This is a genomic window from Microbacterium sp. W4I4 (assembly GCF_030816235.1).
Lineage (GTDB): Bacteria > Actinomycetota > Actinomycetes > Actinomycetales > Microbacteriaceae > Microbacterium.
Genome location: NZ_JAUSXT010000001.1, coordinates 1,021,680 through 1,474,040 on the forward strand (window position 1 = coordinate 1,021,680; position 452,361 = coordinate 1,474,040).

Consider the following 452,361-nt stretch of genomic DNA (forward strand, 5'->3'; position numbering starts at 1 on the left):
GTGCTGACACGGACACCAACCCGATGGTGAAATTAACTGCGCTGATCCTCAATGCATCGATCAGTGCCGTCGGCCCGTTCAACAGGGGCATTCGACGGTACAGATTCATGAGTCGGAGCGCTTGGGCCCAGTGGTCGCGCGGGGATCGCCTGACCTGGCGCGCGAGTACACGGATACCCCTGCGAAGCGGCAGCGACAACGAAGCGACCGCCGCCGACTGCCCGATGAGCCCTCCGCCGACAAGGCCGACTGCGCCTACCGCGGTGAGGCCAAGGCCGACCTGTCCCCCGGCGGTTCCAATCATCATCGTCACGCGTCCCCCGCTGATGCGGCCGTATCGCCCTCGCCTGTTGAACCAGAACGAGAAGATCGAAACGAGCGCGAGCAGGAAACCGCCGAGCGCAGCGAACGGAAGAAGCCATCTGAGGTCGGCTGCTCCGGTCGCCTCCGCGATTCCTGGTGCGATCACCAGGAGGATCAGTGCAGCGATGACGCTGATGATCAGCGCGATCGCGCAAGAGAGCAGTCCCAGCAGCCTGGCGTCGGAGTCCTTCTCGGGCAGCACGATGGCAACGTCGTACCGGAGCGCGACGACGACTGCCAGGACTCCCGCGACGGACGAGTATATCGTGAACGCCCCGAACTGCTCGGCCGTGAAGAGTCGCGCCAGGATGGGCATGGCCATAAGCATCGCGAGCTGCCCGATGGCGGTGCCGCTGATCAGCGTCACCGCATTGCGGACGACCTCAGCGCGCGCGAGATTCGTGATGATCCGTCGCATCGCGCCCGTTCACCACGCGATCGTCTGACCGGTACGCGCCGACTCGAGCGCCGCCTCGACGACCACCAGCGTGCGCTGGCCCTGTTCCATGGTGACGACGTCGGTCGGCTTGCCGAGGACGGCGTCGCGGAAGGCTTCGTGTTCGACACGGAGGGGTTCGCGTTTCGCGAACGCGTACCGGGTGACGTCGCCCTCGGACACGCCGCGGAACGAGGACACGGATTCCCATTCCAACGGGATGGTGCCGTTGGCGTAGAAGGTGAGATCGCCCGTGGACGTGTCCGCCACGAAGGCGCCCTTCTCGCCCGTGACGACCGTGAGACGCTCCTTCATCGGAGAGAGCCAGTTGACGATGTTGTTCACGATCACCCCGGACTTGGTGCGCCCGGTGATGGTGATCATGTCCTCGAACTCACGCCCGGACTTGAACGCCGTCTGCGCGAACACGACGTCGTAATCGGACTGCACCACCCACGCGGTCAGATCCACATCATGCGAGGCGAGATCCTTCGCGACACCGACATCCGCGATCCGCGACGGGAACGGGCCCTGCCTGCGGGTGACGACCTGATACACCGCACCCAGATCTCCCGCCTCGATCCGCCGCCGCAGCTCCTGCAACGCCGGGTTGAAACGCTCGATGTGCCCGACAGCACCCACCAGCCCCGCATCCCGGAACGCGTCGACCATCCGCTCGCCGGCTTCCAGGGTGTGCGCGATCGGCTTCTCGACCAGGGTGTGCACCCCGGCGGCTGCGAGCTTGAGCGCCGCGTCCTCATGGAACCGGGTCGGGACCGCGACGACAGCGATGTCGATGCCGGCGGCGATCAGCGCCTCGATGTCCGGCAGGACCTGCAGGTTCCCGGCGACCCCGTGCGGGTCCCCACCGGGGTCGGCGATCGCGACGAGTTCCACCCCGTCGAGTTCGCGCAGCACCCTGGCATGATGGCGACCCATCATGCCCACACCCAGCAGACCCGCCCGCAACACGTCGGCCATCAGGCGCCCGCCCCGGCCACCGCGTTCACTGCGGTCACGATCCGCTCCAGATCATCCTGCGACAGCGACGGGTGCACCGGCAGGGACACCACCTCACCGGCCGCACGCTCCGTCTCCGGCAACTCCAGACCCGGCGCGAACGGCGCCAGCGACGGCAGCCGGTGGTTCGGGATCGGGTAATACACGCCCGCGCCGACCTGATGCTCGTCCTTGAGCGCCCGCACGAACCCGTCCCGGTCCTCCGTGATACGCACCGTGTACTGGTGATACACGTGCACCGCACCCTCCGCGACCGGCGGCACGACCACACCGCGCAGGTTCGCATCCAGGAACGCCGCATTCGCCTGGCGTGTCTTCGTCCACGCGTCGACCTTCGTGAGCTGGACGCGGCCGATCGCGGCGTGAATGTCGGTCATCCGGGCGTTGAACCCGATCACCTCGTTCTCGTACTGCCGCTCCATACCCTGATTGCGCAGCAACTTCACCCGACGGGCGATCTCCGCCGTCGCCGTGGTCACCATGCCACCCTCACCACTGGTCATGTTCTTCGTCGGATACAGGCTGAACATCGCGAACTCACCGAACGAACCCACCGGACGCCCATCCAACGACGCCCCATGCGCCTGCGCCGCATCCTCATACAACGCCACACCACGCTCCGCGGCCAGCGCCGAAAGCTCCCGCATCCGCGCCGGGTGCCCATACAAGTGCACCGGCAGGATGCCCTTCGTCCGCGGCGTGATCGCCGCAGCGACCGCCGCAGGATCCAACGAGAACGTCTCGGGCTCGATATCCACGAACACCGGCGTCGCACCCGTCAACGCCACCGAATTCCCCGTCGCCGCGAACGTGAACGACGGCACGATGACCTCATCACCCGCACCCACACCCACCGCAAGCAGACCCAGATGCAGACCCGCAGTCCCGGAATTCACAGCCACCGCAGGACGACCGGGCACGAAATGCTCGGCGAACTCCTCCTCGAACGCCGCCACCTCCGGCCCCTGCGCCACCATGCCGCTACGCATCACACGATCAACCGCCGCACGCTCCTCATCACCGATGATCGGCTTCGCCGGGGGAATGAACTCGCTCACGCGGCCTCCTTGGTCAGGGTTCCATTGGTTTCGAAGTAGCGACTGCCCGTTAAAGGGCAGACCCAGACGTCGGCATGGTCGCCGGCGACCAAGGGCACACCTGACTCGCCCACCCAGCCGATCCGCTTCGCGGGCACGCCTGCCATGAGTGCATATGCGGGAACATCCTTCACGACGACCGCGCCCGCGGCGACGGTGGCCCACGCGCCGATGGTCACGGGAGCGACACACGTGGCGCGCGCGCCGATCGCCGCACCCGTCTCGATGGTCACCCCGACAGGCTCCCAGTCATGGGCGCTCTTGAGCGTGCCGTCAGCATTGATCGCGCGAGGGTACGTGTCGTTGGTCAGGACGACGGCGGGGCCGATAAACACGCCATCGGCGAGCTTCGCAGGCTCGTAGACGAGCGCGTAGTTCTGCACCTTGCAGTTGTCGCCCATCTCGACGCCGGTGCCGATGTACGCACCACGGCCGACGATGCAGTTCTCCCCCATGCGGACGCCTTCGCGCACCTGAGCCAGGTGCCAGATCGAGGAACCGTCTCCGATGGAAGCGTCGGGCGAGACATCAGCGGAGCCGACGATCCGCACGCGTTCAGAATGACTCACTTTTCGAGTCTACTCGGCGCAGACATGGTCTCCTGAAGCACGTTGAGGGTGGCATCGGCTGCGCGCTCGCCCGCAGCGACCAGTGAGACGTTGTCGGCCGCCCATCGACCGCGCGTCATCCTCAGTTGCTCGGTCAAGCCACTCCTGCGTTGATCCAGCAGTTCGCGCATTGCGTCCGCGATCGCCGTTGCGGTGAAGTCGACGCCGAGGCCCAGGCGGTTCTCCCGGACGAGCGCGCCACCGGTCGAGGCGCCAGCGAACAGCACAGGAGTGCCACAGGCTGCAGCCGCGTACGTCTTGGTCGGTCGCGCGAAGTCGTAACCGATTCCGGGCACGATGGAGACGAGAGCCCCGACCGCTCCCCGGATCCACCGTGCTGATTCGGCGGGACTCACCACGCCACCGAAGACGATACGTCCCGGTACGAGTTCCTCAGCTAGCTGTTTTGTGCGTTCCAGCAGCGCTCCTTGTCCGTAGAAGCGAATACCGACGGTCGGCTCGTCGTCCGCGATTAGCGCGAGCGCTTCGACGAAGCGCTCGGGCCGCTGCCACTCGGAAAGCGTTCCGGTATAGACGAAGTAATCCTCGGTGGACGCCCCGTCGACATCCGGACGGAACACCTCCGTATCGATTCCATTACCGATGGTGGAGATACGATCCGACGCGGCATCCAGGAGTTCCAATCGCTGGGTCACTTCGTCTGAGACGGACAGTATCCGCGCCGCTCTACGAAGGACCGACCGCTCCAGCCAGCGCATGACCGCGACGACCGGTTTGGGAGCACCCATGGAGATCACCCCATCCGTCCAGACATCAGCCGCGTAGTACACGAAAGGACGCCGTTTGAGTGCACACACGGCGGCTACCACCATCCCGGTCGTGGGAGGCGACTCGGCGATGGCCAGATCGAACCGGCGCCGTAACAGGCGGAAGAAGAGAGGCACATCAAAACTCATGTACTGGATGTACCCGCGCACATTTCCGCCGGGATCACGAAGCACGCGCGCCCGAGAGATCGAAATCGCCGACGGATCCGGGGTCTGCGGCGCGTGCGCTGGCGGAATGGAGGTGACGACCTCGACATCAGCAGTGCTGGAGAGCGCGAGCGACAACGACCGGAGTCGGAACGCGGCGGCGCTCACCTCCGGCGAGAAGAGTCGGCTCGCAAGAACCACATGAGGTCTCGCGACCTTCTTCATTCGTCCTCCTTCAGTTCATCGACCCGTGAGGCGTCTCGTTCCTCGAGTGCTCTGATGCGCTCCTCATGGAACGCACTCTGTTCCGCCAGAGTTCTCATCCGCTCCTCAGTACGCGTGAGTTCGGCGCCGTACTGCAGGCTCACCAGGAACAGAAGCGCGATGGCTACGAAGAAGACGAGATTGAGAGGAATTGCGATCCCCAGAACCGAGGCGGCCCAGATCAGAGTCTGCGGGAACACGGCGATGACTAGAGCCAGCACACCGCCGATGAGCCACCAGATCGCGTGGCGCTCTCGAAGTGTGGACCTTCGCATCAGCTCCACGATCGCGACGAACGCAAGAACTGCCGCGACGATGCCGATGACATACGGACCCAGGGGCATCATCCCTGTCCCCCTGTGAACATCTCGTTTCGCGGTCTGAGCAGAGCCAAGAGCATAGCCATCCCCGCACGGAACAGGTACACCGCCGCCTTCATGGGGTTGTGGGACGGCTCGCCGGCCTGTCGTACACGCATCTCTACCGGCTCCTGTCCCAGACGGAGCCCAGCGCGGGCGGCGATGACCAAGGCCTCCAGCGTGTCGCCCAGATACTCTGCTGGGAACGTATGCGCGAACAGGCGCACCGCCCTCGGCCCCGCGACTTTGAATCCGCTCGTGACATCGGTCAAGTGCACGCCCGACAGATGGCTGATCACGCTCGCGAAGGTCTTCATCGCCCACCGCCGAGGACCGCTCACCGAATAGTCTCCGACGCCGGCGAATCGGGCACCGATGACGAGATCGCACTCGGCGAGACGGTCGAGCATACGGGGGACGAACGCCGGGTCATGCTGTCCATCGGCATCCACCTGAACGACGACGTCGAAGCCGTTGCTCTCCGCATACCGGAAACCGGCTCTCATAGCACCGCCGACACCCAGGTTATAAGGGAGAGCGAGCGTGGTGGCACCAGCGGCTCGTGCGCGCTCGACCGTCCTATCGGTTGAGCCGTCGCTGACGACCAGCACTTCGGCCGTCGGATTCGTTCTGCGCACATCGTCTACGACATCGTGCACCGAAGCTTCCTCGTTCAACGCGGGGATTACGATCAGGACTCTCAGTTCATCCTTCATCTGCACTCCGTGATCCTCCACAACGATGCGTCTCCGGATCGCGCCACCAGCTCGAAACCGCTACTGTTCTCGAAGCCTGACAGGCCCGGCATGAGCCACCTTCCTGGCGTCTGATCTCCGGGGCCGAAGTCGAGGACATAGTCGTATCCTCGATCCGCGACGATCCTACAGGCGCGCGAATCCGTCGACAGGTCTTTCAGGTGCTCCGCCAAGTAGAGGAAGTCCGAATCGTCGGGGCGTGACCACGTACGCGGATAGGCATCCAAGCCTGTCAGCCCATATGTGAACGCCCCGCCCGTGGACGGGTTGACGAGAATCTGCTCGTCCGCGGAGACCTCTGCCGGCAACGCGTCGATGACCTCCATCTCGTCTTCGGAGAGGTACGACGAGTCCGTGGTCGCGTAGCCCTGCGCACGTGAAGGCGACGCTGCCGCTACAAAGCCCTGCGCCACGGCGGCGAGAACCAGGGCCGTCGCCGCGATGCCTCCGCCGACGCGCCTAAGCCTCGGGCCGCCCAGACTTGTCAAACTGCTGGCGCCGACCGCTGCCAGCGGGATTGTCGCCACGGGCAGCAGCGCCCCGAACCGAGGTATGTCACCATAGAACGCACCTAAGAGCAGGCTGCGCAGGAACGGGTTATGGACGGATGCCGCCACGACAAACAGCAGCACGAGGACGGCCCAGAAGGCGACCAGCCATCGGTGCCCGCGGATCAGACAGAAGACGACACCGACGAGCGCCAAGATGCTAACGGCGATCGAGGGCGCGAGACCGATGGGTGCGTTAAATAACGCGTTAAGTGCAGCATCGAGCAAGGACCGATTTGGGGCCCACTGCACGCCCGAAGTCGCTCGCGAGAGCAGCAGCCACCCGAGAGCGGAAGCGATCACTGCGCCGCCCACACCGATCACCAGCGACATGCGCCGCGCACCGGAAGAGTTCCAGCGGGAGGCCAGAACGGCGAGACCCGCCAGCGCGACGCCCGCCAGCACGATCTGGATCGTGGCGGGCTGTGCCAGCCCGATGCCGATGATGCCGACCAGCCCCAGGGTGCTACCTGCGAGATAAAGTCCTGGGCTGCCTGTCCGACCCGAAAGCGCGCGCGCCAGGATCACGATGACCGCCAGCAGCGTCGGCAGCAGCGCCACCGAAAGCGCGTACGGGAACAGGACGCCCCACTGAAGCGGCAAATATGGGAAGGCCAGCATCAACGGGGCCAGTGTTGCGGCGAAGGCCACCGATCGTGCATGCCACGAGCTCACTGCCCCCGTGAAGGCGACGACTCCGACGGTCCACACCGGCCCGGCGATCAAGACCGACATCGCATTCGTCGCAAACGTCAGCGGTGCTCCGCTTGTCGTAGAAAGGGACACGATCGCGTGCCATCCGGCCGGATAGAACTGATGCGCCCCGAGCATCCCAGCGACCTCGAGAGACGACGCGGAGCCGGTCTCATCGATGAAGCGGAGCGCGTTCAGATGGAACACCGCGTCATTGGACTGCGAGATCGCGGAGGGATCGCCGATACTCGCGGCCATCGCCATTCCTCCGATGATGGCGCCGAGGACGACAGCCCAGAGCGCGTATCGCGGTAATCGTGGGCGTGCGGCCTCGATGGGAGGAACGAATCGGCGAACCACGGCGGCGCCACCCAGCATCACAAGAATGCACAGCGCCGCTGATGCGAGACTCCAGCGCAGTCCGATGAATCCGAGGATGATCGCAGCGGTTCCTCCGAGGGCAACACTCGCAATCGGCGCGCACGCGAGAAGCAGCACTCCCTTGAGACGCAGGATCGCCCCGAATGCCAGACCGGGAAGGTACAGAATCGCGGCGACGAAAGCGAGGACACCGACGAAGATCAACCAGTCGGTCATTCAGTGAGCCTTTCCAGGGCTGCATCGATCACTCCGTCGAAGACGACGTTCCCGCGGTTGAGGACTACTCCACGCGTGCAAAGCTCACGGACCATCGCTGCGTCATGGCTCACGACGACCAGGGTCTTTCCAGCGTCAATCAGCTCTTCAAACTTGCCCCGGCACTTCTCTCGGAACGGAGCGTCGCCAACAGAGAGAATCTCATCGACGAGGAGCACATCGAGCTCGACATGGATCGCCACCGAGAAGGCAAGTCGCATAAACATTCCGGAGGAGTAGTGCTTGACCTCTTGGTCGATGAACTCCTCAATCTCGCTGAACGCGACGATCTCGTCGTATCGCGCTTCGATCTCGTGACGTTTCATACCCAGGATCGCCGCGTTGAGGAAGACGTTCTCACGGCCGGACAGGTCAGGGTGAAAACCAGCGCCGACCTCGATGAGTCCTGCGACGCGCCCCCGAGTGAGTACCTCTCCGGTGTCAGGTTGCATCACTCCTGAGATGAGCTTCAACAGCGTCGACTTGCCGGATCCGTTCAGCCCGAGCAGAGCCACCGACTCGCCCTTATTGATCACGATGTCGACGTCCTTCAACGCTTCGAATGTGGAGCTCGTCTTGCGACGACGAATCCAGGAGACGACGGTGTCCTTGAACGAGAAGGCGTGATTGAGCGTGAACATCTTATGAACGCCTGAAACGATGACGCTCGGTGCGAGGACTGTGGCATTCATAGGTACTGCGCGAACTTTCCTTCGAGACGACGGAACACCAACTGTCCCAACAGCAGGGTGACCACTGCGATCAGAAACGCCCAAAGCGTGTTCCACCCCAGTGCGGGTGGAACACGGATCATCCCATCGAGCCCGAGGGACACCGGACGCCAGAACGCATAGTGGAACAGTTCGACGGCCTGAGTGATTGGATTGAGCATGTAAATCTCGACGAGCCAGGCCGGCCAGCGCAGCTTGTCCGTTGCCGCGGTCTCGACCATAGTCCACGCATACAGCACCGGAGATGCCCAGGTAGCAAGCAGAATCATCAGCTCAACGATGTTCTCAGCGTCCCGGAAGCGGACATTGATCGCGCCGAAGAACAGTCCCAGTCCCAACGCGAACAACATGATGATCAGCAACCCGGCCAGGACGGCTCCGAGCGTGAGGAGCGAGATGTGAGCACCCCATCCCATCAGGAGGCACACGAGGAGGAGCAGAGCGATCTGTGGCAGGAAATGCACGAACGCGACCATGACCGCGGAGACGGCGAACAGCTGGCGTGGAAGGAACACCTTCCGTACGAGCGGCGCGTTCCCCACGATCGAGGTGGTCGCATTCTTAAATGCTTCCGAGAAGAGATTGATCACCACGATGCCGGAGAACAGATACACGGCATAGTTCGGTATGCCCTTGTTCATATTCAGGAACAGCCCAAGGACCACCCAGAAGACGAGGAACTGGGTCGCAGGTCGAACGTACGACCATGTCCACCCGAGCACCGAATTTCGGTATCGCGTCGTGACACCAGTGCGCACCAGTAGCTGAAGCAGGTAGCGCCAACGGATAACGTCTTGCAAGCCGCGGCTCTGCCCTGGACGCGTGAACGCGGCACGGGGGACTGCCTGGAATATATTTCGTGTGTCGATCACTGCCTACTCGTTTCGCGGGCGCCACGACACGACGCACGACGTCAACATCCTACGCGGGAGTTGCTGAAAAACTGGGTCACAGGGTCCGCGTCACGGGTCAGCGGATCGTGACCGTCCCAGTGACTGTGTTCAAAACGATCTGTCCGCCCTCGAATCGCTGACTGCGCAGTCCGTTGCTTGTCACTGCCTCCGCAATCGGGTAACCGAGGGTACTTGATGTGCCGCCCCGCTTCATCCATTCAATCAAGATCGCACCGGATGGAATGAGGTGCGACGCCGTCCCCGACGAATAGGCGACCACTCCGGTCTGAAAAGCCATCGTGCATCCGCCGTTGGCCAGTCGGCAAGTCGCCTCTCCCGCGGGCCAACCCCACCGTCCCGCTGCACCGCCTGACGCCACGTAGTTCGTGCGATACGGCCCGAAACCCATGGCAAACGCGCCCGCCGACGAGGACCACACCGTTCCCGCAGTGAACTCCTGCACAAAACCGCCACCATTCGCCGAAACAGACGACTGCGCCTTCGCCGGATACCCGAGGACCCCGGCACCGCCAAAGGCGGTCCAGGCCTTGGCGACCTCCGCTGACACAAGATCGGAACCCGTGGACGGCGAATAGAGCGCTACACCCTTCTGGAACGACATCGAGCATCCACGCCCGGCGAGAGTGCAGTCCGCATCCCCAGTCGGCCAACCCCACCGACCCGCTGCACCGCCTGACGCCACGTAGTTCGTGCGATACGGCCCGAAACCCATGGCAAACGCGCCCGCCGACGAGGACCACACCGTTCCCGCAGTGAACTCCTGCACAAAACCGCCACCATTCGCCGAAACAGACGACTGCGCCTTCGCCGGATACCCGAGGACCCCGGCACCGCCAAAGGCGGTCCAGGCCTTGGCGACCTCCGCTGACACAAGATCGGAACCCGTGGACGGCGAATAGAGCGCTACACCCTTCTGGAACGACATCGAGCATCCACGCCCGGCGAGAGTGCAGTCCGCATCCCCAGTCGGCCAACCCCACCGACCCGCTGCACCGCCTGACGCCACGTAGTTCGTGCGATACGGCCCGAAACCCATGGCAAACGCGCCCGCCGACGACGACCACACCGTTCCCGCAGTGAACTCCTGCACAAAACCGCCACCATTCGCCAAAACAGATTTCATCGCGGTCATCGGATACCCATAACGGCTGTTCACGCCACCAGCCGCTCGCCACGTGGCGAGCGTGTCGCCTGACACTTCTACCAACCGCGTGGCCGGCGAGTACGCGATGGTTCCACCCTGAAAATCCTGAACGTAACCCTGTGACGGACCTGCGACTGCAACCGTCTTCGGATACCCGAATCGGCTCCGCTCAGAACCTAAGAGCTCATACAGTTCATCGAAGCCCCGAGGGACGAGATTCGATGCGACCTCGGGCGAGTAGAAGCCAGTTCCGTTTTGGAATGGCATCTTGCAGCCGCCGTCCCGCAGCCGACACTCGGCTTCACCGATCGGCCAGCCCCACGCTCCCGATTCCGCACCTGCAGCGCGGTAGTTCGTCAGATAGGGTCCGAGCCCCATCGAGTACGCCCGAGTCGCTGAGGACGGCTTCCAGATCACACCCGCTTTGAACTGTTGCACGTAGCCTCCACCGTTCGCTGCGACGTACACAGCCGTCGCAGTCGGAAGCCCATAGGACCCCGACTCGCCACCGTTGCGCTGCCATTCGGTCGCGATAGCCCCGGTGACTGCAGGTGACGTCGACGCAGGCACCTGCGTCGACCCGAACCAGTCGGTGAAGTAGTTGTAGAAGTTCCTGTTGCCGTAGCTCGAGCAGGAGTCGCCCGTGCCGTACCCGGCCCTCAGCGCAGCCGCATTGGGCTGGTACGGGGTGTAGTAGTAAAGCGCCGAGGTCGCCTTGTTGGCGACGTAGACGGGCGCGGTTCCGCAGGCCTTGTTCGGGTGGTACTGGATGTTCCAGGTCTTGCCCGGCGCGTACCAGGTGAAGTACCTGCCCTTCCATATAGGTCTGCATCTGCCGCGCTGCACCGTAGATCTGGTAGAAGAACCCGACGTACTTCGGATTGCACCCGGCATCGTCAGGGCATCCCTGTCCCAGGGCCTTGTCGTACCGCCAGGCGCTGGGCCAGGTGTGGGTGACCAGGCTCTGCTCCTTCTGGAGCATGACGATCAGCACCTGCGGGTTGATGTTGCAGGACTGCGAGACGCGGTAGATGATGCGCGCAGCGCTCTCGCCAGTGGCGCCGGTGTATCCCTTGCAGTAGGTATCCGCCGGTCGGTTCACCGTGTCGGTCTTGTAGTCCTTCAGGCAGACGATCGGCCGACCGTCCTCGTCGATGCCCCCACGGCACGTCTTCACCTTCGAGTTGAAGAACGTCTGGATCTGCGCCTCGGTCATGGTCAGCTCGTTCGTGAACACGGCGTCGCTGATGATGTTTCCGGCGTTGAATCCGGCGAGCGAGGTCTTGACCGGACCACCCGCCACGGTCTGAGCAGTGGCGGGGACAGCCGGCGCAGAGGCCGCGAAAGACGGTGCCGCCGTGCCGAAGATCAGGGCGAGGACCGCCACGAGTGTCGTCGTCCAACGCGTCGTTCGAGACGCTCCCAAAGCCCGGGTGCCACGTGAATGCATGTGAATAGTGTGACTGAAGTTGACGGATGATGCCAGTGGGGCGGAATATCGGCTGATTCCGCGCGGCGTTTCGCGATCCTCGAAGCGGACTTTCAGAGTTCCGCGTGCAGCGCCCACACCCGCTCGGCGCTGCTCGCCCAGGAGAATGCCCTGGCGCGGTCGGATGCCAGCACGCGCAGACGCTTCTCCCCCGCGCCGAGGGCGTCGCCGACCGCATCCGACACCTCCGCGGCGTCCACCACGGCTCCCCCATCGGCGATCACGTCACGGTGCACACCAGAGTCGACGGCGACCACCGGAACCGACAGCGCCATGGCCTCGATGGCGCGCCAGGGCCATGCGGACCGCTCCGAGGTCGCGACCAGAGCAGCAGCACCGCCGATCACCGCCGCCCGATCCGCGTCATCCAGGTGTCCACGGATGTGCGCCCGCCCCTCCGGCAGCCCGGCCGCCGCCGCGGCATCCGCCAGAGCGGGCTCGCTGCCGTCCACAGCATCCAGCACCACGGCATCCACTCCCGCCCGAGCCGCAGCGCGGAACCCCGCGGTCAGCGAGTCGCCTTCTCCGGAGATCACGATGTACTGCCCGGCGATCTGCAGGGCCTCACGTCGCGACCGGGCGTTCTCCGGCACCCGGAAGCCATCGGGAACCGCTCCCGCGATGACCCGGATCCGATCGCCCAACCGGGCGATCTCGCCGAGTCTCTGACCTATGGAGTGCGCGGGAACCACCACCGCATCGGCATGCTTCACCGCGCGCTTGAGCATCGCGCGCTGCCAGACCACCTGCGTCTTCGACAGCGACTCCGGCGCCTCCCAAGCGCACAGATCCCACAGTGTGACCGTGATCTGGTCGTTGTCGTGCGCGCGGTCGTGCTTCACCAAAGGCGCCATCAGGCTCGGTGCGTGGATCAGGCCCCCGCCGACACCGGGAGCGAATCCCATCTGCCAGGTGGTCGCCAGTTCTGCCCGAGCAAGACCCAGCGTCCGCACGTTCTGCACGCCGCTGACCGACACGTCCGCGCCCCTCGGAAGGAGCGCCGAGACGACGCATCCACGCGGTGCTGTGGCGACCAGTCCTGCCGTCAGCGACAGCGCCGCGCGAGCCTGATCGGCATCCACGACCTGAGACGCCTGATCCAGCACGACCCGCAACTGCACACTCATGAAAACAGCCTAGGCGCGTCGTGCAGGTATGCCCCGAGGCGTGGCCGTCACACGACGCGAATCAGCGCCCCAGCATCCCCATCAGCTCGCCGGCGTCTCCGTCTTCGGCGGATGCAGCGCCTCCTTCACCATCTCTCGGATCAGGGCATACTCGGGGTTCTTCTCCGCGATGCCGTTCGCCGGGGTGAGCTCGATGCGGGTCACCGGCTGCTTCTTGGCCTTCATCATCAGGTCGAAGAACTCCGGCAGCTTGTCCTGCGGCAGATCGGTCGACGCGAGATCCGCACCGGCATCAGCGACCGAACTGAACCGCGAGAGCACGTTCTGCGGCGTGGACTGCGCGAGGATCGCCTCCTGCAGCTCGCGTTGCCGCCTCATCCGGTCGTAGTCGCTCGTCGTATACCGCGAGCGCGCGTACCACTGCGCGGTGTCACCGTTCATATGCTGCTGGCCGGCTTCGATCCAGCCGGTCGCCCAGTCCTTCGCGGGCTCATCCTTGTAACTCGGGCCGCCGCCCTTCGGCAGACGCTTCTTGACGTTGATGTCCACCCCTCCCAGCGCATCCACGAGCGCCGCGAAGCCGTTCATGTCGAGGAAGACGTAGTAGGGGATCTCGATGCCCAGCACGCCCTCCGCGGCATCCTTGGTGGCCTCGATCCCGGGCGCGGAGCCGTGGGCCTTCGCATCGGGATACAGCGCCTTGCCCTGGTCCTCGCGGCAGACCTCGGCTGCGTTGCGGATCTGGTTCATCCACGGGTTCCATCCGCACGTGGAGTCGCTGTGCCCCTCGAAGCCCTCGGGGTACAGCTCGTGCATCGGGCTGTCCTCGCTGAACGGCGGGTGCGGCAGTTCGCGCGGGATGCCGGTGATCGTCATCGCACCGGTGTCGGCGTTCACCGACACCACCGAGATGCTGTCGAATCGCAGCGAGTCGCGTCCGTCGCCGCTGTCCGCACCCAGCAGCAGGATGTTGTAGTAGCCGTCGCTGGGCGGCAGGCTGGGGCCGCTGTTTCCGAAGACCGCGCTGATCGCTCCGCGGCCGGAGGCGACGGCGTTCGACGCGTACACGGCGCCGGAGGCGGCCAGCGCGAACACCAGCACGGATGCGATGGGCGCCGCCCACCGGGTGATCGTCGGCACCTTCACCAGGCGAACCAGCCGCAGCGTGTCGATCGTGAGGATCAGCCACAGCACCACGTAGCCGATCAGCAGCACCTGCGCCAGCGTGAGCACGAACCAGGAGAGCGGGCCCGTGGCGAACCAGATCATCACCCCCTGAGCGAACAGGGCGAGACCTGCGGCGATCACCAGCAGGAACCAGCCGAGCAGGGTCGCACCGAGACCGAAGCGGCCCAGTCGCCGACTTCCGGCGAGCGCCTGCGCGGAACCGGGCACGAGCACGTTCATCACGATGAGCCACCAGGCCCGCCGCCCCATACCCGCAGCATCCTGCGTGTCGGGATACCGGAGCGGCTGGGACTCGATCAGCGGCCGCGCGCCTCGTTCCGAGGAGCGCGGAGCCGCAAGAGTCACAGCGAGTCCTTCAACCGCTGATTCTTCTGCTCGACCTGACCCTCGAGGTCGCGCGCGTACGCCTCGACGCGGTCGGCGAGATCGGCATCCGCTGTTCCGAGGATGCGTGCGGCGAGGATGCCGGCGTTGCGTGCACCGCCGATCGAGACCGTGGCGACGGGGATGCCGGCGGGCATCTGCACGATCGAGAGAAGCGAGTCCATGCCGTCGAGATAGGCGAGTGGCACGGGCACGCCGATCACCGGCAGCGCGGTCATGGATGCGAGCATGCCCGGCAGGTGGGCTGCTCCCCCGGCTCCGGCGATGATCACGCGGACGCCGCGACCGCGGGCCTCGCGGGCATAGCTCATCAGCTTGTCCGGCGTGCGGTGCGCCGAGACCACTTCGACCTCGTGGGCGACGCCGAAGTCGGTGAGCGCCTGAGAGGCGTCGCTCATCACGCGCCAGTCGGAGTCGGAACCCATCACGACGCCGACCAGGGGCGAACTCGAGGAATGCAGCGGCTCAGTCACCATGACAGGCTACGGGGCGCCCCTGTGAGATTCTCGCAACGGCACGCGCGCGGCCCAGACGGAACCGGCTCAGGAAGAGCGGCCCAGACGGAACCGGCTCAGAGGAAATGCGCGGCCGCGGCCCGGGCGACGTACGCGACGTCGTCGAGGTCGTCGCCCGTGACGTTCACGTGTCCCACCTTGCGGCCGGGGCGCGGAGCCTTGCCGTACGTGTGGATCTTGGCCTCGGGATGCTCGTTCATCGCCTGTGCGAAGCGGTCCTCGAGCGCTCCCTCCGCGGGTCCGCCGAGGATGTTCACCATGACGGTCCATGGCGAGCGCGGCTCGGGGCGCCCGAGAGGGAGGTCGGCGACCGCCCGCAGGTGCTGTTCGAACTGGCCGGTCACGGCGCCGTCCTGGCTCCAATGCCCGCTGTTGTGCGGACGCATGGCGAGTTCGTTCACGAGGATCCGCTCATCGTCGGTCTCGAACAGCTCGACCGCGAGCATGCCGGTCACGCCGACGCCCTCGGCGATCGTGCGGCCGATCTGCTCGGCGACCTCGACGAGCCGCGCGCCCGCCTCCGGCGCCGGTGCGATGACCTCGGCGCACACGCCATCGCGCTGCACGGTCTCCACCACGGGGTAGGCGACGATCTCGCCACTGGGGCGTCGGGCGACCTGCTGCGCCAGCTCACGGGTGAAGGAGACCAGCTCTTCGACGAGCAGCGCGTCGCCCTCGTCGAGGCCGGCGAACCAGTCCTCGGCCTCGACGCCGGCGTGGACCACGCGCACGCCCTTGCCGTCGTAGCCGCCGCGTGGGGTCTTCACGACCGCGCCGCCGCCGTGGTCGTCGATGAAGCGCTGCAGCTCGTCGATGCCGCGCACGGCCGCCCAGTCCGGTTGCGGCACGCCGAGTTCGGTCAGACGCGCGCGCATGACCAGCTTGTCCTGTGCGAACTGCAGCGCATCCGGTCCCGGGTGCACCTGCACGCCGTCGGCGACGAGTGCGCGCAGCACCTCCTGGGGGACGTGCTCATGATCGAAGGTGACGACGTCGACGTCCTTCACGAAGGCCCGCACGGTCTCCAGGTCGCGATAGTCCCCGACCGCGGTGGCCGCGAGCTGCGCGGACATGCCCTCGGCCTCGGCGAGGACGCGCAGATCGATCCCGAGCTCCACCGCCGGCGCGATCATCATCCTCGCCAGCTGTCCCCCGCCGATCACTCCCACGCGCACAGTCATCCGCGAATCCTCTCGTCAGGGACCATTCTTCCGCATCCGATGACGTCGAAGTCACCAGCATCGAGGTCGCCGGCGTCGAGGTCGCCGGCGTCGACGCTCAGCCGTCGGAGAGCGGGCCCGGGTACGAACCGGACTGGGCGTCACGATGCGCGAGGATCTGATTGACCTCGACCTGGTCGGCCAGAACCTCGTGCACGAGGTTGACGCTGGGCACGTTCACGAGCCGCAGCGGGGCGTCCACGCCATTGCTCAGGGTGATGGTGCCCGCACCCCACATGCGCTGGATGAGCCCTCGTCGCACGGCGATCGAGTATCCGCGCGCGTGCGAGAGTTCGCGACGGTTGCGTGCCCCGATTCCGCTCTGCACGATGACCCGTCGGGTGGTGATCGTGTACGAGGTGGCGAACCAGACCAGGAACGGCACGAGCACGAGCAGCACGACCGCTGCGGCGGCCACGGCCGGCACCATCCAGGTCTCGAACCCGGACGGGACGTTTCCGTAGAAGTAGACGCCGGCACCGCACACCGCGATCAGCACCAGAGCGGACCAGAACAGCCGCCGCGCATGGCCGCGGAATCGCGCGACGACCAGCTCTTCGGCGGGTGCGCCGGGCGGCGGCATCATCGGCCGTCCTCCGAGAGTCACGGGCTGGGTCACCCCTCCATTGTGCCTTCGACCGGGGACAATGGAGGATGCCGCGCCGGGCCCGTCCTCCGGCCCCGGCTCCGGCCCCTGGACGGGCTGTCGATGCCCGCGCGTGTCAGGCGAGCCGCACGTGCACGACGTCGCCGGAGAGCACCTCGTGCTCCGCGGATCCGTCATCGATGACCAGTCGGCCGTCAGCGGCCAATCGGGTGGCCACACCGTTCAGCGTGCTGCCGTCCGGCATCGACACGTCCACGGTCTGCCCGAGGGTGAGGCAGCGCGCGGTGACCTCGGCGTGCAGGCCCACCGCATCCCCGGACCGACTCAACCCGGAGATCGCGGCGTCGAGCCCGACGAGATAGTCCGCGACGAGCCTGTCGGCGTCCACGTCGACGCCCAGCGCTGCGAACGACGTCGCCGTGGGCACGGGCAGCTGCTCCGCACTCATCGCCGTGTTGATCCCCGTCCCGACGATCACGGCCCCACCGGAGACCTCGGCGAGGATCCCGCAGATCTTGCGCCCGTCGACGAGCACGTCATTGGGCCACTTGAGCCCGACCCGGTGCCCCGGCAGCTGGGCGGCGACGGCATCCGTCATCGCGACCCCCGCGGCCAGCGGGATCCAGCCCCAGGCTGCCGCGTCGGCGGGCAGGTCTCGCAGCAGCACCGATACGGCCAGCGCCGAACCTGGCGGAGTGCTCCAGGTGCGATCCAGCCGGCCGCGGCCGGCGGTCTGCGAATCGGTGAGAAGCACCGACAGGTGCGGCCAGGCCGCGGCATCCGCAGCCCGCTCGCGCAACTCGGCATTGGTCGATGCGCACTCCGGCAGCACCACGAGCGACGAGGCGACGTGAGATGAGCGGGTCAGGTCCATTCAGTCCTCGTCGTCGTCATCGTCATCGTCTTCGTCGTCCGGTGCGGTCGCCGTGGCATCGAGCGCGTGCCACTGGTCCCACTTCTGCATGAGCTGCTCGATCGCACCGTGGAACTTCGCGGTCGCCGCTCCCGGCGTCGTGTCGCCGAAGTAGTGCTGCACCCAGGTGTGCAGCCGGGCGACGGCATCCTGATCGGCGCTGACCCGATCTACCTCCGAGACGATGTCTCGGGCACCGGCGACGCTCAGCCACTCGCAGTCCGACAGGTATCCGGTGGTGTCGATGGATGCGCGCTCGTCGGCAGGACGCGTGATCAGCAGCGGCTTGCCCGCGGCGAGACGGTCGTAGACCATCGCCGAGATGTCGACGATCGCGACGTCGGCCGCGGCGAGCTGCCAGCCCAGGTCCGGGCCGTTGTCATAGACGTGGTGCGCGGCGGGGTCGGCGGCGTTGGCATCGGAGATCGCGGAGAGGATGCGGCGGTGCGCGGAACCGTACTCCTCGTCCACCACCCCGCTGCGCGGATGCGGCCGGTAGACGACGCGGTGGCGAGGGCTGGCCAGCAGCTCGCGCATGAGCGCCTCGCCGTGCGTGGCGATCGACCCGTAGTGCGCGGAGGGGCGGTCGCCCTCCCACGTCGGCGCGTACAGCACCACCATCCGATCGTCGGGGGTGTACGGCAGGATGCCGGAGTAGTGATCGGCCTGGGGTCGGCCGATCTCGATCGCCCGGCGGTCGATGTCGTAGTCCCACAGCGTGCGCGTCAGCCGGTCGCGAGCGGCCTGACCGGCGATGAAGGCGTAGTCGTAGGCCTTGTACTGGTTCGTGGTCATGTACATCTTGTCGGACTCGCCGTGGTTGATGAACACGTGCCAGCGGCGCCCGTAGCGGAACATCTGGAAGTTGCGCGTGTTCTGGTTCACGTAGAGCACGATGCGGATGTCCTGCTTGGCGAGGAACCGCTCCAGGTTGCGCACCGTCGGCACGAACGCGACCGGCGGAGCATCCTCCTGGATCAGCAGCTCGGCTCCACCCGCGCTGCGCGAGAGGACCACGACCGGCCACAGCTTCGCGAGCTCCTCGAGCGGGCGGTACCACTGACGCATCTGATACATGTTCACCGCGCCGTCGGCGAAGTACACCGCAACCTTGTACCGGTTCTCGGGGTGCGGTCCCTGCGCCTTCAGCGCACGGCGCACCCGCTGCACGGCGCTGCGGGACGCGAGCGCCTTGCGCAGAAGCCGATACGCCTTCTTTCCGTCTCTGACCACGCCCATCGTTCCAGAATACGGGGTGCCGCCGCACCGACCCGGGCGTGTGGCGGTTCGCGGACGCCAACCTCCGAGTATCCCGCGTATGTCGACGAAACCGCATGACATGATCGACGGGTGCACGAGAACGAACGGAACACGGCGGAGGGCGTCTCCTTCGTCATGCCCGTGCTGAACGAGATCGACTACCTCGAGCACGCGGTGCGCTCTGTTCTCGAGCAGGACGTCGACGGTCCGACCGAGCTCGTGCTCGCCCTGGGGCCGTCATCCGACGGAACCACGCCCCTCGCCGAGCGCCTCGCGGCCGAGGACGACCGCATCCGCCTCGTCCCGAACCCGCAGGCCGACATCCCCGTCGGGCTGAACGCCGCGATCCGCGCCAGCCGGCACCCGACGGTGATCCGCGTCGACGCGCACTCGGAGCTCTCGCCCGGATACGCCCGGCGTGCACTGCAGACACTGCAGCGCACCGGTGCCGCCAACGTCGGCGGCGTCATGCGCGCCGACGGCCGCACGCCGTTCCAGCGTGCGGTGGCGCGCCTGTACAACTCCCCCGTGGGCCTCGGAGGCGGCGCTTATCACGGCGGTGCGCGCGAGGGCGAGGCGGAGTCCGCCTACCTCGGCGTGATGCGTCGCGCGGTGCTCGACGAGGTCGGACTGTTCGATGAGACCATCCGCCGGGGCGAGGACTGGGAGCTGAACCTGCGCATCCGCCAGGCCGGTCACCTCGTCTGGTTCGATCCCGAGCTGTCGGTCACGTACTGGCCCCGGGAGAGCTGGTCGCGCCTGGCGCGTCAGTTCCGCGCGACCGGCGCGTGGCGCGGAGAGCTGGTTCGCCGCTACGGCCGCCGCAACGGGCTGCGCTTCTTCGCCCCGCCCGCGCTGGTGATCATCACCGTGTTCGCGGTGATCACCGGCATCCTGCAGCTGACCGGTGTGCTGCGCGGGATCGGCGCCCTGCTGGCATCCGTGATCTACCTGCCGATCGCGGCCTACGCGCTGCTCGTGATCGCCGTCGGGCTGTTCGGCATGGGCATCGAACGCGCCCCGCGGAGCCTGCGAGAGCGGCTGTGGACCGTGATGGTGCTGCCGACCATGCACATCTCCTGGGGGCTCGGATTCCTCGCCGGAGTGCTGCGCGGGGCGCGCGACACGGTCGACGCGTCGCGCCTCGGGTCGCGCAACACCCCCCTCCCCTGACAGAGCCCGTCTATGTGGCGCATTCCGCCCTGTTTCGCACGAATCGGGGGCGGTTTGCGCCATATAGACGGGCTCTGAGCGTCAGGCGGTCAGCCAGCCCTGGTCGAGGATGCGGGAGACGACGCGATCGGCGGCCCCGCCGTCGTCGAGGCGGTTGAACTGCGTCTTCCAGGCCTCGTAGCGGTCGGCGTACGCGGTGGCGCCATCGGCATCCGCCAGTGCCTGCACAAGCTCGTCCTGACTGCGCACGAGCGGACCAGGGGCGCGTTCGGCGAGGTCGAAGTAGAAGCCGCGCAGCTCACCCCGGTAGTGCTCGAGGTCCGGCACGAGGAAGTACATCGGGCGGCCCGTGACGCTGAAGTCGAACATGACCGAGGAGTAGTCGGTGATCAGCGCGTCGGCGATCAGCAGCAGCCGTGCCGTCTCCGGATATCCGGTCACGTCGATGACGCGCGCGCCGGATCGGTCGCGACCGGAGCTGAGCGTTCGCGAGTGCCCGCGCACCAGCACGACCGAGTCGGTGCGCGTGGCCAGGTCTTCCGGGTCGACGAAGTCGACCATCTCGGAGCGATCATCGCGCCACGTGGGCGCATACAGCAGCACGCGCTCCTCGGGTCCGATGCCGAGGGCCTCGCGGATGGGGGCGGGGTCGCCCTGCGCGAACAGGTCGTTGCGCGGGTAGCCGTCCACCCAGATCGGCTTGCCGAAGAACGCGTAGGCCTTCTTCAGCACGCGTGCGGCGTACACGTTCTGCGCGAGCAGCGCGTCCCAGCGTCGGGACTCCTTGACCACGGCGGCCATCCGGCGCGGGTCGAAGCCGGGCCGGTGCAGCGCGAGGCGCTTGAGGGGCGTGCCGTGCCAGGTCTGCAGCACACGCTGGCCGGGTTTGCGCACGAATCGTCGTCGCAGCCAGTCGTTGACGATCAGCATCCGCGACTCGGCCCGCGCACGCCACCACTCCGGGCTGCTCTCGACCACAGCGATCGCGCCCTCGGGCACCTCCACGGAGAGATCCGACACGGCCCAGTAGCGCTTCACCGAGGGAGCGCGCTCGGCGAGCACCCGGTCGATCGCACGAGGATTGCAGCCCGAGGTCTGCCCGTAGAAGCTCTCGAAGAACACGGCGTTCTCGCCGGCGCCCACCTGCGACACGTAGCGCTCCTCGAGCGTGCTCTGCCCTTCGGCGGTCTCGTAGACCGGATCGAGCGGGGCCGCGACCTGCACCTGCGGCCCGTGCGCCTCGATGCGCAGGATGGGCAGCAGTGTCGACGCGAGCTCGAGGTCCGAGAGATCGGCATCCGGGATGTCGAGCACGTACTCCCCCGCGGGCAGCGGCAGCTTCGCCCCGCCCCACCGCGACACACGCAGCGGGAAGGTCGCCTTCCATGTCTTCCCCCCGCCGGTGATCTTCCCGGCCACGCGCGCACGCGCACCGGACAGGACCGCGGATGCCGGTCGGGTTCCGGTCCCCGCGATGATCAGCGTCTGCGCCTGCTCATCGATCCGGGCAGTCGTCATCGTGCTCCCTTCGGCGCGGGAATCCCCCGCGCGCGGATGGCCTGGTACACGCGTCGGGCGTTGTGCCCGTCACGGAACGCGTGCATGTTCGCGCTGAGCGCGCCCGATCGCGCCGCCCGCTCGGCGCGCACGGCGTCGTCGGAGAGGACCTCGTCGATCTGCTCGATCGCGCCGTCCCAGTCGCTCGCGTAGTCGTCGCCCGCGATGTCCTCGTAGCGGCCGTAGAAGCCGCGCTCACGGCCGTAGTCGGCCACGTCCGGCGCCAGGTACACGACCGGCATCGACAGCAGCCCCACGTCGTAGGCCATCGACGAGTAGTCGGTGATCAGCGCGTCGATGCGCGCCAGCGCAGGCGTGACATCCGCGAGCAGCTCCGAGTTCAGCATCCGCACCCGACCGCTGGACCACGGCGGCGAGTACGAGCCCTCGCCCAGCGGGTGCGAGCGGATGAACAGGATCGCGTCGCGCTGCTCCAGCATCCGCACGATCCGCACCCACTGCTCCGCGTCAGGGACCGCGGGGTCAGCCGCCCCGTCGCGCCAGGTCGGCGCGTACAGCAGGGCGCGCTGATGCGTCAGCAGCGGACCTGTGCGGGTGAGCAGAGCGGATGCCGCGGCCCGCCGCTCCTGGTCGGTGCCGGCGGAGAGCACATCGACACGCGGCTCGCCGGTGACCACCACCCGATCCTCGCCGAGCCCGAATGCCGATTCGAGCCGCCCGCGGGAGCGATGCGACGCAGCGGGCAGCACGCGGATGCGCTGTGCTGCGCTGCGGTAGCCGACCGTCAGCAGGCGGCGCAGTGCGCGTGCACCGGGCAGGCGCGCGGGGACCTGCACGGTGACCGGAGAGTCCAGACCGATGCGCTTGAGCGGGATGCCGTGCCAGAGCTGCACGACGAAGCCGTCCGTGCTCCCGTAGCGGTTGACGTCGCCGAGCCCGTGGGTGACGACCAGCACACCGGCGCGCGCCGTCGCCCACCAGCCGCGCACCCCGTCACGACGACGGGTGCGGATGCCGAGTGCCTTCGCCTCCGCGTCCTCCTGCGCCGACCTGGTGAGCCAGAGCGTGCGATGTCCGGCCGACTGCGCCTCGCGCTGCATGGCAAGCGCACCGTCGCCGATGCCGGCTCCGCAGCCGAACACCCAGACGTCGCCCCGAGGGACGAGAAGCGTGCCTATGCGTCCAGCGGCATACATCGGCAGACGGAGCAGCTTGGCCGCGTTGCCGGTTCCGAAGGAGAAGGACGCCACCCCGCGAGCCTATCGCGGGGTGGCGTCCTTCTCCTGACCATCAGGGGCTGTCAGAGCTTGAGGGTTCCCAGCGTCGCCTCGGCCGTGTACGTCTTGCCGGAGCGGACGTAGACGACCTTCGCGGTGCTGCCTGCCGCGGCCGCGCGCACCTGCGCGGTGAGGTCGTTGGCGCTCGCGATCGGCACGCCGTTGAACTCGGTGACGATGTCGCCCTGCTGCAGGCCCGCCTTCGCAGCTCCACCACCGGGGGTCGGCGTCTCGATGACCGCACCGGCGACGGTCGCATCCTGCAGCGAGGAGGCGTCGCGCACCGTGGCACCGAGCAGACCGTGCGTGGCGGATCCGTCCTGCATGATCTCCTTCGCGACGCGCTGGGCGATGTCGGAGGGGATCGCGAAGCCGACGCCGATGGAGCCGGGCTCGCCGGAGGACGACGAGGACTGTCCGGCCGTCGCGATCGCGACGTTGACACCGATCAGGCCGCCCTTGCTGTCGACCAGTGCACCACCGGAGTTTCCGGGGTTGATGGCGGCATCCGTCTGGATCACGGCGATCGAGATGGACTGCTTGGCCTGCTGGGCGCCCATGCCGGGGATGTCGAACTGGAACGGACCGCCCTCCCCGTTGCCCTGCTCGTCGGGCTGGTCCTGCTGGGTGCTGTTGTCCGGAAGCGCCGACGAGGCGACCTGAATGCTGCGGTTCAGTGCACTGACGATGCCGGTGGTGACCGAGTTGGACAGGCCCAGCGGGGCGCCGACGGCCACCGCGGTGTCGCCGACGTTGAGCTTGGACGAGTCCGCGAACGTCATCGGCGTCAGGTTCGTCGCATCCTTGAGCTTGATGACGGCGAGGTCGTAGATCGGGTCAGTGCCGACGACGGTCGCCGAGTAGATGTGGCCGTCGGAGGTGGTGACGCGGATCGTCGGGTCTGCGACGGCGCCGCCGAGGGTCGCCACGTGCGTGTTGGTGAGGACGTAGCCCTCCTTGTTGAGCACGATTCCGGAGCCGCTGCCCGACGCCTGACTGCCGGCGACCTCGATCGTCACGACCGAGGGCAGCACCTTCGAAGCGATCGCAGTGGTCTCGTTGACGGAGCCGGGATTGTTGACCGTGACCGTCTGCGGTCCGTCGGCCGACTGCGAGGTGGGCTGGTCGAACACTACGCCGCCCAGTGCGCTGCCGCCGAAGCCGGCGACACCGCCCACGAGGGCTGCGGCGAGGAGGAGACCGGCGACCTTCGTCGTCGTGCCGCTGCCCTTGCGCGGCGAGTTCGTGTTCTCGGCGCCCGCCGGAGCGGTGAGCAGCGCGGGGTCGAGCGGCAGGGTCTGGGACTGCTGCGCCGTCTGAGGCTGCTGGGCTGCGGCACCGAACGCCGTGCCGGTGACGTGCGGAGCATTGTGCGCGTACGCGGGGGCACCGTACCCGGCGGGCTGCTGGGGTGCGCCCTGTGCGGGGCCGGGCTGGGCCTGCTGGGGCTGGCTCTGCTGGGGCTGAGCAGGTGCGCCGTACGGCGGCTGCCACGTCTGCTGGGGCGCTCCGTACGAGCCGGGAGCGCTCTGGGTGCCCTGGGCGGGTGCCGCTGCGGCACCGGGCACAGGAGCCTGAGGCGTCGTCGGCGTGGAACCGGCGCTCGGAACCTCGGGGGTGGTGGGGGTCTCACCGTGGGTGTTGTCGTCATTCATGATCTGCTCCTTCCAGGCGCACCATCAGACTGACAAGTGAGTCTGTGCTTTTCATATGGTGGGGATGGATGTCCCCTATGGTCTTAGCCTGTTCTGCATGGATGTCATTCCCGGCGCGTGGCGCCGCACCGCCGCAGGAGCCGGACTTCTCTCCCCGCAGGGCGATGTCGCGCCCACCATTTTCGCAGAGATGTCGGCCGCAGCGGTACGATTCGACGCGATCAATCTCGGGCAGGGCTTTCCCGACGAGGACGGTCCCGCCGAAGTCCTGGAGGCGGCTCGGGATGCCATCGCGCAGGGCGCGAACCAGTACCCGCCCGGACGCGGCATCCCGGATCTTCGTCAGGCGATCAGCGAGCATCAGCGTCGCTTCTACGACCTGACCGTCGATCCCGACACCGAGGTGCTCGTCACCGCCGGCGCGACCGAGGCGCTGACCGCGACTCTGCTGGCCCTGATCGACTCCCCCGACGACGAGGTCGTCGTCTTCGAGCCGTACTACGACTCCTATGCAGCCGTGGTCGCGCTCGCGGGCGCGCGCCTGCGCACGGTGCGACTGCGCCGCCCGGACTTCCAGCCCGACCTGGATGAGCTCGCGGATGTCGTGAACGATCGCACACGCATCATCCTCGTGAACGACCCGCACAACCCCACCGGCGCGGTGTTCTCCTCTGAGGTGCAGTCCGTGCTCGTACGCCTGGCGCAGAAGCACGACGCCGTGATCGTCACCGACGAGGTGTACGAGCACCTGTCCTTCGACTCGCCGCACGTGCCGATCGCGACCCTGCCGGGAGCCGCGGAGCGCACGCTGACGATCTCCTCCGCCGGCAAGACGTTCTCGGCGACGGGCTGGAAGATCGGCTGGGTGCACGGGCCGGCAGAGCTCATCACCGCTGTGCTGACGGTGAAGCAGTTCCTCACCTACGTGAACGGATCGCCCTTCCAGCCCGCGATCGCTGTGGGCCTCCGGCTTCCTGACGCGTACTTCGACGACGCGCGCGCAGCGCTGCAGCACAAGCACGTACTGCTCGGCGATGCGCTGCGCACGGCCGGGTTCGAGGTGCACGCCCCGCAGGGCGGCTACTTCACCGTCGCGGACGCCACGGCCCTCGGCGGCGCGGATGCTGCCGCATTCTGCCGTGCGCTGCCCGAGCGGGCGGGCGTCGTGGCGATCCCGATCACGGCGTTCGTCGCTCCGGAGCACCACGACGAGTTCGCAGGATTGGTGCGGTTCGCGGCGTGCAAGCGCGTCGAGGTGCTCGAAGAAGCCGCCCGCCGGCTTGCCGGGCTGCGCTGAGCGCGGTTCGCGGGGCGCGACACGCCGCATCCGCGCCGCTGATGCGACCACCTGCGCCCTGCGAAACGGCGCTCAGGCCTCGGGGATCACCCGGTAGCGGCGCAGCCGCAGCACCGGGTTGACCTCGCGCGTGCGTGCGATGAGTGCGGCGTCGAGGGATGCCACGGCGACGCCCTCCCCCGAGCTGACACCGGCGACGACGACACCCTGTGGGTCGATCACCTGCGACAGGCCGATCCCGATCGGCGCCGGATGGTCGGCCGCGATCACGTATGTGGTGTTCTCGATCGCCCGGGCGGTGAGCAGGGTGCTCCAGTGGTGCTCCTTGAGCGGGCCGCGCACCCATTCGGCGGGTACCACCAACGCATCCGCTCCGGCATCCACCAGCGTGCGGGCCACCTCGGGGAAGCGCAGGTCGTAGCAGGTCATGAGTCCGAAGCGGATGCCGTCGACGTCGAACACTGCGCTCTGCCCGAGTTCTCCGGCCGCGATCCAGTCGGACTCGGTCTGCCCGAATGCGTCGTACAGGTGCTGCTTGCGATAGACGGCCTGCACTCCGGCATCCGTGACCGCGACCAGGGTGTTGTGCACTCGACCGGCATCCGCCTGCTCGACCATGCCCGCGATGATCGCCGCGCCGTGCGTGCGCGCCAGCTCCTGCAGGGCGCGCACGAAGTCGCCGTCCAGCGTCTCCGCGTTCGCTGCGAGGGATTCGTCCATCGGGTCGGTGAAGAAACTGCTGTACTCCGGGAGCACCATGACCCGTGCGCCGCGGGCGGTCGCCTCGGCGACGAGTTCCGCGACACGGGCGCGGTTCGACTCCCGGGATGCCGTGGGGGCGAACTGGCAGACGGCGACGAGCGGAGCGGATGCGGCCATGCATCCATCCTGGCACTCGCACGGGTGACATGCAGAAGGCCCGGAATCCGTGAGGATTCCGGGCCTTCTTGTGTCGCATTCTCGTTGCGGGGACAGGATTTGAACCTGCGACCTCCGGGTTATGAGCCCGGCGAGCTACCGAACTGCTCCACCCCGCGGCACGTCTTAAAGCCTAACACGGCTCCAGGGAGAGGGCGAATCGAGGGCCCCTTTGCGCCGATTCAGGGACTCCCGGGCGTGTCGTCGCGGTGCTCGACCTCGCAGTCGACCCCGGGGAAGATCAGAGATTCATGCCCGTCCTCGAACTTCACCAGATAGGGCGGTCCGTCGCCCTCACCATGCGTCTCGAGCACCGTTCCATGACGCTCCGCGCTGCCGACCCGCGCTCCGTGGATCACGATCCGCGATCCTGCTGCGATCTGCATGCCGTCCACCTCCAGCTCAGAAGCCGATGAGACCATCATCCGCGCTGCGCGCCCTCTGCACCAGAGCCCCTTCATCGGATGCGCCGAGGGCCGGACCTGGTCGAACCAGGGCCGGCCCTCGGCGTCTCGACGACGACGACTCACTCGGAGGCAGCATCCTCCAGCGCGAGCAGCTTCTCGATCGCAGCGGTGAGCTTCTTGTCCTGCACCGCGAACTCGGACAGGTCACCCGACTTCAGGGCTGCTTCGCGAGCGGTGAGGGCGTCCTTGGCATCCGACAGCGCCTGAGCGACCGCATCCGACGGCGGCGTGGTGCCGCCCTGGTCGGGAGGAGTGCTTCCCTCATCCGGCGGTGTCGTCCCCGGGTCCGTGGGCGTCACGCCCTCGTCACCGCCGACTGCACCGGCGTCGCCGCCGAACAGCGTGTCCAGCGCCAGGGTGAGAGTGTCCTCGAACGCGACCCGATCACCGAAGGCGACAAGGATCTTGCGCAGGTTGGGCAGCTTGGTGCCCTCGGAGGACTGCACGAACACGGGCTGCACGTACAGCAGGCCGCCACCGACCGGCAGGGTCAGCAGGTTGCCATACTTCACCTCGGACTTGCCGATAGTCAGCACGTTGAGCTTCTCGGCGACCGTGGCATCCGAGTCGAATGTGTTCTGCACCTGACCGGGACCGGGCACCGTGGTGGCGGTGTCGATCTCCAGCATCCGCAGCTTGCCGTAGTCCGGAGACTTCACGCCCTTCTTCGACCCGGCATCCGAATCGACCGCCAGGTAGCCCATCAGCACCTCGCGGCTCTCACCCTGGGCATCCGCGGGGATGAAGGTCGAGAACATCGAGAAGCGCGGCTCGTCCTGGCCCGGCATCTTCATCGACAGGTAGTACGGCGGCTGCAGCTCGGTCTTCACGCGAGGGTCGGCCGGCGTCTGCCAGCGGTTGTCCTCCTGCGCGAAGGAGCCGGCGTCATCGATGTGGTAGACCCCGAGCATCGCCCGCTGCACCTTGAACAGGTCAGTCGGGTAGCGCACGTGACTCATCAGGTCGCTGGACATGTCGCTGATCGGCTTGACCGTCGACGGGTAGATCTTCTGCCACGCCTTCAGGATCGGGTCCTCCTCGTCCCAGGCATACAGCTTCACTGAGCCGTCGTAGGCGTCGACCGTGGCCTTGACCGAGTTGCGGATGTAGTTGATGTTGTCGAACGCGACGGCCGAGGCCGGAGTGTTCGCATCGGCGATGGCGTCCCGCATGCTCACCGTCTTGGAGTACGGGTAGCTCGCGCTGGTGGTGAAGCCGTCGACGATCCAGACGATCCGGCCGTCCACGACGCTCGGGTACGGGTCGTGGTCCAGCGTCAGGTACGGCGCCACCTTCTTGATGCGGTCCAGCGGCTTGCGGTCGTACAGGATCTGGGAGTCGGAGTTGACCAGGTTCGAGAACAGGATCTGCTCGGACTGGAACTTCAGCGCATACAGCAGCTTGGTGAAGGTGTTCCCGATGCGGGGCCCGCCGTTTCCGGTGAACGTCGTCTTCGTGTCGCTGGTCTCGCTGTCCTGACCGCGCGGGTAGTCGATCTCGACCGGATTCGTGCCCTCGGGCGCGCCGACGATCGAGTACTCCGGCGAGGACTCGCCGAAGTAGACCCGGGGCTCGAACTTCTCGCTTTCGCTGAGGAAGCCCGCGGTGGGGATGCCCTGCTCGAGGAACACCGGCTCGCCGTCGGAGGTGCGCTCGTTGCCGGCCAGGGCGACGAGCCCGTAGCCGTGCGTGTACACCGCGGTGCGGTTGTTCCAGCTGTCGCCGCCGCCGAGCTTGCCCATGTCGAGGTCGCGGACCGAGACGACGGTGTCCTGCGACTCGCCGTCGATCGTGTAGCGGTCCACGTCCAGCTCATCGGCGAACTGGTAGTACGAGCGGTACTGCTGCAGCTGGCGCACGGTCGGTCCGATGACGGCGGGGTCCATGATGCGCACGGACGCCGTGGTGGCGGCATCCGCCCGCAGCTGGCCCGCCTCGGTGTCGGTCGTCGCCTTGAAGGGCGTGACCTCCATGTCGGCGACGCCGAACGCCTCCTTGGTGGCGGCGATGTTGCGGTCGTAGAACTGCGCCTGGTAGTCGTTCTCGTTCGGCTTCACCTGGAAGGTGGTGACCACCCAGGGGTAGCCGATCCCGACGACGAGCGAGGCGACGATCAGAAGCGCGGTGGCCGCGAGGGGGAAGCGCCAGCGGCCGATCACGGCGGTCACGAGGAACAGCACGGCGACCACCGCGGCGATGATCGAGAGGATCGCGAGGCCCGGGATGGTGGCGTTGACGCCGGTGTAGCCGGCACCGGTGATGCGGCCCTCCGGCTGCACGAGGGTGAGGTAGCGATCCAGCCACAGGCTCACTGCCTGCACGGCGATGTAGAGGCCGGCGAGGATCGCCAGCTGGATGCGCGCGGGCTTGGAGATGCGCAGCTCGCGCTGGCCGATCCGCACGGAGCCGTACAGGTACGACACCAGCGCCGTGATCAGCAGGCTCAGCAGCAGCACGGCCGAGACGAACGCCAGCAGCATCGAGTAGAACGGCATGGCGAACAGGTAGAAGCCGGTGTCGAGGCCGAACTCGGGGTCGAGCGTGCCGGTGGTGACGCCATTGGCCCACAGCAGGACGGTCTTCCAGTTGCCTGCGGCGGCGAAGCCCGCGAAGAGGCCGAAGAACACCGGCATCCCCCACATGGCCAGGCGGCGCAGCGGCTCGATGACCTCCTGATAGCGGTCGAGCTGCGAGCTCAACCGCACGTAGACCGGCCGAAGCCGGTAGGCGAGCTGGATGCACAGGAAGATCGGCAGCGCCATGCCCAGGAAGCCGATCGCGAACATCGACACCGTCGCGATCCACTGGGTGGTCAGCACGGTGGTGAAGTCGAGCTGATCGAACCAGAGATATTCGGTGAAGAGCGACGCGAAGATGAAGAACGCGGCGATCAGGGCGGCGATGATCCCCACCGAGACGGCGAGGATACGACGGGAGGCGCTGGGTGTGGCCGGCGGACGGGCTGAGGTGGTGGTCACCGTCCCATACTATGCAGGCGACCTATGCTCCGGCCCCGGGTTCCGCTCTGCGCGGACTCGGCGAGGATGCCGCCGCCGGATTCAGGATCAGGCCGTCACTTCGCGGATGCCGTGCAGACCGGCAGCTTCGAAGTGTCGCCGTGCGTCGAGATGACGTCGAGGATGTGCAGGGAATCCTCCAGCGTCGCGGTGCGGAACACGTCCAGGCCGTCCGGCACGTGTCCCACGACCTCGTCGCAGTTGCTGGCCGGGGCGAGGAAGACCGTCGCACCGGCATCCCGTGCGCCGTACAGCTTCTGCCGGATGCCGCCGATCGGCCCGACCGTGCCCGCGGCGTCGATCGTGCCCGTGCCGGCGATCTTCTCGCCGCCGTTGAGCTCGCCGGGGGTGAGCGTGTCGATGATCCCGAGGGCGAACATCATGCCTGCGCTGGGGCCTCCGACGTTGTCGAGCTGCAGCTTCACGTCGATCGGGAAGTCGTAGTCCGTGGTCAGGGTGATGCCGATCAGCCAGACCGTCTCGCCGGCGGCGTCCGTGGTCTTCTCCGGGGTGATCGATACGGTCGTGCGCTCGCTCCCCCGCAGTACGGTCAGCTCGATCTCGGATCCCTTCGCCTTCTGGATCCTGTCGCGCAGCAGCGTCGCGGATTCGACCTCGACGCCGTCGATCGCGAGGATCCGGTCGCCGTCCTTCAGGTGTCCCTGCGCGGCCGAGCCGTCGACCACGCTGACGACCTCGACCTGCGCGCCGACGTCGTAGCCGAGTTCGGTGAGCGCCGCGGCCGTCGCCTCGTGCTGCGAGTCGACCATGAGGGCGGCGTTGCGCTCGTCGCGCTGCTCGCTGGTGACGCCCTCGGGGAACACCGTGTCGATGGGCACGACTGCGCGCGTGCGGTCGAACCAGGCCAGCGCCAGCTCGAACCAGCTGGGCGTGCGATCCCGGTTGCCCACCACCTGCACGGTGGTGAGATCGAGGTTCCCGCCCGTGGGATAGGTCTTCGCATCCGGCACCTCGATCAGCGGCACCTCGGTGCCGTCGGTGCCGCGCGCGGTGCCCAGAGTGTCGAACACCGGGCCCGGACGCTGGATCACGTACTGGGTGGGGACGAAGGTCAGTGCGACCAGGGCCACGAGCGAGACGCTCAGCGCGATCACCCCTGCGACCGTGCCGTTGATGCGGCGTGATGACACGTGTCCTCCGGGGCGTTCGCGAGCGGCGTACAAGGATCCGGGGCAGGCAGGGCACGAGCACAGGATCGTGTGACTAGCGTAGAGCGCACACGCTACGGGCATGCTGAGAGGGCGATTCGCATGGCAGACGACGAACAGGATCCTTCCGACTTCGAGGAGATGCTGCGACGCATGATGTCCGGTGGTCAGATCGACCCCGAGGCCCTGCGCGACGCGCTCTCGAACATGGACGAGGGATCATTCGACCCCAGCCGGATGTCGGGACTGATGGCGCAGATGCAGGGCATGTTCGCCCAGGATCCGTGGCAGAACGCAGAGCGTCAGGCGCTGCACATCGCCAATCGCGACGGACTGGGTATCACCGCAGGCTCCCAGACCTCCCTGGTGGATGCGTTCGGGCTGGCGAACCTGTGGCTGAGCGAGGCCACCACCATCTCGGAGCTGGCGACCGCACCGCAGGCGATGACTCGCGGCGACTGGGTGCAGAAGACCCTGCCGGTGTGGAAGGAGATCGCCTCGCCGGTCTCGACGTCCATCGCGGACGCCCTGACCGGTGCACTCGAGGGCCAGGTGCCCGAGGAGATGCAGGGGATGGTGCAGGGTGCGGGTGAACTGATGCGGGGCCTGGGCGGATCCCTCTTCGCCGCGCAGTTCGGCCAGGTGCTCGGTCGGCTCTCGCTCGAGGTCGTCTCCGGCGGCGACGTCGGCATTCCCGTGCTGCCCGCAGGGACGGCCGCCGTCATCCCGCAGAACATCGCCGCCTTCGGCGAGGGTCTGGAGATCCCCGAGGATCAGATCGCCCTGTACCTGGCGGTCCGCGAGCTCGCCTACGCGCGGCTGTACCGTCACGCCAAGTGGCTGCATCTGCACGTGCTCTCCCAGATCACCGACTTCGCCCGCGGCGTGACCGTGGACATCGAAGCGCTCGAGGATCTGGCATCACGCCTTGACCCGAGCGACCCCGAGGAGCTCCGCGCCGCCATCGAGGGCGGCGCGCTGCTGCCGACGCAGACGGATGCGCAGCGCGAGGCGCTGACCCGACTGGAGAACCTGATCGCCACGATCGACGGCTGGGTCGACGTCGTCACCGGTCAGGCCATCGCACGCCTGCCCGACGGCGCACGGCTGGCAGAGGCGGCCCGGCGCCGCCGTGCGGTCGGCGGTCCCGCCGAGGATGCGCTCGGCGCCCTGGTCGGGCTGAAGCTGCGTCCGCGACGACTGCGCGAGGCCTCGGCGATGTGGCAGGCGGTCACGGATGCCGTCGGCGTCGCCGCCCGCGATGCGCTGTGGGACTACCCCGATCTCATGCCGGGTCCGGCCGACATCGACGACCCCTCCGCTCTGATCGCCCGCCTGCAGGCCACGCAGCGCGGTGAGGCTCCTGCCGCCGACGAGTTCGACGAGGCGCTGACCCGCCTGCTGGACGGCGAGGACTTCGGCGACGCACCCGGCGAGGACGGCACGGACGCCTCGGCTGACGGCGACTCGGATGCCTCCGGCGAGAACGACTCGGATGCCCCTGGCGATGACCGTCCGGAAGGCGATCGCCCCGTCTGATCGATTGTCCCTGCACAGGCAGGGGCTTCCGAGAAGTTGTCCACGGATCGTGCATGCGCTCCCCGCGCCCGACGGGGAGCGCCCACAATCGGGGGCATGAGCCCTCGGACCGCCACGACGATCACCCGCCTCGACCCGCGGTATCCGCTGCTGTGGCGCGATGAGCACACGGTGCAGTTCGGGCTGGAGGCGGCGGCGTCCCTCGACGTCTCCGAACCGTGGGTCGAGCCGCTGCTGCGACGGCTGCGCGGCGGCATCCGACTCAGCACGTTCGATGTCGTCGCGCACGGCGTGGGCGCACCGCGGGAGGCGGCTCGAGAACTGCTCGCCCGGCTGAAGCCCCTGCTCGTCGGGGAGCAGCCCGCCGCCCCACCGGTCTGGGTCGACGGCGTGAACGTGGCGAACGGCCGCGCCCAGGAGCGGATGCGGCAGGCGCTCGCCGACGAGGGCATCGCGGATGCCGGGGACAGGGAGCCCGGCTCCGTCGCCGTCGTCGTCGTGGAGGGAGCCGCCGCCGCACTGCAGTTCGCCCCTTACCTTCGCGATGACCTGCCGCATCTTCCGGTCGCCTTCGAGCGTCAGGCCGCGGTGATCGGCCCGCTGGTCTTCCCGGGGCGCACGCCCTGCCTGTCCTGCCGCGACGCGCACGAGCAGCAGCGCGATCCCGCCTGGCCGATGCTGCACGCGCAGCTGGTGGCGCGCCCGATCGAGATCACCTCGGCGCGGATCGCGCACGCGGCGGGCCTGGCCGCACGCGTGCTGCGCACGCCGGCCCGGACGACCGGCGTGATGGTGCGGGTCAGCCCTGACGGACGGATCGCCTGGCGCTCGGTGCCGCATCACGAAGGATGCCCGTGCCTCGAGCTGTCGTCCCGATCTCAGCCAGGAATCTTGAGGGACTCCGCTCCCCTCGCCCCGCGCTTCGAGACCACGAGATCGCCAGCGTACGCGCGGCCCGCGTGACTCCCACGTATGCCAGCCGCCGCTCCTCGTCGATCTGGGTGAAGGTCGACGCGTAGGAGATGGGCAGCGCGCCCTCGGCCCAGCCCGCCAGCAGCACGTGCGGCCATTCCAGGCCCTTCGCCGCGTGCAGGGTCGACAGTGTGACCGTGCGCAGCGTGGGCTCGTGCTGGTCCTTGGCGCGTGCCATCAGGTCATCCGCGAACACCCGCAGGGTCGTCCCGTCCGGCGCCTCCTCGGCCAGACGCAGGATCGCGCGGCGCGCCTCCCAGCCGTCGCGCTGCGCCCCTCCGGCCTCGGGCGGCTCGTCGGTGAGCCCGAGACTGCGCAGCACGTCGCGCACCGTGGGCAGGAAGCCGACGACCGACGGTGCGACGGCGGCGCCGCGCAGACCGAGCACCGCCTGTCGCACCTCGGGCATGTCGAAGAACCGCGTGCCGCCGAGCACACTGGTCGCGATCCCGCGAGCGGCCAGCGCCTGCTGCAGCACGGCCGATTGCGCATGGGCCCGGTACAGCACGGCGATGTCCGACGGCGACTCCCCCGCGCCGATGCGGGCGGCGATGGATGCGGCGATGCCGTCGGCCTCTTCGCGCTCGCTGTCGTAGGCGGTGACCGTCGGAGCCTCCGCGTCGGCATCCGGGTGCGCGGGCACGAGCGCCAGTGCCCCCGGCCGGCCCTTCATGAGGGCGTTGGCGACCGTGAGGATGGGCGCCTGCGAACGGTAGTTGGCCTCCAGGCGCACCACGGTGGCGTCGGCGTAGCGCTTCTCGAACTCCAGCAGGTAGCGCTGCTGGGCACCGGCGAAGGAGTAGATGGTCTGGCTGGCGTCGCCGACCACGCAGAGGTCGCGACGGTCTCCGAGCCAGAGCTCCAGCAGCCGGTTCTGCAGCGGAGACACGTCCTGGTACTCGTCGACGGTGAAGTGCCGGTACTGCTCGTGCACGGATGCGGCCACCCGGCTCTCGGTCTCGATCATGCCTGCGCAGGCGAGCAGCACGTCCTCGAAGTCCAGCTGGCGCCGCTCGTCCTTCAGCGCCTCGTAGGCGATCTGCAGTTCGATGAGTTGCTCGGGGCGGATGCCGCTGATCGGGCGGCCCTGCTCGGCGTACTGCTCGATGGACAGCATCGAGACCTTGCGCCATTCGATCTCGGAGGCGATGTCGCGCAGGGTGGCGGTGCTGGGCCGAAGGCGCATGCCGTCGGCGGCCTGCCCCAGCATCCGCACCTTGTTGTCGATGATCTTCGGCGCGGTGTCGCCCGCGAGGGTGGGCCAGAAGAAGTTCAGCTGGGCGAGCGCCGCGCTGTGGAACGTGCGCGCGGAGACGCCGCCGACGCCCAGTGCGCGCAGGCGCCCGCGCAGCTCCCCCGCGGCCTTGGCCGTGAAGGTGACGGCCATCACCCGAGACGGCGAGTACGCCCCGGTGTCCACCCCGTGCGCGATGCGATGGGTGATCACCCGTGTCTTTCCCGTGCCGGCACCGGCCAGTACCGCGACCGGTCCGCGGAGCACGGATGCCGCCTCGCGCTGGCGCTCGTCCAGGGCGTCGAGCGCGCTCACCTCGACTCGCTCCGCTCGCTCAGCACAGGCACTTCCGCTCGCTCACTGACCATCCCGGTACCACTGCTCGATGAGCCGACGCGCGATGGACGCCGGGCCGGGCAGCCCGACCGGGCCCTCGCCCGCCAGCGACGTGCCGATCTCGGCGCGCGTCAGCCAGCGCACCTCGATGATCTCCTCGCCGTCGGCTCGGGTCTGCTCGTCGACGGTCACCGCCTGGAAACCCAGCATCAGCGAACGGGGGTACGGCCACGCCTGGGAGGCGACGTAGCGGATGTCGCGCACCCGCACCCCCGCCTCTTCGAAGAGCTCGCGGTGCACGGTGTCCTCGAGGGACTCGCCGGCCTCGACGAACCCGGCGAAACAGGAGAACATCCGTCCTCGCCAGTTCGCGTTCGCGCCCAGCAGCAGCCGCTCGCCGTCCGGACTCACGACCGCGACGATGACGGCCGGATCGGTGCGCGGGAAGTGCTCGGCGTCGCAATTCGCACAATGCCGCGACCATCCGGCGTTCTGCACCTCCAGTGCGGAACCGCACACCGAGCAGTAGCGGGCATCCCGCAGCCAGGCTGCGAGCGCGATCGCGGTGACGAACAGATCGGTCTCGTGCTCGTCGAGCCGCCCGCCGACATCCCGCAGTCCCAGCCAGGTCTCCTCCGGGGCGCTGTCGATGCTGTCCGTCGGTGCGGGGACGGCTGCCAGCAGCAGGGCGGCTCCGTCCCGATCGCGTCCCAACAGCGCCCACTCGGCCTCGCCCGCCGTGTCGACGTCGGCCCGCAGCAGCGCGTCGTCGGTCACCCGGAGACGACCTTCGCGGACGAGGATCGCCCGTGTGCTCGGGTCGGCGCGCAGGCGCTCGAGAAGGCCGGGCTCGGTACGCGTGTCCGCGGCCCGATCGAGGATGTCCGGCGATGAGGTCATGTGCTCCTCCTGATCTCGTGTCATGTGCTCACCTGCTCCGCACGATCGTAAACGGGAGCAAGGGCGTGGCGTGGGCGCACCGGCCGGGGTGCGCACCTAACCTGGAGGACATGGCACGCTCACCTTTCACTCTAGTGGCGGCGGTCACGGCCGCACTGCCCGGGGCTGAGGTCGTCGGCGCTCGCGCCCTGACCTCGGATGGAGACGGGAGGTTCGACTCCGCGATCGCCACGCTCGCCGACGGACGCGAACTCGTCATCCGCGTGGCGGAGGACGATGCTGCCGAGCGCGAACTGGCCGAGGAGTCGTTCGCGCTGCGCGCGCTCACGCCCGGCGCCAGGGAGATGCTGCCGTTCCAGGTGCCGACCTGCGTCGGCGAGACCCGCGTGGGCGAGGCGAGGGCGCTGGTCACCGACCTCATGCCCGGCTTCCAGATCGAGGCCACCCACGTGCCGGGAGGGCGAGGGGCGGCGACATCGATCGGCGAGGCGATCGCCGCCGTGCACGCTCTGCCCGCCTCGGTGGTGCGGGCTGCGGGCCTGACGATCCGGGATGCCGCGGGCGTGCGCTCCGAGATCCAGCAGCTCGTCGACCGTGCGGCGTCCACCGGACGCGTGCCGGCCAGACTCACTGCGCGCTGGCGCGATGCCACCGGAGACGGTGACCTGTGGCGGTTCGAGACCGCGGTCACACTGGCCGGGTTGCAGGCGCAGTCGTTCCTCTTCGAGGACGACCCCCAGGACGGCCCGCAGGTGATCGGCGTGCTCGGCTGGCGCGGACTGAACGTCGGCGATCCCGCCGAAGACCTCGGTTGGCTGTCGGGGGCACCGGATGCCGCCGAGGACGTGCACGCCGCCTATGTGGCCGCTTCGTCCCGCGCCACCGACGATGCCCTGCGCGTGCGTGCCCGTCTGCACGCCGAGCTCGAGTTCGCACGCTGGCTGGTGCACGGCGATGAGCAGCGGCGGCCCGACATCGTCGACGACGCCGCCGCGCTGCTGGAATCGCTCGCCGACGGTCTGCGCAGCGACGACCTGCGCGTCATCGCCGCCTACACGGGCGGCGTCGATTCCGCGCTGGACGTGCTGGATCGCACGCCGGACACGGCCGCGACGGTCGTGGACACCTCGATGCAGACCGATGCTTATCGCCGTGAGGATCTCTGGCACGACGACGCGGACGCGGAGACGCCCGAGCAGCCGGCCGACGGTGCGGACGCCGATTCCGATGACGCGCCCGACCCCGGTGACACGCACGAGGCACTCGGCGCGCGCGACTCGTCCGGCGTCGTCGGCGACGATCGCGCGGAGGGCTCGTCTGAGGAGGTCACGCAGGATCTGACCGGGATCAGCGGCGTGCGCGGTTCGGACCATGACGGCGCCGACCGGCAGGACGCTCCGGCTCCCGAGCATCAGCCCAGTGACATCGACTCGGCCGAAGAGGCTCAGCGCGCAGCCCGTGCGGCGCTCCAGCGCTGGACCAACTCCTCCTCCGAGTAGACCCGGTCTCCGCGGATGACGAGATCGTCCGCCACGTAGAACAGCACGACGTCGATCTGCTCGAGCGGCACGCCGAACCGGCGGTGGTAGGCCACCCGGTAGAGGGCGAGCTGCAGCATCCGCTCCTCCCGCTCCTGCGCGGTGCGCGGTGCGCGGCCGGTCTTCCAGTCGACGATCTCGATTCGGCCGTCGTGGTCCTCACGTCGGTAGACAGCGTCGAGCTTGCAGATCACGATGTGCCCGTCGGCGGCGTTTCCGGCCGTGCTGTCCGATGACCCGAAGGCGAAGTCGATCTCGATCTCCACCGCGATCGGCTGCAGATCCGCCCATTCACTGCGCTCGAAGATCGCGCGCAGCCCGGCGAGCGCCTGCTCGTCGTCACCGGTCGTGGGAGCCATCGCGCCGGCATCCGGCGTGTCCTCGTCGAGCTCCCACAGGGCGCTCTCGGCGGACGGCCCTGCACCGACTAGTCCGGAGCGGTGCTCGACCCAGGCATGGAACAGCGTGCCGATCCGGGTCTGCGTGTACGGGCGCTCGGGCATGGGGCGGCCGAGATCGCGGAGCGTGCCGCGGTAGTCGGTCACCCAGTCCTTGAACCGTGAGGCGGGTACGCGGGTGGGGGCCTCTCCCCCCGTGCCGCGCAGACGCTCGGCACGCTCGGCGAGCAGCCGCTCCAGCTGCACGGTCGGCGCAGGGGCTTCGTCGGCGGCCATCGCCGTGCGCACGTGCTCAACGGCGGTCGTCACCACGGCGCGGCGCGCGCCGAGCGGGTCCATCGGCCAGGAGGTGGTCAGCCCCGGTCCTGCGTATGGATTCTCGTCGGGGTCGACCTCGCCGATCGGGTCCAGACCGAGCACGTCGATGGCATCGAGCAGGAAGGGGCTCGCCTTGCGGGGCTTGACCTGTCCCGCCCAGTGCGCGCCGGACAGCAGCAGGTCACGGCGTGCACGGGTGACGGCCACGTAGGCCAGTCGGCGCTCCTCCTGCTGCTGGTAGTCGCGGTAGGCGTTCTTGAAGCGGCGCAGTGCTCCCCCGTGCGGGAACGCCTTGGTCACCCCGGCCGCGAGGGCGTCCAGCGCGGCCTTGTGCCGCTTCGCGGGGTCGTCGCCCACGGCATCCTTCTCGGACTGCGGGTCCCAGCGAAACACGGGCAGGGCGTCGCGGTCGCCACGCAGGGCGAACGGGACGACCCCGAAGCCGAACCAGCCGGACGTGTCGCTGACGCGGCCGGGCAGCTCGTCCTCGACGAGACGCACGACGGCGACGGCATCCCACTCCAGCCCCTTCGAGCCGTGGATCGTGAGCAGCTGAACGACCCCGGGCTCGGGCGGCTCGGGACGAGGCATCAGCTCGTCGGTGCTCTCGGCCTTGTCCAGCCAGGCCAGCAGGCTCGAGATCGTTCCGCGGTCGTCGGCGGTGAGGAAGGCGCGCACCTCGTCGACGAACGCGCGCAGCTGCGTCGCCGCGACGCGGGCCGGTCCGCGGGACTCGTTGGCCGCGAGTTCGATGTCCAGGCGCAGTTCCAGCTCGATCAGGCGGATGAGCTCGGGGATCGGGAGCCCGACCGAACGGCGCAGCCGCTCGAGGATCTCTCCGGCGCTCCGAAGTCGACTGCGTCCCTCAGGCGTGATCGCCTGGATCAGCCGGTAGTCGTCGGGCGCCGCACGCAGGAAGTCGACGGCGTCGATGATCGAGACGGCCTCGTCGGCGCCGCGGGAGGAGCGCAGTCGCTCCCGCACCTCGTCGGACAGCGGCGCCAGCGACGCGTCGCGTCGAGCGAGAGCGGATGCCAGGTCGTACAGCGCCGCCATGTCGGCCACCCCGATCGCGAACCGGGGGCCCACCAGCAGCCGGATCAGCGCGGAGCCGGCGGTGGGGTCGTGGATCACGCGGAGCATCGAGACCACGTCGACGACCTCGGGGGTGGACAGCAGTCCGCCCAGGCCCAGGATGCGGTGCGGGATGCCGCGGCGCGCCAGCACCCCGGCGAAGGTCTGCATGTGCCGTTTGGAGCGGAACAGGATCGCCCCTGTGTGCGCCCCGCGCTCGGCATCCGACGCATGTTCCGCGCGGCGCTGCTCGAACCATTCCGCGACGGCCTCGGCCTCGTCATCGACCGTGTGCGGGAACGACACCTGGACGTCGCCGAGGCCCGCGCCGGGGCGCGGCTCGAGCGCCGGCACCTCGAGACCGGGCCGCTTGAGCGGTTCGAGCACGCGGTTGGCGACGTCGAGGATGCTGCTGTCATTGCGCCAGCTGGTCATCAGGCTGTACGTGCGCGCGGGCTGCTCGTCGGCGAACGAGCGACCGAAGGCGTAGAGGTTGTCGGCGCTCGCGCCGCGCCAGCCGTAGATCGACTGGTGCGGGTCGCCGACCGCCATCACCGCGCTGTCACGGAACAGCGCGGCGAGGAAGCGCGTCTGGATGACGGAGGTGTCCTGGTACTCGTCCAGCAGCACGACCCGGTGCTGCTCGCGCAGCTCGGTGCGCACATCGGGTGCGGTCTCGACGATGTCGAACGCCCCGCCGACCTGGTCGGCGAAGTCGAGCACCCCTCGTCGCTCCTTCTCGGCGATGTACTCGCGCACGAGCCCGGCCAGCACCGGCATGCTCAGCAGGTTCAACGCGGCGGTGTCGACGTCGCGGTTGGTGCGGTACGGGCCGAAGGCCGCGGCCTGCTCGGCGGCGATGCGCTCGGCGGCATCGAGGTCGACCCGGTGATCCAGCGCCTCGCCGGCCAGCTTCTGCACCGCGTCGATGACGGTGCCAAGTGCGCGGTCGATGTCCTCCAGCCCCGGCAGGTCGGCGCGCAGCACCACCGCACGGGCGATCAGCCAGGAGGCCGACTGGCTCAGCATGGCCGCCTCGGGATCACGGCCGATGCGGGCGGCGTGCTCGCGGACGATCCCGTCGGCGAAGGCGTTGTAGGTGGAGACCCGAGGGCGGATCAGCAGGTCATCGGCCGAGCGCGGCGTGCGCGGATCCCAGCCCGTGCCGAGCCGCTCGGCAAGCGCATCCAGCACCTGGATGCGCACGACCTCGCGCTGGGCACCCGGTGCCGCGTCGTGCACCCGACGCAGAGCGTCCTCGGCGACGAGCTCGGGCAGATGCGGCAGCAGGCCGCGGCGCCCGAAGTGCCCGATGGTCTCCAGCCGGGTGCCGATGCGCTCGGCGAGCTCGCCGGCGGCCTTGCGAGTGAAGGTGAGCCCGAGCACCTCGTCGGGACGCACGTGCCCGTTGGCGACGAGCCAGACCACTCGGCCCGCCATGGTCTCGGTCTTGCCGCTGCCCGCACCGGCGACGACGAGTGCCGGAGTGGGCGGAGCCTGGATGACGGCCTGCTGCGCCTGCGTGGGCACGGGCAGTCCGAGAGCGAGTGCGATGATCTCTGCGGAGATCGTCGAGGGGGTCGTCCAGTCGGCTGAGGTCGTGGGGATCACGCACTCACCGCCGGTACCGTGTGGATGCGGCACGGGGTCACGCGCACCTGGGTGTCGGCGCAGTGCGATTCGACCTGGGCGGTGAAGCTGCTGGCCGCCATCCCCCGGCCCGCCTCGGTGATGCGGTGCAGGAAGGCCGTGCGCGCCTCGCCGTCGAGGGTGTGCTGGTGGGCGACGCGGTACTCCGCCTTGCCGACCGTCTTGGAGACGATCAGCAGGCGCGCGCCGGTGAGCGCCGCCGCGGGGGCGCCCTCGACGAGCCCCTCCTGCACGGCGATCTGGTACGCAGCGAGCTGGGCGTGCTCGCGCACGTTGGCCTCGGTGTCGGGCTCGTACTTGCCGGTCTTCAGATCCACGACGACGACCCGCTCTCCACCATCGCCTTCGCTCATCCGCTCCCACTTCTGGCCGCGGGCGGCCGCGTGTTCACCGGCTCCGGCCGGGTACACCTCCACCCGGTCGATCACACCGCCCACCACCGCACGCGGCGTGATCACGGCATCCGATTCGGCGTCCTCCGGCGTCGCCGGCAGCACGTGCTCATCGGCCAGGTCCACGGCGAAGCGGAACGCGGCCTCGGCACCGACCACACGCCCGCCGTCGGCGGCGCTCGCACCGATGTAGGAGTGCAGTCGCTCCACGTACAGCTCGGCGCGTCGGCGCTCCTTGCGTCCGATCCACTCGGTCTCGAAGTCCAGCTCGGGCCAGTGCTCGTCGACGATCGCGCGCATCGCATCCAGATCCCCGTCCGGGACCTTCTCCATGGCCTCGTGCACGATCGTTCCAATCCCCGCCGAAGGCGGGGCGACCGTGTCGCCGCCGAGCGAGGAGACCACCCAGTTCAGGCCGCACTCCTCGAACGCCTCCAGCCGCGAGGGCGAGACCTTCACCGGGGCCGCGGTCAGATCCCGCAACGGCGCCGCGCTCGAGGGCGGTGTCACGCCGTACCACTCGTCGGTGGCCGCTCCGGAGACACCCGCCTCCGCGAGAATGCTCAGCTGACCCGCCGATGCCATCCGCTCGGCCTCATCGACGGAGGTGGTCAGCACGCGCCGATGACGTGCCACGAGTCCGCGCAGCGTGATCGGATGCGCGAAGCGCAGCTCATCCTGCTCGGCAGGCGGGGCAGGAGGCAGGAAGGAGAAGAACGGGCTGGGCGTCTGATCGTCGTCGTCCACCGCCGAGACGACCAGGCTCGTGCGCGCCCTCGACAGAGCCCGCACGAACAGCCGCAGCTCGTCGTGCAGCGCGGCGCGTCGGCGGTCGAGCACGCCGGGGACGATCTCGGGCAGCCCGTCGCGCGAGGCTGCCAGCCAGTCGGCGAGGCGCCAGGTCTCCAGCATCCCGCCGCGCAGGCGCACGTTCGGCCAGACGCCGTCCTGCACGCCCGCCACGACGACCGCCTCGAACTCGGCACCGAGCGCGGTCGCGGGCGTCATCAGGGTGACCAGTCCCGGCCGGTCGGGTGCGGACAGGGTGTCCTCGGGCACCTCGCTGTCGAGGATGTCGCGGATGAACAGGGCCGGCTTCTCGTGCGGCGAGCGCTCGACGAAGCGCTTGGCCGCGTCGAACAGGGCCACCAGGCTGTCCAGCGAGCGCGCGATCTCCGCGCCCCCTGGCTGGTCGGCCGCCGTGCGCCAGGCAGTCTGCAGGGAGGCGCCGCCGATCGATCGGGCCCGGTCCCAGACCCGCCAGAGCAGCTCGTGGATCGTCTCCCCCGCCGCCCCCGCCTCGTGCACCTGGGCCAGTGTCTCGGCGAAGCGCTGTGCGACGCGCGCCTCGGGAGCATCCACCCTGTCGAAAAGATGCGGGAACTGCATCGCCTCGCGCAGCAGCTCGCGTGCGGGCGTCGATCCGCCGTCGCCCAGCTCGACGTGACGCAGGCGCGCGCGCAGCCGGCGCAGGCCCACGGCATCCAGCCCGCCGAAGGGCGAGGTGAGCGCCTCGGCGAGCAGATCGCTCGGGCGGTCCGCGGCATCTGCCAGCCCGAGCCGCACGATCTCGACGATCGAGCGGACGGCGCCCTCGCTGCCGAGCGGCCTCGGCACACCGGCGGCGCGGGTGGGCACCTCGCGGGCGGCGAGCTCGGCCTCGAGCATCACGATCTGGCGGGTGTCGTGGGCGATCACGGCGATCTCGCTCCACGGGATGCCGTCGCTGAGATGCCAGTCGCGCACGATCGCCGCGATGCGGTCGATCTCCTCGTGCGGCGAGGGGGCGATGAGCGCGCGCAGTCCGAGGTCGGACGCCTCGCCAGGCGCGCGGCGATGATCGACGCGTCCGGCGACGCCGATGGCCTGCGTGACCGTGCGGGTGAGGGCGGTCAGCGCGTCGCTCTGGCGGTGCGCCGCGTCGAGGACGTGCACGTCGCCCAGCACCTGCGCCAGCTCGGCGAACAGCTGCGGGCTCGCGCCGCGGAAGGCGCCGGACGAGATGTCCGGGTCGCCGAGCGCCAGCACGGCCACGCCGCGCCCGCGCAGAGCCCTGACGAGTCGGATGCCGCCGCGGGTGAGCTCCTGCGCGTCGTCGATGAGCACGGCGCGCAGCGCGGCGAGCGGGCCGAGGGACGCGGCATCCGCCGTCTGCAGGATTCCGGTGGCTTCGGCGAGCAATTCGGGGATGTCGCGATGCGAGACCCGCATGCCGCCCATGACCTCGCGGTACTCGTCGAGGAAATCGGCGGCGGCGCCCCATACGTCACGTCCGGACGACTCGAGCTCGCCGGGGACGATGCCGAGCTCGGTGCATTCGGCGAGGAAGGCGCGCAGTTCGGAGCGGAAGCCCTTGGACGCGCGCACTGCCGGGCTGAGGGTGTCGGGCCAGCTGCGGGTGCCGTCCTCGGCGTCGCCGGCGAGAAGGTCCGCGAAGATGCGATCCTGATCGGCGCCGGTCAGCAGCGCGGGCGGCTCGAGCCCCTGCTGCACGGTGGCTCCGCGCACGATCTGGAAGGCGAAGGAAGCCAGCGAGCGCACCAGCGGACCCGGAGTCGCCTGACTGATCCGCACGCCCACGCGGTCGCGCAGTGCCGTGGCCGCCTGCCGGCTGGGGGTGAGCACGAGCACCTGTTCAGGCAGCAGCCCATCCTCGAGAAGCCGCACGACGCGGTCGACGAGAGCCGTCGTCTTGCCCGTGCCCGGTGCCCCGATGATCACGCCGGATGCCGTCGCGTCGGCGTGCACGACGGCGTGCTGAGCGGCATCCTCTGTCATGCCCTCCACGCTAGCGGCGCGCACCGACACTTCGACTCGCTCCGCATCCGACTACCCGTGTGCGCCCAGGGCGAAATCGGACCCGCCCCCGGCTCCGCGTCGATGCCAGCCGGTAGAGTTGCCGGTGTTCGCAGACACTGAGGAGAACGCGTGGAAATTCGCATCGGCATCGTCAACACCGGTCGTGAGCTGAGCTTCGACACCTCCGCCAGCGCCGACGAGGTGCGGGAGCAGGTCACCTCCGCTCTCGAGCAGAACGCCAGCCACCTGAGCTTCAGCGACGCGAAGGGCAGCTCCTACATCGTCCCCACCGCGAACCTCGCCTACATCGAACTGGGCACCGAGGAGTCGCGCCGGGTCGGCTTCGTCGCCTGACATGTACATCCTGCTCGCGCTGATCGCCGCCTGCGCCCTGGGAGTCGCTCTGCACTATCTGCTGCCCAGGCGCGATCTGCGCGGGGTCGCCGTGGTCCCTGCCATCACGACGGCCGCCGCTGCGGCGATCTACACGATCCTGCAGTGGAGCGGCGTCGGCGAGAACGTCATCTGGCTGTGGGTGGCCAGCATCGGCGGCGGTCTGCTGATCGCCGTGCTGGCGACGCTCGCGCTCAGCGCGCTGCGCATCCGTCACGACGCCGCCGAGAAGCTGGCACTCGGGATCTGACCCGTCGCTCCGCCGCCCACCACGGATGTCGGGGCAATCGACGGATGTCGGCTCAGACCGGCCGATCCGTCCGACATCCGTCGTTCACGCCGACAAGTGTCGAGCGGATGCTACGAGGCGAGTCCCATGGCATCCATCCGACGAGCATGCGCGCCCATCAACTCGGTGTAGACCGGCTCGATGCGCTTGTCGTCGGCTTCCAGACGTCCCGGACGCAGCGCGCCCCGGCACACCAGCAGGGTGTCGCCGACGAGACGACGCCCCCACATCGACAGCAGTGAGCGCCACTCCTGGTCGATCTCGATGGTCTCCTGGATGATCGTGACGATGCCGCTGCCGGCGTCGTCCCGACGCAGGATCTCGGCGACCCGCGCCCCGGTCTCGCCGTAGCCGGAGGCCAGGGCGAGATAGAAGTCGTCCAGCATCCCGGCCGTCAGATAGACCGACAGCAGGGTCTCCTCCTGCCGCTCGCCAATGGTCTTGCGCCGGAACGCGTCGAGGTTCTCGCGGAACGGGAGCATCACCTGGGTGGGGTCCTCCCCCTGCTCGGCGATGAGCTCGACGATTCGGCGATGCTTGTCCAGAGCCGCGCCGGCGGCGCGGGAGAGCGCCTCCTTGCGTGCGAGCTCCTGGGTGCCGCGGATGCTGCGGCTCAGCGTCTCGAAGTAGCCGAGCTGCAGATAGGCGGCCTGTCCGAGGAAGCGGTTGAGCTCGGGTGCGAGCTCCGCGAAGTCGACGCGGGTGGCGTCGCCGCTCTCACCGCGGCTGCGCAGCGTCAGGGTGCGCCGCTGGGGCTTGCGCTTCCAGAACCAGTTGACCACCCGCCCAGACTACTGGTCAGACGGCGCGCCTCCGGTAGGCTAGTCCCGTCCTGCCATCGGAGCAGGACCCCGCGCCTGTGGCACACGTGACGGCGTGGATACATTTCGAGGCGCCCTTCTCGCGGCACGTTGCCGCGCACGCGCCGGACAGGCAGACGCATACTGTGACTTCATTCGCTGATCTGGGCATCGACCAGGACATCCTCGATGCCCTTGCCGCAAAGGGCATCGTCGATGCCTTCCCCATCCAGGAGCAGACCATCCCCCTGGGCCTGCCGGGCCAGGACATCATCGGCCAGGCCAAGACCGGAACCGGAAAGACCTTCGGTTTCGGCATCCCGCTCGTGCAGCGTCTCGGGCAGAATCCGGAGCCGGGCGTCAAGGCGCTCGTCGTCGTACCGACCCGTGAGCTCGCCGTGCAGGTGTTCGAGGACATCGACATGCTGACCTCGAACCGTCCCACCAGCGTCGTCGCCATCTACGGCGGCAAGGCGTACGAGGGTCAGATCGACCAGCTCAAGGCCGGCGCGCAGATCGTCGTGGGAACCCCGGGCCGTCTGATCGACCTCGCCAACCAGCGGCTGCTCGACCTGTCGAACGCGACCGAGGTCGTGCTCGACGAGGCCGACAAGATGCTCGACCTGGGCTTCCTCGCCGACATCGAGAAGATCTTCTCGAAGGTCGCGCCCGTGCGCCACACGCAGCTGTTCTCGGCGACCATGCCCGGCCCGATCGTGGCGCTCGCACGCCGGTTCATGACGAACCCGATCCACATCCGCGCGAACGACCCCGACGAGGGTCTGATGCAGGCGAACATCAAGCACGTCGTCTACCGGGCCCACTCGCTGGACAAGGACGAGATCATCGCCCGCATCCTGCAGGCCGAGGGTCGGGGCAAGACGGTCATCTTCACCCGCACCAAGCGGGCTGCGCAGCGGCTCGTCGACGAGCTGGGCGACCGCGGCTTCAACGTCGGCGGCGTTCACGGCGACATGGGCCAGGAGCAGCGTGAGCGCTCGATGGCCGCCTTCAAGGCCGGCAAGCGCGACGTGCTGGTCGCGACCGACGTCGCCGCCCGCGGCATCGACGTCGATGACGTCACGCACGTGATCAACCACACGATCCCCGACGAGGACAAGACGTACCTGCACCGCGCCGGCCGTACGGGACGCGCGGGCAAGACGGGCATCGCGGTCACCTTCGTGGACTGGGAGGACCTGCACAAGTGGGCCCTGATCAACCGCGCGCTGGACTTCGGTCAGCCCGAGCCCGTCGAGACGTACTCCTCGAGCCCGCACCTGTTCAGCGACCTCGACATCCCCGAGGGCACGAAGGGCCGGCTGCGCACCGCGCCGAAGGCCGAGAAGCCGGCATCCGAGCGCAAGCAGCGTCAGCCGCAGAAGGCCGCGGATGCTGCCGCTGAGGGCACGGACGAGGGCACCACTCGCCGTCGCCGTCGCCGCAACCGCGGCTCGAGTGGCGAGCAGGTCGGCTCGACGTTCATCGAGGGCGCCGAGAAGCCGGCATCCGACTCCGGTGCGGCGACCACGACCGTCGATCGCGACGCGGAGGGCGCCGGCACGCACGACGGCGACGCCACGCGCGAGCACCGCGACGGCAAGCCCGCCCCGCAGCGCCGTCGGCGCCGTCGCCGCTCGGGTGGCGCAGCGCCCACCGGCGCCTGACTCAGCCCTTCAGCCGCGCGATCCGTTCTTCGGGTCGCGCGGCTGTTCTGTGTGCGGGGGCAGCGGCCTACGGGTACCGCGGGGGCGTCCCCGTCGCGCGATCGATGATGCGGGCGACCATCTCATCGGAGGTGGTGTTCTCCCCCGGCAGGTTGGGCTTTCCCGCGCCGTGGTAGTCGCTGGAGCCGGTGACGATCAGGTCGTGCTCCGCGGCGATCCCGCGCAGCATCCGCTTGCCGTCCTCGGTGTTCTCGCGATGATCGATCTCGAGGCCGCCGAGGCCCTCGGCGATCAGCCGCTCCAGGTACGAGACGGGCATCATCCGATCGCGTCCCATGGTCACCGGATGCGCGATGACCGCCACTCCTCCGGCGCGCGTGATCAGACGCACGGCGGTGAGGGGATCGGGCGCGTAGTGGGGCTCGTAGTATCCCGTGCGCGGATGCAGGATGCCGTCGAACGCCTCGGTGCGGTCGCGGACGATTCCGCGCGCCACCAGCGCGTCCGCGATGTGCGGACGGCCGACCGTGGCATCCGGTGTCGTCTGCGCGAGGACGTCGATCCAGTCGAGCGCGTAGTCGCGTGCGATGTTGCGGACGATGCGCTCCGCACGCCCCAGCCGGTCCGTGCGGATGCGGTCGGTCTCGGCGACCAGGCCCGGGTCGGCGGGGTCGAAGAGATAGCCGAGCACGTGCACGCTGCGCCAGTCGTGCCGGGCGGAGAACTCGATGCCTGGCAGGAACGTCATGCCCAGGGCAACAGCGGCATCCCCTGCCTCGACCCAGCCGGTCGTGCGGTCGTGGTCGGTGAGTGCGAGCGTGCGGATGCCGTGGGCATGCGCCTGACGGACGACCTCAGCGGGTGGCTCGGTGCCGTCGGAGTGGTTGGAGTGCAGGTGCAGATCGCTGGGCCCGCTGAACGGTGAGTGCGCGCCCTGGGTCATCCTCAGAGCGTACCGCCAGGGCCATCACAGGAGCCTCCCCTAGGCTTTTCGGTGATGCTACGTCTGTTCGGAATCCTCCTCACCGTGCTCTTCGCGATCGCGACCGCCATCCTCGTCTGGCCGCAGTTCTTCCAGCTCGAGACGACGTTCCCGCTCGCGCAGATCATCGCTTCGCGCGCGCTCGTGTTCGCCGGGTTCGCGGTGATCGTGATCCTCGCCCTGCTGCTGATGCTCGCCCGGCCGATGCGCGGATTCGCCGCGTCCATCCTCATCGTCGCGCTGATCGGCGCTTCGGCGACGGGACTGGTCGGCGCGACCAGAGGGCTCGGCACCGGGTCGCTGCCCGCGAAGACGGATGCCGCTCTGCGCGTGCTCACCTGGAACACCAACGGCGCCGCCGTCTCTGCCGACCGGATCGCGAAGGTCATCACGGAGCAGCAGGTCGATATCGTCGCACTGCCCGAGACATCCGAGCAGGTCGGCGAGCAGATCGCGATCCGGATGCGGGATGCCGGGGACCCGATGTGGGTGCATCACGTGAACATCCGTCCCGATGTGGCGAACGGTCCGCAGGCCTGGCAGACCACGATCCTCATCTCGGCGAAGCTCGGCGAGTACTCGGTGATCGCGTCCTCGCGCGACGGCTCCAGCAACACGAGCTCGGTGCCGAGTGCGGTCGCGATGCCGGTGGACGGAACGGGGCCGACGATCGTCGCCGTGCACGCCGTCGCACCGCGGGAGGACGCCATGGATCGCTGGCGGTCGGACCTGGCGTGGATCGCCGACCAGTGCCCGGCGGGCGACTTCATCCTCGCCGGCGACTTCAACGCGACGCTCGACCACATGGCCTCCTTCGGCAGTGACGGCGGCACGATGGGCCGATGCCACGATGTCGCCAGTGCCACGGGCAACGGCACGGCCGGCACCTGGCCGGCATCCGTCCCCTCGCTGCTGGGCGCACCGATCGACCACGTCATGGCCAGCGACAACTGGCAGGCGACCGGTTCCCTCGTTCTGGACGACGCCGGCGGGAGCGATCACCGTGCGCTGGTCGCACAGTTGGAGCCCGTCGGCTGATCTGCATCGGGGGCGCGGTGCTTCTGCTCTCCCCACTGGACATGTGGCACACATGGCCGCATCTGGCGATCCGCAGCAGACCATGTGGCACACATGGCCGCACCGGCTCATCCGAGGCCAGCGTGGGGATGAGAGAATGGAACGCATGAGCACTGCAGAGAACGACACCGCCGTCGAAACCCCGACCGAGGCTGTCGAAGAGGCCAAGAACCCCCGCAAGCAGCCCTTCCCGCAGGGCTTCCTGGACACGATCTCGACAGGGTGGGCCGACCGCCCCGAGTCGATGCCGGCGCCGCGCGCTCAGGCCGAGTTCGCCGCCGCCCGCCGAGCGAAGGTCTCCGCGGCGTTCCCCGGCAAGCGCCTCGTCGTTCCCGCCGGCTCGTTCAAGCAGCGCAGCAACGACACCGACTACCCGTTCCGCGCTCACTCCGCGTTCCTGCACCTGACCGGGTGGGAGACCGACGCCCAGCCCGATTCGCTGCTGGTGTTCGAGCCGACCGACGCGGGACACGACGTGACGCTGTACTTCCGCGAGCGCGCCGACCGCAGCACCAGCGAGTTCTACTCGGATGCCACGATCGGCGAGTTCTGGATCGGCCCGCGCCCCTCGCTGGCCGGCGTCGCCGCCGACCTGACGGTGGAGACCGCTCACGTCGATGCGTTCGTCGCCGGTGACGCCGATGTCGTCGTCGACGAGGATGACGATCTCACGCGTTTCGTCTCCGAGATGCGTCTGGTCAAGGATGAGTTCGAGATCGCCGAGATGCGCACCGCGGTCGCGGTCACAGCATCCGGTTTCGACGACATCATCCGCGAGCTCGACCGCGCGGTCGCCCACCCCCGCGGCGAGCGCGTCGTGGAGGGCATCTTCCACCAGCGCGCCCGCAGCGACGGCAACTGGGAGGGCTACGACACGATCGCGGCCTCCGGCCCGCACGCCTGCTACCTGCACTGGACGCGCAACGACGGCACGGTCGTCCCCGGCGATCTGATCCTCATCGATGCGGGCGTCGAGGTCGACAGCCAGTACACCGCCGACATCACGCGCACCCTGCCTGTGAACGGAAAGTTCTCCGACGTGCAGCGTCGTGTGTACGAGGTCGTGCTCGAGGCAGCGGATGCCGCGTTCGCCGCGGCGAAGCCCGGTGTGCGGTTCCGCAGCGTGCACGAGGCCGCGATGGCGGTCATCGCCAAGCGCACTGCCGAGTGGGGTCTGCTGCCGGTCACGGCCGAGGAGGCGCTGGATGCCGACAAGGGTGGCCAGCAGCGTCGGTACATGGTGCACGGCACGTCGCATCACCTCGGGATCGATGTGCACGACTGCGCGCAGGCGCGGCGGGAGATGTACTACGACGGCATTCTCGAGGCGGGCATGGTGTTCACCATCGAACCGGGCCTGTACTTCCAGATCGACGACCTCACGGTTCCGGAGGAGCTGCGCGGCATCGGCGTGCGCATCGAGGACGACATCCTGATGACCGAGGACGGTCCGGTGAACCTCTCGGCCGACATCCCTCGGACCGCGGACGACGTCGAGGCGTGGATCGCGCGACTGCAGGGCTGATCAGCACAAGAGGCATGGACGGCCTGCGGGACCGCCCATAGGATGCCGAGGTGGATTCCCTTCTCGACTTCGACGGCACCCGAATCTTCGTCGACGAGCGCGGGCCGTCGGACGGCCATCCTCTGCTGTTCATCCACGGCGGGCCAGGAAACTCCTGCTGGGACTTCATGGCGTCGGTCGGCGACCTGTTCGCCGGCGCGGGGATGCGTGTGATCGGTGTGGATCAGCGCGGTGTGCTGCGCTCGGACGCGCTGCCGGAAGGCACGGAGCCGAGCATCGATCAGCTCATCGACGACTTCGAGACGATCCGCCGAACCCTGGGGATCGAGAGCTGGACGGTCACCGGGCACTCGGCGGGCGGCGCGTATGCGCTCGACTACGCGTTGACGCATCCCGAGCGCGTGTCCGGCCTGGTCCTCGATTGTCCGGCACTGGACGCCGACGCCACCGACCGGTTCCGCCTCCCCGTCGCCGCCGAGATGCTGGATGCCGCAGGGCTTGACGCCGAGGCGCAGGAGTGCCGGCGCCTGGCGCGGTTGGATCGGCGCCTCACCGCCGAGGATCGCACATGGGAGGCCATGCTCCCGCTCGGAGACCGCTACCTCGATCTGTTCCTGCACGATGCCGGATCCCGTTCGCGGTATGAGCGGCTGATGGGCTCCGCTTCGGACGGGCTGGACTGGTCCCGAGGGATGTCGCACCTGCCTCTGATGACGCAGATGTACCGGGATCGACGTCCGCTGCTGGATGGGCTGAGCGTGCCGTCGATGATGATCGTGGGCGAGTCCGACATGGTCGCTCCCCCGGTCGTGCGGGACGACTACCGTGCGGCGACGGGCAGCGAGGTGTGCGTGGTTCCCGATGCCGGGCACTTCGCTTTCATCGAGCAGCCCGAGACGTATGTCGCGCAGATGACCGGTTTCGTTCGGGAAGATTGACGTGGGCGCGTTGGCGGTCTTCGACCTGGACGGCACGCTCGTCGACCAGGTGTCGGCAGTGCGGACCTGGGCGCGGGAGTTCGCCGATGACCGCGGACTGGATGAGGCTGCGGTGCCGGGTCTCGTCGCAGCCCTGATCGCCCGCACACCGAAGGACCGGGTGTTCGCGCAGATCGTCGATGACCACGCCGGCACCGAGGATCCGATCGAGCTGTGGGCGTCGTATCGACGACGGATGCCGGAGCTGGTGGCCCCTTTCGCGGGGGTGCCGCGCGCCTTGACCGCCTTGCGTGCGGCGGGCTGGACGCTCGGCATCGCGACCAACGGCATGGCGGACAATCAGGAGGGGAAGATCCGCCGGACCGGTCTCGATGGCCTGATCGACGGTTGGGTCGTGTCATCCGTGGCGGGAGTGCGAAAGCCCGATCCGCGGATACTGCATATGCTCGCCGACCGTCTGGGATGCCCGCTGTACGGGTGGATGGTGGGCGATGGGCTGGAATCCGACATCGCATGCGGAGTTCGAGCGGGGATGCGAACGGCGTGGATCAGCGAGGACTCGGCCGCGCCGGCATCAGCCCGTCCGGATCTGATCGTCCCCTCGGTCGCGGCATTCGCCGATCACGTTCTTGGAGACGTCTGAGCAGCCGAGTCGCCGTCAGGCTCCGGCCAGGACACCCCGAGTCTTCAGGTCCACGCGCAGTGACGGAGCGTCACGGAAGTGATGGGTGCGGATGCCGAGTTCGGCAGCGCCTGCGACGTTCGCCTGCGTGTCATCGGCGAACAGCACGCTGGCCGGCTCGCATCCGAGCGCATCCAGCACATGGGTGAATGCTCTGGCATCCGGCTTCGCGAATCCGATCTCCGCAGTGTTGAAGATCGGGTCGAAGTGCTCGTTGAGGCCGAGGTCGGCGGTCTCCGCGGGGATCGTGTCGGTGCCGTTGGTGAGGATCGAGGTGCGGATGCCGGCGGCCGTGAGCTCGCCGGCGAGCACCAGCATCTCGGGGTCGACTCGCGCGCGCTGCGCTCCCCATTCGCGAGCGGCCTCGTGGTTGCCGAGCTCCGCGCCGATCGCCGTGATCCAGTCCGCGCGAAGGAGCCGCCCCGTGGTGAGCTGCTCGACCGACGAACTCGTGAAGGCGATCTGCGCGATCAAGCCGGGTGCGATGCCGTGCCGCCGCTCGATCGCTGCGGTGACCTCGGGTTCGAAGTGCCGGATCACGCCGTCGAGGTCGAAGAGGACGGTACTGATCATCGCTCCAGGATGTCATGTCTCCGGAACGGCTTCCTCTCGATAGCGTGGAGCGATGAACCTGGACGAGGTGGCCGCGGCAGTCACGCGATGCATGGCCGCGGCCGGGCATCCGATCGTCGTGGGAATCTCGGGCTACGCCGGGTCCGGCAAGAGCACGCTCGCCCGCGAGCTGGTCGCGCGGATCCCCGGCTCCGTGCGCATGCGCGGTGATGACTTCCTCGACCCGGTCCGCTCGCACCAGCGCTCGACGGACTGGGATGGGGTGGAGCGCGCCCGGCTGGTCACCGAGGTGCTGTCGCCGTTTCGCCGGGGCCGACCGGGAACTTTTCGGCGGTACGACTGGGCCGCACGGGCGTTGAGCGCGCCGGAGCCCGTCCCCTCCGGATCGGTGATGATCGTCGACCTCATCGGGCTGTTCCATCCCGAGACATCCGATTCCCTCGACCTCCGGATCTGGTGCGATGTCGACATCCTCACCGCTATGCAGCGCGGCATGGCACGGGATGCCGCTGCCGGACGCGACCACGCCGCACTCTGGGAAGACGTCTGGACGCCCAACGAGCGCGACTTCGCGCAGCAGTTCTCGCCACGGGATGCTGCGGATCTCGTCTACACGGGCTGATCAGAGGTCGACGGAGTACTTGAATCCGACATGGGAGTCCACGAACCCGAGACGCGTGTAGAAGCGGTGCGCGTCCGCACGGGCGGCATCTGAGGTGAGCTGCACCAGCGGCGCATCCAGCTCGATCGCGGCGTGATCCATCACCCAGCGCATCAGGGCGCCGCCGATTCCCGAGGACCGCTCTGCACTTGAGACGCGGACGGCCTCGACCAGCAGCCTGGTGCTTCCCCGACGCGCCATGCCGGGGATGACCGTCAGCTGCAGCGTCCCGACGACAGCACCGGCCTGGTCCTGCACCACGACGATCTCGTTGCTCGGATCGTCGATGATCCGATCCAGCGCTGCGGCGTACGCGTCGGCATCCTCAGCGCTCGCGACGTCTCCACGACCGGCGCTGATCGGGTCGTCCGAGAGGAGCCGGATGATCGGATCCAGGTCATCGCGCGTCGCCCTGCGGATGACGATCTGCGCCCCGCGCGCGCTTGCGGTGAACGGGAGATTCAGGCGGTCGATCACAGGTCACTCGATTCTCAGATGTCGGGTCCGGCGGCCTCCGAGCATACGGGAGGTCCGCTTGCTCTGACGCCAACGTCCGCACTATCGGCACGGCCGATCGACCCATTCGGCAGTTCTCCACCTCGATTAACCGTTACCTTTTCGTGATATGAGTTCGTCGAATCCACCCCGAACAGACGTTCGAATGTCGGAGGTCATCGGCATCATGGAATCATGGCAATCGCATCGGAGCTTCGGGAGCAGGTCACCACATTGGTCGACCTGCTCGGCGCCGAAGTGTGCGTCGACGAGCTGCCCAGCGTCGTGAGAGAGTTCGGCGACGAGCAGGTGCTGAATCTGCTGCGGCGAGCCGACGCCCTGATGCGCGGCGCCGAGCGAGTGCGCATCATTGCCTCCGGCGTCGTGGCCGAACGCTCGACCCGGCCCGCCGGGCACGACGGGCTCGCGCAGAAGCTCGGCCACCGCAACTCGACATCACTCATTCAGGAGATGACCGGGTCATCGCGCTCGGAGGCGGCGAAGGAGATCCGCGTCGGCGAGGCGCTGCTCGGCGACACCGGCGATGACTCCCCAGACGACGCGCTGCGGGACTCTGAAGCCCCACCCGCCCCGCCGCGTGCGTGGCACGCTCCCCTGTCCGATGCGCTGATGACCGGACGACTCTCCAAGGATCAGCACGCCGCGATCCTGCGGGGCCTCGGGGAGCCTCCCGTCCCCGAGGCGGGCACAACGCCAGAGGAGAGTGCGGATGCTGTCGCAGCAGCCATCCGCGAGGCCTGGAGCCTCGCTGCCGAACAGCTCGCCGAGGAAGCGTCCGCACGCACGGTCGAAGAGCTCGCGCAGCAGTCCCGCACGATTCGTGATCGACTCGACCCGGCAGACGCCACACGTCGATTCATGGAGCGGTATGAACAGCGAACGTTCCGCACCTGGTGCGATGCCGACGGCGCGAAGCACGCCCGCATCGACTTCGACGATGAATCCTACGAGTGGGTGCGCAGCATCGTGGATGCCGCGATGCGCCCACGCCGCGGAGGCCCGCGATTCGTCGACCCGGATGAGAAGAAGGACGCCGAAGCCCTCGTCGACGACCCCCGCAGCAACGAGCAGCTCACCTACGACCTGATAATCGACCTGCTTCGTGCCGGCTCGCTGGCCGACGCCGAGACCGTCTTCGGCACGCGGCAGGCCGGCGTCAGGCTCGTGCATGTCCAGGGCGACGCGAACGGCGGGCACACCGAGGACGGACTCGTGCACCTGCCCGCCGCGCTCATCGATCAACGCATCTGCGACACAGCGACCATTGCGGTCACCGTCGACAGCTGCGGGAATCCACTGGATGTAGGCCGCGAGCACCGCCTTTTCACACCGCGACAGCGCATCGCGCTCGCGATCCGGGACGGCGGATGCCGTTGGCACGGATGCGACCGGCCCGCCTCCTACTGCGAGGCGCATCACATCGACGAATGGCAACAGGACCAAGGCAGAACGGATGTCGACCGCGGCATTCTGCTCTGCAGATACCACCACATGCAGCTCCACCATGGCGGTTGGCGCATCACTCGAGACGGCAAGGCCGACTTCGTGCTTCACCCACCAGGTGGCGCGCCACCCGTCGCGCTTCGACCCCGGCTGGCACTCCGGTTCGCCTGGGACGGCATCGACCCGCCGCCCAAACGCTTCAGAACGGCGGCGTGACCGCGCCCGTCGGCGCGGACGCGCCCCAGGATGACGGACAACCCACGGTGGCGGGATCACGAGGGTGGCGGACGGATCACGGGGCGGGCTATGTGCCGGGCCTGCGCGTGTGACGGAGAAGGTGACGGAGACGCCAAGGTGACGGTAATGGGTACGCGAACGTGACGGTGACAGGTACGCGAACGTGACGGCGACAGGTACGCGAACGTGACGGACACGTCGGGGGTGCTCACGATCCGAGCGGCTGACGTGCCTAAGGTGACTCACGTGGCCCTCCGACAATCCGTCTTCATCGCCAGCGCCCCGGTCGCTGTCATCGGGATGTGGCTGTGGGCGGAACTCGTCGACGCCAGAGCCAGCAGGAGCGCCCTCGGCGACACTGCGATCGGCCGTGCGAGATCCGAGTCCGAAGGCCTCGGATCGTCGCCTCTGGATCGCACCGACGCAGTCGTCGTGCTCGGCTATCGGAACCGCGGCGAGCGCGCCAACTTCGTGAACAGATTCCGAGTGCGCGCCGGCATCCGCTCATTCGACTCGGAGGCCGCGGACAGCGTCCTCGTCCTCTGCGGCGGACCCGTCGGCGGCGCCGCTCCCGAAGCGGTCCTCATGCAGCGCTATGCCCGAGACGAGCTCCACCACACCGGGCGCATCATCCTCGACACCACCAGCCGCTCCACGTGGGAGAACATCGCCCACGCGATCCCGCACATCGAACACGCCACCACGGTCAAGATCGTCTCCAACGCCCCGCACGCCGAACTGGGGCGCCAGATCCTCCGGCAGCAGCGCCCCGACCTCGCCGAGCGGCTGGTCCGCGGTGCCGAGCACCGATTCGGAGAGGCGCCGGTGCTGAAGATCCTCTCCGCCCTGCGTGCTGTGCAATCGCAGCTCTCCGGTGCCTGGCGCACAGCCGCAAGGGCGCAGGGATCCATGCCTGAACCTGCGCGGACCGAATGACGTCTGTCAGTGCTCCGCGACGACCTCGACCTTGAAACCGCGCGCATCCTCCAGCCACCCCGCATAGTGATCAGGCCCACCCGCGTGCGGATAGCGGTCGTCGTAGAGCGGGCTCCAGCCGTGATCGACCGCGGCCGCCATGAGCGCGTCGACGGCATCCCGAACTCCCCCGCGGAACGCGAGATGATTCACACCCGGCCGACGCCGATCATGCTCCGACGATGAGAGGTTCGGTGACGTCGTCAGCGACAGGTAGCTCCCGCCGGCCGACCACGACTCCCCGCCCTCCCAGCGCTGCACGGACTCGAAGCCCAGCTCGGTGAGAAGCCAGCGCCACGATGTATCGAGAAGCTGCCGGTCGGCGACCCAGACCTCGACGTGATGCAGACCGGGCATCATTCAGCGGCCCTCGGACAGGAACGCCGCCACGACCGGAGCCACAGACGCGCCGACCTCGTCCGCCGGACGCTTGCGACCCTTCACCTCGAACGAGTGCCCGCCGCCCTCGAACCAGGCGATCCGGGCATCCTGACAGGACGCCACGGCATCCTCCAGCTGAGACAGCGGCTGCACGAACGGGTCGTTCGTGCCCTCCACGAACAGCTGCGGCGCGCGCACGGCGGGCAGGTGCTCGACGCGCGGCTTCTCCGGCTTTCCCGGCGGATGCAGCGGATAGCCGAGATACACCAGCCCGTCCACCTCGAGACCGTTCAGACCCTCCCCGTCCAGCCCCTCGGCCGCCGCCATCGACGCCATCCGTCCGCCGTACGACTTGCCGCACGCCCACACCGGAGCATCCGGCGACTGAGAACGGATCGCCGCCACGACAGCCCGCCAGGTGAGGATCGCGTGGGCTGCCGGGCCCGGCATCCGTCTGCCCGCCTCGACATACGGAAAGTTGAAACGCACCGTCGTGAAGCCCTCATCACGCAGCGCCCCGGCGAACCCCACCAGGAAGGGATGATCCATCCCGGCCCCCGCGCCGTGCGCGATCGCGACGACGCCGCGGGACCGAGCAGGCGCATCCCACGCCGCCGACACCGAGACATCCCCGGCAGGCAGCGCGACCGTGACAGTCACGTCGCACTCCTCGCGAACGGCAGCCGCACGACCTCGCCGCGACGAGCCTGCAGGATCCCCCGGACGACGACCACGAGATGCACCACGCAGACGAGCACGTACAGGATTATCGGGATGCCGAGGGGCAGGAAGCCGACCGGCTCGGGCGTGCCGAACAAGCGCGGCACGGACAACGCCAACTGCAGCACCAGAAGCCCGGTGGAGACCAGCAGGAAGACCATGCCCCAACGCCGAGCGGAAGCCGCGTTCGCCTTCGCCAGAGGGCCCTGACGGGACAGCGACCCGTAGGCCGCGACCATCGCCCCGCCGGCGGCGAGCGAGCCGAGCATCGGAACCGGCAGCAGCACCAGCAGACCCGCAGCCCAGGCGGACACCCCGGTCGCAGTGGGGCCAGAAGAGGTCATCGCGATTCCGGTGCGGTGCCGCCCTCGCCGTCCGTGCCGGGCTGATCGGATGCCGGAGATTCGGGTGCGACCGGTTCCGCCGAATCGGGCTCGGCGGACTCGGGCGCCGCAGCCTCAGGTGCAGCCGCAGGCTCGGCCGCAGCCTCAGGTGCAGCCTCAGCCTCAGCCTCAGGAACCGCAGCCTCAGGAACCGGCTCCGCGCCGGGAGCGGGGATCCGCTCGCCGAACTGCGGCGGCTGGCTCAGGTCGACGCTCGGACGCGTCGGCGCCGCCTTCTCCGACCCCATCACCTGCCGGGCCTTCGCCAGCGACGCGGCCTGCACCCGCACCTCGTAGTGATCGGCGAGCATCTGCGTCATGCTCGCGAAATCGCGACGGCGGCGCACGATCGAGTACGTGATCAGGCTCATGATCATGCCCAGCGCGACGCCGACCAGGATGAATCCGAGGAAGAGCGAGATCGGAGCATCCGGATTGCCGAACAGCATGATCGCCGAGAGCACCAGACCGATCAGCACGCCGTTGATGGCACCGGAGCGCGCGGCGGCGGCGTAACCGAGCTTGCCGGTCACCCGCTCCACGGTGCGCACCCCCTGCCCGACGATCGCTATGTCGCGGGCGGGAACCTCGCCGGAGATCAGCTTCGACACCGTCTTCTGAGCAACCTCGTAGTCGCGAGTCGACGCGACCATCTCGCCGAGATCGCTGCCCTTGGCCGTGCGGTTCATCATGCTCATCGTCCCATTGTCCCAGAAGCGCCCGCGGTGATCATCCGACGGTCCGCGCGACGCCTCCCCGACTACGCTGGAGCACGTGAGCACACAACGGGTTTTCGCGGCACGGCTGGCCGGCTGCGCGGTCTTCGATCCCGTCGGCGACCGGCTCGGCAAGGTCCGCGACGTCATCATGGTGTACCGCAAGACGGCGGCCCCCCGCGTCATCGGGCTGGTCGTCGAGATCCCGGGACGCCGACATGTGTTCCTCTCCATCGGCCGGGTCACCTCGATCCGGTCGGGACAGGTGATCAGCACCGGACTGATCAACGTGCGCCGCTTCCAGCCGCGCCCCGGTGAGGTGCGGGTGCTCGCCGAGTACCTCGGGCGTCGCGTCATGCTCACCGACGGCAGCGGCAGCGCCGTCGTCGAGGACGTCGCGATCGAGCAGGACCGTCACGGAGAATGGGCGATCGCGCAGCTCTTCCTGCGCAAGCCCCGCACCAGCGCCTCACCCTTCGCGAAGGGGCCGACGACATTCGCGAGCTGGACAGAGGTGACCGAGCAGCAGCATCCGGGCGAGGCGCAGTCCGCCGAGCAGCTGGTCGCCACCTACTCCGAGCTGCACGCCGCCGACCTCGCCACCACGCTGCTCGACCTGCCCGAGCAGCGCATGATCGAGGTCGCCGAGGAGCTGCCCGACGAGCGCCTGGCCGACGCCCTCGAGGAGATGCCGGAGGACGACCAGGTCGGCATCCTGGACCGCCTCGGCGATGAGCGAGCAGCCGACATCCTCGACGAGATGGAGCCGGATGACGCCGCCGACCTGCTCGCGCAGCTTCCGCCGGCCCGTCTCGAGCAGCTGCTCGCCCTGATGGAGCCCGAGGAGGCGGAGGACGTGCGCACCCTGCTGCGCTACGGTCCCGACACCGCCGGCGGCCTGATGACCACCGAGCCGATCATCCTCTCCGCCGACGCGACGGTCGCGGAGGCCCTCGCGCTGATCCGCCGGCACGAACTGCATCCGGCTCTCGCCGCTGCCGTGTTCATCACGCTTCCGCCGTTCGAGACGCCGACCGGTCGTCTGCTGGGCGTGGTGCATTTCCAGCGGATGCTGCGCTATCCCCCGCATGAGCGGATGGGCGCGATCCTCGACGACAATCTCGAGCCGGTCTCGGTCACCGCATCCGCCGCTGAGGTCGCCCGTCTGCTCGCAAGCTACGACCTGGTCTCGCTCCCCGTTGTGGACGCCACCCACCGCCTCGTCGGCGCGATCAGCGTCGACGACGTGCTGGACTACCTGCTCCCCGACGACTGGCGCACGCACGATGCCGATGAGGCTGAAGCGGCCGAGACGGGCGGGGCGCGATGATGGCCCGCCCGTCCCGCCTGGACACGCCCCTCGGTCGCGCCGGCGCACTGCGCTCATCGGCCCCGTCGCGCGACAGGTTCGGACGCTTCACCGAGTGGGTCGCCCGCGCCATGGGCACGCCGGCCTTCCTCGTCATCCTGACGCTGTTCTGCGCCGTGTGGGTCATCTGGAACACCCTGATGCCCGATGCGCTGCGCTTCGACGACGCCGCGCTCGGATTCACGGCGCTGACGCTGATGCTCTCCCTGCAGGCCTCGTACGCCGCGCCTCTGATCCTGCTCGCGCAGAACCGTCAGGACGACCGCGACCGCGTGCAGATCGAGCAGGACCGGCAGCGCTCCGAGCGCAACCTCGCAGACACCGAGTACCTGGCCCGCGAGGTCGTCGCCCTGCGCCTCGCGCTCGAGGACCGCAATTCCCAGACGATCACCCGCGATGTGCTGCGCCAGGAGCTCAGGACGCTGCTGCACGAACTCGAACGAGAGCCGGCGGCGACGGACGAGACCACGCCATGACGAGTGCCGACCAGGTGCGCGCCGCCGTCGGTGCCGTCACCGACCCTGAACTGCGCCGGCCCATCGGCGACCTCGACATGGTGCGCGAGATCTCGGTGGACGGCACGACCGCCCACGTGTCGATCGTGCTCACCATCGTCGGCTGCCCGATGGCCCAGCGCATCGAGCAGGACGTGCGGGATGCCGCGGCATCCGTGCCCGACATCGCCGACGTCCAGGTGGATGTCGGAGTGATGACTCCCGCCGAGCGTCGTGCGCTGACCGAGAAGCTGCGCGACGGACGACCGGTGCGGCAGATGCCCTTCGGCCCGGACTCCCTCACGCGGGTGATCCTCGTCTCCAGCGGCAAGGGCGGCGTGGGCAAGTCCACGGTCACTGCGAACCTCGCCGTGGCTCTCGCGCAGCAGGGGCTGCGTGTGGGGCTGGTGGATGCCGACGTGCACGGGTTCTCGATCCCCGGACTGCTCGGCATCGCGCCCGGCACTCAGCCGACCCGCATCGACGACCTCATGCTTCCGCCGGTCGCCCATGACGTGAAGACCGTCTCGATCGGGATGTTCCTACGCGAAGGAGAGTCGGTCGTCGCCTGGCGCGGCCCGATGCTGCACCGCACCGTGCAGCAGTTCCTCACCGACGTCTTCTTCGGCGATCTGGACGTGCTGCTGATCGACATGCCGCCGGGCACGGGCGACATCGCCATCTCGATCGGGCAGATCCTGCCCCATGCCGAGGTGCTCGTGGTCACGACGCCGCAGCAGGCGGCATCGGAGGTGGCGATCCGCAGTGGGCTCGTCGCCCGCCGCACCGGCCAGCGAGTGATCGGCGTCGTCGAGAACATGGCGCCGTACACGCTGCCCGACGGCACGGTCATCGACCTGTTCGGCTCTGGCGGTGGAGCTGAGGTCGCCCGGGTGCTCAGCGAACCCGGCGAGCACGGCGCACCCACCGAGGACGTGCCGCTGATGGCATCCATCCCGCTCAGCCCTGCATTGCGTCAGGGCGGCGACAGCGGGCATCCGGTGGTGCTGGATCAGCCGGAGGACGCCGCCGCGCAGGCGATCATCCGACTCGCCGACACGATCGCGCACCGCGGCCGGGGGCTGTCCCGCCGGTCGCTGCCGATGCGCCTCAGCTGAGGGACGCTGGTGTCAGGTCGCCTCGGCGTCGAAGGGCGGAGGCGTGGTGCGGGTGAAAGCTGTGCGCGTCATGGGTGCACGCACCGGGGCGACAGGGTCGGTGGCGACCGACGTCGGCGCGGCGGGGGCGCTGTCGAAGTCGGGCTCCTCGAACAGCGCGTCGCGGATGATGCGGCGGGGATCGTACTGGCGGGGGTCGAGCTTGCGCCAGTCGACCTCGTCGATGTCAGGACCGAGCTCGTCCTTCATCTTGGTCTTGGTCTCGCGCAGGTACTCCGCGGCACGACGAGTGAACCCTCGGAACGCCTCAGCGGCCTTCGGCAGCCGCTCCGGACCGATGATGAGCACAGCGACAATGCCGATCAGCAGCAGCTTGTCCATGTCCAGGCCCCAGTTCATCCCCCCAGGCTACCCGCCGCGCCTCCCCTCCGGTTGCACTCTCGACGCATAACCTGTCAGTGACCCCATTCTCAGGAGAAGGACCATGAGCGAACACGACGCGAACGCCCGATTCGCCCGCGAGACCATCGTGGAACCCGCCGCCATCTCCCGCGCGCGCACGCACGCCGTGGAACTCGGCGCGTCTCCGATCAGTCCGGAGGTCGGCGCTCAGCTCGCGGTGCTCGCCGCAGCATCCGGCGCACGGTCCATGGTCGAGATCGGAACCGGCGCCGGTGTGTCGGGACTCTGGTTGCTGCGCGGTGCGCCGCAGGCGGTGCTGACCACCATCGACAACGAGCCCGAGCACCTCGCCGCGGCGCGGCAGGCCTTCGCCGACGCGAAGATCCCGCCTGCGAAGGCGCGCTTCATCACGGGGCGCGCAGCCGATGTCCTGCCGCGCATGAACGAGAGCTCGTACGACATCGTCCTCGTCGATGCAGACGCCGAGAACGTGATCGAGTACGTCGAGCACGGACTGCGCCTGGTGCGCACCGGCGGCCTGGTGCTGGTGCCGCGCGTGCTGGCAGGCGGCAGGACCGCCGACCCCGTGCAGCGGGATGCCGTCACGTCGGCCTACCGATCGCTCGTGCAGGAGACCCAGGAATCGCCGGCCGTGCTGGCCGCGCTGTCCACGACGGGCGAGGGCCTGCTGCAGCTGTCTCGCATCTCGGAGTAGACCACCCCGGATTCTCGAAAGAGCCGGGATACGAAAGAAGGGCGATGGATCACTCCATCGCCCTTCTGCGTTTATCTCGGCTCAGGCGGGGTTCACGACTGCTGCAAGCACATCGTGGAGTTCCTTCGCCTCGGCGTCGTTCACGGAGACGACCAGACGGCCTCCTCCTTCGAGCGGAACCCGAACGATGATGAGTCGCCCCTCCTTCACGGCCTCCATCGGTCCGTCGCCGGTCCTCGGCTTCATCGCTGCCATCGTGGCTACCTTTCCCTCGGTGGTATGGCTCAAGTTTATCGTCAGAGGGCGACACTGGTGTGCCCCCAGGTCACAAACGCCGCACGGTCTGTCTGTGCGGAGGCTCTGTCGCTCCTATGGAACCTGCCAGAACGTCTCCGCGATGCCGTACATCGACAGGATCCAGAGCCATTGCGCGAGCAGGCAGAGTCCCAGCATCCCCCAGCGCCAGCCGCGGGATCGCGGCACCGCCAGCGCGCCCCACAGCGGCGTCAGCGGCATGAGCAGCCGCAACGTGCTGGACTGCGGGAAGAACACCGCCAGCAGGTAGAGCAGATAGCTCGCACTCCACAGCCGGATGTCGGAGCCCAGCCGTCGCACGGCGCGCCCACGGAGCAGCATCCACGCGGCAACGGCGACGAGCGCGGCGAGAACGACCCAGCCGGACCAGGCGGGCAGCCCGGCCTGCGACATCCAGAACTCGGCGCCGCGCACGAAACCCTCGAACGGGAAGAAGTCGGCGCTCGCATCCGGCAGCCAGTTCCGGCGCCACGCCAGCTCGGTCTTCAGGTAGGCGGAGTGGTCGCCGGTGACGAGAGCCGCGATGACCTGCCACGAGAATCCGATCACCGCGCTCAGCAGCCCCAGCGCGATGATGTGCACGATCTGGCGCACCGGCAGCGGCTCCCGGTCGCGCCGCACCCACCGCACGATGCCGTGCAGGGCGAGGAACAGGGAGAAGGCGAGGATGCCGGGACGGGTGAAGCCCATCAGCGGCAGCACGATGTACAGCGGCCAGTAGCGCCGCACGGCGACGAGATCCAGTGCGACGAGCAGCAGCAGCACGAACAGCACCTCGGCGTAGCCGACCTGGAAGAGCGCAGCGAGCGGACCGCTGGCGAAGAACGCGACGGCCCACATCGCGGCAGTGGAGCCGATGCGCCGCCGCAGCAGTCGGTGCAGCATGAGGCAGGCGAGGAAGCCGGCCACGAGCGACACGAGCATCGCCCCCGTCGCCCAGTCGCCGACGCCGACCCACTGCGACAGGTACGCATACGCCGGCATGAACGCCCACGCGTTCTCGCCGACCCCACCCGTGTCCGTCAGCGGGAGCGAGGACGGGTAGCCGTTCACGGCCACCCACCAGTACCACTGCGCATCCCATCCCAGCACGAAGTCGCGCAGGCTCGGCGCCTGTCCGAACCGGGAAGCCGGGCTCGAGACCTGTGCGGCGAGAATCAGGAAGCCCGTGGTCACCAGCCGGGCGAGCCCGTAGACGATCGCGATGCGCCCGACGACGGGCAGGCGCACCCAGTGGCGGACGCCCGATGTCAAGACGCCTGAGGTCAGGACGCCGTCAGCCACGAGCGCAGCCCGCGTTCGACCTCTTCGATCTGAGCGAGCGGCACCCGCTCCTCGTCGTGATGCGCGAGATGCGGGTCGCCCGGGCCGTAGTTCACGGCCGGGACTCCCATCGCCGAGAAGCGCGCGACGTCGGTCCAGCCGTACTTGGCGTGCGCCTCGCCGCCGACGGCTGCGAGGAAGCGCTGCGCGATGGGCGCGTCCAGGCCCGGACGTGCGCCGGGGGAGGCATCCGTGATCTCGACCTCGAAACCGGCGAATGCGGCGCGCACGTGCTCTTCGGCATCCGCGACGCTCTTGCTCGGCGCGAAGCGATAATTCACCTCGACCTCGCAGAGGTCCGGGATGACGTTGCCTGCGACTCCGCCGCGGATGCTGACGGCGTTCAGCCCCTCGCGATAGCCGAGCCCCTCCACGGAGATCTCCCGCGCCCGGTATTCGGCCAGGCGGGCGAGGATGGGCGCGGCACCGTGGATGGCGTTCTCGCCGACCCAGGACCGCGCGCTGTGCGCGCGCACGCCGCGGACGCGGACGGTGGCGCGCATCGTGCCGTTGCAGCCGCCCTCCACGCGCCCGTCCGACGGCTCGCCGAGAATGGCGAAGTCGGCCTCGAACAGGTCCGGACGAGCGGATGCCAGCAGGTTGAGTCCGTTGAGCGTGGCTGCGACCTCTTCGTTGTCGTACCACATCCAGGTGATGTCGGCCTGCGGCTCTGTGAGCTCTGCCGCGAGCTTGAGCTGCACCGCGACGCCGGCCTTCATGTCGACCGTGCCGCGGCCCCAGATGAATCCGGCGCCGTCGATCTCGATGTCGCGGGTCGGGACGTTGTCGTTGATCGGGACGGTGTCGATGTGCCCCGCGATCACCACGCGCTGCGGCCGGCCCAGAGAGGTGCGCGCGATGACGGTGTTGCCGAGGCGGATCACCTCGAGATGACCGTACGCGCGCATGGTCTGCTCGATCTCGTCGGCGAGGCGAACCTCGTCGCCGGAGACGCTCGGAATGTCACAGATGACGCGGGTGATGTCAGCGGCGGACGCAGTCAGATCGAGCACCATGGCCCCAGCCTAAGCGCTGTGTCATACGCGCAGCATCCGCATGTCCACCCGCGATAGCGTTGTCGGATGAGCACCGCACGCACAGCTTGGGGCATCGGCCTGCGCACGATCGCATCCGACGGAACCGTCCTCGACGCCTGGTTCCCCGAGATCGGCCTCGGCGAGGCGGATGCCGCTTCAGCCGCGACCTGGGACGCCCAGGGCGGCCCCGACGAGCGCCGTGAGGTGACCGTCGAACTCGTGCAGCTGAGCATCGACCTCGACTCGCCCGTGGCCTCCACCGAGGACGCCTACCTGCGCCTGCAGGCCCTGTCGCGCCTGCTGGTGCGTCCGAACGAGCTGAACCTCGACGGCATCTTCGCGCACCTGCCCACCGTCGCGTGGACGAACGCCGGACCGATGCTCCCCTCCGACGCGGCACGCCTGCGGCCGGCGATGCAGCGCCACGGCATCCAGGTGCAGGGTCTGGACAAGTTCCCCCGCCTGACCGACTACGTCCAGCCCGAGGGCGTGCGCATCGCCGACGCGTCACGCGTGCGCCTCGGAGCGCACCTCTCCCCCGGAACAACCGTCATGCACGAGGGCTTCGTGAACTTCAACGCCGGCACGCTGGGCGCAGCCATGGTCGAGGGTCGCGTTTCGCAGGGTGTCGTCGTCGGCGACGGCAGCGACATCGGCGGCGGTTCGTCCATCATGGGCACGCTGTCCGGCGGCGGCTCGCATCGCATCTCCATCGGCGCACGCACGCTGCTCGGCGCGAACGCCGGCATCGGCATATCGCTGGGCGATGACTGCATCGTCGAGGCAGGTCTCTATGTGACCGCGGGGACGAAGGTCGTGCTGCGCGACGGGCCGGTCGACGCGAACGGCGCCAAGCCCACCATCAAGGCTGCTGAGCTGTCCGGCCGATCGGGCATCATGTTCTGGCGCAACTCGCTGACCGGCGCGATCGAGGCCAGGCTGCGCGAGGGCCACGGTGTGACGCTCAACGAGGCCCTGCACGCCTGAGTCCCGCTGACACCCCGTCCGGCCAGCACACAGGCCCGACCGGATCGGACTGCTAGTCTTGACGCGATGCCTCTCGCGAAGCGAGACGTCTGCGTCGTCGAAACACTTCCGCACCGCCTCATCGGCAGCGGTCTCATCGAGCGGCGAAACGATGCGCGATCCCGCGCCGTCGCCCACTTCCGCAGAATCCCTGCGCTTTCACGGAGATATTCCTATGCCTTCCTTCCTTGATCTCGGCGTGCCCGCCGCTCTCGCCGACGTGCTCGCAGCCGACGGCAAGACCGACGCGTTCGCCATCCAGCGCGACACGCTGCCCGATTCCCTCGCCGGCCGTGACGTGCTCGGCCGCGGCCGCACCGGCAGCGGCAAGACCATCGCCTTCGCGCTGCCCCTCGTGGCACGCCTTGCGGCATCCGGCGCGAAGACCCGCGCCAGCCACCCGCGCGGCCTGGTGCTCGCCCCGACCCGTGAGCTGGCCTCGCAGATCGCCGCGACCGTGGCTCCTCTCGCCGCTGCCGAGGGCATGCGCGTGACGACCGTGTTCGGTGGCGTCAGCCAGCGCCCGCAGGAGCAGGCGCTGCGCGCCGGTGCCGACATCGTCGTGGCCTGCCCCGGCCGCCTCGAGGACCTCATGAAGCAGGGCGTCGTCTCCCTGGACTCGGTGGAGATCGCCGTGCTCGACGAGGCCGACCACATGGCCGACCTCGGCTTCCTGCCCGGCGTCACCCGCATTCTGAACTCCACCCCGGCGCGCGGCCAGCGTCTGCTGTTCAGCGCCACTCTGGACCGCGGCATCGACTCGCTCGCCAAGCGCTTCCTGCACAACCCGGTCAGCCACGAAGTCGACGAGGCCAGCGTTCCCGTCGGCGAGATGACGCACCGCGTGCTCGTCGCCGCCGATGCGGACGCCAAGAAGCGCCTCGTCGAGGACCTCGCATCCGGCACCGGCCGTCGCATCCTCTTCACCCGCACCAAGCACCACGCGAAGAAGCTCGCGAAGCAGCTGAGCTCCGTCGGCATCCCGTCGGTCGACCTGCACGGCAACCTCGGTCAGAACGCCCGTGAGCGCAACCTCGCGGCCTTCAGCGCCGACCCCGCCGACGGCGGCGTGCGCGTGCTGGTCGCCACCGACGTGGCCGCCCGCGGTGTGCACGTGGACGACGTCGAGCTCGTCGTGCACGTCGACCCGCCGGTCGAGCACAAGGCGTACCTGCACCGCTCGGGCCGCACCGCCCGTGCCGGCGCTGCGGGCACCGTCGTGACCCTGACTCTGCCGGAGCAGCGTCGTGACGTGAAGGACATCCTGCGCAAAGCGCAGATCTCCGTGGGCCTCGAGGACGTCACCCCGGCGATCGTCGCCGAGCTCGTCGGTGAGCGCGCTGCGAAGGTGAAGTACGTGCCGGCCCCGGTCCAGCAGCAGGGCACGCCGAAGGCGAAGTCCGGCCAGGGCCGCGGCAACGCGCAGGCGGCCGGTCGTGGTCGCTCCGGCGGTCGCGGCGGCCGTGGTGGCGCTCAGGGCCAGTCCTCCGGCGCTCAGGCCGGTGGCACGCAGCGCGACCAGGCGCAGCCGCGTCAGCGCGGTGCCGGCCAGGGCCAGTCCCGCCGGAGCCCGCAGGTCTACAGCACCTCGACCGGCGCCCCCGGCGGCGCCCAGGGCCGTCCGCGCAGCGCAGGTTCGCGCCGCGCCAGCCGCCCCCAGGGCAACTGACTCCAGGCACACCTGCACGACCCGGGAACACCTGCACGATCGGATCGCCTGATTCCTCGTGCGTCCGTGCCCGGGTCGTGCATCTGCAACGGACTGAGTATGAAGAAAGCGGCCCGCCACGAACCTCTCAGGTTCGGGCGGGCCGCTTCTGTCAGTTCAGCGTCGCGGGAACTCGCGCTCGGGCGAGCCGATGTAGAGCTGCTGCGGGCGGCCGATCTTGGTCTGCGGGTCGAGGTTCAGCTCGCGCCACTGCGCCAGCCAGCCGGGCAGGCGGCCGATCGCGAAGAGCACGGTGAACATGCGCGTGGGGAAGCCCATCGCCTTGTAGATCACGCCGGTGTAGAAGTCGACGTTCGGGTACAGGCGACGCTCCTTGAAGTAGTCGTCCGCGAGGGCGATCTCCTCCAGCTCCTTGGCAAGGTCCAGCAGCGGGTCGCTGACGCCGAGCGAGGCGAGCACCTCGTCCGCGGCTTCCTTGACGAGCTTGGCGCGCGGGTCGTAGTTCTTGTAGACCCGGTGACCGAAGCCCATGAGCTTGACGCCCTGCTCCTTGTTCTTCACCCGCTCCACGAAGCGCTGCACGCTCTGACCCGACTCGCGGATCTGGCCCAGCATCGTCAGCACGGCCTCGTTGGCGCCGCCGTGCAACGGGCCGGACAGTGCCTGGATGCCGGCGGAGATCGACGCGAACTGGTTCGCACCGGTGGAGCCGACCAGGCGCACGGTCGACGTGGAGGCGTTCTGCTCGTGATCCTCGTGCAGGATCAGCAGCAGCTCGAGCGCCTTCGACATGACCGGGTTGATCTCGTACGGCTCGGAGTTGACGCCGAAGTTGAGCTTGAGGAAGTTGTCGACGAAGCTCAGCGAGTTGTCCGGGTAGAGGAACGCCTGACCGACACTCTTCTTGTGCGCGTATGCGGCGATGACCGGAAGCTTCGCGAGCATCCGCACCATGTTGAGCTCGACGTGCTCCGGGTTGTTCGGGTCGGTCTGGCCCTCGTAGTAGGTCGACAGCGCGGCGACCGCCGAGGACAGCACCGACATGGGGTGCGCGGTGTGCGGCAGCGCCGTGAAGAAGTGCTTCAGGTCCTCGTGCAGGAGCGTGTGCCGACGGATGCGCTCGTCGAAGTCGGCCAGCTCGCTCGGCGTGGGCAGCTCGCCGTAGATGAGCAGCCAGGCCACCTCGAGGTAGCTGCAGCTGTTCGCGACCTGCTCGATCGGGTATCCGCGATAGCGCAGAATGCCCTTGTCGCCGTCGATGAACGTGATCTCGGACTTGGTCGACGCGGTGTTCACGAAACCGTAGTCCAGGCCGGTGTAGCCGGTCTGACGGGTAAGCGTCGAGAAGTCGATGCTGCCTGCACCGCCGGTGGATGCCAGCAGCGGGAACTCCGCGGTCGTGTCGCCGATCGAGAGAGTCGCCTTATCGGGCTGAGCTGAGCTCACGCCAACCTCCTGTTGCGCCTGTGTCGTCGTGGACGATGTGCGGCGCCGAGCGCCTGCCGATGATCGGCCGCATCGCCTTTACAGCCTACCGGCGCGTTCGGCCTACTGTGACAACCGCCAAGAGATCACCGATATGGCTAAGAATCCCGACAAAACAGGTCGGGCGGCGGGTGCCGTCAGCCGGCGGATGCGGTGAGTCGAGCGGCCGCCTGGGCGACGCGCTCGAGTGGGGCGGTCAGCGACAACCGCACATGGTCAGTGGAGTGCGCGCCGTAGAAGTGACCGGGGCCTGCGAGGATGCCGAACTCGGCGAGCCGCTGCATCGACTCCCAGGCATCTCTCCCCTCGGTCACCCAGAGGTACAGCCCGGCCTCGGATCCGTCGATGCGGAAGCCGGCGGCGATCAGGGCGGGCAGCAGCAGCTCGCGGCGCTGACGGTAGAGCTCCTTCTGCGCGGCGACGTGCTCGTCATCGCGCAGGGCGACGGTCATCGCGTGCTGCACCGGTGCCGGCGGCATGAGACCGAGATGCTTGCGTGCGGTGAGCAGGTCGCCGACGATGCGCGAGCAACCGGCCACGAACGCCGCACGGTAGCCGGCGAGGTTGGATTGCTTGCTGAGCGAGTAGACGCTGAGCAGGCCGGAGCGGGTGCCCCCGGTGACGCGCGGGTCGAGCACCGACGGGATCGGCTCCGACGCCCAGCGTCCGTCCCAGCCCAGTTCGGCGTAGCACTCGTCGCTGGCCAGCACCGCTCCGAGCTCACGGGCGCGACGCACGGCCTCGGCGAGCTCCTCGACGGCCCAGGTGCGCCCGTCGGGATTGCCGGGGCTGTTGATCCAGATGAGCCGAGCGCCCTCGGGCCAGTCGGCCGGGTCGTCGGCGGCCACGGCCGTCGCTCCCGCGACGGTGGCGCCGACCTCGTAGGTCGGGTAGGCGACGCGCGGATGCACGACGATGTCGCCCTCACCGAGATCCAGCAGCGTGGGAAGCAGCGCCACGAGCTCCTTGGAGCCGATCGTGGGCAGCACGTTCGCGATGGTCAGATCGGGCACGCCGCGTCGGCGTGCGTACCAGTCCACGATCGCCTCGCGCAGCGCCGGGGTTCCGACGGTCTGCGGATAGGAATGCGCGTCCGTCGCCTCTGCCAGCGCCGCGCGGATCACCGCGGGGGTCGGGTCGACGGGGGATCCGATGGAGAGATCGACGATGCCGTCAGGATGCGATGCGGCGCGCTCCCGATAGGGCTCCACCGCGTCCCAGGGATAGTTCGCGAGGTCGCGGACGCCCACTCACTCCCCCTGCGGGGGCAGGGCCGAGACGACGGCGTGGTCGTAGGGCAGCACGCCCACCTTCGCGGCGCCGCCAGGAGAGCCGAGCTCGTTGAAGAACTCGACGTTGGCCTTGTAGTAGTCGGCCCATTCCTCGGGCAGGTCGTCCTCGTAGAAGATCGCCTCGACGGGGCAGACGGGCTCGCAGGCACCGCAGTCCACGCACTCGTCGGGGTGGATGTACAGCATCCGATCACCCTCGTAGATGCAGTCAACGGGACATTCGTCGACGCAGGCGCGATCCTTCACGTCGACGCAGGGAAGGGCGATCACATACGTCACGCCCCCAGTCTACGACGCGTCCGGGCTCCCATGCCCGCCGGCGGCCGTGCGCGCCGACAGATCGCGCAGCTTCGACAGGTCCGGCCACGCCACGATGAGCGCGACCAGGCCGGCGGCGACGTACATCCAGATGTTGCCGAGCGGCGTGTTCGGCACGACCACCGATCCTCCTGGGCCGCGCTGCGAGATCACCAGGATCAGCACCATCATCCCGATTCCCGCGGCGAGTGCCGCCCACCGGTCGCCGGTCAGCGCCCGCAGGGCGATGAGCAGCGCCGCGCAGGCGATCGCTCCGAGGATCAGCCCGACCGGAAGGTATCCGAGGGTGTAGCTGTGCGCGATGGTCGCGGCGATGCCGTAGACGGCACCGATGATGAGCGCGGCGAGCCACGAGAGGCCGCGGGAGATCAGGTTTCGCACCGGTTCAGCTTATCCGCGCGCAGACGCGGCCCCGCCGGGACTTCACCCGATCCCGAGCAGCAGCCCAGGGGACGTCCGTCGACCCGGCGCGGCGTCACTCGGCGCCCCCGATTCACGCGAGCCGCAACGAGACCGTGACGTAGGAGTGCGGCGGAAGGATGACGGCCAGTCCGTCCGGATGCGCACGCACGCCGTCGTGGGCTTCGGGCGCAACCGCATCGGGACGCTCAGGCGTGTTGTGCTCCTGCAGGTCCCCGGCGGTCAGCACGCTCGCAGAGAACTCCGCGACCTCTCGCCCGCGCAGATCCAGCACAAGGGTCTGCGGCTCCGCCGCGTCGAGATTCGACAGCGAGACGAGCGCGGTGTCGTCCTTGATCGACGCCGAGACGGACAGCAGCGGGATCTCCTCCCCCTCCACCTGACGAGTGCGCTCCTGACCCTTGAGACGCACCTGCAGGGCCGCGGCGTCGTGGTGGCCGACGTTCATCCGGAAGACGTGATAGGTGGGTGTGAGCACGAGTGCACCGGTGTCGGGGTCCGTCAGGATCATCGCCTGGAGCACGTTCACGGTCTGGGCGATGTTGGCCATCACCAGCCGATCCGCGTAGTCGTGGAAGATGTCGAAGTGGACGCTCGCTACGAGCGCGTCGCGCAGCGTGTTCTGCTGGTAGAGGAACCCGGGGTCGGTGCCGTGCTCCACGTTCCACCATGTGCCCCACTCGTCGATCACGAGTCCGACTCTGCGGAGAGGGTCATAGCTGTCCATGACATTCGCATGGCCGCGGACGACCTCCCGCATCCGCTGCGCCCGTTTCATCGTCACGTAGTAGTCGTCGAGACCGAATCGGGTCGCATCGCCCTTGTCTGCCCACTCGCCGTTGATCGTGTAATAGTGCAATGACAGCGCCTGGTAGAAGCCACGGGGGTCATGAGCGCAGCCCAGGTGCGCGAGCGCCTTCATGAGCGTCTCGGTCCATCTGTAGTCGTCCGTGTTGGCGCCGGCGGCGATCCGGTAGACCTTGTTGTCGCCGTGATCGCGGACATATGTGCCGTACTGACGTGCCAGATTCGCGAAGTGCTCGGCGTTCATGTTGCCGCCGCACCCCCACGCCTCGTTCCCGAGCCCCCAGAAGGGCACCCGCCACGGCTCGTTCCGGCCGTTGTCGCGGCGCAGTGCGGCCATCGGGGAATCATCGTCGCGCGTCAGATACTCGACCCATTCGCTCATCTCGCGTACGGTGCCTGATCCGATGTTGCCCGACACGTAGGCGTCGGCACCCAGCATCTCGCACAGGTGCATGAACTCGTGCGTGCCGAAGGAGTTGTCCTCCACGACATCCCCCCAGTGCGAGTTCACCATGCGGGGACGGCTCTCACGGGGGCCGATGCCGTCGCGCCAGTGGTAGTCGTCGGCGAAGCACCCGCCCGGCCAACGCAGGTTCGGGATCCGGATGGCACGCAGCGCATCGACGACGTCCAGACGGATGCCTCCTTCGTTCGGGATCGCGGAGTCCTCTCCGACGAAGAAGCCGCCGTAGATGCAGCGGCCGAGGTGCTCGGCGAAGTGACCGTACAGGTGACGGCTGATGGTCGCACCGGGAAGGTCGAGATCGATGACAGCGACGAGCGGGTCTGACATGTGAGATTCTCCTGGATGGTCTGTGAAGGTGGTGCGGCGAGCGGTTCAGCCCTTGACGCCGCCGGCCAGCAGGCCGCTGACGATGTGCCGTTGGGTGAAGACGAAGAAGACGACCATGGGGATCAGCGCCACCACGGAGACGGTCATGAACATGGGCCAGTCGGTCGTGAACTCCGACACCGCGTTGTAGACCTGCAAGACGACCGTGCGCTTGTCCGGACTCGAGATGAACACCGTCGGGACCAGGAAGTCGTTCCACACCCACATCGTCTGGAAGACGCCGACGGTCACCAGGATCGGCTTGATCAGCGGAAGCACGACCGACCAGAAGATGCGGAACGATCCGGCTCCGTCGATCCTGGCCGCCTCGATCATCTCGAACGGCAGGGTGCGCATGTACCCCTGCACGAGGAAATAGCAGAAGATCGCGCCCCCCATGTACATCACGATGAGCCCGTTGAGATCGTTGACCAGTTTGAAGCCGACGAGTGTGCGGTACAGCGGGATCAGCGTCGACTGGCCGGGAATGATGAAGCCGATCAGCAGCACGCCTGAGATCACGGTGTTCAGCCGACTGGTGCGGGTGATCATCGCGTATGCCGCCATCGCTCCGACGATGAGCTGCAGGATCACCGCCACAGCCGTGACGTACAGCGTGTTCAGGAACGAGCGGTACATCCGCGGGTCGGTGAAGACCTCGGCATAGTTGCCCAGGAACAGCTCTCCGGGGGGCGCGAGCGGTGCTGCCACCATGCCGGCCTGGGTCTTGAACGTATTGATCAGGACGAAGTACAGCGGAATGGCGACGAAGAACGCGAGCAGGATCATGGCGACGCTGAGAAGGATCCGGCGCCACAGCGGTCTGGTCATGAGAACCTCCGTTCGATGTACTTGGTCAGCGCGAGCTGACCGAAGGAGACGATGCCGACGGCCACCGTGAACATCACCGCGAGCGCGGACGCAAGCCCGTATCTGCCCTGCCCGACGCCGGACACGATGATCGATTGAGTGATCGTGTAGGTCGCGAACCCCGGCCCGCCGCCCGTGAGGGTGTACGGCAGATCGAACACCTTCAGGCCACCGGTCATGAGCAGGAACGTGCTGATGACGATCGCGGGTGTGAGCAGCGGCAGCGTGATGCCGAAGAACTGCTGCCTGGACGACGCGCCGTCGATCCTGGCGACCTCGTAGTACTCCGCGGGGATCGACTGGAGGTACGCGGTGTAGAGCACGGCATGCCAGCCTGCCGCCGCCCACACGCCGACGACGATCACCGAGAACTGCGCGAGGGCGTCGACGGAGAGCCAGCCCACTGCCGGCAGACCCAGATCCACCAGCACGGAGTTGATCACACCCGATTCCAATGGCGAGAGGATGTATCGCCAGACCAGGCCGAGGATCGCCATGGAAGGGATCGCGGGAAAGAACCACAGCGATCGAACGAGGTTGCGTCCGAAGAAGACCTTGTTCAGCTGTACGGCGAGCGGTATCGCGACCAGGGTGATGAGCACGGTCGTCCCGACCGCGAACAGCAGCGTGAACATCAGCCCGGACAGCATCGACGGATCCCGCAGGATCGTGACACAATTCTCGGCGCCGATGAAATCGGCATCGTCGCTGTAGCCGGTGAAGTCGGTGAGGCTCCAGGAGAAGGTCCGCACGAGCGGCACGACGAAGAGGAAGACGAAGACGATGATCACCGGCACCAGGAACGCCTGGTTCACCGCGACCTGCTTCCAGCCGCCCGGTGTCGTCCTCCGCCGACGCGGGAGCGCCGAAGGCGCGATGGTGACTGCATTCATGGGATCCGCCTTTCGGCGGTGCCCGGCGCCGGAGGGGGCGCCGGACACCGATCGGTCAGGATGAGGCGAGCTTCGAGTCGAGCGCATCAGCCACCTGCTGAGGCGAGATCTGTCCCTGGATCATCCGCTGGATCTGGGCGACGGCTTCGACGTTGAGCACGTCCTCCGCCCGCTGCCACGCGATCATCGGCAGATAGAGGTCGCCCTCGCGGATCGAGGGAACCATCGGTTCGAAGATCGGGTTGACCGGCGGATCGAAATCGCTCGTGACAGTGACGTCGTTGGTCTGCGCCTGCGCGATCTTGATGCCCTCGGGCGACGCCAGCCAGCCGAGGAACACCTTGGCGGCCTTCTGATGGACGTCATCGGATGCCGAGTTGATGGCGTAGCCCGGCGCTGCAGCCCCGGCCACATACGGGCTCCCGCCGTCGATCGCCGGAATCTTGCCGAACGTCCAGTCCATGTCCGGAGCGGCTTCCGTCACCGCGCTGATGATCCATGGACCCGCGTTGATGATGGCGACCCGGCCCGCGGCGAACTCGTCACGCACCATGTCGCCGTCAAGCGCCACCACATCGGACGAGACGATGCCCTCGGTGTAGAGGCGGTTGTACTCCTCGAGCACATCCGTCCACTCGTCGGCGAACGTCGCCTCACCGGAGAAGATGTCGTCGTCCAACGATCCGTCCGCGGCCGCTGACTTCGCGCCGATCATCGCTGAAACCGTGGTCGGCATCTGGTCGACGCTCTCGAGGAACGGTGTGATGCCCGCATCCTTCAGCTGTTGGCACAGCTCCAGGAACTCGTCCCAGGTCTCGGGGATCTCGGTGGCGCCGACCTCTGCCAGCAGTTCCTTGTTGTACGCGTAGCCCGCGGCCCACGACGAGAGCGAAAGGCCGTACTGCGCTCCGTCTCTGCCGTACGTGTCCATGTTGAAGTCGGCGACGTTCTCGACGAAGGCCTCGTTCGAGAGATCGACCACGTGCCCGCCGTCGATGAGATTGGTCTTGTTCTCCGCGGCGATGAGGAACACGTCCGGTGCGGTGCCGGAGAGCACCTGCGTCTGCAGCGTCTGGATGTACTCGGCGACCGGTGGTGAGTAGGACGCCTCGACTTTGACTTCGGGGTGTGCTTCGGCGAACGCTTCCAGGACCGGGCTCATCTGCGCCTCCCCCGTCCAGGAAAGCAGTGTGATCGATGTGGTGCCCTCGGCGTCTTCGGAGGGCGAAGAGCAACCGGACAGCATCAGGGGAACGGCCGCGAACAGGGCGATGGCGGCGACAGAACGCTTCATGAACACTCCTTCGTATTCTTGGTTGGAACTCTCGACCGGCACTCGGGCGCTCCGGATTCGGCTGAGGGTTTTATCGATACAGCATCGACAGGATTCGAACGATACACCAGCTGTCCCGACTGGGTCAACGATGATCTCGCACGCTCGGTTGGGATAGTCTCAAAGCCCGGCCGCCCTGGCTTGCGGACTCGAGGGAGAGGTGCCCGATGGCGGCTGTGACCATGAGTGATGTGGCACGCGCCGCCGGCGTGTCGATCATGACGGTCTCGAACGTGGTCAATGGCCGGCCGAGGGTGAGTGCCCAGACGCGATCACGCGTAATCGAAGTCATCGCCGAGCTCGGATACGAGGTCAACCTCAGCGCCAAGCGACTCCGCGCCGGCCGCGCGGGAACGGTCGCGCTCATCGTCCCCCGCCTCGACCACCCCTACTTCGGGGAGATCGCGGCACGCTACGTGGCCGCGTTCGGCGCGCACGGCATCCACGTGGCCGTCGAGCAGAGCGGCGCGAGCAGGGAGGGAGAGCTGTCCGCCGTCTCGCACGCGCGACTGCAGATGTACGACGGCGTCCTGCTGAGCGTCGTCGGCCAGTCCTACGATGATGTCGACCGTCTGCGCACGCAGGTTCCGATCGTGCTCCTCGGAGAGCAGGAGATGCCAGGGCGCTTCGATCACGTCATGCTCGCCAACGTCGAAGGCGCCGAGCTCGCCACCGGGGCGCTGCTCGATCGCGGTCGTCGCTCGGTCGCCATCGTCGGCGGCATCCCAGCCCGCGCGAACACCGGCATGGCCGAACTGCGGACCCAGGGGTGGCGCAACGCCCACGAGGCGCGCGGACTCGTCGCCGATGAACGGCTGGTCATCGAGCTCGCCGAACAGGAGACTGCTGACGCACATCGGCAGGTCGCCTTCGCACTGGAGCACGGCTTGCGGTTCGACGCCGTCTTCGCGATCACCGATCAGGACGCGATCGGCGCGATCGCGGCTCTGCACGATGCGGGGCTGGCCATCCCGCACGACGTCGCGGTGATCGGCTTCGACGATCTGGCTCTCTCTGAGCATCTCCGCCCCTCGTTGAGCACGATCGATCCCGGCAACGGCTGGGTCGTGGAGCAATCGACCCGCCTGCTCCAGGCGCGGATGAGCGGCGACACCGCGGCTCCGGAGCACCTCACCGCGCCGGTGCGCCTCGTCGAGCGCTCGTCCACCCGCGGCTGACCATTGCGTGTTCCGGCGCCGACCCCGGATCGTGTCCTGTCAGACCGCCCAGCCGACCAGCCGCAGCAGTGCCGCCACAGCGGCGGCGGCGACCACGACGACCAGGAACGACTGCCGCATCCACAGCAGGCCGGCAGCGACCAGCACGGCCGGCACCCTGGCATCCACCAGGATCGCCTGCCCGGCACCGAGACTCTGCACGGCGACCAGCGCGGCCAGCAGCGCGACGGTCAGCAGATCCGAGATCCGCGCCGGGCGCTCGGCCTCCAGCAGATGCGACGGGATGAGGTAGCCGAAGGCCTTCAGCGCCGCGCAGATGCACGCAGCGAGCAGCACCGCGCTCCACACGCTCATGTCAGCACCTCCGCGGCCGGAACGACGTCATTCCTGCCCAGCCAGTTGAACCAGCCGACGACGATCGCGACGACGGCCGCCACGAGTACGGGCAGACCGGGCATCAGTACCGGTGTGAGGGCCGCCGCGACCACGGCAGCGGCCACTCCGACGACGATCGCCTGGCGCTGCTTCAGGCGCGGCCAGAGCAGCGCGAGGAACGCGGCCGCAGCGGCTGCGTCCAGGCCCCAGGACTTCGGATCGCCCAGCACGTCGCCCAGCAGGGCACCGGCCAGTGTGGTGAGATTCCAGCCGACGAAGACGCCCAATCCGGTGATCCAGAACCCCAGCCTGCTCAGCGAGGGCGTCGGCTGCGAGATCGCGACGGCGGTGGACTCGTCGATCGTCACCTGCGCGGCGGCGGTGCGTCGCCAGAATCCATCTCCGATGATCGGCGACATCCGCATGCCGTATGCGACGTTGCGCACCCCCAGAAGCACGGCGGAGGCGATCGCTGACGGCAGGGCGGCGATGCCGCCGGCACCGAGCACGCCGATGAATGCGAACTGCGATCCGCCGGTGAACATCAGCAGGCTCAGCACGCAGGTCTGCCAGACGTCGAGGCCGGATGCCACGGCGAGCGCGCCGAACGAGATGCCGTACGCGCTGGTGGCGATCGCGACGCCGAGACTCTCCCGCCACACTTCGCGGACGGGTGAGGGCTGAACCCGCCCTGTTCGATCGACTGAACGCATGATCAACATTCTGAACGCGTCGCGGGTTCACGTCAAACCGAACGATCGTTTGCGATACTGAACGACATGGATCTGCGCGAACGCATCGCCCACTCGCTCCGCCGAGAGCGGGAGGCCGCCGGGATCTCCGTGTCCGAGCTCGCCCGCCGCGCGGGCGTCTCGAAGGCGACGGTGTCGCAACTGGAGAGCGGCGCCGGCAATCCGAGCGTCGAGACGCTGTGGGCCATCGGAGACGCCCTGGGGGTGCCGTTCTCCACCCTGGTGGACGAGCGGACGACGGCGCCGCGCCTGATCCGGCTGGGCGACCATGCCGGTGTGCCCTCGTCCGCCTCCCCGTACCTGGCAACGCTGCTCTCGGCAGCCGCGCCCGGCACGCGACGCGACATCTACCTGATCCAGGCGGAGCCGGGCGAACCCCGCCGCTCGCTCCCCCACCGGGCCGGAACCACCGAGCACGTCGTGCTGGTGTCGGGTGAGGCGCTGATCGGGCCGGCCGAGAACCCCGAGCTGCTGCAGCCGGGCGACTACCTCTCGTACCCCGGCGACGCCCCGCACGTCTTCGAGGCGCGGGGCGACGGCACGAGCGCGGTGCTGATCAGCGAACTGCGCTGATCAGCACCGACCTCGCTCAGTACCAGTTGACCGCCTGGGAGTGCGACCACGCCGAGCACGGCGAACCGTACGCGCGCTTGATGTAGTCCAGACCCCAGGAGATCTGGGTGGCCGCGTTGGTGCGCCAGTCGCCACCGGCGGTCGCCATCTTGCTGCCGGGGAGCGCCTGCGGGATGCCGGTGGCGCCGCCGTTGCGGTTGTACGCCTGGTAGTTCCAGCCGGACTCCTTGTTCCACAGGCTCGAGAGGCAGGAGAACTGTCCGGATCCCCAGCCGTAGCGCTCCGCGGCCATCCGGCTCGCGGTCGCCCTGGCTCCGGCCGGGGTGTTCGCGGCGGCCAGCGCCGCTGCTGCCTGGCGCTTGGCCTCGGCCGCCTTCTCCGCGGCGACGCGCTGGGCCTCGGCACGGATGCGCGCCTCCTCAGCGGCCTTGGCCTCCTTCGCCGCGGAGAGCGCATCCTGCAGCGCGGCGGTCTGCTGCTGCACCCCGACGGTTCCGCGGACCACGTCGTCGGTGAGATCACCGAGCTGTTCGCCGGTCATGCCATCGGACGCACTGATCGACTTCACGTCGCGGGTGAGGCCGGCGACGTCGATGGTGGTCAGCAGACCCGCGACGCGCACATCGGACGACTCGACGACGTGGTTCAGTGCGACGGCGTTGGTCAGCGCCATGCGGCCGGCGTCCTCCGCGGTCGATGCGCGGTGCACGTCGACGTCGCTCGGGGCGGCGAGCGCGGGAGCTGCGACCAGACCGGTGGCGGCGGCAGCTGCCAGGACGGCGCCGACGGCGAGTCCGATGAAGGGACGCCGCATGGCGGAGTGCGCGGATGCCGCTCGGGACACTCTTTCGGACGCACGGGTGCTCTGGGAATGCTGCATAGGGTGGCTTCGACTTTCGGGTCGTCGTCGTGCCCGGCCCCTCGGGCGGGGGCCGCTCATCGGGAGCGGTCACTCGGGCACAAGGATCGAGTCTGCCGGGCGTTCCTGGGCGGAACCCCTCGCCGACCTGGACATTCCTTGGCCGCTTCGTGGGAATTCCGGTTTCGAGTTCCCAAGAAGATGTGTTATGCGTTCGTTATCATCGCCGGTGGCGCGCCGGCCCGGAGACGACGAAGACCCCGGCCGATGGCCGGGGTCTTCGTGTACAGCAGCGGGTCAGACGTTGGCGTCCTGGCGCTTCTGGCGGGACGTCTCGCGACCGCGGACGGTCTGGTCCAGGATCACCTTGCGGATGCGCACCGACTCGGGTGTGACCTCGACGCACTCGTCGTCGCGGGCGAACTCGAGGCTCTCCTCGAGCGTCAGCAGACGCGGCGGGGTCATCGACTCGAAGGAGTCGGAGCTGGCCGCACGCATGTTGGTGAGCTTCTTCTCCTTGGTGATGTTCACGTCCATGTCATCCGCGCGCGAGTTCTCGCCGATGACCATGCCCTCGTACACCTCCTGCGTCGGCTGCACGAAGAACGACATCCGCTCCTGCAGGGCGATCATCGCGAAGGGCGTGACCACACCCATGCGGTCTGCGACGATCGAGCCGTTCTGGCGGGTGGTGATGTGACCGGCCCAGGAGTCGTAGCCGTGCGAGATCGCGTTGGCGATGCCGGTGCCGCGGGTGGTGGTCATGAACTCGGTGCGGAAGCCGATGAGCCCGCGGGACGGAACGATGAACTCCATGCGCACCCAGCCGGTGCCGTGGTTGATCATGTTGTCCATGCGGCCCTTGCGGTTCGCGAGCAGCTGCGTGATGGCGCCGAGGTACTCCTCCGGTGCGTCGATCGTCAGGTGCTCGTAGGGCTCGTGCACCTTGCCGTCGACCCGCTTGGTGACCACCTGCGGCTTGCCGACGGTGAGCTCGAAGCCCTCCCGGCGCATATTCTCGACGAGGATGGCCAGCGCCAGCTCTCCGCGGCCCTGCACCTCCCAGGCGTCCGGACGTCCGATGTCGACGACCTTGAGCGAGACGTTGCCGATCAGCTCGCGGTCCAGGCGGTCCTTCACCATGCGGGCGGTGAGCTTGTGACCCTTGACCTTGCCCATCAGCGGCGAGGTGTTGGTGCCGATCGTCATCGAGATGGCCGGGTCGTCGACGTGGATCTGCGGCAGCGGACGGACATCCTCGGGGTCGGCGATGGTCTCGCCGATCGTGATGTCCTCGAAGCCGGCGATCGCGACGATGTCGCCGGGGGCGGCGGACTCGGCCGGGTAGCGCTCCAGGGCGCGGGTCTTCAGCAGCTCGGTGATGCGCGCGTTCTGGTGCGTGCCGTCGGCGCGCACCCAGGCCACGGTCTGGCCCTTCTTCAGCGTGCCGTTGAAGACGCGCAGCAGAGCGAGGCGGCCGAGGAACGGGCTGGAATCGAGGTTCGTGACCCAGGCCTGGAGGGGTGCCTCGTCGTCATACGACGGCGCGGGGATGTGCTGGAGGATGGCGCCGAACAGCGGCTCGAGGTCCTCGTTGTCGGGCAGGCTGCCGTCGGCGGGACGGTTCAGGGATGCTGCGCCGTTGCGTCCGGAGGCGTAGACCACCGGCACGTCGAGCAGAGCGTCGACGTCGAGGTCGGGCACGTCGTCGACCAGGTCGGACGCCAGGCCCAGCAGGAGGTCCTGCGCCTCGGCCTCGACCTCGGCGATGCGGGCGTCGGGACGGTCGGTCTTGTTGACGAGCAGGATGACGGGAAGCTTGGCCTCCAGCGCCTTGCGCAGCACGAAGCGGGTCTGCGGCAGGGGCCCCTCGGACGAGTCGACCAGCAGCACGACGCCGTCGACCATGGAAAGGCCGCGCTCGACCTCGCCACCGAAGTCGGCGTGGCCGGGGGTGTCGATCACGTTGATGGTGACCTCGCCGTCCGTCGCGTGCACCCCCTTGTAGGTGATCGCGGTGTTCTTGGCGAGGATCGTGATGCCCTTCTCGCGCTCGAGATCGTTCGAGTCCATCGCCCGCTCGTCGACATGGGCGTGCTCGCCGAAGGAGCCCGTCTGCCGGAGCATGGCGTCGACGAGGGTCGTCTTGCCGTGGTCGACGTGCGCGACGATAGCGACGTTGCGGAGATCAGAGCGGAGGGCGTGCGCCATGCAGGTGTCCTAAGAGGATTTTGTGGGATGCGCCGGGATGCCGACGTTCCAGGATAACGTATGCTGGCTGACCGACCTCTGAAGGGCAGCGGATAGCATCGGGATCGTGACTTCTGCTCCCTCCCGCACCCGCCTGTGGTGGGAGATCGCGATCGTCCTCGCGCTCGGGCTCGGCCAGTCCGCGATCTACTCGATCGTGCAGCTGGCCTACCGGCTCACCGACTCCACTCCCCTGGCCGATCAGACCACCACGCTGAACCCGCCGCGGAGCGACCGCGAGGTCTTCGACTTCATCTACCAGCTGCTCTCGATCGGCTTCGCCGTCGTCCCGATCCTGCTGGTGTGCTTCCTGCTGTGGCAGTCGCGGCGGCCGCACCTGTCTGCGCTGGGGCTGAGCGGCAGAGGGTACGTCCGCGACACCGGCTGGGGTGCTCTTCTGGTGCTGGCCATCGGTGTCCCCGGCATCGGGCTGTACCTGCTGGGCCGTTCGCTGGGGTGGTTCGTCGCGGTGAACCCCGGTGGGCTCGACGCCCACTGGTGGACCCTGCCGATCCTGCTGCTGTCGGCGGCGCGCGCCTCGATCCAGGAGGAGTTCGTGGTGCTCGGCTACCTGTTCGCCCGGCTGCGGCAGCTGGGCTGGGGGCCGTGGCCGATCATCGTGGCGACCAGTCTGCTGCGCGCCAGCTACCACCTGTATCAGGGGCCGGGCGCGTTCGTGGGCAACTTCGCCATGGGGATGCTGTTCGGCTGGCTGTTCGCACGCACCGGCCGGCTGATGCCGTTCCTGGTGGCGCACTTCCTCATCGACGCGGCGGCCTTCGTCGGCTACCCCTGGGCTGCCGCGACCTGGCCCGCGCTGTTCGGAATCCCCGGCTGATCCCCACGCCCCAGTCCGGCCGTCGCTTCGCGCCGCCCGGAGCCTCCGGGGCGCGTGGCCCCTCCGCAGTCGACCACCTCTGGGAAGCCGAGCCGGTCTCATCAGGTGCCGCGTCAGCGCGTGACGGCGACGGCGATCGCGGCCCACACGATCAGCACGAGCAGCACCGCGATCGCCGGGAGGTCCCAGCCGCGCTCTATCGTCGAAGCGGGATCCGATCGCGACTCGAGGCGCAGCTTGTGCAGTGCCGCGATGCCGTCCTCGGTCGCCTCGTCGCCGGTCTCCTTGGTGCGCCCGGGCCCGATGCGGCGTGGACGCCGACGGGCCGGACCGCCGAAGGCGACCAGCGTCGTCGCATCGTCGAGCCCGAGCTCGAGCTGCCAGCGGATCGCGATCGTGCGCACCCTTGCCCAGGGCAGCCACGTGCGCCGAAGCAGGTTCTGCACACGCAGCCCGGTGAGGTCGGCGCGCACATCCGAGGCGACGCCGAAGACGTACACGACCCAGAGCACGAGCAGCGGCCAGGGCGCGAGGAGCGCGGCATTCGCCGGCCCGGATCGCACCAGCGCATCGACCAGCAGCGCCACGGTCACCGCCGAGCAGAGCACCAGCAGCACGACCGCCCCGGTGACGCGGAACGCCCGGGGCGGTCGAGCGGTCACCATCAGCCGACGCCGCCCAGGGGCAGATCGGCACCGGGAATGGCGTCCAGCAGGCGACGGGTGTACTCCTCCTGCGGGTTGCTGAAGATCTCGTCCACCGTGCCCTGCTCGACGATGCGACCCTTCTCCATCACGCAGACGAGGTCCGCGGCGACGCGCACCACTGCGAGGTCGTGCGTGATGAACAGGTAGGTGAGGCCGAGCTCGCGCTGGAGGTCCGAGAGCAGGTGCAGGATCTGGTCCTGCACCAGCACATCGAGCGCCGAGACGGCCTCGTCGAGCACGACGATGTCGGGCTTCAGCGCGAGCGCACGCGCGATCGCGACGCGCTGGCGCTGTCCACCGGAGAGCTCGTTCGGGTACCGCCAGGCGAGCTCTCGGGGCAGCGCCACCTGCTCGAGCAGCTCGAGGGAGCGCTTGTGCTGCTCGTCTCGGGTGCCGATCCCGTGCACGTGCAGCGGTTCGGCGATGAGGCTGCCGATGCTGCGCAGCGGATCGAGCGATCCGTACGGGTCCTGGAACACCGGCTGCATCCGCCGGCGGAGCCGGAAGATGTCCGCCCGAGACATCGTGCTCGTCGGGGAGCCGTCGATGAGGATCTCACCGCTGGTGGGCTTCTCGAGCTGCAGCAGCATCTTCGCGACGGTGGACTTGCCGGATCCCGACTCCCCCACCAGCGCGAGCGTCTTGCCGCGCGGGATCGAGAACGACACGTCGTCCACGGCGCGGAAGGCCTCCGAGCGCAGACCGCCCGTGCGGATCGAGTAGTCCTTCACGAGTTCGCGCACCTCGACGACGGACGGGATGTCCTCGACCATCTCGGAGGTCTGCCCGGTGTTGCCGATGCGCTTCGAGGCCAGGCTCGGTGCCGCCGCGACGAGTCGCTGCGTGTACGGGTGCCGCGGGTTGTTGAGGATCTCGGCACTGGCGCCGGCCTCGACGATCTCACCCTGGTTCATCACCACGATGCGATCGGCGCGCTCGGCGGCGAGACCGAGGTCGTGCGTGATCAGCAGCACGGAGGTGCCGCGTTCCCTGGTGAGCGAGGCGAGGTGATCGAGGATCACGCGCTGGACGGTCACGTCGAGTGCGCTGGTGGGCTCATCGGCGATCAGGAGCCTCGGGTCGGCTGCGAGGCCGATGCCGATCAGCGCCCGCTGCCGCATGCCGCCGGAGAACTGATGCGGGAACTGATGCATCCGTCGTGCCGCATCGGAGAGACCGGCCTGGACCAGCACCTCCACCGCACGCTCGTGCACCTCGTGACGCCCCTGGGCGAGTCCGTTGGCGCGCACGGCCTCCTTGACCTGGAAGCCGATCGACCAGACCGGGTTGAGGTTCGACATCGGGTCCTGCGGGACGTAGCCGATCTCGCGTCCGCGGATCCGCTCCATCTCCCGCCGGCTCACCTTGGTCAGCTCCTTGCCGCTCAAGGCGATGCTGCCGCCGGTCACCGTGCCGGTGCCGGGCAGCAGATCGATGATCGCCGCGGCCGTGGTCGACTTGCCGGATCCCGACTCGCCCACGATCGCGAGGGTCTCGCCCTCGAGGATGTCGAAGCTGATGCCGTGCAGCACCTCGCGGGACTGCTTTCCGCTGCGGAACGCGACCTTCAGATCGCGGATGCTGAGAAGCGGTTCGTTCATCGCTGTGCCCTCGCCTTCGGGTCGACGGCGTCGCGCAGCAGCTCGCCGAGTGAGATGAACGCCAGCACCGTCAGCGTCAGCGCGAGCGACGGCCAGAACAGTGCCATCGGCGCCGTGCGGATGTTGGTCTGGGCCTGACTGATGTCCAGGCCCCAGGACATGGTGTTCCCGCCGAGACCGACCCCGAGGAACGCCAGCACCGATTCGGCGACGATCGCTCCGGCGAGGCTCAGCGTGGCGACGACGATCACGGGTGCCATGGCGTTCGGCAGCACGTGCGACAGCATCGTGCGGAACCGGGAGAGGCCGATGGCCTCGGCCCCCATCACGAAGTCCGACTGCTTCACGCGGAGCACCTCGGCGCGCATGATGCGCGCCGTCGACGCCCACGCGAACCCGCCGATCGCCAGCGCGAGGACGAGTTCGTTCCGGTTCGGGATCACCGACATCACGACGATCGCCGCGATGATGTAGGGGATCGTGAAGAAGATGTCACCGACGCGCGACAGCAGCGAGTCGAGCCAGCCGCCGTAGAAGCCGGCGAACGCCCCCATCACGATGCCGATCACGGTGCTGATGATCGTGGCGAGTACGCCGACGATCACCGAGGTGCGCGCACCCCAGATCACTCGCGAGTAGACATCGCATCCCTGGCGCGTGAACCCGAACGGATGGCCCGACTCCGGCCCGCTATTGCTCTTCGAGAGCACGCACCCGTTGTTGGGCGCGACGCTGGTGAACAGGCTGGGGAAGATCGCCACGACGATCACCACCAGCACGAAGGCCGCGGAGATCCAGAACACCGGCCGGCTGCGCAGATCGCGCCACGCGTCCAGCCAGAGGTTGCTGCGCTTGGCATCGATGCGGACGACGTCGACGGGTACGGACGTCGTGTCGATGGGAGCGACGTAGTGCTCCACATGTGCGTCAGGACGAGACATAGCGGATCCTCGGATCGAGCAGGCCGTAGATCAGATCCACGACGATGTTGATGAACACGTACACGACGACGAACACGGTGACGAACGACACCACCGTCGGGTTCTCGCCGCGGATGATCGCCTGATACAGGGTGTTGCCGACGCCCGGCACGTTGAAGATGCCCTCGGTGACGGTCGCGCCGACCATCAGCACGCCGAAGACCGTCCCGAGGTCAGTGATCATCGGGATCAGCGAGTTCCGGAGCACATGCACGGGGATGACGCGCTCGCGCGGCAGACCCTTGCTGTACGCGGTGCGCACCCAGTCCTGGTTCAGCGTGTCGATCGTCGAGCTGCGGGTGAGGCGCATGCTCGTCGCGTAGACGCTGAAACCGAGAACGATGGCGGGGAGCCAGAGATCACCCCAGTCGTTCTGAGCGCCGATCGTGGGTCGGAACCAGCCCAATTGGATGGCCAGGAAGTACTGCGCGAGGAACGAGAGCACGAAGATCGGCAGTGCGACGAAGATGAGCGCGATCACGAGCATCACGTTGTCGAAGATGCCGCCCTTGTTGAGCGCCGAGAACAGGCCGATCACGATGGCCAGGACGAACGCGATCGCCACCGCCATGACCGCGAGGCGCAGAGTGACCGGGAAGGTGCGCGAGAGGATCTCGATGACCGGCTGGCCCGAGAAGCTCACCCCGAAGTCGAGCCGGAAGATTCCGGTGATGTAGTAGAAGTACTGCACGATGAACGGCTGATCGAGGTGGTACTGCGCACGCAGCTGCTCGATCAGCGCCGGGTTCGGCGTGCGGTCTCCGAAGAGCGCGGCGATCGGATCGCCGGGCATCGCGAAGACCATGAAATAGATCAGCAGGGTGGCGCCGAAGAACACCGGTATCGCCTGCAGGATCCGCCTGAGGATGTAAAAGGCCATCCTCGACCTCCCTTCGGGTAAGGAAGCAGAGTGAACGGGGCGGTGGTGGTATCACCACCGCCCCGTTCAACTCATCGGATCACTTGGACTTCGTGATCTCGTCGTACAGCGGAACCGAGTTCCAGCCGAACTTCACGTTGCTGACCTTCTTGCCGAAACCGCCGACCACGTTGGAGTACCACAGCGGGGTGGCCGGAAGGTCCTTCAGCAGAACCTCCTGCGCCTGCTGGTACAGCTTGTTCGCTTCCTTCGGGTCGGTGGCGGAGATGCCCTCCGACAGCAGCTTGTCGAACTCGGAGCTCGAGTAGTCGCCATCGTTCGAGCCCGCGTTGGTCGCGTAGAGCGGTCCGAGGAAGTTGTACAGGCCCGGGTAGTCGGCCTGCCAGCCGGTGCGGAACGCGGTCTCGATCGTGCGATCGGTGACCTTGGCGCGCAGCTCCTTGAACGTCGGGTACGGAGCGCCCGAGGCGTCGATGCCGAGGGTGTTCTTGATGGAGTTGACGGTCGCGTCGACCCAGGCCTGGTGGCCGCCGTCGGCGTTGTACGCGATCTGGAACGAGCCGCTCCACGGGCTGATCTTGTCGGCCTCGGCCCACAGCTCCTTGGCCTTCTTCTCGTTGTACTTCAGGACGTCGGCGCCCTTCAGCGAGTCGGACCATCCGTCGATGACCGGCGAGGTGAAGTCGCTGGCCGGGGTGCGGGTGCCCTGGAAGATCACCTTGGTGATCTCATCGCGGTTGATCGCCATGGACAGCGCCGCGCGACGCAGTGCGCCCTCGTCGCCGCCGAAGTGCGCGAGGCGCTCCGGGATGGTGAAGGACTGGAAGATCGCGGCCGGCTGGTTCACCGCACGGTCGCCGAGGTCGGACTCGAAGGTCGCGAACGCGGAGTCCGGAATGGCGTCCAGCACGTCGAGCTGGTCACCGGTCAGGTCGGCGTACGCAGCATCCTGCGAGGCGTAGAACTTGATGTCCAGGCCACCGTTGGCAGGCGTGCGCGGGCCGTCGTAGTCGGGGTTCTTGACCAGGCTGATGCCCGTCTCGTGCTTCCAGGCGCCTGCGCCGTCGAGCATGTACGGTCCGTTGCCGATCGGGTTCTCGCCGAACGCGGCGAGGTCCTTCCACGCCGATTCGGGCAGCGGGAAGTAGGCCGAGTAGCCGAGGCGCTGAGCGAAGTCGGATGCCGGCTTGTTCAGAGCGATCGTGAAGGTGTGGTCGTCGACCTTCTTCAGACCGGTCAGCTCGGAGTCCACGTCGTAGCTGAAGCCCTCAATGTCCTCGAAGAAGTAGCTGGAGAGCTGCTTGTTCGAGGCGAGTGCGCCGTAGTTCCACGCCTTGATGAAGCTGTCAGCGTTGACGTCTTCGCCGTTGGTGAACTTCAGACCCTCACGGATGGTGACCGTGAGGTGCTGCGGGTCGTCGACCTTGATGTCCTTGGCGACATCGTTGAAGACCGAGCCGTCAGCGGCGTAGCCGATGAGTCCCGAGAAGATGGCGTCGAGGATCTTGCCGCCGCCGGTCTCGTTGGTGTTGGTCGGGATGAGCGGGTTCTGCGGCTCGGAGCCGTTGACCGAGATGATCGCCGAGGCGTCGACATCGCCGCCTGCGGAACCACCGCTGGGCTTCGGTGTGGAGCCTGACGAGCATCCGGCGAGCGCCAGGGCGCCCGCCACTAGAAGTGCCGCACTCGCAAGTGCGATCCGATTGCGCTTCACTTGTGTCCTCCTATGGACTTCAGAGCGACGTACCGTCCCCGGCTTCGAGAACGGCGCATGTCGACGATCCTAAGTCCCGCGCGCTCCGATCGCACCGGACGACGCAGAACTGTTACTCACCCTTAACCGAACCGCCCCGCCGTCGAAACAACGGCGGGGCGGAGGGGAACCGGATGCTCAGGCGAATGCCTCGATCGGCGGGCAGGCGCACACGAGGTTGCGGTCGCCGTAGGCCTGGTCGATGCGGCGCACCGGCGGCCAGTACTTCGTCGCGACCAGCGCGTGCACCGGGTAGGCGGCCTCCTCGCGGGTGTAGGCGTGCGTCCACTCCCCCGAGATCAGCGAAGACGCGGTGTGCGGGGCATGCACCAGCGGGTTGTCGTCGGCGGGCCAGCGGCCGGCGGCCACGGCATCCGCCTCGGCCTTGATCAGGATCATCGCCTCGATGAACCGGTCGATCTCGCCGAGGTCCTCGGACTCCGTCGGCTCGACCATCAGCGTGCCCGGAACCGGGAACGACATGGTCGGAGCGTGGAAGCCGTAGTCGATCAGGCGTTTGGCGACGTCGTCGACCGTGATGCCGGTGGCCTCCTTGAGCGGGCGCAGATCCAGGATGCACTCATGCGCGACGCGGCCCTGCTCCCCGGTGTACAGCACCGGGAAATGGTCGGCCAGGCGCGCGGCGATGTAGTTCGCCGAGAGCACCGCGGCCGCCGTCGCATCCCGCAGACCGTCGGCGCCCATCATGCGCACGTACGCCCAGGAGATGGGCAGCACGCCCGCCGAGCCGTAGGGAGCGCCCGAGACGGGGCCGCCCTCGAACACGTGACCGCCGGCGTGCACATCCTTCTGCGCCTGCGGGTGACCGGGCAGGTACGGCGCGAGGTGCGCCTTGGCCGCCACCGGACCGATGCCGGGTCCGCCGCCGCCGTGCGGGATGGCGAACGTCTTGTGCAGGTTCAGGTGCGAGACGTCGCCGCCGAGGTCGCCGAAGCGGGCGTAGCCGAGCAGTGCGTTGAGGTTCGCGCCGTCGACGTACACCTGGCCACCGGCGTCGTGCACGGCAGTGGTGATCTCGACCACCTGCTCCTCGTACACGCCGTGGGTGGACGGGTACGTGATCATCAGCGCCGAGAGGTTCTCGGAATGCTGCTCGATCTTGGCGCGCAGATCATCGAGGTCGACGTTGCCGAGCTCGTCTGTGGCGACCACGACGACCTTCATGCCGGCGAGAACCGCGGATGCCGCATTCGTGCCGTGCGCGGAGGACGGGATCAGGCACACCGTGCGGTGGTCGTCGCCGTTGGCGAGATGGTGGCCGCGGATCGCCAGCAGACCGGCGAGCTCGCCCTGCGAGCCGGCGTTCGGCTGCAGCGAGACCGCGTCGTACCCGGTGACCTCGGCCAGCCACGCCTCGAGCTGGTCGATCATCGCGAGCGAGCCCTCGACGTCGGAGGCCGGTGCGAACGGGTGCAGCTGCGCGAACTCGGGCCAGGTGATGGCCGCCATCTCCGTGGCCGCGTTGAGCTTCATCGTGCACGAGCCCAACGGGATCATGCCGCGGTCGAGCGCGTAGTCGCGGTCGGCGAGCTGCTTGAGGTAGCGCATCATGGCCGTCTCGGAGCGGTGCACGTGGAAGACCGGGTGCGTGAGGTACTCGTCCTCGCGCTGCAGCGCGTCGGGAAGCGCGGTCGCCGCGTCGGCGAAGCCGAACACGCGCTCCTGCCTGCCGCCGAACAGCACGGCGACGCGGTGCAGGTCGGTGAAGGTGCTCGTCTCGTCGACGGAGACGCCGACCGTGTCGGCATCCGCCAGGCGCAGCAGGATGCCGGCCTCGTGCGCCTTCTCGACCAGCGCCTCGGCACCGCCCTCGACCCGCACGTTCACGGTGTCGAAGAACGCGTCGTGCACGACATCCGCTCCGGCCTCGACGAGCCAGTCCCGGAGGACAGCGGCCTTCGAGGCGACCTCGGAGGCGATCGCCCGCAGACCGTCGGGGCCGTGGTAGACCGCGTACATCGATGCCATCACGGCCAGCAGCACCTGGGCGGTGCAGATGTTCGAGGTGGCCTTCTCGCGACGGATGTGCTGCTCGCGCGTCTGCAGCGACAGCCGGTACGCGGGGTATCCGCTCGCGTCGACCGAGACGCCCACCAGGCGCCCTGGCAGCTGTCGTTCGAGACCCGCGCGCACGGCCATGTAGCCCGCGTGCGGTCCGCCGAAGGCCATCGGCACGCCGAAGCGCTGGGTGGTGCCCACGGCGACGTCGGCGCCGAGCGAACCCGGCGAGCGCAGCAGGGTGAGGCCCAACAGGTCGGCCGCGACCACGGCGATGCCGCCGGCCACGTGCGCGGCGTCGATGACGGCGCTCGGATCCCAGACCCGACCGGAGGAACCCGGGTACTGCACGAACACGCCGAACAGGGCCTCGGGCAGCTCCTCACCACCGGCGAGGTCGCGCTCGACGAGCTCGATGCCCACGGCGGCCGCACGGGTCGCCAGCAGCGCCTTCGTCTGCGGAAGGGCGTCGGCGTCGACGACGAAGACATCGGTCTTCGCCTTCGAGGCGCGCCGCGCCAGCAGCATCCCCTCGGCCACCGCGGTCGACTCGTCGAGCATCGACGCGTTCGCGGTCGAGAGTCCGGTGAGATCGGAGACCATGGTCTGGAAGTTGATCAGGGCCTCGAGGCGTCCCTGCGAGATCTCCGGCTGGTAGGGCGTGTACGCCGTGTACCAGGACGGGTTCTCGAGCACGTTGCGCTGGATCACCGACGGCGTGAACGTGCCGTAGTAACCCTGGCCGATCATGGCACGGTTGACCGTGTTGCGGTCGGCGAGCGCACGCAGCTCGGCGAGCGCCTCGGCCTCGGATGCGGCGACGGGGATGCTCGAGTCACCAGCGTCCGTGTAGATGGACGCGGGAACCGCCTGGCGCATCAGCGTCTCGACGGACTCGTCACCCGTGCCCGAGACGCCGAGGGCGTCGAGCATCTGCCGCTGGGCGTCGGAGGTGATCCCGATATGGCGGTCGGCGAAGGAGACCACTCTCAGCCCTTCGTGATCGCGGTGTAGGCGTCGCGGTCGAGCAGACCGTCGATCGCGCCATCGGCGACGGCGACCTTGATCAGCCAGGCGTCCTCGAACGGCGAGGCGTTCAGAAGTGCCGGGTCGTCGACGACCGCCTCATTGATCTCGGTGACGGTGCCGGCGACGGGCGCGTAGAGCTCGGAGACCGACTTGGTCGACTCCGCCTCGCCGAACACGTCTCCGCGCGTGAGCTCGGTGCCCACTGCGGGAAGCTCGACGAAGACGATGTCGCCAAGGGCGTCAGCGGCGAAATCGGTGATGCCGATCGTCGCGGTCTCGCCGTCGACGGCGACCCATTCGTGCTCTTCGCTGTACTTGAGGGTGGTGAGATCGGTCATTTCTTCCTCCGGTAGAAAGGCAGGGCTGTCACGGTCGCGGGGATCTTCGTCCCACGCACATCAAGGAATACTGCGGTTCCCTCCTCGGCGGAAGAGGGATCGACGAAGGCCATCGCGATGGGGTGGCCGAGCGTCGGGCTGAGGGCGCCGCTGGTGATCTCTCCGAGGACGCTGCCGTCTTTGGAGACCACGGCGTAACCGGCGCGGCCGGCGCGGCGGCCCTCGGCGGTGAGGCCGACGAGCACGCGGGCGTCCGCGGCGGGAGTGATGGCGTCCTTGCCGACGAAGCGCTCCTTGTCGGCGACGACGACGCGACCCAGTCCCGCCTGCGCAGGCTTGGTCTCGCGGGAGAGCTCATGCCCGTAGAGCGGCATGCCCGCCTCCAGGCGCAGCGTGTCGCGGGCGGCGAGGCCGGCGGGAACGAGACCGTGCGGCTCGCCGGCGGCGAGCACGGCATCCCAGAGCGCCTCGGCGTCGGCTGCCGCGACGAGCAGCTCGAAGCCGTCCTCGCCGGTGTAGCCCGTGCGTGCCAGCAGCAGCGGCTTGCCGGCGAAGGTCGCACTCGCCCAGGAGTAGTACTTCTGCTCCGCCCAGGGAACGCTGACATCGCTGATGCCGGCGACCTCGGTGAGGATCTGCTCGGACGCGGGGCCCTGCACGGCGATCAGCGCGTAGTCGTCGGAGACGTCCTCGACGGTGACGGCGAAGTCGGTCACCCTGGCCTGCAGACCCTCGCGCACGGCATCCCGGTTGCCCGCGTTGGAGATGATCAGGAAGTCGTCGTCCTGCAGGCGGTAGACGATGACGTCGTCGATGATGCCGCCGTCCTCGGCGAGCAGCAGCGAGTACTTCGCCTTGCCATCGGCCATCGCGGAGAGGCGGCCGGCGAGCGCGTAGTCGAGGTAGGCCGCGGCATCCGCGCCCCGCACGGTGAACTCGGCCATGTGCGAGATGTCGAACACGCCCGCGGCGTCACGGACCGCGTGGTGCTCGGCGAGGTCCGAGGAGTAGCGCACCGGCATCTGCCAGCCGCCGAAATCGGTGAAGGACGCCCCGAGCGCCTCATGGCGCGAGCGGAGCGGGGTGTATCTACTGGTCTGCGTCGCGCTGTCGCGCGTCGTCGAAGGATCGGTCATGGAGTTCTCCCGGTCAGGATCGGGCAGGACGACGTCGTCGCCGTCCTGGGAACTCCCCCTCTGTCATCGGGCCTGAGAGCTTCGCCCTCCGCCGAGCACGGAGACCCGTCGCGAAGTGCTTTCACCGTCGGCGGATGCGTGAGCATCGCTTTCCAGAGCGGCCGGATCTGCACGGTATGGGTACCTGAGAGATTGGCGGGGAGGCTTGCTCCTTCGGTGCCCAGCTGCGCTCACCGGGCTCTCCCGCACAGGTCATCGGCCTGTGTTCAGTTAGGGCTCCAGCATAGCGGGCCGCCGGGCTCATCTAGGCTCTTCATCGTGACCGGAACCACAGGCGAGAACGACGCGATCCGCGTCGCCGTGTCGACCGTCATCTTCTCGCTGCGCACGGCCCCCGAGGGCGACCGCCTGATGCTGCCGCTGGTGCGCCGCACCAGGGAGCCGCACCTGGGCACCTGGGCGCTGCCGGGTGGCTGGCTGGATCCCGCCGAGGACCTGGATGCGGCGGCATCCCGCACCCTGGCGGAGACGACCGCACTGAAGCCGAGCTACCTCGAGCAGCTGTACACCTTCGGCGAGGTGGATCGTGCGCCCGTCCGGGCGATCTCCATCGTCTACTGGGCGCTGCTGCGGTCGGATCTCGTCGACGCGCAGCGGTCGGCCAGCGGCGCTCCCGAGAACGTCGAGTGGTTCGACGTCGACGCCATCCCGCCGCTGGCGTTCGATCACAACCGGATCGCCGAGTACGCGCTGGACCGGCTGCGCAACAAGGTCGCGTACAGCCGCATCGCCGCGGGTCTGCTGCCCGACGAGTTCACCCTGACCGAGCTGCGCGAGGTGTACGAGGCCGTGCTCGGCCGCCGCCTGGACCCGTCGAACTTCCGGCGTCTGCTGGAGAGCTCTGACGAGCTCGTGCCGACCGAGTCGTTCCGCACCGGCAAGCACCGCCCCGCGCGCCTGTACCGCTACGCCGCCTGATCCCCGGCATCCGCCGCCGATCCGGCTCTCCTGTCCACGGATGTCGGCTCACACGACGGATTTCGGCACATACGGTCGTTCTGCGCCGACATCCGTCGTTTCGGCCGACAAGTGAGCCGCGACGTGACACGACACCACTCCGATTGCACTTCTGGTCAGATCGACATAATCTGTTCTCGCACAGTAAGTGTCGAAGTGACTATAAGGCGGCGCCCGATGTCCACCCCTCTCCTCTCTCCTGAGATTGACCCCTCGGTCGACCACGCGCTGCAGGCGATCATCTCGGGCTCCTCCACCGAGTCCACCTGCACCACCGACCTCGCGGCCGGCCCCTGGGACTTCGACACCCGCCCGGGCTACGGGCCAGGCTCCTCGATGGGCGACGTCATCCCCACCGGCGCACCACGGCAGGGCGAGCTGCCTCAGCAGTACCGGGATGCCGATGAGGACGAGCTGCACCAGCGCATCCGCGCCGCCAAGCAGACCCTCGGCGACCGCGTCGTCGTGCTCGGCCACTTCTACCAGCGCGAGGAGGTCGTCCGGCACGCCGACTACGTGGGCGACTCGTTCCAGCTCGCGAACGCCGCTCTGGAGCATCCCGAGGCCGAGGCGATCGTGTTCTGCGGGGTGCACTTCATGGCCGAGACGGCCGATCTGCTCTCCGGTCCCGAGCAGTCCGTGATCCTCCCGAATCTCGCGGCGGGATGCTCGATGGCCGACATGGCCGACATCGACCAGGTGGAGGACTGCTGGGAGCAGCTCGCCGAGGTCTACGGTCCGATGGATCAGCCGGATGCCGAGGGCCTCGTGCCCGTCATCCCGGTCACCTACATGAACTCCTCCGCCGCGATCAAGGGCTTCGTGGGGCGGCACGGCGGGATCGTGTGCACCTCCTCGAACGCCCGCACCGTTCTGGAGTGGGCGTTCGCGCGCGGCAGGCGGGTGCTGTTCTTCCCCGACCAGCACCTGGGCCGCAACACCGCCAAGGCGATGGGCGTGCCGCTGGAGCAGATGCCGATGTGGAATCCCCGCCGGCCGCTCGGCGGTTCGACCGCCGCGCAGCTCGACGACAGCCGCGTGATCCTCTGGCACGGATTCTGCTCGGTGCACCGCCGATTCAGCGTCGCCCAGATCGACCAGGCCCGCGCCGAGCACCCCGGCGTGCGGGTGATCGTGCACCCGGAATGCCCGATGGAGGTCGTGGATGCCGCCGACGAGGCCGGCTCCACCGACTACATCCGCCGCGCGATCGCCGACGCGACCGAACCCACCACCTTCGCGATCGGCACGGAGATCAACCTGGTCCGGCGGCTGGCGGCGCAGCATCCGCAGCACGAGATCTTCTGCCTCGACCCGGTCGTCTGCCCGTGCTCGACCATGTACCGCATCCACCCCGGCTACCTCGCCTGGGTGCTCGAGGAACTGGTGGAGGGCCACGTCGTGAATCGGATCTCGGTCGCTGGCGACGTCGCGGATCCGGCGCGGCTGGCGCTGGAGCGAATGCTGGCGGCGAAGCCGCGATGAAGGTTCTCGTCGTCGGCGCGGGCATCGCGGGACTCACCGCGGCCCTGCGCGCGGATGCTCTCGGCCATGACGTCGAGATGCTCGTGAAGGGCCGGCTCCGCGAGGGAAGCACCGCCCATGCGCAGGGCGGCATCGCCGGTGAGTACGGACCGGGCGACTCGGCCGCGCTGCACGCGCTGGACACCATGCACGCGGGCGACGGCCACGGCGATCCGGTGGCGATCGCCGCACTCGTCGACGGAGCCGCAGCGACGCTGGACGCGCTGATCGACGCCGGCGTGCCGTTCGATCGCGCCGCGGACGGATCGATCGCACGCGGTCTCGAGGCCGCGCACAGCCTGCCGCGCATCGCGCATGCGGGAGGGGATGCCACCGGCCGCGCGATCTCGGATGCTCTGACCGCTCGACTGCAGGCGAGCGGCGTGCACGTTCGCGAGCAGGCGTTCGCCGCGGACCTGATGACGGACGACGGTCGAGTGCATGGCATCCGTCTGGTCGACGGCACGCGGATCGGTGCGGATGCCGTGATCCTCGCCACCGGCGGGGCCGGTCAGCTCTATCCGTTCACGACCAATCCGGCCGGCACCACCGGCGACGGCATCGCGATGGCGCTGCGCGCCGGGGCGCCCGTCGCCGACCTGGAGTTCGTGCAGTTCCATCCGACGGTCCTCATCGATGACGCCGGCGCGTTCCTCATCTCGGAGGCGGTGCGCGGGGCGGGCGCCGTGCTGGTGGATGCCGAGGGCAGGCGGTTCATGTTCGACGAGCATCCGGACGGCGAGCTGGCTCCGCGGGACGTCGTCGCGCGTGCCGTGGCCCGCCAGGCGCTGGCCCAGGGGTCGCCCGTGCGGTTGGATGCGACGGATGTGGCGGGGCTCGCCGAGCACTACCCCACCATCGACGCCGAGCTGCGTCGTCGCGGGTACGACTGGGCGGCCGAGCCGGTGCCGGTCTCCCCCGCCGCGCACTATCTGATGGGCGGAATCGTGACCGACACCGACGGGCGCACCTCGCTGCCCGGCCTGTGGGCGGTCGGCGAGACCGCGCGCACCGGCGTGCACGGCGCGAACCGGCTGGCATCCAACTCGCTGCTGGAGGGCGCAGTCTTCGGCGCCCTCGCGGCCGAGGATCTCGGAGCGCCGCCTCCGGCCTTCGCAGGTCACGACACGCCGCTTCCCCGCTCAGGAGGCGACCGAGTGCGCCCCGTGAACGATGGCCCCGGCTTCTCCCGGGCAGCCTTGCAGCACGTGATGTGGGAGCAGGTGGGGCTGCTGCGCGATGACGCCGGGCTCGCCGATGCCGTCCGCACGCTCGACACCTGGGATGCGCCGCAGCCGCGCACCCCGGCCGAGCAGGAGGATGCGAACCTGCTCGTCGTGGCACGCGCCGTGGCATCCGCGGCTCTGGCCCGCACCGACTCGCTCGGTGCGCATTTCCGCCTCTCCTCCGCCTTGGAGAAGCCCACCCTGAACCAGTCCGCCCTGATCGGAGTCCGATGATCACCCCGGCCACCCTGCAGCGCACCGTCAGCGCGGCTCTCGAGGAGGACGCCCCCTGGGGCGACATCACCAGCATTGCTCTGCTGCCGACCGACGCGCACGCCACCGCCGACCTCATCGCCCGTGAGGCGGGGGTGTTCAGCGGCGGGGAGGTCTTCGCGTCCGCGTTCACGATCACCGATCCCACCGTGCAGGTGGACCTGCACGTCGCCGACGGCGACCGGTTCGAAGCCGGCGATGCGCTCGCCTCGGTGTCGGGCCCGGCCCGCGGCATGCTCACCGCCGAGCGGGTCGCACTGAACTTCACGCAGCGGATGAGCGGGATCGCGACACTCACCGCCGCGTACACGGATGCCGTCGCGGGCACCGGCGTGCGCATCGCCGACACCCGCAAGACGACGCCGGGCCTGCGCGAATTCGAGAGACATGCGGTGGTCTCCGGCGGCGGCAGCAACCACCGCCGGTCGCTGTCGGATGCTGTGATGGCCAAGGACAATCACCTGGAGGTGCTGCGTCAGGGTGGGCAGGACCTGGCATCCGCTCTGCGCGAGGGGCTGGCACGCCTCCCGCATACGACGCATGTCGTGGTGGAGGTCGACCGGCTCGATCAGATCCCCGCGGTGCTGGACGGCGGCGCCGACACAGTGCTGCTGGACAACTTCTCGCTCGAAGATCTCCGAACGGCGGTCGGCGTGCTCGCCGGGCGGGCCACCGCCGAGGCATCCGGCGGCGTGAACCTCGACACCGTGCGCGCCATCGCCGAGACCGGCGTGCAGGTGATCTCGGTGGGTGCGCTCACCCACTCCGCCCGTGCACTGGACCTCGGGCTCGACCTGCGGATCGTCTAGTGCTCTATCTGGATCACGCCGCGACCTCGCCGGTGCGTCCGGAGGCGCTCGAGGCGATGCGCCCCTACCTGACGGACGTGTTCGGCAACCCGTCGAGCCATCACACGGCGGGCGAGGCTGCGGCCCGGGCGCTGCAGGATGCGCGGGAGCGCGTCGCCGTGGCACTGGGCGTGCGTCCCGCCGACGTCATCTTCACGTCCGGCGGCACCGAGGCGAACAATCTGGCGGTGAAGGGCGTCGTGCTGGGCGCCCTGCAGGTCGATCCCGCGCGCCGTCACCTGATCACGACACCCCTCGAGCACGAGTCCGTACTCGAGTCCGCGGATCATCTGCGCCGACTGCACGGCATGGACGTGACGCTGCTCCCTGTCGACCAGCAGGGCCTGCTGCATCCGGATGACCTGGGGGCGGCACTCCGCGACGACACCGCGCTGGTCAGCTTCGCGCACGCGAACAACGAGATCGGCACGGTGCAGGATGTCACGTCGCTGGCGGCCGTCGCCCGTGCGCGGCATGTGCCGGTGCACGTGGATGCCGTGCAGTCTGCCGGCTGGCTGGATCTGCGGACACTGGGGGCGGATGCCGCGGTCTCGGCGATCTCGATCGCCGGCCACAAGCTCGGCGCACCCAAGGGCATCGGTGCGCTGGCGGTGCGCTCACGGGTGCCCCTCGAACCCCTGATGCACGGCGGCGGGCAGGAGAACGGCCGCCGCAGCGGCACCGAGAACGTCGCCGGCGCCGTCGCCCTGGCGGTGGCCCTGGAACTTGCCGAGCGAGAGCGCGAGCAGCGCGTCGCCGACGTCGCGACGAATACGGCGGAGTTCATCGACGGCGTCCTGCATGCGGTGCCGGAGGCGGCGCTGACGGGTTCACCTGATCGCCGCCTGCCGAATCTGGCGAGCTTCACCTTCGCCGGCACGAGCGGCGAGGCGATCCTGCTCGAGCTCGAGCGCCGCGGCGTCGTCTCCTCCAGTGGATCGGCCTGCGCGGCCGGCAGCGACGAAGCCTCGCACGTGCTCGTGGCCTGCGGCATCGCACCGGAAATCGCGCAGACGTCCGTGCGCTTCACGTTCGGCCGCACTCCCCTGCCGCGCGGCTCCGGTGGGCAGCTCGCCGCGCTCGTCGCATCCGCCGTCGCTGCTGTCACGCGCTCCTGAAGCCGAAACGATACGCCGTCTCTCCGGCCTTCACCGCCCTCTGCGCACCATAGGATCGGGACGTGAATCCGCTCGTCACCATGATCGTCCCCGGGCGCGACATCGCCTCGTTCGCGCCAGCGGCGATCGCCTCGCTGCAGGCGCAGAGCGAACCGCGTTGGCGTGCGCTGCTCGTCGACGACGGCTCGGTCGACGACACCAGGGCGGTGTTCGCGGATGCTGCGGCATCCGATCCCCGCTTCGAGGTGCTGCACCATCACGAGGCGCGCGGCCTCGGCGCCGCCCGCAACATCGGGCTCGACCGCATCGACACGCCCTTCGTCGGGTTCCTGGATGCCGATGACGAACTTGCTCCGCGCGCGCTCAGCCTCTGGCTCGATGCGCTGAACGAGTCCGGGAGCGACTTCGTCGCCGGCGCCTATGTGCGCACCCGCGAGTCCACCGGCGGCTACCGTCCCGGCCGGGTGCAGCCCTGGGTGCAGCGGGCGACCTCGCCGCGCCGCCTGGGCGTCACTCTCGCCGAGCACCCGCACGCGACGGCCAACATCGTCGCCTGGTCCAAGCTCAGCCGCACGCACGTCTGGGAGCACCTGCGCTTCCCCGAGAACGTCGCCTACGAGGACCAGATCGTGGCGCAGCGGATGTACACCGAGGCTCGTGCATTCGACGTCATCCCCGAGATCGTGGCACACTGGCGACTGCGCGCGGACGGCACCTCCATCACCCAGGGGAAGAATCGTCTGCCGGTGCTGCACGACTACCTCGCGGCACTGCGCGGCGGCATCCGCGTGCTTCACGAAGCCGGCATGACCGCCGCCGTCATCAGCCGTCTCGATCTGATCCTCGCCATGGACCTGCCTCCGCTGCGTCAGATCGCGCAGCAGCATCCCGACCCCGCCTACCAGGCGGCACTGGACGCCTTCGAGGGCGAACTGCGCGCCCTCCCCGAATACGCACACGTCGATCCCGATCCGGCCCTCGCGGCCGCCCTGGCCTGGTGAGCCATCCATGAACGCCTATCTCGACTCCCTCTTCTCCCTGCACGGACGCACGGCCGTCGTCACCGGAGGCTCCTCCGGCATCGGCCGAGGAATCGCGAGCGCCCTCGCTCGGGCGGGCGCCGCGACCGTGATCGTCGCGCGGGGCCGGGAGCGGATCGACGCCACGGTGCGCGAGCTGACGGATGCCGGATGCCGGGCCGCCGGAGTGATCGGCGATCTGAGCACCCGCGCCGGCATCCTCGCCGCCGCCGAGGCCGCTGTCGAGCCGTTCGGGGAGCCGGACATCCTGGTGAACTCCGCCGGTATCAACATCCGCCCCTCGATCCCTGAGATCACCGAACAGGACTGGGACCTCACGCTCACAGTCAACACGCTCGCCCCGTTCCTGCTCGGCCAGCGCTACGCCCCCGGCATGGCGGAGCGCGGCTTCGGGCGTCTGATCCACATCAGCTCGCAGCAGGCGCACCGCGCCTTCGTCTCCAGCGGCATCTACGGCGTCTCCAAGGGCGCGGTCGAATCGCTCATGCGCTCCGAGGCCGAGGCATGGGGCGGAACCGGTGTGACGAGCAACACCCTCGTGCCCGGTTTCGTGCTCACTCCCCTGAACGCGCGCCTGCAGGAGGACACGGCCAAGATCGCCGAGCTCGCCGCGCGCACGATGATCGGCCGCAACGGCCTGCCCGACGACTTCGCCGGCGCGGCGGTCTTCGTCGCCGGAGCCGGATCGTCGTACGTGACCGGCCACTCACTGTTCGTCGACGGCGGCCTGTCCGTCCACTAGCCCGGGTATGCCTCCGGGCCGGGGTGCGCGCCGTCCAGCAGCGGGATCTGCCCCGTTAGCACGCGCACCGCATCCTCACCGGCAGTGGTCTCTCCGGCTGTCCCCGCGCCCACGGTCTCTTCGCCGGCCAGGGTCTCTTCGCCGGCGGAGTCGCGAGGCGCCTTGTCGGCGCGCCGGTGCTGCAGCGTCCCCGTCTCATCGGTGAGCACGTTCGATGCGGCCATCTGCTGCGCCGCCAGCTCGGTGTACAGACCACCGGCCGCCAGCAGCTCCGCATGCGTTCCCGACTCGACGATGCGCCCCGCCTCGACCACATGGATCATGTCGGCACCCATCACCGTCGACAGCCGGTGCGCGATGGACAGCACCGTGCGGCCCGCCGCCGCATGGTCGAGCGCCTGCTGGACCACACGCTCGGACACCGTGTCCAGAGCGCTCGTGGCCTCGTCGAGCAGCAGCACGGGCGGGTCCTTCAGCAGCACCCGGGCGATCGCGATGCGCTGCTTCTCGCCGCCGGACAGCCGATAGCCGCGCTCGCCGACGACCGTGTCGTAGCCGCCCTCGAAACCGGCGATGATGTGGTGGATGTTCGCCGCAGTGCACGCGGCGATCAGCTCCTCCTCTGTGGCCCCCGGCTTCGCGTAGAGAAGGTTCTCGCGGATCGTGGCATGGAACAGGTAGGTCTCCTGCGACACGATCCCGACGTCGTCGATGATCGACTCCTGTGTCAGGGTGCGCACATCGGCGCCGCCGAACATCACCGATCCCGATGCCGCCGAATACATCCGTGGCGCGAGATACAGGATCGTGGTCTTGCCTGCCCCCGACGGACCGACGAAAGCCACCTGCTGGCCGGGCTCGGCGACGAACGACACGCCCTGCAGCGTCGGCCTGGCATCGGGCGCGGCATCCGGGTAGCGGAAGACGACGTCGCGGAACTCGACCTGACCACGCGGGCCAGGCGCCCGCGAGACGGGGATCGCGTCGGGCGCGTCCTGGATCTCGGGAACCATGTCGAGGTACTCGAAGATGCGCGCGAACAGGGCCGAGGAGGTCTGCAGGTCCAGCGCCACCCGCATCAGGCCCATCATCGGCATCAGCAGCCGAGCCTGCACGGTGGTGAACGCGACGACCGTTCCCGCCGTGATCGCGCCGGTGCCCCCGGCGACCAGGTAGCCGGACACCAGGTAGATCACCGCCGGAACGGAAGCCATCAGCACCTGGACCACGGCGAAGAACCGCTGTCCGCTCATCGCCTGGCGTACCTGCAGACGCACCTGGTTGCGGTTCTCCTGCTGATACCGCGCCGATTCGGTGCGCTGACGATTGAATGACTTCGACAGCAGGATGCCCGAAACGCTCAGCGTCTCCTGAGTGATCGCGGTCAGCTCGGAGAGCGACTCCTGCGTCTGCCCGGCGATGCGCGCGCGCACCTGGCCGACCCGCCGCTGCACCAGCACGAGGATCGGCATCAGCACGACGGCGATGAGCGTCAGCCGCCAGTCGATGAGGATCATCGCGACGAGGGAGGCGATCACGGTGACGATGTTGCCGAGGATGCTGGTGATCGTGTTCGTGAGAACGCCGGACACTCCGCCGACGTCGTTCTGCAACCGGGACTGGATCACCCCGGTCTTGGTGCGGGTGAAGAAGCCGAGCTCCATCGCCTGCAGATGCTCGAAGAGCCGCACCCGCAGGTCGCCCGTGACACTGTTGCCGACCGTGGACGTCAACCAGGTCTGCGCGACGCCCAGCACCGCCGAGAGCAGGAACAGCCCGACCATTATCAGCACCAGGCGCAGCAGCAGACCCAGCACGGGCTCGCCGCCGCCCAGGGGGAACAGGGCGTCGTCGAAGATCCGCTGCACGAGCAGGGGCGGGACGACCGCGATCGCGGCCCCCAGCACGACCAGCACCACTGTGAGCAGGATCCGCCCCCGGTACGGGCGGAACAGTCCGACGACGCGCTTGCCGAGGTCGGCGATTCTCGGCGCCTCGGCGTTCAACTTCTTCTGGGCTGCCTCGTCGACACCGCGGAATCCGCGACCACCCCCACCGCGACCGCCACCCATGCTCATCGCCCCAGGCTAATGCGCGCCTCACCGTCGATGGTCGCCCTCGGCCCGTTCATCGAAAAGATTCGGGGAATCGGAATGGAATGTCGGCCGCACCGGTTATTCTTTAGCGCTGTCCGTCGCACTCGCGAGAACCCCCGCATTTCTTGATCTCCTGAGGAGACCCATGTCGATCGCCGACACCGGCACCACCCCCGTCCAGGGCTCGTCTCCCACGCGGCGCACGGCGCCTGGCGTCATCCCGGCCAAGGACATGGCCGTCATCTGGGTGCTGCTCGCCGCCGCCTTCGTCGCGATCCTCAACGAGACGACGATGGGCATGGCGATCCCGCACCTGATCACCGACCTCGGGATCACGCCGATCGCCGCGCAGTGGGTCACGAGCGCCTTCATGCTGACCATGGCTGTCGTCATCCCGATCACCGGATTCCTGCTGCGGCGCTTCACGACGCGGCAGATGTTCCTCGCGGCCATCACGCTGTTCTCGATCGGAACGCTGCTGGCGGCGCTGGCCACCGGGTTCCCGATGCTGCTGGGCGCGCGCATCGTGCAGGCGTCCGGCACGGCCGTGATGATGCCGCTGCTGATGACCACGATCATGAACCTGGTCCCCACGGCATCCCGCGGCCGCATGATGGGCCGCGTCAGCATCGTCATCTCGCTGGCGCCGGCGATCGGGCCGACGATGTCGGGGTTCCTGCTCGACCACTTCGGGTGGCGGGCGATCTTCGTCGTCGTGCTCCCGATCGCGCTGGTCGCGATGTTCATCGGATGGCGTTGGCTGACGAACGTCGGCGAGACCACCCGCGCGCCGATCGACGCCCTGTCGATCGTGCTGTCGGCATTCGGGTTCGGCGGGCTGGTCTACGGACTCAGCCAGATCGGCAGTCTCGGCGAGGGCGGCAGCTGGGTTCCCCTGGCGATCTCCCTCGCCGTCGGCGTCGTCGGACTGGGCCTGTTCCTGTGGCGTCAGGTCCTCCTGCAGAAGAACGATGACGCGCTGCTCGACCTGCGCGTGTTCGCCTCTCGCGACTTCTCGCTGTCGATGGCGCAGATGTTCCTGCTGTCGCTGGCGTTCTTCGGCGCCATCACGATCATCCCGCTCTTCCTGCAGGACGCCCTCGAGCTGAAGGCGCTCGACGCCGGACTGGTCATCCTGCCCGGAGCCCTCGCGATGGGGTTGCTGGGCCCGTTCATCGGCCGCATCTACGACAGTCATGGCACCCGCATCCTGCTCATCCCGGGCTCGATCCTGGCCGCCGCGATGCTGTGGCTGTTCACGACGCTGACGGTCGACAGTTCCGTCTGGCTCGTCATGGCGGCGCAGACGCTGCTATCGGTCGGCCTCGCCCTGTCGTTCACACCGCTGTTCACAGCCGCGCTGGCATCGCTGAAACCGAAGTTCTACTCGTACGGCAGCGCTGTGGTGGGAACCGTGCAGCAGGTCGCGGGCGCCGCCGGGATCGCGGTGATGATGACGATCTTCACCGCATCCGTGAACGCGGGCGGCGGCACGGAGGTCGCCGGCGCGGTCGCAGCGGGAACCCGCACGTCGCTGACGATCGGCGCGATCATCGCCACCGTCACGATCGTCGGTGCGTTCCTGATCCGCAAGCCGGAGGACGACGGCGGGGGCCCGGCCGAGCACATGGGTCACTGAAGCCCTTCCGTGACGGGCCTCGGAAGAGTACCGTCACGGCATGATCATCGATCCTCCGGCTCTGGACGAACCGTCGGAGGCTGTGGCGCGCCTGTACCAGGCAGATGTGGACGCGGACGGGTACGTGCACCGCTACACCCAGGCCATGGCACTCAACCCGCAGGCTCAGGATGCGTTCGTCTCGCTGGTGAAAGCTGTTGTCGCCTCGATCGGCATCGGCGTCTACGAGGCGGCGACGCTGGGGGCGGCGCGCGCCATCGGCTCGCCGCATTGCCTCCTCGCGCACGGCCACAAGTCGTTGAAGGCGGGAGTTCTCGACGAAGCCGGCCTTCTCGGGTTCGCTCAGGACGAGGACGACGGCTTCGACGAGAGACTTCAAGCGGTGGTGCGCTACGCCGCGAAGCTGTCCACGGATGCGAGGTCGATGACGGATGCCGACAGCGAGCGGCTCCGGCAGTACGGCTTCGACGATCGGCAGATCCTCGACATCACGCTCGCCGCGAGCCTTCGCAATCACTACAGCCGCGCCCTGCTGGCCCTGGCAGTTCCGCTCGATGACGAACCGCTGCTCCCACCGGCCCTGGCGAGCGCGATGCTGACGCGGGCGGGACGCGGGTGATGGCATCCGCAGCGGGCGGTCAGTCGCCCGGCGACGCCTTCAGGGACGACGGCAGCACGCAGTAGCCGTTCGTGCACAGCCCCGCGGCCGCGTCCGTCTCGAGCAGCTGCAGGGACGGCGGCGCGGCGAGAGACGACGTCTCGGTGACAGGTGCCTGCTTCTCAGCCATCCCTCGATGGTACGCCTTGCCGCGGGCCCTGGCGCCGTTCACCGAACAGGCCGCACCCGGGTGATTCCCGCGCGCGAATGCAAGCCGTACAGTGGGAGCACCCGAATCCGGTGTTCGCTCGTCGATGTGCGTGCGCCGCCTTGCGCATCGTCGCGCCTGAAAGGATGCCCGTGAGCACCGTCGCTCCTTCCCGCCCCGTCGTCCGTCAGACCGGGCTGCTGACCTGGCTGTTCCTGCTCAACGCCGCGATCCTCACGGTGTACGCCGGATTCATCGTGATCCTGGTGCCCGATCAGATCGCGCGCATCGACGAGCAGAACAAGGTCGCCAACCTGGCCATCGTCATGACGGCCTCCTCCATCGCGACGATCATCATCCATCCGCTCATCGGCGCGCTGTCCGACCGCACGCGCAGCCGGCTCGGCAGGCGGGCACCGTGGATGCTGCTGGGCGGAGCCACCGGCGCGCTGTTCACCGTCCTCCTCGCCGGAGCGGGCACGATCTGGGCAGTGTGTCTGTACTGGATCCTGATGATGCTGTGCGTGAACTCGGTGGCCACCGTCGGCTCCGCGATAGTGCCGGACAGGTTCGCGAAGGAGCGACTCGGAGTGGCCAGCGCCGTGGTCGCGCTCGGCATCTTCGTGGGCATGGGCGCCGGCGTCGCCCTCGCCGGCCTTGCGGTGAACAGCATCGGGATCGGCTATGCCGCCTTCGGCATCGGCTTCCTCATCGTGTGCGTGCTGTTCGTCGTGTTCAACCGCGACTTCTCCTCACGGGAGATGCATCGCGAGCCGTTCTCATGGCGCGCGTTCTTCGCGAGCTTCTGGGTGAGCCCGCGACGGTACCCGGACTTCTGGTGGGCATTCGCCGGCCGGTTCTTCCTGATCCTCGCCTACCAGAGCGTGCAGTCCTACCTGCTCTACATCCTTCGCGATTACATCGGACTCTCCGACGCCGAGTCCACGGGGGTGAGCACCCTGATCACCGCCGTGATGCTCATCGGCGCTCTGGTGACCACCTACTTCTGCGGACGGATCTCCGATCGCACCGGTCGTCGCAAGGTGTTCGTGTTCGTGTCCTCGCTGATCATGGCGGTGTCCCTCCTGATCCCGCTGCTCCTGCCCTCCCTGACCGGCATGTTCGCCCTGGCGGCGGTCTTCGGCGTCGGCTACGGCATCTACATGAGCGTGGATACCGCACTCATGAACGAGGTGCTGCCCGCCGCCGACCAGGCCGCGAAGGATCTCGGCATCCTGAACATCGCCACCGCGCTTCCCCAGGCGTTCACCCCCGCGCTGGTCGGCGTGCTGATCCTGCTCTCGGGCGGGTATTCCGCCGTGTTCATCGCGGGCATCGTCTTCGCCGTCCTGGGTGCCCTGACGGTGATCCCGATCCGGAGCGTGCGATGAACGCGCCGGACCGCGAGATCACCGCCCCCGTGGCGCTGCTGACTTCGCGCGGGCTGCAGAATCCGGCGGCGATCGGCTGGGCGCGCAGATCGCTGATCGACACGGATGCGGTGGGTCAAGGCATCCGCGGCTGGGGGCGCACCAAGCGCTGGGAGTACTGGGCCGTCACGACGCCGACCCACATCGTGGCGCTGACCATCGGGGCTCTCGACTACGCCAACGTCCGCGGCGTGTGGGTGCTGGATCGTGCCTCCGGCGAGGAGATCGACGCGTTCGAGATCAGTCCGTTCGGCTTCGGCGTCGAACTGCCGGGCACGCTGGGACAAGGCCCTGCGCGCTCGATCGGGCGCGGTGCGAGCCTGGAGTTCACGGATGCCGAGGCAGGGACGCTGCTGCTCGCACGCACTCCCCGCGTGAAGGTCGACGTCGTGGCCGGCCTGCCGCCGCTGCACGAGGCGATGGGCACTGCAGCCCCGTTCAGCCCCTTCCTCGCGGAGTTCACCGTGAAGGATGTGGATCGGCCGGCGCACGGCACCATCGAGATCGACGGCGTGACGCACGAGGTGCCCGCCGGATCGTCGTGGGCGATCCTCGACCACCTGCGCGGCCGGCTGCCATACCGCACGCACTGGAACTGGGGAGCGGGCGCCGGCATGTGCGGCGAGCGCCGCATCGGGTTGCAGCTGGGCGGTGGCGGTCCGCTCGCGATCCGCCATGGCGTCTCGCAGAACGCGTTCACAGTCGACGGACGCGTGCACAAGGTCGCGGCTCCCCTGGCGTGGGAGTTCGACGCCTCCGACTGGTCGGCGCCCTGGCGGGTGCGCAACGATCGCATGCAGCTGGAACTCACCCCGTTCCATGTGCGCTCCAGCCGCACCGACATGCTGGTGGTCGCGTCGATCGCGAACCAGAGCTTCGGACACTGGTCGGGAAGAGTGCGCACGGACGATGGCGCGTGGATCGACCTCGACGGCATCCTCGGCTGGGCCGAAGATGTGCACAACAGGTGGTGAGAGACGGATGACGGCAAGTGGTCTTCCCCTGCCGCAGCCAAGCCGATACCGTGCTGAACCATGAACTCACAGGCCGTTCGCCCCGGCGAGACCCCATCTGAACGCGCGGATCGCAACTGGAACGAGCTGATGCAGGAGCTGCGGGTCATGCAGACAGGCACTCAGATCCTCACCGGCTTCCTGCTCGCCGTCGCCTTCCAGCCGCGCTTCGCCGAGCTCGACGACCTCCAGCGCGGGCTCTACATCACCCTCGTTCTGCTTGCGGCGACGGCCACGGTGCTCGCGCTCACGCCCGTCGGTCTGCACCGGATGCTGTTCCACGAGCGCCGCAAGGTGCAGCTCGTGCGCGTGGCCGACCGACTGGTCAAGGCGAACCTCGCCGTGATCGGCGCGGTGACCGTCGGTGTGGTCGCACTGATCCTCGACGTCGCGCTGAACCGGCCGACCGCGATCGTCGCGGCAGCACTGGGCGTGGTCGTGATCCTGCTGCTGTGGGTCGGGCTGCCGCCGCTGCTGCGACGACGCTCGGGAGGGGCCACGGACGAGGAGCGCCCGGCCTCCTCGCACATGTGAATGGCCTCCGAGTACCCGTCCTCAGGTTGAATCACCGGACGGAGTGCGGAATCGTGGCCCGGACACCGCGCTGGACGGTGCGGTGTCCGCAACCGGAAGGAGAGCTGAATGCTCACCCTGACCGACAACGCCAACACCATCGCCGCGACGATCGTCGCGCAGCAGAGCACGACGCCGGATGCGGGACTGCGCATCCACTCGTCGGGGACGGCCGCCGAGCCCCGCTTCGCCGTGACCATCGCCCCCACCCCCGAACCCGGTGACGCTGTCATCGGTGATGAGGACATCCGGGTCTTCCTCGAGCAGGCCGTCGCCGAGGCACTGGACGACAAGGTGCTGGACGCCTCTGTCGACGAGGAGGGCTCGGTCTCGTTCACCCTCCTCCCCCAGCCGGCCTGAGCCGACTTCATCAGCACGAAGGGCCGTCGTCCGCAACTCAGGACGACGGCCCTTCGTATGCCGCGGCGCGCATGCCTGCTCACCTACCGTGGAGGGATGCTGCGTCGTCTTCTCTCGCGCCTGTTCTGGACTTTCAGTCGCTGGACGCTCCGCACAGAGCCCGCCCCGTCCCGCCCGACCGTGCTCGTCGGCGCTCCGCACACGTCGAACTGGGACTTCGTGCTCATGCTCGCCATCGCATGGCGCCTCGGCATCGACCTGCGCTGGCTGGGCAAGAAGAGCCTCTTCGCCGGTTGGCGCGGTCCGATCATGCGGGCACTTGGGCGGCATCCCGGTCGATCGCGACGACCCGGGCCGCATCGTCGGCGATGCCGTCGCCGGGGTGCACGCGGGCGAGGTGTTCGGCCTGGTCGTCACTCCCGACGGCACGCGCAAGGGTCACTCGCATTGGAAGTCGGGCTTCTACCGCATCGCCCGCGAGGCAGGGATGCCTGTGACCCTCGGCTTCGTCGACCGCACGACGATGACGACCGGCCTCGGCCCGACCATCGATCTGACCGGAGACGTCACCGCGGACATGGACCGCATCCGCGCCTTCTATGCGGACAAGTCCGGCTTCCACCCCGCGCACCGCGTCGAACCGCGACTGCGTGAGGAGACATCTGCGGATTGAGGCCCCGATCCGCGTGCGTGCCCGACAGCTCGAGCGTCGGACGTGTCAGTCCCAGTCCAGATACTCCTCGATCACGACGGCCGTCTCGATGGGGTGGGTGGCCGGGAAGTAGTGGTCTGCGTGCGGGATGCGGGTGATGCTGGCGCGCTCGGGAGCCGTCGCCTGCAGCTTCTCGGCGTGCACAGCGGGGGTGACCTCGTCGTCTGAGGCCTGGATGATGAGCACCGGGATGCCTGCGGCCAGGTCGATCTCGGCATCCTCGACGCCCAGCAGCAGCAGTCCATTGACTCGCTCGTGGTGCTCGGCGGCGAACACCCGGGCGATCGTGCCGCCGGCGCTGTGCCCTCCGATCCAGGTGTCGGCGATCCCGAGGTGGTCGAGCACGGCGAGCGCATCGGCGGCACGGTCGCTGTCGGATATCCCGTCCGACTCCGCCCGCGCACCGATCCGGACGACCCGGAAACCGGCCTCTTCGGCGAGGTAGTGCGCGACGACGCCGAGGCCGTCGGCCTGGAGGTCGCGGCGGGTGACAAGCGTCAGCGTGACCGGGCCTTCGCCCTCATCGACGAACGGGACAGCACGGACGTCGGGCTCGAAGGTGCTGGTCTGCGTCACGGTGCTCTCCTGCATGTCTCGCGATGATCGGCCGTCGCACCGATTGTGCGATCCGCCTTGAACACCGTATTCACGCATCCGCCCGCAGACAAGTTCGCATGGTGGCGAGACCTGTCCGCGGGCGGTGCAGGCTCGGAGTCAGCGCCCGGCAGGCGTGCGGCTCTCGGCGCTGACCATCCAGGCGAACTGCTCCAGCTTCTCGATGATCGCGTGCAGGACGTCGGCGGAGGTGGGGTCCTCCTCGTCGACCTGATCGTGCACATCGCGCATGGTGGCGACGGTCGTCTCCAGCCGCTCGGTGATCAGCCCGACGGTCTCCTCCGTCGACACTTCTCCGGCGGGGAACGGCGGCAGTGATGTGGTCTTCGCGATCGTGGAGCTTCGTCCGTCGGCGGTGGCGTGCAGCGCGCGCATCCGCTCCGCGACGGTGTCGCTGAACGTGCGTGCGGCGGCGATGATCTCGTCGAGCTGGCGATGCAGGTCGCGGAAGTTGCGGCCCACGACGTTCCAATGCGCCTGCTTGCCCTGCAGCGACAGCTCGATCAGATCGGCCAGCACGGACTGCAGGTTCGCCGTCAGCGTCGGCGATGCCGTGAATCCCTTCTCGGCGTTCTGGCGTCGAGTGGGCTTCGCGGCCGACTCGGGCGCGGCGCTGCGGGTCGCGGACTTCTTCTTCGTGTCAGCCATGCTGTCTCCTCACACTCCTCGCCGCGCACCGCGGCGATCGAATACGCCCGTCACGCTATCCGCCGGCTCACGGCGTGATCGAGGGGCTTGACAGCACCCGGCGTCGGGCGCACCGTCCGGGCTCGGAGACGCTCATAGGTTGGGCAACGGCACGTCCGCGCAGAGTATTTCGGCTGACGCGGCCCACTGCCGCCGCTCGCCTACGCTGAGTGAAGATGTACGCGAGAGAGGCACAGCGTGAGGATCACGGTCATCGGCGGGTCGAAGGGCACCGGGGCACGGTTCGCGGCGCTCGCGCATGCGGCGGGGCACGAGGTGACGGCCCTGTCTCGCAGTGGAGCGGCGCCCGACGGCGTGCGGGCGGTCGCCGCGGATGCGACCGACCCAGCTATGGTGCGAAACGCCATTGCGGGAGCGGATGCCGTGGCCGTCACCGTCGGCGGCGCGAAGGGCGTGCGTCGGCATCGCGCGGCGGTGACGGGCTCGGTCATCGATGCCATGGAGGCTGGGGGTGTCCGCCGTCTGCTCGTGCAGTCATCCTTGGGTGCCGGCGACTCGGGCGCGCTCATGCCGACGCCGCTGCGGGTGCTGATGAAGGCGGTGCTGGCCGTTCCTCTCGCCGACCACGACGAACAGGAGGCTGCCGTGATGCGGTCGGGTCTGGATTGGACGCTCGTCCGTCCCACCGGGCTCACCGACAAGCCGGCCACAGGTGGCACACGCGCGCTGCAGGTGGGGCAGAAGGGCACGCTGGGCGGGTCCATCTCCCGCGATGATCTCGCCGCGTATCTTCTGCGGGCGCTCGAGGATGATTCTCTGATCGGCGCGGCCGTCGGAGTCAGCGGCTGAGACGATGGATGATCTGCACGTGATGCCGGGGCCGGGCGCACCGCAGGGTCTCGTCGTGCCGGCGGTCGAGCTCGTCGAGCAGTTCTCCCGGTCGTCGGGGCCCGGCGGACAGGGAGTGAACACCACGGACTCCCGCGTGCAGCTGAGCATCGATCTGGCCACCACCCGTGCACTGAACGAGACCCAGCGCCGACGGGTGCTGACCCGGCTCGCTCCGAGGCTGGCGGGCAGCGTGCTCACGATCAGCGCCAGCGAGCAGCGCTCCCAGCGTCAGAACCGCGTCGCGGCGAGGGAGCGGCTCGCCGAGCTGCTGCGGGATGCCGTCATGCCCAGCGCGGTGCGGCGCGCGACGCGCCCCACCAAGGGCTCGCAACGGCGCAGACTCGAAGGGAAGCATCGTCGCTCTGAGACGAAGAGCGGCCGACGGCGTCCTGACGCCCAGGATTGACGCCCTGCACGACGCTGCGCATCCGTAGCGCTCAGACGACGAGATCCAGGAGCTCGCGGATGTCGTCGGCGAGCAGCGCCGGTTCCTCGTGCGGTGCGAAGTGCCCGCCGCGGGGCATCACCGTGTACCTGTCGACGTCGTACACGCGCTCCGCCCAGCTGCGCGGCGGATGGGTGAGGTCGTGCGGGAAGATCGCGACCGCGGTGGGGACCTCCACCCGTGCCACCCGCTTCGTGTGTCCGGTGGCGTACTCGAAGTACGGTCGCAGCGAGGTGGAGATCGAGCCGGTGAACCAATACAGCGAGGCGAGGGTCAGCAGATAGTCGTCGCTGAATCTGCTGCCGACATCGCCGCCGGAGTCGCTCCAGGCGCGATGCTTCTCGAGGATCCAGGAGAGGAAGCCGACGGGGGAATCCGCGAGTGCCGGCGCCAGGGTGAGTGGGCGCGTCTGCTGCTGATGCTGGTAGGCGCCCTCGGAGGCATTCCACGCGGCGGCCTCGTCCAGATACGCCCGCTCCGCGGTCGTCACCGTCGACGGGTCGACTTCGAGCGGAGACGCCACGGCGAGCAGATGGAGCCCGGCGACGGCATCCGGATGCGCCTCCGCCAGGCGCGACACGATGCCCGCCCCCAGATCGCCGCCGTGCGCGACGTACCGGTCGAACCCTAGCGACTCGGTCATCAGCCGATGGAGGAGTTCATGCGTCTGGACATCCAGCGACGGCGTCGCCGCTGAGAACGGGAAACCCGGCAGCGCGGGCACGATCACGGTGACCGATTCGGTCGCTTCACCGTCGAACCGCGACGGTTCCGCCAGCCGTCGCGCCACGTCGACGAGTTCCAGCGCGGAACTCGGCCAGCCGTTCACCAGCAGGACGGGCGTGCGTCCCGGACGCTCCGCATCGAAGCGCAGGTACGAGAGCGCGGTCCCGTCGATGATGGTGTTCCGCCAGGGCAGCTCGACGATGACGGCTTCCTGCGCGCGCCAGTCGAATCCGCTCCCCCAGTACTCGGCCAGCCGGCGCAGCTCGTCCTGATCGGTTCCGCCCTCCCAGGCGTCGACAGGCCATCGCGTGGCCCAGCGCGTGTGCCGAACCCGATCCAGCAGGTCTTCCAATTCCGAGTCGGGGACTTCCAGCGGCGTTGCAGTTGCAGTCATCGTCCTGCCTCTCTTCCCGAGGAGAGCGTCGGAGCGCCTGCGATCATTCCCCGCAGCGGTCAGTACGCGACGATCAGGCCGCGACGCTGCGACGATCGCGCACTGCGCGGTCGGCGTCGGCCAGGACGAGATCGCCGTGCACCGCGGCACCGGTGGCGACGCCGGATGCGCTGGACGCGACGACCATGGCCATCGGCTGCCCGGCGTTTCCCGCGACCCAGATCCCCGGCACCGGCGTCATTCCCCGCGGATCCGCGGGGATCTGGGTGCCGAACGGATTCACCTCGGCGACTCCGCCGATCGACTCGTACAGGTCGGTCCGCGCCAGGAAGCGCGGTGCGACGACCACAGCATCCGTGTCGAAGCTCTGCCCGTCCTCGGTCTGCACAGCGCGCACGTCCGTGCCGTCCACGACGAGCCTGTCGACGTGCCCCCGCACCACCGGGATCTCCAGCGCGGCCAGAGTCTCCGACTGCTCCTCCGTCAGCTCGGACGCCTCGTGCAGGAACAGCGTCACCTGATCGCTGAGCCGGCGGAACAGCAACGCCTGGTGGATGCCGGGCTCGGCACGACTGAGGACGGCGATGCGCCGATCGCGCACCTCCCACCCGTGACAGAACGGACAGTGCAGCACGGTCTTGCCCCACGCCTCGACCACGCCGGGGATCTCGGGGAGATCATCGACGAGCCCAGTGGCGAGGATGATCCGTCGGGCACGGATGCGCGGTCCGTCGTCGCCCGTCTGCACGGTGAAGTCGTCGACGGCCCCGGACAGACCGGTCACGCTCCCGGCGATGATCCGGACGCCGTAGGACTCCGCCTCCGCGCGTCCCTTCGCCAGCAGTTCGCGCGGCGCGATCCCCTCGTGTCCCAGGACGTTGTGGGCGCCCTCGGCGCGCGAGTTGCGCGGCCGGCCCTCGTCTATCACCACCACATCGCGCCGAGAACGCGCGAGGACGATCGCTGCGGCGAGTCCGGCGAAGCTGCCTCCCACGACCGCCACATCCGCAGAGATGTCTCCTCTCCCGCTGGAGACGGCCTCGGCCCGCGGCCGGACCGCGATCCAGACGGCCCGAGCGGAGCGGTGCGAGATCGGTGATGTACCGGCGCGGAGCGACGCGATGATGTCCTCCAGGACGGCCTGGTCATCGCCCGTGACCTCGCCCTCGCCATGCGCGCGGAGCCGATACTCCAGGTACTGCGCGCCGTCGCCGGTGGATGCGTCCACGATCAGCTCGAGCTCGTGCTGCTCCGGCTGCGCGAAGCCCGCGGCCGCGAGCAGGTCCGGCCAATCGGCGCGCGCGTACCCGTGGGCGGCGCGCGCCGCCCGCATCCGATCGTGCAGCGCGGTCAGTCCGCTGCCGAGATCGTCGGGAGCGAATCGCGGTTCGCCGGCGAGCTCGGTCAGGACGAGCACTCCTCCCGGGCGCAGCACGGAGTACGCGCGGCGCAGTGCCTTCGCCGGGTCGTCGAGGTGATGCAGCGACAGAGCGGCCCACACGAGGTCGGCATCCGGCGGAATCGTCGCGGGCCAGTCGTCGTTCAGATCCACACGATGCGACTCCACTCGATCCGCGACCTGCGCCGTCGTGGCCGCGCTGCGCACGCGTGCGAGCAGCTCGTCGGAGACGTCCAGCGCGTGAACGCGGGCCGTGGGAAAACGCTCGGCGAGCGCCACGGCATCCGCTCCGACCCCGGATCCGAGGTCGACGATGCGCGAGGGAGGCGCATCGAGAGCGGCCTGCGCGCGATCGAGAGTCGCACTCCGCAGAGAGGCGCTCAGACGCGACTCGAGCGCGAGGTGATCGGCGAAGCCCTCGGGAAGGCTGCGGTGCCATGGTTCGTGTGCGGAGTGGGTCATGCCGATAACGTTAGGCCCGATTGGCGTTGCACGCATAAGATCTTGCATATGACGCAAGAAGATGCCGAATCGATCGTTCGCCAGCGCATCCGCGGACTGCGTGCCGCACGCGGCTGGACGCTGGACACCCTCGCCGCGCGCTGCTTTCTCTCCCCGTCGACGGTGAGTCGCATCGAGACCGGCCGCCAGAGGATCGCGCTGGAGCAGCTCGTCGCGATCGCGAAGGCGCTGGGCACATCACTGGATCAGCTCGTCGAGCCGGAGGGAGATGACGACGTCGTCATCCGTCCCGAACCGGAGACGATGGACGGCGCGACGTTCTGGTTGCTGTCCCGGGAACGCGATCGACGCGGCGTGACCATCGGCAAGATGCGCATTACCGAGAACCGCGAATCACCATCGTCGCAGGTGCACCCCGGCTACGAGTGGTTCACGGTCCTCAGCGGCGCCATCAGGCTCACCCTCGGCACGAGGACGATCCTGGTGATGCCTGGTCAGGCAGTGGAATTCTCGACCATGACTCCGCACCGGATCGAGGCGCACCAGGGCACGGCCGAGATTCTCACCATCTTCGACCATGACGGCGAGCAGGCTCACCTGCCCGGCCGCTCTCAGACCCGAGAATCCTCCTGAGAGAATGTGACGCATGTCCATCCGCTACCCCGACCCGCTCCGCCCCGGTGACACGATCGCCGTGACCTCGCCCTCGAGCGGCGTCGAGGACAGACTTCGCGCCCGGCTCGAGGTCGCGATCGCCGGCGTGCGGGCCCAAGGGTTCACGGTCGTCGTCGGTGATTGCATGGACGGGACGGGACACGTCAGTGCTCCGGCATCCGAGCGCGCACGGGAACTCACCCGCTTTCTCACCGACCCCGCCGTGCGCGCTGTCATCCCGCCGTGGGGCGGCGAGACGGCCATCGACCTGCTTCCTCTGCTCGACTGGGATGCGATCAGTGCGGCCGCGCCCACCTGGTTCATCGGATTCTCCGATATCTCGACCCTGCTCACACCGATGACGGTGCTGACCGTGTGTGGCGACGCTGCACGGCAACAACCTCATGGACACCCCGTACCGCGCGCCCGACGGGCTCCTCAGCTGGCTCGACATCAGCACAGGACGGGCGACGGATACCTTCGCGCAGACCCCTCCGGGCCGTTATCGGACAGGAGGGTGGGACGACTACGTCGGTCACCCCGATGTGTCGGAGATGACACTCGACGGCACCGGATCGTGGCGGCGATTCGATCAGGGCGGCGGCACGGTCGATGTGACCGGTCGCCTGATCGGCGGCTGCATCGAGATGCTGTGCAACACCGCCGGTTCAGAATTCGGCGATCTGAACGCCTTCGCCGACCAGCACGCCCCCGAGGGACTCATCGTCTACCTCGAGGCCTGCGATGAGGGTGCACTGTCGATCTGCCGCTACCTGCACGGCATGCGCTTGGCGGGCTTCTTCGATCACGCGAACGCCGTGCTAATCGGCAGGACCAACGCGCCTGACCGTCCGACGATGACGCAGCAGGAGGCAGTGCTCGACGCCCTCGGCGACCTCGGCATCCCGATCATCGGCGACGTGGACTGCGGGCACGTACAGCCGTTCATGCCGATCGTCAACGGTGCTCTCGGACGCGTGCGCTTCGACGATGGTGTCAGCTCGCTGGAGCAGTCACTGGCCTGACCGTCTCAGGCGCTCTCATCCGGCCAGACCGGGCACCCGCGGCCTTCAGCATCCTCACCGCCGCGTCCTCGACCAGGACTCGGAGCTCGTCAGGGCCGTCGATCACGACCTCGCAGCCCAGCGCAACGATGACCGACGGGATCCATTCGAGGCTCTCGGCGTTGATCTCCGCGCGATGCCAGGGCGGTGCGCCATCGACAGCCCCGTCGTCGAGCTTCACGAGGCGCGCGACACTCGCCGGCAGATGCTCGCGGATGCGATCCTCCCTCGCACGGACGCGCAGCACGACCTGCCATCGGTACGGTGCATCGACGAACAGCTCCAGAAGACGGCTCCGCACGTCAAGTCGAGGCGGAGGCGTGAAGGACTCGGACGTGACGCGCACCGTCCGGATCCTGTCCGCACGGAACGCCCGCTCCTCCCGGGTGTCGACGTCGAGCGCGACGAGATACCAGCGGTGGGCGTGCGCGACAAGACCGTACGGGTGGATGCTCCGCCGCGAGAGCGCTCCGCTGCGACTCCGGTAGCGCATGTCGACGCTTCGGGTGCGGCTCACGGCATCCGCCAGAGTCAGCATCACTGCGGGATCCGGCGCCTCTCCCCCGTGCTGCGAGGTCGGCGTCATCGCGGCGAGCACGACGTCGATCCGCTGGGCATCCGCCGCCGGCATCGCTCGCGTGATCTTCGACAGAGCCGTCTGCGCGGCCAACCCCGGCGCGGATGCCGCCGCCTGCGCCTGAGCGAGCTCGAGGAAGACCGCGATGACCTCCTCGGTGCTGAACATCAGCGGGAGGACCCGCTGCCCGAGAGCGAGACGGTAGCCGCCGTAGCGCCCTCGGAGCGTTTCGACGGGGACGCCCAGATCGGCCAGCCGCGCCACATCACGACGAATCGTGCGCTCATCCACGCCGAGACGGTCGGCGAGCTCGCCGACCGTGCGCAGCTGCGCGGACTGCAGCAGCTCGAGCACCTGCAGGGCCCGCGCGGTGGTGTCGGCCATGACATTCATCATCGCACCCATACCGGGCTGTTTCTGTCCGGTATTGCTCGTATCGTCGTTCTCGCTACCCCGCTCGAGGGGGCATTCACCGATAAGGAGAAGCTCATGCAGCTCGCCGCCACCCGCATCATCACCGACGACGTCGACGCCCTGGTCGCGTTCTACGAGGCCGCCACCGGCCTCGGCATCCAGCGACGGCATCCGATGTTCGCCGAACTGCGCACACCGTCCGGCACCCTGGCCATCGCCAGCTCAGCCACCGTGCCGCTGCTGGGTGCGGATGTCGCCGAGGCGGGCGCGAATCGCAGCGTCATGCTGGACTTCCTCGTCGACGACGTCGACGCGACGTACACCGCGCTGAGGGATGTCGTGGAGGTGTTCGTCAACGAGCCGACCGACATGCCCTGGGGCAACCGTTCGCTTCTCGTCCGCGACCCCGACGGCAACCTCGTCAACTTCTTCACGCCGCTCGGTGAGACCGCACGCTGACGGTCACACGTCGCATCGCCATCCGCCCTGCCGGCGGGTGAAGACGATCCGCGTGTGACGGCGGTCCGGGGCTCCCTGCCAGAACTCGACCCGGTCGGGCACGACTCGCCAGAGTCTCCAGTCGCCGGCCTCGACCCCGTCCTGCGCGGCGGCGCTCCTGGCATGCAGATCTGCCAGACTCTCGTCGCCGGATGCCTCGACCACTCGTCCGCGGATGCGAACGGACCGCACGACCGGCTGCCACCAGAAGGTGAGCGCGGCGTGCGGTTCATCCCCGAGCTGCCCGCCTTTCACGCTGGAGCGGGTGCTGGCGAACGCCCAGCCGCGCTCATCGACGTCCTTGAGCACCAGGACCCGTGCATCGGGCACGCCATCGGCATCCACGGTCGACAGCGTCATGGCGTGCGGCTCAGCCGCGCCTGCCTGACGGGCGATGTCGAGCCAGTCCAGGAACAGCGCCACGGGGTCGTCCGGGAAAGCCTCGAGATCGAGCGGTGGCGCGATACCGGCCAGCGTCGGCAGCGCGCGCAGGAGCGCCCTGGTCTCGACGGTCATGCCGACGGCGCCTTCCGGTAGTGCATCGCGACCGCGCCGTTGCTGAGCGGCTCGGTCGAGACGAGTTCGAGGCGGCGTGTACGGGGCAGTCCGCCTTGGAACAGGGTGGGTCCGTGCCCGGCGATCATGGGATGCACGAGGAAGCGGTACTCGTCGATCAGGTCCAGCCTGTCCAGTTCTGTCGCCAGCATCCCGCTGCCCAGGAGCACGCCGCCGGGCGCCTGATCCTTGAGCTCCTGCACGGCGGTGCGCAGATCACCGTCGAGGTGGTGGCTGTTGGTCCAGGGGAAGTCCGTGCGGGTCGTCGAGACGACGTACTTCGGCTTGGACTCCAATTTGGTCGCCCATTCGCGCAGTGCCGGTGGTGCATCGACCTCGCCGCGGGCGACCAGCGGCCAGTAGCTCTCCATCATCTCGTAGGTGGTGCGGCCCCAGAGCATGGCGCCGCTGTCATCCATCAGGCGGGTGAAGTAGGCGTGCGTCTCGTCATCCGCGATGCCCTCGCGGTGATCGACGCATCCGTCCAGAGTCACATTGAGGCTGAAGGTCAGAGCCATACGGCGAGTCTAGATCTCCCCGGCTCCGGTACCGGATGCAGTCTCCTCAGTCGGCGATCGAGCCGAGATGGCGGGCGAAGAAGCGAGCTGCATCCTCGCCTGCGAACGACGGGACGCCGGTGTGCCCGCCCATGTTCGCCTGAAGGGTCTTCTCTGTCGATCCGAAGGCGTCGAAGAGCTCCAGCGCCACGCTTCGGTCGTTTCCCTCGTCGTCCCACTGCAGAAGGACGTGCAGCGGGATCGTGACTCGTCGGGCCTCCGCCATGATGATGCGCGGCACGTAACTGCCGGCGAAGAGACCGGCTGCGGCGATGCGGGCATCGGTCGCCGCCAGACGCACGCCGATCGCGATCACTCCGCCGGAGAACCCGACGCGATCGCCGATCTGCGGGAGTGCGAGCGCTTCGTCCAGGGTGGTCTGCCACTCGGGCACGGCCTGCTCGACGAGTGGGAGGATCAGTCGGTCGATGACATCCTCGCTCGGACGCTCACCGGCCGAGAGCGCGCGGACCAGATCGGCTCGAGCCTGCTCGGCGCCGGGCAACGGGGCACGGTCGCCTGCCCCTGGCAGCTCGATGCAGATGGAGGCGAAGCCCTGTCCGGCTGCGCTGCGCGCCCGCGCGGCCAGGCGCGGCCGCATCCGTCGCATCCCGATCCCGCCGGGCTGGCCCATCAGGATGAGCGGAACCGGGGCGGACGAGGATGCGACCGGTGGCATCCAGAGGATGCCGGAGAAGTCGCCGAGGGTGAACTCGCGCTCGACGAGGTGCTCATCGAAGTGCGTTTCAGAAGTGAAGTGCATGGTCGTGCCTTTCGGGAGTGCTGCTGATCTGCGGCGCTCCCGGACTACCTATCGCCCGACCGTGACTCCCCGGAGAAGCACCCACGTCGATTCGTTCACGGGTACCACCTCCTCTGAGCTCTGCACGGTCCGGCCAGGCTAGCACCGTCAGCGGCGCCGACGACCGGAATCGATGACCGTGACGGCTACGAGCCCGACGATCATCAGCGCGCAGCCGACGAGCGCCACTCGGGTGAGCTGCTCCTGCAGCACCACGACACCCAGCAGCGCCGCCAGCAGCGGCTCCGCGAGGCTGAGAGTGCCGGCGACCGGCGCGGTCGTCCGCCCCAGTCCGTAGACGAACAGCGCGTACGCGAGCGCGGTGCCCGCCAGGCCGATCCACCCGATCAGCAGCAGCGAATCGCTGTCCGCGAGATGCTCGGGATGCAGCACGATGATCGGCGAGAGCAGGATGCCGGCCAGGATCAGCGTGAAGCTCGTGGCGGGCAGCGCCGGGACCCCCGTGGACAGGAATCGCTTCGCCGCAACCGTGTAGACGCCGTAACAGGCGCCCGACACCAATGCGACTGCGATGCCCGTCGCCGCCACGCCCTGGGCACCCCAAGGATCGAGGAGCACGGTGCAGCCGACGATCGCGGCCGCCGTTCCCGCCGCCCAGCCGAGCGTCATCCGGTCGCGCGTCCACCATCGTGCGCAGATTCCGGTCACCACCGGTGCGACGCCGAGGGCGATCGCGGTGCCGAGCGCCGCCCCCAACTGATCCACCGCGTGCATGAAGGCCACCTGGTAGATGCCTGTGGCCAGCGCCGCCAGCAGGAGCCATCCGATCACGTCCCTGCGAAGCAGCTGCCGCCACACCATCCCCCGCGAGCTGAGCGCCGCCAGGGCGACTCCGCCGATGAGCAGGCGCGCGACGCCGAGCACACCGGGGTCGGCGTCGGATGCGGCGAGCACCTGCGCCGGGCCGACGGTGCCCCACAGCAGTGCCGCACCGAGCACCGCTGCCGGGCCGACCCCGCGCGCCGCGGTGAGGGCGCGCACCTCGCGCGCATCGGTCGCCGTCGCTCGCAGATCATTCACCTGATGCAGCCTCAATTCGCATTTCCTACGTGATTCGGGTGCCAAAGCTACCCTGGAACAGGGATGAGTGAATGAGCCCCGTACTTAATCCGGATACTGTCGTTTCATGGCACATCTGGACGAACTTGATACGGCGATCCTGCGGGAGTTGCAGGTCGACGCACGGCGCACCAATCGCGACATCGCCGCGGCGGTCGGCGTCGCGCCGACCACGTCGCTGGATCGGATGCGGAGCCTGCGGGAGCGCGGAGTCATCACCGGCGCACGTCTCGAGTTGGATCTCGCGGAGATCGGCCGGCCCGTCCAGGCCCTCGTGGCTGTTCGCGTCCGACCGCCCACGCGCGATCGCATCGAGGGGTTCCGGGAGTGGGCCGCAGCGCTGCCCGAGGTGCTGGGCGTGTTCGTCACCAGCGGCAGCGAGGACTTCCTGATCCACGTCGCCGTACCCGACAACGACCACCTCTACGCCTTCGTCATCGACCGCCTCACCGAACGGGCAGAGGTCGCGGATGTGCGCACCTCGATCGTCTACGAGCACATCCGGGCAGCCACCGTGATCCCGGTGCCGTCGAAGGACTGACCGAACGCACCCGGATGGTGCGGCCGGCGCTGATGGACACAGCGGATCGCCGCAGCCATCGAGAAGTCAAAGGCGGAGGTTCAGGAGTCCCCGGGAAATCGCGAGCGCAGGGCATCGCGCGCCTGTTGAGCGCCGCGCCTCACTTCCAGGAGCGGATCCTTCAACAGTGCCCGAATCGCGTCCAGGTCGTCCAGCGTCCCGACAGCGGCGAGAGCGCGCGCCGCGGCGATCCGCACGCGCGGAGTGTCGTCGGCTGTCATCGCCACCAGCTCGGATGCTGCAGGCAGATCGCGCTCGGCGACCACACGAGCCGCCATCTCGCGCACGCGCCACGCGGGGTTGCTCAATGCGCGGATGACGGCGGGCGCTGCCGAGTCGTGCCAGACGTACAGCAGCGCACGTGTTCCCCAGAGCTCGGGCCAGTACAGCGGCGGGGCGCCGTCGAGAATGCCCTGTGCGTGCTCACCTCCGACGAGAAGCAGGAACGACTCCCCTTCGTTGTTGCCGGACATCAGTGAGAGTGCACGCAGGGCCACTGCGGCTTCACTCTGGAGTTCGACGGCCTGCTCGATTCTCTGCGCGAGGGGCAGAGCGCCAGGAAGAGAAGCGTCGTGAGATCTTGCGTGTGGATTCTGGGGCACGCTTCAACGGTAGGCGCTCCGGGCCGAATCCGAGCATCGGCGATCCTCTCCTCGGCTGTCGAATGCCACCGACCGCATGACACTGTTCAGGACGAGAGGGGTGCCACAGGCGGTGCGCGATGCGGGCGGCGACGACCGCGGGGTCAGCGACACCGAGGCCGTGTCCCGCTCGATCGCGATAGTCCAGAGGAATCGCATCGTGGCAGAGTTGGTGCAATGACCGCAGAAAGTGAAGAGTGGGAAGCCGCCGTCGCCGATCTCTGGGCACGCTTCGACGAACTCGACAGGGACGACGGCGTGGCGGCGATGAGAGCGCTGGCCGACGGATGCCCGACTGCAGACGGCAGAGCGGCGTTCGAGCTCGCAGGAATGTACGACTCGATGGGCTTCGAAGCCGAAGCCGGCGCGGAGTACGAGCGCGCTCTCGAACTCGGTCTCGACGAGGCTCGGCACGCGCAGCTCGCCGTGCAGTACGGATCCACGCTGCGCAATCTCGGCCGTCTCGAAGAGGCGATCGCCGTCCTGCGGGCAGCACCCACCCATGAGTCCACCGGCTCGGCGCCCCGCATCGTGCTGGCTCTTGCCCTGCACAGCGCGGGACGCAAGGACGAGGCGCTTCGCGTCGCGATCGAGGCGCAGATCGATGCGCTGCCCCGTTATCAGCGTTCGATGCGCGCCTATGCCGCTGCGCTCACCGAGACCGATACTGCGTGAGCGTCCCCTCCGCCGGACGGTAGGCGGCGTGGTCATCGTGGCAGACTCAGGGCATGTACGTGATCATGTCGATCCACACGCCTCATCCGGAGCACAGAGACGCCCTGGTCGATTCGATGCGCCGCTTCGGGGCCGCGATGGCGGGACATGAGGGGCTCCTCAGCGTCAGCACGATGCAGGATGAGGCCAGCGACCGTCTTGTCGGTCTCGCCATCTTCGAGTCACAGGATGCGGCGAACGCGCTGCTGCCGTTGGCCCGGGCCGCGGTGGCCGGAGACGACTTCGGCACGTGGGAGGCTCGCGAGATCGAGGGCTTGAAGCTCATCGACATCACCGATCCCGGTCGTCGACCGCTCCAAGAGTGACGGTCAGTTCTCGACGAGACCCGCAAGCTGCCCCGTGACGAGGCCCCATCCCTCGGCGAGGCCCAGCTCATCGTGACGGGCACGAGCTCCCGGGTCTCCGTGCCGAGCGACGATTCGATAGAGAGTGCCGTCCGCGTGGTCGGCAAGGGTGACCTCGCCGGTCACCGGCACAGGCAGCGGGCTCGCTGGGCGCAGCGTGCTGTCGACCGCATTGGTGAACACGAGGCGCTCCGCCTCGTCGACGACGAGGAACGCTGCATCCATATGAGGTGTGAACGCAGAGCCGTTCTCGCTCATCATCGTGACGAATCCGCCGCCGGCGTGCGGTGCGAACGAATCGACGCGGCAGGTATACGGCTCAGGGATCCACCATCTCGCGAAGAGCTCCGGCGTCGTCCATGCCTTCCAGATCGTCGCGCGCGGCGCGCGGATCATCCGCTCGATGACGAGGTCGAGATCAGGGTTCATGAGTTCTCCTTGCCGAGGTCGATGACGAGTTCTTCCAGACGATCCGTACGCTCTTCCCAGATCCGGCGCTGGGCGAGGAGCCAGTCCTCGATGAGTGCGAATCGATCGCGGCGGAGTGCGCACATACGCACCCGACCCGTTTTGGACGTGCGCACGAGTCCGCTGTCCTCCAGGACACGTACGTGCTTCAGGAATGACGGCAACGACATAGACGTGTCCGCGGCAAGCGCGCTCACGCTGACCTCCCCTGAACCGAGCCGGTGTACGACGGCGCGACGAGTGGGATCCGACAGCGCAGCGAAGATGTCGTCGAGCACTTCCAAATAGTTAACCACATGGCTAACCATAGGCGAGATCACCCCGAAGCGGTAGCACCCACGGGCGCCAGGTGAGGATTGCGCGCGGGGCGCCATCGATGCTCGTGATCCCACCAGGCCGGTCCGCGGATCACGGGCACCCCGGCGTTCATCCGCACTTCCCAGAGCGACAGGTGCAGGGTTCGGTGGTGGTGCCAGCACAGCAGCACCCCGTTGTCGGTGTGGGTCGGTCCGCCGTCGGCATATTCACGGACGTGATGCACTTCGCACCAGGATGCCGAGACGGTACACCCCGGGATGACGCACCCGCCGTCACGGAGCGCGATGGCTCTCCGCTGCAGGGCGTTGAAGATGCGAGCGGACGTGCCGAGGGCCACGATTCTGCCGTTCTCGTCGAAAAGGACCCGCTGGATGCCTCCTGCGCAGCCGCTCTGCACTGCGACGCGCATCGGCACGAGGTCGCCGGTGTTCATGAGGGTCGCCCACCCGCGGCCTTCAGCGAAGTCCTCGGCCTTCACCGCCACGACCAGGGTCGGCGCAGCGCCACCCAGATCGGGCATCTCGCCGGATCGAGCCGCGACGCTCATGATCGTCGCCAGGGCGTCGTGCACCTTCTGGGCGCGCGTACGGTAGTCCACAGCATCCGGATGCGGAAGGTCGGGATCTCCGCACGCATCCGACGGCTCGAAATGCACGCCCAGGTCCTCCGGCCCGTCGACTCGGGGATTCAGGATGCTGTCGATCAGAAGCTGCAGTTGCGCTGCCACGTCGGGAAGCAGTTCTCCGCGCAGCGGGGCCAGACCTTTGCGCACGGTGCCGAGCCGCAGGTACCGCCCGCGACTGGCGATCTCATCGGACGGCTCCGCACCGTCGGGGTCGAGATAGGAGACGAACGCCTGCGACAGCACCTTCAGTTCGTCGGGCGTGGGCAACGGACCGAGGACGTCGTGCTCGGCGCCGGTCGCGTCCCGTTCGGTGCGGATGCCGGTGGCCAGAGAGCCCAGTTGCCGGTCTGCTTCTGCGAGGTCTTCGCGACCGATGCGCTCCGCCGCCGACTCCAGCGGCTCCGTCGCCGAGAGGAAGCCGTCGAGCCCGAGGTCGCCTTCGAGCATCGCCCGGCGCAGCTCCGGATACCGGGCAGGGAGGAAGGCGCCGTCTGTGATCCCCCGCTCGCGCCGGGCGATCTGCGATGCCTTCATCAATCGCCCCGCAACGCGCGCGTCGACGAGTGTCAGCAGCCGGACCATATCGACCGGACGAGCACAGCCGTACTGCGTGCTGAGCCGCTCGTCTCGCACGCACTCGGAACGCTCGCGCACCTGGACAGCCGCTTCGATCTGCAGGCTCTCCAGACGTCGCTGCAGCTGTGCCGTGACGACGAGAAGCCCGGCGATCTCTTCGCCGCGAAGGTCGGGAATCGTCTCGTTCTCGAACAGATCGCGCGTCATCGCGGCGAGGGTGTCATCCAGACGCTCGAGCCGTTCGACAACGCTGTTCATACCCTCCATTCAACAGAGGGCCACCGACATTGAGAGGGTCTTTTCGGGCTGATCAGAAAACACTTTCAAGACTGTTCCACGGTCGCTGTCCGAGCGCACTGCACGTGGTCAGCACCCTCCGGCATTTGCTAGCATCGTCCGTGATGAAGACCAGCCAGGCCGCTGTCGGCCGCTCCCGGAACGGCAATCTGGTCGTTCCCTGATCCGCGCTCCTCCTTGTCGTGAGCGACCCCCTCGAAACACTCACGACACCACAAGGAGCACCATGACAGCGCACTTCAACCACACGATCATCGCGTCCACGGACCCGGCGGAGATGGCGCGGTTCTACCTCGACCTGCTCGAAGCGGAGCAAGCCCCGTCCTGGGGCCCGTTCACCAACATCCGCACCGCTGGTGGCGTCCTGCTTCAGTTCGCCGCCCCGCCGATCGAGTTCCCGCCCCAGCACTACGCCTACCTGCTCGACGACGAGCACTTCGACCGCGCATACGCCAAGATCACGGACAGCCGAACAGAGCACTGGGCCGACCCGCAGCGGTCACGGCCCGGAGAGATCAACGGCGAGCACGGCGGCCGTGGTGTGTACCTGCTCGACCCTTCCGGCCACTACCTGGAACTGATCACCCGCCCCTACTTGTGAGGAGCGGACCCGCCCACCGTTCCCGATCGACCTGCTTCATCCGGGCCCATCGGGATGCGATTCGTCATACGCACGGGAGACCTTCGCCGGCACGACCATGCGCCACGCGTCCACGACCAACTCGCGCGCCTCGACCGGCTCCAGCACAGCGAGAGCCGCGTGCACCCAGTTGAAGCGCAGATCCGACGCGGCGGGCATCTGGAACTTGCGAGGGTCTCCACCGACCAGCGCCTCACGTTCCTCTTTCGGGAAGGCGAAGCCCATCACGGTCTCGTCCAGCGAGAACGCGACGTAGACCAGCTGACCCACGCGGAATTTCAGCCGTCCGCGGATGCGGACTGGATAGGAGCGCTCCAACTCCGAGCCGAGCGCTCGCACATCATCGACGACCGCCATGTCAGGACTCCTCTACGCCTTCACGTAGCCACGGGCCTCGGTGATCCTGCCCTCGCGGATGCGGATGAGATTCACACCGCGGACGCGTTCCCCCTCACCGGGACCCCAGCGAAGAACCCAGGGCGCGACGGCGAGATCCCCGAGGATCTCCGCGGGCTCCGGCGAGAAGGTCAGGTTCGAATCGCGAGCGAGTTCAGACCAGCGTGCCAGGCAGGCTCGCCCGCCTTCGTGACGCGCTCCACCGGGAGCCGGACTCGTGTCCTCGATCACGCAGTCATCTGAGATCAGATCCTCGAGAAGTGTCGGATCGTGGGTTCGGAACGCTTCGTTGTAGCGGCTCAGCACCTCAACGATGGTGCGTCCGGGCACTTCGGTCATGGTGATGGCTCCTCGACTGCGGATGGTGTCGTCAACCCGTCACGGCGACGACGCAGGAGCGCAGCCTCGGCCGGGTTTCCGGAGAGCTCGATGGCTCGGTCGTAGGCTTCTCCCGCCAACCGGGTCCGGCCCGCACGGCGCAGGAGGTCCGCACGAGTCGCATGGAACGCGTGGTAGTCGTTCAACGTCTCGGAGAGTGGGTCGATGATCGCCAGTGCCGCATCCGCACCCGCCAGTTCAGCGACCGCCACCGCCCGGTTGAGCGCGACGATCGCAGATGAGTCAAGCCCCATCAGCTGGTCGTACAGCGCCAGAACCTGCGTCCAGTCGGTGTCATGCGCATCTCGGGCTGATGTGTGCACGGCGTTGATCGCGGCAAGAATCTGATAACGACCTGGTCGCGTTCCGGCTGCCAGGCGCTGGCGGACGAGGGAGTGCCCCTCGTCGATCAGCGAGCGGTTCCAGGCGCCTCTGTCCTGCTCGTCCATGGTCACCAGCTCACCGCTCGCCGACACTCGAGCAGGACGGCGCGCTTCGATGAGAAGCATCATCGCCAGCAGACCTGCGACTTCGCCGTCATCCGGCAGGAGTTCTCGGACCAGCCGAGTGAGGCGGATGGCCTCTGCCGTGAGGTCATCCCGCACCGAGTCGGTGGCCGGTGTCGTCGTCAGGTACCCCTCGTTGAAGACGAGGAACAGCACGGCCAGCACTCCCGACACACGCTCCGCAAGCGCACCGGAAGAGGGCACGTCGAAGGGGATCCGTGCCCGGCGGATGTGAGCCTTGGCTCGGGTGATCCTGCGCCGCATCGTGTCTTCCGTCACAAGAAAGGCGCGCGCGATCTCCGGCGTGGTGAGGCCGCCCATCATGCGCAGTGTGAGAGCCACTCGGGCCTGCATCGAGAGCGCCGGATGGCAGCAGATGAAGACCAGCCGCAACCGGTCATCATCGATCGCGCCCACCGGTGGGGCCGGCTCGTCGTCGACCATCATCATCGCCTCGTTGTGCTTGCTGTCGCGTCTGTTCTCGCGTCGGATGAAGTCGATCGCCTTGCGTGTCGCGGTACGTGACAGCCATCCGCCCGGATTCGGCGGAACGCCGTCAGTCCGCCAGCGCTCGACGGCGATCGCGAACGCCTCGCCGGTGGCCTCTTCGGCCACATCGAGGCTGCCGAAGCGTCTGGTCACGGTCGCGACGATCCGCGACCACTCTTCGCGGTGGGCCCGAAGAATCGCCACCTCGATGTCACTCACTCCTGAAGGACCGGCCATATCTCGACCTTGCGATTGCATGCCTTGGACCCGTCGCGCGCGATCCGCATCGCGGCTTCGGGACCGGCCGCCTCGATGATCCAGAAGCCGCCGAGAAACTCCTTCGACTCGAGATAGGGCCCGTCCTGGACTATCGGTGAATCGCCTCGGTTGTCGACGGCCACCGCCGTGCGGGGTCCTCCGAGTGCGCCGGCGAAGACCCAGTGACCCTCCGCATGCAGCCGCTCGTTGAACGCGTCGATCGCCGTCGCTTCCGCAGCGCGCACTGAGTCATCACCGCCGGTGGGGTCCGGTTCGTCATCGACTACGGAGATCAGATACTGCATGACATTCTCTCTTCCACCGCGGCATCCCTCATGGGTTCTGTTCACTGCTTCTACGAACGACGTGCCCCTGATCGGACACGATACGACAGAGATCTCTTCATCAGAAGGTTGCGTACTGCGGGCGACCTGTGGGCCGGAACCTCTGAATCATGACCCCGTTCGAATCAACGTGGCAGTCGATCAGGCTCATCGCGATGTCGCGACCGCCGTCCGCGAAGAGCCGAGCACCCTGCCCGACGATGACGGGAATCGTGATGAGTTCCATCTCGTCGATGAGGTCCTTCTCCAGCAGCCACTGGATCAGACGGCTGCTGCCGTGCACCTGCAGCTCTCCGTCGCCGGTGGCCTTCAGCTCGGCTATGGACGCGAGTAGATGCTTGGCGAGGATCGAACTGTTCATCCAGCTCGGTTCGACGAGAGTGCCGGATGCCACGTACTTCGGCTTCGCATTCAGCGCGACCCCGATGGGATGCCGCTTCAGATCCTCGATCGTGCCCCAGAAATCGAAGAGCACCTCGTACGTTCGCCGGCCGAGGAGGAACGCGTCGGCACGCTGGAAGGTTGCGGCGATGTGATCGCGAGTCTCGTCATCACCCGCGCCCCTCGCCCACCCGCCTCGTTCGAATCCGCTCTTGAGATCGTCCTGCGTCGAGCCCCCGTTGCCCTGGGTGACTCCGTCAAGGGAGATCTGGGTGATGGTCGTGAGTTTCATCTCTTCGCGCTCCGTGATTCCGGCATCCGCCCGCCGGATACCTCCACCCATGCAACGAACAGCTCACGTCGAATCGGACCCGACGCGTCGCTCAGCCGAGGTGCAAGGCGTCCGAATGGCGTCGCGCAGCGAGGCCTTCCGTACGTCCGGGCTCAGCGGCCGGGCGAACGCAGACCGTCGAGCAGCACCTCCGCCATCCCTCCGATGCACCGGCTCAGCTCGGCGAGTCCTCCGGCGCCGGCGGATACTTCTCCAGTGCTTCCGGGTCGCGCAGCCCATCGGGATCGGACTCGAGGAGCACATCGATGCCGGTCCCGTGGTTCTCCTGACCGTCGTGGATGACGATGACCGTACCTCCCGCGATGGGGGCATGTTCGCGTGGGGTGGTCAGCTCCGCCCTCACTTCTCGCGCGCCGTGTTCGGGTCCGAGACGCGCAGTCACCGAGAACACCGGCTCGTCCCCCTCTTTGCGGCTGTACCGTCCCGTCCACGTGAGCTCGCTGATCGCCGCGATCGTGCGCGTGCCGCGCTCGCGCAGGTCTTCTCGGCGCAGGTGGCGTGCGTACCGGCTGTGCAGCGTTCGGCGGAACCACCGCACACCGAGCAGACCGAGCAGGATGAGCAGCCCTCCAAGACCGGTGACGCCGAGAGCGACAAGAGGCTGCACGAAACCGGGACCGGCGACGAGAAGACCGAGCCCCGCACCCAGCACCCCCGGAATGTCACCGACGAGCCGAGGCGCTCCTCCGGTCTTCGACCAGGGCTCGGACGTGTCGAGGAAGATCACGAGACCGATCCCGATCAACATCAGCAGGATCGGCACCGGGACGGCCCAGGCCGCGTGTACCGCAGGCCAGCGGACATCGAAGAGATGCGTGAGAGCAGGATCGGGGTTCTGCGGGCAGACGTGCGCGTTGTTGATCATGGCGCACTGCGGGTCCATGGTCGAGAACACGAAGGCTGCGAGGCCGAACATCGCGATCGCCCAGCAGACCGCGACCGCGGTCGTCGTGCGGATCAGTTGCGTCCACCCGCCATCGGGCACAGGCAGTACCGTCATCATCTCGGCCCCGCTCTGTCGGCCCAGCCGTCGAAACGGACATCGTACAGGGCGTCCGGGTCGAGTGTGTTGTGACGGAACCGGATGCTGCGACCGATCCAGCGCTCCGGCCCCTGTCCCCAACTGTCGTCCTCACCCCAGTAGAGTCGGCGGCGCAGGATCGCACCGGTGTGTGTCTCCTCATCGGGCAGCTCGGCGAGGATCAGGAATTCGTATGTGGTCTGATCCTCTCCACCGCCGGGATGGGTGAAGACCTCGTGGAGACGGCCGACGGACACCTGTCCGTCGGCGTACAGCGCGGTCATCCGACGCTCCTTCGCGTGCGAGCTGAGGATCGCTCCAGCCGTCATCATGGCGATCCCGAGGCCGGCACTACCGAACAGTCCCCACATCCACGACGGCGCGCCGGAATCGAACGCACCCCAGACGCCGAATCCGATTCCCAGGATCGGGGCAGCGATGAGAACGCAGAACATGCTGCCCAGCAGAAGCCAGAGGCCGACGGCCTCCCACCGCGCCCACCGGCGAATATCCGCCCTCGTCTGCGGAGTGCGTGCACGGCTCTCCCACTCCTCGCGCTGCCGCCTGGCTGAGCTCCGGGCGCGACAACCCTGCCCCTGCATGCTGGCGTGGTCTCGCCACCAGCCCTCGCTCTGCTGCTCGGTCACCGGCGCCTCCTCCGTGCCGTGTCGTCGACGATACCGAGGAGCAGGATGTCCTCAACATCCTCAGGGGCCTCGGTGTTGTGCCGAAAGCGCACGGTCTGCCCGACCCGGGGCTCAACGCTCTCCGAAGTGCGGACCTCACGACATATGCTGCGGCCAGCGCGCAGGTCCGCGGTGATCGTCAGGGCGTACTGAGGCTGGTCCTCGATGTCCGAGGTCGTGTCGACAACCCCTGTGATCCTGCCGAATGTCTCCGTGCCGTCCGCGTAGCGCGCTGCCTCCAACAGGAGCGATGCGACGCACCAGGGAATGGTCAATGCGATCAGGGCGACCAGAGCCGAGGGAACGATCCACCACGGAGCATCCGTGAGGAACCGCAACGCCGGGATGAACAACCCGGCGAGCGCAAGGACCATCAACCCGACGAAGCCCAGGGCGAACGCGCCCGCGCTGACGATCGCGAGGACGAGGAAGACACTCCTCAGCGCTGTCCAGCGGCGGATTCGAGCCCTTGTCTGCGGAGTCTTCGCCAGGGAGAGCCAGCGTTCGAGGTCGGAGCTCATGGCTCGAACCTCGTGCCCCGCTCGGCTTTCCGACGGGCCTTGGCGCGCAGGCGTCGGAAGGCATCGCTCTGCGGGATCGTCGTCACGGTGGGAGCAGGATCCTCGGGATCCTTCGGTGCAGTGATCAGCACCCATTGATGCGCCGCGAAGTCCTCGGCGCTGCCGAACCCAGGGATCCACGGGAGGTACCAGCCACCGCGCGCCTCCGGCCCGAACAGACGCTCCGCCGGGATGATGTCGTCGAGCCATCCGTCACCGACCTTCGCGATCCAGTTTCGGAGCGCCTCGTGTATCCGGGCTGCCTGGTGCTCATCGAGTCGGTGATCGAGCGCGATGAACGTCGGGGAGCTGTCACCATCGCCCCCGCTGCGGTCATGCGGAGCACGATGGATCGTGCAGGGTATTCCGTGCTGGAAGATCCGCACGTGCTCCGCCAGGTCGTCTTTCCGCACGCTCAATCGCAGCAGCAGCACGCCGACCGCGATCAGCAGCCAGATGAAAGCCCCGATCCACACGCACCAGAGGAACCAGGTCGGCCACACGTCCGCACTCTCGCCGAAGAAGTTCTTGCTCCACTTCTCCCCCGTCGGGTCGTGGACGGCTTCGAAGCCGAGGAACACGATCGCCGCCAGCGGAAGGCACACCCAGAAGATCGGCGCGTAGATGAGCTCGGTGCGGGCGAACCCGTGCGAGTCCTCCCAGAGTCCGACCTCTTCTGCGGACTCCGGTCGAGGCGCTCGCTCCGCACGCCGACTGACCCGAGGCGGGTTCAGAGTTCCCGCCCAGATGCTCTGCGGATCGGCGGGGAACGAACTCCGCGCACCCCGCAGCTCGCCTCCGAAAGGGGAACGTTCGGTCCTGAACTTCATGGCTCCGATGAACGGAGATCCGGTGCGCACCTGAGACCAGCGTCCCCGTTCGATGCGGGCGCGCACACCGTCGAGGTCGAAGCCCGCGCGGGGCACATCGGTGTGCGGCTCCGAAAGCAGGCACCGCATCGTCGCCGGGGCATCCGGATCCTGCTCTGCGCGCAATCGCGTCCGAGGCGCCTCGAAGCACCTCACCTCGATCTGGGTCCCGATCGCGAAGCGATCCAACGCGCTGCCCGGGATCACATCGGCGAGGCACGCCGCGATCCGCTCTCCGTGGACGTATTCGACTTCGATCAGCCAGGCATCGTGAATCAGCGATCGCACGTACGCGTCATGTGCTGCCGCCGGCGCAAGGCCTCGCATCCAATCAGCGATTCTTCCGATCAATGACGTGTGCCGAGGGTTCCACACCGGCATCGGCGCCGGATGGACGGCTCGCACCACTGCGGAAACCGGCTCGGACGCCAGCCAGGGCAGCGGATCCTGAGTCGTGCCCCGGCGTCGAGCGCGGATGAATCGGAGCAGACCGATGATCACGGGGATGCCGACGAAGCCGCCGACGATGAACCAGACCCACAGGGGCGGATCCTGCGTCTCGGTGCAGCACGTCCAGGTCGCCAGGTCCATCACGCCTCCTCCAGCTCTCGCCGCCCATCCTGCTATTGATCCATTGCTCCCGATCACAGAACCGCAGGTGACCCCGCCATGCCGACGGATTTCTGAGTACGCCGTTCAGGGAAATAGGGTTTCGGAATGACTCGGCCAACGCGGGTCCGCCACAGCACGAAAGAATCGACCACTGACTCCTTCACCCAGACAGCACCTCAAGAGGTACCTGACCCACTGTTCGGGGATCTACATCGCTGAAGCCGTCGCGATCGTCGTCCTCAAGGCGGTGCTTCTAGTTCTCCCGGTCGTCACCGTGTTCCTGGTCGTCGCCCTGATCGGCGAAACCGACCCCGATACTTCGCCTGCCACGATCGTGCTCGTCGTCTTCATCGGCGCATGCAGCCTCGCGCTGGCTGCACTCGGGTTGTTCTTCTTCACGCGTCAGGCACTGGAGCGTCTGCAACCCAAGAACTGGTATCGACGAGTGCACAGCCATCGCCTCAGCGAACAGGACCCGATCGATCCAGGTCTCCCGGAAGGCGCCCTGATCTCTTCGCCGCGCGATCACGGTGCGCTTTACGTCCGAGCCATCGCCTTCCTCATCCTGGGTGCGGCCACAGCCGCACTCGCGGTCTACATCCCGGGACCCTATGCGAACTCGGGCGGGCGGGAGTGGGGCTACAAGGTCGCGATCACTGCAGCGGCGTCGCTCGCTGTCGGCATGGGCGCTGTTCTGATGCCTCTCGCTGTTCCTCGACTCGTTCGTCGTGATCTGGATGCCATCGATGTCGGAGTCAAGCGCGCCGGTGTGATTGTGCGCGGTGGTCTCGAGCTCGAATGGCAGGACATCGCCGAAGTCCTCGTCGTGCGTGACGAGCGGATGACGGAGTACATCGGGCGCAGAAGGAATCGCTTCGTCGCCGAACCGCGCGGCGCGATCAATCCGACGTACTTCCCGGGACACTCACGCACTCGTCTCGCACTGGTGCTGCACGATCTTCCCGGCATCGTCGCGCGAGCACCCCGCTCTGCTCCCCTGTACGCCGACCACACGAACTCCCACGGCTATGCCCTCTGCGACCTCTGGACCTACCCGCGCGAGGAGGTGGACGACATGATCAACGCCATTCGCCCCACCGCCCGCCGCGCGCATGTGCGGGTGACCGAGCTGCACCGAGTCGTCGGGGTGCAGCGCCTTGACTGAGATCCCGGCGTGGCGTTCGGACCACGAAACCGACGCATTGGTCGGCCGCTGTCGTCACCGCTCGGCAGACGCATCTTCGGGCTGCAGTTCCTCTACGATGCTCGTCCCGGTCTCGGGACGCGACTCCCAGGCCCACGACTCCTCGAACCGGACCCGGCCGTCATCGAGCACGACGATCCGGCTCTCGCAGCGGCCCGTCGCCGTCGCGCCGTCCTCACTGAGGTGGACGTAGCGGAAGGAGAGCGTATCGTCTGCGCGCATTCCCACGAGGTACCCCCGTCGGACCTCGCCGCCCGAGTACTCCGCCCAGATCTCGTCGGCATCCTGGTGGTAGTGGAAGCGAGTGGATGGCCCCACCTGACCGGTAGCCGCGTTAGTGACACCGGCGAAGGTCTTGCCGTCGAGCGGAACAGTGGAACCCGTGTGCGAAGAAGTCATCAATGCAGGTTAGCCGCAGAACGGCTCGAGGGAGTTCTTCACCTGCTCGACGGCTTCGATCGCCTCTGGTGCATTCGGGTCCACCTCTGCGAGGCGCTGCGCGCTCATGCTGATCAGGTCGCCCGTCTGACCGCCGATGTCATCCGCCAGCCGCTCCAGAGCGGACACGAGGTCATCCCGGCTCGTCGACACCTGCTCGGCGGTCGCATCCCCCTGATCGAGCACCCCCTGATACTGCACGTAGATCTCGTCGACGCTCGTGCATACCTTCGTGACATCGACACCGACGGTCTCACCGGCTAACTGCGCCACCTGTGAGCACCCGGCCAGAAGACCGATGGCGAGCAGAGGGAGGACGGCGAGTCGACGCATACCGCGAGAGTACCCAGCCGACCTCTGCCTCCCCTGGCAGAGTCCGGATCTGAACCATCCGGCTCGCCCTGTCGTGTTCACAGTATCCACAACGACGTCAGGAGCCATCATGAACTTCGTCACACGCACTGCATCCGCCGCCGCAGCCGCGTTTCTAGCCCTCGGTGGTGCGGCCGCCGCAAACGCCGCACCGGTGATCCCGCTCAACAACGGTCAGGAGACGACGGATGCCAAGGGAGGCGCGCACGGGATGTTCAGCTACACGATCGACGGTGATCAGTTCTGCTACACCCTCGACGTCGCCGGGCTGACCGTCGCCGCGGTCGCTGCGCATGTCCACAGCGCACCCCGCGGCGAAGCCGGTCCAATCCGCATCCCACTCAGTGTGCCGACCGCCACGTCGTTCCACGTCGAGGACTGCACGACAGTTTCCGACCCGATGATCCTTGCGGGTGTGCAGGAGAATCCCGGCGGCTGGTACGTGAACGTGCACACGCCCACATACCCGGGCGGCGAGGTGCGCGGCCAGCTGAAGTGATCGATCGCGTACGGTGAGCCCGTCACGGGCGCTCGCTTCACTGCTGGTGACGCGTATGGTCCGCGACATCCGGCTCCGCTCGGAGCATGTCGGCGATCTCCTCCTCGGGGCGCGGGGCGATGGTCTCGTCGTCCTCCAGTTCGGGAAGGGCGGGCTCGCCGGGAGCGGGTACGTGATCGTGCGTGCGAGACGTGTCATTCTCCAGCATCCGGGACCTGCCTTCCCTCGGCCACAGCGTACGCCGTCAAGCCGCCGCGGGAATCAGGGGTTTCAGCGCTGGGAGGACTGCACGTCTCAGCCCGTCAGCGCCCGGGCCATCACCGCCTGTTGGACGGGCAGGAGAGAACGCTTGAATCCGTAGCCGGCGAAGGCACTGTGAGCGACGACATCCGCGCTGATCTCGCGCCCACGCATGAATGGCGGGCACGGGATCATCCGCACTCCGCGCGGCGCGGTATCGAGGAGATCGGCCGTCACACGGTACGGAACGAGTGCATCGACGTGGGGACCTGGGCCATCGGTGATCACCACATCTGCGGTCATCATGGCGCGGTGGAGGTTCTCCTCCCAGGGCATCCCGGGGACGCGCAAGTCGGCCGGACTGCACTGTCTCATGTCGAGGCGGAACGCTTGCGCAGCTTCCCACCAGGCGGCGGCGATGTTCCCCGCGGCGCCGACGAACAGGAACCGCAGCTGCGCGATGTCGGCGTCACGTGAGAGTGCATAGAGGTCAGACAGCACCTCGCACGGATGATTAACGCTGGTCATCGCGTTCACGATCGGCAACGCATCCGCTGACGCAAGTCGTTCGAGAACCTCGATGGCGGGGTGCCGCACGACCATGAGCTCGGCCCACTGGGCCAGATATCCGGCGACATCCAGGAGGTCTTCAGCCTTGTCGAGAGCCTCCGGAGGGAACACGATCGGCTGCACCCCCATGAGTGCGGCACCGCGCTCGAAGGAGACCCGGGTACGCAAGCTCGACGACGGGAAGAACATCACCGCAGCCACATCGAATCGCGGACCTGATCCCGCCGCATACCGGTCGACCGACTCGAAGAAGCGATCCAGCTCCGCCGCATCCCAATCACGCAACGACAGCAGATGCCGTCGGCCTCGCGGCAACATGCTCACGCTGTCCATGGATTCACGATCTGGACGCCTGTCTGCGTGAAGTCCTTCTCATTGCGCGTGGCGCAGACCGCACCATTCGCCCGACAGATCGCTGCGATCTGCGCGTCCGGCGTGCTGATCGGCAACCCTGCCTGCTCGCGAGCGAACAGGACTTCGGCGTACTCTCCGGCTGCTTCATCATCGAACGCGAGAAGCGAACGGGTGGCTCTGTAAGGCTCCAGCGCGGCACCGAGCGCCGTCTCCAACTCGCTCTTGCGTCGACGGTCAGGCAACCGCCGAACACCAGCCAACAATTCGGCGAGAGTGATCGTCGTGATCGCAACGTCGTCGTCGAGAGACTCCAGCCAAGCGGCGACACCTCGATCAGGGGCCGATCTGAACAACTCCGAGATGACGTTCGTGTCAAGAACGATCATCCGAAGTCCACAGCTCGAGCAGTGTCCGACCGATCTGGGATCTCCAGCCCCTCGACCCCGCCTGCGTCGCGGGCAACGCGCATGAGCGCGATCCCGATGTGCGGCCGAGACGAAGCCCGCGTCAAGATATCGCGCACCTCAGCTTCCATGGAGCGGCCATGCTCCCTGGCCTGCGCAGCCAAACGCACCTTCACGGCCTCATCAAGACCGCGGACGATGATCGACGCCATCACAACCACCTCCACTCGATAGCATCAATGCTATCACTCGACTGCCGGATGCTTCATGATCCGCAGAAGCTCGGAGCGTTAGGGCTTCGCAGCATAGACCCGGAAGCGACGCTGCGTGACTCGGATCGGAAGGTCTGCGTCCAGAGCAGCGAGCTGGTCCGCGTAAGCGTCGACGGTGAAGTGGGGAGCGTCCCAAGGAACGAGCGCGAGGTACGTGACCAGCGCACCCGCATCTTTGAACTCCATCGTTCCCCGCCAGTCGTCCACCCGGTCGATGCGGAGACCGGCGGATTCGAGCTCGTCAACATAGTGACCAGCTGTTACGTTCGGGTATTCGAACGGCTCGTCGAACCACGCATGAATCTCTTCTGCGTCATGGCCATCCACCTGCTGCGTCAAGAGACGCCCACCCGGAGCCAGGACTCGAGCGATCTCTCGCGCGTCGATGCTCTCGTGGCGGACTCATCACAAGGCTGATGCTGTCATCGGCGAAGGGGAGCTCAGCGCCACTCTCCGCGACGTACTGGATGACCTCGACTCCGCTGGAGGACAAGGCCTCACGGGCAACGAGGACGTTCGGCTCCCAGCCTTCGGTGGCGACGATCCGCCTGTCCGAAACGTCATCCCCACCGAGGAGGCGCAGTAACCGCTCGCCCCCTCCGGTCCCCAGGTCAACGATCACCCTCGCACGCGCCATCTCCGCGCGGCAGTCGTCCTCGAAGTCCCACCAGGGTTCGTCGGCACTCATCCTCCCGTCGAGGCGCGAGAAGTCCCAGCCGACCATGCTCGTGTCCGCGTATACCTGCCGCCAGAAATCGATCACGCGACTCAGCATAGGCAGGTCAGGGCAACCCGCCAGTCAGCGGCCCCGCCGAGCAGCGAGCCTGACGGTCAGCGGCGCCCCGCAGCAGCACGCAACGCGGAATGCAGTGTGTCCACCGCCGCGGCCATCTTCGCCGAACCGACGTCGCGGAAGGAGCCCATGCCGCCACTGTAGAGCGCGAGCGCCTGCCTCGCGCACCGCCGTAGCGCTTCGGCATCCGCGATGTCTGCGAACAAGCCCTCGAGCCAGTCAGCGGTCGACCGTCGCTGCGTGTCGCCGTCCGCCGCGCACGCATCGCGCAACTCCGCCACTGCACGGTGCACGTCATCGAGGCGGGACTGCCAGCGAGCCATCATCGACCGCCACACGTTGAAGCGGAACTCCACCACGTTCCGGCACAGAGCAACCTCACAATTCGACGTCGGAGTGCGCCGCAACGGCAAACCGCTGCCCTGGATATCGCAAGCCCGCGAAGTACATGTTCGTGTGTGCAACGATCTGAGCCCCAGTGACAGCCACGCCACCCCACTCGGCATCCTCGGTCGTGTGCGCGTCGCCCACAAGAGTGACGTCGTATCCCTCGATTGCGGCACGCTGAGTCGTCGTTCTGATGCAGTAGTCCGATTGCGCCCCAGCCACAACCAGGCGAGTCGCCCCCAACTGATCGAGCGTCTCCCTCAGAGACGTCTCAGCGAACGAGTCGCGATAGTTCTTCCTCACGACCGCTTCGCCATCGATCCATTTCAGCGGTGCTACGAGGTCCCATGCGGGAGTACCTACACCTACCGGATCATGCATCACCCATACGACGGGCACGGACTGCACCCGCGCCCGGTCGACAAGCGCCGCGGCTCGGTTCGCGACACCGTCGGCATCAAAGCATCCCGGCACCACACCCTGCTGCATGTCGACGATCACGACGACGGACTGCTCCGCTGCGGTCATCATGCGACCTTCAACGGTGTGATCGTCGAGATCTGCTCACCCGCGACGTCTTCTGCGCGGTCGAGCTCGTAATGGCTCTGCAGATTGATCCAGAACTCGGCCGAGGTGCCGAAGTACTTCGCGAGACGTAGTGCGGTGTCCGCCGTGATGCCTCGCTTGCCGTGCACGATCTCGTTGATCCGCCGCGGCGGCACTCCGATGGACACGGCGAGCTTGTTCTGCGTGATGCCGAAGCCCTCGATGAAGTCCTCCATGAGGACCTCACCCGGGTGGATCGGCTCGATCCTGTCAGTGGTAGTCAACGATCTCCACCTCCTCTGGTCCGGCGTCTGTCCATCTGAAACAGATTCGCCACTGGTCATTGATCCGGATGCTGTGCTGACCGGCTCGGTCGCCCTTGAGACCCTCGAGCCGGTTGCCGGGCGGAACGCGGAGGTCCTCAAGCACCTCAGCCGATCCCACCTGACGAAGCTTGCGCAGTGCCACCCGCAGGATCCGGGGATCCAGGGAGGGCACTCGCTCACGACGCCACAACCGCTCGGTGTCTTTGTTGCCGAACGATCTGATCACTGAACCAGTGTATAACGCAATCCGTCATTAACGCTAGACGTTAAACCGGAACTCCACCACGTCGCCGTCCTGCATGACGTAGTCCTTGCCCTCAAGGCGAGCCTTGCCCTTGGCGCGGGCCTCGGCGATGGAGCCGGTCGCGACCAGGTCCTCGAACGAGATGACCTCGGCCTTGATGAAGCCCTTCTCGAAGTCGGTGTGGATCACGCCTGCGGCCTGCGGGGCCTTCCAGCCCTTGCCGATCGTCCAGGCGCGTGCTTCCTTGGGTCCGGCGGTCAGATACGTCTGCAGCCCGAGGGTGTCGAAGCCGATGCGGGCGAGCTGGTCGAGCCCCGACTCGTCCTGTCCGGTGGATGCCAGCAGCTCGGCGGCATCCTCGGGGTCGAGGTCGATGAGCTCCGACTCGATCTTCGCGTCGAGGAAGATGGCCTTCGCCGGAGCGACGAGGGCCTCCAGCTCGGCCTTGCGCGCAGCATCCGTCAGAACGGCCTCGTCGACGTTGAAGACGAAGATCACCGGCTTGGAGGTGAGCAGACCCAGCTCCTTGATCGGTGCGAGATCCAGCCCGGAGACCGACAGCAGCACGCCGCGCTCCAGGGCATCCTTGGCTGCGTTCGCCGCTTCGAGCACGGAAGGATCGGCCTTCTTGCCGCGCACTTCCTTCTCGAGACGGGGAATGGCCTTCTCGACGGTCTGCAGATCGGCGAGCATCAGCTCGGCGTTGATGGTCTCCAGATCGCTCTGGGGGTTGATCTCGCCTTCGACGTGAACCACGTCGTCATCGGCGAAGCCGCGCACCACCTGTGCGATGGCATCCGCCTCTCGGATGTTCGCGAGGAACTGGTTGCCCAGCCCCTCCCCCTCGCTCGCGCCGCGCACGATGCCGGCGATGTCAACGAAGGACACGGCCGCAGGCAGAAGGCGCTCGCTGCCGAAGATTCCGGCAAGCACGCCGAGCCGCGCATCGGGCAGGTTGACGACGCCGACGTTCGGCTCGATTGTCGCGAACGGGTAGTTCGCCGCGAGCACGTTGTTCTTGGTCAGTGCGTTGAAGAGGGTCGACTTGCCGACATTCGGCAGTCCCACGATTCCGATGGTAAGGGCCACGGGAGTCCAGTCTACCGGGGGCTCTGATCCAGCCTTCTCCAGTACCCCTCCGAGATCACATCGACGTCGTCGCCCACGACGCGGATCGCCGTCTGATCGTCGATCGCGTAGGCGGGGCCATCGATGTGCTCGGCCCAGCGCTCGGCATCCGCCATGGTGTTCTCGGGAAAATCGGGGTAGTCGAGGTGCGGGAAGATCGAGAAGTCCACGATGCCGAGCGTGCCCTCTCCCACCTCCGGCGACGTCCAATGCTCGAACTCCTCGCCGATCCCCGGTGTCATCACCATGCTGCCCGCGCTGACTCCCACCCACACGGTCCGCTCCAGACTCGGCAGCAGCGCCCCCAGGCCCGACCGGCGGATCCAGTGCGCGAGGTACATCGCATCCCCGCCGTCGACGAGAAGCGCGTCGGCATCCTCGACCCAGGGGATCCACCGCTCCCCCGTCATCGACGGCAGCGCGGTGAGCTCGAGCAGCCCCACCGACATCCAGCCGAGCGCGGCCATGGAGCCCGGCCTGGTGATCGAATTGAAGGTCACATCAGGAGTGCACATCGGATGCCCGTACTGGGCCGTCGGGATGAGCAGCGCGGTCGATTCCTCGATCGGCTTGCCCAGCAGCTCGATCAACGCGGATCGGATGCTGGCGTTCGTCACGCCGCCCGAGGTGAGCAGAAGTCTCATGCGGCCAGGATACGACCGCCCTCGACTGATGGGCAGTTGTCCCCTCGTCTCTGAGATGCGTGCACACCTAACATGGGGCTGACCGAGCAGAGGAGCCCGCATGTCCGATCAGATCGACGGCGATCCGTTCTGGTCCGAGGTGCGCCGACGGCATCCGGATCTCGACATCGTGCTGCTGCCTCCGGAGCCAGCCAACCCTTCAGAGTCGGGATTGCCGTCTCGGGACCCCGCACCCTTCGCCCGGATGCAGCTCGCCGACGCGGACGAGCTGTGGGCGAGTCTCGTCGGACACGGGATGCCGAGACCGGAAGCCATGTGGATCCCCGGACCGACCGCCGACTCGGTGCGGCACTCGATCACACTCACCCTCGACGACGTCGCCGACACCACAGGCATCGGTCATCTGCGTGATGCCGCCGATCGACTGAGCGCCGACGACTGGCATGTATTCATCCCGCCGACAGGCATGCCGCGGCTCACCGCGGACCGGCCCGGCGAGCTGGGCGACGAGGCCCTGCTGTTCGGCTACGCGCCGCTGCAGCGCAGACTGTTCCTTCGCCTCACCTCGACAGGGCTGCCGCTCGGCATCCGCCGCGCCCAGGAGATGACCGGAGCGGCAGCATGACCGACGGGCTGCTCTACAACCCGGCGATGCCGAATGAGCTCGGCAGGCGGTGGGACTCGCAGGCCGCGCAGATGACCACGCTGGGCAAGGAGATCTCCGCCGCATCGACCGCAGGCCTTCCCGCGGTCGCTCGCGGCGCGGCCAGGACGTTCCTGAGCGCGTGGGAGGAGATCGCGCTCGAGGCCAAGGTCGCCTCCGAGGTGTACGCAGATGAGCTGCGCTCCACCGGCAGGTCCTACGAGGACGTCGATGCGGAGATCGCCCGCCGCATGGCCGCCCTGAAGGGCGACCCGCAATGACCACGACGATCCCGATCCCCGCACCCATCGACCCGATCGAGGCTCCCGACGGAGATCCGACGGGAGCGGAGTCGCTGTCCACCTCGCTGTTGAACGGCGCCGTGAGGCTGACCGAGTTCAGCGAGGAGGCCGAGCAGCTCGCCGGCTCGAAGTGGTACTGGGAGGGCAAGGCGGCGGATGCCTACGGCGACCACGCCAAGCGCTTCGCGCGAGCCCACCAGCCGATGGGCGAGACGCTCAAGCGCGTGGCACAGGGCGTCGACGTGTTCGCCGAGCGACTGCGGACCCTGCAGAGCGAGCACACCGACATCATCGGCGACATCCGGGTGTACGACCGGGATCGGGTGGACCTCATCGCGTCGGTGAACGATGCCGGCGACGTCACCGAATCGGAGGTCGCCGCCCTCCAGGAGCGCGCCCGCGTTCTGACAGCTCAACGCTCCGCCATCAGCACAGACATCTCCGGCCTCCTCACGCGGACGACCGAGAACGAAGACTTCCTGGTGCAGCTGTTCGCCGGTGCCGACACCGCCTCCGAGGCGAGCGCGCCCGACGGAGGCGCCAGTGCACTGGCCATCGCGGCGATCGTCGGAAGGCCCCCGGCATCCGCCGGTCCGGAGGCGATGAACACGTGGTGGAACGGGCTCTCCGAAGCGGAGCAGGACGCACTCATCGCGGCGTACCCCGATCAGCTCGGCAGCGCCGACGGGCTGCCCGCGTCGGCGCGCGACAGGGCCAACCGCCTTCTGCTCGAGTCCGACCTCGCCGACCTGGAGATGAAGGAGCGCGAGGGAGCTCTGACGCCTGATGAGGAGAAGCGGCTGACCAACGCTCGCGCCACGCAGCAGGCCCTGACATATGCCGACGGCTACACGGTGCCGGGCACGGACGACAGACCGGGCGGCCAGCTCTGGCTCTACGACCCGGACGCGTTCGGGGGCGACGGCCGCGTGGCGGTCGCGCTGGGCGACCTCGACACAGCGGACGACGTCTCGATCCAGACGCCGGGTATCCGCACCGACATGACGAGCGTTCCGAACTACACGAGAGAGGCTGCCCGCCTCTATGAGAGCGCCCGGTACAGCGGGGACGGGTCCAGTGTGGCGACGATGTTCTGGCTGGGATATGACGCGCCCCATGATTGGTACGACCCGGCCACCCTGTCGGAAGGCCGAGCGGAGGACGGTGGCGAGCGCCTGGCGACTGCAGTCGACGGCCTGCGCGCCTCACGCCCTGACGACCGGGCCCATATGACGGCGATCGGCCACAGCTACGGCTCCACGACCACCTCGTACGCCGCGGCGAAGTTCGATCTGGACGTCGACGATGTCGCTCTGATCGGCAGCCCCGGCGCCGGCCCGGCGGACCACGCATCCGATTTCAGCGTCGGCGCCGATCATGTGTACGACGGACGCAACAGCCGGGACCTCGTCGCGTTCCTCGGAGACGAGGGCTGGGCGCGCAAGGACTGGATCGAGGGCGGGCTCGGCGTCGACCCCTCGTCCGAGGATTTCGGAGCCCAGCGCTTCGAGGCCGAATCGGTGTTCCGCGGTGACGGACGGAACACGGATGACCATGGCCGCTACTACGATCGTGACAGCGAGTCGCTCTACAACCTGGGGCGGATCGTGGATGGGCATGGCACGGACATCAACTCGGCCGAGCAGTCGTACGACCCGTGGTGGCGGGCGGCGGTCGACCCGGAGAAGGATCGCACGCCCACATCCAACGAGTTCGGACGATCCGACACCGGAAGAGGAGACGAATGAGGCTCGCACTGTTGACCGCTGTCGTCGTCGGCGTTCTCGCAGCCTCACTCACGGGATGCTCGTCAGTGCCGGCAGACCCTCGTGCCGAGCTCGAGCACCGCGCAGCAGTGCTGGATGCCGCAGCACAGGACCTGCTCGAGGCGGTCAGCATTGCGGGATTCTCCGACGCGAAGGCCCGCGGAGCGGTCGATGTGTGCCAGAGCCAACCGGTTCCCGGGGTCTCGTACACGGCGGGCGCCCAGGTGAAGATCGGTGACGACCTGCGGGGCGCCTTCGACGTCGTCGCCGCGCAGCTGAAGGCGACGGGCTGGCAGGACAGCGGTCACAAGCTCGGCGGCGAGCATCCTTCGGGCCGATTCACGCGCGACGATGTCACACTCGACGTCAAGACCGGCGGCTTCTCGTCCGGCGGCAAGAGCTATGCGGCGGACGAGATGGAATTCGGACTCCGCATAGCCGACCCCTGCGTTCGGATCCCGGACGGCAGCTCATTCGTCGATTTCCAGGACCTCGACAAGGACATCCTCCCCCGCTCCTGACCTTCTCAGGCGGGTCGCGTCGCCCGGAACGCCCGGGTCACGTAGGGAAGATCGATCGTCGCCTCGGCCCCCACGCCGAGGTCGTCGAAGAGCTCGTCCATTCCCGCATGGATCGTGGCTCTGACCTCAGCGGATGCCGTGATCAGGTGACTTCGTGAATCGGCCATCCGATGCAGGTGCGCGCGCGTCATCGGGCGCACCCACTCCCACCGCTGCATCTCGAGCTCGCCGAACGGTTCCGCCACAGGAGGGCCTGCGCCATCCAGCAGCTCCTCGGCCGCGCTGGCGCGCATGATCTCGGTCAGTCTCCGCACCCAGTCGACCCGGTTGTCGCGCGTGTTCCAGATGAGACCGAGCGTGCCGCCCGGACGGATCACGCGCCCCACCTCCGCGGAGCCGGCGACAGGATCGACCCAGTGCCATGCCTGGCCCAGCACAAGGGCGTCCACGCTCGCATCCGGCAGCGGCAGCGCCTCCGCGGTCCCCACGAACGTGGGCACCCCCGGCACGGTCTCCCGCAGCTTGGCGAGCATGGCCGGGTCGGGATCGATCGCGACGACCTCGGCATCCGGAGCCTGCGCGAGCACCCGGGTCAGCTTTCCCGTGCCCGCTCCGACGTCCGCGACGCGGCGGGCGCCGGGAGCCAGCCTCTCCAGCATCCACGCCACTGCGTCGAAGGGATAGTCCGGCCGTGCCGCCTCGTACGTGTCCGCTTCGGCCCCGAAGGATGTCGCTCGCGCATCGCTCATGTTCTTCAGCCTACGGCGAGCCTCGCGTGCCCGGATCGGCGCCGGAGGGAGAGTGGGTGCGTGCCATTGGACTTCACCGCAATCGACTTCGAGACGGCGAACTCCAGCCCCGCCTCGGCCTGCTCCGTCGGACTCGTCCGCGTGCGCGACGGCGAGGTCGTCGCCCAGACGGGCTGGCTCATCCGCCCGCCGGCGGGTCATGACCACTTCAACGAGTGGAACACGAAGATCCACGGCCTGTACGCCGAGGACGTCGCGCGTGCGGCCACCTGGGAAGACCAGATCGACCGGCTGTGCGCGTTCGCGGGGGGCGACGTGCTCGTCGCCCACAGCGCCAGGTTCGATCTGACCGTGCTCAGCCGCGCCTGCGAGGTCACCGGGGTCGAGGTCCCGCCGTACCGTTCGCTGTGCTCGCTGGCCGTCGCACGCAAGACCTACGAGCTCGACTCGTACCGTCTGCCCAAGGCTGCGGCCGCGGCGGGTTTCGGCGACTTCCCGCACCACGATGCGCTGGCGGATGCTCGCGCGTGCGCACAGATCATCATCGACGCCGCACGGCGTGCCGCCGTCTCTGACGTGGATGCTCTGGGTGCAGCCCTCGGCATCCGGCTGACCGCGCCCCTGGCCTCCACGCTTGAGCGCGCCGTCGCCTGACGCGGCGATCACTGAGGTCTCTGCCACCGAAGCGCACCCGGCCATGGACAATGGTCAGGTGACGAATGAACTCAGCAGTGAAGTCATCGAGGGAACCTTCGATCTGGCGCGCCAGGGGCGCGTCGGCCCTCTGGGCGAGATGATCGAGGCCGGAGTGCCGATCGATGTGCGCAATGCACGGGGAGACACGCTGCTCATCGTCGCGACGTACGCGGAGCAGGGCGAGGTGGTCACCGACCTGCTGCGCCGGGGCGCGGACAAGGATGCGGTGAACGCCAACGGACAGACGGCCGTGTCGTGCGCGGTCTTCCGTCGCAACGAGTCGCTGCTGCGGATGCTGCTGGATGCCGGGGCCGATCAGGATGCCGGTGCCCACACTGCCCGCGAGGTCGCGGATCAGTTCCAGATGGCGGACATGCGCGCGGTGCTCGACTCCTACTGACGTCGGCGAGCCGCGTGACGTGCAGAGCTGCGCTCAGGCGCCGCCGGGAACGCCCGACAGCAGGGCGATCACGATGCCCGAGGTCAGTACGAACGCACCGACCATCCACCAGGAGCTGATCTCGTGTCCCTCATCGCGGCGCACGCGGAAGAGCACGTCCTTGCGGCGTGCGGGGTCGGGGAAGGCACTGGCCGCAGTCTTCGCAGCGACGGCTTCGGCGAGCTGCTCCTCGGTGACCCGCACGATGCGACCGGTCTTCGTGGTGATCTGCGGGGCCCCGCTCTGCGACTCAGACTGCGCGTGCGTTGACATCCCGAGCTCTCCCATCCATGACCGTGCCGGCGCAGGCGCGCGCGGATACGGCTACATTCTGCCAGGGCAGTCTGGGAATCGCGGTAAGCGCCGCGTGCAATGACTCAGACGGGGTCAGAGCCACTTCGATACGAGGTGATCCGACACGATCCGCCGCAGGGTGCCCGACGCGCTGCGCAGCACGACGCTCTCGGTGTAGAGGTAGCCGCCCTCGCGGCGCACGCCGCGGACGAGCTGCCCGTCGGTCACGCCGGTCGCGACGAAGATCGTGTTGTTTCCGCTGACCAGGTCGTCGGCCTCGTAGACCTTGTCCATCTCGAGGCCCGCGTCGATGCCGCGCTGGCGCTCCTCGTCATCGCGCGGCCACAGGATGCCCTGGATGTGACCGCCGAGCGCCTTGATGGCGCAGGCGGTGACGATGCCCTCCGGGCTGCCGCCGACGCCGACGCACATGTCCGTGCGGGCGCCGTGACGTGCGGCGTTGATTCCACCGGCGACGTCGCCGTCGCTCATCAGGCGCGTGCCGGCACCGGCATCCCGGATGTCCTGGATCAGCTGCTCGTGGCGCGGCCGGTTCAGCACGGAGACCACCATCTCGTCGATGGGCTTGTCGAGCGCGGCGGCCAGGCGGCGGATGTTCTCGCCGATGGGGAGGCGGATGTCGACCACCCCGACGCCGGCGGGGCCGGTGACGAGCTTGTCCATGTAGAAGACGCTGGAGGCGTCGAGCATCGAGCCGCGGTCGGAGACGGCGAGCACGGACAGGGCGTTCTGCCGGCCGGCCGCCGTCAGCGAGGTGCCGTCGATGGGATCCACGGCGATGTCGCATTCGGGGCCGCGACCCGTGCCGACCTCCTCGCCGTTGAAGAGCATGGGCGCGTTGTCCTTCTCGCCCTCGCCGATCACGACGCGGCCCTGGAAGTCGACAGTGCCGAGGAACGCGCGCATCGCGTCGACCGCAGCTCCGTCGGCGGCTTCCTTGGCCCCGCGACCGATGAAGGGAACCGCGCGGATGGCCGCCGCCTCCGTGGCGCGCACCAACTCCAACGCGAGGTTCCGGTCGGGGCGGAGGGGACTGAGATCGGCTGTGAGGCTCACCATGCGGTCAGCCTAACGACGCGACTCGTCGAAATCGGCGACTTTTCTCGATTGCGACATGAAGGAAACGAGGTTCTTGACAGGATCTCAAGAATGGTCGTCCGGCGGCTCGACACGACTGAGAAGAAGCAGCATCCGCGCGACTAAAGTGGCCATGACCCCCCGCACATCAGAAGCAGGAGATTTCATGCCCGTCGCCACTCCGGAACAGTACGCAGAGATGCTCGACCGCGCGAAGGCCGGTGGTTTCGCGTACCCCGCCTTCAACGTGTCCAGCTCGCAGACCATCAACTCCGTGCTGCAGGGCCTGACCGAGGCCGGCTCCGACGGCATCATCCAGGTGACCACGGGCGGTGCGGACTACTTCGCCGGTCACACCGTCAAGGCCCGCGCCACCGGCGCCCTGGCGTTCGCGCGCTTCGCCACCGAGGTCGCCAAGAACTATCCCGTGACCGTCGCACTGCACACCGACCACTGCCCGAAGGACGCGCTGGCCGGCTTCGTCGAGCCGCTCATCTCGGCATCCGAGGAAGAGGTCAAGGCCGGCCGCAACCCGATCTTCCAGTCGCACATGTGGGACGGCTCGGCCGTTCCCCTGGCGGAGAACATCGAGATCGCCAAGGAGCTGCTCCCCCGCATGAAGGCGATCAACGCCATCCTCGAGGTGGAGATCGGCGTCGTCGGCGGCGAGGAGGACGGCGTGCAGCACGAGGGTTCGAACGATGCCCTCTACACGACCTTCGCCGACGTCGACCAGGCCGTGCAGGCTCTGGGCCTCGGCGAGCAGGGCCGCTACATCGCCGCCCTCACCTTCGGCAACGTGCACGGCGTGTACAAGCCGGGTGGCGTGAAGCTGCGTCCCGAGCTGCTGGGCGACATCCAGAAGCAGGTCGCCGCGAAGTACAACACCGGTGCGAAGCCGCTCGACCTGGTCTTCCACGGCGGATCCGGTTCGTCGGATGCCGAGATCGCCACGGCCGTCGCCAATGGCGTCATCAAGATGAACATCGACACCGACACGCAGTACGCGTACACGCGTGCGATCGCCGACTACATGTTCAAGAACTACGACGGCGTGCTGAAGGTCGACGGCGAGGTCGGCAACAAGAAGCAGTACGACCCGCGCGCCTGGGGCAAGATCGCCGAGACGGCCATGGCCGCCCGCGTGGTCGAGTCGACCCGCCAGCTCGGCTCGTACGGCCAGTCCAAGAGCTGACGACGCGTGGTCTCCCGCCGAGACTTCACTTCCCGCATGAGACGGCACGCCTGCCGTCATGTCTCGTGCTGAAACAGAAGTCTCGTCGGATGTGGTGACATGCGGATGCCCCGGATCATTGCGATCCGGGGCATCCGTCGTCTCAGTCGAGGTCAGCCCACGGCGAGCGACCAGTTGCCATCCGCCGTGACGGTGATCACGGACGGGCCCGACGAGAGCGGCACAGTTCCGCTGTATGCGCCGATGTCGTTGATCAGCAGTCCGATGCTGAACACCTCCCCCGTCTCCTCCTGCACCACGAAGTTCCGCGAGCCGTCGTGCGTCGCCGTCAGGGCGCCAGCGGCACCGGCGTAGAGGAAGACGGCGTCACCGGATCCGCTGGTCGCGAGCACGGGTGCGGATCCCATCGGCCGAATGTCGAACGTCCAGGCGCCGTCGGCCGTCACCTGCAGGCGGACTCCCTCGCCGAGGGCGCTGATGCCCCAGGCCGTGGTGCCGCTGTACGCGCCGATCGTGTTGACGAGCAACTCTGCCGTGGATGCGTTGTTCGCATCGAGCACGCTGACGGCGAAGTTCCTCGTCCCCTTGTGCGTGGCGGTCACGATGCCGCCCGTTGCTCCCTCGGGAAGAGTGATGATCGTGTCGCCGGTACCCGATTTCTGGATCGGTTCGAAATCGCCCCAGGCGCTGTTCGCCCACGATGCGGCCTTGTCTGCAGCGGACTCTTCAGCCGGCTTTTCTGCGGGCTGTTCGACCGGCGGCTCCTCTGTCGCCGCGTCATCGGCCGGGCTGCCTTGGTCGGACGCGGACTGCGTCTGTTCGACGGTCGCTGCCGGCGCCCCCGTTCCTGAAGCACCGTTGACGACGCCGGAGATCCCGCCGACCAGCACCAGCGCTGCCGTCACGATCCACGCGACGAGTTTGGTCTTGTCGTAGCCGTCGAGAGGGCGCGCCGCCTTGTCGCGCGCTGCACCGGCGAGGATGATGATCAGATCCACGAGCCACCAGACGCCGAGTCCACCGAGGGTGAACAGCTTCAGCAGGCCCGTGCCGATCTTGCCGAGGAAGAACCTGTCGACGCCGAAGACGCCGACGAGCAGTGAGAGCAGCCAGGTGACGAGGAACGACTTCCCATCGGGGGCCGGCGGTGCCGGCTGCATGGGAGGTGCCGCATACGCGGGCACCGGGGCTGTGGGGATGGACATGATGGATTCCTTTCGTTGGAATGTGAGATTCGCGTCGGTGGACTGAAGAGGTCGGCGTCACTCTTGGACGACGATCAGGTTCGCGCCGGAGTCGGGGTGGTAGCTCCATGAGGCGGTGTAGTCACTCCAGGTGCCGTCTTGTCGTCCGTCGAGGCTGCGGGTGGCACCGATGCGCTCGCGAATGTGCGCCGGGACATCGAGCTGCTCGTACACGCACTCCAGAGCGAGACTGGTCATCCCGAGCGGGTCGTCGTCTTTCGGCGCGGTGTTGATGATCAGAGTGGTTCCGTCGTCCTCCACCGACACGACGCCGGCGAACACGTCGTCCAATGCACCGGTTTCGTCCGATTCAGTCGGCTGGTCAGTCGGCTGCGGTGACGACGTTTCGCGGAGACTTTCGAGGAACACATCGAGGGGCTTCGAACCCGAGCAGGCCTCGCCCGCTCGTGTGATCGCGGAAGGTTGCGCGAGCACGGACACGAGGGTCACCGCACCTGCCACGACGAGCACCCCCACGATCACGCCGACGACCAGCCTCGTACTCCCCCGCTTCTTCGGTGAGGGCACGGGTGCGGATTCGCCGGCTGCTGCTTCACTGTTCTCTGACATCGCCTTCTCTTTCACTCGGATGCTGCGGGAGGAGCGCCCTCGACGGACTCCCGTTGGGCTCGGGACGGCGCCGCGACGGCGCCGTACAAGGTCCCCTGAAGCCGTGCGCCGGCACGCAACGACGCGATCGCAACTGTGCTGTTCGGCTCGAGCTTCGAGGCCACGGGGACATCCCTGTTCACTTCGTTCGTCATGTCCCCGCTCCTGATTCATCGTGTGTGAGGAGGTGAGCGGGTCCCCCAGCTGGTCCCCTCGACCGACCCGCCCACCACTGCGGGTATCAGCCGCATCCACAAGCTAGGCTCGCGATCCGGCAGGTGGCGCAGGCGATGCTGATAATCCCCCTTATCGGTGCACGCTTGCTCGACGGCCGATTCACTCATAGAGTCGCCGTATGAGCACCGCGAGCGCATCGATGAAGCGCCGTTCGGAGACCCCGACGGCACCTGAGCCGCGCCTGCTCATCTCGCTTCCTCAGATCGCCGCGCTGGCGAAGGTCCGCCGGCCCGTGGTCTCCGTCTGGCGCACGAGATTCGGCTCCAGTCCGAACGCGTTCCCCGCCGCCGTCGAAGCACGGGCAGGCCGGGAGTACTTCGACGCTCGCGAGGTGGCCGATTGGCTCGTCGATACCTCGCATGGGAACAACCCGGATGCCGCGGCTGACGCCGCCGCCTACGCGATGCACGATGTCGAGCCCGCCGGCGCAGAGCGGCAGGACGCCATCGAGGCGCTGCTCGCCCTGCGCGTGTGCGACGGGATGCCGCTGACCGGTGGCGATCTGCGCGAGCGTGCACGTCGCGCCGACCCGCGCGACCAGGCGCTGCTCACCGAAGTACTCGCTGTGGCGGATGACCGCGAGCTCGCCTCCTTCGTCGAGCAGACGATCGATGCCGCATACTCGCCGGTGGGCTCCTGGAGCGCGCTGCAGTCGGGCCGGGCGACATCCGGAGCCGAAGGCACTGCCGGCGCCCTCTCCCCCGTCGGCACTGAGCTCATCGCCCGACTCGTTCTCTCACTGACGGATGTCGAAGATGTCGTGCTCGCTGACCCCGGAGCAGATCTCAGCGCTCGGGATCTGTTCGCCGACGCCGCAGATCTCGCCGGCGACCACGCGGATCTGCACGTGCCGCCGACCGGGCGACGCCTGCGGCGTCGACTCATGGTCCATGGCCGTGCACCCCTGCTCGACGCGGAGCCACCGCAGCACGGCCGCGCGGCGGTCTGGATCGCGCGACTGCGCGGGGTCTCCCCCGAATCCGAACTGGCCCAGCTCGACGAGCTGCTCGTCGATCTGAGTGACACGCAGCGCCTGGTGGTCGTGGGTCCGGACTCTCTTCTCACCGAGGCGCTGAGCGGGCCGGCCGCGACCTCGCGCGAATACGCACTGCGATCCGGTCGGGTGCGCGGCATCGTTCGCCTGACCGCCGGTCTGGTGCCCGCCGCAGCGCGGCAGTCACTGGCGGTCTGGGTGGTCGGCGGGCCGCAGGGAGGCACGGCATTGGCCGACCGCTTCACCGTGGTCGGAGATCTGCGAGGCGCCTCACTGACCGAAGCGCGGATGCAGGATCTCGTGAGCGATCTCGCCGTCTCGCTGGGCACGGTGCGCGAGGCGATGTCGCACGCGTTCCGATTCGTGCGGTTCGTCCGCACGTCCACGCTTCTCGCCGGCGGTGAGTCACTCGTCGCGGCGAGTCATCCGCAGCGCCCGCGCAGCCAGGCTTCGCCCGCCGAGCTGTCTGCGCTGGTGGATCAGAAGCTGGTCGAGCTCGACGAGCCGTCACTCACCGTCATGCTGCAGGCGCCGGCTAGACGCCATGAGCGCAGTGTTCTGCTGGCGGATGCCGTCGCAGCCCGCGAGGCTCGCCTGATCGGCGGAACACGTCTGCAGGCCGATGAGACCTCAGCCGAGGACGGCTACCCGGTGATCGGCCGCGACGAGGTGCGCGCAGGTGAGGCATCCGCCCGCCGTGTCGATCGGATCCGCGTCGCACTGGATCACCCGCGCGCAGAGTTGACGCTGCCCGGCGACGTGATCGTCCTCACCGGGCCGACACCCGCGGCACTGGTGGATCCTGACGGCTCCAGCGTCGTCGAGTACCCCGCGCGCATCCTGCGTCTGCTCAACGACTCCCTCGTTCCCGCGGTGGTCGCCGCCGACGTGAACGCATACGCCGAGCCGATCCCCTGGCGGCGGTGGAGCCTGCGCCGGGTTGCCGCCGGGCAGAAAGCCGCCTTGCAGACGACGCTGGCCGACATCATCGCCGCTCGACGCATCGCCGAACGGCGCGCTGCAGAGCTGGGTGCGCTCGAGGCACTGGTGACGGATGCCGTCGCCGCCGGCGCGCTGATCGGCGACCAGCCCGACATGACTTCTGAGATGACCGAACCTGAAGGGACCATCTGATGGCCGCACGAACCAAGGCCGATACGGCACCGTCGACGATGAAGGAGCTGAAGGACACGCTCTGGAAGGCAGCCGACAAGCTGCGCGGGTCGATGGACGCGTCGCAGTACAAGGACGTGATCCTCGGGCTGGTGTTCCTGAAGTACGTGTCGGATGCCTTCGATGAGCGGCGCGGGCAGATTCGCGCAGAACTGTCGGCGGATGGATATGACGACGAGCAGATCGCCGAGCTGATCGACGACACCGACGAGTACACGGGTCGTGGCGTGTTCTGGGTTCCCGCGAACGCACGGTGGAGCTACCTGGCCGAGAACGCCAAAGGATTGGGCCCGGCGATGGGCGAGGCGGAGAAGTCGATCGGCCTGCTGATCGATGAGGCGATGGAGGCGGTGATGCAGGCGAACCCGGCTCTGGCCGGCACCCTGCCGCGCATCTTCAACCGCGACAACATCGATCAGCGCCGGCTGGGCGAGCTCGTGGATCTGTTCAACTCCGCCCGGTTCGCCGGCCAGGGGCAGGCAGGCGGCGACGGGCGGCGTGCCCGCGACCTGCTGGGTGAGGTGTATGAGTACTTCCTGGAGAAGTTCGCAGCGGCCGAGGGCAAGCGCGGCGGCGAGTTCTACACGCCCGCCGGCGTCGTGCGCGTGCTCGTCGAGCTGCTGCAGCCGACGCACGGGCGGGTGTACGACCCGGCGTGCGGGTCGGGCGGCATGTTCGTGCAGGCCGAGAAGTTCATCGACACCAATCACGGCGAGGGATCGGACATCTCTGTGTACGGTCAGGAGCTGAACGAGCGCACCTGGCGGATGGCGAAGATGAACCTCGCCATCCACGGGCTCAGCGGCAATCTCGGGCCTCGTTGGGGTGACACTTTCGCGCGCGATCTGCACCCGGATGTCGAGTTCGACTTCGTGATGGCCAACCCGCCGTTCAACATCAAGGACTGGGCACGCAACGAGTCCGACCCGCGGTGGCGCTACGGAGTGCCCCCTACCGGCAATGCGAACTACGCGTGGATCCAGCACATCCTGTCGAAGCTGGCGCCCGGTGGCACGGCCGGCGTGGTGATGGCGAACGGCTCGATGTCGTCGAACTCGGGTGGCGAGGGTCAGATCCGCGCGCAGATCGTCGAGGCCGACATGGTCTCGTGCATGGTCGCCCTGCCGACGCAGCTGTTCCGCTCGACGGGCATTCCGGTCTGCGTCTGGTTCTTCGCGAAGGACAAGACGGCGGGCGCCGGCGGATCGGTCGATCGCACCGGCCAGGTGCTCTTCATCGATGCCCGAAACCTCGGTCACATGGTCGACCGCGCCGAGCGCGCCCTGTCCGACGACGACATCGCCAAGATCGCCCACACCTTCCACGCCTGGCGCGGCATCGAGACCGACGCTCCCGAGTACACCGACACCCCCGGCTTCAGCTACTCCGCGACCCTCGCCGAGATCAAGGCCGCCGACTACGCACTCACCCCGGGCCGCTACGTCGGCGCCCCCGAGGAAGAGGACGACGGCGAGCCCATCGAGCAGAAGCTCGAGCGTCTGAAGGGCGAGCTGTTCGCCCAGTTCGAGGAGTCAGAACGTCTGGCAGCCGTCGTGCGCGAGCAGCTGGGGAGGGTGTCGTGAGCGTCACCACTCTCGCAGGAAAGGTTGTGCTCCACCGCGGCCAGTCCTACCAGAGCGCCCTTCTCGACGAGCCTGGGCCCCATCTTCTTGGACTTGGCACGATCGCACGCAACGGCGGGTTCAACGGCTCTTCGCTGCGCACGTACGGCGGAGCGTCACCTGAACGGATCCTTCTTCGTCCCGGCGACCTCTATCTGTCCCTTAAGGATGTCACGCACAAAGCCGAGCTCCTCGGCGCGGTATCTCGCGTACCTTCGACGGTCCCTCTCGGACGTTTGACCCAAGACACCGTCAGGTTGCAGATCGTCGACCCGTGCATTGACGCGATGTATCTCTATTGGTTGCTGCAGTCTCCGACTTACCGCGCCTATTGCAGAGCACATGGCACGGGCACCACCAACCTCGATCTGAGTCGCAACGATTTCCTAGCGTTTGAGTTTCGCCTCCCACCTCTCCCCGAGCAACAGGCAATCGCCGAGGTGCTGGGCGCTCTCGACGACAAGATCGCCGCCAACGTAACGAAGGTCACACTGCTCTTGGAGGTGGTGAGCGCCGAGTTCACGAAACGGTTTGGAGATCGCCGCCTGGACATCGAGCTTGGCACGCTAGCCGAGATCGTCGATTGTCTGCACTCGAAGAAGCCGGAGCGTGTATCGGCCGGTCGGATGCTGATGCAGCTCAATAACATCCGTGACGATGGGCTTGTTGACGACGCCACGACTTACTCCATCGCGGAGCAGGATTACGACCGATGGTCGGCACGATTCGAGACACGCGCCTGGGACTTTGTAATCACGAACGTTGGGAGGATCGGCGCAGTCGCTAGAATCCCTGTCGGTTACGTCGCCGCGCTTGGTAGAAACATGACGGGCATTCGACCACGAGATGCTGACGAATCCGGCTCATTCATCGCCGCAGCGTTGCTATCGTCCGCGGTACGGCGCGAGATCGAACAGCGGACAGACGCAGGGAGCGTAATGAATGCGCTCAACGTCAGAAGTATTCCGCTCCTGCGACTACAAGAGTCGTCCGCTGTCGAGCGCGCTACCTTCCATGAGGTGGCTGCGCCGCTCCTCGAGAGCGCCGACACGACACTCGCCGAGAACCGCGCCCTCGCGGCAGCGCGCGACGCGCTGCTCCCCAAGCTCATGTCCGGCGCACTCCGTGTCAAGGACGCCGCCAAAATCACAGAAGAAGCAGGTCTCTGATGCTCAAGAACCGGATCCTCGTAACGTCGCTGGTTGTCGTTATTGTGCTGCTGATCGGGGGTGGGATCTTCCTCGCCGTCAAGACACCGATGCTGGGTTCCCTGTTCGCCACCGAAACCGAAGAGAGCAGTTCGCAGGTGATCACCTCGATCACGCAGACGGAGGAGGTGTCATTGCTCAGCCTCGGCATCCAGGGCATCGACTCGAAGAAGGCGAACAGCAAGGTTCCGTTCCTCGGCCTCGACATCCTCGGCAGCGAGCGGGCGACCTTCCTGCAGTACGAGTTCACGGCCAAGCTCGGCTTTGACGGCGCGGAGACGAAGATCGAGAACGTCGACGAAGACGCCTATCGCATCTCGATCCCGGAGTTCATCTTCATCGGGCACAGTGACGTGAAGTTCGAGCTCATCGCCGACAACAGCGGCGGTCTGAGCGTCTTCACTCCCGAGATCAAACAGATCGACATGGTCAACAAAGTGCTTGACAGTAAGCAGCAGGCGAAGTACATCGAAGACAACGAACAGACCCTCCGAGAACAGGCCATCGCCTTCTACACCGGAATCATTCACGCGATCGACCCGAAGGTCACCCTCGACTTCGTGTTCGCTGGAGACCCCGCCGGGGTCGACAATGGCTGACGACGTCGACGTCCTCAGCGACGACCACGAGATCGAGCTGATCAGCGACGGTGACGGCGTCGCTGTGATCGGCCCGCCACTGGCGGTCGAGCAGTTCCTGACGTCGCGCGGCCTGGAGTCCCGGGAACTCGGGCTGCAGAAAATCGGGACCAAGCTGAGCGCCGCTTCGGGCATCGCTCAAGTCGGCTCTCACGTCGCCGAGAACTCGGGCCGGTGGATCAAGCTCACCAAGGATTCGGCGAAGCGGCTCAAGGAGCTGGAACCGATGGCGGGGTCCTCCGACAAGATCGCTCGAGCCATCGTCACCGAGAACGGCAAGATCAAGGGCGTCCTGGAGTTCGTCCGTACGCCTGGGTCGAAGCTCAGCAATCCGGCACTGCTGGCCGGCGCCGCCGGCATCATGGCGCAGTTGGCCATGCAGCAGACCATGGACGAGATCATCGACTACCTCGCGAAGATCGACGCGAAGGTCGATGATGTACTGCGCGCGCAGAAGGACGCGGCTCTCGCCGACATGATCGGCGTGGAGTTCGTCATCGAAGAGGCCATGACGATCCGCGAAGAGGTCGGGTACGTCTCGGCCGTCACGTGGTCGAAGGTGCAGGCCACCACAGCGACCGTCGCAAGCACACAGGCGTACGCGCTGCGACAGCTGGATGCGCTGGCCGAGAGGCTCGAACGCACCGCGAAGATGGGCGACCTCGCCGACCTCACGAAGAAGGCCGAGGTCACCGTGCAGGAGTGGCTGGCAGTTCTCGCTCGCTGCTTCCAACTGCAGGATGCAACGGCCGTGCTCGAGATCGATCGGGTGCTCGACGCATCCCCCGACGACCCGGGTGAAGTGGAGCGGCACCGCCGCGGCCTGCGCGCGGCCCGCGACAACCGCAAAGCACTCATAGCCCGTACGACCGCGTCGCTCATCGCACGTCTGGATGCCGCCGCTGCACGAGCGAACAGCAAGGTGCTGCTCTCTCCCAACTCCTCCCGCAAGGTCGTGCACGGCAGCAACCTGATCACCGGCGACGTCACCGACTTCCACACCCGGCTCAGCATCGAACACGTGCACGACGCCATCGAGGCGAGGCGCTGGATCGAAGCCGCCGACGACGTGCGTGAAGACGTCGTCGAGGCCGGAGCCAACACCGCGGAAGCAGTCGGCCGCTTCGCCGGCGAAACGCTCGACAATGCCCGAGTCGGGACCGGGAGGCTTCTCTCGAGTCTCAGCGAGCGTCTGCTGCGCAAGGATGCCGAACCTCACGGCAACCTCGAGGACGCGGAAGAGAGCCATACCCCAGACCCTCCGAAGCTTTCCAAATGACTCCAAAGAAGTAAGCTAAAGCATCTTTTCTTTACTTCTTGCTTCGGACTTCGAAAGGAACGATCATGCGAGCCGACCTATATGTCAGTGACCGCTTCGGCTCCCTGGTCGCGAAGCCGGGCGGACCTTGGCCGCATCCGTTCTTCCTGCCTGCGCCTCTTCCGCGCGCGCTCACGCTGACCCCGGAGTCGCTGGCTGCCGTATCCCGGGCAGACCTGGCGCTCGGGCGACTGGCGGGCCTTGCGACCCTCATCGACGATCCTGAGTTGCTGCTCGGCCCTTCAATGGCCCAAGAGGCCCTGGCCAGCTCCCGCATCGAGGGGACACAGGCATCACTCAGCGATGTCCTCAGTGCGGAGACCTCCGAAGATCCGATCGTGGACGAGAACCTTCGAGAGGTGGCGAACTACCTCGACGCGATCGCCCAGGGGCGCGAGCTGATCAAGACCTGGCCCCTCACGCAGCGATTCTTCTGCGCACTCCATGCCACGCTGCTCACTGGCGTGCGAGGCGAGGAGAAGTTCCCCGGTGAGCTGAGAAAGTCGCCGGTGTGGATCGGCTCGCCCAACGCGCGTCCGGAGACCGCTCGATTCATCCCTCCGCATCACGACCGCCTCGGCGAGGTGCTCGCCGATTGGGAGCGGTTCGTGAACGAACCCTCGTCAATGCCTCCCGTGCTGCGCGCGGCGCTCATGCACTACCAGTTCGAGACCATTCACCCGTTCCTCGACGGGAACGGGCGCATCGGCCGACTTCTGATCGGCTTCGAACTGATGGCCGACGGCGTGATCCCCGCCCCGATCGTTCCGATCTCCGGCTATTTCGAGAAACACCGCGAGCAGTACTATGCCCGCCTCCAAGCAGTCCGCGAGCGCGGCGAGATCGAAGAATGGATCCAGTTCTTCTGCGAGGGGATCGAGCAGCAATCGAACCAGAGCGCGGACAGGATCCGTGCCCTGGTTCACCTTCGCGAACGATATCGCCGAGAGACGATCAACGATCGCACGGCTCTCAGCTCAGTCATCGACCTCATCTTCCGCAACCCCGTCGTCACCGCATCAGCTGTGATGCGCCTTGCCGACGTGAGCCGGCCCACGGCATCCGCCGCCCTACGAAAGGCGGAATCGCGCGGCTGGCTCCGCTCAGCCGGACGCTGGGGGCGCGGCGGACGCGAGCGGTGGATCGCCACCGAGATCTGGGCCGCCGTCACCGACGAGCCGGCCTTCGAGACCAGCAATCCGGAAGGGCACACACAATGACCGCCATCTCCGAATCGGTCTGGGAGCAGAACGCCCAGAACACCCTCTCCGAGCCGCTCGGGTGGAAGCCGCTGCGTGGCGACCAGATCGCACCCGGCTCCGGCGAGCGCGAGAGCTGGGACGAACTGCTCATCCGGCCGCGACTGCTCGAGGCGCTGCGACGGCTCAACCCCGGCGTTCCCGCCCAGTATCTGCAGCAGGCGCTCGTCGAGATCGCCTCGCCGACCTCACAGGACGCCATCACCGAGAACCAGCGCATCCACCGCTACCTGACCGGTGGCTACCCGCTCAGCTATATCGATGTCGACGGTGAGGAACAGAATCCCTCGCTGCGACTGCTCAGCACAGACCCGGCGCAGAACGATTGGCTGACCGTGACACAGGTCACCATCCGCCAGAACACCCCCGGCCATGGTGAAGTGCATCGCCGGTTCGACATCGTCCTCTACGTCAACGGCATGCCGCTCAGCATCCTGGAGCTGAAGAAGGCCAGCGTCGGCACCTCCGCCGCGCACGCCCAGCTGCAGACCTATCTGCGCGAATTGCCGATGGTGTTCCGCTTCTGCGTGTTCACGCTCGCCAGCAACGGGCTCGAGGCGAAGTACGGCACGCCGTTCACCCCTCTCAACCACTTCTCGCCCTGGAACGTCGACGACGACGGCCGGCCGCTGCAGCAACCGCGGATGGAGAACGGCGAATCCGTTCACCCCCTCGACGACGCACTGAACGGCCTTTACAACCAGGAGCGCTTCCTGCAGCTGGTGCGCAACTTCACCGCGTTCGACGAGGGGTCGGACGGGCTCATCAAGCGCATCGCGAAGCCCCACCAGTACTTCGCCGTGAACAAGGCCATCGGCAAGACCGTGCAGGCCGTCGAGACCAACGGCAAAGCGGGCGTCGTCTGGCACACCCAGGGCTCGGGCAAGTCGATGGAGATGGAGCTCTACGCCAACCTCACCTCACGTCATCCGCGCCTGAAGAACCCCACCATCGTCGTCATCACCGACCGCAACGAGCTCGACGGGCAGCTCTTCCAGACCTTCGACCAGTCGCTGCTGCTGGCCGAGAAGCCCGTGCAGATCGGCAGCCGCAGCCAGCTGCGCGATGAACTGCAGGCCCGCAACACCGGCGGCATCTACTTCACCACCCTGCAGAAGTTCGGAATCAGCAAGGCCGAGAAGGATGCCGGCCTCCAGCATCCGCTTCTCAGCGAACGCCGCAACATCATCGTTGTCGTCGACGAGGCGCACCGCAGCCACTACGACGACCTCGACGGATACGCGCACCACCTGCGCCGCGCACTCCCCCACGCGACGCTCATCGCCTTCACGGGCACGCCGATCTCCTTCGCCGAACGCAACACGCAGGAGGTGTTCGGCCCGTACATCGACGTCTACGACCTGAGCCGTGCCGTCGACGACGGAGCCACCGTGCCGGTGTACTTCGAACCGCGCCTCATCAAAGTGCAGTTCGCCGACGACGCCTCCCCCGAAGACATCGACGAAGCAGCCGACGAGTACACGCTCGGACTCGACGAAGCCGAGCGCGCACGACTGGAGGCGTCCGTCGCGGTCGTCAACGCCGTATACGGCACCCCCGAGCGCATCGATGCACTCGCCGACGACCTGCTCGCCCACTGGGAGAAGCGCCGCGAGGCCATGAAGCCGTTCATCGAGGGCCCGGGCAAGGCGCTCATCGTCGGCGGCACCCGGGAGATCTGCGCGAAGCTCTACGCCGCCATCATCGAACGGCGCCCCGACTGGCATTCCGACGCGCTGGACGCCGGCCGCATCAAGGTCGTCTACTCCGGAACCGCGAGCGACCAGCCGCCGGTCAGCGATCACGTGCGGCGCGATTCTGAGAACACCGTCATCAAGGAGCGGTTGAAGGATGCCGAGGACGAGCTGGAGCTCGTGATCGTCAAGGACATGATGCTCACCGGCTTCGATGCCCCTCCGCTGCACACCCTGTACCTCGACAGGCCTCTCAAGGGAGCGCTGCTCATGCAGACCCTCGCCAGGGTCAACCGCACGTTCCGAGGCAAGAAGGACGGCCTGCTCGTCGCCTATGCGCCCCTCGCCGACAACCTCGCGCGGGCTCTGCAGGAATACACCGTCACCGACCAGGAGAAGAAGCCCGTCGGGCGCAGCGTGGAAGAGGCGGAGGAGCTGGCGCTCGCCTACCTCGAGCAGATCCGCCCCCTGCTGAGCGGATGCGATTGGCGAGGCAAGCTGGCCGCCGGCGGGCCGAAGGCCCTGCTGAACGCCGCGACGATGGCCACGAACTTCATCCGCGAGGCAAGCCGCAATCAGGCGAAGGCCGGCGACGAGGCCGAACTGCCCGCCGCGCGATTCCGTCGCCTCAGCAGTCAACTCGCGCGGGTCTGGGCGCTGGCATCCGGTGGCAGCACCCTCGGCGAGCTGCGCGACGAGATCGCCTTCTACGGCGAGGTGCGCGTGTGGATGGCCCGCTTCGACGCCCAGGATCGTCAGGCACGGGACGAGCCGATCCCCGATGAGATCCAACGGCTCCTCGGCCTTCTCATCGCGGAGTCGACCTCGACCGGAGAGGTCATCGACATCTACCAAGCCGCCGGGATGCCACGGCTGTCGCTCGACAACCTCAGCACCGACTTCGTCGATCAGGTGCAGAACGCCCACAATCCGCAGCTCGCCATCGAAGCGCTGCGGGCGGCGCTCATCGACGAGAGCCTGACCGTCTCGCACGGCAACCTCGTGCGCCAGCGCGCGTTCAGTGAGCGGATCGCCGAGATCATGTTCCGTTACACGAACCAGCAGCTCACCTCGGCCGAAGTGATCGCCGAGCTGGTGGAGCTGGCCAAGGACGTCGCCGCTGAGGCATCACGCGGAGAGACCTTCTCCCCGCCGCTCTCGAACGACGAACTCGCCTTCTACGACGCGGTCGCGACCAACGAATCCGCGGTCGAGGTGCAGGGCGACGACGTGCTCGCTCAGATCGCCCGCGAGCTGGTGTCGATCATGCGGCGCGACGTCCGCACCGACTGGACCGTGCGAGACGACGTGCGCGCCAAGCTGCGCTCATCGATCAAACGACTGCTGGTCAAGTACAAGTACCCGCCCGACCGGCAACCCGGCGCCATCGGCCTCGTGATGGAGCAGATGGAGGCGATGGCACCGCGCTACGCGTCCGATCGGGGCTGAGCGGGCCCTTCGACAGGCTCAGGGACCCATCGCGGCGGTCAGCATCCGTCGTTCTCAGCCGCCGATCTTCTCCCCGGCGGGAGACAGCACCCACCAGATGCCTCCGACGCCCTGGCCGGTCACGTCGCCCGCGGCGGCATCACCGGCGAAGGTGTACAGCGGCCAGCCGTCGAGGGTGACCTGGTGCTTGCCGTCCGGCGTGTCGATGGTGGCGAGCTCACCGGTCACGCCGTCGGCCTTCGGCTCGGCCGATTCGGACAGGATCGGCGGCCACTTGGCCAGGCAGGGGCCCGTGCAGGCGCTGGTCGCGGCACCCTGGGTGTCCTTGTCGTACATGTACGCGGTCATCCCGTTGCCGTCGACGACCACCGACCCGAGCGAGGTGTCGGCGACCTTCAGGCCGCCGTCGGATGCCGCAGGCTGCGACGCCTCCGAGGACGGCGCACCGTAGCCGTCACCGGCGCCATCGGATGCCGGAGTGGTCGAGCCGCCGGAACCGCAGCCGGTGAGGATCAGGCCGAGGATGAGCGCCCCCGCCGCGAGTGTTCTGCGCATGATCGTGTCCCTTCGTCTGCGCTCCGTCGTGAAGCGCTGACTGTGAAACGAGATGCAGGGACGCCGGGTTCACCGCGAAGCAGACTCAATTGAGCTCGGTACGCAGCAGCACGTCACCGCCCGCGGTGCGGATCTCGACCGCGCGGATGTCGTGCAGCGCGAGGGCCGTGCCGGCCGACAGCCGTGCAGTCCGGCCGGGCTCGACGCGCCACGTCGACAGGTCCGCCTCGGTGCCGTCCGCCCCGATCACCGCCAGCACGTACGTCCAGCCCTCATCCGGAGCATCCGCCCCGTACGCGCATGTCATGTCGAGCCGCGTGCCCCACGCCACCGAGGTGAGATCCACCGTGGCATCCACCGGCACGGCGACGACCTGATCCAGCGCGACCGACACCGCCGGCCGCGGCGTGAGCGCGACGACGCCGACCGGCACCGCGATCGCGAGCGCCGCCGCGATGCCGACGGCCGTCCAGACGCGCCGGCGACGGCTGCGTCGGCGGGCCCGGGCGATGTCGAGCAGCTTCGCGGCCGCCGGATCCGGCTCCGCGGTTATCGCCGCCGCATCATCCCCGTGCAGACGCGACAGCAGGCTCACGGCCGGGCTGAGCTCGGCCACCGCCTCACGACAGGCGGCGCAGTCGGCGAGGTGCGCCTCGAACTCTGCCCGTTCAGCGGGCGACAGCGCACCGAGCACGTACGCGCCGTCCCATGTCATCAACCGCTCATGCTCATCGTTCATCGCGTCACCCCTCTCTCCTGCAGGGCGAGCCGCAGGGCTCGCAGTCCATAGTGCATCCGCGACTTCACGGTGCCACTGGGGATGCCGAGCTCCTCGGCGATCTCGTCCACGCTCCGACCGCCGTAGTACGCCGCGACGACGACGGCCCGGTGATCCGGGCTGACCGCGGCCAGGGCATCCGAGATCAGCATCGCGTCGAACAGCCGGTCGGTCTCGCCGTCGACCACCCGATCGGGCGGCTCGGCCACGGGCAGCTCGTGGCGACGACGCGCGCTGCGCGCCTCGTCGATCACGATGTGCCTGGCCACCGTGAAGAACCAGGCGCGGGTCGTGGAGGCGTCCTGCTCCAGAATCCGCGGCGTGCGCCAGGCCCGCAGCAGCGTCTCCTGGACGACATCGTCGGCCGTCCCGTGGTTGCCGGTCAGGCTCACCACGTAGCGGCGGATGGGCGCGGCGTGCACGTCGTAGAGCGCAGCGAGTCGCTCATCATCGTCGTCGGTCACGTCAGCCTCCCCACTGGAGACACGATGTGCGGGCTTCTCAGGTTCAGATGAACTCAGAAGCGGGTCGGATCGTTCTCTCAGTATGAACCTGATCCCCGCCGCCGGTCCGCTCGAGTTCTCCGGTCTCCTCGAGATCGCCGGTCTGCCCCTGCATCCCCTGCTCGTCCACGCCACCGTGGTGCTGACGCCGCTCACCGCGATCGCCCTCGCCGTCGCGGCGCTCTGGCCGTCAGCGCGCCGACGGCTGGGGCTCGCCCTGCCGATCGCGGCCCTCGTCGTCGCGGTGCTCGCCCCGCTCACGGTCATCGCGGGAGAATCCTTGGCCGACACGGTCGGGCGCGTACCGGACATCGCCCGTCATGAGGCCCTGGGGCTGATGCTGCTGCCCTGGGCGATCGCGCTGCTGCCGGCATCCGTGCTGGTGTGGTGGGTCGGCCGGCCGACGGAGTCGCCTCGCCCGCGCTGGGCGAAGATCGTGATCGCCGCGGTGGCCGTGGTGGTCGCCGTCGTCACCCTCGTGCTCGTGGTGCTCGTCGGGGACGCCGGCGCACGAGCCGTCTGGGGCGGCATCGGCTGACGACGGATGCCGCGTTCAGCGGCGGCGCAGGATCCGCACTATCCAGATCGCGATGTCGGCGACGGCGTCGATCACGAGCAGGATGCCGATGCCGCGGCCCAGCCCCGACCTGCTGCGGCTGAGGGCCACACCGGCTGCCAGCTCGGCCGTGCTGAGCGACATGCCCAGCACGGGGCGCTTGCGCAGCAGACGCGCGAGGCGCGCGACGGGGCGATCGCGGCGGGTCAGCGGCGTCATCTCGACGAGACCGCCGAGCACGATGCCTCCGACCGTGGGACCCCAGCCGCGGGCGACGACGCGACGGCCCGCATCCTGTTCGTCCAGTCCAGCGCGGATCAGCGACGCGGGCACGCCGAACGCGCCGACGAAGGCGCGCAGCCGAGCATCCGCACCGACGACCCCACCGAGCGTCTCGGAGAGGCAGGCGCCCATTGCGGCATCGACGTCGACAGCGTCACCCATCGCCAGAGATGCCAGCTCCTCGCGGGTGCCGTCCGCTTCCGTCAGCATCCGCCGATACAGCTCCGCGCTCTCCGGCATCCCGATCGTGTCGATGTCGAGCACCGGCCGGGTGTGCTGCTCGGCATTCGGCCAGAACATCGCCGAGCGACCGTGGGGCGAGGTGACCTCCACCCAGGCATCGCCGTGCTGGGGAATGTTGACCTCGATGATCGGACCGTCCGCACGCCCACCCGAGATCGCGCCGTGCACGCGGTCGGTGCGGTAGCGGTACACCGACCAGGTGCCGTCCTCGAGGTAGTCGACGTCGGTGTCCAGCAGTTGCGCCGTCAGCCGTGCCGCCCACACCGCGCGGCGGGAGAACTCCGCGACGCGCACCGGCTCGGCCTCGAACAGCTCGAGATCGTCGGCATCCGACGGCATCCCGAACCCGTTCAGGTCATCGGGCTCATCGGTCGGCTCATCGAGCTGCTCGAACGCCTCGCCGAACTCCTCCTCCAGCGCCGCGTCGACATCGTCCAACCCGTCATCCGCGTACCCGAGGTGCAGGGTCAGCCCCTCGTCCGCGAACAGCGCGACGAGTGCGGACTCGCTCAGATCGAATCGCAGCCGCCCCTCGGCATCCAGCGCCACGACGTCGCCGCCCTCGGTCACCGGGATGAGCGCGATCACGGCGTCGCCGTCGAACTCCCGGACGGCCGCGAGCACGCGCTCCCCCGCCAGGATCCGCTCGACCGCGGACGTCGGGTCCGAACCGTCGCCGGACTCGACCGACGTGTAGGTGACCTGGAATGCGATCTGCTCTGCTGACACGCTTCGAGGCTACCCGGCGGGCGGTGCGAGCATTCCCTGCATGAACGCGGGATCGCCGAACATCGGCACGGAGAGACAGATCGACACGAGCAGCATCGTCGCCAGGAAGCCGACCAGCGGCACCCACCACGACGAGCGGTTGCGGCGGATCCTGTGTACCGAGAGCCACGCGGTCGCCGCGTAGCCGGCCATCATCACCACCAGGGCCACCGCACCCCAGGTCTTCGCTGCGGCGAAGTTCGAGAACGAACCCTCCAGCCCGAGCATCTTCAAGGTCTGGTCGAACGTCGCCGACAGATCCAGGAAGCCCGGGATCGACGTGAGCACATTGACGAGCCCGATGCCGAGCAGCATGACGGTGATCATGCGGCCCGCGCGGCGTCCGGCCGGCGGGGCGACGTCGGGCTGCGGCGGCACGGGCGCGGATGCCACGGCATCCGATCCCAGCGGCGGCAGACCCGCTTGAGCGCGCTGCTCCTCGGGAGTCGCGTATTCGCCGTACTGGGGTCGATCGAGGCTCATGGCGTCCACGCTACCCGCCGAGCCTTGGGCGCCGCCGTGAAGGCGCAAGGGCCCGCTCGTCAGCGCGCGTGACCGCCCAGTGCGCGCTCGTCGCGCTTGCCGGCGGCATCCTGACGCAGCTCCTTGGGGAGCGAGAACATCAGGTCCTCCTCGGCGGTGCGCACCTCTTCGACGTCGCCGTAGCCGGCCTCGCCGAGCGCCTCGAGCACCTCCTGGACGAGCACCTCGGGCACGGACGCCCCGCTGGTGACGCCCACGGTGTTCACGCCGTCCAGCCAGGACTGCTGCACCTCTTCGGCGTAGTCAACGCGGTACGCGGCCTTGGCGCCGTACTCCAGCGCCACCTCGACCAGGCGCACGCTGTTCGACGAGTTCGCCGATCCGACCACGATCACCAGATCCGCATCCTTCGCGACCTTCTTGATCGCGACCTGGCGGTTCTGGGTGGCGTAGCAGATGTCATCCGACGGCGGGTTGTGCAGCTCGGGGAACCGCTCGCGGAGCCGATTGACGGTCTCCATCGTCTCGTCGACCGAGAGCGTGGTCTGCGACAGCCAGACGACCTTCGACGGGTCCTTCACCTGCACGGTGTCGGCCTCATCGGGCGAGTTGACGATGGTGACGCGCTCGGGCGCGTGCCCGGCGGTGCCCTCGACCTCTTCGTGGCCCTCGTGACCGATCAGCAGGATCTCGAAGTCGTCGCGTGCGAAGCGCACGGCCTCGCGGTGAACCTTGGTGACCAGCGGGCAGGTCGCGTCGATCGCGTGCAGCTGTCGGTCGGATGCTTCCTGCACGACCGCCGGCGAGACGCCGTGCGCGCTGAAGACGATGTGCGCGCCCTCGGGAACCTCTTCGACCTGGTCGACGAAGATCGCACCCTTCTGCTCGAGCTCGGTGACGACGTGGATGTTGTGCACGATCTGCTTGCGCACGTACACCGGGGAGCCGTAGCGATCGAGAGCCTTCTCGACGGCGACGACGGCGCGGTCGACGCCCGCGCAATACCCTCGCGGTGCGGCCAGCAGCACCCGCTTCGCACCGTCGACGGGACGGTTCTCCAGGGGGGTCCGCTCGACAGCGCGACGCCGGCTGGGAACCTGCGGGACAGGAAGCGAGATATTCAGGGCGGCCACGCCTCGAGTCTACCGAGACTGCCTGACGAAGGGCCTGGGAGCCGGTGCCGTCGCATCCGCCGACTCCGGGCGTCGCACGCGCCGCGTCGGCGGCATCCAGGACAATGGAGGGATGACCGTGTTCGAAGCCGCAGCGATCCCCGGCGAACCGCCGCCCGCCGACTCGGTGGCGCCGCGCGACTCGACGCCGGATGCCCCGACCTCGGTCGCCCGCCTGAACGGCACGATCCGCGACTTCATCGCCCGGTGGAACACCGTGTGGGTGGAAGGCGAGATCACCTCGTGGAACATGCGCGGCGGCAACGTGTTCGCACGATTGAAGGATGTGCGCAGCGACGCGCAGATCTCCATCCGCGTGTGGTCCAGCGTTCGCTCGCGCATCCCGGACGACCTCGCGATCGGCGACCACGTCGTCGCCGCGGTCAAGGCCGACTACTTCGTCAAGGGCGGCGACTTCAGCTTCATCGTCTCGTCGATGAAGCACGTGGGCCTCGGCGACCAGCTCGAGAAGCTCGAGAAGCTGCGCGCCCAGCTGCGTCAGGAGGGCCTGTTCGACGCGAACCGCAAGAAGCAGCTCCCGTTCCTGCCGCACGTGATCGGGCTGATCACGGGTGAGAAGTCGGATGCCGAGAAGGACGTGCTGCGCAACGCCGAGCTGCGTTGGCCGCAGGTGCGCTTCCGCACCGAGCACGTCACCGTGCAGGGCGAACGCTCCGTGCCCGAGATCCTGGTCGCCCTGCAGCGACTGGATGCCGAGCCAGAGGTCGATGTGATCATCATCGCCCGCGGAGGCGGTGACCCGCAGACCCTGGTCGGCTTCAGCGACGAGCGCCTCGTGCGCGCCGTGGCCGCGGCATCCACCCCCGTCGTCAGCGCGATCGGGCACGAGAACGACCACCCGCTGCTCGACGACGTCGCGGACCTGCGCGCCTCCACCCCGACGGATGCCGCCAAGCGCGTCGTCCCGGATGTCGGCGAGCAGCGCGCGCTGATCGCCCAGCTGCGCGCCCGCGCCACGGGCCGCCTCACACAGCGCATCTCGCACGACATCCTGCAGCTCGAGCAGCTGCGCTCACGCCCGGTGCTGCGCTCGCCCGACCCCATCATCGACGACCGCGCGCAGGAGGTCTGGCTGCTGGCATCCCGCGGCCGCGACACCCTCACCCGCCGCCTCGACACCGCCCAGCGCGCCACCGCCGAGCTGCGGGCCTCACTGCGCGCGCTCTCCCCCGCCGCGACGCTCGCGCGCGGGTACGCGATCGTGCACCTCGACGACGGACGCCTGCTGTCCGATGCCGCCGACGCCCCCGCCGGCACGGCGCTGACCGTCACCGTCGACCGAGGATCCGTGCGCGCCCGCTCGGAGGGCGAGATCGAAGAACGCACCGGCGGCTGACACCGCCGAACGGGGCGCCTGCGACACGCCGGTAGGATGGGGGTGTGACTGCGTCCAACGATTCCCCCGTCGAATCGCTGTCGTTCGAGGCCGCCCGCGACGAACTCGTGCGCGTGGTCGCCGAACTCGAACAGGGTTCCCCCACGCTGGAGCACTCCCTCGCACTGTGGGAGCGCGGCGAAGCCCTCGCCGCCCGCTGCGAGGAATGGCTGCTGGGCGCGAAGCGCCGCCTCGACGCGGCCCGGGACGCGGCATCCGCAGAGGACCAGGCATGAGCAGGCAGAACCGCATCGTCGCCGAGCTCGGCCGCCCCGAGACCCCGCAGGAGACCGCCGACCGCAAGGCCGAGTCGAGCCGGATCTACCGATCGAGCCAGAGCTTCCGCAACCTCATCGCCGCGCTGATCGCCACCGTGGCCGTCGTCGCGATCATCGTCTTCGCCGTCCCACGCGGCGAACCGACCCCGCGCCCCGCGATCGACATGGCGAAGATCGCCTCCGACGTCGAGTCGACCATGGACCGCCCGGTGGTCGTCCCCGAAGTGGGCGACGACTGGCGCGTCAACGCCGCGGAGCTCGACGGCGGCGCGGTGACGGTCTGGAACGTGACGCTCGCGCCCTCCGGTGAGCGCGAGCGCGGATTCATCAACCTCGCCCAGGCCTTCGACGCCGACGTCACCTGGGCTCCGAAGGAGACCGGTGGCATGGCGCCCACCGGCACCGAGACCATCGACGGCCTCAGCTGGGACGTCTATGACCTCGCCGACCGGGGCACCGCCAACGTCACCTACGCGCTCGGCACCCAGGCCGGGCCCGATTATGTGCTGCTCTACGGGTCGCGCTCCGCGGACTCCACGAAGGAACTCGCTGAATCCCTGACCGCACAGCTGAGCGACCTGAAGGAGGCCGAATGACCGCGACACTCACTCCCGCCGAGGCATGGCAGGAGATGATCGAGGGCAACCGCCGCTTCATCGCGGGGACCCCGGCGCACCCTCACCAGGACACCGCGCGTCGCGCCGAACTGGCCAACGGTCAGCATCCGATCGCCACCTTCCTGGGCTGCTCCGACTCGCGTGTCGCCGCGGAGACGCTGTTCGACGTGGGCCTGGGCGACCTGTTCACCATTCGCAACGCCGGGCACATGGTCACCGAGTCCGCCGTGGCGAGCATCGAGTACGCCGTCGGCCTGCTGGACGTGCCGCTGCTGATCGTCCTGGCTCACGACTCCTGCGGCGCCGTCGCCGCCGCCGTGCAGGGAACCGCCATCGACGCGGCTCCGCTGCCCCCGAACATCTGGAAGCTCATCGCGCCGATCGTGCCCTCCGCACGCCGCGTGCTGCAGGAATCCGGCGGCACCTCCGTCGCCGACATCGACCCCGAGCAGGTCGGCATCGAGCACCTGCGCGGCACGATCGCCGGGTTGCTGCAGTCGTCCGAGATGATCAGCGACGCCGTCGCCGAGGGCCGGCTCGCCATCGTCGGCGCCAAGTACCGCCTGACCGACGGCAGCGCCGTCCCGATCGCCCAGGTCGGCCTCGCCGACACCGACATCCCCTCTCTCGCAAAGGAGCAGAAGTGACCGACACACACCAGCACAGCGGCCGCAACGAGCAGGAGTTCCGCATCGAGCACGACACCATGGGTGAAGTGCGTGTGCCCGTGAACGCGCTGTACGGCGCGCAGACGCAGCGCGCCGTGGAGAACTTCCCGATCTCGGGAAGCGGCCTCGAATCCGCGCAGATCGCCGCGCTCGCCCGCATCAAGAAGGCCGCGGCGCTCGCGAACAAGGAGCTCGGCACCCTCGACGGCGCCATCGCCGACGCGATCGCACAGGCCGCCGATGAGGTCGTCACCGGCAAGCACGACGCCGAGTTCCCGATCGATGTGTACCAGACCGGCTCCGGCACCTCGTCGAACATGAACATGAACGAGGTGCTGGCGACCCTGGCATCCGCGATCCTCGGCTCCGCCGTGCACCCGAACGACCACGTCAACGCGTCGCAGTCGTCGAACGACGTGTTCCCCACCTCGGTGCACGTCGCCGTCACCCAGGCGCTGATCGACAGCCTCATCCCCTCGCTCGACCACCTCGCCGTCGCCTTCGAGGCCAAGGCCGAGGAGTGGAAGACCGTCGTCAAGTCGGGCCGCACCCACCTGATGGATGCCACGCCCGTCACCCTCGGCCAGGAGTTCGGCGGTTACGCGCGCCAGATGCGCCTCGGCATCGAGCGCGTGCAGGCAGCCCTCCCCCGCGTCGCCGAGGTCCCGCTCGGCGGCACTGCGGTCGGCACCGGCATCAACACCCCCCTCGGCTTCCCTCAGAAGGTCATCGCGCTGCTCGCCGCCGAGACCGAGCTGCCGATCACCGAGGCCAAGGACCACTTCGAGGCTCAGGCCAACCGTGACGGCCTGGTCGAGGCATCCGGCGCCCTGCGCACCATCGCCGTCTCGCTGACGAAGATCAACAACGACCTGCGCTGGATGGGATCGGGACCGAACACGGGACTCGCCGAGATCCACCTGCCCGACCTGCAGCCTGGGTCGTCGATCATGCCCGGCAAGGTCAACCCGGTCATCCCGGAGGCCGTGCTGATGGTCTGCGCGCGCGTGATCGGCAATGACGCCACGATCGCCTGGGGCGGAGCATCCGGTGCCTTCGAGCTGAACGTCGCGATCCCGGTGATGGGCACCGCCCTGCTCGAGTCCGTGCGTCTTCTGGCGAACGCGTCGCGCGTGCTGGCCGACAAGACCGTCGACGGCCTGGTCGCCAACGTCGAGCGCTCCGCGGCGCTGGCGGGCATGAGCCCGTCGACCGTCACCCCGCTGAACAAGCTCATCGGCTACGAGGCCGCGGCGAAGATCGCCAAGCACGCCGTCGCCAAGGGCATCACCGTGCGCGACGCCGTCATCGATCTCGGCTACGTCGAGCGGGGCGAGATCACCGAGGCCCAGCTGGACGAGAAGCTCGACCTGCTGAGCATGACCCACCCCGGCTGACCCTTCGGTCCCGGCGTCCGCGGGGCGCACCCGCGCGGCATCCGCTTTACACTTCGGGGGCCGACACGCCAGATGACGAACGTTTCCAGCGAAACGGTCCGACATCTGGCGTGTCGGCCCCCGGTTTGTATTTGTCCACATCGGGTCGGCGGGGTGGATTGTCCACAATTCCCGGGAAACAGGCTCTGCGGCACCGTGCGGACGTCGGATGCTTGCGGGATGCTCGATCCACAGATTCTCATCACACGGCTCGGCGGCATCGCCCGAGGCACGTCTTTGCAGGAGTTCGGCATCAGCCGCGTGGCCCTCAGCAAGGCGGCACGCTCCGGGGATATCCAGCGGCTGCGCCCGGGGGTCTTCGCGACCGACGCCGCGAATCCTGCGGAACTCGATGCCGCCCGGCACGGCGGTCCGCTCACCTGCTCCGCAGCGCTCCGGCGTCGCGACGTGTGGGTGCTGGCACCGGAGGGTCCACCACATGTCTGGATCGGGCGCCGTGGTCGCGCGCACCCGCATCCGGGATGCACGTGCGTCAGCCACTACTTCCGCGGAGCCACCACCTTCGGCGTGGTGGATGTGGTCACAGCCCTCCTCCACCTGCATCACTGCGAAGGCGATGAATCGTTCTTCGCCTCTCTGGAGTCTGCGCTGAAACTGCGGCTGATCTCGGATGCTTCGCGTCGCCGCATTCGTGATGCGCTGCCTGCGCACGCGCGCTGGCTCGTGGATCTTGCCCGTGACGACGCGGACAGCGGACTGGAATCACTGCTCCGACTGCGAATGCACCAGCTCGGAATCCGGCTGGGCTGCCAGGTTGAGATCGCCGGCGTCGGGAGAGTGGACTTCGTCGTCGATGGGTGGCTGATCATCGAGGCCGACGGCAAGCAGAACCATGACGGCACAATGATGAGGCACAAGGACCTGGTGCGGGATGCTGCAGCTTCCGCTCTCGGCTACGAGACCCTGCACTTCGACTACGCCCAGATCATCCATGACTGGCCGACCGTGCAGGCATCAATCCTCGCCGCACTGGCACGGCTGCCGCAGCGCGCGTAGGCGGCAAACACTTCGCAGCCGGCATCCGTCCGCATACAGAACGGGGGCCGACACGCCAGATGACGAACGTTTCCAGCGAAACGGTCCGACATCTGGCGTGTCGGCCCCCGAAGTGTAAACAGGAGAGCGGATGCCGGGGCACCCGCCTCAGCTGAGCTCGCCGCCCTCCAGCAGCTCGGTGACGAGCGCGGCGATGGCGGAGCGCTCCGAGCGGGTGAGGGTCACGTGGCCGAACAGGTCGTGGCCCTTCAGCGTCTCGATCACGCTGGCGATGCCGTCGTGGCGGCCCACCCGCAGGTTGTCGCGCTGCCCGACATCGTGGGTGAGCACGACCCGGGAGTTCTGACCCATCCGGCTCAGCACCGTCAGCAGCACGTTGCGTTCCAGCGACTGCGCCTCGTCGACGATCACGAAGGCGTCGTGCAGCGAGCGTCCGCGGATGTGCGTGAGCGGCAGCACCTCCAGCATCCCGCGCTCCACGACCTCCTCCAGCACGTTCCCGGAGACGACTGAGCCGAGCGTGTCGAACACCGCCTGACCCCACGGCCCCATCTTCTCGCCCTGATCGCCGGGCAGGTAGCCGAGCTCCTGCCCGCCGACGGCGAACAGGGGCCGGAACACGATGATCTTCTTCTGCTGCTGCCGCTCCAGCACGGCCTCGAGCCCGGCGCACAGCGCGAGCGCCGACTTTCCGGTGCCGGCGCGTCCGCCGAGCGACACGATGCCCACTTCCGGGTCGAGCAGCAGGTCGATGGCGATGCGCTGCTCGGCAGACCGGCCGTGCAGGCCGAACACCTCGCGGTCGCCGCGCACCAGCCGGTACTCGCCGTCTCCGGTGACCCGGGCCAGAGCCGAGCCGCGCTCGGAGTGCACCACGAGCCCCGTGTTCACCGGGATGCCGATCACCTGCTCGCTGACGCCCACCTCGCTCTCGTAGAGATCGCTCATGTCGTCGCCGGACAGGTCCAGGGATGCGATGCCGGTCCACCCGGAGTCCACCGCCTGCTCGGCCAGGTACTCCTCGGCCGCGAGCCCGAGAGATGCGGCCTTGACCCGCATGGGCAGGTCCTTCGAGACGATCGTCACCTCCTGACCGTCCTGCGCGAGCTGCGCGGCGGTGGCCAGGATGCGGCTGTCGTTGTCGCTGAGTCGGATGCCGGCGGGAAGGATCGACAGGTCGGCGCTGCCGAGCTCGACGCGCAGCGTGCCGCCTTCGCCGACCTCGACGGGGAAGTCGAGGCGGCCGTGCTCGATGCGCAGCTCGTCGAGGTGCCGCAGAGCACGGCGCGCGAAGTAGCCCAGCTCGGGGTCGTGGCGTTTGGCCTCCAGCTCCGAGATGACGACGACCGGCAGGACGATCGAGTGCTCCGCGAAGCGGAAGAGGGCCTGCGGGTCGCTGAGCAGCACGGATGTGTCGAGCACATATGTGCGAAGAGCCGTGTCATCATGCGACACGGCTCCGGCTGCCTTGCGGGTGGACTGCTGCTGCGCTGAACGTGTGGTCACGATCCACTCCTACCCGGGATGGATCCCGGCTATGCAGCGAGTCGACCAGGGCCACGAGTCGCGATCCGAAGGTCGACCCGACCGGGCGCGGTGCCCGATGCCTGTACGGTACGACGGCAGTGCCGCGGCACCCCCGCAAGACACGCGGGCGCGTCGGCTTAAGCGCGCGTGAACGTCGGGTGACCGAACGCGGTGAGCGCGTCGTCCAGCATCCGCAGCGTCTCCGCACCCGTGCCCGCATGCGCGGCCACCCGCACCGCGCCGGCGCGAACGGTCGCCGAGATCCCGCCATCGCCCAGCGCACGTCCGAGACCCTCCGGATCGTCCGGGACGAGCGAGACGATCCCGGCTCGCCGCCGGGGGTCCGTCGGCGTGGCGACGCGGATGCCGTGGCGCTCCGCGACTGCGAGGATCTCGTCGACGTTCGCGGTCACCCGCTGCGCGACGGCGGGGACGCCTGCGGCCCGCAGCTGATCCAGCGCGGCCGAGAGCCGCACTCCGGCGAGGTGGTCGGGGACGCTCGTGGTGTAGGCCCGCGCACTGACGGCAGGAGACGGCACGGCACCGGTGAACGGCCCGTCGGAGTCGATGCCGGTGATGCCGCTGAGCACCGGACGGATCCGCTCCCGCGCCAGGCTCGAGAATCTCGCGAACGCGGTGCCCCGCCCGGCGCGCAGCCACTTGTACCCGTGCCCGGCGATGACGTCGGCCGCACGCCAGTCCTCGTCGACGATGCCGAAGGACTGCACGGCGTCGACGATCAGCAGCCGCTCGGGGCCGATCAGCTCCCGCAGCGCGGGAAGGTCGGCGCGGTACCCGGTGCGGTAGTCGACGTGACTGACCGCGACGGCCGTGACGTCGTCGTCGAGCGCCTGCGCCACGGCATCCGTCGTCACCCATCCGTGGTCGGGTTCGATCCAGCGTGGTGCGAGAGCACCGTGCGATGCGTCCGCCGCACGCCGCAGGGTCAGGCTGATGCTGGGGAACTCCCCCGCGGCGGCGATCACCGTGCCGGAGAGACCGTACAGGGCATGCTGGAGGGCATCGGTCGAGCTCGGACGCAGCACCACGTCGGCGCGTTCGGCGCCCAGAAGCTCGGCCAGACCCGCGGTGGCCCGACCGACCCGCGCGTTGACGCTCTGGTGCTCGCGCATGCTGAAACCGCTCAGCACCTCCACGGCATCCTGCACCGCGCCGCGCACGGCGGGAGACAGCGGCCCGAACGCCGCCCAGTTCAGATAGCCGGTCTCCCCCGCGAACGATGCGAGGTACTCGTCCAGTGCGCTCATCCGAGAACTCCCTTCATCACCGCCCGAAGCGGCGGTCGCGGTCGACGTAGTCGCGGATCGCTCTCAGGAAGTCGACCTCGCGCAGGTCGGGGCCGAGCGCCTCGACGAAGTAGAACTCGCTGTGCGCGCTCTGCCACAGCAGGAAGTCGCTGAGCCGCTGCTCGCCGCTCGTGCGGATCACCAGGTCGGGGTCGGGCTGACCGCCGGTGTACAGGTGCTCGCCGATCATCTCGGGCGTCAGCCTGGCGGCGAGATCCTCGAGGGTTCCCCCTGAGGCGTTGTGCTGGCCGATGATGCTGCGCACCGCGTCGACGATCTCGTTGCGTCCGCCGTAGCCGACCGCCAGATTCACGTGCAGGCCGGTGTGATCGCGGGTGCGCTCCTGGGCGTCCTGAAGCACCCGCGACAGCTCCGGCGGGAGGATGTCGGACCGGCCGACGTGCTGCACCCGCCACGTCCCGTGCTCGGCGAGCGTGTCGGCGAGCTCCGCGATGATCTCGATGAGATCGCCGAGCTCCTTCGAATCGCGCTTCTGCAGATTGTCGGCGGAGAGCAGGTAGAGCGAGACGACACCCACGCCGAGCTCATCGCACCAGCCGAGGAACTCACGCATCTTGGCGGCACCCGCGCGGTGTCCGTCGGCGGCGGATTCGTAGCCGAGCTGCCGCGCCCAGCGCCGGTTGCCGTCGATCATCATCGCGACGTGGTGCGGAACCGACGCGGAATCGATCCGACGACGAAGACGGTTCCCATAGAGCCGGTAGAGGGGCCCCCGCCCCGTGCTCTCTCGTGCGCTCACGTGCCTACGCTACCCTCACCGACCGGAGGCGCCGCTGAGCGCACGGTGTATGTACTGCCGATGGAATGCCCCGAAGCCTAGAGTGAGCGGGTGAGCACCGCACCCGATGTCCCCGAGCTGCCCCTGATGGACGCCGCAGCAGCGGATGCCGTCGAGATCAAACCGACCTGGCGCGGCTGGATCCACGCGGGCACGTTCCCCGTCGCCGTCGTCGCCGGGATCGTGCTCATCGTCGTCGCGCAGGGCGCCCCCGCGAAATGGGCGGCGGCCGTCTTCATGACCACGTCGCTGCTGCTGTTCGGCAACTCCGCGGTGTACCACCGGTTCGACTGGGGCCCCAAGGTCAAGGGTGTGCTCAAGCGCATCGACCATGCCAACATCCTGCTGCTGATCGCCGGCACGTACACGCCGCTGGCCGTCCTCGCGCTCGACCCGCAGAAGGGCATGCTGCTGCTCGTCCTGGTGTGGTCCGGGGCGCTGCTGGGCATCCTCTTCCGCGTCTTCTGGATCAACGCCCCCCGCTGGCTGTACGTCGCGCTGTATCTCGTGCTGGGATGGGCCGCCGTGATGTACATGGCCGACCTTCTGCGTGCGAACGTCGCGATGATGGTGCTGGTGTGCGTCGGCGGCATCCTCTACACGGTCGGAGCCGTCATCTACGCGATGAAGAAGCCGAACCCGTGGCCGGGCCGCTTCGGATTCCACGAGATCTTCCATGTCTGCACGGTGCTGGCGTTCCTCTGCCACTGGACCGCGTGCCTGCTCATCTCGCTGGCCCCGTACTCCCCCTCGCTCGGGTTCGCCGGCTGACGCTCGGCCCGCCCGGCGGACATCCCGCGATCTCGGGGCGCCGCCGCGTGGCATCCTGAGATCAGACGATCAGGAGGATCCCCATGGCCGATGTAGAGAGCTTCACCCTCGACCACACCGCCGTCACGGCGCCGTACGTGCGTCTGATCGGCGTCGAGCGCGGCCCCAGGGGCGACGCGATCTCGAACTTCGACGTGCGCTTCGTGCAGCCGAACGAGGGCGAGATCCCGACCGCGGGACTGCACACGATCGAGCACACCCTGGCCAGCGTGCTGCGCGACCACATCGACGGCGTCATCGACATCTCCCCGTTCGGATGCCGTACCGGCTTCCACCTGATCATGTGGGGCGAACCCGCGATCGCCGATGTCGTCGGCGCCGTCCGCAAGGGGCTGGAGTTCATCGCGGGTCCCGCCGAGTGGAGCGACGTCCCAGGCGTCTCCGCCGTGGAGTGCGGCAACTATCGCGACCACAGCCTGCACAGCGCCAAGGAATGGTCCAAGCGGATCCTGGAGCAGGGCATCAGCCTCGACGCCTTCCAGCGCGTCGGCGTCTGAGAAGGCTGAACGCGGGTCAGCTGCGCGGGGAGTCGTCCGAATCGTCGGAGGCGGCTTCGGCGGCGGCCTGCTCGGCATCCAGCTCGTCGCGGATCTCCTCGCGGTAGCGGACGCGGCGGATGCGGCGGTTCATGTCCCAGACGAGCAGGATGACGACGGCGACCAGGACCACCATGAGACCGAAGCCGACGAAGCCCGGGGTCACCGAGTCCGGGTCGACCGTCATGGTCGGGGTCGGCATCGGGGTCGTGTCGCCGAACAGGATCATGAGTCCGCCTTTCCTCCCGCGGTCGCATAACCTGGGAGTACCAGCCTATCCGCCGACACTGACCCGGGAGACCCGTGACCACCCCACGCGAACTCGACGAGCGCTACGGTCGCACCGCCCGTCGCCCGCTGCCCTGGATCATCGCCGGCATCATCGCCGTGGCGATCGTCGTCGCCTTCGGCTGGATGACCGTGGCCCGGGGCATGAACTCGGTGGATGCCGCGGACATGGGCTTCACCGTGACCGATTCGCACAGCGTCGACGTGCGCTTCCAGTACACCGCGCCGCGCGGATCGGACGTCGTGTGCATCGTGCAGGCGCTGGATGAGGAGTTCGGGATCGTGGGCTGGAAGGTGCTCGAGCTGCCGGCCAGCGAGCAGCACACGAACGCCCTGGACGTGCGCATTCCGACCGTCGCCACCGCCACCACGGGTTTGGTGAAGAACTGCTGGGTCGCTTAGACTCATCCGCAAGACGACCGACGCCCCGGCCCATGCCGGGGCGTCTTGGCATATCCCCCGGGGCAGTGGAAGCTGATCCCGGCATCCCCAGCCCCTGAAGGGGCCCGCATCGAAGGAGCACGCTGTGTCCACAGACGCTCAGGTACCTTTCCTCACGCAGGAGGCCTACGACCGCCTCGTCGACGAGCTCGAGCGCCTCTCGACCGTCGGCCGTGACGAGATCGCGGCACGCATCGAGGCTGCACGCGAAGAGGGAGACCTCAAGGAGAACGGCGGCTACCATGCCGCCAAGGACGAGCAGGGCAAGCAGGAGGTGCGCATCCGCACCCTCGAGCAGCTGCTGAAGACCGCCAAGGTCGGCGAGGCTCCCACCAGCCGCGGCATCGTCGAGCCCGGCACCGTGGTGACGGCGATCGTCGCCGGCGACGAGGAGGTCTTCCTGCTGGGCAGCCGTGAGATCGCCGCCGCCGGCAACCTCGACGTGTACAGCGAGGCGAGCCCGCTCGGACAGGCCATCATGGGCCTGAAGGTGGGCGAGAAGGCCAGCTACGAGGCGCCCAACGGCCGCGCGATCCCGGTCGAGGTCACCGGTGTGGAGACCTACACCGGCTGAGCCACAGAGACCAGAACCCGCCCGGGATCGTGCCGCGTGCACGAACCAGGGCGGGTTCTCTCACTCTGCGACGATCTCCGGCTCGTAGCCCGCGGCGCGCAGGGTGTCCAGCGCCAACTGGGTGTGCTCGGGGCCGCGGGTCTCGATCGAGAGCTGCAGGATCATGTCGCTGAGCTGCAGTCCATGGCCATGCCGCGTGTGCAGCACCTCCATGACGTTCGCGCCGACCTGCGAGAGGACCTCGGCGACCCGCGCCAACTGGCCCGGACGGTCGGGCAGCGGCACGCGTACGGTGGCGTAGCGGCCGGAGGCGGCCAGACCGTGCGAGACGACCCGCTGCAGCAGCATCGGGTCGATGTTGCCGCCGGAGAGGATCGGCACGGTCTTGCCTGTGCCGTGCACCTTTCCTGCCAGGATCGCGGCGACGCCGACCGCGCCGGCCGGCTCGACGACCACCTTGGCGTGCTCCAGCAGAACCAGGATGGCACGGGCGATGTCGTCTTCGGAGACGGTGACGACCTCGTCGACGAACTCGCGGACGATCTCGAAGGGGATGGCTCCCGGGCGGGCGACGAGGATGCCGTCGGCGATCGTCGGATGAGTGGTGATCTCCACCGGATGCCCGGCCTCGAGGGAGGGCGGCATCGCCGCGGCGTTCTCGGACTGCACGCCGATGACGCGCACCGTGCGGCCCGCGGCGGCCGCGGCCTGCTTGATCGCAGCGGCCACCCCGGCGATGAGGCCGCCACCGCCGATGCCCATGATCACGGTGTCGACGTCTGGGACCTCCTGGTAGATCTCCAGGCCCAGCGTGCCCTGACCGATCACGACGTCACGGTGATCGAACGGCGGGATCAGCACCGCGCCCGTGCGTTCGGCGAACTCCGCGGCCAGGCGCAGCGAGGTGGCCACGGTCTCGCCCTCCAGCACCACCTCGGCGCCGTAGCCGCGTGTGGCGAGCAGCTTGGGGACGGGCACGCCCAGAGGCATGAAGATCGTGGCCGGGATGCCGAGGGCCTGGGCGGCCAGCGCGACACCCTGCGCGTGGTTTCCCGCCGACGCGGCGACCACTCCGCGAGCGCGCTCCTCGGCGGTGAGCTGCGCGAGGCGGTAGGACGCACCCCGGATCTTGAACGAGCCCGTGCGCTGCAGGTTCTCCATCTTCAGCAGCACCGGCGAGCCGAGCACGTCGCTCAGGGCGCGCGACAGCTCGGTGGGCGTGTGCGAGATCACCCCGGCGAGACTCTCTGCTGCGGCTGAGAACTCGGCCAGGCTCGGGACTGCGGTCATCGATTCCTCCTCGTCCGCTCGCGCGGCACTGTGCTCCAGATGAGATCGGCGTCGGGTTCCTCACCCGTGCGCCAGGCGCCGGTGCTGATGGTCACCGCCGCCACGTTGATGAATGCCGCCAGCGGCACGGCGAACAGCGCACCAGGGATGCGGGCGATCATGGCGCCGCCGGCGACCACGAGCACGACGGCCAGCGGGTGCACCTTGACTGCGGAGCCCATCAGGATCGGCTGCAGGATGTGCCCCTCGAGCTGCTGCACCAGCAGTACGACGCCGAGCATGGCCAGTGCGATCCACGGGCCGTTGTAGACCAGGGCGAGGAAGACCGCCACGGCACCGGTGACCACGGCTCCGACGATCGGCACGAACGAGCCGAGGAAGACGAGCACGGCGACCGGGATGGCCATCGGCACCCCCAGCAGCGCTGCACCGGCGCCGATGCCGACCGCGTCGATGGCTGCGACGAGCATCTGCGTCCGCGCGTAGTTGATCACGGTGTCCCAGCCGTTGCGGGCGGCGGCGTCGACCGCGGGCCTCGCCCTCCGGGGGAACAGCCGCAGAGCCCACTTCCAGATGCCGTTGCCGTCGGCCAGCAGGCAGATGAGGATGAACAGCGAGAGCAGCGCTCCGGTGAGCACCTCGGCCGCCGTCCCCGTCACGGCGCCGGCGGCGCTGAGCAGCCAGTCCTGCTGCTCGGTGATCAGGGAGCGCAGCTGCTCGAGGTATCCGTCGATGTCGGTCTCGGTCAGATGCAGGGGCCCGGCGAGCAGGAAGCCCTTCAGATCCTCGATGCCTGCGGCGGTCCGCTCCTGCACGTCGGCGAGCTGTTCGCGCACCTGCCAGACGACCAGCCAGACCAGGCCCACCACGACGCCGATCGCACCGACCACGGTCACCGCGATCGCCAGCCAGTGGGGGAACCTGCCCCTCAGCATCAGTTGGAACGCCGGCCACAGCAGTGCGGTGATGAGGATGCCGACCATCAGAGGGATGACCAGTGCCTTGAGCAGCATCACCAGCCAGATGAACAGGGCGATCGCCCCGGCGATGACCAGCAGGCGCCAGGCGTAGGCGGCCGTCACTCGCAGCGGCACAGGAACCACCTCGTCCACCTCGGTGGTGATCGTGCGGTCGGTGACCGGCGGATAGTGGCGGAACGGATTGCGGAACCTCGGTGCGGGGTTGTCGCTCATTGTGCAATTCTACGTACCGGGCGCGATGCCGCCCGGTTCCGTGTCGGTGGCGGCGGATAACCTGGCCGGATGACATCCTCGAGCGCCCCGTCGACCGCCTCGCCGTCGAGATCGCAGACGCTGAGCGCCGCAGAGGCCAGACGGATCGCGCTGGCGGCTCAGGGCTTCTCCCGTCGGATGCCGGATGCCGTCGCCCCACGCCATCTGCACCGGGCGATGGATCGGCTCGGTGTGCTGCAGATCGACTCGGTGAACGTGTTCGCGCGCTCGCACTACATGCCGATGTTCGCGCGGCTCGGCGGCTACGATCCCGCCCTGCTGGATCGCGGCTTCGTGTCGCGGACCGCGCACTACGTCGAGTATCTGGCGCACGAGGCGGCGTTCATGCCGGTGGCGGACTGGGCCCTCTGGCAGTTCCGGATGCAGTTCTGGCGCGACCGCGAGTCCGATCCGGACAGCTGGATGCACGTGCACTCGCGCACGCTCGACTGGGTGCGCGCAGAGCTGCGCGACCGCGGACCGCTGCGCCCGGTGGATCTGCGCGAGGACGCGCCGCGCGAGCGCGGCCCGTGGTGGGACTGGGACGAGGCCAAATCGGCGCTGGAGCACCTCTGGCGCTCCGGCGAGGTGTCGATCGCCGGACGAGTCGGCTTCGAGCGCCGGTACGGCCTGGCCGAGCAGGTCATCCCCGCCGAGGTGCTGTCTTCGCCGGTTCCGAGGGCGGATGCGATCCGCGAGCTCGTGCGACGGGCGGCACGATCGTACGGGGTGGCGACCGTCGCGGATCTCAACGACTACTACCGGCTGCGCGATCAGGCGGCCGTGCGTCAGGCTGTGTCGGAGCTCGTCGACTCCGGCGAGCTGGAGCCGGTGGTCGTGCGCGGCTGGGATCAGGGTTCACGCCAGGTGCAGTCCTGGCGGCACCGGGATGCCGCCCTCCCCCGCCGCATCGACCGCGCGGCGCTGTTGACGCCGTTCGACCCGGTGGTCTGGTTCCGCGACCGGGCCCTGCGGGTGTTCGACTTCGACTATCGGATCGAGATCTACGTCCCCGCGCACAAGCGCCGCTACGGGTACTACTCGCTTCCGGTGCTGGTGGGTGACCGGATCGTGGCGCGCGTGGATCTGAAGGCCGACCGGGCGGCATCCGTCCTGCGCGTGCAGTCGGCCTGGTGGGAGCAGCACGCACTGCCGGAGACGGATGCGGTGCGCATCGCTGAGGAGCTCGCGCGTGCGGCCCTGTGGCAGGGCCTGGAGCGCATCAGCGTGTCGGGGTGGGGTGATGCGGCGGATGCCGTGGCGCATGCCCTGCACGGGCGGGAGAGCGCCGTGGAGCGGCACGTGCACCCCAGGGAATGACTATGCTTCGACAGGCTCAGCAACCCAGGGCGATGGGTCCCTGAGCCCGTCGAAGGGTCAGAATTGAACCCGGGGCGGCTCGGAGATCGCGCTGCCGTCTGCGACCTCGAAGAACTCGCGCTCGGTGAAGCCGAGACCGCGGGCGAACATGTTGTTCGGGAAGACCTTGATCTTGGTGTTCAGCTCGCGCACGCCGCCGTTGTAGAAGCGACGGGCCGCCTGGATCTTGTCCTCGGTGTCGACGAGCGAGTGCTGCAGCTGGAGGTAGTTCTGGCTGGCCTGCAGCTGGGGGTAGGCCTCGGCCACGGCGAACAGGCTGCGCAGCGCCTGCTGCAGGTGTCCCTCGGCGACGCCGGCCTCTGCGGGACCGGTGGCGGAGAGCGTCTCGGCGCGGGCACGGGTGACACCCTCGAAGACCGACTTCTCGTGCGACGCGTAGCCGCGGACGGTCTCGATGAGATTGGGGATGAGGTCGGCTCGACGCTTCAGCTGCACCGTGATGCCGCTCCACGCCTCATCGACGCGCACGTTCAGCTGCACGAGCGAGTTGTAGGTCGACCACAGGTAGATTCCGACGATCACCAGCACGCCGACGATGATCAGTACTGGCCAGAGCCACTCCATGTGCTGCCCCCTCTTGGATGTGCATCCATCCTATGCATCGAACACTGCGCGTCGGCTGGACGACAGCCGCTTTCAGGCGCCGAGAATGCGTTCCAGATGACGGTTGCCGAACAGGCGCTGCGGATCCAGCCGGTCGCGCAGGGCGATGAAGTCGTCGAAGCGCGGGTACCGCTCCCGCAGCTGCTGCGCCGTCAGACTGTGCAGTTTGCCCCAGTGCGGTCGCCCGTCGTGGCGGAGCATGATCTGCTCGACGGCGTCGAAGTACTCCCGCGGGTCGGCGCGCCAGTACCGGTGCACGGCGATGTACGCGCTGTCCCGGCCGGATGCCGTGGACAGCCACAGGTCGTCGGAGGCCGCGAAGCGCACCTCGACGGGGAACTCGATGCGCCATCCGCGGTCGACGATGAGGCGCTGCAGCTCCTCGAATGCGGAGACGAGGTTCTCGGCCGGCAACGCGTACTCCATCTCACGGAAGCGCACGTTGCGGTGGTGGACGAGGACCCGGTGCGACGCGTCGGTGTACTCGCCGCGCCCCGTCAGCCGTACGGCGAGCCGGTTGAACGGCGGGATGATCGCGGGGATCACGCGGCTCACCGCGCAGAACGCCCCGAAGACGCCGTTGGCGAGCACGGTCTCGTCGATCCAGCCCTGCACGAGCGGGACCGGATGCCGCCGAGTCGACTCGGGGAGGCGCGTCTGGGTCTTCGTCAGTGCGACATCGGTGTGCGGATGCCAGTAGAACTCCAGGTGATCCGCGGCATCCGCGCGCTCATGGATGTCGGGCAGCACCTCGTCGAGTGCGACCGGGGCGTCGACGGCGTGCAGCACGAAGGCGGGCACGCACTGCAGCGTCACCTCCACGACGACGCCGAGCGCACCCAGACCGATGACGGCACCGGGCAGCAGTTCGCTGTTCTGCGTCTCGTCGATGCGCAGGAACTCGCCGTCGGCGGTGATCAGGGTCAGACCGCGGACCTGCGTCGCGATGCCGCCGAAGCCCGTACCGGTGCCGTGCGTGCCGGTGGAGATCGCACCGGCGATGGACTGCCGGTCGATGTCGCCGAGGTTCTCCATCGCGAGTCCATGGCGGCGCAGCAGCGCGGGCACCCGATGCAGGCGCGTGCCCGCGAGCAGCGTGACCAGGCCCGTCGCGGCATCCGCGCTGACGAGGCCCTGCAGGTCGTCGAGTTCGAGGAGCACCCCGGGGGCGACCGCGATGCCGGTGAAGCTGTGCCCCGCGCCGACGGCCTTCACCGTCAGTCCCTGTGCCGCGGCGGCCTTGACCGCGCGCTGCACGCCCTCGGGCGAACGCGGCCGTTCGACGCGCATAGGGCGCACGGATGCCGATCGGCCCCAGTTGCGCCAGGTTCCACCCGGACGCGTCACAGGAACGACTTCCCCTCGCCGCGGTACGTGGGCAGCTCGTCCACGATGACCCCGTCGGCGACGAGCTGGTACCGGTCGATGCGCTCGGCGGGCTCACCGCTCTTCGCATGCCGGAACCACACCCGGTCGCCGACCTTCAGTGCACGCGCGGCGTGGCCCTGCAGCGGCGTCTGCACCTCACCGGCCGCCTCGCGCGGCAGGGTGTGCAGGTTCTGCGGCCACACCGCGAGGGGCTGGCGAGACGCCACGGCGGGCCCGGAGGCGATCCATCCGCCGCCGAGCACCGTGGCGATGTCCGCGGCGGGCTTGCGGACGACGTCGAAGGCGAAACCCGTCGCCGGGGCGGGCCTGAACGACCGGTACCCGTCGAACAGGTGCCCGCCGAGCAGCCCGCTGCCCGCGGTGGCCTCGGTGAGCGACTCGTCGCTGCCGGTGAACTCGAGCGAGCCCGTCCCGCCGCCGTTGAGGAACTCCAGCGGGGCGATCGGCAGCATGGCATCCGCGATCTCAGCGCGACGACGACGCAGCTCGTCGCGCGAGCGCGCCTGCACGATGCGGATGACCGGGGCGTCGATGCCGGCGGCATCCCCCTGCCCCGCGATCTGCGCCTCGTACATCTGCAGGCCCACCAGTCGGAACCCGGGGCGCCTCACGACCTGGCGCGCGAAGCCGGCGACATCCGCCGCCGTGTACAGCGAGGAGCGGCGCACGCCGATGTGCCCGAGTCCGGGGGCGCGCAGCGAGGCGTCGACATCGATCGCGACGCGCACCTCGGGGCGCCGCCCCGGCGCGGCGATCGCGTCGATCAGGTCGAGATGCTCGATCGAGTCGATCATCAGGGTGATGCGGGAGGCGAGCCGCTCGTCCGCGAGCAGCCGTCTCAGCCCGGCACGATCCACGCTCGGATAGCCGAGCACGATGTCATCGTGGTCCTCGGCCAGCCAGAGGGCTTCGGCGAGGGTGAACGCCAGGATGCCACGGTATCCAGGGATCGCGAGCACCGCGTCGAGCACCGAGCGCACCCGCACCGACTTGGTGGCCACGCGGATCGGGATGCCGCCCGCGCGCACCAGCAGATCCATGGCGTTGTGACGCAGGGCGTCGCGGTCGATGACGGCGACCGGCGCCGGCAGGTGGGCGGTGGCCTCGGTCATCGAGCGCCAGTGGCGTCCGGGACTGCGCCATGCGGCGGCGGCGGAGTCGGCAGTCTGGCCCTGTTCAGCGGTGAGGTCGAGCACTCCCCCACCCTATGACGTTCGGTACCCGGAATCACCAGTTCAGGCACTGCGTCGCATCGGCGTCCGTCGGTAGGCTGGGCGCGGGCCCCCATAGCCCAACGGCAGAGGCAGGCGTCTTAAACACGCTTCAGTCCGGGTTCGAATCCCGGTGGGGGCACGACATCCGATCGGCGGCCCGATGCCTCCGGATACGCCGATGGCCCGTCCGATCACTCGGACGGGCCATCGCACGTGATGCGGGTCAAGCCTTCGCGTCGACGCTCTCCTTGGCAGGAGCCTTCTTGGCGGGAGCCTTCTTCGCCGGGGCCTTCTTGGCAGCGGGCTTCTTCGCAGCGGGCTTCTCAGCCGCTGCCGGAGCGGGCTTCTCGGCCGCTGCCGGAGCCGACTTCTCTGCAGGCTTGGCCGGAGCGGCGGGTGCCGCGGCGGCGGCCGGACGCGGACGTGCCGCGAACTGCTCGAACACGGCGCGCGGCTGCTGCACGGCCTCGAGGTTCACGATGTCGCGACCCAGCCACAGGTTGTTCCACCAGCCCCAGAGCACACGCCACTTGCGCTCCCAGGTCGGCATGGCCAGACCGTGGTAGCCGCGGTGCGCGACCCAGGCGACGAAGCCCTTGAGGGCGAGGTTGCCGGACTGGAACACGCCGTTGTACAGGCCCAGGCCCGCGACGGCGCCGAGGTTCTTGTGGAAGTAGTCCTTGGTGCCTTCACCGCGCAGCACGGCGACGAGGTTCTTCGCGAGAACCTTCGCCTGGCGCACGGCGTGCTGGGCGTTGGGGACGCAGTAGCCGCCGACGCCGCCACCGGACAGGTCAGGGACGGCTGAGACGTCACCGGCGGCCCAGGCGCCCTCGACGGGCTCCTCCGCCGTGCCGACGCGCAGATCCGCGCGGGTCTGGATGCGACCGCGCTCCTCGACGGGCAGGTCGCCGCCGCGCACGACGGTGGGGTTCGCCATGACGCCGGCGGTCCACACGATCAGGTCGGTCGGGATGACCTCGCCGGTGGAGATCTCGACGTTGCCGTCGACGGCGCCGGTGACCTGGGTGTCCAGGTGCACGTTCGCACCGCGCTTGGCGAGGTCCTTCAGCACCCACTCGCTGGTCTTCAGCGAGACCTCGGGCATGATGCGGCCCATCGCCTCGATGAGGTGGAAGTGGGTGTCCTCGAAGGAGAGCTGCGAGTACTTCGACACGAGCGAGGAGGCGAGCGAGCGCAGCTCGGCGAACGCCTCGATGCCGGCGAAGCCACCGCCCACGACGACCGTCGTCAGCAGACGGTCGCGCTCGGGGCCGGCGGGGATGGCGGCTGCCTTGTCGAAGTTCGAGATCAGCTTGTCGCGCACGGCGACGGCCTCTTCGATGGTCTTCAGCCCGATCGCGTTGTCGGCGATGCCGGGGATCGGGAAGGTGCGCGAGACGGCACCGGCCGTGACGACGATCTGGTCGTAGGCGAACTCGTAGGAGTCGCCGAGCTCGGGGGTGATCGTGGCCACCTTGTTCGCGTGATCGATGCCGGTGATCTTCGCGTTGATGACGTTCGTGCGCTTGAGGTGACGGCGGTGCGCGACGACCGCGTGACGCGGTTCGATCGAGCCGGCGGCGACCTCGGGCAGGAACGGCTGGTACGTCATGTACGGCAGCGGGTCCACCATCGTCACTTCGGCTTCACCCTTGCGAAGGTGCTTCTCGAGCTTCCATGCGGTGTAGAAACCTGCGTAGCCTCCACCGACAATCAGAATGCGGGGTGCAATGCTGTTCTGAGGCACAGGGGGATAACTCCTCGTAATCATGGTTTGGGAGTGCGTCTACCGCGCTCCGTTCGGATGCGCCGGGCAGCTGCGGTGACGCCAAGCGCTATCAGAGTACCAGGGACCGTGAGTGCCAGAAGCGGGAGGGTACCGTATCGCAGGGTCTCGGCGGACGGAAGCAGAGGCGATCCCTGCGCTGTCGGCGGCTCGGCGGCGGGCAGCGGCGGCACCGCGACCGGAGCCGGGCTGTCCGACGGAACAGCAGGGGTCACGGGCGAATCGGCGCGGCGGTACAGCCGCACCCACTCCTTCAGGTCGCCCATCGGGTTCGCCTTGACGGAGGGGATGGATGCCGTCACCGCGGCATCCGCATCCAGCAGCCCGTACCCGTAGAGCACATCCGGGGTGCTGCGCATCTCGGGCACCGGGATCGCCGTCTTGATGAGGCGGTTGATGACGTTCGCCGCGTCCAGCTCGGGGTGGGCCGCACGCACGAGCGCGGCGGCCCCGGCGACGATGGGCGCCGCGCCGCTCGTTCCGTCCCAGTTCACGACCGTGCCGTCGGCCGACATGCCGATCAGGGATTCGCTCGGCGCCATCACCCCGAGCGTGATCCCCTGGGTGGATGCCGCTCGGCTGGCGGTGCCGGTCTGATCCACTCCGCCCACCGTGAGCACACCGGGGATCGTTGCGGGCGCCCCGACGATCGACGTGCCGCTGCCGCGGTTGCCGGCGGCGACGACCACGACGACATCGTGCTCGAAGGCGTACAGGAACGCATCGTCCCAGCTCTTGTCCCACGAGAGGGTGTTGGTCGTCAGCGAGAGGTTGATGATGTCCGCGCCGTTGTCGACCGCCCACCGCATGCCCTCGGCGATCTGCTTGGTGAAAGGCACTGATCCCGCAGCGCCGAAGCTGATCGAGATCGACAGCAGGTTCGCTTCGGGTGCGACGCCGATGAGGCCCGTGCCGTCGGCGTTGCCGCGCCCTGCTGCCAGCGACGCCACCCAGGTGCCGTGGTTCGGGTCGCGCACGCCCACCGGCGTGCGGCCGTCGGCCGTGCCGCCGCCGGACTCGTCCGTGCCGCCCTTGACGGCGCCGTCGAACGTCACCGGCGGCTTGCCCACGCCGGTGTCGATGACGGCGATCGTCACGCCCTTGCCCCGGGTGACCTGCCAGGCGTCGCGGATGCGCGCGCCGTCCAGCCAGTACTCCTTCGCGCGGATCGGATCAGTCGGGTCGTCGGCCACCGGGGAGGTGGGAGCCGGTGTGGGCGACTCGTCCACGGTCGGCACGACGACGGAGGGGACCGCGGATGCCGCGAAGGCCGGCGACCCGGCCAGAAGCACGGATGCCGTCATCGCCGCCGAGACGACGATGCGCGACAGCATCCGCCGCCGCATCATCCCGCCGCTGTCCCGCGCAGCGCGGCACCGGGCTCCGCGCACGCGCAGCGCTCCGGAGACCAGCTCGACCGGGCCAGTGCCTCGTCGCCGATCGGGTTCACGCCGGGTCCGGCCGCGAGGGCGTGACCGGCCAGCGCATGCAGGCACTTCACGCGGGTGGGCATGCCGCCCGCGGAGATCCCGTCGATCTCCGGCACGTCGCCGAATCCGGCTCGGTCGGCGAGGTAGGCGTGGTGTGCGGCCAGATAGCCGGCGGCGACTGATTCGTCCTCGTCGAGAAGACGGGCGAGCTCGGGCATCACCTGCGTGGCCTCGAGCGTCGACATCGCGACCGTGGCGGCCGGATGGGTCAGGTAGTAGAACGTCGGGAACGGCGTTCCGTCGTCCAGCCGCGGTGCCGTGGCGACGACGGTCGGGTTGCCGCAGACGCAGCGTGCGGCGATGCCGACCACACCGCGGGCCGTGCGACCGAGCTGGCTGGACACGACGTCGAGTTCGGCGGGCGTCGGCGTCTCGTAGGGCGGTGTCGTCACCCCTCCAGCGTAGAGGGATCGACCTGTGTGAAGACCCAGCGCCCGCGGCGCAGTCACCGCGTGGGCGCCTCGACGGCGCTCTTCGCGAGGCCCGCGGCAGTCAGGCTGCGCAGCAGCTGCGGCATCCAGTCGGACGGGCGCTCCTGGATGGTGTCGCTGACGTGCTTCTGCTCGGGCGGGATGTCCGCGGGGTCGAGATCGTTGTCCACCAGGTAGACGACCTCGCCGGGACGGACGTAGTAGAGCCGCTCACGCGCCTGCGTGGTGATGTACGCCGGGTCGTCCCAGCGCGTGCGCTCCTGCTCGAGGTCGGAGATCTGATCCTTCGTCAGCTGCACGGACTGCTCGAGTGCGGCGATCTTCTGCCGCTGGTCGATGTAGGTGCCGATCGACGGGACCAGGACCCAGGTGCCGAGGATGACCAGCGAGAGCATGATCACCGCGAAGGTCGACAGCCGGATGCCACCCGCCCATTCGCGCACGTCGACCGCTCTCGCCGCACCTCGCGGCTTCCGCTCGGGAGCGGGCGCGGGTGCGGCAGGGGATGACGAAGGGGGAGCAGGTCGTCGTGCCATACTCCCCCTCCTTCACTTCGGACTGTGGCGCAGATCCCCTGATCAGGCCTGGAAACGCGGGAACGCCGATGCGCCCGCGAAGACCGCGGCGTCGCCCAGCTCCTCCTCGATGCGCAGAAGCTGATTGTACTTCGCGACGCGCTCGCTGCGAGCGGGCGCACCGGTCTTGATCTGACCCGAGTTCGTCGCGACGACGAGGTCGGCGATCGTGGTGTCCTCGGTCTCGCCGGAGCGGTGCGACAGCATCGCGGTGTAGCCGGAGCGCTGTGCGAGGCTGACCGCGTCGAACGTCTCGGTGAGCGTGCCGATCTGGTTGACCTTCACCAGCAGCGAGTTGCCCACGCCGCGCTTGATGCCGTCGGCCAGGCGGGCCGGGTTGGTGACGAACAGGTCGTCGCCGACCAGCTGCACCTTGGCGCCGAGCGCATCGGTGAGGGACTTCCAGTTGTCCCAGTCGTCCTCGGCCAGAGCGTCCTCGATCGTGACGATCGGGAAGTCGCGCACCAGGCCCTCGTAGTACTCGATGAGCTGGTCCGCCGACCAGTCCTTGCCCTCGAGGCGGTAGACGCCGTCCGAGAAGAACTCGGTCGCGGCGACGTCCAGCCCGACGGCGATGTCCTTGCCGGGCGTGAAGCCGGCCTTCTCGATCGCCTTCAGCAGGAAGTCCAGGCCCTCGCGGTTGCTGGGCAGGTCGGGGGCGAAGCCGCCCTCGTCGCCGAGGCCGGTGTTGAAGCCGGCGGCCTTCAGCTCGGACTTCAGCACGTGGTAGGTCTCCACACCCCAGCGCAGCGACTCGGAGTAGGTGTCCGCGCCGATCGGGGCCAGGAAGTACTCCTGGAAGTCGATGCCGTTGTCGGCGTGCTCACCGCCGTTGATGACGTTGAACAGCGGCACGGGCAGCAGGTGCGCGTTGGGGCCGCCCAGGTAGCGGAACAGCGGCAGGTCGGACGAGTCCGCCGCGGCCTTCGCCACTGCGAGGCTCACTCCGAGGATGGCGTTGGCGCCCACCCGGCTCTTGTTCTCGGTGCCGTCGACCTCGATGAGGATCTCGTCGACGATGCGCTGCTCGCTCGCCTCGACGCCCTCGAGGGCCGGGCCCAGCTCATCGATGACGGCCTCGACGGCCTTCAGCACGCCCTTGCCGCCGTAGCGGCTCTTGTCGCCGTCACGCAGCTCGTACGCCTCGAATGCTCCGGTGGATGCGCCGGAGGGAACGGCTGCTCGCTGGACGATTCCATCGTCGAGGAGCACCTCCACCTCGACGGTCGGGTTTCCGCGCGAGTCCAGAATCTCGCGTGCGCCTACAGCCTCGATCAGTGCCACGGGTGTGCTCCTTTTCAGGGAGGGAAGGGGGTGTGGAGCGACGTCGATCCGTGGGCCAGTCTAGTCGTGCGGCATCCGAGACCCCACGGCGTTTCAGACCAGCAGGGCGATGGCCACTCCATCCCAGCCCTTGACGCCCACCGTCTGCAGGGCTGTCGCGTCGAATCGCGGGTCCTCCCCCAGCATCCGCAGTCCGTCCCGCGTGCCTATGACCATCGGATCCGACGAGTCCGGGTTCGCGATCTCGCCCTCGCGCCCGATGTTGTCGACGATGACGACGGTGCCCGGATGTCCCAGCTTCGCGGCCCAGTCCAGGTAGATCGTGTTCGACTGCTTGTCGGCGTCGATGAACACGACGTCGAACCCGCCGACCAGCGTGGGCAGCACGTCTGCGGCGCGGCCGACGCGGATGTCGACGCGGTCCCCCACTCCCGCCGCGTCGATGCTCGTGCGCGCGACCGCCGCATGCGCCGCCTCGGCCTCGATCGTGACGACGCGCCCCTGGTCGCCGACGGCTCGCGCCATCCAGATCGTGGAGTACCCGCCGAGCGTGCCGATCTCGAGCACGCGTCGCGCTCCTGCCAGACGCACGAGCAGGTTCAACAGCTTGCCGGCGACCGGGGCGACCTCGATCGCGGGCATCCCCGCGGCCTGCTGCGCGGCGAGGGCGGCGTCCAGCGCGGGGTCATGCCCGACCAGGGTCTCGGCGAGGAAGTCATCGGCAGCGCGCCAGGCGCCCGGAGTGGAGTCCATGCCCTCACTCAACCCCGGCGCGCCGCCCCGGTCAACCCTTCGGCTCAGCCCACCGGCCCCCGCCCCGCCGCACGATTGTCCAGGTACGCCTGCAGGATCGCCGCGCCGACCTCTGCTCCGTCGACGGTGACCACGAGCGGCCGCTTGTCCCGGCGCTCGACCTCGACCGCGGGGCCGGTGCGCAGCACGATGCCGGTGCGTCCGTCCAGCCCGAGCCTCCAGCCGAAGCCGCCGAACTCGCCGATGGGGTGGCACTCGACGGCGCGCACCGAGACGATCTCGTCCAGCGGCACGTGCACACGGGGGAAGCCGATCTGCGAGCGGACCATGAAACCTTCGGCCCCCGCGCGCACCCGGAACGACGCCGAGGAGGCGAACGCGAATCCGATGATCGCGAGGGTCAGCAGCGGGATCCAGAAGGCTTCGTGGGCCTCGACGACCATGACGGCGGTGATGCCGACCACGACGACGACCACCACTCCGATGAGGATCATGACCGCGCGGGGCATCGTCGCGGTGGCCATCCACACGACCCGCTCCCCCGCCGCGATCGAACTCAGGTGCGCCGGCCTCAAGGGCGCCGCGGGAGTGGGACCCACATCGGGCTGCAGCACCCAGCCGGCGGCGGTCAGGACGAGCAGCGCGCAGAAGCCGCCGATCACCACCGGCCAGATCGGTCCGACCTGCGACGCATCCGCGATCCCGCGCTGCACGGCGACCGATCCGAGGTTCATCACGGCGCTGAGCCCGGACAGGCCGAGGGCCATCGCTCCCAGCAGCCGTGCGGCACCACCCCACTGCTGCCGTCCCATCGCGAGCGTGCCCACCACCATCAGCAGGGGCAGTCCGAGACCGAGTGCGATCGTGATCCACAGGTAACTCGAGGCCGCACCGAATCCGTCGGCACTGCCGACGCCCCAGTGCGTGGCAGCGGGATCGGGCAGTTCCGGAAGCCAGACGGCGATCAGGCCGACGGCGACCGCCGTGATGATCACCGGAAGCACGAGCCCGATGACGATCAGGGCGCGGCGCGCTCGACGAACCTCCGTCTCGTGCACGGCGGTCACGGACTGCTCGTAGGTGTTCATGGGGTCATCTCCTTGATGAGTGCGGCGAGCGTGGCAGGGGTGAGTCCGAGTTCCGCGGCATGGTCGACCAGCGCGGCGATCTCGTCGGAGAGTTCGGCGAGCGGGGCGGCGGATGCCGAGATGACGGCTCCGCGCCCGCGGCGCAGATCGATCAGCCCCTCGTCGCGCAGCTCCTGGTAGGCGCGCAGCGCCGTGTGCACGTTCACGTCCACGGCATCCGCCACTTCGCGAGCGGCGGGCAGACGGTCGCCGGGACGCAGCCGCCCGGCGAGCACATCGCCGCGCACGGATGCCGCGATCTGCTCGAACAGCGGCCGGGCGCTGTCGGGATCGATTCGAATGAGCATGACCACCCCTTTCGCCACTTATTCTATTCCAACTAGATCAACTAGTGCAAGTAGATCAATTGTGGACGCTCGCCAGCCGATGCGGACCATGCTGCGACGACCGCGCAGAATGTCGGCATGCGCATCACTCCCCGACGGCTCGCCATCGGCATGAGCCTGTGGATCCCCAACCTGTTCAGCGGCATCCGCATCCGTCGCTTCAGCGATGACTGGACGCACGCCACCGTCGAACTGCACGTGAACGTGTTCACCCGCAACTACGTGAAGACGGCGTTCGGCGGGTCGATGTCGGCCATGACCGACCCGTACTTCTTCATGCTGGTGATGCACCAGCTGGGCCGGGACCACGTCGTGTGGGACACCCGCGGCGAGATCGAGTTCCTCAAGCCCGGCCGCGGCGTGCTGACCGCGCACTTCCATGTCCCCGAGGAGAAGGCCGCCGAGCTGCGAGAGCGCGCCCGAGGAGGTGCGAAGGTGCTGGAGTGGTTCGAGACGGTGATCACGGATGCCGACGGCGACGTCGTCGCGAAGGTGCGCCGCGAGGTGTACGTGCGCGAGAAGAAGCGCGTGACGGCGACCGACGCGCGATAGGTCTCCCGTTGTTCACCTTGCGCTGACACGATGGACGGATGCCCCTCGCACGCAGTCTGACACTGACGGATGCCGTCGCCATCGGCCTCGGCTCGATGATCGGCGCCGGCGTGTTCGCCGTGTGGGCGCCCGCGCTCGGGGCGGCCGGATCCGGCATCCTCATCGCCCTGGCGATCGCCGCGTTCGTCGCCTTCTGCAACGCGACCTCCTCCGCCCAGCTCGCAGCGGTGCACCCGGTCTCGGGCGGCACCTACTCGTACGCCCGCGCCGAGATCGGCCCCTGGGCGGGGTACGTGGCGGGCTGGTGCTTCGTGATCGGCAAGCTCGCGAGCTGCGCGGCGATGGCGATGACCTTCGCCGCGTACGCCGCCCCCGAGCAGTGGCGCACGCCCGTCGCGGTGCTCGCGGTCGCCGCGCTCGGCGCCGTGAACTGCTTCGGGGTCACGCGCACGGCCCTGCTCACCCGCATCCTCGTCGTCGTCTCCCTGCTGGGGCTCGCGGTCGTCGTCGCGGCCGGCTTCGCCACCGAGCCCGGCGCAACCCCCGCTCCGCTTCCGGATGCCACCGCGTACGGAGTTCTGCAGGGCGCCGGGCTGCTGTTCTTCGCGTTCGCCGGCTATGCCCGCATCGCCACGATGGGCGAGGAGGTGACCGACCCCACGCGGAACATCCCGCGGGCGATCGTGCTCGCCCTGGGCGGCGCCATCGTGGTCTACGTGCTGGTCGCGCTGGCCGTGATGCTCACGCTGGGCGCGGATGCCGTCGGCAGCGCGCACCCCGTCGCCGATGTCGTCACCGCGAGCGGGTGGTCCTGGGCGGGACCCGTCGTGCGGGTGGCCGCTGCTGCCGCATCCCTGGGCGCGCTGCTCGCCCTGCTCACCGGCATCGGCCGCACCACGCTGGCGATGGCGCGCGAAGGGGATCTGCCGCGCTGGCTGGCTGCCGTGAACGCCCGCTGGCAGGTGCCGCGCCGGGCCGAGATCGTGATCGCGGTGATCGTCATCGCGGTCGTGCTGGTGGCAGACCTGCGTGACGCGATCGGCTTCTCCTCGTTCGGCGTGCTGCTGTACTACCTGCTCGCGAATGCCTCGGCCTTCCGCCAGGGTGCGGACGTGCGGCGCTACCCGAAGGCCCTGCAGGTGCTGGGCGCGCTCGGTTGCATCGTGCTGGTGAGCACCCTGCCCGTGCTCGCCTCCGTCATCGGCACCGTGGTCGTGCTGATCGGCATCGCCTATCGGGCTGTGCGGCTGCGGGTGGCGGCACGCCGCTGACGTCGGCGGCCGCCTTATGCGCCACGAAACGGGGACTGCGGGTCCCGGGTCACCGGATTGCGGATGCGGCCAGCGCGGCGGCGACGGCGGGCAGCAGGGCCTCGGCGGTGCGGCGGTATCCGAGTGCACTGGGATGGAACCGATCGAGGCTGAACATCTGCTCCGGCTCGTCGAGGAACAGCGGTCCGACGGTCCTGCCCAGGGAGACGGATGCCGCGCCCGCCTGCTCCGTTCCCTCGGCCTGAGCCTCGGCGAGCCTGCGCGAGAGCCGGGACGCCAGCGTCCGCAGCGGCTGAGGCACGGGACGCAGCGCACCGAGGTCCGGGCAGGTTCCGACCACGACCCGGGCGCCGCGCGCCTGAAGGCGATCGATCGCCTCGACCAGGTGCCGCACGGATTCGGCGACGGGAATCCGATGAGTGACGTCGTTGCCGCCGACGACGATCACCGCGACGTCCGCCCGGTCCTCGGGCGCGAGCCGATCCAGCTGCGCGGCGAGGTCAGGCGACTCGGAGCCGACGACGGCGAGCGAGCGCAGCCGCACGGGCCGCCCGATGCGCTTCGCGAGGCTCTTCGCCAGTCGTCCACCGAGGGTCTCCTTGGGCCGGGTCGCACCGAGTCCCGCGGCGACCGAATCACCGATGATCAGCAGGTCGACCGGTTCACCGGGCAGGCGTCGCCGCCACACGCGGTCCACGGCGAGGGCATCCTCCCCGAGAGGCTTGCCGATGCGGCGGCGGGCGACGGCAGCCTGCCGCGCGAGGCCGAAGCGGATGCCGAGCACAGCAGCTCCCAGCACGACGGCGCTCATCGCAGTGACGCGGATGCGATCCATGCATCCGATCCCACCGCGCCGATGTGAACGCCCCGTGAACGGGCGGCCCGGCCCCCTGCACGACCTGGGCACGTAAGCACGACCGGATGCCGGAGTGCCCGTGCAGGTGTTCCCGGGTCGTGCACGTGTCCCCGTGCAGGATACGAAACGGGAGCCGACACGCCACATGCAGGACGTTCTCCGCGAATCGGTCCGACATGTGGCGTGTCGGCCCCCGAACTGTGGCGGCGCCGGGGTCAGGCCAGCGGCTTGACCTCCGCGGACCCGGGCTCGTCGCCGGCGCGGACGGAGGCGAAGCCGGTGTAGCCGTCGGCCGCGGACCGCTCCAGCAGCGCCTTGAGGTTCTTCGTGCGCCGCTCGAGCCGCACGCGGGCGGCACCGCCGGAACGCAGCAGCGCGGCCTTGTGCGCGAGCAGCTCGGTCACCGGGACGTCGGCGTCGTGGATGAGGACGACCGCCTGCGCGGCATCCGCCTCCTGCTCGGCGACGAGGTCGACGATGCGCTCGAAGCCGATCGAGAAGCCGACCGCGGGAACCTGCTGGCCGAGGAAGCGGCCGATCATGCCGTCGTAGCGGCCGCCACCCCCCAGCGAGTAGCTGACCGAGGGGTGCGCGAGCTCGAAGATCGTGCCGGTGTAGTAGCCCATGCCGCGCACGAGGAAGGGGTCGTAGACGAGCGGCGGCTCCCCGGCATCCGGACGCGCGGCGACGACGGCGTCGCCCAGGCCGACCAGGTGCGCGACGAGCTCGTCCGGCGCACCCGCGGGGAGCGCCTTGCGGATCTGACGCTCGCCGTACGGGTTGTACTCCATCGTCTGCGGGCGCACGAGGAACACCGCGAAGGCGTCGACGGCGGACGCTGTCGTGCCGCGCTCACGGAGCTCGGCGGCCACGCCGTCGGGTCCGATCTTGTCGAGCTTGTCGATCGTGATGAGCACGCCGGGACGCTCATCCTCGGTGAAGCCGAAGCTGTCCAGCATCCATTCCAGTGCGCGACGGTCGTTCACGCGCACCGTCCCACCCTCGAGCCCGAGGGCGTCGATCGTGTCGAGGGATGCGATGATCAGCTCGGCCTCGGCGCGGGCGCTGTCGTCGCCGATGATGTCGATGTCGCACTGCACGAACTGGCGGTACCGGCCCTTCTGCGGGCGCTCAGCGCGCCAGACCGGACCGATCTGGATGGAGCGGAACACCGTGGGCAGCTGACCGCGGTTGGTCGCGTAGAACCGGGCGAGCGGCACGGTCAGGTCGTAGCGCAGGCCAAGATCGCTGAGGGCGGCGGGGTCCTCAGCGCCCTCGCGGATCGCATCCGCGTCGAGGCCTCGGCGCAGGATGTTGTACGAGAGCTTCTCGTTGTCGCCGCCGATGCCGGCATGCAGCCGGTCGTACTCCTCGACCACGGGGGTCTCGATCTCGTCGAATCCGTGCGCGCGGTAGCGCTCGCGGATGACGGCGAGCACGCGCTCGCGTCGGGCCTTGTCAGCGGGGAGGAAGTCGCGCATGCCGCGCGGCGGGTTCACGTTTGCCACCCGTCCATCTTCCCAGGTCTGACGAGCACGCCCGACTCCGCGCCCCATCGGGCTGGATCAGAAACGCACCCGCAGACGCCGATTCCCCTGCGTTCTTGATCCAGGTCGAATCGCGGACGACCACTCGGTGCGTTTTCGATCCAGGCTGAGCGTCGATGCGCCTCAGGGTCGGGACTCGGCGGCGCGGACCTGGTCCTCCAGCAGGCGCAGGCGCTCGCGCAGCGCGCGCTCGGCATCCCATCCGTTCTCGCGCGCCTGCGCGACGAGGGCGAGCAGGGCGTCGCCGAGCTCGGCCTCTGAGGCGGGCTCGGATGCCGCGGCGGGGTCATCCACGACCTTGGCGGCGCGGCCGAGCACCTTCTGCGCCCGGGCCAGCGCCGGCATGCCGCTCGGCACGCCGTCGAGCACGCTGCGCCGCTCCTTCTTCTCCAGAGCCTTGGCCGCATTCCAGTGCACCAGCACCTCTTCGGGCGTCGTGGCGACGGCATCCGCGAAGACGTGCGGATGCCGACGGACCATCTTCTCGGTGAGACCTCGCGCCACGTCGTCGATGTCGAACGGCTCCTCAGGGTCCTGCGCGGCGACGGCCGCGTGGAACAGCACCTGCCAGAGCAGGTCGCCGAGCTCCTCGCGCATCTCGGCGCGATCCCCGCTCTCGACGGCGTCGATGAGCTCGTGCGACTCCTCGATGAGGTACGGCACCAGATCACGATGCGTGATCTGCTGCGACCACACACAGCGCTCCCGCACCTGGCGCATGGTCTCCGCCGCAGCGCGCAGCGGATCGGGCAGCTGCAGCGGATCAGTCATGGCCATCCTCCTCAGGCAGCCGCAGCCGCCAGCATCCGGTAATGCCGTGCCCGCATCGAGACGAACACAGCCGACAGCACCAGGGCGATCAGCGAGCCGCCGAGCACGCCCAGGATCGCCTCGTCGCGCACGGCGCCGTCGCCCGCGAACGCGAGGTTGGCGAGCAGCAGCGACACGGTGAATCCGATGCCGCCCAGCACACCCGCTGCGAGGATGTCGGGCAGCACCAGCGACGGCGCGGTGCCGCGCGGGCGCAGCTGCAGGCTGATCCAGCCGAACAGCGTGATCCCGATGATCTTGCCCACCGGCAGTGCGATCAGGATCGCCCAGAACGCCGGCGACAGCTCACTCAGCGGCACCTGCGGGATCACCACGAACGCCGCGACGAACGCGAAGATCGGCAGGATCACGCCGTTCACCGTGGGTTCCAGTGCATGCCGGGTCTTCTCGGCGGGAGCCGGCGACATGAACAGCCCGAGCAGCACGCCCGCGATCGTGGCGTGGATGCCGGAGACCGCCATCAGACCCCAGGCGACCACACCGATGACGCCCATCAGTACGGCAATTCCCGAGGAGCCCGTCTTCGCCAGCACCCGACTCAGCAGCGCGAAGATCACGACGGCGACCACGGCGAGCGCGAACATCAGCCAGTTCACGTCGTGCGCGAAGAGTACGGCGATGAAGATGATGCCGATGATGTCGTCGAGGATCGCGAGGGCCAGCAGGAAGACGCGCACGGCAGGGGGCAGCCCCTTCCCGAACATCGCGAGCACGCCGAGCGCGAAGGCGATGTCGGTGGCGGTGGGGATAGGCCAGCCGTTCTGGGTGCCCTCGCCGCCGGCGATCAGAAGGTAGATGCCGATCGGCACCAGCACGCCGCCGGCCGCCGCGATCGCGGGCTGCACGGCCTTGTGCACGGAGTTCAGCTCACCGTGGGTGAGCTCGTGCCGCAGTTCGATCGCGACGACGAGGAAGAAGATCGCCAGCAGGCCGTCGGCCACCCATTCCTCGATCGACAGGTCCAGTGCCGTGCCGGGGATCGCGATGTGCGCGTGCAGCACCGCGGCGATCGGGTCATGGGTCGCGAGGTTGGCGAAGAGCAGCCCGAGGGCGGCTGCGGCGAGCAGAAGAGCGGCCGAGAACTGCTGGCCGCGAAGAGGGTTTGCCGAGATGCGCATCGTCTCCATGCTAGGGCCCAGGCCTGTGCGCGCCACGGCCGGCGGCCCGTCGCCCGTCACGAAGAACGGATGCCGAATGGACGCGGGATACGCTCGAAACATGCCGCTCGAGCCCACGAACACCGAAGCCATCCGCGTCATCAGTCGATTCGAAGCATCCAACGGCATTCCCGACAGCATGCGCGCGGACGTGCGCATGCTGGGCGGTCTGCTCGGTCAGGTGCTGCAGGAGTCCGGCACCCCCGGACTCTTCGAGGATGTCGAGCGTCTGCGCCTGGCGACGATCCAGGCGGCGGATGCCGATGACGACGGCGCCTTCGAGCGCGCGGCCTCCATCGCCGACTCCTTCACGATCGAGCGGGCCGACGAGGTCGCCCGTGCCTTCACCTGCTACTTCCACCTCGTGAATCTCGCCGAGGAGCACCAGCGGGTTCGCGTCCTGCGCGAACGCGCCGGAAAGCCGGCCCCCTCGACGGGCTCAGCGACCCCGCAGCGGCCGGCCGACACCGTCGCGACCGCATTCGCGCAGCTGCGCGGCGAGATCGGCGACGAGCAGGCCCGCGAGCGCCTCGCCGACCTGCGCTTCCACCCGGTCTTCACCGCGCATCCGACCGAGGCCCGCCGACGCGCGGTGTCCGGCAGCATCCGCCGCCTGTCCGAGCTGCTCACCCAGAACGACGCCGCGAGCGTCGGCGGCGCGGAGCAGAAGCGTGCGCACCGTCGGATGCTGGAGGAGATCGACACCCTGTGGCGCACCGCGCCGCTGCGCGCCCAGAAGCCCTCGCCCACCGACGAGGTGCGCACGGTCATGAGCGTGTTCGACGAGACGCTGTTCACCACCGTGCCGCACGTGTACCGCCGCATCGACGACGCTCTGCGCGGTGAGGACTCCGGCAGCTCCGCACCCCTCGTGCCCGCATTCGTGCGGGTCGGCTCCTGGGTCGGCGGCGACCGCGACGGCAATCCGTTCGTCACGGCGTCGGTCACCCGCGAGGCGGCCGACATCGCCGCCGATCACGTGCTGCGCGGGATCGAGCGGGCGATCGAGCGGATCGGCCGCACCCTCACCCTCGACGGCGAGGGCACCCCTCCCAGCACCGATGTCGCGGGCATCTGGACGCGGTTCGAGCAGACGCACGCCAGGATCGCGGCTGAGATCGCCAAGCGCTCGCCCGACGAGCCGCACCGCCGCGTGGTTCTCTCGCTTGCCCACCGCGTGCACGCCACGCGCATCGACGCCGACGGCGCGTACGCCTCTCCCGAGGAGCTGCTGGCCGACCTGCGCGTGGTGCAGTCCTCGCTGGCGGATGCCGGCGCCACCCGCCACGCGTTCGGCGGCGTGCAGCACCTGATCTGGCAGGTGGAGACCTACGGCTTCCACCTCACCGAGCTCGAGGTGCGCCAGCACTCGCAGGTGCACGCCGAGACCCTCGCCGAGATCGAGGCGGGCGGTGAGCTCAGCGAGCGCGCCCAGGAGGTTCTCGAGGTGTTCCGCGCGGTCGCCGACATCCAGAAGCGCTACGGACTGCGGGCAGCGGGCCGCTACGTCGTCTCCTTCACCCGCTCGGCCGCGGACCTCGCCGCCGTGCACGAGCTCGCCGCGCACGCGCTCGGCGACGACGCACCGGTGCTCGACGTGGTGCCGCTGTTCGAGACCTTCGCCGACCTGCAGGCCGCCCCCGGCATCCTCGCCGAGGTCGTGCGGTTCCCCGCGTTCCGCGCCCGACTGGAGGCCACCGGCAACCGGCTCGAGGTGATGCTCGGCTACTCCGACTCCTCCAAGGACGTCGGCCCCGTCGCCGCCACCCTGGCGCTGTACGAAGCCCAGCGCGATATCGCGCAGTGGGCCGTGGAATCCGGCATCCGCCTCACTCTCTTCCACGGCCGCGGCGGCGCGCTGGGCCGCGGTGGCGGACCGGCGAACTCCGCGATCCTCGCGCAGCCGCCGCACTCGGTCGACGGCCGCTTCAAGCTCACCGAGCAGGGCGAGGTCATCTTCGCCCGGTACGGCGAGCCCGCGATCGCGATGCGGCACATCGACCAGGTTGCGGCGGCGACGCTGCTGGCGTCTTCGCCGACCGTCGAGAAGCGCATCAGCGACGCCGCGGAGCGGTTCTCCTCGATCGCGGGCGTCATGGACGTGGCATCCCGCGACCGATTCTTCTCGCTGGTCGCCGCCGACGGGTTCGCCCCCTGGTTCGCCACCGTCACCCCGATGGAGGAGATCGGACTGCTCGCCCTGGGTTCGCGCCCGGCGCGACGCGGCCTGTCCGTCGAATCGCTGGAGGATCTGCGGGCCATTCCGTGGGTCTTCGCGTGGACCCAGGCCCGCATCAACCTCGCCGGCTGGTTCGGCCTGGGATCGGCGCTGGATGCCGTCGGCGACGAGCAGGCGCTGATCGAGGCGTACCGCGAATGGCCGCTCCTGCACACCATGGTCGACAACGTCGCGATGAGCCTGGCGAAGACCGACGAACGCATCGCCGGAGAGTATCTGGCCCTCGGCGATCGCGACGACCTCGCGAAGATCGTGCTGGACGAGCTGCGCCTGACTCGTGAGTGGGTCATCCGCCTCACCGGCGGCGACGGCCTGCTCACCAACAAGCCGATCCTGCAGCGCGCCGTGCAGCTGCGCACCCCGTACGTCGACGCCCTCTCGCTGCTGCAGCTGCGCGCCCTGCGCGCCCTGCGCACGACGGCGACGACCGAGCCCGTGCAGACCCCCGACCTGCAGCGGCTCCTGCTGCTCTCCGTGAGCGGGGTCGCGGCGGGCCTGCAGAACACCGGATGACACGATGTCAGGGCCGCTCGGCGAGGGTTGTAGGGTGAAAACTCAGCCTGATCCGGCGAAGCATCATGCGACACGATCGCTCGCATCCCCCATCCGCCTCTGAGAAAGCTTCCCGCGTGACCGATACCACTGCCGACTTCCATCCGCTCAGCGCCGCCGCACAGCCCGTGTTCGACGGCGTGCGCAGCGTCAACCCGAACGAGCCGGAGTTCCACCAGGCGGTTCACGAGGTGCTGCACTCGATCGGCCCCGTGCTCGAGCGTCACCCGGAGTACACCGACAACGGCATCCTGGAGCGTCTCGTCGAGCCGGAGCGCCAGATCCTCTTCCGGGTGCCGTGGATCGACGACTCCGGCAAGCTGCAGGTCAACCGCGGCTACCGCGTGCAGTACAACTCGGCACTCGGCCCGTACAAGGGCGGCCTGCGCTTCCACCCCTCGGTGAACATCTCGATCGTCAAGTTCCTCGGCTTCGAGCAGATCTTCAAGAACGCGCTCACCGGTCAGGGCATCGGCGGCGGCAAGGGCGGCTCGAACTTCGACCCGCACGGCAAGAGCGAGGCCGAGGTCATGCGCTTCTGCCAGTCGTTCATGAGCGAGCTGTACCGCCACATCGGCGAGCACACCGACGTCCCCGCGGGCGACATCGGCGTGGGCGGCCGGGAGATCGGCTACATGTTCGGCATGTACCGCAAGATCACGAACCGCCACGAATCCGGCATCCTCACCGGCAAGGGCATCGGCTGGGGCGGCGCGCAGGTGCGCACCGAGGCCACCGGCTACGGCGCGGTGTTCTTCGTGCAGGAGATGCTGGCCGTGCACGGCGAGACCCTCGAAGGCAAGCGCGTCGCGGTCTCCGGCTCCGGCAACGTCGCGATCTACGCGATCGAGAAGGCCACCCAGCTCGGCGCACGCGCCGTGACGGCATCCGACTCCTCCGGCTACGTCGTCGACGACGCCGGCATCGACCTGAGCCTGCTGCGCCAGATCAAGGAGGTCGAGCGCGGCCGCATCGTCGAGTACGCGAACCGTCGTCCCGGCGCGCGCTTCGTCGAGGGCGGGAACGTCTGGGAGGTGCCGGTCGACATCGCCGTGCCCTCTGCCACGCAGAACGAGCTGAGCCTGGAATCCGCGCAGATGCTGATCGCCAACGGCGTGCGCGCCGTGGCCGAAGGCGCCAACATGCCCTCCACCCCCGAGGCCGTGGGCGCGTTCCAGGACTCCGAGGTGCTCTTCGCACCGGGCAAGGCCGCGAACGCCGGCGGAGTGGCCACCTCGGCCCTCGAGATGAGCCAGAACGCCTCGCGTCAGCGCTGGAACTTCGCGAACAGCGAGCAGAAGCTGCGCGACATCATGGCCGACATCCACGACGCGTCGTTCCGTGCGGCCGAGCGCTACGGCACCCCGGGCGACTACGTCGCGGGCGCCAACATCGCCGGTTTCGAGCGCGTCGCCGATGCGATGATCGCCCAGGGCGTCATCTGACCCACGCCTGCTTCGTCGAGAAACCACTTTTCGCACGAGACATCACGCCCGGCGTGGTTTCTCACGCGGGGAGTGGTTTCTCGCGTGCGGGGATGCTGACGGGTGCCGACTACGCGAGGCCGGCGCGGGTGGTGCCGACGTGACGGTCGTCCGCGTGTCGGGCCAATGAGCTGGCGTAGCGCTCGGTGAGCTGCACCATCAGGTCGGGGGTGTCCCGGTCGACGCCGAAGACGTGACCGGGGAAGTCCAGCTCGGGCATGGCCTGGGCGATCTCATCGGCCTGATCGGGTGAGAACAGCTGAACGGGGTCGCCGGCCGCGACCCAGCCGATCGGCACGACCGTGCCCTCCGGCAGGACGGCCCGCCGCTGCACGATCGCATTGACACGGATCTCGCAGTGCGCCCCGACCAGAGCGCCGTTGAACACGCGCGCGCCGGAGGCGAAGAACACCTCCTCGCCGACCGTCGCGCCGGCGATGCTGGCCAGCGTGCCGACGAGCGTGTGCGAGCCGATGTGCACCGCGTTGGCCGCGGTGGCGCGGATCAGGGCGTTCTCCATCACGATCACGTGCTCGCCGAGCGTGATCGGCCCGCCCTCGGCAGTGATCACGGCGCCGTGCAGCACCTGGCAGTCCGGTCCGATCTCCACGTCGCCGGAGATGACCGCGGTCGGCGCCACGACGGCGGTGTCGTGGATGCGGGGCCGAGCCCCGAGGTGCTCGTAGATCATGCCGCCAGACTAGTCGTGCCTCCCGGCCGGGCGGTACCGTCCGAGCCGCTCGTCGACGTCTTCCTCCGCCACGACCGCGCTGGAGGAGAACCCGAGCACGGACGTCGTGAAGCGATCCGCTGTGAGGGCGCGGAGTCGAGTGGCGGTGCGAGCCCGGGCGGTCGCTGTGCGCGGCGTGCGCCGCAGCAGGGCGATCTCGCCGAAGCCCTCCCCCGGCCCCAGTGTCGTGATGTGCCGGCCGTCGCCGATGACGTCGATCTCGCCGGATTCGATCACGTAGTAGCGGTCGCCGACCTCTCCCTGCGCGAAGACGGTCGCCCCGGCATCGACGTCGACCGGCTCCAGGCCCCGCGCGAGCATCTCGATCACCGGCAGAGGCAACGGGTCGAGCATGGGCACGCGCTTGAGCAGTCCGAGCTCCTCGTCGAGGTCCTGCACGGTCCGGTCGATGCGGCGGATCCGCCACCACGAGGCGACAGCCAGTACGGGACAGAGCAGACCGACGATGATCAGCGCGGGGCGGATGCCGAATCCCTCGATCAGCGCCGAGGCGACCAGCGAGCCGACGCCGATCGACACGGCCACCAGGGTTTCGAGCAGACCGAAGACGCGCGCCATCACCGCATCCGGCGTCAGCCTTCCGACCAGAGTGAAGCCCCCGGCGTCGATCAGCGCGTTCGCGACGCCGACGGCGGCGAGCAGCAGCAGCGCGGGCGTCTGCTGCGGGAACACCCCGATGAGGGCGATCGGCGCTCCCCACACGGCCACGCCGATCGCGAACCAGGCGCCCAGACGCCAGGTGCTGACGAGCATGGAGGCGGCGAGCGAGCCGCAGACCGCGCCGACGCCGAGCGCCGACATCAGTGCTCCGGCGCCGGAGTCGCCCATGTCGAGGAGTTCGATGGCGACCACCACCGAGAACACCGTCAGCGCACCGCGGGTGAAGGTCTGGGCGGCGACGAGCAGCAGGATCAGCAGCAGTCCACGATTGTCCGTCACGGCTCTGATGCCCTCGACGACCTCGGTCATCAGGGACGGCACGCGAGCCGCGCGCGGTGCGTGCCCGGACGGCGCCGATTCGTACTTCAGGCGCGTCACCAGCAGCGCCGCGCAGAACGCCGACCCGGCGGCGACGGCAAGCACGGCCGAGGAGTCCACGAGCGCCAGCAGCACAGCGGCGACGAGCGGTCCGATCAGGCTCGCCAGGGAATCCAGCATTCCGCGAACGACGTTCGCCCCGGCCAGCTCGTTGCCTGTGCGGCAGAGCCCGGGGAGAAGCGCGGAGTGCGCCGGTCGGAACAGCGAGGCAGCCACCGATGATGCTGCGGCGACGGCGTACACGGCGAAGACCGGACCGGAGAGCGCGACGATCAGGGCGGCGATGCCCATCGCCGCCCCGCGTGCTGCGGACACGATGAACAGCACTCGCTCCCGCCTGCCGCGATCGGCGAGCGGGGCGAGCAGCGGAGTGAGCACCGCGCTGGGCAGCACCGTCACCAGCCCGACGATGCCCACCGCGAGCGCGCCTCCGGCGTCGTAGGCGACGATGCTGAGCGCGACCGTGAACGCGCACTCGGCGGCCCAGGCGGCGAAGAAACTCAGCTGCGCGCGCCGGAGACTGACATTGCGCCAGTTCGCGGCGAACGCCCCCAGCGCCTCTCGCAGCCGGCCCGTACGACGGGTCATGACGCGAATCTAGCCCTCCGCGGAGCCTGACCGCTAGTGGGAGGACGTCATGGGGCGCGCAGCACCGCCGGCAGGACGATGTGCACCTCGGGGATCATGCCGGGGGTCACGCGCTTGCGGAAGATCCAGTAACTCCACGCCTGGTACAGGATGATCACCGGCAGCGAGACGCCTGCCACGACCGTCATCACGCCGAGCGTGTAGGGACCGTTGGCGGCGTTCCAGACGGTGAGGTCGAAGGCCGCATCCACCGTCGAGGGCAGCACCAGCGGGAACAGAGCCGCGAAGATCGCCGCCACACCGAACAGGCCGAACCCGGCGTATCCCATGAACGCATAGCCCTCGTTGCGGCGGCGAGCAGCCAGCCAGCCGAGCACGGCGGCTACGACGGCCAGCGCGATGAGCGCCCAGGAGAGCACCCCGCCACCGTGGCGCATCTGCACGAGGATCGCCCAGATCGCTGCGGGCACCAGGCACAGCGGCGCCCAGCGGGCGGCGAACCGACCGGCGCGGTCGCGCACCGGACCGTCCGCCTTGAGCCCGAGGAAGGTCGCAGCGTGCGCGAGGGCGAAGCCGACCACGGCGAGTCCGCCCAGCACGGCGGGCACGGTGAGCCAGACGAAGGGACCGCCGACGCGATCGCCGTTCGCATCGATCGGCAGTCCGGTGGTGGTCAGCGCGAGCGCCGCACCGATGCAGAACGTCACGATGAGCGAACCGAGTCCGATCATCCAGGTCCAGAAGGTGCGCCAGCGCTCGGTGTGGATCTTGCCGCGGTATTCGATGCCGACGGCGCGCACGATCAGCCCGACCAGCGTGATCGTCAGCGGCACGTACAGGGTCGAGAACAGCGAGGCGTACCAGGCGGGGAAGGCGGCGAACATCGCGGCGCCCGCGGTGATCAGCCAGACCTCGTTGCCGTCCCACACCGGGCCGATCGTGTTGAGCATGACCCGGCGGTCGCGCTCGTCGCGCGTGGAGAAGATCATGTGCATGCCGACGCCGAGGTCGAAGCCCTCCAGCAGCAGGTAACCGAGCCAGAGCACGGCGATCGCGATGAACCAGACGACGGGAAGCGGTTCCATTTCCTTTGTTCCTCTCGGATCGGCCGGTCAGTAGGCGAAGGCGAGCACGTCGCCCTGCTTCTCGCCGCTGTCGGGTCCGTCGCCGGGGTCGCCGTGGGGCGCGCTCAGCTCGGGCATGGAGGCGGCCACACCGCCGCGGACGTACTTGACCATGAGGTACCCCTCGATCACGAGCATGACGCCGTAGACCAGGCTGAGCGTGATCACGGAGAAGAGCATCTCCCCCGCGGTCACTCCCGGCGAGACCGCGGCGGCGGTGAACATGAAGACCCCGTCGACGCCGGAGGGATCGGGATTCGGCGCCACCACGAAGGGCTGTCGGCCGAGTTCTGTGAAGATCCAGCCGGCGATGTTCGCGGCGAAGGGCGCGACCATGCCGAGCAGCGCGAGCCGCATGATCCACGGCGAGCGCGGCACGGTGCCCTTCCGTGTCAGCCAGACCGCCACGACTGCGCCGAAGGCGACGACCGCGCCGAGGCCGATCATCAGGCGGAAGCCCCAATAGGTCACCCACATCAGCGGCACGTAGTCGATCTCGGCGCCTGCGTGCGTGCCGTACAGCGCGTCGTCCGGGATGGTGGCGCCGTACTGGTCGACGTAGCGCGGCTCAAGGTCGCGGATACCGGGCATGTCGGCGCCCCACTCCCCCGTTCCGAGGAAGCCGAGGGCGCCCGGGACCTCGATGAGCGTGACGACGTCGCCGCAGTCGGTGGATCCGGGGTCGCCGAGCGAGAGCACCGAGAAGGACGAGCCGGTGTGGCAGGCGGCTTCGGCTGCGGCCATCTTCATGGGCTGCTGCTCGTACATGAGCTTGCCCTGGATGTCGCCGGTCACGACCGTGCCGAGGAAGCCCAGCACGGCGATGACCGCGCCGAGGCGCAGCGACCAGATCCACACGCCGTGATCGGTGCGGTCGCGGCCGGGTGCGGCATCCGTCTCTCCGACGATCACGTGGCCGGTCTCGTCGACCGTGTCGATGCCGTCGTGGCGGCGGCGCCACAGGTGGTACCAGGAGATTCCGATCAGGAACATTCCCGCGACGACCAGCGCGCCGAGGATCGTGTGCGTGTACGCGGCCAGCGCGGTGCTGTTGGTCAGGACGGCCCAGACGTCGGTCATCACCGGTCGCCCGTCCGCGCTCATCTCGACGCCGACCGGATGCTGCATCCACGAGTTCGCCACGATGATGAAGAACGCGGAGATCCAGGAGCCGATCACCGCGCACCAGAGCGCGGTGAGGTGCAGGCCCTTGCGCAGGCGTCCCCAGCCGAAGATCCAGATACCGAGGAATGTCGATTCGACGAAGAAGGCCAGCAGCCCCTCCATCGCGAGCGGTGCGCCGAAGACGTCGCCGACGAAGCGGGAGTACTCGCTCCACGCCATGCCGAACTGGAACTCCTGTACGAGCCCGGTGGCGACGCCGATGATGAAGTTGATCAGGTAGACCTTGCCCCAGAACTTGGTCATGCGCAGGAACTTCTCGTCCCCCGTGCGCACCCACCGGGTCTGCATGATGGCGACCATCATGCCCAGCCCCAGAGTGAGCGGGACCATGAGGAAGTGATAGACGGTCGTGATGCCGAACTGCCACCGGGCGATGTCGAGCACGTCCACGCGGAATCTCCTTCTGGGTGCGGCGTCGGTCGGCGATTCTCGCCGGCACTCTTGAATTCTACGTCACGTAGAACTATTTCGACAGAGCATAGAACAATTTCGACAACTGGTAGAATCGAGGATGCGGTGTGCAGGATGCCGCGACGGAGGAGGCCGCTATGGGAACGCTCGGAGAACTGGAACGCGCCGTCATGGACGCCCTTTGGGATGCCGACGGCTCGCTGAGCGCCTACGACGTGCAGCACCGCCTCGAGACCGAGGGTCGCTCCCTCGCCGCCACCACCCTGCTGACCGTGCTGTCACGCCTGGAGAAGAAGGGCTTCGTCAGCTCCGACCGCTCCTCTCGCCCGCACCACTACACGGCGATCGCCTCCCGCGCCGATCACGTCGCAGAGCTCATGCACTCGGTGCTGGGCGACGCCGCCGATCGCACCGCCGTGCTGGAGCGCTTCGTGGGCGGCGTGTCCGTGGAGGACGCGGCGATCCTTCGTCAGCTGCTCGGGCGCACGAGCTGAGTCCTCTGCGATGATCGAGCTCGCGGAGGTCGACGCCGCACTCACCGGCGCACTGGTGATCCCGCACGGCGTCGTCATCGCGGCCGCCGCCCTGCTCGGCGCCCTGGCTCTCGCCCTGGCCTGGCCGGTGCCAGTGCTCCTCTCCCGCGCCGCGTGGCCGATGCGGATGCCGGTGATGGCTCTGCTGCTCTGGCAGGCGATCGGGCTGGCCGGAGGCCTGTCGATGATCGGGGCCCTCGCGCTGGCCGGATACTCCGCGCTTCCCGAGCATCCGCTCCTCGCCCTGATCCCCGCGCTGGCCTTCGCCGTCTACCTGCTGGCGCATCTGGGCGTGACGATCGTGCAGGTGACGCGTCAGCGGCACCGGCACCTGGCACTGCTCGAGCTGCTCACGTCCCCGCATCCGACCCGGGCGCGCACGCGGGTGATCGACGACGCCGTGCCGGTGGCGTACTGCCTTCCGAACGGCGCGCGGTCGGTGACCGTGCTCTCGCAGGGTCTGCTGGACCGGCTGGATGCGGATGAGCTGGTCGCCGTGATCGCCCACGAGCGCGCGCACGTCGAGCAGCGGCACGATCTGCTGCTGCTCGCGTTCCGCGCCTGGCGCTCGGCGCTGCCCTGGTTCCCGATCGCCGCCCGCGCCGAGGTCGAAGTGGCGGCGCTCGTGGAGATGCTCGCCGACGACCACGCGCGCCGCGAGGTGCGCGACGAGGTGCTCGCCCGCGCGATCCTGCAGGTCGGTGCCGCAGGCGTCTCCGGTGCTGTGGCGGATCAGCCGGTTTCCGGGTCGACGCGCGTGAGCGACCGGTTCCGCCGACTCGCCGCCTGAGTCAGCGCGCCACGGGCTCGTCGACCGGGAGGCGGATGCCGGCGGCGAGCCGCACGATCGCATCGCCTTCCCGACGGTCGGCGACGCGGTGCGAGACGAGCAGCACGACGCGGTCCGCGGTGGCCGCGCGGACGTCGGCCATCATGGCAGCCGCGGTCGGCTCGTCGAGGTGCGCGGTGGGCTCGTCGAGCAGGATCACGTCCGATCGGGTGAGCAGGGCGCGCGCCACGGCCAGGCGCTGACGCTCTCCGCCGGAGAGCGCCGAGCCGCCGGCGCCCACGCGGGTGTCGAGTCCGTCTGCGAGAGAGGCGAGCAGGGCGCCGAGCCCGGCACGGCCCAGCACATCGCGCATGTCATGATCGTCCGGTGCGTCGTCGCGCGCGCGGGAGAGCAGCAGGTTGCCGCGCAGCGTCGAATCGAACACGTACGCGTCCTGCGGGCACCACGCGACGCGGTCTCGCCACGCGCGCTCGTCCAACGCGGTGAGCGGCACGTCGTCGGCGACGACGGCACCGGATGCCACGGGCAGCGCCCCCATCACCGCCGACAGCAGCGTGGATTTGCCGGATCCGGACGGCCCGTCCAGCGCGAGCCAGCCTCCGCGCTCGACCGCGCCGGAGACTCCGGACACCGCTGCATGCCCCCCGCCGGGGTACCGGATCGTGACGTCGTCGAGCGCGAGGCGACGGGTGGCTTCCGGATGCCGGGTTCCCCACTCCGCCGTGGGCGCGGGCTGCAGGATCGGGTCGAGTCGTTCGAGCAGGGCTCGCATCGCCGGCATCCGATGCGCCGCCGTCACGAGGCCGGCCAGCGGCTCGAGCACCGCGAGCGCGAGCAGGGCGATGACCGAGACCAGCGCGGCCGGCGTGCCGGTGGAGAGCAGCGGCACGAGCACCGCGAGCAGGGTCGTCGCGGCGGTGATGACCGCGGTGCCGAGGCCCGCCGACCATGCGGCTCTCCGCTCGGCCGTCGCGAGACGGTCTGCCTGGACGTCGAGCTCGCGCAGCGCGCTGTCGGCGACGCCGTTGCCGCGCAGGTCATCGGAGGCGGACGCCAGCGCGGCTGTTCCGCGGACGATCGCCGAGCGTGCGGCGATGCGCTGGTCGCCGGCGCCGCGCTCACCCCGGACGGCGAGCAGGATCGCGAGGACGACGGAGAGGATCAGCACGGATGCGACGAGCACGGTCAGGTGCGGGACGACCGCTGCGGTGGTCGCGATTGCCCCGGCGATCACGACGATGCCCGCCCCGACCGGCGGCACGATGCGCGGCAGTTGGTCTCTCAGGTCGTCGGCGAGGGTCACGAGGTAGTCGAGCGGCGCTCCGCCCTCCAGCAGCCGGCGCGAGCCCGCACCTCGCTGGGAGATCGCGCGCCAGAGGCGCAGGCGCAGCGCGTCCACGACCAGGAACGCGGCACGGTGCGTGACGAGCCGCTCGGCGTAGCGGCCCACGGCGCGCCCGATGCCGAATGCGCGCACGCCGACGATCGCGACGAGCAGGTACATGATGTACTCCTCGACGCCGGCGCGCACGATGAGCCATCCGGACACGGCCGTGAGGGCGGCGGCCAACCCGGCGGCGAGCGCTCCGAGCCCGATGGACCCCGCCCACAGCCAGGCATGGGGCCGCAGCAGGGAGAACAGGGTGAGGCGGCGCGCGGATGCGGACTCGTGCGGCGCGCTTGTGGAGGACGTCTGCAGGTCTGAAGGACGCCTGGGGGCGGATCGTCCTTCAGAAGCGGAAACGTCCTTCAGATGCGACGGCACCGTCTGCGAAAGTGACGACGCCGCTCCCACGGCGATCCGGTGCTCGGCCAGCGACAGTGTCTCGGCCTCATGGCTGGCGAAGACGATCGTGCAGGACGAGGCGCGGCGCAGCACGGCATCCCGCACCCGCTGCGCGGCGACGGGGTCGAGGTGCGCGGTGGGCTCGTCGAGCACGAGCAGCGTCGCTCCGGCATCCACTCGGGCCAGGGCGCGCGCGACGGCGAGGCGCCGCAGCTCTCCCGGACTCAGCTCTGCGACGGCGGCATCGGCGAGCGCGGCCAGGCCGAGTTCCGCGAGGGCATCATCTCCCGCTCCGTACAGCGCGATCTCCTCGCGCGGTGTCGCCGCGAACGCCCGTGGCGCCTGGGGCGCCCAGGCGACGGCATCCGCCCCTCGGATCGCGCCGGCGGTCTCGGCGTCTTCGGGCAGGACGCCTGCGAGCGCAGCGAGCAGCGTCGACTTGCCGGCACCGCTGGGACCGGTGATAGCGGTGATGCCGTGCAGTTCGGCGTCGACGTCCGTGAGCGTGGCGGATGCACGCCCGGCGTATCGCACGCTGAGCTTCTCGACGGCCACGGCATCCGCGCCACTGCGCCGCAGGTCCCGCGCGGGCTTCTTCGCCAGCAGGGCCTTGGCGCGGTCGAGGGCGGACAGCCCGTCCTGCGAGGCGTGGAACGCCGATCCGACATCGCGCAGCGCCTGGAAGCACTCCGGGGCGAGGATCAGGGCGATCAGCGCCGGTTCGAGGGCCATCGACCGATCCAGCAGCCGCAGACCGAGCACGACCGCGACGAGGGCGACGGAGATGGTGGCGATCAGTTCCAGGGCGAGCGAGGACAGGAAGGCCCAGCGCAGGGTCTCCTCGGTGCGGGTGCGATAGCGGCGCTGGATGCCGTCCAGCGCCTGCGTCTGCTCTTCGACACGTCCCAGGCCGACGAGCACGGGCAGGCCACGGGCGAGTTCGGTGAGGTGGTCGGCGAGGCGCGTCAGCGCATTGAGCGCCTCGTCGGTGCGCTGCTGGGTGTGCTTGCCGATGAGGATCATGAACAGCGGCACGAGCGGCACTGTGAGCACGATGATGAGCGCGCTCAGCCAGTCGGCGCCGAGGATCCGCACGCCGACGACCAGGGGGATCACGGCCGCGCCGATCAGCGCGGGAAGAGTCTGCACGTAGTAGTCGTCCAGGTCGTCGAGTCCGTCGGCGGCGAGCACGGCCGTGCCGCCTCCCGCACGCTCGCCCTGCGCGATCCGCCGCCAGAGCCGGCTCCGCAGGTCGCGTTTCACATCCGTGGCGACGCGTCGCGCGACGACGGATGCCGCCCACTCCCCGCCCGCGCGCAGGAACAGGCCGACCAGCCCGCACAGCAGGATGATCCGGGTCGCGTCGGCGGTGAGTCCGGAGCCGGCGAGCGCCCCGATGCCGCGGGCGACGGCCTCGGCGATGAGCACCAGACCGACCGCGCGGAATGCCGCCAGCGCGCCCAGCCCGTAGATGGAGCCCTTCGGCACCGGCCCGAACTCGGGTCGGCGGAATCCCGGTGCATCCCGAGTCCGTTCGGCCTCGACCACCCAGGGATCGTTCGGAATCCGTTCCGCGCTCATCCCGCAATTCTACAGTGCGTAGAAAAGCTGTGACCGACGCGTCACGCGGAGAAAAACGCGTGCCACGGACCGAATCCGGCATCCAGTCCGCGCGAAGCGCATGTCTCCGCGGCAGACGACAGTGCTCAGGTCGACGCGGCGGCCTTCACCGGCTCCGGGAACATCGCGGTGAACAGGTTGCCGACCCACTCCAGGATGTCGGTGTCGACGGGCATCGGCAGCACCGCCGCCTCGCCCCCGCCGACGAGCTTCGCCTTCGGATACAGCCGCTGCAGGCGCACCTTCATGGAGTCCTCGAGGTGCGCGGGGGCGACGCGCAGGTTGGAGCCCATCGCCACGACATCCGTGAGCCCGGCGCGCGCTGCCCTGCGACGCAGCCGCGCGACGGCGAACAGGGTCTGCACCTCGTCGGGGAACGCCCCGTACCGGTCGATGAGCTCCTCGGAGACCAGGTCGATCGCGTCGTCGGGGGCGGTCGCCGTGGCCGCGGAGGACAGCTTCTGGTACGCCTCCAGGCGCAGACGTTCGCTGTCGATGTAGTGCTCGGGGATGCGGGCCTCCACCGGCAGTTCGAGCCGCAGCTCCCCACCGGTCTCGGTCTCCTCACCGCGGAAGTCCGCGACGGCCTCGCCGATCATGCGCAGGTAGAGGTCGAAGCCGACGCCCGCGATGTGGCCGGCCTGCTCGGCGCCGAGCATGTTGCCCGCACCGCGCAGCTCGAGGTCCTTCAGCGCGACCTGCGTGCCCGAGCCGAGCTCGTTGTTGACGGCGATGGTCTGCAGCCGGTCCGCGGCCGTCTCGCTGAGCGGCTTGGAGTCGTCGTAGAGGAAGTACGCGTAGGCGCGCTCACGCCCGCGTCCCACGCGCCCGCGCAGCTGATGCAGCTGAGACAGACCGTACTTGTCGGCCTTGTCGATGATGATCGTGTTCGCGTTGGAGATGTCCAGACCGGTCTCGATGATGGTGGTCGAGACGAGCACGTCGTACTTGCGCTCCCAGAAGTCATCGACGACCTGCTCGAGCTGGTGCTCGCCCATGCGGCCATGGGCGACGGCGATGCGCGCCTCGGGCACGAGCTCGGCGAGCTCCGCGGCCACGCGCTGGATCGACTGCACCCGGTTGTGCACGAAGAAGATCTGTCCCTCGCGCAGGATCTCGCGGCGGATCGCCGCGGCCATCTGCTTGTCGCTGCGCGGGCCGACGAAGGTGAGGATCGGATGCCGGTCCTCGGGAGGCGTCTGCAGCGTCGACATCTCCCGGATGCCTGTGACCGCCATCTCCAGCGTCCGCGGGATGGGGGTTGCGCTCATGGCGAGGATGTCGACATTGGTCTTCATCTTCTTGAGCTTGTCCTTGTGCTCGACGCCGAACCGCTGCTCCTCGTCGATGATCATCAGCCCGAGGTCCTTGAACAGCACCTTCTCGGTGAGGATCCGGTGCGTTCCGATCACCATGTCGACCGAGCCGTCGATGAGGCCCTGCAGCGTGAGCCTGGCCTCCTTGTCGGTCTGGAAGCGCGAGAGGGCGCGCACCTGCACGGGGAATCCGGCGAAGCGCTCGGTGAAGGTCTCCATGTGCTGCTTGACCAGCAGGGTGGTCGGCACGAGCATCGCGACCTGCTTGCCCTCCTGGATGGCTTTGAACGCGGCACGCACGGCGACCTCGGTCTTGCCGAAGCCGACGTCGCCACTGAGCAGACGGTCCATGGGGACCGGCCGCTCCATGTCGGCCTTGATCTCGTCGATCGTCTGCAGCTGGTCCTGGGTCTCGGCGAACGGGAATGCCTCCTCCAGCTCGCGCTGCCAGGGCGTGTCCGGCCCGAAGGCGTGCCCCTTGGCGCTCATGCGCGCCGAGTACAGCTTCACGAGCTCGACGGCGATGTCGCGCACGGCCCTGCGCGCCTTGCCCTTGGCTGCCGACCAGTCGCTGCCGCCCATCTTCGACAGCACGGGGGCCTCACCGCCGACGTACTTCGAGAGCAGGTCGAGCTGGTCGGTGGGCACGTACAGCTTGTCGCCCGGGTAGCCGCGCTTGGAGGGCGCGTACTCGAGCACCAGGTACTCACGCGTGGTCTTGACGGCATTGCGCCCGCCGGAGGACACCTCGCGCTTGGTCATCTCGACGAAGCGGCCGATGCCATGGGTGGTGTGCACGACGTAGTCGCCCTGCTTCAGCTGCAGCGGGTCGACGACGTTGCGCCGACGCGAGGCGAGCTTCTTCACGACGCGCTGATCGCCGCCGATCGTGCGGCCGTAGAACTCGTTGTCGGTGAGGACGGCGAGCTTCGCCTCGGGCACCTGGAAGCCGGATTCGACGGCCCCGACCACAAGGCTCGCGACGCCCGCCTCAGGCGCGTCGGTCAGGTCTGTGAGCACGCGGGCTGCGAGTCCTCGATCGCTGAGCACGTCGCGCGCCCGTTCGATGAGCCCCTGCCCCGTTGCGATGACCACCACGCGCCAGCCCTCGCCCAGGCGCGTCTCCACGAAAGAGATCGCACCGTCGACGTTGCCGTGGAAGGAGGGGATGATCGAGGAGTCCAGGTTCTCGGCATCCGCATCGTCAGCGGCGAAGGCGCTCAGTCGCCACCACACTCCGTCGCGGTCGCGCACGATCTCACGCAGCCGCGCGATGGAGATGAAGTCGCCGGCGCCCAGATCGATCGGTGCGGATGCTCCGGAGGTCGCCGCGCTCCACGCCGCCTCCAGGAACTCGCGGTTGGTCTCGCCGAGGTTCTGCGCGCGTCCGCTTGCCCGCTCGGGGTCGACGAGCGCGGTTGCGGAGCCTGCGGGCAGGTACTCGACCAGGGTCATCAGCGGACCCGAGACCGCGGGCAGCAGCGATTCCATCCCCTCCACGGGAATGCCCTCCGCCATCTTCTCGAGCATCCCGGAGATCGCCGGGAATTGCCCCACCAGGGCGGCGGCCCGTTCGCGCACATCGGCGGTGAGCAGCAGCTCGCGGCTGGCAGGCAGTTCAACGGATTCCACGTCACCCGGGAGCGAGCGCTGGTCGGCGACCGAGAAGGCGCGGATCTGGTCGATCTCGTCGCCGAAGAACTCCACCCGCAGCGGGTGATCGGCCGTCGGCGGGAAGACGTCGAGGATGCCGCCGCGCACGGCGAACTCGCCACGGCGCGAGACCATGTCCACCCGGGAGTACGCGCGCTCGACAAGCCTCTCCACGGCCTCCTCGAGCTCCGTGCCACGCGAGCCCACCCGCAGCTCCAGCGGTGCGGCATCGCCGAGGTTCGCCGCCAGCGGCTGCAGGGCGGCACGCACCGAGGCGACGACTGCCAGCGGCCTGCTGCCGTCCCACGTCGTGATGCGGCGCAGCACCTCCAGGCGGCGGCCGACCGTGTCGGGGCTGGGGCTCAGCCGCTCGTGCGGCAGCGTCTCCCAGGCCGGGAAGGTGAGGATCTCGGCGTCGGCGGCGTACGAGCCCAGCGCGGCGGCAACCGACTCGGCCCGGCGGCCGGTCGGCGTCACGATGAGGACGGATGCCGGATGCCCGCCCTGTGCGCGCTTGTCGAGGAGCCCCGCGATCACCGGGGCGTCGAGCCCGTCGACCACCGAGATCTCGGCATCGGTCTTCGCCCAGGTGAGGGCGTCGCGGTAAAGGTTCGCCTCTTCCAAGGCACGCAGAATCCCCGGAACAGTCACCGGGGAAGTCTACTGTCCGCCCACCGACATCGCTCCCGTGCTTCCCGTCTCACCGACGCGGACGACGCGCACCACGGAAGCCCTCCACTGCCAGGAGCGCAAGCGCCACGGCCAGGATGCCGTAGACGACGGCGTCGGCGCCCTGCATCCGCTCCCCCAGCACGAACGCCACAGCCACCAGCAGCACCGGCTCCACATAGGTGAGCAGACCGAAGACCGGCATGGAGAGCATGGTCGACGCGCCCAGGTACAGCACCATCCCGAACCCGCCGAGCACTCCCACAGCAGCGAGTCCCGCGAGTTCGGACATCGGCAGCGGGCCGGGCGTCGCGGCGGCCAGCATCACCACTGCGATCGGCGACATCACCGCCAGCTCCAGTCCGAACACGAACGGGCCGTCGAGTCCGAAGCGCTGTCGCAGCACGAAGTAGACGGCGTAGGGGATGCAGATCACCAGCGTCACCCACGACAGCTGGGGTGTGGCGACGAGCTTGACGGCGACGGCCACCGCGGCGAGCGCGACCACGCCCCACTGCATCCGACTCACCGGTGCGTGCAGGATGAACCGACCGCCCAGCACCAGCGTGATCGGGAGCAGCAGGTAGCCCAGCGATGCGTCGAGTCCGTGTCCGTGCATGGGAGCCCACATGAACAGCCACAGCTGCACTCCGACGATCGCGGCGAGCAGCAGAGCGAGCGGTGGCAGCCACCAGCGGCTCCTCAGCCGGCGCAGCAGCACCAGCAGTGCGGAACGGGAAGACGGATGCCACAGCGCGAAGAGGTACAGGCTGAGTGTCGCGAGCACGCGCCAGGCCCAGACGACCTCGGCCGAGGAGCTCAGCTGCGCCGCGAGGTAGAAGATGCAGGCGAACAGCACGGATGCCAGCAGCGAGACGATGACGCCTCGGGGCGATGAGCGCTGCATCGGCACAGCCGTCCTCCTCGGTCTGACGGCGGATCGGCCGCGGTCTCAGCCTACCCAGCCGTCGCCTTACGCTGGTGCGATGGAACCCGTCACCCTGCGCACCGAGCGGCTCGTTCTCAGCATCCCCACCCTCGACGACGTCGATGCGATCACCGCCGCCTGTCAGGACCCGGAGGTGCCGCGCTGGACCACCGTGCCGAGCCCGTACACGCGCAAGGACGGCGAAGATTTCGTCGCACTCGTCGCCGGATGGTGGGCGGACGGCGTCGAGACGGTCTGGGCGATCCGGCGCGACGGCGAACTGGCCGGCATGATCGGGCTGCACAAAATCACCTCGCACCCGCAGGGCGGCGAGGCCGAGATCGGGTACTGGGGCACGGCCGCGCACCGCGGCCGGGGCCTCATGGGTGAAGCCGGCCGCGCGGTCGTCGACTACGCGTTCGAGGAGTTGAAGCTCGCACGGCTCGCGTGGCGGGCCGTGGTCGGCAATGTGCCGTCCGCGCGCACCGCTCGCGGTCTGGGTTTCCGGTACGAGGGGATGCTGCGCCAGGGCCTGACCAGCCCGCGCGGCCGCGACGACGGCTGGATCGCCGGCCTGCTGGCGTCCGATGACCGCATACCCGTGGAGTGGCCCGTCCTCTGATCGGTCGCACTGTCGGATGTCCGGCACGGATGGCAGGATGTCTGCATGCCCGAGATGCCGGAGGTGCAGGGGCTCGTCGATTTCCTCGGCGAGCGCGCCGTGGGGCGCACCGTCACGCGCGTCAGCGTGGCCGCCATCGCGGCGCTGAAGACCTTCGACCCGCCCGTGCACGCGCTGCAGGATGCGACGATCACGGCGACCGCGCGGCATGGGAAGTTCATCGATCTGAGCCTGGGCGATGAACTTCACGTGATCTTCCACTTGGCCAAGGCAGGGTGGTTGCGCTGGTACGACGCCCTGTCGACCACGCTGATCAAGCCGGGCCGCAGCCCGATCGCACTGCGCGTGGCGCTGGACGATGGCAGCGGGTTCGATCTGACCGAGGCGGGCACGAAGAAGTCGCTCGCGGTGTACGTGGTGCGTGATCCGCAGGACGTGCCGGGCATCGCACGGTTGGGGCCCGATCCGCTGGACGCGTCGTTCACGCGGGAGGCGTTCGCGGCGCTGCTGGCGGGCAGGCGGATGCAGATCAAGGGCCTGCTGCGCGACCAGAACCTGATCGCGGGCATCGGCAACGCCTACAGCGACGAGATCCTGCACGCCGCGAAGATGTCCCCCTACGCGCCCGCCGCCGGTCTCGACGACGCGCAGATCGACCGCCTCTACACCGCCATGCAGGACACGCTGCGCGAGGCGATCGCCGAGTCGGCCGGCAAGCCCCCGGCAGATCTGAAGGACGCCAAGCGCCGCGGGATGCAGGTGCACGCCCGACGCGGCGAGGCCTGCCCGGTCTGCGGCGACACCGTGCGATCCGTGTTCTTCGCGGACCGGAGCCTGGAGTACTGCCCCACCTGTCAGACCGGGGGCAAGATCCTCGCGGATCGGCGGCTCTCGCGGCTGCTGAAGTAGGTCGCCGTGGCGTTCAGAACTCGCACTGGCAGGACCGTCGCGGTCGGACACGGCACCATGATCCTCAGCCAGGTCGTCTGGTGGATCACCCTGATGGCTGTTCTCCTCGTTGCACTGTTCCAGCTCTTCGGAGCCACGATCCTTTGGGTGCCCGAATACATCCCCTGGCCACTGGGCGGGTCGGCGGCAGAAGTTGCAACAACGGTCAACAGGACCGCAGCCAGTTTTGTGCAAGTCGTGCTGACGCTAGGCCTCATCGAAGGGGCATGCGGGTTCACAGCCTTCATCAGCGCCACCAACCCCCATGGGCCTCACAAGACAGTCCGGATGCGAGACTATGCCTCTGCGACGTTCCAGTCCCTGACCGGCCGCTGGTTCCTGTTCGGCGCAATGCTCGCAGTGCTTCTCAGCATCGAACTGCAGAGATCCGCCGAGACACGGCGAGCAATCGTCTCCCTCGTGCTCCTCGGGCTGCTCATCACGGTGTGGATCTTGGTACTCAACGGCATCCGGCGCATCACCGCCACCAACCGCAGCGCGCCGTACTTCTCAGGAATGACTGACGACCAGAAGGCCCTGGCGGAGAACCCCTGGCCGACACGAAGCAAGCCGACTTTCCCCGTCCCTGGGCAGACCGGATCGATGGACGATGCGCTGCGGTACGCCCGACGAGCCCACAGCATCGCGCGACTTCATGAGTGGATCGGTGGCGGCATCATCGCCTTGGCCACCGCCGTTCTCGGTGCCGCAGTCGCCCAATTCTTCCTGCCGGTCGGCGATGTATCTCCCTGGATCATCAGCATCGTCGCACTGGTGGCTCTGGGACTCGGCTATGCCATCCACCGACGCGGCGGCCAGTACAACCGACTCCGCGAGCAGTTCGCACACACGGCCGAAGCGCTGAATCAGGCCACGGCCAACTCCGGTCCTGTAGACCGCGGGCTGCGCGGATGGATCCGCCGCCTATTGGGGTGACTCCGCCGAACATTACGGGGAATGAATCGACTGCTCCGGCGTTGAGTACACTCGGAAGCATCAACGTGCTCCGGGGTCGGTGTGAATCCGAACCGGCGGTGACAGTCCGCGAACGCCTGGCGACAGGCGCCGATCCGGTGGAAATCCGGAACCGACGGTGATGCGAGCAGCAGCTCGCTAGTCCGGAAGAGAGGCAGCACGGGCGACGCCATCGCGCGCGCTGTCGGCCCCGGTTACCCAGAGAAGGACGACCGATGGCAGTGAACGACGCGGAACGCGACGCGATGTCGCGGGCGCTCGCACTCGCCGCGCACGGCCCCCGCGGGCTGAACCCGCAGGTGGGCGCCGTCATCCTCTCCCCCACCGGCGAGACGCTCTCCGAGGGGTGGCACCACGGCGCCGGAACCCCGCACGCCGAGGTCGACGCCCTCTCGAAGCTCGCACCGGGCGAAGCCGCCGGCGCGACCGCAGTCGTCACGCTGGAGCCCTGCAACCACACCGGACGCACGGGGCCCTGCTCGCAGGCGCTCATCGATGCCGGCGTGGCCCGGGTGATCTATGCGCTCGATGATCCGGGCGTGGCGTCCAGCGGAGGCAGCGACCGGATGCGCGCCGCGGGCCTCGACGTCGTCGCCGGCCTCGAATCGGATGCCGCCCACACCCTGATCGCCGACTGGCTGTCCGTGCAGCGGCTGGGCCGCCCGCACGTGACCGTGAAGTGGGCGCAGAGCCTGGACGGGCGCGCCGCGGCATCCGACGGCACCAGCCAGTGGATCACCGGCCCCGTCGCACGGGCCGATGTGCACGCACGCCGAGCGCAGGCCGACGCGATCGTCGTCGGCACCGGAACGGTGCTCGCCGACGACCCCGCCCTCACCGCCCGCGACGGCGACGCGCTGCTGGCCCACCAGCCCATCCCCGTCGTCATCGGCTCGCGTGCGACCCCAGCGGACGCGGCGGTGCACCGGCATCCGCTGGCCCCGATCTTCTACGACACCCACGACCTCAACGCCGTGCTCGCCGACCTCCGCGAGCGCGGGGTGCAGCGGGTCTTCGTCGAAGGCGGCCCCACGCTGGCCAGCGCGTTCCTCGCCGCCGGCCTCGCCGACGCCGTGCTCGCCTACATCGCCCCCGTGCTGCTCGGCGGCGGGCGCCTCGCCCTCGCCGACATCGGCGTGGGCACCATCGCCGACGCGCGCCGGCTGACCGTCGACGAGTGGATTCCACTCGGCGAGGATCTGCTGGCCGTCGCCCGCGTCACCTCCGAATCGGAAGGAAGCTGATGTTCACCGGAATCATCGAGGAGATCGGCGAGATCGCCGCGATCGCGCCGTCCGGAGACGGCTGGCGTCTCACGGTGCGCGCACCGAAGGCCGCATCGGATGCCGTGCACGGCGAATCCATCGCCGTCAGTGGTGTCTGCCTGACCGTGGTCGGCTCGACGACCGACACGTTCGACGCGGATGTCATGAAGCAGACCCTCGACGTCTCGGCGCTCGGGGCCGTGCAGGTCGGCACCCGCGTGAACATCGAGAAGGCCATGCCCGTCGGGGCGCGACTGGGCGGACACATCGTGCAGGGCCATGTCGACGGCACCGGCTCCGTGCTCGAAGTCCGCCCGGGCGACCAGTGGAGCGTGCTGCGCTTCAGCCTTCCCGCCGATCTCGCCGCCCTCGTCGTCGACAAGGGCTCCATCAGCGTCGCCGGCACCTCGCTCACGGTCAGCGCCGTGAGCGACCCTTCAGAGACCAAGGCATGGTTCGAGGTCTCGCTGATCCCCGAGACCCTCGAGGCCACCATCCTCGGCGCGCTCGCCCCCGGCGACGTCGTCAACCTCGAGACCGACATCCTCGCTCGTCACGTGGAGCGCCTGCTGGCGTTCCGCCCCGTTTCGGAAGGAGGCTCACGATGAGCCTTTCCCCCATCAACGACGCCCTCGAGGCGCTGCGCGCCGGCAAGCCCGTCATCGTCGCCGACGACGAGAACCGCGAGAACGAGGGCGACATCATCATCTCGGCCGAGCTCGCGACCCCCGAGGTCATGGCCTGGATGGTGCGCTGGACCTCGGGCCTCATCTGTGCACCGATGCCCGCCGACCTCGCCGACAGCCTCAATCTCCCGCCCATGGTGGAGAGCAATGAGGATGCCCGATCCACGGCGTACACGGTGAGCGTCGATGCTGCGGTCGGAGTGACCACCGGCATCAGCGCCCATGACCGCGCCCTGACGCTGAACGTGCTGGCGAACCCGCAGTCCACCGCCACGAGCATCATCCGCCCCGGACACATCCTGCCGCTGCGCGCCGTCGATGGGGGCGTGCGGCAGCGCGGCGGCCACACCGAGGCCGCCGTCGAACTGATGACCCTCGCCGGCCTTCAGCCCGTGGGCGCCATTGCGGAGGTCGTCGCGGATGACGGCAGCATGATGCGCCTACCAGGGCTGCTCGAGCTCGGCGAGCGCGAGAACGTGCCGGTGATCACCATCGAGCAGCTCATCAGGCACCTGAACGAGACCGACCCGCGCGACGAGGCCGACTGCACCGTGCAGAAGACCCAGCGCCGGGTGAGCCTGCGCGCCGACGCCAACGTGCCCACCTCGCACGGCAACTTCCGCTTCCTCGCCTACAAGGACCGCGTCACCGGCACCGACCACATCGCGGTCGTCTCCGGCACGCCGGGTGAGACCGCACTGGTGCGCGTGCACTCCGAGTGCCTGACCGGCGAGGCCTTCGGCTCGGAGAAGTGCGAGTGCGGCCCGCAGCTGCAGGCCGCACTGGAGCTGATCGACGCCGAGGGCGGGGTGGTCGTCTACATGCGCGGCCACGAGGGTCGCGGCATCGGCCTGATCAACAAACTGCGTGCATACAGCCTTCAGGAAGAGGGCCTGGACACCGTCGACGCCAACCTCGCACTCGGCCTGCCCGCCGACGCACGCGACTACGCGGCGGCGGCCGGAATCCTCTCCGACCTCGGGATCTCGAAGGTGCGCCTGCTGACCAACAACACCGACAAGGTGGACAAGCTGCGCGAGCTCGGCCTCGACGTCGTCGAGCAGGTGCCCCTGATCGTCGGCGTCGGCCCCAACAACCACCAGTACCTCGAGACCAAGCGCGATCGCATGGGCCACATCATCGGCGAAGCCGAGCTGGCCCAGGCGCTCGCAGATGGAAAGGACGACGCATGAGCGGCGCCGGAGCCCCCACCACCCCCTCTCCCGTCGATGGAAGCGGCCTGCGGGTCGTCGTCATCGCCGGGACCTGGCACGAGACGATCTCGAACGGCCTGATCGCCGGCGCCCAGCGCACGCTCGACGCCGCGGGCGCAGAGCACTCGCTGGTGCGGGTGCCCGGTTCCTTCGAGCTGGCCGTGACCGCGCAGGCGGCCTTCGCCGGCGGTGCGGACGCCGTCGTGGCGCTCGGCGTGATCATCCGCGGCGGAACTCCGCACTTCGAGTACGTCTCGGCGGCGTCGACCGACGGCCTGACGCGGGTCTCGCTGGATGCCGGCAAGCCGGTCGGCTTCGGGCTGCTCACCCTCGACGACGAGCAGCAGGGCCTGGACCGCGCGGGTCTTCCGGACTCGAAGGAGGACAAGGGCGCCGAGGCCGCCGATGCCGCGCTGCGCACCGCGCGTCTCCTCGCCGACCTGCGCGGCTGAGCGACCAGTACCGCGGGCTCCCGTAGCAGATACCGCCCAGCACCGGGATTGGCTAGCCTGAGGGCATGGAGACCCTGCGCCACATCGTTCTTTTCATCCACCTCATCGGCTTCGCCGTGCTGTTCGGCTCCTGGGCCGTGCAGGCGTTCGGCGGCAAGCACGAGATCACCCGGCTGATGCAGATCGGCATCTCGATCGCGGCGGTCGCCGGACTGATCCTCGCCGCGCCGTGGGGACTGCCCGAGGGCGCGGAGATGAACTACGCCAAGATCGGCACGAAGCTCGTCGTCCTCATCGTCATCGGCGCGTTCCTCGGCATCGGCCAGGGCCGCCAGAAGAAGTCCGGCGCCGTCCCGCCGGTGCTGTTCTGGGGCGTCGGCGTGCTGACGCTCGTCAACGCCGGCATCGCCGTCCTGTGGCGCTGACCCGCCATCAGCCTGACGATAGGATCGATCCATCGCCCTGCCTTATCCGCAGCGAGGCTGTTGCGCAGTGCACGCGACGCGGGATCATCGATCCGACGTAGCAGGGGCGACCTGATTCATCGTTGAAACGGAGATCCCCATGCGCAAAGCACTTCGCACCGCCGTCATCCTGTCCGCATCCGCGCTCCTGCTCGCGGGCTGCAGCAGCAGCACCGGAGGAGGCACCGGCGGCGACGCCGGCGGCAGCCTGAAGGGCTCGGGCTCGGGAGACGCCTGCACGATCGAGGGCACCGTTCCCCTGGGTGCGGCCCTCAGCCTGACGGGCGCCGCGGCCAGCTACGGCGAATCGCAGCAGAACGGCCTGAAGCTCGCCCTCAAGGACCTCAACGCCAAGGACGGCGTGAAGTACGACCTCAAGATCGAGGACGACGGCACCGACCCGAAGCAGGCCATCGGCGTCTTCGAGAAGTTCGTCGCCGACGGCACCAGCGCCGTCATCGGACCCACCCTGTCGAACACGGCCTTCCAGGCGCAGCCGATCGCCCAGGACGGCGGGATGCCGGTGCTGGCCATCTCGAATACCGCGGCCGGCATCACCGAGCAGGGCGACTTCATCTTCCGCGACTCCCTCACCGAGGGCCAGGTCATCCCGCAGACGATCGAGGCCGCCACCGAGAAGTTCGACCTGAAGAAGGTCGTCGTCATGTACAGCAATGACGACGCCTTCACGGAGTCGGGCTACAAGGTGATGGCCGAGTCCCTCAAGGACCAGGGCGTCGACGTGGTCGACACCCTGAAGTTCTCGGTCAAGGACACCGACTTCCGGAGCCTCCTGACGGCCGCGAAGGAGAGCAAGCCCGACGCCATCGTCGTCTCGGCCCTCATCGAGGCCGCCATCCCGCTGGTCACTCAGGCCCGTGAACTCGGCATCGATGCTCCGATCATCGGCGGCAACGGCTTCAACAACCCGCAGCTGATGAAGGACGCCGGCGCCGCCGCCGAGGGCGTCATCGTGGGCGCCGCCTGGAACTCCGCGTCGGACAGCCCCGAGAACACGGCCTTCATGAAGGAGTACGAGGACGAGTACGGCGCGGGCCCCGACCAGTTCGCCGCACAGGCGTACACCGGCCTGCTGGCGCTCGACCACGCGGTCCGCGTGAACTGCTCCGGTGAGCGCGCCGACGTGCAGGACGGCCTGACGCAGGTCAAGGACCTGAAGACGCCGCTCGGCTCGCTGACCATCAACAAGGACCGCGACGCTGAGCACTCCGCCGTCGTGCAGATCGTCGAGGACGGCAAGTTCGCGGTTCTGAACTGACGCGTTCAGAACCGACGCCCTCCTGATCCGACGACTCCGACCACCCGCCGGGAGCCCCCATGCTGCAGCAGCTACTGAACGGCCTGTTCCTCGGTTCGATCTACGCGCTGTTCGCCATCGGGTTCACCCTGGTGTTCGGCATCCTCGATCGGCTGAATCTGGCCCACCCCTCCGTGTTCGCCGCCTCGGCGTTCGTGGGCATCTGGATGACAGAGGCCTTCGATCTGCCGCTGTGGCTCGTGCTCATCGCGGTGTTCGCGTTCGGGGCGATCATGGGTCTGCTCATCGAGCGCATCGCGTTCCGGCCGCTCCGCGAGCGGCCGGACGCGCACTTCGCCGGGCTGATCTCATCGATAGCCATGGCGGGGATGATCGTCGCGCTGCTGCAGGCGGTTTTCGGCCCGAACACCCGGCGCTTCCCCGTGGGGACCATCCCCGAGGATGCGCTGGAGTTCGGTGACCTGACCGCGAGCTGGCTGCAGATCATCATCCTGGCCGTGTCGCTGGGTCTGATGATCGCGCTCAGCATCCTGGTGCAGCGCTCCTCGCTGGGTCGGTCCATGCGGGCGGTCGCCGAGAACCCGACCGCCGCGCGCGTGCTCGGCGTGAACGTCGAGGGCGTCACCGCGACGACGTTCGCCATCTCCACCGCTCTCGGCGCGGTCGCCGGCGTGCTGTTCGCGCTGAACGTGAACAGCGCGCAGCTGGGCATGGGCAGTGCGATCGAACTGAAGGGCCTCGCGGTGATCATCGTCGGCGGCATGGGCTCGCTGTCGGGCTCCCTCGTCGGTGGGCTCATCCTCGGTATCGCCGAGGTGTTCGCCATCCAGTACATCGGCTCCAGCTGGCGCGACCTGATCGCGTTCGCGCTGCTGTTCGTCATCCTGCTGGTGCGGCCCGAGGGCCTGTTCGGCAAGCGCAAGGTGCGTGAGGTCTGATGCTCTTCACCGAATCGACTCTCGTCTTCATCGCCCTCAACGGCGTCTTCGCGTTCTCGTTCTACGCGGTGCTCGTCGCCGGCCAGCTCAGCCTGGCGCAGGCCGGATTCGCGGGCATCGCCGGCTTCACCGCCGCCACGCTGACCCCGCCGCCCGCCCAGTGGGGGCCGATCCCGACGCTGCTGTTCGCGATGATCGTCGGCATGCTCGTCGGCGCCGTGACGGCGGTGATCCTGGGGCTCCCGACCATGAGGCTGCGCGGCGTGTATCTCGCGATCGCGACGCTCGGCTTCGCCGAGGCGATCCGCATCTTCCTGCTGAACTCGGAATGGACCGGCGGCGCACAGGGCATGTCGGTGCCGAAGACGCTCACCCCGATCGTCGCCTGGATCGTGCTGGCACTGGTGACGTACTGGTTCGCCCGGCAGAGCCGCTCCCGCTACGGGCGCGCGCTGGAGGCCATCCGCGAGGATGAGCTCGCCGCCCGCTCCATCGGCATCAACGTCGGCGGACACCGCCTGTCGGCCTTCGTCGCCGCGGGTGTGCTGGCCGGCCTGTACGGCGTGATGTGGGCGTACTACGTGCGCCTCGTGGCGCCGGAGGACTTCGGCTTCACCACGGCCATCGACGGTCTCGTCACCGCCGTGGTCGGCGGCACGGCCAACTTCTTCGGCCCGATCCTCGGCAGCGGCTTCCAGACGATGCTCCCCGAGATCCAGCGCACGATCGGCATCGAGGCGGGCTGGATCCGCCCGTTCATCTCCGGCCTGCTGCTGCTCCTGGTAATTCTGTACCTGCCCGGCGGCATCGCGAGCCTCATCCCCCGCCGTCGCCAGAAGGTCGACGTCTCCTCGCTGCAGACGGATGCCGCGGGCCTCAGCCTGCGCGCCCACCCCGCCGCCGGTGAGGTCGTGGCCGAGCTGAAGGATCTCGCCAAGGAGTACGGCGGCGTGCACGCCGTCCGCGGCGTGAACCTGACCGTGCGCAGCGGCGAAGTGGTCGGCCTGATCGGCCCGAACGGCGCCGGCAAGACGACCCTCGTGAACATGATCAGCGGGCTCATCCCGCCGTCCTCCGGCAGCGCCACGGTGCTGGGCGTGCCGATCGGGCGCACCCCGGTGCACAAGATCGCGGCGGCCGGCGTCACCCGCACGTTCCAGCACTCCAAGCTGTTCAATCGCCTCACGGCGCTGGAGAACGTGCTGATCGGCGCGCACGTGGTCGCCAAGCCCACGTTCCTGCGCCGACTGATCTGGCTGCCCTCTGCGCGCCGCGACGAGCAGACCGCCCTCGCGCACGCCGCGCGCTGCCTGGATCGGGTGGGCCTGCTCGACAAGGCGAACACGCTCGCGAAGGGACTCTCCTACGGCGACCAGCGCCGCCTGGAGATCGCCCGCGCACTGGCTGCCGACCCGTCGCTGCTGATCCTCGACGAGCCCGCCGCCGGCATGAACCACGTCGAGGCCGACGGGCTGAGCGACCTGATCCGCTCGCTGGCCGCGGACGGCCTGACGATCATCTTCATCGAGCACAACGTGGGCATGGTGCTGGACACCTGCGACCACATCATCGTGCTGAACTTCGGCGAAGTGCTCGCCGACGGCACTCCCGCCGACATCGCCGCCGACGAGCGTGTGATCGAGGCGTACCTGGGTGCGGCGGATGACGGCGAGACGGATGCCGCGGCAGCCGTCGCCCCGCCATCAACAACCCCGACGAAGACGACGGCTGCGGAGGAGAACGATGGCTGAGCCGCTGCTGAGCGTTCAGGACCTGTCGGTCTCGTACGGACGCGTGGAGGCCGTGCGCGGCGTCTCCTTCGATGTCGCCGCCGGCACCCTGGTGACCCTGGTCGGGGCCAACGGCGCCGGCAAGTCCTCGATCATCAACGCGATCTCCGGGATCGTGCGCCCGTCCGGCGGGAAGATCCTGTTCGACGGCGCGGACATCACGAAGACCAAGTCGCACCGGCTCGTGCCGAAGGGCCTGGTGCAGGTGCCGGAGGGTCGGCAGATCCTCGCGACCATGACGATCGCGGAGAACCTGCAGATGGGCGCCCGCACGCACGGCGCAGGCTCCGGACCGGCGATCGATGAGATGTACCAGCGGTTCCCCGTGCTCGGCGAGCGGCGCAAGCTGGCGGCGGGTTCCCTCTCGGGCGGCGAGCAGCAGATGCTCGCGATCGCGCGTGCCATGCTCGCGCGGCCGAAGCTCATCCTGATGGACGAGCCGTCGATGGGCCTGGCGCCGAAGATCGTCAACGAGGTGTTCGCGGTGATCGACGAGGTGCTCGCCGACGGCACGACGGTGCTGCTGGTGGAGCAGAACGCACGCCGAGCGCTGCAGGCCGCCACCGAGGGCCACATCCTGCAGAACGGCGAGATCGTGCGCTCCGGATCCTCCGAGGCGCTGCTCGCCGACGACGACATCATCCAGGCGTACCTGGGCACCGGTCGGTCGAAGGAATGACCCTGCCGCCGCGGCGGATCCCCCGTCGCATCCCCACCTGGGGTGCGGTGGCGCCGCTGCTGGGCTTCCGTCATCCGGTGTGGAACCGTGTCGATCGGCGCCTCGCGCAGGCGCTGTCCGTGAAGGACCTCGCCCGCATCGCGCGCCGCACCACACCCCGGTCGGTGTTCGACTACGTCCACGGCGCCGCCGAGGAGGAGCTCAGCATCGCCCGCGCCCGCCGGGCGTTCGCGCAGGTGGAGTTCGAGCCGCGGGTGCTGCACGACGTCGCCGAGGTGGACACCTCCACGACGATCCTCGGGCAGCCGGCATCATTCCCGCTGATCATGGCGCCCACCGGCTTCACCCGGATGATGCAGCACGAGGGCGAGGTGGCCGTGGCGCGCGCCGCCGCGCGGGCCGGGGTGCCGTACACGCTGTCGACGATGGGCACGACCTCGCCCGCCGAGCTGAAGGCCGCCGTTCCGGGTGGGACGAACTGGTTCCAGCTGTACCTGTGGAAGGACCGCGACGGCACCCGCCGCCTCATCGAGGATGTGCGCCGCGCGGGCTACGACACGCTGGTGCTCACGGTCGACACCCCTGTCGCCGGAAACCGGCTGCGCGACGCCCGCAACGGTCTGACCATCCCGCCGACGTTGAATCTGAAGACCATGTGGGACATGGCCTGGCATCCGGCGTGGTGGTTCAACGTGCTCACCACCGATCCGATCGAGTTCGCCAGCCTGCGCTCCTTCGACGGCACGGTCGCCGAGCTGGTGGCGAAGATGTTCGACCCGTCGCTGAGGATCGAGGACCTCGCGTGGCTGCGCGAGGAATGGTCGGGCAAGCTCGTGGTGAAGGGCATCCAGTCCGTGGCCGATGCGCAGCGGGTGGTGGATGCCGGTGCCGACGCGCTCGTGGTGTCCAACCACGGCGGCCGCCAGCTCGACCGCGCCCCCACTCCCCTGCGCCTGCTGCCCGAGGTGGCATCCGCCGTCGGCGACCGCGCCGAGATCTTCCTCGACACCGGCATCCTCTCCGGCGCCGACGTGCTCGCGGCCGTCGGACTCGGCGCGGACGCCTGCATGGTCGGTCGCGCCTACCTGTACGGCCTGATGGCCGGCGGCGAGCGCGGCGTCGACCGGATGCTGCAGATCATGCGCGCCGAGGCCGTGCGCACCATGCAGCTGACCGGCGTCTCGACGGTGCAGGAGCTGCGCGGCCGAGTCCGCCTGGGCTGAACGCGCTCAAGTCGGTGCTGCAGAAGGAAGATCCTCGCGGCTGCGCCGTGCCCTTTACCCGGCGGGACCGGCCCCGTCAAGCGGTTGTCCTCGTTCACCATCCCCCGCTAGACCGGAAGAGCACCCTCCGTTGAGGACAGTCTTCGACGGACTGAAAAGGGGAGGTAACACCATGGACTGGCCCGGACTGGGCGTCATGCTCGCAGGAATCGGCAATTTCATCCTGCAGCTGATCGTCTTCCTCATCATCCTGCTGATCGGCTGGCTGATCGCCAAGAGCATCGCGAAGGGACTCGAGTTCCTCTTCAAGCGTCTCGGATTCCAGAAGATGCTCGACAAGGCCGGCATATCCCGCCTGCTCGCACCGACCGGAATCGACCCGTTGACGCTCGTCGTCAAGCTGGTGTACTACTTCATCCTGCTCATCGCGCTGCTGCTGGCGCTGGGCGCGTTCGGTCCCAGCAACCCGGTCTCCGGCATCGTCGAGGACATCATCGGCTGGCTGCCGCGCTTGTTCGTCGCCATCGTGATCATCATCGTGGTCGCCGCGATCGCGAACTTCGTCGGCGACATCATGCGTCCCGCCCTCGCGAAGTTCCGCTTCGGCGCCGTCCTGACTCGCGTCGTGACCATCGCGATCATCGCGATGGGCGTGATCGCCGCGCTCAACCAGATCGGTGTCGCCGTCACCGTCACGATGCCGATCCTCATCGCCGTCCTCGCAGCGCTGGTCGGCATCGCCGTGGTCGGCATCGGCGGCGGTCTCATCACTCCGATGCGCTCGCGGTGGGAGCACTGGCTCGGGTCGATGGAGAGCGAGCTCGCCTCGCCGTCAGCGCTGGCCGCGCCGTCGTCCGCGACATCATCCGCGGCATCTGCTCCGTCGACCGCAGCCGACGGCCCGCACACGCCACCGGCACCTCCTGCGCCGCCGCAGGTCTGATCCGGGCCGCCGATAGGTCCCCGTAGGCGCGGCGCCCACGGGGACCTATCTGCGGACGAGCTCCTCGTGAGTCAGGATTCGAATACCCGCACAACCTGTAACGGTGAGGGCCACCCGGCTCGGGAAGAGAGACGTCATGCGCGCTCGTGCTGTCGCCGCCATCACCGCAGTCCTGCTGGCCCTGCCTCTCGCAGCCTGCTCTCCGAATGCCGCGGCGCCGCCGGACCTGCCGAAACAGGACATCACGAAGTGGACCATGCCGCTCGATGAATATTGGACTGCAGCCACCGACGAACTCGCGAACTACGCCAGCAGCCTGATGATCGCCGCGTGTCTGAAACACGAGGGAATCGAGTGGCCCATCCCCTGGCAGTCCACCGACGAAGCCAGCTATCTGCAACCTCCGGCGAACAACTCCTCGTTTCCCGCGCTCACCGTGTCTCTCGCGCAGACTGACGGCTACCGCACGAAGTTCGCACCGGGCGGCTTCGGCGCTCCGACTGCAGAGTGGGTGCAGGCCAGACAGAAGCTGAACGCGATCGTCGCATCGACCCCGGGGTTCGACCCGCTGTTCGACGCGTGCCTGAAGAAGGCCCGGAAACAGGTGGACGAGTCGGACGCTGTGCAGATATCGAACACTGTGCTCGGGTGGTCGAACGAGAGTCTGGAAGCAGCCAATCGTGCGCCGAAGCCCAAGCAGTCTTCCACCGACTGGCGTGAATGCATGCATGACGCCGGCCTTCCGGTCGACCAGGCGTCTCCGGTCGGATCAGATGGATGGATGCCGGAGCAGCAGCTGCTCACCCGACTCGGAATTCCACCTCGCTGGCAGACCGGAGATGGAGCACCCGAGAACCCGCTCACGCAGGGCGAGATCGACCTCGCCGTAGCCGACGCGACCTGCCGCGAGTCCAGCGGCTGGACGGCGGCGATCTACACAGCCATGTGGGATGCGCAGGTGAAGATCGTCGCCGAACGCGGCGACGAACTGGTGCGCCTCCGACACCAGGGCGATGCGCTGCGGCAGGTCGCACTCAAGATCATCGCTGAGCATGCCCCGGAGAAATGACGTGCGTCGGGGAATCCTCATCGCAGGCTCGAGCATCGCGGCGCTGGCGCTGATCGCGGGCGGCTGGCTCGCGGCACGCGCGTTCACCTCGCCTGCGCAGTGGGAGGCGCAGGCCGCCCCACCGAAAGCTGAACCGGTCCTGGCCGAGGTCAGCCGGGGCGACCTGATCGATCAGCGGACGCTGGGCGCGGCCGTCGTTCCGAGTTCCCAGACGACCACGATCCTCATTCCCGTCTCAGGTGCTGCGCGCAGCATCGTCACCGAGAGCGCGCTCTCGACTGGCGACGCCGTGAGCGCGGGAGGCGTGCTGCTGCAGGTGAACGGACAGCCGGTGTTCGCGCTCGCTTCCGCCTTCCCGTTCTACCGGGATCTGGGCGTGGGCGACTCCGGCCCCGACGTGCTGGGGCTGCAGCGCAATCTCGTCGAGCTGGGCTTGCTCTCGCACGCCGACGGGGACTTTGGCGCCGCCACAGCGAAGGCCGTCGGCCTGTTGTACCGCCGTGCCGACGCAGCCGCGCCGACGCGCATCGTGGATGCCGCGCCGTCGCAGGGCTCCCCGTCGACAGCAGACGGCGCCGGAACGGCATCCGCTCCCCCATCCTCCAACGTCTACCTTCCGCTGTCCGCGGTCGCGGCCGTCCCTGAGCTTCCCGCCGTCGTGTCCCGAGTTCCCGCCATCGGCGATGACATCGCCGAGCAGGGTTCCATCGCGTTCGCCGCGGCCGACGCGGTGCTGCGCCTGAGCATCGACCCATCGGTCGCAGCCGCGCTGACTCCCGGCTCGGACGCCGATTGCGCCGTCGGCGCGGATACCCCGGCGCCCTGCCGCGTTCAGCGCGTATTCACTGCCACCGGAAAGGAGGCGGGACTCGACGGCGACCAGGTCATGACCTGGGCCGAACTCTCTCCGGACTCCGGGGCGACCGGCTCCGACCGGGTGGGCGAACGCGCGACGGTGCGTTTCGACGTCGCGACACTCACGACGGATGCTCTGCTCATCCCTGCCTCCGCTCTCGCTCAGCAGTCCGAGACGTCGGGAACGGCATTGAAACAGCGGCCCGACGGCAGCTTCCGCACAGTCGAGCTGAAGATCGTCGCCGCGCTTGACGGCACCGTCGCCGTGACCGGCGACGTGCACGCCGGTGATCTGCTGCGGGTGGACCGATGACACTGCTCGAACTGCGTGGGGTGTCGCGCGGCTTCGACGTCGGCGGTGAGACGGTGCAAGCACTGCGCGATGTCGATCTGCGCATCGATCGCGGCGAGTTCGTGGCCATCGTCGGGCCGTCCGGCGGCGGCAAGACCACCCTGCTGTCGATTCTCGGCGGACTCGACGTTCCTGATGTCGGTGACTACCTCATCGAGGGAAAGCCGGTTCCCGCGCAGGAGGGCCCGGCGCTCGCCGCGTTGCGGGCACGTATGTTCGGCTTCGTGTTCCAGGGCTTCCACCTGCTCGAGCAGCGCCCGGCGATCGACAGCGTCGCGCTCGGGATGCTGTACCAGGGCGTGCCGGCCGGTGAACGGCGAATCCGCGCGCAGGAAGCCGCGGCCCGGGTCGGAATGGGAGATCGGCTGGGCCAGCGCACGGCCACGCTGTCCGGCGGTCAGCGTCAGCGCCTGGCCATCGCGCGCGCGATCGCGACGGAGTCCTCGGTATTGCTCGCAGACGAGCCGACCGGAAATCTCGACTCGGACACCGGAGGGCGCGTGATGGAGCAGCTGCGCCGGCTGCATGCCGAGGGCGTCACCGTCGTGGTGGTCACGCACTCCGCCGAGGTCGCCGCAGCAGCGCAGCGCGTGCTGCGGATCGTGGACGGCCGGGTGACTGAGCTTTCGATGAGCGCACATCCCGCGCTGCCGACTACTCCTGAATCGTCGAAGACGTCGCACGATTCCGCGCCCAGCCGACCTGGCTCCCGATTCGCCGACACGATCCATGATGCGCTGGCGTCCCTGCGATCCCGCCTCCGGCAGTCACTCGCTCTGGCCGGAACGGTCGGCCTGGCCATCGCGCTCCTCGTCACGACGCTCGGTCTGATGGATTCCACGCGAGCTCAGGTCACGACCACCTTCGATGCTCACGCGAACCGCGAGGTGACTGTGACCTGGCCGCTCTGGGCAGACGATTCCCCGGCATCTGATGCCCTCGGCGCAGCCACGGCGCTGGCGGGAGTCGATGTCGCGGCCGTGATCACCGCCTTTCCCGAGCAGCCGGTGGGCAATCTGCGCGACGATCCGAAGGTGGTCAGCGTGCACGAGGCCAGAGGCGATCTCGCCACGGGCGCAGGCGCGAAGATCACCTGGGCTTCGGGTCAGCGGCTCGCACCGACGGATGCACTGATCGGACGCGCACTGGCCGAGCAACTGGAGCTCGGGCCGCTGGTGGCGGGTCCAGTCATCACCGTCGCGGGAACGCGCTACACAGTGCGCGGCGTTGTGGAAGCGGCGGTCCGACTGCCGATGCTGTCGGGCGAGGTCATCGTCGGGATCGCGCCCGCTCAACTGGAGGCGTCGCAGCGTTCGCTGCTTGTTCGCACTCGATCCGGGGCCGCCCGACAAGTCGGCAACCAACTTCCGGTCGCGCTGGATGCCTATGATCCGGGCCGCTTTGACGTGCAGGTACCGTCCGACCCGCGGACGCTGCGCGCCGAGGTGGAGACCGGCGTACAGGCGGCGCTGATCGCGTTCACCGCGGTGTCGGCGCTCATCGCCCTGCTCACACTGATGAACAGTATCGGCGCCGCCGTGACCGCGCGGCGCGCCGAGCTCGGCCTGCGTCGCGCGCTCGGCGCCGACTCCAATCGTCTCGCGGGCCTCGTGGTCGCCGAATCCGCGATAGTCGGCGCGGCAGGCGGGCTCGCGGGGCTGGTCGCGGGGCTCGTCGGCATCCTCGCCTTCACAATCGCGCAGCGGTGGGTACCGGTCTTCGATGTCCGCCTTGCGCCGCTTGCGATACTCGGGGGAGTGCTGGTCGGCGCTGCCGCCTCCGTCCTCGGAGCCATCCGCGCAGCACGCGTGCGGCCCGCCGACGCACTTCGGCAATGACGTATGTCAGGTTTAGTCCACAGCGACAACCTCATGGATGATGGTGCGGAAGTCACCGATGACAGCGGGAAGGAGAAGGGTGGACGATCGTCGCGCAGCCTTCGAGGCGCTGTTCGCGGAGCACCATACCGCCGTACTCCGCTACGTCGAGCGACGCGTGGACGATCGTGAGCACGCCCGAGAACTGGCCATGGACTGCTTCGAGATAGCCTGGCGCCGATTCGACCACGTTGACCCGTATCGGCGCCGCGTGGCTGCTGCAGACGGCGCGGAACCTCATAGGCGACGCGTACCGAAAGCGCGATCGTGAACGCGTGGGTCTGCGCGATCTGGCATCGTCTACGCCGACCGACTCGTCGTTCGCGCATGCCGAGCTGCGCATCGCACTTTCGACGCTTGCTCCGGCCGATCGCGAGGTGCTCGAGCTGTTCTACTGGGACGGTCTCTCCGCCGACGAGATCGCCGTGGTGGTCGGCTGCCGAACCTCGGCCGCGTGGAAGCGGCTGAGCCGCGCCCGGGCGGCTCTGCGCTCCCTGTTGACCGATGATCCGGCAGACACGGGGAACGCGATACGGCGCGCCCCGAGGAGAGCAGAAGGTGGGGTGGTGTCGTATGCGATGGACTGACGACGACCTGAGCGCGCTCATGCGCTCGGCTGACCCGGCGGCCACTCCCCCCGACGCGTCGCCGACGCCGGTCGACGTCGCGCGTCTGCAGCGGATCATGGCACCCGAGGCCGCGACCGCCGGCACTGCATCCGCGTCCTGGTGGCGCCCATCTGCCCGTCTCACGCGCCCGGGGCGCGTGGCGATGCGCTTCGCGTGGGCGCTCCCCGCTATCGCCGCGATAGCGGCCGTGGGGTTCGCCATTGCTCCTTTGACGGCGACGCCCGCGTATGCCGTCACCCCTCCGGTGCTGGCCGTCGAACGGCTGCCTCAGACTGTCGATCAGGTGCTCGCATCCTCGATCTCCCGGCTGGATGCAGCGGCGAATCAGGAGGCGCGGCGTGATGCGGAAGTCGTGCGGTGGGCGTTGCGTACCGACGGCAAGGACACTCCGGTGATCGTCCCCGAATGGCAACACTGGGTGTGGAACCCGGACGGCACCGGGCAGTTGAAGGCGACCGCCGGAGCGTCTTACTCCGTGACGAGCGACGGCCGCATCGTCGACCCTGCCGGCGAAGCGCCGCCAGAGGGCACGTCGATCGAGACACGCCAGCAGGCGGAGCGATACGGGTTCTTCCGCGACCGTCCGCCATCGGATCCTGTGGCACTGCACGCCTATCTCGCGGAGCGCACCGGATTGGCATCCGACGCTGACGGGCTGGCGATATGGGGAGCGGTCAGCGCTCTGCGCGACGAATGGTCGCTCTCCCCCGCACAACAGGGTGCCGCCCTAGAACTCCTGCGCGATGCCGGCGGAGTGTCGCTCCTCGGCACTGTCACCGACAGGTTCAGTCGGGCGGGCATCGCCCTGCGCGTCTCCTCCGTCGATCGACCGCAGTTCTCGGCGACGGTCGTGCTGGATACGACCTCTCGGGAGATCATCGCCGCCGATATCGTCTACCTGGGTGGGAACACCCTTCTTGACCTGCCGCCCAACTCTGTGATCGGTTACTCCGTCTGGCTGTCGCGGTGACGGCCATCGTGAACTGGAAGTCTCAGGGCACGATCACCTCGCAGTATCGCCGCGCGGTGATCGCGAGCTTCTTGTCGAGCGTGAGCAACGGGACTCCGAGTGCCTCGGCGAGTGCGACGTAGCCGGCATCGTAGGCCGAGACGTCGTGGCGGAGCATCCAGATGCGCGAGAGAAGGTGCCGGACCGGGTGACGCTCGATCTGAAGTTGGCCGAATACCTCGAGCGATTCTCTCGCCGCGTGCGCGGAGAAGTAATCACTCAGCGCCCTGCGACGAAGCACCGAGACCACCTCGATATCCAGGCCGGCGTGGGCGTGGAAAGCACCATCGACGGTCCACTCGAGTTCGCCGCTGACGAGCTCGACAGCGGCGGACGCGTCAAGGACGAGTGCCGACATCCCTGGTCTCCCCGTCCTGCTCTGCGCGTGCAGCATCTCGTGCCTCAAGGATCTCCGCGCGCGTCATCAGATGGCCATCCGTGAGCCGCCGCTCACGTGCGGCCGCAAGGATCTCGGCGTTGCTGCGATATTGCACAAGGCGTTCCAGTTCCCGCGCGACGTAGTCGGACAGCGACATGCGCTCGGCCGCCGCGCGCTCCTTGAGTCGCGCATGAACCTCATCGGGAAGATTTCTCACCTGCAGCATGCGTCCCATACTTCATCATCTCATGCGTGCTGCATGCAAGACCTCCGAAATCTGTGGATAACTTGATGAACGCGGACTCATCTAGCGGCCCGCGAGGAATTCCTCGATCGCAGCGATCGTGCTCGCGTTGTCGACATGGACGATGCCGCGGATGCCGACAGCCGCTGCACCATCGACCGCGTGCTGGTGATCGTCAATGAAGAAGACGTCGCCGGCATCCGCGTCCATCCGCGTCAGTGCCAGGGTGTACGCGCGCTCCTCGGGCTTGTTCATGCCCTGCTCGTGGCTGTAGCAGATCGGATCGAAGATCTCCGAGAAGCCGTAGCGGCGCTCCTCCTCCTCACGGGCGCCGTCAGCGGAGTTGGAGAGGATCGCGAGCGACGCACGGCCGCGCAGCGAGCGTGCGTATTCGATGAGCTCGGTGTTCGCCACCCCGCAGTACGCGTCCCAGAAGTCGGTCCGCATGGCGTCTCGGTCTGCGCGTGTCAGCGCGAGCCTGTCGCCTCCGAGCTGCACCGGCTCACCGGCATCCGTCGGGAGATCGCCCGCGCCGAGGAGGCCCAGGTGCGCCGCGCACGCCTGGCGGGATACTCCTGGCAGGCGATCGCGAGCGCGCTCGGCGTCACCAAGCAGGCAGCACATAAGAAGTTCGGCAGACAATAGAGGAATCCCCGCAACACCTCCCTCAAGAACGAGGTCCTCATGTCCCGCACGGCGACAGCACGCCGACGCGGGCGCGGTGCGCAGCACGATGGTCCGCGCGCCACGTTCCGCCAGCTCCTCCCCTTCCTCTTCGAGCACAAGAAGGTCCTGGTCGCGGTCGCCGCGCTCAGCATCGTCGGCGCCGGCGCCTCTCTCGCACAGCCCCTGCTCGTCGGCCAGGTCATCGATCGGGTGCAGAAGGATCAGGCGCTCGGATCGCTCGTCTGGCTGCTGATCGGCCTGGTCATCGTCGCCTCGGTGCTCTCCGGCTACCAGCACTACCTGCTGCAGCGCACCGGCACCGCCGTCGTGTACTCCAGCCGCAGGCAGCTGATCGCCCGCATCCTCCACCTGCCCATCAGCGAGTTCGACGCGCGCCGCACCGGCGATCTCGTCTCCCGGGTCGGCACTGACACCACCCTGCTGTATGCGGTGCTCACCCAGGGACTCGCGGATGCCGTCGGAGGTGCGATCCTCTTCGTCGGCGCACTTATCGCCATGCTCCTCATCGACCCGCTCCTGCTGCTGCTGATCGTCGTCGTGATCGGCATCTCCGTCGTCGTCGTGGTGCTGCTCAGCGGCCGCATCCGCACAGCGTCCGCCGCCCAGCAGCAGAAGGTGGGCGAGCTGGCCTCCGGCATCGAGCGCGGCATCTCCAGCATCCGCACCGTGCGCGCCTCCGGCGCCACCGAGCGCGAGACCGAGTCCGTCGACGCGATCGCCGGCGAGGCATACGGGCTCGGCGTGCGGATCGCGAAGATCTCGTCGATGGTCGTCCCCATCGCGGGCATCGCCCTGCAGGTCTCGCTGCTGGTCGTGCTCGGCGTGGGCGGATTCCGGGTGGCCTCCGGCGCGCTGAGCATCGCGTCGCTCGTGACCTTCATCATGTTCCTGTTCATGCTCGTGATGCCGCTCGGACAGGCGTTCGGCGCGATCACCTCCGTCAATCAGGCGCTTGGCGCGCTGGGCCGCATCCAGGAGATCCTCGACCTGCCCACCGAGACCCAGAACGACGAGCCGGATGCCGACGCCACCGCCGCAGCCGTCGTCGGAGCCCCCGCCATCGAATTCCGCGACGTGCGGTTCCGCTACCCCGACGACGTCATCGCCGCCCGCGAGGCCGCTGCCAAGGAGGCGCGCTCACTGCTCGCCGAGGTGCACCTGGAGCGCCCCGACGAGGACGCCGCGGCGGTCGATCGGGATGTGGACGGCCGCGACGTGCTGAAGGGCGTGTCCTTCGCCGTTCCGCGCGGTGCACGGGTGGCCCTCGTCGGCCCCAGCGGCGCAGGCAAGAGCACGATCCTCTCGCTCATCGAGCGCTTCTACGATCCGACCGGCGGCAGCATCCGCCTCGCCGGTCACGACGTGCGCACCTACCCGCGCCGCACCCTGCGCGCACAGTTCGGCTACGTCGAACAGGATGCGCCGACTCTGGCAGGAACGCTCGCCGAGAATCTGCGACTGGCGGCGCCGGATGCCACGGATGCCGACTGCGAGCGCGTGCTGCGTTCGGTGAACCTCGGAGACGTGCTCGAGCGCAGCCCGCTGGGCCTGCAGGCTCCCGTCGGCGAGGACGGCGTGATGCTCTCCGGAGGTGAGCGCCAGCGTCTGGCCATCGCACGCGCCCTGCTCACCGAGGCGCCGATCCTGCTGCTGGACGAGTCGACCTCGTCCCTGGACGGCGTGAACGAGCGGCGGATGCGGGAGGCGATCGACGCCGCTGCCGCAGACCGCACGCTCGTCGTGATCGCGCACCGGCTGTCGACTGTCGTCGACAGCGACCTCATCGTCGTGCTGCAGAACGGCCAGGTGGTCGGGCAGGGCACGCACTCCGAGCTCGTCGACGAGGTGCCGCTGTACCGCGACCTGGCCAGGCACCAGCTGCTGGTCTGAGCCGGCACTCCCCGTAAGAACGCGACGGCGGGATGCCGGAACCACTCAGCCGAGGGTCGTCCCAGACATCCCGCCGCCGCGGGTCTGTGTGCGCGGTCAGCGCGCGGCGTTGAGCCGGTAGCGCAGTGCGTCGAGTTCGCTGCGCAGGGCCGCGGGCAGCTTGGCGCCGAAGATCTCGTAGAACTCCTCCGTCGCATCCGCCTCGCCCAGCCAGGCCTCCACGTCCACGTCGAAGAGCTCGTCGAGGTCGGCATCAGTGATGTCCAGGCCCTCGAGATTGAGGTCCTCACGCCGAGGCAACCGGCCGATCGGGCTGTCGACGGCGCCGACCTCGCCCGAGATGCGGCGGATGATCCAGTCGATGACACGCGAGTTGTCGCCGAAGCCGGGCCACAGGAAGCGGCCGTCCTCACCGCGACGGAACCAGTTGACCTGGAAGATGCGCGGTGCACGGTCGAAGCGCAGGGTGCGACCGACCTTCAGCCAGTGCCCGAAGTAGTCGCCCATGTTGTAGCCGCAGAACGGGAGCATCGCGAACGGGTCGCGACGCAGCTCGCCGACGGTGCCCTCTGCGGCAGCGGTGCGCTCGGACGAGATGGTCGAGCCGAGGAACACGCCGTGCGTCCAGTCGGTCGCCTCCACGACCAGCGGCACGTTGCTCGCGCGGCGACCGCCGAAGAGGATGACGTCCAGCGGAACGCCCTCCGGATCCTCCCAGTCATCGGAGATCTGAGGGCACTGCGCGGCAGACACCGTGAAGCGCGAGTTGGGGTGCGCAGCGGGGCGACCCGACTCCGGCGTCCAGGGCTTGCCCTCCCAGTCGATGAGGTTCGCCGGCGGAGTGTCGGTCAGGCCCTCCCACCACACGTCGCCGTCGGGGCGCAGCGCGACGTTCGTGAAGATCGTGTTGCCCCACAGCGTCTCGACCGCGGTCACGTTGGTGGACTCGCCGGTACCCGGAGCCACGCCGAAGAAGCCCGCCTCGGGGTTCATCGCGTACATCCGACCGTCCTCGCCGGGACGGATCCACACGATGTCGTCGCCGAGCGTGTCGACCTTCCAGCCCGGGATGGTCGGACGCAGCATGGCCAGGTTGGTCTTTCCGCAGGCGGAGGGGAACGCCGCGGCCACGTGGTGAGCCTTGCCGTTCGGGTCGGTGACGCGGATGAGCAGCATGTGCTCGGCGAGCCAGCCCTCATCGCGGGCGATCACCGAGGCGATGCGCAGCGCGAAGCACTTCTTGGCGAGGATCGCGTTCCCGCCGTAGCCGGAGCCGTAGGAGTACACCTCGAGGGTCTCCGGGAAGTGCACGATGTACTTGTCGTCGTTGCACGGCCATTCGACATCGGCCTGCCCGGCTCCGAGCGGGGCGCCGACCGAGTGCACGGTCCTGACCCAGGGTGCGCCCTCGGCGATGCGGCGGGTCACCGCGTCTCCGACGCGGGTCATGATGTTGATGGATGCCACGGCGTAGGCGCTGTCGGTGATCTGGACGCCGATGTGCGAGAGCTTGCCGCCGATGGGGCCCATCGAGAACGGGATGACGTACATGGTGCGACCGCGCATCGAGCCTTCGAAGATGCGGTCCATGGTCGCGTGCATCTCGACCGGGTCGGCCCAGTTGTTGGTGGGGCCGGCGTCCTCCTCGCGCTCGGAGGCGATGAAGGTGCGCGCCTCGGTGCGGGCGACGTCACTGGGGTGCGAGCGCGCGAGGTACGAGCCGGGACGCCATTCGGGGTTCAGCTTGATGATCTTGCCCTCGTCGACGAGTTCGCGCAGGATCATGTCGTTCTCGGCGCGGGATCCGTCGATCCAGTGGATGCGAGCGGGCTGCGTGAGTGCGGCGATGCCGTCGACCCATTCGCGCAGCCCGGCCATCGCCGGGGTGTCGTACGCCGGCACCGCACCGTAGCTGCGCACCGGCGCGACGGACGGGATGCGGGGGGCGTATGTCTCGACCATGGCCATGTCTGCTCCTTTGAAGGGACTGCGTTACATCCATCTTCCGTGACCTTTTCAGGCACTTTCGGCCATAACGACAGGAAAGAACCTTGCTTCTTTCGGGTATGCTCAAGGAATGTCGACCAGTGGACTCGAACTCAGCACCCTCGGACATCGCATCCGTCACCACCGCACCTCCCAGGGCTTCACGCTCGACGAGCTGGGTGCTCAGGTCGGGATCGCCGGCTCGCAGCTGAGCCTGATCGAGAACGGCAAGCGCGAGCCGAAGCTGTCGCTGCTGCAGGCGATCGCGCTGGCCTGCGGCACGGATGTCGCCGATCTCATCTCGGGCGAGCCGCCGAACAAGCGCGCGGCGCTGGAGATCGAACTCGACCGCGCGCAGGCGAGTCCGGTGTTCCGGCAGCTCGGCATCGCGCCGGTGCGGGTCTCCAAGAGCATGAACGACGAGACCATCGAGGCCGTGCTGGGTCTGCACCGCGAGCTGCACCGCCGGGAGCGGGAGGCGATCGCGACCCCCGAAGAGGCGCGTCGCGCCAATACCGAGCTGCGGCTGACCATGCGGGCGAAGGGGAACTATCTGCCCGAGATCGAGGCGCTCGCCGAGAAGCAGCTCAAATCGGCCGGTCACGTGTCCGGTGCGCTCACGCACCGCACTGTGAGCATCATGGCCGACAAGCTCGGCTTCGAGCTGATCTACGTCGACGACCTGCCGCACTCCACCCGATCGGTGACCGACCTGGACAACGGCCGCATCTACCTGCCGCCGGCATCGATCCCCGGCGGGCACGGCCTGCGCTCGATGGCGCTGCAGGCGATGGCGCACCGGCTCCTCGGTCACACTCGCCCCACCGACTACGCCGACTTCCTGCAGCAGCGCCTGGAGATCAACTACTTCGCCGCGTGCTGCCTGATTCCTGAGACGGCGGGCGTGACGTTCCTGCAGCAGGCGAAGAAGGATCGCAACCTCGCGGTCGAGGACTTCCGCGACGCGTTCGGCGTGACCCACGAGGCCGCCGCGCTGCGCATGACCAATCTGATGACGCACCATCTCGACATGCGCCTGCACTTCCTGCGCGTGGACGAGAACGGCGCCATCACCCGCGTGTACGAGAACGACGACCTTCCACTGCCGATGGATGTGACCGGGTCGATCGAGGGCCAGCCGGCGTGCCGGAAGTTCTCGGCGCGGGCGGCGTTCGAGCAGCGCAATCGCACCACGGAGCACTACCAGTACACCGACACCCCGTCGGGCACGTTCTGGTGCGCGACGCAGACGGGGTCGGCGGGTGACGGCGGATTCTCGATCACGGTCGGCGTGCCCTTCGACGATGCCCGGTGGTGGCGGGGTCGCGAGACCTCGCACAGGGCGCAGTCGAGCTGCCCCGACGAGGCGTGCTGCCGCAGGGCATCCGCGCAGGTCTCACAGCGCTGGGAGGGGCGCGCCTGGCCGAGCGCACGCGTGCACACGCACATGTTCTCGCCGCTCCCCCGCGGCGCGTTCCCCGGCGTCGACGACAGCGAGGTCTACGCGTTCCTCGACCGGCACGCCGGCGAGTAGCATCCGGCGTCAGCGCGGGCGGACGGTCAGCGTCTGGGATGACGTGCCCAGCGGACCGGATTCGTCACTGAGCACCGACTCCGTCAGGCCGACGCCGTCAGCACCGAACGACACCGACGTGTCGAGGCCGAACCAGTCGCCGGTCGGCTCGCGGACGAGGCTCGCGGTGAGGTCGACGTTCGGGTAGAGCGCTTCCTCGGGGGCGACGCGAGTGGCGATGCCGTTGGCGAAGTCGACCATTCCCAGCATCCGCGCGCGGGAGGAGACGGGCTCGTCCGCGAGGAGCGGATGCTGCGGCCGGATCCATGCTCGTGAACGCCCGACGTCGACGGCCTCCTGCCGCGCGTCGATCGAGCGGATGGCACCGCCGGGCCAGACCTCGCTCGGCGACCACTCCGACAACGAGCCGCGTTCCGGCATGGTCGGCAGCGGGATGCCGGAGATCGCGGCGGTGTCGTGGGCCTGCAGCATCCACGCGCGCAGGGTGACGGCGGCTCGCCCAGCGTGACTCAGGGTGACTTCGACGAGCTCGATCGTCCGTCCGGGGCGCACGATGCGCGGCGCGGACACATCGAATGCCTCCATCGGGATGACGCCGAGGATGTCGTAGTTCGCCCGCGACAGCGCGAGCGGCAGGTCCGGACGCCGGGCCGCGTGGTCCTGTTCGACGACGTGGGCGAGCAGTCCGAGCACGGGCGCTATGTGCTGCTCGTCGGGGTTCCAGGCGCCGCCGACGTGCTCGGTGGGCTCGAAGGAGTTCTCGGACAGACGCAGGAAGTAACTCGACACGTCTCCCATTCTGCCCGGCCGGCCATTGCCGGCGCGGCGCGCACCCCGGTTCAGGCCGCGACGAAGTCGGCGAAGCGCGCCAGCGCGGATGCTGCGGCGGCCGGATCGTGCCCGTCGCCGAACAGTTCGGGAGGCTCATGGCGGGTGGCATCCGCATGCGCCCAGGTGCCGACCACGCGACCGCGATCGATCAGCGTCGGGCGCACCATGCCGTTCTTACCCGGCCCCACCGCGGCAAGGTGCTCCGGCGCGCAGACCGTCGTGCGATCGGCATATGAGATGTAGTACTCGTCGAAGGCGGGCAGCGCGAAGGCATCCGCCGCCTTCGGCGACCGACGAGGTGCAGTGAGCGCGGCGAACAGCCCGTCCTCGAGCTCTGTCACGCGGTCCCGGGCGCGTTCGGCGGTCTCGCGGGCGGAGCCGAGTGTCAGGCCCGACCACCAGGCGAAGTCCGCGACTCCGGCGGGCCCGTGCCCGTCGATGTAGCGCACGAACAGCTCGGCGAGCGGGTCGGCGGGAGCATCCGACTCCCGGATCCAGTCCTCGACGAGCACGAACCTCTGCTCTCGCGCGATTCCCCGCGCGACAGGCTCGATCGGCCCCTGGCAGATCTCGCCCGCGATCGTGAGCGCGAACAGCAGGTGGATGCCGCGCTGACCGCGCGGATCGATGTCGGCCCCTTCGAGCAGCGCGAACGCCTCGGCCCTGGTGCAGCCGCCGTCGCGGAGCACGGGCCGCAGCACACGAGAGGCCGTCGACAGCATCCGCTCGTCGACGCCGAGATCGCGATGCCTGCCTGCCGCCTGCTGGCGCTGCCGGCCGGATGTCACCGAAAGCACCCAAGCGAGATCCCGGGCGGGGATGATGTGCAGCGTGCCGCGCATGGTCCAGGCCCGCACCAGGTCACCGCGGGCGAAGGCCGCATCGACTCGCGAGAGAGCAGGTGCACCGCGAGTTCGCGCACCGAGCGCCCACCGTCCGGCCAGCAGATCCTGGCTCTGCACGGCGAGCATGTGCCGCGCCGCATCCGTCACCGTCGCTGCGGGCGCCGTGAGCCGGTGCGAGCGGAGTCGACGGTCCAGAAGGGCGCGAGGCGTCATGCGTCCATCATGACTGCGACCATCGACATCCGCCGGTCAATCGGCTCAGGCGGATGGAAAACGTCGGCCTGAGGCACGCCGAACCGGCACTTTTCATCCGCGCCCCGTGTGAGCGGATGGAGAACGTCGGCCCAGCGCACCGGGAACCAGCGGTTTCCATCCGGGGCGGGAGGGCGGACGGCATCGGGCGGTTCAGGTGCGCAGCGTCGGGCGGTTCAGGCGCGCAGCGTCACCTCACGGCGCACGGGAAGCACCACCGGATGCGAGCCGGCCATGACCTCGAGCACGCGCACCACCTGGCAGGAGTAGCCGTACTCGTTGTCGTACCAGACGTACAGCACGACGTCCTTGCCGTTCGCGATGGTCGCGAGCCCGTCGACGATGCCCGCGCGATGCGAGCCGACGAAGTCGCTGGAGACCACCTCGGGCGATTCGATGTAATCGATCTGCTGGCGCAGCTTGGAGTGCAGCGAAGCCCGACGCAGGTAGTCGTTGAGCTCGTCCTTGGTGGCCGTGTTCTCCAGCGTCAGGTGCAGCACGGCCAGCGAGACGTCGGGGGTGGGCACGCGGATCGCCGATCCGGTGAGCTTTCCGGCCAGCTCCGGCAGCGCGCGGGCGACGGCCTTCGCGGCCCCGGTCTCGGCGATGACCATGTTCAGCACCGCGGAGCGGCCGCGACGGTCGCCCTTGTGGAAGTTGTCGATGAGGTTCTGGTCGTTGGTGAACGAGTGCACGGTCTCTACGTGGCCCCGCACGATGCCGTAGGCCTCGTTCATCGCGGCCAGCACCGGTGTGATCGCGTTGGTGGTGCAGGATGCCGCGGAGACGATGCGGTCCTCGGCCGTGATGCTGGCGTCGTTGATGCCGTGCACGATGTTCTTCAGCTCGCCCTTGCCGGGAGCGGTCAGCAGCACGCGAGCGACGCCGGTGGACTCCAGGTGACGACTCAGCCCCGCCTCGTCGCGCCAGCGGCCGGTGTTGTCGACGACGATCGCGTCGCGGATGCCGTAGGCGGTGTAGTCGATCGTGCCGGGGTCGTCGGAGTAGATCACCTGGATGCGCATGCCGTTGGCGATGATCTGCGAGTTCTCCTCGTCGACGTCGACGGTGCCCTCGAATCGGCCGTGCACGGAGTCGCGCAGCAGCAGCGAGGCGCGCTTGACGAGGTCGTTCTCCGCGCCCTTGCGCACGACGATGGCGCGCAGGCGCAGCCCGCTGCCGCCGCCCTTGTGCGCGATGATGATCCGCGCCAGCAGACGGCCGATGCGGCCGAAGCCGTACAGCACGACGTCCACCGGATCGGCGAGCTCCGCGCCCAGCGCCGGTGCGAGCTCACCGCGAAGGTAGTCGTCCAGATCCTTGCCGCTGTCGAGGTGGCCTTCGACGAGCCGGGCGACGTCCAGCGAGGAGGCACCGGGGCCGATCTCGCGCAGCGCCTCGAGTACGGCGAGCGTGTCGGCCAGCGCGAGCTGCTTGTGCCCGAGCTGCGCGACGCGGTCGTGCACTTCGAGGATGCCGGTGGTCGACAGCCCGAGCAGCCGGTGCCCGTGCAGCGATGTGACGACGTCGTGCGTGCGGTTCAGGCTGCCGATCAGCGGGATCATCCGCTCGGCGAGTTCTTCGTTGACGTGCCAGTCATCGTGGTGGTTCACGACGTGTTCCATGTGCGTCCTTGCAGGCGTGGTCGAGCGCCGCCGGGTGACGGAGCTCGCGGGAGGGTCGGCGATCTGCCGTCACCAGGCTAATCTCGCCGCGCGCGCCGACCCGTGCACTTCCGGGTGCAAGATCATCGCGAGTATGAGGGGAACGAGGAGATTCCGGGTTCTTAACCGGTCTCCGCGCGCACATCCTCCGGCGTGCGGGTGGCCGAGGCATCCGTCTCCGCCTGCTGGGCCGCCACGCTCGCGGTGCGCAGGAACACGATGATCCAGCTGAAGATCAGCACGGCCACGATCAGCTCGACGGCGGTGAGGTTGTAGTAGCCGGTCACGAAGAACACCCCGAGCAGCGCGATCACTCCGACATAGACGTAGCCCAGGCCGAGGAACACCCGTGGCAGGGTCGGCAGCAGCCATGGCAGGGCGCAGATCAGGGCGGCGTAGATGACCGCCATGCCGGTCGCGACGGTGTTGTGCACCAGGAAGAAGAGGTTCACCGGGAACAGTCCGACGGCGGCGAGGAACACGCCGACCAGGATGAGTCCGATGCGCATGAGTCTGCGCCCGCGGCGCTGCGCATGGCTTGCGACCGGCAGCCCTGCGGTCGCATAGCGCGCGATGGTCGTGACGATGATCCCGGCGATGACCAGCGTGGTGTTGAACGCTGGCGCGGCGCTGTTGGTGGTCTGGCCGAGCGCGGACAGGTTGTCGTGCCACCACTGCGGATCGCTGGAGCCCAGCATCGCCGCGAAGGCGCCGACGACGAGGAAGATCGACAGATCCATCGACAGCGACATCGGGGAGAGCCGCGCGGCCCCGAGGAAAGCGATGTAGGCGGTCAACGCGAAGGCGACTCCTACCAGCACCGCTCCCGGAAAGGAGAACACCGGGGCCCCGACGAAGCTCAGCTCGAGCAGCACGGCGATACCGCTCCATCCCAGCAGCGCGATCGACGCGTAGGCCCCGCCGATCGCGACCAGGTCGAACCACCGCAGTCGGTCCTCGGGATCGAGGAATCCGTCGCGGGCCAGGCTCCCCGAGCCCGGGCCCGGCCGCACGGCGATGCGTCCGAGCGCGAACGCGATCACCGCGACGATCGCTCCCCCGAAGGCCGCGTACCATCCGATGGATCCCGGTCCGGTGATCGCCAGGTGGGCGCCGCCGAAGATCACCCAGGAGACCAGGAATCCGATCACGAGGATGACACCGCCGACGAGCAGGGCGATCGTCTCCAGCGTCTGCATCGTGCGGGCAGGGCGGCTCAACACGTCCCGCACTCGGGCAATGAGCTCACTCACCTGTGGCATCCGCTCCAGCCGAACTGATCGGCTGCCTCCGGGGAAAACCTTAGGGCACGGCCCCGATGGTCTCAGCTCGCAGGACGCCGGATAGCCTGGAACCATGACCCAGAGCATCCTCACCCGTGCCGTGCTTCTCGACATGGACGGCACCCTCGTCGACTCCACGGCGGTCGTCGAGCGGCTGTGGCTCGCGTGGGCCGAGCCGCACGGGCTGGACCCGCAGCGGGTGCTGGAGGTCGTGCACGGTCGTCAGGGCCATCAGAGCATGGCGATCCTGCTTCCCGAGCGCGATCATGCGATCAACCTGGTCGAGAATCAGGAGATGCTCGACCGGGAGAGCGCCGATGTCGAGGGCGTCGTCGCGATCGGCGGAGCGCAGCAACTGCTGACGTCGCTGGCGCAGCATCCGCACGCCATCGTCACCTCCGCGGACGTCGCGCTCATGACCGCGAGGATGGATGCTGCCGGGCTCGCCATCCCCGAACTGGCGATCACCGCCGAGAGCGTCAGCGCCTCGAAACCGCATCCCGAGGGCTTCCTCAAGGGCGCCGCGCTGCTCGGTGTCGAACCCGCCGACTGCGTCGTGTTCGAGGACTCCCCTGCCGGCATTCAGGCGGGGCTCGCCGCCGGGATGATCGTGATCGGCGTGGGACCGCACGCCGCGGCGAACAACCCGACCTATGCGGTAGCGGACCTGACCGACATCACGATCATCGAGCGCGAAGACGGGTTCGAGCTGACGATCGGCTGAGCTGTGTCTTTCCGCGAGAGTTACTAACACTTACGGATCTATGTGTTGGTATCGTAGGACGATGGTTGCGCCGTCTAACAGCCCACGCATCCCCGTCGAGCCAGTGTCCCACGAGACCTTCGACTGGATTCCGCGCGCGCCGCAGATGTACTCCCGCGCGGAGGTGGAGCGACAGACGGGTGCTTACCAGGCGGCCGTCACCGCACCCATCCTGGACCTGCGTCTCCAGATCTCCGGCGAAGACTCCGCCGACGTGGAGGATGCAACTCGACAGCTCATCTCGTTCGACGAACATGCGCAGCGCGTGCTGGGCGCCGACAACCCCGCGCTCGGGCCGATGACTGCGATTCTGCTTCGCACAGAGTCCGCATCGAGCTCGCAGATCGAGCAGTTGACGACGTCAGCGAAGCAGCTCGCCCTCGCCGAGATCGATGAGGGCGACAAGGCCAACGCGCTCATGGTGATCGGCAATGTCCGGGCCATGGAAGCCGCGCTCCGACTGTCAGCCGACGTCAGTGAAGACAGCATCCTCGCGATGCACACCGCGCTCCTCCGGCATCAGCCCGGCTTCGAGCACGAGGCCGGGCGCTACCGCCGCGAGCAGGTGTGGATAGGGATGGGGAACGCCGGTCCTCGAACCGCCGACTTCGTCGCCCCGCATCACGCCCGCATTCCCGAAGCGATCACTGACCTCGTCGGCTTCATCAAGCGTCAAGACCTCCCCGTGCTTGCACAAGTCGCCATCGCGCACGCCCAATTCGAGACGATCCATCCATTCGTCGACGGCAACGGCCGCACGGGCCGAGCGATTGCGCAGTCGGTCCTTCGAAACAAGGGTCTGGTCGCGTCGACCGCAGTGCCGATCTCCGCCGGACTGCTCGTCGACACCGAACGCTACTTCGCGGCGCTGACCGCGTACCGCTCAGGTGACGCCGGGCCGATCATCCGCCAATTCGCCGGAGCGAGCCGCATCGCCGCGAGCACGGGCTCTCAGCTCGTCGACGACCTCGTCGCAGAACTCGAGCGGTCACGCGCAATGATGAATGGCCTACGGTCAGATGCCACGGCATGGAGACTACTCCCGGACTTGGTCGGACAACCCGCGGTCAACATGAGATATCTCACGGGCGCACTGGGATTCGGCGAGATGACTGCGCTTCGTGCGGTCGATTCGCTCGTCGAGCGTGGGGTGCTCGTCGAGAGCACCGGCAAGGGACGCAACCGCGTCTGGCAGCACCGCGGAATCCTCGACGTGCTCGACGCCTATGCCGCCCGGATCCGGCGGATGTCCGCACGAGACTGACCCGATCGGAACGGATCCAGCGAGTCACCCGGCCTCACTCCCGGCCGAAGTCCTCGAAGATCAGTGTCGTGCGGGTGGAGCGGATCGACGGGATCGCCTGGATGTCCTCCAGCACGATGCGACGCAGGTCGCGGGCGTCGCTGGCGCGTACCAGCAGGATGACGTCGAAGTCCCCGCCGACCAGGGCCATGTGCTCCACCTCGGGGATGGCTCGGAGCCGCGCCTGCACGTCCTGCCAGGTGGCCTGCTCGATCGCGAGCATCACGTAGGCGGAGGCGTGGTGGCCGAGCTGCACGGGGTCGGTGCGCACCGTGTAGCCGGTGATGACACCGGCATCCGTGAGTCGCTTGATGCGGGCGTGCGCGCCCGCGCGGGAGATGTGCACGGTGTCCGCGATCGCGGTCATCGAAGTGCGGGCGTCTCGGCGCAGTTCGTCGAGGATCGCCTGATCCGTGGCATCCAGATCGGTCATGTGAACTCCTTCGTTCTGTCACCGGATTCTGACAGTTCGCAACCTCCGGAGCAAGAACGGTGACGATCATCCACAGTTCGCGGCTTTCGATTGGACGATTGCTGATCCGGAGGCATGCTGGGAGCACCAGTTCGGCAAGGAGGGCGAACCATGCGGCACGACGACCTGCTCCCCCGCGACATCCCGGTGTCGCTCATCGCTGCCGACGGCACCGCCGTCGCCGACGAGCGCTACTCGATGCCGGATGCCGAGACGCTGCTGCGCGCGTACCAGGGCCTCGTCGAGGGCCGCCGCATCAACGATCAGGCCTACGCGCTGGTGCGGCAGGGCCGCATGGCGGTCTACCCGTCCTCGCACGGGCAGGAGGCCTGCCAGATCGGCGCGTCTCTCGTACTCGGCGAGCGCGACTGGCTCTTCCCCACCTACCGCGATTCCGTCGCGGTCATCGCGCGCGGCGTCGCGCCGGCGGATGCCATGGTGCTGCTGAAGGGTGACTGGCACTCCGGCTACGACCCGGCCGAACATCGTGTCGCCCCGCAGGCCACCCCCCTCGCGACCCAACTGCTGCACGCGGTCGGCTTCGCCTACGCAGTCAAGCGCCGCGGCGAGGACACCGTCGTGCTCGCCCTCTGCGGTGACGGTGCGACCAGCGAGGGCGACTTCCACGAGGCGATGAACTTCGCCGCCGTGTTCCACGTGCCCGTCGTCATCTTCGTGCAGAACAACGAGTTCGCGATCTCCGTGCCGCTGTCCAGGCAGACCGCCGCCCCGTCGTTGGCGCACAAGGCGATCGGCTACGGGATGCCGGGGCAGCGCGTCGACGGCAACGATGTGGCCGCCGTGCTTGCCGTGCTCGGCGAGGCGGTGGAGCGCGCCCGCTCCGGCGGCGGACCGTCGCTGGTCGAGGCGCACACCTACCGGATGCAGGCGCACACCAATGCCGACGACGACACCCGCTACCGGGAGCGCGAAGAGGTGAAGGCGTGGGTCGCCCGAGACCCGCTCAGCCGCATGCAGACGTACTTGACCGCCCAGGGTCTGCTCGACGATGCCGCCGAGGAGCGGCTGGCCGCGGGCGCCGAGGACATCGCCGCAGCGCTGCGCGACGCGCTGAACGCGGATGCCGAACTCGACCCCGAGGACCTGTTCCGCTTCGTCACCGCCGAGCGCTCCACACAGCTCGAGGAGCAGTGGCAGCTGCTGCGCGCCGAGATCGAGCGCGCATCCCTCGGCAGTACGGATCTGGCAGACGCAGGAGGTCACCGATGACGATCGCACACGACGACACCCGGCTCGACACCGCCCGCCCCGTGGTCGGGACGATGACCATGGCCACCGCGCTCAACCGCGCGCTCGCCGACGCCATCACGGAGGACCCCGAGGTGGTCGTCTTCGGGGAGGACGTCGGCGCCCTCGGCGGAGTGTTCCGCATCACCGATGGCCTGGCCGAACGGTTCGGCGAAGACCGCTGTTTCGACACGCCGCTGGCCGAGTCGGGCATCGTCGGCACCGCGGTCGGTATGGCGATGAACGGCATGCGCCCGGTGGTCGAGATGCAGTTCGACGCGTTCGCACTGCCGGCGTTCGAGCAGGTCGTCAGTCACGTCGCCAAGCTCGGCAACCGCACCCGCGGGGCCGTGCGGATGCCGATGGTCATCCGCATCCCGTTCGGCGGCGGCATCGGCGGCGTGGAGCACCACTGCGACTCCTCCGAGGCGTACTACGCGCACACTCCCGGGCTGACGGTCGTCTCGCCGTCGACCCCGCAGGACGCGTACTCGATGCTGCGGGCGGCGATCGCCTCGCCCGACCCCGTGGTGTTCCTGGAGCCCAAGAAGCTGTACTGGTCCAAGGGCGAGGTCGACACGTCGATCACCGTCGATCTCGGCACGGCGCGCGTCGCGCGAGAGGGCACGGACGTCACGGTGCTCACGTACGCGGCCATGGTTCCCGTCGCCCTTGAGGCTGCCGAGATCGCCGCATCCGAGGGACGCAGCGTGCAGGTCATCGACATCCGCAGTCTGTCGCCCTTCGACGACGCGACAGTCACCGCGGCAGTGAAGTCCACGGGCCGCGCGGTGGTCGTCGCCGAGGCGCCGGGATACGTCAGCGTCGCGAGCGAGATCCAGGCCCGCGTGTTCGAGCGCTGCTTCGAGTACCTCGAGGCGCCCGTGCGCCGGGTGACCGGCTTCGACACGCCCTTCGCTCCGCCGAAGCTCGAGCACTGGTATCTGCCGGATGCCGATCGCATCCTGGATGCCATCGATTCGCTGCACTGGGATGACAGCGACGCCGAGGGGGCTCCGCGATGAGCACCGTGACCGCCCGGGTGTTCCGCCTGCCCGACCTCGGCGAGGGACTCACCGAGGCGGGCCTGGTGCAATGGCTCGTGAAGGTGGGCGACACGATCACGACCGATCAGGCCATCGCCGAGGTCGAGACCGCCAAGAGCATTGTCGAGCTGCCGTCCCCGTTCGCGGGCGTCATCACGGCACTGCACGGCGAGCCCGGCGACACGATCGACGTCGGCTCCCCGGTGCTCGAGGTCGACGGGGTCGCGTCCGATGCCCCGGGCACGGCGACTCCGGATGCCAGTGGTGCGGATGACACCGGTGCGGATGCCACCGAGCAGGACGCGTACCGCGCCGAGGAGCGCGCGGGTTCCGGCTCCGGCAACGTCCTGATCGGCTACGGCACCACCGAGCGCGCCACCTCCGGTCGCCGCCGTCCCCGCGCCACCCCCTCGCCCTCGCCCACGCCCTCCCCCACCCCCTCTTCGTCGAGAGCACGGGACCTCGCCGAGAGCACGGCTTCTTCGCGCGCAGAGCCCGTGCACGCGTCGACATCCCGTGCTGTCGACGGGGGTGAGGCGCGCCCTGCACCGGTCGCGGTGCGTTCGCCGCTGGTGCGCAGGCTCGCGCGCGATCTGGGTGTCGACGTGCAGACCATCACGGGGACGGGCGCCGACGGCGCGATCACCCGAGGCGATGTTCTGCGCGCGGCGGTGGACACCGCGGTGGACGGCGTCGGCGCAGCCGCGGCATCGGCATCGGCATCGGCATCGGCATCGGCATCGGCATCGGCATCCGCCCCGGCATCCGGCGAGTCGCTCGACGGGCTCGCCGTGCTCTCACGCGAACGGATGAGTCCGCTGCGCAAGGCCGTCAGCGCGAAGCTGTCGCGCAGTCGCACCGAGATCCCCGAGGCGACCGTCTGGGTCGACGTCGACGCGACCGAGCTGTGGAACCTGCGCGCGCAGATGGCTCCCGAAGGCGGCAAGGCGCCCTCGCTGACAGCGCTGCTGGCCCGGTTCACGCTGATCGCTCTGGCCGAGTTCCCGCTGCTGGCATCCCGATTCAATGACGACGCCTCCGAGATCCTGAGTTTCGACGGGGTCAACCTCGGTATCGCCGCCGACACCGATCGCGGACTGATGGTCCCGGTCATCCCCCGCGCACACGATCTCGACGTGCAGCAGCTGGATGCCGCGCTGCGCGAGCTCGCGGCGACCGCACGGGAAGGCCGGATGCCACCGGAACGACTGCGCGGATCGACCTTCACCCTGAACAACTACGGCGGCCTCGGTGTCGACGGCTCGGCGCCCATCATCAACCATCCCGACGTGGCCATGCTCGGCATCGGCCGCATCCTGGAGCGGCCGTGGGTGGTCGACGGCGAGATCGTCGTGCGGCGCATCGCACAGCTGTCGCTGGTGTTCGATCACCGGATGTGCGACGGCGGCTACGCCGCAGGCTTTCTCCGCCGCGTGATGGAGCTCATCGAGCATCCGCTCCGCGCCTACGGGCGGGTCCGATGACGCCCAAGCCCGTCTATTTGTGCCGTACGCCCGGCGCAGGGCTCGCAACGCGTGCATTGGACACAAATAGACGGGCGTGGCGAGGGGACGTGAGGGCATGACCGACGCATACCTGGTGGACGGGATCCGCACCCCGATCGGACGCTACGGCGGGGTGCTCTCGAACGTGCGCCCGGACGATCTCGCAGCCCTTGTCGTCGGCGAGACCGTCCGGCGCTCCGGCGTGCCGCACGACGCGATCGACGAGGTCATCCTGGGCGCGGCGAACCAGGCCGGCGAGGACAACCGCAACGTCGCCCGTATGGCCGTTCTGCTCGCCGGGCTGCCGGACACGCTCCCGGGTATCACCGTGAACCGGCTGTGCGCATCCGGGATGTCGGCGATCACGATGGCGTCGCAGGCGATCCGATCCGGCGATGCGGACCTCATCGTCGCGGGCGGTGTGGAGTCCATGTCCCGCGCCCCGTGGGTGCAGGCCAAGCCCGAGCGCGCTTGGGCCAAGCCCGGTGCCGCCTTCGACACGTCGATCGGCTGGCGGTTCACGAACCCGAAGCTGCTCGCCCGCGACAAGGCGACCTTCTCGATGCCGGAGACGGCGGAGGAGGTTGCGCGGCTCGACGGGATCAGCCGAGCGGATGCCGATGCCTTCGCCCTGCTCAGCCACCAGCGTGCCATCGCCGCGATCGACGCCGGCCGGCTGGCCGCCGAGATCGTCGCCGTGCAGACCGCGCGGGGACTCGTCGACACCGATGAGGGCCCGCGCCGCGACACGTCGCTGGAGGCGCTCGCGAAGCTGCGCCCTGTCGTCGACGGTGGCCAGGTCGTGACGGCAGGCAACGCCAGTTCGCTCAACGACGGCGCCTCGGCGATCGTCGTTGCCAGCGCGGATGCCGTGCAGCGTCACGGCCTGCGCGCGCGTGCGCGCATCGTCGCATCCGCCACCGCGGCACTGGCACCCGAGATCATGGGGCTCGGCCCGGTCCCCGCCACCGAGAAGGCTCTGCGGAAGGCAGGATTGACGGTCGCGGATCTGGGCGCGGTCGAGCTGAACGAGGCGTTCGCGTCGCAGTCGCTGGCCAGCATCCGCCGCCTGGGCCTGGATCCCGAGATCGTCAACGCCGACGGCGGGGCGATCGCCCTCGGGCATCCGCTGGGCTCCAGCGGATCGCGCCTGATCGTCACCCTGCTTCGCCGGCTCGAGGCGACAGGTGCGCGCTACGGGCTGGCGACCATGTGCGTCGGCGTCGGCCAGGGCACCGCGATGATCGTGGAGCGACTGTCGTGAGCGCCCCCGCCCAGGTCGCACTCGTTGCCGCCATCGGCGCGCCCCACCCCGCCCAGGTCGCACTCGTTGCCGCCATTTCGGCGCCGAAGCGGCATCGATTGCGACCTGGAGCTCAGGGGGCACTCTCATGAGCGCACTGCTCCTCGAACGCCGCGACGACCGCGTCGTCGCCACGCTGAACCGCCCCTCCGTGCGCAACGCGATCGACCAGGGCATGGTCGACGAGCTGCACGCGCTCTGCGAGGAGCTGGAGCGCGAGCCCCGGGTGCTGATCCTCATCGGCGCCGACGGGATCTTCGCCTCGGGCGCCGATATCAGCCAGCTGCGCGAGCGCAACGCCGACGATGCACGCAAAGGCATCAACTCGACGATCTTCCGCCGCATCCGCTCCCTGCCGATGCCGGTGATCGCCGCGGTCGACGGCTACGCGCTGGGAGGTGGGGCCGAGCTCGCCTACGCGGCGGACATCCGCATCGGCACGCCCCGCGTGCGCTTCGGCAACCCCGAGACCGGACTCGGCATCATCGCCGCGGCAGGCGCCACCTGGCGACTGCCGGAGATCGTCGGGCACGCGCGCGCCAGCGAGCTGCTGCTCACCGGCCGCATCATCGACGGGGAAGAGGCCCTGGCGTGGGGGCTGGTGTCCTCCCTGCACGAACCCGACGCCCTCCTGGACGCCGCACATGCGCTGGCCGACCGGATCGGTGCGAACGGCTCCCGGGCGACGCAGCTCACCAAGCTCGCCCTGCTGGCGGGTCCTGACCAGCACCCCGCGATCGAGCTCGAGGTGCAGGCCGAGCTGTTCGACAGCGACGAGAAGCACCGCCGTATGACGGCCTTTCTGGAGAGACGACGATGACACTTCCACAGATCGTCGGCGTGCTCGGCGGCGGCCGCATGGGCGCAGGCATCGCGCACGCCTTCCTGCTCGCCGGCGCGCAGGTTCACCTCGTCGAGCGCGATGAACCGTCGGCGGATGCGGCTCGCGAGCGGGTGCTCGCCAGCGTCGCGACGTCGGTCAAGCGTGGAGATCTCGCCGACGCCACGGCGGTCACCGCATCGCTCGCGGTCGGCACCGACATCACCGCGTTCGCCGGTGCGGGTCTGGTCATCGAAGCCGTGCCCGAAGACCGGGACCTCAAGCTCGACGCCCTGACGCGCATCGAGGCCGTCCTCCCGGAGGACGCGGTGCTGGCATCCAACACCTCCTCGATCTCGATCGACGTGCTCGCGGCATCCCTCACCCGCCCCGAACGCTTCCTGGGCCTGCACTTCTTCAACCCGGTGCCGGCATCGAAGCTCGTGGAGCTCGTCGTGGGCTCCCGTACCGACGACACGGTGGTCGCCGACGCCCGCGGTTGGGTCGCCGCCCTCGGCAAGACGCCGGTGGTCGTGCGTGACTCCCCCGGATTCGCGTCGAGCCGACTGGGCGTGATGCTCGGCCTGGAGGCGATCCGAATGCTGGAGGAGGGCGTCGCCGACGCCGCGGACATCGATGCCGCCATGGAGCTCGGCTACCGGCATCCGATGGGCCCGCTGCGCACAACCGACGTCGTCGGGCTGGATGTGCGCCTCGGCATCGCCGAGGAGCTGGCCCGCGAGCTCGGGCCGCGGTTCGAACCGCCCGAGCTCTTGCGGCGCCTGGTGGCGGAGGGAAAGCTGGGCCGCAAGAGCGGCGAGGGATTCTACGTGTGGAACGAGGAACGATGACCGACTACCTGCCCAGTTATGTTCAAGGCGAGTGGCGGACTCCCGCCGCTGATGCGAAGGCGACCGATGTGCGCGATGCCTCCACGGGCGACGTGATCACCCGCGTCTCCACCGAGGGCCTCGACCTGGCGGGCGCTCTCGAGTACGCCCGCACGATCGGGCACGCTTCGCTCGCGACCCTCACCTTCCACCAGCGTGCCGTGCTGCTGAAGCAGTTCGCGCTGGCACTGACGGAGCGCAAGGACGAGCTCTACGCCGTCTCCGCGCGGGCCGGCGCGACGAAGGCCGACTCCTGGGTGGACATCGACGGCGGCATCGGCGTGCTGTTCGCGTACTCGGGCAAGGGCCGCCGCGAGCTGCCGAACAGCCGCGTGTACGTCGACGGCCCGGTCGAGCCGTTGTCGAAGGACGGCTCATTCCTCGGCCGCCACATCTACACGGCCCTGCCGGGCGTGGCCGTGCAGATCAACGCCTTCAACTTCCCGGTCTGGGGCTCGCTGGAGAAGTTCGCCCCGGCGTTCCTGGCCGGCATGCCCACGCTCGTCAAACCCGCCACCCCGACCGGGTATCTGGCCGAAGCGATGGTGCGCATCCTCGTCGAATCCGGGCTGCTGCCCGAGGGCTCCGTTCAGCTGGTCAGCGGCAGCGTCCCCGACCTGTTCGAGAACCTGCGCCTGGGCGACCTGGTCGGCTTCACCGGCAGCGCGTCCACCGCCGAGAGTCTGCGGCGGCATCCGTCCGTGCAGACCGGCGGGGTGCGCTTCACCGCCGAGACCGATTCGATCAACGCGTCGGTGCTGGGCACGGATGCCGTCGACGGCACTCCCGAGTTCGATGCGTACGTGCGCCAGCTGGTCGCGGAGATGACGTCGAAGGCCGGGCAGAAGTGCACGGCCATCCGTCGGGCGATCGTTCCGACCGGGTCGGCGGATGCCGTGATCGCGGCCGTGCAGGCGCGCATCGCCGACAAGACGGTGCTGGGTGACCCGCGTGCAGAGGGCGTGACGATGGGGCCGCTGGCCTCGCTCGCGCAGCGCGACGAGGTGCTGCGGCAGGTGCGCGCGCTGCAGGACGCCGGCGGACGGTTGGTCATCGGCACCACCGATGCCCCCGAGGTGCGCCTCGCCGACGGCACCACGGCATCCGCGCCAGATGGCGCCTTCGTCTCCCCCGTGCTGCTGCGCTTCGACGATGCGCAGGCGGATGCCGTGCACGGCGTCGAGGCCTTCGGCCCGGTGTCGTCGCTGCTGACCTACGACACGACCGACGAGGCAGCGGCGCTCGTCAACCGTGGCGGCGGGTCGCTGGTGACGAGCATCGCCACCCACGACCCGGCCCAGGCCGTGGAGCTCGCCACCCGCATCGCGCCGTTCAACGGCCGGATGCTGCTGCTCGACCGCGACGACGCCCGCTCATCCACGGGGCACGGCTCGCCGCTGCCGGGACTCGTCCACGGAGGGCCCGGCCGGGCAGGCGGCGGCGAGGAGCTCGGCGGCATCCGTGCCGTGCTGCACCACATGCAGCGCACGGCCGTGCAGGGCTCGCCCGAGATGCTCACCGCGCTGACCGGCGTCTGGCACGCCGGAGCCGCCGCACGGGCCGGCGACCGGCATCCGTTCCGCAAATCCCTGGCGGAACTGCGCATCGGCGACCAGATCGTGTCGGGCTCGCGCGAGGTGACACTGGAGGACATCGAGACCTTCGCGCACTTCACCGGCGACACCTTCTACGCCCACATGGACGAGGAATCCGCCGCGGCGAACCCGTTCTTCCCCGGTCGCGTCGCGCACGGCTATCTGCTCGTGTCATGGGCGGCGGGCCTGTTCGTCGACCCGGAGCCCGGCCCGGTGCTCGCCAACTACGGTCTGGAGAACCTGCGCTTCATCACTCCGGTCTCGCCCGGCGACAGCATCCGGGTCGAGCTGACGGCCAAGCAGATCACGCCGCGCGAGACCGACGAGTACGGCGAGGTGCGCTGGGACGCCGTCATCCGCAACCAGAAGGATGAGCTCGTGGCCACCTACGACGTGCTCACGCTCGTGACCAAGGAGCCGATCGCCGCATGAGGGAGATGATGCGACGCGATCAGGCCTCGGCGATGCTCGGGATGGTGGTCGAGCTCGACGAGCCAGGGCGCGCCGTCGTGTCGATGACCGTGCGCGACGACATGCTGAACGGCTTCGCGATCACGCACGGCGGGCTGGTGTTCGCGCTGGCCGACACGGCGTTCGCGATCGCCTGCAACGAGGACGAACGGGTCACCGTCGCCGGCGGCGCCGACATCACGTTCCTGAAATCGACCACGACCGGTCAGGTGCTCACCGCGACGGCCGTGCGTCGCGTCGTCAGCGGCCGCAGCGGGCTCTACGACATCACGGTGACCGACGAGACCGGCGATGCCGTCGCCGAGGTGCGCGGGCGCTCGATCAGCACGAACCGGATGCCGGGCTGACGCGGGCCCGCCACGCTGTGAGGCGCCTCTCCGGTGGCCGGCTCGAGATCTCCTGCTCCCCGTCCTACAGTGCGGGCAAGTGCATGCGCGTGAGGACCTGCGCTCTGCGAACTCGAGCGCGTGGATGCTGAACTGCCTCACTGAGGGCTGGTATACCGAATGCCCATGTGGTATACCAGGGGTAGCATGTCACACATTTAGTGACCGATGGATCGCTCTTCTCTCGCTCCGCGTTCCGTCCAACCCCTCAACGATGAGTGAGCCTGCCCATCAGGCTCGCGGACAAGGACACGCAGAACATGGCCCGCAGCATCCCCGGCACCGGCAATGGCAACGTCTTCGTCGTCACGGAGAGCAGCGCCGATCGCATCGCTTTCGTCGATCTCAGCAACACCCGGACGCCGGTGCAGACCGAGACAATCGTCGGAGCAGCCCCATGGGCCATCGCGGTACACGAATCCACCCGTCGCGCCTACGTGACCACCGCTGAGGGCCTGGCCGTGGTCGACCTCGACTCCCGTGAGCGCATCGCCCTGGCGTCCTACATCGACCAGCCGACCGACATCGCTTACGGCGAGTACCGGCCCGGCGGCACTGGTGTGGTCGTGACCCCCGACGGCGCGACCGTTTACGCCGGTGTACACCGTGACGGACGCAACTCCACCGTCGAACGCTTCGACGCGGCCAGCGCCTCCTTCACCGACTCCTTCGAAGTGGGCGACCGTCCGTTCGACGTGCAGATATCGCCGAGCGGCCACGAGCTGTACACGATCGACCACGACTCGTTCACGGTGCACACGATCAGCGTCGGCGACCATACCGTCGTGCGCACCGAGGTCGCGCCCTTCGGCACCGAACTTGGCCTGCTCTCGCACTACAAGCCACATTATGCCGCGGTCGCCGAGGACGGCACGCTGTACCTGCCATTCCAGGGCCAGGGCCTCGTGGTGTACTCCCCGGAGAGCCACGAGTACGCCACTGAGCCGATGACCGCCGACTCGCACCAGCACGGTGTCGGTCTCACCGCCGACGGACGCCTGCTCGTCGTCGGTGTCGGGCCGATCGGCGGGGCGACACTGGGACCGAGCCTCACCATCCGCGACCTCGCAACCGGCAGCGAGACCGTACTCCCGCTGGAGAAGGGGCACGAGAACGCAACCGAGTGGCTCGACGCACCCGATGGGCGGCCGAAGGCTGTCCTCACCGGCGGTTCGACCAGCCGCGGCCCGTGGGACGGCATCGCGGTCGTCGACCTCGAATCCCACGTTCTCACTGAGATTCCTGTTCCGAACATGCCTCAGATGGGCGTATTCATCACCGACTGACCGCCCTCGTCTCCACACCTCACCCGACCCTGGACGGCACGCGGAACGGACCGCGGGCCGCAAGAGAGGAACACAATGTCCACCCACAAGCCCGCACTGCTGCGGTTCGCCGGCATCGGTGCCGCCTTCGCTGTCAGCGCCGCGCTACTCACTGGATGCATGGGCCCCGCCGCATCCTCCGACTCTTCCAGCGGCGGGGCGCCGGCCGGTGGATCGGCCGTGCTCGCCATGCCCGCCGAGCCGGCGAACATCGATCCGATCATGATGCGCTCGCTCTCTGCCTGGAACATGTACTACGCCGTGTTCGACGGACTCACCCGCATCGCCTCCGACGGCTCAGTTCAGCCCGGCCTCGCCGAGTCGTGGACCGCGAACGACACCCAGGACGTCTGGGAGTTCACGATCCGCGACGATGTGAAGTTCCACGACGGCACCGACCTGAAGGTGTCGGACATCGTCTACACGTACGAGAAGATTCTGGCCAGCGAGACGTCCACCAACCGCGTCGCCATAGCGATGGTGGACACGGTTGAAGCCATCGACGAGCACACCGTGCGCTTCACGCTGAAGAACCCGTTCAGTGCCTGGCTCAGTCAGGTCGGCACCATCGGCATCGTCCCCGAGGTCGACTACGAGGCCAAGGGCACGAAGTTCGCGGACGCGCCGATCGGCACCGGCCCGTACAGTTTCGTCGCTTGGAACCACGGCGTCGAGTACCAGGTGAAGCGCTTCGAGGACTATTGGGGCGATGCAGGCAAGCTCGAGAACGTGACCTTCTCGTTCGTCAGCGCACCCGACGCACGCGTGACGGGCGTGGAGTCAGGCACGCTGGACGCCGCGATCGTCCCCGAGAGCCAGGTGCCGGTCATCGAGGCGTCCGGCAACGCCGGCGTCATCGAAGGCACCTCGAACAAGGTGACCCTGCTCGGCATCAACACCACCGCCGGGGCGCTGAAGAACGCTGATGTGCGTCGTGCGATCGCGATCGCGGTGGACCGCGAGCAGATCATCGACCAACTCCTCGAGGGCTTCGGAGACGAGACCGGCCAGCCAGTCGCCGAGGGCGTCACCGGCTACGTCGATGACTACCCGTCACCCGAGTTCGACAAGGACGCTGCGGAGGAGCTCGTCGAGAAATCCGGCTATGCCGGTGAGGAAATCACGCTGCAGTACGCGAGCACCGGCGGCGGCCCGACGGACTCAGAGGTCGCCCAGGCAATCGCCGGCAATCTGGAGGACGCCGGCCTGAACATCAAGCTCATCGGCTCCGAGCAGTCGAGTCTGAGTCTGAGCATCGCGAATCACCAGATCACCGGCCTGTACCTCAACCACTGGTCGCCCTCGAGCATGGATGGCGATGTCGTCGTCTCGCAGCTGCTCGCCGGCGGTCCGGAGGACTACTCCCGCGACCCCAGACTGGCCGAGCTCTATCTCGCGCAGCAGGCGGCCGGCGAGGACGACCGCACCCAGGTGTACCGAGAGATCTGGGAGTACAACACCGAGAACGTGTACAACGTCCCGCTGTGGCAGGCCGAGAACGCGTACGCCGCGTCGAAGACCTTGAAATGGACGCCCGCGATCGACGGCATCTACCGCATCGCGGAGATCTCCCGCACCGACGGCTGAGTTCAGGCGGTGCCGCGCCCCGGCGCGGCACCGCCTGTCCCACCCCACCCCCCACCCTCCACCGTCTAAGACGGAGTTCGCCACCATGGCCCCATACCTCGTTCGCAGAGTTCTGCAGGCGCTCGCAACTCTGTTCATCGCCGTCACGATCGCGTTCCTGCTGGGGCGTGCTTCTGGCAAGCCCGCAGCCCTGATCCTCACTGAGGGCGCGACGACCGCTCAGATCGACGAGCTCAACGGGAAGCTCGGCTTCAACGACCCGCTCGGTGTGCAGTACCTCAACTACCTCTCCGGCCTGTTGCGCGGCGACTTCGGCGTCTCGTATCGCAACCCGGGCCAGTCGGCCATCGACATCATCGCCGAGCGACTGCCCGCAACGATCACCCTGGCGATCACAGCCTTCGCCATCGGCCTCGTGCTCGCGGTGGTCGCCGCGACACTGATCCACATCACCGGCAGCCACACCTTGCGTGCGCTGTTCGTGTGGACCGGCTCGCTTCGCCAGTCGGTGCCGGACTTCTTCTTCGGCGTCGTGCTCGTGTTGCTCTTCTCTGTCGCGCTCGGCTGGTTGCCCAGCCTGGGCTACAGCGGTACACCATCGCTGGTGCTCCCGGTGGCGACCATCGCGACAGCGCAGTTCGTGCTCTATGTGCGGCTGCTCGACGCGGCGCTCGGTGAGCAGACCACCGCCGACTACGTGCGGACCGCATACGCGCGGGGCAAGGGCCACGGCATGGTTGTGCTGACCGAGATGCTGCCTAACGCCTTCCTGCCGGTCCTCACCGTCGCCGGCCTCAATCTCGCCGGCCTGCTGGGCGGGACGATCATCGTCGAGCAGGTGTTCGCATGGCCAGGCATCGGCACAGCCCTGATCGGAGCCGTCAGTCAGCGCGACTTCGCCGTCGTCCAGGCGGGCCTGCTGGTGGTCTCGCTCATCTTCGTCGCAGTGAACGTGGCCGTCGACATCCTCTACTCGCTCATCGATCCCCGGGTGAAGCTCTCATGACTGACACCGTCTCCATGCCCGACCGCTCTTCCGTCACCGACACCGTCGCCATCGCGCAGACAGACCCCTCGCCGCACGGGCGTCGCCGCGGACGTCGTCGTGGATCAGGACAGATGTTGTCGCATCTCGGCGGCGCCGTTGTGGTCGCCACGATCGCCGCGATCATCGCCGTCCACCTGTGGTCAGGATTCGACCCGTACGCCCAAGACCTCGCCTCGGCGCGGCTGGCTCCATTCGCCGACCCTGCCCATCCTCTCGGCACCGACGCCATCGGACGGGACCTGCTCAGCCGCCTCGCGGCAGGCGGCAAGACCACCCTGTGGATCACCGCCGCCGTCATCGCTCTGAACATGCTGGTGGGCACCGTCTTCGGGCTGCTGGCCGGCTTCTTCGGCGGATGGCTCGACAACGTCGTCGCCCTCGTCACCGACGTGAGCCTGGCCATGCCGGCAGTGCTGCTGCTGATCGCCTTGTCGGCCATCTTCGGCCCGAGCGCGCTCCTCATGATCCTCGTGCTCGGGTTCACGCATTGGATGAGCTTTGCGCGTCTCGCCCGCGCCACGGCCCTGTCGCTGCGAAATCGCGACTTCGTGCTCGCTCCGCAGATGCTCGGCGCGTCCTCCGCGCGCGTGATCCGCACGCATATCCTCCCCCACGTCGTGCCGCAGATGCTCATCGTCGCAGTCACCAGCATCGGATCGGTGATCCTCCTGCAGGCCGGTCTCGACTACCTCGGCCTCGGCATCCAGCCACCGGACCCGACCTGGGGCGGCCTGGTACTCGATGGCCAGAAGTACCTGCGGCTGTCGCCCTGGCAGGCGGTCCTTCCCGGCATTGCGATCTTCCTCGTCGTCGGCGGCGCGCAGTTCCTCAGTCAGCGCTACACCGCCGAGAACACCCAACCTCTCCGGAAGGTCCGCTGACATGTCCATTTCCGCACAGCCTCCGCTGCTCGAGGTCCGCGACCTCGTCATAACAACCCAGGACCCGTCCGGCAGAACCGTGCACCTGGTCGACGGCATCTCCTTCACCGTCGCCGAAGGCGAAGTGGTCGGCATCGTCGGAGAATCGGGGTCGGGCAAGAGCCTGACCGTGCTCGCCGTCATGGGCCTGTTGCCCGTCGGCCTCGAGATCGCCAGCGGCTCGATCCTCTGGCGCGGCGAGGAGCTCGTCGGCATGAGTGATCGCCTGCTACGCCGCCGGCGCGGGCGCGACTTCGGCATGATCTTCCAGGACCCCATGACCGCACTCAACCCGATCCGCCGGATCGGAGCGCAGCTGACCGAGGCGGTGCGCCTGCATCAGGGGGTGTCCCGCTCCGCCGCTCGGCAGCGTGTGCACGAGCTGCTGAGCACCGTCGGCGTTCCCGACGCGGCCCGCCGGGCGCGAGCCTACCCGCACGAGTGGTCGGGAGGCATGCGCCAGCGGGCTGTGATCGCGATGGCCATGGCCAACGATCCCGCGTTGCTCATCGCCGACGAGCCGACCACCGCCCTCGACGTGACTGTGCAGGCGCAGGTCATGCAGACCCTCGCCAAAGCACGCGAAGAGCTCTCCTCGGCCCTAGTGCTCATCACCCACGACCTGGCGCTCGCGGCACAGAACGCCTCCCGGATGATCATCATGTACTCTGGCCGCATCGTCGAGACCGGCACGGTGCGCGAGATCTTCCTTCACCCCACCCATCCGTACACGTTGGGTCTGTTGCGCAGTCTTCTCTCCGAAGGCGATGAGCGCGCTTACGCGATCCCCGGCAATCCGCCGTCGCCGCGACTGCGCCCGACCGCCTGCGCGTTCGCGCCGCGCTGCGAGCTCGCAGCAGAGCGGGCGGAGTGCACCAGCCTCCGCCCGAGGCTCGAGCTGCGCCCGAACGGGTCGAGCTCGGCCTGCCACTTCGCCGACGAGCTCGTCGGCGCCGAAACAGGAAGAGGACACTGATGTCGGATGCGCTCGTCGAGGTCGACGACCTGCACGTGACATACGGACGCCGTGGAGCCGTTCGCCACGGCCGGGGCGTTCACGCCGTGCGCGGCGTGAGCCTGCGCCTGTACGCCGGCAGGACCCTGGGCCTGGTCGGCGAATCGGGATGCGGCAAATCGTCGCTGATCCGTGCCCTGTTCGGACTTAGCCCTATCGTCTCAGGCGCCGTCCGCGCCTTCGGCGAGGACATCACGCATCTACCCGCGCGCGGGCGGCGCCAGCTCGGCAGACGGATGCAGATGGTCTTCCAAGACCCGTACTCGGCGCTGGACCCCCGGATGACCGTGCACGAGATCGTTGCCGAGCCGTTGCGAATCACTGGCGGCTATGAGCGCAGCCACGTCGACGAGTTGCTCGACCGCGTCGGAGTGAGCGCCGAGATGGCCGAGCGCCGGCCAGGCGAGTTCTCGGGCGGTCAGCGCCAACGCGTCGGCATCGCCCGTGCCCTGGCGCTGAGGCCCCAAGTGCTCGTGCTCGATGAGCCGGTCTCGGCATTGGACGTGTCGATCCAGGCACAGATCCTGAACCTGCTTGAGGATCTGCAGCACGAGTTCGACCTCGCCTATCTGTTCGTCTCGCACGACCTGGGCGTGGTGCGCCATGTCGCCGACGACGTCGTGGTGATGAATGCCGGCGAGTTCGTGGAGCAAGGCGCCATGACCAAGGTGTTCGACTCGCCGCAACATCCGTACACGCAGACGCTGCTCGCCTCGATCCCGCGGGTCGACTTCGTCTGACGCCGCCCAGCGTCGCGCCGACGGCTCAGCCCCATAACCCGAGCACGAACGGCAGCACCGCGCTTGCACCGGCCTGGCGCAGCGTGCGCGCGGCGACCGTGAGCGTCCACCGGCTGTCGGCGAGGTCGTCGACCAGCAGCACCGGTTCGTCCGGACTGACGCGGGCCCGGTACACCTGCACGACCGGATGCCGGGATTGCTCGTGCACGTGTCTCCGGGTCGTGCAGGCGTGCCGATCCACGCCATCACACGAGCGGATATGAGCGACGAGATCGTGTTCGATGCGATCCACGTCGGCCTGATCGAGATCGGTGAAACGGTCAAAGAGCTGCGCTTCCACGTGCCACCGCGACCTGCCTTCGGAAACACCGGAACGACAGCTTCGGCCGATGGAGTTTCGGCGGGGTGTTTCGGCAGCCACCCCATGCCAGACATGCCTTGAACAGATATCTTCAAGCCGCCGACGATCGCGCCTGACCGCGACGCCGTAAAGTTGCGGGATGACCTTCGGCATGAATGATGCGGCAATCAGCGAACGCGCGGCACTCGTGCCGTGCTGCAGCTACAGCGGCACTGACGATGGGACGGCCTTCCCCTGGTCGGCACGGCCGCCGGTGCAGGTCACCGCGTGAGCGTCCATCTGCTGGGCGGCGGCGCGCTCGAGCCGACGGACGCCCCGTTGTACGCCCCGTTCCTCGCCGAGGCGACGGCACGCGCTCGGGCCACCGGGCGCGCCGTGCCCACGGTCGCGATCGTGTCGATCCACCCGGGCGGGCCGGAGCGCGGTGAAGTGCTGCGACGCGTGCTCGCCGCGGCCGGCGATGTCGAGGCGCACGTGACCACCTCGCCGGGCGGTGAGAAGCTGCCGCTCACCGCGATCGCGGGGGTCGACGGCATCCTCGTCGGCGGTGGCATCGTCGAGGAGGTCCGTTCCGGACTGGAACCGCTCTTCGACGAGCTTCGCCATCAGGTTTCGGGCGGAGTGCCCTATCTCGGTGTGTCGGCCGGCGCGATGGTCGCTGCCAAGGTTTCGCTCGGCGGCGGCTCCCGTATCGACGGTGTGATCGTCTGCCCCGAGGAGCCCGACGACCCGGGCCTCGAGCTCGAGGTGGAAGCCGGCATCGGCCTGATCGACGTTTCGATCGACCCGCACCTCGCGCAGCGCGGCACGCTCTCCAGAATCGTCGCGGCCGTGGAGTCCGGACTCATCCCGGGTGCGCTCGGAATCGACGAGCGCACGGTGCTGATCGTCGGCGACGGCGGGTTCCGGGTCGAAGGCAGCGGCAACGTGTGGCGGGTGCTGCCCGGCGACGGGGGCGTGACGGTCTCGACCATCGGCACCTGACGCCCCCGAGCTGTCCCCGACCCCGGTATCTGCCGCGCGCTCAGCCCCGTAACCCAAGCACGAACGGCAGCACCGCGCTTGCACCGGCCTGACGCAGCGTGCGCGCCGCGACCGAGAGCGTCCACCGGCTGTCGGCGAGGTCGTCGACCAGCAGCACCGGCCCTTCCGGGATGTCCAGCCCTTCAGCGGTGAAGCGATCCCATAGGCCGGCGACCCGGAAGGCGCTGTTGCCGCCGGGACCGCCGGTGGGTCCACCGTTCGCGAAGCCCAGCTCACCCAGATACGGCAGCTTCCCGATCTCGGCGATGCCACGGGCGAGCGAATCGACCAGCTGAGGCCGCGAGCGCGACGGCATCCCGACGACGGCGACCGGACGCTCGTCCCAGCCCCAGCCGGCGAGCACGCGGACGCAGGCGCCCAGCACCTGCGGCGAGACCGGCGCATCCGGGGCGCCCGCGGCGAAGATCTCGCGCAGCGCGCCACCCCACCCCAGGTCGGTCAGCCGGGCCAGCGCCCGCCCCTCGGCGGCCTGCTCACCTGGTCCGATGCGCCCCTTGGCGGGGACGCCGAGCCGATCGGCGCCCGTCGGCCACTGCTTGCGCGCCTCGATCGGCACGCCCACGCGGTCGAGTGATTCTGCGGCCGCCGCCCCGGCATCCGCTGCGACATCGCTGGGGAACCAGACGCCCGCGCAGTTGTCGCACCGACCGCAGGGCGCGGCGGTGTCGTCGTCCAGCGAGCGCTGCAGGAACTCCATCCGGCATCCGTCGGTGCGCTGGTACTCGATCATGTGCTGCTGCTCTGCGCGGCGCTCGCCTGCGATGCGCTCGTAGCGCTCGGCGTCGTAGGTCCAGGGCTGCCCGGTCGCGACCCACCCGCCCTGCACCCGCCTGACCGCACCGTCGACGTCGAGCACCTTCAGCAGCAGCTCCAGCGGGGTGCGGCGGATGTCGACCATCGCCTCCAGCGCGGGCGTGGAGGTCGGGGCGTCGCTGAGCGCGGCGATCACGCGCTCAGCCCGCTCCTGGTCGGGCATCGAGGCGGTGGCGAAGTAGTGCCAGATGTCGCGGTCCTCGACGCCCGGCAGCAGCAGCACGTCGGCGCTGTCGCTGGCACGCCCGGCACGACCGACCTGCTGGTAGTACGCGACCGGCGACGAGGGTGCACCGAGGTGCAGGACGAATCCGAGGTCCGGCTTGTCGAACCCCATGCCCAGCGCACTCGTGGCGATCAGCGCCTTCACCTCGTTGCGCTTGAGCATCCGCTCGGATTCCTCGCGCTCCTCGGCATCCGTCTGCCCGGTGTACGCCCGCACCTCGTGTCCGTGGTCGCGCAGCATCCTCGCGGTGTCGACCGCCGCCGCCACGGTGAGGGTGTAGATGATGCCGGAGCCCGGCAGGTCATCGAGATGGCTGAGCAGCCAGGCGAGCCGGCTGGCGGAGTTCGGCAGCTGCAGCACGCCGAGACGCAGGGATGCCCGGGCCAGCGGGCCCCGGATGGTGAGCACCTCGCCGCCGCCCGAACCCAGCTGCTCGGCGACGTCCGCCACGACGCGGCTGTTCGCGGTGGCGGTGGTGGCGAGCACCGGGACACCGTGCGGCATCTGGGTGATCAGGTCGCGCAGACGCCGGTAGTCGGGACGGAAGTCGTGGCCCCAGTCGCTGATGCAGTGCGCCTCGTCGACGACGAGCATGCCGATGCGCTTGACCAGCGCGGGCAGCCGCTGCTCGCGGAAGGACGGGTTGTTCAGCCGCTCCGGCGAGACGAGCAGCACATCCACCTCGTCACGGTCCAGTTGACCGAGCACGTCGTCCCACTCGTGCGCGTTGGTGGAGTTGATGGCGACCGCCCGCACCCCGGCGCGCTCGGCGGCCGCGATCTGGTCGCGCATCAGCGCCAGCAGCGGCGAGACCAGCACAGTCGGGCCTGCACCCTGACGGCGCAGCAGCAGGGTCGCGACGAAGTACACCGCCGACTTCCCCCAACCTGTGCGCTGCACGACGAGCGCGCGGCGGCGCCCCTCGACCAGCGCCTCGATCGCCTCGTACTGCCCGTCGTGGAAATCGGCATCCGGTCGCCCGACGAGATCGCGCAGGGCGAGGAGGGCGGCCTCGTGCGTGGCCGATGAGGAGGTCATCCTCCCACTCTGCCCCACACCGACGACAGCCGCCTGACGCACTCCCCCTCACACCGGAATAACGTGGAGACATGATCACCCGTGAGCTCGCCCGCGATCTGAGGGAGGCCGGACTCGTCTGGCATCCGGTCGCCGCTGACCGCTTCCAGCTCGACCTGCCGGACGAGGTCGAGCTGGAGGTCGAGGCCGACGTCTTCGTGGTCAGCGATCTGACCATCGAGGCGCGGAGCACGCCCACCGGAACGCTTCTCGCCTTCAACGGGACGACCGAATGGGCGCTGGACTCCGTCACCCTCGCCGACGCGGTCTGGCTTCCCCACGAGGATCAGCTGCGCGAACTGCTCGGCGGCACGTTCCGGATGCTGCGCCGCGATCGCGACGCGTTCACCGTCGAGATCGAGATGCTCGGCGAGGAGCTCTCCTTCGAGCATCCGGATCCCTCCGAGGCGTACGGAAGGGCCCTGCTGGCACTGCTGCGCCGCGCGCAGTGACGACGAACGCACTCTGAACACGGTGCATCCGTCCCAGATCTGTGCGAGAATTGCAGAACGATCGGTTAGTAAAGATGCCCCGGACGTTTGGAGTCGCTGATGACCGCCCCCGCAGACCTGAGTCTCGTGGATGACGATGCCGACGCACTGGCGCGCTTCGATGACCTCGTCGCACACGAGCAGCGCATCGAACCGCGCGACTGGATGCCCGAGGCGTACCGCAAGACGCTGATCCGGCAGATCTCCCAGCACGCGCACTCCGAGATCATCGGCATGCAGCCGGAGGGCAACTGGATCACCCGTGCGCCGAGCCTGAAGCGCAAGGCCATCCTGATGGCGAAGGTGCAGGACGAGGCCGGCCATGGGCTGTACCTCTACTCGGCCGCGCAGACTCTCGGCGCCACCCGCGACGGAATGATGGACCAGCTCATCAGCGGCAGGGCCAAGTACTCCTCGATCTTCAACTACCCGACCCCCACCTGGGCCGACATGGGGGCGATCGGCTGGCTGGTCGACGGCGCGGCGATCGTCAACCAGGTTCCGCTGTGCCGCGCGTCGTACGGCCCCTACGGCCGCGCGATGGTGCGGGTCTGCAAGGAGGAGTCCTTCCACCAGCGGCAGGGATTCGAGATCCTGCTGACGCTCATGCAGGGCACCGAGGAGCAGCGCGAGATGGCGCAGGATGCCGTGAACCGCTGGTACTGGCCAAGCCTGGCGATGTTCGGCCCACCGGATGACCAGTCCCCGAACTCGGCGCAGTCGATGAAGTGGAAGATCAAGCGCTTCTCCAACGACGACCTGCGTCAGCGCTTCGTCGGGATGCTGGTGCCACAGGCCGAGATCCTCGGCATCACCCTGCCCGATCCGAAGCTGCGCTTCGACGAGACGACCGGCGAATACGAGATGGGCGAGATCGACTGGGACGAGTTCTTCGAGGTGCTGCGCGGCAACGGCCCGTGCAACGCCGAACGGCTCGAGCGCCGCCGCACCGCGCATGAAGAAGGCGCGTGGGTACGCGAGGCCGCCGCCGAGTACGCCAGGAAGCAATCCCTGCGCGCAGAAGGGCAGGTGGCGTGATGGCCACTCCAGGAGCATCGACCAGCCCCGAGAGCCAGGGACAGGAGACCTGGCCGCTGTGGGAGGTCTTCGTCCGCGCGAACCGCGGCCTGAACCACGTGCACGTCGGCTCGCTGCATGCGCCCGACGCGAGCATGGCCGTGCGCAACGCGCGCGACCTGTACACCCGTCGTGGTGAGGGCGTGTCGATCTGGGTCGCACCGGCGGATGCCATCACCACGAGCGACCCGGATGACAAGGGCGCGTTCTTCGAGAGCCCGGCGGGCAAGAACTACCGTCATGCCGTGTACTACACGGCATCCGAGGGGGTGCCGCACCTGTGAGCCCCGCAGACGTCCACGTCTCCGTCGATGAGCTGGAACTGGCATCCGAACTCGCCGGCGGCGAAGCCCGCGCGACCTCCGCCGACATCGCCGAGTACGCCCTGTGGCTGGCCGATGACGCGCTGATCCTGTCCCAGCAGCTGGGCGCCTGGATCTCGCGCGCCCCCGAGCTGGAGGAGGACGTCGCTCTCGGCAACATCGCCCTCGACCTGCTCGGTCACGCCCGCTCCCTGCTGCGCTACGCAGGATCGTGGGACGGGCGATCCGAGGACGACCTGGCGTACTTCCGCGACGAGGCTGAGTTCCGCAGCGCCTGGATCATGGAGCAGCCGAACGGCGACTTCGCGCAGACCATCGCCCGCCAGTTCATCGCATCCGCCTACATGTTCGAGCTGTACTCGGCGCTGCGCTCGTCGGCGGATCAGACCCTGGCCGCGATCGCGGAGAAGTCCCGCAAGGAGGTCGACTACCACCGCGACCACGCGGTGCAGTGGGTGCTGCGCCTGGCCGGCGGCACCGACCTCTCACGCGAGAAGATCATCCGCGCGCTGCACGACGTGTGGCCGTACGCCGACGAACTGTTCCGCGATGAACCGCTCATCGACCGTCTCGGGGATGCTGCGGCACGCCCCTCAGAGCTGCGGGCCGGCTTCGATGCCGTGATCGACGAGGTGCTCGCCGAAGCCGAGCTGGAACGCCCCGGGGCGCTCGCTTCCCGCGCCGGCGGACGTCACGGCGCCCACGCGACCCCGATGGGACATCTGCTCGCCGAGATGCAGGTGCTCGCACGACGGCATCCGGGGGCGACATGGTGACCACCCGGACACTCGACACCGCGACCCGCGCGCGCGAGATCGCGGCGCGCGTCGCCGACCCGGAGATCCCCGTGCTCACCATCGAGGACCTCGGTGTGCTGCGCGATGTGCGAGCGGATGTCACCGGCCGCGTCACCGTCGACATCACCCCGACCTACAGCGGATGCCCCGCCATGGATGCCATCCGCGATGACATCATCCTGGCGCTGACCGCCGACGGGTTCGACGACGTCGACGTGCGGCTCGTGCTCTCCCCCGCCTGGACCACCGATTGGATGAGCGAGAACGGCAAGCGCAAGCTGGTCGAGTACGGCATCGCTCCCCCGACCGGCCGCGCCGCCCTTCGACAGGCTCAGGGACCCATCAGAGTGAATCTCGCCGTCAAGTGCCCTCGGTGCGGATCGCTGAGCACCCGCGAGGTCTCCCGCTTCGGGTCCACCTCCTGCAAGGCGCTCTACGAGTGCCGCGCATGCCTGGAGCCCTTCGACCACTTCAAGGTGATCTGATGTCGCTGTTCCGGATGCCGGATGCCTCGGCCGCGCCGACCGCGGCCCACCGCAGCGCGCGCGACCGCCACCGAGCGCGTTTCCACACGCTGACGGTGTCCGAGGTGCGCCACCTCACCGATGACGCGATCGAAGTCACCTTCGCGGTGCCTGCAGATCTCGCCGACGAGTACGACTATCTGCCCGGACAGTACGTGGCGCTGCGGATGCACCTGGACGGCGCCGAGCTGCGCCGCTCGTACTCGCTGTGCCGACCGCCGGCGAGAACACCCGACGGTGGGGCGAGTCTCAGCGTCGCCGTCAAGCGTGACGAGGGCGGCCAGTTCTCCACCTGGGCGCAGACGCAGCTGACCGCGGGGTTCGAGATCGACGTGATGAGCCCGCAGGGCACCTTCACCTCGGGGCTGTCCGAGCTGGCAGGCACGCACGTCGTCGGCATCGCGGCGGGCTCCGGGATCACGCCGATGATGGCGCTCGCGCGCGATCTGCTGACGGCATCCGACTCCACCCGGTTCACCCTGCTGTACACCAACAGATCCACCGGCGACGTGATGTTCCTCGAGGATCTCGCCGATCTCAAGGACCGCTACCCGACTCGCCTCGTGCTGCACCACGTGCTCTCCCGCGAGCAGCGCACGGCTCCGGTGCTCTCCGGCCGCATCGATGAGGAGCGACTGCGCACGATCCTGGGTTCGCTGATCCTGCCGGCCACGGTCGACGAGTGGTTCCTGTGCGGGCCGTTCGCCCTCGTGGATCTGTGCCGCGAGGTGCTGGCCGACATCGGCGTGCCGCGCGAGAGCATCCGCTTCGAGCTGTTCACCACCGGCGATGCACCCGCCGAGCGCGGACCGCGCCGGGTGGAGGTGCGGCAGGGGCAGAAGGCGTACCGGATCGAGATCAACCTCGACGGCGTCTCCTCCACGGTCGAGAGCCCGGTCGACGCGCACGAGTCCGTGCTGAACGCGGCTCTGCGGGTGCGTCCGGACGCACCGTTCGCGTGCTCGGGCGGCGTCTGCGGCACCTGCCGGGCGCGGGTGCTGGAAGGCAGCGTGACGATGACCGAGAACTATGCGCTCGAGCCCGATGAGCTCGAGCGCGGCTACGTGCTGACCTGCCAGTCCCACCCCACCAGCGACCGCATCGTCGTCGACTACGACGTCTGACCTCGTCCTCCGAAGGAGCACCATGATCGACCTCGCCATCGCATCCGACGTTGCGCACATCACGCTCGACGCACCGTCCAAGCTGAACGCCCTCGACGAACAGGCGCTGCGCGATCTCGGCTCCGCGTACGACGAGGCCGAGCGCGCCGGCGTGCGCGCGCTGGTGCTGCGCGGCGAGGGCCGCGCCTTCTGCGCAGGGCGGGACATCTCCGGCGTCGACCCCCGCGACGACGACGTGATCGGCTACCTGGGCGGCATCGTCACGCCGCTGCTGCGGCGTATGTCCGCGTTCCCGGCGCCGACCTTCGCGGTCGCGCACGGCGCCTGCCTGGGCGTCGGACTCGGGCTGCTGATCGCCACGGATGTCGTGTACGTCGCGGAGTCCGCGAAGATCGGTTCGCCGTTCGCGGCACTCGGCGCGACGCTCGACTCCGGCGGGCATGCCCTGTTCCTGGACCGGCTGGGCGCGCACCGCACGCTCGACCTCATCTACACGGGCCGGCTGATGTCAGGGTCCGAAGCCGTGGCATCCGGGCTCTTCTCCCGGGTCCTGCCCGACGACGAGGTCGTGCAGGCGACGACGGATGCTGCCGCTGCGGCCGCACGCGGCGCGACCCGGGCGTTCCTTGAGAGCAAGCGGCTCATCGCCCGCATCCGCGACGAGCGACTGTCACTGTGGGACTCGGTCGGTCGAGATCGAGAACGCCGCGCAGGCAGCGCTCTGCGACACCGACGATTACCGCGAGGGCTTCGCCGCCTTCCAGGAGAAGCGCAAGCCCGAGTTCCGCGGACGCTGACAAGCCCGTCTATATGGCGCGCACCGCCCTGTTTCAGGCGTTGAAGGGGCGGTTTGTGCCATATAGACGGGTTCTTCGGGGTGGGAGGGACCTGCCCCTCGCCGATGTCGGGGACCGGTGCGAGAATGCCGGGATGATGCTCTCCGAGCTGGTCTCGACGACCGATGAGGTCACGGCGACGTCATCGCGGCTCGCCAAGATCGACGCGCTGGCACGCCTGCTGTCGGCGGCCGAACCCGATGAGCTCGCTCCACTCACGGGTCTGCTGCTCGCCTCTCCCCGGCAGGGCAGGCTGGGCGTCGGATGGCGGACGCTGACCGCCGTGGAGGTCGAGCACGTGGAGGTGCCCGAGCTGACGATCGGCGACGTCGATGCCTCCCTGGATGCTGTCGCCGCGGCATCCGGATCGGGCTCCGCCGCGGCGCGCCAGGAGCTGCTGTCGGACCTGGCCCGACGCGCCACCGCGGCGGAGTGGGATCTGCTGATCCGCGCGATGCTGGGCGAACTGCGCACGGGCGCGCTGTCCGGCGTGCTGCTCGACGCGATCGCACGCGCCTCCGGACGGCCTGTGGCGACCGTCCGTCGGGCGGCGATGCTCTCGGGCGATCTCGGCGAGACCGCCCTGCTCGCGCTGACCGGCACGGAGGCCGACCTCGAAGCGGTCGGTCTGCAGGTGGGCCGCCCGGTGCTGCCGATGCTGGCGGCAACCGCCCCGACCCCGTCCGCCGCAGTCGAACTGACTGGCCGCGCCTCGGTCGAGTACAAGCTCGACGGCGCGCGCATCCAGGTGCATCGGCACGGCGACGAGGTGGGGGTCTTCACGCGCAGCCTCGCCGACGTCACGCACCGGGTGCCCGAGATCGTCGAGATCGTCCGCGGGCTGCCCGCACACGATCTCATCCTCGACGGCGAGACCCTCTCCCTCGACGAGGACGGCGGCCCGCGCCCTTTCCAGGACACCATGTCGCGCTTCGGCGCCGACGTCTCGCGCGACCTCGTGCTGCGTCCGTGGTTCTTCGACGTGCTGCACCTCGACGGACGCGACCTGATCGACAAACCGCTCGCCACGCGCCTGGCCGCACTCGAGGGCGTCGCGGGCCGGTGGCGCATGCCGGGCATCGTCACCGACGACCCGCAGACGGCCGAGCAGCTGTCCCGTGAGGCGTTGGCGGCCGGGCACGAGGGTGTCGTGGTGAAGGCGATCGACTCGCCCTACACGGCCGGCCGCAGAGGAAAGTCGTGGGTGAAGGTCAAGCCCGTGCTGACCGTCGACCTCGTCGTGCTCGGCGCCGAATGGGGCTCCGGACGTCGCCGGGGGATGCTCTCGAACCTGCACCTCGGCGCGCTCGACCCCGGCGGCGAGTTCGGCGCACCCGGCGGGCTCGTGATGGTCGGCAAGACCTTCAAAGGCCTCACCGACGAACTGCTGCGCTGGCAGACCGCGACGTTCCCCGAACTCGAGACGCACCGCACAGGGCAGGCGGTCTTCCTGCGCCCTGAGCTGGTCGTCGAGATCGCGATCGACGGCGTGCAGCGCTCACCGCGATACCCCGGCGGTGTCGCACTGCGCTTCGCGCGGGTCAAGGGGTACCGCCCCGACAAGAACGTCGCCGACGCCGACACGATCCAGGCGCTGCGCGCACTGCTGCGCGGGTGACCGGCGGGCGACTCAGGCCGAGGGCACGAGCCCCGCGTCCTCCTCCGCCACGGTCCCCTGGAACGACCACGGGAAGTCGATCCAGAGATCGGTGTCCTTCCAGGCGAAGTCGGGCTGGATGATCGTGGTGGGCTTGGTGTAGATCGTGACGGAGCGCACGTCGGCGCCCTTGTCCTGCAGCAGCTGCACGGCCAGCGCCAGGGTGCGGCCGGAGTCGGCGACGTCGTCGACCAGCAGCACACGGCGTCCGTCGAGGTAGGCCATGTCCAGCTCGGGCGGCAGCACCTCCGGCGCGTCGAGAACGGTGCCGATGCCGGTGTAGAACTCGACGTTGATGGCGCCGCAGTTCTTCGCGCCCAGCCCGTATGCGATCGCGCCGGCCGGCAGCAGTCCGCCACGGGCGATCGCGACGACCACCTCGGGCGCGAAACCGCTGCTCAGGATGCTCCTGGCGAGCTCCCGTGTCGCATCGCCGAATCCGTTCCAGGTGAGCGTCTCGCGCTCGATCACATCCGTCATGCATTCGATTCTCCCGCATGCCCGATGCGCAATGATCCGCCCGGCCCGGCGGCAACCATGATGGGATAGAGAGGAAGAGGACGCCGTCCGGCATCCGTCATCCGTACCGAGGTCCCCATGTGTCGTCTGTTCGCGTTCGCCTCTCCTGAGCTCTCCACGGCAGGAGCGGCGCTCGGCGCGGCGGGGATCGAGAGTCTGCTGTCGCTCGCGCGCCTGCACGGCGACGGCTGGGGCTGGGCCGGGGTGCGCCAACCGGGCAGGGCTCCGGTCGTGATCCGGTCACCGCTGTCGGCGGCATCCGACCCCGCCTTCGACGCCTCCCTGGTCACCCCCGCGCACGCCGCCATGGTGCACCTGAGGTGGGCGACCGCAGGACTGCCGGTGAACGAGCGCAACGCGCACCCGTTCGAGGCCGATGGCATCGCCTTCGCGCACAACGGCACGATCAAGCCGCTCGACGACCTGCGCGCGCTGCTCTCCCCCGAATCCGTCGCGGCGCTGACCGGCACGACCGACAGTGAGATGTACTTCGCACTCATCCGCGAGCAGGTCGCCCTCGGGACGACTCTGCAGCTCGCCGCGGCACAGGTCGCGCACCGCCTGCGCGACCTGTTCCCCCTGGCCAGCCTGAACGCGCTGATCATCGACCGCGATCAGCTCGTCGTCGTGCATGCGAGCGCCACCAGCAGCCTCACCGACCACGACCGCGCACGACTCGCGCCGCTGGCCGATCAACTGCCCGACGGGCACAACGAGGACTACTTCGCCCTGCGCACCCGCCGGGCAGCCGACGGCAGCATCATGATCGCCTCCACCGGCGTCGCCGGCGAGGGCTGGACGGCACTGCCGCCGGAGACGGTCACGGCCATCCGCCTCGACGACCTCACCGCCTCGACGGTCGAGCTGTCGACCGTCGTCGCCGCGCACCCCTGACCACCGGCGGTAGAATCGATTCGTCCGGCCACGGCCGGTGCCCGAAAAAGGGGCACGAAGCACTCTGCGACCTTGATGGTCCCGCGATGACGCGCGAGCGGCGAGACACATACGGACCACATCCGTTCCCGTCTTGGAAGGCTTTCGCATGCCCACCGTCTCCGCGCACGTCGCACTCACCCTCGCCCAGCACGTCGGCCACGTCTTCGGGGTGATGGGCAACGGCAACGCCTACTTCCTCGATGCCATCGAGACGCAGACGGATGCCGTGTTCACCGCAGTCCGCCACGAGCAGGGCGCCGTGGTCGCCGCCGACGCGCACTACCGCGCCTCGGGTCGCATCGCCGCCGCCACCTCCACTTACGGCGCGGGCTTCACGAACACGCTCACCTCGCTGGCCGAAGCCGTCCAGGCGCACGTGCCGCTCGTGCTCGTCGTCGGCGACGAGCCCACGTCAGGCCCGCGCCCCTGGGATGTGGACCAGATCGCGCTCGCCTCCGCCGTCGGAGCGCGCACGTACACGACCGGACGAGCGGATGCCGCGGCCACGACCGTCATCGCCGTCGAGCACGCCCTGACCTACCGGGTGCCCGTCGTGCTGGCGATCCCGTATGACGTCGCGTCGCTGGAGGCCGGCCCTCTGCCCGAGGCGCCCGCTCCCCGGATTCCCGCCCCGCTCCGCCCGCGCGGCGAGTTCGCCGAGGGGATGCTGGATGAGATCGCCGACGCGCTGCGCGACGCCGAGCACCCCTTCCTGCTGGCCGGCCGCGGCGCCTGGCTGGCCGGCGCGAGCGATGCCCTGGGCGAGCTGGCCGCAGCGACCGGTGCGCTGACGGCATCCACGGCTCTCGGCCGCGGCGTCTTCCCCGACAGCCGCTACGACTTGGGCGTCACGGGCGGGTTCGGCGCCGACGGGGCCATGCAGCTCATCCGCGAGGCCGACGTCGCCGTCGTCTTCGGCGCCTCGCTCAACCAGTTCACGATGCGGTTCGGCGAGCTTTTCGCCCCCGGCACCCGGGTCTTCCAGATCGATGTGGCTCCCGCGGCCACGCACGCGCACATCGGCGGGTTCGTGCGCGCGGACGCCCGCATCGCCGCATCCGCCCTCGTCGAACGGCTACGCGTCGCGGAACACCGCCCCGTCGAACACAACCCCGTCGAACACAACCCCGCGAGAAACCACATCGAGCACGAGAAACCACGTGAGAACGGGTTTCTCATGCAGGATGTGGTTTCTCGTGGCACCGGGTGGCGCGAGACTGTCGATGTCGCCGCCGCGCGCGCGTATCCGACGGGTGATGCGCTCGCCCTCGACGGACGTCTGGATCCGCGCTCGGCAGCACGCCGCATCGCCGCGCTGCTGCCCGAGGACCGCGTGGTGGTCTCGGACGGTGGCCACTTCATCGGCTGGGCGAACATGTACTGGCCGGTGGCGGCGCCGGATCGGATGATGATGATCGGCACCGCGTTCCAATCGATCGGTCAGGGCTGGCCGAGCGTCGTGGGTGCCACCCGCGCCCGTCCGGACTCGACGGTCGTTCTCACCTCGGGCGACGGTGGCGGGCTGATGGCCATCTCCGATCTGGAGTCGGCTGTGCGCGCCGCGGGCGGTCACGGCTGCGCGGTGATCTGGAACGACGCCGCCTACGGCGCCGAGATCAACCTGTACGGGCTGAAGGGGCTCGCCGAGGCTCCGATGCTGATCCCCGAGGTCGACTTCGCCGCGTTCGGGGCCGCCGTGGGCGCGGAGGGCGTGGTCGTCCGCACTCTCGAGGACCTCGACCGGCTGGCATCCTGGGCAGCCGAAGCCCCCGCCGAGCGGCGCTTCCTCGTACTGGACCTGCGCATCTCGGGCCGGGTCATCGCGCCGTACCAGGAGGAGATCATCCGCGTGAACTCCTGAACGGCTGAGTCACCTGAACGGTCGAGTCACCGCAGCCGGTAGGCGGGGATGCTGTCGTCGGTGGCGAACACGTCGGTCAGCCACATCATCGAGCGGTACATCAGAGGGTTCGAGAAGGTCCAGTCGCGCGTGCGGATGCGCCAGGCGGACGGCGGCGCGAGGAACGGCCCCACGTTGCCGGAGCGGGCGATGTTCGTCGGCTTCTTCATCCGCCGGTCGTAGGCGGCGAACGCCGCGGCGTGGTCTCCGCGGGCGGCGATCAGTTCGCCGGCCAGCACATACGCGCCGACCAGCGCCAGACCGGTGCCGAAGCCCCCGAGGGTGTTGGCGAATCCGGCGTCTCCGACGAGCGCGACGCGCCCCCGGGTGAACGAGGTCATGGTCGTGCGTGCCAGCACATCGAGGTAGAAGTCGTCCGCGTCGCGACCGGCCGCGATCGCAGCGGGCACCCGCCATCCGGATCCGGCGTAGGCGGATGCCAGGAATGCCCGCTGCGAGCCGACATCGCGCCGGTCGTAGTCGGGCCGGTCCGCCCGGAACACGAACAGGCTCGGGGCCTTCTGCCCTCCGAGCAGCGCCAGCCGGCCGGGCTCGTTGTAGCCGTAGGCGATCGCGCGGCCGTCCGGAAGCTGCCGCTCCAGACCGTCCAGAGGCATCTCTCCACTGGCGACGGCGTAGTAGTGGCCGCGCGCCTGGATGAACTGCTCCTCGGCACCGAACGCGAGTCGCCGCACGGCGGAGTGCACTCCGTCGGCGCCGATCACCAGGTCGAACCGCTCGCTGGGCCGCGTGGCGAAGGCGGCGTGGACGCCCGATCCCGAGTCGGTCAGCGAGAGGATCTCATCGTCGAAGACGTACTCGGCACCCGCCTGCGAATGCTCATGCAGGATGCGGGCGAGGTCGCCGCGGAGGATCTCGACGTCGCCGCCGATGAACTCCCCCGGCACGGTGGCCTTGACCCGGTCGTTCTCATCGACGAGTCGCCAGTCGGTCTTGGCCGTCTGGTTGGCGTGCACGTCGTCGAGGATGCCCATCCGGTCGAGGATGTCGCGATGCGTACGTCCCTTGAAGTCCACCGCCTGCCCGCCCGGACGCAGCGATGCCGCCTTCTCGACGACGGTCACGTCGAAGCCGTTGCGTCCCAGCCAGCGTGCGAGCGCGGGACCGGCGATGCTCGCCCCGGAGATCAGAACCTTCATGAGCACTCCTTGGATTGAATTGCGTCTTCCGGACACAATACGTTACCGCGTACACTGGACGCAATTACTATCAGGAGACCTCATGGACGACGCCGCACGCCTGCTCTGGACGCCGCCCGCACCTGCGAAGCGCGGCCCGAAGCCGCGATTCACCCTGCGCGCGATCGCGGATGCCGCGCTGGCGATCGCCGACGAGCACGGGTTGGACGCCGTGACGATGCAGCAGGTCGCCGCACACCTCGGCACCACCAAGATGGCGCTCTACCGCTATCTGCCCGGACGGGCCGAGCTGGATGCCGTGATGCTGGACCGTGCTCTCGGCTCCCCCGACCCCCTGCCCGAGGGAGACTGGCACCGCGCGCTCACCCATTGGGCGGACGACCTGCATCGGCGCGTGCTGACGAGGCCGTGGGCGGTCGAACTCAGTCAGCGCCCGCACATCCCGGGACCAGGTGAACTCGCCTGGTTCGAGGCGGGACTGTCGGCCCTGGCAGGGCTGCCGCTGCGGGGCGGCGAGAAGCTCGACGCTCTCACCCTTCTGGTCGGACATGTCATGTCACTCGCGCGACGGCAGTCGCTCGGGGCCGCCTCCGAGAAGGATCTGGCGCTCGGCCTCGCCCCGATTCTCGACACGCATGCCGAGGAGTTCCCGCACACGGCATCCGCCTTTGCCGACGCCGTTGCGGACGGGTCTCAGGACGACGCTCTGCGGTTCGGTGTGGAACGCATCCTCGACGGCATCCGATCACTCCTCAGCACGCACGAGCACCGAACTCCGTGACAAACGACTGCCGGCGTCACTCGACCGTCTCGAGGCCCTCCAACCGGATCTGATCGAGGTCGAGACGCATGGAGATGCGGGACACCACGAGGTCGTCGATCGTGCCCGACCTGCGCAGGCCGCGCAGCACCTCGCGCTTGTGATCGAGCATCGCGAGCTTCAGCCGCGTGAGCTCCTCATGACGGATCAGCGGGGAACGCTGCTCGAGGTCGATGTCGGTCGACGTCGCCACCATCTGCAGCGTCGTCCCGTCCACGGGATCGCCGCCGGACGCCGAAGACACCCCGAGAGAACCGTCGACCAGTTCCACCGACCCGTCGGCGAGCGGATCCGGCGAGCCCAGCAGATCCTCCATCGCCCCCACCTCGGCGTCGATGACGGCGCGTTCCCTGGCGACCGCCTTGGCGTTGGCGAGCTCCAGCATCTCGTAGCCGTCGCGTCGCGCCCGATCGCGCACCTCGTCGCTGATGCCGTGCTCGGCCGCGAGTGTGTCCAGCGCCGCCATCGCCGCACCGGAGATCGCCCGTTCGGCGAGCTCGTATTCGTCGGCCTCGACATTGTCGACCGGGTAGCGGGCCCATCGCACGACGGCAGGCAGCATCGTCCCCTGCACGAGCAGGCTGAGCAGGATCACCCCTGCAGTGACGAAGATGATGTCATCGCGACCGGCCAGCGCTGTGCCGTCCGAGGCGGTGAGCGGGACCGACAGCGCGATCGCCAGCGACACCGCCCCGCGCATCCCCGCGACGGTGCTGACCACCTGCATCCGCGTTCGCAGACCCAGCGGGTGCGCGCTTCCGCCGCCCATCCTCTGCAGCGGAGCGCCCAGCATCTGGAACAGGAAGCGCACCACCAGCAGCACCGCCCACACCGCGACCGTCGCCAGACTGAGCAGGCCGATGGTCTGCAGCGAGGTCTGATGCACGACCCACTGCACCTCCAGCCCGATCAGCACGAAAAGCGCACCGTTGAGCAGGAAGACCCCGAACGGCCAGGCCGCCTCGGCCTGCCGCCGCGACGATGCCGTCGTGACCCGCGAGCTGAGGTACGAGGCGATCAGACCCGCGACGACCACCGACAGCACGCCCGAGGCGTGGATCAGCTCGGCGACCATGAACGCCGCGAACGGCAGCAGCAGCATCGTCACGTTGATCGCGATCGCCGTGCGCGCGCGGCGCAGCAGCAGCCACGCCGCGGCGGCCGCCGCCACTCCGACGAGGATGCCGCCGACATAGGAGACGATCACGGTCCAGGTGACCACCAGCGGTGTGACCTGGCCGCCCACCGCGATCGACACCGCGATCGCGTAGAGCACGAGCGCCGTGCCGTCGTTCGTCAGACTCTCGGCCTTGAGTTTCATGAAGGCGCGTCCCGGCAGCAGTCTGCCGAGGGCGGCGACCGCGGTGGCGTCCGGCGGAGCCACGGCGGCGCCGAGGATCAGCCCGATCTCCCACGGGATCCCGAACAGCCCCGCGATGCCCGCGACGGCGAAAGCCGATGCGACGACCAGCAGCGTGCTCATCGGCAGGATGTATCGGAAGTCGCGCCGGATGGACCGCAGCGAGGTCGTGAGACTCTCCCAGAACAGCATCACGGGCAGGAACAGCAGCAGCACGGTCTCGGGAGGCAGCTGCACCTCGCGCAGCGCGGGGACGAAACCCAGCAGCAGTCCGAAGACGACCAGCACCAGTGGAAGCGCCACCCGCAACCGGGGCGCCAGCAGCGTTCCGATCAGAATCGTCAGCCCCAGCAGGACCGTGATCTCGAGACCTTCCATGCGCATCACCCCTCTGCCGTCGCGGCCGACCGCGACGTGCCCAGAACACAGCGTCCGACAAGGAAACGGTATTCCCGCCGGGCGTCACAGAAAAGGGCTTCCGCGATCGGGAGGGTCAGTTCCCGGCGCTGTAGTCCGGCAGCTCCTGCAGAGTCCAGGTGTTGCCGTCGGGATCGTCGAAGCTGACGAAGCGCCCCCACGACAGCTCGTCGACGCCGTTCGCCTCCACTCCGGCCGCGCGCAGCTGCTCCAGTGCGCCGTCGGCATCGGGGACGACGACCTGGATCGTGTTCTGCTGTCCCGGTTCGAGGTCGATCCCGAGGCCGGTGCCGAACGCGATGGAGCAGGCGGATCCCGGCGGGGTCATCTGCACGAACCGCAGTCCTTCAGTCGGCGTCTGATCATGATCGGCGTTGAAGCCGATCTTCACGTAGAAGTCTTTCGAGCGGTCGACATCGGTCACCGGCACGAAGATGAGCTCGATCTTCCAGTCCATGATGCACTCCTCCTTGCGGGCATCGGCGCCCGGCCGGGCTCCACGCTACGCGGGGGTTCCGACATCGCTGCAGGAGGGGGCAGGGGTCAGATCCAGCCCTTGTCCTGCGCGATCCGCACCGCCTGCGCGCGGTTGGAGGCACCGACCTTGCCGATCGCCGCCGAGAGGTTGTTGCGGACAGTCCCGGCCGACAGGAAGACCTCGGATGCGATGGCGCCGGCGCTGCGCCCGTCGGCAGCCATCCGCAGGATCTGCCTCTCCCGCTCGCTGAGCGGGTTGGCCCCTTCGAACAGGCTCGCCTCGGCGAGCTCGGGGTCAACGACCCGCATCCCCGCGTGCACGCGCCGCACGGCATCCGCGAGCTGTTCGGCAGGAGCATCCTTCACCACGAACCCGCTCGCTCCGGCATCCAGTGCGGCGCGCAGGTATCCGGGCCGGGCGAAGGTCGTCACGATCAGCACCCGGGTGTCCGGGCTCGCGGTGCGGACCGCCGCGGTCGCGGCGATGCCGTCCATCCCCGGCATCTGGATGTCCATCAGGCAGACGTCGGGGCGGGTGGCCGACACGACCTCGATGGCCTCGTCGCCCGTTCCGGCGACCCCCACCACGGTCATGTCGCCCTCCAGCTCCAGCAGCGCGGCGAGCGCTCCGCGAAGCATGGCCTGGTCGTCCACGATCACCAGGCGGATCGTCTCGGCATCCGTCACCAGGTCACCGCCACTCGCGTGCCGCCGGCCTCGGCGGTCGCGAGCTCGAGCGACGCGCCGCCGATGGTCGCCCGCTCCCGCATCCCGCGGATGCCATTGCCCTCGCCACCGGCGAGACCACGGCCGTCGTCGGTCATGGAGAAACTTCCGGGCGCGATGGTCACGATGACCGTGCGCGCGCCCGCATGGCGCAGCACGTTCGTCGTCGCCTCGCGCAGGATCCAGCTCGCCGTCAGCGACTGCGCAGGCGAGAGTGCCGACGCGTCCCCCTCCACCCGCATCTGCACGTCATCCGCCCGCAGCGCGTCGCGGCACGATTCCAGCTGATCGGTGAGGGTCGCGGTGCGCACACCCGCGACCGTCGCGCGGACCCCGGCGATCGCTTCGGCGGTGAGCGCCTCGATGTCGGCGAGCTCGGCTTTGGCGCGCTCGGGATCGCTGTCGATCAACCGCCTGGCAAGCTGCGCCTTGAGCCCGACCACGGTCATCGAGTGCCCGACGAGATCGTGCACGTCGCGCGCGACGGTCTCGCGTCCCTCGCTCGTCGCCAGCTCCAGACTCAGCCGCTCGGCCTGGGCGGAGCGGATGATCAGGGTCGTCGACACCGTGTTGACGACGGCCAGCATCACGACGATCGCGAGGACGGTGAGGTAGGTCATCCCATTCGGGGTGAGGAAGACGACCGCGGCGGCGACGGCGATGCCGAGTGCGATCGCGACCCAGTGCGCGAGGCGGGTGAGTCCGTATGAGGCGAACGACATGATGAACGGGACGAAGCTCAGCGCATTGCCCGACGCCGCCGGAACCACCAGCAGTGTGCAGGCGATCATGCCCGCGAAGACCACCCATTGGATCGGCTTCGGAGGTGCGGTGAGCCCACCTCCGCCGAAGCTCATGCCGTGGATGAAGCCCGCGACGTAGATGACGACGAAGACCACCAGCGCGATCCAGCCTGTGACGATCCAGCCCGGCGCGGCATCCGATCGCAGCAGCGCCAGCACCGGATAGACAAGGAAGACCAGCCAGATGGCCGCCATGACCCACCCGAACCGCTCCCACGGCGACTGGGCCCCGCTCGGACCGCCTGGACGGCTTCCGGATGTCGCCCACGCGGCGGGAGCGACGCCGGCCGCTGAGGCCGCCGCCGCTTCCCGCGTCACGTCGTTCGTCATTCCCTCGACCCTATCGGCGGGAGCGCGAGCGCTTGACGCCGGTCGCCACGAGAAGGGCGAACAGCGCGGCCCAGACGATGACGTTCAGCACGACCATCCACAGCGAGTCGATCTGCCCGGTCGTGAGCACGCCCTCATTGAGCGGCCAGCGGCTCAGCGAGACGAAGCCGTACAGCGGGGTGAAGCGTGCGATGTCCAGCATGACGCCGTCCAGCGGGATGAAGACGTTGCCGAAGAAGGCGAAGAACGTCATCGAGATGGATGCCAGCGCCGCCGCGGAGTCGGCGTTGAAGAACAGCCCGACGCCGAGTCCGTACAGCCCGAAGATGAGACCGATGCTGAGGATGATGCCGGCCGAAGCCCACCAGCGCCAGACGTCGGTCGCCTCGGCGCCTGTGGCCAGCCCCGCGGCGAAGACGAGGAGCACGGCGAGGGCGGCGAACGAGACTGCGGTGATCAGCTTGGTGAGCGCGTAACCCGCGGTTCCGAGCGGTGTCATGGCCAATTGGCGTCCCCAGCCCTGCTTCGACTCGGTCGCGGCGAGCGAGGTCAGCGAGCTCATCGCGACGGCGGTGCCGTAGGCGGCCATGGACACCATCACATAGAACTTGACGTTGCCGTGCCCGGCCGACATGGTGCCGTAATCCATGCTCGCGCCGAACAGCAGGTACATGGCCACCGGCATCCCGAGCGTGAAGGCGAGCGTGTAGGGGTTGCGCACCTGGCGCATCGCTTCGACGCGCAGCATCGTGGGTGAGATCGAGAGGGACATGATCAGTTCTCCGTCAGGGCTGTGAAGGCGGTTTCGAGGGTGGGTGCGGCGATCTCCAGATCGTGGGCGCCGGCGGCGAGCAGAACGGATGCCGCGGCATCCGAGTCCGCTGCGCGCAGACTCACACGGTCGCCGTCGACGCGGACGTCCGTGACGCCGTCGGTGCGCTCGAGACCGGCAAGGAGCCGGTCCGCCCCACTGGCCGGAAGGTTCGCGGCGAGGGTGCGGCCACCGAGGTTGGCGCGCAGCTGCGCGGTCGGCGCATCCGCGACGATGACGCCGTGGTTCATCACCACCGTGCGGCGGGCGAACTGCTCGGCCTCCTCGAGGTAGTGGGTCGCGAAGATGATGGTGCGTCCGGAATCGGCATCCGCGCGCATGACGTCCCAGAAGTGCCGACGGGCGGTGACGTCCATGCCGGCGGTGGGTTCGTCGAGCACCAGGATGTCGGGATCGGCGACCAGCGCGAGCGCGAACTTCACGCGCTGTTGCTCGCCGCCGGAGCACTTGGCGATGCGGCGGCGGGCGATGGTCTCGAGGTCGGCACTGACGAGCACACCGGGAACCCGCGTAAGTGCTTCTCGGCCGTGAAGGCTGGCGATGACCTCGACGGTCTCGCGCACGGTCAGATCCGACAGCAGACCCCCGGTCTGCAGCACGCCGGCGATCGTGCCTGACCTCGCCGCGGCTGCAGGCCGACGTCCGAAGACCGAGAGCGCGCCCTCGCTGGGTTCGGTCAGTCCGAGGAGCATGTCGAGCGTCGTGGTCTTGCCCGCGCCGTTGGGCCCGAGCAGGGCGAGGATCTCGCCGCGGCGGACGGTCAGGTCGAGTCCGTCCACGGCCTTCACCGTGCGCTCCCCGATCCCGAAATGGCGCCGGACGCCGCGCAGTTCGATGGCGGTGTCGGTGGTGCGATCGGATGCAGAAGTCGTGGATGCGGGTGTCGCCCGCGTCTGTGGAGCGGCTGTCGTTTGCATGTCTCCAGTCTTGCGGCGGGACTGTCTCGATGCCGGAGGGTGATGTCACGACGTCGGCATGACAGATGTCATGGTGAGGTGGCCATGCGGCCGGGTACACATGCCGCCGAGTGCACAAGCGCAGAGAGCTACTGACCCTCACACGCAACGGAGGAGAACTCCCGGATGAGAGGAGTGATCCGGCAGATTTCTCCTCCCAAGCGAGAGATCTCCTCCCGAGCCGCGGGAGTCGGACTGGACCGGAATCAGGATGCCGGCAGCAGGTTCCCCGCGAAGAACGCGGACAGCTCGTCCACGGCGTCCAGCGGCAGGATCGCCGCGACGTACTGATCCGGCCGCACGACGACGACGACGCCGTCACGCGACAGCTCCCGCTCCTCGAAGATGTCGGTGGCGCACCAGGCGGATGGCGCCGCCGCATACACCTTCTCCCAGTCGGTCAGCGCGTACGGGCCCACCTTCGGCAGGAACAGGGCTGGCGCGTCGGTGATCTCGAACTCGTCGAAGCGCTGCTGGTAGATCGCCTTCACGTCGAACACGGCATCCGGGTCGCCGTCCGCCGGGGTGTACCGGGAGAGCAGCGGCGCGACGGCCTCGGACCAGGAGGTCAGCTTCGTGGCATCCGCATCGGCGAAGGCGTACACGCGCCACCGCCCGTCTGCCCGTGCGTGGTGTCCGAGGTGCATGGCGTTGCCGTCGCCGACCCGGGTGACCTCCGCGGACTTGAACCGCCTTCCCAGCGGGAAGCCCGCGGCGAGGGCCTGATGCATGTCTTCGGCCACGATCATCGACGGCTCGTAGTGGGTCATGAACCCCGAGGGGAACTCGGCGGTGCCCAGGTAGAACGCGGCGAGCTCCTGCGGGTCGGAGATCTCCTCGGGCTTGCGGGCCATCAGACTCGACCACTGCTTGTCGAAGTCGATCAGCTGCTGCGCCACGGGGCGCCGCTCGGCGCCGTAGGTCGACAGCAGCGCCTCCGGGGAACGGCCGGTGAGCACGTGACCGAGCTTCCAGCCAAGGTTGAAGCCGTCCTGCATGGACACGTTCATGCCCTGGCCGGCCTTGGCGCTGTGCGTGTGGCAGGCATCGCCGGTGAGGAAGACGCGCGGGTCGCGGTCGCCCTCCAGTGCGTCGTCGAAGCCGTCGGTGACCCGGTGGCCGACCTCGTAGACGCTGTGCCAGGCGACCTCCTTCACATCCAGCGTGTAGGGATGCAGGATGTCGTTGGCCTTCTGGATGACGGCTTCGAGCGGCGTGTGCCGCACCTGACGACTGTCGGTGTCGGCCACCTCGCCCAGGTCGACGTAGACGCGGCTGAGATAGCCGCCCTCGCGCGGGATGTGCAGGATGTTGCCGGCCTCGGCGTTGATCGCGCACTTGGTGCGCCAATCGGGGAAGTCGGTGTTGACCAGCACGTCCATGACACCCCAGGCGTGCGACGCCATCACGCCGACGTGCTTGCGGCCGATCGCCTCGCGCACGCCGCTGCGCGCGCCGTCGCAGCCGACGACGTACTTCGCGCGGATGGTGCGCTCGCCTCCCGCGTGGGCCCCTGAGCCCGTCGAAGGGGTGGACACGCGCACCTCGACCGGGTACTCCCCCGTCTCGTGCACCGTGAGCCCCAGGAACTGCACGCCGTAGTCGGGCACGATCCGGCCGGGACCCATGGCCGCCGCCTCGGCGAAGTAGTCCAGCACGCGCGCCTGGTTCACGATCAGGTGCGGGAACTCGCTGATCTTCAGCCCGTAGTCCTCGGTGCGGGAGGTGCGGATGATGTTCTCGCGGTTCTCGGGATCGGGGCCCCAGAAGTTCATCCAGCCGATGTTGTAGGCCTCCGCGATGATGCGCGGCGCGAACCCGAACGCCTGGAAGGTCTCGACGCTGCGCGGCTGGATGCCGTCGGCCTGGCCGAGCACCAGCCGCCCGTCGCGCTTCTCGATGATGCGCGTGTTCACGTCCGGGAACTGCGACATCTGGGCGGCCAGGAGCATGCCCGCAGGTCCCGACCCGACGATCAGCACGTCCATCTCGTCGGGCAGCTCGGCGGGGCGATCCACGCCGAGCCCCTCGGCTGGGAGCACGCGCGGGTCATGCGACACGTAGCCGTGGTGGTGGAACTGCATCATCGGGTCCTCTCCGGAGCGCCGGACATCCCGTAGATCGGGCTCTTGGCCTGCTCGTCCTCATTCTCCGGCCCCAGGGGGATGCCGGTGCGGTCGCGCAGCAGCAGCGTGGCGATCAGCGCGATCACGGTCATTCCCGCCAGATACCAGGTGATGCCGACGGTCGAACCGGTCGACTGGAAGATGGCCTGCGCGATCACCGGGGAGAACGCACCGCCGACGATGGCTCCGATCGCGTACGAGATGGAGACGCCCGAGAACCGGATGGATGCCGGGAACAGCTCGGCGTACAGGGCCGCCTGCGGCCCGTACGTGAAGCCCAGGCCGACGGTGAGGATCACCACAGCGGCTGCGAGCGATCCGAGTGTGCCGATGTTGGTCAGGGGGAACAGCAGGAAGACGCCGACCAGCAGCATGACCCAGCCGATGATGTAGGTGGTGCGCCGACCGATCCGGTCGGACAGCCATCCGCCGAACCAGGTGAAGAACAGCCACGAGACACCCGAGAGCGCGACGACCCAGAAGACCGCCGACGTCTCCAGCCCGATCGGCCCCTTCGGGTCGGTGGCGTAGCGCTGCACGTAGCCGCCGGTCGTCATGTAGCCGACGGCGTTGTTGCCCGCGAAGACGAGAGCGGCGACGATCACGAGCAGCGCGTGGTGCTTGAACAGCTGCACGATCGGCATCCGCGTGGTCTCCTTGCGCTCGGCGATCTCGGCGAACACCGGGCTCTCCTGCACGCGGCGACGCACCCAGTACCCGACGCCGATCAGCACGATCGAGACCAGGAACGGCACGCGCCAGCCCCACTGCCCGAACGCGGTGTCCTGCAGGTGGATGTCGGAGCCGGCGGGAACGCCCGGGGCGATCTGGGCCATGAACGCGAGCATCATGGATGCCAGCAGCAGGCCGATCGGCACACCGATCTGCGGCGAGGCGCCGAACAGTCCGCGCTTGCTCTTCGGCGCGTGCTCGACGGCCATCAGCACCGCGCCGCCCCACTCACCACCCGCCGAGATGCCCTGGATGATGCGCAGGAAGATCAGCAGGATCGGAGCCCAGACGCCGATGGCGGCGTGGGTCGGGAGGAGTCCGACCAGTGTGGTGGCGGCTCCCATCAGCAGCAGGGTGATGACCAGCATCGGACGCCGGCCGATCTTGTCGCCGTAGTGCCCGGCGAGGAATGCGCCCAGGGGACGGAACAGGAAGCTTACGCCGACGCTGAAGAACGCCACGATCTGCGCGAACTCCTCACCCATCGGCTCGAAGAACAGCGCCGCGAACACGGTCGCCGCGGCGAAGGCGTAGATGAAGAAGTCGTACCACTCGACCGTGGTGCCGATGACGGTCGCGACGACCACCCGTCGACGGTCTGTGGACGATGCGATGGTGCCGGTCGGTGTGAGCCCGCCCTGCGAGTGATCGCTCATGTGTCTCTCCTTTGAGGTGACTTCGCTGTCGACGGCAGGCGATGCTTGCCGAGCGTGAGTTGATGATATACGATTTCGAATACAACGCACAATGGGTTCTCGAAGAAGTGCGGACGACGCAAGGAGGCGCATCACATGTCGGCGATCAGCAGACCGGGCAAGATCATCGCGATCCACCTGAACTACGCCTCCCGCGCCGAGCATCGCGGACGTCGTCCCGCCGCTCCCTCCTACTTCTTCAAGCCCGCCAGTTCCGTCGGCGTCAGCGGCGGCACGGTGGAGCGCCCCGCCGGCACCGAGCTGCTGGCGTTCGAGGGCGAGATCGCCCTGATCATCGGCACGGCCGCCCGACGGGTCTCCGTGGACGATGCCTGGTCGCACGTGGCATCCGTCACGGCATCCGACGACCTCGGCCTGTACGACCTGCGCGCGAATGACAAGGGCTCCAACGTCCGCTCCAAGGGCGGCGACGGTTACACGCCGCTCGGCCCGGAACTGATCGACGCGGCATCCGTCGACCCGGCCGCATTGCGCGTGCGCGCCTGGGTGAACGGCAAGCTGCGCCAGGACGACAGCACTGCGGGCCTGCTGTTCCCGCTCCCCCAGCTCGTCGCCGATCTCTCGCAGCACTTCACGCTGGAGCCCGGCGACGTGATCCTCGCGGGCACCCCCGCCGGATCCTCGGTGATCGTGCCGGGTGACGTCGTGGAGATCGAGGTGGATGCCCCGGATGCCGAGGGCGCGCCGACCTCCGGCCGGCTGATCACCACGGTGACGCAGGGCGAGACGCCTTTCGATGAGACGCTCGGCTCTCTGCCCGCCGTCGATGACCTGCAACGCGCCGAGGCCTGGGGATCGCGCGAAGCGGCCGGGCTGCCCGAGCAAGCCGCTGCACCGGATGCACCCGCCACCCTCTCCCCCGCGCTGCGCGCCAAGCTCGAGCTGGCCCCCACCGCCGGGCTGTCCAGCCAGCTGCGCAAGCGCGGCCTGCACTCCTGCTTCATCGACGGCGTCTCAGCGAACCTGGTCGGCACCAAGATCGTCGGCACCGCCCGCACGCTGCGCTTCGTTCCCGCCCGCGAGGACCTCTTCAAGACCCACGGCGGCGGCTACAACGCGCAGAAGCGTCTATTCGACGCGGTCGGCGAGGGCGAGATCATCGTCATCGAGGCCCGCGGCGACGCCGGCACGGGCACCCTCGGCGACATCCTGGCTCTGCGCGCGAAGACCCGCGGCGCGGCCGGCGTCGTCACCGACGGCGGCGTGCGCGACTTCGACATGGTCGCCGAGATCGGTCTGCCGGTGTTCTCGAAGGGCGCGCACCCCTCGGTGCTCGGTCGCAAGCACGTGCCGTGGGAGATCGATGTCACCGTCGCCTGCGGCGGCGCCGCCGTGCAGCCCGGCGATCTCATCGTCGGCGATGGCGACGGCGTGATCGTCATCCCTTCCCTCCTCGCCGAGGAGGTCGCCGACGCGGCCCTCGCTCAGGAGGACGAGGACAACTGGATCGCCGAGCAGGTCGCCGCGGGGCATCCCGTCGACGGGCTTTTCCCGATGAACGCCGAATGGCGCGCGAAATACGACGCCCGATCGGTCGCTGAGCCCGTCGAAGCGCAGGGACCCAAGGGAGATGGCTCATGAGCTCGACGCTGGTCCGCGAAGGAAGCAAGTCGGAGCAGGCGTACGCCTGGATCCGCTCGCGCATCAATTCTCACGCGTTCGTGCCCGGCTACCGTCTGGTGCTCGGTGCGATCGCCGGCGAGCTCGACATGAGCGTCGTCCCCGTGCGCGAAGCGATCCGACGACTCGAAGCCGAGGGACTGGTGACCTTCGAGCGCAACGTCGGCGCGCACGTCGCCCTGGTCGACGAGAGCGATTACGCCCACACCATGCAGACCCTCGGTCTGGTGGAGGGCGCGGCCACCTCGATGTCCGCACCGCTGATCGATGCCGATGCGCTCGACCGCGCGGAGGCGATCAACGAGCGGATGCGGATGCTGCTCGGACACTTCGACGCGCACATGTTCACGCAGCTGAACCAGCAGTTCCACTCGGTGCTGTACGAGCCGTGCCCGAACCCGCACATCCTCGACCTGGTCCATCGCGGCTGGAGCCGGCTGGCCGGCATCCGCGACACCTCGTTCGCGTTCGTCCCCGGCCGAGCCCACGACTCCGTCGACGAGCACAGGCAGATCCTCGAGCTCATCCGCAGCGACGCACCGCCGCTGGAGATCGAGCTCGCCGCCCGTGACCACCGCTGGCGCACCATGGACGCGTTCCTGGCCGCCCACCACGCACACCACGCAGAAGAAGGACGATGATGACCGACGTCTACACCCCCGCCGACCTGCCCGCCAAGATCCAGCACTACATCGACGGCGAGTTCGTCGATTCTCTGGACGGCGACACCTTCGAGGTGCTCAACCCCGTCACCAACGAGACCTACGTGCACGCCGCCGCGGGCAAGAAGGCCGACATCGAGCGCGCCGTCGCCGCCGCGCGCCGTGCGTTCACGGAGGGACCGTGGCCGCGGATGCTGCCGCGTGAGCGAAGCCGCGTGCTGCACCGCATCGCCGACATCGTCGAGTCGCGCGACTCCCGACTCGCCGAGCTGGAGTCGTTCGACTCGGGTCTGCCGATCACCCAGGCGCTCGGCCAGGCGCGACGCGCGGCAGAGAACTTCCGCTTCTTCGCCGATCTGATCGTCGCGCAGGCGGATGACGCGTTCAAGGTGCCCGGCAAGCAGATGAACTACGTCAATCGCAAGCCGATCGGCGTCGCGGGCCTCATCACGCCGTGGAACACCCCGTTCATGCTGGAGTCCTGGAAGCTCGGCCCCGCGCTCGCGACCGGCAACACGGTGGTGCTCAAGCCCGCCGAGTTCACCCCGCTGTCTGCATCCCTCTGGGCGGGCATCTTCGAGGAGGCGGGCCTCCCGAAGGGCGTCTTCAACCTCGTCAACGGGCTGGGTGAGGATGCCGGGGACGCGCTGGTGAAGCATCCCGACGTGCCCCTGATCTCCTTCACCGGCGAGAGCTCGACCGGCCAGCTGATCTTCGCCAACTCTGCCCCCTTCCTGAAGGGCCTCTCGATGGAGCTGGGCGGCAAGAGCCCGGCCGTCGTGTTCGCCGACGCCGATCTCGAGACGGCCGTGGACGCCTGCATCTTCGGTGTCTTCTCGCTCAACGGCGAGCGCTGCACGGCCGGCAGCCGCATCCTCGTGGAGCGGGCGGTCTACGACGAGTTCGTGGAGCGCTTCGCCGTGCTGGCCAACCGCGTGAAGGTGGGTCTGCCGCACGACCCCACCACCGAGGTCGGTGCGCTGGTGCACCCCGAGCACTACGACAAGGTGATGAGCTACGTCGAGATCGGCAAGACCGAGGGTCGCCTGATCGCCGGCGGAGGACGCCCCGAGGGCTTCCCGACCGGCAACTACGTCGCTCCGACCGCCTTCGCCGACGTGTCGCCGGATGCCCGGATCTTCCAGGAGGAGATCTTCGGCCCTGTCGTCGCGATCACCCCCTTCGACACGGATGAGGAGGCGCTCGCGCTGGCGAACAACACCCGCTACGGGCTCGCCGCCTACATCTGGACCAACGACCTCAAGCGCGCGCACAATTTCGCCGGCTCCGTCGAGGCGGGCATGGTCTGGCTGAACTCGAACAACGTGCGGGACCTCCGCACGCCGTTCGGCGGGGTGAAGGCCTCGGGCCTGGGACACGAGGGCGGCTACCGCTCGATCGATTTCTACACCGACCAGCAGAGCGTGCACATCACCCTCGGCGCGCCGCACAACCCCGCGTTCGGCAAGCAGGATCTCGACGACCCCGATCCCCGCTGACCCGACCCCCTCACCTCAGACGAGCAAGGACGCTGACATGACGAATCGCAAGGACATGACCCTCACCTCCTCGGGCTACTACGTGAGCCAGGAGGCGCCGATCGAGACCGACAACCCCGTCACCACGCCCGAGGCGTCACCGCCCGACATCCTGCGGTGCGCGTACATGGAGATCGTGGTCACCGACCTCGCGGCATCCCGCCAGTTCTACGTCGACATCCTCGGGCTGTACGTGACCGAAGAGGACGACGACGCGATCTATCTGCGCTCGACCGAGGAGTTCATCCATCACAATCTGGTGCTGCGCAAGGGACCGATCGCCGCAGTCGCGGCGTTCAGCTACCGCGTGCGCACCCCCGAGGACCTCGACCACGCCGTCGCGTTCTTCACCGAGCTCGGCTGCGATGTGCGGCGCGAAGCCGGCGGGTTCGTCAAGGGCATCGGCGACTCGGTGCGCGTGATCGACCCGCTCGGCTTCCCGTACGAGTTCTTCTACCAGGCCGACCACGTCGAGCGGATGTCGTGGCGCTACGACCTGCACACCCCCGGCGAGCTCGTGCGTCTCGACCACTTCAACCAGGTCACCCCCGATGTGCCACGGGCCGTGAAGTACATGCAGGATCTCGGCTTCCGCGTCACGGAGGACATCCAGGACGAGGAGGGCACGGTGTACGCGGCGTGGATGCGCCGCAAGCCCACCGTGCACGACACTGCCATGACCGGCGGCGACGGACCGCGGATGCATCACGTGTGCTTCGCCACGCACGAGAAGCACAACATCCTCGCGATCTGCGACAAGCTCGGCGCTCTGCGTCGCTCGGACTCGATCGAGCGCGGTCCCGGTCGCCACGGCGTCTCGAACGCGTTCTACCTGTACCTGCGCGACCCGGATGGCCACCGTGTGGAGATCTACACGCAGGATTACTACACCGGAGACCCGGACAACCCGGTCGTCACCTGGGACGTGCACGACAATCAGCGTCGCGACTGGTGGGGCAACCCCGTCGTTCCGAGCTGGTACACCGACGCGTCGCTCGTGCTCGACCTGGACGGCAACCCGCAGCCGGTGCACGCCCGCACCGACGCGAGCGAGCTGGCCGTGACGATCGGCGCCGACGGGTTCAGCTACACGCGCCCGCAGGATGAGACGCCGATGCCGGAGTGGAAGCAGGGCGAGTACAAGCTGGGCCACCAGCTGTGACCTCACAGCCCGTCTATATGGCGCAAACCGCCCGAAATCATGCCGTCCAGGGGCGGAATGCGCCATATAGACGGGTTTAAAGCAGGAGAGGATGACGGATGCTGACATCCGAGACGATCACGGCGCTGGCCGCGGAACTCGCGGAGGCGGAGCGCACGCGCGGCGTCATGCCGCGCATCACCGCCCGGCATCCGGATGCCACGATCGAGGACTCCTACGCGATCCAGGGCGTGTGGCGCGACTCGCAGCTCGCCGCGGGCCGAACGCTGGTGGGCCGCAAGATCGGCCTGACCTCGAAGGCCATGCAGCAGGCGACCGGCATCACCGAGCCCGACTACGGCGTGATGTTCGACGACACCGTGTACCGGTCCGGCGCCGACATCCCGTTCGATCACTTCTCGAACGTGCGCATCGAGGTCGAGCTGGCGTTCGCGCTGAAGACGCCGCTGGAGGGTCCGGACTGCACGCTCGAGCAGGTGCTGGCCGCCGTCGACTACGTCGTCCCCGCCCTGGAGGTGCTGAACTCGCACATCGAGTTGGAGGGGCGCACGATCGTCGACACGATCAGCGACAATGCCGCCTACGGCGCGATGGTGCTGGGCGACGTGCGCAAGCGCGTGGACGAGGTCGACCTGCGCTGGGTGCCGGGTGTGCTGTCCCGCAACGGGCAGATCGAGGAGACCGGCGTCGCCGCGGGCGTGCTCGGGCACCCGGCGATGGGCGTCGCCTGGCTGGCGAACAAGTTCCACCAGCACGGCCAGCGCCTGGAGGCCGGCGAGCTGATCCTGGCAGGATCGTTCACGAGGCCCATGTGGGTCTCGCGCGGTGACACCGTGCTGTGCGACTACCGCGAGATGGGGATCATCGAATGCCGCTTCGTCTAGACCCGACCTTCCGCGATGTACTCGAGGGCGCCGACCGGCCCCTCATCGGGATGTGGCTGAGCACCGGATCGCCCCTGCTCGCGGAGATCTGCGCCGGCTCCGGCGTCGACTGGCTGCTGATCGACATGGAGCACGGACCCAACACGCTCACCACCGTGCAGCAGCAGCTGCAGGTGATCGCCGCATACCCGGTCACCGCCGTCGTGCGCGTGCCGTTCAACGACCCCGTGATCATCAAGCAGGTGCTGGATGCCGGAGCGCAGAACCTGCTCGTGCCCATGGTCGGCACAGCCGACGAGGCCCGCGCGGCTGTCGCCGCCCTGCGCTACCCGCCAGAGGGCGTCCGCGGGGTCGGCTCGGCGCTCGCGCGCAGCGCGCGCTGGGGACGCATCGAGGGCTACGTGCAGAACGCGTCGCAGACGGTGTCGCTGATCGTGCAGATCGAATCAGCGGATGCCGTGCAGCAGACTGCCGAGATCGCCGGTGTCGACGGAGTGGACGGCGTGCTGGTCGGGCCTGCCGACCTGTCGGCATCCATGGGGCTGCCAGGGAAGCAGGGGCACCCGGACGTCGTCGCCGCCGTGCACCACGTGTTCGAGGCCGCGCACGCTGCAGGCAAGAAGGTCGGCGTGAATGCCTTCGATCCCGCAGCGGCGGACGCATATCTCGAAGCAGGGGCGGACTTCCTCTCGGCCAGCGCCGACGTGACGATCCTCGCCCGCGGTTCCGAAGCCCTCGCCGCCCGCTTCATCCCGGCATCCGGGGCGACGGGCGTCGACACCTACTGACGGTCCGCATGACGTCCCGCGCCGCACGAGACCGACGAGAACGGTGCGAAACCACTGGTGCAGGGGCGTGCGTGCGAGGACACTGGACGCATGGCGCTGTGGGAGCGCGAGACGGCGCTCCGATCCCTTGCGGAGTACGCGGCCGAGATCCGAGAAGGACACGGCTGTCTCGTCCTCGTGCCCGGCGAGGCAGGAGCGGGCAAGACGTCGCTGATCGACGCCTTCCTGCGCACGGAGCCCGCCGAACGCGTCCTGCACGCAGCGTGCGACGGGCTGTCCACCCCGAGGGCGCTGGGACCGCTGTTCGACCTCGCCGAAGAATCGTCCGGTGCGCTCGCGCAGGCCGTGTCACGAGGCGACGGTCGCGAGGCGCTGTTCCGGGCGCTGCTGGCCGAACTGACACTGGCGCGCTCCACCGTCCTCGTCATCGAGGACCTGCAGTGGGCGGACGCCGCGACGCTGGATCTGATCCGGTTCATCGGCCGCCGGCTGAGCGTGCTGCCCGTCGCCGTGCTGGTGACCTATCGCGATGACGCGATCGGACAGACCGATCCGCTGCGCAGGGCGCTCGGCGACCTCGCGCACCTCCCTGGACTGCGTCGCGTGGGGCTGCCCGCCCTGTCGTTGCACGCCATCTCCCGGATCATCGCGGAGGTCGACGGCGGGCGCATCCGCGTGGACGCCGAGGAGGTGCATCGCCTCACAGGAGGCAATCCGTATCTCGTCACCGAGCTCCTCAGCTCGCCCGGCGAGGAGATCCCGCCGTCGGTGCGGGATGCGGTGCTGGCCAAGCTGGCCGAGCTGGACGATTCCGCACGGGCCGCAGTCGAGGTGGCGTCGCTCGCGGGACGCGGCATCGACGGCGAACTGCTCGAACGCCTCGGCGCCTCACCCGGCGCCGTGGACGCGATGATCGAGGTCGGCATCGCGGTCTCCGATGGCCCGGGAGTGCGATTCCGGCACGAGTTGACGCGCCGGACGATCGAGCAGGAGATCCCCGCACATCGCCGGGCGCTCATGCATCGTCGCCTTCTCACGGCCCTGCACGCCACCGGGTGCACAGACGACGCTCGGCTCGCCCACCACGCCGAGGGCGCCGGGGATGCCGAGGCGGTGCTGCGCCACGCTCGCGCAGCGGGCGCCAGAGCATCCGCCCTGGCGGCCCACCGCGAGGCCGCGAGGCAGTACGAGCGCGCCGCGCGATTCGCGCCCGACGCCGCCGAGCCGCTGCGCGCCGAACTCGACTCGCTCCTCGCCGACGAGTATCAGGTCCTCGACCGCAAGGGAGAGGCGGCGATCCTGCTGCGCTCGGCGGCGGAGACGTGGGAGCGTCTCCACGATGCGCGACGGCAGGGCGACGCCCTGCGCAGGCTCTCCCGTGCACTTCCGGGCGCTGCCGGTCGCCCCGCGGCGATCCGCGCCGTCGACGTGCTCTCCGCGCTCGGAGCGTCGCCGGAGCTGGCGTACGCCTGGGAGACCGTCGCCGCACAGAACATGTATCTCGCCCCGGAGGAGGGTTTCTCTGCGGCGTCGACCGCGATCGAGCTGGCCCGGCGATTCGACCTTCCGGCGGTGCAGAGCTCGGCGCTGAACACCCAGGCGTGCATCCGTGCGCAGTCGCCAGGCGATTCCTGGGCGGAGCCCATGCGCCAGGCACTGTCGGTCGCCCTCGCGTGCGGTGCGCACACCCAGGCGGCCCGCTCCTACTCCAACACCGCGTCGATCCTCGGGGGACGACGCGACTACGCCGGCTCCGAGAAATGGGCGCTGGAGGGTCTGGGGTACTGCGAGGAGCACGACGATTTCGCATACACGAGGTGCCTGCTCGGCGTGCGTGCGATGAACCTCACGGAGCAGGGCAACTGGACCGAGGCCGCTGCGATCGCGGAGCGCATCCTGAGCCAGGGAGGCAGCGCCGACAATCTCAGCACGGCGCTGGACTGCCTCGCGGCCATCGCCATCCGACGCGGCGAGGGCGATGCGTCGGAGAGACTGGCGGCGCTCGCCGACGTCGGCGCACTTGAAGGCATGTGGTGCGCGGCCGCGCGTGCCGCTCTGCTGCGAGCCGAGGCCGCCTGGACACAGGGCGACGACGACTCCGCCCGCCTGGCGCTGCCCGATGCCGCAGCGTTGGAGACGGAACTCGACGATTCCGATCGCATCGTCTACCAGATCTGGGCGCGACGCCTCGGCGTCCCCCACCGAGCCGGCGCGCTGCCGGATCCGCAGCAGCGGGCGCGGGAGCTCGACGAACAGGGTGCCCGCTACGACGCCGCGCTCGCCTGGGCCGACACCGGCGACGAGAGCCGCATGCGCGACGCCGTCAGTGGGCTCGAGCGGCTGGGCGCGCATCCCGCCGCTGAGCGCATCCGGCGAGACCTGCGAGAGCGGGGAATCACCGCACCGCGCTCTCCGCGCGCGTCGACGCGCGAGCATCCGCTGGGTCTGACCGCCCGCGAAGTCGAGGTTCTCGCTCTCCTGCGTGCGGGACGCAGCAACGCCGAGATAGCCGCTGCCCTCGTGATCTCGCGGCGGACGGTCGATCATCACGTCTCGGCCGTGCTCGGCAAACTCGGCGTCTCCAGCCGGACGGCGGCCATCACCGTCGCCGCGGCGGCTCTCGCCCCCGTGGGGTAGCGCACCCGCAAGATGGGCATTCGCGCGCCGGAACATGGGCGATTCCGCCGATACGGTGCGGATGCCGCCGCGCCTACCGTCTGAGTGTCGCCGCCATCCGGCCGCGACACTCAGCGGAAGGAGAGGGCCATGCCTCTGTACATGGATGTCCACGAGCTCGACGGCCCGGTGACCGCGGCGGATGTCGCTCAGGCACACGCGGCCGACCTGCAGACGCAGGAGCAGTACGACGTGTCGTATCGGCGGTACTGGGTGGACGAGGACGGCGGGCGGATCTTCTGTCTCGTCGAGGCTCCGAGCGCGGAACTCGCCGCCCGCGTGCACCGCGAGGCCCACGGTCTCGAGGCCACGCACATCCACCTCGTCCAGGAAGGCAGCTGAGATGTCCACTCGACTGGCACGCGCAGCCGCGGCCACCGCTCTCCTGCTGCTGTTCGGCGCGGCGGCGAGCCCCGCATTCGCCGCAGGGAAGGCGCATGACAACCAGCTCGACCCCGTTCGCGACGCCCTCGCGGTGTACGCGGACTTCGACGGCGCCGCGCGCATGGCCGACTATCCGGCTGGACCTGTGCCGAAGCTCATCTCCCAGGAGACCTGCATCGTCGACCCCGACGGCACGGGGACGATGGGCGAGCACTACGTCGAGCTCGGCAACGTCACCAACGGGGCGATCGATGCGCTGCATCCCGAAGCGCTGATCTACGAACCGCAGATGGACGGCTCCCGGGTGCTCGTCGCGGTGGAGTACATCGTCTTCCAGGCGGACTGGAATGCGACGCACAATCAGCCGCCGAAGCTGTTCGGCCAGAGCTTCGAGGCGCTCGATGCCGCGAACCCTTACGGGCTGCCGCCGTTCTACGCCCTGCACGCCTGGGTGTGGCGGGCGAACGCCAACGGCCTGTTCGCGGACTACAACCCGGCGGTGACGTGCCCGCCGATGTGATCGACGGAGTGATCGACGGAGACATCGCAGACCACTGCCCCGCGGCGGTGCACGCTCGGCCTCGGCCGGACGCGCACCGCCGCTCGGCATGCTTGGATGGACGGATGCAGAACGCCGAGACCCGCTGATGACGCGCGGCATCGCCGCACCTCGACTCGAGGCACTGGGCGACCGCAACTTCCGGTGGTTCTTCCTCGCGCGGGCGATCACCATGATCACCGGCTCGATGTCGTCGATCGCGCTGGCCTTCGCCGTGCTCGAGATCGACAACGACCCCGTCAGCCTGTCACTCGTACTCACCGCGTTCACCCTCTCGAATATCGTCTTCGTGCTGTTCGGAGGCGTGGTGGCCGACCGTCTGCCACGGGCGCTGGTGATCCAGGCCTGCTACGTGCTCGACATCCTCTCGATCGGCACGATCGCTTTCCTGCTGTTCACGGGCACCGCCACGATTCCGATGGTCGTGGGCCTCGCCGCGGTGAACGGCGCCTCGACGGCGTTCGTGCTGCCCGCCATGCAGGGCATCATCCCCCAGCTCACACAGCCCGAGACGCTCCAGCAGGCCAACGCATTGCTGTCGTTCGTGCGTTCGGCGGTGACCATCGGCGGCCCGGTGATCGCCGGCATCCTGGTCACCACCGTCGGCCCCGCCTGGGCCATGATCGCGCAGCTGATCGGCTGGCTCGCCGCCATCCCGATCCTCGCCATGGTGAAGCTGCCACCGCCCGCCGGCGACGGCCGCTTCTCGCTGTTCAGCGACCTGCGCATCGGGTGGACGGAGTTCTGGAGCCGTTCCTGGCTGGTCTCCGTGGTCTTCGCGTTCATGATCATGAACGCGATCCACGTCGGATCCTGGGGCGTCGTCGGGCCGTACATCGCGAAGAACGACGAGCGGCTCGGCATCGCCGGCTGGGGCTGGGTGGTCGGCGCCGAGGGCGTCGGAGTGCTGCTGATGACGCTGATCCTGATGTGGGTGCCGCTGAAGAGGCCGCTGCGGATGGGCATGATCGGCATCAGCCTGTTCGCGATCCCGCTGACGATGCTCGGCCTGCATCCGGTCGTCGTGTTCGTCGCCATCGCGGCGTTCCTCGCGGGGGCGGGTGCCGAGGTGTTCAGCACCGGCTGGAGCGTGGCGATGATGGAGAACATCCCCACCGACAAGCTCAGCCGCGTCTCCAGCTACGACATGCTGGGCAGCTTCGTGGTCATGCCGATCGGCACGCTCGTCTACGGCTGGCTGATCACGCGCGCCGATCCTGCGATCGTGCTCACCACGTCCGGGATCATCTACGCGGTCATCGCCGTCGCGACGGCGTTCGTGCCGAGCGTGTGGCGGATGGGACGCGTCGAGGCGGCGACAGTCCGGACCTGAGTCCGGGAGTCGCCGCCTCGGGTGCGGCCTCGGTTCAGCTCAGAGACTGACCAGCAGCAGCGCGGCCGCCATCACCACGCCGGAGCCCAGCAGCGTGACGAACGTGTAGCCGAGGATGTCGCGCATCTTCAACCCCGCGATCGCCAGCACCGGCAGCGCCCAGAACGGCTGGATCATGTTGGTCCACTGGTCGCCGTACGCGACCGCCATGATCGCGATCGACGGATCGACGCCCAGCTGGTTGGCCGCGTCGAGCATGATCGGCCCCTGCACGGCGAACTGGCCGCCGCCCGAGGGCACGAAGAAGTTCACGATGCCCGCGGACAGCAGCGCCAGCACGCCGAAGGTGACCGGCGTCGCGATCGACACGAAGGCGTCCGAGAAGAGCTTGATCAGCCCCGAGCCGGCCATGATGCCGAGGATGCCGGCGTACAGCGGGAACTGCACCAGGATCTCGCCGACGTTCGAAGCAGCGCGCTTGGTCAGATGGATCAGCTCGAACGGATTGCGCACGATCAGCAGGATGAGCGCCAGGAACGACCAGTTGACGATGTCGAGGGTGAGCGTGCCGCCCTGCACGAAGTGCACGACCAGATACCCCACCAGACCCAGACCGAGCACGAGAGTCAGGAAGCGAGACGCATCGATCCGGTCGGCGGGAGTGGCGACCTCGTCGTCCATCTCGTCCTCGGACTCGGAGCCGACGTGCACGGGGAGCTCATAGATCGGGTCGTCCTTGCGGGGTCGGATCAGGAAGAACAGCAGTGCGCACACCACGATGACCGCGAGCGCGGCGAGCATGTTCCACATCGAGAACGTCGTCTGCGACACGGGCACGACCTCGCCGCCCAGACTGGGCGCGAGGAAGGAATCGGGCGTCGCGGCGGTCAGCGGCCCCGAGCCGGAATAGCCCATGTGCCACACGACGAAGCCGGAGTAGCCGGCGGCGACCAGCAGCGGGAAGTGCACCTTGATGCCGCGCTCGCGCGCCTGGACGGCGATCTCACGGGCGAGCAGCGTGCCCACGATCAGGCCGAGGCCCCAGGTGATGAGGCTGGCGATGGCGGCGATGATGAACACGAACACGTACGCCGAGGCCGCGCTTGCGGGTACGCGCGCCAGCCACCGCAGCAGCCTGCGCACCGGTCGGGTGTTGGCGAGCATGTAGCCGAGCAGAAGGATCAGGCACATCTGGGTCATGAAGGCGAGCAGGCCCGAGAGGCCGTCGCCCCAGCTCTTGACCACGTCCACCGGGCTGGTCCTGGTGAGCGTCATCGCGAGCACGGCGACCACCAGGGTCAGCACGATCGCGAATGTGAGTGCCGAGGGCACCCAGCGTTCGAGGAACCTGTTGATGGGGCGCATCACGCTGCGCGTCTCGGACCGCGTCTGCGTTGTGGGCATGACGGAAACTCCTTCGTCTCGTAGGTACTCCGACCATAGCGATCTCACGGCTGTCGCCTTGGCGCCGCACAGCATCGCAGGCCACACTGGATCCATGACCTTCGAGACGCTGCGGGCCCTCGCCGACCGCGCCGCACTGTTCACCGCCCTCCGTCAGGATCAGCTCGTCACCGCCACGAATGCGCTCGGCGAGCACCGCTGGGACGTCGATCTCGAGGCCGGCACGTTCACCTTCGCCTCGATCGAGGATCCGACCCGTACGCTCCTGGCGACGCCGCACCTGCTGGCGTCCATCGCCCCGGGTCCGCGTTCGCTGATGTGGTCCTGGACGCTGCCGCAGGGCGATCGCACCGGCATAACGGACAGACTGCGCACGTACGGCGCCGACCACGACATCGTCGAGCTGACTCAGGGCGAGGTGGCCTTCCCCGACGACGCCGGTGACGACCTCGAGGAGTGGATCGCCGAACTCGCCCACACGATCGGCGGGGCCTCGGTGGAGATCACCGGGCTCTCCCCCTATTACTCCGCACCGACCGGCGGCGCGAGGGCGGTTCTGCTGCTGGATGCTCCCCTGGAGCCGCTCACCGTCGCATCCGCAGTGTCCGCGCTCCCCCGCATCCTGTGGGACCTCACCCTGAGCGACCCGCGCGCGTCGGTGTGGGATCTGGCCCGCCTGGCCGGCTGGAAGCTGGAGTGGGCCGACGACGCCTTCTCCGCCGCCACGCTGTCGGATGCCACGGGTTCGGCGACCTTCTCGTTCGACGAGTACGCGCGGATCACCGACGTCAAGGGCACGCTGACGGGATCCTGACACGGCGACACCCCGTGCTGACGCCGAGAAGTCGGGGTCTCGGGGAAAGGCCGTCAGGCCAGCGAGCGCTCCGCAGCCTCCACGACGTTCGTCATGAGCAGCGCGACCGTCATCGGTCCGACGCCGCCGGGGTTGGGCGAGACCCAGCCGGCGACCTCGGCGACATCCGGGTGCACGTCGCCATAGACCTTGGACTTGCCGGTCTCGGCATCCGTCTCCCGCGTGACGCCCACATCGAGCACCGCGGCGCCCGGCTTCACGTCGGATGCCGTGATGAGGTGCTTCACGCCAGCGCCGGCGACGATCACGTCGGCCTGGCGCAGGTAGGGCGTCATGTCGGGCGTGCCGGTGTGCACCTGCGTGACCGTGGCGTTGATGTCACGACGGGTCAGCAGCAGACCCATCGGGCGGCCGATGGTCACACCACGGCCCACGACGACCACATGCTTGCCCTTGAGGTCGTAGTCGTTGCGCAGCAGCAGCTCGATGACGCCTCGGGGCGTGCACGGCAGCGGCGTGCGGATCGGGCTGTTGACGTTCAGCACCAGGCGGCCGAGGTTGGTCGGATGCAGGCCGTCAGCGTCCTTCGCCGGGCCGATGCGCTCCAGGATCGCGTCCGTGTCGAGGTGCTTGGGCAGCGGCAGCTGCACGATGTAGCCGTGGCAGCTCGGGTCGGCGTTGAGGTCGTCGATCAGCGCCTCGACCTCGGCCTGCGTGGCATCCGCCGGCAGCTCTCGCTGGATCGAGTTCATCCCGATCGCCTCGGACTGCCGGTGCTTCATGCCGACGTACAGCTGGGATGCCGGGTCGGCTCCCACCAGCACCGTGGCGATGCCGGGCACGACCCCGCGCTCGCGCAGCGCCGCGACGCGCTCAGCCAGCTCTGCCTTGATCGCAGCCGCAGCCGCCTTGCCGTCGAGGATCTTCGCGGTCATGTGCGTCCCTTCGTTACTGCCCGTCTATACGGCGCAAACCGCCCTGAATCAGCCCGAAAGAGGGCGGATTGCGCCATATAGACGGGAGGTGAGTTGTGGATGCTTACTGGTGCAGGTCCGGGTAGAGCGGGAACACCTCGGCGAGAGTGGCGACACGGGCGCGCAGCGCCTCCACATCCGCACCAGGCAGGAGCGCGAGGGCGATCACGTCGGCGACCTCGGTGAACTCGGCGTCGCCGAAGCCGCGGGTCGCGAGCGCCGGCGTGCCGATGCGCAGACCCGAGGTGACCATCGGCGGGCGCGGGTCGTTCGGGACCGCGTTGCGGTTCACGGTGATGTGGATCTCGTGCAGCAGATCCTCGGCCTGCTTGCCGTCGATCTCGGCGTCGCGCAGGTCGACGAGCACGAGGTGCACGTCGGTGCCGCCGGAGCGCACGGCGATGCCGGCATCCTTGACATCCTGCTTCGAGAGGCGGTCGGCGATGATCTTCGCACCCGAGAGCACGCGCTCCTGGCGCTCGGCGAACTCGGGGGTCGCCGCGAGCTTGAACGCGGTCGCCTTCGCGGCGATCACGTGCATGAGCGGACCGCCCTGCTGACCCGGGAACACGGCCGAGTTGATCTTCTTGGCGATGTCGGCGTCGTTGGTGAGGATGAAGCCCGAGCGGGGTCCGCCGATGGTCTTGTGCACGGTCGAGGAGACGACGTGGGCGTGCGGCACCGGGTTCGGGTGCAGGCCCGCGGCGACGAGCCCGGCGAAGTGCGCCATGTCGACCCACAGCAGCGCGCCGACCTCATCGGCGATGGCGCGGAACGCGGCGAAGTCCAGCTGGCGGGGGTACGCCGACCATCCCGCGATGATGACCTTGGGCTTGTGCTCGATGGCGAGCGCGCGCACCTCGTCCATGTCGATCGTGGAGGTCTCGGGGTTCACGCCGTAGGCGACGATGTTGTAGAGACGGCCGGAGAAGTTGATCTTCATGCCGTGGGTGAGGTGGCCGCCCTGGTCGAGGGACAGACCGAGCAGCGTGTCGCCCGGGCGGGCGATGGCGTGCAGCACCGCGGCGTTGGCGCTGGCGCCGGAGTGCGGCTGCACGTTGGCGAACTCGGAGCCGAAGAGGGACTTGGCCCGCTCGATGGCGAGCGACTCGGCGACGTCGACCTCTTCGCAGCCACCGTAGTAGCGGCGGCCGGGGTAGCCCTCGGCGTACTTGTTCGTGAGCACGGAGCCCTGCGACTGCAGGATCGAGACGGGCACGAAGTTCTCGGACGCGATCATCTCGAGGTACGTGCGCTGGCGGTTCAGCTCGCGCTCGAGCACCTCGGCGATCTCGGGGTCCACCTCGGCGAGCGGTGCGTTGAAGTAGCGGTCGGTCATGGCGATCTCCTGTTCACACGGGGAAAGGGTGTTCCTCATCGGCCCAGGCGCGCGGTCGAATGCTATGAGGCCGCTCCCCGGTGGTTGCCCACCCAGACGCCAGTCGCGACGGGAAAAGCTTAGCGGATGCGGATCGACGCACAGGGTAGATTTTGTTCATGGTCCTTCCTCTTCCGCTGCCGGTCATCCCCGCGCCCGTGTCGAGCATCGTCGAGGAGGGGATGCTGCCGCTGACCGCCGCCCTCGGCGTGCACGGCGATCCCGCCGCCACGACGCTGCTGATCGACGCGATCGCCCGGCGCACCGGCATCCGCCCGGCTCAAGACGAGACCGGCATCTCACTGCGCGTCGACCCCGCTATCGCCGCCGCCGAGGGATACACCCTCACGATCGCCGATGATGTGGAGGTCACCGGCGCGGATGCTGCCGGCCTCTTCTACGGCATCCAGACGCTGCTGCAGCTGCTCCGCCAGGACGAGCACGGCAGCTGGGGATGGTCGCGCGCCCGCATCGAGGACGCGCCGCGCTTCGACTACCGCGGCGTCATGCTCGACGTGACCAGGCACTTCTTCACGGTCGACGAGGTCAAGACCGTCATCGACCGCTGCGCGGCACTGAAGTTCAACCATCTGCATCTGCATCTCAGTGACGACCAGGGCTGGCGACTCCACGTCGATTCCTGGCCGCTGCTGTCTGAGCTCTCCTCCACGGCGAGCGCGACCGGCGACGGGACGACGGCCGGCGGCGGCTGCTACAGCAGGGACGACTACCGCGCGATCGTCGCGCACGCGGCATCCCGGCACGTCACGATCGTCCCCGAGATCGACATGCCCGGCCACACCCACGCGATCGGGCTCGCATACCCCGAGCTGGCCGAGGACCCGGTGATGAACGAGCATCTGCTCGACGACGCCGAACGTCTGGGCCAGGAGCTTCCGAAGGCCGGCGTGCCCTACACCGGCTGGGGTGTGGGCCATTCCAGCCTGCGCATCCGCAACGAGCGCACCTACGACTTCATCCGCGACGTGCTCACCGAGCTCGCCGAGATGACGCCGGGCCCGTACCTGCACATCGGCGGCGACGAGTCGCTGGGCACCTCACCGGAGGACTTCGCGTACTTCATCGCCCGCGTCACGGGCATCGTCACCGAGCTCGGCAAGACGCCCGTCGCCTGGCATGAGGCGGGAGCAGCGGACGTCGCACCCGGCACGGTCGGGCAGTACTGGGGCCTGCTCGAGCCCTCGCCCGAGCACGCCGCGCACGCGGCCCGGTTCGTCGAACGCGGCGGACGCGTCATCCTCTCCCCCGCCGACGCGGCGTATCTGGACATCAAGCCAACGGCGGACTTCCCACTCGGCCTCGCCTGGGCGGGCATCGTCGACGTGCATCGCGCGTACGACTGGGAACCCGCTGCGATCCTGGATCTGCCGACCGAGGCGATCGCCGGAATCGAGGCTCCGTTGTGGACTGAGACGGTCAGCTGCCTGACGGATGCCGAGCAGCTGATGTACCCGCGCATCGCGGCGATCGCCGAGCTCGCCTGGTCGACGCCTGCGACACCCGATGCCGAGGGTCGCGACAGCGGGTCGTTCGGCGAGAGACTGGGGCGCATGGCGCCGCTGTGGCGGGCCGACGGCATCCGATTCCATCCCACCACCGAGATCGTCTGGAGCGAACGATGACCCCCACCACCGACTTCCACGGATCGCGGGTCGTCCACTCGGCCCGCATCGTCGACGGAGACGGTTCGATCACCGACGACGGCTGGGTGCGCTTCGAGGACGGACGGGTCGTCGCGCGCGGCACCGGCGATGACTGGGGCACCGCCGACGACGTCGTGGATGCGTCCGCGGTGGCCGGACCGGATGCCGTGCTCACCCCCGGGTTCATCGACATCCATGGCCACGGCGGGGCCGGTGCCGCGTACGACGACGGCAGCGACGCGATCCGCACCGGGCGGGCCATGCACCGCTCGCACGGCACCACCCGCGCCGTGATCTCGCTGGTCACCGCGACGGTGGATCAGCTGGCCGCGCAGGTCGAGACGATCGCCGACCTGGCGCAGACGGACGCCGAGATCCTCGGCAGCCATCTGGAGGGGCCGTTCCTCGACCCCGGACACCACGGCGCGCACGAGCCCTCACTGCTGCGTCATCCCGACCCCGCCGACATCTCACGCCTCCTGGAGGCCGGTCGCGGCACGGTCCGGCAGGTCACGCTGGCTCCCGAGCTGCCCGGCGGAATCGACGCGGTCCGGCAGATCGTGGCATCAGGCACGGCGGTCGCCGTCGGACACACCGACGCGGATGCCGCGATCGCGCGCGCCGCGTTCGAGGCGGGCGCATCGATCCTCACCCACGCGTTCAACGCGATGAACGGCATCCACCACCGGGCGCCCGGGCCCGTGCTGATCGCCGCCGCCGATCACCGGGTGGTGCTCGAGGGCATCGCCGACAACATCCACCTCGACCCCATGGTGATCAAGCTGCTGTTCGACGCGGCTCCAGGTCGGGTGGCACTGATCACCGATTCGATGGCCGCGGCGGGCAGCGCCGACGGCCACTACGACCTGGGTGCCGTGAAGGTGACGGTCAAGGACGGCATCGCCCGAGCCGACGACACCGGCTCGATCGCCGGTTCCACACTCACGCAGGACGTCGCGCTGCGCCGCGCCGTCGAGGCGGGCGTCGCTCTCGGCGAGGCCGTGCGTGCATTGACGTCAACGCCGGCGGGTGCGATCGGGTTCGGCGGCGAGCTCGGGATGCTGCGGCCCGGCCGCATCGCCGATGCCGTCCTGCTGGACGGCGACTTCGCCGTGCGCGCGGTGTGGATCGGCGCGGCACCGTCTCGCCGATGACGAGGTGGGAGACCGCCGCGCTCCCCAGCCACGGCGGCCCCACTCGTCTCGAGCGGGCCGAGTCGGAGGCTCCTCCCCCGAGGACTCCGACCCGGCCATCCGATGCGATACCGCTGACATCGACTCCCTCAGCGACCGCCCCCCGGTGGCGCCTCAGGAGTGCTCTACGAGAAGAGACGTGCCGGTACGCGATCCATTACGCGACTTGTCGAGAATCTTTTCCGCCCCCTCGGATCCACTGCCCGGTTGTCCACAGGGGTGGCCCCGAAGACGATTTGGGGGGAGAATGTCGAAGGCGCGTGATGAATCCACTGTTCATGCGTCTCTTTTGTGAGAGGGTTCCCGCGGGCGCGGGAGGGGAAATCGACTGTGGAAGACCAGAGCACTGACGCGGCACCGGCGGCTGACGCCGATCTCGTGCTGCGCACCCGTTCGGGTGATGCCGACGCGTTCGGCGAACTCTGGCGACGCCACTACCGCTCCGGCATGACGGTGGCGCGCGGGGTCACTTCCTCGATCGACCCGGACGACCTCGTGCAGGAGTCGTACGCCCGCATCTACCAGGCCATCCTCAAGGGCGGTGGTCCCAACGGATCGTTCCGCGCCTACCTGTTCACCAGTATCCGGAACACCGCCGCGGCGTGGGGCCGCGCGCGACGCGAAACAGCCATCGATGAGCTGGAGACCGTCGCCGACCCTGCCAGCACCGAGGCTTCCGTCGACGAGGAGCTCGACCGCGGGCTCACCGCGCGGGCATTCCGCTCCCTTCCCTCCCGCTGGCAGGAGGTGCTCTGGTACTCGGAGATCGAGCAGATGAAGCCCGCGGCCATCGGCGGGCTGCTCGGCATGAGCGCCGGCGCCGTGTCGCAGCTCACCTTCCGCGCCCGAGAGGGCCTGCGCGAGACATGGATCCAGGCGCATCTGCGCAGCGTGGGCGAAGGCTCCGAATGCCGATGGACCATCGAGCACCTCGGCGCGCACTCACGAGGCAACCTCGCGATGCGCGCCCAGCAGCGGGTGGATCACCATCTCGCTGAATGCGCCCGCTGCATGATCGTCGCTGCCGAGGCCAAGGACGTCTCCAGCCGCCTGGCGCTTGTTCTGCTGCCGCTGGTGCTCGGCGTCTCCGGCGCCGCCGCCTACCTGGCGACGCTGCAGGGCTGCGGAGTGCCGATCGTCGCGCTGGCGGCGATGCCGTCGAGCGTGACCGAAGGCGCCGTCGTCGTGACCTCGGGATCGGGGGCCGCGATCTCCGGCTCCGGTGCGGCAGGCTCCGATGCGGCCGGTTCCGGTGCGGCCGGTTCCGGTGCGTCAGGCAGCACGGGGATGTTCTCCGGCATCGGCGCCCTCGTCGGCGCGGGCTCCGCGGCATTGATCGTCGCGGGTGTCGTGGCGGCTGCCGCCGTCGTACCGGCGATGCTGACCGGCTCCCCCGCGACATCGCAGCCCAGCGCCGCGGACTCCGAGCCGTCGTCGATCGCCTCGGAGGTCATGCCGGACTCCACGATGAGTACCGAGGATCCCCTGGTCATCCAGGTCGACGAAACCGACCCGCGGACTCCGGATGCCGAACCGCCGGTCGATGCCCCTGCCCCTGCCCCTGCCCCGCCGGACAGCATCGAGGTCGAGCCGACGCCGCCCGCACCGCCGACAGAGCAGCCTGCCGACGTGGGCGAACCCGAGACAGACCCGGGCACGGACCCCGGCACAGACCCGGGAACAGATCCGGGCACGGATACGGGAACAGACCCCGGCACAGAGCCGGGCACGGACCCCGGCACAGACCCGGGGACAGACCCCGGATCAGACCCCGGAACAGACCCGGGGACAGACCCCGGAACAGAACCGGGCACAGAACCCGGAACAGACCCCGGCACGGCTCCTGCTGAACTCACCTGGGGCACCACGGCGACGAAGCTCGACGAACAGCTCCATCTGCACTACCTGATCCCTGTGACCGGCACCCCGGGCTCTACGGTGCAGGTCTGGATGGAGGAGAACTCCGCTCGCGGGGCCGAGATCATGCTCGATGAGAACGGAACCGGCGTCGCCGATCTGCGCCCCAACCTGATGCAGCTCGCGACGAACGTCCCCGTGGGCTTCCGGTACGTCATCGATGGAACGCCGGATCCGTGGATCACGACCACGCTCTGGTCACTGCACAAGCCCAGCGCGCAGTGACCGGCCCGACGGGCATGCCACCCGCCGAATAGACTGGTGGCATGCCCCAGGACTCCCTCGCCGAACCGGGCGTGAACCGCCCCGCCGTGACCCCGCTCGATCTCATCCGAGTGGTGGTGCTGCTCGTGGCACTCGCGACGCTGGCCCTGTGGGGGTTCGGCAGCTGGACCATGCCGTGGAACATCGTCATCGGCATCGGCGCGCCGGTGATCACCCTGCTGGTCTGGGCGCTCTTCCTCTCCCCGCGGCCGGTGCTGCACCTGCACCCGTTCCTGCGCGCACTCGTCGAGCTGCTGATCTACGCCGGTGTCACACTCGCCTGGTGGTCGATGGGGCAGGCAGGGATCGGCATCGGATTCGCCGTGGTGGCCGTGGCCGCCGGCGTCATCGCCGGCCGACGCTCTCTGGCATGAGCGTGCTCGAGACGCTGCGGAGCGAGCTCGGCGACATCGTCGACACCTCGGCGGTGACTCTCGAGGCCGCCCGAGCGGACCGCAGCGGCCACCGCTCCGCCGCGCGCCCTCTCGCGGTCGTGCACGCCCGCACCGTCGACGACGTGCAGCGCACCATGCGGATCGCTTCGGCGACGCGCACGGCCGTGGTGGTCCGCGGTGCAGGCACCGGCCTGGCGGGCGCCGCGAACGCCGGTCACGGACAGATCGTGCTCTCGACCGCGCGCATGGATCGCCTCGTCGAGGTGCGTCCGGACGACCTGCTCGCCGTCGTCGAGCCGGGCATCCTGAACGCGACGCTCAACGCACAGCTCGCCGAGCACGGCGTCTGGTGGGCACCCGACCCCGCCAGCCGCGACATCTCCACCGTCGGCGGCAACATCGCCACCGGCGCCGGCGGACTGCTCTGCGCGAAGTACGGCGTCGTGCGCGACGCGGTGCTGGGTGTGGATCTCGTACTCGCCGACGGACGGCTGCTGCACCTCGGCCACCGCACAGTCAAGGGCGTCACCGGCCTCGACCTCACCGCGCTCGTGATCGGGTCCGAGGGGCGCCTGGGCGTGGTCGTCGGCGCGACCCTCAAGCTGCGTCGACTGGTCGAGGGCGACGTCTGCGCGATCACCGCGTCGTTCGACTCCGTGACGGCTGCCGCGGCGGCATCGGCCACCGTCACCGCGGTCGGCGTGCAGCCCGCGATCATGGAGCTGATGGATGCCCGTTCCCTGGCAGCCGTGCACGACCTGCTCGACCTGCCCGCGCCGCGTGCCGGCACCGCGCAGCTGACGGTCCAGACCGACGGCCCCTCGGCACGCGAGGAGGCGGCGCGCGTCGTCGAGGTGCTCCGCTCGGGCGGGGGCCGGGTGGTCATGACCGACGACCGCGCTGAGGGCGAGCGTCTGCTCGGCATCCGTCGTGCCGTGCATCCCGCGCTGAAGGCGCTGGGCACGACGCTCATCGAGGATGTCGCCGTGCCGCGCAGCGCGATGCCGGCGATGTTCGACGAGATCAGCCGCATCGAGGAGGCCTACGGGCTCGTCATCCCCACCGTCGCCCACGCCGGCGACGGCAACCTGCACCCGACCTTCATCTTCGAGGAGGACGAGGTCCCCGAGCGGATCTGGTCGGCCGCAAGCGAGCTGTTCCGTGCCGCGATCCGGCTCGGTGGCACGCTGTCCGGTGAGCACGGCATCGGCATGCTGAAGAGCAGGTGGCTCGCCGAGGAGCTCGGCGAGGACCAATGGCAGCTGCAGCGCCAGATCGTGCGCGTGTTCGATCCGCTGGAGATCCTCAACCCCGGAAAGGTGTTCGCAGATGACTGACATCCACGTCAGCGCGGCGGTGATCGTCGACGCCGCGGGCCGGGTGCTCGTGGTCCGCAAGAAGGGGACGACCCGCTTCATGCAGCCGGGAGGCAAGCCCGAGCAGGGCGAGACACCAGCGCAGACCTTGATCCGCGAACTCGACGAGGAACTGGGACTGAGAGTCGCCGAAGACGATCTCGCACCCCTCGGCACGTTCATCTCGGCTGCAGCCAACGAACCCGGACTGCGGGTCGTCGCCGACGCGTTCGCGCTGCGCGCGGAGCGCGAGGACGTCACCGTGCAGGCCGAGATCGCCGAGCTGCGCTGGCTGGAGCGGGGAGACCGCACCAGCGTGCCCCTCGCCCCGCTCAGCGAGGAGCATCTGCTCGCATTCGCCTGGGGCTGAGCTCAGAGCCCCTGCCAGGCCGGCTTGTTCGCGTAGCTGTAGCGGTAGTAGTCGGCGAGCTTCAGCTTCGACGCCGCGGCCTCGTCGAGCACCACGGTGACGTGCGCATGCAGCTGCACGGCGGATGCGGGGACCATCGCACTGACGGGACCCTCCAGGGCCGCGGCGACAGCATCCGCCTTGCCCTCGCCGAAGGCGAGCAGCACCAGGTGACGGGCGCGCAGGATCGTGCCCAGCCCCTGCGTGATGCAGTGCTGCGGCACGTCGTGGACCGACTCGAAGAAGCGCGCGTTGTCCTGACGTGTGCGCTCGGTCAGGGTCTTGATGCGCGTGGTGGATGCGAAGGACGACCCGGGCTCGTTGAAGCCGATGTGCCCGTCGGTGCCGATGCCGAGGATCTGCAGGTCCACGCCGCCTGCGGCGAGGATGGCCGCGTCGTAGTCGTCGCCCGCGTGCTCGATGGTCTCGATCGAGCCGTCCGGAACGCGGATGCGTGCGGGGTCGAGTCCCAGCGGCTCCACGACCTCGCGCGAGATGACCGAGCGGTAGCTCTCCGGGTGGCCGGGGTCGATGCCGACGTACTCGTCGAGCGCGAAGCCGCGCAGGTGCGAGACGTCGTGCCCCTTGAGTCGCTCGCGCAGCGCCTCGTAGACGGGCAGCGGGGTGGATCCGGTCGCCAGGCCGAGCACGGGCTCGGCGACCGTGTCGATCAGACGCACGATCTCCTCGGCGACCAGCTCTCCCGCAAGGGTCCTGTTCTCCACGATGACGACTTCAGCCATGAACCTTGATCTCCTTGTCGAGGGTGACGGTCTCTGCGAGCGCAGAACCCAGCAAGGCGGCCTGTGCAGCCGCCACCGGCGTAGTCACCGGAAGCATCTCGATTGTCTCATCGAGCCGCGAGCGCGTGCGCATCGGGCTGCGGGTCACGACACACCCAGCTGACTCGACAGGACCATAACGGCGGCGCCGCGCATCACGATGCCGTCCTGATCGCTCAGCCGGATCCGCACGTCCGCGAACACACCATCCAGTGTCCGCTCGTGCAGCGCACTGGTCGCAGCCGCGGCGAACTCCCCGGCCAGCAGTTCCCGCGGTCCGGACAGCACGATCTCGGAGAGGTCGAGCGCGGCGACGATCGGGGCGATCGCAATGCCGAGGCGTGTACCCGCGTCTGACAGCACCGCCTCTCTGAGAGCGGGTTCGGCTTCGATTCCCTCGATGAGACGCGGCACGTTGACCCAGGCCTCCAGGCATCCGCGGCGGCCGCAGACACAGAGCGGGCCGACATCGGTGCCGACCACCACGTGCCCGATCTCCCCCGCCGCGAACCGGGCTCCCACCAGGGGCTGCGCCCCTGCGATCACGCCGGCACCGACTCCGCGGCCGATCCGGATGAGCATGACATCGGACAGCGCCTCGCCGAAGGTGTACTCCGCGAGGACCGCGGCGTTCGCGTCGTTGCGCACGACCACCGGAAGCTCCAGATCGGTGTTCAGCCGGGCTCCGAGCGGCATGTCCGTCCAGGCGAGATTCGGCGCGCTGACGACAGTGCCGTCCGGACCGACGACTCCGGGGGTTCCGACGCCCACGCCCAGAACGGGGCGGGTCGCTGCCGCGATCAGGTCGCGCGCGAGATCTCTCGCCAGGGCATAGGTCTGCTCGGCGTCGTGCTGCTGCGGCACCGGAAGCGAACGGCGCTCGAGGATGCGACCGCCGAGGTCCATCACGGCGCCCTCGAAGCTCGTCGTCCCGGAGAGGTCGATCCCGATGATCTGATGTCCGCCTCGATCGAAGTCGATGACGATCGGGGGCTTGCCGGGGCCGGTGGCCGCGCGGACGCCGATCTCATGGATGATCCCGTCCATGATCGACTCCGCCACGAGGTCCGAGATCGTCACCCGCGTCAGTCCGGTCTCACGCGCGAGGTCGGCGCGGCTCATCGCACCGCGGTGGTAGAGGGTCTGCAGCACCAGTGAGCGGTTGTGCGATCGCGCATGCTCGGGCAGCACCTTGGACTGGGATCGCAGGCGGCGTCCGGCACCGAAGCCGGATGGCGTCGCGGTGGAGTGCCGCGCCTCCTGTGAGGAATCCATATTTGTTAGTAGACCTTACGAACCCGCCTCCGCGCAAGCCGGGTGGGAGCGTGCCCGGTTATCGAAACGTTACGGCGCGCGCGGCCCCACACCCGCACTGACACTCGTTCGTGACCTGCCGTCGCGTACCATGGAACTCTAAGTCATTGTGCTTTTTTGGGGGGTGAGTCCGTGACCGATCTGATCTCAGGACCTGACACGGGTGCGGTTGCTGCCGACGCGCTGCCGCCGAGTGACGGCACGCAGCCCGTCGAATGGGCCCCGGCTGAGCCGGCTTCGAAGAAGCGTCGCCTCGGGCTCTGGATCGGACTGGGCGCGGGTGCCCTCGTGCTCGCCGCCGCAGGCGCGTCGTTGATTCTGGTCGCTCCGGGCACGACTGTCGCGGGCGTGCAGATCGGCGGCATGACCCCCGGCATGGCCGCGGATGCCATCAGCAGCCGCATCGCCGACACGAAGATCGCGCTGGCAGGGGCCGACACCACGGTCACCGGCGCCGACCTCGGCGCGCGCGTGGACGCGACGGCACTGGCAGAGAAGGCCTTCGCCGACCGTCCGATGTGGAATCTCGGCAGCTGGATGGGCGACCCGATCGGCGCCGAGGTCACGCTCGACCCCGACACCGCCGACCGCACGCTGCGCGCTGCTGTTCCGGACAGCTACGTCGAGCCGGTCGATGCCGTCGTGGCGTTCGATGCGGCATCCGGCACCTACGCGGTGACGGCGGGCAAGCCAGGCACGGGGATCTCCGTCGCCGACCTGACCGGCGCGTTCGACGACGCCACCGTCGAGGGGCGCTCGACGTTCTCCTTCCCCGCCGCCGCCACCGAGGTCGCGCCGAGCGTGACCGATGAGAAGGCCGCGGCGACCGCCGAGCAGCTCAACACCATGCTGACCACGATCGGGTTCTACGTCGGCGACGAGCGCACGGTTCCCGTCGATCCTGCGGTCGCGGCCACCTGGCTGAGCATCGACGACGTCGACGGAGAGTTGAAGATCGCCGCCGATACGTCGGCCATCCAGAGCGTCGTCAGCACGCTTCCGGAGAAGGTGGATCGCGCGGTCGTCAACGCGCAGACCATCGTCGATTCCAAGGGCGAGGTCCTGAAGACCATCGTCGCGGGCGCGGACGGCCGAGTCCTCGGCGACACCACCGGCATCGCCTCGGCGTTCGCCACCGACCTCGCCGCAGGCAACGCGTCCTTCCAGCTCCCCGTGTCCTCGACGCCGTTCGAGACCACCTCGCTGTTCCGGCGCCTCGAGGTCGACCTCAGCGAGCAGCGCACCTACGCATACGAGAACGAGAAGCTGGTGGAGTCGTGGGCGATCTCGTCCGGCAAGTCCGGCTTCGACACGGCCAAGGGCCGCTTCCGCATCTACGCTCAGCTGCGCACGCAGAACATGGGTCGTGAGGACACCACCGTCGCGCCGTTCTACTACACGCCGAACGTGCCGTACATCTCGTACTTCAACGGCGACGAGGCATTCCACGGAACGTACTGGCACAGCAACTTCGGGCACCCGATGAGCCACGGCTGCGTGAACATGACGATCAACTCGGCGAAGTTCGTGTGGCAGTGGGCCACCAAGGGCACCGAGGTCTGGGTCCACAGCTGATTGAGGCGAGAGCCGGCGAGCTTGCTCGTCCGGCCGAGCCGATTGAGGCTGTCGAGCGGCGCAGCCGCGAGCACAGCTGACCCCATTCGCGAAGAGCACGCGGGCCGAGCGGACCCGCAGACGCAGGGGGAGGCGGATGCCACGGCATCCGCCTCCCCCTGCGTCCGACTCAGGCCAGCGCGTCGACGATGCCGTTCAGCGTCGCGGACGGCCGCATGGCCTCGGCGACCTTCTCGACATCAGGGCGGTAGTAGCCGCCGATGTCGAGCGGCTGACCCTGCACGGCGTTCAGCTCGGCCACGATCTTCTGCTCGTTCTCCGCGAGCGTCGCGGCGATCGGAGCGAAGGCGGCCGCGAGGTCGGCATCCTTCGTCTGCTTCGCCAGCTCCTGCGCCCAGTGCAGGCCCAGGTAGAAGTGGCTGCCGCGGTTGTCGATCGTGCCCAGGGCGCGACCCGGCGAGCGGTCCTCCTCGAGGAAGGTGCCGGTGGCGGCATCCAGCGTCTCGGCGAGGACGCGCGCCTTCTCGTTGCCTGTGCGATCTGCGAAGTGCTCGAGCGATGCGGCCAGCGCGAAGAACTCGCCCAGCGAGTCCCAGCGCAGGTAGTTCTCCGAGACGAGCTGCTGAACATGCTTCGGCGCGGAGCCGCCCGCACCGGTCTCGAACAGGCCACCGCCGGCCAGCAGCGGCACGATCGAGAGCATCTTCGCCGACGTGCCGACCTCGAGGATCGGGAACAGATCGGTGAGGTAGTCGCGCAGCACGTTGCCGGTGACCGAGATGGTGTCCTCACCCTTGCGCAGGCGCGCCAGCGTGAAGCGCGTGGCGTCCTCGGGGGCGAGGATCATGATCTGCAGGCCCTTGGTGTCGAGCGTGGCGAGGCCCTGGTGCACCTTCGCGATGATCTGCGCGTCGTGCGAGCGGTTCGCGTCCAGCCAGAACACGGCAGGGACGCCGGTCGCGCGTGCGCGGGTCACGGCGAGCTTGACCCAGTCCATCACCGGGATGTGCTTGGTCTGCGTGGCACGCCAGATGTCGCCGGCGCCGACCTCGTGCGAGATGAGCACGGTGCCGTCGCTGTCGAGGATCTGCACGACGCCGGCCGACGCGAGCTCGAACGTCTTGTCGTGGCTGCCGTACTCCTCGGCCGCCTGAGCCATCAGACCGACGTTGGGCACGGTGCCGATCGTGGCGGGATCCAGCGGACCGTTCGCGATGACGTCCTCGATGACCGCCTGGTACACGCCCGCGTAGGAGGAGTCCGGGATGACGGCGATGGTGTCGTCCTCGCCGCCGTCGACGCCCCACAGCTTGCCGCCGTTGCGCACGAGCGCGGGCATGGATGCATCCACGATCACGTCACTGGGCACGTGCAGGTTCGTGGTGCCCTTGTCGGAGTTCACGTACGACAGACGCGGGCCCTCGTCGATCGCCTTCTGGAAGGCGGCGGCGATCGTGTCGCCGTCGGCGACGGTGGTGAGACCCGACAGGATCGACCCGAGTCCATCGTTGGCGCTGAGCCCGGCCTCGGCGAGCTTGTCGCCGTACTGGGCGAACACGTCCTTGAAGAAGGCCTTGACCACGTGGCCGAAGATGATCGGGTCGCTGACCTTCATCATCGTCGCCTTGAGGTGCACCGAGTACAGCACGTCGTCGGCCTTCGCGGCCTCGAGGGTCTCGGCGAGGAACTCGTCCAGTTCTGCCGCCGACAGGAACGTGGCGTCGATGATCTCGCGCGGCAGGACCTTCAGCCCTTCCTTGAGCACCGTGACGGTCCCGTCTGCAGCGATGTGCTGGAAGCTCAGCACATCGTCGTGGGCCGCGACCCAGGAGCGCTCGTTGTGCTTGAAGTCGTCGTGCCCCATGGTGGTCACGCGGGTCTTGGACCCCTCGGCGAACGGCTTGTTGCGGTGCGGGTGCTTCTTGGCGTAGTTCTTCACCGCGAGCGGTGCGCGACGGTCGCTGTTGCCCTCGCGCAGGACCGGGTTGACGGCGGAGCCCTTGATCTTGTCGTAGCGGGCACGCACGTCCTTGTCCTCGAGGGACTGCGGGTCGTCCGGGAAGGCCGGGATGTCGTAGCCCTTCTCCTGCAGCTCGGCGATGGCCGCCTTGAGCTGCGGGATGGACGCCGAGATGTTCGGCAGCTTGATGATGTTGGCCTCAGGCAGAGTGGCGAGCCCGCCGAGCTCGGCCAGCGCGTCGCCGACCTGCTGCTCGGGGGTCAGCTTCTGCGGGAAGGCGGCGAGGATTCGCCCCGCCAGCGAGATGTCGCGCGTCTCCACCTCGATGCCCGCCTGGCCGGTGTAGGCCTTGATGATGGGCAGGAAGGACGCGGTGGCCAGAGCCGGCGCCTCGTCCGTGTAGGTGTAGATGATGGCGTCGTCGGTCACCGGATCTCCGTTCGCGAGGGCAGATTTTATCTCGATACCAAGATACCTGAGTCTGCTTCGCGTTATCCGTGCGGTCTTCCGACAACGAATCATCGATTCCGCCACGGATGCCCGCCGAGGGGCTAGCCTGGGTCTCATGGCGGAACTGCGTTTGGTCGAACTGTCCGCGGCGACGATCGTCGCCGTCAACAATCTGTCGCTCAAGCCTGGGCAGGAGCAGTTCCTGGCTCCGGTTTCCTATGGGATCGCCGCGACCGTGGTGAACCCCCAGACCTCGTGGCAGCGCGTGGTGCTCGACGACGACCAGGTCGTCGGCTTCGTGAGCGCCAGCTTCGACGCCGACACCCCCGAGGAACATTTCCGCAGCGTGCTGTGGCGCATCAACGTCGACGCCGACGACCAGGGTCGTGGCGTGGGACGTTTCGCCGTGAAAGCTCTGATCGACGAAGCCCGCGCCCGGGGCGTCGATCACGTGAACGTGATCTATGAGGCCGGCGAGGGCGGCCCTGAGGCATTCTTCCGCCGAGTGGGTTTCGAACCCGTCGGCGAGACCGAGTACTCCGAGGTCGTCGCACAGATCCGCGTCACGGACTGAACCGGCGGCGGGGCCTCGGATCCCCTCCCCCACCGAGACCCCGTCGTCGCTCCCATGAGAGCGCTCCCGTCGTGCGGGCGCGCTGCGCTTCGTCACGCGCCCGCGCCGGCATCCGTCGCCCTGTCTGAAGGACGTCTGCACGTCTGAAGGACACTGCCGGCCCCAGCATCCTTCAGATCTCCGAAGGTCCTTCAGACCTGCATCCGGATCCTCCCTGCACAGACAGCATTTGCGGCGACTTGTTCACAGTTCCCGGGACCCGAGGCGTGTGCGGCGAACGGGTGCGCGAGCGTGGGGTCATGAACCTGTTCTCCTGGTTGCGGGATCGAGGCGGCATCGGACATCGGGATGACGGCGTCGGATGCCGGTTTCACCGTCTCCCGGGTGCGCGCTGCCATCCGGTCCGGTGCCGTTCTCCGCATCCGCTCGAAATGGATCGCCCTCGCATCCGCACCGACCGAGCTCCTGCACGCCGCGACATCGGGCGGGGCGGTGACGTGCGTGTCGTTGGCCCGCCGACGAGGTTGGTGGGTGCCACCGGATGCCGATGCGAAGACGCATCTCCGCCTACCCGTGAACGGCGCGGTTCGGGTGGACGATGCCCACGGACACTGGTCGAAGTCTCTCGCGCCGCTGCGCCCGAGAATGCTCGAGGCATCGGTCGAAGATGCTCTCGCCGATGCCGCGGGATGCTTTCCGCTGGATCAGGCCGTCGCGATCTGGGAATCCGCGGTGCGCACCGAGGCGATCTCGCTGGAGTCGCTGCGGTCAGTGCAGTGGCGGAGCTCCGCATCACGGCGATGCCTCGCACATATGCGAGCCGGCACGGACTCGTCGCTGGAGACGGTGTTCCACGTGCGTCTGAGCTCCTGGGGCGTGCCGCTGCGATTCCAGGTGCATCTGGCGGGGCATCCGGTCGACTTCCTGATCGGCACCCACCTTGTGGTGCAGATCGACGGCTGGTCGTTCCACTCCTCGTCGGCCGACCGTACCCGCGACATCACCCATGACGCAGAGCTGCGCATGCGCGGGTACACCGTGCTGCGGTTCTCCTACGCGCAGGTGATCTACGACTGGCCGCACGTCGAGCGCACGCTCGCGGAAGCGGTCAGCCGCGGCCTGCACCTCGCACCGCGGAGGCAGCACGCCTGACCCCCTCGGATGAAGGACGTTTCCACTTCTGAAGGACGCCGCAGACGCAGGCGTCCTTCAGAAGCGCGAACGTCCTTCAGAAGCACCCGACGCGTAGCTCAGCGCTCGCGCCGGCGCCGGGAGTTCCAGGCCTGCAACAGGTCGGTCGTGCGTCCCACCGCCTCGGACGACTTCTCCATTAGCGTGCGCGCGACGTCCCAGAGGGCGCTCGGCAGCTGCTCCGGCTGCACGTTCTCGCCGCGGGCGGCGCGCTCGGCGGTGTCGAAGCTGCGCTCGAGGTCCTCGACGGCGAGGCGATAGGAATCGAAGTCGGATGCGGTGACGCGCACGCCCTCGCTCGGCGGCCGCCGATCGCGCGCGTGCTCGACCGCGGCCAGGAACACCGCCGTGTACGGGGCGCGTCCGTCGCTCATGGCCGGGTACGCGATCGCCCGCGCCGGGTCGGTCTCGTACTGCATCCAGCGAACGAGCACGGCCTCATGCCTGGCACGCAGACGGTCCAGGGGCAGGACCGTGGCCGATCCCAGCGCACTGCGCTCCGCGGTCACCCGCGCGCGCCCGGCCTTGACGCGAGCCAAGGCGGCTTTGGAGGCCAGCTGCGCGTCGCGCAGGGCACGGCGAGCGGATGCCACGGCAGTGGAGTCAGCCCGCGAGGCGGCACGATCCGCGGCGATGCGCGCAGCATCGGCCCGCGCCACGCGGACGGCATCCGCCGCGGTTCTGGCCGCCACCTGCGCCTGGCGCAGCTCGAGCCGTGCTGCGTCGTAGCCGAGTCGCTTTCCGTTCATGCTCCGCTGCCTCCGAACCGTGACGAATCCGACGGTACCGGCGGCGAGAGCGCTCGGCGCGATCCACCACAGCTCTGCCGCCGTCGCCCAGATCGGATCCACACGCCCAGCCTAACCGCCCGTCCATATGGCGAGCACCGCCCTGTTTCGATGCGAATCAGGGCGGTTTGCGCCATACAGACGGGCTTGAAGGGGTCAGACCAGGGTCTGCTGCCAGGCGGCGTGCAGCTGGGCGAACTTGCCCGTGCCGTTGATGAGCACCTCGGGGGCGTCATCCTCGATGATTCGGCCGTGCTCCATCACCAGCACCCGGTCGGCGATCGCGACCGTCGACAGGCGGTGCGCGATGATGATGGCCGTCCGGTCTGCGAGCAGCGTCTGCAGCGCCTCCTGGATGAGCCGCTCCGAGGGGATGTCCAGCGAGGCGGTCGCCTCGTCGAGGATCAGCACCGCGGGGTCGGCGAGGAACGCGCGCGCGAACGAGATCAGCTGACGCTGACCCGCCGACACTCGGCCACCGCGCTTGTTCACATCGGTGCTGTAGCCGTCCGGCAGCGAGGAGATGAACTCGTCCGCGCCGACCGCACGCGCCGCTGCACGGATCTCGTCGAGCGTCGCATCGGGCTTGCCGAGGGCGATGTTGTCGGCGACGGTCCCGCTGAACAGGTACGCCTCCTGCGTGACCATCACGATCGCCCGGCGCAGGTCCTTGGGATGCAGCATCCGCAGGTCCACGCCGTCGAGCGTGACCGCACCCTCGGACGGGTCGTAGAAGCGCGAGACGAGCTTGGCCAGCGTCGACTTCCCGGCGCCTGTCGTGCCCACCAGTGCGATCGTCTGCCCGGCGGGGATGTCGAGCGAGAAGTTCGGCAGGATCGTCTTGTCGCCGTTGTACCCGAAGGTGACCTCGTCGAAATTGATCGCACCGCGCGAGGTCCAGAGGTCGACGGGCCTGTCGGGGTCCGGAACCGTGGGCACCTCGTCGAGCACGCCCGACACCTTCTCCAGCGCGGCCGTGGCGGACTGGTAGGAGTTCAGGAACATCGCGATCTCCTGCATGGGCGCGAAGAAGTTGCGCACGTACAGCACCGTCGCCAGCAGCACGCCGACGCCGAGGGCGCCGTCGGCCACCCGGATGCCGCCCCACAGGACGACGCCCGCCAGCGTCAGCGCCGCGACCGACATCAGCCCGGGCTCGAAGGTGCCGAACAGCACCATGGAGCGGCGGTTGATGTCGCGGTAGTCGCCGGCGACCTTGCGGAAGGTGACGTCGTTGCGCGGCTCCTTGCGGAAGGACTTCACGGCGCGGATGCCGGTCATAGTCTCCACGAACTGCACGATCACCTTCGCGCTGATCACTCGCGACTCGCGGTACACGAGCTGTGAACGCTGGTAGAACCAGCGCATCAGCAGCAGCAGCGGCACGCCCGCGAGCAGCAGGATGATGCCCGCCTGCCAGTCGGCGATCACCAGAGCGATGAAGGTGAACAGACCGAACAGCACTCCGGAGACGAGGTTGTTCAGACCGCCGTCGAGCAGCTCGCGGATCGAGTCGAGGTCACTGGTCTGCCGCGAGATGATGCGACCTGAAGTGTACGACTCGTGGAATTCGAGGCTGAGCCGCTGGGTGTGCAGGAAGATGCGCTTGCGCAGATCCAGCAGCACGGCCTGGGTGATCCGCGCGGCGAGCACCACGTAGAGGCCGATCAGCGCAGAGCCGAAGATGCCGGCCAGCAGGTACACGACGGTGACCGTCACCGCGGGCATCCAGTTCGCCGTCTGCAGCAGCTGCGGCAGCGCGTTGTCCAGCGCGATGCCGATGATGATCGGGCCCGCGACCTGCAGCGCGGTGGAGACCACGAGCACGAGGGCGGCGAGCACGATGCGCAGGCGCAGCGGGTGGATCAGCGAGCCGAGCAGGCGCAGCGAGCGCTGCCGGATGGCGCGGCTCTCCTCCTTGGTGTAGTTGGAGCGATCCTCGTCCTGGGTTCCGGTGATGGTCATGCCTGCACCTCTTCCTCAGTGGCGGATGCTTCGTCGCGGGCGGCCGCGTCCATCGCCTCGGTGATGATCGGGATCGCCCCGGTGCGCGCGGCCTCCTCTGCCTCCAGGCTGGAGATCACGTGACGGTAGTGCGCGCTGGTGCGCAGCAGTTCGGAGTGCGTGCCGACCGCGGTGATACGGCCCTTCTGCAGCAGTGCGACGCGGTCGGCCAGTGCGACGGTCGACGGACGGTGCGCCACGATCAGCGCGGTGGTCTCGGCCAGCACGTGGCGCAGCGCCTCTTCGACGAGCGCCTCGGTGTCGACGTCGAGCGCCGACAGCGGGTCGTCCAGCACGAGCACCTGGGGTGCGGCCGCGACGGCGCGGGCGAGCGCGAGACGCTGTCGCTGTCCGCCGGAGAGGCTGAGCCCCTCCTCGCCGATGATCGTCTCGAGACCCTCGGGCAGATCGTCCACGAAGGCGGCCTGCGCCACGTCGAGGGCCTCGCGCAGGATGCGGTCGCCCTCCTCGCTGTGGATGTCGAGATCGGCCCGGCCCAGCAGCACGTTCTCGCGCACGGATGCGGAGAAGAGCGTGGCATCCTCGAATGCCATCGCGATGTGCCGGCGCAGTTCGCTGAGCTCCAGGTCGCGGATGTCGACGCCGTCCAGCATGACCCGTCCACCCGTGACGTCGTAGAGACGCGCGGGGAGAGTGGTCAGCGTGGTCTTGCCGGAGCCGGTGAGTCCGACCAGCGCCATGGTCTCCCCCGGGCGCAGCACCAGGTCGATGCCGTCGAGCAGGTCGCGCTCGTCGGCGCCGGCATCCTGGTAGCGGAAGCGGGCACCCTCGAAGGCGAGCTCGCCTCGGGGCTCGGGGATGCGCACCGGGTTCTCCGGGTCGGTGATGGTGTTCGTCTCTTGGTAGATGTCGAACACGCGGTCGGTCGCCGTGCGGGCGTCGAGCATGAACGAGAACAGGAAGCCGATCGACTCGATCGGCCAGCGCAGCACGGTCGCCATCGCGAAGAACGCGAACAGCTGGGCGACGTCGATCTCCCCGACCGAGATCAGCCAGATGCCTGTGATCAGGCTCAGCCCGAAGGCGATCTGCGGCATCAGGTCGAGCCAGAACCAGATCTGTCCCACGGCGCGGGCCTTGCTCAGCTCCGTCTCGCGCAGGGTCTCGGCCTGGCGGCTGAAGCGCGTCAGCGCGTGCTTGCCCCGACCGAACGCCTTCAGCACGCGGATGCCGTGCACGCTCTCCTCGACGCTGGTGGCCAGGTCGCCCGCCTGGTCCTGACTGCGCCGGGCGAGCGTGCCGTAGCGCTTCTCGAACAGGTAGCCCGAGATCCACAGCGGGATGCCGGTGAGGATGAAGATCACGCCCAGCAGCCAATGCCAGCGGAACAGCAGTACGGCACCGATCACGATCGTGAGGATGTTGACGACCAGCAGGATCAGACCGAACGCGATCCACCGCCGGATCAGGCCGATGTCCTGCATCATGCGGCTGAGCAGCTGGCCGGACTGCCAGCGGTCGTGGAAGGAGACCGGCAGGTTCTGCAGGCGCGAGTACAGCTCCGCGCGCATCTGGAACTCGACCTCGGTGGCCGGTGTCAGCACGAACCAGCGGCGCAGCCACACCATGACCGCCTCGCCGAGCGCGAGCGCGAGCACGCCGAAGGCGCCGGCGAAGACGAACCCGAGCGAGCCCGCGCTCGCCTCGAGGGTGAAGTTCTTGACGATCTGCTCGAGCACGATCGGGATCATCAGGGCGATGACGGCGGCGGCGAGCGCGCTGGCCGCACCGCCGATGAGACGACCGAAGATCGGACGTATGAACGGCTTCAATCGCCAGAGCGCGGCGAACGTGGAAAGGGATGACGAGGAGGAAGTGACAGACATGGCTCTCGGTTACGTAGCGATCGGTGACGAAGTAGGGGCGGATGCGAAGACATCCGATGTACGAGGGGGCAGGGCTGCGGCGAACGCGGCCCCGCGATCAGCTGCGCAAGCGGAGTGCGCGCGAACCGAGGGCGACGAACGTCGTGACAGTCATCGTGGCCATGGTGTCCTCCTCAGGCTCGGCGTCGTCGGCCAGTCGGCTCGACAGCCTTCGAGCCTATTCCTGTACGCCCACTGAATGCAAGAGGGAATCCCCTTTCCCATCGCCATCGAGCCCGCTCTGAAACACCGAGCCCCTCCTACCGAGAGCAGGAGGGGGCCGGATGCGAGGCTGTGGTCCGCGGATGGAACGTCAGATCAGGCTGGTCCCGCAGATGATCACGCCGCCGCCGCTATCGTCACTCTCCACCACGATCCCTTGGAGAGTGGCGACCAGGGCATCCGCGTGTGCGGCGAGCTCGGCCACTGGGCGTGTACCCAGGACACCGACAGTCAGGCATCCTGCTGCACGAGCGGATGCGAGACCCCGCGACGCTGTCCTCGAAGGCGACCGCAGGCTGCGCAGCGCCGGCATGTCGGCGGCCAGCAAGGAACGGCTCCGGGTCAGGCTTGCCGTGGGCGACATCGTCGCCGGTGACCAGGTGCACTGGCATCGGCAGTCCACTGGCCCGCAGGCGTGCTAGCGCCACCGGCCTTGTCGCCGAGGTGACGATCGACCACCGAGAGGCAGGTAGTGCCTCCAGCAGCTCGGCTGCTCCAGGGACGGAGGGCAGCGGCGCCTCGGGCTGCTCCTCGATCCGGCACAAGCGCGCCAGCGCCGCGGCGAAGCTCTCGGGTGAGACAAGGCTCCCGACCAGGTCAGCGGCGGTTCGGCCGTGCAGGAGCTGAGGATCCGGCAGGACGAGCCCCAGCTCCTCGCTCCATCGGGCCCAGGCCCGCTCGATCGCATCGACCGAGTCGAGCAGCGTGCCGTCCATGTCGAAGAGGACCTCGGACGCACGCCATCGGAACGCCCCGGGAACGGCGGATGGCGGCATGCGCACGGTGCGACCCGTGCGCATGCCTCCGAGGTGCGGTCTCATTCCGCCGCCGTGAGCGACGGGATCACCATCGTCTTGATGGCCACCGGATCAGTCTTGGCCTTCATCAGGGCCTCCTCGACTCCGTCCAGTCCGTACCGGCCGGTCACGAGATCGTGTGCGATGACCTGTCCGGTCGCGATCAGCGAGATGGCGACCGGCCAGGTGTTGACGTAGCGGAACGTTCCGGTGAGGGTGATCTCGCGGTGCTGGATGAGGGCGATCGGCACCTCGAGCATGTTCCCGCCCATGCCGACCAGTACGGCGGTGCCGCCACGCCGTATGGCTTCGAACGCCGGAATGATGGCACGAGCGTTGCCGGAGGCGTCGAGGTAGACATCGAAGCGCTGCGCGTACTCCGAGAGGTCCTCGACCGTGGGATCCAGCGCGCGGTCCACGCCGTGCGCGAGCGCGAACTCACGCCGATGCGCGATGGGGTCGCTGATGACGATCTCCGTCGCGCCGAACACTCGCGCGAGCTGTGCACAAAGGATCCCGATGGGCCCTGCGCCGGTTATCAGCACGCGATCGCCGGCAGCGATGCCTGCACGGCGCGCAGCATGCAGCGCCACCGAGACAGGCTCCACCAACGCTGCCTGCTCGTCAGTCATGTCCGCGGGCACCTCGTGGGCGAAATCGTCGTCGACGAGCACGTACTCCGAGAACGAGCCGTCCACGGGCCAGGCGCCGTAGAAGCGGATCTGCTTGCAGAGGTGGTACCGGCCGGTCTTGCAGAACTCGCAGCGGCGGCACGGCGTCTGCGGCTCGACGGCAACACGCGTGCCGATGCGTGCAGAGTCAACCCCTTCGCCGACCACCGCGATCACCCCTGCGGTCTCATGCCCCAGGGCAAGTGGTCCCTGAACGATGATGTCGCCTATCGCCCCCGTCTCGTAGAAGTGGGTGTCGGAGCCGCAGACCCCGACCGCGGTGACGCGAATGAGTACCTGCCCAGGGCCCGGCTCGGGCACGGGCACTCTCTCCAGGGAGATCTCGTGCGGTGCGGTCAGGATGCTGGCGAGCATCGTCTCGGTGTTCGACATGGGTCTTCGTGCCTTTCTCGGAGTGGTTCTCGGCCTCAGCCCTTGACCGTGCCTGCGGTCAACCCGCCTACGATCCATCGCAGGGAGAAGACAGCGAACAGGATCCCGGGGATGATCGAGACGACGGTCGCTGCGGCCATGGGGCCCCAGTCGATCGACTGGTAGGAGATGTACTGCTGAATACCGGTGGTGATCACCTGCGTGTTCTTCCCGGCGAGGACGAGGGGAAGCGTGTAGCTGTTCCACGCCCAGATGAACGAGAGCATGAGGCTGGCACCGAGGCCCGGCGCGATGAGGCGGAACAGCACGTGACGGAACGCGGTCCAGCGGTTGCCGCCGTCGACGGCAACAGCTTCCTCGAGTTCGACCGGCAGGTCCTCGATGAATGAGCGCAACATCCACACCAGCATCGGCAATGTCACCAGCTGGTACGCGAGGATGAGTCCGAGGTACGAGTCGTAGAGGCCGGTCTTCTGAAACAGCAAGTACAGCGGAAGGATGATCAGCAGCTCTGGCGCAAAGCGCATCGACAAGATGCCGAGCGCGATGCTCTCCCGGCCCTTGAACTGGAACCGGGCGAGGGCGTAGGCCGCAGGCAGGCCGATCAGCAGCGTGAGCACGAGCGATCCGGCGGTGACGATGAGAGAGTTCACGAACGGAGTCATGAACTCGCTGCCGCTGAGCACGGTGATGTAGTTGTCGATCGTCGGCAGAAAGAAGAACTTCGGCGGGTAGACGACGATGTCCTCTGGACGCTTGAGGGACATCATAAGAATCCAGACGATCGGCGCCAGGGCGAAGAGGCTCCACGCACTCAGCAGGACGATCACGATCGTGTGAGCAATCCGCTTACGGCGCTTGCGGCGTCCGGCCACCGGACCGGGCCGCCCCGAGACGAGCGTGCGCGTATCGAGTTCGTTGAGAGCGGTCATGCCGTCGCCTCCTTGCGTCGGGACTTCAGCAGCAGGTTGGCGAGGATGTTGCAGAGCACCCAGAGCACGATGAGCCCCGCCATCGCCATGCCGAAGTTGAGATTGCGGATGCCGTCGAGGTAGGCGAGGACATGCAGGTTCGTGGTCGCATCCACCGGACCACCTTTCGTGGTGGTGTAGATGATGTCGAACATCTTCAGCGAATCGATACCGCGGAAGGCGACGATGACCACCAGCACCGGGGTGAGCATCGGCAGCGTGATCGAGAAGAAGTTGCGGATCGGTCCGGCGCCGTCCATGGCAGATGCCTCGATCAGCTCCTGCGGCACGCTCTTCAGCCCTGCCTGCGCGAGGAGCACGACGAAGGGTGTGAAGATCCACACGTCGATGAGGATCACGGACCATAATGCGCTGTCCGGTCCGTTCAGCCAGAGCTGCTTCTCACCACCGAGGGCCGTGATCAGCCAGTTCACCACGCCGTTCTCGGTGAGCATGACCTTCCACATCAGCGCAGCGATCACCGGTGGCAGTAGCAGCGGGAGCACGATCAGCAGGCGGAACACGCTACCGTATCGACCGTAGTTGAGCAGCATCGCGAGCCCGATGCCGAGCACGCACTCGATGACGACGACCACCACGGCGTAGAAGAGGGTGATCCACAGGGCGTGCAACCCCTCGCCTGTGGCGAACAGGGTGAGGTAGTTCTTTCCCCAGTTGAACTCGGGTGCGCCGCGATTGAGCCGGTACGAGGTGAATGACCACCATGCGCCGGTGAGGAACGGGTAGAGGATCGCCACGAGAACCGCCAATGCAGGCAGCGCGAGCAGATAGGGCAGACGCTTCTTGTGCTTCATCAGGCACTCCTTCCGGCTGCGCCGGGGTCGGTGGTGTCACCGACCCCGGCTGCGGGTCATTCGATCGCCGAATTGATCTTGTCGGCGGCGTCGTCGAGCGCGGTCTTCACATCGCTCTGCCCGAGGATGGCGGACTGGATCGATGTCGCCCAGATGTCTCCGACCTCGGTCCAGGTCGCCGAGGGCGAATACGGCCAGCTCGCGTAGTCCGCGAGGATCTCCTTCCAGACCTTGTTGTAGTCACCCCAGTCCTTCGTGGCCTCGGCCATCTCGGGGCTGTCAGCAACCGACACGCGAGTCGGGTTCATGTTGCCGTTTCCGATCGCCGTCGTCAGCAGCTCCTTCGAGGTCGCCCACTGGATGAACTGCCAGGTCGCGCCCTTCTGCTTCGAAGCCGCGTTCATGCCCAGCGACCACACCCACATGCTCGAGGCGCGACCCTCCGGTCCCTCCGGCGGCAGGGCGTATCCGACCTTGCCGGCGATCGCGCTGCTGTCCTTCTCGAAGTCGGGTGCCATGTGATCGGCGTCGATGTAGAAGGCGGAGGTGCCTGCGAGGAAGTCCTGCTGAGCTTCGTACCAGGTGTAGGTGCTCGCCGCCTTCGGAGCAGTCTGCATGAGCTCGACCCACTTCTCGACAGCCTTGATCCCCTCCGGCGAGTTGACCGTGGCCTTCCCGTCGGTGATGTCCTTCACCCCGTATGCGCCCGCGAAGGTCGAGAACGGGTTAAGAGTCGGGTAGGTCTTGTCACCACGGCTGACGAAGCCGCGGATCTCCTTACCGTCGAACTGCGTGCCGTCGAGCTTCTTCGCTGCGGCGATGAGTTCATCGATGGTATGCGGCACCGCGATCCCGTTGGCCTCGAGAATGTCCTTGCGATAGAAGAGCGCGTAGCCCTCTTCGTTGGCCGGAATTGCCCACAGCCCGCCCTCGCCTGCGCCGCCGAAGTCGGTGGTGTCCCAGCGCTCTGCGTCGATCAGAGCGGGGAAGAAGTCCTTGAAGTCCCAGTCCGGTGCGGTCTGCTTGGTATCGTCGACCCACGGCTGCAGGTCCTCGATCCATCCTGCGGCCGCGTACTGATAGTTCATCGGCTGCGAGGTCATGAATGCGTCGTACGTGCCCGAGCCGGACTGCAGCTCAGTGAGGATCTTGACCATGTAGTCGGATTCGGTGAGCGTCTCGATATTGACTTTGATGCCAGTCTTTGTCTCGAAGTCGTCGACGTTCTCCTTGATGGCACCCGAGAGCGGGTGCTCGCTCATGAGGACATTGATCTCAGTGCCGCTGAAGTTCTTCCAGTCGAAGCTCTTCACGTCGCTGGAGGCGTCGGGTCCCGCGCTGGGCGAGCAGCCGGCGAGGACGACGGCTGCGATGACGGCTCCGGCTGCGGTCAGACTTCGCCGCCAACGGGCAGGGGTGAGCGGATTCATGTGTACTCCCTTGGACTGTGTGCGATGACCGAACTCATCGCACCCACATCGAAGTTACGTCCGCGCTCGATCGAGCGTGTTACCCTGCTCAGGTGAGCGCAGGTCTATCGTTGGATGAACAAGTGCGGTATGCGTATGCCGCGGTGGAGCACCTTCAACACGGGCGTTCCACGGTCGATCTCGGGGAGGAGTTCGGCGTCTCCCGATTCGCTGTGGGCAGGATGATCCAGCGCGCGAAGGATGATGGTCTGGTCGAGGTGCGCACCCGCCTGCCCGGTTCCATCGATGGGCCGCTGTCCGGCCGGATCGCCGCCGTCTTCGGCCTGTCGGCGGCGTTCGTCGTACGCCCGCAGAGCGAGCAGGAGGAGCGCATCCGGCTGACTCTGGCCGAGGTCGGCGCACAGGTGCTGCAGGAGCGCATCAAGGAGGACGACGTGATCGGGCTGGGCCCCGGCCGCACCCTCCTGGAGATGAGCCGATACGTCACCGACGCGCCGAACTGTGACATCGTGCAGCTCACCGGATCGGCGACCACGGCTTCCGCCGACAGCCTTCGCGCGATCAGTGCGATCACCCACGTCGCGCGCGGGAGGATGTTCCCTCTGCACGCGCCGTTCTTCATCACCGACGCCGCGGCGGCACGCGCCATCTCGGCACAGCCTCTCATCCGGCAGACGCTGCAGCGGATGGATCGGCTGGATCTGGCCGTGCTGTCGGTCGGGGGCTGGCCCGATGCATCACTGCTGGCTGGCATGCTGCGCGATTCCGGGGACCTCGACGACATCATGGCGATGGGAGGGGTCGCCGAGTTCGGCTCCACCGTGCTCGACGCGGATGGTCGCGAAGTGGACGTGCTCGCGGAGCGCCTGATCGGCATCTCGACAGAGCAGTTGCGACGGGTCCCGGTGAAGATCGCCATCGGCGGCGGCCCTGGCAAGTCGGTGGCATTGCTGGCGACTCTGAGATCAGGGCTCGTGGACGTGCTCGTCACCGACGCGCAGAGCGCGCGTCATGTCCTTGAAGCGTCCTGAGCCGCATCCGACGGCAAGTCCCGCAGCAGTTACGCCACGAGCACGACCGCAGCCTCCCGGTCGAGCAGGCTGCGCTTGACCGGCAGGCCCCAGGCGAAGCCGCCGAGCGACCCGTCGGCACGCAGCACGCGGTGGCAGGGGACGAACAGTGCAGGAGCGTTGCGGGCGCAGATGGATGCCGCGGCGCGAACGGCCTGCGGGCTGCCCAGTTCGATCGCGAACTCGCTGTAGGTGAGCGGACTGCCCGGGGTGATGCGGCGCAGCGCTTCCCAGCCGGCGCGCTGCAGTTCGGTGCCGCGCTGGCGCACCGCGACGGCGTCGATCGCCGCGAGGTCGCCGGCGTAGTACGCACGGGCGGCGTCTGCGGCATCCGTGCTCCCCTCGATGATCTCGTCGGGCCGCAGCGACGGGTGCACGCGCTCGATGATCGCCGCATGGTCGTCGCTCCAGCCTGATGCCAGCACGCGCTGGGCATCGTCGGCGAGGATCGTGAGAGCGCCGTCGGGGGTCGCGATGGTCTGGATGAGAGCGGTCATGAGATCTCCTTCGTGGGGCGTGTCGCGCGCGGAACCCGCACGGGTGCGGCGCGCCAGAGGTGGGCGGTCAGGTAGCTGCGCCAGGGCGCGATGCGCTCGGCCCAGGCAGTGAGCTCGCGCGGGTCGCCGGGGAGTCCGGATGCCGTGGCCCCGGCGCGCACGGCGACATCGCCGGGGAGGAACACGTCGGGGTCGCCGATCACCCGCATCCGCACATAGTCGGCCGTCCACGGGCCGATCCCCGGCATCGCCAGCAGTCGCGCGCGCTGCTCCGCCGCGTCGTCGCCGACGGTGAGGACGAGCGACCCGTCGGCGAGCGCGGCCGCAGCACCCGTGATCGCACGGATGCGGGCGGCCGGTCCGCGCAGCACGTCTGCGCCGTTCTCGGCGATCGCCGCCATCGTGGGGAACAGCAGCCCGCCGTCGGCGGTGCGCTCCCCCAGCTGCTCGGCGAGCGCAGTCAGCGCGGTGCGGGCGGCGGCGACCGTGATCTGCTGGCCGACCATCGCGCGGATGAGCATCTCGTGCGGGTCGGCGGCGCCGGGAACGCGGATGCCGGGGGTCGCCGCCACGAGCGGGGCGAGCTCCGGGTGGGTGGAGAGCGCCTCGTCGATCCCGGCGGGGTCCGCATCGAGGTCGAAGAGGCGTCGTGCGGTGGCGACCAGCGGTGCGAGGTCGCCGAGGCGCGTCACCCGGGCGCGCAGACGCAGCCTGCCGTCGGCGTCCTGACGGATCTCGAAGTGCGCCGGCCCGCCGGCCATGCGCAGGTGCCGGGCGAAGGAGGTCGCTGTCACCGTCTCCATCCCGGGCAGGGCGCGCGCTGCCATCCAGGCGAACACGCCCGCGGTATCCAGGGGCGCCCGATGCGGCAGCAGCAGGTCGATGACCCCCTGTGCATCGGCATCCGCCATGCCACTCCCCTGGGCCCCTGAGCCTGTCGAAGGGCGCCGAGTGGCCCGCAGCTGTCCCGGAGTCATCTCGAAGACCTCGCGGATCGTGTCGTTGCACTGACGGATGCTGGCGAAGCCGGCCGAGAAGGCGACCTCCGAGATGGGCATGTCGGTCCCGACCAGCAGCATCCGCGCGGTGTGGGCGCGGTGCGCGCGGGCCAGGGCCAGCGGTCCGGCGCCGAGCTCAGCGGTGAGCAGCCGGGTGAGGTGCCGTGACGAGTAGCCGAGCCGGGCGGCGAGGCCCGCCACACCCTCCTGCTCCACGACACCGGAGGCGATCAGCCGCATGGCGCGTGCGGCGGCATCCCCGCGCAGGTTCCATGCAGGCGATCCCGGGGTGGCCTCGGGCAGGCACCGCTTGCAGGCGCGGTACCCCGCCTCGTGCGCCGCGGCGCTGGTCGGATAGAAGGTGACGTTCGCGGTCTTCGGGGTGCGTGCCGGGCAGCTCGGACGGCAGTAGATGCCCGTCGAGCGCACGGCCGTCACGAACTGCCCGTCGAAGCGGGTGTCGCGCACGCTGATCGCGCGATACCGTTCGGCGAATGTCATAGCCGAAGTGGTCATCGTCGGGGAGGTCATGCCTCCACTCTGTCACGCCCGGGGAGCCATGACTGGCGGAAATCGGACATGACTGTGGAGGATGACCGTCCTGTGGCCGTCAGATCCCCCGACCTCGGACCACAGGACAGTCATTGCTGCGGATCAGCGCGGATCCAGGTGGATCCCCGCGATCATGCAGCGCACCGATCCGCCCGCCAGTTCGATAGGAGCGACATCCAGCGGGATGATTCGGCACGATGCGGAGAGGATGCTCAGCTGCTCCTCCGTGAGACTGCGATGGCCGGTCTCGGAGATCACCAGAAGGCGCTCCCCGCCCTCGCCGCGCAGTTCGATGGCGTTGCCCGCGAAGGCGGCGACCTGCGCGGCGGACAGTGGGATCAGGGTGCGGCCGGTCTCGCGGATGCGACGGGCGATCTCGGCACGACGCGCGTCGCCGACGATGGCATCCAGCCCGATCAGGGCGATGTCGGTGCCGATGCACATCATCACGTTGGTGTGATAGATCGGCACGCCGTCCGGGTCGACCGCGTCGAAGACCACCGGCTCGTAGCCGAACACCGTGCAGAAGCGCTCGACGAGCACCGGGTCGCATCGCTTGGAGCGCACGGCGTAGGCGATGCGCGAGACGTGGTCCAGCACCATCGCGCCGGTCCCCTCGAGGAAGAGGTCGTCGGGCTCCAGACCGGAGTAGTCGATGACCTCCTGCACCCGGTACTCGGTCTTGAGCATCTCGATCACGTCGGCCCGGCGCTCGCCGCGGCGGTTCTCGGCGTACATCGGGTACACCGCCACGCGTCCCCCGGCATGCGTGGAGAACCAGTTGTTCGGGAACACGCTGTCGGGATGCGCGTGACCCTCGTCCTCGAACACGTGCACGCGCACGCCCGCCTCACGGAGGCGATCCGCGACCCGAGTGCAGACGTCGTACGCCTCGCGGGACACGTCGTGGTCGGCCGTGGACTGAAAGGTGTTGTCGGCGGCGGTCTGCGGGTTGGGGCGGAAGTGGTGCGGCCGGATCAGCACGACGGCGCCGGGCGCCTGTGCTGATGCCGCTCTCACGCCAGGCTCGGCGCCGCGGCGCCCTGCGCCACCAGCGCGAACAGGTTCTTCGGGTCGTCGGGCTCGGCGATGACGTCGACCTCGCTGAAGTAGTCCGTGCCGTCGATCGCGGCATCCAGGTAGCGCAGCGCCGAGAAGTCCTCGATCGCGAAACCGACCGAGTCGAAGATCGTGATCTGCTCGTCGGAGGTCCGTCCAGCGGCCTCGCCGCGCACGACTCGCCACAGCTCGGTGACCGGGTGCTCGGCATCCAGCTGCTGGATCTCGCCCTCGATACGGGTCTGGGGCGGGTATTCCACGAAGATGTCGCCGCGGTGCAGGATGCGCTCGTCGAGTTCGGTCTTGCCTGGGCAGTCGCCACCGATCGCGTTCAGGTGCACGCCAGGGCCCACCATGTCGTCGGTGAGGACGGTCGCGTTGGCCTTGTCTGCGGTGCAGGTCGTGATGATCTGCGCGCCTTCGACGGCCTCGGCGGCGCTGGTCGCGCGCACGATGTCGAAGCCGAGCGGGCGCATGTTCGCCTCGAACACGTCCAGCGCGTGCGGGTCGGTGTCCCACACGCGCAGCTTCTGGATGCCGAGGAGCGCACGGAAGCCCAGCGCCTGGAACTCGGCCTGGCTGCCGGTGCCGATCATCGCCATCGTCGTGGCGCCGGCGGGCGCCAGCATCCGGGCGACCATGGCGGAGGTGGCGGCCGTGCGCAGCGCGGTGAGGATGGTCATCTCGGTCCACAGGGTCGGGTAGCCGCTGTCGACGTCGGCGAGCACGCCGAAGGCGGTGACGGTCTGCAGCCCGCGGGCGGGGTTGCCGGGGTGGCCGTTGACGTACTTGAAGCCGTACTGGCGGCCGTCGCTGGCCGGCATCAGCTCGATCACGCCGATGGTGGAGTGGCTGGCGACGCGGGCGGTCTTGTCGAAGTCCTGCCAACGCGTGAAGTCCTCGACAAGGGTCTCCGCGATGCCCGAGATGGCACGCTCGATTCCAGTATCGATCAGCCAGCGGCGCATGTTCGGAACATCGACAAAACGGACCATCGCCCATCCCTTCACTAGTTGCCTCCAGGCTAGGAGCGTTCGACTGTCACTTTCAATCAGCAACATGGATCATTTGCGCAATTCACCCGACGTTCTGCGCACTGATCCAGTACATTCTGATCATGAGCATCCTCGATGACCTCGATCGCCGCCTGCTGTCGCTGCTGCGGGCGAACAGCCGCGAGTCGGTGGTGAACCTCGCGCGACGCCTCGGCGTCACGCGCGCGACGGTCGACAGTCGACTCAAGCGACTCGTCGACAGCGGCGTGATCGTGGGGTTCTCCGTGCGCGTGCGCGACCCTGCGGCAGCATCCGTCGTCCGGGCGATCATGCTGATCGGCGTCGAAGGACGCAACACCCGCGACGTGATCCGCAGCCTGCGCGGGGTCCCGCAGATCGCCGCACTGCACACCACGAACGGCCGCTGGGACCTCGTCGCCGAGGTCAGCTGCGACAGCCTGACCTCGTTCGACGAGACCCTCGCCACGATCCGAGGCATCGACGGCATCCGCGACAGCGAGACCAGCATCCTGCTGAGTTCTGCGACGGTGTGAAACGGTGGCGGCGGGCGGTCGCTTCGCTCGCCCTCAGTTTCAGAGGCCGGGTCACCGCGTTTCGACTCTTTCGGCTCCGCCGCCTTCGCTCAACGACCGGTTTGCGGCTCCGCAGGCTCCGCCGCTTTCAAGGCCACTTCTTCCACTTCCTGGTCGCTGACGCTCCAGGGGCCCCGCGCCCCCGAGGCTCGGGACAGCGCGAAGCGATGTTCCGAGTGGGGCGTGGGGTCAGTGGAAGAAGTGGCGCTCGCCGGTGAAGAACATCGTCACGCCGGCCTTGCGGGCGGCATCCACGACCTCGCCGTCGCGCACCGACCCACCGGGCTGCACGATCGCCGTCACTCCGGCATCCAGCAGCACCTGAGGGCCGTCCGCGAACGGGAAGAACGCGTCGGATGCCGCGACGGAACCGGCCGCGCGCTCACCGGCGCGCTCCACGGCCAGGCGGCACGAGTCGACCCGATTGACCTGCCCCATGCCGACGCCGACCGTGGCGTTGCCCTTGGCGAGCACGATGGCGTTGGACTTCACAGCGCGGCACGCCTTCCACGCGAAGATGAGGTTCTCCATCTCGGCGTCGTCCGGGCGCTCACCGGAGACGAGCTCCCAGTTCTTGGCGACCGAGACGATGTCGTCCGGGAAGCGGTCGGCGTCCTGCAGCAGCAGGCCTCCCGAGACCAGGCGCACGTCCATGCGCTCCTGCTGCCAGTCCTCGGGCAGCTTGAGCAGGCGCAGGTTCTTCTTGGCCTTGAAGACCTCGAGCGCGGCGGGCTCGAAGTCGGGGGCGACGATGACCTCGGTGAAGATGTCCTTGAGGTTCTCGGCCATCTTCAGTGTCACGGTGCCGTTCGCGGCGATCACGCCGCCGTAGGCGGAGACCGGGTCGCACTCGTGCGCGCGCAGGTGGGCGCTGGCGATCGGATCGAGTGCGTTCGGTGCTGTGGTCGCGATGCCGCAGGGGTTGGCGTGCTTGATGATCGCGACCGCGGGCAGGATCATGTCATAGGCGGCGCGCAGCGCGGCATCCGCGTCGACGTAGTTGTTGTACGACATCTCCTTGCCCTGCAGCTGCGCCGCCTGGGCGATGCCGTGGCCGCCGGCGCGGGTGTAGATGGCGGCGCGCTGGTGAGAGTTCTCGCCGTAGCGCAGCGTCTCGAGGCGCTCGGCCTTGATCGTCAGGTGCGCGGGCAGGTCGACGCCGTCGCTGAGCGTGCCCTCGGAGAACCACTGGGCGACGGCGGTGTCGTAGCTCGCGGTGTGCGAGAAGGCGCGGGCGGCGAGTTCGCGACGCTGCGCGAGATCGGTGCCGCCTGCGGCGACCGACTCGATGATCGCCGGGTACGACTCCGGCGAGACGACGATCGCGACGTTCGCATGATTCTTCGCGGCCGCGCGCACCATGGCGGGCCCGCCGATGTCGATCTGCTCGACGATGGCATCCGGCTCTGCGCCGGAGGCGACGGTCTCCACGAACGGGTACAGGTTGACGACGACGAGCTCGAACGGCTCGATCCCCAGATCGGCGAGCTGGCTCTCGTGGTCCTCCAGGCGCAGATCGGCGAGCAGTCCGCCGTGGATCTTCGGATGCAGGGTCTTCACGCGGCCTCCGAGCATCTCGGCGACGCCGGTGACGCTGGCGACATCGGTGACCTCGTGGCCCGCATCACGGATTGTCTGGGCTGTCGATCCGGTGGAGACGATCTCGACGCCGGCAGCGGTGAGTGCCGCGGCGAGCTCGAGCAGGCCGGACTTGTCGCTCACCGAGACGAGCGCGCGCCGGATCGGCACCAGGTCGCGGTGACGGTACAGCGAGGGATCGAGGCGAGGGCCGGCCATGATGATGCTCCTTCGTTCGTGCGTTCTGTGAGGGTGAGTGTCGAATGGGTCAGAGGGTGAGCTCGCCGGTGGCGATACGGCGCACCACGTCGATCAGCAGTCGCCGTTCGACGGGCTTGATGCGCTCGTGCAGGGTCGACTCGGTGTCGCCGGGCAGCACGGGGATGCGCTCCTGCGCGAGGAGCGGTCCGCTGTCGACGCCGTCGTCGACCACGATCACGCTGGCTCCGGTGCTGTCGACGCCGGCGGCCAGCGCATCGCGCACGCCGTGCGCTCCGGGGAACTCGGGCAGGTAAGCGGGGTGCGTGTTGATGATCCGGGGAGCGTAGCGCGCGACGAGCGACGCCGGCAGCAGGCGCATCAGCCCGCTGAGCACGATCAGATCGGGCTTCCACGCGTCCAACTGCTCCGCCAGCTCCTCACCCCAGGCCTCGCGGCTCGGGAACGCCGAGTAGGCCACGGTGAAGGTCGGAATGCCGAACTCCTCCGCATGGGCGAGTCCGTCCGCTTCCCGGTCGGCGCCGACCGCGATCACGCGCGCCGGGAAATCGGGGTGGGCGGCTGCTTCGAGCAGCGCCCGAAGGTTCGAGCCGGCACCTGAGATGAGAACCGCGACCGTCAGCACCCGGTCAGTCTACCGGCGTCGCGAGGGCCGCCATCTCTTCATTCCACCGGTCGGTGCGCTCCTCGGCCAGCTCGTCGTGATGGCGCGGAGCGAGCATGAGGATGCCGCATCCGATCAGCACTTCGACACCAACGGCCAGTGCGAACCAGCCGATGGGAGGGCCCGTGTCGGCGAGCCGGCCCGGGCCGATGGAACCGGATGCCAGCAGGGCGGCCAGCGCCGCGACGCCGGCGGACACGGCGGAGATCCCGACGCTGATGGCCGCGCGCGGACCGATGTCTGTGCCCGTGCGCTCCCAGACCAGCCGTGAGCGGACCATCCAGCCCGCGAGTGCGCCGCAGGCGATGGGCAGCAGCACCGAGACCAGCATCCACATCGACGAGTTCTCGGGCACGAGTCCGAGCACCGGGATTCCGGGGATGACTCCGAGTTCGGTGCCCGCGGGCGAGACCGAGGTGCCGGTGCCGAGCGCGAAGCCGGGCCCGGCCAGCCAGCTCGCCGACCAGACGAGCAGGGTGGGCAGGTAGATGAGGTGCGCGAGTGTCAGCATCCCGGCGCCCAGCACGTCGACGCGCGCCGCCTCGAAAAGGGCGATCACCTCTCCCCCGCGCAGGAGTGTCATGACCGCGACGCCGAGAGCGGCGACGCCGGTGAGGGCGACGACCGCGACAGCAGCACCGCGCAGGGACTCCGGCAGCACGGGAGCCCAGTCGCCCCAGCCGTCGACGAGATCGTGCAGCCGATCGATGATGCCGCCGTCGCCGTCCGACCAGGCGTGCGTGACCGCACCGATCAGGAGACCTGCGAGATACACGGCGGACGGGATGAGGATGGCGGCCCACTGCGGGGCCCGCAGTGCGTCGGACTGGGCCGTCAGACCGACCAGGCCGGCGATCAGCGCGAATCCGACCGCGCCCGAGAGGACACCGGTGAGCCAGGCTCCGGCGATCGCTGCGCGCCTGCCCGAGCGGGCGGCGAAGATCACGGTGAACAGCAGGAGCGCGAGCGGCGGAACCGAGAGTCCGAAGCTCGCCGCTTCCTTCGGGATGCCGAGGTTCGCGAGCACGGCATCCGGCAGCGACACCACGAGGGGCACTCCGTGCCCGAACTGCCAGAGGGTGCCGCTGATGGGCCAGAGGGAGCCCCAATCGGCGCCGACGCCGAAGGCAAGAACCCACAGCAGGGTGAACGGCGCGAGCACGGCGGCGAGCCCCACGGCGGCCGCGATCGCGGCGTCGAGTGCGGCGAGGAGCACGACAGTGACACGTTGCATGACCTCTCGAGCCTACGATGCGCATCCGACACCTCGATGGAGGCCGCGCGAGAGGGCCCGGACGCGATAGATTCTCCAGCGGAGGTCTCCCGATGACAACAGCCCCTGCGCACCCCGACACCGAGCCGCGTAACGCGCTCGACCGCTACTTCGAGATCACGAAGCGAGGATCGAGCTTCGGCGCCGAGATCCGCGGCGGGCTCGTCACGTTCGTGACGATGGCCTACATCGTGATCCTGAACCCGATCATCCTGTCCACCCCCGATGTCGCGGGCAACGTGCTCGACGGCGGGGCCGTCGCCGCCGCCACCGCGCTCACGGCGGGTGTCATGACGCTGCTCTTCGGCCTGATCACACGCCTGCCGTTCGCCTTCGCCGCCGGCCTCGGCATCAACGCGTACCTCGCGTTCTCGGTGGTCGGCAGCGTGACCTGGCCGGAGGCGATGGCCCTGGTCGTGATCAACGGTGCGGTCATCGTGCTGCTGGCCGCCACCGGACTGCGAAAGATGATCTTCGACGCCGTGCCGGTGCAGCTCAAGCTGGCGATCACGGTCGGCATCGGCCTGTTCATCGCCTTCATCGGCTTCGTGAACGCCGGTTTCGTCACGTCCACCGGAAACCCGTCCCCGCCGATCGACCTCGGTGTCGGCGGCTCCGTGGCCACCATCCCGACGCTGATGTTCGTCGTCACGCTGCTCATCGGCGGCGTGCTGATGGCGGTGCGCGCCAAGGGCGCCATCCTCATCGCGCTGGTCGCGGGAACGCTGCTCTCCGCCATCATCGCCGCGATCTGGCCGAAGGCCGGATTCGCCTTCGACTTCTCCGGCGGCATCGTCGGCGTGCCCGACCTGAGCCTGATCGGTCAGGTCGACTTCGGCTTCGACCTCGGCCGGGTCTCGGTCGTCGCGCTGATCATGATCGTCTTCACGCTGATCTTCTCGAACTTCTTCGACGCGATGGGCACCATGACGGGCCTGGCTGAAGAGGCCGGCCTGGCTGACAAGAAGGGCGACTTCCCGCGCATCAAGTCGGCGCTGGTCGTGGAGGGCGTCGGCGCGATCGTCGGCGGCGGAACGTCGTCGTCGTCCGCGACGGTGTTCGTGGAGTCGGGTTCGGGCATCGGCGAGGGAGCCCGCACGGGCTTCGCGACCTCGGTCACCGGCGTCCTGTTCCTGCTGGCGATGTTCTTCACACCCCTCACCGCACTGGTGCCGAGCGCCATCGCGGCGCGCAGCACTCGTGCTCGTCGGTGCGCTGATGCTCGCGCAGATCAAGAACATCGACTTCAGCGACTTCCGCGTGCTGCTGCCGGTGTTCCTCACCGCCACCGTGATGCCGATGACGTACTCGATCGCCAACGGCATCGGCGCCGGCTTCGTCAGCTGGATCGTCGTGAACGCGCTCTCCGGGCGCGCGAAGACCATCCACCCGCTGCTGTGGATCGTCGGCGTCGGCTTCGTGCTGTTCTTCGCCCGCGGGCCGATCTCGGCGCTGTTCGCCTGATCACCGCGTCGGAGGAGGGGTCGGATGCCTTGCATCCGGCCCTTTCTGCGTGTCCGGCCCCTTCTTCGTGTCCGGCCGCTTCTTCGTGACCGGGCCCTTCTTCGTGTCCGGGCACCGGCGTGGCGGGCCGTCCAGCGATGGCTGTCAGGCGATGGCCGAGCCCGCAATGAGCGGCTCCACCGTGCCGAGAACCCCGGGAGCCCGCATCCGCTCCACCTCGACGGAGGCGAACCCGGCCGCCTGGATCGAGGCGGCCGTGTCCCGGTGCGGGTCGCAGCCGTGATCGATCAACCGGGACAGCGGCGCGTAGAACGACTGAATCCATGATGTCCAGGTGCCCCGATCCGCAGCGACGTGCTCGAAGAACACCAGCGCGCCGCCCGGTCGCAGCACGCGGCGCACCTCGTCCAGCGTCCGGGCAGGATCGCGCACCGAGCACAGCACGGTGGAGGCGATCACGGCATCCACGGACGCGCTCTCCAACGGGATGTCCTCCGCAGACGCCGTGAGCAGCCGGGAGCTCCGACGGGCGAGCCGCACCCGCAGCGCAGGATCGACGCGGCGCCTGGGTTCCAGCGCGATCCAGTCGACTCCGGGAGCGAGATGGTCGGCGGCGATCCCGGATCCGGCGCCGAGATCGAGCACGATCCCGCGCAGCTTCGGCAACGCGGAAGCGCGCCAGCGCCTGTGAAGTTCCGTCGTGGACATGTCACCGGGCACCCACTCAGGATAGGTGGGTTCCGCGCGAAGGGGGAAGCCCCCGGCCATCGTCTCTGAAGGAGGCTCGCGCTTCTGAAGGACGTTCCGGCGCGCAGCATCCTTCAGACCTGCAGAAGTCCTTCAGACGCGAGGGCGGACGGCAGACGGATGCCGCGGAGCAGCCCCGGGCATGAAGAAGGCCCCGGGGTGGAGCCCAGGGCCTTCGTCGTACAGCTTAGCTCAGATCAGAGCGCCTCGTACTTCGACTCGTCGCTGCGCTCCTCGCTCAGCAACCGGGCCGAAGTCGCTCCGCGACTACAGCGCCTCGATGATGGCGCGCATCAGGTCGGCGGTCTCGGACGGCGTCTTGCCGACCTTGACACCGGCGGCCTCGAGGGCCTCCTTCTTGGCCTGTGCGGTGCCCGCGGAGCCCGAGACGATGGCGCCGGCGTGGCCCATGGTCTTGCCCTCGGGGGCGGTGAAGCCCGCCACGTAGCCGACGACGGGCTTGGTGACATGCTCTTGGATGAACGCGGCCGCGCGCTCCTCGGCGTCGCCGCCGATCTCGCCGATCATGACGATGGCCTTGGTCTCGGGGTCGGCCTCGAACGCGGCGAGCGCGTCGATGTGCGTGGTTCCGATGACCGGGTCGCCGCCGATGCCGATGGCGGTGGAGAAGCCCAGGTCGCGCAGTTCGTACATCATCTGATAGGTCAGGGTGCCCGACTTCGACACGAGGCCGATCGGTCCCTTGCCGGTGATGTTGGCCGGAGTGATGCCGACCAGCGCCTCGCCGGGGGTGATGATGCCGGGGCAGTTCGGCCCGATGATGCGGGTCTTGTTGCCCTTGCTGGAGGCGTAGGCCCATGCCTCGGCGCTGTCGCCGACGGGCACGCCCTCGGTGATGACGACGAGCAGCGGGATCTCGGCGTCGATGGCCTCGACCATGGCGTCCTTGGTGAAGGCGCCGGGGACGAACGCGATCGACACGTCGGCGCCGGTCTTCTGCATCGCCTCGGCGACGGAGGCGAAGACGGGCAGCTCGACGGCGTTGCCGTCCTTGTCGGTGTGCGCGACCGTGGTGCCGGCCTTGCGGGCGTTCACGCCGCCGACGACCTGCGTGCCGGCCTTGAGCATGAGAGCGGTGTGCTTGGTGCCCTCACCGCCCGTGATGCCCTGGACGATGACCTTGGAGTCCTTGTTGATGAAGATCGACATGTCTGTGATTCCTTCTGTCTCGTCAGGCGTTCGCGAGCTCGGCGGCCTTGTCGGCGCCCTCGTCCATGGTGGCGGCGAGTGTGACGAGCGGGTTGTTCGCTGCGGCGAGGATCGCACGTCCCTCTTCGACCTGGTTGCCGTCGAGGCGGACGACGAGCGGCTTGGTGGCCGCATCACCCAGGATCTCGAGAGCCTTGACGATGCCCTCTGCGACGGCGACGCAGGAGGTGATGCCGCCGAAGACGTTGACGAACACGCTCTTGACCTGCTCGTCGCCGAGGATGACGTCCAGGCCTGCGGCCATGATCTGCGCGTTCGCGCCGCCGCCGATGTCGAGGAAGTTGGCCGGCTTCACGCCGCCGTGCTTCTCGCCGGCGTAGGCGACGACGTCGAGGGTCGACATGACCAGTCCCGCGCCGTTGCCGATGATTCCGACCTCGCCGTCGAGCTTGACGTAGTTGAGTCCCGACTCCTTGGCCTTGGCCTCGAGCGGGTCGGCTGCGCCCTTGTCCTCGAGCTCCGCGTGCGCGGGGTGGCGGATCTCGGAGGCGTTCTCGTCCAGCGTGACCTTGCCGTCGAGCGCGATGACGTCGCCGTCCTCGGTGAGCACGAGCGGGTTGACCTCGACGAGCGTGGCGTCCTCGCCCTTGTAGACCTCGAAGAGCTTGACGAAGACGTCGGAGACCTTCTCGACGAGCTCCTCGCGGAAGTTCGCGGCGCGGGCGATCTCGACGGCCTTGGCCTTGTCGATGCCGGTCAGCGGGTTCACCTCGACGCGGGCGAGAGCCTCGGGCTTCTCGACGGCGAGCTGTTCGATCTCCATGCCGCCCTCGACGCTGCACAGCGACAGGTAGGAGCGGTTGGCGCGGTCGAGCAGCACGGAGAAGTAGAACTCCTCGGCGATGCGGGCGCCTGCGGCGACCATGACGCGCTTGACGACGTGACCCTTGATGTCCAGTCCGAGAATCGCCTTCGCCGCCTCGTACGCCTCATCGGGGTTCTTGGCGACCTTGACGCCACCGGCCTTGCCGCGGCCGCCGGTCTTGACCTGAGCCTTGACGACGACGACGCCGCCCAGCTTCTCAGCCGCTGCCTTCACCTCCTCGGGGGTGTCGGCGACGATGCCGGCGAGAACCGGCACTCCGTAGGATTCGAATAGGTCTCGTGCCTGGTACTCGTAGAGATCCACGTGCAGTCCTTCGCTGGTTGCGGCGGGTGGGACGCGACAGTTCTGTCGGGTTGTCGAAGTCGATTCGACCCGATCACCAAGCCTACTACCGCTGACGACACGACCCGAACGGCCGGGGCTAGGCTTCCTCTATGCAGTCCTCCGCATCCCCGCGCACCGGTGTCGTCGCAGCAGCGCTCGAGCTGTTCGCCGCTCAGGGGTTCGACGCGACCTCGGTCGAGCAGATCGCGAAGGCCGCCGGCGTCTCGCGCTCGACCTTCTTCCGTCAGTTCGGGGGCAAGGAGGACGTGGTCTTCACCGACCACGAAGTCATGCTGGACGAACTGCGTGCATTCCTCGACCAGCCGCATGACGATCCCTGGCTGGCCGTGTGCGAGGCATCCGAACTGGTCTTCGGACATTTCGCCCGCGACCCGGAGCTCGCTCGGCGCCGCTACGAGATCGTGCGCGAGGTCCCCGAGCTGCGCGACCGCGAGATCGTGACCGTCTTCCGCTACGAGCGCCTGTTCGACGAGTACCTGCGGCAGTCCCTGCCCGGCATCGATCCGATCGACGCGGTCGGGTTCTCGGCGCTCGTCACCGCTGTGCACAATCACGTGCTGCGACAGCTGCTGCGCGGGAACCGCGTGCCCGTCTCCACGCTGCGCACGGCGATGCAGGATGTGCTGCGCCGCTACGGCGTGCACCCGGACGGGTCGGATGCCGCGTCCGATGACGTCGTGGTCGCGGTCTTCCCGCGTTCGATGCCGATCGCCGAGATCTCCCGGCGGGTTCAGGCCGAGCTGTCCTGAGCCGCGGCTGGTCCGCCTGATCTGTGGATCAGGCGGACACCGTGATCACTCGTCGCAGCCGCAGCCACCCGACGGCGTCTTCACCATGAAGCACACGTCGCAGACGCCGTAGTCGCGCTCCTCCTTCGGCGTGGCCTTCGGGGTGCGCGTCGCGGCTGCCGGCTTGGCTGTGCGCGGCGTCGTCTTGCGCTTGGCGGCGGTCGTCGCGGACGGGAGCGCGCTGGGCTGGGTCACGTAGAAGAACGGCGCGCGTCCTTCGCTGGCCAGCAGCGGCAGCGCGTGGCCACTGATGAGGACCTGCTCGTCCTCGGTGAATCCGTTGATGTAGGTGCGACCGATGTGCAGCGGTGCGCCGTCGCGGCGCAGAGCCTCGATGTAGCGACCGCGGTCGATGAAGCTCGTGACGCCGACGGCATCCGAGACGGCGCCGACGAACTCGTGGTTCTCGGCGGGGAGCCGGTGCGCACGCAGCGCCTCGGCGAGGGATCGGTAGGGGCGGGAGGTTCCAGTGGGGGTCGGCCCCTGAGGTTCGTTCATCACTTCAATCCTCTCACCCGCGGGGTCCCACCGGTCACCAGGATGCGTTCGTGGAACACTGGAGGCATGGCTCGCGCGACGGTGATCGGCAGTGGCCCGAACGGCTTGGCCGCTGCGGTCGCCCTGGCCCGCGCCGGGTATGCGGTGGAGGTGCTCGAGGCGGCGGACACCCTCGGCGGCGGCGTGCGCACCGCACCCGGTCCGCTGGCCGGCTTCCTCTCGGACGTCTGCTCGGCTGTGCACCCGGCGGCACTGACGTCGCCGTTCTTCCGGGCCTTCGGCCTGCACGACCGCATCGACTGGATCACCCCGGAGATCTCGTACGCGCATCCGCTGGACGGCGGCCGGGCCGCCGTCGCCTGGCGCGACATCGACAGGACGGCGGATGCCCTCGGCCCGGACGCCCGCGCCTGGTACGCCCTGATCCGCCCCCTCACCCGGCACCTGGAGGGCGTGGTCGACTTCACCGGCAACGCGCTGCTGCGCCTGCCGGCCGAACCGCTCACGGCGCTGCGGTACGGCATCCGGATGCTGGAGCAGGGCACCCTGTTCGCCCGCACGACCCTGCGCACCGAGGCCGGAGCCGCCCTGCTGTCCGGGGTCGTCGCGCACGCCAATGCACCTCTGCCGTCGCTCAGCGCAGCCGCCGCGGGACTGCTGCTGGCCGCTCACGGACACGCCGAAACCGGCTGGTCGTACCCGCGGGGCGGCGCGCAGCGCATCGCCGACGCCCTGGCATCCGATCTTCACGCGCACGGCGGCGGCATTCGCACCGGCGAGCGCGTGAGCGACCTGAGCGCGCTCGACTGGGGCGACCCGCGGCGGGGTGATCTCCTGATCCTGAACACCTCGCCGCGCCTGGCGCTCAGCCACCCCGACATCCCGTCCGGATACGCGCGGGCGCTGCGGGGCTACCGGTACGGTCCGGCGGCGGCGAAGGTGGACTTCGCGCTGGACGGACCGGTGCCGTGGACGAATCCCGATGTCGCCCGGTCGCCGACCGTGCACCTCGGCGGCACGCGCGAGGAGATCTGGGCGAGCGAGAATGCCGTGGCCCGCGGCACCGTGAGCGACCGGCCGTACGTGCTGGCCGTGCAGCCATCAGTGCTCGACGACACTCGTGCGCCCGCGGGGCAGGGCGTGCTGTGGGCGTACATCCACGTGCCTGCGGGGTCGGAGCTGGATGCCACCGAGCTCATCACCCGGCAGGTGGAGCGCTTCGCCCCTGGTTTCCGGGACAGGGTGCTGGCCAGCCGTGCCGTCCCGGCGTCGGCGCGCGAGATGCTGAATCCAGCCGAGATCGGCGGAGACGTGTTCGGCGGGACGTTCTCACTGGTCCAGGCGGTGCGCCGCCCGGTTCTGTCGCCGACGCCGTGGCGCACACCGATGCAGGGCGTGTACCTGGCATCCGCCTCCACCCCGCCCGGCCCGGGCGTCTCCGGCACGCCCGGCTGGCTCGCCGCCCGCACCGCGCTCCGCGATGCCCGCCTCCCCCACGAACTCTCCGATCTCTTCTGACAGCCCGTCTGTTTGTGCCTTACGCAGGTTTTCGAGGGTTTTTCGCGACGTACGGCACAAATAGACGGGCTCTGCGGCTGTAATAGGTGCATGTACTCGATTCCTGCGCCGATGCTCGCGAAGGCGGCGGCATCCGTTCCCGATCCGGCGAAGAAGCCGATGCTGTACGAGCCCAAGTGGGACGGCTTCCGCGGGCTGGTCGCCTGGGACGGTGAGACGCTGGAGATCGGATCGCGCGGCGCGAAGCCGCTGACCCGCTACTTTCCCGAACTCGTCGAGCAACTGGCCGAGATCCTGCCGGGACCGTGCCTGCTGGACGGAGAGATCGTCGTGGCGACGGGACCCGCCGGCGCGCAGCGCCTGGACTGGGAGGCGCTCAGCCAGCGCATCCACCCGGCGGCGTCGCGCGTGGCGAAGCTCGCGGTCGAGACGCCCGCGATGTTCATCGCCTTCGATCTGCTCGCCGACGGCGAGGAGGACCTGCAGGAGCATCCGTTCCGCGAACGCCGGGCGAGACTCGAGCGGATGCTGGCGGGTGCCCGCTCTCCCCTGCACCTCACCCGCACCACTGAGGATCCCGAGCTCGCCCGCCGGTGGCTCGCCGAGTTCGAGGGCGCAGGTCTGGACGGCGTGGTCGCCAAGCCGCTCGACGATCCGTACGCGCCGGGCAAGCGCACCCTGATCAAGATCAAGCACGCCCGCACCGCGGATGTCGTGGCGCTCGGTTACCGCGTGCACAAGAGCGGGTCGGGGGTCGGGTCGCTGCTGGTCGGGCTGTACGACGATGCGGGCGTGCTGCGGCAGGTGGGCGGGGTCGCGGCGTGGACGGATGCCATGCGGCAGCAGCTCGTCGAGGACCTGGACCCGCTCGTGGAGCGCGACGACTCCGGCGCGGCCGTCACCGGTGAGGGCGAGCGCTCCCGGTTCACCGGCGCGAAGGACGTGTCGTTCGTGCGCCTGCGGCCCGAGCGCGTGCTCGAGGTTCGCTACGACCAGCTCGAAGGCGCGCGGTTCCGCCACACGGTGCAGTTCGAGCGCTGGCGTCCGGATCGCGACGCGTCCTCGTGCACCTACGACCAGCTCGACACGGTCGCCGGCTACGACCTCGCCGACGTCCTCACCTGAGAACCCGTCTATATGGCGCAAACCGCCCCGATTCGCGTACTTTCAGGGCGGTTTGCGCCAGATAGACGGGCATTGTCGCGGGGGCAACCCTTGACAGCTCAGTCCTCCACGCGGTTGCCGTCCTCGTCCCAGTTCTCGGCGACCCGCTTGCTGGGCTGCACACGCGGGGGCTCGCCGGGCATCTTCGGGAACTCAGGCGGGAAGGGCAGCTCTCCGAGGCCGTTCTCCACGTCGCGCTCCCACCACTGCAGCAGCGTGTCGATGCGCCCGGGCGCATCCTGCATCCGCGCCCACGGGTCGCCGACGTCCGCCAGCCGGGCGGGCACGGTCCGCACGGTGAAGCGCGTCGGGTCGACGTCGTCCAGCTCGTCCCAGAGGATCGGCGTGGACACCGGGGCGTTCGGCTTGGCCCGCGGACTGTAGGCCCCGGCCATCGTCCGGTCGCGGTTGGCCTGGTTGTAGTCGACGAAGAGTCGCTCGCCGCGCTCCTCCTTCCACCAGTTCGTGGTGACCTTCTCCGGCATCCGCCGCTCAAGCTCGCGCCCCGCCGCGATCACCGCGTGGCGGACGGTGAGGAACTCCCACTCGGGAACGATCGGGCAGAACACGTGCAGTCCACGGTTGCCGCTGGTCTTGATGAACGCCTCCAGGCCCGCCTCGGCGAGCACGGCGCGCAGCTCGTGGGCGGCCGGGATCGCCTCCCCGATGCCGGTCCCCGGCTGCGGATCCAGGTCGATGCGCAGCTCGATCGGGTTGTCGGTATCGGATGCCAGGGATGCCCACGGATGGAACACGACGGTGTTCATCTGCACTGCCCACACGATGGCGCTGGGGCGGTTCAGCACCAGTTGTGGGTGGCTGCGCCCGCTGTTGTACGTGACGTCCACGGCATCCACGAAGTCCGGCGTGCCCTTGGGCGGGTTCTTCGAGAAGAAAGCCTCGCCGGTGATGCCGTCGCGGAACCGCTCCAGCGACACCGGGCGATGCCCGTTCGCGCTCAGGAACGCCTCCGACACCTGCTGCACGTACTCGGCGTACTCGGCCTTGGTGATGCCGTCACCGCTGTCGACGGGCCAGATCACCTTGTTCGGGCTGGACAGCGAGATCTCCCGCTCGCCCTCGGAGTCGGTCACGGTCACCGTCACACGCTGAGATGCCATGTCCCGACCTTAGGCGGTCGCGGCCGGTGACGACAGGGTTTCGCGCGGTGCGCTCAGTCCTCGCCGAGGTCGACGGCGAGGACGAGCAGCGCGCTCAGGTCGTCGCGCTCGATGGCGATCGAGGGTCCGGCGATGTCGACGAGGATGCCGGCGATCTCGGTGTGATCGCTGAGCACCGTCGCGAGCTGTCCGGGCTCGAACGGCATGGGCTTGTCATTGCGTCCGAGCGCGACGACCTCGAGCGGGTGCGAGAAGATCTGCAGGAAGCGGCGGCCATCGGCGGTGTGCGCCTCGGCGATGCCGACCGGCTGCCCGTTCGCGCCGTCGTTGATGGCCACGTAGCTCTGCACCTTGGCGAGCGCCTCGGCCACCCGCACCGGGGTCTGCTCGTCGCGCGGCCCGGCGAGGATCGACTTGACCGACATCTCGGGGTCGCCCTGCTCCAGCGCCTTCTGCAGCAGCTCGGTAGGGAAGACCACCCGGTGGGGACCGGAGGAGTTGTCGATGATGATGCCGGTGAACCCACCCGTGATGACCTGCTGGTACACCGAGGTCGTCGGCTGCGCGATCGCGGAGGTGGATGCGGCATCCTCCTCCCCCTGCACGGATGCCTGGAGGGCTGCACCGGAACTGTAGGCGAGCATGAACGACCGGTCACCGTCGCGGATGACACCGACGGACAGCGGCTTGCCCGCGGCCATCTGCTCGCGGGCGTCGCCGGCGACGCGCAGGTACAGGTGGCCCTGCAGCGACTGACGCATGACGCCGATCAGCTTGTCATTGGCCGCGCCCTCCTCGATCTCGGCCAACGACACGCGCAGCAGCACGTTGTCGATGAGACCGTCGACGGTGTGGGTCTGCTCGGGCGGCAGGGCCGGGGCGAGCGGCAGGCGCGGAACGCCGTCGGCACCCGTCGGCAGTGCGGGGCCCGACGGCAGGTTCGGGCGCTCGACGGGCTCGGACTCGTCCTCCGATTCCTCCTCGGCCAGCGCGACCTCCGGTCCGGCATCCGCACCGACGCCGCGGAACGCCTGCACCGAGATGCTGACCTCGGGAACCGGCTCGCTGGGCGGCTGCGCCTCTTCGGCGATCTCGTCCGCGGCATCCGCCTGGATCGGGGTCTGCGGCTCGGACGAAGCGTCGTCGGTCTTCTTACGGCGGGAGAACAGGGCCATATCTGCCAGCCTAACCGCCGCAGTCCCGACCATGGGTTCCTGAGCCCGTCGAAGGACTACAGCTTCTGGATCGGCGCGATCTTGATCAGCAGCTTCTTCTGCCCCGCCGTGTCGAAGCGCACGTGCGCAATGCGCTTGGCGCCCTCGCCGGTGACGGCCTCGACGCGTCCCTCGCCGAAATCGTCGTGCCGGATGCGGTCGCCTGCCGTCAGCTCGAGATCGCCGTTGTCGCGGACCTTGCCGGTGACCTTGTTCGAGAAGCGATCCATGGCGGTCGACAACGGCTTGAGCGAGTCGCGCGGGGGGAGTGCCTTGACGCCGAAGCGATCGCCGGTCCCGGATCCTCCGTAGCCCGATCCTCCGGAGCGCCGGGCGTTCAGTGCGCGGGACTGCATGCCGCCGCGGGAGTTCACATCTCCCGGCGACTGGCGCCAGTCGATCAGCTCGCCCGGGATCTCCTGCAGGAAACGGCTCGGCATCGCGACGGTGACCTCGCCGAACTGGGCGCGGGTCATCGCGAGCGACAGGTGCAGGCGCTTGCGCGCCCGGGTGATGCCCACGTAGAACAGCCGACGCTCCTCCTGCGGCCCGCCGGGCTCCCCTGCCGAGATGCGGTGCGGGATGAGATCCTCCTCGACGCCGGTGACGAACACCGCGTCGTACTCCAGCCCCTTGGCGGTGTGCATGGTCATCAGCGAGACGACGCCGGACTCGTCGTCCAGGTCATCGGCATCCGAGACCAGGGCGACCTCGGTGAGGAAGTCGACGATGGTGCCGTCGGGGTCGTTGCGGGCGAAGTCGCGGGCGACGGCGACGAACTCGTCGAGGTTCTCGAGGCGGGCTTCGTCCTGCGGGTCGCGACTGGCGCGCAGCGACTCGTAGTAGCCGCTCTTGTTCAGCAGCACCGTGAGCCCCTCGGCGACGGAGGTGGCCGGGGGAACCTCACCGGAGGCGGGCTGCAGGATGGCCGCCGCCTCGTCGAGCACGCTGTCGAGCTGGGCGATGGCGGACTGGATCTTCGGGCCGACGCCGAGCTCGCGCGGGTGACGCAGGGCATCGCGGAAACTGAGGTTCTCGCGGTCGGCGAACAGCGCGATCGATGCGGCGGTGACGTCGCCGATGCCGCGTCGCGGACGGTTCAGGATGCGACGCACGGCCATGTCGTCGGCCGGGTTGGCGACGGCGACGAGGTACGCGAGGGCGTCCTTGATCTCGGCGCGCTCGTAGAACTTCGTGCCGCCCATGATCTTGTACGGCACGGCCGAGCGGATGAAGATCTCCTCCAGCGCACGGGACTGCGAGTTCGTCCGGTAGAACACCGCCATCTCGGAGTACGGGTACCCGGACCGGCGCAGCTGCTCCACCTCGTCGGCGACGAACTGCGCCTCGTCGTGCTGCGAATAGCCGGTGAAGCCGATGATCTTGTCACCGGCGCCCTTGTCGCTCCAGAGGTTCTTCGCCTTGCGGTCGAAGTTGTTGCCGATCACGGAGTTCGCCGCCGAGAGGATGTTCTGGGTGGAGCGGTAGTTCTGCTCCAGCAGCACGACCTTGGCGCCCGGGAAATCGCGCTCGAACTCGGTGATGTTGCGGATGTCGGCGCCGCGGAACGCGTAGATCGACTGGTCGGAGTCGCCGACCACGGTCAGCGATGCGCCCGGGAGGTCGCCGTCGCCCGCACCGGCCGACGGCTCCGGTTCGAAGATCATCATGCCGTTGGAGGCATACGGCTCCGGCGCTTCGCCCGTGACCGGACGGGTGAGCTCGTGGATGAGTGAGTACTGGGCGTGGTTGGTGTCCTGGTACTCGTCGACGAGGATGTGCCGGAACCGCCGCCGGTACGTGTTCGCGACCTTCGGGAAGGCGCGGAACAGGAACACCGTCTGCGCGATCAGATCGTCGAAGTCGAAGGCGTTGGCCTTCTGCAGCGAGCGCTGGTAGTCCGTGAAGATCTCCACGAACTTCCGCTCGGCAGGGTCGGACATGTTCGCCTGACGCGCGTGCCCCTCGGCATCCAGCAGCTCGTTCTTGAGCTTGGAGATGCGCGACTGCACCGCGCCGGGGGTGAGTCCGTACGAGTCCGCCTCGTGCTCCTTGACGAGCCGCTTGATCAGCGCCCGCGAGTCGCCGGAGTCGTAGATGGTGAACGACTTGGTGAACCCGAACTGCTCGGCCTCACGCCGCAGGATGCGCACGCACGCCGAGTGGAACGTGGAGATCCACATGCCGCGCGCGACGTCGCCGACCAGGCCTGCGACGCGCTCGCGCATCTCGCCTGCGGCCTTGTTGGTGAACGTGATCGCCAGGATCTGGCTGGGCCAGGCCTCGCGCTGACGCAGCAGCAGCGCGATGCGCCGCGTGAGCACACTGGTCTTGCCGGAACCGGCGCCCGCGACGATCAGCAGCGCACTGCCGCGATACGTGACGGCGGCGAGCTGCTGAGGGTTCAGTCCGGCCAGCAGCTCGTCGGTTCCGTCGGGGGTGCGGGGTCCGTCGGAGGAGCGGGAGCTGGAGGTCTCGGGGACGATGAGTGGGGCGTCGGTCATGGCACTTCGAGTCTAGGCGCGGCCTCCGACGCCGGCATCCGGCGCCGGTCCTCGACAGCCGCTTCGGATACCCGCGTGCGAGAATCGGCCCATGCGCACGATCCTCAACATCATCTGGGTCATCCTCGCCGGGTTCTGGCTGTGGGTCGGCTACATGTTCGCCGGCATCCTCCTCTGCATCCCGATCGTCACGATCCCCTGGGCGATCGCCTCGTTCCGCATCGCCCGATACTCGTTCTGGCCGTTCGGCCGCGAGGTCGTCGACAAGCCCACCTCGGGCCTGGGCTCGCTGCTCGGCAACGTCATCTGGGTGATCCTGGCCGGCTGGTGGCTGGCCATCGGCCACATCGTGTCGGGCATCGCGCTGTGCCTCACGATCATCGGCATACCGATGGGGATCGCGGACTTCAAGCTCGTGCCGGTCTCGCTCATGCCGCTCGGCAAGCAGATCGTCCCGATCCGGCGCTGACCGCGGCGCGCGCGCCGCGCCTCCTGTCACGAGGACAGGAGATCCACCCGGGACAGGAGGATTCCTCAGCATCCGTCCTGTTCTGGGCGGATCTCCTGCCCCGGGTGAACGTCCTCAGGCCCGACGCCGCCGGCGGGTCAGCGCGAGCGCTCCCCCGGCCACCAGCATCAGGGCCAGCGCGAGCGCCGCGTACGGCGTCGCGGCTCCCGTGGTCGCCAGCGCTCCATCCGGCGCGGTGGATGCCGTGATCCGGATGTCGGTCCAGCCGAGCAGGGCTCCGGATGCCGAGTACACCGCGATCCGGTGCGCACCGGGCGCAGCATCCTTCGGGATGACGACCGAGATCGCCCCCTGCGCGTCCAGGGCTCCGCCGCCGATCCGCTGCGGTGTGGAGTAGAGCCACACCGAGGCGTCCTCACCGGCGAGCTCGGCACCGGCGGTGACCGTCACGCGCTGACCGGGCGCAGCCACGGCCGGATCCACCGTCACACCGGCGCGGTTGGCGTCGGTCAGGTCGGTGCCGGGCAGCGGGGAGTCATCCCCGCCACCGGGCTCGTCCGTGTCCCCGCCGCCAGGCGTCCCGGCATCCGTACCACCCGGCAGGCTGCCGACGTGCAGTGCCTCCTTCGCGAAGCCGTCCGCGAACCACCACACCGGGCGGTTTCCGTCGATCGACAGCGTGGCCGGCGCTGTCGCGAAGCCCTCGTTGTTGATGTCGGCAAGTCCCGCCGGACGGGCGAACTGCGCGATGCCCGGCTGCGCGGTGCCGTTCAGCGTGATCTGTGCGGAGCGGCCCTGGCATCCGTCGTCGCAGACCGCCCAGAGCACGCCGAGCGCGGAGTCGTAGTCCAGGCCCATCACTCCGGCGAGGCCGGGGGCGATCTCCGCGACCTGCGTCGCGGAGCCGTCCGCGGCGAGCGCGAAGGCGTACACGTGGCCGTTGTCCTCCATGGCGACGAAGAACAGCCCATCGCCGTGTCCGGCGTAGTCGGCCGGGTCGTAGGGCGCCTTCGTGCGGTCGTCGAACAGCTTGCCCGCCAACGCGTCGTCCGAGACCCACTCGACGGCCTCGATGCCGAGGTTCGCACCGACGGCGGGCAAGATCTCGGTGAGGTCCCACTCCTGCACGGCGATCAGGTCGGCGGCATCCGACTCGGGATCCACCTTGAGCACGACATTGCGGTTCACGCCCTTGACGCTGTTATCGCGCTCGGACGCCGCATAGACGAAGCCGTCGTCGTCCACGGTCACGCCCTCGGTGTCGGGTCCGGCCGCACCCGGGTCGTTCGCGTCCTTCTGGTAGCGGATGCGCTTGCCCTGCTCCCAGCCGGGGATCTGCGCGACCGAGCCGTCAGCCGAGGCCCGCAGCTTCCACAGTCGGCCCTCGCCGTTGTCGATGCCCCAGAGCACTGCTCCCCCGTCGATCGTCTGCACGTCCAGACCCGAGCTGTCCTCGAGGAACGTGGGCACGGTGTCGAGCGCGCGGACCTCGGCGGAGCCGGGCCACGGTGCGACGGCGATCTCTCCGGCGCAGACGTTGGCGGCACCCTTGGTGGACTCGGCCGTCACGGCGAACGCCCCGGTGATGTCGGGGCAGCGCCCCCAGGTGACGGCGGCGTGGTCGGCACCCCAGGCGGTCTCGTCGACCAGCAGATCGCCGTCGAACAGGCGCACCGCGTCGTCCTTGCCCAGCCCGAAGCCGAGCTGGTCGCGCTCGATCACGAGGTAGCCGCCGGCGGGAATGGTCGTGCCGGTCGAGATCGTGTACGCGTGTGCGTCATCGTCGTCCCTGACGACGATGCCCGACACGTCGAGCACGGATGCCGTGGGGTTGGCCAGTTCGATCCAGTCGTCCGGCGATCCGCCGTCGGACTCGACCTCGTTGATGCGCACCGGATTGCCGCAGGCGTTGCGCGCACCCTTGGTCGACACCGCCAGGTCGGCGAAGTCGCCCGTGCCGTCGGCGCAGCGTGCCCAGACGCCTTCGGCGTGGTCGGTGTAGACGTGCTCGTCGACGGTCACACCGGTGGCGTTGCGCACGGTCACGGTGTCGCCCTTGCCGAGCCCGAACACGAAATCGCGCGGCTGGTCGAAGACGAACCAGGCACCCGGCTCGAGGATCGTGCCCGCAGGCAGCGGGGTGGTCTCGTCGGCGTGACCGATCGGATCGCCGTCCATCACGGACCAGCCCGAGATGTCGACGGCCGTCGAGCCGCTGTTGACGATCTCGACCCAGTCGGTGGCGTCGCCGTTCGACTCGATCTCGTTGATCACGACCTCGGGCAGCACGCAGGAGTTGGCCGCGCCCGGTGTGGCGTGGGCGAGCACGAACACACCCTGGCCGTCGGGGCAGCGCGCGAGAGTGGCCTCGGTCGAGTCGCCGTCGATCGCGGCGTGCCCGTTCCACGGGAGCGTGTCATCGATGAGTTCGCCGGCGCGATCGAAGAGGCGGATGCGGTCGGCGCTGCCGATGCCGATCGGGTCGCGGAACGCGGTCTCCACTCCGCCGACGATTCCGATGCTGGCCTCGTCGACGACCAGGAACGAGCCCGGCTCGATCGTGGCGCCCGAAGGGAACTGCCAGCGGTGGTCGTCGGAGTTGTCGCGGATCTCGTAGCCCGAGATGTCGAGCGCCTCGGTGCCGGGGTTGACGAACTCCACCCAGTCGGCGGGCTGCGAGTCCACCTCGTTGATGAGGATGGAACCCGCGACCGGTGCGACGGAGCAGTCGTTCGCGGCGCCAGGGGTGGCGGTCGTGGCCGGAGCCCAGGCACCCGTGCCGTCGGCGCAGCGGGCCCAGGTGGACTGCGGCGCCGTGTTGTCATAGGCGTACTCGTCGACCACGCTCCCGGCGGCGTCGTAGAGGACGACCTGGTCGTTCTTCCCGAGGCCGAAGTCGAAGTCGACGCCGTTGACGAGCACCAGGAACTCCCCCGGCGCGAGGACCGTACCGGCAGGGACGCCGCCGAAGCGGTCGCGCTTGTCGTCCGAGATCTTCCAGCCGTCCAGCGACACGGGCGCCGTACCCGCGTTGAAGAGCTCGACCTGATCGGCAAGGCCGGTGGGGATGTCGTCGTAGACGATCTCGTTCAGCGCGATGCCGGCGGTGGCGGCGGGGATGGGTTCGACCGCGGATGCGGCGAGGGGCGCGGTGATGACCGCGGCGGCGCTGAGTGCGCACACGGCTGTCATCGCGAGCCGGCGGGGCAGGCGGGGCATGAGACTCCAGGGTCATCGGACGGGTTCCTGCCAGAGAACCGGCTGCGCCTGACGTCCCGACGACGATCGGGTGTCGGTCAGGTGAACATCGGGGTGTGCGCCGCCGAGCGGTCAGCCGAAGAAGGCCACGCCCAGGTCCGGGTGGTCCACGAAGACGCCGTCGACGCCGGTGTCGGCGATCACCTGCCACTCGGCCTCGTAGTCGCCGAAGGCGGCCTTGCCTCCGCTCGCGCGGAACGGCGCCGACAGGTACACGTTCTCGGGTCGGCATGTCCAGGTGAAGACCTTGAGGCCGCGGGCGTGCGCGTCCGCGACGATCGTGCTGCCCGGCTGCAGCAGCATCCGCTTGTTCACGCTGATCCCGTCCACCTCGCCGCGCAGCCGGTCCAGGCCGGCCGGCGTGACGGTCGACGAGTAGTCCGGCGCCGCCCGCCCCAGCGTGGAGACGAGGTCGAAGGGCTTGCCGTTCGCCTCGATGAGGTAGACGAAGGATGCCGCGATGCCGGTCTCGCGCAGCTGCGCCAGCACCGTGGATTCGAATGCTTCGATCACCAGCGGCAGCTCCCCGTCGGCCCAGCCGCCTGCCCGCAGGTCGCGTTCGATCAGCGGAACCAGATCGAGGCCGATCGATGCGAAATGGGTGGCGTGCTTGATCTCGAGCACCATGCCGATCTCGCGCCCGTGCTCGACGGATGCCGCACGCACCATATCGAGCAGATCGATCAGCCTCAGGATGGGCTGGGTGCCGTCGAAGCTCGCGCTGGACGTGCGGATCTTGGGGAGTCGCTCGCAGGTGCGCAGGGTGGCGAGCTCGTCCCAGGTGAAGTCCTCGGTGAACCAGCCGGTGAGGGGCAGTCCATCTATGGTCTTCGTCGTGCGGCGGTCGGCGAACTGCGGATGCCGCGCCACATCCGTCGTGCCGGAGATCTCGTTCTCGTGCCGGATGACCAGCACGCCGTCCTTCGTGGCGACGACATCGGGTTCGACCGCATCCACCCCCATGGCGAACGCCAATTCGTACGAGGAGCGGCTGTGCTCGGGGCGGTAGCCGGGGGCACCGCGATGCCCGATGACGAGCGGAGATTTCCTGGGCACGCTTTCAGCGTAAAGCACCCCAGTCATAGCTCCGCCGGGTATCTTTGAGGAAAGAGTTGACCGATCCCTCGGGAGCAGAGGCCACACCATGAGCAACTTCGCATTCAACAACCCCGCGTTCCAGAAGCAGGACCCGCGCAAGGCAGCCACGTATCCGGGCGGCCCGCAGGCCACTCAGTACGCCCCGCCGCCCGCACAGACCGCGCAGAACGCGGCCGTCGATGCCGCCGCGAACGCCCAGTTCGAGGGCATGTACGCCGCGCCGTCCGCCGGTGCGATCGAGACCGACCGGATGACGGTCGAGGACACGATCTGGAAGACCGTGTCGCTGTTCGCCGTGCTCCTCGTGACCGCGGTCGTCGGCTGGGTGTGGACGGCATCCACCGTCACGATCGACCAGGCCACCGGACAGCTGACCGCTGACCTGACCCCGTGGATCGTCGGCGCACTCGGTGGCTTCGTGCTCGCCATGGTCGTCATCTTCACCTCGCGCAAGAAGGTCCGTCCTGCTCTGGTCTTCGCGTACGCCGCTTTCGAGGGTCTGTTCGTCGGTGGCATCTCCGCCTACTTCGAGACCATCTGGCCCGGCATCGTCATGCAGGCCACCCTCGCGACCGTGGCCGTCGTCGGTGTGACCCTCGCCCTGTTCGCCAGCGGCAAGGTTCGCGCCTCGGCGAAGATGACCAAGATCTTCATGATCGCCATGGTCGGCTACCTGGTGTTCTCGCTGCTCAACGTCGTCCTGATGTGGACCAACGTGCTGCCCGGCGAGCTGATGTTCGGCATGCGCAGTGCCACGATCGCCGGCATCCCGATCGGTCTGATCCTCGGCATCCTCGTCGTCTTCATGGCCGCGTACTCGCTGGTGATGGACTTCGACCAGATCCAGCAGGGCGTCCGCAACGGCGCTCCCCGCAAGTTCGGCTGGATCGGCGGCTTCGGCATCATGGTCACCGTCGTGTGGCTGTACGTCGAGATCCTGCGCATGATCGCCATCCTGCGTGGGAACAACTGACCCCACCGCCCCCGTTCAGAAGGCCGCTCTCCCCCGGGAGGGCGGCCTTCCGGCGTTCACGGCATCCTTAGCGCAATACCCGACGCGCCCGCAAGGTGGTACCGGTCTCCCGCAGGATGGGGCATTCTTGGTGCACACGCGGCAACCCGCCGTGTCGAACAAAGAACGGAGACTCTCATGGGCTTCCTCGGATTCCTTCTTCTCGGTCTCATCGCCGGAGCGATCGCCAAGCTGATCCTTCCCGGCAAGCAGGGCGGCGGATGGCTGATAACACTGCTGCTCGGTGTCGTCGGCGCCATCGTCGGCGGATGGATCGGCGGTCTGTTCGGTCTGGACATCTCTGGATTCTTCGACATCGGAACGTGGCTGTGCGCCATCGGCGGCTCCATCATCGTTCTCCTGATCTACGGTGCCATCGTCAGCCGACGCAGCGGCTCCAAGGCCTGACCTCAGGTCTTCACAGAAGAGGCAGGTCCCCGTTCGCGGGGGCCTGCCTCTTCTGCGTCTGCTGGTGCGGTCAGGGCTGCCGCGCCTTGAGCTCGAGGAGAGCTCGTTCACGCTCGTTGCCGGCGAGCCGTGCCGCGGTCGCGAACTCGGCGCGCGCCTCGTCGCGACGGCCGAGCCGCAGCAGAAGCTCGCCGCGTGTCGCCGGGAGCAGGTGATAGCCGCGCAGTTCGCCGGCCATGTCCAGCTGGTCGATGATGCGCAGAGCGGATGCCGGCCCCGTCGCCATCGCGACCGCCGCAGCGCGGTTCAGCTCGATGACGGGCGAGGGCGTCAGCCTGCCGAGGGCCTCGTACAGCAGCACGATGCGATTCCAGTCGGTGTCGTCGACGGATGCGGCGACGGCATGGCATTCGGCGATCGACGCCTGCAGCGCGTATCCGCCCCTGCCGCGCCCGAGCGCGTCCACGCGCACCAGTTCGGCACGGCCTCGCGCGATGGCCGCACGGTCCCAGCATGAACGGTCCTGATCGGCGAGCAGCACCGGATCGCCGTTGCGGTCGACGCGGGCGGGGAAGCGTGCGGCTGTCAGCTCCATCAGGGCGAGCAGACCGTGCACCTCCGGCTCGCGGGGCACGAGACCGGAGAGGATGCGGGTCAGCCTCGTCGCCTCGCGCCCGAGATCCGGCCGTATCCAGTCCTCCCCCGCGCTTGCCGTGTGCGCCTCGTTGAAGATCAGGTACAGCACGCCGAGCACACCGCCGAGCCGCTCCCGGAATTCCTCCCTCGGCGGCAGCTCGAAAGGCGCGTTCGCCGCTCCGAGTGTCTTCTTGGCCCGCACGATGCGCTGCTGCACCGTGGCCGTGGGAACCAGGAAGGCCCGGGCGATCTCCTCACTGCCGAGACCGCCGACCACGCGCAGCGTCAGCGCGACCTGCGCCTCGCGCGAGAGCACCGGGTGGCAGGCGATGAAGATCAGGCGCAGCACATCGTCGTCCACGGCATCCGGATCCCACGGCGGCGCATCGGATGACGCATCCTGTTCTCGCTCCAGATCGTGGGCGATCGCGGCGATGCGGTCGTCGTACCGCTCACGGCGACGCCAGGCGTCCACGGCCCGGCGCTTCGCGACGGCGGTGAGCCAGGCGGCCGGGTTGCGGGGCACCCCGGCATCCGGCCACTGCTCGAGAGCCTCGGCGAGGGCCTCCTGCGCGAGATCCTCCGCAAGCGGGAAATCGCCGGTCATCCGCGTGAGCGTGGCCACGATCTTCGCCGACTCGATGCGCCACACCGCGGCGACGGCGCGCCCCGCGTTCGCCGCGGGGCCCGCCGTCGATTCATCCGCGGACACGATCAGCCCTCGGCGCGCTGCGCCTGCTCCTCGCGCCAGCCGGCTTCCTTCTCGATCCACTCGTTGTCGGCCGGGAAATCCGACATCTCGGTGACGCGGCGCACCTCGAGGAAGGACCCGGGGCCGAGCGGCGCGCGGCCCGCCCATTCGGCGGCCTCCTCGCGCGTGGCGGTCTCGATGATCCAGAAGCCGTTGAACAGCTCCTTCGTCTCGCCGTAGGGGCCGTCGGTGACGAGCGGCTTCTCGGCGCTGAAGTCGACGACGAAGCCCTCGGCGGCGTCGGTCAGCCCCTCGCCCGCCAGCAGCACGCCGGCCTTGATCATCGACTCGTTGTACTTGCCCATGGCCTCGATGACCTGCTCGAAGGGCGTCTCCTCGTACGCCTTCACAGCCTCGTCGGTCGCGCGCATGATGAGCATGAACTTCATGATGTCTCTCCTTTGTACCTGTGGGTGGAGGGCCGTTTCTCGACCCTTTCATTCAAGACGTCGAATGAGAAGACGCCGGATCGACATCACGGCGAGAATCTTCTGAGAATCTTTCCCGCATGCCTCCCCTGCCATGATGGGTGCACGGACGAAGCGCTGATCGGGGCACCGGCTGTGCGTGAAGGGGCGGACGATGCGGGGAACACGGATGAGGACGATGACCGTCGGGGGTGCTCTGGCGCTGACCATCGGAATGCTGCTCGGATCCGGCAGCGCGGCGATGGCCGAGACGCCCGTCGATCTGGATCCCGGGTACGTCACCGACCTGTCGGGGGTGCTCACCGACTCCGCGGAACAGAAGCTGGAGCAGCAGCTCGGCGAACTCGCCGGCGCTGAGGACCGGCCGGAGCTGTACGTGATCCTGGTCCCGGACTTCGAGGACCCGGACAACGCACTCGCCTGGGCGGACAAGACCGCGGTGCGCAGCAATCTCGCCTCCGACCAGTACCTTCTCGCGATCGCGACCGACGGACGAACCCTGGCCATCTCGGCCGAGTACGGCGGTGACGGCGTCGACGCCGGCCCGCTCTCGGAATCCCGCATCCTGAAGATCGAGGACCAGCTCGGTGGCGACTATCTGAGCAAGGACGACTGGGCCGGTGGCATCGAGTACGTCGGCTACGAGTTCACAAAGGTGCCGTGGCCGTGGTGGGTGTGGGTGCTGGGTGTGGGCGGGCTCGCGCTGATCGTCTTCATCATCACGAGGATCGTGCTGTTCGTGCGACGTCGTGCCGCACTGGCCGCCGAGCTGCGCACTCTGGAGGGACGGAAGAAGCACGCGGCGCAGCGGCTCGTGCAGACCGACGAGGCCGTGCGCACCAGCGAGCAGGAGCTCGGATTCGTCACGGCGGAGTTCGGTGAGGAGAGCACAGCCGAGTACGCCGCCGTGCTCGCGGACTGCCGTTCGAAGCTGCAGGCGGCGTTCCAGCTGCTGGAGAAGCTTCAGGATGCCGTCGAGGACACCCGCGATGACACCAGGGCGTGGACGAAGGGCATCCTCGACCTCTGCGCGAAGGTCGATCACGCGCTCGAGGATCGCAGGAAGCAGCTCGCCGCGCTGCGCGCCCTCGCGAAGAACTCCGCCGAGACCCTGGAACGGCTGAAGACCGCCCGTGCGGAGGCGACGCGGACGCAGCAGGATGCCGAGCAGCGCCTTGCGACACTCACCGCAGCCTTCCCGCCCGCCGAACTGGTCAGTGTGGCCGAGAACCCCCGCGAGATCGCGCAGCGTCTGAGCGACGCGGACGACGAGCTCATCGCACTCGAGGCCGCTGTCCAGGCGCGCAAGCCGCGTGCGATCGCGGATTCCGTGCACGAGATCGAACGCCTGCTCGCCGAAGCCGGTGACCTGCGCGATGCGATCAGCGCCTACGCGGAGGTGCTGTCGGGCCACGCCACGGCATCCCCCGGCTCAGCGCAGTCCCCGGCGACCGTCGAGCAGGCGGAGCGGGCCGTGCGCGCCGCGCAGGCCTCGGTGCAGGGCCGGACCGGTGGGGTGAGGTCAGCAGCGCTGAGCCGCCTGTACCTGGCGCAGCGCCGGCTCACCGAGGCGAAGTCGGCCACCGACCCCGGTGAGGTGCAGCGTCTCGCCGCGGCGGCGCTCGCCGCCGCCGGTGAGGTGCAGGCGGTGTCGGCACCGGTCGCGGCGTCCGCTGCGGGATCCGCATCGCGATTCGCCGCCTCCGCCCCGCGCTGCCGACGACAGCCCGATCATGTACGACTCGCCGTCCGCGTCCGCGTCCGCGTCCGCGTCCAGCCCGCGCTCGTACGCCGATGACGGCCCTTCCACAGGCGGGAAGGCACTGTGGGGTGCCGTCAGCGGTGGAGTCTTCGGCCTCATCAGCGGCTTCTCGGTGGCCGATGGGAATCCGGGCGCGGTCGTGGTCTTCGTCCTCATCGGAGTCGCGATCGGCGCCCTGTCCGGCGCGTTCTCGGGCAGCGGCGGCGGATCGTCCTCCGGATGGGGCGGTTCGTCGTACCGGGGCGGATCATCGCGATCGTCCTTCAGGAGCTCGTCACGATCCAGTTCGTCGCGGTCCAGCAGCCGATCCGGCGGGAGTCGCTCGTCGGGCCGCTCCGGGGGACGCCGCTTCTAGCATCCGCTCCCCCGATGCGCGAGCATCCGCGAGACTTCTGCTTCTGCATGAGACTGAACGTCTGACGTGCAGTCTCATGCAGAAAGGCAAGTCTCGCGATGGGTGCGGGAGACTACTCCCACTCGATGGTTGCCGGTGGCTTCGACGTGACGTCGAGCACGACCCGGTTGACCTCGCGCACCTCATTGGTGATGCGGTTCGAGATCTTCGACAGCACGTCGTAGGGCAGGCGGGTCCAGTCGGCCGTCATGGCGTCCTCGCTGGAGACCGGGCGCAGCACGATCGGGTGTCCGTAGGTGCGGCCGTCGCCCTGCACACCCACCGAGCGCACGTCGGCGAGCAGCACGACCGGGCACTGCCAGATCGTCTGGTCCAGGCCCGCCTTGGTGAGCTCCTCGCGGGCGATGGCATCCGCCTCGCGCAGGATCTCCAGACGCTCGCGGGTCACCTCGCCGATGATGCGGATGCCGAGGCCCGGTCCGGGGAACGGCTGGCGGCCGACGATGGCCTCGGGGATGCCGAGCTCGCGGCCGATCGCGCGGACCTCGTCCTTGAACAGGGCGCGCAGCGGCTCGACCAGCTCGAAGTCCAGGTCCTCGGGAAGACCGCCGACATTGTGGTGCGACTTGATGTTCGCGGTGCCCGCTCCCCCGCCGGATTCGACGACGTCGGGGTACAGGGTGCCCTGCACGAGGAACTTGACGGGTGCGCCGCCCGTGGCCTTGGCCTCTTCGACCAGGTCGAGCTGCACCTGCTCGAAGGCGCGGATGAACTCGCGGCCGATGATCTTGCGCTTGGTCTCGGGGTCCGTGACGCCGGCGAGGTGGCCGAGGAACGTGTCGACCGCGTCGACCGTGATCAGCCGCACGCCGGTGGACTCGACGTAGTCCTTCTCGACCTGCTCGCGTTCGCCCTTGCGCAGCAGTCCGTGGTCGACGAAGACCGCGGTGAGCTGGTCGCCGATGGCCCGGTGCACGAGCGCGGTGGAGACGGCGGAGTCGACGCCGCCGGACAGGGCCGAGATGACCCGGGCGTCGCCCACCTGCTCGCGGATGCGCTCGAGCTGCTCAGCGATCACGCTGCCGCTGTTCCAGTCGGCGGGCAGGCCCGCGCCCTTGTGCAGGAAGTTCTCCAGGATCTCCTGGCCGTGGTCGGAGTGCTTGACCTCGGGGTGCCACTGCACGCCGTACAGCCGGCGCTCCTCGTTCGCGAAGGCGGCGACCTTGGTTGCATCCGTCGTGGCGAGCACCTCGAAGCCCTCGGGGGCGCGGGAGACCTGGTCTCCGTGGCTCATCCACACGTTCTGCTCCGCGGGCTGACCGCCCAGCAGGGTGCTGCTGTCACCCGCGGCGATGTGCGCATCGGTGGCGCCGTACTCGCGCAGGCCTGTGTTCGCGACCTCACCGCCCAGGGTCTGCGCCATGTACTGGAAGCCGTAGCAGATGCCCAGCGTCGGCACACCGAGCTCGAACACGGCGGGATCGAGCTTGGGCGCGCCCTCGTCGTAGACCGACGACGGTCCACCGGAGAGGATCAGCGCGACCGGGTTCTTCGCGGCGATCTCCGCCGCGGTCGCGGTGTGCGGCACGATCTCGCTGTACACGCCGGCCTCCCGCACGCGGCGGGCGATCAGCTGCGCGTACTGCGCTCCGAAGTCGACGACGAGCGCGGGGCGCTGCTGGGTCTCGGTCTGCTCGGTCAACGGGAACCTTCCGGGGTGGTGGTCGAGGTGCGAGTGGCTGCGTCCGTGGCGGATGCGGCATCGGCGGAGGCGTCGGATGCCTCGCGGCCGGAGAGATAGACCTTCACGTCGCGCGCGACGCGCGTCTCCATGATGAAGGACAGCAGCGGGATGACGCCGCCGAGTGCGAGCAGGATGAAGCGCGGGAACGGCCAGCGCATCAGGCTCCACATCCGGAAGCATGCGAAGAGGTACACGACGTAGAACCAGCCGTGCGCGATGAGGATGCCCAGCGACAGGTTGACGCCGTCGCCGGTCGACTCCAGCTTCTCAGGGCCCTGCACCACATCCGCGAACCAGAGGAATCCGCCGGACCCTCCGAGGAACAGCTCCTGACGGATGGGCGTGTACTTCAGCACCATCTCGGTCACGAGCAGAAGCAGCATGACGCCGGTGATGATCGAGGCGATCTGATAGAACTTCAGCGCACCGCGGATCGCCGGGAAGCTCGCGACTTTCGGTTCAGCCATGCCCCCATTCTAGTGGCCGCCTCCTGAGCGCTCCGCCCGGCGGCCGACGAGTGGAGCGGGGCGGATGCTGCACGGCATCCGTTCCCCGATACGACGGGCGAGGCCGCCGAGATCACTCCCGACGGCCTCGCCTGTTCCTGCTGTCAGCGGATCAGAACCACTGTCCGATGGCGCCGATGAGCCAGCCGACGATCCCGTCGATCAGACCCGCGACGCCGCCCTTGCGGTTGACGTGCACGGTGGCCGTGGCAGCATCCCCGTCGGCCTGCGAGACCGACAGAGTGTACTTGCCGGGCTGCGTGGCCTTGGGCACCGTCACCGTGGTCGTGAACGCGCCGTCGTCGCCGACGGTCACGGTTCCGAGCTCCAGCGCCTCACCCTTCTTCGGCTGCAGCTGCACCGTCACGGTCTCACCGGGCTGGTAGCCCTCACCGCTGACGGTGAGAGCCTTGCCCGCGGCCACCTTCGACGAATCCAGCTCGATGGTGCCGGCGAACTCGCCCGGCTCCTGGTCGTCGCCGGCGATGGTGAACGGCACCTGCACGGTCGTGCCGGTTCCGGCGACCGCGACGGTGAGCTGCTGCTCGCCCGTCACGCCCTCGGGCACGGTGAACGTCAGGCTCGCGCGTCCGGCCTCGTCGGTTGTGTCGACGACAGCAGGGTCGACCGCACCCGAAGCCAGCGCCGTGCCACCCAGCGAGAGCGTCACCTCGCCCGGTGCCGCCTCACCGGCGCTGAACGCCAGCGAGGAGAGGGCGACGGTCACCTGGTCGCCGGCGCTGTAGCCGTCGGCATCGGCCGGGCTGAGCACCACGCCGACCGCGCGCTGGGCGAGGTCGGGGGTCGCGGTGCCGTTCGCGGTGAACCAGTCGACCATGGACTGCAGGTCGACCTTTCCGGTGTCCTTCTTGTCGGTGCCGTCCGCGAAGGTGAAGAAGTTGTCTCCACCGGCGGCCAGGAACGAGTTCGCCCCGACCAGGTAGGACTTCGCCGGATCGATGGCGACGCCGTTCAGCGTCATCGAGGTGATGTGCTCGCCCTGCGCCGCGGCCGGGTCGTAGGTGTACACCAGGCCCTTCGAGACGCCGAGCTTCAGGAACGGACGGGAGGCGTCGGCCGGCTGCCACTGCTCCTCGAGCACGCTCTTCAGCTGCGCGCCGGTGAGGTTCAGCGTGACCAGCGTGTTGGCGAACGGCTGCACCGTCGCCGCCTCGCGGTAGGTCACGTTGCCGTCTGGATCCCCCTCGCCCTTCGAGGCATAGGTGAGGCTGGTGCGGATGCCGCCCGGGTTCATCAGTGCGATCTCCGCGCCGGTGGACCACTGCTGCACATCGGCCACGAAGTTGCCGACGGTCGACTCGCCACCGCGGTTCTCCGTCTTGCCGTCGCTCTGCAGAGCCCGGTTGAAGTCGGCCGTGATGTCGCCGACCTTGACGGCGCCGAGCACATCGGCGCTCTTCTTGGCGTCGTCGACGATCGCCTGCACTGCCGGCACGGCCGGGTAGTTCGGCACCCAGAACGTCTTGCCCGCGGCATCCTTCTCCGCATGAGCGAGGGGCTTGATCTCGTTGGTGACCGAGATCAGGTCCTTCGTCTTGGGGTCGACCTGCAGGTTCATCACGCCCATGTTCTCGCCGTACTGCCCCGCCGAGACGACCGGGCGGCCGTCGATGACGTGGTTGTACGCGAGGTGGGTGTGCGCCGAGACGATCGCATCGACGTCGCCGTCCACGCCGTACACGATCTCACCCAGCGGGGAGTCGGGCGTGATGCTGTCGACGGCCACGGTCGTGGCGCCCTCGTGAACGAGCAGGATGACCACATCCGCTTCGCCGTTGGACGCGTCGCCGTCACGCAGGTCGTCGGCGACGGCGTTCACCGAGTCGACGATGCTGCGCACCTCGAGATCCTTGATGCCATCGGGTGAGACCAGGCTGCCGAGGTCCTCGGTGACCGCTCCGACGAATCCGACGCGCACGCCGTCGACGTCCTTCACCCACGCCGGAGCCAGCGCGGGCTGACCGGTCTCGGTGACGAAGACGTTCGAGGAGATGTACTCCCAGTCCGCACGGTCCTGCACGCGGTCGCGCAGGTCGGCCCAGCCCTTGTCGAACTCGTGGTTGCCTGCAGCGCTGACATCCAGTCCGGCGGCGTTGAGCGCGTCGATCGTGGGGTTGTCATCGTTGATGAACGACGTGAACGTCGATGCGCCGATCAGGTCGCCGGCGGCGGCGAAGATCGTGTTCGGGTTCGCGTCGCGCACCGACTGCACGGCACCGGCGAGCACGGCTGCGCCGACGGCGGCACCGTCGGCCTCGATGCGACCGTGGAAGTCGTTGATCGTGGCGATGTCGATGCTGACCGGCGGCTCCGTCGCCGAGACGCCGACGACGATCGGGTCGTGGTCGCTGGAGCGGAACGGGGTGCCCGACTCGGTGGCGCCGAACGCGTAGCCGCGGTCGCTCCACTCGGGCGAGTTGATCGTCCACACGCCGGCACCGGTGACCGATGCCGCCAGCGAGGGCGACGCGATCACGTGGTCGAGCGAGCCGAGTTCGCCGTCGAACGTGTAGGTGTACTGCCCCGTCGCCTTGGACGGGACCGTGTCGAGCCAGCCCTGCGACGTGAACACGTCGATCGGGTCCTCGTGGCCGTAGGCGTTGAAGTCGCCGATCAGCAGCATGTCTCCGCTGCCGCTGTCGGTCTTCAGCTTGTCGGTGAAGGCCAGCAGCGACTGCGCCTGCTTGACGCGGTCGGCGTTGAAGAAGCCCTGACCATCGGCCGGCTGTGTTCCGGAGCCCGACTTCGACTTGAAGTGGTTCGCGACGACGGTCACGGTGCGGCCGTCGATGTCGAACGCCTGGGCGATCGGCTCGCGGGCGTTGCCCCAGACGGTCTCGTCCGTGATGGTCTGGCTGGCGCCCTGGGGCGTCACCGCCGCCTTCTTGTAGATGATCGCGCTGGTGATGAAGTCGGTGGTGGACGCGTCGTTCAGCGCGGCCGGCGTCGGGACGAACGCCCACACGTCGGATCCGGCCGCCGCGTTGAGTCCGTCGACGAGGTCGCCGAGCGCCGTGTCGACAGGCTCGCCGAGCTTGACCGAGTTCTCGATCTCCATCAGCGAGACGATCTCCGCACCGGTGCCGTTGATCGCCGCGACGATCTTGGACTTCTGGATCGCGAACTGCGCGGCATCCTTCGCGCCGCGTGCGTCGGAGTTCTCCGAGCTCAGCGTCGTGAAGTAGTTGTACACGTTGAACGACGCGATCTGCACGTCGCCGCCGACCGAGGGGACCTCGGGGCGCGGGTTGTTCGTCGTGAACGAGACCTTCTCGGCCGCCGGGGATGTGCTGTCCAGCGGCGTGACCGGCTGCAGGCGCCAGTCGTCGAAGCCGTACTGCAGCACGAAGCCCTTGTCGCCGAAGTCGACGGCGTCGCCATTGCGCACGACGACGTCCTTCGTGAAGTACGGCTGGTCGCCGGTGTGGCCGGACTTGCCGATCTGGGCGTTGTAGCCGTCGTCGAGCAGGATGCGGTCGGCGCGGTTGGCGGCGGCGATGGCATCCGCGTCGGCGCCGGGGCGCTTGAGCTCGGTGCTCTTCACGTTCAGCTCACCCGGGTTCAGCCAGAGGGTGCCGAAGTTGTAGAGCTGGTGGCTGGAGGCCACCAGGTAGTCGCCGGTGGGCGCGACGAGCATGTTTTCGTACTGCTCGCGATCGGCGCCGACGACCGTGGTCGGCAGCGGCGTGGCCGAGGGCACGCCGGCGGCTGGGGTGACGACGGTGACGTCGGCTGCGGAGCCGGGGGTGATCTGCGTCTGCCCGAAGTACTCGCTCACAGCGCCGTTTACGGAGACCAGATCGCCGATGCTGCCGGGGACGGTCTTGCCGTTCAGGAAGACGAAGATGCCATCGGATGCTCCGGGCGTGGCGTCGTTCGCGCCGCCGGAGCCCGCCGTCTGGATGACGATGCCGTTGTAGCCGCCGGTGCGGTAGTCGGCGGTGATGACGCCCTCGACGGTGACGGTCTGGCCGACCATCGGCGAGGCACCGCCCGTGCCCTGCACCTCGGCGATCGAGGCCTTGGTGCCCGGCTGCGGGTCCGTGCCCGGATCGGTGCCGGGGTCGGTGGCCTCGGTCTCGCCCTTGGAGTTGGTCGGGGTGATGGATGCCGAGAGCGTGAAGTCTGCACTGTTGACGTCGGTGTCCGCGCCGCCGGTGCGGTTCAGCGACTTGACGTCGGTGTTGCCTGAGGGCGCGGTCGCGGCGGATCCCTCGAAGGTGTTGGAGGTGCCGTAGCCGAGCACGTCGACGATGTCGGTGGTGCCGGCCGTGTCGCCGACGGGGATCGCCGTGCCGGTCTTCACGAGCGCGATCGTCCCAGAGGATCCCGAGAAGTTCAGACCGCCGGAGACGGCGTCCGCGGTCGGGAGCGCGGCGCCCGCCGGCGTGGTGCCGTTCTGGCCGCCCTGCACGAGGAAGTATCCGCCCGCCGGGATCGAGCCGGTCAGCGCGATGGTGCCCGAGGCCCCGCCGGTTCCGGTCGCGGAGCGGTACTGCAGCGACAGCCCGTCGAGGGCGAGTGAGGCGCCCGTCGGGTTGTGCAGTTCGACGAACTTGTTCTTGAACGCGGCGCCGGCGCTGCCGCCGGACAGGTAGGCCTCGTTGATCACGACGGCGGTGCCGTCGACGCTCGCGAACGCGGGCGCGGCGACGAGCGAGCCGAAGCCCAGCGCGAACACCGATGTCATGGCGAGAGCGCACACGCGCCCCCGACTTCTGGAACGTGCTGCGACGGGAACGTACTGCTTCGCGTCGCCGGGGGTGGACATCTTCACTGCTGTCTCCTCGGGTAAGGCAGGAACGGATCTCGTGAATCCGTCCGCGGACGTGCGCGCATCGCACATGGAATCGACCATAGGGTGACCCTCCGACGTCGGGCAAGTGCATTCACCGAGCGCTAACCGGATGGCCACCCGGGCGTTCCGAACGTCCAGTCGGAGGTCGTCTACGTGTCGGAGCCGTCGCTCTCGAACTCCTCGACCTCGCGCTCCCAGGCGTCCTTGGCGAGCCGGTACCAGAGGTAGAAGGCGAAGCCCGCGAAGACGGCCCACTCCGCCGCGTAGAAGATGTTCAGCCAGTTGATCGGCGACGACTCCCGCGGCGCCGGCGAGCTGATGTCGACGAGCCCTGCGGGGGCGGTGACGGATGCCAGGTACGGCCGGTACACGTCGAGCTGATCGACGTCGTGCCAGCGGCTCAGCAGCGCGGCGGGCGACATCCGATCCAGTTCCCACGGGTCGGCGCCGGACGGCACGACGGCGCCCTCGTCGTCGATGAGGCGCCCGGTGACGTCCTGCTCCACAGGTCCCGCGGCTTCCAGAGCCTTGACGGCGGCATCCGCCTGCTCCCGGGTGTCCGCCCACCCCAGCGCGACCGCGATCGAGGTGCGCTCGGCGACGCGCAGCTGTCCGGTGACCCAGTAGCCCTCGGCGCCGTCGTTGGCGCGCTGCGACACGACGATGAAGTCCTCCGGCACCCAGGTGCCGTGCGTCTGCACCCGCTGACCGCCGAGCGACTCGTCCAGATACGTTCCCGGCTCGATCACATCGGCGAGCGGACGCACTTTCTCGGTCATCCCGGGCGGCGGCGGATCCGTGTCGATCGCGCGCGCCAGCTGCCACTGGCCCAGCCAGGCGAACACGCCGGCGATGACCAGGCAGAGCGCGAGCACGCCGATCCAGCGCCGGCGCAGCATGACCTCGCGCAGGGTCGGCGGGAACACCTGCGGTGCGAGCGGCTCGCCGCCGGTCATCCCAGCTCGTATGGCGCGAGCACGACCTCGACCCGCTGGAACTCCTTCAGGTCGGAGTAGCCGGTGGTCGCCATCGACTTGCGCAGCGCGCCGATGAGGTTGGCGGTGCCGTCCGCGACGGGCGCCGGTCCGTACAGGATCTCCTCGAGGTTCGCCACGCCGTCCACGGCCACGCGGCGTCCGCGCGGCAGCTGCGGGTGGTGCGCCTCGGCGCCCCAGTGGAAGCCCTGTCCGGGAGCATCCGTGGCGCGGGCCAGCGCTACGCCGAGCATCACGGCATCCGCGCCCATGGCGAGCGCCTTGACCATGTCGCCGGAGGTGCCCACACCGCCGTCGGCGATCACGTGCACGTAGCGTCCGCCGGACTCGTCGAGGTAGTCGCGGCGCGCGGCCGCGACGTCGGAGACCGCCGTCGCCATCGGCGCGTGGATGCCGAGCGTGGCGCGGGTCGTGGATGCCGCTCCCCCGCCGAAGCCGACCAGCACGCCCGCAGCGCCCGTGCGCATGAGGTGCAGGGCCGCGGTGTAGGTCGATGCGCCGCCGACGATGACCGGCACGTCGAGGTCGTAGATGAACTTCTTGAGATTGAGGGGCTCGGCGACGCTGGAGACGTGCTCGGCCGAGACCGTGGTGCCGCGGATGACGAACAGGTCGACACCGGCCTCGACGACCGTGCCGTAGAACTCCTGCGTGCGCTGCGGGGTGAGGGAGCCGGCGACGGTGACGCCCGCCTCGCGGATCTCGGCGAGGCGCTGCTTGATCAGCTCGGGTTTGATCGGCTCGGAGTACAGCTCCTGCATCCGCACGGTCGCGCGGTCGGCCGGCAGCGCGGCGATCTCGTCGAGCAGCGGCTGCGGGTTCTCGTAGCGGGTCCACAGGCCCTCGAGGTCGAGCACGCCGAGGCCGCCGAGCTGACCGAGCATGATCGCCGTCTGCGGGCTGACCACCGAGTCCATCGGCGCGCCGAGGACGGGGATGTCGAACGAGTAGGCGTCGATCGTCCACGAGGTCGAGACGTCCTCGGGGTTGCGGGTTCGCCGCGATGGAACCACCGCGATGTCGTCGAACGTGTACGCGCGACGCGCGCGCTTGCCTCGGCCGATCTCGATGTCCATGCTCACCCGTCCAGCCTACCCGTCACCGTCGATGTGCCCCATGCGGTTGCAGCGCAGCATCCGCTCGCTTCTGCCTCGCACGTTCACCCAGCACAGGAGATTCGTCCGACACAGGACGATTCCACAGACATCGCAACAGGACGATTCTCGGGAGAACGCCCTGTTCTCGACGAATCTCCTGTGTCGGGTCAACGGGCTGCGGATGCTGTTCGAATCGCCACCGGTATTCTCACGGACAGGAGACTACTCATGACAGACATCATTGTTATCGGCGGCGGGGTGATGGGGCTGGCGACGGCTTGGGAGCTGAGCCGCCGCGGGCACCGCCCTGTGGTGCTCGAGCAGTTCGCGCGCGGGCACGCGCAAGGCGCATCGCACGGTGCGACCCGCAATTTCAACAACGCCTACGACGAGGCGCACTACCTCGATCTGCTCGTGCGCGCCCGTGACGGCTGGGATGCGCTGGGCGAGCCCGGCGGCGAGCCGCTGCTTCGGCTGCACGGCCTCGTCACGCACGGTCAGGTCGACATCGCGTCGGTGCACGCCCGGCTCGGCGAACGAGGCATCCCGTCCGAGATCCTGGATGCGCGGGAGGCGGGGCGTCGCTGGCCGGGCATGCGCTTCGACACGGATGTGCTGTGGTCGGCCGATGCCGGTGTCATCCGGGCATCCGCTGCTCTTGTCGAATTCGAGCGCCGCATCGTGGCCGCCGGCGGCGAAGTGCGCTGGAACGCACCTGCGCTGAGCATCCGCGAAGACGCCGCGGGCGTCGCGGTGACGCTGCCCGATGGCGTTGTGCATGCCGAGACGGTGGTGATCACGGCCGGCGCGTGGACGTCGAAGCTTCTCGGAACGGGCTTGCCGCGACTGCGCGTCACCGAGGAGACACCCGCCCATTTCGCGCCTCTGTCAGAGGCCCCGTGGCCCTCGTTCAACCACCACGTCGACCCCGCGAGCCATCCCGCGACGGTGTACGGCATGCCCACACCGGGCGAGGGCGTGAAGGTCGGTTTCCACCGGGTCGGCGACGAGGTCGATCCAGACGACCGGCCGCACCGCACCACGCACGCCGACGCGCTGGCGGACTATGTGCGCGAGTGGATGCCCGGGCTCGACCCGGCTTCGGCCGTGCATCTGAGCTGCACGTACACCTCCACCGACGACAGCACGTTCATCCTGGAGCGGCGCGGCCGACTGGTGATCGGCGCGGGGTTCTCCGGGCACGGCTTCAAGTTCGCTCCGGGTGTCGGAGCCGTGCTGGCCGACCTCGTGGCCGAACCGGCCGCGTCGACGCCCTTCGCGGGCATCCCTCGCACTACCGCAGCTGGATGATGCGGTCCGACTCACCCCAGGCTCTGTCAGCAGTGAGTGCCGGCCGACCGAGTCGCGCGGCGAGCGCGAGGCACAGTCTGTCGCCCAACGACAGGCCGGAGCCTCGCCTCCACGACGAGGCGGCGTTCTCGGCATCCGCTGCGGTCACCGGCTCCACGCGCAGGTCGTAGCTCAGCAGCAGAGCGCGGGCCACACCCCAATCGGCTCCTCCCGAGCGGATCTTCTGGGCGATCTCCGACCAGTTCGCGGCACCGATCACTGCGCCGTCCAGGTAGGACTCGACCTGGTCGGCTCCTGGCTCGCCCTGCATGTAGGCGAGCACTGCCGATGCGTCGAGCACCGTCATGCCGCGTCTTCCGCCTCCGACGCCGCGCGTCGTTCGTCGAGCAGATCGGCGACGAGATCCGCTCCGGCGAGCTGAGCGCGCACGATCCGCTTGGCCTGCTCGCGGGTGGCCAGGACGACCCCATTCGCCGTCTCGATGAAGAGCAGGGGCGTCCCGGATTCCCAATGCTGCTGAGCGCGCAGAGTCGCAGGTACGACCAGCCGACCCCGGTCTCCCATCACGCTTCCATATGTCCCACTCATAAATTCACTGTACCACCGTGGGCTCTGTGATGGTCAGCGCGGATCGGACATCCGCGCGAGCAGTTCGCTCAGCAGCGCCTCGGAGACCGGATGCGGCAGCTTCTCGATCAGCGCCATCAGCTGCGCCATCGGCTGATCGGCCGAGACCTTCCCCGCCCCGGCCAGCCGCAGCAGACGCCAAGCGGCCTTCGGCCCCGGCACCCGTCCGTTCTCGCCGTAGCCCAGTGCTCGCATGCCCGCCAGCAGCATCCGTGCGTCGGCCTGCGGCTTGCCGCGGACGGAATCGGATGCTGCGCGAAGCGCCTGCGTGAACTCGGCGAGGCCCTGCTCGAGCACCGGCGTCAGCGTGAGGTGGGCGCTGTGCGGAATGCGCACGCCGTCGCTCTGCAGAACCCCGGGCTGGTGCTGGATCTTCCAGCCGTACGCAGTCAGCGCGTCGGCGAGCCGGTGCGGGTCGACCTGCTCGGCCGGGACGGCTGCGGCATCCGCGACGAGGGCGATCGCGGGTCCGACCGGGTCGCCCATCACCGACAGCCCCGGGATGCCGTCCACCGTCTCCCTCAGGGAGAGCGCCACCCGTCGGATCGATCCGACCAGCTCGGCGTACCCCTGCTCGCCCAAGTGCTGCGTGATCGCCCAGGCCGCGGCCAGCGGCGACGCCGATCGCGAGCCCAGCAGCGTGGGGTTCACCACCGGGTAGCCCGCCCAGCGCGTGGTGGCGAAGAACTGCGCGCGCTGTCGGCGGCGAGCATGCGGTCCGCCGTGCAGCAGCACCGAGACGCCCTTGGGCGCGTAGCCGAACTTGTGCAGGTCGGCCGAGATGCTGGTCACGCCGCGCACCCGGAAGTCCCAGGTCGGCAGCCCCGGCCACCAGGGCAGCACGAAGCCGCCGAAGCAGGAGTCGACGTGGCACGAGATCCCGCGCGCCTCGGCAGCTGCGGCGACAGCGGCGATCGGCTCGAGCGCACCGCTGGGATACGCCGGCGCCGACACCACGACGAGCGCGACGTCGTCGTCCATCCGCGCGATGAGGTCCTCGGCCCGCACCGACCCGTCCACGTCGCACGGCACCGCATCCCAGTCCAGGTCGAACAGGTGCGCGGCCTTCTGAAAGGCGGCATGCACGCTGGTGGCCGTCAGCAGGCGTGGCCGCCCGCCTTCGGGATGCGCCTGGCGCCACAGGTCGCGCGCGGTCTTCACGGCGAGCAGACAGCTCTCGGTCCCTCCACTGGTGATGGTTCCGACCACGGAGCGGCCGCCGTGCAGCATCCGCCTGGTGAATCCGATCAGGTCGCGCTCCATCGCCGCGATCGAGGGGAACACGGTGGGGTCGAGTCCGTTCAGGGGCCGCGCGAGACGCGCCGCAGCATCCGCGAGTTCGTCGAGCTCGTCCCGGCCGGAGTCGTAGACGTACGACAGCACTCGGCCGCCGTGGGTCGGCGCGTCGCCTTCGCGCAGCGCCCTCAGCCGGTCGAGGATCTCGCTCGCGCGACTATCGGTCATGCCGACGTGCCCACGATGTCGCGCTCACGCAACCGGTAGCGGGCGAGCACGATCATGCTCAGCAGCATGAGCGCGGTGGGGAGGATGCTGAACGACACGGCGATGCCGGTCACCGCGGATGCCGGCTGCACGACCTCTTCGCCGACCGTCGTCTCGAGGTAGCCGGTGACGGCCAGCACGACAGCGAGGACCGTGCCGCCGAGCGCCATGCCGGTCGTCTCACCCGCAGTCCACACCCCACCGAAGATGCCGGAGCGGTTCTCTCCCCCGGCGGCGGTGCGGTCGTGGGCGATGACGTCGGGAAGCATCGCCATCGGCAGCGTCTGCATGCCCGCGTAGGCGGCGCCGGCGAGTGCGACCGGCGCGAGAATCCACCATCCCGGCATCCACACCATCACCGAGAGCACGAGCGTCGCCAGCAGGAAGACCGCGCTCGCCAGCCGGAAGGCGCGCTCCTTGCCGATGCGATCGGCGATGAGCTTCCACACCGGAGCCATCAGCACGGCCGGGGCGATGAGCGCGACGAACAGCTGCGTGACGGCGGTCTCGTCGTTCAGCACCCAGCGGGCGACGTACTGGGCGGCGGCGAGCATCATGCCCGTCGCCAGGCCCTGCAGCATGAACGTGCCCAGCAGTGCGCGAAACGGCTGGCTCTCGCGCAGCACGGTGATGCCGTCGCGGTAGTGCTCGCCGATGGTCGCGCCGGGGCGCACGGGCAGCAGCGGGCGGGTCGGGGCGACGGATGCCGAGATCAGCATCGCCACGCCGAGCACGACGGCGGCGACGATCGCCATCACCAGGTAGCCGAGCAGCTGGTCGTCGGGGAACAGTGCGCGCAGCTCGGGCCCGCCGGCGCCGAAGAGCAGGATCGCGATGGTCAGCACGACGACCCGCCAGCTGAGCAGGCGGGTGCGCTCTCGGTAGTGGTCGGTGAGTTCTGCCGGCAGCGCGATGTAGGGCACCTGGAACAGACTGAAGCAGGTCGCGGCGAGCATGAACGCCACCAGCACCCACAGCCCCGCGGGCAGCGGCGAGAATCCGGCCGGCACGGCGAAGGTGAGCACGAAGGCGATCGGCAGGCCGATGGCGCCGAGGCGCATCATCCGGCGGCGGGTGCCGGAGTGCGCCAGCGCGCGGTCGCTGATCCCGCCGATCACCGGGTCGATCAGCACGTCCCACACCTTCGCGGCGGTCACGATGGCGCCCGCGGCGAGCGCCGTCACACCGAGCGAGTCGGTGAGGTAGTAGACGAGGACGAGGCCGGGCAGCGTGGAGAACCCGCCCGTGCCGAGCGACCCGATCGCGTACCGGGAGATCTGCCCGCGCGTGAGCGAATTCGACCCTGAACCCATGTCGCTCACTCTAGTGGTGAGCGGCGACATGCCCCGGTGCCCACGAGAACGCGGGGCGCCTTGCGAAGAGGGGTGCCGTCAGACGAGCGAGCCCGTCACCGGCACGGTGTTCGCGAACAGATCGAGCACGGGGCAGTGCTCCTCGACGACCACGCGCAGCTTCTCGTACTCCTCGGCGGTGTTCGGCCCGGTGATGTCGATCCTCACGCGCACGTCGCTGAAGCCCGCGCGGCCCGACTCGTCGATGCCGAAGAGCTTGCGCACGTCGAGGTCGCCCTCGGCACTCACCTCGATGTCATCGATCGTCAGCCCCAGCGCCTGCGCGTAGAGCCGGAAGACCACCACCTGGCAGGAGATCAGCGCGCCGAGCGCGTACTCGACGGGACTCGCGGCCGCATCGTCGCCCGCCAGGGCTGCGGGCTCGTCCACGAGGAAGGTGTGCTTGCCGGCGCGGATCTCGGTGCCGACCGAGCCGACGCCGCGGCCGCTCACCTTGTAGGTCAACTGGGCGTTGTTCACGTCGCGCGCGATGCGCTCGTTCCAGGTCGTGCCCGCATCGGTGAGGCGCTGCGCGCGCTCCTCGGCGGTGATGTCGGCGATGGCATCGAGAGTGTCGTTGAGAAGAGTCATGCGGCGACCGTAACCGGGCAGGCGGATGTTGCGCACGCCACCGCGTCACGCGATGCAACACCCCGTCACGGGGCGAAACAGTACGGGGCGAAACAGTCAGGCGGCATACCGCCCGGATGCCACGGCGCGGGCACGTGCCTTAGCCGCCTCCTCCTCACGGTTCTTGGGCGGGCGCACCGCCACCAGATCGTTCAGCAGATGCTGCGTGACATGCGCGATCTCGGCGACCGCCTGGTCGAAGACCTCTTGGTTGGCCTTGGACGGCTTGGTCGTGCCCGCGATCTTGCGCACATACTGCAATGCCGCCGCGTGCACCTCGTCGGAGGTCGCGGCCGGCTCGAAGTTATGGAGGGTGTGGATGTTTCGGCACATGCCAGCACGCTACGCCGCGCCTCCGACATGCGTAACCCCTCGGACATGGGGAAGGAGCGGATGCCGGGCAGCATCCGCTCCTCGTCCCGCGCAGGTATCCCAGCCCTGCGCGGGACACACACGTCAGACGCGCGAGCGTCGACGCAGCGCGACCAGCGCGCCTCCCATCCCCAGCAGGAGCGTCCCAGCCGTCCCGGCGATCAGCGCCGGGACGCTGTCGGAGCCGGTGCGCGCGAGCTCCTCCGCCGAAGCCTCCACGGGGCGCGGAGCAGCAGCAGGTGCCGGCGAGACCTCAGGCAGAGGCGACGGCGATTCGTCCGGCTTCGGAGTCGGCTCAGGAGTCGGCTCAGGGTCGGTGCCCGGCTCGGGTTCCGGATCGGTGCCCGGCTGCGGTTCACCATCGGCGATCGCCTCGAGAGCTGCGCAGTTGTTCCGCACACTCGATTCGACGCGCGCCGTCGTGACGCATGCTTCCACCGCCCGGTTCGACTCTGCGGCGGTGAGGCGCGCCGGGAATGTCAGCGTCGCGCTCGTCCCCACATCGAAGCCCGCGTCCGGTGCATACACCGACGAGGTCGCGTCCGCGGAGACCAGCGTCCAACCAGCGGGCGCGGCGTTCGGATCACGGAGCTCGATGTTGTCGGCCCAGGTGATCACCAGTCGCAGATCCTCGACGGGTGCAGCCGCCAGCCCCGCCCCCACGGAATGGCTGTCCACCGCGACCGTGATGTCGAACTCGGTGCCCACCTCGCCGTGAACGCCGGACCAGCCCAGCTCGACCTCGGCGGAGTGATCGATCCCGACGGTGAGGTCGACATCGGCATCCGACACGACCAGGCTGCAGCGCAGGGTCGCTCCCGGCTCCAGGCGCACGGTCTTGCCGTACGGTCCCGACTGACCCGCACCGCAGTTCCAGTCCCCGCCCTTCCAGGCCGAGAGATCGAATCCGGGCTGTGCGGAGGCGGATGCCACCAGCCGCGGCACGTAGTCGCCGGCCGGCACCTGCACCTTCGCACCGGATGCGACAGTGCCGGCGACAGAGCCGTCGGGGCCGACGAGCGCCACGGCGAAGTCCGAGGCCTCCCCGACGTGGACGCGGTCGCCCTCGGCGTCGTAGCCCGGCACCGGCAAGAGCATCGCGAGCTCGAAGTACGGGTCGGGAAGCGGTCCCGTCACCTCGTACGTGAACGAGCAGGCGGTCGTGAATGCAGGGCGGACATCCACGTACCACTGGCCGTCGCGCTGATACTGCAGATCGGGCTCGAACGTGGTGATGTCGCTGATGAGCTCCTGGTACGAGCAGAACACCTCCCGGAAGGTCGTCTGCGCCGCTGCGACGGCGCCCATCTCGACCTTCATCGCGAAGGGGCCGGCGACGGGATCGAAAGCCATGAGCGCCTTGATATCCGGGTCGGACACGTAGGTCACGGGACCGGTCGCCGTGATCGTCCAGGTGAAGTCCTCGGGATACGGGGAGATCGTGTCCCCGTTCGCGTCGACCAGGTTGACGGTCACCGCGAAGAGGTTCGGCAGCACGTCGGGATCGACGACCACGACTGCGGGCGCGACGAGTGATGCGGATGCGGATGCAGATGCGGACGGAGCCACCGCGTCGGCATTGTTCTGCGCGGTCTGCGGCGCGGGCGCCTCAGGAACGACGGCGGGAGTCGCAGGACTGGACCCGTCCCCCTCCGGCATGCCCTCCTTCGCTCCCGGATCCGCGTCGACGGGCTCGTCCACCACGACCGGCTCATCCGCGTCGACGGGCTCGTCCACCACGACCGGCTCGTCCACCACGACCGACTCATCCACCACGACAGCCGCCTCCACCTCGAGAGGCGGATCCGCCGTCACCTCGGCGACGACGACGTCGGTCGGTTCGGTCGCGACGCTCGCGACGGCCTCATCACCCGAGTCCGCCTGGGCCGCCAGCCCGGGCCCCAGCAGCGCCAGCCCCGCCGCGAGCGCGGCGATCGACAACCGGGCCCCTGGCGAGCGGAGCGGCCCGCCTGACCGACGTCTCGCCGTGTGTCTGCGTGCTCGAACCATGTGTGATCCCCCTTGAACGAATGCGAGAAGCGCCGCGGCTGCGGGGGCAGCACTGCGGCGAGCGCGCCGATGGCGCTGCACACACTCTTCCGATCCGCCTGCGTCGCGGCATCCGCCCTGGGATGACACACCATGCGACCAAAGTTGACGATCAGCCGGCGTCCTCCTCGGGGACGAGCCCGTGCTGCAGGGCGAATATCACCGCCTGCACCCGGTCGCGCAGCCCCAGCTTGGCGAGCAGCCGGGTCACGTACGTCTTCACCGTCGCCTCGCTGAGGAACAGCACCCCGGCGATCTCGGAGTTCGAGCGACCACGGGCGAGTTCGATGAACACGTCCAGCTCGCGCTCCGTGAGCAGCCGGAGCTCAGCCGGCGGCTCCGGAAGCGGCCGGGTCTGGCCGAGGAAGCTCTCCACGAGCCGGTCCTGCACGGCGCGCGAGAACACCCGCTCGCCGCGGTGCGCAGCCCTGATCGCCCTGAGCATCTCCTCGGGCGAGGCGGTCTTCAGCAGGTAGCCGGCCGCCCCGGCGCGCAGCGCCTGCTCGATGCTCTCGACCATGTTGAAGGTGGTGAGCATGATCACGACGCAATGCGGGTGATCGGCACGGATCCTCGTCAGTCCTTCGAGGCCGTCGGTGCCCGGCATCGACATGTCCATCAGCACGACGTCGGCCCGCTGCTCACCTGCGGCGATCGCCGCCTGAGCGCCGTCGGATGCCTCCGCCACCACTTCCATGTCGGCTTCGACACCCAATATCGCCACGAGCCCTGCGCGCACCAGGTCATGATCGTCCGCGACGACGATGCGAATGCTCGGCTGCGAGCGCTCCTGCTGTTCAGCGGTCACTGTCGGCTCCCATCTCCTGAGCCCGCGCGCCCTGATCGGCGTCGCCGGCACTGCGCGGTCTGCACCACTCGGCATGGATCTCGAACCCCTGGTCACGAGGCCCTGCCCGGAACCTGCCGCCGCGCTCGGCGACGCGCTCCGCGAGTCCTGCCAGGCCTCGCCCCTGGCCGAGGCTCCGCAGGACGCGATTCGCGCCTGAGGCGGGCCCGTCGATCGACGAGGCCGGCCCGCTGTCCACCACCCGCACGAACCGGCGCGTGCCGCTCTCGCCCGTCTCGATCGTGACGCGCGCTCCCGGCGCGTACCGGGTGATGTTGGTGAGGGCCTCCTGCACGATGCGATAGCTGAGCCGATCGCCCTCGCCCTCCGCTCGATGCCGGATCTGCAGCCCGCTCGCGCGCGCTCCGTCGACGAGCAGATCCAGGCTCACGCCCAGCTCATCATCGGTCGCGCGACCGCGTGCCAGCGATTCGATCTCCACCAGGGTCCGGGCACCCACCTCCAGCGCCGCGGTCATGCTGCGACGGGCACGCGGCGGGTCGACCGTGCCGAGCGCGTGCGCCGCACCGACCTGCAGACTCATGGCGGTGATCCCATGACTGACTCCGTCGTGCAGTTCACGGGCGAGCAGCATCCGTTCCGCTTTCTCCGCCCGCGCGGTCGCCGCGGCGATGCCCGCCATCAGGCGCACGGTTCTGGACTGCTCCCGCTGAAGGATGTCATCGCGCTCCTTCCAGGATGTCGCCGCGACGTGCGTCACGAGGACGAGCACGACCACGAACCCCGCCCCCTGTCGTCCGAACTGCACGCCCAGCAGCAAGGCGGCCGCCGAGACGATCACCAGGGGGACCAGTCCGCGCGCCGTCGGCATCCGGGTCAGCTGCCAGACCAGCGCACCGAGTCCGACGCCCAGCGGCAGCAGCGCGTCCGCAGCGAACGTCGCCTCGCTCGCCGCGAGGGCGAAAGCGCCGCCCGCTGCGAGGGATGCGACATACGGAACACGATGCACCACGAAGGTGCACAGCGACACGGCCACCCCAGCCGCGATCAGGCGCGGATGCGGTCCGGTCAGCGTCGCGGTCAGGATCGCCGCTGTCAGGAGCAGAATCCCGAACCACCGGTTCACCCCGGTCGTCGCCCAGGACGGCCTGTCTGTCATCCACCGCGCGAAGCGCCACGGCAAGCCGCTCCGCTCCGCCGCATCACCCTGATCCGGTTCCTGCTCCGCGCGCCCGCTTCGCCCGGCTGCGGCGCCCGCACCACCGTCCAGCAGAGTGAGTGTGTCGTGCAGCCTGCCGATGGCGCGGTCGCCCTCGCGGCGGATCGCCTCGGCATCCGTCGCCCGGTACGGCACCCCACCGCGCGCCATCTCCTCAGCCAGCGCGTGCATGCGCCCGACGGCGCCGCGCAGCACATCGAGCGCCGCGGTCGTCGCCTGGAAGCGCCCGGCCCTCGCCGAGCGGTTCATCGTGGATTCCAGATCGACGGCCGACAGGCTCGCCGATTCCCGCGCGGCCTCGACAGCCTGGCGTGCACGTCGCCGCACCACGACGCCGAGCAGCCAGGCCGGTGCGTGGGCGAGAAGCGAGAGCAGCGCGGCGTACGCCGGCGCCTCGGCACGACCGGCCAGGACGAGGGCGAATGCCGGCGTGAGCAGCAGGCCGGGCACCACGCTGTCGAGGTTGAGCCCCAGCGAAGCCAGCACGCTCACCGCGGGAAGCAGCATCTCGATCTCGCCGTAGGGCATCCCCGCCAACGTGCCGAGACCGCAACCGGCGAGGACGATGAGGGCCGCGACCTGCGGACGCCATTCCAGCAGCGCCACGCCGCAGACCACGATCGGGATGACCAGCCAGACGAACCAAGGGCGGCCGCCGGCGTGCGGTGCCATGTAGAACGCCGTCCAGGCCCCGCAGAGCAGCGCCGCCGCCAACGGGCGACGCAGGAAATCCGCGACGCTGCTCATGACCCTCATGCTAGGGGTCGCGCACCTATCGGACTCGAGGTCTCCGTATCGCTCATCGAAGGTTGACCGAGGTGTCGACTTTGGGTGACTCGTCGCCACCGTCGGGTGGTAGGCGCCGCACGCCGGCTGCGGTCGGATGGTGCCCGGGGGAATGCGGGCATCCGCCACGGAGCGTGCGCTCATCAGCGCCGTCCGCGATCGCCCGCCCATCGACGGCGAAGGAGCGCACTCATGAGCATGCAGATCCAGGGCACGAGACGACACCGGCACAGTCTGCGAACCCGACGACGCCTCGCGGCCGTCGCACTCGCCCTGGCTGCGACGACGGCGCTGAGCGGATGCTTCGCACTGCCCACCCCGACGCCGGGCGCCACCTCCCAGACGCAGACGAAGGCGGAGAAGAAGAAGGGTCCGACTTCTGTCGAGATCCCGGTGATGCTCGTGAACAGCGGCAGCAAGACCGGCAGTGTCGGCTCGGCCACCGTGAGCATCGCGCAGGGTACCAAGGACGGCATGACCGTCGAGGTCGCCGAGTCCGAGGTGAGCGGCATCGGCGACAGCTTCCGCGCCGCAGCCTGGAACGCCGTGATCGTCGCGACGCTGCTCACCGGCGCCGGGCTCGACACCGACTATCGGATGGAGATGCACGGCAAGGTCGACGGCCCGAGTGCGGGAGGGGTGAGCACCGTCGCGCTGCTCAGTCTGATCCGCGGCGACAAGCTCGACAAGGCCGTGGCCATGACCGGCACGATCACCGGCTCCGGCACGATCGGGCCGGTCGGAGGCATCCCCGAGAAAGTACAGGCCATCGCCGACGACGGACGCTTCACCAAGGCGCTGATCCCGCTGGGCTCGCGCATCTCCCACGACATGTCCGGCAACCAGGTGGACGTGATCCGTCTCGGGAAGGAAGCCGGTATCGAGGTCGTCGAAGTGGGAGACGTCACGCAGGCCTATGAGGAGTTCACCGGCGTCGCGCTGACCCCCGGGACCAAGGCCAGCACCCCCAAGATCAGCGACGAGGGCTACCAGCGGTTCGAGGTGGCCACGCGCAAGCAGCTCACCGCATTCGCCGAGGAGGATTCGCGCTTCCTCGGTCTCGCCGGCGCTGTGCAGGAGATCGGCCAGGGCGCCTACGAGGACGCGCACAGCGACAGACTCGAGGCGGAACGTCTGCTGTCTCAGGGCATGCCGGGCGGTGCCTTCATCAAGGCGGTCAGCGCGAACCTGCTGATGGCGGCGATCACCGGAACCTACGAGGCCATCAACGGCGCCTTCCTGGGCGATGTCTCGGTGCTGGAGCGCGCCCTGTCATCGACCGACACGACGATGTCGAAGATCACCAACTATCTCGACAGCCTCAACTCGTTCAAGGTCAAGACGCTGGCGGATGCCGAGGCGCTCGCCACCAGCTACGGCAACGGGTTCGATGCCCTCACCCTTCACGGGTACGCCGAGAACAGCATCTCCCAGCTGCTGAGCGACCTCGATCGCGGTGCCTACGCGACGATCGAAGAGGTGATGATGGCATCCATCGTCCCGCTGCTGTACCTTCAGATCGCCTCCGCGCAGATCGAGGCGGCCGAGGCCACCTTCGAGATCGGTCGGGGGTTGGACGGTCCGCCCATCGACGGGTCCGTGGACGTCGCCGCTCTCGGAACGTTCCTGCGCACAGCATCCGAAGCCAACCTCGAAGTGTTCGACTCGCTGATCCTGAAGTCCCTCGCCGAGGGATCGGGCATCTCGATGGACATCGCGCGCAACCGGCTGGGCGAACGCGACTTCGGCGTGGCACTCGCGTACAGCGGCAAGGACTACATCCATGCCGTCACCGCCTATCTCGGCGAGGACAACCCCAACTCCCCCTACGCGATGATCGGGCACGGCTGGATCAACTACGCCCGCAACGCGAGCCTCGTCGACAAGTACTACAGCAACGGAAAGGTCGACGGTGCGACGTTCGAGATCACCGGAGCGAAGTCCGAAGCCGTGCTCATGCACACGATCGACTTCTCCCGCACCCAGCTGTCCCACGCGATCGGAGCACTGGACGAGAAGGACTACTCACCGACCCTGATCGTCGGCGCCTTCGAATCGAGCACGCTCGATCGCGAAGGCGACGTCAGCGACAAGTTCATCGCGATCGAGGGATTCACCGGCTCGTACGCGATGGCGAAGATCCTCGCTTACCTCGGCGGCTTCCCCGCCCCGCAGTGACTCTCCGCATCCACCACCGATACAAAGCATCCACCACCGATACAAGGCATCCACCACCGACTCAAGGAGCAGATCATGTCCCATCCCGAATCCGCGCCCACGGCTCCCCCGCAGGCACCGCACCAGGCCGCACCGGCCCCCTCGGCGCCCGGAACCGGTCTCGGCATCGCCGGGCTCGTCCTCGCCTTCCTCGCCGCACCGATCGGTCTGATCCTCAGCATCGTGGCGTTCGTGAAGCTGCGCAAGAACGGCGGAAAGACGGGCGTCGCCCTTGCCGGGATCATCATCGGCGCGCTGTTCGTGATCGCCATCACGATCATGATCATCGTCGCCGTCAGCATGTTGAGCCAGGTCGCGGGTATCTGCTCGCAGCTCGGCCCCGGCGTCTGGGAGCAGGGCGGCGTCACCTACACCTGCGGCTGATCACGGGCCCGCCTGCTGGTCGCGCCGCCACCCTCCCGCGCGCCGACACCCCGTACTGCCGCCGAGACCCCGTGCTTCGAACGTCTGCAGCACGGGGTCTCGGCGAGAAGTCGGGGTGTCGGCGCCCGAGAAGAGCGGGCCTACTTCTTGTAGTTGGGCGCCTCGACGACGATCTGCACGTCGTGCGGGTGCGACTCCTTCAGCCCTGCAGAGGTGATTCGCACGAACTTGCCGCGCGACTTGAGCTCCTCGATGGTGCGCGCGCCGACGTAGAACATCGACTGGCGCAGGCCGCCGACCAGCTGGTAGGCCACCGCCGACACCGGGCCGCGGTACGGGACCTGGCCCTCGATGCCCTCGGGGATCAGCTTGTCGTCGCTGGGCACGTCAGCCTGGAAGTAGCGGTCCTTCGAGTACGAGGTCTGCTTGCCGCGGGTCTGCATCGCGCCCAGCGAGCCCATGCCGCGGTAGAGCTTGAACTGCTTGCCGGACTGGAAGACGATCTCGCCCGGCGACTCGTCGGTGCCGGCCAGCAGCGAGCCGAGCATCACGGCATCCGCTCCGGCGACCAGCGCCTTGGCGATGTCGCCCGAGTACTGCAGGCCGCCGTCGGCGATCACGGGGACACCGGCCGGAGCCGCCGCCAGCGACGCCTCGTACACGGCGGTCACCTGCGGCACACCCACACCCGCGACGATGCGCGTGGTGCAGATCGAGCCCGGCCCGACGCCCACCTTGACGGCGTCCACGCCGGCATCCACCAGCGCCTGCGCGCCCTCGCGGGTCGCGACGTTGCCGCCGATGATGTCGATGTGCTCGAACGTCGGGTCGGCCTTGAGCCGCTTGACCAGGTCGATCACTCCCTGCGACTGGCCGTTGGCCGTGTCGACGACGAGGATGTCCACGCCCGCGTCGCGCAGCGCCTCGGCGCGCTCCCATGCATCGCCGAAGAAGCCGATCGCGGCGCCCACGCGCAGGCGGCCCTGCTCGTCCTTGGTGGCGAGCGGGTACTTCTCGCTCTTGTCGAAGTCCTTGATGGTGATGAGGCCCGCGAGCTTGCCGTCCTCATCGATCAGCGGCAGCTTCTCGACGCGGTGCTTCGCGAACAGCGCGATGACCTCGCCCGCGGCCACACCCACCTTCGCGGTGACGAGGTTCTCGCTGGTCATGACGTCCTTGACCAGCGTGGTCTGACGCTCGAAGCCCGACACGAAGCGCATGTCACGGTTGGTGATGATGCCCACCAGATGGCCCTCATCGTCCACGACGGGCAGTCCGGAGATGCGATACCGGGCGCACAGGTTGTCGACCTCTTCGACGGTGGCGTCGGTGGTGGTGGTGATCGGGTCCGTGATCATGCCCGACTCGCTGCGCTTGACGCGATCGACGTCGGCGGCCTGGTCGGCGATGGAGAGGTTGCGGTGCAGGATGCCGATGCCGCCCTCGCGCGCCATGGCGATGGCCATGCGGGCTTCGGTCACGGTGTCCATCGCGCTGGAGAGCAGCGGCGTCGCGACCGAGATGCGGCGGGTGATCCGCGAGGAGGTGTCCGCCTCGCTGGGGATGACGTCGGTATGACCCGGCAGAAGCAGCACGTCATCGTAGGTGAGTCCGACGAAACCGAACGGGTCGTGCTGCGACATGGAACTGGCTCCTCTGCGCCGGGGGCGCGATCGAGTGACGTGAATGCGCGAGGACGTCTGCAGCCTTGGACGGGAGCGGCGTCCGCCGTGTACCGATTCTAAACGCCGTGCGCCTGCGGATATTCCGAGAGTGACGGATGCCCGAAGAGCCGGTCGCGTTCCGATCCGGACACGGCTGATGCGAATCCGGCCTTCGGCGGGATACGCTCAGTGCGACGTCCATGATCGAACGGCGACCCGAAGTCCGTTCGACGGCACTCGATGTGGAGGATGCGTGGGACTCAGAACGATGACGCTTCGGCGCCCCAAAAACGGGCTGATCGCGTTGCTGGCAACGCTTTTGGCTGCGTTCCTCGTGCTCGGCATACCCGCCGGTGCAGCACAGGCCGATACGACCGATGACGGCCAGGAGATCACCCAGTTCTACTTCGGCGGGAACATCACCTTCGAGGGGAAGCCGATCGACGGCGTCACCGTCTCGGTCGATGGTCACGGCTTCGATGCGAAGACGAAGACGGATGCCGAAGGCAAGTGGCGTCTGTACGTCCCGGAGAAGGAGAAGTACACCCTCGCCATCGACGAGGACACGCTGCCGAAGGGCGTCATCGTCGACGCTGCACAGCTGCCTGCCGGTGTGGCGGCGGTCGAAGGCACCAGTGGATCGTTCGAAGCCGAGTTCGGCCTGACCGGCACCAAGATCATCAACCTCTTCCTCGGCGAGGGAGAGCGCATCACGGTCTCTTTCGCCGATCAGCTGATCTCGCGCACAGTGGGCGGCATCAACTTCGGTCTGCTTCTGGCACTGGCCTCGATGGGTGCAGCCCTGATCTACGGCACGACCCGCCTGTCGAACTTCGCACATGGCGAGATGGTCACGTGGGGCGGTGTCGCGGCCCTGCTGGTGACGTCCTTCTGGCAGCTGCCGCTGTGGCTCGGCCTGATCGCCGCCGTCGTCGGCGGAGCGATCCTCGGCTGGGCCCTGGATGCCGGCATCTGGCGTCCGCTGCGCCGACGAGGCCTGGGCATCGTGCAGCTGCTGATCGTCAGCATCGGACTCTCGCTCGCCCTGCGCTATGCGCTGCAGTACATGATCGGCGGCGGCACCTACCAGCTTCCCGGCGCCAGCCCCGACCCGATCCAGTTCGGGCCGATCTCGCTGTCGTACATCGACCTCATCGGCATGGGCGTGAGCATCGTGATCATCGCCGGGATGGGCTGGTTCCTCACCCGCACCCGCGTCGGCAAGGCCACCCGCGCGATCTCCGACAACCCGCAGCTCGCCGCGGCATCCGGTATCGACGTCGACCGGGTCGTGCGAATCGTCTGGATCATCGCCGGCGTACTGGCCGCCATCTCCGGCGTGTTGTGGACGTACTTCCGCCCCGGTGTGCGGTGGGACATGGGCATGCAGATGCTGCTGCTGATGTTCTGCGCCATCACGCTCGGCGGTCTCGGTTCGACCCTCGGAGCGCTGATCGGGTCGATCATCGTGGGGCTCGCCGTCGAGGTCTCGACGCTGTGGATCCCCTCGGACCTCAAGTACGCCAGCGCGCTGCTCGCGTTGATAGTGATCCTGCTGGTCAGGCCTCAGGGCCTGTTCGGTCGTCGGGAAAGGTTGGGCTGACGCATGGACTTCGGAGCAATCTTCGGCAACACCGCCGCCTACCTGTTCAGCCCGGTCACGATCGCCTATGCGCTCGCAGCGACGGGGCTCGCCGTGCACTTCGGCTATGCCGGCCTGTTGAACTTCGGTATGGCCGCGTTCATGGCCATCGGCGGATACGGCTACGCGATCTCGGTGCTCACCTTCGGTGTGCCGTGGTGGATCGGCATTCTGATCGGTCTGATCGGCGGCGCGCTGTTCGGCCTGGTACTCGGCATCCCGACTCTTCGTCTGCGCGCCGACTACCTGGCCATCGCCACCATCGCGGCTGCTGAGATAGTGCGCCTGTTGTTCCTGACGCAGGTGTTCGACAAGTGGACCAACGGAGCCGAGGGCCTGTACGGCTACAGCGACGGTTTCCGCGCGGCCAATCCGTTCCCCGAGGGGACGTACGGATTCGGCCCATGGTCGTTCACCGAGGTGCAGCTGTGGGATCGTGTCTTCGGCCTGATCATGCTCGTGATCGCGATCCTCGCCGTCTGGGCGCTGATGCGCAGTCCCTGGGGCCGGGTGCTCAAGGGCATCCGTGAAGACGAGGATGCGGTGCGCTCGCTCGGCAAGAACGTCTTCGCATACAAGATGCAGGCGCTCGTGGTCGGCGGCATGATCGGCGCCATGGGCGGGATCGTCTTCGTGATCCCCTCCGCTGCGGTGCCGGGCAGCTACTCCACGTCGTTGACGTTCTTCCTGTGGACGGTGCTGCTGCTCGGAGGAGCAGCAACCGTGATCGGACCGACGGTCGGCGCGGTGCTGTTCTGGATGCTGTTCGCCTTCCTCGGCAATCTGCTGCCGCAGATGGCCAGCAACGGCCTGCTGCCGATGACGAGCACGCAGGCGGAGACGGTGCGCTGGATTCTCGCGGGTGTCGCGCTCATGCTGATCGTGATCTTCCGCCCCCAGGGCATCCTCGGAGACAAGAGGGAGATGACCTTTGTCAAGTGACGAGAGCATCCCGGCGGACCCCCACCCGACCGGCAGCGTCCGACGCCCCAAGACGACAGGGCTTGCCACGGGGCCGGCCAAGCCCGGTGTGGCCAAGGCCGATCCGATCCTCGTCGTCGATGGCGTCGAGCGCCGGTTCGGCGGTCTGACCGCTGTCGATGTCGATCACCTCGAGATTCCTCGCGGCGCGATCACAGCCCTGATCGGCCCGAACGGCGCAGGCAAGACCACCCTCTTCAACCTGCTCTGCGGGTTCGACAGACCGAACGCCGGCCGCTGGTCGTACGACGGCAAGAACCTTGCCGGTGTGCCGTCGTTCAAGGTGGCGCGCATGGGTCAGGTGCGCACGTTCCAGCTGACCAAGTCGCTGTCGCTGCTCACCGTGCTCGAGAACATGAAGCTGGGCGCCGGCGGCCAGCGCGGCGAGAAGTTCTGGTCGAGCTTCTTCCCGTTCCTGTGGCGTGAGCAGGACAAGCAGATCGAGACGCGCGCACTGGATCTGCTCAAGCGGTTCAAGCTCGATGCCAAGCAGGCGGATTTCGCGGCATCCCTCTCCGGAGGTCAGCGCAAGCTGCTGGAGATGGCGCGTGCGCTGATGAGCGACCCCCAGCTGGTGATGCTCGACGAGCCGATGGCGGGTGTCAACCCAGCGCTGACGCAGTCGCTGCTGGACCACATCCTCGATCTGAAGGAGCTCGGGATGACCGTGCTCTTCGTCGAGCACGACATGCACATGGTGCGGCATATCGCCGACTGGGTCGTGGTCATGGCCGAGGGCCGTGTGGTCGCGGAGGGTCCGCCCGACGAGGTCATGTCGGATCCCGCGGTGGTGGATGCCTATCTCGGAGCGCATCAGGACGTCGATCTCGGTCAGGTCACCGGCCGGATGCCGGTGATCACGCGCGATGCTGCTGCGGCGGCGCGAGTGCGCGCGAAGATCGAGGCCGAAGCAGAGGCTGAGCTCGAGGAGGAGCAGAAATGACGGATGCTGCGACCCAGCCCCCTGTCGATGACCGCGATGTCATCGTCGAGCTGAAGGAGGTGCATGCCGGATACCTTCCCGGGGTGAACATCCTCAACGGCGCCAACCTCATCGCCCGCAAGGGCGAGCTGATCGGCATCATCGGGCCGAACGGTGCCGGAAAGTCCACACTGCTGAAGTCGATCTTCGGCATGGTTCAGGTGCGCGAGGGCGAGATCACGGTCAAGGGCGAGAGCATCCTGGGGCTGAAGGCCGACAAGCTCGTCGCTCGAGGAGTGGCGTTCGTGCCGCAGACGAACAACGTCTTCCCCTCGCTGACGATCGCCGAGAACCTGCACATGGGCCTGTACCAGAACCCGAAGATCTACAAGGAGCGCCTGGAGTTCGTCACGGGCATCTTCGCTGAGCTGGGCAGCAGGCTGAAGCAGCGAGCGGGCTCGCTGTCGGGCGGTGAGCGTCAGATGGTGGCGATGTCGCGTGCGCTGATGATGGATCCGTCGGTGCTGCTGCTCGACGAGCCGTCGGCCGGCCTGTCGCCGGTGCGCCAGGATGACGCGTTCATCCGGGTGTCCGACATCAACAAGGCCGGCGTGACGACCATCATGGTGGAGCAGAACGCCCGTCGCTGCCTGCAGATCTGTGACCGCGGGTACGTGCTCGATCAGGGCCGGGATGCCTACGAGGGCACCGGTCGCGAGCTTCTCGAGGACCCGAAGGTGATCGGCCTGTACCTGGGCACCCTCGGCCAGGACGACGCCGCCTGAGCGCGCGCAGCGCCTGAGCGCATACAGAAGAGGTCCCGGATGCGAATGCATCCGGGACCTCTTGTGTATGCGGCTTACTTGATCCGCGAGTTGTTGTTGTCGGCGCCGTACTGGTAGACGCCGATGGCGGCACCGGCCGGGTCGTTGTCGTCGTTGAAGGTGACTTCGCCGGACAGACCGTCGTAGTCGGCCGTTCCGCCGCCGTTGATGATGTCTGCGCACTCGGCGAAGGTGGTGCACTTCTCACCGTCGCCGGAGCCGCCCGAGACCTCCTGCATCTTGCCCGCGATGTCAGCACCCTTGGTCGACCCCGACGCGAGCGTCGCGAGCGAGATGAGGATGACGGCGTCGTAGGCCTCAGCCGAGTAGGTGACGTCGTTGATCGGGTCGTTGCCCGCGGCGGTCCAGACCTCGTTCAGCTGCGTCAGGAAGTCCTCCGGCAGCTCAGCGCCTGCGCGCGTGCCCTTGGAGCCTTCGAGGCTGACACCGAGGTTGTCCTTGGCGTAGTTCGAGAGGTTGCCGTCGACCATGTACAGCTTGCCGGTATCGATGCCGGCGTTGCCGAGCAGTGGTGCGATCGTCTTGAACTGGTCGTAGGAGACCACGGCGACAGCATCCGGCTTCGATGCGGCGATCGTCGACACCTGAGCGTCGTACTGACCGTCACCGACGTTGTACGACGCCTCGGCGACGACCTTTCCGCCGTTCCCCTCGAAGGTGGACTTGATCGCCTCGAACAGGCCCGTGCCGTAACCGTCGTTCTGGTACAGGATTCCGAGCGTCTTCGCGCCGTCCTCGGCGATCTCGTTGCCGAGCACCTCACCCTGCAGGCTGTCGCTGGGCGCGGTACGGAAGTACAGCGGGTCGAGCCCGGTGAAGTCAGCCGAGGTGTTCGACGGCGAGACGGTGACCATACCGGCACCGACGTTGCCGTCGAGGATGAGCTTGGTGACGCTGGACGATGCGGCACCCACGAGAGCGGTCACGCCGCCGCTGCGCAGCTTCTCGATCGAAGTCTCGTACGCCTTGGTGTCGGTGTCGCCCTCATCCTCCTGGCTGAGTTCGATGGTGACGCCGGCCTTCGCCTCGTTCACCTGCGACACGGCCAGCTGAACACCCGCCTCCATCGGAGCGCCGAGGAACGCGAGGCTGCCGGTCTTGGGCAGCAGCGATCCGAGCTTGAGGGTGACGTCGACGGCGGCGGGCTTGTCGCCCCCGGTGGTCGGCTTCTCGGTTGCAGCCGGAGTGCTGGCGCAGCCGGCGATGATCAGTGCGGTCGCGCTGACCAGCGCGATCCCTGCGAAGACTCTCGCGGGTCGCGAGCCCTTCATAGCGTTCATGTTGCTCCCTTGCGTAACTGAACGTGGATTCCCACCTTCGGGTTTCTCTCACCCTATTGGCTGGGATGCGCGCGCGGACCCGGAGAGGATATCGGTCCCTTAACGATCCGCGCCCGGCGATCCGCCGGTCGTCTGCCGCCTCAGACCAGCGCCGGCGGAGCCTGGCGCCTGCTGCGTCCCTTGTGCAGCACGATGTCTCCGACGAACACGGCGATCGCGACCCAGACGAGGATGAAGCCGACCCAGCGCTCCGCGGGCATCGGCTCGCCGAGCACCGCCCAGCCGAGCAGGAACTGCATGATCGGGGTGATGAACTGGATCATCCCGACCAGGCTCAGATCCACACGTCGCGTCCCGGCGGCGAACAGCAGCAGCGGGATCGCCGTCGCGATGCCCGCGCAGGACAGCAGCACGGTGTGCAGCGGGCTGATGGTTCCCATCGTGATGCCGCCGTCACCGGCGACCAGGAACAGGATCACCGCGGCGATCGGGATCATCCAGAAGGATTCCAGCGTGAGGCCGCTGACGGCATCCACCGCCGGTCCGATCTTCTTCTTGACCAGACCGTACAGTCCGAACGAGGCGGTCAGAGACAGGGCGATCCATGGGAACGAGCCGTAGGCGACGATGATCACGCCCACCGCGACGGCCGCGATGCCGATCGCGACCCACTGCGCGGGGCGGATGCTCTCGTGCAGAACCAGCACGCCCAGCAGCACCGTGAAGATGGGGTTGATGAAATAGCCCAGGCTCGTCTCGACGATCTGCTCGTTCATCGTGGCGATCACGAAGACCTGCCAGTTGATGTAGATCAGGATGCCGGCGAGGGCGGTGAGGGCGAGGGAGCTTGGGCCTGCGCCAGATGGTGATCAGGCGCTGCCATCCGCGGGTGACGAGCAGCAGCAGCACGCAGAAGACCAGAGTGAGCAGCAGGCGCCACGCCACGACCTCGAACGGCCCGGTGGGAGCCAGCACGATGAAGTACAGCGGGAAGACGCCCCACAGCAGATACGCGGCGATCGTGTAGAGGGTGCCGGCGGACTTCGTGCTCACCGACCAAGCCTAGTGTCCGGGAACGACGAAGGGTCCGGATGCTCAGCATCCGGACCCTTCACGACCCGTGGGTCGCTGAGCTTGTCGAAGCGCGTCAGCGGACGACGACCGCCAGAACGTCGCGGGCCGAGAGCACGAGGTACTCGTCAGCGCCGAACTTCACCTCGGTGCCGCCGTACTTGCTGTACAGCACGCGGTCACCCACGGCGACGTCGATCGGAACGCGGTTGCCGTTGTCGTCGATGCGGCCGGGGCCCACGGCCACGACCTCGCCCTCCTGGGGCTTCTCCTTCGCAGTGTCGGGGATGACCAGACCGCTTGCGGTGGTCTGCTCGGCCTCGACCTGCTGGATGACGATGCGGTCCTCGAGCGGCTTGATGGAAACCGACACGGTGTACCTCTTCTTTCTTGACTGAGAATCAGAAGACTGGTTAGCACTCTCATGCCGAGGGTGCTAACTCCAGTCTAGGACGATGATTGGCACTCATGCAATGCGAGTGCCAATCGCGCGGGCTTCCCGTGCCGGACATGTGTGCCACATGGGTGCATATCCGCGGCGGGATGCGGCCATGTGGCACACATGTCCGGGCCCGTAGGCTGGGACAGTGGAGATGACCGAGCTCGCCGCCCTGCTCACCCGCGACGGGCTCGCCCTGCTCGACGAGGTCGGGCCGATCGCGTCCACTGCCAAGGTCGCGCAGACCGTTTCGCGGTTGCGCGCGGCGGGGCACTCCCCCGATCTCGTCTCGGCGGTCGTCGGCCAGGCGCACCTGCGGGTGAAAGCGCAATCGAAGTTCGGCGAGTTCGCCGAGCGGATGCTGTTCACCCGGGCCGGCCTGGAGCAGGCCACCCGGCTGAACGTGGCGACGCTGCATGCCGTGCGGATGCGGCAGGCCGGGATCCCCGCGGTATCGGATCTGGGGTGCGGGATCGGCGGCGACAGCCTCGCCTTCGCCGGCGCCGGCCTCCAGGTCACCGCGGTGGATGCCGACGAGGTCACCGCCGGGATCGCGGCGTACAACCTCGCACCGTTCGGGGAGGATGCCACGGTGCGCACCGGGCGCGCGGAGGACAACGTCCCGGTCGGCGGCGGCGTCTGGCTGGACCCCGCCCGTCGCACCGCGGGTCACAGCGAGACACGGCGGCTGACGGCATCCGACTGGTCGCCGTCGCTGGACTGGTGCTTCGAGGTGGCGGGGCAGCATCCGACCGGCATCAAGCTCGGGCCCGGCCTGGATCGCGACCTCATCCCCGACGACGTCGAGGCGCAGTGGGTCAGCGCCGACGGCAGCGTCGTCGAACTGCTGCTGTGGAGCGGCGCGCTCGCGCGCGACGGCATCCGTCGTTCCGCACTGATCGTGACCGGTGGGCAGACGCACGAGCTGACGGCGGCGGCGGATGCCGAGGATCTGCCCGTGCGCGAGCTGGGCGCCTTCCTGCACGAGCCGGACGGGGCGGTGATCCGGGCGCGGCTGATCGGAGATGCCGGGCGGATGCTGGAGGCCGGCATGCTCGACGAGCAGATCGCCTACCTCACCGGCGACGCCGCGGTGACGAGCCCGTTCGTGCAGTCGTTCCGAGTGCGCGAGACGCTACCCGTGCACGCCAAGACCATCAACGCCGCGCTGCGCAAGGGCGATATCGGTCGCCTGGAGATCAAGAAGCGCGGGATGGACATCGACCCGGCGGCGTTCCGCAAGAAGCTCACGCTGCGCGGATCGCAGGAGGCGACGCTGATCCTCACGCGCACGCCTGCCGGGCGCATCGCGATCCTCGCCGACCGGGTCTGACGGGCTTCCGGGCGCCGGCGCTCAGCCGACGTCGACGGGCGTGTCGTCGACCCACGTGCAGTCCCCGGTCTCGATGTCGCACGTGACTTGTAAGGCGGTCGCCTGCTTCAGGATCGTCAGCACCGGACCGCGCTGATCCGACCAGACCGCCTGGTAGACGCTGTCGCCGAGCGCGATCTCCAGTGGGCCCTCGGAGTAGTCGTCCGTGCAGTGCTGCTGCACGGCCGACGTGGCGGGATCCACGACGGCGATGCACCTCTCCGGACCCCACGTGCTCCACACCGGGATGTCGCCGTCGTAGCCGAGGATCTGCAGCTCGGATCCGTGCAGCCCGGCCTTCTCGAGGATGTCGATGAGCGCCAACTCTGCCGAGGAGTACTGTCCCTGCCAGTCGCCGGCGGTCAGCGCCATGTGCTCGATCACAGGTGCCCAATCACCGGACAGCGTCGGAATGAGAAGCCCCGTGACGTTGGCGCTCGTGTCGCCGTCCTGCGTCTGCACCTGCGCGACGGGGTAGTCGATGCCTCCATCGGATCGTTCCCCCGATACGCAGCCGGTGCTGCGCTGCCCGTCGACGCTCAGGACGACGCACGGCTTCTCCTTCTGCGTGGCCGACCAGAGTGCGGCACCGTCCTTCTCGCCGCGGAACTGCACGCTTCCCGCATCGAAGTCCCCGCTCGCGACGATCTCGGCGTCGATGGTCTGCTGTTCGACGGTCATGGTGGGCGCCGCGTCCAGCGTCCGGGGCGAACTCAGCCAGCCGATGCCGGCGCCGAGGACCAGAGCCGCGACCGTGATGACGACGGCGAGCGCGCGGCGCGGACGTCGAGCGGGTGCGGCTCCGAACTCCGTTGCCGGGTCGGGTTCGGGTTCGGATGCTGGAGCCTGCTCTACGGCATCCGAACCCGCCGCATCCGTCATTCCGGGGGTCGGAGCGACGGCCGGCGGTTCCGGCAGGGAGGCTGGTGCTGGTGCTGGTGCGGGTGCGGGTGCTGACAGCATCCGCAGTTCTTCCTCCTCTTCAGGCGTCAGGCTGCCTTCGACGGCGAAGGCGCGACGTTGCAGTTCCCGCCGGCGTGCGGCATCGGCGTGATCGGTCATGCGTCAGCCCTCCTTCACGACGTCGGGCATGCGGGTGATGGTGAGCACCGGGCCGCGGTTCTCGGTCGGCTGCACGGTGTACTCCGCGTCGCCGATGTCGAGGCTGAGCGTCTGACTGCTGTTGACACCGGATTCTCCGCACTGCTGCGACAGGTTGCCGTCGCGCACCACCATCAGGCAGTACCGCTCGTTCTGGTACACCCACACCGGGACATCGCGGTCGTAGCCGACGATGCTCAGCGACGCTCCGTCGAACCCGGCCGCCTCCAGTGTGTGCGCCGTCGCGAGCTCGGCATCGCTGAACATCGACCGCCAGTCCCATTCCTCATTGGCGTAGCGTTGCACGACGGCGATCGAGTTTCCGGCGATGTCGCGCCGGACCGTGGCGAACAGCGAGTAGTCGACGCCGTCCTCGTTGTAATCCATGTTGGCCTGCCGCTCGAAGCCGCCCGACGGCTCCGGCTCGGGCGAGCCGCACGCCTCGGTCAGCTCCTCATCGCGAGTGAGCACCAGGCACTGCACATCGGACTCGCTCCGCTGCGCCGCCCAGATGTCCACGCCGTACTTGCTGCCGAGCAGGGATACGGAGCCCGGCGTGTACTTCTCGGAGGCCTCCAGCTGCGTCCATGCCTTCCGCTGCGCGGCATCCATGGCGATGGTGTCGGCTCCCGACCCGAGTACGAACCGCCCGAAGGCGAAGCCGGCCAGAATCGCCACGACGGCGATCACCGGCAGCAGCCAGCGGCGCAGCAGCATCCCCGCTCCGATGCCTCGCAGGGCGCGACTCGCCGTGACCTCAGGCTCCGATGCGGCGTGTTGCGCCCCGCGAAGGAGCTCGGAGGCTGGTGCGGGCGCGGGCACGAGCGCGGGTGCGGGCGCGGAGGCTGGTGCGGGCGCGGGATCAGCGGATGCCGAACCCTCCCCCGCTCGCAGGGCGCGACTCGCCGTGACCTCCGGGTCCGACGCGGCGTGTTGCGCCCCGGGAACAGGGGCGGGCCGCACAACGGGCTCCGGCGCGATCAGGTTGCGGTTGTCGAGGTCGTGCAGCTCGGCGATCTCGGCATCCGTCAGCGCACCACCAGGTGCGTACACCCGTTGGTGAAGCTCATGTCGTCGTGCGGCTTCGTCGGCATCCAGCATCCGTCACCCCAGGATCTCGAACTGCATGGCCGCCCAGATCAGCCATCCCGTGCTGAACAGCGCTGCGAACACACCCAGCACAAGGGCCCACATCGCCATGGCACGATTCTCGATCGGCCGGCGCAACGACATGATCGCCGCGATCACGGCGACGACCGCGACGGGGATGCCCCAGCCGACGAACATCGAGGTCGCCAGAGCCACGATGGCCGCGAACAGCGCCCAGGGCGCGAGTCGGGCATCGTCCGTGTGCCTCGCGTCCGCAGACGGGGCCCACCCGCTCGCGGCGAACTCCTCCGCATCCGGAACGCTCTCCCGCTCGACCGGCACGGGGGCCGTGGGCAGCTTGGCGTAGCCCTTCGACGCGCCGGGCACCGACGCCGTGCCTTCGGGACGCTCGACCTCGGCACTGGGCTGCTCGACGCGCGGCACCTCGGAACCCTCGCTGCGCGGATCGGTCATGCCGCACTCACCTGGATCTCCGTGACCGGCAGCGTCGAATCCGCGCCGAACTCCAGCGTCGACGCACCCCGCCCGCTGGCGATCAGCTCGGCGGCCAGGCCCGCGATCATCGCACCGTTGTCGGTGCACAGGCTCAGCGGCGGGATCCGCACGGTCACTCCGGCGGCCGCAGCGCGCTCGAGGGTCACGTCGCGGAGGCGCCGATTGGCGATCACTCCCCCGCCCAGCAGCAGGCGCGGCACACCGCGGTCGGCGCACGCGGCGAGCGCCTTGGTGACCAGCACGTCCACTACGGCCTCGCGGAAGCTCGCGGCGACATCGGCGACGGGGATCTCCTCACCGTTCGCCTCGGCCCGCTCGACCCACCGCGCGACGGCGGTCTTCAGGCCCGAGAACGAGAAGTCGTAGCGGTGCTTCTCCAGATCGGATGCCTTCGACAGCCCCCGCGGGAAGCGGATCGCCTTCGGGTCGCCCTCGGCCGCGACCCGGTCGATCTGCGGGCCGCCGGGATAGGGCAGTCCGAGCAGGCGGGCGACCTTGTCGAAGGCCTCCCCCGCTGCATCGTCGATGGTCTCACCGAGCAGCTCGACGTCGGTGGTCAGATCGCGCACGTGCAGCAGGGAGGTGTGCCCGCCCGAGACCAGCAGCGCAATGGTCGGGTACTCGAGCGGCTCGGCATCCGCGCTTCCGTCGTGCGCCAGGATGTCGGCGGCGATGTGCCCGACCAGATGGTTCACGGCGTACAGCGGCTTGTTCAGCGAGACCGCCAGCCCCTTCGCCGCACCGACGCCCACCATCAGCGCGCCGGCGAGGCCCGGGCCGCTGGTGACCGCGATGGCATCCAACTCCTCCAGGGTGACCTGCGCCTCGGCGAGCGCCTGCTCGATCGAGGGCTGCAGCGCCTCGAGGTGGGCGCGCGCGGCGACCTCGGGCACCACGCCGCCGTAGCGGGCGTGCTCGTCCATGCTGGACGCGATCGTGTTGGACAGCAGAGTGCGGCCGCGCACGATGCCGATGCCGGTCTCGTCGCAGCTCGTCTCGATGCCGAGCACCAGGGGTTCGGTCATGCGGTGGCCTCCTGTGCGGCATCCGTCGTGTGTTCCTGGTCTGCGCGCCCCGCGCCCTCACCCGTTCGGGAGGAGTTCTCTGCGATGGGAGGAGCTTCTGCAGGAATCTCTCCTCCCGAGCGGGAGTTCTCCTCCCGAGCCTGCGGGGCAAGGGCGGCACCCGGGGCGGGGGCGGCACGCTCTGCCCACTCCCCCAGGTTCAACCGCATCACGATCGCATCGACGTTCCCGGGCTGGTAGTAGCGCGGACGGCGTCCGAGCTCGGCGAATCCCTCTGACGCGTACAGCGCCTGCGCGACGGGGTTGTCGGCGCGCACCTCGAGGAACAGCTCGCGCGCCCCGCGGGCGACGGCCTCGTCGGTCAGGGCGCGCAGCAGGGCACGCCCCCGGCCGCGTCCGCGGAACTCCGACGCCAGCGCGATGGTCTGGATGTCGGCATCCGACCCGCCCTGCAGTGCCCGCACCCCGCCGTAGCCGACGACGCGGTCGCCCTCGACGTCGACCAGGTACCTGTTGTGCGCGCTGGCGACCTCGGCGGCCATGGTCTGCTCGCTCCACGCGTCATCGGGAAAACCGCGACGTTCGAGCTCCATGATCGCGGCGAGGTCGTCGATCGTGGCGGTGCGCAGCGTCATCCGCTCACCCGCTTCGGTGGGCCGGGCTGCACGACATCCGGCGAGCGCAGGTACAGCGGCTCGGCGTCTGCGAGTGTGCGTCCGGCGGCGATGGCGCGCGCGCCGACCCTGGCCAGGGCGGATGCCGAGAGCTCGGCGGTCTCGTCCACGGGGTCGGTTCCGCGCTTCTCGAGGCGGGTGGGTTCGATCAGGTGCGGGATGCCGTCGGCATCCGTCCCGTCGAACACGCTCACCGCGATCTCTCGGCGGCGCGCATCGGTGATGACCGTGACGGGCCCCTCGGCGTCCAGCGCGATCGCGAAGTGGCTGGGGATCGGGATGACGGGGATGCCGCGGCCGAGCGCGAAGGTGCGCGCTGCGGCGATGCCGATGCGCAGGCCCGTGAACGGGCCGGGCCCCATGCCGGCGACGACATGGGTGATCCCTGGACGGGCGACCCGCGCGAGCAGGTCGCCGATGACCTCGGCGTGGCCGAGGCGGCCGGGCGCGGATGCTTCGGCGACCACGGAGCCGTCCGCGTCGATGACGGCGACGGCCGTGCCCAGGGAGGTGTCGACGGCGAGAATCACCCTTTCAGGGTAGTCGTCGCACCAGCACTGGTGCCGCCATGGCGGCGACGCGGATGCGGGTCTCAGGCCAGCAGCGCGCGCAGCGGAAGATCCTGGTCATCGAGGATCAGCTGCGCGCATGCGCCCGTCGCCGAGTTCACGACGATCGGTGCCAGCAGGTTCACGTGCACACCGTCGGAGGTGTGGCCCACGACGAGCAGCAGCATGGCCTGCTCGGGCCCGGTCAGACCGAGCGCCCGCACGTCGCTGTCGCTGATCGTCGGCGCATAGTCCGCCGCCACACGGCGCGATTCGACGACGTGGAGCCGCAGCGCCTGATCGTCGACCGCGTCCAACGAGAACAGCCCGTCGGCGTCGGCGACCGGCTCTAGCAGGAACCGCGTGTGCGGTGCGAAGCCGGGCGGCGGTGTGACGAAGGTCAGGACGACGCTCATCGCAGGAAATCCATCAGCGACGGCTGCAGCACGCGCCCTGTGACGGCGAGCGCCGACCGGTAGACGAGCTCCTGCGCCTGCAGCTTCACGAGCACCTCGACCGAATCGACGTCCTCGACCGCGGCCCGTCGCGCTTCGAGTGATACCGCGTCCTGCATCGTCGTCTCCTTCGCGCGCTCGATCTGCGCCTGCCTGGCGCCCACTGCCCCCTGCGCACTGAGCATAGTGTCGCGCCGCTGATCGATCTCCCCGACCCGGGTCCCGACGTTCACGCCGGTGCGCAGGTCGGACACGATCCGGTCGATCAGCGAGAAGACCGAATCCGCTCCGACCCCGAACACCGCGGCGCCGTCGCTGTCGACCCGGATCGATCCGGCGTCGGAGATCCGGCGCACCACCTCGGATCCGGGAATGCCGCTGTGGTTGCCGTCCTCGTCGAACGCCGCCTTGTCTGAGGTGCCGGCGAAGACCGAGCGCCCGACGATGGTCGTGTTGGCGGTGGTGAGCATCTCCGCGCGGATGCTCTCCAGCTCCACCGCAATGGCCTCCTTGGCGGTCGCGTCCATCGCGCCGTCATTCGCGCCCTGCAGGGTCAGCGTGCGCACGCGCCCGAGCAGCGCCGTTCCGGCGGTGATCGCGGAGTCCGCGGCCGTCAGCCATGCCAGCCCGTCGCCGATGTTGCGGGCGTACTGCTCGTTGCGCTGCTGTTCGCCGTGCAGTCGCAGCGTGGTCGTCGCCGCGGCCGGGTCGTCGGAGAGCGCGAGGAACGCGCGCTGCGAGGTGGCCTGCTCCTGCAGCCGGGACAGCTCGGACAGATTCGTCTGCAGCTGCCGCATCGCGGAGGATGCCATCGATGAGGTGGTGACACGAGAGATCATGTGCGGCTCCTATCGGCCCACGAGGCCGGTGCGATTGATCAGTACGTCGAGGGATTCGTCCACCGCGGTCAGCACTCGTGCGGCGGCCTGATACGCGCTCTGGTAGGTGAGCAGGCTGATCGTCTCCTCATCGCCGTCGACCGCGGCGACCGAGCGCTGCGCGGTCACGGCCGTGACGGCTGCGGCATCCGACAGCCGCGCCCGCTGGATGTCTCCTGCGGTGCTGACCGCGAACGCGCCCACGGCCCCGGTCCAGCGCGCATCGGGTGAGAGTGCGTTCCGTCCGATCTCGGAGATCGCGTTCGCGTTGCCGGCGTCGAGGGGGCCGCCGCCTGCACTGGCGAGGGCGAGATCGGATGCGTCGTGCACGGCCAGTCCGAGACCCAGCGCCGCCGGGCCCGTCGTCGAGAGTGTGAAGAAGTCGCCGCCGGGCTGTCCGGTCGCGGTCTCACCCTGGCGGTGCTGTGCGTTGACCATCTCGGCGAGGGCCGTCGCCACAGCGCTGTACGACTCGGCGATGCCGGCGAGGGTGCCGCCGTCGGCCGCCGGGGCGAGCACGCTGAGCATTCCGCCCAGCTCGCCGCCGTCCACCGCGACAGGGAAGCCGGCGGCACCGGACCACGACACCGTCATCCTCCCGTTCTCTCCCATCGACATGGGTCCGTCCAGCGTCAGGGAACGTGCGCTGTCGCCGGAGACGAGCGCGTTGCCGTCGATGCGCACGGTCATCGTGCCGTCGGCCTCGAGCGTTCCGCGTGCGCCGACGAGGCGGGCGGCCACCTGCACCAGGCCGTCACGACGGTCGATGATCTCGTTCGCCGATCGACCGGATGCCAGCGCATCGCGGATCTCGGCGTTCAGATCCGCGATCTGCGTCGCGGTGGCGTTCACCTGCGCAACGGTGCGCTCTGCGGACGCCCTGGTGTCGCTCCACTGCGTGGCCACCGATCGATAGCCGCCGGCGATCTGGGCGGAGAGCTGCGCGGCGCTCTCCAGCACCACGGAGGCCGCGGCGCCGGAGTCCGGGGCGATGGCGAGATCCTGCCAGCCGGCCCAGAACTTCGACAGGCGGGCGGCGAGCCCGTGCTCGCTGGGTTCGGACATCGCAGTCTCCGCCGTGGTGGCGGCGAGCGCCCGGGCCGACCAGAAGCCGGCAGAGCTCGACGACTCGCGCACGCGGGCGTCCAGAAGCGCATCCCCCAGCCGCGTGATGCCGTCCACAGCCACGCCGTGCCCCGGCGCCGCCCCGACGCTGAACCGGGTGGACAGCCTCGCCGCGGCGATGGCCGAGGTGTCGACGCGCTGCCGCGTGTACCCCTCGGTCGCCTGGTTGGCGATGTTCTGCCCGACGACATCCATACCGCGGCGTGCTGCCGCCAATGCGCTGGCCGCAGTGCCGAGCCCGCTGAAAGTGGACATCGTGCCTCACATCTCCGTGTCGATGATGCGGGCGGAATCGCCGCGCGCGCGGTCGCCCTGGGTGGTGTATTCGCCGGTGGTCTCGCCGACTCCCGCGAGCGTCTCCTGCGTCGCCCGCAGCACCGCTCGCAATCGCTCGGAATTCCCCTCGCGAAGACGGCCGACCTCATCGGTCAGCGTCGTCAGGGCGTGCAGGTGGCCGGTCAGAACGTCGCGCCAGGCCTCCGTCGGTGCGATCTCGATCAGTTCACGGATGCCTGCGCCTTCAGCCGCACCCCACTCCGCTGCGACCGTCTCCGCCTCGACGACGCGCGTGACTCCCGCCTCGCTCAGACCCGCGAGGACCTGCTCTATCTCGCGTGTCGCGAACTGCGTCCAGCGCGATCGGCCGGCCGCGAGAAGCAGCTCCTGCTCCTCGAGTTTGAACAGCAGCATCTCCAGCAGTTCACGTTCACGCCACAACAGCATGGACAGTTCATTCGCTCCCATTATGCTTCTCTCCCCAGTGAGGACCGCTCGGTTGAACGGTCAGCGACGACTATCGACTGCCTCCAGAATATTGTTATGCCAGGGGTATGGGGAGTTCTCCCCATACAGCTATCATTCAGGTTGTGGTAGGAGGGGAAGCTTGCCACAGGGACGCCCCAGCCCACCTGTCCGGAGGATAAACGAGCCCCTATGTCGACGTCTGACGAGCGCAACCGCCTCATAGTAGAGAACCTGCCACTGGTCGGCTATCTCGCTTCGGAGACCCACGCTCGCGCAACGCATGTGCCGCGTGAAGACCTGGTCTCCGCGGGCGCACTGGCTCTGGTGACCGCCGCCGACGCCTTCGACCCTCATCTCGGCGTGCCGTTCGGCGCGTATGCCCGCAGGCGCATCCTGGGCGCGTTCGCCGACGAGATGCGCTCGATGGATTGGGCGCCGCGCGGCGTGCGCAGTCGCATCAAGGAGACCACGCGCGTTCAGGAGGCCCTGTCCTCGGCGCTGGGGCGACAGGTCTCCCCTGCGGAGATCGCGACGACGATGGGCGTCTCGACGGCCGAGGTCTCCGGCGCTCTCGCCGATGCCGCCCGCACGGTGACCACGATCGATGACGCGTACGATTCCGACCTGACCTCACTCACTCCCCTGCCCGAGGAGTCCGCGATCGTCGCGGAGCGACGCAACCTGCTGGAGCACGCGATTCACGCGCTGCCGGAGCGGATGCGGGCGATCGTGCACGCGGTGTACATCGAGGAGCGTCCGGTGAAGGACATCGCCGAGGAACTGGGAGTCTCGCACTCCGCCGTGTCGCAGCAGCGGGCCGAGGCGATCCGTCTGCTGCGCGACGCCCTCGAGCAGTTCTACCGCGAAGGCGGGGAGGCGACGGTGAGCTCGCGCGTCTCGGCATCCGTGCGCGACGGATTCTTCGCCCGCATCGCGGATGCCGGCGGCAGCCGCATCGCGCGCGCTCTCGCGCCCGCCGGCGTCTCGCCCTGACGCCTTACCCGCCACCTCGTCCTGCCGATAGCTCTCTGCGGAGCCCACGGACGGGCTCCGTACGGATCCCATCACGGAGGAACACATCATGGGTATGCAGATCAACACCAACGTGTCGGCGCTCAACGCCTACCGCAACCTGTCCAACACGCAGAACGACCTGTCGAAGTCGCTCGAGAAGCTCTCGAGCGGTCTGCGCATCAACCGGGCCGCGGACGACGCGGCGGGCCTGGCGATCTCCGAGGGCCTGCGCTCGCAGGTCAACGGCCTGAACGTCGCGGCACGCAACGCCCAGGACGGCATCTCGGTCATCCAGACCGCGGAAGGCGCCCTGTCCGAGGTCCACTCCATCCTGCAGCGCATGCGCGACCTCGCGGTGCAGGCCGGTAACGACTCGAACAACACCGAGTCGCGCACCGCGATCAAGACCGAGATCGACGGTCTCGCGTCGGAGCTGAACCGTATCGGCGCCAACACCGAGTTCAACGGCATCAACCTGATGGACGGCACCTCTAAGTCGTTCCAGGTCGGCGCCAACGGCAACGAGGCAGGCGTCAACGTCTCGAACGTGATCACCGTGGACCTGACCGACCTGTCGGCCGCGCTCACCGGCGTCGTCACCACCGAAGCCACCGGTGCCGACCTGACCGCGACCATCACGGTCGACACTCAGGACAACGCTGCTCTCGCCATCGAGGCCATCGACACCGCGATCACCGCGATCAGCACCTCGCGCGCTGAGCTCGGTGCGAAGCAGAACCGGTTCGAATCGGCCATCAACTCGCTCAACGTCTCGTCGGAGAACCTGGCTGCTGCCGAGAGCCGCATCCGCGACACCGACATGGCATCCGAGATGGTCAAGTACACGGCTGCGAACATCCTGTCGCAGGCGGGTACGGCGATGCTGGCTCAGGCGAACCAGTCCACCCAGGGCGTCCTGCAGCTGCTGCGCTGATCATCAACGATTCCCGGGTGAGGGGCCCAGCGTCCCTCACCCGGGGTTCAACCGACGGGAAGGGCTCGCATGGGACTCTCACTCGACGGCCTGGTCTCGGGCCTCGACACCACCAGCCTGATCAAGGCGCTGATGGATGTGCAGGCCATCCCCCGCAATCTGCTCAACTCGAAGATGACCGACAAGGGCGTCATCATCTCGAATCTGCAGTCCCTCAACTCCACGATCCAGGAGCTCGCGACCAAGGCCAAGGACGTCGCCGCACTCGGCGCGCTGGCCCGCTTCACCACGACATCCTCCTCCCCCGCCGTCACCGTGACTGCGGGCGCGAAGGCCAGTGCGGTCGCCACCGACCTCGTCGTCGACCGCATCGCCTCACGGCACACGGTCGTCACCGCCGCGTACTCCGCCTGGCCGGATGACCCGCCCGTGCTGACGCTGCAGAACGCCGCGGGCGAACGGATGCAGATCACCGCCGATTCGACGTCGCCGCAGGATGTCGCCAAGGCGATCTCCGGCGCGGGCTTCGGCATCACCGCCCAGGCCATCGCGGCGGGAACCGACGTAGACGGCAACACCGTCCATCGTCTGCAGCTCACCGCGTCCGAATCCGGCGCTGAAGCGGCCTTCCAGGTTTTCCGCGGCGACATCGCTGCAGTGGACGGCGGCACCGCGACCGACGTGGCGGGCGAAGCCGGCGCGGCGATCGTCAACACCGGAGCCGACGCGCAGATCCGGCTGTGGGCCGGCACCGCGGCTGAGCAGACCGTCACCTCGGCATCCGGGACGTTCACCGACCTCTTCCCCGGTGTCGACCTCACCGTCACCGCGGTCACGGCAGACCCGGTCACCATCACGGTCGCCGGCGACGCACCCGCACAGGCGAAGGCGCACGGCGAGTTCGTCACCGGCATCGCGAAGATCCTGGAGCGCATCGCCAACGGCTCCACCGCGACGATCGCCGACAAGGCCGGCGACACCACCACACTCGGGGTCTTCACCGGTGACAGCACCATCCGGGCACTGCGGCTGGCCCTGTCGGATGCCGTGCAGCATCCGGTCGACGGGGTATCGCCCTCCACCATCGGCGTCTCGATCGACCGTTACGGCGTGCTGACCTTCGACGAGGAGCGCTTCACCGCCGCCCTCGCGGACGACCCCGCAGAGGTGGCGGCGGTCTTCGCCGGCATCGCCACGCGCGTGCAGGGCGTCGCCGAGACCTACTCCGACAAGTACGACGGACTGCTCACCTCGCGCATCAGCGGACAGGAGCGCGAGGTGAACTCGCTGGGCGAGCAGATCGAACGGTGGGACGTGCGGCTCGCGCAGCGCAAGGCCACGCTCGAGCGCACCTACGCCCGCCTGGAGACGCAGCTGGCGCAGCTGCAGTCGCAGTCGTCGTATCTCACCTCGCAACTGGCTTCGCTGCCCACCTCGCAGAAGGACTCGAACTGATGAACGCCGCATTGAAGGCTCAGCAGCGCTATCGCGACGACGCGATCCTGTCGGCTGCTCCGGAGCGCCTGCTGACCATGCTCTACGACCGACTGCTCCTCGACATCGAGCGCGGCGAAGCCGCCCTTCGCCGCGGTGACTGGTCCGAGTCGAGCACGCAGCTGCAGCACGCGCAGTCCATCGTCGCGGAGCTGAACGCGTCGCTGACCGATGCATGGGACGGTGCCGGGCAGCTGCGTGCGGTGTACACGTTCCTCACGCAGACTCTCATCGGGGCGAACATCGGGCGCGACCCCGAGCGCGCACACGCCTGCCTGGAGATCGTCGCACCGCTGCGCGTCGCCTGGCACACGGCATCCGAGTCCCTCGTCGCGCGCCGGGCATGACTCATTCCGGGTGGGAGACGCTGCTCAACCGCTTCGAGCAGGAACTGGACGGCTCCCAGGACGCCGCTCCGTGGCATCCGCCGGCCGAACCGCTGCCCGAATCCCTCGCCGATCGCGCCCGTGCGGTGCTGCGCCGCCAGCAGGAGCACATCGCGATCGTGCGCGCCGAGCAGGATGCCATCGCGCACCAGCTCGTCGCCCTGCGCCGCGTGCCGGACACCAGTGCCGACGTCCCCGCGTTCCTCGACGTCGCCGGCTGATCGCACCGCGCGCCTTACGCGCACGCCGGACATGCCGATAGAGAACCTCGAGCAGGGAACGCTCATCGAGATCGGCCACGGATAGGCCTCACTCCGACGACGGATGGAAGCGGTTCGTGTTCGACTCTGTGACCTTCTCCGCGCTCTCGAGCGCGCTCGATGGCCTGTCTCTGCGCCAGCGCGCCATCGCCGACAACATCGCGAACGTCAACACCCCCGACTACCACGCCAAGCGCGTGCAGTTCGAGCAGGCTCTGGCGGATGCCGTCCAGGCCGGCCACGGCTCGGCCGTCGCCACCGTGGGCGAGTCGCTCGAGCCGACGCGCCTGAACGGCAACAACGTCAACCTCGACACCGAGACGCTCTCCAGCATCGACACGATGCTGCGCTATCAGTTCGCGACCCAGGCGATCAACGGCTCGTTCTCGTCGGTGCGCACGGCCCTGAGGACCACATCATGACCTTCGACGCCATCGGGATCGCCAGCACCGGACTGACCACTCACCGCAAGTGGCTGGACGCGATCAGCGACAACATCGCCAACATCAACACCGCCGTCACCCCGGCAGCGCCCGCCTTCCAGCAGCGCTACGTGCTCGTCGAGAACAGTGCGACCTCCCCCGGGGTGTACGTCGCGGGCACGGAGCTCGGCAGCGACGAGGGACGGCTGGTGCATCAGCCGGATCACCCGCTCGCCGACGCGGACGGCTACGTGCGCTACCCCGACATCGACCTGGGAGACCAGATGAGCCAGCTCATCCTCGCGCAGCGCGGCTACCAGGCCAGCGCGGGCGTGGTCGACCGTGCCCGCAACGCCTACGAGGCGGCCCTGCAGATCGGACGTGGCTGATGGATGCGATCTCCGGGATCGGCGCCCTCTCGTCCGGCCTGCCCGCCGGGCTGGTCGGTGCGACTTCGTCGGTGCGCGGCACCTCCGCCGGCGACGACTCGTCGTTCGCGTCGAGCATCACGGGCGCGGTCGACGAGCTGCGGAGCCTGCAATCCGAGTCCGACCTGCTCAAGGTGGCCGCGGTCACCGGCGATCTCGATGACATCCACGCGTCGATGATCGCCTCGACCCGAGCGGCCGTCACCCTCGAGCTCGTCGCCGCCGTGCGCAACAAGGGCGTCGACGCGTTCACCGAGATCATGCGGATGCAGGCCTGATGCCGCAGGCTGTCTCCTCCCTGTTCCAGCGCGCCCGGCGGACCGTCTCCGGGTTCACCATTGCGCAGCGCACGATCGCGATCATCGGCATCGCGGTGCTCGCCCTGGGCATCGCGGCGTTCGCCAGCTGGGCCGCACGCCCCACCATGACTCCGCTGTTCACGGGTCTGAGCGCGACGGACGCCAGTGCCGTCGTCGAGCAGCTGCGCTCGGCATCCGTCTCCTACGAACTCACCGACGGAGGCACGACCGTGCTCGTGCCCGAGGCGCAGGTCTACGACCAGCGCCTCGCCGCCGCCGCCGCGGGTCTGCCGAGCGACAGCAGCGACGGTTACTCGCTGCTCGATGACCTGGGTGTCACCACGTCGGAGTTCCAGCAGTCCGTCGCCTACAAGCGCGCCATCGAGGGCGAACTCGCGGCGACGATCTCCTCACTGGACGGGGTCTCGGCGGCATCCGTGCGTCTGGCGATCCCCGAGGAGAGCGTGTTCGTCTCGGAGACCGTCGACCCGACCGCCTCGGTGTTCGTGGAGACCGGTCGGTCCTCACTGAATCCGTCGCAGATCGAGGCGATCGTGCACCTCACCTCGGCCGCCGTCAGCGGGCTTAAGCCCGAGAACGTCGCCGTGGTCGATCAGACCGGCCGCACGCTCTCCACGGTGGGCGTCGGCGCCACCGGCGGCGCCGACCGGCAGGCGAGCGACTACGAGGCGCGCGTGGCCGCCAGCGTGCAGCAGCTGCTCGACAAGGTCGTCGGCGTCGGCAACGCGACCGTCACCGTGGTCGCCGACATCGACCGCGCCGCCAACGAGCGACTCGACGAGACCTACACGCCCGTCGAGGGCGGGGTGCCGTCCTCCGAGCACACCCGCACCGAGACCAGCACCGGCGGCAAGAGCAGCGCTGGCGTGCTCGGCCCCGACAACATCGCCGTTCCCTCCGGCGACGGAGACGGCTCGTACGAGGTGACCGACCAGACCCGCAACAACGTCATGAACAAGTCCACCCAGACCACGTCGACCCCGGCCGGCTCGATCACCCGCCAGTCGGTGTCGGTCGCGGTGGATGCCGAGGCGGGCGCGGACATCGGCCCCGGTCCGCTCAACGATCTCGTCGCCGCCGCTGCGGGCATCGATCGGGAGCGCGGAGACGCCCTGACCGTCGAGATGGTCTCGTTCAGTCAGCGCGATGCCGAGGCCGCCACGGCCGCACTGCAGGCATCGAAGGATGCCGCCGCGGCCGAGCAGCAGGCCGAACTCCTGAGGGTCTCGCTGACCGCGGTGGCGATCGCGCTGCCCGTGCTGGCCGTCGTCATCTTCCTGATCGTGCGGATGCGGCGCCGCAGGAGCGCACCGGATGAGTTCGACCGGATGTTCGGCGAGCGCGCACCGTCGGTGGCCGCGTACGCCGGCGCCCTGCCGCTGGAGCAGCAGCCGACCGTCCCGATGTCGATCAGCGCTCCCGCCCCCGTGATGGAACTGGAGATCGAGGAGGAGGAGCCGGCGCAGGTGAGCCTGGAGCGACGCCGCAGCGAGATCGAGGCGCTCAGCCGGCGCGACCCGCAGCGCACCGCCGAGCTGCTGCGCACCATGCTCTCCGATCGGGTGGGCGTGTGACGATGCTGACCGGACGACAGACCGCCGCCGTGGTGCTGATGAACATCGACCGCGCCGCGGCGATCGAGGTCATGAAGCACCTGTCCGAGCCGGAGGCCGAGGCGATCACCGCCGAGATCATCGGCCTGCAGAGCCTCGACGCGGCGACCACCGCCCGGGCCCTGGGCGACTTCCAGCGGATGGCCGCCGGCCACCTGCCTCCGGCGCGAGGCGGTCGCGACATCGCCACCACGCTGCTGGAGGCGTCGTTCGGCGCCGAGCGCGCGGCTGCGGTGCTGGGCCGGGTGGGATCCTCGAACTCGGCGTTCGACTTCCTCAACGCGGCCGACCCCGCGCAGGTGGCGAGCCTGCTCGACGGCGAGCTGCCGCAGACCGCCGCACTCGTGCTGGCGCACCTGCCCACCGACCAGGCAGCCGCAGTGCTGGCCGTGCTGCCCGAGGGCGTCCGCACCGACGTCGCGCACGCGATCGCCGTGATGGGGACCGCGACGCAGGATGCCATCGCGATCGTCGCGGAGTCGCTGAAGGCGCGGACCGGCGTCCTCGCCGCGCGTGATGCGCCGGAGCGCCTGGGAGGCGTCGCTCCCCTGGTGGAGATCATCAACCGTTCGGACGCGTCGATCGAGAAGGCGCTGCTGGAGAGCATCGAGAGCCGCGACCGCACCCTGGCCGACGACATCCGCTCCCGCATGTTCACGTTCGCCGACATCGTGCGCATCGACGACCGCGACGCCCAGCGCGTGCTGCGCGGCGTGGACCTGCGCACGCTGGCGCTGGCGCTGAAGGGCGCCAACGAGGGCATCGCCGAGATCATCCGCCGCAACGTCTCCGAGCGCAACCGCGAGAATCTCGAGTCCGAGTCCCGCGCATTGGGCCCGGTGCGCGTGTCCCAGGTGGAGGAGGCCCGTGCCGAGATCGTGCACATGCTGCGCGGCATGGAGGCCGAGGGGGAGATCTCGGTGCAGCGCAGCGAAGAGGACGAATATGTCTACTGACGCGTTCGCCCCGGCGGTCTACCCTCGGCTGCGCGGTGCGGATGCCGAGAGCGAACGGCGGCTCGCCCGTCAACGCGGCTACGCCGACGGACACGCCGAGGGCTTCCGTGCGGCGATGGCCGAGGCCGCCGAGACGGCGACGCGTGCCGAGGCCGAGCGGGTCGACGCGCAGACCATTGCGCGACTCGAGGTGGCATCCGCCGTCTCGGCTCTCGACGCCGCCGTCGACGCGCTCCGGGTGCGGGCGGAGGAGCTGACTCGGCTGGACGAGCAGCGGATCTCGGCACGCGCGATCGAGTTGGCGGAGACGATCCTCGGCGAAGCGCTCGCCGATCGCGAGCTGTCCGCGACGACCGCCCTGCGCCGTGCCGTTGCCGCCGGGGGCGCCGATCCGGTCGCCGAGGTGCGGATGAGCACCGACGATGTGCGCACCCTGCAGCGCAACGATGCCGTGCCCGCTCACGTCCGCGTGGTCGCCGATGAGTCGCTCTCCGCGGGCGAGTCGCTCGCGATGCTGCGGCACGGCTTCGTCGACGCCCGCATCGGGCAGGCGCTGGATCGCGCCCGGCGCGTGCTGGACGAGGTGTCGTCGTGACCGGCTGGAGTGCTGTTCTCGATGCGGCACGACCCGAGCGTCGTGGCCTGGTCTCGCGGGTGCGCGGCCTGGGCGTCGAGGTGCGCGGGCTGGACGGTGCCGTCGGGGACCTGGTCGAGCTGGCCGACGGCATCGAGGCCGAGGTGGTCGCGACCGGACCGGACGGACTCAGCTGCATGCCGCTGTCGTCGACTGCGGGACTGACCATCGGGATGCCGGTGCGCAGCCTCGGCGGTCCCCTGCGCGTGCCTGTCGGCCGAGGTCTGCTGGGCCGGGTTCTGGATGGACTCGGCCGTCCGATCGACGGCAAGGGCCCCCTGAACGCACCTCGGGTGAGCCTCGCTCATGAACCGCCGTCGGTCCTGGGCCGCGACCGCATCGACACGCAGCTTCCGCTCGGCGTGCGCGTGCTCGACACCATGGTGACCGTGGGACGCGGCCAGCGCGTCGGCCTGTTCGCCGGATCCGGTGTCGGCAAGTCATCGCTGCTGTCGATGGTCGCGCGCGGCACCGCTGCGGATGCCACGGTCATCGCCCTGGTCGGCGAGCGCGGCCGCGAGGTGCGCGAGTTCCTCGAGGACGACCTGGGCCCGGAGGGCCTGGCACGCTCGGTCGTGGTCGTGTCGACCTCGGATCAGCCCGCCATGGCGCGCATCCGAGCCGCGTACACCGCCACCCGCCTCGCCGAGGCGTTCCGCGACGAGGGAGCGCACGCGATCCTCATGATGGACTCGCTCACCCGCGTCGCGATGGCCCAGCGCGAGATCGGACTCTCCGCCGGTGAGCCGCCGGCGACCCGCGGCTATCCACCGTCCACGTTCTCCATCCTGGCGGGACTGCTCGAGCGGGCGGGCACGGGCAGTGGCGGATCAGTCACCGGCATCTACACGGTGCTCGTGGACGGCGACGACCACAATGAGCCGATCGCGGATGCCGTGCGCTCGATCCTCGACGGTCACGTGGTGCTGGATCGCGCGCTGGCGCTGATGGGCCACCATCCGGCCATCGACGTGCTGGGGTCGGTGTCCCGCGTGGCGGGCAAGATCATCACTCCCGAGCACCGCGCGCAGGCCGCTGCACTGCGTGCCGTGCTCGCCGCCCGCCGCTCCGCGAACGACCTGATCGACATCGGCGCCTACCAGTCGGGAGCGAACCCGCGGGTGGATGCGGCGCTGGCGAACGAGCGGTCGATCTCGCGCTTCCTGACCCAGCCGCTGGAGGAGACGAGTGCCGCGGACGAGTCATGGCAGCGGCTGGCCCGGCTGGTCACCGACCTCGGAGGTGTGTCATGAGCCGCCTGTTCTCGCTGGCCGGCCTGCTGCGCGTGCGCTCGATCCAGGAGCGCCAGGCGGCGCAGGAGCTGTCGCGCGCGGTGATCGACGCGAACCAGACCCGCACCAGGGATCGTCATCTGCGCGCGGCGCTCGCGGCGACCGAGTCGGATGCCGTGGACGTGCGCACCCTCGCCTCCCTGGCCGCCGCCCGGGTGGCCGGCCGCAGCATGCTCGCCGACCTGGAATCCCTCTCGGCGCAGCAGCAGGAGGCCGTGGAGTCCGCTCGGATCGCGCACGAAGAAGCCCGACGCGCGGTGCGCGGCCTGGACCGGCTGGCTGTCGCGCACCAGATGCGGATGCGGGTCGAGGATCTGCGCGTCGAGCAGCACGAGCTCGACGAGATCGCCCTGCGGCGCGGAAGCGGAGGTTCGGCATGATGCCTCTCACCCTCGCCCCCGCCGCACCAACGGCGGGCATTCCCGCCCCCGCCCCGCGCGGTGGCGCGACGGCGTCCGCCAGCTTCGCCGACGCGGTCCGCGAGCAGCAGACGCTCAACGCCGACGCCGCCGCGCACGGAAAGCCGGGCGCGGAGCAGGACGCCATCGCGGCGCAGGCCGGGACCATCGCGGCGGAGGAAACGCCCCCCGAAGTCGGGACCACGACCGGCTCGGTCCCGGATGCCGCGCCTCTCCCGCCCGCGGGCCGGGCCGCGGGGCCGGCTACCACCGACACGGCGATCACAGAGGGCCCGACTGCCGAGGATCCGACCGGAGCCGCGGAAAAGCCCTTCGAAACGGCGCCGACGGATGCCGCGGATGCCGCGAGCCCGACGGATCCGACGGCAGACCCGGCAGACCCGGCGCCCTCCCCCGGCGGCACGGCCCCGACCGTCACGCCCGTGCCGCCTGCACCGGCCACGGCCACGGCCACCGCGGCACCTTCCGTCGCCGTCGCCCCGTCCCCGTCCGCGTCCGCCGAATCGTCGGCCTCGTCCTACACGCCGGACCGAGCAGTCACGGCATCCTCCGCTCCCGACGCACCGGCGTCACCCGCACCCGCACCCGCATCCGCATCCGCATCCGCATCCGCATCCGCATCCGCATCGTCGCTCACGACGTCTACGGCACGTCACGCCGTGGACGTCGCCGCGCAGGCCGCACCGACCACGGTGCCCGTCGAGATGGCCGTTCCCGTACAGGCCACCGTCGTCGCCACGAACACCGTGACCGCTCCCGCCGGAACCCCTGCTCCCGCTCCGAGCCCCGCTCCGAGCGCGGGTCTGCTGCCCCAGGTGACGACACCGATCATCGCGCTGGCGCGCTCGGCGGAGGGCCAGCACAGCATCACGCTGACCGTGTCGCCCGAGAACCTCGGACCGGTGACCGTCCGCGCGCACATCGCGGGCGGCAGCATCCGACTCGAACTGCACGCCCCCTCCGACCTGGGCCGCGATGCGCTGCGCACGATCCTCACCGACCTGCGTCGCGACCTCGCCGTGGCAGCACCCGGGGCATCGGTGCACGTCGCCGCCGGCGATGCGTCATCGGCCTCCTCATCGCAATCCCAGGCCCGCTCCGACGGCCAGACCGGCCCCAGCAGCCAGACCGGCACCGGCGCGCAGTCGCAGCGCGACGCGCACGGCCGACCCGCGCCGGAGAAGCGCGGCCCTCAGATCCCCGATGCAGCGCAGACCGCACCCCCCGGCGTCCCCCGCATCGGCTCATCCCTGACCTCGTCGTCGCCCTCGAGCATCGACGTGTACGCCTGACCGAAAGGAGAACGATGACCTCCGTCGAACCCATCGCCGCGACCGGGATGCAGTCCCGCAGCACCGTGCCGCCGAGCACGCAGAAGAAGACCCTCGACTCGGAGGTGTTCCTGAAGCTCCTGGTCACCCAGCTGTCGAACCAGGACCCGAGCTCCCCCATGAACACCAACGAGATGATCGCGCAGACCACGCAGCTCGCCTCGATGGAGCAGCTCACGCAGCTCACGACGATGACGTCGGAGAGCTTCGCGCTGAGCATGCGTCACACTGCCGCCGTCCTGATGGGCCGTGAAGCGCAGTACACCGACGCCGACGGCGTCTCGCAGACGGGCACCGTCACCGCGGTCTCGTTCGCGGGTCCCGTGCCGCTGGTCACCATCGGCGGGAAGCCCGTCCCTCTCGATGCCCTCTCCGGGCTCACCCTCTCCTCCTGATCCTCCCCCTCGCTCGAAAGGCATCTCATGCTCCGCTCTCTCTTCTCCGGCATCTCCGGACTGCGCACGCACCAGACCATGCTCGACGTGACCGGCAACAACATCGCCAACGTCAACACCGTCGGCTTCAAGTCGTCGGCCGTGCAGTTCCAGGACTCGCTGTCTCAGCTCGTCAAGAACTCCACCATGCCGCGGCCGGACGCAGGCGGCTCCAACCCCGCGCAGGTGGGTCTGGGGGTGCAGCTCGCCGGCATCCGCACCAACTTCAGCTCGGGCGCCCCGCAGCCGACCGGTGTGCCCACCGACCTGATGATCGCCGGCGACGGCTTCTTCATGGTGCGGAACGGCGGCGAGACGCTGTACACCCGCAACGGCGGATTCTCCTTCGACGCGGGCGGGCGCCTGACCACCGTCGACGGCTCGCTCGTGCAGGGCTGGACCGCCCAGAACGGCGAGATCGTCGGAGGCCAGGCCATCGGCGACATCACCCTGCCCGTGGGCGCGGTCGTTCCGGCCGTCGCCACCACGAGTGCGGATGCCACGGGCAACCTGCCCGCCGAGACCGCCGTCGGCGAGCAGCTGATCCGCGACATCGAGGTGTACGCGGCCGACGGTTCCACCTCCACTCTGCGCCTGACCTTCACCCGCACCGCCGGGGGATGGAACGTGGCCGACCAGGCCGGCACCAGCACCGCGCTGACCTTCACCGACGGCAGGCAGACCGGCACTTCGTCGATCGTTTCGGGCGGCATCGCCGTCGACCTGTCGTCGCTGACCGGCTTCAGCGACGTCAGCACGCTCGTGCTCGCCGGTCAGGACGGACGGCCCGCCGGCACTCTCTCGTCGTACGCGCTCACCGAGGACGGCAGCCTGATGGGCACGTTCAGCAACGGCGAGTCGAAGGTTCTCGCGCGTCTCTCGCTGGCGGCGTTCACGAACCCGGGCGGACTGGAGAAGTCCGGCTCCTCGCAGTTCCGTCCGACGGCGAACTCCGGTGCGGCCACGGTCGGACAGGCGGGCCAGGACGGGCTCGGCGGCATCATCAGCGGTGCGCTGGAGATGTCGAACGTCGACCTGTCGCAGGAGTTCACCAATCTGATCGTCGCGCAGCGAGGCTTCCAGGCGAACGCGCGCATCATCACCACGAGCGACGAGGTGCTTCAGGAGCTGACGAACCTGAAGCGCTGACCCTGACCGAGCCCGTCTATATGGCGCGAACCGCCCCGTTTCACTCCGATCCGGGGCAGTTTGCGCCATATAGACGGGTGGTGAACTTACTTGGCAGTCGGCACTGCCGACAGTCAGAGACGACGGACCAGGATGGGCCGTCGCCGTCTCCCTCATCGGAGGCCGATCTTCCAGGATGGAGCTCATGATCGTCGTCACGCGCCTGAACCTCACACGGTTCGCGGTGAACCCCGACCTGATCGAACGGGTGCAGGCCTCGCCTGACACCACGATCATCATGGTCGACGGCGCGCGTTTCGTCGTCCAGGAGAGCATGGAAGAGCTGATCGCGCAGATCACCGACTTCCGCGCGCGCGTGCTGCACTCGGCCCTGCGGATGTCGTCCTCGGCGGCGGACGGGGGCATCTGATGGACATCGCACTCATCCTCGGACTCGTCCTCGCGTTCGGCGCCCTCCTCGCGATGATCGACATGGAGGGCGCGTCGATCACGGCCCTGCTGCTGCCTGCACCGATGGTGCTCGTCTTCGGCGCCACGATCGCCGTCGGCATCGCCAGCGGCACCCTGCGCGACTTCCTGACCGCCGCCGCCGCCCTTCCCCGGGCATTCCGGGGCCAGCGCGGGTCCACGCAGAGCGTGATCGACACGATCGTCTCCTACGCCGACAAGGCCCGCACCGAGGGCCTGCTGTCCCTGGAGCAGGGCGTCGCCGACGAGAAGGATCCGGTCATGCGGCAGGCGCTGCAGAGCATCGCCGATGGTGTGGATGCCGAGGACCTGCGCATCCTCTTGGAGGACGCCATCGCCTCCGCCGCCGCCGGTGGTCGGGCCGCATCGCGTTTCTACATGACCCTCGGCGGGTTCGCGCCCACCATCGGCATCATCGGCACCGTCGTCTCGCTGACCCACGTGCTCGAGCAGCTGGACAAGCCCGAGACCCTGGGTCCGATGATCGCGACCGCCTTCGTCGCCACACTGTGGGGCCTGCTGTCCGCGAACTTCATCTGGCTGCCGATCGGCGGGCGCCTGCAGCGCCTGGGCGAGCTGGAGCTGGAGCGCATGACCGTCGTCATGGAGGGGATGCTGGCCGTGCAGTCCGGCGCGACCCCCGCCTTCGTGCAGGAGCGGCTGAACGCCCTCGTCTCCGACGCCGGATCCACGAAGAGCAGGAGCCGCAGGGCGGGGAAGGGCGCCGAGCAGGTCTCCGACGCGTCGGAGACCGCGTCATGAGCGTCCGCCGACGACGACGCCTCGCGCCCGAGGGGCACAGCGGCCCTGACGAGCGGTGGATGGCGTCGTACCTCGACATGATCACCGTGCTGATGTGCATGTTCATCGTGCTGTTCTCGATGTCGAGCATCGACATGAAGAAGTTCGAAGCGCTCAGCGCCTCGCTGGCCACCGGCTTCGGCCAGACGCAGACGGACAAGGCCGATGTCTCTCAGGGCGTCGTCGTTCCGGCGGAACTGGTCGACGAGAAGGGTGAGGGCTTCGCCGCCATCGAGCTCAGCGCGGCCCAGAGGGAGCTCGACGACCTCTCCGCCCTGCGCGACCGCATCCGGGCCGCCCTTCGCCAGCAGGGGCTCGCCGACACCGCCACGTTCACGATCGACGACCGCGGGTTGACCATCAGTCTGGTCAGCGCCGAGACGTTCTTCGCGACGAACAGCACGACGCTGTCGCGCCTCGCCGTCAACATCCTCGACGCACTGGGGGCCGTGCTCGCCGGCATCCCGAACGAGATCTCCGTCGAGGGGCACGCCGACACCCGCCAGTCCGCCGCCCCCTTCGCCACCAACTGGGAGCTGTCCGCCGGCCGCGCCACCCAGGTGCTGCGCCATCTCGTGGAGGCGTGCGGGATCGACCCCGGGGCGATCAAATCGGTCGGCTACGGCGACGCCAGACCGGTCGCCGACGGCACCAGCACCGAGGCTCTGGCGCAGAACAGACGCGTCGATGTGGTCGTTCTCTCGGATGCCGATGAGGAGGTGCGCCAGCTGCTGCCTGCCCTGCAGGCGAAAACGCCTTCCCGCTGATTCAGCGAACTGCTTACACCCGCGGACTGTCGCCCGATAGTCCGGGGCGTGGTGATGGATGAGGGCGCGCGCTCAGCCGTGCGTACGGAGACCGAAGTCGAACTCTACGACTTCGGTCGTTCGACGACCCTTTCCCGCGAGCACGCACGCATCCTGGAGATGTCCTTCGAGGCGTTCGCCCGCCAGTGGGGCTCGCTGCTGTCCGCGCGCACGCACGGCCGTTCCCAGGTCGGCGTGGCGTCGGTGTCGATGCAGACCTACGACGAGTACGCCCGATCCCTGCCGCCCGCGACGACGCTCGTGGTGTGCGCGCTGCCGGGTTCCGACGCGCGTGCGGTGATCCAGTTCCCCGCGTCGCTGGCGACCGCGTGGGTCGTCCAGATGGTGGGCGGTCGGCTGGGCGGCGAGCCGCAGGAGCGGCCGTTGACGCACATCGAGCAGGCGCTCGTCCGCGGCATGATCACGGATGCCATCGACCATCTGATCCGCTCCTTCGACGGCGTGCTGCCGGAGGGGATCTCCATCACCGGAATCCAGCACAGCTCGCAGTTCAGTCAGGTGGCCGCGGCGAACGATCCGGTGATCGTCGCCGTGCTGCCGATCGGATTCGCCGGCGGCTCCGCGAACGCGAGCGTGATGCTGCCGGCATCCGTGGTGGTGCGCTCCCTCGCCGGCGGTCCGGCGAACACGCCCGAGGTCACCCCTCCCGGCACGATCGACCGTCAGGTCGAGCGCGCGCCCGTCGACCTCGCGCTGCGCCTCGCGCCCCGCTCGATCCGCCCGCATGAGGTGCTGGATCTCTCCGTCGGCGACCTCATCACCTTCCCGCACACCGCCGACCGTCCGCTCGAGCTCATGGTCGGCGATCAGTCGATCGCGACGGCCGCCGTCGGCACGAGCGGTGCTCGCCTCGCCTGCGTCGTCACCGCGACGACACCCGAACCCGCACAGGAGCACCCGTGACCAGCACCATCGCGTACGAATCCGCCGTCGCCGCCGCTCTCGCGGCTCGTCTGCCCACCGCCGCCCCCACGGTCGCGGTCGCATCGCAGGCATCGGGCGACACCGGCGACGCCGTGATCGTCGGCTACGTCGGCGAGGCCAGCGCGCAGCTCGCCGTCCAGATCCTCGAGGTCGACGCGCTCATCGACGGGCTGACGGATGCTGCGCTCGTCGAGCGCCTGCACGGCCCGCTCGAGGCAGCCGTCAGCGCGCTCGGCGCCGGCCGCCTCGACGACGCCACCGTCGGGGACGCCTCAGCGGTGTTCTCGCACCCCGCGGCCCAGGTGTTCGACCTGCAGGACCAGGACGGTCACGTGATCGGGCGCCTCGCCGTACGCGTGACCCGCAGCCCTGTCACCGCGCCGACGGCCTCCCGCAGGCTGCAGCGCATCGCGGGCGTGGAGATGGATCTCACGGTCGAGATCGGCCGCACCCGGATGGCGGTGCGCGATGTGCTCGGTCTGGAGCCGGGCCGCATCGTCGAGCTCGACCGCTCCGCGGGCGCCCCCGCCGACGTGCTGCTGAACGGTCGTGTGATCGCGCACGGCGAGATCGTCGTCGTCGACCAGGACTATGCCGTGCGGATCACCCGGATCCTCGAGAACGCCGAGGCCTGACCTGGACGATCTGCTTCTCCTCCTGCGCGTCGCCCTGTCACTGGCGGCGGTGCTCGGGCTGCTCTGGTACGTGCAGCGCCGGGTGGGGAAGCGGATGCAGCGGCGTCGCGACGACGCCGAGATCTCGGTGATCGGCAGGCGCGCCCTGGGCTCGAAGGCGCAGATGGTGATCGTCGAGACCGACGACCGCCGATACGTGCTCGGGGTGACCGAGCACGGCGTGAATCTCATCGACAGCCTGCCCGCCGGCCACGTCGCCCGTCCACTGCACAGCGACTTCGCGAGCCTGCTCTCCGACGAGCAGGCGGAGGCGAGCGCAGAGTCGCAGACATTGCGCCGCCACCGCCGGCCGACTAGGCCGGACCAGCTGAGCGGTTCGATCCTCTCCCCGCAGACCTGGCGGCAGACCGCCGACTTCCTGCGGCGCACGCGATGAGCGCCCGCTCCCTGACAGACCGTCTGCTGCGCAGGCGCGGCGTTCACGGGATGCTGCTGCTCGTCTGCGCGACGCTGCTGGCCGCGGGCGCGGTGCTGGGCACCGGCGTGGGCGCTCAGGCGCTGGGTGCTCCGGCTCCCGGTGCGGCGTCGCCGGTCGCGGCCGCCGCGGCCGCCACGACCCAGGCATCCGTCGCGACACAGGCATCCACGGCGACACAGGCATCCGCGGCATCCGCAGTTCCGACGGCCGTCGATCCGGACGATCCCGACGCGCCCACCCCGCCCGCCTCACCGGAGGGCGAGGGCATCACGATCGGCATCAACGGGCTGGACGGCACTCCGTCCACGTCGATCCTCACGCTGCTGGGCATCACGCTGCTGTCGGTCGCGCCCGCCCTGCTGCTGATGATGTCGTCGTTCACGAAGATCTTCGTGGTGCTCGCGATGACCCGCAACGCGCTCTCGCTTCCGACCATCCCCCCGAACCAGGTGCTCGCCGGGCTGTCGCTGTTCCTGTCGCTGTTCATCATGTGGCCGGTGCTCACCGACATCAATCAGAGCGCGGTGCAGCCCTACGTCGACGGGGCGATCACGTTCACGCAGGCGATCGATCTGGGTCAGCCGCCGCTGCGCGACTGGATGCTGCACTTCACGCGCGAGGAGGACCTCGCGCTGATGACACGGATGGCATCGCTGCCCAACCCCGAGGATGCGCAGAGCGTGCCGCTGTACACGCTGATCCCCGCGTTCATGATCTCGGAGCTGCGCGCGGCGTTCATCATCGGCTTCGTGATCTTCGTGCCGTTCCTGGTGATCGACCTCGTCGTCGCGGCGGCGCTGATGTCGATGGGCATGATGATGCTCCCGCCGGTGATGATCTCGCTGCCCTTCAAGATCCTGCTGTTCATCCTCGTCGACGGGTGGGGGCTCATCATCCGCACCCTGCTGGAGAGCTACGGGGGTGCGGGATGACTCCCGAGGCGGTGCTCGACATCGGCATGGAGGGTCTGCTGGTGGCGGCGAAGCTGGCGGCTCCCGTGCTCATCACCGCGCTGGTGGTCGGGTTCGCCATCTCGCTGCTGCAGTCCATCACGCAGGTGCAGGAGGTGACGCTGTCGTTCGTGCCGAAGATCGTCGCCGTGGGCATCGCCCTGCTCATCGCCGGCAACTGGATGATCTCCGAGATCGTGCAGTTCACGCACACCATGTTCGACCGCATCCCGCAGCTGCTGAGCGGCGGCTGACGTGAACATCCCGATCGACTTCGCGTGGCTCGAGGCGACGATGCTCGCCGGCGTGCGCACCACCGCGTTCGTGATGATCGCCCCGCCGTTCTCGTACGGCGCGATCCCGGCGCGCATCAAGGCGATGCTCGCCATGGCGCTCGCGCTCGCGATGTCCGGGGCGGTCGCCCCCGGGTACGCGAGTCTGGACACAGGGCCGTTCTTCGCGGCGCTCACGCTGCAGGTGCTCACCGGAGCCGTGCTGGGTTTTCTCGTGCTGGTCTGCTTCTCGGCGGTGCAGGCGGCGGGCAGCCTGATCGACGTGTTCGGCGGCTTCCAGATGGCGCAGGCGTTCGACCCGCAGGCGATGATCAACGGCGCGCAGTTCACCCGGCTGTTCCAGATGACGGCTCTCGCGCTGCTGTTCGCCTCGGGCGGTTACCAGGTGGTGCTCGCAGGTCTGGCGCGCAGCTTCGAGGTGATCCCCGTGGACGGGCTGCTCTCGCTCGCGTCGCCCGCCGAGCTGCTCGTCGACGGCGTGGTGCAGATGTTCCTCGCCAGCGTGCAGATCGCCGGCCCGCTGATCCTGGTGCTCTTCCTCGCGGACGCCGGCCTCGGCCTGATCACCCGCGTCGCGCCCGCGCTGAACGCGTTCGCGATGGGCTTCCCGATCAAGATCCTGCTCACGCTCGTGCTGGCCGGCTTCACGTTCGTCGCCCTGCCCGGCATCGTCGACGCGCTCGTGTCGCAGGCCGTGCACATGATGCAGGGGGTGAGCCAGTGAGCGACAGCGGCGAGCGCAATCAGAAGGCCACCGACAAGCATCTGCGGGAAGCGCGCCAGAAGGGCAAGCTGTCGCGAAGCCAGGATATGACGGCCTGGCTGGGGATCGGTGCGGCGGCTATCACCATGCCCGCGGCGATGGCCGCAGGCTCCGCGGCGGGCACCGAGCAGCTCATCTCCCTGCCGGCGATCATGCGCGCCCCCTCCCCCGACGCCGCCCTGGGCGTGCTCGGGCTCGGGCTGGGCTCGGTGCTGCCGACGCTCGGCACCCTGCTCACCAGCGTCGTGATCGTCACCCTGCTCGGCGCGGTCGTGCAGGGCGGGGTGCGGATGCGGAAGTTCTCGGGCCGCTACGACCAGTTCAACCTCGTCAACGGGGTGAAGCGCATCTTCGGCCTGCAGGCGCTGTGGGAGGGCGCGAAGGCGCTGCTGAAGACCGCGGCCATCGGGATCGCGCTGTGGGCGGTGATCTCGACGCTGATCCCGGTGCTCTCAGCGAGCGGCGCGCACTCGGTGACGCGGCTGCTGGGCACCGCCGCCGAAGGCACCGCCACCCTGCTGCAGGTGGCGATCCTGGTGGGCCTGGCGCTGGCCGCGATCGACATGTTCGTGGTGATGAAGCGCAACACGAAGCACACCAGGATGACGCATCGCGAGGTGACCGACGAGCACAAGAACTCGGAGGGCGACCCCCTGATCCGCCAGCAGCGGCGCTCCCGCCAGCTGGCGATGAGCCGCAACCGCATGATCGCGGCCGTGGCCGGATCGGATGTCGTGATGGTCAACCCCACGCACGTCGCCGTCGCGCTGCGCTACGAGGTCGGCCGGGCCGCCCCCAAGGTGGTCGCCAAGGGCAAGGGCGTCGTCGCCGAGAAGATCCGCGAGCGCGCGCTGGAGGCGGGCGTGCCGCTGGTGCGCGACATCCCGCTGGCCCGTGCGCTGCATGCCGCGTGCGAGCTGGGTCAGGAGATCCCCGCAGAGCTGTACACGGCCGTCGCCCGGGTGCTGGTGTTCGTCGACATGCTGCGCCGGCGCGGGTCCGCGCGCGGGGTGCATTCGCTGCCCGAGAGGACGACGGCGTGACCGAGGCGGCAGGTATGAGAAGGAGGACCGCATGCGCGGAGTGCTGAACAGGATCGTCGTGCCGATCGCGGTGGTGGGCATCATCATGCTGCTGGTGGTGCCGGTGCCGCCGGTGCTGCTGGACCTGCTGATCATCCTGAACATCCTGTTCGCGCTGGTGATCCTGCTGAACACGATGTTCATCCGCAAGCCGCTGGACTTCTCGGTGTTCCCGTCCCTGCTGCTGGTGGCGACTCTGTTCCGGCTCGGCCTGAATGTGGCATCCACCCGGCTGGTGCTGGGCGAGGCGTACGCGGGGCAGGTGATCGAGGCGTTCGGAACCATCGCGGTGGGCGGGTCGCTGATCATCGGCGCGGTGATCTTCCTGATCCTGGTGGTCATCCAGTTCGTCGTCGTCACGAAGGGCGCCGAGCGCGTCGCCGAGGTGGGCGCGCGGTTCACGCTGGATGCCATGCCCGGAAAGCAGATGGCGATCGACGCCGACCTGAACGCGGGGCTCATCACCGACGCGCAGGCCCGCGAGCGCCGTGCCGAGGTGGCCGCCGAAGCCGACTTCTACGGTGCGATGGACGGCGCATCGAAGTTCGTCAAGGGCGATGCGATCGCGGGGCTCGTGATCATCATCATCAACCTGGTCGGCGGCATCGCGATCGGCATGGTCTCGCACGGCATGTCGATCGAGGAATCCGTCAGCACCTACAGCCTGCTGACCATCGGCGACGGACTGGTCACGCAGATCCCGGCGCTGCTGATGGCGGTGTCGACGGGCATGATCGTGACCCGTTCGAACGCCGAGGCCGACATGGGCAGCGAGGCGTTCGCGCAGCTGGGCCAGTCGGTGAACGCCCTGAACATCGCCGGCTGCGCGGCGATCGTGATGGCCTTCATCCCCGGGATGCCGATGCTGCCCTTCATCGTCGTGGGCGCACTGCTGATCCTGGCCGCGCAGCGCGTCAGGGCGAAGCAGGCGGATGCCGCGGCCTCGGACGCGACGCCGGCCGAGGCCTCGACCGCGGACACCCCGGAGGACCTCATGGAGCGGATGCGGGTGCACGCCCTGGAGATCCAGCTCTCCTCCGACGTCGTCGACCTCGTCACCGGCGGGCCGGACGATCTGCTCGCGCGCGTCAAGGCGCTGCGACGGCGCATCGCACTCGAACTGGGCCTCGTCGTCCCGCCTGTGCGCACGCGCGACAGCGTGGAGCTGCCGGCATCCACCTACGTCATCCGCATCGCCGGTGTCGAGGCCGGTCGCGGCGTCGTGCCGCCCGGACGTCTGCTGGCGCTCGGCGCGGGGCTGGACGCCCTGCCCGGGGTCGCCGTGCACGATCCGGTCTTCGGCCTGGAGGGCAAGTGGATCCCCGTCGAGATGCGGCACAGCGCCGAGTTCGCCGGCGCGACGGTCGTCGACCGCGCCAGCGTGGTCATCACGCACCTGTCGAGCGTCATCCATGCCGGGGCGGCGCGACTGCTGAGCCGCGAGGACGTGCGTCAGCTGACGGATGCGCTCAAACAGGTGTCGCCGGCCGCGGTGGAGGAGCTGACGCCGGCGCTGCTGTCGCTGGCCGAGGTGCAGCGGGTCCTGCAGTCGCTGCTCGCCGAGCGGGTGCCGATCAATGACCTCAGCCGCATCTACGAAGCGCTCGCGGTGCGCGCGAAGACCTCCACGGACCCGGAGGGCCTGGTCGAGGCCGCACGGGCCGCACTCGGACCCGCCATCGCCGCACGCTTCGCGGAGGACGGCAGGCTGCGCGTGATCATGATCAACCCGCTGCTGGAGCAGGCGATGCTGGAGAGCCTGCGGATGGGCGACGACGGTGCGCAGATCGTGTTCGAGCCGAACCGCATGGAGGCCGTGGTGGAGTCCGTGCGCCAGGCCGTGACGGCCGCGTCCGCGGGCGACGGCGGCGAGCCGGTTCTCGTCTGCGCGCCGACGCTGCGTGCGGCGGTGCGGCGGATGGTGTCGGCGCAGACCGACGGGCTGCCGGTGCTCTCCTACACCGAGGCGGGCGGTTCCGGCGCGTTCGGCATCGAGACAGTGGGCGTGGTGCGCGACGCCGCTGCGCCTGCAGTGACCGCGCCCGCCGTGACCGGCCTGGTCGGCCCCGCCGAGTAGGCTGATCGAATGCTGGTGTTGACGAGACGAATCGGCGAGAGCGTGCTGATCGGCGACGATATCGAGGTGACGCTGCTCGACATCAAGGGCGACAGCGTGCGCATCGGCATCAACGCTCCGCGCACGACCCGCATCCAGCGATCCGAGATCGTCGACGCGGTGAGCACCGAGAACGTCGCGGCGGTCGATGCCGGCGCCGATGCCACGGCCGCCATCCTCGACGCCCTCACCCAGAAGCGCAGCGCCGAGGACTGAACGGCGACGCGGGGCAGCCGGGCTCAGCTCTCGATGCGCTCGATGCTCACGAAGCGCGGTGCGTCGGCATCCAGATCCTCGTCGGCGACCCCTTCGGCTCCTCCGACGGGTCGCTCGATCTCGACGTCCCACCAGCTGTCGGCGACCGCGGATGCCATGCCCCGCCCCCACTCGATGACGACCACGGAGCCGGCGAAGTCGATGTCGAGGTCGTCCAGTTCGGCGGCGGAGCCCAGCCGGTAGGCGTCGACGTGCACGAGCGGCGCGCCGCCGACGAGCGACGGATGCGTGCGGGCGATCACGAATGTCGGGCTCTGCACGGGTCCGCGCACCCCGAGTCCTTCGGCGAGCCCGCGCGTGAACGTGGTCTTTCCCGCGCCGAGCGGACCGGTCAGTACGAGCAGATCGCCGGCCTGCAGCTGCTCGCCGAGGTGCAGGCCGAGTCGCTCCATGGCATCCGAGGTCGAGATCTCGTGGCGCCCGAGAAAGGCCGGATCGATGCTCACGAGGTGGTCCTGCGCGGCACGCGGTCGCCGATGCGCGTGACGATCTCGTAGTTGATGGTGCCCGCGGCATCCGCCCAGTCCGTGGCCGAAGGATGCCCCAGAGTCGGGTCGCCGAACAGCACCACCTCGTCGCCGACCGCGACCTGCTCCTCGCCCACGTCGACGACGAACTGGTCCATCGCGATGCGACCAGCGACCCGATAGCGGCGACCGTTGATCAGCACGGGTCCGCGCTCGGAGGCCTGCCGCGGGATGCCGTCGGCGTAGCCCAGCGGCACCAGGGCGAGGTTCGTGTCGTGCTCGCAGCGGTAGGTGTAGTCGTAGGAGACGCCGGAGCCGGCCGGCACGCGGCGGACGGCGGCGACCGAGGCGCGCAGGGTCATCGCGGGGCGCAGTCCGAGGTCGGCCGAGGTGCGGTCCGCGAACGGCGAGAGACCGTACAGGCCGATCCCGATGCGCACGGCGTCGAGCCGCGCCTCGGGGATGTCGATGGCGCCGGCGGTGGCGGAGAGGTGGCGGATCTCGGGACGGATGCCGAACGACTCGGCCTGCGCGATGATCTCCTCGTACCGGGCGAGCTGGGCGCGGTCGTCCTCAGGGCTGGCCCCGGAGAGGTGGCTGAAGATGCCGACGATGCGGATGCGGCCGATGCGCTCCAGGGCGGGCGGCTTCGGCGAGCACGCGCTCGAGATGCTCGGTGGGGATGCCGTTGCGGGAGAGGCCCGTGTCGACCTTGAGGTGAACGGATGCCGGGGCCGCCTCGGATGCGGCGACCAGCTGCTCCATCGACGAGATGCCGACCTCGATGCCGGCGGCCACCGCGTCGTCGAATCGCTGCCCCGGTGCGTGCAGCCACGAGACGAGCGGCGCCGTGATGCCGGCGCGGCGCAGGGCGAAGGACTCCTCGAGCGTGGCGGTGCCCAGGCGGGTGGCTCCCCCGGCGAGCGCGGCCGTCGCGACCGCAGGGGCGCCGTGACCGTAGGCGTTCGCCTTGACGACGCCGATCACCTGCACGCCGGTCAGCGTGCGCAGATGGCGGGCGTTCTCGGCGATCGCGGACAGGTCGATCGTGGCCTCGCGGAACGGATGGGTCATGCGGCATCCGTCCTCTCTGCGACGACGTACGCGGCGGCGAGGCCGGCGTCGTGGGTGAGGCTGAGGTGCAGGGCGGTGATGCCGCGCGCCTGGACCACATCGGCGGTGGAGCCGGAGAGGACGAAGTAGGGGCGGCCGGATGCCTCCGACGCGATCTCGATCTCGGACCAGAACACGCCGTCGCTGCCTCCGAGGGCCTTGATCAGCGCCTCTTTGGCGGCGTACCGCGCGGCCAGGGAGCGCAGTCGCAGCTGCTGCTCGGTCGGAGTGAACAGCCTCTCCAGCAGCCGAGGCGTGCGCGTGACGGAGCGCTCGAACCGCCCGACGTCCACGAGATCGATTCCGGTGCCGATGATCACCTGTTCAGCCTACTCGGAGGCCGCGGGCCGGCCCCGCGGCCTCCAGCCCTCTCAGAGCGACCCGAACCGCGCTTCGTACTGCGGCGAAAGCTCCGCGAAGCGCGCATCCCACTCGTGCGGGTGCTCCTCCCCCGCGATGTGGGATGCGAGACGCTCGAGGTAGGTCTGCCAGCCGGCCCCGTAGAAGATCGAGCGGATGCCGGTGTGCACCAGGCGCATGCGGGTGCCGCCCTCGACCTCCTCGAGCGTGACCACGAGGTCTGTGGGCTCCTCGCCGGTCGCGTGCCAGGTCGAGGTGAAGGACCGGGGCGGGTCGCACTCGGTGATGGTGCCGGTGGCCCAGGACTCCTCGCCGTCGTCAGCGGCGACCGCCCAGGTGCCGCCGAGCCGGAGGTCTCCGGTGTATCCGACCATCCAGCGGGCCAGACGCTCGGGCGTGGTGATCGCCTGCCACAGGTCGTGGATGTCAGTGGCGTAGACGTCTTCGTAGACGAGACGGAATCCGGACGGATGCTTCTCGATGACGGGACCGCTGATGCTCATGATGCGTTCCTCTCCGTGATCTTCGTGGTGTCGGATGCCGCACGGCGACCCCGCGCGACCTCCGTGTGCAGGGCGTCGAGTCGCTGACCGAGCGGATCGCTCATCTGCGCGAGCGCTCGGGCCGCGGCATCCAGCCCCGCCCGGTCCAGCGCGTACACGCGTCGCGTGCCCTCGGCCCGCACCGTGGCGAAGCCGTTCTCTCGCAGCACCTTGAGGTGCTGCGACACCGCGGGCTGCGAGATGCCGAACTCCGCGCGGACGATGTCGGTCAGCATCCCGGCCGGCTGCTCGCCGAGGGCGAGCACGCTCAGCATCCGCCGCCGCACGGCATCCGCGAGAACCTCGAACTCATGCACAATGCCACTATATAAGCCACCCCTTATATTTACAAGAGCCAGCTGTCGGTCCGACATCCGCCCCCACACCTGTCGGCTCAGAAGACGGATGTCGGCGGAAACGGCCGACCTGCGCCGACATCCGTCGTTTGAGCCGACATCCGTCGGCGAGATACCTCCTGCACAATTCACCCACCCCGCGACTTGTCCACAGTTCCTGGGTTGCGGCCGCTCCCGTCCCCGCCCGCAGCAGGATGCTCGGAGCATGCTCACACCGACAGAACTCCTCACGCGGTTCGGCGGCATCGCCCGCGGCACATATCTGCAGCGGTACGGATGCACGCGCGATCGTCTTGCGTCAGCAGTGCATCAGGGCCTGATCCGCCGTGTGCGTCCAGGCGTCTTCGCTCTGCCGTCCCTGGACAGCAAGGTCAGGACCGCCGCAGCTCACGGCGGCGAGCTGACCTGCGCGGATGCCCTGCGGGCACGGCAGGTCTGGATCCTTCCGGATGCCGATGACGAGGTCCATGTCTGGCTGGGCAGAGCCGGCCGACGGCATCCGCACTCCGGATGCGCATGCACCTCTCACCGTTCCGCGGGCACCGCTCAGGTCGGCTATGCCTCCGTGGCGACCGCGCTGATCCACGCCTACCGATGTCTCAGCGAAGAGGCGTTCTTCGCCGCATACGAATCCGCGTGGAACTGGCGACTCATCACGGCATCCGATCGCCGCAGAATCAGAGCCGAACTTCCCAGGAAGGCCGCCTGGATGCTGGATCTCGCGCGATCCGATTCGCAGAGCGGGCTGGAATCGCTGCTGCGCTTTCGACTGCACCTGCTCGGCATCAGCCTGGACTGCCAAGTGGAAATCGACAGCGTCGGGCGGGTCGACTTCGTCGCGGGCGGACGCCTGATCATCGAGGTCGACGGACGAGAGAACCATGCCGCCGCCGAACGCCGTCACAACGATCTGGTGCGGGATGCAGCAGCATCCGCCCGGGGATACGAGACGCTCCGCTTCGACTATTCCCAAGTCATCTACAACTGGGACACGGTCGTGGAGGCCATCCTGCCGGCGCTGGCCCGAATCGGCGACTGAGCCTGCCGAGCGCCTCACCTGTCAGCCGAAACGACGGATGTCGGCTCAAACCGCAGTTCTGAGCCGACATCCGTCGTCTGAGCCGACAGGTGTCGGCGGGGAATTACTCCACCGTCACGCTCTTGGCCAGGTTGCGGGGCTGGTCGACGTCCAGGCCCTTGGCCGTGGCGAGCGCCATGGCGAAGATCTGCAGCGGCACGACCGCGAGGATCGGCTCGAACAGCGGCGAGGCGAGCGGGATGCGGATGACCTCGTCCGCGTAGGGCAGCACGGCCGCGTCGCCCTCTTCGGCCACGACGATCACGCGGGCACCGCGGGCGCGGATCTCCTGGATGTTCGAGACGACCTTGGAATGGATCAGCGCGGAGTGGCGCGGCGACGGCACGAGCACGAACACCGGCTGACCGGGCTCGATGAGCGCGATCGGGCCGTGCTTGAGCTCACCGGCGGCGAAGCCCTCGGCGTGGATGTACGAGATCTCCTTGAGCTTGAGCGCACCCTCGAGCGCGATCGGGTAGCCCACGTGGCGACCGAGGAACAAGACCGAGCGGGTGTCGGCCATCCAGCCGGCCAGCTGCTCGACGTGATCCTTCTCCTCAGCGAGGACGTGCGCGACCTTCTCCGGCAGAGCCTGGAGTTCGGCTGCGGCGTCCAGAGCATCGGATGCCAGGGTGCCGCGCACCCGGCCCATGTGCAGTCCCAGCAGCAGCAGGGCGGTGATCTGCGCGGAGAACGCCTTGGTCGACGCCACGGCGACCTCGGGTCCGGCGTGCGTGTAGACGACGGCATCCGATTCGCGCGGGATCGTCGCACCCTGGGTGTTGCAGATCGACAGGGTGCGCGCGCCGCGCTCACGGGCGTACTTGACGGCCATCAGGGTGTCCATGGTCTCGCCGGACTGGCTGATCGAGACGACCAGGGTGTCGTCGCCGATCACCGGGTCGCGGTAGCGGAACTCGTGCGCGAGTTCGACGTCGGTCGCGACGCGCGCCCACTGCTCGATCGCGTACTTGCCGACCAGCGCCGCGTACGAGGCGGTTCCGCAGGCGGTGATGATGACGCGGTTGATGCCGACGAACAGCTCGTCGAGTCCGTCCAGCTCGGGGATGACGACCTGACCCTCGTGGATGCGGCCGCGGATGGTGTTCGCGACGGCCTCGGGCTGCTCGGCGACCTCCTTGGCCATGAACGACGGCCAGCCGCCCTTCTCGGCGGCGGCGGCGTCCCAGGACACCTCGAACGGCTGCGCCTCGACCGGGTTGCCCTCGAAGTCGGTGACGGTGACCTCGGCGGGGGTGATCGCGACGATCTGGTCCTGCCCGATCGCGAGCGCGTTGCGGGTGTACTCGACGAACGCGGCGACGTCGGAGCCGAGGAAGTTCTCGCCCTCGCCGAGGCCGATCACGAGCGGCGAGTTGCGGCGGGCGCCGACGACGAGGCCGGGCTGGCTCTCGTGCATGGCGAGCAGCGTGAAGGCGCCCTCGAGGCGGTTCACGACGGCGCGGAACGCCTGCTGCAGGTCACCGGATGCCCGGTACTCGCGGCCGAGGAGCGCGGCGGCCACCTCGGTGTCGGTCTCGCTGAGGAAGGTGACGCCCTCGGCGGTCAGCTCGTCACGGAGCGCGGCGAAGTTCTCGATGATGCCGTTGTGGATGACGGCGAGCTTGTCGTCATCGGCCAGGTGCGGGTGCGCGTTGACGTCGGTCGGTCCGCCGTGCGTGGCCCACCGGGTGTGCCCGATGCCCGTCGTGCCGTCCGGGAGGGCGGCATCGGCCAGCGAGTCGCGCAGTACGGCGAGCTTGCCGGCCTTCTTGCGCATCCCGAGGCTTCCGCTCTCGTCGATGACGGCGACTCCTGCGGAGTCATAACCGCGATACTCGAGACGGGCGAGCCCGGCGAGAAGGATGTCCTGGCTCGGGCGAGGGCCCACGTATCCGACGATTCCACACATGGTCTCAAGAATAATGGGCGTAGTTTGCGAGGACGCCGTACGAACCTGGTTTCACCCGCAGGTCGTGGCGGCGGCTCCCCACGTGAAAGTCTCGGGAGCATCGACCACGACCCCCGAGACCTCCCCGCTGTCGGGCGTGATGCTGCGCACCATGACCTGGTGCGTCAGAAGATCGAGCCAGCCCGCGGGCTGATCGCTGACCTCGGCCTCTTCGGTCCAGGCGAACCGGCTGCCGGTGCCGATGCGCTGCCCGGGCTCCAACGTTCCCCGGAAATTCGAGAACCGATTCCCGCGGTACCTGTTCCCCGGGAAGTTCCAGGTGAGCGGAACCAGAGTGCCGAGCGTGAATCGATGGCGGCTCAGGGTGAACGCGTACGGGATGTTGCCGACCAGCAGGCTCGTATCGATGTCCAGGAACTCCTGGAGGTTGATGTGCCCGCTGAACGGCACGCTGCCGATGTTCTGCAGCTGGAATCCTGCGCCGTAGTACGTCGTGTCGTCGAATGCGACGCATCCCGCACGCAACTGCAGTAGAGCGGTCGGTCCGGTCTGGCTCGCGGCTGCGAGCGGCGCGGACGCCGCGGCTGCGATCACCGGGACCGCCCAGGCCGACGTCCTCATGAGCGTTCGGCGACGGATACCGGTTCCACTGTCTTCGGCCATGATGCCTCCCCCTGTCGCGGTGCTTCGAGCCTCGACAGACGAAGCATCGACACACGGCTTCTCACGCTAGGGACGGCTCACTGCCTCCGGAATCACCTGCGGGTGACGCCGAATCAACGAACGGTGACAGTTCTGGGGAGACGCGATCAGACCTTGCGCAGCTGCACGCTCTCCACGGCGTGGTCGGCGCCCTTGCGCAGCACGAGCGTCGCGCGGTGCTTGGTGGGCATCACGTTCTCGACGAGGTTGGGCATGTTGATCTCGTTCCAGTAGCCCAGCGCGGTGGTCACCGCCTCGTCGTCGGTGAGGTGCGCGAACACGTTGAAGTACGACGACGGGTTGCTGAACGCGCCCTGTCGCAGGGCGAGGAAGCGGTCGATGTACCAGCGCTCGATGTTGCGGGTGTCGGCATCGACGAAGATCGAGAAGTCGAACAGATCGCCGACAGCGACGTCGTTGGGCGCGGGCGGCGGCTGCAGCACGTTCAGCCCCTCGACGATCACGACGTCGGGCCGGCGGACGACCACGTGCGCGTCGGGGACGATGTCGTACCGCATGTGCGAGTAGAACGGTGCGCGCACCTCGGCAGCGCCGCTCTTCACCTCGGTGAGGAACGAGATCAGCGCGCGACGATCGTACGATTCCGGGAAGCCCTTGCGATCCATCAGTCCGCGCCGTTCGAGCTCGGCGTTCGGGTACAGGAATCCGTCGGTGGTCACGAGCTCGACGCGCGGGGTGTCGGGCCAGCGGCTCATCAGCTCGCGCAGCAGACGCGCGATGGTCGACTTGCCGACGGCGACGGATCCCGCGACGCCCACGATGAACGGCGTCGTGGAATCGTCTTCCTGCAGGAACTGGCTGGTCGCGGCCCCCAGGCGCCGGATCGACGATGCGTACAGGCTCAGCAGGCGGCTGAGCGGCATGTACACCTCGCGCACCTCGTCGAGATTGAGTCGGTCGCCGATGCCGCGGATGCCGACGATCTCGGTCTCACTGAGCGGCTGGTCCAGGCCCGCCGACAGACGCGCCCAGTCGGCGCGGTCGATCTCGCGGTATGGAGACAGCGGCAGGTTGGTGGCGGCGGTCACGGGGTACATCGTATCCGGCATGCGAGAAACGGATGCCCTCGCCGTCGCGGCGCAGGAGGTCATAGGCTGTCACCATGCATCGATCTGAGGATCGCGGCCTTCTGGGGAGGCCAGGCAGTGGAATCGACGCACCCGTGGCACGAACACGTCGCGAGCGTCGTCTGCTGAGTGCGACCCCCGAACCGCCGCAGCCTGCTCTCATCTCCGACAGTCGGCCGCCGACACCGCCGGAGACGACCATGGCAGATTCCGAGTTCTCACTGGCGGCGCTGTTCGCGAGCACTCACGAGGACCTGCCGGACGCGCAGCCCAACATCCTCACCGTCTGCACGGGCAACATCTGCCGGTCACCGCTGGCCGAGACGGTGCTCGCCACCCGGCTGGCAGGCCTCGATCTCCGCGTGCACAGCGCGGGCACGCAGGCGCTCGTCGGGCACGGGATGCCGTCGGAGGCCCGCGAGCTCGCCGAGCGCAACGGCGTGCCCCTGCAGCGCGCCGCCGGCCACCGCGCCCGCCTGCTGAACGAGCAGCTCATGGATGACGCCGACCTGGTGCTCACGATGACTGCGCAGCACAGCACGGCGGCCGTGCAGATCTCGCCGCGCCGACTGCATCGCACCTTCACCGTGCGGGAGTTCGCCCGCCTCGCCGCATCCCTCGATGACGGGGTGCTGCGAAGCATCATCCGCGTCTCCGGAAACCCGCGCACCCGGCTCAACACGCTGGTGCAGGCCATCGCCGATCAGCGCGGGGTGGCGCCGCGCGCCGGCGGCGACGAGGACGTCATCGATCCGTATCGTCAGTCGACCGAGGTCTACGAGCAGTCGGCGTCCCAGATGCTGCCTCCGCTCGCGCAGGTGGAGCGCGTCGTGTGCCTGGCCCTGCAGCACTGACCGGACCAGACCTCGGCTCCCGCCGGTTCGCTCTGCACGAGCAGGTTCCGTGCGAGGAGATCCTCGATCAGCCGCTCGACGTCGGCGCGGATGAGTGTCCGATCGCCGTCGAACGTGTCGTAGAGCTCCTGCAGCAGAGCTTCCAGGGTGATCTCCTCGGCCTCGGCGATCTGCTCCCAGACGGCGGCGGCGGTGTTCTCCAGCGCGAACGGGGTGGCGGCGGGGTCGACGAGATCGAGTGCGACCACGCGGGCGGCATCCGACGTCCACGCGACATCCGCACCGATCCGCAGCGTGTGATCCGCAGCACCGCTGCCCTCGGCGGAGCTCATGACGCGTCTCCGCGCCGGCCCAGCAGGTCTGCCGCGATCAGCTCGTCGAGAGCGTCGGCGACGATGTCGCGGGCCTGTCCCTCGGGCGGCGCACCGAACTGCGCTTCGACGACGGAGACGATGCCGTCGAGATCGTGCCCGGCGCGAGCGGCGAGCCAGATCGTCGGCGCGATGCCGTCGAGCACCTGCACCTGCGCCCCCGCCATGACCACGGCGTACCCGTCGGTCAGGATGGCGTCCTGCACGTCGTCCGAGTGGAACGGCCCGGACTGCACGGCATCCTCCACCGGGTCCCAGGTCGACGCCGTGGACGGCGCATCCAGCAGCGCCGGCAGCAGCGCGGGCACCGTGGACGCGTCGGGATAGCGCAGGATGCGCACCCCACCGACCGCGTCGGCGAGTTCGGCGATCGCCTGCAGCGGCCGCTCGTGGTCGCGCAGGTAGCTCATCTGCGGCACGAGTTCGGGCAGTGCCGCAGCAAGGGAGATCGGTTCGAACCGCGGGGCGTCCAATGACGCGTCGCGATCGAGCAGCGCGAGCGCGTGCAGCGTCAGCGGCACGGCGGGCAGGTCGCGCAGCCCGGCGTCGACGGGCGCCACCTGCTGCTTCGGTGCGCCCTCGCGGACCACGGAGAGCGGCTTGCGGTACGCGTGCACCGAACGGTCCGGCTCGACGGCGATCGTCTCGTCGGAGACATAGCCGAATCGGGCTCCCAGCATCCGGCTCAGTGTCGTCTTGCCGCGGCCCGACGGTCCGACGAATGCCGCGACGCGTCCGCGCTCGTCGGCGACCCCGGCCGCATGGAACATGAGCGAGCGCCCGCGCAGCGCGTCCAGGGCGATGAGTGTCACCTCGACGGTGAGGCGCTCCATCGCTGCGGCGAAGTCGTCGCCTGCGCGCAGAGTGCAGCTGCGCTCGGCATCCGCACCGAAGTCATCCGCTCCAAAGCTGCCGGATCCGCTCAGTGCTCCGGACCAGGCCGCCACGGCCTCCGCGCGCTGGGCCTCGTCGAGGTCGTCGGCGAACTCGATCCGCACACGCAGCCCGAGCGCATCGACGTCGAAGGACTCCGTCACGACGCTCGGTGCGTGCTGCGCCGCGGCCCCGGCTCCGACACGGAGTCCGTGGGCAGTGCGTCCAGCACAGGTGCGAACTCGGTGGCCTCGTCCTCTTCCTCCTCGGCGCGGTAGTAGTCGCCGTGGTACTGGTAACCGTAATAGGCCGCGCCGCTGCCTCGACGCGGCACACGGTTCAGCACGATTCCCAGCGCGCGGGCGCCCGCACGGTCCAGGTTGCCGAGCGCCTTGCCGAGCACCTCGAAGGTCGTCTTGCCGACGGATGCCACGATGATGGCGCCGTCGGTGTGATGCGCGAGCACGGCGGCGTCGGTCACCGGCACCAGCGGCGGGGCGTCGACGATCACGATGGCCTCCTTCGCGATCGCAGTCAGAAGCTCCTTCATGCGCGCGGAGCCGAGCACCTCGCTGGGGTTCGGTGGGATCTTGCCCGCGCCGATCACCAGCAGTCGGCCGCTCTTGCCGACCCGGTGCGCCACGTCGGCGAGCTCCGCGCGTCCTGCCAGGACGTCGGAGAGTCCGGCACCCTTGGGAAGACCGAAGATCGTATCGATCATGGGCCTGCGCAGGTCGCCGTCGATGAGCGCGACCTTCTGCCCGCCCGACGCGAGGGTGATGGCGAGGTTCGAGGCGGTGGTCGACTTGCCGTCGCCGGGCAGGGGGCTCGTGACGACCATCACCCGCGGCGGATTGTCGACATCCATGAACTGGATGTTGGTGCGCAGCTCGCGCATGGCCTCGGCGATGGAGAAGAGGTGAGCGTTGGCGCTGGCCATCGAATTGCCCCCGTCGAACGGGACGAGGCGGTTCTCCTGGGTGAACGTCTTCTCCTCGGGGATCGTGCCGACGACGGCGACCCCGGTCTCCCGCTCGACGGATTCGACGGAGCGGATGCGACGGTCGAGCGTGTAGCGCAGCAGGGCGTACCCGAACGCGATCGCGATGCCGAGCAGCGCGCCGATGGCGAGCGCGAGCCGCGTGTTCGGGGAAGAGGGCGACTGCGGCAGTCGCGCGGAGTCGATGGGGGCCAGATACACGGCGCCCGTGGTGTCGGCGTCCTTGCCCTCGAGCAGGTTCACCTCGGCAGCCATGCCGCGCACCCAGGCCTCGGCCAGGTCCCGGGCGTGCTCAGGCGAGTCGGCGTTGGCCGTCACCTTCAGCGAGACCGTGTCGAGGGGGTTGGTGACGGCGACCTGCGTGACCAGACTCTCCGGGGTCGTGTCGAGCTGCAGTTCGTCGATCACGCGTTCGGCGACCAACCGCGACTGGCCCAGGTTCACGAACGTCTTCACGCTCGACGCGGCGAGCTGGTTGCCGAGCACCTTGGCTCCTGCGTCATCGCTGGCCTGCCTGGACTGCACGATCGCGGTCGCGTCGGCGGTGTAGACCCGCGGCTGCAGCACCGTCCATCCGAACGCGATCATCACCGCGGCGACGATGATCACTACCATGCCGAGCCAATGCGCGCGGAAGATACGCAGATAATGGCGCAGATCCATTGAATCGCCCTCTGATTCCCGGGGCGACGCCCACTCTCGTGGCCCCGTATCGATATTCCACGAACTTACTACAGCATCCGATTCCGGCCCGGCCGGGCCGATAGTGTGGCACTCGCCGGAACAGCACGAGAGTGGGGAGTACGCGTGAGCGCTGAGACAGCGGATGCCGCACCGCAGCGTTCCCGTCTGCGTCGCGTCACCGGCAGCGCGGGGTTCCAGTTCGTGCTCGCGTTCGTCGTGGTCGGGCTGCTCCTCTCCTTCGTCGCCAAGCCGTACTGGGTGCCGTCGGGGTCGATGGAGCAGACCCTGGAGCCCGGTGACCGCGTGCTGGTGAACCGGCTCGCGTACCTCGGCGCGCAGCCCGCCACGGGCGATGTGGTCGTGTTCGACGGCGATGAGACCTGGGGTGAGACCGGTGCGGCCGACGACGGCCCGGTGAAGGCCGCGCTGCGCTGGCTGGGCGAGGTCACCGGCTTCGGCCCCTCTGGCGCGCACACACTGATCAAGAGGGTGATCGCCGGGCCCGGCCAGACGGTGTCGTGCTGCTCCGCCGACGGGCGGATGCTGGTGGACGGCGTCCCCCTCGACGAGCCGTACCTCTTCGAGGATTTTCCCTTCAGTGACGTGCAGAACTGCGGCACGACGCCGGCATCCGCACGCTGCTTCACCGAGATCACGGTTCCCGAGGACTCCTATCTGGTGCTGGGCGACCACCGTTCGGCATCCGCCGACTCGGCCGTGCGATGCCGCATCCCGGAGGCGTCCTCGGACTGCTGGCGGTGGGCGAAGCGCAGCGACATCGTCGGCAAGGCCGTCGTGATCCTGTGGCCGATCTCGCGCTGGAGCGGGCTCTGACCGGTCGGGTCTGACACAGCCCTATCGCGACGCGCCCGAGCGGGTTAGACTCAGCGCGGGACTTCGCCATCCGGCGAAGAGAGAAGTGTGCCGCCGTGTGGGACGGGGGTGCACGACGTTTCTGCTGGGGCAGAGACGATGCGGTAACTGCTGATCCTCTGGGGAGGGGTTGTGGCACTATCTGGGGACCTTGCTCTGCCTGGGCGGCACAGCAAGACGATTCGACGTCTGCGTACGGTTGCGGTCGACGGTGTGACCGTCGAGCCTGCGACAACCGATCGCAGGATTGCGACTGAGGTCGCGCCCGCTGCTGACCCGCGCGCGGCACGCTGGCAGCCGTCGTATGCACGCCGGCTCGCGGTGACCGACACGGCCATCGTCGTCGCCGCTGTGCTCGGCGCGCAGCTGCTGCGCTTCGGCCAGACCGGCGCCGATCTGCAGATCTCGGGCCTCTCGGGCGCCGACTTCGGCGTCGCCTACACGACCGTCTCGCTGATGGTCGTCGCCGCGTGGCTGCTCGGGCTGCGCATGCGAGGCACGCGCGCGGCGCAGAACATCGGCGGAGGCTGGGACGAGTATCGGATGGTGGCGGATGCCAGCATCCGCGTCTTCGGATTGCTGGCGATCGCCGCATTCCTGCTGCACATCGATGTCGCTCGCGGGTACCTGCTGGTCGCGATGCCGGCCGGCATCGTCATGCTCGTCGCCAGCCGCTGGGCCTGGCGCCAGTGGCTCGGCCGGCAGCGCACGCAGGGCCGGTACCTGGCGCGCACGGTGCTCGTCGGCGAGTATGCGAAGTCGCTGCACATCGCTCGCGAACTGATGCGCGATCGCGCTGGGGGGATGGTCGTCACCGGCGCCATCACCGAGCGGTCGGACGGGATGCTGACCACGGGGGTGCCGCTGATCGGGAACCTCGACGACGTGATCGGCGGTGTCGAGTTCGCGGGGGCGGACACCGTGGTCTACTGCGGCTCCGACCTGATCTCCCCCGCCAAGCTGCGCCAGTTCAGCTGGGATCTGCAGTCGCGCAACGTCGACCTGGTGGTCGCGGCCGCGCTGACCGATGTGGCCGGTCCTCGCATCCACACCCGTCCGATCGCGGGGCTCTCACTCATCCACGTCGATTCCGCCGAATTCACCGGCGCGCGGTACGTGACCAAGCGTGCGTTCGACATCGTGGTCGCCTCGCTGGGTCTTGCGCTGCTCAGCCCGGTGCTGCTGGTACTGGCGACGATGGTGCGCACCGACGGCGGCCCGGCGCTGTTCCGTCAGCATCGCGTGGGCCTGGACGGGCGGCAGTTCCGCATGTTCAAGTTCCGTTCGATGGTCGTCGACGCCGAGGACAGGCTTCCTGAGCTGCTGGCAGGCTCCGACGGCAGCGGTCTGCTGTTCAAGATGCGTGAGGATCCCCGAGTCACTCGACTCGGGCGCATCCTTCGCCGGACGAGCCTGGACGAACTGCCGCAGTTGCTCAATGTGCTCCGTGGCGAGATGTCGCTGGTCGGACCGCGCCCGCCGCTGCTCAGCGAGGTGGAGGCGTACGAGAGGTCGGCTCAGCGCCGCCTGCTCGTGAAGCCGGGCATCACGGGTCTGTGGCAGGTCAGCGGCCGCTCGAACCTGTCCTGGGAAGACAGCCTGCGCCTGGATCTCTACTACGTGGAGAACTGGTCGCTGGCGAACGACCTGGTGATCATCTGGCGCACACTGCGCGCGGTGGTGCAGCGCCAGGGCGCGTACTGACCCGCTCACATCATTCGCCCTGCACGGTGAATCTACGATGGGATCCATGACGACCCGAGCCGAGCGCCGCGATGAGATCACGCAGCGCCGACCCCTGCTGCGCAGCTTCCGCTTCTGGATTCCGATCGGCATCATCCTGGTGCTCATCGCGGTGCTGGTTGTCGGCGCTGTCGTCGGCAAGCGCGTCTACGACCAGGCGATGTCGGCCAAGACCTCGCTCGAGCAGGCGATGCCGCTGGCCTCGAAGGCCGCCGATCAGGTGCTCGCCGGAGACAATGAGGGCGCCAAGGCCACAACGGCGAAGCTGGCCTCGCTGACCGCGAAGGCGCGTGCGCAGACGAACGGCCGACTCTGGAAGAGCATCGAATGGGTGCCCGTGGCCGGCCCCAACCTGTACGCCGTGCGCACGGCGGCGTCGGTGACGGATGACCTGGTGCGCGATGCGCTCACCCCCGCGACCGGTCTGTCACTGGATGCGCTGAAGCCCAAGGACGGCGCGATCGACATCGCCGCCATCGCCGGGATGCAGAAGGTCGTCAACCAGGCCGACACGGCGGTGAACAAGGCGTCGAAGGACCTGGACTCCATCGATCGCGACGGCCTGATCGATCAGGTCGACGGGGCGCTGGCCAAACTGACCGGCGCGGTCGATGAGCTCAAGCCGATGCTGGGCCCGGCTCAGGAGATCCTGGGTGTGCTGCCGGAGGCGCTGGGCGCGGAGAAGCCGCGGCACTACCTGATGATGTTCCAGAACAACGCCGAGTCGCGCGGGACCGGAGGCAACCCCGCTGCGCTCGTGATGATCGACGTCGACAAGGGCAAGATCAGCATCGGGCAGCAGGCCGCCAGTGGTGACTTCAAGAACGCCCGGCCGAAGCCGGTCACCCAGCTCGACCCTCAGACGGTGGCGCTGTACGGCGACAAGATCGGGCGCTGGATCTCGGATGCCTCGCTGAGCCCGGACTTCACCGAGACCGCGGGCATCGTGCGCGCGTGGTGGGCCGAGGAGTTCGACACCCCGATCGACGCGGTCGTCTCGTTCGACCCGGTCGCGCTGAGCTACCTGCTGAAGGCGACGGGCCCTGCCACCGTGCCGAACGACCCGGTGGAGATCAAGGGACACGAAGTCCGCATCCTCGACAAGCCGCTGAAGCTGACCGCCGAGAACGCCGTGCCGTTCCTGCTGAACGAGGTGTACTGGAAGTACGAGCCCGTCGTGCAGGACGCGATCTTCGCGGCATCCGCCCGCTCGGTCTTCGACGTGATCACCTCGGGCGCCGCGAACCCGAAGCAGCTGATCGAGAGCCTCACCCAGGCGGTCGACGAGGGTCGGCTGATGTATCAGCCCGCCACCGAGGCCGAGGCGAAGCTCGTCGGCGAATCCAAGCTGTCGGGCAAGCTGCCGACGTCGAACAAGGACCTGACCACTGTGGGTGCCTACGTGAACGACTTCACGCAGAGCAAGCTGGACTACTACCTTCAGCTCGACCTGGCGGCGTCGTCCACCCAGTGCACCGCACCCGATGCGCCGACTTTCACTGTCGCCGCGACCCTGACCAACACCGTCACGCCCGAGCAGGCGCCCAACCTGCCGCGTTCCATCGCGCCGGCGAAGTACTTCACGAAGGGCAAGATCGCCACCGACCTGGTGATCTACGGGCCGGTCGGGGCGACGAAGGCCACGGTGACCGTGAACGGCGCGTCGTCGGACAAGAAGGTGTTCCAGCACCTCGGTCGCCCGGCGGTCAAGGTGCCGGTGTACAGCGACCCGGGTTCGAAGCACACCGTGTCGGTGGTGTTCGATGCACCGAAGGGCGAGTACGGCCCGCTCGACGTGCGCCACACGCCCATGGTCCGCGCGACACCCGTCACGCTGGACACCCCCGGCTGCAAGTAGCGCTCGCACCTCTCTCCCCCCCTTTTTCCGCCGAGCCACCAAGCAATCGCCGACCCACCACGCAATCTGCGCGGAATTGCTTGGTGGGTCGCGGATTGCTTGGTGGCTCGGCGATGGAGGCGCGCGGCGCGGGCGGTCATCGGCGGGCTAGGCGGTAGCCGTTGGTGACGGGCACGTGGAACGCCGCGAGGCGGGTCGCGAACGTGCGGAGTGTGCCGATGTGGGTGCCGCCCCAGCGCAGCATCGGCCGCCCTGTGCGCCCACGGATCCAATCCTCACGCTGCTTCTCATCGAGCACCGCGTCTTCGATGTCCCGCTCGCCGCGCAGCTCGGGATCCGTGTACTTGCCCTCGCCGTCATACTCGCCGAATGCGTTGATGTCATCCAGACCGAAATCGACGAACCAGTCCGAACCGTGTGGTGACCGGACGGGCACCTGAAGATCGACGCTCCTGAAGCCCATCTCCCGCAGTCTCAGCCTGCTCACGCTCTCCCCTGGCAGTTGCGCGCGGCCATCGGCGAACGCGATCACCTCCCGCGCCCGGCGCACACCACGCGCGCCGGTGAGATGAGCGAGACGGCGCTCCATGTCATCCCGCCACAACTCGACCAGGTCCGGATCGGCGCGCTGGTGTCGCACGCTGACGGCGCGCAGTGCAGCATCCGCAACGCTCTGCGCCGCCTCGACTCTGGTGGTCCGGATGACGTCTAGCACCGTCCGCGCGGCACTCGTGACGCGCAACCCGTCGAGCTCGACGATGTCGGCATCCGGCAGAGCGACCTCGTGGCGCAGCAGGTCACGAACGCTGCCCGCATGCCCGGGAGTCGCAACGATGACGTGCACTCGTTCCGGCGACAGCTGGTACAGCGGCAGCCCGTGAACGGCTGCGGCGGACACTCCCGACAGCACCGGAGGCGCATCCGCATCCGCCACGACGGCCAGGACGTGCAGCAGGTGGCGCCCCTCCGACCACAGGCTGTCCCACTCCGCCTTGTCGACGAAGTGTCCCCGACGAACGCGATGGAGATCACCGTTCGCGCGCTGTGCCCGGATGTCGCGGTCGTCGAGGCCCGTCTCCCGCAGGTCGGCAGTGGTGCGCAGCAGGTCGCGGGCCTGTGCGAGCGTGATCTTGTGCTTGGCCGCGGGGCGTTCGGATGACATGGATCCACACTGCCCACCACTGGGTCCGCCTGCGAGTTGTCCACAGCATTTCTGCGATCTCCCCGAAAGTCGCCGATTGTGGAGAACAGTCACACCAACCGCGGGCCACCAAGCAATCCGCGACCCACCAAGCAAGCGCGCGTAGTTCGCTTGGTGGCTCGGCGATAGCTTGGTGGCTCGAGGGAGGAGGGAGGGAGGGAGGGAGGGAGGGAGGGAGGGAGGAGGAGAGGGGGGTCAGGCGGGCGGGCGGATGCCGTGCAGCGACTCGTACACGTCGCCGACGAACTCCTCGATGGCGGGCTCGCCGGTGACCGGGCCGCCGGCGAGCAGGCCATCGATCCCCAACAGGAGGGCGGTCGGTGTCTGCCAGTCGGCGATGGAACTGCGCACGTAGTCGTACGGGTCGTGCAGGGTCTGCGGCTCCTCCGCGCTGGTCAGTGGGCTCTGCTCCGGCATGGTGCGCACCAAGAGCCGCACAGACAGCTCGGGCAGCAGTTCACGCCAGCGCGGCGCGCTCTCGATCACCGGTCGGCACGCGCCGCACGTCTCAGACACCGCCAGCAGCAGGATCGGCTGGCGTGCGGCGAGGGTTCGCAGGTTCACGGCGCTGCCGTCACCCAGCGTCAAGGACACGGCCGGCGTGCGAACTCGGATGTATTCCTCGACGTCGTCTTCAACGGCCGCCACCGGAGGCTCGACATCATCAGGCTGATCGATCAGCACGAAAGTCACGGCCACCGCGGCGAGCGCGAGCACCCACGGCCATGCGGCCGGCATCGCGAGCACACCGCCGAACAGCGGCGCAGCGCTCAGCCCGACTGCGGCGAGCACAGACAACAGCGCCAGCCATCCGTTGCGCAGCAGCGTGCGGCCGGTGATGGGCTTGCGAGCCCCGAAGCAGGCGCACGACGCGTCGGGAGTGCGCCGCTTGGCCAGCCACACCATGACGAGGTAGACGAGGAACAGCAAGGTCGCAACGATGGCTGCGAGAACTCCGAGCACACCGCCGAGCAGCAACAGGCCCAGAGCCAGAACGATCTCGGCGATCGGATGCAGTCGCATCAACCACGGCACGCGCAGAGCTGCCGGCACCCCGAGCTCTTCCCACCCGGCTTCGTCGTCGGGTGTGCGCAGTTTGGCGATGCCGCTCACCAGAAGCACGACGGCCACGATGAGCGCAGGAGTGATCGTGAGGGCGAGGTGCATCAGGATTCCTTCTCGATGGTGAGCAGTCCGGCGTCGACCAGTGCCGCGACATACCGGTCTTCCGCGGCATCCGCCCTCGCGACCGCGCGCCAGGCAGCCGCCGCGTCATCCGTGAGCACGAAGATCGGTCCGTCTGGCAGTACAGCGGCATAGACGATGCCGTTCTCGTCCACGGAGCCGACGTTCGCCGCACGCACCGCCGTCATCGCGTCCCCCATCCGGGGACGAGGTCGCGCAGCGCACGCCCACCGCGGCGCACCGCGGCCATCGCGACGTCACGCCAGGTGGGCGTGCGGCCGAGCTGGTGCGCGAGCCGGCTGCGGTTCACCCGGGGCGCCCGCAGCACCACCTGCATGGCCTCCTGCGGCGATCGTGCTGCGCGCACGCGCCCCCACCACTCCTGCG

437 protein-coding genes, 2 tRNA genes, 6 pseudogenes and 1 riboswitch (2 of these 446 running past the window's edge) are annotated in these 452,361 nt (G+C 68.8%); of the genes and pseudogenes, 206 read left to right on the plus strand and 239 right to left on the minus strand.

What is annotated here, in order from left to right; genetic code table 11:
* The 12 genes and pseudogenes from QF046_RS04875 to QF046_RS18255 form a co-directional block, all read right to left on the minus strand.
* Window positions 1-781, minus strand: the 5' portion of a protein-coding gene (locus QF046_RS04875; RefSeq protein WP_307366801.1) for a lipopolysaccharide biosynthesis protein. 503 nt of this gene lie to the left of the window's left edge; the window shows 781 of its 1,284 coding nt (coding positions 1-781); its start codon is at window positions 779-781; its stop codon lies off the left edge, out of view.
* 9 nt (window positions 782-790) lie between these two features.
* Entirely contained in the window at window positions 791-1,780 is a 990-nt protein-coding gene (locus QF046_RS04880) for a Gfo/Idh/MocA family protein (RefSeq protein WP_307366803.1), read from the minus strand.
* Window positions 1,780-2,877 (minus strand): DegT/DnrJ/EryC1/StrS aminotransferase family protein, encoded by a 1,098-nt coding sequence (locus QF046_RS04885; protein ID WP_307366807.1) that lies wholly within the window; start codon window positions 2,875-2,877, stop codon window positions 1,780-1,782. Before QF046_RS04885 ends, QF046_RS04880 begins: the two co-directional genes overlap by 1 nt.
* Window positions 2,874-3,485 carry an acyltransferase gene (locus QF046_RS04890; RefSeq protein ID WP_307366809.1) on the minus strand — a complete coding sequence of 204 codons (612 nt, stop codon included), beginning with the start codon at window positions 3,483-3,485 and terminating at the stop codon, window positions 2,874-2,876. Before QF046_RS04890 ends, QF046_RS04885 begins: the two co-directional genes overlap by 4 nt.
* Window positions 3,482-4,684: a glycosyltransferase gene (locus QF046_RS04895; RefSeq protein WP_307366811.1), complete on the minus strand. Its 1,203-nt coding sequence runs from the start codon at window positions 4,682-4,684 to the stop codon at window positions 3,482-3,484. Before QF046_RS04895 ends, QF046_RS04890 begins: the two co-directional genes overlap by 4 nt.
* A complete protein-coding gene (locus QF046_RS04900; RefSeq protein WP_307366813.1) occupies window positions 4,681-5,070 on the minus strand; it encodes a DUF2304 domain-containing protein in 390 nt (129 codons plus the stop codon). Before QF046_RS04900 ends, QF046_RS04895 begins: the two co-directional genes overlap by 4 nt.
* Complete coding sequence (locus tag QF046_RS04905; RefSeq protein ID WP_307372719.1) at window positions 5,067-5,798, minus strand: glycosyltransferase family 2 protein; 732 nt, start codon at window positions 5,796-5,798, stop codon at window positions 5,067-5,069. Before QF046_RS04905 ends, QF046_RS04900 begins: the two co-directional genes overlap by 4 nt.
* On the minus strand, window positions 5,795-7,675 hold the full coding sequence (locus QF046_RS04910) for a DUF6541 family protein (RefSeq protein WP_307366815.1): 1,881 nt from the start codon (window positions 7,673-7,675) through the stop codon (window positions 5,795-5,797). The genes QF046_RS04905 and QF046_RS04910 overlap by 4 nt, the downstream gene beginning before the upstream one ends.
* The gene (locus QF046_RS04915; protein WP_307366817.1) at window positions 7,672-8,406 is read right to left on the minus strand and encodes an ABC transporter ATP-binding protein; all 735 of its coding nucleotides are present in this window, start codon (window positions 8,404-8,406) and stop codon (window positions 7,672-7,674) included. Before QF046_RS04915 ends, QF046_RS04910 begins: the two co-directional genes overlap by 4 nt.
* Window positions 8,403-9,317, minus strand: coding sequence for an ABC transporter permease (locus tag QF046_RS04920; RefSeq protein WP_307366819.1), 915 nt, complete (start codon window positions 9,315-9,317; stop codon window positions 8,403-8,405). The genes QF046_RS04915 and QF046_RS04920 overlap by 4 nt, the downstream gene beginning before the upstream one ends.
* Before the next feature lie 97 nt (window positions 9,318-9,414).
* Entirely contained in the window at window positions 9,415-10,881 is a 1,467-nt protein-coding gene (locus QF046_RS04925; RefSeq protein ID WP_307366821.1) for an LGFP repeat-containing protein, read from the minus strand.
* A 6-nt stretch (window positions 10,882-10,887) separates the two neighbouring features.
* Window positions 10,888-11,397, minus strand: a pseudogene (locus tag QF046_RS18255) (LGFP repeat-containing protein); the annotation flags it as partial.
* Between the two features lie 260 nt (window positions 11,398-11,657).
* On the opposite strand from QF046_RS18255, the gene QF046_RS18260 reads away from it, so the two are divergent.
* Window positions 11,658-11,813: a hypothetical protein gene (locus QF046_RS18260; protein WP_373425661.1), complete on the plus strand. Its 156-nt coding sequence runs from the start codon at window positions 11,658-11,660 to the stop codon at window positions 11,811-11,813.
* A 232-nt stretch (window positions 11,814-12,045) separates the two neighbouring features.
* Here the strand turns inward: QF046_RS18260 and QF046_RS04935 are convergent, their stop codons facing one another.
* The 7 genes from QF046_RS04935 to QF046_RS04965 form a co-directional block, all read right to left on the minus strand.
* Entirely contained in the window at window positions 12,046-13,119 is a 1,074-nt protein-coding gene (locus QF046_RS04935) for a glycosyltransferase (RefSeq protein ID WP_307366825.1), read from the minus strand.
* An 81-nt stretch (window positions 13,120-13,200) separates the two neighbouring features.
* Window positions 13,201-14,652, minus strand: a complete 1,452-nt coding sequence (locus QF046_RS04940; protein ID WP_307366828.1) for an LCP family protein — start codon at window positions 14,650-14,652, stop codon at window positions 13,201-13,203.
* The gene (gene purE, locus QF046_RS04945; protein WP_307372721.1) at window positions 14,649-15,116 is read right to left on the minus strand and encodes a 5-(carboxyamino)imidazole ribonucleotide mutase; all 468 of its coding nucleotides are present in this window, start codon (window positions 15,114-15,116) and stop codon (window positions 14,649-14,651) included. Before purE ends, QF046_RS04940 begins: the two co-directional genes overlap by 4 nt.
* 146 nt (window positions 15,117-15,262) lie before the next feature.
* Entirely contained in the window at window positions 15,263-16,387 is a 1,125-nt protein-coding gene (locus tag QF046_RS04950; RefSeq protein ID WP_307366830.1) for a 5-(carboxyamino)imidazole ribonucleotide synthase, read from the minus strand.
* A 97-nt stretch (window positions 16,388-16,484) separates the two neighbouring features.
* Complete coding sequence (locus tag QF046_RS04955; protein WP_307366832.1) at window positions 16,485-17,045, minus strand: PH domain-containing protein; 561 nt, start codon at window positions 17,043-17,045, stop codon at window positions 16,485-16,487.
* A 103-nt stretch (window positions 17,046-17,148) separates the two neighbouring features.
* On the minus strand, window positions 17,149-17,907 hold the full coding sequence (locus QF046_RS04960; protein WP_307366834.1) for a biotin--[acetyl-CoA-carboxylase] ligase: 759 nt from the start codon (window positions 17,905-17,907) through the stop codon (window positions 17,149-17,151).
* Window positions 17,908-19,185: a CDP-glycerol glycerophosphotransferase family protein gene (locus QF046_RS04965; RefSeq protein ID WP_307366835.1), complete on the minus strand. Its 1,278-nt coding sequence runs from the start codon at window positions 19,183-19,185 to the stop codon at window positions 17,908-17,910.
* A 156-nt stretch (window positions 19,186-19,341) separates the two neighbouring features.
* Between QF046_RS04965 and QF046_RS04970 the strand changes: the two genes are divergently transcribed.
* Window positions 19,342-20,379, plus strand: coding sequence for a glycosyltransferase (locus tag QF046_RS04970; RefSeq protein ID WP_307372723.1), 1,038 nt, complete (start codon window positions 19,342-19,344; stop codon window positions 20,377-20,379).
* 81 nt (window positions 20,380-20,460) lie between these two features.
* Here the strand turns inward: QF046_RS04970 and QF046_RS04975 are convergent, their stop codons facing one another.
* Genes QF046_RS04975 through QF046_RS04985 form a run of 3 tightly spaced genes read right to left on the minus strand, consistent with a single transcriptional unit; the run spans window position 20,461 to window position 24,829 of the window.
* Window positions 20,461-21,897: a CDP-glycerol glycerophosphotransferase family protein gene (locus QF046_RS04975; RefSeq protein ID WP_307366838.1), complete on the minus strand. Its 1,437-nt coding sequence runs from the start codon at window positions 21,895-21,897 to the stop codon at window positions 20,461-20,463.
* Entirely contained in the window at window positions 21,894-23,147 is a 1,254-nt protein-coding gene (locus tag QF046_RS04980) for a CDP-glycerol glycerophosphotransferase family protein (protein WP_307366840.1), read from the minus strand. The genes QF046_RS04975 and QF046_RS04980 overlap by 4 nt, the downstream gene beginning before the upstream one ends.
* A gap of 50 nt (window positions 23,148-23,197) precedes the next feature.
* A complete protein-coding gene (locus QF046_RS04985; protein WP_307366844.1) occupies window positions 23,198-24,829 on the minus strand; it encodes a S1C family serine protease in 1,632 nt (543 codons plus the stop codon).
* A gap of 97 nt (window positions 24,830-24,926) precedes the next feature.
* Between QF046_RS04985 and QF046_RS04990 the strand changes: the two genes are divergently transcribed.
* Entirely contained in the window at window positions 24,927-26,126 is a 1,200-nt protein-coding gene (locus QF046_RS04990) for an aminotransferase class I/II-fold pyridoxal phosphate-dependent enzyme (protein ID WP_307366847.1), read from the plus strand.
* A 72-nt stretch (window positions 26,127-26,198) separates the two neighbouring features.
* Here the strand turns inward: QF046_RS04990 and QF046_RS04995 are convergent, their stop codons facing one another.
* The 5 genes from QF046_RS04995 to QF046_RS05015 form a co-directional block, all read right to left on the minus strand.
* Window positions 26,199-27,005: a carbon-nitrogen hydrolase family protein gene (locus tag QF046_RS04995; RefSeq protein WP_307366850.1), complete on the minus strand. Its 807-nt coding sequence runs from the start codon at window positions 27,003-27,005 to the stop codon at window positions 26,199-26,201.
* An 84-nt stretch (window positions 27,006-27,089) separates the two neighbouring features.
* A tRNA-Met gene (locus QF046_RS05000) sits at window positions 27,090-27,163 on the minus strand.
* A gap of 63 nt (window positions 27,164-27,226) precedes the next feature.
* Window positions 27,227-27,430, minus strand: coding sequence for a DUF1918 domain-containing protein (locus tag QF046_RS05005; protein WP_307366853.1), 204 nt, complete (start codon window positions 27,428-27,430; stop codon window positions 27,227-27,229).
* Between the two features lie 140 nt (window positions 27,431-27,570).
* The gene (locus QF046_RS05010) at window positions 27,571-30,489 is read right to left on the minus strand and encodes a UPF0182 family protein (protein WP_307366855.1); all 2,919 of its coding nucleotides are present in this window, start codon (window positions 30,487-30,489) and stop codon (window positions 27,571-27,573) included.
* A gap of 95 nt (window positions 30,490-30,584) precedes the next feature.
* Window positions 30,585-31,679: a PDZ domain-containing protein gene (locus tag QF046_RS05015; protein ID WP_307366858.1), complete on the minus strand. Its 1,095-nt coding sequence runs from the start codon at window positions 31,677-31,679 to the stop codon at window positions 30,585-30,587.
* Window positions 31,680-31,799: 120 nt separating this feature from the next.
* Here QF046_RS05015 and QF046_RS05020 point away from each other — a divergent pair, with 120 nt between their 5' ends.
* The gene (locus QF046_RS05020) at window positions 31,800-33,236 is read left to right on the plus strand and encodes a zinc-dependent metalloprotease (RefSeq protein ID WP_307366860.1); all 1,437 of its coding nucleotides are present in this window, start codon (window positions 31,800-31,802) and stop codon (window positions 33,234-33,236) included.
* A 799-nt stretch (window positions 33,237-34,035) separates the two neighbouring features.
* Here QF046_RS05020 and QF046_RS05025 read toward each other — a convergent pair.
* Entirely contained in the window at window positions 34,036-35,757 is a 1,722-nt protein-coding gene (locus tag QF046_RS05025) for an ATP-dependent helicase (RefSeq protein ID WP_307366862.1), read from the minus strand.
* A 42-nt stretch (window positions 35,758-35,799) separates the two neighbouring features.
* Window positions 35,800-36,678, minus strand: a complete 879-nt coding sequence (gene nudC / locus QF046_RS05030) for an NAD(+) diphosphatase (protein ID WP_307366864.1) — start codon at window positions 36,676-36,678, stop codon at window positions 35,800-35,802.
* A gap of 110 nt (window positions 36,679-36,788) precedes the next feature.
* Here nudC and QF046_RS05035 point away from each other — a divergent pair, with 110 nt between their 5' ends.
* Window positions 36,789-38,177, plus strand: coding sequence for a hypothetical protein (locus tag QF046_RS05035; RefSeq protein WP_307366866.1), 1,389 nt, complete (start codon window positions 36,789-36,791; stop codon window positions 38,175-38,177).
* On the opposite strand, the gene QF046_RS05040 is transcribed toward QF046_RS05035, so the two are convergent.
* Window positions 38,123-41,617: an ATP-dependent DNA helicase gene (locus tag QF046_RS05040; RefSeq protein ID WP_307366868.1), complete on the minus strand. Its 3,495-nt coding sequence runs from the start codon at window positions 41,615-41,617 to the stop codon at window positions 38,123-38,125. The two genes, QF046_RS05035 and QF046_RS05040, sit on opposite strands and share 55 nt — an antisense overlap.
* The gene (locus QF046_RS05045) at window positions 41,614-44,826 is read right to left on the minus strand and encodes an ATP-dependent DNA helicase (RefSeq protein WP_307366871.1); all 3,213 of its coding nucleotides are present in this window, start codon (window positions 44,824-44,826) and stop codon (window positions 41,614-41,616) included. The genes QF046_RS05040 and QF046_RS05045 overlap by 4 nt, the downstream gene beginning before the upstream one ends.
* A 150-nt stretch (window positions 44,827-44,976) precedes the next feature.
* On the opposite strand from QF046_RS05045, the gene QF046_RS05050 reads away from it, so the two are divergent.
* Together QF046_RS05050 and QF046_RS05055 are read left to right on the plus strand one after the other, a co-directional pair.
* Window positions 44,977-45,201 (plus strand): DUF3107 domain-containing protein, encoded by a 225-nt coding sequence (locus tag QF046_RS05050; protein WP_307366873.1) that lies wholly within the window; start codon window positions 44,977-44,979, stop codon window positions 45,199-45,201.
* Window position 45,202: 1 nt separating this feature from the next.
* The gene (locus QF046_RS05055; RefSeq protein WP_307366875.1) at window positions 45,203-45,490 is read left to right on the plus strand and encodes a hypothetical protein; all 288 of its coding nucleotides are present in this window, start codon (window positions 45,203-45,205) and stop codon (window positions 45,488-45,490) included.
* Between the two features lie 110 nt (window positions 45,491-45,600).
* On the opposite strand, the gene QF046_RS05060 is transcribed toward QF046_RS05055, so the two are convergent.
* A complete protein-coding gene (locus QF046_RS05060; protein ID WP_307366877.1) occupies window positions 45,601-46,311 on the minus strand; it encodes a ferritin-like fold-containing protein in 711 nt (236 codons plus the stop codon).
* A gap of 164 nt (window positions 46,312-46,475) precedes the next feature.
* On the opposite strand from QF046_RS05060, the gene QF046_RS05065 reads away from it, so the two are divergent.
* A complete protein-coding gene (locus QF046_RS05065) occupies window positions 46,476-47,996 on the plus strand; it encodes a DEAD/DEAH box helicase (protein WP_307366879.1) in 1,521 nt (506 codons plus the stop codon).
* A gap of 67 nt (window positions 47,997-48,063) precedes the next feature.
* Here the strand turns inward: QF046_RS05065 and QF046_RS05070 are convergent, their stop codons facing one another.
* Window positions 48,064-48,939 (minus strand): PHP domain-containing protein, encoded by an 876-nt coding sequence (locus tag QF046_RS05070; RefSeq protein ID WP_307366881.1) that lies wholly within the window; start codon window positions 48,937-48,939, stop codon window positions 48,064-48,066.
* Between the two features lie 54 nt (window positions 48,940-48,993).
* On the opposite strand from QF046_RS05070, the gene QF046_RS05075 reads away from it, so the two are divergent.
* The 4 genes from QF046_RS05075 (at window position 48,994) to QF046_RS05090 (ending at window position 53,161) form a co-directional block, all read left to right on the plus strand.
* A complete protein-coding gene (locus QF046_RS05075; RefSeq protein ID WP_307366884.1) occupies window positions 48,994-50,016 on the plus strand; it encodes an endonuclease/exonuclease/phosphatase family protein in 1,023 nt (340 codons plus the stop codon).
* Window positions 50,017-50,161: 145 nt separating this feature from the next.
* Entirely contained in the window at window positions 50,162-51,580 is a 1,419-nt protein-coding gene (locus tag QF046_RS05080; protein ID WP_307366886.1) for an aminopeptidase P family protein, read from the plus strand.
* 50 nt (window positions 51,581-51,630) lie between these two features.
* Window positions 51,631-52,518, plus strand: coding sequence for an alpha/beta hydrolase (locus QF046_RS05085; protein WP_307366888.1), 888 nt, complete (start codon window positions 51,631-51,633; stop codon window positions 52,516-52,518).
* 1 nt (window position 52,519) lies between these two features.
* On the plus strand, window positions 52,520-53,161 hold the full coding sequence (locus QF046_RS05090) for an HAD family hydrolase (protein WP_307366891.1): 642 nt from the start codon (window positions 52,520-52,522) through the stop codon (window positions 53,159-53,161).
* Window positions 53,162-53,176: 15 nt separating this feature from the next.
* Here the strand turns inward: QF046_RS05090 and QF046_RS05095 are convergent, their stop codons facing one another.
* A complete protein-coding gene (locus QF046_RS05095; RefSeq protein WP_307366893.1) occupies window positions 53,177-53,773 on the minus strand; it encodes an HAD family phosphatase in 597 nt (198 codons plus the stop codon).
* A 52-nt stretch (window positions 53,774-53,825) separates the two neighbouring features.
* On the opposite strand from QF046_RS05095, the gene QF046_RS05100 reads away from it, so the two are divergent.
* Window positions 53,826-54,395 carry a uridine kinase gene (locus tag QF046_RS05100; RefSeq protein ID WP_307366895.1) on the plus strand — a complete coding sequence of 190 codons (570 nt, stop codon included), beginning with the start codon at window positions 53,826-53,828 and terminating at the stop codon, window positions 54,393-54,395.
* Here QF046_RS05100 and QF046_RS05105 read toward each other — a convergent pair whose 3' ends face one another.
* Window positions 54,396-54,911 (minus strand): GNAT family N-acetyltransferase, encoded by a 516-nt coding sequence (locus tag QF046_RS05105; RefSeq protein ID WP_307366897.1) that lies wholly within the window; start codon window positions 54,909-54,911, stop codon window positions 54,396-54,398.
* 213 nt (window positions 54,912-55,124) lie between these two features.
* On the opposite strand from QF046_RS05105, the gene QF046_RS05110 reads away from it, so the two are divergent.
* Window positions 55,125-56,609 carry an HNH endonuclease signature motif containing protein gene (locus tag QF046_RS05110; RefSeq protein ID WP_307366900.1) on the plus strand — a complete coding sequence of 495 codons (1,485 nt, stop codon included), beginning with the start codon at window positions 55,125-55,127 and terminating at the stop codon, window positions 56,607-56,609.
* 267 nt (window positions 56,610-56,876) lie between these two features.
* Window positions 56,877-57,566 (plus strand): YdcF family protein, encoded by a 690-nt coding sequence (locus QF046_RS05115; protein WP_307366901.1) that lies wholly within the window; start codon window positions 56,877-56,879, stop codon window positions 57,564-57,566.
* Between the two features lie 6 nt (window positions 57,567-57,572).
* Here the strand turns inward: QF046_RS05115 and QF046_RS05120 are convergent, their stop codons facing one another.
* The 4 genes from QF046_RS05120 to QF046_RS05135 are packed head-to-tail and all read right to left on the minus strand — an operon-like array spanning window position 57,573 to window position 59,787.
* Window positions 57,573-57,962 carry a VOC family protein gene (locus QF046_RS05120; RefSeq protein ID WP_307372725.1) on the minus strand — a complete coding sequence of 130 codons (390 nt, stop codon included), beginning with the start codon at window positions 57,960-57,962 and terminating at the stop codon, window positions 57,573-57,575.
* A gap of 3 nt (window positions 57,963-57,965) precedes the next feature.
* Window positions 57,966-58,646: an alpha/beta family hydrolase gene (locus QF046_RS05125; protein WP_307366903.1), complete on the minus strand. Its 681-nt coding sequence runs from the start codon at window positions 58,644-58,646 to the stop codon at window positions 57,966-57,968.
* The gene (locus QF046_RS05130) at window positions 58,643-59,050 is read right to left on the minus strand and encodes a hypothetical protein (protein ID WP_307366905.1); all 408 of its coding nucleotides are present in this window, start codon (window positions 59,048-59,050) and stop codon (window positions 58,643-58,645) included. Before QF046_RS05130 ends, QF046_RS05125 begins: the two co-directional genes overlap by 4 nt.
* Window positions 59,047-59,787: a general stress protein gene (locus QF046_RS05135; protein ID WP_307366907.1), complete on the minus strand. Its 741-nt coding sequence runs from the start codon at window positions 59,785-59,787 to the stop codon at window positions 59,047-59,049. The genes QF046_RS05130 and QF046_RS05135 overlap by 4 nt, the downstream gene beginning before the upstream one ends.
* Before the next feature lie 76 nt (window positions 59,788-59,863).
* Here QF046_RS05135 and QF046_RS05140 point away from each other — a divergent pair, with 76 nt between their 5' ends.
* Genes QF046_RS05140 through QF046_RS05150 form a run of 3 tightly spaced genes read left to right on the plus strand, consistent with a single transcriptional unit; the run spans window position 59,864 to window position 62,786 of the window.
* The gene (locus QF046_RS05140; protein WP_307366909.1) at window positions 59,864-61,135 is read left to right on the plus strand and encodes a magnesium transporter MgtE N-terminal domain-containing protein; all 1,272 of its coding nucleotides are present in this window, start codon (window positions 59,864-59,866) and stop codon (window positions 61,133-61,135) included.
* On the plus strand, window positions 61,135-61,650 hold the full coding sequence (locus QF046_RS05145) for a DUF1003 domain-containing protein (RefSeq protein ID WP_307372728.1): 516 nt from the start codon (window positions 61,135-61,137) through the stop codon (window positions 61,648-61,650). The genes QF046_RS05140 and QF046_RS05145 overlap by 1 nt, the downstream gene beginning before the upstream one ends.
* Complete coding sequence (locus QF046_RS05150) at window positions 61,647-62,786, plus strand: Mrp/NBP35 family ATP-binding protein (RefSeq protein ID WP_307366911.1); 1,140 nt, start codon at window positions 61,647-61,649, stop codon at window positions 62,784-62,786. Before QF046_RS05145 ends, QF046_RS05150 begins: the two co-directional genes overlap by 4 nt.
* Window positions 62,787-62,798: 12 nt before the next feature.
* Here QF046_RS05150 and QF046_RS05155 read toward each other — a convergent pair whose 3' ends face one another.
* Complete coding sequence (locus QF046_RS05155; RefSeq protein WP_307366913.1) at window positions 62,799-63,185, minus strand: twin-arginine translocase TatA/TatE family subunit; 387 nt, start codon at window positions 63,183-63,185, stop codon at window positions 62,799-62,801.
* An 85-nt stretch (window positions 63,186-63,270) separates the two neighbouring features.
* Between QF046_RS05155 and QF046_RS05160 the strand changes: the two genes are divergently transcribed.
* A complete protein-coding gene (locus QF046_RS05160) occupies window positions 63,271-63,903 on the plus strand; it encodes an O-methyltransferase (protein ID WP_307366915.1) in 633 nt (210 codons plus the stop codon).
* A gap of 81 nt (window positions 63,904-63,984) precedes the next feature.
* On the opposite strand, the gene QF046_RS05165 is transcribed toward QF046_RS05160, so the two are convergent.
* The 3 genes from QF046_RS05165 to dapE form a co-directional block, all read right to left on the minus strand.
* The gene (locus tag QF046_RS05165) at window positions 63,985-64,158 is read right to left on the minus strand and encodes a DUF3117 domain-containing protein (protein WP_082069058.1); all 174 of its coding nucleotides are present in this window, start codon (window positions 64,156-64,158) and stop codon (window positions 63,985-63,987) included.
* A 114-nt stretch (window positions 64,159-64,272) separates the two neighbouring features.
* A complete protein-coding gene (locus tag QF046_RS05170) occupies window positions 64,273-65,502 on the minus strand; it encodes a hypothetical protein (protein ID WP_307366920.1) in 1,230 nt (409 codons plus the stop codon).
* Window positions 65,484-66,557 (minus strand): succinyl-diaminopimelate desuccinylase, encoded by a 1,074-nt coding sequence (dapE, locus tag QF046_RS05175; RefSeq protein ID WP_307366922.1) that lies wholly within the window; start codon window positions 66,555-66,557, stop codon window positions 65,484-65,486. The genes QF046_RS05170 and dapE overlap by 19 nt, the downstream gene beginning before the upstream one ends.
* A 66-nt stretch (window positions 66,558-66,623) precedes the next feature.
* Here dapE and dapD point away from each other — a divergent pair, with 66 nt between their 5' ends.
* Both dapD and QF046_RS05185 read left to right on the plus strand, forming a co-directional pair.
* Window positions 66,624-67,565, plus strand: a complete 942-nt coding sequence (dapD, locus tag QF046_RS05180) for a 2,3,4,5-tetrahydropyridine-2,6-dicarboxylate N-succinyltransferase (RefSeq protein ID WP_307366924.1) — start codon at window positions 66,624-66,626, stop codon at window positions 67,563-67,565.
* 214 nt (window positions 67,566-67,779) lie between these two features.
* On the plus strand, window positions 67,780-69,273 hold the full coding sequence (locus QF046_RS05185; protein WP_307366926.1) for a DEAD/DEAH box helicase: 1,494 nt from the start codon (window positions 67,780-67,782) through the stop codon (window positions 69,271-69,273).
* A 156-nt stretch (window positions 69,274-69,429) separates the two neighbouring features.
* Here the strand turns inward: QF046_RS05185 and QF046_RS05190 are convergent, their stop codons facing one another.
* The 8 genes from QF046_RS05190 to QF046_RS05225 all read right to left on the minus strand — a co-directional run bounded on the left by QF046_RS05190 (window position 69,430) and on the right by QF046_RS05225 (window position 77,484).
* The gene (locus QF046_RS05190; RefSeq protein WP_307366928.1) at window positions 69,430-70,719 is read right to left on the minus strand and encodes a citrate synthase; all 1,290 of its coding nucleotides are present in this window, start codon (window positions 70,717-70,719) and stop codon (window positions 69,430-69,432) included.
* 176 nt (window positions 70,720-70,895) lie between these two features.
* A complete protein-coding gene (dapC, locus tag QF046_RS05195) occupies window positions 70,896-72,008 on the minus strand; it encodes a succinyldiaminopimelate transaminase (protein WP_307366931.1) in 1,113 nt (370 codons plus the stop codon).
* Window positions 72,009-72,329 (minus strand): ferredoxin, encoded by a 321-nt coding sequence (fdxA, locus tag QF046_RS05200; RefSeq protein ID WP_307366933.1) that lies wholly within the window; start codon window positions 72,327-72,329, stop codon window positions 72,009-72,011.
* 9 nt (window positions 72,330-72,338) lie between these two features.
* The gene (locus QF046_RS05205) at window positions 72,339-72,749 is read right to left on the minus strand and encodes a histidinol dehydrogenase (RefSeq protein ID WP_307366935.1); all 411 of its coding nucleotides are present in this window, start codon (window positions 72,747-72,749) and stop codon (window positions 72,339-72,341) included.
* Window positions 72,750-72,861: 112 nt separating this feature from the next.
* Window positions 72,862-74,388 (minus strand): alpha-N-arabinofuranosidase, encoded by a 1,527-nt coding sequence (locus tag QF046_RS05210; RefSeq protein WP_307366937.1) that lies wholly within the window; start codon window positions 74,386-74,388, stop codon window positions 72,862-72,864.
* 45 nt (window positions 74,389-74,433) lie between these two features.
* Entirely contained in the window at window positions 74,434-75,258 is an 825-nt protein-coding gene (locus QF046_RS05215; RefSeq protein WP_307366939.1) for a carbohydrate ABC transporter permease, read from the minus strand.
* Complete coding sequence (locus QF046_RS05220; RefSeq protein WP_307366941.1) at window positions 75,255-76,190, minus strand: carbohydrate ABC transporter permease; 936 nt, start codon at window positions 76,188-76,190, stop codon at window positions 75,255-75,257. The genes QF046_RS05215 and QF046_RS05220 overlap by 4 nt, the downstream gene beginning before the upstream one ends.
* Window positions 76,191-76,245: 55 nt before the next feature.
* Complete coding sequence (locus QF046_RS05225; protein ID WP_307366943.1) at window positions 76,246-77,484, minus strand: ABC transporter substrate-binding protein; 1,239 nt, start codon at window positions 77,482-77,484, stop codon at window positions 76,246-76,248.
* 221 nt (window positions 77,485-77,705) lie between these two features.
* Here QF046_RS05225 and QF046_RS05230 point away from each other — a divergent pair, with 221 nt between their 5' ends.
* Entirely contained in the window at window positions 77,706-78,701 is a 996-nt protein-coding gene (locus tag QF046_RS05230) for a LacI family DNA-binding transcriptional regulator (RefSeq protein WP_307366945.1), read from the plus strand.
* A gap of 39 nt (window positions 78,702-78,740) precedes the next feature.
* On the opposite strand, the gene QF046_RS05235 is transcribed toward QF046_RS05230, so the two are convergent.
* Window positions 78,741-79,055 carry an AzlD domain-containing protein gene (locus tag QF046_RS05235; RefSeq protein ID WP_307366947.1) on the minus strand — a complete coding sequence of 105 codons (315 nt, stop codon included), beginning with the start codon at window positions 79,053-79,055 and terminating at the stop codon, window positions 78,741-78,743.
* Window positions 79,052-79,789: an AzlC family ABC transporter permease gene (locus QF046_RS05240; protein WP_307366949.1), complete on the minus strand. Its 738-nt coding sequence runs from the start codon at window positions 79,787-79,789 to the stop codon at window positions 79,052-79,054. The genes QF046_RS05235 and QF046_RS05240 overlap by 4 nt, the downstream gene beginning before the upstream one ends.
* 66 nt (window positions 79,790-79,855) lie before the next feature.
* On the opposite strand from QF046_RS05240, the gene QF046_RS05245 reads away from it, so the two are divergent.
* A complete protein-coding gene (locus tag QF046_RS05245; RefSeq protein WP_307366951.1) occupies window positions 79,856-80,401 on the plus strand; it encodes a helix-turn-helix domain-containing protein in 546 nt (181 codons plus the stop codon).
* A gap of 16 nt (window positions 80,402-80,417) precedes the next feature.
* On the opposite strand, the gene QF046_RS05250 is transcribed toward QF046_RS05245, so the two are convergent.
* Together QF046_RS05250 and typA are read right to left on the minus strand one after the other, a co-directional pair.
* Window positions 80,418-81,281: a phospholipase gene (locus QF046_RS05250; RefSeq protein ID WP_307366952.1), complete on the minus strand. Its 864-nt coding sequence runs from the start codon at window positions 81,279-81,281 to the stop codon at window positions 80,418-80,420.
* 276 nt (window positions 81,282-81,557) lie between these two features.
* Window positions 81,558-83,471 (minus strand): translational GTPase TypA, encoded by a 1,914-nt coding sequence (gene typA / locus QF046_RS05255; protein ID WP_307366954.1) that lies wholly within the window; start codon window positions 83,469-83,471, stop codon window positions 81,558-81,560.
* Between the two features lie 106 nt (window positions 83,472-83,577).
* On the opposite strand from typA, the gene QF046_RS05260 reads away from it, so the two are divergent.
* Window positions 83,578-84,348: a CPBP family intramembrane glutamic endopeptidase gene (locus QF046_RS05260; RefSeq protein ID WP_307366956.1), complete on the plus strand. Its 771-nt coding sequence runs from the start codon at window positions 83,578-83,580 to the stop codon at window positions 84,346-84,348.
* Window positions 84,349-84,461: 113 nt separating this feature from the next.
* On the opposite strand, the gene QF046_RS05265 is transcribed toward QF046_RS05260, so the two are convergent.
* The 8 genes from QF046_RS05265 to gcvT all read right to left on the minus strand — a co-directional run bounded on the left by QF046_RS05265 (window position 84,462) and on the right by gcvT (window position 94,791).
* Window positions 84,462-85,013 (minus strand): PH domain-containing protein, encoded by a 552-nt coding sequence (locus QF046_RS05265; RefSeq protein ID WP_307366958.1) that lies wholly within the window; start codon window positions 85,011-85,013, stop codon window positions 84,462-84,464.
* Window positions 85,013-86,656, minus strand: a complete 1,644-nt coding sequence (locus tag QF046_RS05270; protein WP_307366959.1) for an ABC transporter ATP-binding protein — start codon at window positions 86,654-86,656, stop codon at window positions 85,013-85,015. Before QF046_RS05270 ends, QF046_RS05265 begins: the two co-directional genes overlap by 1 nt.
* On the minus strand, window positions 86,653-87,597 hold the full coding sequence (locus QF046_RS05275; protein ID WP_307366962.1) for an ABC transporter permease: 945 nt from the start codon (window positions 87,595-87,597) through the stop codon (window positions 86,653-86,655). Before QF046_RS05275 ends, QF046_RS05270 begins: the two co-directional genes overlap by 4 nt.
* On the minus strand, window positions 87,584-88,516 hold the full coding sequence (locus QF046_RS05280) for an ABC transporter permease (RefSeq protein WP_307366964.1): 933 nt from the start codon (window positions 88,514-88,516) through the stop codon (window positions 87,584-87,586). Before QF046_RS05280 ends, QF046_RS05275 begins: the two co-directional genes overlap by 14 nt.
* A gap of 79 nt (window positions 88,517-88,595) precedes the next feature.
* Window positions 88,596-90,230 carry an ABC transporter substrate-binding protein gene (locus QF046_RS05285; RefSeq protein WP_307366967.1) on the minus strand — a complete coding sequence of 545 codons (1,635 nt, stop codon included), beginning with the start codon at window positions 90,228-90,230 and terminating at the stop codon, window positions 88,596-88,598.
* Window positions 90,231-90,407: 177 nt separating this feature from the next.
* Window positions 90,408-93,221 (minus strand): aminomethyl-transferring glycine dehydrogenase, encoded by a 2,814-nt coding sequence (gene gcvP / locus QF046_RS05290; RefSeq protein WP_373425750.1) that lies wholly within the window; start codon window positions 93,219-93,221, stop codon window positions 90,408-90,410.
* A 56-nt stretch (window positions 93,222-93,277) separates the two neighbouring features.
* Window positions 93,278-93,655: a glycine cleavage system protein GcvH gene (gene gcvH, locus QF046_RS05295; RefSeq protein ID WP_307366971.1), complete on the minus strand. Its 378-nt coding sequence runs from the start codon at window positions 93,653-93,655 to the stop codon at window positions 93,278-93,280.
* Window positions 93,652-94,791: a glycine cleavage system aminomethyltransferase GcvT gene (gcvT, locus tag QF046_RS05300; protein ID WP_307366973.1), complete on the minus strand. Its 1,140-nt coding sequence runs from the start codon at window positions 94,789-94,791 to the stop codon at window positions 93,652-93,654. Before gcvT ends, gcvH begins: the two co-directional genes overlap by 4 nt.
* A gap of 162 nt (window positions 94,792-94,953) precedes the next feature.
* Window positions 94,954-95,047: riboswitch (glycine riboswitch) on the minus strand.
* A gap of 62 nt (window positions 95,048-95,109) precedes the next feature.
* Here gcvT and QF046_RS05305 point away from each other — a divergent pair.
* From QF046_RS05305 to QF046_RS05335, 7 genes are all read left to right on the plus strand, one after another.
* On the plus strand, window positions 95,110-95,769 hold the full coding sequence (locus QF046_RS05305) for an NUDIX domain-containing protein (protein WP_307366975.1): 660 nt from the start codon (window positions 95,110-95,112) through the stop codon (window positions 95,767-95,769).
* 216 nt (window positions 95,770-95,985) lie between these two features.
* A complete protein-coding gene (gene nadA / locus QF046_RS05310) occupies window positions 95,986-97,293 on the plus strand; it encodes a quinolinate synthase NadA (protein WP_307366977.1) in 1,308 nt (435 codons plus the stop codon).
* Window positions 97,290-98,792, plus strand: coding sequence for an L-aspartate oxidase (nadB, locus tag QF046_RS05315; protein ID WP_307366979.1), 1,503 nt, complete (start codon window positions 97,290-97,292; stop codon window positions 98,790-98,792). The genes nadA and nadB overlap by 4 nt, the downstream gene beginning before the upstream one ends.
* Entirely contained in the window at window positions 98,789-99,640 is an 852-nt protein-coding gene (nadC, locus tag QF046_RS05320; protein WP_307366981.1) for a carboxylating nicotinate-nucleotide diphosphorylase, read from the plus strand. The genes nadB and nadC overlap by 4 nt, the downstream gene beginning before the upstream one ends.
* Window positions 99,640-100,797 (plus strand): cysteine desulfurase family protein, encoded by a 1,158-nt coding sequence (locus QF046_RS05325; protein WP_307366984.1) that lies wholly within the window; start codon window positions 99,640-99,642, stop codon window positions 100,795-100,797. Before nadC ends, QF046_RS05325 begins: the two co-directional genes overlap by 1 nt.
* A 62-nt stretch (window positions 100,798-100,859) precedes the next feature.
* The gene (locus QF046_RS05330) at window positions 100,860-101,798 is read left to right on the plus strand and encodes a glycosyltransferase family 2 protein (protein WP_307366986.1); all 939 of its coding nucleotides are present in this window, start codon (window positions 100,860-100,862) and stop codon (window positions 101,796-101,798) included.
* A gap of 7 nt (window positions 101,799-101,805) precedes the next feature.
* The gene (locus tag QF046_RS05335) at window positions 101,806-102,579 is read left to right on the plus strand and encodes an SDR family NAD(P)-dependent oxidoreductase (RefSeq protein ID WP_307366988.1); all 774 of its coding nucleotides are present in this window, start codon (window positions 101,806-101,808) and stop codon (window positions 102,577-102,579) included.
* Here QF046_RS05335 and QF046_RS05340 read toward each other — a convergent pair.
* Complete coding sequence (locus tag QF046_RS05340; RefSeq protein WP_373425664.1) at window positions 102,576-104,657, minus strand: ABC transporter ATP-binding protein; 2,082 nt, start codon at window positions 104,655-104,657, stop codon at window positions 102,576-102,578. The genes QF046_RS05335 and QF046_RS05340 overlap by 4 nt on opposite strands.
* Window positions 104,658-104,820: 163 nt before the next feature.
* Between QF046_RS05340 and QF046_RS05345 the strand changes: the two genes are divergently transcribed.
* Window positions 104,821-106,314 (plus strand): MDR family MFS transporter, encoded by a 1,494-nt coding sequence (locus tag QF046_RS05345; RefSeq protein WP_307366990.1) that lies wholly within the window; start codon window positions 104,821-104,823, stop codon window positions 106,312-106,314.
* A gap of 40 nt (window positions 106,315-106,354) precedes the next feature.
* A complete protein-coding gene (locus tag QF046_RS05350) occupies window positions 106,355-106,933 on the plus strand; it encodes a carboxymuconolactone decarboxylase family protein (protein ID WP_307366991.1) in 579 nt (192 codons plus the stop codon).
* Window positions 106,934-106,952: 19 nt separating this feature from the next.
* On the opposite strand, the gene QF046_RS05355 is transcribed toward QF046_RS05350, so the two are convergent.
* Window positions 106,953-107,102 (minus strand): hypothetical protein, encoded by a 150-nt coding sequence (locus QF046_RS05355; RefSeq protein WP_307366993.1) that lies wholly within the window; start codon window positions 107,100-107,102, stop codon window positions 106,953-106,955.
* A 170-nt stretch (window positions 107,103-107,272) separates the two neighbouring features.
* Here QF046_RS05355 and QF046_RS05360 point away from each other — a divergent pair, with 170 nt between their 5' ends.
* The 5 genes and pseudogenes from QF046_RS05360 (at window position 107,273) to QF046_RS05380 (ending at window position 111,169) form a co-directional block, all read left to right on the plus strand.
* Window positions 107,273-108,511 (plus strand): MFS transporter, encoded by a 1,239-nt coding sequence (locus QF046_RS05360; RefSeq protein ID WP_307366995.1) that lies wholly within the window; start codon window positions 107,273-107,275, stop codon window positions 108,509-108,511.
* On the plus strand, window positions 108,508-109,524 hold the full coding sequence (locus tag QF046_RS05365; protein WP_307366996.1) for a DUF2804 domain-containing protein: 1,017 nt from the start codon (window positions 108,508-108,510) through the stop codon (window positions 109,522-109,524). Before QF046_RS05360 ends, QF046_RS05365 begins: the two co-directional genes overlap by 4 nt.
* Before the next feature lie 60 nt (window positions 109,525-109,584).
* Window positions 109,585-110,097: a DUF6328 family protein gene (locus QF046_RS05370; protein WP_307366999.1), complete on the plus strand. Its 513-nt coding sequence runs from the start codon at window positions 109,585-109,587 to the stop codon at window positions 110,095-110,097.
* A 108-nt stretch (window positions 110,098-110,205) separates the two neighbouring features.
* Window positions 110,206-110,496, plus strand: coding sequence for a Fe-S cluster assembly protein HesB (locus QF046_RS05375; RefSeq protein WP_307367002.1), 291 nt, complete (start codon window positions 110,206-110,208; stop codon window positions 110,494-110,496).
* 96 nt (window positions 110,497-110,592) lie between these two features.
* Window positions 110,593-111,169 (plus strand): annotated as a pseudogene (locus QF046_RS05380) (1-acyl-sn-glycerol-3-phosphate acyltransferase).
* A gap of 45 nt (window positions 111,170-111,214) precedes the next feature.
* Here QF046_RS05380 and QF046_RS05385 read toward each other — a convergent pair.
* Both QF046_RS05385 and QF046_RS05390 read right to left on the minus strand, forming a co-directional pair.
* Window positions 111,215-111,799 (minus strand): alpha/beta fold hydrolase, encoded by a 585-nt coding sequence (locus QF046_RS05385; protein WP_307367005.1) that lies wholly within the window; start codon window positions 111,797-111,799, stop codon window positions 111,215-111,217.
* A 123-nt stretch (window positions 111,800-111,922) separates the two neighbouring features.
* Window positions 111,923-112,471, minus strand: a complete 549-nt coding sequence (locus QF046_RS05390) for a Dps family protein (RefSeq protein ID WP_307367007.1) — start codon at window positions 112,469-112,471, stop codon at window positions 111,923-111,925.
* A 237-nt stretch (window positions 112,472-112,708) separates the two neighbouring features.
* Between QF046_RS05390 and QF046_RS05395 the strand changes: the two genes are divergently transcribed.
* Window positions 112,709-113,320 carry an NAD(P)-dependent oxidoreductase gene (locus QF046_RS05395; protein WP_307367009.1) on the plus strand — a complete coding sequence of 204 codons (612 nt, stop codon included), beginning with the start codon at window positions 112,709-112,711 and terminating at the stop codon, window positions 113,318-113,320.
* A 4-nt stretch (window positions 113,321-113,324) separates the two neighbouring features.
* Entirely contained in the window at window positions 113,325-113,768 is a 444-nt protein-coding gene (arfB, locus tag QF046_RS05400) for an alternative ribosome rescue aminoacyl-tRNA hydrolase ArfB (protein ID WP_307367011.1), read from the plus strand.
* Window positions 113,769-113,799: 31 nt separating this feature from the next.
* Here arfB and QF046_RS05405 read toward each other — a convergent pair whose 3' ends face one another.
* Together QF046_RS05405 and QF046_RS05410 are read right to left on the minus strand one after the other, a co-directional pair.
* Window positions 113,800-114,927: an epoxide hydrolase family protein gene (locus QF046_RS05405; RefSeq protein WP_307367013.1), complete on the minus strand. Its 1,128-nt coding sequence runs from the start codon at window positions 114,925-114,927 to the stop codon at window positions 113,800-113,802.
* Between the two features lie 73 nt (window positions 114,928-115,000).
* Complete coding sequence (locus QF046_RS05410) at window positions 115,001-116,788, minus strand: FAD-dependent oxidoreductase (RefSeq protein WP_307367016.1); 1,788 nt, start codon at window positions 116,786-116,788, stop codon at window positions 115,001-115,003.
* Between the two features lie 48 nt (window positions 116,789-116,836).
* Here QF046_RS05410 and QF046_RS05415 point away from each other — a divergent pair, with 48 nt between their 5' ends.
* The 3 genes and pseudogenes from QF046_RS05415 (at window position 116,837) to QF046_RS05425 (ending at window position 118,467) form a co-directional block, all read left to right on the plus strand.
* A complete protein-coding gene (locus QF046_RS05415; RefSeq protein WP_307367018.1) occupies window positions 116,837-117,421 on the plus strand; it encodes a helix-turn-helix domain-containing protein in 585 nt (194 codons plus the stop codon).
* A gap of 13 nt (window positions 117,422-117,434) precedes the next feature.
* Window positions 117,435-117,746 (plus strand): annotated as a pseudogene (locus QF046_RS05420) (LD-carboxypeptidase); the annotation flags it as partial.
* A gap of 73 nt (window positions 117,747-117,819) precedes the next feature.
* Complete coding sequence (locus tag QF046_RS05425) at window positions 117,820-118,467, plus strand: hypothetical protein (protein ID WP_307367021.1); 648 nt, start codon at window positions 117,820-117,822, stop codon at window positions 118,465-118,467.
* Here the strand turns inward: QF046_RS05425 and QF046_RS05430 are convergent.
* Entirely contained in the window at window positions 118,439-119,467 is a 1,029-nt protein-coding gene (locus QF046_RS05430) for a YafY family protein (RefSeq protein ID WP_307367023.1), read from the minus strand. The genes QF046_RS05425 and QF046_RS05430 overlap by 29 nt on opposite strands.
* A 105-nt stretch (window positions 119,468-119,572) precedes the next feature.
* Here QF046_RS05430 and QF046_RS05435 point away from each other — a divergent pair, with 105 nt between their 5' ends.
* Window positions 119,573-119,956, plus strand: coding sequence for a glyoxalase/bleomycin resistance/extradiol dioxygenase family protein (locus QF046_RS05435; protein WP_307367025.1), 384 nt, complete (start codon window positions 119,573-119,575; stop codon window positions 119,954-119,956).
* A 3-nt stretch (window positions 119,957-119,959) separates the two neighbouring features.
* On the opposite strand, the gene QF046_RS05440 is transcribed toward QF046_RS05435, so the two are convergent.
* The 4 genes from QF046_RS05440 to QF046_RS05455 form a co-directional block, all read right to left on the minus strand.
* Complete coding sequence (locus QF046_RS05440; RefSeq protein WP_307367027.1) at window positions 119,960-120,511, minus strand: pyridoxal 5'-phosphate synthase; 552 nt, start codon at window positions 120,509-120,511, stop codon at window positions 119,960-119,962.
* Window positions 120,508-121,068 carry a dihydrofolate reductase family protein gene (locus QF046_RS05445; protein ID WP_307367029.1) on the minus strand — a complete coding sequence of 187 codons (561 nt, stop codon included), beginning with the start codon at window positions 121,066-121,068 and terminating at the stop codon, window positions 120,508-120,510. The genes QF046_RS05440 and QF046_RS05445 overlap by 4 nt, the downstream gene beginning before the upstream one ends.
* Window positions 121,069-121,114: 46 nt before the next feature.
* Complete coding sequence (locus QF046_RS05450; protein WP_307367032.1) at window positions 121,115-121,870, minus strand: alpha/beta hydrolase; 756 nt, start codon at window positions 121,868-121,870, stop codon at window positions 121,115-121,117.
* Between the two features lie 147 nt (window positions 121,871-122,017).
* Complete coding sequence (locus QF046_RS05455) at window positions 122,018-122,950, minus strand: DMT family transporter (protein ID WP_307367034.1); 933 nt, start codon at window positions 122,948-122,950, stop codon at window positions 122,018-122,020.
* A 106-nt stretch (window positions 122,951-123,056) separates the two neighbouring features.
* On the opposite strand from QF046_RS05455, the gene QF046_RS05460 reads away from it, so the two are divergent.
* Complete coding sequence (locus tag QF046_RS05460; protein WP_307367036.1) at window positions 123,057-123,530, plus strand: Lrp/AsnC family transcriptional regulator; 474 nt, start codon at window positions 123,057-123,059, stop codon at window positions 123,528-123,530.
* 80 nt (window positions 123,531-123,610) lie between these two features.
* On the opposite strand, the gene QF046_RS05465 is transcribed toward QF046_RS05460, so the two are convergent.
* Entirely contained in the window at window positions 123,611-124,042 is a 432-nt protein-coding gene (locus tag QF046_RS05465; protein ID WP_307367038.1) for a HEAT repeat domain-containing protein, read from the minus strand.
* Between the two features lie 345 nt (window positions 124,043-124,387).
* Here QF046_RS05465 and QF046_RS05470 point away from each other — a divergent pair, with 345 nt between their 5' ends.
* Both QF046_RS05470 and QF046_RS05475 read left to right on the plus strand, forming a co-directional pair.
* A complete protein-coding gene (locus tag QF046_RS05470) occupies window positions 124,388-124,885 on the plus strand; it encodes a tetratricopeptide repeat protein (RefSeq protein WP_307367040.1) in 498 nt (165 codons plus the stop codon).
* A gap of 53 nt (window positions 124,886-124,938) precedes the next feature.
* Window positions 124,939-125,250 carry an antibiotic biosynthesis monooxygenase gene (locus QF046_RS05475; RefSeq protein WP_307367042.1) on the plus strand — a complete coding sequence of 104 codons (312 nt, stop codon included), beginning with the start codon at window positions 124,939-124,941 and terminating at the stop codon, window positions 125,248-125,250.
* 3 nt (window positions 125,251-125,253) lie between these two features.
* On the opposite strand, the gene QF046_RS05480 is transcribed toward QF046_RS05475, so the two are convergent.
* The 3 genes from QF046_RS05480 to QF046_RS05490 are packed head-to-tail and all read right to left on the minus strand — an operon-like array spanning window position 125,254 to window position 127,534.
* Window positions 125,254-125,718, minus strand: coding sequence for an SRPBCC domain-containing protein (locus QF046_RS05480; RefSeq protein ID WP_307367044.1), 465 nt, complete (start codon window positions 125,716-125,718; stop codon window positions 125,254-125,256).
* Window positions 125,715-126,035 (minus strand): helix-turn-helix transcriptional regulator, encoded by a 321-nt coding sequence (locus QF046_RS05485; protein WP_307367046.1) that lies wholly within the window; start codon window positions 126,033-126,035, stop codon window positions 125,715-125,717. The genes QF046_RS05480 and QF046_RS05485 overlap by 4 nt, the downstream gene beginning before the upstream one ends.
* A 38-nt stretch (window positions 126,036-126,073) precedes the next feature.
* Window positions 126,074-127,534, minus strand: coding sequence for an HNH endonuclease signature motif containing protein (locus tag QF046_RS05490; RefSeq protein WP_307367048.1), 1,461 nt, complete (start codon window positions 127,532-127,534; stop codon window positions 126,074-126,076).
* A gap of 265 nt (window positions 127,535-127,799) precedes the next feature.
* Here QF046_RS05490 and QF046_RS05495 point away from each other — a divergent pair, with 265 nt between their 5' ends.
* Window positions 127,800-128,174, plus strand: coding sequence for a VOC family protein (locus QF046_RS05495; protein WP_307367050.1), 375 nt, complete (start codon window positions 127,800-127,802; stop codon window positions 128,172-128,174).
* Window positions 128,175-128,210: 36 nt separating this feature from the next.
* Here QF046_RS05495 and QF046_RS05500 read toward each other — a convergent pair whose 3' ends face one another.
* The 9 genes from QF046_RS05500 to QF046_RS05540 form a co-directional block, all read right to left on the minus strand.
* On the minus strand, window positions 128,211-128,570 hold the full coding sequence (locus tag QF046_RS05500; RefSeq protein WP_307367052.1) for an MmcQ/YjbR family DNA-binding protein: 360 nt from the start codon (window positions 128,568-128,570) through the stop codon (window positions 128,211-128,213).
* Window positions 128,571-128,582: 12 nt separating this feature from the next.
* Window positions 128,583-128,948 (minus strand): nuclear transport factor 2 family protein, encoded by a 366-nt coding sequence (locus QF046_RS05505; RefSeq protein WP_307367053.1) that lies wholly within the window; start codon window positions 128,946-128,948, stop codon window positions 128,583-128,585.
* Complete coding sequence (locus QF046_RS05510; RefSeq protein ID WP_307367055.1) at window positions 128,945-130,219, minus strand: RNA polymerase sigma factor; 1,275 nt, start codon at window positions 130,217-130,219, stop codon at window positions 128,945-128,947. The genes QF046_RS05505 and QF046_RS05510 overlap by 4 nt, the downstream gene beginning before the upstream one ends.
* Window positions 130,198-130,545 carry a YciI family protein gene (locus tag QF046_RS05515; RefSeq protein WP_307367057.1) on the minus strand — a complete coding sequence of 116 codons (348 nt, stop codon included), beginning with the start codon at window positions 130,543-130,545 and terminating at the stop codon, window positions 130,198-130,200. The genes QF046_RS05510 and QF046_RS05515 overlap by 22 nt, the downstream gene beginning before the upstream one ends.
* 100 nt (window positions 130,546-130,645) lie before the next feature.
* On the minus strand, window positions 130,646-131,257 hold the full coding sequence (locus tag QF046_RS05520; RefSeq protein ID WP_307367059.1) for a dihydrofolate reductase family protein: 612 nt from the start codon (window positions 131,255-131,257) through the stop codon (window positions 130,646-130,648).
* 214 nt (window positions 131,258-131,471) lie between these two features.
* Window positions 131,472-132,320, minus strand: a complete 849-nt coding sequence (locus QF046_RS05525; RefSeq protein WP_307367061.1) for a hypothetical protein — start codon at window positions 132,318-132,320, stop codon at window positions 131,472-131,474.
* Window positions 132,317-132,985, minus strand: coding sequence for a hypothetical protein (locus QF046_RS05530; RefSeq protein WP_307367063.1), 669 nt, complete (start codon window positions 132,983-132,985; stop codon window positions 132,317-132,319). Before QF046_RS05530 ends, QF046_RS05525 begins: the two co-directional genes overlap by 4 nt.
* Window positions 132,982-133,545 carry a hypothetical protein gene (locus tag QF046_RS05535; RefSeq protein ID WP_307367065.1) on the minus strand — a complete coding sequence of 188 codons (564 nt, stop codon included), beginning with the start codon at window positions 133,543-133,545 and terminating at the stop codon, window positions 132,982-132,984. The genes QF046_RS05530 and QF046_RS05535 overlap by 4 nt, the downstream gene beginning before the upstream one ends.
* Window positions 133,542-135,044 (minus strand): hypothetical protein, encoded by a 1,503-nt coding sequence (locus QF046_RS05540; RefSeq protein WP_307367067.1) that lies wholly within the window; start codon window positions 135,042-135,044, stop codon window positions 133,542-133,544. Before QF046_RS05540 ends, QF046_RS05535 begins: the two co-directional genes overlap by 4 nt.
* 268 nt (window positions 135,045-135,312) lie before the next feature.
* On the opposite strand from QF046_RS05540, the gene QF046_RS05545 reads away from it, so the two are divergent.
* A complete protein-coding gene (locus tag QF046_RS05545) occupies window positions 135,313-136,230 on the plus strand; it encodes a hypothetical protein (RefSeq protein WP_307367069.1) in 918 nt (305 codons plus the stop codon).
* A gap of 54 nt (window positions 136,231-136,284) precedes the next feature.
* Here QF046_RS05545 and QF046_RS05550 read toward each other — a convergent pair whose 3' ends face one another.
* Window positions 136,285-136,668 carry a hypothetical protein gene (locus QF046_RS05550; protein WP_307367071.1) on the minus strand — a complete coding sequence of 128 codons (384 nt, stop codon included), beginning with the start codon at window positions 136,666-136,668 and terminating at the stop codon, window positions 136,285-136,287.
* Window positions 136,669-136,677: 9 nt separating this feature from the next.
* Window positions 136,678-137,040, minus strand: a complete 363-nt coding sequence (locus tag QF046_RS05555; protein ID WP_307367073.1) for a hypothetical protein — start codon at window positions 137,038-137,040, stop codon at window positions 136,678-136,680.
* 109 nt (window positions 137,041-137,149) lie between these two features.
* Here QF046_RS05555 and QF046_RS05560 point away from each other — a divergent pair, with 109 nt between their 5' ends.
* Complete coding sequence (locus QF046_RS05560; RefSeq protein WP_307367075.1) at window positions 137,150-137,578, plus strand: CHRD domain-containing protein; 429 nt, start codon at window positions 137,150-137,152, stop codon at window positions 137,576-137,578.
* A 37-nt stretch (window positions 137,579-137,615) separates the two neighbouring features.
* Here the strand turns inward: QF046_RS05560 and QF046_RS05565 are convergent, their stop codons facing one another.
* From QF046_RS05565 to QF046_RS05620, 12 genes are all read right to left on the minus strand, one after another.
* A complete protein-coding gene (locus QF046_RS05565; RefSeq protein ID WP_307367077.1) occupies window positions 137,616-137,786 on the minus strand; it encodes a hypothetical protein in 171 nt (56 codons plus the stop codon).
* A gap of 86 nt (window positions 137,787-137,872) precedes the next feature.
* Window positions 137,873-138,721 (minus strand): ornithine carbamoyltransferase, encoded by an 849-nt coding sequence (locus QF046_RS05570; RefSeq protein WP_307367079.1) that lies wholly within the window; start codon window positions 138,719-138,721, stop codon window positions 137,873-137,875.
* Complete coding sequence (locus tag QF046_RS05575; protein WP_307367081.1) at window positions 138,709-139,128, minus strand: type II toxin-antitoxin system VapC family toxin; 420 nt, start codon at window positions 139,126-139,128, stop codon at window positions 138,709-138,711. Before QF046_RS05575 ends, QF046_RS05570 begins: the two co-directional genes overlap by 13 nt.
* On the minus strand, window positions 139,125-139,358 hold the full coding sequence (locus tag QF046_RS05580) for a toxin-antitoxin system (RefSeq protein ID WP_307367083.1): 234 nt from the start codon (window positions 139,356-139,358) through the stop codon (window positions 139,125-139,127). The genes QF046_RS05575 and QF046_RS05580 overlap by 4 nt, the downstream gene beginning before the upstream one ends.
* A gap of 78 nt (window positions 139,359-139,436) precedes the next feature.
* Window positions 139,437-139,757: a hypothetical protein gene (locus QF046_RS05585; RefSeq protein ID WP_307367085.1), complete on the minus strand. Its 321-nt coding sequence runs from the start codon at window positions 139,755-139,757 to the stop codon at window positions 139,437-139,439.
* Entirely contained in the window at window positions 139,732-140,181 is a 450-nt protein-coding gene (locus QF046_RS05590) for a class I SAM-dependent methyltransferase (RefSeq protein WP_307367087.1), read from the minus strand. The genes QF046_RS05585 and QF046_RS05590 overlap by 26 nt, the downstream gene beginning before the upstream one ends.
* A gap of 68 nt (window positions 140,182-140,249) precedes the next feature.
* Window positions 140,250-140,570 carry a hypothetical protein gene (locus QF046_RS05595; protein WP_307367089.1) on the minus strand — a complete coding sequence of 107 codons (321 nt, stop codon included), beginning with the start codon at window positions 140,568-140,570 and terminating at the stop codon, window positions 140,250-140,252.
* 19 nt (window positions 140,571-140,589) lie between these two features.
* Entirely contained in the window at window positions 140,590-141,129 is a 540-nt protein-coding gene (locus QF046_RS05600; RefSeq protein ID WP_307367091.1) for an isochorismatase family protein, read from the minus strand.
* Window positions 141,126-141,428 carry a HigA family addiction module antitoxin gene (locus tag QF046_RS05605; RefSeq protein ID WP_307367093.1) on the minus strand — a complete coding sequence of 101 codons (303 nt, stop codon included), beginning with the start codon at window positions 141,426-141,428 and terminating at the stop codon, window positions 141,126-141,128. Before QF046_RS05605 ends, QF046_RS05600 begins: the two co-directional genes overlap by 4 nt.
* Window positions 141,415-141,696, minus strand: coding sequence for a type II toxin-antitoxin system RelE/ParE family toxin (locus QF046_RS05610; RefSeq protein WP_307367095.1), 282 nt, complete (start codon window positions 141,694-141,696; stop codon window positions 141,415-141,417). Before QF046_RS05610 ends, QF046_RS05605 begins: the two co-directional genes overlap by 14 nt.
* A 33-nt stretch (window positions 141,697-141,729) precedes the next feature.
* On the minus strand, window positions 141,730-142,803 hold the full coding sequence (gene ychF / locus QF046_RS05615; protein ID WP_307367097.1) for a redox-regulated ATPase YchF: 1,074 nt from the start codon (window positions 142,801-142,803) through the stop codon (window positions 141,730-141,732).
* Between the two features lie 11 nt (window positions 142,804-142,814).
* A complete protein-coding gene (locus QF046_RS05620) occupies window positions 142,815-143,486 on the minus strand; it encodes a Type 1 glutamine amidotransferase-like domain-containing protein (RefSeq protein WP_307367099.1) in 672 nt (223 codons plus the stop codon).
* Between the two features lie 100 nt (window positions 143,487-143,586).
* Between QF046_RS05620 and QF046_RS05625 the strand changes: the two genes are divergently transcribed.
* The 4 genes from QF046_RS05625 to QF046_RS05640 are packed head-to-tail and all read left to right on the plus strand — an operon-like array spanning window position 143,587 to window position 146,718.
* A complete protein-coding gene (locus QF046_RS05625; protein WP_307367101.1) occupies window positions 143,587-144,111 on the plus strand; it encodes a hypothetical protein in 525 nt (174 codons plus the stop codon).
* Entirely contained in the window at window positions 144,108-144,410 is a 303-nt protein-coding gene (locus tag QF046_RS05630) for a hypothetical protein (protein ID WP_307367103.1), read from the plus strand. Before QF046_RS05625 ends, QF046_RS05630 begins: the two co-directional genes overlap by 4 nt.
* Window positions 144,407-146,179, plus strand: coding sequence for an alpha/beta hydrolase (locus tag QF046_RS05635; RefSeq protein WP_307367105.1), 1,773 nt, complete (start codon window positions 144,407-144,409; stop codon window positions 146,177-146,179). Before QF046_RS05630 ends, QF046_RS05635 begins: the two co-directional genes overlap by 4 nt.
* Window positions 146,176-146,718, plus strand: coding sequence for a hypothetical protein (locus tag QF046_RS05640; protein ID WP_307367107.1), 543 nt, complete (start codon window positions 146,176-146,178; stop codon window positions 146,716-146,718). The genes QF046_RS05635 and QF046_RS05640 overlap by 4 nt, the downstream gene beginning before the upstream one ends.
* 5 nt (window positions 146,719-146,723) lie before the next feature.
* Here QF046_RS05640 and QF046_RS05645 read toward each other — a convergent pair whose 3' ends face one another.
* A complete protein-coding gene (locus QF046_RS05645; protein ID WP_307367109.1) occupies window positions 146,724-147,467 on the minus strand; it encodes a class I SAM-dependent methyltransferase in 744 nt (247 codons plus the stop codon).
* A 60-nt stretch (window positions 147,468-147,527) separates the two neighbouring features.
* Between QF046_RS05645 and QF046_RS05650 the strand changes: the two genes are divergently transcribed.
* Both QF046_RS05650 and QF046_RS05655 read left to right on the plus strand, forming a co-directional pair.
* A complete protein-coding gene (locus QF046_RS05650; RefSeq protein ID WP_307367111.1) occupies window positions 147,528-148,121 on the plus strand; it encodes a 3'-5' exonuclease in 594 nt (197 codons plus the stop codon).
* 58 nt (window positions 148,122-148,179) lie between these two features.
* A complete protein-coding gene (locus QF046_RS05655) occupies window positions 148,180-148,563 on the plus strand; it encodes an ankyrin repeat domain-containing protein (RefSeq protein WP_307367113.1) in 384 nt (127 codons plus the stop codon).
* A 33-nt stretch (window positions 148,564-148,596) separates the two neighbouring features.
* Here QF046_RS05655 and QF046_RS05660 read toward each other — a convergent pair whose 3' ends face one another.
* Both QF046_RS05660 and glpX read right to left on the minus strand, forming a co-directional pair.
* On the minus strand, window positions 148,597-148,875 hold the full coding sequence (locus QF046_RS05660; protein ID WP_307367114.1) for a hypothetical protein: 279 nt from the start codon (window positions 148,873-148,875) through the stop codon (window positions 148,597-148,599).
* Between the two features lie 114 nt (window positions 148,876-148,989).
* Window positions 148,990-149,976, minus strand: coding sequence for a class II fructose-bisphosphatase (glpX, locus tag QF046_RS05665; protein ID WP_307367118.1), 987 nt, complete (start codon window positions 149,974-149,976; stop codon window positions 148,990-148,992).
* 184 nt (window positions 149,977-150,160) lie between these two features.
* Between glpX and fbaA the strand changes: the two genes are divergently transcribed.
* On the plus strand, window positions 150,161-151,189 hold the full coding sequence (fbaA, locus tag QF046_RS05670; protein ID WP_307367120.1) for a class II fructose-bisphosphate aldolase: 1,029 nt from the start codon (window positions 150,161-150,163) through the stop codon (window positions 151,187-151,189).
* Window positions 151,190-151,341: 152 nt separating this feature from the next.
* Here the strand turns inward: fbaA and QF046_RS05675 are convergent, their stop codons facing one another.
* The 3 genes from QF046_RS05675 to QF046_RS05685 are packed head-to-tail and all read right to left on the minus strand — an operon-like array spanning window position 151,342 to window position 153,197.
* The gene (locus QF046_RS05675) at window positions 151,342-152,394 is read right to left on the minus strand and encodes a TM2 domain-containing protein (RefSeq protein WP_307367122.1); all 1,053 of its coding nucleotides are present in this window, start codon (window positions 152,392-152,394) and stop codon (window positions 151,342-151,344) included.
* A 57-nt stretch (window positions 152,395-152,451) separates the two neighbouring features.
* The gene (locus QF046_RS05680; RefSeq protein ID WP_307367124.1) at window positions 152,452-153,003 is read right to left on the minus strand and encodes a hypothetical protein; all 552 of its coding nucleotides are present in this window, start codon (window positions 153,001-153,003) and stop codon (window positions 152,452-152,454) included.
* 11 nt (window positions 153,004-153,014) lie between these two features.
* Window positions 153,015-153,197, minus strand: a complete 183-nt coding sequence (locus tag QF046_RS05685; RefSeq protein ID WP_307367126.1) for a hypothetical protein — start codon at window positions 153,195-153,197, stop codon at window positions 153,015-153,017.
* Between the two features lie 200 nt (window positions 153,198-153,397).
* On the opposite strand from QF046_RS05685, the gene QF046_RS05690 reads away from it, so the two are divergent.
* The 7 genes from QF046_RS05690 to QF046_RS05720 all read left to right on the plus strand — a co-directional run bounded on the left by QF046_RS05690 (window position 153,398) and on the right by QF046_RS05720 (window position 164,634).
* Entirely contained in the window at window positions 153,398-155,407 is a 2,010-nt protein-coding gene (locus tag QF046_RS05690; RefSeq protein ID WP_307367128.1) for a hypothetical protein, read from the plus strand.
* On the plus strand, window positions 155,407-157,029 hold the full coding sequence (locus tag QF046_RS05695) for a class I SAM-dependent DNA methyltransferase (RefSeq protein WP_307367130.1): 1,623 nt from the start codon (window positions 155,407-155,409) through the stop codon (window positions 157,027-157,029). Before QF046_RS05690 ends, QF046_RS05695 begins: the two co-directional genes overlap by 1 nt.
* Window positions 157,026-158,237: a restriction endonuclease subunit S gene (locus tag QF046_RS05700; protein WP_307367132.1), complete on the plus strand. Its 1,212-nt coding sequence runs from the start codon at window positions 157,026-157,028 to the stop codon at window positions 158,235-158,237. Before QF046_RS05695 ends, QF046_RS05700 begins: the two co-directional genes overlap by 4 nt.
* Window positions 158,237-158,875: a hypothetical protein gene (locus tag QF046_RS05705; RefSeq protein WP_307367134.1), complete on the plus strand. Its 639-nt coding sequence runs from the start codon at window positions 158,237-158,239 to the stop codon at window positions 158,873-158,875. Before QF046_RS05700 ends, QF046_RS05705 begins: the two co-directional genes overlap by 1 nt.
* Window positions 158,868-160,193, plus strand: coding sequence for a hypothetical protein (locus QF046_RS05710; RefSeq protein WP_307367136.1), 1,326 nt, complete (start codon window positions 158,868-158,870; stop codon window positions 160,191-160,193). Before QF046_RS05705 ends, QF046_RS05710 begins: the two co-directional genes overlap by 8 nt.
* A gap of 65 nt (window positions 160,194-160,258) precedes the next feature.
* A complete protein-coding gene (locus tag QF046_RS05715) occupies window positions 160,259-161,452 on the plus strand; it encodes a Fic family protein (RefSeq protein ID WP_307367138.1) in 1,194 nt (397 codons plus the stop codon).
* The gene (locus QF046_RS05720) at window positions 161,449-164,634 is read left to right on the plus strand and encodes a type I restriction endonuclease subunit R (RefSeq protein WP_307367140.1); all 3,186 of its coding nucleotides are present in this window, start codon (window positions 161,449-161,451) and stop codon (window positions 164,632-164,634) included. Before QF046_RS05715 ends, QF046_RS05720 begins: the two co-directional genes overlap by 4 nt.
* A 54-nt stretch (window positions 164,635-164,688) precedes the next feature.
* On the opposite strand, the gene QF046_RS05725 is transcribed toward QF046_RS05720, so the two are convergent.
* From QF046_RS05725 to QF046_RS05735, 3 genes are all read right to left on the minus strand, one after another.
* Window positions 164,689-165,189 (minus strand): hypothetical protein, encoded by a 501-nt coding sequence (locus QF046_RS05725; RefSeq protein ID WP_307367142.1) that lies wholly within the window; start codon window positions 165,187-165,189, stop codon window positions 164,689-164,691.
* Window positions 165,190-165,274: 85 nt separating this feature from the next.
* The gene (locus QF046_RS05730; RefSeq protein WP_307367144.1) at window positions 165,275-165,928 is read right to left on the minus strand and encodes a zf-HC2 domain-containing protein; all 654 of its coding nucleotides are present in this window, start codon (window positions 165,926-165,928) and stop codon (window positions 165,275-165,277) included.
* On the minus strand, window positions 165,925-166,431 hold the full coding sequence (locus QF046_RS05735) for a sigma-70 family RNA polymerase sigma factor (RefSeq protein WP_307367146.1): 507 nt from the start codon (window positions 166,429-166,431) through the stop codon (window positions 165,925-165,927). Before QF046_RS05735 ends, QF046_RS05730 begins: the two co-directional genes overlap by 4 nt.
* 82 nt (window positions 166,432-166,513) lie before the next feature.
* Between QF046_RS05735 and QF046_RS05740 the strand changes: the two genes are divergently transcribed.
* Window positions 166,514-167,008, plus strand: a complete 495-nt coding sequence (locus QF046_RS05740) for a DUF2231 domain-containing protein (protein WP_307367149.1) — start codon at window positions 166,514-166,516, stop codon at window positions 167,006-167,008.
* 15 nt (window positions 167,009-167,023) lie between these two features.
* Here the strand turns inward: QF046_RS05740 and QF046_RS05745 are convergent, their stop codons facing one another.
* The 3 genes from QF046_RS05745 to QF046_RS05755 are packed head-to-tail and all read right to left on the minus strand — an operon-like array spanning window position 167,024 to window position 169,863.
* Entirely contained in the window at window positions 167,024-168,280 is a 1,257-nt protein-coding gene (locus QF046_RS05745) for a hypothetical protein (protein WP_307367151.1), read from the minus strand.
* A 9-nt stretch (window positions 168,281-168,289) separates the two neighbouring features.
* Entirely contained in the window at window positions 168,290-168,802 is a 513-nt protein-coding gene (locus QF046_RS05750; RefSeq protein WP_307367153.1) for a DUF6264 family protein, read from the minus strand.
* A gap of 59 nt (window positions 168,803-168,861) precedes the next feature.
* Entirely contained in the window at window positions 168,862-169,863 is a 1,002-nt protein-coding gene (locus QF046_RS05755) for a 4-hydroxy-3-methylbut-2-enyl diphosphate reductase (RefSeq protein ID WP_307372732.1), read from the minus strand.
* Window positions 169,864-170,047: 184 nt separating this feature from the next.
* Here QF046_RS05755 and xseA point away from each other — a divergent pair, with 184 nt between their 5' ends.
* The 6 genes from xseA (at window position 170,048) to QF046_RS05785 (ending at window position 175,386) form a co-directional block, all read left to right on the plus strand.
* Window positions 170,048-171,331, plus strand: a complete 1,284-nt coding sequence (xseA, locus tag QF046_RS05760) for an exodeoxyribonuclease VII large subunit (RefSeq protein ID WP_307367155.1) — start codon at window positions 170,048-170,050, stop codon at window positions 171,329-171,331.
* Between the two features lie 44 nt (window positions 171,332-171,375).
* Entirely contained in the window at window positions 171,376-171,606 is a 231-nt protein-coding gene (locus QF046_RS05765) for an exodeoxyribonuclease VII small subunit (protein ID WP_307367157.1), read from the plus strand.
* Window positions 171,603-172,244, plus strand: coding sequence for a DUF4245 family protein (locus tag QF046_RS05770; protein WP_307367159.1), 642 nt, complete (start codon window positions 171,603-171,605; stop codon window positions 172,242-172,244). The genes QF046_RS05765 and QF046_RS05770 overlap by 4 nt, the downstream gene beginning before the upstream one ends.
* Window positions 172,241-172,912 (plus strand): carbonic anhydrase, encoded by a 672-nt coding sequence (locus QF046_RS05775; protein WP_307367160.1) that lies wholly within the window; start codon window positions 172,241-172,243, stop codon window positions 172,910-172,912. The genes QF046_RS05770 and QF046_RS05775 overlap by 4 nt, the downstream gene beginning before the upstream one ends.
* Window positions 172,909-174,330 carry an aspartate ammonia-lyase gene (locus QF046_RS05780; protein WP_307367162.1) on the plus strand — a complete coding sequence of 474 codons (1,422 nt, stop codon included), beginning with the start codon at window positions 172,909-172,911 and terminating at the stop codon, window positions 174,328-174,330. The genes QF046_RS05775 and QF046_RS05780 overlap by 4 nt, the downstream gene beginning before the upstream one ends.
* 219 nt (window positions 174,331-174,549) lie before the next feature.
* Window positions 174,550-175,386 carry a DUF559 domain-containing protein gene (locus QF046_RS05785; protein WP_307367163.1) on the plus strand — a complete coding sequence of 279 codons (837 nt, stop codon included), beginning with the start codon at window positions 174,550-174,552 and terminating at the stop codon, window positions 175,384-175,386.
* Between the two features lie 147 nt (window positions 175,387-175,533).
* Here QF046_RS05785 and QF046_RS05790 read toward each other — a convergent pair whose 3' ends face one another.
* The 3 genes from QF046_RS05790 to QF046_RS05800 all read right to left on the minus strand — a co-directional run bounded on the left by QF046_RS05790 (window position 175,534) and on the right by QF046_RS05800 (window position 178,980).
* Window positions 175,534-176,892 carry a PhoH family protein gene (locus QF046_RS05790; protein WP_307367164.1) on the minus strand — a complete coding sequence of 453 codons (1,359 nt, stop codon included), beginning with the start codon at window positions 176,890-176,892 and terminating at the stop codon, window positions 175,534-175,536.
* 158 nt (window positions 176,893-177,050) lie between these two features.
* Entirely contained in the window at window positions 177,051-178,181 is a 1,131-nt protein-coding gene (locus QF046_RS05795) for an aminotransferase class V-fold PLP-dependent enzyme (protein ID WP_307367166.1), read from the minus strand.
* 16 nt (window positions 178,182-178,197) lie between these two features.
* Window positions 178,198-178,980, minus strand: a complete 783-nt coding sequence (locus QF046_RS05800; RefSeq protein WP_307367168.1) for an isoprenyl transferase — start codon at window positions 178,978-178,980, stop codon at window positions 178,198-178,200.
* Window positions 178,981-179,106: 126 nt separating this feature from the next.
* On the opposite strand from QF046_RS05800, the gene QF046_RS05805 reads away from it, so the two are divergent.
* Window positions 179,107-179,790, plus strand: a complete 684-nt coding sequence (locus QF046_RS05805) for a hemolysin III family protein (protein WP_307372734.1) — start codon at window positions 179,107-179,109, stop codon at window positions 179,788-179,790.
* Window positions 179,791-179,873: 83 nt separating this feature from the next.
* Window positions 179,874-180,347, plus strand: a complete 474-nt coding sequence (locus tag QF046_RS05810; RefSeq protein ID WP_307367170.1) for an S-ribosylhomocysteine lyase — start codon at window positions 179,874-179,876, stop codon at window positions 180,345-180,347.
* 16 nt (window positions 180,348-180,363) lie between these two features.
* On the opposite strand, the gene QF046_RS05815 is transcribed toward QF046_RS05810, so the two are convergent.
* The gene (locus QF046_RS05815; RefSeq protein WP_307367172.1) at window positions 180,364-180,615 is read right to left on the minus strand and encodes a hypothetical protein; all 252 of its coding nucleotides are present in this window, start codon (window positions 180,613-180,615) and stop codon (window positions 180,364-180,366) included.
* Between the two features lie 74 nt (window positions 180,616-180,689).
* On the opposite strand from QF046_RS05815, the gene QF046_RS05820 reads away from it, so the two are divergent.
* Together QF046_RS05820 and greA are read left to right on the plus strand one after the other, a co-directional pair.
* The gene (locus QF046_RS05820; protein ID WP_307367174.1) at window positions 180,690-181,076 is read left to right on the plus strand and encodes a DUF4307 domain-containing protein; all 387 of its coding nucleotides are present in this window, start codon (window positions 180,690-180,692) and stop codon (window positions 181,074-181,076) included.
* 124 nt (window positions 181,077-181,200) lie between these two features.
* Window positions 181,201-181,689, plus strand: coding sequence for a transcription elongation factor GreA (greA, locus tag QF046_RS05825; protein WP_307367175.1), 489 nt, complete (start codon window positions 181,201-181,203; stop codon window positions 181,687-181,689).
* A gap of 60 nt (window positions 181,690-181,749) precedes the next feature.
* Here greA and ilvA read toward each other — a convergent pair whose 3' ends face one another.
* Together ilvA and QF046_RS05835 are read right to left on the minus strand one after the other, a co-directional pair.
* Entirely contained in the window at window positions 181,750-182,979 is a 1,230-nt protein-coding gene (gene ilvA / locus QF046_RS05830) for a threonine ammonia-lyase (protein WP_307367178.1), read from the minus strand.
* Entirely contained in the window at window positions 182,976-184,172 is a 1,197-nt protein-coding gene (locus QF046_RS05835) for an AI-2E family transporter (protein WP_307367181.1), read from the minus strand. The genes ilvA and QF046_RS05835 overlap by 4 nt, the downstream gene beginning before the upstream one ends.
* Before the next feature lie 69 nt (window positions 184,173-184,241).
* Here QF046_RS05835 and QF046_RS05840 point away from each other — a divergent pair, with 69 nt between their 5' ends.
* Complete coding sequence (locus QF046_RS05840) at window positions 184,242-185,531, plus strand: winged helix-turn-helix domain-containing protein (RefSeq protein ID WP_307367183.1); 1,290 nt, start codon at window positions 184,242-184,244, stop codon at window positions 185,529-185,531.
* Between the two features lie 57 nt (window positions 185,532-185,588).
* Here QF046_RS05840 and QF046_RS05845 read toward each other — a convergent pair whose 3' ends face one another.
* The 3 genes from QF046_RS05845 to QF046_RS05855 form a co-directional block, all read right to left on the minus strand.
* The gene (locus QF046_RS05845; RefSeq protein ID WP_307367185.1) at window positions 185,589-186,155 is read right to left on the minus strand and encodes a LemA family protein; all 567 of its coding nucleotides are present in this window, start codon (window positions 186,153-186,155) and stop codon (window positions 185,589-185,591) included.
* A 72-nt stretch (window positions 186,156-186,227) separates the two neighbouring features.
* On the minus strand, window positions 186,228-187,541 hold the full coding sequence (locus QF046_RS05850; protein ID WP_307367187.1) for a D-arabinono-1,4-lactone oxidase: 1,314 nt from the start codon (window positions 187,539-187,541) through the stop codon (window positions 186,228-186,230).
* Window positions 187,538-188,779, minus strand: coding sequence for an alanine racemase (locus tag QF046_RS05855; protein WP_373425666.1), 1,242 nt, complete (start codon window positions 188,777-188,779; stop codon window positions 187,538-187,540). The genes QF046_RS05850 and QF046_RS05855 overlap by 4 nt, the downstream gene beginning before the upstream one ends.
* Window positions 188,780-188,863: 84 nt before the next feature.
* Between QF046_RS05855 and QF046_RS05860 the strand changes: the two genes are divergently transcribed.
* A tRNA-Leu gene (locus QF046_RS05860) sits at window positions 188,864-188,936 on the plus strand.
* 84 nt (window positions 188,937-189,020) lie between these two features.
* Here the strand turns inward: QF046_RS05860 and QF046_RS05865 are convergent.
* The 8 genes from QF046_RS05865 to QF046_RS05900 all read right to left on the minus strand — a co-directional run bounded on the left by QF046_RS05865 (window position 189,021) and on the right by QF046_RS05900 (window position 196,554).
* On the minus strand, window positions 189,021-190,571 hold the full coding sequence (locus tag QF046_RS05865; protein ID WP_307367189.1) for an NAD(P)/FAD-dependent oxidoreductase: 1,551 nt from the start codon (window positions 190,569-190,571) through the stop codon (window positions 189,021-189,023).
* Window positions 190,568-191,920: a S8 family serine peptidase gene (locus QF046_RS05870; protein ID WP_307367191.1), complete on the minus strand. Its 1,353-nt coding sequence runs from the start codon at window positions 191,918-191,920 to the stop codon at window positions 190,568-190,570. Before QF046_RS05870 ends, QF046_RS05865 begins: the two co-directional genes overlap by 4 nt.
* An 11-nt stretch (window positions 191,921-191,931) precedes the next feature.
* A complete protein-coding gene (locus tag QF046_RS05875; RefSeq protein WP_307367193.1) occupies window positions 191,932-192,468 on the minus strand; it encodes a DUF501 domain-containing protein in 537 nt (178 codons plus the stop codon).
* 53 nt (window positions 192,469-192,521) lie between these two features.
* The gene (locus tag QF046_RS05880) at window positions 192,522-193,043 is read right to left on the minus strand and encodes a septum formation initiator family protein (RefSeq protein WP_307367195.1); all 522 of its coding nucleotides are present in this window, start codon (window positions 193,041-193,043) and stop codon (window positions 192,522-192,524) included.
* Between the two features lie 42 nt (window positions 193,044-193,085).
* The gene (gene eno / locus QF046_RS05885) at window positions 193,086-194,366 is read right to left on the minus strand and encodes a phosphopyruvate hydratase (protein ID WP_307367197.1); all 1,281 of its coding nucleotides are present in this window, start codon (window positions 194,364-194,366) and stop codon (window positions 193,086-193,088) included.
* Between the two features lie 93 nt (window positions 194,367-194,459).
* A complete protein-coding gene (locus QF046_RS05890; protein ID WP_307367199.1) occupies window positions 194,460-195,119 on the minus strand; it encodes an O-methyltransferase in 660 nt (219 codons plus the stop codon).
* 44 nt (window positions 195,120-195,163) lie between these two features.
* Window positions 195,164-196,207, minus strand: coding sequence for a DUF1648 domain-containing protein (locus QF046_RS05895; RefSeq protein WP_307367200.1), 1,044 nt, complete (start codon window positions 196,205-196,207; stop codon window positions 195,164-195,166).
* Window positions 196,204-196,554, minus strand: a complete 351-nt coding sequence (locus QF046_RS05900; RefSeq protein ID WP_307367203.1) for a GntR family transcriptional regulator — start codon at window positions 196,552-196,554, stop codon at window positions 196,204-196,206. Before QF046_RS05900 ends, QF046_RS05895 begins: the two co-directional genes overlap by 4 nt.
* A 117-nt stretch (window positions 196,555-196,671) precedes the next feature.
* On the opposite strand from QF046_RS05900, the gene QF046_RS05905 reads away from it, so the two are divergent.
* Together QF046_RS05905 and QF046_RS05910 are read left to right on the plus strand one after the other, a co-directional pair.
* Complete coding sequence (locus QF046_RS05905) at window positions 196,672-197,145, plus strand: DUF4442 domain-containing protein (RefSeq protein ID WP_307367205.1); 474 nt, start codon at window positions 196,672-196,674, stop codon at window positions 197,143-197,145.
* A 38-nt stretch (window positions 197,146-197,183) separates the two neighbouring features.
* Entirely contained in the window at window positions 197,184-198,416 is a 1,233-nt protein-coding gene (locus QF046_RS05910) for an APC family permease (RefSeq protein WP_307367207.1), read from the plus strand.
* A 49-nt stretch (window positions 198,417-198,465) separates the two neighbouring features.
* Here QF046_RS05910 and QF046_RS05915 read toward each other — a convergent pair whose 3' ends face one another.
* From QF046_RS05915 to QF046_RS05930, 4 genes are all read right to left on the minus strand, one after another.
* On the minus strand, window positions 198,466-199,251 hold the full coding sequence (locus QF046_RS05915; RefSeq protein ID WP_307367209.1) for an SGNH/GDSL hydrolase family protein: 786 nt from the start codon (window positions 199,249-199,251) through the stop codon (window positions 198,466-198,468).
* A gap of 236 nt (window positions 199,252-199,487) precedes the next feature.
* On the minus strand, window positions 199,488-200,753 hold the full coding sequence (locus tag QF046_RS05920) for a HisS family protein (RefSeq protein ID WP_307372738.1): 1,266 nt from the start codon (window positions 200,751-200,753) through the stop codon (window positions 199,488-199,490).
* Window positions 200,754-200,942: 189 nt separating this feature from the next.
* Window positions 200,943-201,590, minus strand: a complete 648-nt coding sequence (locus QF046_RS05925) for a MazG family protein (RefSeq protein ID WP_307367211.1) — start codon at window positions 201,588-201,590, stop codon at window positions 200,943-200,945.
* 11 nt (window positions 201,591-201,601) lie between these two features.
* The gene (locus QF046_RS05930; RefSeq protein WP_307367213.1) at window positions 201,602-202,768 is read right to left on the minus strand and encodes a Na+/H+ antiporter NhaA; all 1,167 of its coding nucleotides are present in this window, start codon (window positions 202,766-202,768) and stop codon (window positions 201,602-201,604) included.
* Window positions 202,769-202,868: 100 nt separating this feature from the next.
* On the opposite strand from QF046_RS05930, the gene QF046_RS05935 reads away from it, so the two are divergent.
* The gene (locus QF046_RS05935; protein WP_307367215.1) at window positions 202,869-205,559 is read left to right on the plus strand and encodes a phosphoenolpyruvate carboxylase; all 2,691 of its coding nucleotides are present in this window, start codon (window positions 202,869-202,871) and stop codon (window positions 205,557-205,559) included.
* Between the two features lie 167 nt (window positions 205,560-205,726).
* Window positions 205,727-207,043 carry an NADP-specific glutamate dehydrogenase gene (gdhA, locus tag QF046_RS05940; protein WP_307372740.1) on the plus strand — a complete coding sequence of 439 codons (1,317 nt, stop codon included), beginning with the start codon at window positions 205,727-205,729 and terminating at the stop codon, window positions 207,041-207,043.
* Window positions 207,044-207,152: 109 nt separating this feature from the next.
* On the opposite strand, the gene QF046_RS05945 is transcribed toward gdhA, so the two are convergent.
* From QF046_RS05945 to QF046_RS05960, 4 genes are read right to left on the minus strand one after another with little or no spacing between them, the layout of a single operon-like run.
* On the minus strand, window positions 207,153-207,773 hold the full coding sequence (locus QF046_RS05945; protein WP_307367217.1) for a gamma carbonic anhydrase family protein: 621 nt from the start codon (window positions 207,771-207,773) through the stop codon (window positions 207,153-207,155).
* A 9-nt stretch (window positions 207,774-207,782) separates the two neighbouring features.
* The gene (locus tag QF046_RS05950) at window positions 207,783-209,459 is read right to left on the minus strand and encodes an MFS transporter (RefSeq protein WP_307367219.1); all 1,677 of its coding nucleotides are present in this window, start codon (window positions 209,457-209,459) and stop codon (window positions 207,783-207,785) included.
* A 47-nt stretch (window positions 209,460-209,506) separates the two neighbouring features.
* Window positions 209,507-210,544 (minus strand): cytochrome d ubiquinol oxidase subunit II, encoded by a 1,038-nt coding sequence (cydB, locus tag QF046_RS05955; RefSeq protein WP_307367221.1) that lies wholly within the window; start codon window positions 210,542-210,544, stop codon window positions 209,507-209,509.
* A 27-nt stretch (window positions 210,545-210,571) separates the two neighbouring features.
* The gene (locus QF046_RS05960; protein WP_307367223.1) at window positions 210,572-212,158 is read right to left on the minus strand and encodes a cytochrome ubiquinol oxidase subunit I; all 1,587 of its coding nucleotides are present in this window, start codon (window positions 212,156-212,158) and stop codon (window positions 210,572-210,574) included.
* Between the two features lie 158 nt (window positions 212,159-212,316).
* Here QF046_RS05960 and QF046_RS05965 point away from each other — a divergent pair, with 158 nt between their 5' ends.
* Complete coding sequence (locus tag QF046_RS05965; protein WP_307367226.1) at window positions 212,317-212,673, plus strand: BlaI/MecI/CopY family transcriptional regulator; 357 nt, start codon at window positions 212,317-212,319, stop codon at window positions 212,671-212,673.
* 10 nt (window positions 212,674-212,683) lie between these two features.
* The gene (locus tag QF046_RS05970) at window positions 212,684-213,502 is read left to right on the plus strand and encodes a M56 family metallopeptidase (RefSeq protein ID WP_307367228.1); all 819 of its coding nucleotides are present in this window, start codon (window positions 212,684-212,686) and stop codon (window positions 213,500-213,502) included.
* 1 nt (window position 213,503) lies between these two features.
* On the opposite strand, the gene cydC is transcribed toward QF046_RS05970, so the two are convergent.
* The 3 genes from cydC to QF046_RS05985 form a co-directional block, all read right to left on the minus strand.
* On the minus strand, window positions 213,504-216,869 hold the full coding sequence (gene cydC, locus QF046_RS05975; RefSeq protein WP_307367229.1) for a thiol reductant ABC exporter subunit CydC: 3,366 nt from the start codon (window positions 216,867-216,869) through the stop codon (window positions 213,504-213,506).
* Between the two features lie 125 nt (window positions 216,870-216,994).
* A complete protein-coding gene (mfd, locus tag QF046_RS05980) occupies window positions 216,995-220,528 on the minus strand; it encodes a transcription-repair coupling factor (RefSeq protein ID WP_307367231.1) in 3,534 nt (1,177 codons plus the stop codon).
* Between the two features lie 49 nt (window positions 220,529-220,577).
* Window positions 220,578-221,459, minus strand: a complete 882-nt coding sequence (locus QF046_RS05985; protein WP_307367233.1) for an EamA family transporter — start codon at window positions 221,457-221,459, stop codon at window positions 220,578-220,580.
* 73 nt (window positions 221,460-221,532) lie between these two features.
* On the opposite strand from QF046_RS05985, the gene QF046_RS05990 reads away from it, so the two are divergent.
* The 17 genes from QF046_RS05990 to QF046_RS06070 all read left to right on the plus strand — a co-directional run bounded on the left by QF046_RS05990 (window position 221,533) and on the right by QF046_RS06070 (window position 239,066).
* The gene (locus QF046_RS05990; protein WP_307367235.1) at window positions 221,533-222,096 is read left to right on the plus strand and encodes a GNAT family N-acetyltransferase; all 564 of its coding nucleotides are present in this window, start codon (window positions 221,533-221,535) and stop codon (window positions 222,094-222,096) included.
* A gap of 45 nt (window positions 222,097-222,141) precedes the next feature.
* Window positions 222,142-223,005, plus strand: coding sequence for an Fpg/Nei family DNA glycosylase (locus tag QF046_RS05995; protein ID WP_307367237.1), 864 nt, complete (start codon window positions 222,142-222,144; stop codon window positions 223,003-223,005).
* Between the two features lie 57 nt (window positions 223,006-223,062).
* Window positions 223,063-223,980, plus strand: coding sequence for a hypothetical protein (locus QF046_RS06000; RefSeq protein WP_307367239.1), 918 nt, complete (start codon window positions 223,063-223,065; stop codon window positions 223,978-223,980).
* Between the two features lie 254 nt (window positions 223,981-224,234).
* Entirely contained in the window at window positions 224,235-225,263 is a 1,029-nt protein-coding gene (gene ribD / locus QF046_RS06005; protein WP_307367241.1) for a bifunctional diaminohydroxyphosphoribosylaminopyrimidine deaminase/5-amino-6-(5-phosphoribosylamino)uracil reductase RibD, read from the plus strand.
* Window positions 225,263-225,892, plus strand: a complete 630-nt coding sequence (locus QF046_RS06010) for a riboflavin synthase (protein WP_307367243.1) — start codon at window positions 225,263-225,265, stop codon at window positions 225,890-225,892. The genes ribD and QF046_RS06010 overlap by 1 nt, the downstream gene beginning before the upstream one ends.
* On the plus strand, window positions 225,889-227,163 hold the full coding sequence (ribA, locus tag QF046_RS06015; protein ID WP_307367244.1) for a GTP cyclohydrolase II: 1,275 nt from the start codon (window positions 225,889-225,891) through the stop codon (window positions 227,161-227,163). Before QF046_RS06010 ends, ribA begins: the two co-directional genes overlap by 4 nt.
* On the plus strand, window positions 227,160-227,636 hold the full coding sequence (ribH, locus tag QF046_RS06020) for a 6,7-dimethyl-8-ribityllumazine synthase (RefSeq protein ID WP_307367246.1): 477 nt from the start codon (window positions 227,160-227,162) through the stop codon (window positions 227,634-227,636). Before ribA ends, ribH begins: the two co-directional genes overlap by 4 nt.
* A 65-nt stretch (window positions 227,637-227,701) precedes the next feature.
* Window positions 227,702-228,061, plus strand: coding sequence for a Fe-S protein (locus tag QF046_RS06025; RefSeq protein ID WP_307367248.1), 360 nt, complete (start codon window positions 227,702-227,704; stop codon window positions 228,059-228,061).
* 139 nt (window positions 228,062-228,200) lie between these two features.
* Window positions 228,201-229,379: an ABC transporter substrate-binding protein gene (locus QF046_RS06030; protein ID WP_307367249.1), complete on the plus strand. Its 1,179-nt coding sequence runs from the start codon at window positions 228,201-228,203 to the stop codon at window positions 229,377-229,379.
* A gap of 59 nt (window positions 229,380-229,438) precedes the next feature.
* Entirely contained in the window at window positions 229,439-230,317 is an 879-nt protein-coding gene (locus tag QF046_RS06035) for a branched-chain amino acid ABC transporter permease (protein WP_307367250.1), read from the plus strand.
* Complete coding sequence (locus QF046_RS06040) at window positions 230,317-232,068, plus strand: ATP-binding cassette domain-containing protein (protein WP_307367251.1); 1,752 nt, start codon at window positions 230,317-230,319, stop codon at window positions 232,066-232,068. Before QF046_RS06035 ends, QF046_RS06040 begins: the two co-directional genes overlap by 1 nt.
* Window positions 232,061-232,786 carry an ABC transporter ATP-binding protein gene (locus QF046_RS06045; protein WP_307367252.1) on the plus strand — a complete coding sequence of 242 codons (726 nt, stop codon included), beginning with the start codon at window positions 232,061-232,063 and terminating at the stop codon, window positions 232,784-232,786. Before QF046_RS06040 ends, QF046_RS06045 begins: the two co-directional genes overlap by 8 nt.
* On the plus strand, window positions 232,783-234,009 hold the full coding sequence (locus QF046_RS06050; protein WP_307367253.1) for an alpha-hydroxy acid oxidase: 1,227 nt from the start codon (window positions 232,783-232,785) through the stop codon (window positions 234,007-234,009). The genes QF046_RS06045 and QF046_RS06050 overlap by 4 nt, the downstream gene beginning before the upstream one ends.
* A gap of 172 nt (window positions 234,010-234,181) precedes the next feature.
* The gene (locus QF046_RS06055; RefSeq protein WP_307367254.1) at window positions 234,182-234,952 is read left to right on the plus strand and encodes a hypothetical protein; all 771 of its coding nucleotides are present in this window, start codon (window positions 234,182-234,184) and stop codon (window positions 234,950-234,952) included.
* Window positions 234,953-235,088: 136 nt separating this feature from the next.
* Window positions 235,089-236,021, plus strand: a complete 933-nt coding sequence (locus QF046_RS06060) for a hypothetical protein (protein WP_307367255.1) — start codon at window positions 235,089-235,091, stop codon at window positions 236,019-236,021.
* Window positions 236,005-237,189, plus strand: a complete 1,185-nt coding sequence (locus QF046_RS06065) for a hypothetical protein (protein ID WP_307367256.1) — start codon at window positions 236,005-236,007, stop codon at window positions 237,187-237,189. Before QF046_RS06060 ends, QF046_RS06065 begins: the two co-directional genes overlap by 17 nt.
* Window positions 237,186-239,066: an ATP-binding cassette domain-containing protein gene (locus tag QF046_RS06070; RefSeq protein ID WP_307367258.1), complete on the plus strand. Its 1,881-nt coding sequence runs from the start codon at window positions 237,186-237,188 to the stop codon at window positions 239,064-239,066. The genes QF046_RS06065 and QF046_RS06070 overlap by 4 nt, the downstream gene beginning before the upstream one ends.
* Window positions 239,067-239,118: 52 nt before the next feature.
* On the opposite strand, the gene QF046_RS06075 is transcribed toward QF046_RS06070, so the two are convergent.
* Window positions 239,119-239,346, minus strand: coding sequence for a hypothetical protein (locus QF046_RS06075; protein ID WP_307372912.1), 228 nt, complete (start codon window positions 239,344-239,346; stop codon window positions 239,119-239,121).
* Here QF046_RS06075 and QF046_RS06080 point away from each other — a divergent pair.
* Both QF046_RS06080 and QF046_RS06085 read left to right on the plus strand, forming a co-directional pair.
* On the plus strand, window positions 239,297-239,692 hold the full coding sequence (locus tag QF046_RS06080; protein ID WP_307367260.1) for an RNA polymerase sigma factor: 396 nt from the start codon (window positions 239,297-239,299) through the stop codon (window positions 239,690-239,692). The genes QF046_RS06075 and QF046_RS06080 overlap by 50 nt on opposite strands.
* Window positions 239,679-240,704 carry a hypothetical protein gene (locus QF046_RS06085; protein WP_307367263.1) on the plus strand — a complete coding sequence of 342 codons (1,026 nt, stop codon included), beginning with the start codon at window positions 239,679-239,681 and terminating at the stop codon, window positions 240,702-240,704. The genes QF046_RS06080 and QF046_RS06085 overlap by 14 nt, the downstream gene beginning before the upstream one ends.
* A 22-nt stretch (window positions 240,705-240,726) precedes the next feature.
* On the opposite strand, the gene QF046_RS06090 is transcribed toward QF046_RS06085, so the two are convergent.
* The 3 genes from QF046_RS06090 to QF046_RS06100 form a co-directional block, all read right to left on the minus strand.
* A complete protein-coding gene (locus QF046_RS06090; RefSeq protein WP_307367265.1) occupies window positions 240,727-241,101 on the minus strand; it encodes a type II toxin-antitoxin system VapC family toxin in 375 nt (124 codons plus the stop codon).
* Window positions 241,082-241,357: an antitoxin gene (locus tag QF046_RS06095; protein WP_307367267.1), complete on the minus strand. Its 276-nt coding sequence runs from the start codon at window positions 241,355-241,357 to the stop codon at window positions 241,082-241,084. Before QF046_RS06095 ends, QF046_RS06090 begins: the two co-directional genes overlap by 20 nt.
* 72 nt (window positions 241,358-241,429) lie before the next feature.
* A complete protein-coding gene (locus QF046_RS06100; RefSeq protein ID WP_307367270.1) occupies window positions 241,430-242,008 on the minus strand; it encodes an HAD family hydrolase in 579 nt (192 codons plus the stop codon).
* Window positions 242,009-242,050: 42 nt separating this feature from the next.
* Here QF046_RS06100 and QF046_RS06105 point away from each other — a divergent pair, with 42 nt between their 5' ends.
* Window positions 242,051-243,943 carry an ABC transporter ATP-binding protein gene (locus tag QF046_RS06105; RefSeq protein WP_307367271.1) on the plus strand — a complete coding sequence of 631 codons (1,893 nt, stop codon included), beginning with the start codon at window positions 242,051-242,053 and terminating at the stop codon, window positions 243,941-243,943.
* A 96-nt stretch (window positions 243,944-244,039) separates the two neighbouring features.
* Here the strand turns inward: QF046_RS06105 and QF046_RS06110 are convergent, their stop codons facing one another.
* The gene (locus QF046_RS06110) at window positions 244,040-245,911 is read right to left on the minus strand and encodes a phosphoenolpyruvate carboxykinase (GTP) (protein ID WP_373425667.1); all 1,872 of its coding nucleotides are present in this window, start codon (window positions 245,909-245,911) and stop codon (window positions 244,040-244,042) included.
* A gap of 109 nt (window positions 245,912-246,020) precedes the next feature.
* On the opposite strand from QF046_RS06110, the gene QF046_RS06115 reads away from it, so the two are divergent.
* Window positions 246,021-247,463: an XRE family transcriptional regulator gene (locus QF046_RS06115; protein WP_307367274.1), complete on the plus strand. Its 1,443-nt coding sequence runs from the start codon at window positions 246,021-246,023 to the stop codon at window positions 247,461-247,463.
* 9 nt (window positions 247,464-247,472) lie between these two features.
* On the opposite strand, the gene QF046_RS06120 is transcribed toward QF046_RS06115, so the two are convergent.
* The 4 genes from QF046_RS06120 to QF046_RS06135 all read right to left on the minus strand — a co-directional run bounded on the left by QF046_RS06120 (window position 247,473) and on the right by QF046_RS06135 (window position 252,317).
* The gene (locus tag QF046_RS06120) at window positions 247,473-248,252 is read right to left on the minus strand and encodes a thioesterase family protein (protein WP_307367276.1); all 780 of its coding nucleotides are present in this window, start codon (window positions 248,250-248,252) and stop codon (window positions 247,473-247,475) included.
* A gap of 50 nt (window positions 248,253-248,302) precedes the next feature.
* Window positions 248,303-249,352, minus strand: a complete 1,050-nt coding sequence (locus QF046_RS06125; RefSeq protein ID WP_307367278.1) for a winged helix DNA-binding domain-containing protein — start codon at window positions 249,350-249,352, stop codon at window positions 248,303-248,305.
* Between the two features lie 215 nt (window positions 249,353-249,567).
* On the minus strand, window positions 249,568-251,016 hold the full coding sequence (locus QF046_RS06130; protein WP_307367280.1) for a glyceraldehyde-3-phosphate dehydrogenase: 1,449 nt from the start codon (window positions 251,014-251,016) through the stop codon (window positions 249,568-249,570).
* A 161-nt stretch (window positions 251,017-251,177) separates the two neighbouring features.
* Window positions 251,178-252,317 carry a DUF998 domain-containing protein gene (locus tag QF046_RS06135; RefSeq protein WP_373425668.1) on the minus strand — a complete coding sequence of 380 codons (1,140 nt, stop codon included), beginning with the start codon at window positions 252,315-252,317 and terminating at the stop codon, window positions 251,178-251,180.
* A gap of 94 nt (window positions 252,318-252,411) precedes the next feature.
* Here QF046_RS06135 and QF046_RS06140 point away from each other — a divergent pair, with 94 nt between their 5' ends.
* Both QF046_RS06140 and QF046_RS06145 read left to right on the plus strand, forming a co-directional pair.
* Complete coding sequence (locus QF046_RS06140; protein WP_307367284.1) at window positions 252,412-253,062, plus strand: HAD-IA family hydrolase; 651 nt, start codon at window positions 252,412-252,414, stop codon at window positions 253,060-253,062.
* Between the two features lie 61 nt (window positions 253,063-253,123).
* Complete coding sequence (locus tag QF046_RS06145) at window positions 253,124-254,365, plus strand: Fic family protein (RefSeq protein ID WP_307367285.1); 1,242 nt, start codon at window positions 253,124-253,126, stop codon at window positions 254,363-254,365.
* A 34-nt stretch (window positions 254,366-254,399) separates the two neighbouring features.
* Here the strand turns inward: QF046_RS06145 and QF046_RS06150 are convergent, their stop codons facing one another.
* Entirely contained in the window at window positions 254,400-254,837 is a 438-nt protein-coding gene (locus QF046_RS06150) for an Lrp/AsnC family transcriptional regulator (protein WP_307367287.1), read from the minus strand.
* Between the two features lie 150 nt (window positions 254,838-254,987).
* Here QF046_RS06150 and pdhA point away from each other — a divergent pair, with 150 nt between their 5' ends.
* The 14 genes from pdhA to QF046_RS06220 all read left to right on the plus strand — a co-directional run bounded on the left by pdhA (window position 254,988) and on the right by QF046_RS06220 (window position 270,775).
* The gene (pdhA, locus tag QF046_RS06155; RefSeq protein WP_373425669.1) at window positions 254,988-256,106 is read left to right on the plus strand and encodes a pyruvate dehydrogenase (acetyl-transferring) E1 component subunit alpha; all 1,119 of its coding nucleotides are present in this window, start codon (window positions 254,988-254,990) and stop codon (window positions 256,104-256,106) included.
* On the plus strand, window positions 256,103-257,149 hold the full coding sequence (locus tag QF046_RS06160; RefSeq protein ID WP_307367291.1) for an alpha-ketoacid dehydrogenase subunit beta: 1,047 nt from the start codon (window positions 256,103-256,105) through the stop codon (window positions 257,147-257,149). The genes pdhA and QF046_RS06160 overlap by 4 nt, the downstream gene beginning before the upstream one ends.
* Window positions 257,146-258,654 (plus strand): dihydrolipoamide acetyltransferase family protein, encoded by a 1,509-nt coding sequence (locus tag QF046_RS06165; protein WP_307367293.1) that lies wholly within the window; start codon window positions 257,146-257,148, stop codon window positions 258,652-258,654. Before QF046_RS06160 ends, QF046_RS06165 begins: the two co-directional genes overlap by 4 nt.
* Window positions 258,655-258,751: 97 nt before the next feature.
* Window positions 258,752-259,939, plus strand: a complete 1,188-nt coding sequence (locus tag QF046_RS06170; protein WP_307367295.1) for an acetyl-CoA C-acyltransferase — start codon at window positions 258,752-258,754, stop codon at window positions 259,937-259,939.
* A gap of 127 nt (window positions 259,940-260,066) precedes the next feature.
* Entirely contained in the window at window positions 260,067-260,798 is a 732-nt protein-coding gene (locus tag QF046_RS06175) for an enoyl-CoA hydratase/isomerase family protein (RefSeq protein WP_307367296.1), read from the plus strand.
* Window positions 260,795-261,649, plus strand: coding sequence for a 3-hydroxyacyl-CoA dehydrogenase family protein (locus QF046_RS06180; RefSeq protein WP_307367298.1), 855 nt, complete (start codon window positions 260,795-260,797; stop codon window positions 261,647-261,649). Before QF046_RS06175 ends, QF046_RS06180 begins: the two co-directional genes overlap by 4 nt.
* Window positions 261,646-263,715 (plus strand): phenylacetic acid degradation bifunctional protein PaaZ, encoded by a 2,070-nt coding sequence (gene paaZ, locus QF046_RS06185; protein ID WP_307367300.1) that lies wholly within the window; start codon window positions 261,646-261,648, stop codon window positions 263,713-263,715. The genes QF046_RS06180 and paaZ overlap by 4 nt, the downstream gene beginning before the upstream one ends.
* Window positions 263,712-264,101: a hydroxyphenylacetyl-CoA thioesterase PaaI gene (gene paaI / locus QF046_RS06190; RefSeq protein ID WP_307367302.1), complete on the plus strand. Its 390-nt coding sequence runs from the start codon at window positions 263,712-263,714 to the stop codon at window positions 264,099-264,101. Before paaZ ends, paaI begins: the two co-directional genes overlap by 4 nt.
* 257 nt (window positions 264,102-264,358) lie before the next feature.
* Window positions 264,359-265,426 carry a YncE family protein gene (locus tag QF046_RS06195; protein ID WP_307367304.1) on the plus strand — a complete coding sequence of 356 codons (1,068 nt, stop codon included), beginning with the start codon at window positions 264,359-264,361 and terminating at the stop codon, window positions 265,424-265,426.
* Window positions 265,427-265,501: 75 nt separating this feature from the next.
* On the plus strand, window positions 265,502-267,052 hold the full coding sequence (locus tag QF046_RS06200; protein WP_307367306.1) for an ABC transporter substrate-binding protein: 1,551 nt from the start codon (window positions 265,502-265,504) through the stop codon (window positions 267,050-267,052).
* Between the two features lie 85 nt (window positions 267,053-267,137).
* A complete protein-coding gene (locus tag QF046_RS06205) occupies window positions 267,138-268,058 on the plus strand; it encodes an ABC transporter permease (protein ID WP_307367308.1) in 921 nt (306 codons plus the stop codon).
* Window positions 268,055-268,981 (plus strand): ABC transporter permease, encoded by a 927-nt coding sequence (locus QF046_RS06210; RefSeq protein ID WP_307367311.1) that lies wholly within the window; start codon window positions 268,055-268,057, stop codon window positions 268,979-268,981. The genes QF046_RS06205 and QF046_RS06210 overlap by 4 nt, the downstream gene beginning before the upstream one ends.
* A 1-nt stretch (window position 268,982) precedes the next feature.
* Window positions 268,983-269,996: an ABC transporter ATP-binding protein gene (locus tag QF046_RS06215; protein WP_307367313.1), complete on the plus strand. Its 1,014-nt coding sequence runs from the start codon at window positions 268,983-268,985 to the stop codon at window positions 269,994-269,996.
* On the plus strand, window positions 269,996-270,775 hold the full coding sequence (locus QF046_RS06220; RefSeq protein ID WP_307367315.1) for an ATP-binding cassette domain-containing protein: 780 nt from the start codon (window positions 269,996-269,998) through the stop codon (window positions 270,773-270,775). The genes QF046_RS06215 and QF046_RS06220 overlap by 1 nt, the downstream gene beginning before the upstream one ends.
* 25 nt (window positions 270,776-270,800) lie before the next feature.
* Here the strand turns inward: QF046_RS06220 and QF046_RS06225 are convergent, their stop codons facing one another.
* The gene (locus QF046_RS06225) at window positions 270,801-270,983 is read right to left on the minus strand and encodes a phosphoribosyltransferase (protein ID WP_307367317.1); all 183 of its coding nucleotides are present in this window, start codon (window positions 270,981-270,983) and stop codon (window positions 270,801-270,803) included.
* A 51-nt stretch (window positions 270,984-271,034) separates the two neighbouring features.
* Here QF046_RS06225 and QF046_RS06230 point away from each other — a divergent pair, with 51 nt between their 5' ends.
* Genes QF046_RS06230 through QF046_RS06240 form a run of 3 tightly spaced genes read left to right on the plus strand, consistent with a single transcriptional unit; the run spans window position 271,035 to window position 272,120 of the window.
* On the plus strand, window positions 271,035-271,217 hold the full coding sequence (locus tag QF046_RS06230) for a hypothetical protein (RefSeq protein WP_307367319.1): 183 nt from the start codon (window positions 271,035-271,037) through the stop codon (window positions 271,215-271,217).
* A gap of 58 nt (window positions 271,218-271,275) precedes the next feature.
* Window positions 271,276-271,407 (plus strand): hypothetical protein, encoded by a 132-nt coding sequence (locus tag QF046_RS06235; protein WP_307367321.1) that lies wholly within the window; start codon window positions 271,276-271,278, stop codon window positions 271,405-271,407.
* Complete coding sequence (locus tag QF046_RS06240) at window positions 271,404-272,120, plus strand: Type 1 glutamine amidotransferase-like domain-containing protein (protein WP_307367323.1); 717 nt, start codon at window positions 271,404-271,406, stop codon at window positions 272,118-272,120. Before QF046_RS06235 ends, QF046_RS06240 begins: the two co-directional genes overlap by 4 nt.
* Window positions 272,121-272,160: 40 nt before the next feature.
* Here the strand turns inward: QF046_RS06240 and QF046_RS06245 are convergent, their stop codons facing one another.
* Entirely contained in the window at window positions 272,161-274,257 is a 2,097-nt protein-coding gene (locus QF046_RS06245; protein ID WP_307367325.1) for a RecQ family ATP-dependent DNA helicase, read from the minus strand.
* Window positions 274,258-274,328: 71 nt separating this feature from the next.
* Here QF046_RS06245 and QF046_RS06250 point away from each other — a divergent pair, with 71 nt between their 5' ends.
* The 8 genes and pseudogenes from QF046_RS06250 to QF046_RS06285 all read left to right on the plus strand — a co-directional run bounded on the left by QF046_RS06250 (window position 274,329) and on the right by QF046_RS06285 (window position 281,086).
* Complete coding sequence (locus QF046_RS06250) at window positions 274,329-274,748, plus strand: pilus assembly protein CpaE (protein WP_307367327.1); 420 nt, start codon at window positions 274,329-274,331, stop codon at window positions 274,746-274,748.
* A gap of 99 nt (window positions 274,749-274,847) precedes the next feature.
* Window positions 274,848-275,825 (plus strand): 1,2-phenylacetyl-CoA epoxidase subunit PaaA, encoded by a 978-nt coding sequence (gene paaA / locus QF046_RS06255; protein WP_307367329.1) that lies wholly within the window; start codon window positions 274,848-274,850, stop codon window positions 275,823-275,825.
* Window positions 275,825-276,148, plus strand: coding sequence for a 1,2-phenylacetyl-CoA epoxidase subunit PaaB (gene paaB / locus QF046_RS06260; protein ID WP_307367331.1), 324 nt, complete (start codon window positions 275,825-275,827; stop codon window positions 276,146-276,148). The genes paaA and paaB overlap by 1 nt, the downstream gene beginning before the upstream one ends.
* Window positions 276,145-276,963, plus strand: coding sequence for a 1,2-phenylacetyl-CoA epoxidase subunit PaaC (paaC, locus tag QF046_RS06265; RefSeq protein ID WP_307367333.1), 819 nt, complete (start codon window positions 276,145-276,147; stop codon window positions 276,961-276,963). Before paaB ends, paaC begins: the two co-directional genes overlap by 4 nt.
* The gene (gene paaD, locus QF046_RS06270; RefSeq protein WP_307367335.1) at window positions 276,957-277,469 is read left to right on the plus strand and encodes a 1,2-phenylacetyl-CoA epoxidase subunit PaaD; all 513 of its coding nucleotides are present in this window, start codon (window positions 276,957-276,959) and stop codon (window positions 277,467-277,469) included. Before paaC ends, paaD begins: the two co-directional genes overlap by 7 nt.
* A complete protein-coding gene (gene paaE / locus QF046_RS06275) occupies window positions 277,469-278,632 on the plus strand; it encodes a 1,2-phenylacetyl-CoA epoxidase subunit PaaE (protein WP_373425670.1) in 1,164 nt (387 codons plus the stop codon). The genes paaD and paaE overlap by 1 nt, the downstream gene beginning before the upstream one ends.
* Before the next feature lie 22 nt (window positions 278,633-278,654).
* Window positions 278,655-279,429: pseudogene (locus QF046_RS06280) on the plus strand (enoyl-CoA hydratase/isomerase family protein).
* Between the two features lie 133 nt (window positions 279,430-279,562).
* The gene (locus QF046_RS06285) at window positions 279,563-281,086 is read left to right on the plus strand and encodes an ATP-dependent DNA ligase (protein WP_307367337.1); all 1,524 of its coding nucleotides are present in this window, start codon (window positions 279,563-279,565) and stop codon (window positions 281,084-281,086) included.
* 12 nt (window positions 281,087-281,098) lie between these two features.
* Here the strand turns inward: QF046_RS06285 and QF046_RS06290 are convergent, their stop codons facing one another.
* Window positions 281,099-281,605 carry a phosphoribosyltransferase gene (locus QF046_RS06290; protein ID WP_307367339.1) on the minus strand — a complete coding sequence of 169 codons (507 nt, stop codon included), beginning with the start codon at window positions 281,603-281,605 and terminating at the stop codon, window positions 281,099-281,101.
* Window positions 281,606-281,722: 117 nt separating this feature from the next.
* Here QF046_RS06290 and QF046_RS06295 point away from each other — a divergent pair, with 117 nt between their 5' ends.
* Both QF046_RS06295 and QF046_RS06300 read left to right on the plus strand, forming a co-directional pair.
* Window positions 281,723-282,538 (plus strand): class II glutamine amidotransferase, encoded by an 816-nt coding sequence (locus QF046_RS06295; protein WP_307367341.1) that lies wholly within the window; start codon window positions 281,723-281,725, stop codon window positions 282,536-282,538.
* Between the two features lie 148 nt (window positions 282,539-282,686).
* On the plus strand, window positions 282,687-284,441 hold the full coding sequence (locus QF046_RS06300) for a thiamine pyrophosphate-binding protein (protein ID WP_307367343.1): 1,755 nt from the start codon (window positions 282,687-282,689) through the stop codon (window positions 284,439-284,441).
* Between the two features lie 26 nt (window positions 284,442-284,467).
* Here the strand turns inward: QF046_RS06300 and QF046_RS06305 are convergent, their stop codons facing one another.
* On the minus strand, window positions 284,468-285,640 hold the full coding sequence (locus tag QF046_RS06305) for an FAD-dependent monooxygenase (protein WP_307367346.1): 1,173 nt from the start codon (window positions 285,638-285,640) through the stop codon (window positions 284,468-284,470).
* Window positions 285,641-285,722: 82 nt separating this feature from the next.
* Between QF046_RS06305 and QF046_RS06310 the strand changes: the two genes are divergently transcribed.
* Window positions 285,723-286,421, plus strand: a complete 699-nt coding sequence (locus QF046_RS06310) for a TetR/AcrR family transcriptional regulator (RefSeq protein ID WP_307367348.1) — start codon at window positions 285,723-285,725, stop codon at window positions 286,419-286,421.
* 16 nt (window positions 286,422-286,437) lie between these two features.
* On the opposite strand, the gene QF046_RS06315 is transcribed toward QF046_RS06310, so the two are convergent.
* The 8 genes from QF046_RS06315 to QF046_RS06350 all read right to left on the minus strand — a co-directional run bounded on the left by QF046_RS06315 (window position 286,438) and on the right by QF046_RS06350 (window position 295,875).
* Window positions 286,438-288,198, minus strand: coding sequence for a Na+/H+ antiporter (locus tag QF046_RS06315; RefSeq protein WP_307367350.1), 1,761 nt, complete (start codon window positions 288,196-288,198; stop codon window positions 286,438-286,440).
* A 115-nt stretch (window positions 288,199-288,313) separates the two neighbouring features.
* Window positions 288,314-288,694, minus strand: coding sequence for a VOC family protein (locus QF046_RS06320; RefSeq protein ID WP_307367352.1), 381 nt, complete (start codon window positions 288,692-288,694; stop codon window positions 288,314-288,316).
* Between the two features lie 86 nt (window positions 288,695-288,780).
* Window positions 288,781-289,401, minus strand: coding sequence for a response regulator transcription factor (locus QF046_RS06325; protein WP_307367354.1), 621 nt, complete (start codon window positions 289,399-289,401; stop codon window positions 288,781-288,783).
* The gene (locus QF046_RS06330) at window positions 289,398-290,573 is read right to left on the minus strand and encodes a sensor histidine kinase (protein ID WP_307367357.1); all 1,176 of its coding nucleotides are present in this window, start codon (window positions 290,571-290,573) and stop codon (window positions 289,398-289,400) included. Before QF046_RS06330 ends, QF046_RS06325 begins: the two co-directional genes overlap by 4 nt.
* Before the next feature lie 10 nt (window positions 290,574-290,583).
* Window positions 290,584-291,345 (minus strand): ABC transporter permease, encoded by a 762-nt coding sequence (locus tag QF046_RS06335; protein ID WP_307367359.1) that lies wholly within the window; start codon window positions 291,343-291,345, stop codon window positions 290,584-290,586.
* 2 nt (window positions 291,346-291,347) lie between these two features.
* Window positions 291,348-292,322, minus strand: a complete 975-nt coding sequence (locus tag QF046_RS06340; protein WP_307367361.1) for an ABC transporter ATP-binding protein — start codon at window positions 292,320-292,322, stop codon at window positions 291,348-291,350.
* Between the two features lie 245 nt (window positions 292,323-292,567).
* Entirely contained in the window at window positions 292,568-294,445 is a 1,878-nt protein-coding gene (locus QF046_RS06345; protein WP_307372746.1) for an FAD-dependent monooxygenase, read from the minus strand.
* On the minus strand, window positions 294,445-295,875 hold the full coding sequence (locus QF046_RS06350; RefSeq protein ID WP_307367363.1) for an MFS transporter: 1,431 nt from the start codon (window positions 295,873-295,875) through the stop codon (window positions 294,445-294,447). Before QF046_RS06350 ends, QF046_RS06345 begins: the two co-directional genes overlap by 1 nt.
* Window positions 295,876-296,010: 135 nt before the next feature.
* On the opposite strand from QF046_RS06350, the gene QF046_RS06355 reads away from it, so the two are divergent.
* The 10 genes from QF046_RS06355 to QF046_RS06400 all read left to right on the plus strand — a co-directional run bounded on the left by QF046_RS06355 (window position 296,011) and on the right by QF046_RS06400 (window position 307,541).
* On the plus strand, window positions 296,011-297,516 hold the full coding sequence (locus tag QF046_RS06355; RefSeq protein ID WP_307367365.1) for a fumarylacetoacetate hydrolase family protein: 1,506 nt from the start codon (window positions 296,011-296,013) through the stop codon (window positions 297,514-297,516).
* Window positions 297,513-298,196: a GntR family transcriptional regulator gene (locus QF046_RS06360; protein ID WP_307367367.1), complete on the plus strand. Its 684-nt coding sequence runs from the start codon at window positions 297,513-297,515 to the stop codon at window positions 298,194-298,196. Before QF046_RS06355 ends, QF046_RS06360 begins: the two co-directional genes overlap by 4 nt.
* A complete protein-coding gene (hpaE, locus tag QF046_RS06365; RefSeq protein ID WP_307372748.1) occupies window positions 298,196-299,716 on the plus strand; it encodes a 5-carboxymethyl-2-hydroxymuconate semialdehyde dehydrogenase in 1,521 nt (506 codons plus the stop codon). The genes QF046_RS06360 and hpaE overlap by 1 nt, the downstream gene beginning before the upstream one ends.
* A 37-nt stretch (window positions 299,717-299,753) precedes the next feature.
* Window positions 299,754-300,917: a 3,4-dihydroxyphenylacetate 2,3-dioxygenase gene (gene hpaD / locus QF046_RS06370; protein WP_307367370.1), complete on the plus strand. Its 1,164-nt coding sequence runs from the start codon at window positions 299,754-299,756 to the stop codon at window positions 300,915-300,917.
* Between the two features lie 98 nt (window positions 300,918-301,015).
* Entirely contained in the window at window positions 301,016-301,801 is a 786-nt protein-coding gene (locus QF046_RS06375) for a fumarylacetoacetate hydrolase family protein (protein ID WP_307367372.1), read from the plus strand.
* Entirely contained in the window at window positions 301,786-302,589 is an 804-nt protein-coding gene (locus tag QF046_RS06380) for an HpcH/HpaI aldolase/citrate lyase family protein (RefSeq protein ID WP_307367374.1), read from the plus strand. Before QF046_RS06375 ends, QF046_RS06380 begins: the two co-directional genes overlap by 16 nt.
* Before the next feature lie 90 nt (window positions 302,590-302,679).
* A complete protein-coding gene (locus tag QF046_RS06385; protein WP_307367376.1) occupies window positions 302,680-305,226 on the plus strand; it encodes an AAA family ATPase in 2,547 nt (848 codons plus the stop codon).
* Window positions 305,227-305,355: 129 nt separating this feature from the next.
* On the plus strand, window positions 305,356-305,607 hold the full coding sequence (locus tag QF046_RS06390) for a DUF4242 domain-containing protein (protein ID WP_307367378.1): 252 nt from the start codon (window positions 305,356-305,358) through the stop codon (window positions 305,605-305,607).
* A 1-nt stretch (window position 305,608) separates the two neighbouring features.
* Window positions 305,609-306,169, plus strand: a complete 561-nt coding sequence (locus tag QF046_RS06395) for a hypothetical protein (RefSeq protein ID WP_307367380.1) — start codon at window positions 305,609-305,611, stop codon at window positions 306,167-306,169.
* 127 nt (window positions 306,170-306,296) lie between these two features.
* Window positions 306,297-307,541, plus strand: coding sequence for an MFS transporter (locus QF046_RS06400; protein ID WP_307367382.1), 1,245 nt, complete (start codon window positions 306,297-306,299; stop codon window positions 307,539-307,541).
* A gap of 39 nt (window positions 307,542-307,580) precedes the next feature.
* Here QF046_RS06400 and QF046_RS06405 read toward each other — a convergent pair whose 3' ends face one another.
* Window positions 307,581-308,945, minus strand: a complete 1,365-nt coding sequence (locus tag QF046_RS06405) for a short-chain fatty acid transporter (protein WP_307367384.1) — start codon at window positions 308,943-308,945, stop codon at window positions 307,581-307,583.
* Between the two features lie 94 nt (window positions 308,946-309,039).
* On the opposite strand from QF046_RS06405, the gene QF046_RS06410 reads away from it, so the two are divergent.
* Entirely contained in the window at window positions 309,040-309,759 is a 720-nt protein-coding gene (locus QF046_RS06410; protein WP_307367386.1) for a DUF6882 domain-containing protein, read from the plus strand.
* 53 nt (window positions 309,760-309,812) lie between these two features.
* On the opposite strand, the gene QF046_RS06415 is transcribed toward QF046_RS06410, so the two are convergent.
* Window positions 309,813-310,694 (minus strand): bifunctional methylenetetrahydrofolate dehydrogenase/methenyltetrahydrofolate cyclohydrolase, encoded by an 882-nt coding sequence (locus tag QF046_RS06415; protein ID WP_307367388.1) that lies wholly within the window; start codon window positions 310,692-310,694, stop codon window positions 309,813-309,815.
* A gap of 103 nt (window positions 310,695-310,797) precedes the next feature.
* Window positions 310,798-312,072 carry a serine hydroxymethyltransferase gene (gene glyA / locus QF046_RS06420; protein WP_307367390.1) on the minus strand — a complete coding sequence of 425 codons (1,275 nt, stop codon included), beginning with the start codon at window positions 312,070-312,072 and terminating at the stop codon, window positions 310,798-310,800.
* Window positions 312,073-312,230: 158 nt separating this feature from the next.
* On the opposite strand from glyA, the gene QF046_RS06425 reads away from it, so the two are divergent.
* The 6 genes from QF046_RS06425 (at window position 312,231) to QF046_RS06450 (ending at window position 319,269) form a co-directional block, all read left to right on the plus strand.
* Window positions 312,231-313,754: a family 20 glycosylhydrolase gene (locus tag QF046_RS06425; RefSeq protein WP_307367392.1), complete on the plus strand. Its 1,524-nt coding sequence runs from the start codon at window positions 312,231-312,233 to the stop codon at window positions 313,752-313,754.
* Window positions 313,751-314,929: an N-acetylglucosamine-6-phosphate deacetylase gene (locus QF046_RS06430; RefSeq protein WP_307367394.1), complete on the plus strand. Its 1,179-nt coding sequence runs from the start codon at window positions 313,751-313,753 to the stop codon at window positions 314,927-314,929. Before QF046_RS06425 ends, QF046_RS06430 begins: the two co-directional genes overlap by 4 nt.
* Window positions 314,930-315,298: 369 nt before the next feature.
* Window positions 315,299-317,110 (plus strand): sigma-70 family RNA polymerase sigma factor, encoded by a 1,812-nt coding sequence (locus QF046_RS06435; RefSeq protein ID WP_307367397.1) that lies wholly within the window; start codon window positions 315,299-315,301, stop codon window positions 317,108-317,110.
* A 41-nt stretch (window positions 317,111-317,151) separates the two neighbouring features.
* Window positions 317,152-317,523 (plus strand): YrdB family protein, encoded by a 372-nt coding sequence (locus tag QF046_RS06440; RefSeq protein ID WP_307367399.1) that lies wholly within the window; start codon window positions 317,152-317,154, stop codon window positions 317,521-317,523.
* Window positions 317,520-318,881 carry an FAD-binding oxidoreductase gene (locus QF046_RS06445; protein ID WP_307367401.1) on the plus strand — a complete coding sequence of 454 codons (1,362 nt, stop codon included), beginning with the start codon at window positions 317,520-317,522 and terminating at the stop codon, window positions 318,879-318,881. Before QF046_RS06440 ends, QF046_RS06445 begins: the two co-directional genes overlap by 4 nt.
* On the plus strand, window positions 318,874-319,269 hold the full coding sequence (locus tag QF046_RS06450; RefSeq protein WP_307367403.1) for an NUDIX domain-containing protein: 396 nt from the start codon (window positions 318,874-318,876) through the stop codon (window positions 319,267-319,269). The genes QF046_RS06445 and QF046_RS06450 overlap by 8 nt, the downstream gene beginning before the upstream one ends.
* A 2-nt stretch (window positions 319,270-319,271) precedes the next feature.
* Here the strand turns inward: QF046_RS06450 and QF046_RS06455 are convergent, their stop codons facing one another.
* The 3 genes from QF046_RS06455 to QF046_RS06465 are packed head-to-tail and all read right to left on the minus strand — an operon-like array spanning window position 319,272 to window position 321,365.
* A complete protein-coding gene (locus tag QF046_RS06455) occupies window positions 319,272-320,051 on the minus strand; it encodes a glucosamine-6-phosphate deaminase (RefSeq protein WP_307367405.1) in 780 nt (259 codons plus the stop codon).
* Complete coding sequence (locus QF046_RS06460; RefSeq protein ID WP_307367406.1) at window positions 320,044-320,199, minus strand: hypothetical protein; 156 nt, start codon at window positions 320,197-320,199, stop codon at window positions 320,044-320,046. The genes QF046_RS06455 and QF046_RS06460 overlap by 8 nt, the downstream gene beginning before the upstream one ends.
* On the minus strand, window positions 320,196-321,365 hold the full coding sequence (locus QF046_RS06465) for an ROK family transcriptional regulator (RefSeq protein ID WP_307367408.1): 1,170 nt from the start codon (window positions 321,363-321,365) through the stop codon (window positions 320,196-320,198). The genes QF046_RS06460 and QF046_RS06465 overlap by 4 nt, the downstream gene beginning before the upstream one ends.
* Before the next feature lie 171 nt (window positions 321,366-321,536).
* On the opposite strand from QF046_RS06465, the gene QF046_RS06470 reads away from it, so the two are divergent.
* Window positions 321,537-322,979: a L,D-transpeptidase family protein gene (locus tag QF046_RS06470; protein ID WP_307367410.1), complete on the plus strand. Its 1,443-nt coding sequence runs from the start codon at window positions 321,537-321,539 to the stop codon at window positions 322,977-322,979.
* A gap of 169 nt (window positions 322,980-323,148) precedes the next feature.
* On the opposite strand, the gene QF046_RS06475 is transcribed toward QF046_RS06470, so the two are convergent.
* Entirely contained in the window at window positions 323,149-325,368 is a 2,220-nt protein-coding gene (locus QF046_RS06475; RefSeq protein WP_307367411.1) for an NADP-dependent isocitrate dehydrogenase, read from the minus strand.
* A gap of 136 nt (window positions 325,369-325,504) precedes the next feature.
* On the opposite strand from QF046_RS06475, the gene QF046_RS06480 reads away from it, so the two are divergent.
* Both QF046_RS06480 and QF046_RS06485 read left to right on the plus strand, forming a co-directional pair.
* Window positions 325,505-325,963 carry a GNAT family N-acetyltransferase gene (locus QF046_RS06480; protein ID WP_307367413.1) on the plus strand — a complete coding sequence of 153 codons (459 nt, stop codon included), beginning with the start codon at window positions 325,505-325,507 and terminating at the stop codon, window positions 325,961-325,963.
* A gap of 348 nt (window positions 325,964-326,311) precedes the next feature.
* On the plus strand, window positions 326,312-327,115 hold the full coding sequence (locus QF046_RS06485; protein WP_307367415.1) for an endonuclease domain-containing protein: 804 nt from the start codon (window positions 326,312-326,314) through the stop codon (window positions 327,113-327,115).
* Window positions 327,116-327,213: 98 nt separating this feature from the next.
* Here the strand turns inward: QF046_RS06485 and QF046_RS06490 are convergent, their stop codons facing one another.
* From QF046_RS06490 to QF046_RS06520, 8 genes are all read right to left on the minus strand, one after another.
* Window positions 327,214-328,005 (minus strand): hypothetical protein, encoded by a 792-nt coding sequence (locus QF046_RS06490; RefSeq protein WP_307367417.1) that lies wholly within the window; start codon window positions 328,003-328,005, stop codon window positions 327,214-327,216.
* Between the two features lie 93 nt (window positions 328,006-328,098).
* Window positions 328,099-329,907, minus strand: a complete 1,809-nt coding sequence (locus QF046_RS06495) for an ABC transporter ATP-binding protein (RefSeq protein ID WP_307367419.1) — start codon at window positions 329,905-329,907, stop codon at window positions 328,099-328,101.
* The gene (locus QF046_RS06500; protein WP_307367421.1) at window positions 329,904-331,793 is read right to left on the minus strand and encodes an ABC transporter ATP-binding protein; all 1,890 of its coding nucleotides are present in this window, start codon (window positions 331,791-331,793) and stop codon (window positions 329,904-329,906) included. Before QF046_RS06500 ends, QF046_RS06495 begins: the two co-directional genes overlap by 4 nt.
* Before the next feature lie 398 nt (window positions 331,794-332,191).
* Window positions 332,192-332,875 carry an HAD-IA family hydrolase gene (locus QF046_RS18265; RefSeq protein ID WP_373425671.1) on the minus strand — a complete coding sequence of 228 codons (684 nt, stop codon included), beginning with the start codon at window positions 332,873-332,875 and terminating at the stop codon, window positions 332,192-332,194.
* Entirely contained in the window at window positions 332,872-333,915 is a 1,044-nt protein-coding gene (locus QF046_RS06505; protein ID WP_307367423.1) for an NAD(P)-dependent alcohol dehydrogenase, read from the minus strand. Before QF046_RS06505 ends, QF046_RS18265 begins: the two co-directional genes overlap by 4 nt.
* A gap of 35 nt (window positions 333,916-333,950) precedes the next feature.
* Complete coding sequence (locus QF046_RS06510) at window positions 333,951-334,847, minus strand: carbohydrate ABC transporter permease (RefSeq protein ID WP_307367424.1); 897 nt, start codon at window positions 334,845-334,847, stop codon at window positions 333,951-333,953.
* Window positions 334,844-335,701 carry a carbohydrate ABC transporter permease gene (locus tag QF046_RS06515; protein ID WP_307367426.1) on the minus strand — a complete coding sequence of 286 codons (858 nt, stop codon included), beginning with the start codon at window positions 335,699-335,701 and terminating at the stop codon, window positions 334,844-334,846. Before QF046_RS06515 ends, QF046_RS06510 begins: the two co-directional genes overlap by 4 nt.
* Window positions 335,702-335,757: 56 nt before the next feature.
* The gene (locus tag QF046_RS06520; protein WP_307367427.1) at window positions 335,758-337,131 is read right to left on the minus strand and encodes a sugar ABC transporter substrate-binding protein; all 1,374 of its coding nucleotides are present in this window, start codon (window positions 337,129-337,131) and stop codon (window positions 335,758-335,760) included.
* A gap of 122 nt (window positions 337,132-337,253) precedes the next feature.
* On the opposite strand from QF046_RS06520, the gene QF046_RS06525 reads away from it, so the two are divergent.
* Window positions 337,254-338,162: a sugar-binding transcriptional regulator gene (locus QF046_RS06525; RefSeq protein WP_307367429.1), complete on the plus strand. Its 909-nt coding sequence runs from the start codon at window positions 337,254-337,256 to the stop codon at window positions 338,160-338,162.
* A gap of 29 nt (window positions 338,163-338,191) precedes the next feature.
* Here the strand turns inward: QF046_RS06525 and QF046_RS06530 are convergent, their stop codons facing one another.
* The 4 genes from QF046_RS06530 to QF046_RS06545 form a co-directional block, all read right to left on the minus strand.
* Window positions 338,192-338,698 carry a methylated-DNA--[protein]-cysteine S-methyltransferase gene (locus tag QF046_RS06530; protein WP_307367431.1) on the minus strand — a complete coding sequence of 169 codons (507 nt, stop codon included), beginning with the start codon at window positions 338,696-338,698 and terminating at the stop codon, window positions 338,192-338,194.
* A complete protein-coding gene (locus tag QF046_RS06535) occupies window positions 338,695-340,212 on the minus strand; it encodes a DNA-3-methyladenine glycosylase 2 family protein (RefSeq protein WP_307372750.1) in 1,518 nt (505 codons plus the stop codon). Before QF046_RS06535 ends, QF046_RS06530 begins: the two co-directional genes overlap by 4 nt.
* A gap of 138 nt (window positions 340,213-340,350) precedes the next feature.
* On the minus strand, window positions 340,351-341,268 hold the full coding sequence (gene ctlX, locus QF046_RS06540; RefSeq protein WP_307367433.1) for a citrulline utilization hydrolase CtlX: 918 nt from the start codon (window positions 341,266-341,268) through the stop codon (window positions 340,351-340,353).
* Window positions 341,265-342,302 (minus strand): ornithine cyclodeaminase, encoded by a 1,038-nt coding sequence (locus QF046_RS06545; protein ID WP_307367435.1) that lies wholly within the window; start codon window positions 342,300-342,302, stop codon window positions 341,265-341,267. Before QF046_RS06545 ends, ctlX begins: the two co-directional genes overlap by 4 nt.
* 122 nt (window positions 342,303-342,424) lie before the next feature.
* Here QF046_RS06545 and QF046_RS06550 point away from each other — a divergent pair, with 122 nt between their 5' ends.
* A complete protein-coding gene (locus tag QF046_RS06550; RefSeq protein WP_307367437.1) occupies window positions 342,425-342,856 on the plus strand; it encodes an Lrp/AsnC family transcriptional regulator in 432 nt (143 codons plus the stop codon).
* Between the two features lie 228 nt (window positions 342,857-343,084).
* Here the strand turns inward: QF046_RS06550 and purH are convergent, their stop codons facing one another.
* The 3 genes from purH to QF046_RS06565 are packed head-to-tail and all read right to left on the minus strand — an operon-like array spanning window position 343,085 to window position 346,590.
* Complete coding sequence (purH, locus tag QF046_RS06555) at window positions 343,085-344,692, minus strand: bifunctional phosphoribosylaminoimidazolecarboxamide formyltransferase/IMP cyclohydrolase (RefSeq protein ID WP_307367439.1); 1,608 nt, start codon at window positions 344,690-344,692, stop codon at window positions 343,085-343,087.
* Window positions 344,693-344,741: 49 nt separating this feature from the next.
* A complete protein-coding gene (gene purN / locus QF046_RS06560; RefSeq protein ID WP_307367444.1) occupies window positions 344,742-345,317 on the minus strand; it encodes a phosphoribosylglycinamide formyltransferase in 576 nt (191 codons plus the stop codon).
* Between the two features lie 4 nt (window positions 345,318-345,321).
* Entirely contained in the window at window positions 345,322-346,590 is a 1,269-nt protein-coding gene (locus QF046_RS06565) for a DUF6350 family protein (protein ID WP_307367445.1), read from the minus strand.
* Between the two features lie 92 nt (window positions 346,591-346,682).
* Here QF046_RS06565 and QF046_RS06570 point away from each other — a divergent pair.
* A pseudogene (locus QF046_RS06570) lies at window positions 346,683-348,093 on the plus strand (NCS2 family permease).
* Between the two features lie 144 nt (window positions 348,094-348,237).
* On the opposite strand, the gene QF046_RS06575 reads toward QF046_RS06570, so the two are convergent.
* The 3 genes from QF046_RS06575 to sucC form a co-directional block, all read right to left on the minus strand.
* Window positions 348,238-348,813 (minus strand): class I SAM-dependent methyltransferase, encoded by a 576-nt coding sequence (locus QF046_RS06575; protein ID WP_307367447.1) that lies wholly within the window; start codon window positions 348,811-348,813, stop codon window positions 348,238-348,240.
* 294 nt (window positions 348,814-349,107) lie between these two features.
* Entirely contained in the window at window positions 349,108-350,010 is a 903-nt protein-coding gene (gene sucD, locus QF046_RS06580; RefSeq protein ID WP_307367449.1) for a succinate--CoA ligase subunit alpha, read from the minus strand.
* A 22-nt stretch (window positions 350,011-350,032) separates the two neighbouring features.
* Window positions 350,033-351,199, minus strand: coding sequence for an ADP-forming succinate--CoA ligase subunit beta (sucC, locus tag QF046_RS06585; protein ID WP_373425672.1), 1,167 nt, complete (start codon window positions 351,197-351,199; stop codon window positions 350,033-350,035).
* A 131-nt stretch (window positions 351,200-351,330) separates the two neighbouring features.
* On the opposite strand from sucC, the gene QF046_RS06590 reads away from it, so the two are divergent.
* On the plus strand, window positions 351,331-351,990 hold the full coding sequence (locus QF046_RS06590; protein ID WP_307367450.1) for a TetR family transcriptional regulator: 660 nt from the start codon (window positions 351,331-351,333) through the stop codon (window positions 351,988-351,990).
* A gap of 45 nt (window positions 351,991-352,035) precedes the next feature.
* Here the strand turns inward: QF046_RS06590 and QF046_RS06595 are convergent, their stop codons facing one another.
* Complete coding sequence (locus QF046_RS06595) at window positions 352,036-352,527, minus strand: hypothetical protein (RefSeq protein WP_307367452.1); 492 nt, start codon at window positions 352,525-352,527, stop codon at window positions 352,036-352,038.
* Window positions 352,528-352,593: 66 nt separating this feature from the next.
* Between QF046_RS06595 and QF046_RS06600 the strand changes: the two genes are divergently transcribed.
* The gene (locus QF046_RS06600) at window positions 352,594-354,045 is read left to right on the plus strand and encodes an NAD(P)/FAD-dependent oxidoreductase (protein ID WP_307367454.1); all 1,452 of its coding nucleotides are present in this window, start codon (window positions 352,594-352,596) and stop codon (window positions 354,043-354,045) included.
* 90 nt (window positions 354,046-354,135) lie between these two features.
* A complete protein-coding gene (locus tag QF046_RS06605) occupies window positions 354,136-355,170 on the plus strand; it encodes an ATP-dependent DNA ligase (RefSeq protein ID WP_307367456.1) in 1,035 nt (344 codons plus the stop codon).
* A 98-nt stretch (window positions 355,171-355,268) separates the two neighbouring features.
* Here QF046_RS06605 and ligD read toward each other — a convergent pair whose 3' ends face one another.
* From ligD to QF046_RS06620, 3 genes are read right to left on the minus strand one after another with little or no spacing between them, the layout of a single operon-like run.
* A complete protein-coding gene (gene ligD, locus QF046_RS06610; RefSeq protein ID WP_307367458.1) occupies window positions 355,269-356,330 on the minus strand; it encodes a non-homologous end-joining DNA ligase in 1,062 nt (353 codons plus the stop codon).
* 53 nt (window positions 356,331-356,383) lie between these two features.
* Window positions 356,384-357,505, minus strand: a complete 1,122-nt coding sequence (locus QF046_RS06615) for an SseB family protein (RefSeq protein WP_307367460.1) — start codon at window positions 357,503-357,505, stop codon at window positions 356,384-356,386.
* A 56-nt stretch (window positions 357,506-357,561) separates the two neighbouring features.
* Window positions 357,562-360,048 (minus strand): ATP-dependent helicase, encoded by a 2,487-nt coding sequence (locus QF046_RS06620; protein ID WP_307367462.1) that lies wholly within the window; start codon window positions 360,046-360,048, stop codon window positions 357,562-357,564.
* A gap of 91 nt (window positions 360,049-360,139) precedes the next feature.
* Between QF046_RS06620 and QF046_RS06625 the strand changes: the two genes are divergently transcribed.
* The gene (locus tag QF046_RS06625) at window positions 360,140-360,517 is read left to right on the plus strand and encodes a YccF domain-containing protein (protein ID WP_307367464.1); all 378 of its coding nucleotides are present in this window, start codon (window positions 360,140-360,142) and stop codon (window positions 360,515-360,517) included.
* Window positions 360,518-360,631: 114 nt separating this feature from the next.
* On the opposite strand, the gene QF046_RS06630 is transcribed toward QF046_RS06625, so the two are convergent.
* A complete protein-coding gene (locus QF046_RS06630) occupies window positions 360,632-363,736 on the minus strand; it encodes a lamin tail domain-containing protein (protein WP_307367465.1) in 3,105 nt (1,034 codons plus the stop codon).
* A gap of 111 nt (window positions 363,737-363,847) precedes the next feature.
* Complete coding sequence (locus QF046_RS06635; RefSeq protein ID WP_307367468.1) at window positions 363,848-364,831, minus strand: glycerophosphodiester phosphodiesterase family protein; 984 nt, start codon at window positions 364,829-364,831, stop codon at window positions 363,848-363,850.
* 88 nt (window positions 364,832-364,919) lie between these two features.
* On the opposite strand from QF046_RS06635, the gene QF046_RS06640 reads away from it, so the two are divergent.
* Window positions 364,920-365,846 carry a Bax inhibitor-1/YccA family protein gene (locus tag QF046_RS06640; RefSeq protein ID WP_307367470.1) on the plus strand — a complete coding sequence of 309 codons (927 nt, stop codon included), beginning with the start codon at window positions 364,920-364,922 and terminating at the stop codon, window positions 365,844-365,846.
* Between the two features lie 177 nt (window positions 365,847-366,023).
* Window positions 366,024-366,293, plus strand: a complete 270-nt coding sequence (locus tag QF046_RS06645; protein ID WP_307367473.1) for a GlsB/YeaQ/YmgE family stress response membrane protein — start codon at window positions 366,024-366,026, stop codon at window positions 366,291-366,293.
* A 70-nt stretch (window positions 366,294-366,363) separates the two neighbouring features.
* On the opposite strand, the gene QF046_RS06650 is transcribed toward QF046_RS06645, so the two are convergent.
* The gene (locus QF046_RS06650) at window positions 366,364-367,536 is read right to left on the minus strand and encodes an RNA polymerase sigma factor (RefSeq protein WP_373425751.1); all 1,173 of its coding nucleotides are present in this window, start codon (window positions 367,534-367,536) and stop codon (window positions 366,364-366,366) included.
* 107 nt (window positions 367,537-367,643) lie between these two features.
* Window positions 367,644-368,069: a YciI family protein gene (locus QF046_RS06655; protein ID WP_307367478.1), complete on the minus strand. Its 426-nt coding sequence runs from the start codon at window positions 368,067-368,069 to the stop codon at window positions 367,644-367,646.
* Window positions 368,070-368,286: 217 nt separating this feature from the next.
* On the opposite strand from QF046_RS06655, the gene QF046_RS06660 reads away from it, so the two are divergent.
* Together QF046_RS06660 and QF046_RS06665 are read left to right on the plus strand one after the other, a co-directional pair.
* Entirely contained in the window at window positions 368,287-369,906 is a 1,620-nt protein-coding gene (locus tag QF046_RS06660) for a TPM domain-containing protein (protein ID WP_307367480.1), read from the plus strand.
* A 183-nt stretch (window positions 369,907-370,089) separates the two neighbouring features.
* Window positions 370,090-370,290 (plus strand): hypothetical protein, encoded by a 201-nt coding sequence (locus tag QF046_RS06665; protein WP_307367482.1) that lies wholly within the window; start codon window positions 370,090-370,092, stop codon window positions 370,288-370,290.
* A 47-nt stretch (window positions 370,291-370,337) separates the two neighbouring features.
* Here the strand turns inward: QF046_RS06665 and guaA are convergent, their stop codons facing one another.
* The 5 genes from guaA to QF046_RS06690 all read right to left on the minus strand — a co-directional run bounded on the left by guaA (window position 370,338) and on the right by QF046_RS06690 (window position 379,365).
* Window positions 370,338-371,927: a glutamine-hydrolyzing GMP synthase gene (gene guaA / locus QF046_RS06670; protein WP_307367484.1), complete on the minus strand. Its 1,590-nt coding sequence runs from the start codon at window positions 371,925-371,927 to the stop codon at window positions 370,338-370,340.
* Window positions 371,924-372,436, minus strand: a complete 513-nt coding sequence (locus tag QF046_RS06675) for a DUF3817 domain-containing protein (RefSeq protein ID WP_307367486.1) — start codon at window positions 372,434-372,436, stop codon at window positions 371,924-371,926. The genes guaA and QF046_RS06675 overlap by 4 nt, the downstream gene beginning before the upstream one ends.
* Before the next feature lie 151 nt (window positions 372,437-372,587).
* Window positions 372,588-377,267 carry an ExeM/NucH family extracellular endonuclease gene (locus QF046_RS06680; RefSeq protein ID WP_307372755.1) on the minus strand — a complete coding sequence of 1,560 codons (4,680 nt, stop codon included), beginning with the start codon at window positions 377,265-377,267 and terminating at the stop codon, window positions 372,588-372,590.
* A gap of 176 nt (window positions 377,268-377,443) precedes the next feature.
* Window positions 377,444-378,250: an SURF1 family protein gene (locus tag QF046_RS06685; RefSeq protein WP_307367488.1), complete on the minus strand. Its 807-nt coding sequence runs from the start codon at window positions 378,248-378,250 to the stop codon at window positions 377,444-377,446.
* Window positions 378,247-379,365, minus strand: coding sequence for a GuaB3 family IMP dehydrogenase-related protein (locus tag QF046_RS06690; RefSeq protein WP_307372757.1), 1,119 nt, complete (start codon window positions 379,363-379,365; stop codon window positions 378,247-378,249). The genes QF046_RS06685 and QF046_RS06690 overlap by 4 nt, the downstream gene beginning before the upstream one ends.
* A 249-nt stretch (window positions 379,366-379,614) precedes the next feature.
* Here QF046_RS06690 and QF046_RS06695 point away from each other — a divergent pair, with 249 nt between their 5' ends.
* Window positions 379,615-380,697 (plus strand): FAD-dependent oxidoreductase, encoded by a 1,083-nt coding sequence (locus QF046_RS06695; RefSeq protein WP_307367490.1) that lies wholly within the window; start codon window positions 379,615-379,617, stop codon window positions 380,695-380,697.
* On the opposite strand, the gene QF046_RS06700 is transcribed toward QF046_RS06695, so the two are convergent.
* The 9 genes from QF046_RS06700 to QF046_RS06740 form a co-directional block, all read right to left on the minus strand.
* A complete protein-coding gene (locus QF046_RS06700) occupies window positions 380,681-381,043 on the minus strand; it encodes a type II toxin-antitoxin system VapC family toxin (RefSeq protein ID WP_307367492.1) in 363 nt (120 codons plus the stop codon). The genes QF046_RS06695 and QF046_RS06700 overlap by 17 nt on opposite strands.
* Entirely contained in the window at window positions 381,040-381,285 is a 246-nt protein-coding gene (locus QF046_RS06705) for an AbrB/MazE/SpoVT family DNA-binding domain-containing protein (protein ID WP_307367494.1), read from the minus strand. The genes QF046_RS06700 and QF046_RS06705 overlap by 4 nt, the downstream gene beginning before the upstream one ends.
* Window positions 381,286-381,318: 33 nt before the next feature.
* Window positions 381,319-382,788 carry an aminotransferase class V-fold PLP-dependent enzyme gene (locus QF046_RS06710; RefSeq protein WP_307367496.1) on the minus strand — a complete coding sequence of 490 codons (1,470 nt, stop codon included), beginning with the start codon at window positions 382,786-382,788 and terminating at the stop codon, window positions 381,319-381,321.
* Window positions 382,785-384,140: an MFS transporter gene (locus tag QF046_RS06715; RefSeq protein WP_307367498.1), complete on the minus strand. Its 1,356-nt coding sequence runs from the start codon at window positions 384,138-384,140 to the stop codon at window positions 382,785-382,787. Before QF046_RS06715 ends, QF046_RS06710 begins: the two co-directional genes overlap by 4 nt.
* 78 nt (window positions 384,141-384,218) lie before the next feature.
* Window positions 384,219-384,770 carry an OsmC family protein gene (locus QF046_RS06720; protein WP_307367499.1) on the minus strand — a complete coding sequence of 184 codons (552 nt, stop codon included), beginning with the start codon at window positions 384,768-384,770 and terminating at the stop codon, window positions 384,219-384,221.
* 96 nt (window positions 384,771-384,866) lie between these two features.
* On the minus strand, window positions 384,867-385,142 hold the full coding sequence (locus tag QF046_RS06725) for a DUF2277 domain-containing protein (protein ID WP_307367501.1): 276 nt from the start codon (window positions 385,140-385,142) through the stop codon (window positions 384,867-384,869).
* A gap of 123 nt (window positions 385,143-385,265) precedes the next feature.
* Window positions 385,266-387,122, minus strand: a complete 1,857-nt coding sequence (locus QF046_RS06730; protein WP_307367503.1) for a hypothetical protein — start codon at window positions 387,120-387,122, stop codon at window positions 385,266-385,268.
* Window positions 387,123-387,342: 220 nt separating this feature from the next.
* Window positions 387,343-388,038, minus strand: coding sequence for a response regulator transcription factor (locus tag QF046_RS06735; RefSeq protein WP_307367505.1), 696 nt, complete (start codon window positions 388,036-388,038; stop codon window positions 387,343-387,345).
* Window positions 388,028-390,004: a sensor histidine kinase gene (locus QF046_RS06740; protein ID WP_307367508.1), complete on the minus strand. Its 1,977-nt coding sequence runs from the start codon at window positions 390,002-390,004 to the stop codon at window positions 388,028-388,030. The genes QF046_RS06735 and QF046_RS06740 overlap by 11 nt, the downstream gene beginning before the upstream one ends.
* 231 nt (window positions 390,005-390,235) lie before the next feature.
* Between QF046_RS06740 and QF046_RS06745 the strand changes: the two genes are divergently transcribed.
* Both QF046_RS06745 and QF046_RS06750 read left to right on the plus strand, forming a co-directional pair.
* A complete protein-coding gene (locus QF046_RS06745; protein WP_307367510.1) occupies window positions 390,236-392,221 on the plus strand; it encodes a S16 family serine protease in 1,986 nt (661 codons plus the stop codon).
* A 75-nt stretch (window positions 392,222-392,296) separates the two neighbouring features.
* Window positions 392,297-392,644 (plus strand): hypothetical protein, encoded by a 348-nt coding sequence (locus tag QF046_RS06750; RefSeq protein ID WP_307367512.1) that lies wholly within the window; start codon window positions 392,297-392,299, stop codon window positions 392,642-392,644.
* Between the two features lie 140 nt (window positions 392,645-392,784).
* Here QF046_RS06750 and guaB read toward each other — a convergent pair whose 3' ends face one another.
* Window positions 392,785-394,287: an IMP dehydrogenase gene (gene guaB, locus QF046_RS06755; RefSeq protein WP_307367514.1), complete on the minus strand. Its 1,503-nt coding sequence runs from the start codon at window positions 394,285-394,287 to the stop codon at window positions 392,785-392,787.
* Window positions 394,288-394,576: 289 nt separating this feature from the next.
* Between guaB and QF046_RS06760 the strand changes: the two genes are divergently transcribed.
* From QF046_RS06760 to QF046_RS06775, 4 genes are read left to right on the plus strand one after another with little or no spacing between them, the layout of a single operon-like run.
* Complete coding sequence (locus QF046_RS06760) at window positions 394,577-395,911, plus strand: branched-chain amino acid ABC transporter permease (RefSeq protein ID WP_307367516.1); 1,335 nt, start codon at window positions 394,577-394,579, stop codon at window positions 395,909-395,911.
* A gap of 3 nt (window positions 395,912-395,914) precedes the next feature.
* Window positions 395,915-396,892, plus strand: coding sequence for a branched-chain amino acid ABC transporter permease (locus QF046_RS06765; protein WP_307367518.1), 978 nt, complete (start codon window positions 395,915-395,917; stop codon window positions 396,890-396,892).
* Window positions 396,893-396,899: 7 nt separating this feature from the next.
* Complete coding sequence (locus tag QF046_RS06770; protein ID WP_373425752.1) at window positions 396,900-397,874, plus strand: ABC transporter ATP-binding protein; 975 nt, start codon at window positions 396,900-396,902, stop codon at window positions 397,872-397,874.
* A complete protein-coding gene (locus QF046_RS06775; protein WP_307367520.1) occupies window positions 397,871-398,638 on the plus strand; it encodes an ABC transporter ATP-binding protein in 768 nt (255 codons plus the stop codon). The genes QF046_RS06770 and QF046_RS06775 overlap by 4 nt, the downstream gene beginning before the upstream one ends.
* Before the next feature lie 74 nt (window positions 398,639-398,712).
* Here QF046_RS06775 and QF046_RS06780 read toward each other — a convergent pair whose 3' ends face one another.
* The 3 genes from QF046_RS06780 to groES all read right to left on the minus strand — a co-directional run bounded on the left by QF046_RS06780 (window position 398,713) and on the right by groES (window position 401,422).
* Window positions 398,713-399,978: an ABC transporter substrate-binding protein gene (locus tag QF046_RS06780; RefSeq protein ID WP_307367522.1), complete on the minus strand. Its 1,266-nt coding sequence runs from the start codon at window positions 399,976-399,978 to the stop codon at window positions 398,713-398,715.
* A gap of 140 nt (window positions 399,979-400,118) precedes the next feature.
* Window positions 400,119-400,766, minus strand: a complete 648-nt coding sequence (gene rarD, locus QF046_RS06785) for an EamA family transporter RarD (protein ID WP_307367524.1) — start codon at window positions 400,764-400,766, stop codon at window positions 400,119-400,121.
* Window positions 400,767-401,125: 359 nt separating this feature from the next.
* Window positions 401,126-401,422 carry a co-chaperone GroES gene (gene groES, locus QF046_RS06790; RefSeq protein WP_028502311.1) on the minus strand — a complete coding sequence of 99 codons (297 nt, stop codon included), beginning with the start codon at window positions 401,420-401,422 and terminating at the stop codon, window positions 401,126-401,128.
* Between the two features lie 214 nt (window positions 401,423-401,636).
* Here groES and QF046_RS06795 point away from each other — a divergent pair, with 214 nt between their 5' ends.
* Window positions 401,637-402,821, plus strand: coding sequence for a class I SAM-dependent methyltransferase (locus QF046_RS06795; protein WP_307367531.1), 1,185 nt, complete (start codon window positions 401,637-401,639; stop codon window positions 402,819-402,821).
* 21 nt (window positions 402,822-402,842) lie between these two features.
* Here the strand turns inward: QF046_RS06795 and QF046_RS06800 are convergent, their stop codons facing one another.
* The 10 genes from QF046_RS06800 to flgN all read right to left on the minus strand — a co-directional run bounded on the left by QF046_RS06800 (window position 402,843) and on the right by flgN (window position 411,015).
* A complete protein-coding gene (locus QF046_RS06800; RefSeq protein ID WP_307367532.1) occupies window positions 402,843-403,922 on the minus strand; it encodes a hypothetical protein in 1,080 nt (359 codons plus the stop codon).
* Between the two features lie 3 nt (window positions 403,923-403,925).
* Entirely contained in the window at window positions 403,926-405,062 is a 1,137-nt protein-coding gene (locus QF046_RS06805; RefSeq protein ID WP_307367534.1) for a hypothetical protein, read from the minus strand.
* 3 nt (window positions 405,063-405,065) lie between these two features.
* Window positions 405,066-405,524 carry a hypothetical protein gene (locus tag QF046_RS06810; RefSeq protein WP_307367536.1) on the minus strand — a complete coding sequence of 153 codons (459 nt, stop codon included), beginning with the start codon at window positions 405,522-405,524 and terminating at the stop codon, window positions 405,066-405,068.
* Window positions 405,521-406,591, minus strand: a complete 1,071-nt coding sequence (gene tsaD / locus QF046_RS06815; RefSeq protein ID WP_307367538.1) for a tRNA (adenosine(37)-N6)-threonylcarbamoyltransferase complex transferase subunit TsaD — start codon at window positions 406,589-406,591, stop codon at window positions 405,521-405,523. Before tsaD ends, QF046_RS06810 begins: the two co-directional genes overlap by 4 nt.
* Window positions 406,588-407,226: a ribosomal protein S18-alanine N-acetyltransferase gene (gene rimI, locus QF046_RS06820; RefSeq protein ID WP_307367540.1), complete on the minus strand. Its 639-nt coding sequence runs from the start codon at window positions 407,224-407,226 to the stop codon at window positions 406,588-406,590. The genes tsaD and rimI overlap by 4 nt, the downstream gene beginning before the upstream one ends.
* Window positions 407,223-407,795, minus strand: coding sequence for a tRNA (adenosine(37)-N6)-threonylcarbamoyltransferase complex dimerization subunit type 1 TsaB (gene tsaB / locus QF046_RS06825; RefSeq protein ID WP_307367542.1), 573 nt, complete (start codon window positions 407,793-407,795; stop codon window positions 407,223-407,225). The genes rimI and tsaB overlap by 4 nt, the downstream gene beginning before the upstream one ends.
* Before the next feature lie 62 nt (window positions 407,796-407,857).
* Window positions 407,858-408,229 (minus strand): flagellar assembly protein FliW, encoded by a 372-nt coding sequence (locus tag QF046_RS06830; protein WP_307367544.1) that lies wholly within the window; start codon window positions 408,227-408,229, stop codon window positions 407,858-407,860.
* Window positions 408,226-409,107 carry a flagellar hook-associated protein FlgL gene (gene flgL / locus QF046_RS06835; RefSeq protein WP_307367546.1) on the minus strand — a complete coding sequence of 294 codons (882 nt, stop codon included), beginning with the start codon at window positions 409,105-409,107 and terminating at the stop codon, window positions 408,226-408,228. The genes QF046_RS06830 and flgL overlap by 4 nt, the downstream gene beginning before the upstream one ends.
* A gap of 9 nt (window positions 409,108-409,116) precedes the next feature.
* A complete protein-coding gene (flgK, locus tag QF046_RS06840; RefSeq protein WP_307367548.1) occupies window positions 409,117-410,526 on the minus strand; it encodes a flagellar hook-associated protein FlgK in 1,410 nt (469 codons plus the stop codon).
* Window positions 410,527-410,532: 6 nt separating this feature from the next.
* Window positions 410,533-411,015: a flagellar export chaperone FlgN gene (gene flgN / locus QF046_RS06845; protein ID WP_307367550.1), complete on the minus strand. Its 483-nt coding sequence runs from the start codon at window positions 411,013-411,015 to the stop codon at window positions 410,533-410,535.
* Window positions 411,016-411,204: 189 nt separating this feature from the next.
* On the opposite strand from flgN, the gene QF046_RS06850 reads away from it, so the two are divergent.
* From QF046_RS06850 to csrA, 28 genes are all read left to right on the plus strand, one after another.
* Window positions 411,205-412,008, plus strand: coding sequence for a sigma-70 family RNA polymerase sigma factor (locus QF046_RS06850; protein WP_307367552.1), 804 nt, complete (start codon window positions 411,205-411,207; stop codon window positions 412,006-412,008).
* 88 nt (window positions 412,009-412,096) lie between these two features.
* Complete coding sequence (locus QF046_RS06855; protein WP_307367554.1) at window positions 412,097-412,963, plus strand: flagellin; 867 nt, start codon at window positions 412,097-412,099, stop codon at window positions 412,961-412,963.
* 69 nt (window positions 412,964-413,032) lie between these two features.
* On the plus strand, window positions 413,033-414,418 hold the full coding sequence (fliD, locus tag QF046_RS06860; RefSeq protein ID WP_307367556.1) for a flagellar filament capping protein FliD: 1,386 nt from the start codon (window positions 413,033-413,035) through the stop codon (window positions 414,416-414,418).
* Complete coding sequence (fliS, locus tag QF046_RS06865; protein WP_307367558.1) at window positions 414,418-414,804, plus strand: flagellar export chaperone FliS; 387 nt, start codon at window positions 414,418-414,420, stop codon at window positions 414,802-414,804. The genes fliD and fliS overlap by 1 nt, the downstream gene beginning before the upstream one ends.
* On the plus strand, window positions 414,801-415,064 hold the full coding sequence (locus tag QF046_RS06870; protein WP_307367560.1) for a hypothetical protein: 264 nt from the start codon (window positions 414,801-414,803) through the stop codon (window positions 415,062-415,064). Before fliS ends, QF046_RS06870 begins: the two co-directional genes overlap by 4 nt.
* 116 nt (window positions 415,065-415,180) lie before the next feature.
* The gene (locus QF046_RS06875) at window positions 415,181-415,525 is read left to right on the plus strand and encodes a flagellar basal body protein (RefSeq protein WP_307367562.1); all 345 of its coding nucleotides are present in this window, start codon (window positions 415,181-415,183) and stop codon (window positions 415,523-415,525) included.
* A complete protein-coding gene (locus QF046_RS06880; RefSeq protein ID WP_307367564.1) occupies window positions 415,522-415,914 on the plus strand; it encodes a flagellar basal body rod protein FlgC in 393 nt (130 codons plus the stop codon). Before QF046_RS06875 ends, QF046_RS06880 begins: the two co-directional genes overlap by 4 nt.
* Window positions 415,914-416,231, plus strand: a complete 318-nt coding sequence (gene fliE / locus QF046_RS06885) for a flagellar hook-basal body complex protein FliE (RefSeq protein WP_307367566.1) — start codon at window positions 415,914-415,916, stop codon at window positions 416,229-416,231. Before QF046_RS06880 ends, fliE begins: the two co-directional genes overlap by 1 nt.
* Window positions 416,231-417,847, plus strand: a complete 1,617-nt coding sequence (fliF, locus tag QF046_RS06890; protein ID WP_307367569.1) for a flagellar basal-body MS-ring/collar protein FliF — start codon at window positions 416,231-416,233, stop codon at window positions 417,845-417,847. Before fliE ends, fliF begins: the two co-directional genes overlap by 1 nt.
* The gene (gene fliG / locus QF046_RS06895; RefSeq protein ID WP_307367571.1) at window positions 417,844-418,842 is read left to right on the plus strand and encodes a flagellar motor switch protein FliG; all 999 of its coding nucleotides are present in this window, start codon (window positions 417,844-417,846) and stop codon (window positions 418,840-418,842) included. The genes fliF and fliG overlap by 4 nt, the downstream gene beginning before the upstream one ends.
* Complete coding sequence (locus QF046_RS06900) at window positions 418,832-419,437, plus strand: FliH/SctL family protein (RefSeq protein WP_307367573.1); 606 nt, start codon at window positions 418,832-418,834, stop codon at window positions 419,435-419,437. Before fliG ends, QF046_RS06900 begins: the two co-directional genes overlap by 11 nt.
* Window positions 419,434-420,729 (plus strand): FliI/YscN family ATPase, encoded by a 1,296-nt coding sequence (locus QF046_RS06905; RefSeq protein ID WP_307367574.1) that lies wholly within the window; start codon window positions 419,434-419,436, stop codon window positions 420,727-420,729. The genes QF046_RS06900 and QF046_RS06905 overlap by 4 nt, the downstream gene beginning before the upstream one ends.
* Complete coding sequence (locus QF046_RS06910; protein WP_307367576.1) at window positions 420,726-421,148, plus strand: hypothetical protein; 423 nt, start codon at window positions 420,726-420,728, stop codon at window positions 421,146-421,148. The genes QF046_RS06905 and QF046_RS06910 overlap by 4 nt, the downstream gene beginning before the upstream one ends.
* On the plus strand, window positions 421,145-422,479 hold the full coding sequence (locus tag QF046_RS06915; protein ID WP_307367579.1) for a flagellar hook-length control protein FliK: 1,335 nt from the start codon (window positions 421,145-421,147) through the stop codon (window positions 422,477-422,479). The genes QF046_RS06910 and QF046_RS06915 overlap by 4 nt, the downstream gene beginning before the upstream one ends.
* A 14-nt stretch (window positions 422,480-422,493) precedes the next feature.
* On the plus strand, window positions 422,494-422,913 hold the full coding sequence (locus QF046_RS06920; RefSeq protein WP_307367581.1) for a flagellar hook capping FlgD N-terminal domain-containing protein: 420 nt from the start codon (window positions 422,494-422,496) through the stop codon (window positions 422,911-422,913).
* A 27-nt stretch (window positions 422,914-422,940) separates the two neighbouring features.
* On the plus strand, window positions 422,941-424,101 hold the full coding sequence (locus QF046_RS06925) for a flagellar hook protein FlgE (RefSeq protein ID WP_307367584.1): 1,161 nt from the start codon (window positions 422,941-422,943) through the stop codon (window positions 424,099-424,101).
* A 184-nt stretch (window positions 424,102-424,285) separates the two neighbouring features.
* The gene (locus tag QF046_RS06930) at window positions 424,286-424,510 is read left to right on the plus strand and encodes a flagellar FlbD family protein (RefSeq protein ID WP_307367586.1); all 225 of its coding nucleotides are present in this window, start codon (window positions 424,286-424,288) and stop codon (window positions 424,508-424,510) included.
* On the plus strand, window positions 424,510-425,331 hold the full coding sequence (locus QF046_RS06935; RefSeq protein WP_307367588.1) for a motility protein A: 822 nt from the start codon (window positions 424,510-424,512) through the stop codon (window positions 425,329-425,331). Before QF046_RS06930 ends, QF046_RS06935 begins: the two co-directional genes overlap by 1 nt.
* Window positions 425,328-426,137 (plus strand): flagellar motor protein MotB, encoded by an 810-nt coding sequence (locus QF046_RS06940; protein ID WP_307367590.1) that lies wholly within the window; start codon window positions 425,328-425,330, stop codon window positions 426,135-426,137. Before QF046_RS06935 ends, QF046_RS06940 begins: the two co-directional genes overlap by 4 nt.
* 54 nt (window positions 426,138-426,191) lie before the next feature.
* Entirely contained in the window at window positions 426,192-427,100 is a 909-nt protein-coding gene (locus QF046_RS06945; RefSeq protein WP_307372762.1) for a flagellar motor switch protein FliM, read from the plus strand.
* A complete protein-coding gene (fliN, locus tag QF046_RS06950; RefSeq protein WP_307367592.1) occupies window positions 427,097-427,756 on the plus strand; it encodes a flagellar motor switch protein FliN in 660 nt (219 codons plus the stop codon). Before QF046_RS06945 ends, fliN begins: the two co-directional genes overlap by 4 nt.
* Window positions 427,713-428,192 carry a flagellar biosynthetic protein FliO gene (fliO, locus tag QF046_RS06955; RefSeq protein WP_307367594.1) on the plus strand — a complete coding sequence of 160 codons (480 nt, stop codon included), beginning with the start codon at window positions 427,713-427,715 and terminating at the stop codon, window positions 428,190-428,192. The genes fliN and fliO overlap by 44 nt, the downstream gene beginning before the upstream one ends.
* Window positions 428,189-429,166 (plus strand): flagellar type III secretion system pore protein FliP, encoded by a 978-nt coding sequence (gene fliP, locus QF046_RS06960; RefSeq protein WP_307367596.1) that lies wholly within the window; start codon window positions 428,189-428,191, stop codon window positions 429,164-429,166. The genes fliO and fliP overlap by 4 nt, the downstream gene beginning before the upstream one ends.
* The gene (fliQ, locus tag QF046_RS06965; protein WP_307367598.1) at window positions 429,163-429,438 is read left to right on the plus strand and encodes a flagellar biosynthesis protein FliQ; all 276 of its coding nucleotides are present in this window, start codon (window positions 429,163-429,165) and stop codon (window positions 429,436-429,438) included. Before fliP ends, fliQ begins: the two co-directional genes overlap by 4 nt.
* Window position 429,439: 1 nt before the next feature.
* Entirely contained in the window at window positions 429,440-430,201 is a 762-nt protein-coding gene (locus QF046_RS06970; protein WP_307367600.1) for a flagellar biosynthetic protein FliR, read from the plus strand.
* Window positions 430,198-431,283: a flagellar biosynthesis protein FlhB gene (locus QF046_RS06975; RefSeq protein ID WP_307367602.1), complete on the plus strand. Its 1,086-nt coding sequence runs from the start codon at window positions 430,198-430,200 to the stop codon at window positions 431,281-431,283. Before QF046_RS06970 ends, QF046_RS06975 begins: the two co-directional genes overlap by 4 nt.
* 31 nt (window positions 431,284-431,314) lie before the next feature.
* A complete protein-coding gene (locus tag QF046_RS06980) occupies window positions 431,315-433,399 on the plus strand; it encodes a flagellar biosynthesis protein FlhA (RefSeq protein ID WP_307367605.1) in 2,085 nt (694 codons plus the stop codon).
* A gap of 9 nt (window positions 433,400-433,408) precedes the next feature.
* Window positions 433,409-433,654 carry a carbon storage regulator CsrA gene (gene csrA / locus QF046_RS06985; RefSeq protein WP_307367607.1) on the plus strand — a complete coding sequence of 82 codons (246 nt, stop codon included), beginning with the start codon at window positions 433,409-433,411 and terminating at the stop codon, window positions 433,652-433,654.
* A 23-nt stretch (window positions 433,655-433,677) separates the two neighbouring features.
* On the opposite strand, the gene tsaE is transcribed toward csrA, so the two are convergent.
* The 5 genes and pseudogenes from tsaE to QF046_RS07010 form a co-directional block, all read right to left on the minus strand.
* Window positions 433,678-434,160, minus strand: a complete 483-nt coding sequence (gene tsaE / locus QF046_RS06990) for a tRNA (adenosine(37)-N6)-threonylcarbamoyltransferase complex ATPase subunit type 1 TsaE (RefSeq protein WP_373425673.1) — start codon at window positions 434,158-434,160, stop codon at window positions 433,678-433,680.
* Window positions 434,157-435,255 (minus strand): annotated as a pseudogene (gene alr, locus QF046_RS06995) (alanine racemase). Before alr ends, tsaE begins: the two are co-directional and overlap by 4 nt.
* The gene (locus tag QF046_RS07000) at window positions 435,252-435,614 is read right to left on the minus strand and encodes a holo-ACP synthase (protein ID WP_307367609.1); all 363 of its coding nucleotides are present in this window, start codon (window positions 435,612-435,614) and stop codon (window positions 435,252-435,254) included. The pseudogene alr and the gene QF046_RS07000 overlap by 4 nt, the downstream one beginning before the upstream one ends.
* A gap of 51 nt (window positions 435,615-435,665) precedes the next feature.
* A complete protein-coding gene (locus QF046_RS07005; protein ID WP_307367612.1) occupies window positions 435,666-436,157 on the minus strand; it encodes an SRPBCC family protein in 492 nt (163 codons plus the stop codon).
* Window positions 436,154-436,513, minus strand: coding sequence for a helix-turn-helix transcriptional regulator (locus QF046_RS07010; protein ID WP_307367614.1), 360 nt, complete (start codon window positions 436,511-436,513; stop codon window positions 436,154-436,156). Before QF046_RS07010 ends, QF046_RS07005 begins: the two co-directional genes overlap by 4 nt.
* Before the next feature lie 244 nt (window positions 436,514-436,757).
* Here QF046_RS07010 and QF046_RS07015 point away from each other — a divergent pair, with 244 nt between their 5' ends.
* Window positions 436,758-437,591, plus strand: a complete 834-nt coding sequence (locus QF046_RS07015) for an endonuclease domain-containing protein (protein ID WP_307367616.1) — start codon at window positions 436,758-436,760, stop codon at window positions 437,589-437,591.
* A 103-nt stretch (window positions 437,592-437,694) separates the two neighbouring features.
* Here QF046_RS07015 and glmS read toward each other — a convergent pair whose 3' ends face one another.
* The 3 genes from glmS to coaA form a co-directional block, all read right to left on the minus strand.
* Window positions 437,695-439,542: a glutamine--fructose-6-phosphate transaminase (isomerizing) gene (glmS, locus tag QF046_RS07020; RefSeq protein WP_307367618.1), complete on the minus strand. Its 1,848-nt coding sequence runs from the start codon at window positions 439,540-439,542 to the stop codon at window positions 437,695-437,697.
* A 51-nt stretch (window positions 439,543-439,593) separates the two neighbouring features.
* Window positions 439,594-440,205: a hypothetical protein gene (locus QF046_RS07025; protein ID WP_307367620.1), complete on the minus strand. Its 612-nt coding sequence runs from the start codon at window positions 440,203-440,205 to the stop codon at window positions 439,594-439,596.
* A 146-nt stretch (window positions 440,206-440,351) separates the two neighbouring features.
* The gene (gene coaA, locus QF046_RS07030; RefSeq protein WP_307372767.1) at window positions 440,352-441,302 is read right to left on the minus strand and encodes a type I pantothenate kinase; all 951 of its coding nucleotides are present in this window, start codon (window positions 441,300-441,302) and stop codon (window positions 440,352-440,354) included.
* Between the two features lie 230 nt (window positions 441,303-441,532).
* On the opposite strand from coaA, the gene QF046_RS07035 reads away from it, so the two are divergent.
* Window positions 441,533-442,186, plus strand: coding sequence for a low molecular weight phosphatase family protein (locus QF046_RS07035; RefSeq protein ID WP_307367623.1), 654 nt, complete (start codon window positions 441,533-441,535; stop codon window positions 442,184-442,186).
* On the opposite strand, the gene QF046_RS07040 is transcribed toward QF046_RS07035, so the two are convergent.
* From QF046_RS07040 to QF046_RS07050, 3 genes are read right to left on the minus strand one after another with little or no spacing between them, the layout of a single operon-like run.
* The gene (locus QF046_RS07040) at window positions 442,108-442,518 is read right to left on the minus strand and encodes a PqqD family protein (protein ID WP_307367625.1); all 411 of its coding nucleotides are present in this window, start codon (window positions 442,516-442,518) and stop codon (window positions 442,108-442,110) included. The two genes, QF046_RS07035 and QF046_RS07040, sit on opposite strands and share 79 nt — an antisense overlap.
* Entirely contained in the window at window positions 442,515-443,594 is a 1,080-nt protein-coding gene (locus QF046_RS07045; RefSeq protein WP_307367627.1) for a hypothetical protein, read from the minus strand. The genes QF046_RS07040 and QF046_RS07045 overlap by 4 nt, the downstream gene beginning before the upstream one ends.
* Complete coding sequence (locus tag QF046_RS07050; RefSeq protein WP_307367629.1) at window positions 443,591-445,093, minus strand: polysaccharide biosynthesis tyrosine autokinase; 1,503 nt, start codon at window positions 445,091-445,093, stop codon at window positions 443,591-443,593. Before QF046_RS07050 ends, QF046_RS07045 begins: the two co-directional genes overlap by 4 nt.
* A 144-nt stretch (window positions 445,094-445,237) precedes the next feature.
* Between QF046_RS07050 and lepB the strand changes: the two genes are divergently transcribed.
* The 3 genes from lepB to QF046_RS07065 all read left to right on the plus strand — a co-directional run bounded on the left by lepB (window position 445,238) and on the right by QF046_RS07065 (window position 449,588).
* A complete protein-coding gene (lepB, locus tag QF046_RS07055; protein WP_307367631.1) occupies window positions 445,238-445,948 on the plus strand; it encodes a signal peptidase I in 711 nt (236 codons plus the stop codon).
* A gap of 252 nt (window positions 445,949-446,200) precedes the next feature.
* Window positions 446,201-447,691 carry a sugar transferase gene (locus QF046_RS07060; RefSeq protein WP_307367633.1) on the plus strand — a complete coding sequence of 497 codons (1,491 nt, stop codon included), beginning with the start codon at window positions 446,201-446,203 and terminating at the stop codon, window positions 447,689-447,691.
* Between the two features lie 46 nt (window positions 447,692-447,737).
* The gene (locus QF046_RS07065; RefSeq protein WP_307367635.1) at window positions 447,738-449,588 is read left to right on the plus strand and encodes a DUF4012 domain-containing protein; all 1,851 of its coding nucleotides are present in this window, start codon (window positions 447,738-447,740) and stop codon (window positions 449,586-449,588) included.
* 136 nt (window positions 449,589-449,724) lie between these two features.
* On the opposite strand, the gene QF046_RS07070 is transcribed toward QF046_RS07065, so the two are convergent.
* From QF046_RS07070 to QF046_RS07085, 4 genes are all read right to left on the minus strand, one after another.
* On the minus strand, window positions 449,725-450,750 hold the full coding sequence (locus QF046_RS07070) for a hypothetical protein (RefSeq protein ID WP_307367637.1): 1,026 nt from the start codon (window positions 450,748-450,750) through the stop codon (window positions 449,725-449,727).
* Between the two features lie 234 nt (window positions 450,751-450,984).
* Window positions 450,985-451,956: a MauE/DoxX family redox-associated membrane protein gene (locus QF046_RS07075; protein ID WP_307367639.1), complete on the minus strand. Its 972-nt coding sequence runs from the start codon at window positions 451,954-451,956 to the stop codon at window positions 450,985-450,987.
* On the minus strand, window positions 451,956-452,162 hold the full coding sequence (locus QF046_RS07080; RefSeq protein ID WP_307367641.1) for a hypothetical protein: 207 nt from the start codon (window positions 452,160-452,162) through the stop codon (window positions 451,956-451,958). Before QF046_RS07080 ends, QF046_RS07075 begins: the two co-directional genes overlap by 1 nt.
* Window positions 452,159-452,361 carry the end of a hypothetical protein gene (locus tag QF046_RS07085; RefSeq protein WP_307367643.1) on the minus strand. Its footprint extends 658 nt past the window's final position, so the window shows 203 of its 861 coding nt (coding positions 659-861); the start codon falls outside the window, past its right edge; the stop codon is at window positions 452,159-452,161. The genes QF046_RS07080 and QF046_RS07085 overlap by 4 nt, the downstream gene beginning before the upstream one ends.

Excerpts from the sequence above, each read along its gene's own strand:
- QF046_RS04880 (WP_307366803.1), bottom strand. The coding sequence starts at position 1,780 with ATGGCCGACGTGTTGCGGGCGGGTCTGCTGGGTGTGGGCATGATGGGT.
- QF046_RS04895 (WP_307366811.1), bottom strand. The coding sequence starts at position 4,684 with ATGAAGAAGGTCGCGAGACCTCATGTGGTTCTTGCGAGCCGACTCTTC.
- QF046_RS04900 (WP_307366813.1), bottom strand. The coding sequence starts at position 5,070 with ATGATGCCCCTGGGTCCGTATGTCATCGGCATCGTCGCGGCAGTTCTT.
- QF046_RS04905 (WP_307372719.1), bottom strand. The coding sequence starts at position 5,798 with ATGAAGGATGAACTGAGAGTCCTGATCGTAATCCCCGCGTTGAACGAG.
- QF046_RS04910 (WP_307366815.1), bottom strand. The coding sequence starts at position 7,675 with ATGACCGACTGGTTGATCTTCGTCGGTGTCCTCGCTTTCGTCGCCGCG.
- QF046_RS04915 (WP_307366817.1), bottom strand. The coding sequence starts at position 8,406 with ATGAATGCCACAGTCCTCGCACCGAGCGTCATCGTTTCAGGCGTTCAT.
- QF046_RS04925 (WP_307366821.1), bottom strand. The coding sequence starts at position 10,881 with ATGGGGCTCGGACCCTATCTGACGAACTACCGCGCTGCAGGTGCGGAA.
- QF046_RS18260 (WP_373425661.1), top strand. The coding sequence starts at position 11,658 with ATGCCCCCACGGCACGTCTTCACCTTCGAGTTGAAGAACGTCTGGATC.
- QF046_RS04935 (WP_307366825.1), bottom strand. The coding sequence starts at position 13,119 with ATGAGTGTGCAGTTGCGGGTCGTGCTGGATCAGGCGTCTCAGGTCGTG.
- purE (WP_307372721.1), bottom strand. The coding sequence starts at position 15,116 with ATGGGTTCCGACTCCGACTGGCGCGTGATGAGCGACGCCTCTCAGGCG.
- QF046_RS04950 (WP_307366830.1), bottom strand. The coding sequence starts at position 16,387 with ATGACTGTGCGCGTGGGAGTGATCGGCGGGGGACAGCTGGCGAGGATG.
- QF046_RS04960 (WP_307366834.1), bottom strand. The coding sequence starts at position 17,907 with ATGGACCTGACCCGCTCATCTCACGTCGCCTCGTCGCTCGTGGTGCTG.
- QF046_RS04965 (WP_307366835.1), bottom strand. The coding sequence starts at position 19,185 with ATGGGCGTGGTCAGAGACGGAAAGAAGGCGTATCGGCTTCTGCGCAAG.
- QF046_RS04970 (WP_307372723.1), top strand. The coding sequence starts at position 19,342 with ATGCCCGTGCTGAACGAGATCGACTACCTCGAGCACGCGGTGCGCTCT.
- QF046_RS04975 (WP_307366838.1), bottom strand. The coding sequence starts at position 21,897 with ATGACGACTGCCCGGATCGATGAGCAGGCGCAGACGCTGATCATCGCG.
- QF046_RS04985 (WP_307366844.1), bottom strand. The coding sequence starts at position 24,829 with ATGAATGACGACAACACCCACGGTGAGACCCCCACCACCCCCGAGGTT.
- QF046_RS04990 (WP_307366847.1), top strand. The coding sequence starts at position 24,927 with ATGGATGTCATTCCCGGCGCGTGGCGCCGCACCGCCGCAGGAGCCGGA.
- QF046_RS04995 (WP_307366850.1), bottom strand. The coding sequence starts at position 27,005 with ATGGCCGCATCCGCTCCGCTCGTCGCCGTCTGCCAGTTCGCCCCCACG.
- QF046_RS05005 (WP_307366853.1), bottom strand. The coding sequence starts at position 27,430 with ATGCAGATCGCAGCAGGATCGCGGATCGTGATCCACGGAGCGCGGGTC.
- QF046_RS05020 (WP_307366860.1), top strand. The coding sequence starts at position 31,800 with ATGGCAGACGACGAACAGGATCCTTCCGACTTCGAGGAGATGCTGCGA.
- nudC (WP_307366864.1), bottom strand. The coding sequence starts at position 36,678 with ATGACCTCATCGCCGGACATCCTCGATCGGGCCGCGGACACGCGTACC.
- QF046_RS05035 (WP_307366866.1), top strand. The coding sequence starts at position 36,789 with ATGGCACGCTCACCTTTCACTCTAGTGGCGGCGGTCACGGCCGCACTG.
- QF046_RS05045 (WP_307366871.1), bottom strand. The coding sequence starts at position 44,826 with ATGACAGAGGATGCCGCTCAGCACGCCGTCGTGCACGCCGACGCGACG.
- QF046_RS05055 (WP_307366875.1), top strand. The coding sequence starts at position 45,203 with ATGTACATCCTGCTCGCGCTGATCGCCGCCTGCGCCCTGGGAGTCGCT.
- QF046_RS05070 (WP_307366881.1), bottom strand. The coding sequence starts at position 48,939 with ATGACCCAGGGCGCGCACTCACCGTTCAGCGGGCCCAGCGATCTGCAC.
- QF046_RS05075 (WP_307366884.1), top strand. The coding sequence starts at position 48,994 with ATGCTACGTCTGTTCGGAATCCTCCTCACCGTGCTCTTCGCGATCGCG.
- QF046_RS05080 (WP_307366886.1), top strand. The coding sequence starts at position 50,162 with ATGAGCACTGCAGAGAACGACACCGCCGTCGAAACCCCGACCGAGGCT.
- QF046_RS05095 (WP_307366893.1), bottom strand. The coding sequence starts at position 53,773 with ATGATCAGTACCGTCCTCTTCGACCTCGACGGCGTGATCCGGCACTTC.
- QF046_RS05100 (WP_307366895.1), top strand. The coding sequence starts at position 53,826 with ATGAACCTGGACGAGGTGGCCGCGGCAGTCACGCGATGCATGGCCGCG.
- QF046_RS05110 (WP_307366900.1), top strand. The coding sequence starts at position 55,125 with ATGGCAATCGCATCGGAGCTTCGGGAGCAGGTCACCACATTGGTCGAC.
- QF046_RS05120 (WP_307372725.1), bottom strand. The coding sequence starts at position 57,962 with ATGCCCGGTCTGCATCACGTCGAGGTCTGGGTCGCCGACCGGCAGCTT.
- QF046_RS05130 (WP_307366905.1), bottom strand. The coding sequence starts at position 59,050 with ATGACCTCTTCTGGCCCCACTGCGACCGGGGTGTCCGCCTGGGCTGCG.
- QF046_RS05135 (WP_307366907.1), bottom strand. The coding sequence starts at position 59,787 with ATGAGCATGATGAACCGCACGGCCAAGGGCAGCGATCTCGGCGAGATG.
- QF046_RS05145 (WP_307372728.1), top strand. The coding sequence starts at position 61,135 with ATGGCCCGCCCGTCCCGCCTGGACACGCCCCTCGGTCGCGCCGGCGCA.
- QF046_RS05150 (WP_307366911.1), top strand. The coding sequence starts at position 61,647 with ATGACGAGTGCCGACCAGGTGCGCGCCGCCGTCGGTGCCGTCACCGAC.
- QF046_RS05155 (WP_307366913.1), bottom strand. The coding sequence starts at position 63,185 with ATGAACTGGGGCCTGGACATGGACAAGCTGCTGCTGATCGGCATTGTC.
- QF046_RS05160 (WP_307366915.1), top strand. The coding sequence starts at position 63,271 with ATGAGCGAACACGACGCGAACGCCCGATTCGCCCGCGAGACCATCGTG.
- QF046_RS05165 (WP_082069058.1), bottom strand. The coding sequence starts at position 64,158 with ATGGCAGCGATGAAGCCGAGGACCGGCGACGGACCGATGGAGGCCGTG.
- dapE (WP_307366922.1), bottom strand. The coding sequence starts at position 66,557 with ATGGTGCTCGATCTGACTGCGTCCGCCGCTGACATCACCCGCGTCATC.
- dapD (WP_307366924.1), top strand. The coding sequence starts at position 66,624 with ATGAGCACCGCACGCACAGCTTGGGGCATCGGCCTGCGCACGATCGCA.
- QF046_RS05185 (WP_307366926.1), top strand. The coding sequence starts at position 67,780 with ATGCCTTCCTTCCTTGATCTCGGCGTGCCCGCCGCTCTCGCCGACGTG.
- QF046_RS05210 (WP_307366937.1), bottom strand. The coding sequence starts at position 74,388 with ATGTCAGACCCGCTCGTCGCTGTCATCGATCTCGACCTTCCCGGTGCG.
- QF046_RS05215 (WP_307366939.1), bottom strand. The coding sequence starts at position 75,258 with ATGACCAGACCGCTGTGGCGCCGGATCCTTCTCAGCGTCGCCATGATC.
- QF046_RS05220 (WP_307366941.1), bottom strand. The coding sequence starts at position 76,190 with ATGAATGCAGTCACCATCGCGCCTTCGGCGCTCCCGCGTCGGCGGAGG.
- QF046_RS05225 (WP_307366943.1), bottom strand. The coding sequence starts at position 77,484 with ATGAAGCGTTCTGTCGCCGCCATCGCCCTGTTCGCGGCCGTTCCCCTG.
- QF046_RS05230 (WP_307366945.1), top strand. The coding sequence starts at position 77,706 with ATGAGTGATGTGGCACGCGCCGCCGGCGTGTCGATCATGACGGTCTCG.
- QF046_RS05235 (WP_307366947.1), bottom strand. The coding sequence starts at position 79,055 with ATGAGCGTGTGGAGCGCGGTGCTGCTCGCTGCGTGCATCTGCGCGGCG.
- QF046_RS05240 (WP_307366949.1), bottom strand. The coding sequence starts at position 79,789 with ATGCGTTCAGTCGATCGAACAGGGCGGGTTCAGCCCTCACCCGTCCGC.
- QF046_RS05245 (WP_307366951.1), top strand. The coding sequence starts at position 79,856 with ATGGATCTGCGCGAACGCATCGCCCACTCGCTCCGCCGAGAGCGGGAG.
- QF046_RS05250 (WP_307366952.1), bottom strand. The coding sequence starts at position 81,281 with ATGCAGCATTCCCAGAGCACCCGTGCGTCCGAAAGAGTGTCCCGAGCG.
- typA (WP_307366954.1), bottom strand. The coding sequence starts at position 83,471 with ATGGCGCACGCCCTCCGCTCTGATCTCCGCAACGTCGCTATCGTCGCG.
- QF046_RS05265 (WP_307366958.1), bottom strand. The coding sequence starts at position 85,013 with ATGGTGACCGCTCGACCGCCCCGGGCGTTCCGCGTCACCGGGGCGGTC.
- QF046_RS05270 (WP_307366959.1), bottom strand. The coding sequence starts at position 86,656 with ATGAACGAACCGCTTCTCAGCATCCGCGATCTGAAGGTCGCGTTCCGC.
- QF046_RS05275 (WP_307366962.1), bottom strand. The coding sequence starts at position 87,597 with ATGTCTCGTCCTGACGCACATGTGGAGCACTACGTCGCTCCCATCGAC.
- QF046_RS05280 (WP_307366964.1), bottom strand. The coding sequence starts at position 88,516 with ATGGCCTTTTACATCCTCAGGCGGATCCTGCAGGCGATACCGGTGTTC.
- gcvP (WP_373425750.1), bottom strand. The coding sequence starts at position 93,221 with ATGCTCGACGCCCTCGGCGTCTCGGGCACGGGTGACGAGTCCGTCGAG.
- gcvH (WP_307366971.1), bottom strand. The coding sequence starts at position 93,655 with ATGACCGATCTCACCACCCTCAAGTACAGCGAAGAGCACGAATGGGTC.
- gcvT (WP_307366973.1), bottom strand. The coding sequence starts at position 94,791 with ATGACCGATCCTTCGACGACGCGCGACAGCGCGACGCAGACCAGTAGA.
- nadA (WP_307366977.1), top strand. The coding sequence starts at position 95,986 with ATGTCCACCCCTCTCCTCTCTCCTGAGATTGACCCCTCGGTCGACCAC.
- nadB (WP_307366979.1), top strand. The coding sequence starts at position 97,290 with ATGAAGGTTCTCGTCGTCGGCGCGGGCATCGCGGGACTCACCGCGGCC.
- nadC (WP_307366981.1), top strand. The coding sequence starts at position 98,789 with ATGATCACCCCGGCCACCCTGCAGCGCACCGTCAGCGCGGCTCTCGAG.
- QF046_RS05335 (WP_307366988.1), top strand. The coding sequence starts at position 101,806 with ATGAACGCCTATCTCGACTCCCTCTTCTCCCTGCACGGACGCACGGCC.
- QF046_RS05340 (WP_373425664.1), bottom strand. The coding sequence starts at position 104,657 with ATGAGCATGGGTGGCGGTCGCGGTGGGGGTGGTCGCGGATTCCGCGGT.
- QF046_RS05345 (WP_307366990.1), top strand. The coding sequence starts at position 104,821 with ATGTCGATCGCCGACACCGGCACCACCCCCGTCCAGGGCTCGTCTCCC.
- QF046_RS05350 (WP_307366991.1), top strand. The coding sequence starts at position 106,355 with ATGATCATCGATCCTCCGGCTCTGGACGAACCGTCGGAGGCTGTGGCG.
- QF046_RS05355 (WP_307366993.1), bottom strand. The coding sequence starts at position 107,102 with ATGGCTGAGAAGCAGGCACCTGTCACCGAGACGTCGTCTCTCGCCGCG.
- QF046_RS05365 (WP_307366996.1), top strand. The coding sequence starts at position 108,508 with ATGAACGCGCCGGACCGCGAGATCACCGCCCCCGTGGCGCTGCTGACT.
- QF046_RS05370 (WP_307366999.1), top strand. The coding sequence starts at position 109,585 with ATGAACTCACAGGCCGTTCGCCCCGGCGAGACCCCATCTGAACGCGCG.
- QF046_RS05375 (WP_307367002.1), top strand. The coding sequence starts at position 110,206 with ATGCTCACCCTGACCGACAACGCCAACACCATCGCCGCGACGATCGTC.
- QF046_RS05385 (WP_307367005.1), bottom strand. The coding sequence starts at position 111,799 with ATGCAGGAGAGCACCGTGACGCAGACCAGCACCTTCGAGCCCGACGTC.
- QF046_RS05390 (WP_307367007.1), bottom strand. The coding sequence starts at position 112,471 with ATGGCTGACACGAAGAAGAAGTCCGCGACCCGCAGCGCCGCGCCCGAG.
- arfB (WP_307367011.1), top strand. The coding sequence starts at position 113,325 with ATGGATGATCTGCACGTGATGCCGGGGCCGGGCGCACCGCAGGGTCTC.
- QF046_RS05405 (WP_307367013.1), bottom strand. The coding sequence starts at position 114,927 with ATGACTGCAACTGCAACGCCGCTGGAAGTCCCCGACTCGGAATTGGAA.
- QF046_RS05410 (WP_307367016.1), bottom strand. The coding sequence starts at position 116,788 with ATGACCCACTCCGCACACGAACCATGGCACCGCAGCCTTCCCGAGGGC.
- QF046_RS05415 (WP_307367018.1), top strand. The coding sequence starts at position 116,837 with ATGACGCAAGAAGATGCCGAATCGATCGTTCGCCAGCGCATCCGCGGA.
- QF046_RS05430 (WP_307367023.1), bottom strand. The coding sequence starts at position 119,467 with ATGGCCGACACCACCGCGCGGGCCCTGCAGGTGCTCGAGCTGCTGCAG.
- QF046_RS05435 (WP_307367025.1), top strand. The coding sequence starts at position 119,573 with ATGCAGCTCGCCGCCACCCGCATCATCACCGACGACGTCGACGCCCTG.
- QF046_RS05440 (WP_307367027.1), bottom strand. The coding sequence starts at position 120,511 with ATGACCGTCGAGACCAGGGCGCTCCTGCGCGCGCTGCCGACGCTGGCC.
- QF046_RS05445 (WP_307367029.1), bottom strand. The coding sequence starts at position 121,068 with ATGGCTCTGACCTTCAGCCTCAATGTGACTCTGGACGGATGCGTCGAT.
- QF046_RS05450 (WP_307367032.1), bottom strand. The coding sequence starts at position 121,870 with ATGCACTTCACTTCTGAAACGCACTTCGATGAGCACCTCGTCGAGCGC.
- QF046_RS05460 (WP_307367036.1), top strand. The coding sequence starts at position 123,057 with ATGGCACATCTGGACGAACTTGATACGGCGATCCTGCGGGAGTTGCAG.
- QF046_RS05465 (WP_307367038.1), bottom strand. The coding sequence starts at position 124,042 with ATGTCCGGCAACAACGAAGGGGAGTCGTTCCTGCTTCTCGTCGGAGGT.
- QF046_RS05470 (WP_307367040.1), top strand. The coding sequence starts at position 124,388 with ATGACCGCAGAAAGTGAAGAGTGGGAAGCCGCCGTCGCCGATCTCTGG.
- QF046_RS05475 (WP_307367042.1), top strand. The coding sequence starts at position 124,939 with ATGTACGTGATCATGTCGATCCACACGCCTCATCCGGAGCACAGAGAC.
- QF046_RS05480 (WP_307367044.1), bottom strand. The coding sequence starts at position 125,718 with ATGAACCCTGATCTCGACCTCGTCATCGAGCGGATGATCCGCGCGCCG.
- QF046_RS05490 (WP_307367048.1), bottom strand. The coding sequence starts at position 127,534 with ATGAACAGCGTTGTCGAACGGCTCGAGCGTCTGGATGACACCCTCGCC.
- QF046_RS05495 (WP_307367050.1), top strand. The coding sequence starts at position 127,800 with ATGACAGCGCACTTCAACCACACGATCATCGCGTCCACGGACCCGGCG.
- QF046_RS05500 (WP_307367052.1), bottom strand. The coding sequence starts at position 128,570 with ATGGCGGTCGTCGATGATGTGCGAGCGCTCGGCTCGGAGTTGGAGCGC.
- QF046_RS05505 (WP_307367053.1), bottom strand. The coding sequence starts at position 128,948 with ATGACCGAAGTGCCCGGACGCACCATCGTTGAGGTGCTGAGCCGCTAC.
- QF046_RS05510 (WP_307367055.1), bottom strand. The coding sequence starts at position 130,219 with ATGGCCGGTCCTTCAGGAGTGAGTGACATCGAGGTGGCGATTCTTCGG.
- QF046_RS05515 (WP_307367057.1), bottom strand. The coding sequence starts at position 130,545 with ATGCAGTATCTGATCTCCGTAGTCGATGACGAACCGGACCCCACCGGC.
- QF046_RS05520 (WP_307367059.1), bottom strand. The coding sequence starts at position 131,257 with ATGAAACTCACGACCATCACCCAGATCTCCCTTGACGGAGTCACCCAG.
- QF046_RS05525 (WP_307367061.1), bottom strand. The coding sequence starts at position 132,320 with ATGATGACGGTACTGCCTGTGCCCGATGGCGGGTGGACGCAACTGATC.
- QF046_RS05535 (WP_307367065.1), bottom strand. The coding sequence starts at position 133,545 with ATGAGCTCCGACCTCGAACGCTGGCTCTCCCTGGCGAAGACTCCGCAG.
- QF046_RS05540 (WP_307367067.1), bottom strand. The coding sequence starts at position 135,044 with ATGGACCTGGCGACCTGGACGTGCTGCACCGAGACGCAGGATCCGCCC.
- QF046_RS05550 (WP_307367071.1), bottom strand. The coding sequence starts at position 136,668 with ATGACTTCTTCGCACACGGGTTCCACTGTTCCGCTCGACGGCAAGACC.
- QF046_RS05555 (WP_307367073.1), bottom strand. The coding sequence starts at position 137,040 with ATGCGTCGACTCGCCGTCCTCCCTCTGCTCGCCATCGGTCTTCTGGCC.
- QF046_RS05560 (WP_307367075.1), top strand. The coding sequence starts at position 137,150 with ATGAACTTCGTCACACGCACTGCATCCGCCGCCGCAGCCGCGTTTCTA.
- QF046_RS05565 (WP_307367077.1), bottom strand. The coding sequence starts at position 137,786 with ATGCTGGAGAATGACACGTCTCGCACGCACGATCACGTACCCGCTCCC.
- QF046_RS05570 (WP_307367079.1), bottom strand. The coding sequence starts at position 138,721 with ATGGACAGCGTGAGCATGTTGCCGCGAGGCCGACGGCATCTGCTGTCG.
- QF046_RS05575 (WP_307367081.1), bottom strand. The coding sequence starts at position 139,128 with ATGATCGTTCTTGACACGAACGTCATCTCGGAGTTGTTCAGATCGGCC.
- QF046_RS05580 (WP_307367083.1), bottom strand. The coding sequence starts at position 139,358 with ATGGCGTCGATCATCGTCCGCGGTCTTGATGAGGCCGTGAAGGTGCGT.
- QF046_RS05600 (WP_307367091.1), bottom strand. The coding sequence starts at position 141,129 with ATGATGACCGCAGCGGAGCAGTCCGTCGTCGTGATCGTCGACATGCAG.
- QF046_RS05620 (WP_307367099.1), bottom strand. The coding sequence starts at position 143,486 with ATGAGACTTCTGCTCACCTCGGGCGGCGTGACGAACGCCAGCATCCGA.
- QF046_RS05625 (WP_307367101.1), top strand. The coding sequence starts at position 143,587 with ATGTCCGATCAGATCGACGGCGATCCGTTCTGGTCCGAGGTGCGCCGA.
- QF046_RS05630 (WP_307367103.1), top strand. The coding sequence starts at position 144,108 with ATGACCGACGGGCTGCTCTACAACCCGGCGATGCCGAATGAGCTCGGC.
- QF046_RS05635 (WP_307367105.1), top strand. The coding sequence starts at position 144,407 with ATGACCACGACGATCCCGATCCCCGCACCCATCGACCCGATCGAGGCT.
- QF046_RS05640 (WP_307367107.1), top strand. The coding sequence starts at position 146,176 with ATGAGGCTCGCACTGTTGACCGCTGTCGTCGTCGGCGTTCTCGCAGCC.
- QF046_RS05645 (WP_307367109.1), bottom strand. The coding sequence starts at position 147,467 with ATGAGCGATGCGCGAGCGACATCCTTCGGGGCCGAAGCGGACACGTAC.
- QF046_RS05660 (WP_307367114.1), bottom strand. The coding sequence starts at position 148,875 with ATGTCAACGCACGCGCAGTCTGAGTCGCAGAGCGGGGCCCCGCAGATC.
- glpX (WP_307367118.1), bottom strand. The coding sequence starts at position 149,976 with ATGGTGAGCCTCACAGCCGATCTCAGTCCCCTCCGCCCCGACCGGAAC.
- fbaA (WP_307367120.1), top strand. The coding sequence starts at position 150,161 with ATGCCCGTCGCCACTCCGGAACAGTACGCAGAGATGCTCGACCGCGCG.
- QF046_RS05675 (WP_307367122.1), bottom strand. The coding sequence starts at position 152,394 with ATGTCCATCCCCACAGCCCCGGTGCCCGCGTATGCGGCACCTCCCATG.
- QF046_RS05680 (WP_307367124.1), bottom strand. The coding sequence starts at position 153,003 with ATGTCAGAGAACAGTGAAGCAGCAGCCGGCGAATCCGCACCCGTGCCC.
- QF046_RS05685 (WP_307367126.1), bottom strand. The coding sequence starts at position 153,197 with ATGACGAACGAAGTGAACAGGGATGTCCCCGTGGCCTCGAAGCTCGAG.
- QF046_RS05690 (WP_307367128.1), top strand. The coding sequence starts at position 153,398 with ATGAGCACCGCGAGCGCATCGATGAAGCGCCGTTCGGAGACCCCGACG.
- QF046_RS05695 (WP_307367130.1), top strand. The coding sequence starts at position 155,407 with ATGGCCGCACGAACCAAGGCCGATACGGCACCGTCGACGATGAAGGAG.
- QF046_RS05705 (WP_307367134.1), top strand. The coding sequence starts at position 158,237 with ATGCTCAAGAACCGGATCCTCGTAACGTCGCTGGTTGTCGTTATTGTG.
- QF046_RS05710 (WP_307367136.1), top strand. The coding sequence starts at position 158,868 with ATGGCTGACGACGTCGACGTCCTCAGCGACGACCACGAGATCGAGCTG.
- QF046_RS05715 (WP_307367138.1), top strand. The coding sequence starts at position 160,259 with ATGCGAGCCGACCTATATGTCAGTGACCGCTTCGGCTCCCTGGTCGCG.
- QF046_RS05720 (WP_307367140.1), top strand. The coding sequence starts at position 161,449 with ATGACCGCCATCTCCGAATCGGTCTGGGAGCAGAACGCCCAGAACACC.
- QF046_RS05725 (WP_307367142.1), bottom strand. The coding sequence starts at position 165,189 with ATGCGCAGAACACTCGCGGCGGGGGCGCTCATCCTCGGCCTGATCCTC.
- QF046_RS05730 (WP_307367144.1), bottom strand. The coding sequence starts at position 165,928 with ATGAACGATGAGCATGAGCGGTTGATGACATGGGACGGCGCGTACGTG.
- QF046_RS05740 (WP_307367149.1), top strand. The coding sequence starts at position 166,514 with ATGAACCTGATCCCCGCCGCCGGTCCGCTCGAGTTCTCCGGTCTCCTC.
- QF046_RS05750 (WP_307367153.1), bottom strand. The coding sequence starts at position 168,802 with ATGAGCCTCGATCGACCCCAGTACGGCGAATACGCGACTCCCGAGGAG.
- xseA (WP_307367155.1), top strand. The coding sequence starts at position 170,048 with ATGACCGTGTTCGAAGCCGCAGCGATCCCCGGCGAACCGCCGCCCGCC.
- QF046_RS05770 (WP_307367159.1), top strand. The coding sequence starts at position 171,603 with ATGAGCAGGCAGAACCGCATCGTCGCCGAGCTCGGCCGCCCCGAGACC.
- QF046_RS05775 (WP_307367160.1), top strand. The coding sequence starts at position 172,241 with ATGACCGCGACACTCACTCCCGCCGAGGCATGGCAGGAGATGATCGAG.
- QF046_RS05785 (WP_307367163.1), top strand. The coding sequence starts at position 174,550 with ATGCTCGATCCACAGATTCTCATCACACGGCTCGGCGGCATCGCCCGA.
- QF046_RS05795 (WP_307367166.1), bottom strand. The coding sequence starts at position 178,181 with ATGAGCGCACTGGACGAGTACCTCGCATCGTTCGCGGGGGAGACCGGC.
- QF046_RS05805 (WP_307372734.1), top strand. The coding sequence starts at position 179,107 with ATGGACGCCGCAGCAGCGGATGCCGTCGAGATCAAACCGACCTGGCGC.
- QF046_RS05810 (WP_307367170.1), top strand. The coding sequence starts at position 179,874 with ATGGCCGATGTAGAGAGCTTCACCCTCGACCACACCGCCGTCACGGCG.
- QF046_RS05815 (WP_307367172.1), bottom strand. The coding sequence starts at position 180,615 with ATGATCCTGTTCGGCGACACGACCCCGATGCCGACCCCGACCATGACG.
- ilvA (WP_307367178.1), bottom strand. The coding sequence starts at position 182,979 with ATGACCGCAGTCCCGAGCCTGGCCGAGTTCTCAGCCGCAGCAGAGAGT.
- QF046_RS05835 (WP_307367181.1), bottom strand. The coding sequence starts at position 184,172 with ATGAGCGACAACCCCGCACCGAGGTTCCGCAATCCGTTCCGCCACTAT.
- QF046_RS05840 (WP_307367183.1), top strand. The coding sequence starts at position 184,242 with ATGACATCCTCGAGCGCCCCGTCGACCGCCTCGCCGTCGAGATCGCAG.
- QF046_RS05845 (WP_307367185.1), bottom strand. The coding sequence starts at position 186,155 with ATGGAGTGGCTCTGGCCAGTACTGATCATCGTCGGCGTGCTGGTGATC.
- QF046_RS05865 (WP_307367189.1), bottom strand. The coding sequence starts at position 190,571 with ATGATTACGAGGAGTTATCCCCCTGTGCCTCAGAACAGCATTGCACCC.
- QF046_RS05870 (WP_307367191.1), bottom strand. The coding sequence starts at position 191,920 with ATGCTGTCGCGCATCGTCGTCTCGGCGGCGATGACGGCATCCGTGCTT.
- QF046_RS05880 (WP_307367195.1), bottom strand. The coding sequence starts at position 193,043 with ATGGCACGACGACCTGCTCCCCCTTCGTCATCCCCTGCCGCACCCGCG.
- QF046_RS05890 (WP_307367199.1), bottom strand. The coding sequence starts at position 195,119 with ATGGACTCCACTCCGGGCGCCTGGCGCGCTGCCGATGACTTCCTCGCC.
- QF046_RS05895 (WP_307367200.1), bottom strand. The coding sequence starts at position 196,207 with ATGAACACCTACGAGCAGTCCGTGACCGCCGTGCACGAGACGGAGGTT.
- QF046_RS05900 (WP_307367203.1), bottom strand. The coding sequence starts at position 196,554 with ATGCTCATTCGAATCGATCCCGACAGCGCCCGGCCGCTGTTCGAGCAG.
- QF046_RS05905 (WP_307367205.1), top strand. The coding sequence starts at position 196,672 with ATGCGCATCACTCCCCGACGGCTCGCCATCGGCATGAGCCTGTGGATC.
- QF046_RS05910 (WP_307367207.1), top strand. The coding sequence starts at position 197,184 with ATGCCCCTCGCACGCAGTCTGACACTGACGGATGCCGTCGCCATCGGC.
- QF046_RS05915 (WP_307367209.1), bottom strand. The coding sequence starts at position 199,251 with ATGGATCGCATCCGCGTCACTGCGATGAGCGCCGTCGTGCTGGGAGCT.
- QF046_RS05920 (WP_307372738.1), bottom strand. The coding sequence starts at position 200,753 with ATGCGCGACTTCCTCCCCGCTGACAAGGCCCGACGCGAGCGCGTGCTC.
- QF046_RS05925 (WP_307367211.1), bottom strand. The coding sequence starts at position 201,590 with ATGACTGATCCGCTGCAGCTGCCCGATCCGCTGCGCGCTGCGGCGGAG.
- QF046_RS05930 (WP_307367213.1), bottom strand. The coding sequence starts at position 202,768 with ATGCGCATCTCGGCAAACCCTCTTCGCGGCCAGCAGTTCTCGGCCGCT.
- QF046_RS05935 (WP_307367215.1), top strand. The coding sequence starts at position 202,869 with ATGCCGCTCGAGCCCACGAACACCGAAGCCATCCGCGTCATCAGTCGA.
- QF046_RS05945 (WP_307367217.1), bottom strand. The coding sequence starts at position 207,773 with ATGATCTACGAGCACCTCGGGGCTCGGCCCCGCATCCACGACACCGCC.
- QF046_RS05950 (WP_307367219.1), bottom strand. The coding sequence starts at position 209,459 with ATGACCCGTCGTACGGGCCGGCTGCGAGAGGCGCTGGGGGCGTTCGCC.
- cydB (WP_307367221.1), bottom strand. The coding sequence starts at position 210,544 with ATGGAACCGCTTCCCGTCGTCTGGTTCATCGCGATCGCCGTGCTCTGG.
- QF046_RS05965 (WP_307367226.1), top strand. The coding sequence starts at position 212,317 with ATGGGAACGCTCGGAGAACTGGAACGCGCCGTCATGGACGCCCTTTGG.
- QF046_RS05970 (WP_307367228.1), top strand. The coding sequence starts at position 212,684 with ATGATCGAGCTCGCGGAGGTCGACGCCGCACTCACCGGCGCACTGGTG.
- cydC (WP_307367229.1), bottom strand. The coding sequence starts at position 216,869 with ATGAGCGCGGAACGGATTCCGAACGATCCCTGGGTGGTCGAGGCCGAA.
- QF046_RS05990 (WP_307367235.1), top strand. The coding sequence starts at position 221,533 with ATGGAACCCGTCACCCTGCGCACCGAGCGGCTCGTTCTCAGCATCCCC.
- QF046_RS05995 (WP_307367237.1), top strand. The coding sequence starts at position 222,142 with ATGCCCGAGATGCCGGAGGTGCAGGGGCTCGTCGATTTCCTCGGCGAG.
- QF046_RS06000 (WP_307367239.1), top strand. The coding sequence starts at position 223,063 with ATGATCCTCAGCCAGGTCGTCTGGTGGATCACCCTGATGGCTGTTCTC.
- ribD (WP_307367241.1), top strand. The coding sequence starts at position 224,235 with ATGGCAGTGAACGACGCGGAACGCGACGCGATGTCGCGGGCGCTCGCA.
- QF046_RS06010 (WP_307367243.1), top strand. The coding sequence starts at position 225,263 with ATGTTCACCGGAATCATCGAGGAGATCGGCGAGATCGCCGCGATCGCG.
- ribA (WP_307367244.1), top strand. The coding sequence starts at position 225,889 with ATGAGCCTTTCCCCCATCAACGACGCCCTCGAGGCGCTGCGCGCCGGC.
- ribH (WP_307367246.1), top strand. The coding sequence starts at position 227,160 with ATGAGCGGCGCCGGAGCCCCCACCACCCCCTCTCCCGTCGATGGAAGC.
- QF046_RS06025 (WP_307367248.1), top strand. The coding sequence starts at position 227,702 with ATGGAGACCCTGCGCCACATCGTTCTTTTCATCCACCTCATCGGCTTC.
- QF046_RS06030 (WP_307367249.1), top strand. The coding sequence starts at position 228,201 with ATGCGCAAAGCACTTCGCACCGCCGTCATCCTGTCCGCATCCGCGCTC.
- QF046_RS06035 (WP_307367250.1), top strand. The coding sequence starts at position 229,439 with ATGCTGCAGCAGCTACTGAACGGCCTGTTCCTCGGTTCGATCTACGCG.
- QF046_RS06040 (WP_307367251.1), top strand. The coding sequence starts at position 230,317 with ATGCTCTTCACCGAATCGACTCTCGTCTTCATCGCCCTCAACGGCGTC.
- QF046_RS06045 (WP_307367252.1), top strand. The coding sequence starts at position 232,061 with ATGGCTGAGCCGCTGCTGAGCGTTCAGGACCTGTCGGTCTCGTACGGA.
- QF046_RS06050 (WP_307367253.1), top strand. The coding sequence starts at position 232,783 with ATGACCCTGCCGCCGCGGCGGATCCCCCGTCGCATCCCCACCTGGGGT.
- QF046_RS06055 (WP_307367254.1), top strand. The coding sequence starts at position 234,182 with ATGGACTGGCCCGGACTGGGCGTCATGCTCGCAGGAATCGGCAATTTC.
- QF046_RS06060 (WP_307367255.1), top strand. The coding sequence starts at position 235,089 with ATGCGCGCTCGTGCTGTCGCCGCCATCACCGCAGTCCTGCTGGCCCTG.
- QF046_RS06065 (WP_307367256.1), top strand. The coding sequence starts at position 236,005 with ATGCCCCGGAGAAATGACGTGCGTCGGGGAATCCTCATCGCAGGCTCG.
- QF046_RS06070 (WP_307367258.1), top strand. The coding sequence starts at position 237,186 with ATGACACTGCTCGAACTGCGTGGGGTGTCGCGCGGCTTCGACGTCGGC.
- QF046_RS06075 (WP_307372912.1), bottom strand. The coding sequence starts at position 239,346 with ATGAGGTTCCGCGCCGTCTGCAGCAGCCACGCGGCGCCGATACGGGTC.
- QF046_RS06085 (WP_307367263.1), top strand. The coding sequence starts at position 239,679 with ATGCGATGGACTGACGACGACCTGAGCGCGCTCATGCGCTCGGCTGAC.
- QF046_RS06090 (WP_307367265.1), bottom strand. The coding sequence starts at position 241,101 with ATGTCGGCACTCGTCCTTGACGCGTCCGCCGCTGTCGAGCTCGTCAGC.
- QF046_RS06095 (WP_307367267.1), bottom strand. The coding sequence starts at position 241,357 with ATGGGACGCATGCTGCAGGTGAGAAATCTTCCCGATGAGGTTCATGCG.
- QF046_RS06105 (WP_307367271.1), top strand. The coding sequence starts at position 242,051 with ATGTCCCGCACGGCGACAGCACGCCGACGCGGGCGCGGTGCGCAGCAC.
- QF046_RS06110 (WP_373425667.1), bottom strand. The coding sequence starts at position 245,911 with ATGGCCATGGTCGAGACATACGCCCCCCGCATCCCGTCCGTCGCGCCG.
- QF046_RS06115 (WP_307367274.1), top strand. The coding sequence starts at position 246,021 with ATGTCGACCAGTGGACTCGAACTCAGCACCCTCGGACATCGCATCCGT.
- QF046_RS06125 (WP_307367278.1), bottom strand. The coding sequence starts at position 249,352 with ATGACGCCTCGCGCCCTTCTGGACCGTCGACTCCGCTCGCACCGGCTC.
- QF046_RS06130 (WP_307367280.1), bottom strand. The coding sequence starts at position 251,016 with ATGGAACACGTCGTGAACCACCACGATGACTGGCACGTCAACGAAGAA.
- QF046_RS06135 (WP_373425668.1), bottom strand. The coding sequence starts at position 252,317 with ATGCCACAGGTGAGTGAGCTCATTGCCCGAGTGCGGGACGTGTTGAGC.
- QF046_RS06140 (WP_307367284.1), top strand. The coding sequence starts at position 252,412 with ATGACCCAGAGCATCCTCACCCGTGCCGTGCTTCTCGACATGGACGGC.
- QF046_RS06145 (WP_307367285.1), top strand. The coding sequence starts at position 253,124 with ATGGTTGCGCCGTCTAACAGCCCACGCATCCCCGTCGAGCCAGTGTCC.
- QF046_RS06150 (WP_307367287.1), bottom strand. The coding sequence starts at position 254,837 with ATGACCGATCTGGATGCCACGGATCAGGCGATCCTCGACGAACTGCGC.
- pdhA (WP_373425669.1), top strand. The coding sequence starts at position 254,988 with ATGCGGCACGACGACCTGCTCCCCCGCGACATCCCGGTGTCGCTCATC.
- QF046_RS06160 (WP_307367291.1), top strand. The coding sequence starts at position 256,103 with ATGACGATCGCACACGACGACACCCGGCTCGACACCGCCCGCCCCGTG.
- QF046_RS06165 (WP_307367293.1), top strand. The coding sequence starts at position 257,146 with ATGAGCACCGTGACCGCCCGGGTGTTCCGCCTGCCCGACCTCGGCGAG.
- QF046_RS06170 (WP_307367295.1), top strand. The coding sequence starts at position 258,752 with ATGACCGACGCATACCTGGTGGACGGGATCCGCACCCCGATCGGACGC.
- QF046_RS06175 (WP_307367296.1), top strand. The coding sequence starts at position 260,067 with ATGAGCGCACTGCTCCTCGAACGCCGCGACGACCGCGTCGTCGCCACG.
- QF046_RS06180 (WP_307367298.1), top strand. The coding sequence starts at position 260,795 with ATGACACTTCCACAGATCGTCGGCGTGCTCGGCGGCGGCCGCATGGGC.
- paaZ (WP_307367300.1), top strand. The coding sequence starts at position 261,646 with ATGACCGACTACCTGCCCAGTTATGTTCAAGGCGAGTGGCGGACTCCC.
- paaI (WP_307367302.1), top strand. The coding sequence starts at position 263,712 with ATGAGGGAGATGATGCGACGCGATCAGGCCTCGGCGATGCTCGGGATG.
- QF046_RS06200 (WP_307367306.1), top strand. The coding sequence starts at position 265,502 with ATGTCCACCCACAAGCCCGCACTGCTGCGGTTCGCCGGCATCGGTGCC.
- QF046_RS06205 (WP_307367308.1), top strand. The coding sequence starts at position 267,138 with ATGGCCCCATACCTCGTTCGCAGAGTTCTGCAGGCGCTCGCAACTCTG.
- QF046_RS06210 (WP_307367311.1), top strand. The coding sequence starts at position 268,055 with ATGACTGACACCGTCTCCATGCCCGACCGCTCTTCCGTCACCGACACC.
- QF046_RS06215 (WP_307367313.1), top strand. The coding sequence starts at position 268,983 with ATGTCCATTTCCGCACAGCCTCCGCTGCTCGAGGTCCGCGACCTCGTC.
- QF046_RS06220 (WP_307367315.1), top strand. The coding sequence starts at position 269,996 with ATGTCGGATGCGCTCGTCGAGGTCGACGACCTGCACGTGACATACGGA.
- QF046_RS06230 (WP_307367319.1), top strand. The coding sequence starts at position 271,035 with ATGAGCGACGAGATCGTGTTCGATGCGATCCACGTCGGCCTGATCGAG.
- QF046_RS06235 (WP_307367321.1), top strand. The coding sequence starts at position 271,276 with ATGACCTTCGGCATGAATGATGCGGCAATCAGCGAACGCGCGGCACTC.
- QF046_RS06245 (WP_307367325.1), bottom strand. The coding sequence starts at position 274,257 with ATGACCTCCTCATCGGCCACGCACGAGGCCGCCCTCCTCGCCCTGCGC.
- QF046_RS06250 (WP_307367327.1), top strand. The coding sequence starts at position 274,329 with ATGATCACCCGTGAGCTCGCCCGCGATCTGAGGGAGGCCGGACTCGTC.
- paaA (WP_307367329.1), top strand. The coding sequence starts at position 274,848 with ATGACCGCCCCCGCAGACCTGAGTCTCGTGGATGACGATGCCGACGCA.
- paaB (WP_307367331.1), top strand. The coding sequence starts at position 275,825 with ATGGCCACTCCAGGAGCATCGACCAGCCCCGAGAGCCAGGGACAGGAG.
- paaD (WP_307367335.1), top strand. The coding sequence starts at position 276,957 with ATGGTGACCACCCGGACACTCGACACCGCGACCCGCGCGCGCGAGATC.
- paaE (WP_373425670.1), top strand. The coding sequence starts at position 277,469 with ATGTCGCTGTTCCGGATGCCGGATGCCTCGGCCGCGCCGACCGCGGCC.
- QF046_RS06285 (WP_307367337.1), top strand. The coding sequence starts at position 279,563 with ATGATGCTCTCCGAGCTGGTCTCGACGACCGATGAGGTCACGGCGACG.
- QF046_RS06290 (WP_307367339.1), bottom strand. The coding sequence starts at position 281,605 with ATGACGGATGTGATCGAGCGCGAGACGCTCACCTGGAACGGATTCGGC.
- QF046_RS06295 (WP_307367341.1), top strand. The coding sequence starts at position 281,723 with ATGTGTCGTCTGTTCGCGTTCGCCTCTCCTGAGCTCTCCACGGCAGGA.
- QF046_RS06300 (WP_307367343.1), top strand. The coding sequence starts at position 282,687 with ATGCCCACCGTCTCCGCGCACGTCGCACTCACCCTCGCCCAGCACGTC.
- QF046_RS06305 (WP_307367346.1), bottom strand. The coding sequence starts at position 285,640 with ATGAAGGTTCTGATCTCCGGGGCGAGCATCGCCGGTCCCGCGCTCGCA.
- QF046_RS06310 (WP_307367348.1), top strand. The coding sequence starts at position 285,723 with ATGGACGACGCCGCACGCCTGCTCTGGACGCCGCCCGCACCTGCGAAG.
- QF046_RS06315 (WP_307367350.1), bottom strand. The coding sequence starts at position 288,198 with ATGGAAGGTCTCGAGATCACGGTCCTGCTGGGGCTGACGATTCTGATC.
- QF046_RS06320 (WP_307367352.1), bottom strand. The coding sequence starts at position 288,694 with ATGGACTGGAAGATCGAGCTCATCTTCGTGCCGGTGACCGATGTCGAC.
- QF046_RS06330 (WP_307367357.1), bottom strand. The coding sequence starts at position 290,573 with ATGACGAACGACGTGACGCGGGAAGCGGCGGCGGCCTCAGCGGCCGGC.
- QF046_RS06335 (WP_307367359.1), bottom strand. The coding sequence starts at position 291,345 with ATGTCCCTCTCGATCTCACCCACGATGCTGCGCGTCGAAGCGATGCGC.
- QF046_RS06340 (WP_307367361.1), bottom strand. The coding sequence starts at position 292,322 with ATGCAAACGACAGCCGCTCCACAGACGCGGGCGACACCCGCATCCACG.
- QF046_RS06345 (WP_307372746.1), bottom strand. The coding sequence starts at position 294,445 with ATGCAGTTCCACCACCACGGCTACGTGTCGCATGACCCGCGCGTGCTC.
- QF046_RS06350 (WP_307367363.1), bottom strand. The coding sequence starts at position 295,875 with ATGAGCGATCACTCGCAGGGCGGGCTCACACCGACCGGCACCATCGCA.
- QF046_RS06355 (WP_307367365.1), top strand. The coding sequence starts at position 296,011 with ATGTCGGCGATCAGCAGACCGGGCAAGATCATCGCGATCCACCTGAAC.
- QF046_RS06360 (WP_307367367.1), top strand. The coding sequence starts at position 297,513 with ATGAGCTCGACGCTGGTCCGCGAAGGAAGCAAGTCGGAGCAGGCGTAC.
- hpaE (WP_307372748.1), top strand. The coding sequence starts at position 298,196 with ATGACCGACGTCTACACCCCCGCCGACCTGCCCGCCAAGATCCAGCAC.
- hpaD (WP_307367370.1), top strand. The coding sequence starts at position 299,754 with ATGACGAATCGCAAGGACATGACCCTCACCTCCTCGGGCTACTACGTG.
- QF046_RS06375 (WP_307367372.1), top strand. The coding sequence starts at position 301,016 with ATGCTGACATCCGAGACGATCACGGCGCTGGCCGCGGAACTCGCGGAG.
- QF046_RS06380 (WP_307367374.1), top strand. The coding sequence starts at position 301,786 with ATGCCGCTTCGTCTAGACCCGACCTTCCGCGATGTACTCGAGGGCGCC.
- QF046_RS06385 (WP_307367376.1), top strand. The coding sequence starts at position 302,680 with ATGGCGCTGTGGGAGCGCGAGACGGCGCTCCGATCCCTTGCGGAGTAC.
- QF046_RS06390 (WP_307367378.1), top strand. The coding sequence starts at position 305,356 with ATGCCTCTGTACATGGATGTCCACGAGCTCGACGGCCCGGTGACCGCG.
- QF046_RS06395 (WP_307367380.1), top strand. The coding sequence starts at position 305,609 with ATGTCCACTCGACTGGCACGCGCAGCCGCGGCCACCGCTCTCCTGCTG.
- QF046_RS06400 (WP_307367382.1), top strand. The coding sequence starts at position 306,297 with ATGACGCGCGGCATCGCCGCACCTCGACTCGAGGCACTGGGCGACCGC.
- QF046_RS06405 (WP_307367384.1), bottom strand. The coding sequence starts at position 308,945 with ATGCCCACAACGCAGACGCGGTCCGAGACGCGCAGCGTGATGCGCCCC.
- QF046_RS06410 (WP_307367386.1), top strand. The coding sequence starts at position 309,040 with ATGACCTTCGAGACGCTGCGGGCCCTCGCCGACCGCGCCGCACTGTTC.
- QF046_RS06415 (WP_307367388.1), bottom strand. The coding sequence starts at position 310,694 with ATGACCGCGAAGATCCTCGACGGCAAGGCGGCTGCGGCTGCGATCAAG.
- glyA (WP_307367390.1), bottom strand. The coding sequence starts at position 312,072 with ATGACCGACCGCTACTTCAACGCACCGCTCGCCGAGGTGGACCCCGAG.
- QF046_RS06425 (WP_307367392.1), top strand. The coding sequence starts at position 312,231 with ATGGTCCTTCCTCTTCCGCTGCCGGTCATCCCCGCGCCCGTGTCGAGC.
- QF046_RS06430 (WP_307367394.1), top strand. The coding sequence starts at position 313,751 with ATGACCCCCACCACCGACTTCCACGGATCGCGGGTCGTCCACTCGGCC.
- QF046_RS06440 (WP_307367399.1), top strand. The coding sequence starts at position 317,152 with ATGCCCCAGGACTCCCTCGCCGAACCGGGCGTGAACCGCCCCGCCGTG.
- QF046_RS06445 (WP_307367401.1), top strand. The coding sequence starts at position 317,520 with ATGAGCGTGCTCGAGACGCTGCGGAGCGAGCTCGGCGACATCGTCGAC.
- QF046_RS06450 (WP_307367403.1), top strand. The coding sequence starts at position 318,874 with ATGACTGACATCCACGTCAGCGCGGCGGTGATCGTCGACGCCGCGGGC.
- QF046_RS06455 (WP_307367405.1), bottom strand. The coding sequence starts at position 320,051 with ATGGCTGAAGTCGTCATCGTGGAGAACAGGACCCTTGCGGGAGAGCTG.
- QF046_RS06465 (WP_307367408.1), bottom strand. The coding sequence starts at position 321,365 with ATGGATTCCTCACAGGAGGCGCGGCACTCCACCGCGACGCCATCCGGC.
- QF046_RS06480 (WP_307367413.1), top strand. The coding sequence starts at position 325,505 with ATGGCGGAACTGCGTTTGGTCGAACTGTCCGCGGCGACGATCGTCGCC.
- QF046_RS06485 (WP_307367415.1), top strand. The coding sequence starts at position 326,312 with ATGACGGCGTCGGATGCCGGTTTCACCGTCTCCCGGGTGCGCGCTGCC.
- QF046_RS06495 (WP_307367419.1), bottom strand. The coding sequence starts at position 329,907 with ATGACCATCACCGGAACCCAGGACGAGGATCGCTCCAACTACACCAAG.
- QF046_RS06500 (WP_307367421.1), bottom strand. The coding sequence starts at position 331,793 with ATGTCTGTCACTTCCTCCTCGTCATCCCTTTCCACGTTCGCCGCGCTC.
- QF046_RS18265 (WP_373425671.1), bottom strand. The coding sequence starts at position 332,875 with ATGAGACCGCACCTCGGAGGCATGCGCACGGGTCGCACCGTGCGCATG.
- QF046_RS06505 (WP_307367423.1), bottom strand. The coding sequence starts at position 333,915 with ATGTCGAACACCGAGACGATGCTCGCCAGCATCCTGACCGCACCGCAC.
- QF046_RS06510 (WP_307367424.1), bottom strand. The coding sequence starts at position 334,847 with ATGACCGCTCTCAACGAACTCGATACGCGCACGCTCGTCTCGGGGCGG.
- QF046_RS06515 (WP_307367426.1), bottom strand. The coding sequence starts at position 335,701 with ATGAAGCACAAGAAGCGTCTGCCCTATCTGCTCGCGCTGCCTGCATTG.
- QF046_RS06520 (WP_307367427.1), bottom strand. The coding sequence starts at position 337,131 with ATGAATCCGCTCACCCCTGCCCGTTGGCGGCGAAGTCTGACCGCAGCC.
- QF046_RS06530 (WP_307367431.1), bottom strand. The coding sequence starts at position 338,698 with ATGACCGCTCTCATCCAGACCATCGCGACCCCCGACGGCGCTCTCACG.
- QF046_RS06535 (WP_307372750.1), bottom strand. The coding sequence starts at position 340,212 with ATGACCACTTCGGCTATGACATTCGCCGAACGGTATCGCGCGATCAGC.
- QF046_RS06545 (WP_307367435.1), bottom strand. The coding sequence starts at position 342,302 with ATGGTCCGTTTTGTCGATGTTCCGAACATGCGCCGCTGGCTGATCGAT.
- QF046_RS06550 (WP_307367437.1), top strand. The coding sequence starts at position 342,425 with ATGAGCATCCTCGATGACCTCGATCGCCGCCTGCTGTCGCTGCTGCGG.
- purH (WP_307367439.1), bottom strand. The coding sequence starts at position 344,692 with ATGGCCGGCCCTCGCCTCGATCCCTCGCTGTACCGTCACCGCGACCTG.
- QF046_RS06565 (WP_307367445.1), bottom strand. The coding sequence starts at position 346,590 with ATGCAACGTGTCACTGTCGTGCTCCTCGCCGCACTCGACGCCGCGATC.
- sucD (WP_307367449.1), bottom strand. The coding sequence starts at position 350,010 with ATGTCGATCTTCATCAACAAGGACTCCAAGGTCATCGTCCAGGGCATC.
- QF046_RS06590 (WP_307367450.1), top strand. The coding sequence starts at position 351,331 with ATGCAGTCCTCCGCATCCCCGCGCACCGGTGTCGTCGCAGCAGCGCTC.
- QF046_RS06595 (WP_307367452.1), bottom strand. The coding sequence starts at position 352,527 with ATGAACGAACCTCAGGGGCCGACCCCCACTGGAACCTCCCGCCCCTAC.
- QF046_RS06600 (WP_307367454.1), top strand. The coding sequence starts at position 352,594 with ATGGCTCGCGCGACGGTGATCGGCAGTGGCCCGAACGGCTTGGCCGCT.
- QF046_RS06605 (WP_307367456.1), top strand. The coding sequence starts at position 354,136 with ATGTACTCGATTCCTGCGCCGATGCTCGCGAAGGCGGCGGCATCCGTT.
- ligD (WP_307367458.1), bottom strand. The coding sequence starts at position 356,330 with ATGGCATCTCAGCGTGTGACGGTGACCGTGACCGACTCCGAGGGCGAG.
- QF046_RS06615 (WP_307367460.1), bottom strand. The coding sequence starts at position 357,505 with ATGGCCCTGTTCTCCCGCCGTAAGAAGACCGACGACGCTTCGTCCGAG.
- QF046_RS06620 (WP_307367462.1), bottom strand. The coding sequence starts at position 360,048 with ATGACCGACGCCCCACTCATCGTCCCCGAGACCTCCAGCTCCCGCTCC.
- QF046_RS06625 (WP_307367464.1), top strand. The coding sequence starts at position 360,140 with ATGCGCACGATCCTCAACATCATCTGGGTCATCCTCGCCGGGTTCTGG.
- QF046_RS06630 (WP_307367465.1), bottom strand. The coding sequence starts at position 363,736 with ATGCCCCGCCTGCCCCGCCGGCTCGCGATGACAGCCGTGTGCGCACTC.
- QF046_RS06640 (WP_307367470.1), top strand. The coding sequence starts at position 364,920 with ATGAGCAACTTCGCATTCAACAACCCCGCGTTCCAGAAGCAGGACCCG.
- QF046_RS06645 (WP_307367473.1), top strand. The coding sequence starts at position 366,024 with ATGGGCTTCCTCGGATTCCTTCTTCTCGGTCTCATCGCCGGAGCGATC.
- QF046_RS06650 (WP_373425751.1), bottom strand. The coding sequence starts at position 367,536 with ATGACCGGCGATTTCCCGCTTGCGGAGGATCTCGCGCAGGAGGCCCTC.
- QF046_RS06655 (WP_307367478.1), bottom strand. The coding sequence starts at position 368,069 with ATGAAGTTCATGCTCATCATGCGCGCGACCGACGAGGCTGTGAAGGCG.
- QF046_RS06660 (WP_307367480.1), top strand. The coding sequence starts at position 368,287 with ATGACCGTCGGGGGTGCTCTGGCGCTGACCATCGGAATGCTGCTCGGA.
- QF046_RS06665 (WP_307367482.1), top strand. The coding sequence starts at position 370,090 with ATGGGGCGGTTCGTCGTACCGGGGCGGATCATCGCGATCGTCCTTCAG.
- QF046_RS06675 (WP_307367486.1), bottom strand. The coding sequence starts at position 372,436 with ATGGCTGAACCGAAAGTCGCGAGCTTCCCGGCGATCCGCGGTGCGCTG.
- QF046_RS06680 (WP_307372755.1), bottom strand. The coding sequence starts at position 377,267 with ATGTCCACCCCCGGCGACGCGAAGCAGTACGTTCCCGTCGCAGCACGT.
- QF046_RS06685 (WP_307367488.1), bottom strand. The coding sequence starts at position 378,250 with ATGACCGGCGGCGAGCCGCTCGCACCGCAGGTGTTCCCGCCGACCCTG.
- QF046_RS06690 (WP_307372757.1), bottom strand. The coding sequence starts at position 379,365 with ATGGACATCGAGATCGGCCGAGGCAAGCGCGCGCGTCGCGCGTACACG.
- QF046_RS06695 (WP_307367490.1), top strand. The coding sequence starts at position 379,615 with ATGACAGACATCATTGTTATCGGCGGCGGGGTGATGGGGCTGGCGACG.
- QF046_RS06700 (WP_307367492.1), bottom strand. The coding sequence starts at position 381,043 with ATGACGGTGCTCGACGCATCGGCAGTGCTCGCCTACATGCAGGGCGAG.
- QF046_RS06705 (WP_307367494.1), bottom strand. The coding sequence starts at position 381,285 with ATGAGTGGGACATATGGAAGCGTGATGGGAGACCGGGGTCGGCTGGTC.
- QF046_RS06710 (WP_307367496.1), bottom strand. The coding sequence starts at position 382,788 with ATGACCGATAGTCGCGCGAGCGAGATCCTCGACCGGCTGAGGGCGCTG.
- QF046_RS06715 (WP_307367498.1), bottom strand. The coding sequence starts at position 384,140 with ATGGGTTCAGGGTCGAATTCGCTCACGCGCGGGCAGATCTCCCGGTAC.
- QF046_RS06720 (WP_307367499.1), bottom strand. The coding sequence starts at position 384,770 with ATGACTCTTCTCAACGACACTCTCGATGCCATCGCCGACATCACCGCC.
- QF046_RS06725 (WP_307367501.1), bottom strand. The coding sequence starts at position 385,142 with ATGTGCCGAAACATCCACACCCTCCATAACTTCGAGCCGGCCGCGACC.
- QF046_RS06740 (WP_307367508.1), bottom strand. The coding sequence starts at position 390,004 with ATGAGCAGCGTCGCGGATTTCCTGCGTCGCCCGTTGGCGGCGGCGCTG.
- QF046_RS06745 (WP_307367510.1), top strand. The coding sequence starts at position 390,236 with ATGAGCATGCAGATCCAGGGCACGAGACGACACCGGCACAGTCTGCGA.
- QF046_RS06750 (WP_307367512.1), top strand. The coding sequence starts at position 392,297 with ATGTCCCATCCCGAATCCGCGCCCACGGCTCCCCCGCAGGCACCGCAC.
- guaB (WP_307367514.1), bottom strand. The coding sequence starts at position 394,287 with ATGTCGCAGCACGACCCGTTCGGTTTCGTCGGACTCACCTACGATGAC.
- QF046_RS06760 (WP_307367516.1), top strand. The coding sequence starts at position 394,577 with ATGACGCTTCGGCGCCCCAAAAACGGGCTGATCGCGTTGCTGGCAACG.
- QF046_RS06765 (WP_307367518.1), top strand. The coding sequence starts at position 395,915 with ATGGACTTCGGAGCAATCTTCGGCAACACCGCCGCCTACCTGTTCAGC.
- QF046_RS06775 (WP_307367520.1), top strand. The coding sequence starts at position 397,871 with ATGACGGATGCTGCGACCCAGCCCCCTGTCGATGACCGCGATGTCATC.
- QF046_RS06780 (WP_307367522.1), bottom strand. The coding sequence starts at position 399,978 with ATGAACGCTATGAAGGGCTCGCGACCCGCGAGAGTCTTCGCAGGGATC.
- QF046_RS06800 (WP_307367532.1), bottom strand. The coding sequence starts at position 403,922 with ATGACCGATCACGCCGATGCCGCACGCCGGCGGGAACTGCAACGTCGC.
- QF046_RS06805 (WP_307367534.1), bottom strand. The coding sequence starts at position 405,062 with ATGCTGGATGCCGACGAAGCCGCACGACGACATGAGCTTCACCAACGG.
- QF046_RS06810 (WP_307367536.1), bottom strand. The coding sequence starts at position 405,524 with ATGACCGATCCGCGCAGCGAGGGTTCCGAGGTGCCGCGCGTCGAGCAG.
- tsaD (WP_307367538.1), bottom strand. The coding sequence starts at position 406,591 with ATGACCGAACCCCTGGTGCTCGGCATCGAGACGAGCTGCGACGAGACC.
- rimI (WP_307367540.1), bottom strand. The coding sequence starts at position 407,226 with ATGACGCTGCGCACCGCCACGATCGACGACCTCGCCGCGATCATGGAG.
- QF046_RS06830 (WP_307367544.1), bottom strand. The coding sequence starts at position 408,229 with ATGAGCGTCGTCCTGACCTTCGTCACACCGCCGCCCGGCTTCGCACCG.
- flgL (WP_307367546.1), bottom strand. The coding sequence starts at position 409,107 with ATGATCTCTCGTGTCACCACCTCATCGATGGCATCCTCCGCGATGCGG.
- flgK (WP_307367548.1), bottom strand. The coding sequence starts at position 410,526 with ATGTCCACTTTCAGCGGGCTCGGCACTGCGGCCAGCGCATTGGCGGCA.
- flgN (WP_307367550.1), bottom strand. The coding sequence starts at position 411,015 with ATGGGAGCGAATGAACTGTCCATGCTGTTGTGGCGTGAACGTGAACTG.
- QF046_RS06850 (WP_307367552.1), top strand. The coding sequence starts at position 411,205 with ATGTCGACGTCTGACGAGCGCAACCGCCTCATAGTAGAGAACCTGCCA.
- QF046_RS06855 (WP_307367554.1), top strand. The coding sequence starts at position 412,097 with ATGGGTATGCAGATCAACACCAACGTGTCGGCGCTCAACGCCTACCGC.
- fliD (WP_307367556.1), top strand. The coding sequence starts at position 413,033 with ATGGGACTCTCACTCGACGGCCTGGTCTCGGGCCTCGACACCACCAGC.
- fliS (WP_307367558.1), top strand. The coding sequence starts at position 414,418 with ATGAACGCCGCATTGAAGGCTCAGCAGCGCTATCGCGACGACGCGATC.
- QF046_RS06870 (WP_307367560.1), top strand. The coding sequence starts at position 414,801 with ATGACTCATTCCGGGTGGGAGACGCTGCTCAACCGCTTCGAGCAGGAA.
- QF046_RS06880 (WP_307367564.1), top strand. The coding sequence starts at position 415,522 with ATGACCTTCGACGCCATCGGGATCGCCAGCACCGGACTGACCACTCAC.
- fliE (WP_307367566.1), top strand. The coding sequence starts at position 415,914 with ATGGATGCGATCTCCGGGATCGGCGCCCTCTCGTCCGGCCTGCCCGCC.
- fliF (WP_307367569.1), top strand. The coding sequence starts at position 416,231 with ATGCCGCAGGCTGTCTCCTCCCTGTTCCAGCGCGCCCGGCGGACCGTC.
- QF046_RS06900 (WP_307367573.1), top strand. The coding sequence starts at position 418,832 with ATGTCTACTGACGCGTTCGCCCCGGCGGTCTACCCTCGGCTGCGCGGT.
- QF046_RS06910 (WP_307367576.1), top strand. The coding sequence starts at position 420,726 with ATGAGCCGCCTGTTCTCGCTGGCCGGCCTGCTGCGCGTGCGCTCGATC.
- QF046_RS06915 (WP_307367579.1), top strand. The coding sequence starts at position 421,145 with ATGATGCCTCTCACCCTCGCCCCCGCCGCACCAACGGCGGGCATTCCC.
- QF046_RS06920 (WP_307367581.1), top strand. The coding sequence starts at position 422,494 with ATGACCTCCGTCGAACCCATCGCCGCGACCGGGATGCAGTCCCGCAGC.
- QF046_RS06925 (WP_307367584.1), top strand. The coding sequence starts at position 422,941 with ATGCTCCGCTCTCTCTTCTCCGGCATCTCCGGACTGCGCACGCACCAG.
- QF046_RS06930 (WP_307367586.1), top strand. The coding sequence starts at position 424,286 with ATGATCGTCGTCACGCGCCTGAACCTCACACGGTTCGCGGTGAACCCC.
- QF046_RS06935 (WP_307367588.1), top strand. The coding sequence starts at position 424,510 with ATGGACATCGCACTCATCCTCGGACTCGTCCTCGCGTTCGGCGCCCTC.
- QF046_RS06940 (WP_307367590.1), top strand. The coding sequence starts at position 425,328 with ATGAGCGTCCGCCGACGACGACGCCTCGCGCCCGAGGGGCACAGCGGC.
- QF046_RS06945 (WP_307372762.1), top strand. The coding sequence starts at position 426,192 with ATGGATGAGGGCGCGCGCTCAGCCGTGCGTACGGAGACCGAAGTCGAA.
- fliO (WP_307367594.1), top strand. The coding sequence starts at position 427,713 with ATGCCGTGCGGATCACCCGGATCCTCGAGAACGCCGAGGCCTGACCTG.
- fliP (WP_307367596.1), top strand. The coding sequence starts at position 428,189 with ATGAGCGCCCGCTCCCTGACAGACCGTCTGCTGCGCAGGCGCGGCGTT.
- fliQ (WP_307367598.1), top strand. The coding sequence starts at position 429,163 with ATGACTCCCGAGGCGGTGCTCGACATCGGCATGGAGGGTCTGCTGGTG.
- QF046_RS06980 (WP_307367605.1), top strand. The coding sequence starts at position 431,315 with ATGCGCGGAGTGCTGAACAGGATCGTCGTGCCGATCGCGGTGGTGGGC.
- csrA (WP_307367607.1), top strand. The coding sequence starts at position 433,409 with ATGCTGGTGTTGACGAGACGAATCGGCGAGAGCGTGCTGATCGGCGAC.
- QF046_RS07005 (WP_307367612.1), bottom strand. The coding sequence starts at position 436,157 with ATGAGCATCAGCGGTCCCGTCATCGAGAAGCATCCGTCCGGATTCCGT.
- QF046_RS07015 (WP_307367616.1), top strand. The coding sequence starts at position 436,758 with ATGCTCACACCGACAGAACTCCTCACGCGGTTCGGCGGCATCGCCCGC.
- glmS (WP_307367618.1), bottom strand. The coding sequence starts at position 439,542 with ATGTGTGGAATCGTCGGATACGTGGGCCCTCGCCCGAGCCAGGACATC.
- QF046_RS07025 (WP_307367620.1), bottom strand. The coding sequence starts at position 440,205 with ATGGCCGAAGACAGTGGAACCGGTATCCGTCGCCGAACGCTCATGAGG.
- coaA (WP_307372767.1), bottom strand. The coding sequence starts at position 441,302 with ATGTACCCCGTGACCGCCGCCACCAACCTGCCGCTGTCTCCATACCGC.
- QF046_RS07035 (WP_307367623.1), top strand. The coding sequence starts at position 441,533 with ATGGCAGATTCCGAGTTCTCACTGGCGGCGCTGTTCGCGAGCACTCAC.
- QF046_RS07040 (WP_307367625.1), bottom strand. The coding sequence starts at position 442,518 with ATGAGCTCCGCCGAGGGCAGCGGTGCTGCGGATCACACGCTGCGGATC.
- QF046_RS07050 (WP_307367629.1), bottom strand. The coding sequence starts at position 445,093 with ATGGATCTGCGCCATTATCTGCGTATCTTCCGCGCGCATTGGCTCGGC.
- QF046_RS07065 (WP_307367635.1), top strand. The coding sequence starts at position 447,738 with ATGACGACCCGAGCCGAGCGCCGCGATGAGATCACGCAGCGCCGACCC.
- QF046_RS07070 (WP_307367637.1), bottom strand. The coding sequence starts at position 450,750 with ATGTCATCCGAACGCCCCGCGGCCAAGCACAAGATCACGCTCGCACAG.
- QF046_RS07075 (WP_307367639.1), bottom strand. The coding sequence starts at position 451,956 with ATGCACCTCGCCCTCACGATCACTCCTGCGCTCATCGTGGCCGTCGTG.
- QF046_RS07080 (WP_307367641.1), bottom strand. The coding sequence starts at position 452,162 with ATGACGGCGGTGCGTGCGGCGAACGTCGGCTCCGTGGACGAGAACGGC.